Consider the following 461,373-nt stretch of genomic DNA (forward strand, 5'->3'; position numbering starts at 1 on the left):
AGGTCGCGGCGCGTCTGGTGGAACTGACCCTCGGGGCGCCGGCCGGCCTGGTGCCCGACCTGCCCGGACCGACCGTGTACGGGATGGCCGAGCTGATGCGCGGATACCTGAAGGCGACCGGACGGCATCGGCTGATGATGCCGGTGCGGATGCCGGGAAAGGCCGGCCGCGCGTACCGGGAGGGCGCGAACCTGTCACTCGACGTCGCAGCGACGGGTAAGCGGACGTGGGAGGACTTCCTCGCCGCCTACGAGAGCAACTGACCGCCCACGTCGGCGAGTTTCCCGCGCAGGTCCGCCAGCGTCTTGGTCAGGAGCCGGGACACCTGCATCTGCGAGACACCCACCCGCGCGGCGATCTGCGACTGGGTCATGTTGCCGAAGAAGCGCAGGACCAGCACGGTGCGTTCGAGGTCGGGAAGTGATTCCAGCAGTGGTGCGAGGACCACGTGGTCCTCGACGTGGGCGAGCGCCGGGTCGACGTCGCCGATCGTCTCCGACAGCGGGCGTTCGTTCTCGCCGAGCGGGAAATCGGTGGAGAGGGTGCTGTACGCGTCGGCGACCCGGAGGCCCTGCACTACTTCGTCCTTGTCGATCCCGACGGCCTCGGCCAGTTCGCTCGCCGTCGGGGCGCGTCCGAGTGTGGTGGTCAGTTCGGTCGTCGCGTTGGTGAGGGAGAGGTGCAGTTCCTGCATGCTGCGCGGGACGCGCATGGCCCACCCCGTGTCACGGAAGTGCCTGCGGACTTCGCCGGTGATGGTCGGGACGGCGTAGGACACGAAGTTCGCTCCGCAGCGGGCGTCGAAGCGGTCGACGGCCTTGACCAGTCCGAGGCGGGCGACCTGGATCAGGTCGTCGAGTGGTTCTCCGCGACCGTGGAAACGCCGGGCGATGTGTTCGGCGAGCGGCAGGCAACGTTCGATCAGCCGCTGGCGCAACACTTCGCGGCGGGGGTCGGAGGCGGCGAGCCGGCCGATGGCCTCGCACTGCGCGGGCACGTCGCGGTACTGGTCGCGCTCGCGTCGCGCGGGCTCCGGGCGTTCCCGCCGTCGGTCGTCTGTTGCGACCTCTGCCGCAGGCTTCGTGCGATGCGTCGGCGTCGTCCTGGAGGGGATGCGACGGATTTCGCAGGATGGTGCGACGAGCTGGGTGGACACGTTCATGGCTCTGCCCTTCTCTGACCTGCCGGCATCGGCGATGGCGTCACTATTCGACGAGTGCGGGGGAGGTGTCGGTGGCCTCGTCGGCGAACATCGCCTCGATCCGGGCCTTGATTTCCTCGGTGCTCATCGCTGCTCCGCCTCGCGAGGCAGTAGTGGTGGCGGAAGCGTGGGATGTGGAGCTGGCGGGCATGAGCGCTGTGTCCTGTCGGGTGTGAAGGGTCGGTGTGGAAAGGGTGGGGCGGGCAGGCCGTCAGGTCGGCAGGGAGGAGAGGAGAGTGAGCGCGCTGAGGGCCAGCGTGGCGATCAGGCCGCCGGCGATCGCTCCGCCGCTGCCTGCGCCGAGAACGAGGACATCTCCGTCGTGGGGAGCGTTCTGCGGGTTGTGTGTGGTCATCGGTTCTCCTTGGTGCCCACCTCGTGGTGAGAACTTATCTGCGTTCAAGAATATAGATTTGTTCTACAGTCATGGGGCAGGAAGTTCAAGCGGAATGAGCAAGATTGCTGCTCGAGAGGGCGAGCGCGGACGGAGAACCGAACCGGGAAGGAATCAGATGAGGCAGGGTGGACCGCGGGGCTACCGGGAACTGCGATGCAGGAGCGCGGAAGCGCGGTCCGCGAAGGCCAGAGCGAACCTGCACCCCCTGCGGCACATTGTGTCTTCCGGACCTTGATAGGATTGATGCGCCCTGAGAAGAAGGGAGATCCGGTGACGTCCTCTCATGTGCCGCTTCGATCGCAGCGGGGTGTGTACGGGATCTCGGTAACGTCGGAGCTGACGGGTATCGGCCCGCAGACGCTGCGCTTGTACGAGCGGCGAGGGTTGATCACACCGACTCGCACGGGCGGTGGAACACGCCGGTACAGCGAGGACGATGTCGCGCGCCTCCAGAAGATCACCGAACTCGTCGCGGCCGGTGTCAATCTGATCGGAATCGGTCAGATTCTTCAGCTCGAAGCCGAGAACGCGATCCTGGCGGCCCGCAACGCCGAGCTGGAGCAGCTCGTGAAGTCCGAGGTCCCGGGTCGGGCCTGAGTCGCGCCTACCGGCTCAGCTGGTGGACTGGTCGTTAGTGGAGTTGAACGCGTCGAACGAGGCGTCGGCCGACTGCCATTTGCCCTCGGCCCGGATATCGGCGAACGCGAGGTCGAACGCGTCGACGAGCCATGCGTGCTCGGCGGCGGCCAGCAGTTCGTCCGGAGTTCCGTCGGTGACTCCCTGATAGAGGCTCACCCGCCATTCGGACGTGTCCTCGGCGGCGTCGGTCAGTCCGTCGGCAGCGTTGGACGCGAGAAGGTAGCGGTTGTACTCGAAATCGACCCGGATCGCATAGCCCGCCCCGGTGTTGACCACATTTGCCGGTCGCTGGGTAGCCGCCGCGAGCGCAGTGAGGGCGTCGCGGTAACGATCTGCGTGTTCCTGAGTGCGGGGCACCGTCTTCTCGTCTCTGGCGCAGCGGCCGTGGCACTCGCGGCCACGACACCTCCGCGATCCCTGCCCGGGCGGCCTCGGTTCGCGTTCGGTTCGGCTCCGAGATTACGTCACCCTGCCCTGGCTCTCGCCGCAGCCGAGGGTGCATGCTGAGTGGAATATGCAAAATCTATATCTGGTGTTGCAGATTGATTTCATTGGTTTGTTAACATCGGGTGTTCCTTAAGCAGAAGGGAGCCTGTTGTGACCATCGACGCCTTACCCCGCTCGTGTCGCGGGGTCTACGGAATTGCGGTGACGTCGGAGTTGACGGGCATCGGCCCGCAGACCCTGCGGTTGTACGAGCGTCGCGGATTGCTGACCCCTGCACGGACCAGCGGCGGCACCCGTAGATACAGCGACGACGATCTGGTCAGGTTGGCGCGCATAGCGCAGCTCATGGACGACGGAGTGAACGTCCCGGGCATTCAGAGGATCCTCGCGCTCGAATCCGAGAACGCGGATCTGGCGTCACGGTTGGAAGGGTCGGAAAGTGGCGCAGCCGGAGGGTGATCGGGTTGCCAGGATTCGACCGATCGTCGGGTTGAGGGCGGTGTCCGCCCCCGGTCTTCTCGCGCACTGAAGATTCTGTGTGTGTGTCATCTGTGCTGGTCCCGGCGGTTTTTGGTGCCGCCATCCCGGGTTCGGCCGATTCTCTTGCTCGGATGGGTTGAACTTTACTGCCAAGTAGATAAGATGAAATCTGTATCAGCCAGAGCAGATAAGTTGACGATCCGAACGAGCCGCACGCATTCGAGCATGTGACGTTGCGGTAGGGAGAGAACACGCAATGGCCGAACCCGACACTGCCCGTGCAGTCGATGTCGTCAGCGAACTGACGCTGTAAATCGCGAAACCCGGGATCTGCACGAAGGCGCCGACAGCGTCGTCCGGCGATCGCCCTCTCGTGTGGTCCCGACTCTGGTCCGCATTCGACTCCAGACGGGAAATCGAACCATGACCCTTGCCCACAATGCACTCCGCGCAAGCACACCCCGGCACGCGAAGAACCAGCAGGACGAGCCCGACCGTCGTTTCTCGCTCGGGACCGCTCTCGTCGCTGCTCTCGTCGCCGCCGTGCCCGCGATGTCCGTGACCGGATCGGCGGTCCTCGCGGCCGTCACCGCCGCGGCCGTTCTCGCCGGCGTCCTACTCGCGGCGTATCTCATCTCCAGCCTGATCTGACCGCACGCCTGATCTGACCGCACCCAAGAACGGGAAAGGACACAACATGACCGTCCCCACACTGATCACCCAGCTGCACGCCGTACTCGATCTGACCAACACCGAGATCCAGGTCGCCGAAACCCGCGTCGCGCAAGCGCGCACCGAGGCCGTGCGCCGAGAGCTCACTGAGAACGCCGAGAACGGACGCCTCCGCGCAGAGGCGGTCGAACGCGCCATCCGCGATCTCGGGGGAGTGCCCGAGATCGTCGGCCCGCTGTTCGGCAGGCTGGCAGCGGCGCTGAAGGCGATGGCGGAGCAGGCGCAGCCGTTCGACGAGGCCCTGCTCGGCGACCTCGCCCTCGAACACCAGTTGCTCGACCGGGCGCGGTACGTGAAGGCCCTCGCGACCGCGGCCGGGAAGCAGGACGTCGTCCGGTTGGCCGATCGACTGGTCACCGCGCACGCCGCGACCGTCGACTGGTTGACCACGGTGCTCGCGGAGGAGGCGCTCGGTGGGCCGGCGGCCCTGCGACGCACCCCGTTCCAGGCGGCGACCGGTGCCACGATCCGGCTGATCAACGTCCCGGTCTCGTGGTCCGCGCGTGGCATCGACCGTGCTCTCGACACGGCCCGCACCACCCCGCCGATGCTGAGCGCGTTGCTCGGTCGAGGCGCCCACGCGGGCGATGTCGCCGTGAAGACGCTTGCCGCCTCGCGTGATGCCGCCCTCGAAACGGCGGAGCAGGTCACTCGCAACGAAGGCGCCGACGGAATCGCCGACGCGATCCATTCCGCACGCGCCGCTGGTGGCGTCCTGGAGGCGGGCGAACTCCCGATCGCCGACTACGACGACCTCAACGTGTCCCAGGCGGTCGCCGCGGTCAAGGAACTGACCGATCCCTCCGACGTGCGCACCGTCGTCGCCTACGAGGAAGCCCACAAGGATCGCCAGGGCGTGGTCTCCGCGGCCCAGACGCGACTGGCCGGTATCGCCCAGGAGGTTGCCGGTATCGGCAACTGACGCAACACCGTCGACGAACCGCCGGACCCCCGCCCGGGCCGGTGGTTCGTCGTATCGCGCTCAGCGGAGTCCGGCGAAGAACTCCCGGATGTCCGCGGTCAGGGTCTCGGGCTCTTCGAGTGCGGCGAAGTGACCGCCACTGTCCTCGACGTCGGTCCACCGCGTGATCGCGTGTTCCTGTTCGGCGTAGCGGCGGATACCGACGTCGTGGGCGAACACGATGACCGCGGTCGGAACTCCGGACGCGGATTTGTCGGCGCCCCAGGATGATTCCTGCATGTAGCCGACATACGCGGACGAAGACGCGGTCCCGGTGAGCCAGTACAGCATGACGTTGGTGAGAAGTCGGTCGATGCCGACGACGTCGTGGGGGAGCGTCTCGCGGGGATGTGTCCACTCGCGAAACTTGTCGACGATCCACGCGAGCTGACCCACCGGCGAATCGGCAAGGGCGGCACCGAGGGTCGCGGGCCTGGTGGACTGGATGGCGATGTAGCCGAACTCCTCGGACATGAACCGTGACACCCGGTCGCGTCGGTCCTGTTCCAGCGGTGACAGGCTCGCCTGCTCCGCCTCGTCCAGCTCGTGGAACGGAACCCCGACGTTGCCGTTGAGATGCACCCCGACCACCGCGGCCGGGGCGATGCGGGCGACCTCGGGTGAGACGTCCGCACCGATGTCCCCGCCCTGGACCCCGTAGCGGTGGTAGCCGAGCCGGGTCATCAGCTCTGCCCACGCCGCGGCGATACGGGTAGTGTCCCAGCCCGATTCGCGGACCGGTCCGGAGAATCCGAATCCGGGCAGCGACGGCACGACCACATCGAACGCGTCGGCGGGGTCGCCCCCGTGCGCTGCGGGGTCGGTGAGCGGGCCGATCACGTCGAGGAACTCGACGAACGAACCCGGCCAGCCATGGGTGAGGACGAGGGGCAGTGCGTTCGGTTCGGGGGAGCGCACGTGGAGGAAGTGGATGTTCTGCCCGTCGATCTCGGTGACGAACTGCGGGATGGTGTTGAGCGATTTCTCCTGCGCCCGCCAGTCGAACTCGTCGCGCCAGTACGTGACGAGTTCGACCAGGTAGGACGTGGGCACACCGCTCGCCCAGTCGTCACCCGGAAGGGGTGTGCCGAACCGGGTGCGCGCGAGACGATCGGCAAGATCGTCGAGTTGCTCCTGCGCGATGTCGATGCGAAACGGATGGATGGACTTCGTCGTGTCGGTCATACCGGGCACGCTACGAAGAATTGAGGACAGTTTCGGTCCTCGATTGCGAATCCGGGTCAGCAGGCCCCGGTCTTGGCGGCGTCGTAGGCCTGGATCATCTGATCCTTGCGCTCCTGCGGAGCATCCTTCCACTCCGGCGTCTCGGCCGACTGGGTGAACAGGTCGTCGAGGGCCTTCGTGCGGTCGAACGTCTCGCCGCTCTGCTGCGCGCGAGCCTCCGCTCCGTTCGTGTACTGGAGCAGCCCCTTGCACAGGTCCGCGACAGCGGGCAGGTCTGCGGAGGATGCCTCGGTGGCCTCGGTCGTTGCGCTCGCCGGGGACTCGGCCTCGGTGGTGGTCGATTCGGAACTGCACGCCCCGAGCAGCAGGGCGGCAGGGATCAACAGCGCAACGATGGTTCGTGTCATGCGAAATACATACCAGAGGCACGGGTCGGGGGCTGTCGGCCGGTCGTCCTATGCGCGAAGTGGCAACCGTGTCGCGAGCTGCCGGGCCACCTCGCCCGGCCGCTCACCCAGTTCGCTCACGACGACATGATCGGCGCCGGCCGCGAGGTGGCTGTGTACCCGCGCGACGATCGCGTCCGCATCACCCCAGGCGACCAGGTCGTCGACGAGCCGGTCGCTCAGCCCCGAGATGTCGTCGGCGCCGAAACCCATCCGCTCGAAATTCGTGGCATAGCCGCCCACCCCGGACAGGAATCGGAGCGGAACGCGGGCGGTGTCGCGGGCCCGCGCGGCGTCGGTGCCGAGCACCGTCATCAGCGAGACGACCAGCGTGGCGTCCGGGCCGAGGATGCGCCGCGCCTCGGCGGTGTAGTCGGGGGTGACGAGGAGCACGACGGCCCCCGCGGTCCTGTCCCGCGCGAGTTCCAGCTTGCGTGGGCCCAGTGCGGCCAGAATCCGTCGCTCCGCAGGCACCGGCGGATCGGACCGGTCGAGCCTGTCGAGATACTCGTTCAACGCCCGGAGCGGCCGGGGGACCTGCGGGCCGCCCAGCCCGACGACGAACCGGTCCGGCGCCGTGGTCTGCAGATCCGCAAAGAGCTGAGCGACGGCGTCCGAGTCGTACACGCCGACCGGGATGATGCCGGTCGCGACGGGGATCGAGTCGGTCGCCCGGACGACGGCCGAGATCCGGTCCAGGCTGTCGATCTGACCGCCCCGCAGCCAGATCGCCGAATAGCCGAGGGATTCCAGCCGGGCCGCGTCGTCGAGGTACGTCTCGCCCGGTGAGATGTTCAGGGTGATGCCGACAGGTCCGAGGCCTTCGATGCGAGTCATGACCCGACCGTAAAACCTCGAGTTGCGTTCAGGTCAAGTGTCAGGCGGGCCCGAGTGTGTAGTCGACGCCCGGGCGGTCGCCCTTGCCCTTGAGCCAGCGTCCCGGCAACTTGCCGGCGAGGTCGCCGAGCGGCCCGACCGCGGCGCTGAGAATGCCCACGGTTTCCTGCAACAGGTCGATGCTGGCGCTCATCCGCTCGAGGTTGGGCGCCAGGGCCGTCAACGTCTCGGACAGCGCCACGATCTGGTCGAGCGGGCCACCCTCGGCGATGAGCCGTTCGAACGCGCCGCCCTCCGACAGCAGGGTCTCGAGGATGCCGTTCTCGGCGAGCGCCCGGTCCACGATTCCGCCCGGCGCCGTGAGCCGCTCGACCGCACCGTCCCGCGCGGTCAGTCGTTCGAGCGGCCCCTGCTCCGCGGTGAGGCGGTCGAGGAGACCGTCCTTCGCGAGAAGCCGTTCCAGGGTGCCGTCCTCGGCGAGCACCCGGTCGAGCGGGCCGTCCTTGGCGAGCACCCGCTCGAGCGGGCCGCCCGGCTCGAGCAGGCGTTCGAGGGTGCCGCCCTCCGACGTGAGACGGTCGACGGGACCGCCTGGAGCGAGGAGGCGGTCGAGCGGACCACCCGGCTGGAGGGCCTGCCCGAGCGGGCGGTCGTTGGCCGCGAGCGACGACAGCTGGCTGATCACCTGCAACGGGCTGCCCTGGGTGCCCATCCCCGTGACGACACCGGTCCCGGCGACCGCCGTCCGGACGGTCATCAGGCTGGCTTCGGCGATTCCGAGACCGACATCGGCCGCCGCGAGGCCGACGCGCACCGGGAGGGTCATCAACGACACCAGGTTCATGGAATTACTGTAACCCGCGACACACAAGCATCGAGTGTCACGATCCGGTCAGTGCAGGACCTTCAGCCCGACGACGCATCCCACGATGCCCAGGATCAGCAGGATCTTCACCAGTGAGGAACTCTCGGAGCCGGTCACCATCGCGAACCCGACCGTGAGGGCTGCGCCGATGCCGACCCAGACCGCGTACGACGTTCCGATGGGGAGACTGCGCATCGCGAACGCCAGACCCGCCATGCTGAGAATCAACGCGACGCCGAATACGACACTGGGTCCGAGTTTGGTGAACCCTTCCGATCGGCCGAGGGCGGTGGCCCAGACGGCCTCCAGGATTCCCGACAGCACAAGCACGATCCACGCCATGACAAACCTCCGGGCACCGTCTTGTCGCTGGCCGGGTACGGTGCGCTCGTCCGGATGTCGTGTCGACGATTTCCACGGTACCCAACGGGGCACTCCGCGCCCGTGAGTGGTGAGCGAGTACACACACTCCTCGAACGCGCACGGGTCGCGAATGCGCCGATTATCTCGCAGATCGAGGTCGCCTCATTTATTGTCGAGCGAAACAGTGAATTCTGTGCATATACCACGGAAGATAACGAGGCACATCATGATGCTCGGACTGCTCGCCGCAATCAACAGCGCTTTCACCCTCGGACTCGCCAACACGATCGGGACGTTCGGTGGAGTGGTTTTCAACCTGAACGTCGTAGCCTGAACTTCCTGCCTGTCAAGACAACTCCGCTCCCGCAACCCCGCTGTCGGATCGACGGCGGGGTTGTCTCGTGTGCGACGGCCGGAGGCGCCGGCACGCGGAGCGCAACTTTCCCATCCTTGCTCATGTACCGAGAATTTCCCCCTTTTTCGGTAAAGAAGAATGGGTGATTTTATTCAGCGAATTTGCTTGCGTGTGTCGCCGCGAATTCTTCCGAGTTGACCTAGTGTCATCCGCAACGCGCACGGACAGCGCGCAACCACCCCTTCCCAGGGGCGACGATGGAGGTCATGATGCTCGGACTGCTCGGGGCACTCAACAGCGGTGTCACCCTCGGATTGGCCAACACGATCCTGACGTTCGGCGGAGTAGTACTCAACCTCAACATCGTGGTGAACTGACGACCGGAATCCCACCCGCACAAGCAGGCGGTACGGCTCACAGCAATCTCCCAGGAAACGTGCAGCGACGATCCAGCGTCACGAGTGATGATGGGTTGCGTGAATGAGAAGCCTGTCGAAGCCCGCGTCCTCGTCGTCGACGACGAACCGAACATCCTCGAGTTGCTCTCCGTGAGCCTGCGTTTTCAGGGATTCGAGGTGGCGACGGCGTCGACCGGGGCCGAGGGACTCGACACGGCGCGCACGTTCCGCCCCGACGCCGTGATCCTCGACGTCATGATGCCGGGAATGGACGGGTTCGGCCTGCTCAAGCGGCTGCGCGCCGACGGTGTGGACGCTCCGGTGCTGTTCCTCACCGCGAAGGACGCGGTGGAGGACAAGATCAGCGGCCTCACACTCGGTGCGGACGACTACGTCACCAAGCCGTTCAGCCTCGAAGAAGTGGTGACCCGGCTGCGCGTCATCCTGCGGCGGGCAGGCAAGGTGTCGGTGGAGGAGCAGTCCGCCCGCATCAAGTTCGCCGACATCGAACTCGACGACGACACGCGGGAGGTCTGGAAGGCGGGCGACCTGGTATCGCTGTCGCCGACGGAGTTCACCCTGCTGCGGTACTTCATGGTCAACGCCGGCACCGTGCTGAGCAAGCCGCGGATCCTCGACCACGTCTGGAACTACGACTTCGGCGGTGAGGTCGGGGTGGTCGAGTCGTACGTGTCCTACCTCCGCCGGAAGGTCGACACGGGCGAGACGCCGCTGATCCACACCCTCCGCGGAGTCGGCTACGTGATGCGAGAACCGCGGCGATGACCGCGCCTGCGGCTCCGCGGGAGCCGGCCGAGGCGGTCGCCGCTGTCCCGAACGGGCCTGCGCGACGGTGGATTCGCGCGATGCCGCTGCGCATCACCCTCGTCGGCGCCGTGCTCCTGCTCGCTGCGCTCGGACTCCTCGCATCCGGTGTCGCGGTGACGTCGGCGCTCGAGAATTCGCTGACCAACCGTGTCGATCACCAGCTGCACGACGCGGCTCAGGGGTGGGCGAAGCCCGGCAAATTGCGCCCGCTGCCGCCGCCGGTCGAACCGAACCTCGGCCGCCCACCGAGCCCGTTCTACGTCCGCACGACGCTGCCGAACGGAACGGTCCTGCGTGAGATCAACGACGAATCCGCCTCCCCCGCACTGCCCGAGGACCCCGCGTCGGGACCCGAGACGGTCGGCTCGACCGACAACTCCGACGTGCGGTGGCGGGTGCTGACGACGACCGCGCCGGACGGAACCGAGACCACCGTCGCGATGACACTCACCGAGAACGACGAAACGGTGAACCGGCTGATCGTGCTGCAACTCATCATCGGTGTGGTCGTGCTGATCGCGCTGGGGGTGGTCGCGTACTTCGTGGTCCGGCGCAGTCTGCGTCCCCTCGTCGAAGTGGAGGAGACCGCCGCGGCGATCGCGTCGGGTGACTTGCACCGGCGTGTCCCGGAACGGGACGAGCGTACCGAGATCGGTCGACTGTCCGTGGCGCTCAACGGAATGCTCGCCCAGATCCAGCACGCGTTCGCCGCCACCGAGGCATCGGAGGAATCGGCGCGCCGCTCCGAGGAGAAGATGCGGCGATTCGTCGCCGACGCGAGCCACGAGTTACGCACCCCGCTCACCACGATTCGCGGCTTCGCCGAGCTGTATCGACAAGGCGCGATGACCGACACGGAAACCCTGATGAGTCGCATCGAAGGCGAGGCGTCGCGGATGAGGCTCCTCGTCGAGGATCTCCTCATGCTCGCCCGGCTCGATGCCCAGCGTCCCCTCGAGACCCGGCCCGTCGACCTGCTGTCGGTGGCGTCGGACGCCGTGCACGGGGCACGCGCCGTCGCCCCCGATCGGTCCATCGCACTCGACGTCCGCCCCGGACCCGGGACGCCCGAGGTGATCGGTGACGAGGCCCGGCTGCGGCAGGTCCTCGGCAACCTGCTCGCCAACGCCGTCAAACACACCCCCGCCACCTCGGACGTGACGGTGCGGTTGAGCACCACCGAACACAGCGTCGTGCTCGAGGTGGCCGACACCGGACCGGGACTCAGCGAGGAGGACGCGGCCCGGGTGTTCGAGAGGTTCTACCGCACCGACGCGTCCCGCACCCGGGAGAGCGGTGGCAGCGGCCTCGGCCTGTCGATCGTGGCCGCCCTGGTCGCCGCCCACCGCGGGTCGGTGACCGTCGACAGCCGGCCCGGCGAGGGCGCCACGTTCCGGGTGGAACTGCCGCGGTCGAACTGACCGTCAGTCGGGGACGTTCTCCCCGTGACCGAGTTCGCGCAGCGCAGCCTTGAGCTTCGCCTGCGCCTCGTCGAGCGATTCCTGAGACGGATTCTGCTCGGCGTTGCTGATGTTGAAATCGCCGAGGTCGTAGGCCGGGAAGACGTGCACGTGCAGGTGCGGCACCTCGAGGCCCGCGATCAGCAGTCCTGCCCGCGGTGCGTCGAAAGCGGGGCGGACGGCCTGCCCGATCGTGCGGGCGACGTCCATGACCTTCGTCCAGATCTCACCGTCGACGTCCTGCCACTGGTCCACCTCCTTGCGGGGTACGACGAGCGCATGGCCCTGGGTGACCGGGGCGATGGTGAGGAACGCGACGACGTCCTCGTCCTCCCACACGAAACGTCCGGGCAGATCTCCGTTGATGATGGCGCTGAATACAGATCCCATGGCCGCCATTATGCGGCTTCGCCCCCCGTGAGTACTTATTAACCTCCCGCGGTTAATAAGTACTCACGGGGGCGAAGCGCACAGGAAACTCCCAGCCTCCGTCCAGAGTCATCGGAGCGTACGGGCTGAATCTAAGACGCATGACGACGAATTCCCTCTCCCGCGCACCGGGCGCCATGGGACGACTCGAGACCCCCGAAACCGCCGAGACCGCGCCCGTGCTCGACGTTGTCGTGCCGGTCTACAACGAGGAAGCCGGACTCGAACGTTGCGTGCGCCGGCTGCGGCGGCACCTCGACGAGAACGTTCCCTACTCCGCCCGGATCACCATCGCCGACAATGCCAGCGCCGACGCCACCCTCGCCGTGGCGCACCGGCTGGCCGCCGAGATCGACGGCGTCCACGTCGTGCACCTCGACGAGAAGGGGCGAGGCCGCGCTCTGCGTGCGGTGTGGAGTGCCTCCGACGCCGAGGTGGTGGCGTACATGGACGTCGACCTGTCGACGGACCTCAACGCCCTGATGCCGCTCATCGCGCCCTTGCTGTCGGGACACTCGGACCTCGCGATCGGCTCCCGCCTCGCCCGCTCGTCGCGGGTGGTCCGGGGACCGAAGCGCGAGTTCATCTCCCGCAGCTACAACCTCATCCTCCGCAGCGCACTGCACGCGCGGTTCTCCGACGCGCAGTGCGGGTTCAAGGCGATGCGGGCGGACGTCGCGCAGCGCCTGCTGCCGCTGGTCGAGGACACCGGGTGGTTCTTCGACACCGAGTTGCTGGTGCTCGCGGAACGCGCAGGCCTCCGCATCCACGAGGTCCCCGTCGACTGGGTCGACGACCCGGACAGTCGCGTCGACATCGTCGCGACCGCCGTCGCCGACCTCGAGGGCGTGTGGCGGGTGGGCCGGGCCCTGTCCACCGGATCGCTGCCCATCGGCAGCCTGCGTGACAGTTTCGGGCGCGAGCCGCTGGTGCCCGGAGTGCCCCGCGGCATGGTCGGGCAGCTGGCCCGGTTCGTCGTGATCGGCGTCGCGTCGACCGTCGCGTACGCGCTGCTCTACCTGATCCTGCATCCGATCATGGGTGCGCAGTGGGCCAACGCCGTCTCACTGCTCGTCACCGCCGTGCTCAACACGGCCGCGAACCGCGCGTTCACCTTCGGTGTCCGCGGATCCGAGGGTGCCGCCCGGCATCAGATGCAGGGCCTGCTCGTGTTCGCCTTCGGGCTCCTGCTCACCAGCGGTTCGCTGCACGTCCTCCACTCGGCGGCCCCGGACGTGTCCAAGCACGTCGAACTCGCCGTCCTCGTCCTCGCCAATCTCGTTGCCACCATCAGTCGTTTCATAGCCCTTCGCTGGGTGTTCCGGAACGCACGCCCCGAAGGAGCTCACGCATGACGACGACCCTCGAACAACCGAAGGTCGACGCGGCCGAACCACCTCCCGCCCGCAGGCGGTGGGAGCCGTGGGCGCTCGCCGCACTCCTGGTCGGGACCGCGGTCGCGTACATCTGGGGGCTCGGCGCCTCCGGCTGGGCCAACTCGTTCTACGCAGCCGCGGTCCAGGCGGGGTCGGAGTCGTGGAAGGCGTTCTTCTTCGGATCCTCCGATGCCGCCAACTCCATCACCGTCGACAAGCCTCCGATGTCGCTGTGGCTGATGGCGTTGTCGGTCCGGGTCTTCGGGCTCAGCTCGTGGGCGATGCTGGTACCGCAGGCTCTGCTCGGGGTCGGTTCCGTCGCGCTGCTGTACGCCACGGTGAAGCGGTGGTTCGGCGCCCCGGCGGGTCTGCTCGCGGGTCTCGTGCTGTCGCTGACGCCGATCGCGGTGCTGATGTTCCGGTTCAACAACCCCGACGCCCTGCTGGTGCTGCTGATGATCGCCTCCGTGTGGGCGATGCTGCGGGCCGTGGAGGACGGACGCACCCGGTGGATGGTGCTGACCGGCGTGTTCGTCGGTCTGGGGTTCCTGACCAAGCAGCTTCAGGTGATGCTCGTCGTCCCGCCGCTTGCTCTGACCTATCTCGTCGCGGGACCGCCGAAGTTCGGCAAACGCCTCGCCCAGTGCTTCGCGGCGCTCGGCGCGATGATCGTCTCCGCGGGCTGGTGGTTGCTGATCGTCGAACTGTGGCCGGCGTCGTCGCGGCCCTGGATCGGCGGTTCGCAGAACAACTCGATCCTCGAACTCACGCTTGGCTACAACGGTCTCGGCCGGTTGAACGGTGAGGAGACCGGCAGTGTCACGCCCGGCGGCGGTGGTCGTGGGGACGCCGCAGCGGCCATGGGCGGTGCCGGCGAGGCCATGGCGGGCGGCGGCTTCCCCGGAGGAGGCGCCCCCGGCGGTGGCGGTATGTGGGGTAGCACCGGCATCACGCGGATGTTCGAGGCGGCACAGGGCGGTCAGATCGCCTGGCTCATCCCGGCCGCACTGATCCTGCTGGCCGCCGGTCTCGCACTGCGCGGCAGGGCACCTCGCGTCGACACCCAGCGTGCGTCGTTCCTCGTGTGGGGTCTGTGGCTGCTCGTGACCGGACTGACGTTCAGCTTCATGGCGGGCATCTTCCACGCGTACTACACCGTGGCACTCGCACCGGCCGTGGCCGCGCTGGTGGCGATCGGCTCGGTGACGCTGTGGCGTCGACGGGACACGCTGTGGGTGCGGGCGGTTCTCGCGGTGACACTGCTGGCCACCGCTGCCATGTCCTGGGTTCTGCTCGGACGCAGCGCGTCGTTCGTGCCGTGGCTGAAGTGGGCCGTGGTCGTTTTCGGCGTCGTCGCCGCGGTTGCCGTGCTGATCCCGGCGCTGACCCGCGGCCGGATCGCGGCCGTGGTCACCCTGGCCGCGCTGTTCACCGGGCTCGCCGGTCCGACGGCCTACGCCGTCGACACCATCGCGACGCCGCACACCGGTTCGATCGTCTCGGCCGGACCCAACGTCGAAGGCGCCCGCGGAGGCCCCGGCGGGATGGGTGGCCCCGCCGGCATGGACGGTGCCGGACGCATGGGCGGCCGCACCGACGGTGCCGCGGCGCCCACCTTGCCGGGCGGTGCCGTTGCCGGCGCAACGGACGGCGCGGCGGCAGGAGCCACCGACGGCATGGGCGGTATGGGTGCCATGGGCGGCGGCGGCGCCGGGGGGCTGCTCTCCGGCAGCGATCCGGGCGCGGAACTGGTGGCGTTGCTCGAACAGGACTCCGGCAACTACACCTGGGTGGCAGCGGCCATCGGATCGAACAGTGCGTCCGGCTACCAGCTGGCCACCGAGGATCCGGTCATGCCGATCGGCGGATTCAACGGCAGCGATCCGTCACCCACGCTGCAGCAGTTCCAGCAGTACGTGGCGGACGGCAAGATCCACTACTTCATCGCCGGCGGTCGAGGCGGAATGGGTGGAGACGGAACGGCATCGGAGATCTCCACCTGGGTGCAGGAGAACTTCACCGCCGCCACCGTCGACGGCGTGACCCTGTACGACCTCACGTCCTGACCGACACCGGCTGTGAGTACTTGTTAACCGCCCGCGGTTAACAAGTACTCACAGCCGTTTCAGAGGGGGAACGAGATCTCGGGTGTGCGGCAGATCAGCAACCTCCGTACGCGGCCCGAACCGTCGAGCTGCGCAGAGGTGTTGAACGAGGCCTCGAAATCGCCGTTCCGTGTGGTGCGTCCCAGCGCCAGCTCGACCTCTCCCACACGAGATCCCGCGAGGATTTCGTGTACGAGCACACTCTTCTCGCGTTGCTGCAGGTACTCGACGAGTCCGGCGCGATCCCCGACGAATTCGGCGGCATTCCCACCGCCGGTGGAGAATTGAACCGACATCCGGAAATCGTCGGTGATCATGTTCAGGACGCGATCGGGATCGTCCGAATCCATGATCGCGAACCACGCGATGAGCACGGGCGTCGGAGAGGCCGTCTCGGTCAGGTCAGTCACGCTTCCCATGGGCCAACTCCTTTGTGAGAATGCTGAATTCCGTGTCGAAGGACACCTCGTACGCGTCGATGGCGCCATCGCTGTCGAGGTGCATCGCGGCGAGGAAGTAGCCGGTTGTCTTCACGTCGTTCTCGACGACGGAGCCGTAGGCGAACTGGACGTCGCCGGCGCTGCTCGTTCGGAGAAGCACGTGTCGTCGATCGACCGAGGGCCGTCCCCTCAGGTAGTCGAGCATGTCGGAGCGGCTGTACCCCCTGCGGACGGTACCCGGGAGGACTATGGCGAACTCGATCGATTCGTCGAGCAGGGCAACTGCGTCGTCGATCCGGCCGCTGTCGAGGATCGCGTAGTACCGCTCGATCACGAGTGCATCGGTCATGAAATGAACTTAGTTCAACCCAACGCCGCTTGTCGAGAGTGCTTGCCGCGACGGCTTCGGCGAAACTAAACTGAACTCACGTCAATTTGAGGAGAGTTTCATGCCGACCCCCCATTCCCATCCCTGGCCCGAGACCGAACCCCCGGCGATGACGCCTGTCGCCGAGCACGACGACATCCGGGCGGTGGTCCGCCAATTGCTGGATCGGCACTCGACGCTCGAGGTCGGCAGACTCGCCGCCGAGTCGGAAATTGGATATTCCCCCGAGTTGTGGTCGCTTCTCGTCAAGGAGATGAACGTCGCCGCCCTGACGGTGCCGGAGGATCGTGGCGGCCTGGGTTACGGCGTGGTCGAACTCGGGATCGTTCTCGAAGAATGCGGGCGCGCGCTGGTCAGCGAACCCGTACTCACGTCGGCGATGCTGGGAGTGCACGCCCTGCTCGCCGCCGACAGGTGCCCGCAGGTCGACGAACTGCTGGGGCGAGTCGTCCAGGGCGAACTCGTCGCAACCGTGACAGCTCTGAGCGCGGAGACCGATTTCGTCGACGCCACCCGAACCGGAGACCGCTGGTCGGTGTCCGGCCGCTCGACCAATGTCGTGCAGGGCGGCGCGGCCGATATCGTCGTGCTACTCGGACGCGGTGACGAGGGGCCCGGCCTCTATGCGGTCGATCTGCGTACCGCCCCGGTGCGGCGCACGGAGCTTCCGGTCATAGATCCCAGTCGGCGGCAGGCGAATCTGCTCTTCGACGACGCGGCCGCGGTGCGTCTCGTCGGACCCGGCGACGCACTGCGGACGGCCGCATCACTGCACAGCCTGGGAGTGATCGGGCTGGCCTGCGAACATGTGGGAATCGTCGATCGTTTACTCGAAAGCACAACGGAATACACGACGCAGCGCCACCAGTTCGGGCGAGCGATCGGCTCCTTCCAGGCCGTCAAGCATCGATTGGCGAACACTTTGGTCGAGTTGGAGAAGGCTCGATCGGCGGCGCGGTATGCCGCCGCCGTGTTCTCGGAAGACCCGGAATCCGCGGCGCTCCCGGCCGCGGTCGCGGGGGCGATCTGCACCGAGGCGGCGATCGGTACCGCCCTCGAGGCCGTGCAATTGCATGGCGGTGTCGGTTTCACCTGGGAACATGCGGCGCATTCCTACGTTCGCCGCGCGCTCGGCGACGAACCGCTTCTCGGTGATTCACGGGCACACCGCAGTCGCGTCGCGGATCTCGTCGGGCTCTGAATCCTGGCGCCTGCCCGCGGCTGAATCGAAACCTCTTGCCCCGGCCTATTGACGGACCATCTCCCACCCAGTAGAACTGAAGTGAATCCAGTTCAGTTTCTCCCCTCGAAAGGACACCGACATGGTGGACACCGACCACATCGTGCTCGAGAAGGACGGCGACGTCGCCCGTGTGTGGCTCAACCGCCCGCACAAGAAGAACGCGGTCACCGTCGAGCTGCTGCATCGCCTCGACGAGATCATCGTGGAGGTCGACAACGACCCCAGCCTCAAGGTGCTCGTCCTGCGTGGACGTGACGGCACCTTCTGCTCGGGCTTCGATCTCGACGAACTGCGGGAGAAGTACGTCGGCTCCACCACCGCGATGGACGTCGCCGTGCTGTCCGCCAAGGTCTGCGACCGCCTGTACTCGATGAACACACCGTCCGTCGCGGTTCTCGAAGGCTTCGTCACCGCAGGCGGTTTCGAGCTCATGATCTCCTGCGACTTCGCCATCGCAGCCGAGGACGCTCGGATCGGCGACTTCCACATCCGTCGCGCGCTGTTCGGTGGGGCAGGCCCGATCTACCGGCTCCCGCGGATGATCGGAATTCGAAAGACCAAGGAGCTCATGCTGACCGGCAAGCTCCTGACCGGCAAGGAGGCGGAGGCCTTCGACCTGATCAACGCGTCGGCGCCGGCCGAAGACCTCGACAAGCTTCTCGCCGAGTTCATCGCCCCGATCGTCGACAAGAGCCCGTTCATGATGAAGCTCACCAAGATGTGCATCGACCGCGGTCTCGACGCAGACATCCAGTCGCTGATGGTGATGGAGCACCTCGCCGTCGGCAACGCGCTGCAGTCCGAGGACGCACGAGAAGGCGTGAACGCCTTCCTCGAAAAGCGTGAGCCGGTCTGGGTCGGTCGCTGATCCGACGCCGACGACGAATCCCGAGGAGAGAATGAGGATGGGCGAGACACATACCGCGCCTGCGCTCGGCGCGAGCCGGTGCTCCCACTGCTCGACTGTCGCGTTCCCGGCCACCGGCCTGTGCTCGCAGTGCTCACGACCGGCGATGTCGCCGTTCACCCTGAGCGCACGCGGAACGGTCTGGGCGTACACGGTCCAGCGGTTCGCCCCGAAATCCCCGCCGTACGTGCCGCCGCCGAACGGTTTCGCGCCGTTCGCCGTCGGATATGTCGAACTCCCCGAGGGAATCAAGATCGAAGCCGTGCTCGAATGCCACGACTTCGACGAGTTGGACGACGGGGCGCCGGTGACCTTGATCGCCACGGCGCCGGTGCCCCGGTTCGCCACCGATGCCTATCTGAAGGAGATCCGCTGATGTCCACCGTGTCGATCATCGGGGCCGGACTGTCGAAGTTCGGACGTCAGCCGGGCAGGAGTGGTCGCCGGCTGGCGCTGGATGCGATCGCGTCCGCGTTGACGGACGCCGGCATCGGGTGGACCGATGTTCAGGTCGCATTCGGTGGCAGTGACGGTTCCGGGCTCGCCGACACCCTCGTCGCCGAACTCGGGCTCACGGGAATACCCTTCACCAACGTCAAGAACGGTTGCGCGACCGGCGGTAGCGCGCTGGTGTCGGCCGTCAACGCGATTCGTGCGGGTGCCGCCGACATCGCACTCGCGGTCGGATTCGACAAACATCCGCGCGGCGCCTTCGACCCGGCACCGGAGGATTGGGGTCTGCCCGTCGGCTACGGCGAGGCGGGCCTGATGGTCACCACCCAGTTCTTCGGCATCAAGATCGCGCGGTACATGCGCGAGCACGCAATCAGTGCACCGACTCTGGCCGCCGTGGCGGAGAAGGCGTACCGCAACGGCTCGCTGAACCCGAATGCCTGGCGCCGCGAACCGATGTCCGCCGAGGCAATCGCCGCAGCGGACATGGTCAACGACCCGCTGACGCGATACATGTTCTGCTCTCCCGGTGAGGGCGGTGCCGCCGTCGTCGTGGCGAGTGAAGCCGCCGCCCGGCGCCTCGGCGGAAGGCCGGTGCACTTGCGCGGAATCTCGGCGGGCACCCGCCGGTTCGGTTCCTTCGAGGTGTTCGGTCCGTCGATACAGGGCCGGGGAACCCCACCCAGCGTGAGCACGTCCACCGCCGCCGCCGCATTCGAGCAGGCCGGACTCGGTCCCTCGGATGTGGACGTCGCGCAACTCCAGGACACGGAGAGCGGTGCCGAGATCATGCACATGGCCGAGTGCGGATTCTGTGAGCACGGCGAACAGGAGAAACTGATCGCGGCCGGCGAGACGGAGATCGGCGGCCGGATCCCGATCAACACCGACGGCGGATGCATCGCCAACGGGGAACCGATCGGCGCCTCCGGCCTCCGGCAGATACACGAGATCGTCACGCAGTTACGCGGGGAGGCCGGTGCCCGACAGGTTCCCGGACACCCGCGCATCGGATTCACCCATGTCTACGGTGCGCCCGGAATCAGCGCCTGCACCGTCCTGTCCGTCTGAGGAAGAGCCATGAATCAAGCAACGATGCCCGACCTGGACCAGTTCGTGGATGAAGCGCGGGCATGGTTGAGAACTGTCGCCGAACCGCGCACCCAGATCAAATGGGGTGTGGGATCCGACTCGGTCGCCGTCTTCGAGAATTGGACAGCGGAGCAGGAGCGCGACGAGACCGACCATATCCGCGCGTACGAGCAGACGAAGTTCGACGCCGGCTGGGGCTCGATGAACTGGCCGGCCGAGTACGGTGGCCGCGGCCTGCCGATGTCCTACGTCCTCGCGTTCCGGCGGGAGGAGAACGCATTCGACGTGCCGCGCCGGACCGAAATGTTCTCGGTGACTCAGCAACTGGTAGCCCCGGCGATCGCCCAGTGGGGAACACCGGAACAGTGCGAGCGGTATGTGCGCGCGATGCTCCGGACCGATATCATTGCCTGTCAGCTTTTTTCGGAGACCGAAGCCGGATCCGACCTTGCCGCCGTCCGGACGAGGGCAGTCGAACGGAATGGCCGCTGGACGATCACCGGGCACAAGGTCTGGACGTCCGGCGCCCGCGTCGCCGACGTGGGGGTGGCGGTGTGCCGCACCGACCCCGACGCGCCCAAACACGCAGGCCTCACGGTGTTCCTGGTCCCGATGGATGCTCCCGGGGTCACCGTCCGCCCGATCCGCCAGATGACCGGGGGCAGTTCCTTCAATGAGGTCTATCTGGACGGTGTCGAACTGTCGGACGACCACCGGTTGGGGCCCGTGGGGCAGGGGTGGCCGGTCGCCTTGACGGTGCTGGCGGCTGAACGACTCGACGCCGGGAACCTGGGTCTGGCCAACGCCGATCACGCCGTCGAACTCGCCCGTCACCTCGACCGGCCGCTCACCGAGATCGAGCGTGACAAGGTCGCGGACCTGGTGACCCGCAGCTATGTCCAGCGCGTGACCGGAATGCGGGTGGCCGCGGCAGTGGTCGCCGACAAGGACCCCGGCCCCGAGGCTTCGGTGGGCAAGTTGCTTGCCACGGACACCATGGCGCGCACGTCGGAGGTGGTCCGGCTGTTGCTGGGACGCGATCTGATTGCCGACTCGGGCGAGTGGGGAACGTTCGCGTGGACGGAGCATGTGCTCGGCGCGCCCGGGTACCGGATCGCGGGCGGCACCGACGAGATCCAGCGCAACATCCTCGCCGAGCGTGTTCTCGGTCTGCCGAGGGAGCCGCGCCGATGACCACGAACAGCGCGCTCGGCGTCCGGGTGGCCCAGCGCCTGCGCGAGCAGAGCCCCGGCCTCGATGTCGGCGCACTCGAGCCGCTCCTCGGTGGGCATTCCGGGCTGACGTACAAAGTGCCGACCAGCGACGGCGACCTCGTGGTCAAGGCGGTTCCCGAGGGGCAACGCCCCATCGGGCGGCACGACATGGTGCGTCAGGCGCGGATCATGGAAACACTCGGTGCGACAGAGGTTCCCGTGCCTCGGATCGTCGCCGTCGACGAGGACGGGCCGGCGTGGTTCGCGATGGAGTGCGTGGCCGGGGAATCACTCGAGCCGGTGCTCGATTCCCCTCCGGTCGAACCGGCCGTCGCGGCGGCGCGGATGCGCCGTGCGGCCGCGGTGCTGCCGCGGCTGCACGCGGTGCCGGTCGACACGATCCCGGCTGCCGGGGAGCCGTTGTCACCCGCTGCGGAGCTGGCGCGGTGGAAACGAACCCTGGACGCCGTTCCCCCCGACCTCGTCAGCGGCGGTGACGAACTCCTGCGCCTCCTCGCCGCCGATCTCCCCGACGCGCTGCCACCGACGTTGGTGCACGGGGACTACCGGCTCGGCAACATAATCGCGCGTGACACCGAGCCGGCGGCGTTGATCGACTGGGAGATCTGGAGCCTGGGCGATCCGCGGGTCGAATTGGGCTGGTTCCTCGTATTCGCCGACGGTGCGAACTTTCCCGGGGTTGGACGCGCCGTGCCGGACCTGCCGTCCGCGGACGAACTGATCGACCTCTACACCGGGGACCACCCGGCGCTGCCGGACATGAACTGGTTCAACGCGCTCGGCCGTCTGAAGATGGCGGCGATCATGGGCCACAACCTGCGCCGGCACCGTGAGGGCCGCCACCACGACCCCGACCAGGAACGGCTGCCCGACACCATCTCGCAGCTCATCCGCAGCGGAACCGCGCTACTTGCCTGATCAACCTCCGATCACCGCGTGACGCGATGACGGAACAGAGAGGACCTCACGTGGACTTCGAATACTCCGCGCGCACCGAGCGACTGCTCGAGCAGCTGCGGAACTTCATGGAAGAGCACGTCTATCCGGCCGAGGCCGTGTACGACGAGCAGATCAAGTCGAACGACAACCCACACGAGCAGCCCAAGGTCATGCTGGACCTGCAGGCGAAGGCGCGCGAGCTCGGACTGTGGAATCTCTTCATGACGCACGGCGAGTGGGGCGCCGGTCTCACCAACCTCGAGTACGCCCCGCTCGCCGAGCTGGTCGGACGCTCGGTGATCGGCAACGAAGCCATCAACTGTTCGGCACCCGACACCGGCAACATGGAGATCCTCGCCATGTACGGCACCGAGCAACAGCAGTCCCGGTGGCTCGCGCCGCTCCTCGACTGCACGATCCGGTCGGCGTTCGCCATGACGGAACCGGATGTGGCGAGCTCGGACGCCACCAATATCACGTCGACCATCCGCCGGGACGGCGACGAATACGTCCTGAACGGCCGGAAGTGGTACACCTCAGGCATTCTCGACCCCGACTGCAAGCTCGTCATCTTCATGGGAAAGTCCGACCCCGACGCTCCGACCTACCGGCAGCAGAGCATGATCCTGGTGCCCGCGGATTCTCCCGGTATCGAAATCCTTCGCGATCTGCCCATGTTCGGGTACCGCGACCGGCTCGGTCACGGCGAGGTCCAGTTCACCGACGTCCGGGTGCCTGCCGATCACATGCTCGGCGCCGAGGGCGTCGGTTTCGCGATAGCGCAGGGCAGGCTGGGGCCGGGCCGCATGCACTACGCGATGCGCGCGATCGGCATGGCCGAGCGCGCCCTCGAGCTGATGTGCCGACGAGCTCTGCAGCGCAATGCCTTCGGTGCGCCGCTCGCCGACCGCGGTGTGGTACGGGAGTGGATCGCGCGCAGCCGGATGGAGATCGACCAGATCCGGCTGCTGGTTCTCCAGTCGTCGTGGCTGATGGACACCCGGGGCAACGCCGCGGCCCGCTCGGAAGTCGCCGCGATCAAGGTCGCGGCCATGGAGGTCGCTCATCGGGTGGTCGACCATGCCGTCCAGACCTACGGCGCGGCAGGGGTGAGTGACGACACGATCCTGGCCCGGCTGTATGCGATCACCCGGGCACTGCAGATCGCCGACGGTCCGAACGAAGTCCATCTGCGCACCATCGCGCGCCTCGAACTGAAGAAGTACGCATGAACGCACCGCGAGAACTGACAGGCAAGGTCGCACTCGTCACGGGGGCCACCCGAGGGCTCGGATACGCCATCGCCAGCGGACTGGCCGCCGCGGGAGCCACCGTGATCGTGTCGAGTCGCAAGGAGGACGCATGCATCTCCGCGGCCCTCGCGATCACGAGGGACACCGGTGGCATCGCCGAACCGCTCGCACTGCACGTCGGCAAGTGGGACGCGATCGAACTCGCCGTCGACCACATTCTCGCGCAGTTCGGGAGCCTCGACATCGTCGTCAACAACGCAGGCATCGCACCGCTGTCGCCCAACCTCGAATCGGTCTCCGAGTCGCTCTTCGACAAGACGATCGAGGTCAACCTCAAGGGCCCGTTCCGGCTCATGGCGGTAGCCGGCGCCAGGATGAGCGCGGCCGGAGGCGGTTCGATCATCAACATCTCGAGCATCGGCGCACTGCGGCCCAGCCCGCCGGAGGCGATGTACGCGGCATCGAAGAACGGCCTCAACGCGCTGACGATGGCCTTCGCTCAGGAATACGCGCCCCGGGTTCGGGTGAACTGCATCATGCCGGGCGGATTCGCGACAGACATGGCGGCGGACTGGGACGACGAGTTCGTCGGCAAGATCATCGACCGACTCCCTGCCGGGCGCCTGGGGAACCCGGACGAAATCGCCGGTCTCGTCGTGCATCTGGCGGGCGACCGTGCCGGTTACACCACGGGTGCCGTCATCCCGGTCGACGGCGGACGCACCGCCGTCTACTGACGCGCGCGTGCCACGAACACGAGTAGGAGCCAACCACATGCAGGTACCCGAGCTGTTCCAGTTGAGCGGTCGCGTCGCCGTCGTCACGGGTGCGTCGTCCGGACTGGGAATGGGATTCGCGCGGACACTGGCGTCGGCGGGCGCGACGGTCTTCGCGGCCGCCCGCCGTGTCGAGCGGCTCGCGGCGCTGGCAGGCGAGGTCGACGGCGTCGTCCCCGTCGAGTGCGACATCACCGTGGACGCGGACCGGCGCTCGCTCGTGGATCGGGCATTCGCGCAGGCCGGGCGGATCGACGTCCTCGTCAACAACGCGGGCAGACCCGGCAGGCCGAACGCCGAGGACGAGAGCCCGGAGGAATTCTCCTCGATTCTCGACGTCAATCTGGCCGCGGGATTTCATCTCGCCACGTCCGTAGCCTCGACCACACCGGCAGGCGAGGCCGCGTCGATCATCAATATCTCCTCGGTCGTCGGGCTCGTGTCGACGGCACCTATCGGCGGGGCGAGCTACGCGGCATCGAAAGCCGGCGTGCTCGGGCTGACCCGTGAGCTGGCCGGGCAGTGGGGCAGACGTGGGATCCGCGTGAACGCCATCGTGCCGGGCTGGTTCGACACGGAAATGACCGATGGATTGTTCAGCAACCAGCGTTCGGCGGACTGGGTGCGCCGCAACACGATGCTCGCCCGCGGTGGACGTCCCGGCGAAGTGGACGGCGCCGTGCTCTTTCTGGCGTCGGACGCGTCGTCCTACGTCACAGGCCAGACTCTGGTGGTCGATGGCGGCTGGACCGCCCGGTAGGCAAAGGTGACACTCATGGCAGTTCCGACAATGCGCGCAGTACGCCTGACCGGCTGGGGCGACGGTGCACGGGTTGTGCGCATCCCGGTTCCCGAACCACAGGGGCATCAGCTGCTCCTCCGAGTCGAGGCCGCCGGGCTGTGCAGATCCGATCTGCACGTGATGGACGCACCCGCGGGAGTATTCGACTATCCCCTCCCGTTCACGCTCGGGCACGAGGTAGCGGGAACCGTCGTCGGTGCGGGCCCGTCGGCGGACACGTCCTGGATCGGCGAGTCCGTCGTCGTCCATGGTGTCTGGTCGTGCGGGCAATGCCGCAACTGCCGCCGAAACCGTGAGAACTATTGCTTCGAACTGAGCGCACGCGAGGACGGCCGTCTCACCGCGATCGGCAACGGCATCGGCCATGACGGCGGTCTGGCCGACACCATGATCGTTCCATCGGAGCGGTGCCTGGTCCGTACCCACGGGCTCGCCCCCGAGAGCGCCGCCCCACTCGCCGATGCCGCCCTGACGGCCTATCACGCAATCCGTACCAACCGTGATCTCGTCGACGCCGACTCCGTTTCCGTGGTGGTCGGTGTCGGGGGACTGGGCCACATCGCGATCCAGGTTCTTCGCGCACTGGGCGCGGGAACGATCATCGCGGTCGATCCGCGTGAGAGTTCGCGCGACCTCGCGCGTCGGCTGGGGGCGGACGTGGCGGTGTCGGACATCGCGGAGGTTGCGGCCTCTCGGTCCGGTGTCGCCCGGCGTCACTGCGCTGATGTGGTCTTCGATTTCGTGGGAGCGCCGGACACGATGGAATCGGCGGCGCAGTTGCTCGCCCCCGGCGGCCGACTGGTCACCGTCGGCAGCGCCGGCGGTCGGCTCACGGTGGGCAAAGACGTGGGACTCGCGACGGGGTGGCAGGTGACTGCGCCGTTCTGGGGAACGCGAGCAGACCTCGAGGCCGTGGTCGACCTCGCGAACCGAGGCCTGCTGGCCGTCGAAGCGACCGCGTACCCGTTGGACGACGTTCTCGACGTGTATTCGAAGTTGCGACGCGGCGAGATCACCGGGAGGGCCGTCGTGATCCCGTAACGGACGAAAAGCTGGGTGCGGTGCGCGTTGTAGTCAATAATGAAACTAGTTCACTTCAATGAAAGGTCGGCGGAATGTGGGAGCTGGCACGCGAATTCGTTGCTCGCGCAGCGAATTCTCCGGATGACATCGCAGTCGTCGATGCAACGGGGGAGCACACGGTGGCGGAGGTTGTCGCGGCGGCAACCGGGCTCGCCGCCCAGCTGGACGCCGCGACGGGTGGCTCACCGACGGTGCTGGTGCAGGCTGACAACACGTGGCGCACACTCGCCGCGGCCATCGCCGTCGGACTGCGCGGCGGCCTGATCGCGGTGTTCAGCCGACATGCCACCCCGTCGGAGTTCGCCGTGGCCCTGAACGACATCGCACCCGACGTGGTGATCGCCGACCGGCAGTCGCTCTCGCACTGGGGTGTACCGGAGGACCGGTTCTGCGAGGAGGCGGTCGCGACGGCAGGCTGGGTGATGCGCTGGTCGCGATCACCGGTCAGCGACATCGAGCGGTGGAACGGCGGGATCGCGATCGCGATGACGTCCGGGTCGACCGGACATCCCAAGTGCGTGGTGCAGTCCGAATCTGCAATCCGGTACGCCTGCCGGTGCACGATCGAGGCGGTCGGCCTCGAACCCGGAGATCCTGTCGCGGCGTTCGTGCCACTGTCGTCGGTAGCGGCATTCTGCTTCGGGCTCTATCTCCCCGCCGTGCTGGCCGCGCCGATGGTCTGCATGGACGGCTGGAAGCCTGCGACCGCCCTCCAGATCGTCCGGGAACACCGGGTCGCGTGGACGATGCTCGTCCCGACCATGGCGCTTCAGCTGGCCGTCGCGCCGGACGCTGCGGGAGCGCTGACGTCGCTGCGCGCAATGACCGTCGGCGGCGGTCCCATGGATGCCGGCGCGCTCGGCCGCGCCGAGCAGACCCTCGGCACCACATTCCTGCGTGTGTTCGGTATGTCCGAGTGTCTCGGGCACACGACCCCGCTGCCCGCGGACGAACCGGACGTTCGCCTGGGGCGGGACGGTCGTCCCTTCCCCGGGACCGTCGTCCGGGCGGTCGACGCACACGGCGCTACTCTGCCACCGGGCCGCGTGGGCGATGCCCAGGTCAAGGGGCCTTCCCTCTTCGTCGGCTATGCACGGGCAGGGGTTCCCGCACCCCCGGAACTCACCGCGGACGGATTCCTGCCCACCGGCGACCTCGTCGAAGTCGCCGAAGACGGCAGCATCCGGGTCATGGGGCGCCAGAAGCAGATCATCATTCGCGGGGGCCGCAACATCGACATCAACGAGGTCGAGGCCGCGATCGCACGCATCCCGACCGTGTCCCAGGTGTGTGTGGTCCCCGTTCCGGACGAGCTACTCGGTGAACGTGCCGCGGCCCTGGTCGTGAGTACCGGCGATCCGATCACCCTCGACGAGGTCGTCGCATATCTCGGAGACATCGAGTTCCCGAAGTTCAAGTGGCCGGAGTTCGTCTTCACGATCGACGATCTGCCGCAGAATCGGGTGGGGAAGCTGTCTCGACCGGATGCGGTAGATCTTGCAACACGCCTGCTCGCGGGTACCGACAGCCACTCATATTGACCCGACTTCACCTCAGTTCAGGTAGTCTCTGAGGTACCGACCCGAACAAACAGATGGATGGGGGACCCGTGTCCGTAGAAGCCATGACGCTCCGCGATGGTCCGCGTTCGAAGCGCGGGCTCATTCTGACGGCCGCGATCGAACGCTTCGGGGAGGTCGGCTTCGAGCACACGAAGTGGGCGTCGATTGCCGACGAGGTGGGCATCGGCCAGACGGCGCTCTATCACTATTTCGAGTCGAAGGGTCACTGCCTGCTGACCATCATGCGTCTCGAACTGGCGCAGTCGCTCGAGCGATTCACCGCCGCGATCGAGGGCATCGACGACCCGGTCGAGGCGTTGAGTGCCGCCGTCACCAGCGCTCTGGAAGCGACCCCGCGGGACGCCCTTCAGCGGCGCATCCTCCAAAGCCACATGGATCTGCTCGCCACTCCCCGCCAATCGGAGAAGGAAGAGGCCGAGCGTCAGACCTCGCGCGCGCTGGTGAACTCGATCGAAGAAGAGTGGTCTCTTCTCATTGCGCGGGGGATGGGTGCGGGCGTATTCGCCGACAGTGATCCACGATTGATGGCCCGGCTGATTCTCGGTCTCGTCGTCAGTGTGTGGCGGTGGTATCGACCGGGCGGGGACATGACCCTCGACCAGCTCAACCAGCACGTTCGCGACGCCACCCTGCGCATCGTCCGCGCGTGACGCGGGCGTGTGCGGAGGGGTGGTTTTTCTTACTCTCGATATTTGAACTAAATTCAGGTCAGTTATGGAGTGATGATGTACAACTTGATCGTCTTGGCCGCTCGTCCGCACGACTGGAGCCATGAGCAGTTCATCGAGTGGTGGCGCGGTGAACATGCCGACGTGACCTACCCGCTGCCGGGCCTGCGGCGCTGGCAGCACACCGAGGTGCTCGACGCCATGGACGACCGGTCCCGGGAATGGGACGGCGTCTCGATTCTGAGCTTCGACTCCCGCGAGGACCTCGATGCCGCACTCGCCAGCCCGGAATGGCAAGCCGCAGTGGACAACGTCGGCCAGATGCGTGGAAAGCGCATCCTCGTCATGGGGGAGGAGAAAACGATGGTCGAAGTGGGCAGCGGTGAATCATGAGGGCGCACTGGATGGAACCGGGCTGCTTCGAGGTGGCGCCCGGTGTGCACCGAGTGCCCCTCCAGATGCCTGGCGACGGCCTCGGAGCAGTGAACGTCTACGCCCTCGAGACCGAGGAGGGACTGGCCCTCATCGACGGTGGCTGGCGAGTCGACACGACCTTCGACGAGATGGAGCGCGCACTGCTTCGGATCGGGCACAGCACCGAGCAGATTCACGACATCTATGTCACCCACGTGCACCGCGATCACTACACGTTCGCGATCGAACTCCGCCGCCGTCACGGCTCCCGCGTCCACCTCGGGATCGCCGAGGCTGACGGATTGGCAGCCGTCAGTGCACTCGGCAGTAACGTGCCGACGGATTCGCTGCACGAACTCCGCCGCGCCGGTGCCACCCTCCTTGCGGACACGGTCGAGGTTCTGACCGCCGCGGAGCCGTTCCACCCCTCGGACTGGGAACAGCCCGACCACTGGCTCACCGCAGGTCCGGTCCGGATCGGACGGCGCACACTCGACGTGGTGCACACGCCCGGCCACACAAAGGGGCACATGGTCTTTCACGACGAAGAGCAAGGGGTGCTCTTCAGTGGCGACCACGTCCTGCCCACGATCACACCGTCGATCGGCTTCGAACTCGGCGACTGGGATCTGCCGTTGGGGCGCTACCTCGAGTCGCTGACCCGTATGCTCGAACGCCCCGACTCGCAACTGCTCCCGGCGCACGGAGATCCGACACCGAGCGTGCACCTGCGCGTCGAGGAACTTCTCGCGCATCACGACCGGCGCTTCATAGCCATGCGCGATGCGCTGGTCTCGCTCGGGCCCGCGACCGCGATTGCCGTCGCAGGCGCGGTCACGTGGACCCGTCGCGAGAGGCCGTTCTCCACCCTCGACCCGTTCAATCAAATGATCGCGACCTGTGAGACCCTCGCCCACCTCGACACGTTGGTCGATCGCGGCCGGCTCACAGTCCGAAGACGAGACGACCGCGACGTCTTCTCCGTCGTCTGAGTGCGGAAGGATTCCCATGCAGAGTCATGAGCTGAAACTGGCGCACCATCCCCGGGGGAAGGTCCGGCCGTCGGATTTCCACCTCGACGTGGTGACGGTTCCGGAAGAACTGGCGCCCGGTGACATTCTCGTGCGCAACTCGTGGTCGTCGATCGACCCGTCTGTCAGGATGCGTCTCGGCCCCACCGGCCCCGCGGGCTACCTCCCACCGTTCCGCATCGGGGAGACACTGACCGGGTTGGCTGTCGGCGAGGTACTCGAGTCCCGTGACCCCGGCTTCGAGAAGGGCGACACGGTTCTGCACATCAAGGGTTTTCGCGAGTTCGCGGTGGTCCGGCAGGGCAGCGAAACCTTGGCCGGGGCAGGCGGCGTGACACGCCTCGACACGAGCGTGCACCCGCCGCAATCCTATCTCGGAGCGCTGGGCAGTTCCGGGCTCACGGCGTACGTGGGATTGCAGTGCATCGGTGGACTCACGAGCGGAGACGCCGTGTGGATTTCGTCGGCCGCGGGTGCGGTCGGCAGCCTCGCCGCGCAGATTGCAAAACTCAGAGGTCACTACGTGGTCGGCAGTACCGGTTCCGGCGAGAAGGTCAGGTTCCTGCTGGACGAACTGAAACTCGATGCCGCATTCGACTACCACAGCCCGGACCTGGCCGGAGCGCTCGCAAGCGCGGCACCCGACGGCATCGACCTGTATTTCGACAACGTGGGAGGAGCGCACCTCGAGGCCGCCCTGTATCACCTCCGGCCAGGCGGCCGGGTGGCCATGGCGGGCGCCGTCGCCTCCTATGACGCGGACACGGCGGCACCGAGTCCGGGCAATCTCTTTCAGATCGTCGCGAAGAACCTGACGGTGCAGGGTTTCCGGGCTGGAGCGTACGACCATCTGCTCGGCGACATGCGGGCCGAGGTCGGGAGCTACCTCCGCGACGGTCGCCTCGTAGTCGAGGAGACCGTGTTCGACGGCCTCGGGTCGGCGCCGGACGCCATCGTCGCGATGCTGCACGGCCGCACCGTGGGAAAGACGCTGTGCCGCCTACGCTGATGCTCCGACGGCTACACCGACGAACATGGCCTCCGCATCACGCGGAGGCCATGTTCGTCTGCGCAGCTCAGGCCGCCGTCCACCCACCGTCGGCGTAGATCTCCGAGCCGGTGACGAAGGTGGAGTCGTCACCGGCCAGGAAGGCGACGACGGCCGCAATCTCCTCACCCCGCCCGAGACGACCCATCGGGGTGCCGGCCAGCATCTCGCGGTGACGCTCGCTGCCCTCCCAGCGCTCGAGTAGTGGGGGCGTACCGATGAATCCCGGGTGCAGAGAGTTGACGCGCACCCCCGCTTTCGCCCAGTGCAGGGCAGCGTTCTTGGTCATCGTGCGGACTGCGCCTTTGGCGGCTGCGTAGGCAACGCTGTTGCCCAGGCCGCCCACCGTTCCCAGTATCGAGCACATGTTCACGATGGAACCGCCGCCGCTCCGCTCGATCAGCGGCCCGGCGTGTTTCATACCCAGCCACGTGCCGGTCTGGCCGACCCCGATCACCCGGTCCCATTGTGATCGGGTTTCCTCGTCGACTGTGGCGACGCTGCCGATGGCAGCGTTGTTGACCAAGGCGTGCAGCGCGCCGAACGTGCTCTCGGTTGCTGCCACGACGTCTTCCCACTGTTCCTCGGAGGAGACGTCGAGGGCGAGCGCCGCATGTCGCTCGGGCTGGGTGAGGGTATCGAGCAAGTCCTGGCAGACCGATTTCCCGAGATCGGTCAGGACGACGTGAGCGCCCTCTTCGGCGAGCCTTCGGACGATCTCCGCGCCGATACCACCGGTCGCACCCGTCAGTAGGACGACCTTGTCGCGAAGTCGGTCAGGGCCGACAGTCATCTGGACTCCTTGTCACTTGTTCGGCTCGGGCAGGGAAGGTCGATATCAGAGGTTGCTCAACACGTTTCGGCCACCGACGAGCATCGCGACCACGACACCGATGCTGGTTACCGCGGTCATGAGAAGAGCCATCGCGGCCACCAGCGGGTAGGAGCCGTTCTCCCACAGGTCGAACAGCAGCGTCCCCATCACCTGTGTCGTGGCGGCACGGACGAGCAGTGAGGCGGCGAACTCGTGGGTCAGCAGGATGAACATCAAGGCGACGGAACTGAGCACGGTCGGTCTCATCAGCGGCAGAATCACCCGCACATTGGTGACGAACGGGCTCGCGCCGCTCGTTGCCGACGCCTCGGCGTAGGTCTCTCCGAGCGACAGCATCGCCGTCATTTGCATCCGGGTGGAGAAGGGCACCATCAGCACGATGTAGACGAGGATGATGACCGCTTTGGTCCCGTAGAGGATCAGCGGAGGCTGGGTGTACGTGAGCAGGAACCCGACGCCGAAGATCACCGCTGGAATACCCAGGGGGAGAGCGGTGATGATGTCACCGATGGTTCCCAGGACTCTGTGTTTGCGGCCTCGTACGAGCAGCGTGGCGGTGAGGTAACCGATCGGCACGCAGACGGCGACCGCCACCACGGAGGTGAGGAGACTCGTGTACACCGAGTCGACGATGCTCGCCGTCCGGAACAGCGCCCGGAAGTTGTCGAGTGTGAAGAGATTCCAGGACAGTGTCTCCGACCAATAGGGAGACACGGCCACGATGGCGAGTCCGATCAGCGGAACGACGAGTGCGAGCATCGCATACGCGGAGATGCACACGGCGGCCCACGCCGAGCGTCCGGTGTTCGGTGCGAATGCCTTTCCGCCGTGCGTGACGAAGCGTGACTGATTGCCGAGAAGCATCTTCTGCGCCAGCACGACGACGACGCCGAAGATGACGAGCGGCGAGCCCGCCGCGGCTGCAGCGGCGAAGTCCGCCGGTGACTCGGACACCCGCCGATACATTTCGGTGGTGAGAACCTTCACGCCGGTGTTCTGTCCCAACAGGAGTGGTCCGGTGAACTGGCCCAATCCGAGAAGCAGCGCGATGCCACCGCCGTAAACCAGGGAGGGGCGAAGCAGCGGGAGCACTACACGAAAGAACACGCCGAGCGTCGACGAACCGCTGATCTGTGCTGCCTCGAGGTGCTCGGAACTGATGTTCTGCATTCCCGCGCTGACGAAGAGGTAGACGAAGGACGTGAGTCCGAAGCCCGTGAGAATGATGATCCACGGTGTGCTGTAGACATCGATGGGTCCGGAGTCGACGTGGTTCCACCAGGGGAGTTTCCGCAGGAGCGCGTTCAGGTACCCGGGGCCGGGGGAGAGGAGGAACGCCCACCCGACCACGTTGGCCACCGCGGGCATCACGATGGGGAGGATGGGGACGATCCTGAGGAAGCTCAGCCGGCGTGGCAGCCTGGTCGCCGCGAACGCAAGGATCGTTCCGAGGACCATGGCGATGGCGAGCGACGAGACAGCGAGGGCGATCGTGGTCCGGATGGTCTGACCGATGTCGTATCGGCCGTACTGGGCTTGATATCCGCGACCGCCGTCCTCGAACGCCAGCGACTGCAAGCGGAAGAGCGGGAGCACGACGAGATACGCCAGAACCGCCAGCAGTGCGCCGTACCCGAGTCGGGTACGCCACACCGTACTGACGACGAACGGACGTGCGCCGCGACTCACCGCAACCGTAGCCATCACGCCTCCGATCGGGCGGCCTGGGCGAGCACGGGAACCTGGAGATCCACGTGACCGTCCGGGTGCGGAAACACTCGCAGCTTGGTGGGCGAGAAGCTCACCACCAGAGGAGATCCGATGGTGGCAGCACGCAACCAGCGTCCGTGTCGTTCCGCGTCCGCGCGGACGAACAACTGCTCGCCTCCGGCATCGACCGTCACGTCGAAATAGCGGCCTCCGTACTCGGAGGTGACGAGTTCGCCGACGAAGCCGACGTCACCCGCACGGACCTCGTCGAGTGAATGATGAAGTGCGAGGTCTTCGGGCCGGAGTCGTCCCACAGCCGTATCGCCGCTGATGTAGTCGCCCTGGACGCCCGCCGCGTCGAGATCGACGGGAGCCCCCGCTCGCGTGGTCCACCCCTCGTGCCGGCGGACGAGTTCGAGCCGGTTCGCCATCCCGATGAACGCGGCGACATAGTCGGAGGACGGGGTCTGGTAGACCCGCTCCGGGGTGTCGTACTGTTCGATCTTGCCCGCCTTCATGATGGCGAGTCGGTCACCGAGCGCAAATGCCTCGGCCTGATCGTGGGTGACGAATACGGCAGTGAAGCCCAGTCGTTGGTGTAGTTGATGAATCTGGGACCGCACCTGATCGCGCAGCCGTGCGTCGAGATTGCTCAGGGGCTCGTCGAACAGCACCAGGTCGGGTTGGGCGACCAGGCCGCGGGCCACGGCGACTCGCTGTTGCTGTCCACCGCTGAGCTGGGACGGATACCGGTCGAGCAGGGCTCCGCAATCGACCATGTCTGCGGCGGTCTCGACCTGTCCGGCGGCGATGGCGCTCTTCATCCGTCGAACCTTCAAGGGGTACCGGATGTTTTCTCGCACTGTCATGTTGGGCCACAGCGCGTAGGACTGGAAGACCATGCCGATGTTGCGCTTGTAGGCCGGAACGTTGATGCGGGTCGGCGCATCGAAGACGGTGTGGTCCTTGAACGTGATCGACCCGCCCTCGGGTGTCTCGAGACCGGCGATGCATCGTAGGGTCGTCGTCTTCCCGCAACCGCTGGGGCCGAGTAGGACGAGAAATTCACCGTCCTGAATGTCGAGGTCGAGTTGATCGACGATGGTGTTGGACCCGAAGGTCTTGGTCAGGTTGGAAACCCTGAATTGTGATGTCACCTTGGCACCTGCTTGGTTGCGAGTGGTTTGTCGAGGAAAAATAAAGTGAAGTCAGTTCATCTCATGACTGCGTCGGGCGCTTCGGAGTCCTGGCGCCCGCGGAGGTTCCGCCGTCGATCATGAGATCGGAGCCCGTGATGTAACTGCTGTCCTCGCACGCGAGGAACAGGATGGCCTTCGCCACCTCGAGCGGTAGACCTCGGCGTTGCAGCGGAATGCTTTTCACATACGCGTCCATGTCGTCGTCGGCGAAGTCGGCGCCGGCGGTAATTGCCGTTTCAATGCTGCCCGGGCACACGGCGTTGACCCGGATATTCGATTCCGCGAACTCCAACGCCGCGACTCGGGTCAGGGCGCGAACGCCGAACTTCGACGCGCCGTATGCACCGAGCTCGGCCGTCGCGAGGACGCCACGCAGCGAGGACAGGTTGACGACGGATCCGCCCGTGGTCATGGCGGCGCCTGCGGCCTGCAGGCCGAGGAAAGTCCCCACAAGGTTGAGGTCGATCATGCGTCGTAGGTCGGCGAGCGACGTCTGCATGATGGACGCTTTGGATGCGGCGCCCGCGGAGTTGACGAGAACACGCATCGGATGCCCGCGATCCGCCATCTCGGTGGTGACGCGCGTCCACTGAGATTCGTCGGTGACGTCGAGGTGCCGGTAGTGCGCTCGCGCACCGATTTTCGCCGCGACACGTTCACCCACCTCGTCGTCGACGTCGCCCAGGTAGACCGTGGCGCCGTGGGCGTGGAAGAGTTCTGCGGTCGCGGCACCTATCCCTCGTGCAGCACCGGTGACGAGAGCGCAGGTGTCGCGCAGTCGCGCGTCGTCGGTCGTCACTGGATGAATCTCTTTTCCCAATCGGACTGGTACTCGGTGAGCGATTCGGGTGTCAGGTCGGACGGGTTGGGCAGCGCGATGTCCTGCGCCTGTGCGACGCTTCCTTCGATGCCGGGGAGTGCGCTCGCGTAACCGAGTGACAACGCCTTCTGGCCGGCGGGGGTGACCATGAAGTTCGCCAGCACCTGTGCGGCATTCGGGTGCGGCGCCGCGGACAGTGCGTGCGTGAACCACGGGGTTCCCCACGGGGGCGAGGGCAGTGCCCAGTCCACCGGTGCTCCCGATTCCTTCTCTCGCACAAGCGGTTGCACTACCGGGGTTGCGACGATCTCGCCCGAGGTCAAGGCCTGCGCGACCCCCAGTGAACTCGGGTAGATCCGCGGCTTCAGCTCCGCGAGCTTCTGGAGGTAGTCGGCGCCGAAGTTCTTCTCGAAGAATCGGTAGAAGTCGACGTACGAGGCGATACCGGACGGGTTGACGATTCCGATCTTGCCCTTCAACGCCGGGTCGAGGAGGTCTGCCGGCTTCTGCAGACCTCCCGGAAGTGCTGTCGTGTTCCAGCCGAGAGCGAACACCGCCGCGCTGGTCAGGAAGAACTTGTCGGAAATGATGCTCTTCTGCGGTTCGTACTCCGGCGCATCGAATGCCGGGCCGACGAGATCGGTCGAGTAGGTGCCCGACTCGGCGGCAGTCTCGATCCAGGCGGCGTCGGTCATCATGTGCACATCAGCCGTTCCCCGTTTCGTCTGATTCTCGACCTCGACCTTCGGGTTGATGTCGGCGTCGGTGCCCCGGACGTATTCGAGGGAGATCTCGGGATACTCCTGCTCGAACGCCACTTTGAGAGCTTCGAGATTGGCGGGGTTCTGGCTCGAGTACAGCAGGACACTGCCTTCGCCCTTGGCTGCGGCGACGACGTCGTCCCACGTGCCGGACACGGGACCGGTGGAACCGGAACCGCCGGATCCACAAGCGGCGGAGGCGAAAGCGGCGACCACTGCGACGGCCATCAGCTTTATCGGCATACTTCTCATGGCATGAAAGCCCTTCCGGTATCGGTTCGCCGAATGCGAACCCGTGTATTCGGTGACGGATGGAGGAGTCGGATGAGGCCTACGGCGCGAGACCGTTGAGCAGCGCGGCAACGCGATCGGGAATCGTGACCATGGCCATGTGGCCGGATTCGAGGAATGCGGTGTCGCCGCCGACGAGGGCAGCAGATCTTTCCTGGAGTTCGGGTGGATAGCAGGTGTCCTTGGTCAAACGTACGTATGTACGGGGTATATCGGCGCGGAGACCGGACAGGTCGACGGACTCCGTGAGTAGCGCGCCGCAATCGTCGACCAACTGGGCGATCATCCAGTCGGTCTGTTCCGCGTCCATGTCGTTGCAGAGCATCGCGGCGGCGCCCATCGGATCCTGGCGGTACACACCATCTTCTATCGAGGCTTCCACCGCGGCGCGGACGTCCGGATCGATCTGATCGATCACTCGCGTCCCGTCGGGCGGGACGACGGCGGACAGGAAGACCACGTGCCGTAGTCGGTGTGCGAGTGCCTGCATGACCCGAGGGGCCGTCACTCCCGCGAAAGAGTGTGCGACGAGGACGACGTCCTCGAGGTTCGCCGCCTCCACGTCGCCGATGACTGCGGCGGCGCAGTCGTCGAGGGTGACGGACCGCGGGTCGACGGAGTGCCGCCGTCCCCGTCCCGGGAGATCGACTGCGAGAGTGTCACCTTCGAGCAAGGGGAGGAGAGGCGCCCAGCACGAGGCGCCCATTCCTGCGCCGTGGACGAGAACGAACGACATGTTGCTCCTCGCTAAATTGAACTGATATCAGTTTGAATCTAAGGAAGTCGCCTTGTGATGTCAATCACCTGATAATGTGAAGTGAATCCAGTTCACTTAGGAGGTCCGTGTGACGACTCCACGTGCAGCGCGGCCGCTGCAGCTCGGTTCACTTCGGTTGGCAAACCGGCTCGTCGGTACGCCGCACGCGTCGGGTGCCGTCGCCGGCGGCCTCCCCTCACGCGGCGACGACGACTACTGGCGACGCTGCGCGGCCGGCGGTGCCGCAATGCTCATCGTCGGCGGCACGGTGGTGTCGCCCGGTTCGACCAACCGCAACGGCAACATCACCGAGGCCTGGCGTCCTGAAGTCCTCGCGGGCCTGGAGGCTCGGGCGCGGGCGATCACCGAGGAAGGAGCCATCGCGGCCTGCCAGCTGGTGCACCTCGGACGCGAAACTCTGGGCGCCGAGATGTGGAGTCACCCCGTCGCGCCGTCCGCTGTCCGCTCGCCCCGCGAACCGACGCGACCGCGCGCCCTCTCGGGCGCCGACGTCGACGCGGTCGTCGACGCATTCCGCACATCCGCGGTCCACGCGTGGTCGGCCGGCTTCCCGGTCGTCGAACTGCATGCAGCCCACGGATATCTACTTGCGCAATTCCTCTCGCCGAACACTAACCTCGGCCGAGACGCTGCGACGGGTGCTCAGCGTGTGCGGATCCTCGACCGCATCGCCTCCGCGGTCCGCGACGCCTGCCCCGGTGTCGTACTCGGAGTCCGCGTCTCTTCCGACGGCGGCGACGAGGCAGGTCTGAGCATGGACGGTCTCTGCGACCTACTACCGCACCTCTCCGATTTCGACTACGTCAACGTCACGGTCGGCGTACGCACCACCTACGTCCGGGACATGGCCGTAACCGACCCGCCGCTGCTCGGTTCGGTCGGACAATTACGCGCCGCCGCAGTGACCCCGCTGCTGGTGTCGCAGTCGTTCCGGACCGGTGCGTCCATCGACACTGCATTGCAATCGGGAGCCGACCTCGTCGGTGTGGCACGACCGCTGATCGCCGACCCGAACTTCCCGCGGAAGATACTGACCGGCCGCGAGGCGTCGATCCGCCCGTGCGTGTCCTGCAACGAGGACTGCCGAGCGTTCGACCCCGTCCTACTGTGCTCGGTCAATCCCGACCTCGCGCCGCCGGGTCATTCCGCACGTCCCGCGTACCCGCTGACGCTGGGGCCCACGCGCGGGTCGAGAGTGCGGAGACGGATCGCCGTCGTCGGTGCAGGCCCCGCCGGGCTCGAGTGCGCGATGCGGCTCGGACCCGACCACGACGTCACACTCTTCGAACAACGAGAGCGAATCGGAGGCCAGCTTGCGACAGCGGCAGACGCGCCGCATCGCAGCGGCTGGCGTCGCCTCCTCGACTACTACTCCGACAACATGCCGAAGGTGGCAATCCGTCTGGCGCACCACGTCAATGCCGACGACCTGGCGGACTTCGATGACGTAGTCCTGGCCGTCGGTGCCGTGGAAGAACTTCCCCAGGAATTGGCGGGAACGTCGTCCATGCTCACCTCTCAGGCGTTGCTCGATGGGGGAGGAGCTCTTCGCGGCGCCGGCCACGTCGTGGTGGTCGACGACGGATTCGGGCTCTGGCCCGCAGCGAGCACGGTCGAAGCGGCGCTCGCCGCGGGTGCCGACCACGTCACGGTCCTGACGCCCGCCGCGGCCTTCGCGTCGGGTCTTCCCGCGGAGGGCCGGGTGCAGTACCTGCGTCGGCTGTCGGGGGAACCGGTCGACGTGCGCGTGCTGTCGTCGCTCGTCGCGGTCTCCGACGGCTCGGTCGAGTTCGAGAACACGCTGTCGGGGGAGAGGACGCGCCTCGACGTCGACCGGGTGGTCGTGGCCGGTGAGCGGCGCCCGCGCGACTGGTCGCAACTCGCACCGGAAAGCGCACGCGTGCACATCATCGGCGACGCGCTCGTACCGCGCAAAGTCGCGCACGCCGTCTCCGAAGCCCGTGCTGTCGCCCGTGAGTACTTATTAACCGCGGGCGGTTAACAAGTACTCACAGGGGGTGTTCCCCGACATCCGCGGCGGCGAGGGTGATGACCAGCAACGGCACCACCTTCGCCGCCGCGATGCGGTAGTGGTTCCTCGACTCCTGCTCGACGATGCGTGCCCCGCCGAGGACGCGCAGGTGGTGGTAGAGCTGACCGGGCGAGGACAGCCCGACCGCGGTCTGCAACTCTGCCGCGCCGGCGGGACCGCGCAGCAGGGTGCGGACGATCTCGAGGCGGGTCGGATGTCCCAGCGCGGCGAGCACGTTCGACACGGCGGTGGGGGACAGGTCGAGGGTGGCGCCGGCGTCGTAGCGGATCGTCCACTGGATCTCGCCGCCCAGGTCGACGGTGCCCTGATATCCGATCTGCCCGATGCTCTCGCCGACGTCGGGTGTGGGGGTTTCGGCGGTCCGGGCCGATTCGAGGGCGTGGACGCGCGCCTCGAGGTCGGCGAGCCGGGCGTCGTACTCGTCGTTCACACGGCACAACTTAGCTGCGACATCGTGTCGGGATCGGTCATCGCCTCGGTGACCACCCCGGGAAGGTTGCCGCCCTTGAAACCCAGCCCGTCCAGCCCGGGCGGGGCGGGCTGCCATTCGAGTGTTCGGCGTGCGGCGTCGGCGAGGGCGGCGTCGCCGAGTCGGTCGCGTAGATAGTCGGGGACGGCGTTGTCGCTCTCCTGGATCATCGCGGTCACCATCTGCTCGAGCGTGACGGTGTCGTCGGGTTCGGTGACACCGAGCCGCTGCAGAGCCTTCGGGTGGGCGCCGCCGTCGGTGTTCGGGAGGTACCAGCGTTTCCACTCGGGCAGCGGTACCGGCTCGGCCGGGTCGAGTTCACCCGGCGCGACGGCCCGGGCGTAGGTGGCCAGGTGCACCACCTTGATCGCGGACGCCAGCGGAACGGTGTCGCCGGCGCGGTGCTCGACCGTTCGGCCGCGACCGTCGTCGACGACGAAGGCGACGTCGTCGGGGTGGGAGCCGACGACTGCTGCTGTGACCGTGCCCAGCTTCCTCGTCATCGAGAAGATCCCTTCACCTGTGGAAATTTGATAATTCGGAATTACGGAATTCTAGAAGTACGGTAACGCGAACCGGTAGGACTGTCGAGACCGCACGCTCCGAACGTCCCGTTCGGCGCGGCCCGTAGGCTGACACCCGTGCGCGTACTCGTTATCGGCTCCGGAGCCCGTGAACATGCCCTCCTTCTCGCCCTCGCTCGCGATCCGGGTGTCAATGCCCTGATGTGCGCGCCCGGCAACGCCGGGATCGGCAAGATCGCCGAGCAGCACCCCGTCGACATCGCGTCCGGGGAGGCGGTGGCCGCCCTCGCGAAGAAGCTCGACGCCGACCTCGTCGTGGTGGGTCCCGAGGTCCCGCTGGTGCTGGGTGTCGCGGACGCCGTCCGCGCGGCAGGCATCGCCTGCTTCGGCCCGTCGGCCGACGCCGCGCGCATCGAGGGTTCCAAGGCGTTCGCCAAGGACGTCATGGCCGCCGCCGGTGTGAAGACCGCGCACAGCGAGATCGTCGACTCGCCCGCCAAGCTGGACGAGGCACTCGACCGCTTCGGGCCCAACTGGGTGGTCAAGGACGACGGCCTCGCGGCAGGCAAGGGTGTCGTGGTCACCACCGATCGGGACGCCGCCCGCGATCACGCGGCCGAACTGCTCGAGAACGGGCACCCCGTTCTCCTCGAATCCTTCCTCGACGGTCCCGAGGTGTCGCTGTTCTGCGTCGTGGACGGCGAGACCGTCGTGCCGTTGCTGCCTGCCCAGGACCACAAGCGCGTCGGCGACGGCGACACCGGACCCAACACCGGCGGCATGGGCGCGTACACGCCGCTGCCGTGGCTGCCCGAGCAGACCGTGACGCAGATCGTCGACGACGTCGTGAAGCCGGTCGCGGCCGAGCTCGTCGCCCGGGGCAGCGCCTTCAGCGGCCTGCTGTACGCCGGGCTGGCGATCGGCAAGGACGGCCCCGCCGTGGTCGAGTTCAACTGCCGCTTCGGCGACCCCGAGACGCAGGCGGTACTCGCGCTGCTGAAGAGCCCGCTCGGCGAACTGCTGAACGCGGCCGCCACCGGAACGCTCGATCAGGTCGCGCCACTCGAATGGCAGGACGGCTCGGCGGTGACCGTCGTGGTCGCGGCCGAGCACTACCCGGCCACCCCGCGCACCGGCGACGTGATCACCGGCGCCGACGGTGACGGCGTCCTGCACGCAGGCACCAAGCTCGTCGACGATCAGGTGGTCTCCGCCGGCGGACGCGTGCTCAGCGTGGTCGGAGTCGGAGCGGACCTCGACGCGGCGCGCGCGGATGCGTACTCCAAGATCTCCGCGATCAAGCTGCCGGGAAGCCACTTCCGCAAGGACATCGGACTGGCCGCTGTCGAGGGACGCATCGCCATTCCCTGAGGTCGAGGCACTCCCACGACTGAGAGGCGTGCACCCCCGGAACATCCGGGGGTGCACGCCTTTGTCGTCACGTCACCGGGCGGTCCATCCTCCGTCGATCGTGTAGGAGGCGCCGGTGACCATGCCTGCGTCGGCGGACGCAAGCCACGCGACGAGGGACGCCACCTCCGCCGGTTCGACCAGTCGCTTGATCGCGCTCTCGGTGAGCATCACCTTCTCGATCACGTCGGACTCGCTGATGCCGTGCACCTGTGCCTGATCCGCGATCTGCTTCTGCACCAACGGTGTCAGCACGTAGCCGGGATTGACGCAGTTGCTGGTGACGCCGTGCGGGCCGCCCTCGAGCGCCGTCACCTTCGACAGTCCCTCGAGTCCGTGCTTGGCGGTGACGTATGCGGCCTTGAACGCCGATGCGCGGAGCCCGTGCACGGACGACACGTTGACGATGCGCCCGAATCCCGTGGAATACATGTGCGGCAGGGCGGCACGGATCAGCAGGAACGGTGCCTCGACCATCAGCGTCTGGATGCGCCGGAAGTCCTCGGGGCGGAATTCCTCGATGGGACTGATGGTTTGGATCCCGGCGTTGTTGACGAGGATGTCGGTCTCCAGCCGCAGCTCGGTGAGCGGTTCGGTGTCGAGGAGATCGACGTGCCACGCGGTTCCGTCGATTTCGTCGGCGAGGCTCTTGGCGGCCACGTCGTCGAGGTCGGCGACCGTGACGTGGGCTCCGCGTGCGGCGAGCGTCCGGGCGCAGGCTGCGCCGATTCCGCTGGCGCCGCCGGTGACGAGCGCGGTGCGTCCGGTCAGGTTCTGCTCGGTCATGCGGGGACCCCGTTCTTCGCGCCGGCGGCCTTCTCGTCCGCCAGGATCTGGGCGTCCGCCTCGTCGATCGATTCGAGCGAGATGCCCTTGGTCTCCCGGGCGACGATCACGGCGACGACGGTGACGAGGCACGCGATCGCCAGGTAGATCGCAATCGGAACGGACGAGTCGTATTTGCTGAGCAGGCTGGCCGCGATGATCGGCGCCAGCGAACCGGCCACGATCGACGTCACCTGGTAGCCGAGGGAGACACCCGAATACCGCATGCGCGTCGGGAACATCTCGGCCATGATTGCCGGCTGACCGGCGTACATGAAGGCGTGGAACACCAGGCCGATGATGATCGCTCCGAGGATGACGGCGTTGTGCCCGCTGTTCATCATCGGGAAGGCGAAGAAGCCCCACGTGCCCGCGGTCACCGCGCCGATCATGTAGACGGGGCGCCGGCCGATGGTGTCGGAGAGTCGCCCGACGAGCGGGATCACCGCGAAGTGCACGGCATGCGCGATCAGCATCCACCAGAGGATCTGCGCGGTGTCCGTGTGGACGACCACCTTGAGGTAGGTGATCGAGAACGTGACCACCAGGTAGTACATGACGTTCTCACCGAAACGCAGGCCCATCGCCGTCAGCACGCCGCGGGGGTAGCGCCTGAGCACCTCGAAGACGCTGAAGGCCGTCTCCTTGATGTGCTCCGCTTCCTTCTGCGCCTGGATGAAGATCGGGGCGTCCGTGACCTTCGTGCGGATGTAGTAGCCGACGAGGACGATCACGGCCGACAGCCAGAACGCCACGCGCCAGCCCCAGCTGAGGAACGCCGCATCGGACAGCGTCGTCGTCAGGATCAGCAGGACGACGGTCGCGACGAGGTTGCCGGCAGGCACGCCGGCCTGCGGCCACGACGACCAGAAGCCGCGGGACTTGTTCGGGCTGTGCTCGGCCACCAGCAGCACCGCGCCACCCCACTCGCCGCCGACGGCGAATCCCTGGATGAAGCGGAGGGTGACGAGCAGGGCCGGGGCCCAGTACCCGATCTGGCCGTACGTGGGCAGGCAGCCCATCAGGAACGTGGCCGCGCCGACGAGGAGGAGGCTGAACTGGAGCAGTTGCTTGCGGCCGAACTTGTCGCCGAAGTGACCGAAGACGATGCCGCCGAGGGGCCGGGCGACGAAGCCGACGGCGTACGTGACGAACGCCGCGATGATCGCGTCGAGTTCGTTGTCCCCGGCCGCGAAGAAGACCTTGCTGAACACGAGCGTCGCCGCGGTCCCGTAGAGGAAGAACTCGTACCATTCGACGACGGTGCCGGCCATGGATGCGCCGACCACCTTCTTCAGCCCGGACGGCGGGGCTTCCTTCGCGTGCGCTGTTTCGTCGACGCTCATCTGTCGCTCCTCGTTACACTCCGTACCCCGTTGTGACTGGGGACACAGTTCATTGGTCCTGCCGAGTATTGATGCATATTTGTGCGCACACAATGACGCAACCTGCAGTCGGCATGTGCAAATATGCACAAGTGACCTCTGGAACAGCCCTGCCCAGCGCCGATGACCTGCTCGTACTGCTGGCAGTGGGGCGGACCGGCCGCTTCAACACCGCCGCCGACGACCTGGGCGTCAACCACACGACCATCTCGCGGCGGATCGCGAGTCTGGAGAAAAGCCTCGGCGGCCGGGTCCTCGTGAAGGCCGCGGGCGGGTGGGAACTCACCGACCTCGGGCGGCAGGCGCTGACCGCGGCCGAACGCGTGGAGGCCGCCGTCCACGGACTCGTCGCCGAACCCGGCCGCGCCGACCACCTGAAGGGCGTGGTCCGGGTATCGGCGACCGACGGGTTCAGCGCCTACATCGCGGCACCCGCCGGCGCACTGATCCGCAGCAGGCACCCCGAGGTGTCCGTGGAGATCGTCGCGATCACCCGCCGGGCCTCACAGCATCGCTCGGGGCTCGACATCGAGATCGTCGTGGGCAAGCCGCAGGTGCACCGGGCGGAGGCGCTGTGGCTGGCCGACTACACCCTCGGCCTGTACGGCGCGAAGGCGTACCTGTCCGAACACGGCACCCCGAGGCAGGTGGGAGATCTGGCCGATCACTCACTCGTCTACTTCATCGACTCGATGCTGCAGGTCGACGAACTCGACCTCGCGCGCCGCCTCACCGTCTCGATGCGCGAATCGGTGACGTCGACCAACGTGTTCGTGCACGTCGAGGCCACCCGGGCGTCGGCGGGCATCGGATTGCTGCCGTGCTTCATGGCCGACCGCCACGCCGACCTCGTGCGGGTGCTGCCCGGGCAGGTCGAGGCCACGCTGGCGTACTGGCTCGTGGCGCGACCCGAGTCGTTGCGCCGACCGGAGGTCGCGGCGGTGGTGGGGGCGATCCGGGAGACGGTGGAGTCGCAGCGGGACGCGTTGGCGGGGCAGTGAGCGCGTCACGCTAGCGTCAAGGGGTGCGTCCAGAATCCCAGCGGTCCAACATCCAGACCTTCCACGTGATGGACGTGTGGAAGGCCGCCACCGAACGTCAGCGCACCCACGGTGACGTGCTGACGCTCGCGGCGGGACAGCCGTCCACTCCCGCGCCGCAGCCGGTGCTCCGCGCGACGCGGGAAGTGCTCGACGGACACCTGCTCGGCTACACGGAGACATTCGGCATTCTGCCGTTGCGGGAGGCGATCGCCGGATACCACTCCGCCAAGTCCGGTATCGACGTCGATGCCGAGGACGTCGTCGTGACCACCGGATCCTCGGGTGCGTTCACGCTGCTGTTCCTCGCCGCGTTCGACGTCGGCGACACCGTCGTGGTGGCCCGCCCCGGCTACCCGGCCTACCGGAACACGCTCGCCGCGCTCGGCTGCACCGTCATCGAGATCGACTGCGGAGCAGACACCCGGTTCCAGCCGACGGTCGCGATGCTCGACGCCCTGCCCGAGCCGCCTGCCGGACTGATCGTCGCCAGCCCCGCCAACCCCACGGGCACCGTCATCGACCCCGGCGAATTGGCCGCCCTCGCCCGCTGGTGCGACGAGCACGGGACGCTGCTGATCTCCGACGAGATCTATCACGGCATCGGATACGGCGAGCAGGCGATGACCAGCTCGTGGGAGACGTCGCGCGAATCCGTCGTCGTCGGATCGGTGTCGAAGTACTTCTCGATGACGGGCTGGCGGCTGGGCTGGATGCTGGTGCCCGAGGGGCTGCGTCGCCCGTTGCAGCGGCTCGCGTCGAACATGACGGTATGCCCGCCCGCCATCTCCCAGTACGCGGCGATCGCCGCGTTCACCGAGGAATCGAGGGCCGAGCTCGACGGCCACGTCCAGCGCTACGCCGTCAACCGGGAGCTGCTGCTCACCGGACTCCCGGAACTGGGTATCACCGACCTGGCGCCAGCCGACGGCGCGTTCTACGTGTACGCCGACATCGGGCACCTGCTCGGCGGATCCCACGGCGCGACGTCGACGGAATGGTGCTCGCGACTGCTGCAGGACACCGGTCTGGCGCTGGCCCCGGGCATCGATTTCGACACCGTCCACGGCGACCGGACGGTCCGGCTGTCGTTCGCCGGATCCACAGCCGAGGTCCGGGAATCGCTGGTGCGACTGGGTCGCTGGCTGTAGCCGGAGTTTCCCGGCCACGCCTCTTGCGGCGCCGCCGCTGCAGTTGTTCGATGGACTTGGGCGCACTGCGTGTTCGGGCGTGCCAGGCAAGGAGAACGGCGATGCTGTACATCGCGTTGTTCGCATTCGTGTTGTGGGTCCTGTGCTTCGCCGACGCCATCACCACCGACGACGACCAGTTCCGGAACCTCTCGAAGGAGGGCTGGCTGGTGATCGTGCTGCTGCTTCCGCTCGTCGGCTCGGTGTTGTGGCTCCTCGTCGGACGGCCGCAGAAGGACCAGGGAGGTCAGCTGCCCACCGACCCGGAGGAAGCCGAGTTCGTGCGGCGGTGCCGGGAACGGGCGGAGGAGCAGCGCCGGGAAGGTTTCCACGGGCGCGACCAGGAGTAGAAGGCCTACACTGTGGCTAGGATTACAGTGTTACACACCGGCCCTGAGGCGACGACATGAGCGACATCAGTCATCCACAGCCACCCGTTCCCGGCGGAGTCCGCATCGGGACCGTGGAACGGGAGCAAGCCGCGGCGGCACTCGCCGAACATTTCGCAGCCGGACGGCTCGAGACCGACGAGTTCGACGCGAGGGTCCGTCAGGCGTACCTCGCCAAGACCGCCGCCGACCTCACGCCGCTCTTCGCGGACCTCCCGGACAAACAGCGCTTCGTGCCCGAACCCGATCGCGTGCGCCGTGATCCGGGACGGGAGGCCGCGGCGCTGCGGACACTCGTGTTCGTGGTGGCCGTGCTCGCCGCGATCCTGTGGGTCGCCCTGGTCCGCGTCCCCCCGCTCGTCTTCCTGCCCATCGTCTGGCTCGTGCTGGCCCGGCGCGGCTTCGGCAGGCGGTCGTGCCGGGCGTGGTGACGGGCTGACCCGGACCGGCGAGAACTGCGGAAAACTACCGCGAGGTCGGTTGTCGCTCCCGTACTCTGACAGGCAGGTCCACGCCGTCGAGCGATCGAGGAGCCACGATGACCACCAGAATTGTGCGATGTGCGAGCCTGATCCCGGTTGTTGCGGCCTCCGCGCTGCTGCTGGGTGGGTGCGGTTCCGACAGCAGTGACACCTCGTCGACCTCTGCCAGTGCCACGGCGTCTGCCACGGCCACGACGACGGCGCCCACAACGACGGGCACGGCGGTGGCATCCGCGGTCACCAAGCAGCAGGCGGAGCAGATCGCCGTCGCGACGGTCCCGGGTGGCACGGTCGTTAACTCCGAGGAACAACAGCGGGACGGTAAGACGGTGTGGCACGTCCACATCCGCGACACGCGGGGCTACGACTACGACGTGAATGTCGATGCGGCGACCGGCGCGGTGGTGCCCGACAGTCAGAACAGGGAGACCACCGCGACGCCCGCACCCGCGCCCCCCGCCGGCGGGGCGGTCACCCAGCAGCAGGCGGAGCAGATCGCGGTCGCGACGGTCCCGGGTGGCACGGTCGCGAACGCCGAGCAGCAGCAGCGGGATGGTACGGCGGTGTGGCACATTCACATCCGCGACGCCAAGGGCTGGGATTACGACGTGAACGTCGACGCGGCGACCGGAGCCGTCCTTCCCGACAACTGACCGCAGTGGGTAGAACGACCCATGTTCCGCCCGGGGCGGGATGGGTGAATTTTCCGATGCCCGGGTGGTGACGTCGCTCTAGCGTCGAAGGCATGGTCAACACGTCAGTTCTCGTGTCGCGCTCCGACTTCCAGCGGTGGGCCGCCCGTGCGGGCGCAGCGGGACCGCTGGTGTTCACCGCGGGGTTCGTCGCCCAGGAGGTATTCCTCCGGGACGACTACAGCTCGATCGCCGACCCGATCAGCGCTCTCGAGGCGGACCCGAGTGGGTGGATCCAGCAGCTGAACTTCCTGGCGTTCGCCGTGCTACTGCTGATCTTCGCGGCCGGACTGCACCGCGGCATCGCGGCGACACGCTTCGGCTGGGCGGGACCGGCTCTGCTCGGCGCGGCGGCGGTGGGGCTGGTTCTTGCCGCCGGGTTCCCGTTGCGTGAGGACGCGACCGGGAACGCCTACGACCCCGGCCACCATGTGATCTCGGGGGTCACGTTCTTCTCCTGCAGCGCGCTGTCGCTGCTGGTGCTGTCGCGCCGGTTCGCCGCCGATCCGCGGTGGCGCGGCCTGGCGTGGTACACCGCGGTCGCCGGGGTCCTCGGACTGGGATGCTTCGTGATGCTGGGCCGGTTCGCGATGCCGGAGGGTGCCCCGCTGCACGACGTCGCCGGACTTCTCCAGCGGTTCACGCTTCTCGCCGTGACATTCCCGGCGCTGGTGACCATCGCCCTGCGGCTCCGTCGCCTCAACTGCCGGCCCCTGGATCTCATCCGGTCGTGAAGGACGGCATCTGTGCTCGCGCGAGGCAACTCGTGTCGTAGCTGCCGACCGGGTTCTCGAGAAAGCCGACCGTGACGGCCGGGGCGCAATCCGAGGACTGCAGCACGTCGTGGCCCAGACCGGGGAACTCGAGGACCTCGGACCGAGGCAGGGTTTCGGCCGCGGTCCGCGCCTGCGATCCGCACCGACACCCGCATGGTCCCGACGCTACGCGGGCGGCCTCCGCAGCCCACATACTTCGCGGTCTGTCGTCCAATTTGCCCTGGTGCGGCACCCGCGGCTGGCAGGATGAATTGGTGTCATCTGCGGCAACTCCGAAGGGCGAACGGCGCCGACAGGCGCTGGTCGAGGCTGCCGCCGATCTGCTGCTCGAGGGCGGATTCGACGCGGTCCGGCACCGCTCGGTGGCCACCCGGGCCGACCTTCCGCTCGCGTCGACTACCTACTATTTCGAGTCGCTGGACGACCTGATCGCGAAGGCCGTCGAATGCAACGGCAACCGCGATCTCGCGGTCATGCGCAGCCGCGTCGACGACGTCACGCACCGGCGCCGCGGCCGCGAATCCACCGTCGACCTCCTCCTCGAGCTACTCGTCGGACCGGCACTGATCAGTGAGGACTGCCGCGAGAGGCTGATCTCCCGGTACGAGCGGTTCACGGCCTGCGCGCGTCGCCCCGAACTGCGCGAGGTGCAGTTGCGGTTGCGCGCGCAACTCGACGACATACTCACCGAGGCCCTGCGACGCTCCGACCGCGACGTCCGGCAGGAGCAACTCCGACGGCTCGTCGCCGTCGTCGACGGAGCTCTGGTGACCGCGCTCGGCGAACACGACCCCGACCTGCGTGCCCTAGCCCGGGCCATGCTGCTCGACGTCGTCGACGTCGTCGCGCCCGCCCTCGACCGGCCGGACCACGTCGAGCTGTAGCACCGCCGTAAACTGAGGACTCGTGAGCCGCATCCCGAACGTCCTTGCCAACCGTTACGCCAGCCCCGAACTCGTCGAGTTGTGGTCGCCCGAGCACAAGATCGTCCTCGAGCGTCAGCTGTGGCTCGCCGTGCTGCGTGCCCAGGCGGAACTCGGGATCGACGTGCCGGCCGAGGCGCTCGCCGACTACGAGCGGGTGCTCGAGCAGGTGGACCTCGACTCCATCGCCGACCGCGAGCGCGTCACGCGCCACGACGTGAAGGCCCGCATCGAGGAATTCAACGCACTCGCCGGGCACGAGCAGGTTCACAAGGGTCTGACCAGCCGCGACCTCACCGAGAACGTCGAGCAGCTGCAGATCCTGCGGTCGCTCGAGCACGTCCACGCGCACGGTGTCGCGGTCGCCGCCCGGCTGGCCGAGCGGGCCGCCGAGTACGGCAGCCTCGTCATGGCAGGCCGGTCGCACAACGTCGCGGCGCAGGCCACCACACTGGGCAAGCGGTTCGCGTCCGCCGCCGACGAACTGCTCGTCGCGCTCACCCGGCTGCGCGAGTTGATCGACCGCTACCCGCTGCGCGGCATCAAGGGGCCCATGGGCACCGCGCAGGACATGCTCGACCTCCTCGACGGCGACGCGTCCAAGCTGGAGGCGCTGGAGCAGAAGGTCGCCGAGCACCTCGGCTTCTCCCACGTGTTCACGAGCGTCGGCCAGGTGTACCCGCGGTCGCTGGACCACGACGTGCTGTCGGCGCTGGTGCAGGTGGCGGCCGGGCCGTCGTCGTTCGCGCACACCATCCGCCTGATGGCCGGCCACGAACTGGTCACCGAGGGCTTCCAGCCCGGCCAGGTCGGCTCGTCCGCGATGCCGCACAAGATGAACACCCGCTCCTGCGAGCGCGTCAACGGACTGCAGGTCGTGCTGCGCGGGTACGCGACCATGGCCGCCGAGCTCGCGGGCGCGCAGTGGAACGAGGGCGACGTGTTCTGCTCGGTGGTGCGCCGCGTCGCGCTGCCGGACGCGTTCTTCGCGATCGACGGACTGATCGAGACGTTCCTGACCGTGCTCGCCGAATTCGGCGCCTACCCCGCCGTCATCGAGAAGGAACTCACCCGGTACCTGCCGTTCCTCGCCACCACCAAGGTCCTGATGGCCCTGGTGCGGGCCGGAGTGGGCCGGGAGACGGCGCACGAGGTCATCAAGGAACACGCCGTCGCCGTCGCGCTGGCGATGCGCGAGGAGGGCAGGGAACCCGACCTCCTCGACCGTCTGGCCGCCGACGACCGCCTGCCCCTCGACCGGGCCGCCCTCGACGAGGCCCTCGCCGACAAGAAGGCGTTCATCGGTGCCGCCGAGTCGCAGGTCGCCACGGTCGTCGCGCAGGTGCAGAAGCTCGTCGACGCCAACCCTGAGGCAGCCGCCTACCAGCCGTCCCCGATCCTGTAGGCGCGTAGCGCCCGTGCGCCTTTTTGGTAGCGGGGACTACCGAAAAGGCGCACAAGCACCGGAGGTGCCTACCCGTGAACTGCATTTTCTGCGAGATCGTGTCGGGCCGATCCGACGCCAGCGTCGTGCACGAGGACGACGACGTGATGGCGTTCATGGACATCCGGCCGTGGACCTCCGGACACCTGCTGGTGGTCCCGAAGCGGCACGCGAGCGGGCTCGCCGACCTCGACCCGGGCGACGGCGCGGCGGTGTTCGCGGTGGGACAGCGCATCGCGACCGCGCTGCGTCACGGGCCGATGCGTGCCCAGGGCGTCAACTTGTTCCTCGCCGACGGGATCGCCGCCGGCCAGGAGGTCTTCCACGTCCACCTGCACGTCGTTCCCCGGACGGCCGGTGACGGGTTCGGGCTGCGCGGAATGCCGAAGTCGCCGAGCCGGGTCGCGCTCGATCAGACGGCGGGCGTCATCCGTTCCTCCCTCACCTGACGTGAGTGGCAAAGCGTGCGGGAGCACACTTTGTCACTCACGTGCGGGGAAGCGGACCTCGCCGGTGGGGCCGTTCTCGTCGAACCGTCGTTCGGTGATGTCGAAGGTGCCGTCCGGCCGGACCCGCAGCAGTGTCGACGCCCGCGTCCCGTAGTCGCCGTAGTGAATGAACCGGGACGACAGGGCGCGCTCGAGTTCGGGTTCGATGCCCGTGTCGGGCAGTGAGTCCCACGGTGCGGGGTCGCTGTCGGCGAGCACGTCGAAGTATGCCCCCGGGTCGGCCTCGGGGCTGCCGTCGTCGGCTGCGAGGGCGGCCGCGAATGCCTGCTTGCCGCCGGTCACCTTCGGCCACGGCGTGTCGAGTTCGGCGTTGGACAGGCCGTGGACGCCGGGTTCCACCCGCTGCCGCCTGCCGTGGGGCCGGTTGGTGGCCCACCACAGTTCCGTGGGGTCGCCGACGAGCAGGTTGAAACTGCCGTACTCGGCGCCGGTCGCGGCCACCTGTTCGGCGTAGTCGGCGGGTGACAGCCCGCCGCGGAGGTAGTCGACGGGCAGGGCGCCGCGGGACCGCGCCCCGGTCGAGGGGGCGCCGTTGCGGACGTTGGTGACGGCCGCGAATCGCTGGGAGTCGGCAATTCCCATCCAGGTGCCGCCGGCGAGCAGATCGCGGCCCGCGAGGAACCCGTCGTCCCACCTGCTCAGCGGTTCGGTGGGCCGGGCGTAGAACTCGTCGCGGTTGGCCGCGACGACGAGGGGGAGGTCGGGGCGGGTATGCCAGGCGAACAGGACCAGGCACATGCAGACGTCTCCTCGTCACCTCGATCATCCGAACTCGCTTGTGCATGCCCGAGCGTAGCCGCCCTCGTAATACCTCTGAAACAGAGCTATATTGATTTCATGGCACAGAACGAGTCGCCTGCCGAACAGCTCTTCGCCGCAATCGGATTGCTGCGCCGGCACACGCGCCGTCGAGTCGGGCGGCCGTGGCCGGAGACCCCGTTGACGGGGTCACAGGTGGAGTTGGTGCGTCTGCTCCGTCGCAGGCCCGGCACGTCCGTAGCGGAGGCCGCGGCGGCCCTGGGCCTCGCGGCGAACACCGTTTCCACCCTCGTGCGGCAACTGACCGACGCCGGGCTGGTCGAACGGGTGCGGGACGAGTCCGACCGCCGCGTCGCCCGCCTGGCGCTCACCGACGACGCTCGGGCACAGGTCGAGCGTTGGCGCGACCGCCGCAACATCGAGGTCGCCGCCGCATTCGACGGGCTGAGTGCCGAGGACAGGAAGGCCATCGAATCCGCCATCCCCGCCATCACCCGCCTCGCCGGAGCGCTCCACCCGGATCAGGCCGGGCCGACCGATCGGGAGGTCGTCAGATGATGTTTCGCAGGGCGCAGACCGCCGCACGACAGCGGTCGGCAGGCGACGCGCTGGAACTGTCGCACGTGACCTACTCGTTTGGGGACTACACCGCGGTGAAGGACCTGAGCCTCGTGATCGAGGCGGGGGAGTGCTTCGGCCTTCTCGGCCCCAACGGGGCGGGGAAGACCACCACGATCCGACTGCTCAACACCCTTCTCCCACTGCAGGGCGGCGACGTGAGCATCTTCGGGTTCGACGTGCGCACCCAGGCGATGGCCGTTCGACGGCTGCTCGGGTATGTGCCGCAACAGTTGTCGATCGAAGGCGCGCTCACCGCCCGTGAGAACGTGTCCTGGTTCGCCCGCCTGTACGACGTACCCCGGTCCGAACGCAGGCGCCGGGTGGACGAGGTGCTGGAGACGGTGGATCTCGCCGACGTCGCCGACCGGGTCGCGTCGAGTTTCTCGGGCGGCATGGTCCGGCGCCTCGAACTCGCGCAGGCGTTGGTCAACCGGCCGTCGTTGCTGGTGCTCGACGAACCGACGGTCGGGCTCGATCCGGTGGCGCGGGATTCGGTGTGGACCCGCGTCACCGAGATGCAGAAGCAGTACGGGATGACGGTCCTGCTCACCACCCACTACATGGAAGAGGCCGAGGCGCTGTGTGATCGGGTCGCGTTGATGCACCGCGGCGAACTGCGGGCGGTCGGTTCCCCATCGGGACTCGTCGCCGAACTGGGGCCGGACGCGACGCTCGACGACGTCTTCCGCCACTTCACCGGTGACAGCCTCACCGCCGACGAGAAGGGAGGGCTCCGGGATGTCCGTAGCGCCCGCCGCACTGCCCGCCGTCTGGGCTGAACCGCCGACCCGGGATGCGCTCCGGTTGTTGTCGCGGATCGTCACGTTCTGTCTGGTCGAATTGCAGAAGCTCCGCCACGACCGCACGGAGTTGGTGACCCGCGCGATCCAGCCGATCCTGTGGCTCGTCATCTTCGGGGAGACGTTCAGCCGCATCCGCGCGATCCCGACCGGCGACGTCCCCTACCTGGACTATCTGGCGCCGGGCATCATCGCCCAGTCGGCGCTCTTCGTGGCGATCTTCTACGGCATCCAGATCATCTGGGAACGCGACGCCGGGGTCCTGACCAAACTGCTCGTGACACCCACTCCGCGTGCGGCTCTCGTCACGGGTAAGGCGTTCGCGGCCGGTGTTCGCGCGGTGGCCCAGGCCGTGGTCGTCGTGGTCGTGGCGGCGCTGCTCGGCGTCGGAATGACGTGGAATCCGGTGCGACTTCTGGGTGTCGTCGCGGTCGTGGTGCTGGGAGCGGCGTTCTTCTCGTGCCTGTCGGTGGCCATCGCCGGGGTGGTGCTCAAACGCGACCGGCTGATGGGGATCGGGCAGGCGATCACGATGCCGCTGTTCTTCGCGTCGAACGCGCTGTACCCGGTGGAATTGATGCCGGGGTGGGTCCAGGCGATCAGCCGCGCCAACCCCCTGAGTTACGAGGTGTCCGCACTCAGGGGGCTGCTGATCGGCCAGCCGACGAACTACTGGCTGGACTTCGGGGTGCTCGTGGCGGCCGCGGTGCTCGGGATCGCCGTCGCGTCCGCGCTGCTGGGGCGACTGTCCCGATAGCCGGGTGGGGTCACGAAGTCACGAACGTCTTCTCCAGTGCCCGGCGCAGGTCGGACTTGCTGATCTTGCCGACGCCGGTGACCGGGAACTCGTCGACGAACACGACCTTGTCCGGCACCTTGTATTCGGCGAGTCCGCGGCCGCGGACGAACTTCTTGAGTTCGACGGCCTTCGGCTGCTCGCCCTGGACCACGACGAACGCGCAACTCCGTTCACCGAGATACGGGTCGGGCATCGACACCACCGCGACGTCGGCGACGGCGGGGTGTGCGAGGAGATGGTTCTCGACCTCTTCCGCGGCCACCTTCTCGCCGCCGCGGTTGATCTGGTCCTTCGCGCGGCCCTCGACGACGAGGTAGCCGTCGTCCGTGAGCCGGACGATGTCGCCGGTGCGGTAGAAGCCGTCCTCGGTGAACGCCGTCGAATTGTGTTCGGGAGCCCGGTAATACCCGCGGATGGTGTACGGGCCGCGGGTGAGCAGATGACCGGACGTGCCGTTCGGGACGGGCTCGCCCCGGTCGTCGACGACCCGGACCTCGTCGTCGGGGCTGATCGGTCTGCCCTGGGTGGTGACGATCGTGTCTTCCGGGTCGTCGAGCCGGGTGTAGTTGACCAGGCCCTCCGCCATCCCGAAGACCTGCTGCAGCGTGCACCCGAGTTCGGGACGGACCCGCTTCGCGGCCTCGGCGCTGAATTTGGCACCGCCCACCTGCAGCACCTCGAGGCTCGAGAGGTCGCGTTCCGTGCGACCACTGGCGGCGAGCCACGCCAACGCGAGCGGCGGCACCAGCGACGCGATCGTGACGCCCTCCTTCTCGATGAGCGCGAACGCGGTGTCGGGACTCGGATCCGGCGCGAGCACCACGCGACCACCGGCGTGCAGCACACCGAGGATGCCCGGTGAGCTCATCGGAAAATTGTGCGCCGCAGGCAGAACGACGAGCATGCGGGTGCTCTCGTCGACACCGCAGATGCGGTCCGACTCGCGCACCGAGTACAGGTAGTCGGTGTGGGTGCGCGGGATCAGCTTCGACACCCCGGTGGTTCCGCCCGAGAGCTGCAGGAATGCCACGGATTCCGGACCCACCGCCGGCCCGTCCGAGATCGGTTCCGCCGCCCGCAGTTCGTCGAGTGACGTGAACTCCTCCGCGTCCCCGGCCACGATGATTCGGGGCGGATTCTCGGCCGAGGCCACCACGTCGCGGGCGAGGGTGCGGTAGTCGAATCCTGCGTGCGTATCGGTGACGACGTAGGCCGCGGCGTTGGTGAAGCTGCAGAAGTAGGAGATCTCCTGGGCGCGGTGCGCGGGAAGCGCGAACACCGGCAGTGCGCCGAGCCGGAAGACCGCGAAGATCACCTCGACGTACTCGACGACGTTCGGCAATTGCACCACCACCCGGTCGCCGGGCTGCACCCCCGACGACTGCAGCCCGGCGGCGAGCCGGTCGGCGCGGTCGGACAGTTGCCGGTAGGTGAGGGAACGGTCGACCCCGGACGCGTCCGGCCCGGTCACGGCGATCGCGTCCCCGAATTGCTCGGCGCGGGCGCCCAGGAACTGCTGGAACGTCTCGTCCGTCCAGTACCCGGCGTCACGGTAGCGTGCGGCGAGGTCGGCGGGGTAGCCGACGGTGGTCTCCAGGGGAGCGCGAACGCTCGTGGTCATCGAAAGTCCTTTCACGGGCATGGCTGTTCGGGGCGTCAGGCTCGGAGGGTAGCGCCGCCGTCGACGTAGAGCGCCTGCATGGTGATGTGACGCGCCCGCTCCGACAGCAGGAACTCGACGGAGTCCGCGATGTCGGCGGCGTCGGCGATGCGGCCCAGCGGGATACCGACCTTGAACGAGCCCAGGTCGCCGTCGATCGCCCCGCGCGCTCCGGCGTCGTCGGCGGGATCCGACCACAGCGACCGCTGCATCGCGGTGTCCGTCGAGCCGGGGGCGACGATGTTGGCGCGGATCCCGTATTCGGCGAGTTCGAGGCCGAGTACCCGGACGATCATCGAGACGGCAGCCTTGGACGCGCCGTACGCGCCCATGCCGGTGCGGGGGACGCCCGCGGCGTTGGAACCGACCACGACGATGGAACCGGCTGCACGCTCGCGCATTCCGGTGCCGACCGCCCTCAGCACGTTGACGAGGCCGGTGACGTTGACGTCGAACACCCGCTGCCAGCTCTCGGGGTCGGCATCGAGCACCGAGCCGGTCTCGAGCACACCCGCCACGTGCGCGAGTGCGGTGATGGGTCCGTGCTCGTCCTCGATCCGGCGGACGGTGTCGGTGACGGCGGCGGTGTCGCGGATGTCGGTGACGGCGGTGCCGAGCGGCGGGGTGTCGAGCAGTGCCGCGGTGGCGGAGAGGCCGTCGGCGTCGCGATCGAGCAGTACCAGGCGGTGACCGGACCGCGACAGTGTGACGGCCGTGGCCCGCCCGATGCCCTGTGCCGCCCCGACGACCAGTGTCGTGCCGCTCATCGGGGGAGTCCCAGTGCGGCGAGGACGGTGCCCAGTTTGGTTGTGGTCTCGGCGAGTTCGTCGTCCGGTTCGGATGCGGCGACGATGCCGCCGCCGGCGTACGCCGTGACGGTGGTGCGGTCGGCGTCGATCTGCGCGCACCGGATGGTGACAATCCATTCGCCGTCACCGTCGGCGTCGGCCCAGCCCACGGCGCCGGCGTAGAAGCCGCGGTCGCCCTCGAGTTCGCCGATCAGTGCACGCGCCGCGTCGGTGGGGGTGCCGCACACGGCCGGGGTCGGGTGCACGGCGACGGCGAGGTCCAGTGCGGTCACCGAGCGGTCCCGCAGCCGTCCCGACACGGGCGTGCCGAGATGCCACAGTTGCGGTGTGCTGGTGAGGGTGGGCCGGTCGGGGATGTCGAGCTCGGTGCAGAACGGTTCGAGGCTCGCTCGCAGCGCCTCGACGACGAGGGTGTGTTCGCGCAGGTTCTTCTCCGACGACGCGAGGTTTTCCGCGGTCAGCCGGTCGATCTCGGGATCGGTGTGCCGGGGAGCGGATCCGGCGAGAGGGTGGCAGGTCACGGTGTCGCCGTGGCGACGGATGAGCACCTCGGGACTCGAGCCGACGAGGTGCCGTCCCGACCAGCCTGTGCCTGCGGCGCTCAGATCGACGCTGAAGCCGTTGCCGCCGAGGTCGTTCGCGACGAGTTGCGCGAGCAGTGCGTGCGGATGCAGCGGTTCGTCGGCGTGCAGGACGACCGATCGGGCGAGCACCACCTTGTGCAGTGTGGCCTCGGGTTCCCGCAGCACGTGAATGGCGGCGGCGACCCGGGAAATGTGCTCGTCCTCCGCGGGAATCGACGCACCGGCGCGCACGCGCGGAAGGGCCTGCAGTCGAGGGGACCAGCTTCCCGGGTGATGACGCAGCGTCTGTGGTGCGATCAGCGCGGCGGGATGTGACGGGTCGAAGGCGAGCGCGCCGACCACCGACGTCGCGGTGCCGCTCCGCAGGGCCGCGGCGGCGTCGTGGGCGGAGTCGTAACCGGTGCGGATGCCGTCGGCGATCACGGTGCCGTGCGGTCGGGAGAGAATGAACGGCGCGCCCGGCGGGAGGTCCGCCGAAGTCTCTGCGGACTCGGCAACGGCCGTCGACTGCATATGCGATCACCTTTCGTAGCGGACAACTGCGGTGCGCGTGGCGATGCGCACCGTCACGTCACGACCATATACGGTTAGCCTAACCTTTGGTGGTTCAGCTTGTCCGTCTGCGGTCCCGTTGCGACACGTATTCCGTTGCAGACCAGCGATTTCGAGTCACGACGTGGGGCGCGATATCAGCCGCAAACAGCATCTGGATTCTCGCCACCCCCGACTGGCCTAACATCGCATGCACACGTTGCATGGAGGGCAGGCGGCTGCAATGACCGAACGCAGGTTCTCGCTCGATCAGCGGATCGTCGCCGCCCTCCAGGTCGACGGGCGGTGCTCCTGGAGCCGCATCGCCCAGGCGCTCGGCGAACCCGAGCGGAACGTCACCCGGCACGGCATCGCGCTCCTCGAGTCCGGCCGGGTGGCCGTCACCGCCGTCGCGAACAGCGGCGGCACCGCGATCGTCCGCCTCCAGTGCTCCCCGGGAACGGTTCGGGTGGCGGCGAGCGCCCTCGCCCAGCGCAGCGACTGCATCTTCGTGTACATCCTCACCGGCACCGCCGACTGTGTGGCCGAGATCCACGTGTCCCGGGACCGCCTCCCGAAGCTCGTCATGGACGAACTGCCCGCGACGATGGGCGTGGTCCGAAGCTGGACCGACCCCGTGCTGCGATACTTCCGCACGGTCCGCGAGTGGGAGGCCGGGGTGCTGACCCCCGCCGAGAAGGAAGCGATCGGCGGGGTGTCGCCTCCGGCGACCTTCCTCACGGACCTGGAACGCGGCACCCGGGATCCCGTCGACCGGACGATCATCCGCGAGTTGATGCAGAACGGGCGGGTGGGCACCACGGCGCTCGCCCGGACCGCGGGCGTGTCCGAGGCGACGGCCCGGCGACGCGTCCAGTCGCTGCTCGCCGAGGGTGCGATCAGCCTCCGGGTGGTGGTGGATCCGGCCCTGTTCGGGCTGCGTGCCGAGGCGATGCTGTTCATCAAGACCCAGCGCAACCGGATCGAACCGCTTGTGCGGGGGATGCTCGAGATGCCGTACGTGCGGTACGCCGCCGGCACGGCGGGCGAGTACCAGGTGGTCGCCAACATCGCCGCGCCCGACGAGTCGGTGCTTTACGACTACATCACCACCGCGCCGTGGGTGGCGGACGCGGCGGCCCTGGAAACCAACATGGTGGTGCAGGCGGTCAAACGCAGCGGGCGGGCAATGTGACGGATTTCGACATCTGGCGGCCCCTCCGGCACACCTGATTGCGATCTCCGACAGGCTGGTGGCCGATTTCGCCGAACCTCGTCCAGCTGTTGAGTGCTGTGATCCGCACCACGCATGCTTCCTCTACTCCCCGGATGGAAGAAGGAACAGCATGCAACGAGACGCCATTCTCGGGGCGATCGAGGATTCGCCGCAGCGCCGCTGGCTGCTGCTCGTCCCGGTCGCCCCGGTGCTCGCACTCGTCACCGCCGTGTGGCTGCCGTTTGTGAACACCGCCGACCTGTGGCTGGGGATGCCCCGGCTGCTCGTCTGGTGCTCGGCCTGGGTGCTCCTGCTGCTGCCCGCCCTGGCAGCGGTGGAGTTCGGCCTCGTCCGGCCGCACGAGGAGCGGCGCGACGACCGCCAGCTCGAGGAGGCGACGCTATGACGAACTCAGCTCTGTGGATCACCCTGGCCGGCATGATCGGATTGGCCGTGATCGCGTTCGGTGGACGCCGGAAACGCGCTCAGAACCTGAGCGAGTGGACGGTCGGCAAACGGAACTTCGGTGTGGTCACCAGTTTCTTCCTGCAGGCCGGTGAATCGTTCACCACGTTCACGTTCCTCGGTGTCGCCGGTATCGCGTTCACCGCGGGCATCGGCGCCACCTACGCCATCCCGTACATCCCACTCGGCTACGTGGCCCTGTATTTCATCGGACCGCGAATCTGGAAACTCAGCAAGGACCGCGGATACATCACCCAGGCCGACTTCTTCGCGGACCGGTACCGCAGCCCGCTCCTCGGCCGGCTCGTCGCCCTGTGCGGCATCATCTTCCTGCTGCCGTACCTGCAGCTGCAGATCACCGGCCTCGGTCTGATCGTCCGTCTCGTCACGGGCAGCGCGAGTTCGGGCACGCTGAGCATGATCGTCGCGACCGTCCTCGTCGTCGGATTCGTGCTGTGGGCCGGCATTCACGGCCTCGCGCGCACCGCCTACGTCAAGGACGTCCTGATCCTGCTCGCCGTCGTGGTGCTGTCCATCGTGATCCCGTTGCACTTCGCCGGTGGCATCGGCGACGTGTTCGGCCAGATCGCCCAGACCCACAGCGAGATGCTGACCGTGAACCCCGGCGACTACGACAAGGTCTGGTGGACCACGAGCCTGCTGATCTCCGCGATCGGCTGCGGGTTCCTCACCACCCCGCACCTCTGGCCGCCACTGCTGGCCGCGAAGAACGGTCGAGTGATCCGCTCCAACAACACTTTTCTGCCGATGTACCAGGTGGTCATGATTCTCCCGATCATGCTGGGCTTCGTCGGGATCCTCGCGCTGAATCCCAACACCAGCAGCAACGCCGTCCTGCTCACGCTGGCCGGGGGAGCCCTGCCGAACTGGGCGCTCGGACTGATCGCGATCGCCGCGGCCTCCGCCGCGATGCTGCCTGCCGGCGCCATCTGCATCGGCATCTCGACGCTGGCGTCGCACAACCTGGTGAAGATCGAAAGCGAGCGCACGAAGCTCCGGTTCAACCACCTGGTCGTGATCGCGGCTGCCACCACGGCTCTCGTACTCGGCCTGACGCGCCCCGATCTGCTGGCCAACCTGTTGCTGCTCACGTTCGGCGGTCTCAGCCAGCTCGCTCCCGGTCTGGCGCTGGCTCTGCCCGAGAAGCCATTGCTCGCCAAGCAATCCGTGTTCGCCGGACTCGTCGTGGGCATGCTCACCGTCATCGTGATGACCGTCTTCGAACTGAACCTCGCCAACATCGACGCCGGCATCTGCGGCCTGGTCCTCAACCTCGCGGTAATCGCCGTCGTGGAGGCCGTCGTCCGCGCCACCCGTCCCCGCACCCCGACCTCCGCGTCGTCGGAAGACCTTCCGGCCGCCACCCCGATCCTGGAGACCACGTAATGACCATCGATCACTACTCGACCGCGCGAGAGATGCTCGCCGCACTGCGTAGCAAGGACATCTCGGCCCGCGAGCTGCTCCACCTGCACACGGACCGGATCACGCAGGTGAATCCGACGGTCAACGCGCTCGTCAGTCTCGACCTCGACCGCGCGCACGCCACCGCCGCCGCCGCGGACGCGCAGACTGCGGCCGGGACCCCGGTGGGGCCGCTGCACGGACTGCCGTTCGCGTTCAAGGACACTCACGACGTCGCCGGATTCCCGACGGTGGCGGGCTCATCGCTCCTCGTCGACAACGTGCCAGTGACCAGTGAGCTGATCGCCGAACGCGTCATCGCGGCCGGGGCCGTCACGATCGGCAAGACCAACGTCCCCGAATTCGCCGCAGGCTCGCACACGTTCAACCCCGTCTTCGGGACCACCACCAACCCGTACGACCCCACCAAGAGCGCGGGTGGCTCGAGCGGCGGCGCCGCGGCGGCGCTCGGTGCGGGACTCGTCCCGCTGGCCGACGGCAGCGACATGGGCGGTTCGCTGCGAAACCCGGCGTCGTTCTGCAACGTCGTCGGATTGCGCCCCACCCCCGGCCGTGTTCCGTGCTGGCCCAACAGCGCGCCCTGGGACTCACTCGTGACGCAGGGGCCGATGGCCCGGAACGTCGACGACCTGGAACTGTTGCTGTCGGTGATCTCCGGACCCGACGCGCGGATCCGCAGTTCTCTCAGCGCCGACGCCGTCGCGCCGCGTCTCGGTGTCGCCGGCCTGCAGGGTCTGCGCGTCGCGGTGTCCGCGGATCTGAACGGCATCTTCCCCGTGGACGCGCCGGTCCGCGAGATTCACGACCGGCAGTCGTCGATCTTCGCCGCCGCGGGTGCCGTGGTGGCCGAGGACGCGCCGTCGATTCCCGACGCCGAGTGGGTGTTCCGCACACTGCGGGCATGGCGGTTCAAGATCGACCTCGGTGACCGCGCCGACGCCACCCCCGAACTGCTGAAGCCGTCGCTGCTCGACAACATCCGGCAGGCAGACCGGCTCTCCGCCGACGATGTCGCGAAAGCCATGGTGGCGCAGGCGGAGATCCAGCAGCGCGCCGTCGAGTTCTTCACCCACCACGACATCCTGGTGATGCCCGTGTCGCAGGTGCTCCCGTTCGACGCCGAGCTCGAGTACCCGGCGGCGGTCGACGGCCGTCGCTGCGACGACTACCTCGACTGGATGACGTCCGCGTTGACCGTGACGGTGCTGGGTTGCCCCGCGATCTCGGTTCCCGCCGGCTTCAGCGCCGACGGTCTGCCCGTCGGCGTGCAGATCGTCGCCGCCCCGGGCAACGACCTGTTCCTGCTCGACGTGGCACGGGCCTACGAGCAGCTCAACCCCGTCGGGGCCACGCGTCCGCACCTTCTCCAGAGGGCGGCAGCGTCTACTTCGTGAAGTCGTCCTCGCCGACCCGGTGGACGTGGATGAGGTTGGTGGATCCGACGGTGTGTGGGGGTGAGCCGGCGACGATGACGACGAGGTCGCCGCGCCGGTAGCGGCCCAGTCGGAGGAGGGCGGTGTCGACCTGGCGGATCATCTCGTCGGTCGATTCGACCGGGTCGACGAGGAAGGTTTCGGTGCCCCAGGTGAGGGCGAGTTCGTTGCGCACCTGGGGTACCGGGGTGAATGCCAGCAGCGGCAGCGGGGTGTGGAGCCGGGCGAGTCGTCGCACGGTGTCCCCGGACTGGGTGAACGCCACCAGCGCTGCGGCGTCCAGGCGTTCGCCGATGTCGCGGGCGGCGAACGAGATCACCCCGCCGTGGGTGCGGGGAGTGTGGGTGAGGGCGGGGACGGTGGTGGACTGGTGTTCGACGGCGGAGAGGATCCGCGCCATCGTCGCGACCGTCTCGGTCGGGTAGGCGCCGACGGAGGTTTCACCGGACAGCATCACCGCGTCGGCGCCGTCGAGGACCGCGTTGGCGACATCCGACGCCTCGGCCCGGGTGGGGCGGGAGTTGTCGATCATCGACTCGAGCATCTGGGTGGCGACGATCACCGGTCGGGCGTTCTCCCGGGCGATCTGCACGATGCGTTTCTGCACCAACGGCACCTGTTCGAGGGGGAGTTCCACCCCGAGGTCGCCGCGCGCGACCATGACGGCGTCGAAGGCGCGCACGATCGCCTCGATGTCGTCGACGGCCTCGGGTTTCTCGATCTTCGCGATGACCGGCACCCGACGGCCGATCCGGTCCATCACGTCGTGGACCCGGTCGATGTCGGTGGGGGCGCGGACGAACGACAGGGCGATCAGGTCGACTCCGAGCCGCAGGGCGAATTCGAGGTCGTCGATGTCCTTGTCCGACAGCGCCGGGACGGACACGTCCATTCCGGGGAGGGATACTCCCTTGTTGTTGCTGATCGGGCCGCCCTCGGTCACCCGGCACACGACGTCGTTGCCGTCGACGTCGAGGACGGTCAGCGCGATCTTGCCGTCGTCGACCAGCAGTCGGTCACCGGGCCGCGCGTCCTGGGTGAGGTGGGTGTAGGTGGTCGAGACCCGGTGGTGGGTGCCCGCGCAGTCCTCGACGGTGATCCGGACCTGTTCGCCGGTCGCCCATACCGCCCCGCCGTCGGCGAAGCGGCCGAGGCGGATCTTCGGTCCCTGTAGGTCCGCGAGGATTCCGACGGCTCGGCCGGTGTTGTCGGCTGCGGCGCGGACGCGCCGGTAGTTGGCTTCGTGGTCGGTGTGGTCGCCGTGACTGAAATTCAGTCGGGCGATGTCCATCCCGGTTTCGACGAGACTGCGGGTGCGCTCGTCCGTGGCGGTGGCCGGCCCGAGCGTGCAGACGATCTTCGCCCTCCGCGGCGACAGCAGCGACGCCGCGCCGACATCGGCGGCGAGTGGCGAGGGGATGTCAGTGAGAGTCATCGTGGTCCTTCGTTGTGGAGAAGTGAGCTGCGGCCGATGTCGCACCCGATACGGGTGAGGAGTTCGCCGGTCAGCTCCGGGTCGGTGGCCGTGTTCCGGTCGGTGTAGTCGCCGAGGGCATGGATGTATTCGAAACCGGTGGGTGCCCAACGGTTCCGGGAGAGCGTGTTGCGGCCGGCGACGGCGATCACCGGGACCGGGTGGGCGCGGCGGGCGAGGACGGCGAGGAGTTTGCCGTGTTCGGTCTGCTCGTCGATGCTGCCCTCGCCGGTGATCACCAGGTCCATTCCTGCGAGGTAGCCGTCGAAATCGAGCAGGTCGAGGAAGTACTCGGCACCCGAGACCATGCGTGCTCCGAGCATCATGGCGGCGAATCCGATGCCGCCGGCGCTGCCGGCGCCGGGGGAGTTCGCGACCGTACGCGCCTGCGGGTGGCCGCTGCGGGTGAACGCGTCGACGAGGTTGTCGAGGCCGGCGTCGAGTTCGCGCACGGTTGCGGGGTCGGCGCCCTTCTGGGGGCCGTACACGGCGGCGGCGCCGTTCGGTCCGGTCAGTGGGTTGGTGACGTCGCCGGCGATCACGATCTCGTTTCCGGAGAGATTCACTGCGCGGGAGGAATCGACCGTGTGGACCTGGTGCAGGGTCCGGCCGCAGGCCCGCAGTTGCCGGCCGTCGGCGTCGGCGAACGTGAATCCCAACGCGGCGAGCATGCCCATTCCGCCGTCGGTGCCGGCGGACCCGCCCAGGGCGAGGACCAACCGGCGGGGTCGAAACCGCAACGCCTTCGAGATCGCTTGTCCCATACCGAGGCTGGAGGCGTCGAGCGGAGCGCGGCGGCCGCCTGGGAGGGTGGCCAGACCGCAGGTGTTGGCGACTTCGATCACCGCTGTGGTGCCGTTGACTGCGATACGACCGCGCTGGGGTGTTCCGGTGGCGCCTGCGACGGTGACCGGGTGTGGAGTGAACCCGACGGCCACCGCCGCGTCGACGCTGCCGTCGCCGCCGTCGGCGAGGGGAAGCTGTGTGCTCTCGATTCCCGCCGAGGCGAGTCCGGCAGAGAGGTGTTCGGCGACATCGGCTGCGGAGAGCGAGCCCTTGAACTTGTCCGGGGCAACCAGAACCCTCATCGGCCTTCCTTTCTCGCGTGCAGTGCGGAGTGCGGTCATCGCTGTGCGGAGTGCGCGGGCGCCGTCGCGGGGTCGAGCCTTTCGTGGTCGACGCGGACCGCGTCCGGTTCCTTGATCATGTGGTGGTGCTTGTCCCGTGGTTCCTGTTCCAGGATCTCCATGTCGAAGTCGTTCTCGACGTCACCGTCGGGCGGGGGAAGTACTTCGCCGGAGAAGACGCGGCGGGCGCGGTCGACGTCGAGTTCGTGGTTCCATTTGGCGACGAACAGGGTGGCGACGGCGTTGCCGATGAAGTTCACCAGGGCGCGGCATTCGGACATGAACTTGTCGATACCGAAGATGAGCATGATGCCGGCTGCGGGGATGGTGCCGAGTGTGCTCAATGTTGCTGTCAGCGCGATGAATCCGCCTCCGGCGACACCTGCGGCGCCCTTGGACGTCAACAACATGACGCCGAGGAGGCCGAGCTGCTGCGGAATCGACAGGTCGGTGTTGGTGGCCTGCGCGATGTACAGCGCCGCGAGAGAGAGGTAGATGGCTGCCCCGTCGAGGTTGAAACTGTAGCCGGTGGGCACCACGAGTCCCACCGTGGGCTTCTTGACGCCGGCGTACTCCAGCTTCCGCATCAGGCCGGGCAGCGCGGGCTCGGCGGTGGAGGTTCCGAGAATGAGCAGGAGTTCTTCCTTGAAGAAGCCGAGCATCCGGAAGATGTTGAGCCGCAAGTACGCCATGACCGATCCGAGGACCACGAAGACGAAGAACGCGGACGTGACGTAGAACAGCAGGATCAGGCTGCCGAGGCTGGTGAGGGTGGAGACACCGTACTTGCCGATGGCGAAGGCCATGGCACCGAACGCACCGAGGGGTGCGAGTTTCATGATGAAGCTCAGGACCTTGAACACCACCGCGGTCAGGCGTTCGACGGCGTCCCGGATCGGTGCGGCGATCTGTCCTACCGCGTTGATGGCGACACCGAAGATGACGGCGAGGAAGATGACCTGCAGGATGTCGCCCTCGACGAACGGGCCGAACACACTGTCCGGGACCAGGTGGGTGATGAACTCCCACCACTGTTTCTCTTCACCGGTCTGAATCAGCTTGTTGGCCGAGTCGGTCGTTTCCAGCGAGGCGGCGTCGGCGTTCACCCCGTCCCCGAGGCGGAAGAGGTTGATCGCGACGAGGCCGGTGAGTAGCGCAAGGATCGTTCCGACCTGGAAGTAGGTCAGCGCCTTGATTCCGGTCAGCCCGACCTTCTTCAGGTCCGCGACACTCGCGATGCCGCCGACGATCGTCAGGAACACGATCGGACAGATCAGCATCTTCATCGCGGTGATGAAGGTGGTGCCGATCGGCTCCATCGCCTCGCCGGTGTCCGGCCAGAGCCACCCGACCAGGATGCCGAGCACGATCGCGATGAGAACCCAGAAGTACAGTTGCCTGTACCACGGTTTCTTCACAGTCGCCGGTTGGTAAGTCGCTGCGCTGCTGGGTATTTCCATGACGTTCACCTCGGGTGAGAGTGTTCGGGTGTGAAGACGGGGTGGCCGAGAGTTACCGACCGTTCGAGGGGTGAGGGCCCGGCTCGGCAGATCCTGCCGAGCCGGGCCGGCTGTGCAGATGGAAGGCGGTCAGGCCGGGGTCAGCGCAGTCTGCAGCGCGTGCACGATCGCCTCGGTGACGGCGTCGGTGTCCGACGAGCCGCCGATGTCGCGGGTCAGTGCTCCGCTCGCGGTGGCGGCCTCGATGGCGGCTTCGACGCGGCGTGCCTCGTCGTGCAGTCCGAAGTGGTCGAGCATCAGGGCGGCGCTGGCGATCGCGCCGATCGGGTTGCTGATGCCCTGGCCCGCGATGTCGGGTGCGGAACCGTGCACGGGTTCGAACATGCTCGGGAAGCGTCGTTCCGGGTTGAGGTTCGCGCTCGCCGCGACACCGAGGCTTCCCGCCAGCGCGGAGCCGAGGTCGGAGAGGATGTCGGCGTTGAGATTCGACGCCACCACCACCGACAGGTCCTCCGGGTGCAGGATGAACTTGGCGCTCATGGCGTCGACGAGAACGCTTTCGGTCGCGACGTCGGGGTAGTCGAGGGCGACGCGGTTGAAGACCTCGTCCCACAGGACCATGCCGTACTGCTGGGCGTTGGACTTGGTGACGCTGGACACCTTCTTCACGGTGCGGGTGCGAGCCAGGTCGAACGCGAACCGCATGATGCGCTCGCAGCCCTTCTCGGTGAACAGCGCGGTCTGCAGTGCGACCTCGTTGCCCGGTCCGCGGCCGCTGAGGTTACGTCCGCCGAGGCCCGCGTACTCGCCCTCGCTGTTCTCCCGGACGACGACCCAGTCGAGTTCGGTGTCGTCGGCCTTGCGCAGCGGGGACTGCACGCCGGGGAGGAACTTCACGGGTCGCACGTTGGCCCACTGGTCGAAGTTCTGGGTGATGTTGAGCCGCAGCCCCCAGAGGCTGATGTGGTCGGGGACGTTCTCCCATCCGACCGCACCGAAGTAGATGGCGTCGAATGCCTTCAGGATCTCGAGGCCGTTGTCGGCCATCATCTTCCCGGTCTGCTCGTAATACCCGCACCCCCAGGGAAATTCTTCCCACTCGAAGGCGAAACGCCCACCGGACTGTTCTGCGAGGACGTCGAGCACGCGCCGTCCGGCAGCGACGACCTCCTTGCCGACGCCGTCGGCGGGGATCGATGCAATCTTGAACGTCTGCGGTGCCATGTCGTTGCCTCCATCGTGTTGTGCTCGTCACAGTGTGTGATGCATTCATTAACCCGTCACAATCGCGCAGCGTCCATGACCAAGAGTCGATCCGGCTTATAGGTTTGACCTAATCGAAACGTATCTTCGCAGGTAGAGTGAGTGTCCACGCAGCAGTCGCACTCCAGGGTTCGGCGCGGCTCGACGGAAACGAGGGGTTCGGATGGACGCGCGTCAGTTGAGGTACTTCCTGGCCGTGGTCGATCAGGGAGGCATCAACCGCGCAGCGGAAACACTGCTGATCGCGCAGCCCTCGCTGTCCCAGTCGATATCCGCGCTCGAACGGGAACTCGGGGTACCGCTCTTTCACCGCGTCGGACGCCGGCTGGTGCTCAGTGACGCCGGCGATACGCTCGTCGGTCCCGCCCGCGTGGTGCTGCGCGATCTCGCGGACGCGAAGGCCTCCGTCGATGCACTGAAAGGGTTGCGCGCCGGGCGCGTGGACCTGATCACGATGCCGTCACCCGGGATCGAACCCCTCACCACGATCCTCACCAGGTTCAGCCGCACCTATCCTTCGGTCACCGTCAATGCCGAGGCGGCGTTCACTCCCGAAGAGGTGCTGCACGCCGTGCGCACCGGCGTCTGCGAGATCGGGATCCTGGGTTCACCCGCCGCGGTGCGTGCTCCCGAACTCGACGTCGTCGCGCTCGAAAGCCAGCCGCTGATCCTCATCTCCGGCCCGGGCGCCGAAACACCGGCCCGCCCGGAGATTCGGAGATCGGAACTGTCGGGCTTCCGCCTGATCGTCTCGCAGCGGGGGTCGTTGATGCGAACACTCGTCGACGAGGTCCTCGCCAGTGGCGTCGCCGCCACCATCGTCGCCGAGGTCGCCCACCGGACGTCGATCCTGCCGATGGTGCTCAGCGGATTCGGGCAGGCCGTCATGCCGTCGTCGTGGGCACCGTCGGCCCGGCAGGCAGGCGCCACCGTGCACCGCATCGTCCCCGAGTCCTACCTGCACGTCGCCGCCGTCTGCCGGCGAACCCACCTCACACCACCCGCGCGGGCGCTCATGGACGAGGCACGACAGTACGCCGGACGCACACCGGCCGCCTGGGAGGCCCCCGCCGCGGAGAGCCCGCAAAACTCCTGAACGACAGTCGTGCCCACGATCCGTGCGGTTTCGACGCGCGGGGGACTCAGCCCAGGTCTGTCCCTTCGCCGGAGTTCTGTGGTGTCGGGTCCGGTATGCGCCTCATGCGGAACGAATTGAACACCCCGATGAGCCCGGCGAGGATGGGGATGAGCAGGGCGATTTGAAGGGCGAGCGGTCGTGCGTCGGTGTTGATGCGGATGATCTCGTCCTGAATCTCCGGGGGCTGGTCGACGAGCAACTGTTCGAGCTGGGTGTTGCTCATGACTTCGGCGTCGTCCTCGAGCACCTGCGCCACCTGTTGCTGCTCGGCGGGCGGGAGCACGGTGCTCGACTCCGCCATCGAGGTGAAGGTGAAGGACAGCGTTGCCAGCATGATGGCGCCGGCGAACGCCAGCCCGAACGAGAGCCCGAACGATCCCGCCGCGGAATTGACGCTGGCGGCCTCGCTGATCCGCTCCTCCTCGATCGGTGCCAGCGTGTAGTTGTTGAGTTGAGACACCAGCAACCCCAACCCGGATCCGGCGATCACCAACGGGATCACCAGGCCCCAACCGAACTCGGCGCGCGGCACGATCGGGATCAGCGCCGCGATCCCGATCGTCAGAAGCACGAATCCCCACCGGATGATGCTGCTCGGGCGCCGGTCGCCCGCCTTCTTGCCCGCGAGCACCGCCACTGCGAACATGCTGAGCGAGAGAGGTGCGAGGGACAAGCCAGCCTGCATCGCGTTGTACTCGAGCACCATCTGCAGGTAGATCGGTAGCGCGATCATCGTGCCACCCAGGGCGATCTGCTGGAGCATCTGCCCGGAGATGCCCAGTCGGAAGACCTTGGAGCGGAACAGGTCCGGGTCCAGCAGTGCCGGCTTTCCTTGACGTTTGCGCCGCACGAGCCAGTACGCCAGCACGGCCATCGCAATCGCACCGATCACCAGGAGCGCACCAACGGATTCGCCGCCCTCCTGCCACACCAGGATTCCGAGCACGATCCCGCCCATGCCCAGAACGGAGAGGGCCGCGCCCACCAGGTCGATGACGCGGGGTCCGGTGTAGGGCACATCGCGGACCAGTTTGATGCCGGACAGGACGACCGCGATGATGACGACTTCGAGCACGAACCCGACGCGCCACGAGAGGTAGGTGGTGATGAAACCGCCGAGCAGCGGTCCGACGGCAGCGGCGATCGCGGCCGCCGCCCCGACCAGGGCGTAGACCTTCTTCTGAGCGGCGCCTTCGAAGTTGCCGTGGATGAGGGACTGCATGGCGGGCAACAGGAGTGACGCGCCGATTCCACCGAGTATCGCCCAGAAGATGATGATCGCGGTCAGGCTCTGTGCGAGTGCCATCGCCGACGCACCGACTGCGTAGCCGAGCAGGCCCAGCACATACGCCCGTTTGCGCCCGATGAGATCGCCGACCTTGCCACCGATGAGGATGAACGCGGCGGATACCAGCGCCTCGAGTGCGATCGCCGCCTGGACGCCGCTGACGGTCGTGTCGAGGTCGCGAACCACCGAGGAGATCGACACGTTCATCAGTGATGTGTCGACGACGAGCACGAACATCGCCATCGCCAGCAGCAGTCCGAGCAGGCGTTGAGGGCCCGCTACCCGCTTCGAATCACTGGAAGTCGGTTCTTCGGTCATCGGAGGCCCACCGTCCGTCCATCGCGCGCTGCACCGAGTGTCCCATGTGTGGGGACGACGAAGCTACATCTTCACTTTGTTCTCGGTTCGATCCGGCCACCGGTCTCGCGACAGTTACGGTGATGAGACACTGCACCGAGGTGAGGAGTCGCCGTGCCCAAACTGGAGATCAAGAGGAAGTCCGAGCTCTCCCGGAAAGAGGTGTCCGACCGGCTCATCGCGCTCGGACAGGCACTCGCGAGCGGCTCCGAGGTGGAACTGGGCTCCGGTGGCGACTCGATTTCGGTCGTCGTCGGCGACCGTGTCCAGTGGGAGCTCGAGATCGAGGTCGACGGCGACGAGACCGAGATCGAGATCGAAATCAGTTGGCGCGACGATCCGTCCGAAGAATCCACCGCCGACGCGGAACCGGAATCGGAGAACCCGCCGGTCAAGACTGCGCCTCCGGCCAAGACCACCGCGCGTCGTGGGCGGCCCCGCAAGAGCACCGCCAAGTGAGCTGTGCGAAGTCAGGCCGGTGAGATCGGTTCGAAGGGCCGGATTTCGTCGTCGCCCGGACGGACCACGCCGGCGGAGGATTCCGGCACTTCGTTCCACGCGCCTTCGAGGTCGCGGAGGGGTTCGGAGACCACGAAGCGGGTCTCCCCGCTCAATTCGCGCAGCACCTCGACCTCCGGGTGGAGAGCGCGCAGCTTCGTGACCTCGGTGGAGAAGAACAGCGACCTCGACTGCCGCTCACTCGAATAGCGGAAGATCCACAGCGATTCGCCGTCGGTGGTCGCGACGGTCATCTGCACCGGATGCTCGACCCCGTACGTCCGGCCGACGTCTTCGACGAAGCCAACCGCCCGGGCGACAGCGCCGAAGGGGTCGTCGGCGAGGCCGAACGTCAGTGCGAGGAAGAACAGGGCCTCGGAGTCCGTGGACCCCTCGATGTCGGAGAACAGCGTCGGGTCGACGGCCATCACCAGGTCGCGTCTGATCTCGTGGAAACCGCGGAGTGCGCCGTTGTGCACCCACAACCACCGGCCGTGCCGGAAGGGATGACAATTGCTGCGCTGCACCGGCGTCCCGGTCGAGGCCCGCACGTGCGCGAGCAACATCGGTGTTCGCACCTGACCGGCGATCTCCCGCAGATTGCTGTCGTTCCAGGCCGGTTCGATGCTCTTGTACACCGCCGGCTCACTGCCTTCGCCGTACCAGCCGATACCGAAGCCGTCACCATTCGTGGTGGTCGCCCCGAGCCGCGAGTGCAGACTCTGATCGATCAGCGAATGAACCGGTCGGAACAACAGCTCCTCGGCGAGGATCGGCTCACCCGAGTACGCCATCCACCGGCACATACATCAATTCAAGCAGAACGGCACCGCCGAGCCCACCCCTTTGCCGATGAACCTACTGGTATTTGCCGCGAACGCCGTCCGGGCGGAGGAGAATGGGCAACCGACAAGCCATATCGCGTCGCTCGAGGAAGGCAGACAGCCATGTCCGAGGAATCTACGGCGGCCCGATGACGCACTCCGCGGACGACGACGAACGGGTGGCGCATCCGAGCCGGGCCGAGCGCGCACAACGAGGGGTGGCCGCCCGTCGAGACACTCCGCCGTCCGCGCTGGCCGAGCACGGTGTGGCCGATCGGCGCGACCCGGTGGGCCTCCTCGAGAAGCAGGCGACGGAGAGAGTCGCGGAACTCGTTCCGATCCGGTACGGACGTATGGCGGCGACGGCATTCGCCTTCTACCGCGGCGGCGCCGCGATCATGGCCGACGACCTGTCCCACTCACCCACCACGGGCTTGCGCACGCAGCTCTGCGGTGACGCGCACCTGAGTAACTTCGGAATCTTCGCCACCCCGGAACGTCGGCTGGCATTCGACGTCAACGACTTCGACGAGACGCATCCCGGTCCCTTCGAATGGGATGTCAAACGCCTGGTCTCGAGTCTCGCGATCGCGGCGCAGGAGAACGGATTCAGCGGCAAGAAGACCAGGAAGATCACCCTCGCGTGCGCCGCCGAATACCGCGAAACCATCGCCAGACAGGCGCAACTGGGAAACCTGGGCGTCTGGTACTCCCACATCGAGCCCACAGCGGAACTCGTGGGACTTCGAGACGAGCTGGACAAGTCGCAGAGGAAACGCGCCAGCACAGCTCTGGAGAAGGCGCGGCGCCGGGACAGCGTCCAAGCGCTCTCCAAGCTGACCGCCGTCGTCGACGGGGAGAGGCGGATCATCAGCAACCCGCCTCTGCTGGTCCCGGTCGAGGAGTTGTACGCGGGCGAAGACCTCGAATCGCTGTACCGAGACCTACGGCATCGCCTGAACGCGTATGTGCAGTCTCTGCGGTGGGACCACCGCGTCCTCTACGACCAGTTCCGGATGGTGCAGATTGCCCGCAAGGTGGTCGGGGTCGGCAGTGTGGGCACCCGCACCTGGATCATTCTGATGCTGGGAGCAGACGACGACGATCCGCTGTTTCTGCAGGTGAAGGAGGCGGGTCCGTCCGTGCTGTCGAGTTACGTCGACGGCCCGTCGTTCGCTGCGGAGGGCGAGCGAGTGGTCAGCGGACAGCGGCTGATGCAGGCCGCGAGCGACATCTTCCTGGGCTGGGAACGTGGCGCGGGCCCCGACGGCGTCGAGCGGGACTTCTACGTGCGCCAACTGCGGGACGGCAAGGGCTCGGCGGTGGTCGAATCCCAGACACCCGCCACCATGATGCTGTACGGGCGATTGTGTGCACGGGTCCTCGCCTATGCGCACGCGCGGGCCGGCGACCGGATCGCGATCGCCGCCTATCTCGGGGACGACACCGAATTCGATCATGCGATAGCAGAATTCGCCGAAACGTACGCAGAGCAGAACACCCGAGACCATGCGGCGTTGCTCGAGGCCGTCGCCGGGGGCCGCATCGTCGCAGCCACCGGTTTCTGAAGCAGCGACGCCGGTCGACTGGATTCGGCTTCGACAGTTGGCGCGGCTCAGAAGATCTGCATGAAGCGGTACCAGTCGGATTCGATGTGCTGATATCCGATCTCACCGTCACGCTGGGGTGGGCCGATCTTGTCGGTGCCGCCCGGTAGACGAGCGACTCCGACAAGGTTGACCAGGCCGCCTTCGAGGAAGAAGTGGCAGCCGGTGTCCAGCGGCTCGACGCGCCAGGTGTCGTACAGGCCTATCCGCTGGTCCTCGGACGATGGTGTGCACGCCTGCGCGTACGCGGTCAGTGCGCCGACCGACAGCCGCCACCCGAGGTCGGACGGCACACCGAAGAATACGAGGGTCGCGGTCAGCGCCACCATGGCAGGCGCAAGGCAGATGCGTCGATCCCACCGGAACCGCCAGAGCTGCACGCCGGCGAGGATCAGCCACACGGCACCGAGAATGAGCAGGGCGAAACCGGCGAGCACGACGTACGGGAAGACCGGATCGATCGGAATCGTGATCACCAGCGTCGCAGCGCAGGCGAACGCGACGAGGGCGGTGAGGACGATTCCGGTCGCCAACCGCCACCACCGCGGCGTGTCCGTCCGGCGGCGGGGCCCGTGCTGGGCTGACTGTGCGTCGCGGCCGTCCATCAGGGTCTCCGTTCGCCCGGCGCTCTCCGAGAGGTGGTCAGGTCGGTAACCTCCGGTCAGGCTCGCATGGGCGGTGGGCCGCCGAAGCCGCGGAGATCGCGGGCGGTGGCACCGGGTTCGAATGTGCTGCCGCCGGGGCCGAATCGTCCGATCACGGTGTGCCGGCTGTCCCAGAGCACCCCGCGGGTGGGAAGTGCCCAGCGGGTCGAGAAGGTGGACGCGTCGTCCTCGTCGTCCGTGGACGGGTCGTGCGCCGCGGCGATGTGCGCGGCGTAGGCGCGCAGCGCGACCGCGAAGGCGTTGGGTTCGCGGCCGGCGTCGAGGAAGTGCGCTCGGTCGCCGCACTGCGGGCAGTGCCACGACGCGCGGTCGCATCCGCCGGCGAGGCCGACAGCCGGTGGTTCGTCTCCGGGCGGACCGGCGGTGCGATACGCGTCGAACGGGTCGGGCTGCTCGATCCGATCGGGCGTCTGCCGGGCCGCCGCAACCATGTCCCGCCAGGCGGCGTGCACGTCGAAACCCCCGAGCATCAGCACCTCTTCGGGCATCGGGCCGATGAACGCCGAGCCCGCGCACAGCACCCGGCTGTGATCGCGGGCGTGGCTGTATTTCGGGTCGAGTGCCCGGGCGTGCCGCATCTGCTGCATGCGCTCGGTGATCGCGAGCCCGTGCCATTCGCGTCCACAGTGCGGGCAAGGGTCCTGGTTCACATTCGAGTCGTGCCCGGATCGGTTGTCGTGGTTCGCGAGTTGGTCGTGTACGAGCCGGTCGATCCGGTCGACGAGGTCACGGTCGGTCATGGTGGATACCCACGGTAGCGGCGGCGGCCGCTCTGTGCGGTCAGTATCCCGCGTCGAAGTCGAACTCGTTGATCAGCGCAGCGTCACCCGACAGGTAGCGTCCGAGATTCTCGACGAACAGATCCACGATCTTCCCGTTCTCGGACGGCACGTTGGCGGCGCTGTGCGGGCTGAGGATGACGTTGTCGGCCGTCCACAACGGCGAGTCCTCGCGGAGCGGTTCGGTGGAGGTGACGTCCAGAACCGCCCCGCCCAGCCTGCCAGTCGACAGTGCTTCTGCGAGAGCGTCTTCGTCGATGATCGGTCCCCGGCCGAGGTTGACGACCAGTGCGCCGTCGGGGAGGGCGGCGAGTTCGCGGCGTCCGATCAGTCCGCGAGTGTCGTCGGTGAGGGCGCAGGAGATCACGAGGATGTCCGCGGTGGGCAGGTGCTCGGCGATCCGGTCGGTGGTGGTCATGCTGTCGAAAGGCGCGCCTGCGGGGCGGGGGGTGCGGGCGACCCCGCTTGCGGTGACGGAGAAACACCGGAGGAGTTCCGCTGTGCGCGAGCCGATCTTGCCGGCGCCCACGATCAGCGCGTGGCGTCCTTCGAGCTCGGTCGTTTCCTGCTTGCGCCAGGTCCGGGTCTGCCGGTCGGCGATCAGCCGGGGGAGGCCGCGCGTGAAATGCAGAATGCCGGCGAGCGCGAACTCCGCCAGCGGATCGGCGTGGACTCCCGCGGCGGTCGTCACCGTGAGCGGAGCGCGCGACAGCCCGAATTTCTCGATCAGTTGCCCGGCGCCCGCGGACGTCGCCTGAATCCAACGCAGATTCGGCGACTGTTCGAGGGTGCGTTCGGGGTGCCGCCAGTCGAAGTCGAACATCACGTCGGCGGTCCGCAACATCGACGACCACCGGTCGTGCTCGCCGGCCGTCAGATCACGCGGCACCCCGACGTGGTCGCTGTGCCATCGAGGCCGGGGGAGCAGTTCGGGTGCGTACGACACCCGGATCCGTGGGTCGCAGGCTGCGATCCTGTCGACCAGGTCCTGCTCGAGATACGAGGCGATCAGCACGTCGACGCACGGGTCGGGCACGGTCACTCCTTCACAGCCGGCGGTTCGGACGTCGGTGCGCTCGGTTCGACCTCCGGCGCGGAGGCGGACTTCGGCATCGCCGCCGCGGCGACGACGAGTACGACGGCCGCGCCGAGGGCGGCCACGAACACCAGATGCAGGGCGCCGGCCAGGTCGCCGGGGGCGGGGTTGTCGGCGCCGCCCAGTCGCGCGTTGACGAGGGCGCCGAACAGGGCGACCCCCACGGCGCTGCCGATGGACCGGGCGAACATGTTGGTCGAGGTGACGACGCCGCGCTCCGACCAGTCGACGCTCGACTGCGCCGCTATGAGGGTGGGGCTCGCGACGAGGCCCATGCCGCCGCCGATGACGAAGCAGCAGATCGCCACCTGCCACACCGCCGAGTCGATGGACAGGCTCAACGTGAGAGCGGTGCCCGCCACGACCAGCAGACTCCCCGCGGTGGCGGTGACACGGAAGCCGAAGCGCAGGTACACGCGCCCGGACTGCGACGCGGCGATCGGCCAGCCGATGGTCAGGGTGGCCAGCGCGAACCCGGCCACCAGTGCGCCCGTCCCGAGGACGCCCTGGGTGAAGGTCGGCACGTAGGTGGTCAGGCCCAGGACGATCGCCCCGACCAGCAGTGACACGAGGCTGCTCGCCGCGAGAACCCGCCGGGTGAACACCCACAGCGGCAGCACCGGTTCGGCGGCGCGGCGTTCCACGAGGACGAAGACGATGAGGAACACGAATCCTGCCGCGAAGATGCCGAGGCTGATCGGGGATCTCCACGCCCAGGCCTGCCCGCCTTCGAGGAGTCCGAGGATGAGCAGTGTCGCCCCGACCGCCAGGATTCCGGCGCCGGCGTAGTCGATGGACCGCTGGGTGCGCGCCCGCTTCTCGTCGAAGTTGCGGATCAGCATCACGGCCGCGAGCAGGCAGAGGGGAATGTTGACGAAGAAGATCCACCGCCACGACAGGTACTCGGAGAACACCCCGCCGAGGGTCGGGCCGATCACCGCCGACATGCCCCACACGCTGGCCAGATAGCCCTGGGCCTTGGCGCGTTCGGCGAGGGTGTAGATGTCTCCGGCGATGGTCATGCTCATCGGCTGGACGGCCCCGGCGCCGAGACCCTGTACCGCGCGGAACGCGATCAGCGCGGGCATGCTCCACGCGATCCCGCACAGCACCGAGCCGACGCCGAACAGGGCGATGCCCAGGAGCATCACGGGCCTGCGGCCGAAGATGTCGGCCAGCTTGCCGTAGATCGGCACCGACACGGCCTGGGTGAGCAGGTAGATCGAGAACAGCCACGGGAACTGCGAGAAGCCGCCGAGGTCCCCGACGATGGTGAAGACGGCGGTGGAGATGATGGTCGCATCGAGCGCGACCAGTGACGTCGTGAGCATCAGTGACACGAGAATCGGTCCGCGTTCCGAACGGAACCCGACGTCGACCGGGGTCGTGTCCGTCGCCATTACCCACCTTCTCCGGTTACCGCGATCACAAGAGTTCCTGACCAACGGTAACGACAACGGGAGACGAAGTGTTCCGCGGCTGTGCCCCCGACGCCGTTACGCGGTCGCCGAGGATCCCCGGAACGCCGCGCGGTACGAATGGGGGCTGGTGCCGACTACGCGCTTGAACCGGTCGCGGAACGCGGTCGGCGACCCGAAGCCCACCTGCGCGGCGATACGGTCGACGGAGTGCGTGGTGGTCTCCAGGAGGTACTGCGCCTGATGAATCCGGACGCGGTGAAGCCACTGCAACGGTGTGGTGCCGGTCTGCTCGCGGAATCTCCGATTGAGGGTGCGGGTGCTCGTCCCGGCTCGCCGGGCGAGGTCGTCGAGCGTCAGATCGTCGCGGCTGTTCTCGTGCATCCACCTCAGCAGCGGGTCGAGGCTCGTCATTTCCGCGGACGGTGGTCGTTCGTGAACGATGAACTGCGCCTGTCCGCCTTCGCGTTCCAACGGCATGACCGACAACCGGGCAGCGTCGGCGGCGACCGCCGACCCGTGATCCGAGCGGATCATGTGCAGACACAGATCGAGGCCTGCCGCGGCACCGGCCGAGGTCAGGAACTGGCCGTTGTCGACGTAGAGCACGGCCGGATCCACGTCCACCAGTGGGTGACGCGCGGCGAGGAGTTCGGCGGCCGCCCAATGCGTCGTCGCCCGTTTGCCGTCGAGTAGTCCGGTGGCGGCCAAGGTGAACGCCCCCACGCAGATCGACGCGATTCGGGTGCCACTGTCGGCGGCCCGGCGCAGCGCCTCGAGAATTTCGGGTGCAAGCGGAGCGGTGGGGTCGGCGAGCCCCGGCAGAATGATCGTGTCGGCCGCGTCCAGAATGCTCAGATCCCACGGCGCGCGGAGTGTGAATGCGCCGGCATCCACGTCACCGCCGAGGGCACACACCTTCACCCGGTAGGCCGCGCGCCCGTCCGGCAACCTGGTGCGACCGAAGACCTCGATCGGGGTGGCGAGATCGAACGCGATGACACCGTCGAGTGCCAGGACTGCCACGGTGTGCATGGCTACAACCTACGCAGTCGATCGATTTCCGCCAAGGGCGAATAACGGCGGTAAATGGCGATGCGAAATGCAGAAATCTGCGGGGATGGCGTGGCGACAATCTGTTGGTATGTGGCGAAAATGCCAGTTCTCCGGTCTCGATCGGCTGGCTAACGTCACTAGCGCCTCGTGTACTCGGCACGAGGCGGACAGGGAAAGGCACCACGGATGCATGTCCAGATCGCGCTGTTCGACGGGTTCGATCCGCTCGACGTCATCGCTCCCTTCGAGGTACTGCACGCGGGTGGCCTGTACGCCGACGGCGCGCTGACCGTCGAATTGGCCTCCGCCGAGGGCGTGCGTGAGGTCCCGAGCGGAACGGCGCCGCTGAGTCTGCGGGCCGCCGCCACGCTCGACGCGTGCCGGGCCGATGTGATCGTCGTGCCGGGTGCGTCGGGGCGCGTGGAGGAGCGCACCGAGGGCGACGACACCATCCCGAGAATTCTCGGACGGACCCTCGAGACACGGCTCCCCGAAGTACTGCGGGAGGCCTGTGCCGACCAGGACCTGATCGTCGCCACCGTCTGCGGTGGGTCGCTCGTGCTCGCGATGGCAGGACTCGTCGAAGGCCGCCACGCCGTCACCCATCACCTGGGGATGGATCTGCTCGACGCCACCGGGGTGGTCGCCGTGGACGCCCGCGTCGTCGACGACGGTGACCTCGTCACCGTGGCCGGCGTCACCTCAGGTCTGGACCTCGGACTGTATCTACTCGAACGGGAACTGGGACCGCGCATCGCGCACGCGGTCGAGACATTGTTCGCCTACGAGCGCCGCGGCACCGTCTGGCGTGCCCGTGGGCTCGAACCCACCACCATCTGAGGAGCAGAGCCATGTCTGTCGACGGCACCTGGAACGTCGTGATCGCCACGCCCATCGGAAAGCAACGAGTCGAACTGACCTTCGTCACGCAGGACGGGGAACTTCGCGGCATCGCTCGCGGAGCCGCCGAGGAAGTCCCGCTCACCGACCCGACACTCGACGGGAACCGGCTCACCTGGTCTCAGTCCATCACCAAGCCGCTGCGCCTCCACTTGCAGTTCGATGTCCTCGTCGAGGGCGACGAGATGACGGGGAAGTCGACGGCGGGACGTCTGCCCAGCTCGAAGGTAAGCGGCCGCCGGTCGGTGCCCGACCGATAGGCTGGGTCACCGTGCGCCCCTCACTCGATTCATACGCCCATCTGGCCGGTGGCAAGGTCCGCGACCTCTACACGATCGACGACGAGCACCTCCTGTTGGTGGCGAGCGACCGGATCTCCGCCTACGACCACGTCCTCAGCACCCCGATCCCGGACAAGGGGCGGGTGCTCACCGCGATGAGCGTCTTCTTCTTCGGCGTCCTCGGCGGCAACAACCATCTGGCCGGTGAACCCGACGACAGCCGGATCCCCGAAGAGGTCCTCGGCCGCGCGCTGGTGGTCCGGAAGCTGGACATGGTCCCCGTCGAGTGCGTGGCCCGCGGCTACCTCACGGGGTCGGGACTGCTCGACTACAACGAGACCGGCGCGGTGTGCGGCGTCGCACTGCCCGAGGGCCTGGTGGAGGCGAGCCAGCTTCCCGACCCGATCTTCACGCCCGCCAGCAAGGCGGAACTGGGCGAGCACGACGAGAACATCAGTTTCGAGGCCGTGGTCGAGAAGGTGGGCCAGGACCTGGCCGTGAAGCTGCGCGACGACACCCTCGACATCTACGGCCGGGCGTCCAACTTCGCCGCGGACCGGGGCATCATCCTCGCGGACACCAAGCTCGAGTTCGGACTGGACCCGCAGGGCAACCTGGTTCTCGCCGACGAGGTCCTCACCCCCGACTCGTCCCGGTACTGGCCGGCCGACGGGTACGAGGCCGGGAAGGTGCAGCCGAGCTTCGACAAGCAGTTCGTCCGCAACTGGCTCACCGGCCCCGAATCCGGCTGGGACCGCGCGTCCGACACTCCGCCGCCGCCGCTGCCCGCCGAGATCGTGGAAGCGACCCGCGAGCGGTACATCGAAGCGTACGAGCGGATCTCGGGACTGTCGTTCGCGGACTGGGTGGGCTGAGACATGACCTCCAAAGGCGCGAAACTGACCCCGCCGGTCGCGAAGACGGTGCCCACCGAACGCGTCCACCACGGTCACACGTTCGTCGACGAGTACGAGTGGCTGCGCGACAAGGAAGACGCCGAAGTCGTCGCGTATCTCGAGGCCGAGAACGCGTACACCGAGCAGCAGACCGCGCATCTCGCGCCGCTGCGGGACCAGATCTTCCAGGAGATCAAGTCGCGCACGCAGGAGACCGACATGTCGGTTCCCACCCGGATGGGCGACTGGTGGTACTACGCCCGCACCATCGAGGGCAAGCAGTACGGCGTCCAGTGCCGGGCACCGATCGCCGGTCCCGACGACTGGACCCCGCCGGAACTGGCTCCCGGTGTCGAACTGCCCGGTGAGCAGGTGCTGCTCGACGGCAACGCCGAGGCCGAGGGACACGACTTCTTCTCCATCGGCGCCTTCTCCCTCAGCCACGACGGCACGCTCCTTGCGTACTCGGTCGACGTGGTCGGCGACGAGCGCTACACGCTGCGCTTCAAGAACCTCGTGACCGGCGAACTGCTGCCCGACGAAATCCCCGAGACCGCACCCGGCGCCACCTGGGCCATCGACCACAGTCACGTCTTCTATCTCACCGTCGACGAGTCCTGGCGCCCCGACACCGTGTGGCGGCACAAGCTCGGCACCGACCGCGCGCAGGACGTCACCGTGTTCCACGAGCCGGACGAGCGGTTCTGGGTGTCGGTCGGGTCCACCCGGAGCGAGAAGTACCTCATGATCTGGGTGGGGTCGAAGATCACCAGCGAAGGCTGGGTGCTCGAATCGGAGAACCCCGAGGGCGAGTTCCGGGTGGTGCTGCCGCGACGCGAGGGCGTCGAATACGGCGTGGAGCACGCGGTGGTCGCGGGGGAAGACCGCTTCCTGATCATGCACAACGACGTCGTCGACGGTGAGAAGGCCGAGAACTTCGTGCTCGCCGACGCGCCGGTGTCCGACCCGACGTCGCAGACCATCCTCATTCCGCACCGCTCCGACGTGCGGTTGGAGGAGGTAGACGCGTTCGCCGACCACCTCGTGCTCGGCTACCGCCGGGAGGCGTTGACCCGGCTGGCGATCTGGCCGCTCGGTGAGGACGGCTACGGCGAGTTCACGGAGATCGAATTCGACGAGGAACTCTTCAGCGTCGGGCTCGGGGCCAATCCGGAATGGCGGCAGCCGACACTGCGGATGGCGTTCACCTCGTTCATCACGCCCGGCCAGGTCTACGACTACGTGCTGTCGACGGGCGAACTCGCCCTGCGCAAGTCGCAACCCGTGCTCGGCGAATTCGATGCCGGCAACTACGAGCAGCAACGCGACTGGGCCGTCGCCGAGGACGGGACGCGCATCCCGCTCTCGATCGTCCGGCGCAAGACGAACGGCGTCGACGACCCCGCCCCCACCCTCCTCTACGGGTACGGATCGTACGAGGCCAGCATGGATCCCGCGTTCTCCGTCGCGCGGCTGTCCCTGCTCGACCGCGGAGTGGTGTTCGTGGTCGCGCACGTGCGCGGCGGCGGCGAGATGGGCCGGCACTGGTACGAGACCGGCAAGACGCTCACCAAGAAGAACACCTTCACCGACTTCGTCTCGAGCGCACAGCATTTGATCGACACCGGACGCACCACGCCGCAGCAGATGATCGCCGACGGCGGCAGCGCAGGCGGCCTGCTGATGGGTGCGGTGGCCAACCTGGCACCCGAACTGTTCGCCGGAATCCTCGCCAACGTTCCCTTCGTGGACCCGCTGACGTCGATCCTCGACCCCTCACTGCCGCTGACCGTCATCGAATGGGACGAGTGGGGCAACCCGCTCGAAAACCCCGAGGTCTACGAATACATGCGCTCGTACAGTCCGTACGAGAACGTCGAGGCCAAGGACTACCCGGCGATCCTCGCGATCACCAGCATCAACGACACCAGGGTGCTCTACGTCGAACCGGCGAAGTGGGTCGCCAAACTGCGCGCCACCAAGACCGGCGACTCGCCGCTCCTCCTCAAGACGGAGATGAGCGCCGGGCACGGCGGCGTCAGCGGACGCTACGAGAAGTGGAAGGAAGTAGCGTTCGAATTCGCCTGGGTACTCGACACGATCGGCGAGGTCTGATCAGGTCGGGTCGCTCTGACCCTGCTCGACGACCCAGGCAGCAATCTGGGCGCGAGACGTGAACCCGAGCTTGACGAGTATGTGTTCGACGTGGCCCTGGGCGGTGCGTTGCGAGATGACCAGCGTGGTCGCGATCGCCTTGTTGGTGAGTCCCTCTGCGACGAGTTCGGCGACCTGCCGCTCGCGTCGGCTCAGGGCAGGATGGTCGTTGCGTGACTGCGCGATCGCTCGTGGCTGCTCGTTCAAGGCGAACGCGACGGCGTCCCCGAAGCCGAGGCCCGAGCCATGCCGGAACGCGGTGTCGAATGCCTTTCCGCCCAGGTCACGGCGGGTTCGACGTTCGCACTCGTCGTGATGGCCGGCGAGCTGGGGAAAGACCTCTGCCGGGCTGCCCACACCCTGCCACAGTGCTTCGGCCGCACCCATGAGGGTCGCGGCGCGTTCCGGTAGATGCTCGTCAGCGGCGATCCAGGCCAGGATCTGCATGCACCACGCAGAGTTGACGTGGTCGTCCGCCCGACGCGTCTGGCGCAATCCGTCCTGCAGGAAGTCGTTGGCGCGTTCGCGGTCCCCGCGTTGCCACATCGCCAGCGCCGCGGTCCACAGTGACCATCCGCGGTACACCGACTCGCCGTGTGCTTCGGTGATCTCCTGGATCTTCCGCTGGCAATCGACAGCTCGTGTGACGTCTCCGAGGTGTGCGCTCGCCAGGCCGAGTCCGAGGAGTGCCCAAATCTCCTGGAGGGAATCGCCTTCGGCGTGGAAGGCGTCTCGGGCGTTCTCGAAGCACGCGAGCGCGTGGGAGAGGTCGTCGCCACGGAAGAGGGATATGAATCCTTCGGCAGACGTGACGAGCGCCCGCATCGAGGTGTTCCCGGACCTGTCGGCGAGGACTCGCCCTTCCTCCACGAGCGCCTGTGCAGCCTCCAGATCTCCCTGAGCCCCAGCCAGCATGCCGGCGGCGTGCAAGGCGGCGATCCTCTCATCAAAGTCTGTGGTAGCCGTCGGAGTCAGTACACGATCGAACCAGTGCCTGCCTTCGTTCAGCAGCCCGAACGAGCGCCAGAACAGGTACATGGCGTTGGCGATACGGAGTGCGGACCCGTTCTCGGCGGTCTGTGTCACGGAGAATTCGAGTGCATCACGAAGGTTCGGTTGTTCACGATTCAGGCGGGCGACCCATTCCAGCTGCCGGGGGCCGATCCACCCGGACCGAGCGTCCGACGCGAGACGCTCGAACCAGTCGCGGTGCTTTCGCCTCACGCTGTCGTATTCACCTGATTCGCGCAGTCTTTCCAGGCCGTACTCGCGAAGGGTGTCGAGTAATCGAAAGCGGACGACGGCACCGGCCTCTTCACGGATCAGGATCGATTTGTCCACGAGCGACGCGATCACGTCGACCACCGCATCTGGGGCGTATTCACCTGCACACAGTCCTTCGGCCGAGTCCAGCTCGAACCCACCGGCGAAGACCGCCAGCCGACCCCACAGGTCACGTTCGTCCGAGGTACACAGGTCATAACTCCAGTCGACACACAGACGCAGTGTCTGCTGGCGAGAGGGAGCGCCTCGGGTGCTCAACGTGAGCAACGTGTATCGGTCGGTGAGTCGGTCGAGGATCTGTTGTTCAGTCATCGCCCGCAACCGCGCAGTCGCCAATTCGATCGGCAGCGGCAGTCCGTCCAGACGCTCACAAATTCTGCCCACCGTCGAGCCGTTGTCTTCTGTGATCGCGAAGCCGGGTACAGCCCTGGAAGCCCGTTCAGCGAACAGGACGACGGAGTCGTAGCGGGCGAGCCCCGCGGGAGGGGACGGCCGGCTCGAATCCGGAACCGGCAGCGGCGGGACACGGAGGGCCGCCTCGCCATCGACGCCGAGGGACTCGCGGCTCGTTGCGAGGATCCGGAGTTTCGGGCATGTCTTCAGCAGTGTCTCGGCCAGCGCCGCGACGGCATCCACCAGGTGTTCGCAGTTGTCCAGGACCAAGAGCAACTGTTGATCGAGAAGATGCCTCTGCAGGACCACCGACGTTCCCAGTGCCGACTGTTCCCGCACGCCGAGCGCGGTGGCAACGGCTTCTTCGACCAGTTCCGGAGCTTGCAGCTCACCGAGCCCGACGAGCCATACTCCGTCGGCGAACGCGCGGCGAGCATCGTCGGCGACCCGTAGCGCGAGCCGGGTCTTACCCACACCGCCGATGCCGGTCAGCGTTACCAGTCTCGACACGGACAGCAATCGTTTCGTCTCCGCCGCCTCACGGCGACGACCGACGAAGCTGGTCAGCTCACACGGCACATTTCCCAACTTGCGTTGTGCGGCGGACATGACAACTGTCGCTTTCCTCTCGTGGGCCCTCGAATAACCGTACTCGCTCGCCGAGATCTGCTCAGGGGAGAAGATGCGAGTAGTTTTGCCGCTCACCAGGCACTATGCTGATCGTGCCGCGTCAAGAGGTGATCGCATGTCCGGGAGACCCAGCGAGTGGTCCGACAGATTCCGCGCTAGTGGTGCGATCAGCCGATCCGGAAGTCGAGGCCGGCGATGGCCGAGTTCGATCCGCTAGCGACTCAGCGGGATGCGGGCGTCGATATCGCGACCGACTTGGAAGCCGAGGGGTTCGAGAATGCCCGGGTAGTGGGACGAGGTGGCTTCGGCACGGTGTATCGGCTCGACCAGCGCAACCTGAACCGGATCGTCGCGATCAAGGTTCTTCAGTCGGATGTCGATCGCGACAACCGTGAGCGCTTCCTTCGCGAGCAGCGGGCCATGGGTGCTTTGTCCGGGCATCCGAACATCGTCGCCATCCTCCACAGCGGGGTCACAGCGTCCGGGCATCCCTACCTTGTGATGCCGTACCACGCGAGCGGTTCGCTCGATGCGCGGATGCGCGATGACGGGCCCCTCGACTGGTCGGAAGTGGTCAGCATCGGAGTCAGACTGGCGGGCGCTCTCGAAGTTGCCCACCGATCCGGCATTCTCCACCGTGACATCAAACCGTCGAATGTCCTGCTCACCGATTACGGAGAGCCGGCGCTGACCGATTTCGGGATCGCACGGATCGCGGGTGGATTCGAAACGTCCGAAAGCATGATCACAGGCTCACCTGCCTTCACCGCTCCCGAGGTGCTCCACGGGCAGGCTCCTACAGCAGCATCGGACGTCTACTCGCTCGGAGCGACACTGTTCTGCCTCCTCACCGGCCATGCGGCATTCGAGCGCCGATCCGGCGAAAGTGTGGTCGCCCAGTTTCTTCGCATTGTGCGCCAGCCGGTCCCGGACCTGCGGTGCGAAGATGTTCCGGATGATCTGTGCGCCGCCATCGAGCACGCGATGGAACAGGATCCGACCGACCGCCCGAGATCGGCTGTCGAATTCGGCGACGAACTCCGTCTCGTCCAGCGTCGACACTCGCTCACCATCGACGATATGGCTCTGCCGGGTGAGCGGGGGAGAAGGGCGGAGCGCCGGCCACGGTCGACTCCACCCACCCCTCGCACAAGGTACCGGCCGCCGACCGCCATCCGCCCGCTGGTCGACCGCAACCGGTTGATCGGGATTCTTCGCGCTGGCCAGGGACGGCGACTGACGGTGATCCACGGTCCCGCGGGATTCGGCAAGAGCACACTGGCCGCGCAATGGCGAAACCGGTTGAAGGAGGACGGAATTTCGGTCGCGTGGCTCGCCGTCGACCACGACGACAACAACGTGGTCTGGTTCCTCGCCCACCTGATCGAAGCGATCAGACAGGTCCGGTCGACCCTCGCCGAAGAGTTGGTGCGAGTACTGGAAGAACACGGCGACGATGTCGAACGATTCGTCCTTGCGTCGTTGATCGACGAGATACACGAGGGGGGAGAGCGTCTGGCGATCGTGATCGATGACTGGCATCGAGTGACGGACACCGCCGCCCTCGCCGCAGTGGAATACCTCGTCGACAACGGCTGCCATCATCTGCAGCTCATCGTGACGAGCAGAAACAAATCCGGGCTCCCGATGAGTCGGACCCGAGTTCGTGACGAGTTGGTCGAAATAGACTCCAGTGATTTGCGATTCGATGTCGAGGAATCGACCGAGTTTCTCGTGGAGTTGAGTGGACTGGCGCTCGGTCACGCACAGGTCGCCTCGATTGTGGGATCGACCGATGGATGGGTGGCCGCGCTTCAACTGGTATCGCTCTCGCTCCGCGGCCATGGCGACCCCGCAACGTTCATCGAGAAGTTGTCGGGGCGGCATCGCGCGCTCGGGGAATATCTCGTGGAGAATGTCCTGGATTCGCTCGAGTCGAAGACCTTGAACTTCCTACTGTCGATCTGTGTGCCCGAACGAATGTGCGGCGATCTCGCGTCGGCGCTCGTCCACAGCGAAAATGGTCACGCGATGCTGGAGGATGTCGAGAACAGGGACCTGTTCCTGTGCCGAGTCGACGACGAGGGGGACTGGTATCGGTTCAGTAGTGTCTTCGCGGAGTTTCTCCGTGACCGGCTCGAACGGGACCAACCCGAACGGGTGAAAGATCTTCACCGGACCGCATTCCGGTGGTTCGCCGATCACGAACTGCTCAGCGAGGCGGTTGATCACGCCCTCGCCGCCTCCGAGATCGACGAAGCGGTCGAACTCGTGGAGTCCCACGGAATGTTCCTGGTCTCGCACGGACAGCTGGCCACACTCCTCGGCCTGGTCGCGAAGCTCCCACGGAACGCGGTCCTGGCACGCCCGCGATTGCAGATTGCCGTCGCGTGGGCCAACGTTTCACTGCACCACTCTGACGCAGCGCAGTCGGCATTGACTCGTGCCGAGTACTGCCACACACAGAAATCGCTTCCCATGCCTGACGACGACCCGGTGCTGGAATCCGATCTCGTCCGGGCGGTCCTCGACGTCACCGCTGATCGCGTCGACAGGGTGGGCGAACTCGTGTCGGGGTGTCTGGCCGAGCCGGACACAGTGAGTCCGTGGTCCGTATCGGTGGCGGCGAATCTGGAATCTTTCGCGAGGATTTGCCGGTTCGAATTCGATGCGGCTCGAAATCTCCAGGATTGGGCCGCCGTGTATCACGAACAGTCCAGCGGCCCGTTCAGCGCGGTGTACGGATACTGTTACGCGGGATTGGCCGCCAATGAGCAGTTGGATGTCGTGGCTGCCGAGAAAACCTATCGAAAGGCTTTCCAGGTTGCCTGTGAATCGATGGGGACCCACTCCCACGCTGCACGCATGGCCGGTGCCTTACTCGGCGACATGATGTACGAGCAGAACAAACTCGACGAAGCCGAACGGCTTCTCGATGAGAGTCGCTCGCTCGGTTCGGAGATCGGTTTGGTCGACTTCATGATCGCGATCTATGCCACCGGGGCGCGAGTCAAGGTCCTGGCGGGAGACAGGGAATCTGCGACAACACTGTTGAACGAGGGCGACAGGATTGCGCGGCAAATGTCACTGCCGCGATTGGCGGCACGGATCGATGACGAGAGGATCCGGTTCGGACTCGCCGTGGCATCCGAAGTTGGAGAACCGCGACGAGGCCCGAAAACGGGCGCAGCGCCTTCGCCGGTAGAGATGCGTCAGGCACCTGCCGACAGCATCGAAACGATCACGGTGCACCTGAAGGAGTCCGGCGCCATCCGGCGATTGCTCGCCGAACGGTCGCCGGGTCAGGCCGACGCTGCGTGCACCAGGGCTTACGGCCTGGTGCACGCAGTTGCGGCTCAGAATCGGCCGCGGGCGTTAATGCAGGCGAGACTTCTGCTGACCGCCTGCCTGTCTGCGTCGGGCAGAGAGGCCGAAGCCATGGAAGAGCTTGTCCCACTCGCTGCGAAATGCGCTGAGTTGAATCTCCTTCGCCTGGTGTGTGATGCCGGACCGCTGGTGGTTGCGGTTGCCTCCCGACTTCTCGAGGAACAACTCGCTGGCCGATGGCGGGGGGAATGGCCTGCTGTTCCGCCCGGCTTCTTGAACGCTGTCGTCACCGCTACGTGATGCAGGCCGGTGCGAGCTACAGTTTCGGCGGCGTCCACAGCACGGGATCGTCCGATGGTGCCATCTTCGCGAGGATCACCTCGTCGAAGACGTTGGCGGTACCCCACTGATCCTGTTCCTCGAGGCTGGTGCCCCACACCTTCGGAGTCCAGCCGTGCTCTTCGTCGATGACCTGGAGGGCGGTGGTGTACTCCATGACGAAGCCACTCGACGGCTCCTGGAAGTACGAGTAGGTGTTGTCACCGGCGCCGTGGCGGCCGGGACCCCACAGCGGCTGGTGGCCGGCCCGCATCATGCGGCCGGTGCCGCGCATGAACTCGTCGATTCCGTACAGTTCGAACGAGACGTGGTTCAGGCTGGTGTTCTTCGACTGGGCGAAGGCGATGATGTGGTGCCAGCGACCGGTGCGCATGAAGCAGAAGAAGTCCTGGAGCCAGTCGGAGATCTTGAAGCCGAGGACGTCGCCGTACCATGCGATCGTCTTCTGCAGGTTTGCGGTGTTGAACACGACGTGGCTGATGAACTTCGGTCGAGACTCGCCGGCTTCGACTTCGCGGAAGATTCGCTGGTCGACCTCGGCGGCGAGTTCGATGGCGCGCCCGTCGCAGTCGAAGAAGATGCATGAGTAGCCGCCGCCGAAGTCGCCGCGGTCACCGGGTTCGCGGATGATCTGGGCTCCGCTGTCGGCGACCCGCTTGGCGAGGAAGTCGACGCCGGCGCGGTCGGTCACACTGAACGTGGTCAGTTCGATTCCGGCGACATCGTTTTCGCGGAGTTTGATGGAGTAGTTGTCGGCGCATCCGGTTCCGAAGTAGGCCTTGCCGTCATCTTTCGTGACTAGGTCGAGTTGCCAGAGGTCGCGGTAGAAGTTCGATGCGGTGGTGAGTTCTTCGACGGCGATGGTGACCGAGCGGACGTGCGTGATGGGATGGACTGGGGGAAAGGACATGTCTTCTCCTGGAGCTGAACTGGGAAATGAGCGGTGTCGTCACCAGTTGGTGGCGATGTACTTCGCTTCCATGAACTCGAGCAGGCCTTCGTGCGCGCCCTCGCGACCGAGTCCGCTCTGCTTGACGCCGCCGAACGGTGCCGCGGGGTCGGACACCAAACCACGATTGACGGCGACCATGCCGGCTTCCAACCGGCTCGCGACTGACAGGGCGCGCTGCAGATTGCCGCTGTAGACATAGGCCGCGAGCCCGAGGTCGGTGCTGTTGGCCGCGGCGACCGCCTCGTCGTCGGTATCGAAGGCGATCAACGACGCGACCGGTCCGAAGATCTCCTCGCGCACGATCGCCGATTGCGGGTCGACACCCACCAGGACGGTGGGAGAGTAGAAGGAGCCACTCGAGATCGGCCGCTGGCCGCCGGTCAGCACCGACGCACCGTCGGCGACGGCGGCGTCGACGAGTTGCTCCACCTTGTCGACGGCCTTGTCGTTGATCAGTGGTCCGCACTCCGAACGCTCGCTGGTACCGGCGCCGACGCGCAGTGTGCCCATGCGTTGTCCGAGGCGACCGGCCACCTCGTCGATGAGCGACCGGTGCACGTAGATGCGGTTGGCCGCGGTGCACGCCTGGCCACCATTGCGCATTTTCGCGAGCATCAGTCCGTCGACCGCCTCGTCGATGTCGGCGTCCTCGAGGATGAGGAACGGCGCGTTGCCCCCGAGTTCCATTGCCGTCTTGAGGATCGAATCCGACGACTCGCGTAGCAGTGTGCGGCCGACTTCGGTGGAGCCGGTGAACGACAACGCCCGTACGCGTGAGTCATGGAGCATCGCGGAGACGACCTGTCCCGCCCGTGAGGTCGTCACGACGTTGATGACGCCGTCCGGGACGCCGGCTTCACGGCAGATCTTCGCGATGAGCAGGCTGGTGAGTGGGGTCTCGGTCGCGGGTTTGAGTACCACAGTGCAACCGGCGGCCAGGGCGGGCGCGATCTTGCGTGTCGCCATCGCGGCCGGGAAGTTCCACGGGGTGACGAGCACTGCTACGCCGATCGGCTCGTACTCGACGAGTATGCGGTTGGCGCCGTTCGGGGAGGTGCTGAGCTGACCGACCGCGCGGACCGCTTCCTCGGAGTACCACCGGAAAAATTCGGCGGCGTATGCGGTTTCGGCCCGCGAATCGGCGAGCGTCTTCCCGTTCTCGGTGGAGATCAGTTCGGCGATGGACTCCGCGCGGTCGGTCATCAGTTCCCAGCATCGGCGGAGGATTTCCGCGCGTTCGCGCGGACTGGTGGCACGCCAGGCGGGCAGGGCGGCCGCCGCGGCGCCGACCGCGTCCAGTCCGTCCTCGATGGTGCCGTCCGGGACCGTGGCGATCAGCGCGCCGGTGGACGGATTCAGGACGTCGATCGACTCCCGGGTGCGTTCGATCGGGTGTGCGCCGATGACCAACTCCCGGGGCAGGGTGGCGGAGTTGAGCGACATGAGAAGTTCCTTCTTTTCTGAGTCCGGCCAGGGTCCGGTGGCTGTCGTGGGATGGATCGACGAGGGTTAGGCCGGGTTGCGGCCCACCAGGAATTCCTCGTCGAGTGAGGTGGTGACGTCGAGGCCGGCCGCGACCGCCCCGGCCCGCAACTGCTTCATCTGCCCGTCGTTGATGCGGGCCTGAGGCGCTCGCAGCGGTCCACCGTTGAATCCGTTGAGCCACCCCTGGTACTTCCACAGGTACCGCGGCACCATCGCGGTGCCCGTGAGTGCCGGACCGACCACGGCCGCGTCGGATTCCCGGATCGGGTGGAGCTTCCAGTAGATCTCCATCGCGTCCTCGAACTTGCCGTCGCGCATCAGGTCGAAGTAGCGGGCGACCCACGGCCCGTAGGCCTCGTAGTTCGACGTGCCCATCCACTGCATGCCGTACGCGGCGTGCCAGGCGGGCGAGTTCGACTCGATCGGGTCCATCACGATCACGTCGTTGCGGTAGCGCTCGAAGATCTGCGCGATGCCGCCGACCCCCGGACCGCCGACTTCGGTCTTGACGGCCACGACGTTCGGAATTTCGTTGATCATCCGGCCGATCAGGTCCGGGGAGAAGTGGCTCGGGTGGAAGCGGCGGAAGTTCCACAGGTGCATCGCGAACACGATGATTCCGAGGTTGGTGCTCTCGGCGATCGCGCGGGTGTATTCGAAGACTTCTTCTTCGGACTTCGGGTAGAAGGTGAGCGGGTAGGAGACCAGGACGATGTCCGCGCCCAGACGCTCGGACTCGCGCACGAGGGCGATGTTGTCTTCGAGGGTGGGCAGGACCGCGTGTACGACCGTCTGGAGACCGCCGGCAGCCTCGTCGACGGCGATTTCCGTCACCTGTAGCAACTCGTCGAAGGTGGTGCCGCACTCGGCCACCAGCAGTGCCCCCGAGATACCCAGCTCCTTCTCACGCGCGATGTCGTGTCGGATGGCGCGCTCGTTGATTCCCTTCAGATCACTGGTGAAGGTGGGCAGCAAGCATCCGCAGATGCCCTTCATGTTCGCGCGGGCCCAGGAGCGCGCGTCGGTTCGGGAGTAGCTCATGGATGTCCTTCGTTTGTGGGGGCAACGAATTCCTGCGCGGCTGGTGCAATTGCCCTGAGACCGCCCCGATCGTTCGGGCGCGAATGCGGCAGGCAGAAGATGTCTCACCCTAATTATGTCCAATAGGTGGATATTGGAACCGATTAGTGGATATGGCGACGGTAACACTGACCCTGTGGCCCGTCAACGGTCGTTCGGCGCTCCCCGTGGCCGGCTCGCGACCGGGTCCAGGTCGCGGTCATTGCGACACCGGTCCATTCGCGACGGGCCGACCCTCCGCGACCGTCCATGCGGAACGCGCCTAGCTGGGATTCTCGTGGCGCGTATGTCGTCCCGCTCGGCAACATCGAACACCCATCACGTGCCCACCCCCTCGACCGCGCAGCGGCGAACTTCGCATTGGGCCCGGCGTCGCATCGGCGGCCACGGCGCGTGTTGACAGTTTCCGTGTGGCGTTGTTAGCGTCATCACATCCACCCAACGGACCTCATATCCACTATATGGATACGCAGTCTCGGGGTGTTTCAATCCACTCCTGATAGGGGTCAACCAGATGACACGTGTTACCGCGGACGTCACTCGCGTGAGCCGCCGTTCCTACTGGGGCCGAGACGAATTCGAGTCCGAGATGGAACGAATCTTCGGACGGTGCTGGCTGTTCGTCGCCCACGAGAGCGAGATCCCCTCCCCCGGCGATTACGTCACCCGGAAGCTGGGAGGCGAGGACGTCATCGTTGTCCGAGACGAGACGGGCGACGTCCGGATATTCCTGAATTCGTGCACACATCGGGGCAATCAATTGTGTCGCGCCGACATGGGCAACTCATCGCACTTTCGGTGCAGTTACCACGGCTGGACTTTCTCCAACAAGGGCACGCTACGCGGAGTGCCCGAGCGCAAGCAGGTCTTCGACGCGGATTTCGACAAGAGCGAGTACAACCTGGTCGGACCGCCGAACGTCGACGTCTTCCACGGGCTGATCTTCGCCAGCTGGGACCCGGACGCACCCTCGTTGCTCGACGAACTCGGAGACATGGCCTGGTATCTCGAGGCCGTGCTCGACAAGGCCGGTGACCTGCAGGTCGTCGGCCCCCCGGCGCGCGCCCTGGTGCGAACCAACTGGAAGCTCGGCGCGGAAAACTTCGCCGGCGACGGCTATCACCTGGGCACGACGCACAAGAGCCCGATCGATCTGGGCACCTATCTGAACACCGAGGCTTTTCCGCAGCTCGACGACGTCTCGATGGACGCGATGCGTGGGCGATGCATCGTCGCCGGCAACGGGCATACGCTCCGGGTCCAGCACTACGGACTGGAGTCCGATACCCCGGTGTTTCTCGGCTACCCGGAGAACCGCTGGTCCGACATCGCGTCCGGACTCGACCCCAGGCAGGCCGATCTGATGTCGAGAATGTCTGTGCTGCACGGCAATGTGTTCCCCAACCTGTCCTTCATCGACGCAGCAGCCCTTTCCTCCGGTGACGACACCCCGGCGGTGTCATACGTGCAATTCCGCCAGTGGCAGCCGGTCGACGAGATGCACTGCGAGCTGATCATGTTCGCGTTGGTCCCGAAGTGGTACGACGAGCAGCAGCGCGAGCACTCGCAACGCGCGAACCTCCGCATGGTCGGTCTCGCCGGGATCTTCGACACCGACGACTTCCAGAACTGGACATCCATCGCCGACATGAGCCGCGGCCGGGTATCGCAGTCCACCGATTTCGTCTACGCCGGCGGAGTCGGTATCAAACCGGCCGACGATGTCGACTGGCCCGGCGCCGTCTACGAGGCCGATCACTCGGAGGTCAACCAGCGCGAGCTGTTCCGCAGGTGGTCCGAACTGCTCGACGACGACAGCACCTGCACACGCACGGCGGGAAAGGCAGACCGATGCTGAGCGACGAACGTATCGACGCCGCGGATGCGGACGACGCCACCTTTACCAGCGTAAGCAGGTTCTACGGCCGGGAGACCGCGCTGCTCGACGCACACGACTACCCGCGGTGGATTCCGCTGCTCGAACCCGAATTCGTCTACCGGATTCCCGTCACCATCACCCGCGACGACCCGTCACAGTCACCTTTCGTGGCCGGCGCGTACCTGCTCGACGAGTCCCGCGATTCCCTGGCCAACCTCTGGGCGAGGCGCCTCGAACCCGAACACATCGACTTCTCCTGGGGGGAGGTCCCGCTCCAGCGGGTGCGGCGATTCGTGTCAATCCTCTCGGTCACCGACACTGAGCGCGCGAACGAAGTGTCGGTCGCGTCGAATGTTCTCATAACCGTTGTCCACCAATCGGATCCGGTGGTGATAACCCCGGCCGGACGACAGGACGTCCTGCGTCGCCGCGGCGACGGATGGGGCCTGGTGCAGCGGACGGTCCAGCTCGACGAGAGCGTGGTCCGGCTGCCGCACCTGCGAATGGTGATCTGATGTCGGCTCCCCGGACACACACGAAGGACGACTCGGCCGCGCCGAACGCCGGTGATGGAACCGTCGCCGTCGAATTCACCGTCGTCAACGAGTTCACCGCCGTGCGGGTGCGGAAGATCCTGACCCGCAACGGGCAACGGCTCGAGATCACCTCACTCCGGCTCGACCACCAGATCCGTCTCGACGCCCTCGCCCTCGAGGCACTGAGCTGGCAGAACGAGGACACCATCTCCGCCTACCTCGACCAGCCGTTCGGCCCCGAGGATCCCCCGACCACCGAAATCGGAAAAGAGAACAACTGATGCTGCTACTGACCGACGAGCACGTGCAAGCCCTCACACAGATGCCCGACCTCGTCAGCGCCATCCGCGAGGGATACCGCACGCAGGCCCGCGGCGGTACACAACTGCCCGACCGCATCAACCTGGAGTCCACACCGGGATTCTTCCGGCTGATGCCCGGCGTGTCGGACGGCGCGGGCTTGATGGGCTTCAAGGTGTTCAACCAAGTCTCCGAAGGTGGGGTCCAATACCTGATCGGCCTGTTCGACGAGCGGACCGGTGAGTTGCTCGCTCAGTTGGACGGCGCATACCTCACCGCTGCCCGCACCGGAGCGACCACCGGAGTGGCAGCGGGGTTCCTGGCACCGCAGACCGGTGTCGAGATCGGGGTCATCGGATCCGGCCTGGAGGCCGAGACGAACCTCGAGGGAGTCTGCGCCGCCCTCGACGTCAAACGGGTCCGTGTCTACAGTCCGAACCCACAGCGGCGCACAGCATTCGTCAACCGAATGGCCGAACGCCTCGACGTGGACGTCGTCGCGGTGTCCGATCCGGCCGAGGCGGCCGCCGCACCGGTCGTCGTGGTCGCCACCAACACCGGAGTCGGAACCGGACGCGTCGCCCTCGAGGGCAAGTGGCTCACGCCCGGGACCACGGTCCTGTCCATCGGATCCACCATGCCCTCGCTACGGGAGATCGACACCGACGTCGTCGACCGCGCCGCACTCGTGGTCAGCGACGCCCCCGACCAGGCCCGCACCGAGTCCGGAGACCTGCTCGCCGCCGACGAGAAGGGGCTCCTCGACGGCAAACTCGTGGCACTGGCGGATCTAGCCGGGGGCAACGTGCCTGCCCTCGACGCCGGCGCGATCACCGTGTTCAAGTCGGTCGGCACCGCCTTGCAGGACCTGGTCGCGGCCAAGGTCGTCTACGACCGAGCCGTGCAGAACGGAATCGGGACGTCGGTGGATCTACTGCGCACCAAGAAGCCCGCGGGAGCATGAGCGCCATGGCGAATTGGGCCGAACGCGTGGCCGTGGTGACCGGCGGCGGCAGCGGAATCGGACGCGCTGTCGCCACCCGCCTGGCTGACGACGGATACTCGGTCGCGGTGATCGATGCCAACGACGTGGCCGCGAAGCGTACCGCCGAGATCGTCTCCGGGACGGGCGGCCGCAGCATCGCCTACGCCGCGGACATCACCGACGAGGACCTCGTCCGTTCGGTGATCGGCGAGATCACCGGTGACCTGGGCGAGATCGACGTCCTGGTCAACGCCGCCGGAATCTTCGACCAGAACCTGACCTTCGACGAGCTCACCGCCGGCACCTGGGAAAGGGTCCTGCGGGTCAACGTCCTGGGTACCGTGAATGTGATGCGCGCGGTCGGAACGCGCATGGTCGAACGCGGCCGCGGCGCGATCGTCAACATCGCGTCGTCGGCCGGGCTGGTGCCCCGCGGCGGCGGGTCCGCCTACATCGCCTCGAAATACGCGGTCGTGGGCCTGACCCTGAAAATCGCTGCGGAGTACGCCGGTCGAGGTGTGCGCGTGAATGCCGTCGCCCCCGGGTGGATTCCCACCGACCTGTTCACCACCAGCGCGGCCGCACTCCGGCGAGCCGGGGGATCCGTCCCCGACGAACCCTCACCCGTCGGAGGCAACATCCCGATGAACCGACCCGGAGATGTACACGAGGTAGCGGCCGGAGTGTCGTTCCTCGCCTCCTCCGAGGCCGGCTACATCACCGGTGTCGTCCTGCCGATCGACGGCGGATACCTCGTCGGCTGACTGCCCCTTGTGCCGTGCCGCACGGCACCACTCGAGAAGGAACGAACAATGTCACAACCCCACTCCCACCCGCGGGCAATCGCGGCCGACCGCAACAGCGAGGTGTAGCCATGCACGTCACCGCCGATGCCGGCAAGTGCCGTGGTTACGGTAGCTGCATGCTCGAAGCCCCCGAGGTCTTCGACCTGGACGAAGACGAGAACAAGGTGATCCTGCTGCAGGAAAACCCGCCCGAATCTTTGCACACGAAGACCGACAGGGCGATTCGGTCCTGTCCCGCCAAGGCGTTGGGAACCCGCGATGAGTAGGTTTCAGCGCATCGTTGTGGTCGGCGGCTCCCTCGCCGGCATGAACGTGATCCAGGAACTGCGGCGCCTGGGATACCTCGGCGCCATCACCCTCGTCGGCGAAGAGGACGTGCGATCGCCCTACGACCGCACCGAACTGTCGAAGAAGTTACTCACGGGCACAAGAGATCCGGACGATCTCTTCCTGCTGACCGAGGAGGAGATAGGCGAACTCGACCTCGATCTTCGCCTCGGACGCCGGGCCACAGCGCTCTCGCCCGACCCTTCGCGGCACACACTCACCCTCGACGACGGCACGGTTCTCGAATTCGACGCGCTCGTCGTGGCCACGGGTTCGAGGGCGCGGCGCCCAGCTTTCATGGGTGACCTCGCGGGTGTCCACGTTCTCCGGACGCTGCCGGATGCTCTCGCACTCAGATCCGAATTGGACAGTGCCCGAGACATTGTCGTCGTCGGTGCCGGGTTCATCGGCGCCGAGGTGGCGGCGAGCGTGCGCGCTCGCGGGCAGTCGGTGACTCTCGTCGATCCGCAACCGACCCCCTTGGGCACCGTCCTCGGCCCCATCGTGGGCTCCCACTTCGCGGACCTGCACACCAGCCACGGGACCAAACTCGAACTCGGTGTGGGCGTCCAAGAACTGGTAGGTGACCGGCGCGTGACCGGGGTCAGGCTGACTGACGGACGACTTCTCCCCGCTGATCTGGTCGTCGTCGGAGTGGGCGGTTCCCCAGTGACCGAATGGCTCGACGGCTCCGGCGTCGAGGTGAACAACGGCGTCCTCTGCGACGATGGCGGGCACACCAATGTGCCCGGTATCTATGCCGTCGGCGACGCCGCCCGCTGGTACTCCGACTACTTCGGGGCACAGGTACGCAGCGAGCACTGGAACAACGCGACCCTCCAGGCGACGGTGGTGGCCGAGAACATCATTGCAGCCGAGAAGAAATCGACGTTGTGCGCCGTGCCCAGCTTCTGGTCGGACCAATACCGCAAACGCACCCAGATGGTTGGGTGTCCCCGACCCACGGACGAGGTGTGTTTCGTCAGCGGCGGACCGGGCGACGAACGATTCGTCGCCCTCTACGGTCGCGACGACCGTGTCACCGGCGTCGTTTCGTTCAACTCCCCACGTGGGTTGATCAAATACCAGCACCTGGTCGCCGAAGGAGCGTCGTGGTCCGCGTCCACTGCGCTCGAGAACATCATTTCAACTGATAGCGGCCATTGACGGCGGTCGGGTCCTTGCATCTCCCCAATTCCGTTGGGGAGAGATAGATTCGGACCAACCGGCAGAGACCTGAATCACAGTGTGGTGTGCGGCCGTGATGACCGTCGGATCACAGACCCTCAGGTGTGTCCTGTCGGATCTCGCAATCTCCCGCTCAGCTGGCTATCCGGCAGGCATGGGCACCGATGGAAGGAACCCCCTTGGCGACAATTGACGGTAGCGACGTCTACCAGGCCCGATGGCGAATGCTCGCCCTGCTCGTCCTCGGCTACATCAGCCTGACGTTGAACTGGTTCAACATCGCGTCGGCCTTCACACCCATCAGTGAGGACCTCGGCGTGAGCTTCGAGCAGCTCGCCCTGCTGATCGCGCTGTTCGTCCTCGGCTACGGGGTCGCCCACGTCCCGGGCGGCATCATCGCGGCCCGGCTCGGGATGAAACGCACGCTGGTCCTCGGAATGGTGCTGCAGGGGGCCGGTGCGGCGCTGTCGGGTGTCGCGGTCGGTTTTCTCGATCTCGCCCTGTACCGGGTGATCGCCGGTGTCGGCGCGTCCATCTTCATCGCCGTCGCTGTCGCCGCGGTCAGTGTGTGGTTCCGCGGCCACGAGATCAACCTCGCACTGGGCATCGCGTGCGGTGCGGCGTTCAGTACCGGTGTCGCCCTGGGTCTCTACGCGTGCATTTACCTGACCGACCTCGCGGGATGGCGCGGCATGCTTGCGATCTGCGGCATCGTCAATATCGTCCTGGCGGCGGCGGTTGCCCTGTGGTTTTACACCCCGCGCGGCGTCGATGGACTCCACGGCGGCCGGATCAGCCGCGCCGGCCTGGTTCGGGCGCTGGTCGACAAGCAGCTGTGGATCTACGGCATCGCGATGCTCGGCGTGTACGGCGCCTACTTCACAGCATCGCAGCTGTTCAGCGAATACGCGGTCGCGCAACGCGGCTTCACCCCCGGCCAGGGCGGTCTGCTCGCCGCGATCCTGGCCCTGGCGGGAATCCCCGGAAGTCTGGTCGGCGGCAAGGTCGCGGACCTCATCCGCAACTACCGAACCGTCATCGTCGTTCCCCTCCTTCTGATGGGGGCACTGATCGCCACGATCCCCGTCGCCCCCGATGCCCTGCTGTGGTTCATCTCCTTCGCGATCGGGTTCCTCTTCGTCTTCAGCTATCCGGCCTGGCTGGGTGTGCCCGCGGACCTGTCGAGGATCGATCCCGAACAGGTCGGCACTGCGGTCGGCGTGATGCTCACCCTCGCCGCGGTCGGCGGGTTCGTCGTCCCCGTGGTGTTCGGGAACATCGTCCCCGCTCACGGTTTCGCGGCCGGCTGGATTGCGGTCGGAGCGATCTCGGTGCTCACTGCCCTCGTGGGCCTGCTGGGCATGAAGCGCGCCGCCGAGCCGGTCGAGGAAGACCGGAAACTCACAGTCAGCTGACTGTGCACCTACCACCTCCACTGTCGCACTGTGAGATCCAGAGTGCGACCAATCGAGAGAAATGAGGAAGTAAGCAGATGAGCAGAATCATCGACATCTCCATGGTCACCGACGGTGACCCCACCCTGGAGGGCAAGGGAGTGGTGTTCGAGCCCCACGTCCTCGGGGCGCAGTACAACGAAGAGCACTACGACATCGATCCGAATCATTGGCCCACCCCTGGTGCCGCGTTCGCGGTCGAACATATCGACATGAACTCGCACACCGGCACACACATGGACGCACCGTGGCACTTCGGCCCGGTGATGGCGGATGGGTCGAAGCCGAAGACCATCGAGGAGTGGCCCCTCGAACGGTGCATGGGTGACGGGGTCGTCATCGACATCAGTGATGCCGAAGATGGCTCGGAGGTGTCCCTCGCGGAAATTCAGCAGAAGCTGAAGGACATGGACTACACGATCAAGCCGGGCGACATCGTCCTCACGATGACCGGAAACGACAAGTACTGGGGAAAGCCGGAGTACACCACCCGTGGTGGCGGACCCAGCCGTGAGGCGCTCAAATGGATCCTCGAGCAGGGCGTCACGGTCGTCGGAACGGATGCGTGGAGTTACGACCGTCCGTACGCCGCATGGGCCGCCGATTACCACAAGCACGGCAAGGACCCGAAGTACCTGTGGCCCTGCCACCTCCTCGGCCTCGAGATCGAGTACGCGCACATCGAGAAGCTCGCCAATCTCGACCAGTTGCCCCCACACGGGTTCAAGGTCATCGCGCTGCCCATCAAAATCGCCGGCGGCACGGCGGGATTCGTTCGCGCTGTCGCCATCGTCGACGAGGACTGACCGATGACCACAGTGAGCGACGACATGAAGTACGTGACCGTGCCCGGGCTACAAGCAGATGCTGCGTGGCATTGGGCGGCGGAAGCCGGGAATCTCGTCTTCACCTCGGGAGCGGTTCCCCACGACGAGTCCGGTGACATCGGCGAGGACCTCTCGGCCGCGGCTCAGGCGGACCGGGCGTTCGCGAACCTCGAGCGTGCCCTGCAGGCTGCGGGCAGTTCGATGGACCGCATCGTCAAGATCACCGGCTACCTCACCGACCCGGAGTCTCTGCCGGAGATTCGTACGATCCGCGACAAATGGATCCCGAACCGTCCGCCGTCGACGTTCGTCTACGTCGCCGGCCTGGTGGATCCGCGGATGCTGATCGAGTTCGAAGCGATCGCGGTCAAGAGCTAGACGATGCCGGTAGGTCTTTCTCTTCGGCGACACGGAGAAGGCCTACCGGTTCCGCCAGCCCATCAGCTGAGACAGGGACTGGGCGAGCCCGAGAACCTCGTGAAGCACGAGATCCCGCGGCGGCATCTGCTCGCGGTAATTGGCGATCGACACCGACGCCGTCACCTCGCCCGCCGCATTCCGGATCGGGGCCGCAATCCCACACGTGGCAGCGGTGACATCCCGGTCGCTGGAGGCATAGCCATCGGCCACGATCTGCTTCAGCTTGGCACGCAACTCGGCGGGATCTGTGATCGTGTACTCGGTGAATGAACGCAGCGGCCCCTGGACATAGGAGTCGATGAACTCGTCGGGGCAGTACGCGAGCAGAACCAATCCGCGGGCTCCCGTGTGGAGTGGATAGGCACGATACGTATTCGCGTAGGACAGGGTGGGAACGGGAATGCGAGGTTCGACGCTGGCAATGGCAACCGACGAATGCCCGTCACGCTCGGCGATCTGAACGAAACCGTTGATCCGATCGGCGGCCGTTCGCATCAGCGGTTCGCTCGTTGTGAACAGGGGATGATCGCCGAGGTAGGCGGAGCCGATGGCGAACATCCGACGACCGACGTAGTGCAGACCGGTTGTGTCGTCGCGCCTGACGAAGCCCTTGTCGCGAAGATAGGTCAGTGTGCGGTGCGCAGTTGCCCATTTCGCTCCGGTGGCTTCGGCCAGTTCTTTCGCCCGCATCGGCTGTTCCGCGAGCAATTCGAGCATGTGCATTCCACGATCCATGCTCTGCATCGTGGAATTCTCGGACTTTTTCTCGGGCTCGTGCGCGCTGCTCACGCCCAAAATATACCATGTCCCGGTTTCGAAATGGATTCCGGTTCAACCAGGCAGGGATTATTCGACGTCGTGAATTATTCCCATGGACTGCGGCGCTATATACGAGAAAAGGAAAAAGAATTGAAAACGGTACGCCGCACGGGGTTGGTCGCCCAGGTTGTCGATGGGTTCGAGGACGAGATCGTCTCGGGACGGTGGGCTGTCGGAAGCCGGATCCCACCCGAGTCGATGTTGGCCGAGATGGTGGGAGTCGGCCGAAACACCGTGCGGGAGGCAGTACAAGTCCTGGCGCATTCGGGGATGCTCGAGCGACGGCAGGGTTCGGGCACCTACGTGTTGTCGTCCCGGCGGTGCCTGCCGGTAACCACGACCGGACCGAGTGCGGTGCCTCCGGAGGACGTCCAGGAATTGAAACGTCTCCTCGTGTCCTCGGCGTGTATGGCGGTCGCGGTGCGCGGTGACGCGGAGGATATCGAGTCCATCCGGAAAAAGCACATCGAATGGGCGGCGTCCGCGGAAACCGCATATTCGGATCCGGACGCCGTCGACATACTTTCCCGGACAATTATTGTCAGTACCCGGAACCGGGCGGCCGAAAAGTTATTCGATGCATTGCCGTATATCTCCGATAGGAAACTGTGGAACACGAATGGGGATATCGAGCGCGCATTCCGAGGAATGCTGAAGGCCTTGTTCTCCGGGGACCGGATCGGGGTGGCGTTGGAAGGTGCGTCGTTGACGGTCCGCATCGCGACCCCCGGGCCGCACCCCGCCGACCGTCCGTGGCTTCGGTGACTGCTCACAGTTGCTCGGCCAGTCGGCGAACTTCGCGGCGAAGCCATCGGTGCCCGGGATCGTCGGAATGGCGTGGATGCCAGTACATCATCTCGGTGATCGGGGCCAGCGGGACCGGCGGCTCGAGCAGTCGAATGCCGGCACTGTCGCGGAGCGCTCGCGCCAGACGCTCGTACAGCACCGCGACCATCTCCGTTCCTTCCAGTAGGAACGGTGCGGCGACGTAACTGGTCGTCGACGCTTCGATACGTAAGGGCAATGAGATGGCGTCGAGCTGGGTCTCGGCGAAGGACGGAGGGATGCCACCGGTGGCGGACAGGTGGGGAAACGCGCTGAACTGCTCCCGCGACATCGTCTCACCCACAACGGGATGGTCCGCGGCGACGACACAGACGTGCCGGTCGGTGAAGAGGGGAGTGCCGGCGTAGGTGGTTCCCCCGTGACCGACGATCTCTCGCGGGATGATCACCACATCGGCCTGCGCCTCACGCAGTGGATCGAAGTAATTCGCCTGCGGGGGAGCGATATTGATCCGTACGTTCGGCGCTTGGTCGGCGGCCGTTCTGACGAACGAACGGAGTAGCACGAGAGTGACATAATCGCTTGCGTGGATCGTGAAGGTGCGGGTATCCGTGGCCGCGTCGAACGGTGCACGCACGGTCACCAGTGTCTCGATCGATCCGAGTATGTCGTGGACCAGGTACGTGAGGGACTCTGCGAGAGGTGTCAGCGTCATCGACGACCCGTCGCGCACGAGTAGGGGATCGTCGAAGAGTTTTCGCAATCGCGACAGTGTGCCACTCATCGCCGGTTGCCCGACCGAGAGTTGCTTCGCAGCGCGAGAGACGCTCCGCTCCGAGAGGAGGGCGTCCAGGCCGACGAGAAGGTTCAAGTCGATTCGGTTCAGTTTCGTCTGCAACTCTCGTCACCTCTCCCGCCGTCGCCGGCAGTCGATCATCATTCGAAATGATACCTGCCATCGGAAAGATGTGGCCAGCCTGATCTCGCTGAATGGGCTGTGTCTCGGTATCTTTGGGTCAATCAGGTGAGCTGATTCGCAGGCCGGATCACCACGATCTGTAGACGCCGTCCGTGGACCGGTCATCCAACCGGCCGGACGCGTCGTTCGCGACTTTCAATGGAGTTGTCATGACTGTAAGGGATGGTTGGGCGGTGCTCGACACCGCGACGGCGAATGCCGTCGGCGTGAGACGGGCGGGGGACGTCATCGATGCGGTAGGTCGGCGCTCGTATCTGCACGCCGGTCCGCAGGTGGAGCCCGGCGAAGTCGTCGGTCCGATGAGGGGCGCGATCCTCGGGGCGTTGGTGCTCGAGGGTGAGGTTCCCGATCTCGACGCGGCAGCCCAATTATTCGACGCCGGGAAGGTTGATCTGCGGCCGTGTCATTCGGCGTCCGCCGTGGGGGCGATGGCCGGTGTCGTCTCTCCGAGCACCCCGGTGGTGGTTGTCGAAGCGGAGAACGGTCACAAGGCATTCGCACCGCTCAACGAAGGACTCGGTCGGGCTCTTCGATTCGGTGCCAACGACGCCGGGGTCATCGAGCGCCTTCGGTGGATGAGTGTCGTTCTGGCACCGGTACTCGACGACGCTCTGAGGTCGATGGGCGGTATCGACATCACTGCGCTGCAGGCGGAGGGGCTTCGGCGGGGCGATGAATGCCACAATCGAAACGTCGCGTCCACGGCAGCGCTGACGATCAGGCTTGCACCCGGGGTGATCGAACATGCCCCGGACTCGAAGACCGCGGCGGCGATCATCGAGTTCCTCGGCGGCAATCCGCACTCCTTCCTGTCGTTCTCCATGGCGGGCGCGAAACTCGTCGCCGATGCCGCCCACCGCTGTGGAACAAGGGGATTGGTGACCGCGATCGCAGGGAACGGGCGACGGATGGGGATTCGCGTGAGCGGTCTCGACTCGTGGATCACGGCGCCCGCGCCGGTGGGAGATCCGAAGTTGTTCGATGGATTCACCTTTGATGATGCCTGTCCGATGATGGGTGATTCCCTCGTGACCGAGGTGATCGGTCTCGGTGCCTTCGCATTGTCCGCCGCGCCGGCAATCAGCTCCTACATCGGAGGCAATCCCAGCGCGCTGAAGGACTATGTGGCGGAGATGCGGCAGATCACCCGGGGCGGCAGTAGTCGCTTCCTCATCCCGGACGAGGAGTTTCGGGGCACGCCGATGGGAATCGACGTCGAAGCTGTCGCGCGAACAGGAATCGCTCCGGTCGTGAACAACGGATTTGCGCACCGGTCCGCAGGAATCGGGCAGGTCGGTGCGGGAATCACGAGACTTCCCATCGAACCCTTCGTCGCCGCGCACAACGCCCTGCTGGATCTGGGTGCGGGCGACTGGATGGCTTCAGCGGGAAGGCGGTGGGGTGAATGATCTGGGCGCGGCCTACGAACGCCCTGCGCCACGTCGAGAAGCTCGAGGCACGAGTCACTCGCATCGTTGCCGGCTTCGCGGCAAGCGACGTCTTCTGGTCGTCCGGTTGTGACCCGGGGCGGTTCCTCACCAATACATCGGGATCTCTGATCGTTCCGCACATGCTGTGGGAAGTGGACAGTGGAGACGTCATTGCGGTCGACGAAGTGGACGTCGGATACGGAGGAGCGGCGCCGAGCCGGGCGTTCACACTGCTCGGCGAGTTGGGCCTGAGTGATCCGGTGGCCCGAGGGATCGCCTATTCGCGAAGGTCGGTCACCCAACTGGGATGCGACGGCAGTACGGTGCTGCACTCCATCGCGCATGCTGATTGGCCGGGGTTTCAGCTCCACACTCCTACGAGGATCGGCGCATCCTGGGTCCTGCGTGTCACTTCGAACAATCTCCGGAACAGCGTTCTGCAGGCGGGAGCACCACCGCGACCCGGCGCGGGAAAGATCGGCCAGATGATTGCACGCGAACTGGACCGGGTCGATCTGCCCGACTGGGCGCACGGTCGTCGGACGGCGAGGCTGTTCGACGACTGCGGCGCCGCGCAGGACGCCGGCTTCGTCGACCGCTGTCCTCAGCGCTCACCGGTTCCGGATCGCCCACGGACCTATCGATTGATTGTGGAACAAGGACTGTTGCAACTGTGGTTCGAACTTCCGGAACCGGGAGAAGCCGGGGTGCTGTCCCGGGAAGCGCGAGATCTGATCGCGAACCTGGACATCTCGGATGGCCCGCGTTGATGCCCCAGACTGTGAAGAAAGGTCCTTGATGTCGGAGCCGTTGTACTACCACAGTGCGACCGAGCTGTCCCGGCTCATGCGTGCAGGTGAGCTGTCCGCCCGTGAAACCGTGTCAGCGCATCTTGCGCGGATCGAGGAGGTCAACCCTGCCGTCAATGCCGTCGTGACGTACATTCCCGACCTAGCGATGGCACAGGCGGCAGCTGCCGACGAACGCTTCGCGGCCGGGGGGTGGGACGGCCCTCTGCACGGCATTCCAGTGGCGCACAAGGACAACCACCTCACCAGGGGAGTGCGGACAACCTTCGGGTCGCGCATTCATGCGCAGCATGTTCCCGATCGTGACGATCTCGTCGTCGAACGGATGAAAGCGGCCGGAGTCGTGACACTGGGTAAGTCCAATGTTCCGGAATTCGTCGCCGGTGGGCATACCTTCAACGAACTCTTCGGCGCGACACGGAATCCGTACGATCTCGAGGTTACCGCGGGTGGTTCGTCCGGCGGCGCCGCAGCGGCACTCGCCGCCGGGATGCATCCGATCGCGGACGGCAACGACATGGGCGGATCACTTCGTCTGCCCGCCGGATATTGCAATGTGGTCGGGCTGCGACCCAGCGCAGGGCGTGTACCCACGTACCCGGCGGCGGACGGGTGGTGCGGGCTGTCCGTTCCAGGGCCGATGGCGCGCTGCGTCGACGACGTCGCGTTGTTGTTGTCCGTCCTCGCGGGCCCCGACCGCCGGTCACCCATCAGCCTGGAGGAGGACGGATCCCGGTTCGCCACCGTCGCCGAAGACGGTCTGCGCGGTCGAAGAATTGCGTTCTCCGTGGATCTGGGCGGTAGCGTCCCGGTGGAACCGGAGGTACGTCGAGTGGTCGAACAGGCCGCGCGCACGTGCCACGAGGCCGGAGCGGTCGTCGAGGAGGCATGCCCGAGCTTCGACGGGGCCGGAGAGTGCTTCCGAATCCTTCGGGCGTGGCAGTTCGAAGCGGCGTTCGGTGAACTCTTCGATGCGAACAAGGATCTGGTCCGGCCCAGCCTGTACGAGAACATGATCGCGGGCCGGCGGTTGGCCGGGCGCGACGTCGGCCGGGCGGCACTGCTCAGAACCGGACTCTTCCATCGCATGCGCGAATTCCTCGACACGTACGACGGACTGCTTCTCCCGGTGGCGCCACTGCCCGCGTTCGACGTCACGCTTCAGTACCCCGAGTCCGTGTGTGGCGTACCGCAGCCGGACTACCTCGGATGGATGGAGACGGCCTGCCACGTCACGGTGACCGGCCATCCCGTCATCGCGCTGCCGGCGGGCTTCGGCGAATCCGGGACCCCACTCGGAGTCCAGCTCGTCGGGCGACACCGCGCCGAGGACCAATTGCTCGGCATGGCCAAGGATTTCGAGCGGTGGACACAACACGCCTGGAACCGGCCGGCTCTTCCTGGGTCACGCCGGGTTGCCGAACAGCGGGAGGTCGTGTCCCAGGCGCAGTCGCTTCGCGTCGAGGTAGGGCAGGTTGTGGATGGTGGCGGTGGTGTGTAGCGGCACCCGCTCGGTCACGTCGATGCCGCAGTCGACGAGGCAGCGGGCCTTGTCGGGGTTGTTCGTCAGGAGCCGGGTGCTCATGATTCCGAGGTCGTCGAGGATGTGCGCGCCGGCGGTGTAGTCGCGGGCATCGACGGGGAGGCCGAGGCGGAGGTTGGCGTCGACGGTGTCGAGGCCGCCGTCCTGGAGGGCGTAGGCCCGGAGTTTGTCGATCAGTCCGATCCCACGGCCTTCGTGACCACGCAGGTAGACGACGACCCCACGACCGGCGTCACCGATCATTTGCAGGGCGGTGTCGAGTTGGTCGCCGCAGTCGCAGCGGCCGGAGCCGAGCACGTCCCCGGTGAGGCATTCGGAGTGGATCCGGGTGAGGACGGAGTGGCCGTTGCTGAGGTCTCCGTGGACCAGCGCGAGGTGCTCGGCGCCGGTCACGGTATCGCGGTAGCCGTAGGCCGTCAGAACGCCGTATTGCGTGGGGATTCGGGTGGTGGCCCGGCGTTGCACGGTCGGTTCGTGGCGCTTGCGGTACGCGACGAGGTCGGCGATGGAGATCAGCGCCAGCCCGTGTGCGTCGGCGAACTCCCGGCACCGCGGGCCTCGCTTGACGGTGCCGTCGTCGTCGACCAACTCACTGATCACGCCGACCGGGGGCAGCCCGGCGAGCCTGACCAGGTCGACCGCGGCCTCGGTGTGGCCGGGCCGCACCAGTACTCCGCCGTCGCGGGCGCGCAGCGGGAAGATGTGCCCGGGGCGGACGAGCTGATCCGCTTCGCTGTCCGGATCGGCGAGCATGCGGACGGTGTGGGCGCGGTCGTGCGCCGAGATGCCGGTGCTCACACCGTCGCGCGCATCAACGGATACGGTGAACGCGGTCCCCATGCGGTCGTGGTTGTCCGCGGTCATCAACGGGAGGGCGAGTCGGTCGAGTACCGCACCGTCGGCAGGTGCGCAGACGATGCCGCTGCTGTTGCGGATCGTCAAGGCCATCAGCTCCGGCGTCGCCATGCTTGCGGCGAACACGATGTCGCCCTCGTTCTCGCGGTCGTCGGCGTCGAGCACGACGACGGGGCGGCCTGCGGCGATGTCGTCGATCGCCCGCTCGATCGTATCGAGCCTCAGGGTGGTCATTGTTCGTTCCTGACCGAGGAGTGTGGCGCACAAGAGAGGTCGGAGCCGTCGAAGAACTCGCCCGCGCGGTAGACGAGCGCAGGTCGATCCGAGTAGTCGGCGCCCACGACCCGGGCGATGAACGCGGTGTGGGTGCCGAAGTCCAGTCGCTGACAGACTTCCGCCTCCATCCACGCGCAGCTGCCGGTGAGAACGGGTGACCCGTGCTCGGCCTGCTCCCAGGCAATGGTCGCGAACTTGTCGGCACCCTTGCTCGCGAACACTGCTGCCGTCGAACGTTGATCCGCGGCGAGGATGTTGATGCCCAAATGGGTGGAGTGCAACAGCGGGTCGTGAGTGGCGGAGGAGCGCTGGACGCAGACCATGACGAGCGGTGGGTCCAGGGAGATGCTGGTGAAGGCGTTGACCGCCAGGCCTTTCGGTGTGTCCTGGTCGGTGGTGGTGACGACGGTGACGCCAGTGACGAAGGTGCGGTGAACGCCGCGCATGGTGGTGTCGTCGACAGTGGGGGCGGGTTGGGTGATCATTTTCTGCTCCTGGGATGCGGGGGTGTTGCCGAGGGTGCGGGCGGGAAAGTCCCGGCCCGCACCCTCGGTGGGGGTCAGTCCCTCAGTGCGATCCAGACCGACTTCTCTTCGGTGAACTCGTCGAGTCCGGAACTGCTGAGCTCGCGACCCCAGCCGCTCTGCTTGGCGCCGCCCCACGGCATCGCGGGGTCGCACAGCGGCGACATGTTCACCCACACCATGCCGCTGCGGATGTCGGCGGCGAGACGGTGCGCGGTGGTGAGATCACGGGTCCAGATGCTCGCCCCGAGGCCGTAGGGGGTGTCATTGGCCCGGGTGACCGCTTCGTCGATGTCGTCGTAGGGCATCACTGACAGGACCGGGCCGAAGATTTCCTCCCGGGCAATGGTCATCTCGTCGGTGACGTCGGTGAACACCGTGGGCTGGAAGAAGTTTCCGCCGGCGAGGTCACCGCCGGGGCGTTCGCCGCCACCGACCAGGCGGGCGCCTTCGGCGATCCCCTTCTCGACGTACGCGGCGACCCGGTCAAGATGCGTCTTCGACACCAACGGTCCCAATACCGTCTGCTCCTGCAGTCCGGGGCCGATCGGCAACGTCGCGGCCGCCGCGGCGAGATGCTCGGCGAAGGTGTCGGCCATCTTCCGCGGAACGAAGAATCGGGTGTACGCAACACAGGTCTGGCCGCAGTTGACCAGACCTCCCTCGAGGTTCCCCGCGATCGCCGCTTCCAGATCCGCGGACTCGGTGACGATGCTCGGCGCCTTGCCGCCGAGTTCCATGCTCACTCGCTTGAGGTTGCCGCTGACCGCCCGCACGATCTCCTTACCGACCTGTGTGGACCCGGTGAACGAGACCTTGTCGACGTCCGGGTGCCGGACGAGGGCTTGGCCGACTTCGGGACCGCCGGTGAGGCAGTTGACCACGCCGTCGGGCACCCCGGCCTCGACGCAGATCCGGGCCAGTTCGAGGGTGGTCAGCGGGGTGTCCTCGGCAGGCTTGAGGATCACCGTGTTGCCGGTGGCGAGTGCGGCGGCGAGTTTCCACGACGCCAGCAGCAGCGGATAGTTCCACGGCGTGATCAGTGCACACACCCCGACCGGTCCCCGGGTGGTGTAGGCGAGGACGTCGGGCGCCGAGACCGGCTTGACGCTGCCCTCGATCTTCGTGCACCAGCCGGCGTAGTAGCGGAAGGTCTCGACCGCGAACGGCACGCTGATACCTGCGGAGAAGCTGAGTGGCTGGCCCTGATCCAAGGTCTCCAGGCGAGCGAGACTGTCCGCGCGTTCCTCGATGAGGTCGGCGATCCGCCACAGCAACCGGGCCCGCTCGGTGGCGGGTAGGTGACGCCAGGATCCGTGGTCGAAAGCGGCGCGGGCCGCCACCACCGCCCTCGCGACGTCTTCGGTGCCGGCGTCCGCACAGACACCGATCGTCTCGGCCGTTGCCGGATCCAGGGTTGTGAACTCGGCGCCGGATGCGGAGGGAACCCATGAGTCCCCGATGAGAAGTTGTGACACGGTCATTGTCGCTCCAAATATTGTCGAAGTTGTTCGGGCAGTTGGTCAGTCGATGTCGTTGCCGCGCAGGCCGAGTCGCCGGGTGTCCCGGTCTGGCCTGGTGAAGACGGCGGCGCCGAGGCCACCTACGATCAGGAGAATCCCGGACCACAGGAAGGCGGTCCGGTAGCCGTCGGTCGGGGTTGCGGCGGCGTCGACGAGCAGCCCCGCGAGGAAGGGCGCGATCACGGCGCCGGCGGTGACCACCGAGTTGAAGCTGGCGAGCATGGCGCTGCGCTGACCGACCGGGCAAGCCTCGGCGACGAGGAGGTAGCCGATCGTGTACACGGTGTTGGCGAGCCCGAAGCCGACGAGCATCAACCACGCGGCCGCCGATCCGGTGCCGATGCTCATGGCCACCACAAGCAGCGAACCACTCAGGCACACCACAGCTCCGGTGTAGACGCCACGCGCCCAGCGGGTGGCGACCCCGCGCCGGACGAGAACCCCGCTGAGCCAGCTGAAGAACACGTGTCCGAACGCCGCGACGAGCCCGTAGACGGCGATCAGCCAGCCCATTGTGCCGGACGAGAAGCCGAGCCCGTTCACGAGATAGCTCGGTCCCCACACGCTGAAAAGCGCGAAGGCGCAGTACCCCGGGGCGAGTGCGAGGATCGGCGCCCACCACGACGATGCTGCGAAGAGCCGGCGATATGGGACTCGCACTTCGGTTGCGGACGTGCGCTCCGGGAGGTCGGCCGCGGAGTCGTAGGTTTCCAGGGGCCCTTCCCGGCCGATCAGCTTCCATCCGGCGGCCCACAGGAGACTGACACCGGCCAGGCACCAGATCGCGGACTGCCAACCGAAGTTGGTGATCAGGTAGGTCAGGAGCGGAGCCGCGAGAGCGACACCGAGCCCGGAGCCGAGAAATACCAATGACGTCGGCACCGATCGCCGGGATTCGGTAAACCATTTCTGCACGGCGTGCCCGGCCAGCGGTGCGGTCGGTCCTTCGGCGGCGCCGAGCAGGAGACGGTTGATCAGCAGACCGGCCAGCGACGGGACGAGCAGCAGCGGCAGCATCGACACCGACCACGCCAGCGCGAGCAGCAGAAGCAACCGCGTGCTGGTGAACCGGTTGCCGAGAAAGCCGACGGCGACTCCCGCGACGCCGAAGAGGAGGAAGAAGACACTGCCTGCGAGGCCGAACTGGCTCGGTGTGAGCCCGAGATCCTTCATCAGGGGCTCGGCCGCCAGGCCGAGGACGCTCTTGTCGGCGAAGTTGATCGCCATCATGACGCTCAGCACCACGGCGACGGCCCAGCCGCGGATCGTGGAGTGGGTGGATCGTGTGGGTGGTGCCGATGCCGCGTGTCGGACGGCGCCGACGTCAGAGTTGCGCGCTGCGGTGGACATCGAGGTGCTCCCTTCGCATTGTCATGTCGGACTCAGGTGAGAGCGCGCTTGAGGATCTTGCCGGTCGCATTCCGCGGGAGGTCGTCGCGGAACTCGACGTGACGTGGATACTTGTGGCTGCCCAGCCGGGTTCGGCACCAGGTGACCAGTTCGAGCTCACCGAGTGTCGAGCCGGGTTCACGGATGACGAAGACCTTGACTTCCTCCCCGTGCCGCGGATGCGGTACGCCGACGACCGCTGCGAGACTGACGTCGGGGTGGCCCATGACCACCTCCTCGACCTCACGGGGATAGACGTTGTAGCCGCCACGGATGATCAGGTCCTTCTTGCGGTCCACGATGTAGAGGTAGCCGTCGGCGTCGCGTCGCGCGATGTCGCCGGTGTGGAGCCAGCCGTCGCGAAGTGCGCTCGCCGTCTCGTCGGGTCGCCGGTAGTAGCCCTTCATGACACCGTGGCCGCGCACGAGCAATTCACCCGGATCGCCGGGGCCGACGTCGTTCCGCTCCTCGTCGACGATCCGTACCTCCACACCCCAGACCGGGAGTCCGACGGAGCCGGGACGGGACGGACGGTCGTGGCGGTTGAACGCGACGACCGGACTGGTCTCGGACAACCCGTACCCCTCGAGGACGGGCACACCGTACTTAGCCTCGAAACCCGTCAGCACCTCCATCGGCAGCGGAGCACCTCCGGCGACCGCGTAGCGCAGAGTGCTGCGGATCCGGTCGAGGTCGACGCCGGAATCGTCGGCGCCGAGGAGGTCCCAGTACATGGTGGGGACCCCGGCGAAGAAGGTGACGTCTTCGGCCTGCATCAGTCGCAACGTGTCGGCGGCGGTGAACCGCGGCTGGAGTACCAGGGTTGCGCGCTTGTAGAAGCCGGCATTCATCTGAATGGTCTGCGCGAACGTGTGGAACAGCGGCAGCGTCACCAGGTGCACGTCGTGGGGATGGTCGGCGTACATCACGTCGAACAGGCGGGCGTTGAGCACCAGGTTGGCGTGGGTCAGTTCGGCGCCCTTGGGTTTGCCGGTCGTGCCACTGGTGTAGAGGATGACTGCGGTATCCCCGGGCCGTGTTGCCTCGGTGTCGAAAGTCGGCGGTTGTGCCCGCAGCGCCTCGCCCAGCGATGTCACCCCGGGGAGTACCGAGTGTGCTGCCATCGGGTCTGCGGCTGCAGAGAAGAAGTGCGCACACTCGTCGACGTCCACGAACGCCTGGAGACCGTGTTCGCCGATCGGCAGTTCTTCGGACCCCTCGAAGCAGAAGAACGCCTTGGCTTCCGAATCCACCAGGTGGTAGGCGATCTCCTCGGACTTGAGGAGAATGTTGATCGGTACCACAACCGCGCCGGCTTTGAGGGCGCCGTAGTACACGGCCGGAAAGCTGGGCACGTTCGGGCAGGCGAGGACGATCTTGTCGCCGGGGCCGATGCCGAGGCCGGTCAGCAGGTTCGCGACGCGATTCGCCGCGGCGTCGAGATCTCTGTACGTCAGCCGGATGCCCCCGCACACAACCGCGTCACGCGCGGGGTGTTCGCGAGCGGAATCCTCCAGCAGAACAGCGAGGTTGAGCATGTTATTCCTCCGTCGAAGTGTCGTGGCGCGACGTCATGCGGCGGGTGGTGCGATCAGTTCGAGTTGGATGTTGTCGGGGTCGCGGAAGACCAGCACCGAGCCGTACGCAGTGTGCGCGATCGGAGCTTGAGTGAGCGGCTGATCGGCCGCATCCGTCTGCCGCACACCGAGTTCGGTGAGTCGGTCGCCCCACGCGGTCAGTTCGTCTTGACCGTCCACCCGGAAGCTCACATGGTCGAGTCCGCTGCGCGTCTCCGCGAACTGTGCGCCCGGGTTGTGGTCGTGGCGATGCAACCCGATGACGAGCCGGAAATCGCTGTCTGCCAGTACTGTGGCGGTTCCGCCGTCGTGCGGCACGTCGAGAACCTGCTGGATGCCGAACACCTGCTCGTACCACTCGACGCTCGCGTCGAGGTCGCTGACCGTCAGCGCGATGTGGTGGACGGCGGGAATCTGAACCATGGAAGCACTCCTCTGTGTGACCTGTCTCTCATCAACATGTCGATACGATACGGTTTCGTATTGATTTGGTCAACGACTCGTTTTTGATGACTGACTTCGCGATGATCGCAATAATTGCCATTGAGTGCGAGATCGTATTACGATACGGTTTCGTATCGAAATTAATCGTGAACTCTGCGGTGCACGGCCGCAGACCAACGGCCCACGACCGCTAACGAAGGGGACAGAATGTCGACACCGACCCACGAACCGGAACTCCATTTCGGCTGGTTCATCCCGACCATGGGGGACACCACCGCATTCGGCGATCCGAATGCACGCACTGCACCGAGCCTGGAACTCTTCGAGCGAGTCGCCAAGTCCGCGGAAGCGGCGGGGTTCGAATATGCACTGGTGCCGGTCCAGACCGAGTGCTACGAGGCGTGGATCGCCTGCGCCATGGTCGCCGCCCGCACCGAACGCCTCACCCTGCTCGTGGCGGCTCGGCCGGGAGTGATCGCGCCGACCGTCGCCGCCAAGATGATCAGTACCTTCGACCAGCTCTCCGGCGGACGCGTCGCGATCAATCTCATCGCCGGCGGATCGCCGACGGAGGCGGCCGCCGACGGACTCTTTCACGGGCACGACGAGCGGTACCGGCTGATGGACGAGACCGTCGAGATCATGAAGCGGGTGTGGACCGAGGACGAGCCGGTCACATACCGCGGTGAACACTTCGCGGTAGAGGGTGCCGTCGTCAAGCCGCGCCCGCTCCAGAGACCCCATCCGGAATTCTTTCTCGGTGGGCTGTCCGAAGCGGCCGTCGACGTGTGTGCGAAACATGCTGATGTGTATCTCTTCTGGGGCGATCGGCCCGAGATGATCGCGCAGAAGATCGCCGAGGCGAGGGAACGAGCCGCACTGTACGGACGCGAAGGCGAACTCCGTTTCGGAATGCGCCTGCAGGTCATCGTCCGCGACACCGAGGCCGAGGCGTGGAGCGCGGCCGACGCGCTGATCTCCGGCACCGAGGACCAGGGATGGGGCGGTGCCTGGTCGGATTCGAATGCCCAGGCACGCATGCAGGAACTCATGCAAGCTGACGACTACCGGCTCGGTGACCACCTGTGGAGCGGCATCACCAAGGTTCGGCCCGGGGCGGGCGTCGCAGTGGTCGGAAACCCGCAGCAGGTCGCCGACACCTTGTCGGAGTTCGTCGACGTCGGCTGCACACACTTCTGCCTCTCCGGCTACCCGCACGACGACGAGGCGACCAGGTTCGGCCGGGACGTCATGCCACTCATGCGTGAGCGCGCAGCGGTACTGTCCGCGGGCTGACCGGGCGGAATGTCCGATTGCGGCGGAGGGGTTGCAGGCCTGGGATCCCTCGGCAGCATCGGTGAAGTGTTTCGTTACCGAGGCGTATCTCGAACGGGCGTCGTCGAATCTTCCCTGGCCGACTGTGCCTGCGGAACAATTCGTCTCACGGCACGAGGTAAGGCGCCTGTTAGAGTACGGACGAGTAATGGGTCCATGCCGAAAAGGTGGTGAGATGGCTGATTCGGGCAGCGCCACCCGGGCCGGCAGGCCGCGCAACAGCGACACCACGTCGGCGATTCTCGATGCGACGTTGGAACTGTGGATGGAACGCGGCTACAGCGCGGTCAGCATCGACGCGATCGCGGCCCGAGCAGGCGTCAGCAAACCCACCATCTATCGCCGCTGGTCCGGTAGGCAAGCGGTTCTCGTGGCAGCCATCGAACGCCTCGTCCCGCCGGGAGAGGTCCCCGACCTGGGTTCGTTCCGCGACGAGGTCATCGCGTTCCTGCGGGATCGAGCGGCGATGTACCGGACGAAGGGCGTCCGGCGCATCATGGCCGGCTCGGTCGCGGCAAGCGCCGAGGACGACGACTTCCAGCGAGACGTGCAGCCGTTCCTGGACAGATTTCCCGCCGGGATGCGCATCATCATCCAGCGGGGAATCGCTCGTGGCGACGTCCGTCCGGACGTCGACATCGAACTGCTCACCGCGATGATCAACGGATCCTTCTATTACCGCAGCATCATCGAACACAAGGGACTCGACGACCGGGCCGCCGAATTCGTAGCCGATATCGTCACCTCCGCGGTCGCTCCGTGAGCTGAGGCTGGAGGCGTTGAATGCGGGTGTCCCGACGCTGCGGGTAGGAACCGCGATACCCGTGCGTGGGTCAGATGCAGAAGCTGATGCTGGCCGACCCCAGTGGCAGGTTGAGGCAGACCGAGATCGAACCGGCTGCCGGGGTCGGTGCGGGAGCGAGCGGTGCGGCGACAGCTGCGGGGGCGGCGAGAGCGCCGAGTGACAGGGTCATTGCAATCGCGGCGAGTGTGGTGGCAATTCTGCTAGACATGTGAAGGTCCTTGACTGAGTTACTACGAGCCGGAGGTGACTCCTCTACAATCGTCCACCGATGTGATGCAGGCCACAACCTCTAGCTGAGGTTTTCTCGACTCGGCATGGGTGGGACTTGCGCCGTCAGGTCAATGCCGTTGCACCGCAGTGGTAGTCGGATGTCAGTTGTAGGAGTCGAGCATCTCCTGCGGTAACGGCTGCTCCATGACCACCCGGGATCCGTCCCAGGAGTAGGTGACGACCGTAGGTCCGCCCGACGGGCAGCAGTTGGCGTCCTGCTCGCCGAGCCACCTGTACTGCACCGAGACGGAGTCGTCGGTGGATCCGACCACGTCGGTGTAGGCATACGATTCGGCTGTTGCGGTGCCCAGATATGCGCCGTCGTGGAAGAACAGCACCTGGTTCGGCGAACTCACCGTCCCCATGGGCGTCTCCGCCGTGGCCCACAGCAGCGCGGGGCAGTCCTCGCCGGCGGCCTCGGACGCGGCTCCGGGTACCCACGGATCGCCACCTGGTGCGTTGCCGAGCGTCGCGAACGCGTCGGTGACCAGTGTGGAATCGAGGTCGAGGCACGGTCCGCTGCGTACTTCTGCGGCAGAAGCGGCCTGTGGGACCGGGGAGGCGGCGGATTCTGCCGCGTTGTCGCTTCCGGTGCACCCGGTGAGCGCGGTCGCGGCCGCGACGGTCAGAAATGCTGCCACGTGAGTCTTCATGTGCTCTCCCTGCATCGTCCCCGACAGGAATTACTTCGCCTCACTCACTGTCTCGCGTGGCGTGGCCGGTTCGCTACGGGGGGGTCAGCGCAGCGCGTACCGAATCTGCGGGCGCCCCGCCCGGCCGTACTCGGTGTGCCGGGCGAGCACCCCGTCGTCGGCGAGGCGTTCGAGATACCGCCAGGCCGTGACCCGCGAGACCCCGATGCTGGCCGCCACCTCGGCCGCCGTCAGCGGTCCCGCAGCGTCACGGACGCAGGCGGAGACGTGGTCGAGTGTCTGTGGTGCAACGCCTTTCGGGGACGCCGCGCGCTCGTCGGAGGTGCGCAGCGCCGACATCGCCCGATCGATGTCGTGCTGACTCAACGCGTTGCTTCCGGCGGGCAGGGCGTCGCGGAATTCCCGGTACCGCTCGAGTTTGTCGCGGAACGCCGCGAATGTGAACGGCTTCAGGAGATACAACGCGATTCCGCGCGCAACGGCGGTGCGGACCATCTCGAGGTCGCGGGCCGAGGTCACCGCGATCACGTCGGGGCTCGGTCGCACGCCACTCAGTGCCGCCGCCACGTCGAGTCCGCTGGCATCCGGCAGGCCGATGTCGAGGAGGACGAGGTCGATGGGGTCGTCGCTGCCGTTCGCGGCGGCGACCGCGCGCATCGCGCTGTTACCGTCGTGAACGACCGTGTGGACCGAAAAACCCGGAATGCGTTCCACATACGCCCGATGCGCCTCGGCGATGAGTGGTTCGTCCTCGACGATCATCACACGGATCACGAGGCGTCACCCTCGATCGGGATCTCGACGACGATCATCGATCCGAGCGACGGCTCCGTGTGGATCGCCCCGCCGTGCCGCGCCACGACCTGGGCCACCAACGCCAGCCCGAGCCCGCGCTGACCTGACTTGGTGGAGTAGCCGCGCGTGACCGCCTTGTCGAGTTCGTCGGCGGGAATACCCGGGCCGCTGTCGGCCACCCGTACCACCATCATCGAATCCTCCTGACGGACGGTCACTTCCACCCACGCATCCTCTCCGGGGGACTCCGTCGCACCGCGGGCGGCGTCGATCGCATTGTCCACGAGATTACCCACCAGCGTGACGAGTTCACGCGCACTGAGCGGCGCGACGGGTCCGAGAGCGGTGTCTTCGGTGACGGTCAGGTCGACTCCCCGTTCGGCGGCCACACCCACCTTGCCGAGCAGCAGTGCGGCCAGCGCGGGTTCGTGCACCGCCGTCATCAGGCGGTCGATCAATTCCTGCGACAACCGTAGATCCTCGGTGGCGAACGCGATCGCGTCGTCGTAGCGGCCCAGTTCGACCATCGTGATGATCGTGTGCAGACGGTTCGCCGATTCGTGCGCCTGCGACCGCAGCGATTCCGCGAATCCGCGCACGGAGTCGAGTTCGCCCATGACGCTTTGCAATTCGGTGCGATCGCGAAGGGTCAGCACCGTCCCGAGACGCTGTCCCTCCCACGTCACGGGCTCCCGGCTGACTAGCAGCACGCGGTCGGGGGTCACGTGTACCTCGTCCCGGGAATCGTCGTCCTGCGACTGCCGCAACGACTCCGGCAGCGCGGCCACCGGGACGGGGCCCTCCGGGAGATCGAGGAGGCGGCGCGCTTCGTCGTTCACCACCTCGGCCTTCGCGGTGTCACCGCTGTCGCGGCCGAGCACCACCAGGCCCTCGCCGATCGAGTGCAGGACGGCGTCGTGATGCTCGTACATCTGCCGCAGCTCGTCCGGCGCCATCCCCAGTGTCTGACGGCGCAGGCGCCTGCTCAGCAGGAACGAGCCGGCCGCCGACACCGCCAGACCGATCGCGGCGACCGCGAAGATGGTCGGCAAACTTGCGGCGAACTGGTCGCCGATCTTCTCACGCGTGACGCCGACGGACACGAGACCCGCGATCCGGTCGCCGTCGTACACCGGGGCCACGGCCCGGATCGACGGTCCCAGCGAGCCGGCATACGTCTCCGTGAACGTCTCCCCGCGGAGCGCGCGCTCGATGTTGCCGGAGAACACCCCGCCGATCAGCTCCGGATTGGTGTGGGTGAAGCGGATGCCGGCGGGCGTCATCACGACGATGAAATCGGTGCCGGTCGCGGCACGGATCCGCTCGGTCTGAGGCTGGAGAACCGCCGTTGGGTCGGGGGACCGCAAAGCCTCGACGGTGCCGTCCGACATCGCGAGCGTGGTCGCGATGGCCGTGACGGCACGTCGGGTGGTCTCGTCGCTGTCGCGACGCTGATCGACGATGGCCAGCGCGGTCCCGGCGCCGATGACCAGCACCAACACGACGAGCTGCAGGAGGAAGAGCTGCCTCGCGACGCTCATGGGCCGTCTCGGCGGATGGTGCGGCAATGCATTTCTCCTGAACGTAATGAACACAAACTTCTCCAGCCAAGCGATCGCTTAGAAGATTCTTCCAAGACGTGATCGCGGTCACTAACCGGCCTCACCGATCAGCTTGCCACTCGAATTGGAGGACAACCCCATGAGTACTGCGACAGGGAAGACCAAGAAGCGCGACCGGACACACTGGTTGTACATGGGGGTCATCGTCGCCGTCGTCGCGGGCGTCCTCGTCGGATGGCTGGCTCCGGGAGTCGGCAAATCGCTCGGCGTGCTCGGCACGATGTTCGTCGACCTCATCAAGATGATGATCAGCCCGGTCATCTTCTGCACGATCGTCCTCGGCATCGGATCGGTGAAGGCCGCCGCCAAGGTCGGCAAGGTCGGCGGACTCGCGCTCACCTACTTCATCGGCATGTCGACGGTCGCGCTCGGCATCGGCCTGCTGGTGGGCAACCTGCTCAACCCGGGCTCCGGCCTGAACATCAGCGCCGACACCGCGGGAACCGGAGCGGCGCTCGCCGAGAAGGCCCACGGCGCCGGCGGCACCATGGACTTCCTCCAGTCGATCATCCCCACGTCGCTGATGTCGGCGCTGACCGAGGGAAGCGTGCTGCAGACCCTGTTCGTCGCGCTGCTCGTCGGCTTCGGACTGCAGGCCCTGGGCAAGCAGGGTGAGCCGATCCTGCGCGCTGTCGGCTCCGTGCAGAAGCTCGTCTTCAAGATTCTGTCGATGATCCTGTGGCTCGCACCGATCGGTGCCTTCGGTGCCATCGCGAACGTCGTCGGCCAGACCGGTCTCGGCGCCGTCGTCCAGCTCGCCACGCTCATGCTCGGCTTCTACCTGACCTGCCTGATCTTCGTGTTCGGTGTCCTCGGATCCGTGCTCCGCGTGGTCGCAGGCGTCTCCATCTTCAAGCTGGTCCGGTACCTGGCCCGCGAGTACCTGCTGATCTTCGCCACGTCCTCGTCCGAGTCGGCCCTGCCCCGTCTGATCGCGAAGATGGAGCACGTCGGCGTCGAGCGCACCACCGTCGGTGTCGTCGTCCCCACCGGCTACTCGTTCAACCTCGACGGCACGGCGATCTACCTGACCATGGCGTCGATCTTCATCGCCGACGCAATGGGCCAGCCGCTGTCCTTCCCCGAGCAGTTGTCGCTGCTGGTGTTCATGATCATCGCGTCCAAGGGTGCTGCCGGAGTCAGCGGCGCCGGGCTCGCCACCCTCGCGGGCGGCCTGCAGAGCCACCGTCCCGAACTGCTCGACGGCGTCGGCCTCATCGTCGGTATCGACCGGTTCATGTCCGAGGCCCGCGCGGTCACGAACTTCTCCGGCAACGCCGTCGCCACCCTGCTCGTCGGTTCCTGGACCAACACGATCGACAACGAGCGCGTCCGCACCGTCCTCGACGGCAAGCTCCCGTTCGACGAGTCGACGATGGTCGACGACGGCCACGGCGAGGTCGTCGAAGAGCAGGCCACCGAGACCCCTGCCGCCGACGAGCCGCGGGTCCTCGTGAAGAGCTGACACCCACTCCGAAGTAAACCTCTGTGCGCCCGGGCGATTCGAAGCCTGGGCGCACAGAGGTTTGTTGGCTACGTTGGTGCGCATGACGACACCTGTTCAGAACATCGGCATCAACACACTCGGCGGCACCCCGACCTCGCTCGGCGAATACGACGGTCGCGCCGTCCTCGTGGTGAACGTCGCCTCGAAGTGTGGACTGACCCCGCAGTACAAGGGCCTCGAGAAGCTCGCCACCGACTACGCCGACCGCGGACTGACCGTGATCGGCGTCCCGTGCAACCAGTTCATGGGCCAAGAGCCCGGCACCGCCGAAGAGATCGAGACCTTCTGCTCCACCACCTACGGCGTCACGTTCCCCCTGTTGGAGAAGATCGAGGTGAACGGCGAGAACCGGCACCCGCTCTACGAGGAACTGACCAAGGCCGCCGACGCCGAGGGCGCCGCGGGCGACATCCAGTGGAACTTCGAGAAGTTCCTCGTCGCACCCGACGGCACCGTGGTGAAGCGGTTCCGTCCCCGCACCGAGCCCGACGCCCCCGAGGTCGTCGAGGCCATCGAGGCGGTCCTGCCCAAATAGGCGGCTTCGCCGCTCGTGCGCCTTTTCGGTAGCTCCCACTACCGGAAAGGCGCACGAGCTTTGCTCGCTGTTCACGTTCACCTGTCACGCTGAGGACCATGACCGGACAGCTGATCGTGTCGGTGTCAGGAATCAAGGACGAGACGCGCGACTTCGCGGCCGCGTTCGCCGAGGAGATGGATGCGCGCGGCGTGCCGCTGTCGCTGCTCGTCGCCCCGCGCCTGAAAGACAAGTATCGACTGGTCAACGACCCTGTGACGCAGGACTGGGTCCGCGCGCGCCGATCCCGCGGCGACGCCGTCGTCCTCCACGGATACGACCAGGCCGCGACCAAACGTCGCCGGGCCGAGTTCGCCTCGCTTCCCGAACACGAGGCGCGGCTGCGACTGCTGGCGGCGGACCGGGTGATGGAACAGACCGGACTGCGCACCAGACTGTTCGCTCCGCCCCGCTGGCTGGCGTCGCAGGGCGCCGTCGCGGCACTGCCGTCCGCCGGGTTCCGGCTGCTGGCCACGATGACCGCCATCCACGACCTCGAACGCGAGACGTCGGTGCGGTCGCGGGTGCTGGGGATCGGTGAGGGATTCCGCGCCGAACCGTGGTGGTGCCGGGCGCTCGTCCTCGGCTCCGGACGGACCGCCAGGCGTGGGGGCGTGGTGCGCCTCGCCGTCACCGCGAAGCAGTTGGGCACGTCGGGACCTCGGCAGGCGATGCTCGACGCCGTCGACCTCGCGCTCTACCACGACGCCCGGCCGCAGGTGTACCGCTGGGAGCCGCGGATCCCGCAGATCGGTGCCGCCTGACCCGTGAGTACTTGTTAACCGCGGGCGGTTAACAAGTACTCACGGGGCCGTCAGGCCACCTCGATGCTCGACTCGCTCGGCATCGTGCGGAACTCGGTGCCCTCGGGCGCCATGTCCGAGTAGCGGCCGTAGAAGATGCCGGTGGCCTCGTTCGCGATGATCGCCTGGTGGATGGGCACCGCGACCCGCGGTGCGACGGCGCGCAGGTAGTCGATGGCCTCGGAGATCTTCAGCCACGGCGCCGCGGCGGGCAGCGCCAGCACGTCGACCTTCTGCTCCGGAACGAACAGTGAGTCGCCCGGGTGCATCAGCCGGGCGGGGTTGCCGGCGTCGCCGAGCAGGAACGCCGTGTTGTCGATCACCGGGATGTCGGGGTGGATCACCGCGTGCCTCCCACCGGTGCCGGTGACGTGCACGTCGCCGATGTCGAACTCGTCGCCGGCGTGCACCCCCGTCCACGCGCCGCCGAGCTGGGCCGCGGTCTGCGGGTCCGAGTACAGCGCCGCGCCGGGGTTCGCCTCGACGAGGGCGGGCAGTCGTTGCTGGTCGACGTGGTCGGGGTGCTGGTGGGTGACCAGGATCGCGTCCAGTCCGGTGATGCCCTCGAATCCGTGGGAGAAGTTGCCCGGATCGAAGAGGATGGTGGAACCGTTCAACTCGACGAGGACGCAGCTGTGGCCGAAGTGAGTCAGTCGCATGAATTCGAGTATGCGCCTGCATGCATGGCTCGTCCCGCTCGTCCGATGCGAACCGCAGGCAGGTAGCCCGGTAAACTTCCGGGTGCCCGGTGTTCCACTCTGGGCTCGCGCACTACTACAAGGAGCAGCACGTGGCCCGTGTCGTCGTCGAAGTCATGCCCAAGGCCGAGATTCTCGACCCCCAGGGGCAGGCCATTGTCGGAGCGCTGCCGCGGCTCGGCTTCGCTGGAGTTTCCGATGTCCGTCAGGGCAAGCGGTTCGAGCTCGAGGTCGACGGCAGTGTCGACGACGCTCAGCTCGAGAAGATCGCCGAGGCCCTGCTGGCCAACACGGTGATCGAGGACTGGACCGTGAGGCGCGTCGAAGCATGAGCGCCCGCGTCGGAGTCATCACTTTCCCCGGCACCCTCGACGACGTCGACGCCGCCCGCGCGGTGACCCTCGCCGGCGGCGAGGCCGTGAGCCTGTGGCACGGCGACGCCGACCTCAAGGGTGTCGACGCCGTCATCGTCCCCGGTGGCTTCTCCTACGGCGACTACCTGCGGTGCGGCGCCATCGCACGGTTCGCGCCCGTCATGGGCAAGGTCGTGCAGGCCGCGCAGGGCGGCATGCCCGTCCTCGGTATCTGCAACGGCTTCCAGGTTCTGTGCGAAGCGGGCCTCCTGCCCGGCGCGCTCACCCGCAACGAGGGCCTGCACTTCATCTGCCGCGACGAGTGGCTGAAGGTCGAGGCCACGTCGACGGCGTGGACGTCCCGCTACGAGTCGGGTGCCGAGATCCTGGTCCCGCTCAAGTCCGGCGAGGGCCGCTACCAGGCGTCGGAGAACGTCCTCGACGAACTCGAGGGCGAGGGCCGCGTCGTGTTCCGCTACGTCGGCGACAACCCGAACGGTTCGCAGCGCGGTATCGCAGGCATCTCCTCGGCCAACGGCCGCGTCGTGGGCCTCATGCCGCACCCCGAGCACGCCACCGAGGCCCTCACCGGCCCCAGCGACGACGGGCTCGGCATGTTTTACTCCGTCCTCGACAGCGTCATCTCCGCCTGAGCCGACCGGCACCGTGTGTGGCCGCAGGCCTGCACGGTGCCGGATCAGACGGCGACGGTTCCCTCGCCGTGCTGGGTGATCCCGCGGCGTTCGGACGCGGTGAGCCCGCCCCAGATTCCGAACGGTTCGGTCACGCTCAGGGCGTGGTCGCGGCATTCGACGAGAACGGGGCAGCGACGGCAGATCGCTTTCGCGCGACGTTCACGGTTGCTGCGGGCGTTACCCCGCTCGCCGTCGGGATGAAAGAACACGGACGATTCGACGCCGCGGCACAGGGCGTGGATCTGCCAGTCCCAGGCCTCGGTGTTGGGGCTGGGAAGGCGAGTGGATGACGGCATGTCGGCTCCCTCGGAGTGTCGTCGGCACTGAAAAGCGTTGTGGCACAATATCGATATCTACTTGACGGCGCGGATCACCACGATCTCTTCACGGGTCTGGCCGACCTCGATGAGCCCTCTCCGCTCGAGCATGCCTCTGCGTTCGACGAGGACCGGTCCGAAGGGGATCTCGGCGGTCGCGGCGATGTCGACCCGCATGTTCTGTTCCTCGAGCATCGTCAGAGTTTTCTCGACTCCGCTCAGGCTGGACTGCGCCAGCAGGAGGACGCCACCGGCGACGAGAACGTCGGGGGCCTGGCAGCAGATCCGATCGAGCAGTGCGCGACCGTTCTTGCCCGCGTCCCAGGCCCGCGCCGGACCGCGGTCGGGGACCGAGTCGACCAGTGCCGGCACGTATGGCGGGTTGGACACGACGACGTCGAACCGTTCCCCGCGAACCTGCTCGATGAGATCGCCGTGGATCACCCGGATCCGGTGCCCTCCGACAAGGGCATTGAGTCTGATGCTGATCGCCGCTCGCCTCGACACGTCCACCGCGGTCACCCGGCCCGCACCCGCGGCGGCGGCGCGCACGCTCAGCGCGCCGGTCCCCGCACAGAGGTCGAGCACCCGGGAATGGGGGCCGAGTGGCTCCGCCGCCAGGACGTCGGCCAGCAACTGCGTATCGTGTTGCGGGCGATAGACTCCGGGAAGACGTAGCAGCATCGAAGACTCCTCGGTCGCCGGTCGCATCGTGGTGCGTCCACGGCATTCCCCTGCGGGCTCACCGTGGACGCCGTGCGTCTGATTACCTCACAGTTACCCCGGTCGACGCAGGGTCAATCACGCCGATGCGCTCCGACCGCCGTGGCACGGGTCGGAAGTCGCGCAGATTCCGGGGTGAGCTGGCACGATCGAGGGGGTGACGTACACCGAGCAGTTGCGTGACCTCGCGGCCCGGCACGGGGTGGCGACGTCGTACCGGGGTTGGGATCAGCAGCGCCACGACGTCCGTGACGACACACTCCGCAGCGTCCTCGCAGCCCTGGACGTTCCCGCCGCAACGGAGGACGAGGTGCGGCGCGCCCTCTCCGAATGCGACGCGGCACCGTGGCGACGGATGCTGCCGCCCGTCGTCGTCGGCAGGGAAGGGTCCGAGACCCGTCTCGTGGTCCACGTTCCGCACGGCGAGGCGGTGGACGTCACGATCGACACGGAGTCCGGCGGGACGGTCCCGGCACGCCAACTCCAGGTGTGGGTCGATCCGCGGGAGGTCGACGGCGCCCTGGTCGGCCGCGCGACGTTCGTCGTTCCCTCCGACGTTCCGTGCGGGTGGCACGCGGTGCGGGCGTCCACCTCGCACACGTCGTCGTCGTGCACGCTCGTGGTGACGCCGGCACGATTGTCGACGTCCGACGCGCTGAGCGACCGCCGACGCTGGGGTGTGCTGACGCAGTTGTACTCGATCCGGTCGCGTCGGTCGTGGGGTGTCGGGGACTTCGGCGACCTCGCGGATCTCGCCTCGATCTTCGGGTCCGTTCACGGCGCCGACTACGTGCTGGTCAATCCGCTGCACGCCGCGCAGCCCCGGCCACCGATCGAGGCGTCGCCGTACCTGCCGACCACCCGCCGCTACGTCAACCCGATGTACATCCGTGTCGAGAACATCCCGGAGACTGCGTACCTCTCGACGCGACGCCATGCGCGGATGCGCGACGCCGCAGCGCGATTCGAGCGGGCGAACGACCGGTCCGACCGGATCGACCGCAACCCGTCGTACCGGGCCAAACTCCGGGTGCTCGAACAAGTCTTCCGGATCGAGCGCAGCCCGAGCAGGCAGCACGCGTTCGAGGAGTTCTGCCGCGTCGAGGGCGACGGACTGCGGGACTTCGCGACCTGGTGCGCGCTCACCGAGAAACTGCCGCCCGACGACCCGCGATGGACGACGAAGGCCGGTGCGCCCGACAGCGACTGGGTGCAGGCGCAGCGGCGCAAGCTCGCGCCGCGAATCGAATTCTACTCGTGGCTGCAATGGGTATGCGACGAGCAGCTTTCCGACGCCCAGGACGCGGCGAGGGCGGCAGGCATGGACATCGGGATCGTGCACGATCTGGCGGTCGGGGTCCAGCGCGGGGGTGCGGACGCGTGGTCGCTGGGAACGGCCCTGGCAGAGGGCATTACCGTCGGTGCGCCTCCCGACGACTTCAATCAGCAGGGTCAGCAATGGAATCAGCCGCCCTGGCGACCGGATCGGCTGGCCGAACTGGGGTACGCCCCGTACCGCGACATGCTGCGCACCGTGCTGAAGCACGCGGGTGGGTTGCGGGTCGATCACATCCTGGGGTTGTTCCGGCTGTGGTGGATCCCCGCCGCCGCGGAGTCGCCTGCGGACGGAACGTACGTCTCCTACGACCACGAGGCTCTCGTCGGGATCCTCGCGCTCGAGGCCGAGCGGGCGGGCGCCGTGGTGATCGGTGAGGACCTCGGGGTTTTCGAACCCGAGGTCCAGGACTACCTCGCCGAGCGCGGGATCCTGGGGACGTCGATCCTGTGGTTCGAGCACGACGGCGAGCGTCCGACACCGCCGGAGCGGTACCGGACCCTGTGCCTGACATCCGTTACCACGCACGATCTTCCGCCGACCGCCGGATACCTGGCCGGCGAACACATCGAATTGCGCTCGCGGCTCGGGCTCCTCGAACGCGACCTCGAACTCGAGAAGGAACACGACACCCGGCAGCGTGAGGCCGTACTGCAATTGGCGCGCGACCGCGGACTGCTGGTCGACGACGCGTCGATACCCGACACCGTGAAGGCGCTGTACCGGCTGATCAACCGCAGCCCGTCGTTGCTGACGGGTGTCGCGCTCGCCGATCTGGTGGGGGAGTACCGCGTCCAGAATCAGCCGGGCACCGACGAGACCCAGTATTCGAACTGGAAGATTCCCCTCGCCGACGCGTCGGGGCGTGCCGTCCACGTCGAGGACCTGGCGGACGGCGATTTCGGGTTCGTGAGCGGCGCCCGCTGATCCCGGTCGTCAGGGTGCGAGGGCGCGCATCGCCAGGTCGACGACGGCGTCCGCGTGGTCGTGGGTGAGGGGATGCGCTCCGCTCTGCCAGCGGTAGAACATCGGCGCCATGAACAACTCGAACGCGAGGGCGAGGTCGATGTCGGGCCGCACCTCCCCGGCGTCCTGCGCGGAGCGGAACCGCGCCGCGACGAACTCGAATTGCGGCCGGTAGATCCGCTCGACGATCTGTTCCTGCAGTGTGGGATCCTGCAGCGATTCGATGGCCAGCGCCCGGAACAGCGGTTCGAAGTCGGGTGAGGTGAACTCGTCGACCGTGGCCCGCAGGACCAGCCGCATGTCGGCGGCGAGGTCGCCGGTGTCCGGCAGGGCCATGGCCTCCTGTGCCCCGGCCGCGTTCTGTTCGTGGAGGGCGTCCACGACGAGTGCGCCCTTGGATCGCCACCACCGGTAGATGGTCTGTTTCCCGACCTTGGCGCGCGCGGCGATGCCTTCGATGCTGATCTTCCCGTAGGGCTGTTCGCGGATCAGTTCCTGCGTGGCCTGCAGGATCGCGGCGCGGGACCGTTCGGAACGGCGGGGAGTGTCGGCGGACGGCATGAACGGATCGTAGACCAGACGAGACGTATCGTCTTGACTCGACTCGCGCCCCGTGTCACTCTTGAACGAGACGGACCGTTCCGTATTGGAGAGGATGAAGATGACCCGATCACACATCGCCATGGTCAGCATTCCGGCGCCCGGGCACGTCAACCCGAGCCTGGAGATTCTCCGCGAACTCGTCACGCGCGGTCACCGCGTGACGTACGCCAACGACGCCGCCGTGAAGGACGTCGTCGAGAGCACCGGAGCGGAATTCAAGGAGTACACCTCGACGTTGCCGCGCGTGAACACCGCAGGTGCGACGGAGGAGTCCGAGAAGTCCTGGGACGGCGACACCATCGATCAGCTCACTCTGTTCCAGGCCGAGTACGAGTCGATGCTGCCCCAATTGCGGGGGCTGTACGAGGACGACCGCCCCGACCTGTTCCTGTACGACATCGCGGGAGGACCCGCCCGCGTCCTCGCCGAGGAATGGGGCGTGCCGATCGTGCAATTGTCGCCGACGTACGTGGCGTGGGAGGGCTACGAGGACGACATGAAGTCGTTCGTGGACACGATGCGGGCCGACCCACGCGGGGCGGCACTGTACGAGCGGCAGGGGAAGTTGCTGCGGGGCAACGGTGTCGAGACGGACCCGGACGAGTTCTACGGGCGCCCGGCGCGGGCGGTCGTGCTGATCGCTAAATCGATGCAGCCCAACGCCGATCGGGTGAACGAGGACGTCTACACGTTCGTCGGACCGGCTCTGCCCACCCGGCGCCTCGCCGACGGCCGGTGGCAGCGCCCGGCAGGCGCGGGGAAGGTGCTGCTCGTCTCGCTCGGCACCGCGTTCACCGATCACGCCGACTTCTACCGGCGCTGCATCGAGGCGTTCGGTGACCTCGACGGCTGGCACGTCGTCCTGCAGATCGGGCAGCACGTCGACGTCGCCGAACTCGGGACCGTGCCCGGCAACGTCGAGGTCCACCGGTGGGTGCCCCAATTCGACATCCTCGGGCAGGCCGACGCGTTCCTCACCCACGCCGGCATGGGCGGCTCCAGTGAGGGAATGTTCACGGGAACGCCGATGATCGCCGCGCCGCAGGCCACCGACCAGTTCGAGAACGCCGACGCGCTCGTCGCCGCGGGAGTCGCGGTGCGAGTGGACAGTGCGGACGTGTCGGCAGCCGAGTTGCGGGACGCCCTCGCGCACGTCGACGCCGAGCCGGTCCGGCGCCGCAGCGCGGAGCTTGCCGCCGAGTTGCGTTCTGCGGGTGGAGTGGACGCCGCCGTGAGGGTGATCGAGGAGTTCCTCTGACGCCGCGAAACCTGTCGGTGGCCACGTCTACTCTGCGGGCATGGCACTCACACTCGGCATGATCACGTTCGACACCACGGATCCGGGGCCCCTCGCGAAATGGTGGGCGAAGCAGACGGCGGGCACGATCGAGCAGGAGAACGACGGCTGGTTCTACGTCGTCGCCCTTCCGGATTCCGCGCAGAAGCTGGCGTTCCAGAAGGTCGCCGACCCCACCCCAGGGAAGAACCGCATCCACCTCGACCTGGCGTCCGACGACCTCGACGGCGAGGTGGGCAGGCTCAGTGCCGAGGGCGCGACGGAGGTCGCGCAGCACGAGATGGGCGATTTCCGGTGGGTCACGCTCGCCGATCCCGACGGCAACCAGTTCTGCGTCTCGGGTCCCCACACGTGACAGCGGGTCCTGCATGATTGACCCCATGCCTTCCACTACGTGGGCCGACGCCCAGGGACTCTGCACCTTCGTCGATGCATCACCGTCGCCGTTCCATGTGTGTGCGACGGTGTCGATGTTGCTGACCGGCAACGGTTTCACCCAGTTGCACGAGACCGACTCGTGGCCCGGCGAGCCCGGCCGATACTTCCTGGTGCGCGGCGGATCCCTGATCGCGTGGAGTACCGAAGGGCTGGGCCGGACGGCGCCGTTCCGCATCGTCGGCGGGCACACCGACAGCCCGAACCTGCGTGTCAAGCAGCACCCCGACCTGTCGTCGGCAGGGTGGCAGCTGGTGGGTCTCGAACCGTACGGCGGCGCGTGGCTCAACTCGTGGCTCGACCGCGACCTGGGCATCTCCGGGCGGCTGAGCGTGCGGGCCGGCAACGCGGTCGAGGAGAAACTCGTCCGCGTCGACGAACCGATCCTGCGCGTGCCGCAGCTGGCGATCCACTTGTCCGAGGACCGCAAGGGCGTCCACCTCGATCCGCAGCGCCACCTCAACGGGGTGTGGGGCGTGGGGTCCGAACGCCGCTCGTTCATCGACTTCGTGGCCGACCGGGCGGAGGTGCCCGCCGACGCGGTGCTCGGGTGGGAACTGATGACCCACGATCTCGCGCCCAGCGCCCTCGTCGGAACCGAACAGGACCTCGTCAGCGCGCCGCGACTCGACAACCAGGGCACCTGCTACGCGGGCACCCAGGCGTTGCTGGCGGCGGCCGAGAACCCCGGTGACCGGGTGCCGGTGCTCGCGCTGTTCGACCACGAGGAGGTGGGGAGCATGTCCGATCGGGGCGCGTTCTCCGATCTGCTGAGCACCGTGCTCGAGCGCATCGTCCTCGGCCGTGGCGGTGGTCGCGAAGAATTCCTGCAGACGATCGCCGGTTCGATCTGCGCGTCCGGGGACATGGCGCACGCCACGCACCCCAACTACCCGGAGCGGCACGAGCCCGCACACCACATCGCCGTCAACGGGGGGCCGGTGCTCAAGGTCAACCAGAACCTGCGCTACGCCACCGACTCGGCCGGAGCCGGCGCGTTCGCCCTCGCCTGCGACCAGGCCGGCGTTCCGCTGCAACGGTACGTGCACCGGGCCGATCTGCCGTGCGGTTCGACCATCGGCCCGATCACCGCGTCCAGGACCGGGCTGAGCACCGTCGACGTGGGCGCCGCGCAGCTCGGAATGCATTCGTCGCGGGAGCTGATGGGCGCCCGCGACGTGCGTGCCTACTCCGACGCGCTTGCGGCCTTCCTCACACCGACGGCGTGAGGGAAGCGGGGCGAGGAGCGCCAGGTCGGTACCGGAACGAGCCGCCGGATAGACTGACGTACGGCTCGTCGCCACCCGGCTTGCGCCGACCGTGACTCCCGGCTTGCCTCTCTTGACTCCCGTAGGGAAGGGACCCCACCTCCAGTGTCAGCACACCCGGTCGACACCGTCACCGCCGCCACCGCGACCCCCGACGTCGCACAGCCCTTCAAGGAACTGGGGCTGAAGGACGACGAGTACGCCCGCATCAAGGAGATCCTGGGCCGCCGCCCCACCGAGGCCGAGCTCGCGATGTACTCGGTGATGTGGAGCGAGCACTGCTCCTACAAGTCGTCCAAGGTGCACCTGAAGTACTTCGGTGAGACCACGACCGACGAGATGCGTTCCTCGATGCTCGCGGGCATCGGCGAGAACGCCGGCGTCGTCGACATCGGCGACGGCTGGGCCGTCACGTTCAAGGTCGAGAGCCACAACCACCCCTCCTACGTGGAGCCCTACCAGGGTGCGGCCACCGGCGTCGGCGGCATCGTCCGCGACATCATGGCCATGGGTGCACGGCCCATCGCCGTCATGGACCAGCTGCGCTTCGGTGCGGCGGACGCCCCCGACACCCGACGCGTCGTCGACGGTGTGGTGCGCGGTGTCGGCGGCTACGGCAACTCGCTCGGCCTCCCCAACGTCGGCGGCGAGACCGTGTTCGACGCGTCGTACGCCGGTAACCCCCTGGTCAACGCCCTGTGCGCCGGCGCGATGCGCGTCGAGGACCTGCACCTCGCGTTCGCATCCGGTGCCGGCAACAAGATCATCCTGTTCGGTGCGCGCACCGGCCTCGACGGCATCGGCGGCGTGTCCGTCCTCGCGTCGGAGACGTTCGACGGTGACGAAAGTGGAACCGGACGTAAGAAGCTGCCCGCCGTGCAGGTGGGCGATCCGTTCACCGAGAAGGTGCTCATCGAGTGCTGTCTCGAGCTGTACGCCGCGAAGCTGGTGGTCGGTATCCAGGACCTCGGCGGCGCCGGCCTGTCCTGCGCCACGTCCGAGCTCGCCGCGGCCGGCGACGGCGGCATGCACATCAACCTCGAGCAGGTCCCGATGCGGGCCACCGGCATGACCGCGGCCGAGGTGCTGTCCAGCGAGTCCCAGGAACGCATGTGCGCGGTCGTCACCCCCGACAACGTCGACGCGTTCATGGAGGTCTGCAAGAAGTGGGACGTCCTCGCCACCGTCATCGGTGAGGTCACCGACGGCGAGCGGCTCACCATCTCCTGGCACGGCGAGACCGTCGTCGACGTGCCGCCGCGCACCGTCGCCCACGAGGGCCCGGTGTACGAGCGCCCCGTGCAGCGTCCCGCGAGCCAGGACGCCCTCGTCGCCAACACCACCGCCGGACTGACGCGTCCCGAATCGGCCGACGAACTGAAGGCGACCCTGCTGAAGATGCTCGCGTCCCCGGCGCTGTGCAGCCGCAAGTGGATCACCGAGCAGTACGACCGCTACGTGCGCGGCAACACCGTCCTGGCCGAGAACGCCGACTCGGGCGTGATCCGCGTCGACGAGAAGACGGGCCGCGGCATCGCGCTCGCCACCGACGCGTCCGGCCGCTACACCGCGCTCGACCCGTACGCCGGCGCCCAGCTGGCGCTCGCCGAGGCCTTCCGCAACGTCGCCGTCACCGGCGCGACCCCGAAGGCCGTCAGCAACTGCCTGAACTTCGGGTCCCCCGAGGATCCCGGCGTCATGTGGCAGTTCCAGCAGGCCGTCCGCGGTCTGGCGGACGGCTGCGCGAAGCTCGGCATCCCCGTCACCGGCGGCAACGTCAGCTTCTACAACCAGACCGGGTCGACCCCGATCCTGCCCACCCCGGTGGTGGCCGTGCTCGGCGTCATCGACGACGTGCACCGTCGCATCCCTACCGGTCTCGGACTGGAACCGGGCGAAACGCTGATCCTGCTCGGCGACACCCGCGACGAGTTCGACGGGTCCATCTGGTCGCAGGTCGAGCACGGCCACCTCGGCGGCGTGCCACCGAAGGTCGACCTCGAGCGGGAGCAGTTGCTGGCCGACATCCTCCTCGCGGCGTCCCGCGACGGGCTGGTGTCCGCGGCGCACGACCTGTCCGAAGGCGGTCTCGCGCAGACCGTCGTCGAGGCCGCGCTGGCCGGGGAGACGGGCTGCCGCATCCTGCTTCCCGACGACGCCGATCCGTTCGTCACCCTGTTCTCCGAGTCGTCGGGCCGCGTGCTCGTCGCGGTCCCGCGCACCGAGGAAACTCGCTTTACCGGTATGTGCACGGCCCGTAATCTCCCGTGGGTGCGCATCGGTGTGGTGGACGAGGGGTCCGATTCCGTCGAGGTCCAGGGCCAGTTCTCGGTCTCGCTGGCCGAGCTGCGCACGACGTTCGAGGGAACTCTGCCGGCATTGTTCGGGTGATGGATGGTCGAATCGGGGGCATTGGAGAGGGTTGACCGGGGGCCGCGGGAATTCTCGCGGCTGGTTGATCCTGCACTCCTCCACGGTCCCCGACTCGACCGGACCTGGCGTTTCCTTCGGCTCGACTTCACCGGCATCGCGTTCGCGACGCTGTTCTTCTGCTGGTCGCTGACGCCGTCGCTGCTGCCCCGCGACTGGCTGTTCCAGGGGCTGATCGGCGGCATCAACGCCGCGATCGGTTACACGGTGGGAACGGCGATCGGCTGGCTGGTACGTCGCTACTTCCTGCGGCACCGGTCGTGGTGGCCGTTGCCGGAACCGTGGTCCACCGGCCTGCGCGTCGTCGTGACGGTGACGTGCGTGGTCGTGAGTCTCGTGATGCTCGCGTACTCCGCGGCATGGCAGCGTGAGATCGCCGCGCTGATGGGGGCGGAGGGCACCACCACCACCGGCTACATCCGCACGGGCGGTCTGAGTCTGCTCGTGGGCGCCGCGATCATCTCGGTGTGGCGGCTGCTGCGCGAACTGGTGCGGTGGATCGCGGCACGACTCATCCGGCGGTGGCACCTCGCGATCCCGACGGCCACCACCGTCGGCATCCTCATCGTGACGGTGTTGTTCTTCCTGCTCGTCGACGGTGTTCTGATGCGCGGCATCTACGCCGCCACGAATGCGGCGTTCAGCCTGCAGAATTCGACCACCCGCGACGGCGTCGAGCAACCACTCGCCCCGGAGAAGTCGGGGAGCCCCGAGTCGCTGGCGCCCTGGGACACCCTCGGGTACGAGGGCCGGAACTTCGTGTCCCGAGGGCTCGACGCCGACGAGCTCACGGCGGCCAACGGCACCCCGGCCAAGGACCCCATCCGGGTCTACGCCGGACTGGAGACCGCCGAGGACCCGGACGCGCGCATGGACGTCGTCATCGACGAACTCGAGCGGACCGGCGCGTTCTCGCGCAAGGTCCTCGTCGTCGTCCCCACCACCGGCACCGGTTGGGTCAATCCGACTGCGGCGCAGGCGATCGAGTTGGTCCACAACGGTGACACGGCGCTGGTCGCCAGCCAGTACTCGTTCCTGCCGAGTTGGATCTCGTTCCTCGCCGACCGTGAGAAGGCCGCGGAGGCGGGGAAGAAACTGATCGGTCGTGTGCACGAGCGGTGGTTGCAGGAACCCGAGGCGACGCGCCCCAAACTGCTGGTCTACGGCGAAAGTCTCGGCACCCAGGCGGGGGAGGGCGCCTTCGACACGCTGAGCGATATCCGGCAGACCGTCGACGGCGTGTTGTGGGTCGGGCCGCCCAACTCGAACCGGCTGTGGGGACAGCTGATCCAGCGCCGCGACCCCGGCACTCCCGAGGTCGCCCCCGAGTACTCGGCGGGTCTGGTGGTGCGGTTCGCCGACGACTCCGCCGACATGGTGGAGGAAACCGGCGAATGGCTGTCACCGCGCATCCTGTACGTGCAGCACCCGTCCGATCCCGTCGTGTGGTGGTCGCCCGACCTGGCGTTCACCCGCCCCGACTGGTTGAAGGAACCACCGGGCGAGGATCGTTCGCCGTCGATGAAATGGTTTCCGTTCGTGACGTTCTGGCAGGTCTCCGCCGACCTCACCAACGCCGCCGGCGTGCCGGACGGGCACGGCCACAATTACGGGACTCTCGTCCTCGACGGCTGGATCACGGTCGCCCAGCCCGACGGATGGACGCCCGTCGACACCGAACGCGTCCGGTCCACTCTCGAATCCCTCTCCGGGACAGAGGGCCCGGAGAAGTGAGCAGGGTCGCCTCCGTTGCCGGCGCGGCGGCGGCCGTGCTGTGGAGCAACGTGGTGCTGCCCGGTTCGGGGCTCGGCCCGTACGGGCGGGCGGTCGCGGGAGGCGCGGTCGGGCTGTCGGTCGTGGGAGCAGCACGCGCCGCGGGCTATGGCGTCGACGAACTCGGCCTGTCCGCGTCGAAGGCCCGGTCCGGGTTGCGGTACGGCGGCCTGGCGTCGGTGATCCCGCTCGCCGGGTACGCGATCACGCTGAGTGTGCCCGCACTGCGCAGGCGTGTGCCGACCGGCGACGGCGTCACCGATTTCGCCGGCTGGGTGGGGTTCCGGATTCCGGTAGGGACCGTGGCGCACGAGGAACTGCTGTTCCGCAGCGTCTTGTCCGCGATGCTGCGACGGGCCTGGACGCCTGCGACGGCCAACGTCCTGCACGCCGCCACGTTCGGGCTGTGGCACGTGCGCGCGGCCCGGATCGCCGGCGACGGCGTCGCCGCGAGCGTGCTGCTCACCGGCTCCTCGGCGTGGCTGTTCGAGTGGTTGCGTCGACGCAGCGGCAGCGTCGTAGCCCCTGCACTGCTGCACCTTTCGGTCAACGTCGGTGGGGCGGTGGCCGCCGAACTCGCGCGGGCCCGCACAGTAGATTGAGCGTATGCCGCCGCGCCGAGCCGTAGATCCCGCCGAACTGAGAGCCGCCGTACTCGAGGTCGGCCCGTGGCTGCGCGGCGATTCCGAGGAGAAACCGTCCCGCAGCCAGCTGGCCGCGGCGGTCCGGCTCAGCGCGCGGACGCTCGAGCAGGTCGCGCCCGGTTCGAGCGTGGAGGTGCGGGTTCCGCCGTTCGTCGCGGTCCAGTGCATCGAGGGGCCGCGGCACACCCGCGGCACCCCGCCCAACGTCGTGGAGACCGACCCCCGGACGTGGCTGCTGATGGTGACGGGACTGCTGGAGTTCGACAGTGCGACCGCCGACGGCGGAGTGTCGGTGTCGGGGAGTCGCGCCGGGGAGATCGCCCACTGGCTGCCGCTGCTGCGCGTGTAGTCAGCCCAGCCACAACGCGCGGGTGCGGGGCAGGCCGCTCGACCCGTCGTCGGACGGGCGCACGGCCAGCACCTGATGGATCGTCAGCCGGCCCTTCTCCTCGAACCCCAGGGCGCTGGCCGCGAGGTACAGCAACCAGGTGCGGGCCCGCTCCGCGCCGGCGAGCCGGATCGCGTCGTCCCAGGAGTCGCGGAGTCTGCCCACCCACGCCCGCGGGGTGAGTGCGTAGTGCTCCCGGAGGGCCTCGACGTCGCGCACCTCGAGTCCGGCGCGCTCGAAGGCGTCGAGCGTTCTGCTCAGCGGCAGCACCTCGCCGTCCGGGAAGATGTAGTTCTCGATCAACCCCGACGAGTTGCCGGTGCCGGTCAGCGACCGGACCGAGGCGATCGCATGATTGAGCAGCCGGCCTTCGGGACGGAGAAGGTCGAGCAGGTGCTGCGCATACTCCGGCAGCGCGGAGTCGCCGACGTGTTCGGACATGCCGATGCTGGAGATCGCGTCGAACGGACCGTCGACGACGTCGCGGTAGTCCTGCACGCGGATCTCGATCAGATCCGACAGCCCGGCCTCGGAGACCCTCGCCTGTGCCCATTCGGCCTGTTCGTGGCTGAGGGTGACCCCGACGACGGACACGTCGTACTTCTCGGCGGCGTGGATCGCCAGCGACCCCCAACCGCAGCCCACGTCCAGCAGTCGCATGCCCGACTGGAGACCGAGCTTGCGGCAGACCAGGTCCAGCTTCTCGTTCTGCGCTTCTTCCAGCGTCCCGATCGCATCGCGGTCGTCGGATCGCTGGTCCCAGTAGCCGCACGAGTAGACCATCGTCGGACCGAGGAACAGGCGGTAGAAATCGTTGCCGACGTCGTAGTGATGTGAGACCGAGGACGCGTCGCGCGCCTTGCTGTGCTTGGCACCGCGGCGCCGGGCCACCTCCACCGACGGCGGTGTCGGCCGGAGTCCGAGGCCGCCGAGCCGGACGAACGTCGCCAGCGACTTCAGGACGGTGCCGCGGTCGGATCCGCGGACGCTGAGGGTGCCCAGCCGGTCGACGAGGTCCGGAAGCGTCAGCAGCCGGAAGGCGTCGCCCTCGATCTCGAGGTCACCGGACACGTAGGCCCGGACGAGACCGAGTTCGTTCGGCGACCACAGCACCGTCCGGACGGCCCGGCGGTTGCGGAAGACGACGGTGACGTCGGAGTCGGGGCCTGCCTCCGAGCCGTCCCAGCATCGGACGTGCACGGGAATGGGGATGCCCATCGCACCTTCGAACGCGCTGAGCAGGCGTTCTGCGGCGGTCGGTGCCGTGCTGCGGACGTTCATCGGACAAGCCCCCGCTCTGTGGTTCGAGGATGCTGATCGGTACCGAAACCAATCTATTTTCGGCTGTCCGTCCGGGAGTTGGGCCGGTCCGATCGGCACCGTGGGCGAAGCGGCGGCGCAGGGCACGTAGACTGACCTTGCCCCTCACACGCCCATCCCCAGGGAGCACCCCGGTGACCAGAGCCGATCTGTCGGTCCATAGTCCTAATCTTCTCTCTTCGAACCCGTCCGACGAGGACGAGAACGAGCCCCGCGAGGAATGCGGAGTCTTCGGCGTCTGGGCGCCGGGAGAGGATGTGGCGAAACTCACCTACTACGGACTTTATGCGCTGCAGCACCGTGGGCAGGAAGCGGCGGGCATCGCCGTCGCCGACGGTTCGCAGGTGCTGGTCTTCAAGGACCTCGGGTTGGTCAGCCAGGTGTTCGACGAGCAGACCCTGGCAGCGATGCCGGGCCACGTCGCCGTCGGTCACTGTCGCTACTCCACCACGGGCTCGACCACGTGGGAGAACGCGCAGCCGATCTTCCGCACCACCGCCGCGGGCAGCGGCATCGCCCTCGGCCACAACGGCAACCTCGTCAACACGGCGGAGCTGGCGCAGCGCGCCCGTGAAGCCGGACTGGTCAACGACAAGCGCCCCGGCGGCGCCACGTCCGACTCGGACGTCGTCGGCGCCCTCCTCGCGCACGCCGCCGCCGACAGCACCATCGAGCAGGCGGCCATGAAGCTCCTGCCGACACTGCGCGGCGCGTTCTGCCTCACCTTCATGGACGAGCACACGCTCTACGCGGCCCGAGACCCGCACGGCATCCGCCCGCTGTGCCTCGGACGCCTGGACCGCGGCTGGGTCGTCGCCAGCGAGACGGCCGCACTCGACATCGTCGGCGCGTCCTTCGTCCGCGACATCGAGCCCGGCGAACTGCTCGCCATCGACGCCGACGGCGTCCGCTCCTCCCGCTTCGCGAACCCCGAGCCCAAGGGTTGCGTGTTCGAGTACGTGTACCTGGCCCGTCCGGACAGTGTCATCGCCGGACGTTCGGTGCATTCCACCCGCGTCGAGATCGGTCGTCGCCTCGCCACCGAGCACCCCGCCGAGGGTGACCTCGTCATCCCGGTCCCTGAATCGGGCACTCCGGCCGCGGTCGGTTACGCGCAGGGGTCGGGCATTCCGTACGGCCAGGGTCTGATGAAGAACGCCTACGTGGGCCGCACCTTCATCCAGCCGTCGCAGACGATCCGCCAGCTCGGTATCCGCCTCAAGCTCAACCCGCTCAAGGAAGTCATCCGCGGCAAGCGCCTCGTGGTGGTGGACGATTCGATCGTCCGCGGCAACACCCAGCGCGCGCTCATCCGGATGCTCCGCGAGGCCGGCGCACTGGAGATCCATGTCCGGATCGCATCGCCGCCGGTCAAGTGGCCCTGCTTCTACGGCATCGACTTCGCCTCCCCGGCCGAGTTGATCGCCAACGGTGCGGGCGGCGGCGGCGAGCCCGGCAGCTTCGACGAGATGCTCGAAGGGGTGCGCCGTTCCATCGGCGCCGACACCCTCGGCTACATCTCCACCGAAGGCATGATCGCCGCCACCGAGCAGCCTGCGTCGCGACTGTGCGCGGCCTGCTTCGACGGCACGTACCCCATCGCGCTCCCCACGGAGACGTCGATCGGAAAGAACGTTCTCGAGGGAATGCTCGAGAGCGCGGCAGGCGGTCCCGCGACGCGGGAGAACGACAACGCGAACGCCCTCAGTCGGCCGTAGGCCGGGATATCGGGATCCGGCCGGAGAACGTACTCCGGTACCGTAAGGACGCAATCACAGCACTCGATTGCCCGACCGACACGATTTTGACGAGCAACAGAAGGCTGGAGTAACAACCACATGACCGAGGATCCGACAAGTCGCCCTGGCGCGTCCTACGCCGCCGCAGGAGTGGACATCGCCGCAGGCGATCGGGCGGTGGAACTCTTCGCTCCCTTGGCCAAGCGCGCCAGCCGTCCCGAGGTTCTCGGTGGTCTCGGTGGATTCGCGGGTCTGTTCTCGCTCAAGGGTGACTACAAGGAGCCGCTGCTCGCGGCGTCCACGGACGGGGTGGGCACCAAGCTCGCCGTCGCTCAGGCACTCGACAAGCACGACACCGTCGGCCTGGACCTGGTCGCGATGGTCGTCGACGACCTCGTCGTCTGTGGTGCCGAGCCGCTGTTCCTGCAGGACTACATCGCCGTCGGGCGGGTCGTCCCGGAGCGTGTCGCCGAACTCGTCAGCGGCATCGCCGAAGGCTGCATCCAGGCCGGTTGCGCGCTGCTCGGTGGCGAGACGGCGGAGCACCCCGGTGTGATGGCGGACGGCGACTACGACCTGTCCGCGACCGGCGTCGGTGTGGTCGAAGCCGACCAGGTGCTGGGGCCCGACCGGGTCCGTCCCGGCGACGTCGTGATCGCCATGGGTTCGTCCGGACTGCATTCCAACGGTTACTCGCTGGCCCGCAAGGTTCTGCTCGAGATCGACCACATGAGCCTCACGGCGCACGTCGACGAGTTCGGCCGCACCCTGGGCGAGGAGATGCTCGAGCCCACAAAGATCTACGCCAAGGACTGCCTGGCCCTCGCCGCCGAGACGGACGTGCGCACGTTCTGCCACGTCACCGGCGGTGGACTGGCCAACAACCTCGCTCGGGTCATGCCGAAGGGTCTGGTCGCCGAACTCGACCGCGGCACGTGGAGCCCGGCTCCGATCTTCGCGATGATCGCGCAGCGCGGACGGGTGGAGCGGGCCGAGATGGAGCAGACGTTCAACATGGGCGTCGGCATGGTCGCGATCGTGGCGCCCGAGGACGTCGATCGTGCGCTGGCCGTCCTGACGGCGCGCCACATCGACTGCTGGACGCTGGGCAGCATCAAGAAGTCGCACGACGTGTCGGCGGAGCGCGCAATTCTCGCCGGCGATCACCCGAGGTTCTAGGGTCGGACGCCGTCTGTCGGAACGGGGCGAGCTAGTGGCCCCGACCGGCTGAAGATGTGGAAATGAGGGGGAGCCGGTATCGGCTCCCCCTCATTTCGTTGTCTTCAGATCTCAGCGCCGCCAGTCGTCGTCGTCCTCCCGGGAGTGACCCTCCCTGTCGGCACGCTGGTCAGCGAAGACCTCGTCCCGATGCGAGTTGGACGACCCACCTGAGAGCTCTCGTTGCAGGCTGTCAAAATCCGTGGTCGGTACGCTGTACTTCAGCTCGCGTGCAACCTTGGTCTGCTTTGCCTTAGCCCGGCCGCGGCCCATGGCTGACCCCCTCGCGCTTTCGCGGGGCGGCCTGGGGAATTTGGCGGCCCCGTTTGAGTGTGTAAGTTCCTGCCCCACACTCTAGCGTGGAAAAGTCCCTCGCGCTTCCATCCACACCCCGAAGCGGTGTCGGTTTAGTCTCACCGGGCTCGCGAGCTGCCCCGATGCCGGTGTTTCGCCTTCAGAAGACTCCCGGAATTGCCCGGACCGTCCCCACCCGGACGCCGCCGCCGAGCACGGGCTGCGATGCGAGGGCCGCCAGATCCTCGGTCCACTCGGCGCCCATCCGGTGGAGAAGTGCTGCGGCGAGGGGTAACCGGGCCCGTTCGTGGCCGTCGTCGATCTTCAGCGCGAACGCCGAGCCGTCGGGGAGCGCGCCGGCGTAGACACCGTCTGCTCCGGCCTTCGTCATCAGCCCGGGCACGACCGGCATCAGCCGCGCGTCGTCCTTGCCGGTGCCCGAGACGAGGTAGGGGTGCTCGCGGACGGCGTCGGCGACGGCGAGCTCGGGGGAGTCGGGCTCGGCGGTGACGAGCCGGGCGAACGCCCGCGCCAGATGCGTCAGCGACAGCGGGACGATCGGCAGCCCGCATCCGTCGATGCCGAGTTCGGCGTCGACGTCGCCGCTGATCGACCCGAGCGTCTCGACGACCGCGAGTTGCAGCGGATGCGTCGGCTCGAGGTAGCTGTGCAACGGCCAGTCGTTGGCCAGGCAGGTGGCGAGCATCGCCGCGTGCTTGCCGGAGCAGTTCATGTACACCGGGCGGGGGAGCTCACCGGCGGCCAGCAGTTCGGCCCGGGCGAGTTCGTTGGAGGGCAGATCGGCGGGGCAGCGGAGCTGGTCCTCGTCGAGGCCGTACCGGGCGAGCAGCCGCTCGACGAGTTCGATGTGGTCCGACTCGCCCTCGTGGGATGCGGTCGCGATCGCGAGCTCTTCGGAACTGGACGGTTCGAAGCCGTTCCGCAGCATCGTCACGGCCTGCCACGGCTTGTTCGACGACCTCGGGTAGATCGGCGTGTGCACCTCACCGAGGGTGAGCGCGATCTCGCCGTCCGCGCGGAGGATCACCGCGGAACCGCGGTGGACGCACTCACGGAATCCGGAACGGACGACCTCGACCAGTTCGATGCTCAATACGTGACCTGCACTTCCAGTCCGGCGATCCGTCGGCGGGCCTTGTCCGCGACGGTCGGAGAGAGGTTCTCCTGCTGTTCGAGCAGCGCCACGAACCGTTCCGGGTCGCTGCCGGTGAACAGATCGCGCACGGTGACGCCGTGGCCGGGCACGTGGATGCGCCGGACGGTGTCGCCGGCGCTGACCGACCCCTCCGTCACCACCCGCAGGTACGCGCCCGTGTCACCGCGTTCGGAGAACCGCTTGACCCACCGGGGCTCGGCGGCCCAGACGCCGAACGTCCCGCACGGTGTCCGCGGGCTGGTCACCTCCAGTTCGGTGGTGCCGATCCGCCAGCGCTCGCCGATCACGGCGTCGGTCGCGGCGATCCCGTCGAGGCGGAGGTTCTCGCCGAACCATCCCGGGGGCAGTTCGCGGCCGAGCTCCGACGCCCAGCGCTGCGCCTCGTCCTCCTGGTAGGCGTAGACGGCCTTGAACGGGCCACCGTGGTACTCGGTGTCGCAGACCCGGTCGCCGACCAGTCCGGTGGTCGTGACGCGCACAGGGCCGTCGACGGGCCGCTTGTCGATCGCCGTCCGGGTCACCCGGCGGGTGCCGCTGTCCCGTTCGGTGTGCAGCACGCAGACGGCCAGCACCTCGCCGGCCGTCGCGGTCGCCTCGCTCACCGGCCCCGGAGCCGGTCGACGGCGGCGCGGCCCGCCTGGACCGTGTCGTCTGCAGGCACGGAGTCGGGGTCGATGGACGCGGCGCACGAGCCGGCCACCAACTCGGTGTCGGTGGGGATGGACCGTTTGACGAGGGCCAGCGCGATGGGTCCGAGCTCGTGGTGGTCGATCACCGTGCCGATCCGTCCGACCGCACGGCCTCCCGCCGTCACGGGGTCGCCCGGTTCGGGCCTGCCCTCGGCGCTGCCGTCGAGGTGCAGCAGGACGAGGTGACGGGGCGGTTTGCCGAGATTGTGGACGCGGGCCACCGTCTCCTGGCCGCGGTAGCAGCCCTTCTCGAGGTGGACGGCGCCGTGGTCGGCGGGACCGCCGATCCAGCGGACCTCGTGCGGGATGGTGCGATCGTCGGTGTCGAGTCCGATCCGGGGCCGTGCGGCGGCCACCCGCAGTGCCTCGAACGCCCACGTTCCCGCGGGTGCGGCGCCGGCGGCGGTGAGCCGGCCCCACCACGTCGCGAGTCCTTCCCGCGGGATCAGCAGGTCGAAGGACTCGGCGGCCGGCCACGGCATGCGGCGGACGAATCCGCCCCCGGGCACCGCGACGGCGGCGTACGGCTCGGCGGGTGCCACGACGCCGGCCGCGTCGAGGACCGTCACGGCGTCGGGGCCGAGCACGCTGAGGACCGCGAGCTCGTTGCCCTCGCGGGGCTCGGCCTTGGACCAGAACACCATCTTGGTGAGGAACGACAGGAGGTCGGGTCCGCGGTCGGCCTCGGTGTCGATCCAGGTGACGCCGTCCAGATCGGTCTGGACGAAGTGGTGCTCGACGCGGCCGTTGACGTCGAGGCTGAGGTTCTCGGCGCTTGCGCCGTCGGGGAGCGCGGCGACGTGCTGGCTCGAGATGGTGTGCAGCCAGGTGAGTCGTTCGGGTCCGCCGATCGCGATGACGAACCGGTGGGAACGGTCGACGACCGCCGCGGAACGTTCGGCGCTGCGTTGTTCGCCGAGTGGATCGCCGTGATGCCAGGCAACGCCGGCGTCGGGAGAGCCTTCGGGCGCAGGAACCGCGCCCGGGGCCGTGAGGAGTGGACTGGGTGAGACGGGCAGTTTGTCGACCACGAACCCAGTCTAGGGACCATGGACCACGGGTGGGGGTCAGCAGGGTCGATAGGCTGGGCGTCATGTCTGATCGAGTGCTGGTGACACTGGACCACGAGGTGCGGGACGCGGATGCCCCGCTGCTGCACGCGGACGATCTGGCGGTGGTGCGCGGCGACGGTGTCTTCGAGACGCTGTTGGTGCGTGGCGGTCGCGCACTGAAGGTCGAGGCCCACCTCACCCGTCTCGTCGCGTCGGCGCGCGCCCTCGGATTGCCCATTCAGGACCTGGACGAGTGGCGCCTGGCACTCGAGCTGGCCGTCGAGGAGTGGGGGTCCGAGCGGGAGGGTGCGATGCGACTCGTGCTCAGCCGCGGCCGCGAGTCCGGTGGCGACCCGACTGCTTTCGTCACCGTCGGGCCGGTGTCCGAGCGGATTCTGGAGGCGCGGCGCGACGGGGTGTCGGTACTCACATTGGCCCGGGGCTATTCGGTGGATCTGTCGGCGAGTGCGCCGTGGCAGCTGCTCGGGGCGAAGACCTTGTCGTATGCCACGAACATGGCGGCGCTGCGGTATGCGGCGACGCTCGGTGCCGACGATGTGATCTTCGTCAGCAGCGAGGGCAATGTGTTGGAAGGGCCACGTTCCACGGTGGTCATCGCCCGCGACAAACACCTCCTCACGCCGCCGCCGGAGCACGGAATCCTGCCCGGAACGACGCAGCAGGCGCTGTACGAGGTGGCGTCCGGCAAGGGGTTCCGCTGCGAGTACGCGGCGCTGCGGCCGGCGGATCTCATTACGGCGGAAGGTGTTTGGCTCATCTCCAGTGTCACCATGGTCGCGCGGGTGCGCAAGATCGACGGACTTGCCCTGCCCGACGCACCGCTCGCCGACGAGATCGTGGAGCTGGTCGGCCTCGCGGTCGAGGCGGCGGGTACCGAGTCTGCGGAGGCTTGACAGGTCTACTACATTTCGTAGTAGCAAAGTCCTGCGAGGGAAACGACCCCGCAGTACGTTGTTTTCAAGGGTCGGGCGGAAGCCCACGCTCCGGCCCTGAAGCCTGTCCTACGGGCCCAGTTTCGGAGTAGCCATGGATGCCTTGGATGTCTCCCGGTGGCAGTTCGGCATAACCACCGTCTATCACTTCATCCTCGTTCCGCTGACGATCGGGCTCGCCCCGCTGATCGCCGTCATGCAGACGATGTGGGTGGTCACCGGAAAGGACCACTGGTATCGGCTCACCAAGTTCTTCGGGAAGCTGTTCCTGATCAACTTCGCGCTCGGCGTCGCCACCGGCATCGTGCAGGAATTCCAGTTCGGGATGAACTGGAGCGAGTACTCACGCTTCGTCGGTGACGTGTTCGGCGCACCCCTCGCCCTCGAGGGGCTGGTCGCCTTCTTCCTCGAGTCGACGTTCCTGGGCCTCTGGATCTTCGGCTGGGGACGGCTGCCCAAGCTCGTCCACCTCGCCACCATCTGGCTCGTCGCAATCGGTGTGAACGCGTCCGCGTACTTCATCATCACCGCCAACTCGTTCATGCAGCACCCGGTCGGGGCCATCTACAACCCCGAGACCGGACGCGCGGAACTCACCAGCATCTGGGAACTGCTCACCAACAACACGGCGCTCGCGGCCTTCCCACACGTCGTGGCCGGAGCGTTCCTCACGGCAGGGACGTTCGTGGCCGGCGTCGGCGGCTGGTGGATGGTGCGCAGCATGCGCAAGTCGAAGGAAGCCACCGAACCCGAAGTGGCGAAGAAGCACGAGGAAACCGCGAGGACGATGTTCCGCCCGGTCACCATCCTCGCGCTGTGGGTGATGGTCGCCGCGGGCATCGGACTCGCGATCACCGGCGACATCCAGGGCAAGCTGATGTTCGAACAGCAACCCATGAAGATGGCATCGGCCGAATCGCTGTGCCACACCGAAACCGGTGCCGACTTCTCCATCCTCACCGTCGGCACCCAGAACAACTGCGAGAGCATCACCCAGCTCATCAAGATCCCCGGCCTCACCTCGTTCCTGGCGGACGGCACGTTCGACTCCACCGTCGAGGGCGTCACCGAGATCCAGGCCCGCTACGAGGAGACGTACGGGCCCGGCAACTACAAGCCCAACCTGTTCGTCACCTACTGGACGTTCCGCGCGATGATCGGCTGGGCCGCCGGGTCGGCGCTGCTCGCCGTGGTCGGTCTGTGGATGACCCGCGGCGGCCGCGTACCGGACAAGAAGTGGTTCGGCTGGCTGTCGATCGCCGTCATCCCGACACCCTTCCTCGGGAACAGCGCGGGCTGGGTCTTCACCGAGATGGGTCGTCAACCGTGGGTCGTGGCACCCAACCCGACCGGTGTCGACATGATCAGACTGACTGTCGACCAGGGCGTCTCGAATCACTCCCCGTGGACCGTCTGGGTCTCGCTCATCACGTTCACGGTGGTCTACGGGGCGCTGGCCGTCGTGTGGTTCACGCTGATCCGCCGCTACACGGTCGAGGGACCACTCGAACACGACGCGCATCCACCGGGTGACGACCACGACGAGCCCGAAGAACCGGGCAAGCCCGAGCAACTCTCGTTCGCGTACTAGGGGAGACGGTCATGGGACTTCAAGAAGTGTGGTTCATCCTGATCGCGGTGCTCTTCATCGGGTACTTCGTCCTCGAGGGATTCGATTTCGGTGTCGGCATGCTGATGCCGGTGCTGGGCAGGCGCAAGGACCCGAACGGGGACACACGGCGGCGGGTGGTGCTCAACACTATCGGCCCCGTGTGGGACGGCAACGAGGTGTGGCTCATCACCGGTGGCGGCGCGTTGTTCGCCGCGTTCCCGGAGTGGTACGCCACGTTGTTCTCCGGCTTCTATCTGCCGCTGCTGATCATTCTCGTCGCGCTCATCGTCCGGATCTGCGCCATCGAGTACCGCGGCAAGATCGACGACGACACCTGGCGCAGGCGGTGCGACTGGGGCATCGTCTTCGGGTCCTGGGTGCCTGCCGTGCTGTGGGGTGTTGCGTTCGCGAACATCGTGCGGGGCGTCGACATCGACGCCGACAAGCAGGTCACCTCGGGCCTCTTCGATCTGCTCAATCCCTATGCGTTGCTGGGTGGTCTGACGACCGCACTCGTGTTCGCCCTGCACGGCGCGGTGTTCCTCGCCCTGAAGACGGCCGACGAAGTACGCACGGACGCCGTCGAACTGGCGTCCCGGCTGGCGATCCCGGCCGTTCCGGTGGCAGGCGCGTTCGTGCTGTGGACACAGCTGGCGCACGGCAAGGGCTGGACGTGGATTCTCGTCGCGATCGCCGCCGCCGCACTCCTCGGGGTGGTCGCGTTCACCCGCGCCGAACGGGAGGGCTGGGCGTTCCTGCTCACGTCGATCGCGGTCATCGCCACGGTGGCCCTGCTGTTCGGCTCGCTGTTCCCCAACGTCATGCCGTCCACACTGGACGCCGCGTACAACCTGACCATCGACAACGCCTCGTCGAGTCCGTACACGCTGAAGGTGATGACGTGGGCCGCCGCCTTCCTCACCCCGGTGGTGCTGATCTACCAGGGCTGGACGTACTGGGTGTTCCGCCAACGGATCTCGACCAAGCACATCCCGCCGTCGATCGGTCTCCCGCTCGGGCGCAGATGAGCACAGCGGTAGGCGACGCACCCCGCCCGGCCGACGAACGCCCGGGCGGGGCGCGAGGGTCCCGGCGCCCCGTCGATCCCCGCCTCTGGCGCTACTCCGCGGCGGCCCGCGGGTACCTCGTCCTCACGGTCGCGCTGTCGATCGTCAACGTCGCGATGGTCATCGTGTCGGCGCTGATGATCGGCCGGGTGCTCGGCGGGGTCATCGTCGACGACGCCACCGATGTCGGCCGGTGGTCCACCGAACTGGTGGTCCTCGCGACCGCGGTGGGCGTGCGGGTGCTCGGCACCTGGCTGCAGTCCCGGTTCGCGCACCGGTCCGCCACGCGGGTCGTGGCGGAGCTGAAGGGGGAGGTCCTGGGCGTCGCCACCCGCCTGCGACCGCGCGAGCTCGACCCGCGGCGGGACGAGTTCGCGACCGTGCTCACCCGCGGAATCGACGGTCTCGTGCCGTACCTTACCGGGTATCTACCGGCGCTGGTCCTCGCGGCGACGCTCACTCCGGCGACGCTCGCGGTCATCACGTTTCAGGATCTGACGTCGGCGGCGATCATCTTCGTCACACTTCCGCTCATCCCGATCTTCATGATCCTCATCGGTCTGCTCACCAGGGGCAAGGCCGCCAAGACGCTGACCGCGATGACCACACTGTCCTCCCAGCTGCTCGACCTCCTGGCCGGCCTGCCCACGCTCCGCGCGCTGGGCCGCGAACAGGGACCGGCGAGGCGGGTGCGTGAACTCGGCGACGCCCACCGCCGCACCACGATGTCGGCACTGCGGGTGGCGTTCCTGTCGTCGATGGTGCTGGAACTGCTGGCCACGCTCTGCGTCGCACTCGTCGCCGTGAGCATCGGACTGCGGCTGGTGTACGGGGGGATGGAACTCGAAGCCGGAATCGTCGCACTGATTCTCGCGCCCGAGGTGTACCTCCCGCTGCGGATGGTCGGAACTCAGTTCCACGCCGCCGAGGACGGGATGGCCGCCGCGAGCCGGGCCTTCGCCGTCATCGATACCGATCGTCCCGACGACGCCGCCGACGGTGCGGTTCTGGTCGACGCGGCCGGGGCGCGAATCGAATTCGACGGCATCGACGTCCCGTCCCGGCACGGCCCGGCACCGCGCGGCCTGACCGGCGCCCTCGAACCCGGTGCGGTGACCGTGCTGACCGGACCCAACGGTTCCGGGAAATCGACTGCGGTGCAGGCACTCCTCGGCCTCGTCGAACCCGAGCGCGGGGAGGTGCGGGTGGCGGGTACCGCCGTGAGTTCGCTCGACCGGTCCGCGTGGTGGGCGCAGGTGGCGTGGCTCCCGCAGCACCCCGTCCTCGTACCCGGCACCCTGGACGAGAACCTCCGGCTCATCGGCGAGGTCGTCGACCTCGAACAGTCCTGTGCCGCGACGGGTTTCGACGAGGTCCTCGCCGAACTTCCCGACGGCTGGAACACGCGCGTCGGGTCCGGCGGAACGGGACTGTCGCTCGGTCAGCGGCAGCGGCTCGCGCTGACCCGCGTGCTGGCCACCCGGCGTCCCGTCCTGGTGCTCGACGAACCCACCGCGCACCTCGACGACGCGTCGGAGCGGACCGTGCTCGATTCGCTGCGAAGCCTGGCCGCCGCCGGCCGGACGGTCGTGGTGGTGGGGCACCGGCCGACCGTGCTCGCGGCCGCCGACCGGGTGATCGAGGTGACCGCCGATGTCGCGTGACCCGCTGATCCGGGCATTGCCGCTCCTCGACCTGCAACCGGGGCGGGTAGTGCGCGCCGTCGCCGCCGGCGTGGCCACGCTGGGCAGTGCGCTCGCGCTGGCGGCGTTGTCGGCATGGTTGATCACGAAGGCGTGGCAGATGCCGCCCGTCCTGGACCTCAGCGTGGCCGTCGTGGCGGTGCGCGCGCTGGGCATCTCCCGCGGCGTCTTCCGGTACCTCGAGCGGCTCGCCACCCACGACACCGCGCTGCGCGGGACCACGTCCGCCCGCACCCAGCTGTACCAGCGGTTGGCCGACGGCGACCCCGCGGCCGCTGCCGGCCTGCGCCGCGGTGAACTGCTCGCCCGCACCGGGGCCGACGTCGACACCCTCGGTGACGTCGTCGTCCGCGCGATCGTCCCCATCGCCGTGTCCGTCGTCCTGGCCGTGGCCGCCGTCGGCATCCTCGCGGTGATCTCGCCCGCCTCCGCACTCGTGCTCGCCGTGGCGCTCTCGGTGTCGGGGGTCGCGGCGCCCTGGTTGTCCGCGCGGGCCGCCCGCCTCGCCGAGACGTCCGGGGCCGACGCGCGCGCCCGGTTCAGTGAGGACGCCGTCACCGCGCTCGATCACGCCGCGGAACTCCGCGTCGCGGGTCGCCTCGATCGAACCGTGTCGCGGGCGGTCCGCTCCGAACACGCCGCGGTCGCGGCCACCGACCGCGCCGCCGCACCCAGCGCGTTCGCGGACGCCGCCACACCACTCGCGGTGGGCGTGAGCGTGATCGCGTCACTGCTCATCGGCATGGACCTGTATTCGTCGGGGACGATGAGCCCGATGGCGATGGGCATCGTCGTGCTCCTGCCGCTGTCCGCGTTCGAGGCCACGGCCGCGCTGCCCGCCGCGGCGGTCGCGCTGACCCGGGCCCGGATCGCGTCCCGCCGGATACTCGCCGTGCTCGACGCCGCCGTCGCGGATCCGCACCCCGGGGACCGGGAACTGGACGGGCCCGCCGAGGTCGTCGCGAAGCACCTGCGGTGCGGCTGGCCCGGAGGGCAGGTCACCGCCCCGCTCGACCTCGACCTACAGCCGGGCGCCCGGGTCGCGATCGTCGGCGGCAGCGGGTCCGGGAAGACGACCACCCTGATGACCCTGGCCGGGTTGCTCCCCCCGGTGTCGGGGACGGTCCAGGTCGACGGACTCGACCTCCACCGGGTCAGATCCGAGGCTCTCCGCCGGAACGTCGGATTCTTCGCGGAGGACGCGCACCTCTTCGACACGTCCGTGCTCGAGAATCTGCGGGTGGCGCGCGGCGACCTCCAGGTCGCGGAGGCGCTGACCGTCCTGGAGTCGGTCGGGCTCGGGGGCTGGGTGTCGGGGCTGCCGGAGGGCGTGCACACGACCCTTGCGGGCGGTGCCAGGGCAGTGTCCGGTGGACAGCGTCGCCGACTGCTCCTCGCCAGGGCTCTGCTGTCGCCCGACCGGGTGCTCTTGCTCGACGAACCGACCGAGCACCTCGACGCCGACGCGGGCGCCGACCTGCTCCGGCGACTGCTCGCACGCGACGGCGGACTGGTGTCGTCGCAGCGCACCGTCGTGGTGGTCACCCACCAGCTTCCGGAGGATACCAGCGCTGACCTGGTGATACGGGTGGAGAAAGCTGAGAGCGAAAATGCGTTGCCGACTCCGTGAGTGCGGCGTACTTTCTTCAGTACACGAGGAAGGAGGTGGTCTGAAATTGTATGACAGACGGACACGTGAGGTGGCTGCCAGCTAGCCGCTACCGCTGACGGAATTCACTGACCGCGCGAGCGGCGAGCGAATCCCAGGCAGCTACCCGGCCCCCGAGCCCCCGGTCTGGTCCAGATCGGACCCGGTGCACACGCACCGGAAGGCTCGGGGGCCGTTGTGCGCTCCGCGCCCGTGAGTACTTCTTAACCGCCCGACGTTAATAAGTACTCACGGCAGCGGGGGCACGGGTTCGGACCACTCCAGCCGCCCCGCTCGAGCACCGTCCGCACCTCGGCCGCGACGTCGCACGAGCGCCGCGTCACCTCCTCCCAGCCGTAGACCAGCGTCGCCTTGCCGGCGAGTTCCGCCGCGTTGCCGCGACGCCGATCTCGCAGGGCCACCGACCGCGACGAGTGATACCGCAGTCCGTCCAGCCGCACGAGGAGCGGAACGCCGCTTTCCGAATAGTCGACGTCCTCGTAAAGGGTTCGTCCGTCGACGAGAACAGGCGACTGTCGTCGAGCGGCCGGCAGTCCGTGCGCGAGTTCCACGTCGATCGCGTACCGGTGCTCGAGAATCGACTGGACTCCGCCGGACACGAACGTCAGAGCGTCGGTCAGAGCCTTGCGGTACCTGCGCGGTGGACGCTGCTCGATCCGTCGAAGCAACTCGTGGAGCGGAATGTCGCTGCCGGTGACCGCCGACACGAGGACGCGTGCGGCCGCCACCGCCGACGGCTCCGCGACAGCGAGATCCACGACGGTGTCGGCCCGGGACGTTCGAGGCGGAAGCGTCGGGACGAGGATGTGGGCGTGCGCCCGGGATCGGTGCACCACGACCCCGGGATGCAGGAGATCCCCCTCGCGGGGAACGGGACGGTCGGATCGCCGGCCGACCTTCCGATACGTCGGTCCCTGCGGCTCCGCAGACAATCCGTAGGGCACCGTGACGTGAATCGGCCCGTCAGGGTCGACGGGCATCAGCCCCCACTCCTCGGCCGCCGTCCGATGGCTGAGAATCGCTCGGGGACCGCCGAACAGCAGTGCCGCCCACAGCCTCATCGGCCGGTCGAGCGGACCGTTCGTGACGGCGTAGACGCCGTGCAGAACCGCCGACCACTGGCCGGACTCCACCATGTGCTGAATCTGCCGGGTCGAGATACCCAGTCCGCGCAGTTGGCGGGCCGTGACGAGGCCGTGCTGATAGTCGAGGACTGTTTGGAATTCGGGCCTGAAGTCGATCGTCGCAGTCGTCATGGACGCGACGGTGCGCACGCCGACCGACAGGATTCGTCCGAAACAGGCCGATCTCAACTGACCTGTGGATGAACCTCAGGTCGTGGATAACCCGAGCCGTGAGTACTTGTTAACCGCCCGTGGTTAATAAGTACTCACGGGCGCTAGCCAACGTAGCGGGACAGACGCGCGGAGAGGTGGGGACGCAGCTCACCGTCGGCGATGATGCGTTCCTCGACGTAGGCGAGGTCGCCGCCCTCGACGATGCCGTAGAGACGCTTGGCGCCGCCGACGAGAACACCGGAGGTGCTGCGGATCACGACGTCGGTCGCGAGTTCCCACGACGACTGGGTGAGGGCCTGACCGTAGAACAGTTCGACGATGCCGGAGCTGTGGGCGAGGAGGAGTTCGACGACTTCCTCGTTGGTGCTGCCGGGGATGCCGTCTCCGCTGATCCGCCAGAAGCCGGTTTCGTGGAGGTCGGGGCGCACGTATTCGCCGTCGGCGTCGAGGACCCAGGTCTGGGATTCCCACTTGAGGTAGTTGCCACCGTTGTGGGAGACGATGATCTGCTGCCCGAAGGGGTAGTCGCCTGTGTCGGGGTCGTGGCCTTCCCCTTCACCGCGCCACACACCCACGAGGGGCAGTACTGCGAGGAGTTCGTTGTTCAGATCCGGGCCGAGGCGCAGATTTGCGGTGTCCTCGGGCAGCGGAAGGTCCGGAAGCTGCGGGATGTTCCGCGACGCCGTCGTCTTGGAACGCTCGATGGCGTCCGCGACGGCTGCGTCACCGCTACCACGACGCACGGCGGGGGTGTCCCCAGCGGGCGCGCTCGTAGTCGGGTGCTCGGAAGGCGGATCTGCGCCTGCGTCCGGGTTCTGACTCACGACTCGTCGGTGACCAGGCGGTAGATCGTGTAGAGCGAGAACCACGTGATCAACACGGCGGCAAGGACAAGAAGTACCTCGAAGAAGATAACCACGGGGACATCCTAAACCGAACCCGTCGAACGGTCGAAACGGGAGGCGACTTACCGTGACTGCGGCTACGGTTTCTCGAAGGCGACCACCCGGTCGGTTCCGAACATTCTCATGCGGTCGTCTCGTCTCCCGTCCCTCCCGGAGGTCCCATGCTTCGATCGAGTACTGCCGTCACCGGTCCGGTGCGGGCCGCGATCGCGGCGACGGTGCTGCTGCTGACCGCCACCGCGTTCGGTGCTCCTGGCCTTGCCGTCGCCGCGCCCGACACCGGGAGCGCAGACTCGGGAGGTGCAGATTCGGGGAGTGCCGACACGGACCGTGTCGATCCGAACAACTACGCCGCCGACTGCCCCGACGTGATGATCGTCGCCGTATCCGGCGCCACCGACTCGACGGCGGACCGCAACCCTCTGGCTGACGAGAATCGGCAGCTCTGGTCGAACTGGGTGGGCAACGTGACGGTGCCGACCGGCGAGGCCAACAAGGGCGAGCCGGGAACGGTGGGGTGGATGTACGTTCCCTACCCGTCCACGTACGGTCTGGGTCTGCTGCAACCTGTTCCGACATACCAGGATTCGATGGCTGCGGGTGTTGCGTCGACGAACAAGATTCTCGACGAGAACAAGGTGAAGTGCGGCGACGACACCAAGTACGTGCTACTCGGATACAGCGTCGGCGCCGAGGTGGTCGAAAGGGTGTCGCGCGAACTCGGCCACCGAGACGGCAACGCTCTGGTTACCGCCGACGACATCGCCGGCGTCGCGCTGATCGGCGACCCGTACCGTCCCGCGGGCACCCCCTCGATGGGCGAACCCGGCCCGCCCGGAGGCGGTTTCATGTCGTCCGAGCCGGCCGACTACGGCGCTCTCGACGGCAAGATCACCTACGCGTGCCGCCCCTACGACATCGCGTGCGACGCGCCGCAGGAGATCGCCGTTCTCGAACTGGCACTCGGGGTGCTGGGACAGATGCACTTCACCCTGCTGAACCCGGGCCAGACGGTCTCCGACTTCGCGAATGCGGTGACGAACATGGCGGCGCGGTCGATTGTGCACATCGTCACACACGAAGACTGGTTCGCCTCCGACGAGTCCTTCCTCGACGTTCTCCGCAAGGTCGCCGACCGGACTTACGACCCAGACGGCCCGGACCGCAACATGCAGGTGTCCCAGGAGCAGATCGTCGAGGCGCTCAACTGGGCGATGGGTCCCGGTTCGGAGGTCGTGAAGGCGAAGCTCGCCGACGAGGGCCTGGGGTTCGTCGAGGACAACAGGGACGTCTTCGAACTGGTGATCAAGCCGTACATCTTCCTGGGCTTCATCCAGCACCTGTTCTACTGGAACAACAACCCGAACGACCCCTGGTACTGGGAGAGCGAGAAGGTCGTCGACTGGATCACCGCACTCGCGCAGTCGGAGAAGGGCGGCGAGACCATCCCAGCTGCACCGGGCAAGTAGAGTCCGCACGACGAGAAGGGCCCCGCTCCGAATCCGGAGCGGGGCCCTTCTGATGTCGTCAGCTGGTGACTACTCGCCGACCGTGACGTCGACGTTGTGCACGCCTGCGCTCGACGGGCTCACCGTCGAGGTGCCGTTGCCGGAGCTGGACAGTGCACGCACGGTCCACTCGCCGGGAGCGGCGAAGAAGCGGAAGTCTCCGGTGCCCGAGGCGACGACCTCGGCGGTGAACTCTCCGCCGCCGTCGAGGAGACGCACGAACGCTCCACCGATCGGCTGGCCGTCAGCGGCGAGAACGCGGCCGGTGATGACCGTTTCCTTCTCGACGTCGACGCCCGCGGGCAGGGTCTGGGTCTGTACAGGTGCTCCACACATGGCTCAGTGAACCTCCAACTCGATGGGTGCGCCGACGAGCGAGCCGTATTCGACCCAGCTGCCGTCGTAGTTCTTGACATCGGACTTGCCGAGGATCTCCTTGAGCACGAACCAGGTGTGGCTGGAGCGCTCGCCGATACGGCAGTACGCGATGGTGGGCTTGGACTCGTCGTAGCCCTTCTCCGAGTACAGCTTCTCCAGGTCGTCGTCCGACTTGAACGTGCCGTCCTCGTTTGCGGTGGTGCTCCACGGAATGTTGATGGCCGTGGGGACGTGTCCACGCTGCTGCGCCTGCTCCTGCGGCAGGTGCGCGGGAGCGAGGATCTTGCCGGAGAACTCGTCGGGCGAACGCACGTCGACGAGGTTCTTGCTGCCGATGGCGTCGATGACCTCGTCGCGGAACGCGCGGATCGACAGGTCGGGGGCCTCGGCCTTGTACTGGGTGGCCGCGCGGGTGACGGTCTCCTTGGAGAGGGGACGCCCGTCGAGCTCCCACTTCTTGCGGCCGCCGTCGATCAGCTTCACGTCCTGGTGGCCGTACAGCTTGAAGTACCAGTACGCGTACGCCGCGAACCAGTTGTTGTTGCCGCCGTAGAGAACGATGGTGTCGTCGTTGGCGACGCCCTTGGCGGACAGGAGGTCGGAGAACTGCTGCTGGTTCAGGAAGTCACGACGGACGCCGTCCTGCAGGTCCTTCCGCCAGTCGAGGCGGATGGCGCCTTCGATGTGGCCGCCGTCGTATGCGCTGGTGTCCTCATCCACCTCGACGAAAACGGTCTTGGGGGCGTTGAGGTTCTGCTCAGCCCAGTCGGCGGAGACTAGGACATCGGAGCGAGCCATGGTGTTCCTTTCGATGTGTACTTACTTGTGTCGGGTGGATCGTGCAGTGGTTCTCGGTGTGAAACTTTCAGGCCGCCGTGCGGAAGCGTGCGACGAGTGGATAGATCTGGCAGCCGAGGCAGATGCCGAACGCAGCGTTGAGAAACGCCGCGAACAGGGCGAATGCGGTGGCCACGGCGCCGACGACGCCGGAGCCGGCGAAGAAGCCGACGGTGCCGACGGCGGCGAAGACGAAGCCGACGAGCTGCGCGAAGCGAAGCGGTGCGACGGGTTCGCGTTCACTGACCGGGGCGAGTCGCGGCGCGACGAGGGTGCCGAAGATCCGGCCGTACGGGCTGCGCCGTGGCCCGGTGGCTGCGCCTGCCGCGAAGACGACCGCTTGAAGCGCCAGCAGAATTCCTGCTGCGACCAGCGAGAACGTCGACACGACGAGCACGGCGACGAGGACGGCGGTGGTGACCCAGGCGGCGAACCGGGGGCCACGAACGTCGACCTGCTCGAGCTCGAGTGTTGTGGACATGAGAAGTGCTCCTGCGGTGAGTCCTGAATGCTTGCCTGGCGCCGAACGACGACGGAAGACGTCGTCATCGGGGGTGAGATCACGTGCGCGGAATCCGCGGTGTCAGCAGAAAGCGACAGCCCTGGTGATCAGCAACAGGTACAGCAACAAGCCCCGAGGCGGCACAGGTCTACTGTGCGGCGACGGGTGAGCATGAGCTCGTGGCTGGATTGCACGACGACGAGTTTACCCGGTTCTTCAGGAATTTGAACCCGGGGGCCGGGTGAGGGGTCCCAGCGCGGCCCGCAGGTCGGTCGCGGCGGGTACTCCGGACACCCGGAAGCGTTGCTGCAGGTCGGCGTCGAGAATGAACGTCGTCGGCAACGACAGAACGCCGAGTTCCTTGGCGAGAGCGGGATACTCGTCGATGTCGACCTCCACTTCGACGGGAGGTTCCGGCTCGCCGGCGAGGTCCGCGACGACCTGTCCCACCACCCTGCGCACCGCCGCGCAGGGTCCGCACCAGTCGGCGGAGAAGTGGAGAACGGTGGCCCGTCGAGGGTGCTCGGGCGATGCCGGCCCGACGCCCGCCGCCTCGAGGAGCAGTCGTCGTCGGTCGGTCACGACCGCGGAAGTCTCGCCGGTGCTCCGGACGGTCCCCTGGCGGCGTTGCCAGACGAGCCCGAACACAACGGCGGCGAACAGTGCGATCAGTAACAGTGTGATTCCGGTCATCGGCTCTGCAGTTCGTTCAGGTCGATCGTGACGTTGTTGCCGACGCCCTCGATGACGATCTGCGAGCCTTCCGCGTAGACCTCCGTCGGCTGGACGCCGAACGGGAGTTCCCGGGGGTCGATCGTCCGGGTGAAGAGGCCGAGGATCGCGGGGGCGAGAGGTTCGGGGATGGTGAAGTCGGCGTGGCCTTCGGGCCCGAAGTAGAAGTCGCTGGCGACGATCTTCACCTGACCGCCGTCGAGAACCAGGTCGGCCTGGACGCTGACGGTGGTCTCGATGGGCCCGACGGGGACGGTGCCGGTGAGGACGACGCCGCCCGCGGTCGGCATCCCCGAGCCGCCGGAGCCCCCGGTGCCGTCCGACTTGCTGGCCGGCGGGGCCGAAACCTGCAGGTCAGGGATGTCGAGGAAGCGTCCCAGGTCGGTGGCGTCGATGAGCATGCGGCCGGAGAGGTGATCGACCGGAAGGGCCTTCACGGAGCCGTCGACGAGGTCGGACAGCGGCGCGGAGACACCCAGGAGGGTGGACTCGATAGTCACCTCACCCACCACGTCACTCTGTACTCCCTGGGCGCGGATCTCGATGTTCTCGTACTTTCCGTCCCACGCCTGGGTGAGGAACGGAAAGCCGTGAACCGTCACCTCGGGATCCGCTGTGAGGGACGCCCCTGCCCGCAGTTCCCGCGACACCCGGTACTCCGCGTAGGCCGCCGAACCGAAGTCGACGACGAGACCGAGAGCCACGAGGAAGACGATTCCGATGATGAGTTTCCGCACGGCCCCATTGTGACGGACACCGGTCGGGGGAGTGTCGGTGCAACCTCCGCGCCGGTCGGCCGGGGGTTCGGTGCAACGAACGCCGACGGCGGCGCGCTACTCTGTCACCGACAAAAGTGTCGATACCTTCAGTGTCGATCTACCTGGACCGGCGGATGAACGATTCCGTCTGCCGGCCGGGTACGACGGCGACGAGATGGGAGGCTGTGTGGAGCTACTGCTTCTTACCTCCGACCCCAACCCCGAGGCAGTGCTGCCTGCCCTCGCCCTGCTGGCGCATTCGGTGCGGCCTGCCCCGACGGAGGTGTCCTCTCTCCTGGAAGCGAGCTCCGCCGACATCGCCCTGGTGGATGCGCGCACCGATCTCGCGGCGGCTCGCGGCCTCTGCCGGCTGCTGGGCAGCACGGGTTCCGCGGTTCCCGTGGTGGCAGTCCTCACCGAGGGGGGCCTGGTGGCGGTCAATTCCGACTGGGGCCTCGACGACATCCTGCTCCCGGGCACCGGACCGGCCGAGGTGGACGCCCGCCTCCGACTGCTGGTCGGACGCACCGGTGGCGTCGCCAGCCCGGAGGCTTCCGGCAAGATCACGCTGGGTGAACTGGTCATCGACGAGGGCACGTACACGGCCCGTCTGCGCGGCCGTCCCCTCGACCTCACCTACAAGGAGTTCGAACTCCTCAAGTACCTGGCACAGCACGCGGGTCGCGTCTTCACCCGCGCGCAGTTGCTGCAGGAGGTGTGGGGATACGACTTCTTCGGCGGTACCCGCACGGTCGACGTCCACGTGCGTCGTCTGCGCGCCAAGCTGGGCAGCGAGTACGAATCCTTGATCGGTACAGTCCGCAACGTCGGCTACAAGGCCGTCCGTCCCACCCGCAGCAAGTCGGGTGCGCCCGTGCCGCCCATCGACGACCTCGACGCCGAGGATGCGGACTTCGAATCCGCGGAAGGGCCGGCGATCCAGTGAGTGCTTCGGTTCAGTCCTGGACTGATCGACTCGACGGCAAGCAAGCTGCGGACGTGTCCGCACTGCTCGAACGCGCGACGGCAGCGGACGGAACCGCGCCGGTGTCGGAGCAGGGCGTGCACGCCGTGTCCGGCGCCGGTAGCGCCGGTGTCCGTCATCTCGTGGAGACCGACGCCGATCGGATCGTCGGGTATGCGCAGCTGCAGCCGGGTCACGGGGATCATCCCGCGATGGCCGAACTCGCCGTCGACCCCGAGGCCCGTGGCCGGGGGATCGGTGGCCGGTTGGTCACCGAGGTCCTGTCCGAGGGTGGTCCGGACGCCCGGGTGTGGGCGCACGGAAACCTGCCTGCGGCACAGGCGGTGGCGCAGCGCCTCGGGCTGACCGGTGCGCGCGAACTTCTGCAGCTCCGGCGTCCGCTCGCCGGTGCGGAACTCCCAGAACTCGTTGTGCCGGAAGATGTTTCACTCCGCGAGTACCGCGGCGTCGAGGACGATCCCGAGGTGCTGCGGGTCAACGCTGCCGCCTTCGCCTGGCATCCCGAGCAGGGGTCGTGGACCGAACGTGAAATGGCCGAGCGTCGTTCGGAGGCCTGGTTCGATCCGTCCGGACTGTTCATGGCGTTCGCCGCTTCGGACGAGCAGAGACTGCTCGGATTCCACTGGACCAAGGTGCACCCGAAGCAGGGCGACGAGCCGGCCATCGGTGAGGTCTACGTGGTGGCGATCGGCCCCGACGCCCAGGGGCGTGGTCTCGGCCGGTTGCTGACGCTCGCCGGACTGCACTACCTGCGTGACCGCGGGCTCGGTGCGGTGCTGCTCTACGTCGAAGGCGACAACGCGTCGGCGCTGCACACCTACGACCGGCTGGGGTTCGAGCGGTTCCACACCGACGTCGCGTACGCCCGCGCCTGAGGCGTTCCTCTACTGCCGCACCTGTTGTTCGTCTCGGAAATGTGGACAAATGCTCGGTCTGTTCACCTTCCGTTCACCGATCGTGGTCCAACTGGACATTAGCTACCCCTAGGTTTCTCCGTGGGCAGCGCCGTGTTGCCTGGTGCAGATTTCAAAGAAACGCACCTCATGTCGCCGCCCGATCGCGGGCGAGACGGTATTTCCGGAGGACTAGGTGAATCTCAAGCGCAATGGCGCCCTGCTCGGTGCAGTGGCCCTGGGTGCCATGACCTTGGCCGCGTGTGGCAGCGACAACAACGCGGCGTCGAGCGGCGTCGACGCAGCGGCGTCCAACGCGACGTGCGAGGGCAAGGCCAACCTCTCCTCGGCCGGTTCCTCGGCCCAGAAGAACGCCATGGACCAGTTCGTCTCCACCTACATCTCCGTCTGCCAGGAAAAGGGCAAGACCGTCAACCTGGCGTACAACCCCAGCGGTTCCGGCGACGGACGTACCCAGTTCATCGCGGGCCAGATCGACTTCGCCGGCTCCGACTCGGCGATCAAGGCCGAGCAGGCCGAGCAGGCCAAGGCCCGTTGCGTCGGCGGCGAGGCCTGGAACCTTCCGCTCGTCTTCGGACCCGTCGCTGTCGCCTACAACCTCGACGGCGTCGAGGACCTGGTGCTGAACGGCGAGGTGACCGCCAAGATCTTCAACGGCACCATCAAGAAGTGGAACGACCCGGCCATCGCCGCGCTCAACCCGGGCGCCACCCTGCCGGACCAGGACGTCACCGCGATCATCCGCTCGGATTCGTCGGGAACCACCGACAACTTCCAGCAGTACCTCACGGCCGCCTCCAACGGCGCCTGGACCACCGGTGCAGGCTCCGACTTCACCGGCGGAATCGGTGAGGGCGCCAAGGGGTCGGCCGGTGTCGCGCAGGCAGTGGCCTCCGCTCCGGGCTCGATCACCTACGTCGAGAAGTCCTACGCCGACCAGAACAAGCTGTCTGCCGCACAGATCGACACCGGCTCCGGCCCCGTCGCGCTGTCGGACGAGTCCGCGGCGAAGGCGATCGAGGGTGCGCAGTTCAAGGGTGAGGGTGTGGGCGATCTGACCCTCGACCTCGGCTCGATCTTCGGCACCAAGGAAGCGGGTGCGTACCCGTTGGTGCTCGCCACCTACGAGATCGTGTGCTCGAAGGGCTACGACGCCGACACCTCCGCAGCGGTCAAGTCGTTCCTGACCAGCGCAGCGAACGAGGGTCAGGGCAACCTGGCCGAGCAGGGTTACGTGCCGCTGCCCGACTCCATGAAGGAGAAGCTGAACGCGTCGGTCGCCGCAATCGGCTGATCGTACCGTTAGTCGTTCGGACCCGCCCATGACTCGATATTCTGACCAGGAAAGATTGCGAGCGCAGATGAGTGAAGCGCACATCGAATCAGCACCTCGCGCCTCCGGCTCCGCTTCTGGCGGAGTCGGGGTGGGCGGTCCGAACGGCACCCCGGAGGCCGAGTTGAGTACCACCAAGGCCGAAGCCCCGACTCCGACAGGTGTACCGCGCGGCAAGTCCGTCGCGAGGCCGGGGGACCGGATCTTCAAGTCCCTCGCAACCACCTCGGCGATCTTCATCTCGATCCTCATCGCCGCGATCGGCATCTTCCTGATCTGGCGCGCAGTTCCCGCACTGAGCAGGAACCAGGTCAATTTCCTCACCAGCCGTGAGTGGGTCACTCAGAACATCAACGCCATGGCGTTCGGTGTTCTCGACCTGTTCCAGGTGACCGTGCTCGTCTCGCTGTTCGCTCTGATCCTCGCGATGCCCGTCGCCCTCGGCATCGCGATCTTCCTCACCGAGTACTCGCCGAACTGGCTCAAACGTCCGCTGGCGTACGTGATCGACCTGCTGGCCGCCGTGCCGTCGATCGTCTACGGCCTCTGGGGTCTGCTGGTGTTCGCTCCGGCGATCAAGCCGCTTGCCGTGTGGCTCAACGAAAAGCTCGGCTGGTTCCCACTGTTCGCGACCGGAAGCGGTTCCATCACCGGCGGTGGCACCATCTTCACCGCAGGTATCGTCCTCGCCGTCATGATCCTTCCCGTCATCACCGCGGTGACCCGCGAGGTGTTCGTGCAGACTCCGACGCCCCAGATCGAGGCAGCACTCGCGCTGGGTGCCACGCGGTGGGAAGTGGTGCGAACCACGATCATTCCGTTCGGCAAGTCGGGCTACATCAGCGGATCGATGCTCGGCCTGGGTCGCGCCCTCGGTGAGACCATGGCGCTCTACCTGATCCTGCGCACCACCTCGCAGCCCTTCGGATGGTCGCTGTTCGACGGCGGCGCCACCATCGCCTCGAAGATCGCTCTCGGCTACGCGGAGTTCAACAACAACATTCAGGCCGGCGCCTACATCGCCGCAGGTCTGGTGCTCTTCGTTCTCACCTTCGTCGTGAACGCCGCTGCCCGCGCCGTGATCGCAGGAAAGAAGGACTGACCCATGACCGCGACACTCGACAAGCCGGTCAAGGCCCCCACCTTCCAGGGGGTCGGTGTCCGCCGACGCATCACCGACCTCACCGCCACCGTCCTCGTGACGCTGGCAGTGCTCGTGGCGCTGGTCCCACTGGTGTGGGTCCTGGTCACCGCTGTCATCAAGGGAATCCCTGCCCTGACGTCGGCCACCTGGTTCACCCACTCGCTCAGCGGACTGACTTCCTCGGCGGCGGGCGGCGGCATCTATCACGCGCTGATCGGCACGATTCTGCAGGGAATCGTCTGCGCGGTGCTGTCCATTCCGCTCGGACTGTTCGTTGCGATCTATCTCGTCGAGTACGCCGACCGGAAGTCGCGGCTCGCGAAGCTGACCACCTTCATGGTCGACATCCTGAGCGGTGTCCCGTCCATCGTGGCCGCCCTCTTCATCTACGCCTTGTGGATCGCGACGTTCGGTTTCCCCAAGTCCGGCTTCGCCGTTGCGCTCGCCCTGGTGCTGCTGATGGTTCCCGTCGTCGTCCGCAGCACGGAGGAGATGCTCCGCATCGTTCCGCAGGACTTGCGCGAGGCGTCGTACGCGCTGGGCGTTCCGAAGTGGAAGACGATCGCCAAGATCGTGCTGCCCACCGCACTGCCCGGCATCATCACGGGCGTCATGCTGGCGCTGGCCCGGGTGATGGGTGAGACTGCGCCGCTGCTGATCCTCGTGGGTTACGCACCCTTCATCAACTTCAACCTGTTCGGTGGCGAGATGGGCACGCTGCCCGGCGTCATGGTCGCCGAGATGAACAACCCGACCGATGCCGGTACCAACCGCATCTGGGGTGCGGCGCTGACGTTGATCCTCCTCATCGCCATCCTCAACATCCTGGCCAAGGTCATCGGCCACTTCTCACAGGTCCGCAGCAAGTGACACATACACTCGATTTCGAACACCAATCAGTAGGGAGCCGGTAATGGCCAAGCGTCTGGATCTCAAGGACGTCAACATCTACTACGGCAAATTCCACGCCGTCGCCGATGTCGGGCTGTCCGTCCCCCCGCGGAACGTGACCGCCTTCATCGGCCCCTCAGGCTGCGGCAAGTCGACGGTGCTGCGTTCGCTGAACCGCATGCACGAGGTGACTCCCGGTGCGCGCGTGGAGGGTTCGATCCTGCTCGACGGTGAGGACATCTACGGTTCCGGCATCGACCCGGTCGGCGTCCGCAAGACGATCGGCATGGTGTTCCAGCGTCCCAACCCGTTCCCGACGATGTCCATCAAGGACAACGTGGTGGCCGGACTGAAGCTGCAGGGCGAGCGCAGCAAGAAGCGTCTCGACGAGGTGGCCGAGCGGTCGCTGCGCGGCGCCAACCTGTGGACCGAGGTCAAGGACCGTCTCGACAAGCCGGGCGGCGGACTCTCCGGCGGTCAGCAGCAGCGTCTGTGCATCGCCCGGGCCATCGCGGTCTCGCCCGACGTCCTGCTGATGGACGAACCCTGCTCGGCGCTCGATCCGATCTCGACCCTCGCGATCGAGGACCTGATCACGGAGCTGAAGAAGGACTTCACCATCGTGATCGTCACCCACAACATGCAGCAGGCCGCGCGTGTGAGTGACCAGACGGCGTTCTTCAACCTCGAGGCCACCGGCAAGCCGGGTCGCCTCGTCGAGATCGACGACACCGAGAAGATCTTCTCCAACCCGACGCAGAAGGCCACCGAGGACTACATCTCGGGCCGCTTCGGATAGAGCGACACACACGAGAACGCCCCGGCCGGTACCGCGGTCGGGGCGTTCTCGCGTCTGCGGACGGCGACCTCGGGCGAACCTCGGCCGAACGAACGGGACGCTCGTACGGTCAGACCGTACGAGCGTCCCGTTCGCGCGAAAAGTGTTGGGAGAGTTCTACAGTTCGGGGTACGAGGTGAGGGTGTCGGCGTCGACGGCGGGCGTCTGGGTCTCGTCGGGCAGCTTGCCGGTGACGAGGAAGATCACCCGGCGGCCCACCTCGACCGCGTGGTCGGCGAAACGCTCGTAGAAGCGGCCGAGCAGGGTGACGTCGACCGCCGCGGCCACGCCGTGCTTCCACTCCCGGTCCATGAGGACGGTGAACAGGTGACGGTGGAGGTCGTCCATCGCCTCGTCCTCTTCACGCAGGCGCGCGGCCCGTTCGGGATCGCGCGTCTCGAGAACCTCGCGGGCAGCGGCGCCGATGGACACGGCGATGCGCCCCATCTCGGCGAAGTAGCCGTTGACCTCTTCGGGAAGCACGTGGTTGGGATGTCGGCGGCGCGCGATCTTGGCGACGTGGAGAGCCAGCGCACCCATGCGATCGATGTCGGCGACGATCTGGATTCCGCTGACGACCGAGCGGAGGTCGCCGGCGACCGGCGCCTGCAGGGCGAGGAGGGCGAACGCCCGCTCCTCGCAGATGGTGCTGAGCTCGGTGATCTTGTCGTGCTCGCCGATCACCTGCTCGGCGAGGGAGAGATCTGCCTGGAGCAGCGACTGGGTGGCTCGCTCCATGGCGACCCCCGCAAGCCCCGCCATCTCACCGAGCAAGTCGGCAAGCTCGGTCATCTGTTCGTTGTAAGCCACGCGCATGAGGTCACAGCCTACGGTGCACGGGAAACCAAGTCACGATCACACGGTGAACGCGGGGTGAACGAGCGACCGGGCGGGCGCTCATTCGCAGGACGTGTCGCCCGCGTTCACAACCGCCAGGTCCGCGGGGATTTCCACGTCCTCGGGCTGACCCTCTCGCACGCCCGACATACTGAGCGGTGTGTCGATCGGGCTGGGCGTCTGGACGGTCCCGGAGAAGTTCGAACCGAGTGCGACCTCGACGACCGTCCCGAGTCCGGTGGTCGATTCGAGCACCGCACCGGGGAACGACGACGCCAGGGTCGCCGCCTCGGCTTCGTGGCCCGGCGAGAACCGGACGACGGTCTCGCCGCTGGTTCCGGTGTAGTTGCCGACGTTGTAGATCTGGAACCCCTCGGCGGCCAGCGAGTCGGCCACGGTCGCGGCCAGTCCCGACTCACCCGATGCGTTCGACACCTGCACGGTCACGCTGGACGGGTCGACGGCCTGGACCGACAACGGCGCCGGCGCTGCCTGCGGTTCGGGGGCGGAGGGCAGGGGTTCCGCACGCTTCTCGCCGGGCAGCGCCTCGTCGTCGATGATGGCGCGGAAGATGGCCTTGATGTCGTCGGTGCGCGGAATCTCGTTGCCCCACTCGGTGGTGCCCGCGGTGGGCACCGTCAGGAACGTGACCGCGCCCGCGTCGACGTTCTGGAGTGAACGCCCGAGCGTGACCAGCGACTTCGTGTCGATGTTCTCGACGAACGTGTCGCGGGTGAATGCGTTGATGAAGCCGTTCAGCTTGCCGGGATTGAGCAGCACCTGACTGGACAGGGCGCCCCGCAGCAGGGCGGACAGGAATCTCTGCTGACGGTTGATGCGGCCGTAGTCGCCGTTGCCTTCTGCCTCGACATGTCTGGCGCGGACGAAGTTCAGTGCGGTCTTGCCGTCGAGCATCTGGGTGCCGGCCTGCGGCAGCACGGTGCCGAGGACGCCGTCCTCGAGCGGCTGGGTGGTACAGACCTTGACCCCGCCGATCTCGTTGACCATCGACTCGAAGCCGGCGAAGTCCATGCCGACGAAGTGGCCGATCTTGAGACCTGACATCTTCTGGATCACCTTCACCAGGCACTTCGGTCCACCGAGTGCGTAGGTGGCGTTGAGTTTGTCGCCGTCGGCGGCGGGAAACGTCTCCTCGGTGTAGGTGCCGCTGGCGTTGTCCCAGCCCTCACAGACGGGCCGCTCGACGTCGAGGTCGCGGGGGAACGACACCGCGACCACCCGGCTCCGGTCGGCGGGGATGTTGACGAGCATCACCGTGTCGGCGCGGGATCCCTCGGCATCGTCGATGGTTCCGGCACCCACTTCGCCGCTCGCGCCGGCGCGGGTGTCGCTGCCGACGATGAGATAGGTCTCGTCACCGGTCTGCCCGACGGCGTCGACGATGTCGGTCGACTCCGTGTCGAGTGCCGCGATCTGGTCGAACTTGCCCTCGGTGGAGCGGAGGTAACCCCAGACGATGCCGGTTCCGGCGAGTGCGACCACCGCCACGAGTGCGACGACGGCGCGTCCTGCTGCACGGAGACGCTTGCGTTTGCGGGTCTTGCTGAGAGCCAGGCGGGTGGTACCCGGGTTGCCGACCACCTGCGGTACCGCGGTGGTCTCGGCGGAATCCGCGACCCATTCGGGCTCAGGTGTGCTCTGCGGCGGCTCCGGGGGCGACGGCGCCGGAGGGGTCTCCCGCGGCGGAACCCCGGGAGGCGGCGGCTGCCGCTCGTCGATCGGGGGAATGATCTCGGTCTTGTCCGGATCGTCCGGCGCGCTCGGTTCCTCCCCGGAGACCTTCTTCACCAGGTCTGCGACGGAGAGCGCTTCGGTGGGCCCACCCGCGGCCCGGCGGCCGATCCGGCCGCTGTCGTGGCGGGACGGTTCGGCGCGTTCTACCTGCGCCCGGTGCTCGGGCGGCGCGGTCCGTTCGGGTGGCGCGGTCTGCTCGGGAGGCCGCCGTTCGGGCGGTGGCTGACGCGGCGGGAGTCGCCGCGGCCGTCCGGACTGGGCTTCTCGGTAGCTGGGATCCGCGAGAGGACGCTCCCAGGGAGCACGGGATTCGGGAGTCGGTGAGTCCGAGCTGTGATCATCACCCACCGATGCAACCTGACCTCTCCGCCGACTCGGACCTCCGTCGGCCTCGACGGATTCCAGCCATAGTACTTATCGAACGTCGAGGCTCCACACATGTAGCGAGGTGACGCGCGTTCGTGGTGCTAACCACCAGAATGCATGAGGTCGGCGCCGGCGGGCACCAGGCAGTCGTCGGGGTCGTCGAGCCACCCCTCGGGGAGAGCGACCGTGCCGGGTGACCCCTGTCGTCCGCGCGGTCCCTCGGCGTCCTTGGGGAACGGGATGGTCGGATCGAGCTGGACGAGGAGGTCGTCGAGTTCGGTCAGGGTGCTGACGAGGGCCATCGCGACCCGCAGCTCGGACCCGGCGGGGAAGCCGCGCAGGTACCAGGACACGTGCTTGCGCAGTTCACGCAGGCCCTTGTCCTCGCCGTGATGATCGGCGAGGAGTTCCGCGTGCCGGCGGATGATCGTGGCCACCTCGCCGAGATTCGGCGGAGTGGGCTGCGGTTTTCCGTTCAGCGCCGCGCTCAGCTCCGCGAACAGCCACGGCCGGCCCAGGCATCCGCGGCCGACGACGACGCCGTCACAACCGGTCTGCTCCATCATGCGGGCAGCGTCCTCGGCGGCGAAGATGTCGCCGTTCCCGAGAACGGGCACGTCGGTGACGTGCTCCTTGAGCCGGGCGATCTCGTTCCAGTCGGCTGTGCCGGAGTACCGCTGCGACGCGGTACGCGCGTGCAGTGCGACCGCGGCCGCACCCTCGCCGGCGGCGATCCGGCCTGCGTCGAGATGCGTGTGGTGTTCGGCGTCGATACCGACGCGGAACTTGACGGTCACCGGGACGTCGGTGCCCTCGGTCGCCTTCACGGCGGCGGCGACGATCCGGCCGAACAGGGTGCGCTTGTACGGCAGCGCCGCGCCGCCACCCTTGCGGGTCACCTTGGGAACCGGGCAGCCGAAGTTCATGTCGATGTGGTCGGCCATGTTCTCGTCCACGATCATCTTGGCCGCGGCGTACGTGGTGTCGGGGTCGACGGTGTACAGCTGCAGCGACCGTGGTGTCTCGGTCGGTCCGAACGTCGTCATGTGCAGGGTCGCGGGCTGCCGCTCCACCAGAGCGCGCGCGGTCACCATCTCACAGACGTACAGGCCGGACGTGCTGCCCGCGCGTTCCGTCTCGAGCTCACGGCACAGCGTGCGGAACGCGACATTGGTGATCCCGGCCATGGGGGCCAGAACCACCGGACTGCGCAGCTCGAGCGATCCGATACGAAGGGATGACATTGACGACCTCTGCGAAAGTGCTGGAACAAAAACTGTGCCCGGTACCGAATCCGGTACCGGGCACAGGATAACTGTTTACGTCACGAAGCCTTCTGCTCGCGCTTCTTTGCCTCGCGGGCCAGCATGCGGTCGCGCTGCTCCTCGAACTTGGTGGCCTGGCCCTCGAGGTTCTCGAGGAACTTGCCGAGGCTCTCGCGGACCTCTTCGCCGCGGGCGGTGAAATCGGTCCGCTCGAAGATGTTCCACTTGCGCAGGACGGGCATCACGACCTCTTCGAGGTGCTGACGCAGGTCGTAGATGCCGTGCTTGGCCATGAGCACACCGTTGCGCCGGAAGTTCGGCATGCCTGCGCCCGGCATCTGGAAGTTCTGGACGATCATGTTGATGGCCTCGAGCGCCTGATCGGGCGCGAGGTCGAGGGCTGCGCCGCACATGTTGCGGTAGAAGATCATGTGCAGGTTCTCGTCGGCGGCGATGCGCTGCAGCATCTTGTCGGCGATCGGGTCCTTGCACGCCTTACCGGTGTTGCGGTGGCTGACGCGGGTGGCGAGTTCCTGGAACGTCACGTACGCGACGGAGTGGAGGAAGCCGGCGTCGACGTCGGCGGGGGAGGCGAAGCCGTTCGTCATGTGCTCCATGCGGAAACGCTCGAGCTGGACGGGGTCGACGGCGCGGGTCACGACGAGGTAATCGCGCATCACGATGCCGTGACGGTTCTCCTCCGCGGTCCAGCGACCGACCCACGTTCCCCACGCGCCGTCCTGCGAGAAGTTCTCGGCGATCTCGCGGTGATACGACGGCAGGTTGTCCTCGGTGAGGAGGTTCGTGATCATCGCGGCCTTGGCGACCTCGTCGAGCTGCGACTGCTCGGGATCCCAGTCGATGCCGCCCATCGCGGCGAAGTTGCGTCCTTCGTCCCACGGAACGTAGTCGTGGGGATGCCATTCCTTGGCCATGGAGATGTGGCGGTTGACGTTCTCTTCTGCAACCGGCGACAACTCCTGCAGCAGTTCGAGTTGGGTCAGATCCCTCGCCATGTGTAATGCCTCCAGTAGCTCAATTTGACTTTGTTCAGCCTACGGCACCGTAAGTAGGTTGGTAAACGCCGTCGGCGGCCCGGGAACCGTCCAAGTTACCGATCCGTAATGGATCTTCCGGGATGTGTCGCCGCCACGCGGCGAACCGTTACATGACAGTGTACTGATGAGCGTGCGTGTGCGGTGACCAGCGTAATCATCGCAGGGAGAGATCATCACAGCGACGCGCGGGCAGTTGTGGACGATCACAGATTTGTCGGTCTCCACAGATTCCCCGCCGTAACTCGAGCCGTGTCGGCGGTTGCGTGGGAGCCTGTTCGTCCGAGCTGTCGGTCTCCTGGGAATTCGATTCACCCCAGGTGTGAATATCGCCACCCGGGCCCAGTCCGCCGCCGGCACCCTTGCCGAGCAGGCCACCCAGGACGCCGCCGAGCCCGCCCGGAACCGCCGCGTGTCCGTTATGCCGGTTGCGGTGGGTCGGGGCGCTGCCGACAATCGTCACATGGGCAACAACATGAGCCGCCTGGAACAGATCGTCGCCGAGTTGCCCGAAGCCATGCGGGTGGACGTCGCCCAATGGGACGGACACCCGACGTTCCGGGTGCGCGGGAAGAACTTCGTGTTCAGTGACGTGGAGGCCTCCCGGTTGACGGTGAAGCTCGGCGTCGACGAGGCCGAAGCGGTCGTCGCAACGGAACCAGGGGCCGAGCCCGCGGGATACGGTCTCGGTAGACACGGCTGGATCGCAGTGGACGTCGCGGACGCGGACGAGCCCCGCTGGGAACAGCTCCGTGAGTGGATCAGGACGTCGTACACGCTCGTCGCCCCGAAGCGACTGGCCGAGCAGGTGCTGGACGAAGAACCGTTGCCGACGCAGGGAGACCAGTCATGACGACCGAGGACAGCGCATCCACTTCCACACCGGCGAAATCGGGCCTGCCGGCGTGGGCCAAGAAGGCCATCGGCATCGCAGTCCTGCTGGTGGTACTGGTCATCGCCTACTTCATCCTCGCGGCCTACCTGCCGCGGGCGTGGGCTCAGAACGTGGGTGGACTTGCGGGCGGCAGCTTCGGCGGCGGCATCCTGTGGGGACTGTTGTTCGGCACCCTGTGCACCCTGCTGCCGCTGCTGCTGGTCCGCGGAGCGTGGCGGCTGTTCCGCCGGCGCCGGTTCAAGCCGGTGCAGATCGTGTTGCTGATCCTCGGTGTCCTGGTGGTGCTGCCCAACCTGCTGACGCTCAGTGTGGTGCTCGGCGGCAACAGCGCAGCGCACGCGGGCGAACGGATCATGGACGTCGACGCACCCGGATTCCGCGGCGCGTCGCTCGCCGGCGCCATCATCGGAGTGGTGCTGTTCCTCGGCGTCGCCGGAGTCAGCTTCACGTACCGCAAGCGCGGCGAGGATCTCGCCGAGATGCGAAGAGAAACGAAAGCGAAGGACGGACAGGTGGGCGACGGGCCGCCGGCCGGACCGTCACCTGCCACGCCCTAGCGAATTCACCACACGAGCACGGGCTTGATCACCGTGCCCGCGGCCTGATCGGCGACGGCGCGGTTGATGTCGTCGAATCGATACTCGGTGACGAGACGGTCATACGGGAACTTCCCGTCCGCGTGCAGCGCCAGCAACTGCGGAATGAACTGCTGCACCGAAGAATCGCCCTCGACGCAGCCGCGGAGGGTCTTGCCGCTCAGCATCAGATCCTGAATGTTCACCGCCACTTCGGGTGCGCCGAGACCGACGACCACCGCGCTGCCGCGCGCCCGCAGGGACGACAACGCCTGGCCGATGACGGCGGGGATCCCCGTCGTGTCCAGGGTGTGGGTGGCGCCACCGCCCGTCGCCGCACGGATCGCGGCGACCACGTCCTGTGATCCGGGATCGATCGCAACCGCGCCGAACTCTTCCGCGAGCGCACGGCGTGCGGGGACCGGATCGACTGCGAGAAGCGTTGCGACGCCGGCTGATCGGGCCGCGAGCAGGGCGGCGAACCCGACGCTGCCCGCGCCGAAGACGACCACACTCGATTCGCTGACCGGCCGGAGCACGTTCAGTACCGCGCCGGCACCCGTCTGGAAACCGCAGCCGAGCGGCGCCGCGGCGGCCAGGTCGACGGACTTGTCGACGACGATGACGTTGTCGACGGTCGCGAGGACGTGCTCTGCGAAGCTGGACTGGCCGAAGAAGGCGGCGCGCACGGGTTCGCCGTTCTGGGTGACGGTGGCCGAACCGTCCGCGCGCCTGCCCGAACTGTTCAGCCGGTGCGCATCGACGCAGTATGCCGGACCAGCGCTTCGGCATTGGTCGCAGTCGCCGCAGTGGCGGTAACTGAGAATCACGTGATCACCGGGCATCACCCCATTCACACGTGACCCGACGTGCACGACGATTCCGGCACCTTCGTGCCCGAGGACGGCGGGGCCGAGGGCGCAGGGGAGGGCCGCCTTGGTGAAGAGGTCCGTGTGGCACAGGCCGGTGGCGACGATGCGCACCAGTACCTCGTCCGCGCGGGGCTCGTCGAGTTCGACCGTCTCCAGCGTGAACGGGGAATCGGGTCCGCGTGAGAGCGCTGCTGTGACCTGCATTGGAACTCAGTCTCTTTCGAGCAGGAAGTAGTAGTGCCTGCCGTCGTCGAGGACCAGTGCGGACTTGCCGTTCATGATGCCCATCAGAGTGGAGTCGTCCACCTTCTTGAAGTGATCGAAGATGGGTGCGCCGTCGTACACCATGGTCGCGGTGACCTCGCCTCGGAACTCGATGTTCCACAGGCTGGCTTCGCCGTTGCCGGCCTTGACGTCGGAATAGAGGTTGCCGTCCGCGTCACGGCAGATCAACGGCTTCGCATCCTCGAGGGAGTGGAACGTCTTTCCGTGCCAGCGGCTCGCGAACAGCTTCTCGTGGAGGCGGTGGCCGGTGGCGAAGTCGTCGCCCTTCCAGCTGCCGAGGATGTCTTCGGCCCTGACTGTGTCGAGCGCCGCCCACACGGTGTCGAGTTCGTCGGGGGAGACGCCGCTCTCGCGCCCCCGGAGCTCGTGGAACGTGCTGCGGGCCTGATCGATGTCCATGAAGAGTTCCTTGGGGTGAGGGGTGCGAGGTTTACGAACCAAACTGTTCGTCAACCGCGCACGCTACGCCGAACCAGATGGTTCGGCAACGGGCAATTTAGGATGTCGGAATGCGAACAGCGGGAGAGGCCACGCGAGAACGGATCCTCGCCGCGGCCAAGGAGGAGTTCGCTCACCACGGAGTCGCCGGGGCCCGGATCAACCGCATCGCAGAGACGGCCCGAGCGAGCAAGGACCGTCTGTACGCGTACTTCGACAGCAAGGAAGCGCTGTTCGACGCCGTCATCGCGCAGTGGATCGCCGAGACGACCGAGCAGACGGCGCTGCGGGGAGACGATCTGCCGGGCTACGCGGGCCGGTTGTTCGACGACTACGTGGCGCACCCCGAGAACGCGAGGCTGCAGAAGTGGGCCGACCTGGAGATGCGCGAGCAGATCGCCGACAGCGATGCGCGGACCCTCGCGCTGCGGCCCAAGATCGCCGAGATCCGGCGAGGGCAGCAGGAGGGGTTCGTCGATCCGTCGTGGAACGCGGGCGAGCTGCTGCTCGTGATCACCGACATCGCCCTGTCGCTGGCCACCGCGCGTGGTGGACGCAAGCCGGAGGGGAAGTCGGGGGAGCGCACGGTGGCACAGCGGCGGCAAAGCGCTGTCGAGGCGGTTCGTCGTCTGATCGGGGCGCCTCCGACGTCGGAAGCGCCGAGACGTGGGTGAGTGCTCGTGCCCCTTACCCGGCATGTGCCGGGTAAGGGGAGAGTGCCCCCAGTAGGGCTCGAACCTACGACCTGCGGATTAAAAGTCCGTAGCTCTACCAACTGAGCTATAGGGGCGCGGGGCCAGAGTCTAGTGCGCAGACGGTGACCGAGAAAACAGGGCCCCCGGCACGGCGCGCCGCGCGGGGGTGAAATGCGTCGGCTCGGGTGCGCACCCCCTGCAGCGCACCCGAGCCGACCCAAATTATACCACTTGGTGTGTTTTCGGCAGCGGTCCGGTTTCAACTCCATAAAGGTCTTCGGGTTGGTTTCTGAGAAGTTTCCATGATCTACAGACTGCTCTGTCGGTTCTTTCAAAACGGGGATACTGTTATGTATGGCTCCACGCTCGTCCCGGACGGGCGAAAAGCGGGGTTACTACATCTGGGAGAGGGATTCACCGTCATGGCACGTCAGCAGGAGCGTGCGCGACGCACTCGCGCTGCGCTGGTGGAGTCGGCCGCGATCGAGTTCGCGAAGCGCGGCTATGCGGCGGCGTCGGTCAACACGATCCTCGAGGGCTCGAACGCCACCAAGGGGGCGATGTACTTCCACTTCCAATCGAAGGAGGAACTCGCCCGTGCCGTCCTTCAATCCGGAGTGGAGCAATTCACCGCCCTGACCGACAGGTGGACGAGTCGCACGGACATCGGGCCGTTCGAAGCCCTCCACGGTTTCGTGATCGACCTGGCGAAGCTCTTCCATTCCAGCGTCATCGTGCGGGCCGAGTTCCGGCTGATCGTCGAACCCGAGTTCTATCCGGACGTGCAGTCCGGCGGCTCGCAGGTGTGGGGGCGCGCCGCGCACGAGTTCGCGATCCGCGCTCAGCGCGACGGTCTGCTGCGCGCCGACGCCGACCCCGAGAAGTTCACCCGGGTCCTGGCGGCGTCTCTCGCCGGCCAGCGGTACATGTCCGACATGACGGCACTGGAGGGTGACCTCGGCGAGCGGTTCGCGGAATCGCTCGAAGTGATCCTCGAAGCGATGGCTTCGCCCGAATGGTGGGAGAAGTTCGCGAGGGAAGGATGGCCGGATTCCGGTTCGGAACTGCCCGATTCGTAGTCTGACCTGGCGATTTGGGAAATTCTCGATCCGTGTCCTAAGCTATCCAAGCTCCCAACGGAACGCCGTTGAGGTACTGGTTCGGAGAAATCCGGCGGGCCCCCTTCGTCTAGCGGCCTAGGACGCCGCCCTTTCAAGGCGGTAGCGCGGGTTCGAATCCCGTAGGGGGTACGTTTGACCGGTGTCGAGCATGCGGTATGGTTCGACGGCAGTAAAAGTGACACGCAGTAACGCTTTACACTTGTAAAGCACAGCAGGACAAGCAAGGCCCTGTGGCGCAGTTGGTTAGCGCGCCGCCCTGTCACGGCGGAGGTCGCGGGTTCGAGTCCCGTCAGGGTCGCAAGTGTGTTGCCGATACCGAGTATCGGCAACACAATGCGATAGGCATTCGGTTCGGGTGCCGTCCGGCCAGGTAGCTCAGTTGGTACGAGCGTCCGCCTGAAAAGCGGAAGGTCGCCGGTTCGATCCCGGCCCTGGCCACCACGATTCACCGAAGCTCCGTTGTCGAGAACGTCGACAGCGGAGTTTTTTCGTTGTCCCTTATGGCTAGGGCGCGATCCGCAGTGTGTCGACGAGGCCGTCGCTGAGAACGAACTCGTACTTCAGTTCCACCGGGCTTCCGGGAAAATTACCGTCCACTGTGGTGGTGACCACGTAGCTGTCGTCGGCAACCGTCTCCGTTCCGGTCACCTCGACCGTGTAGGTGAACTTCGATTCGAGGTCCCTGCGCCATTGCCGGATGCCGTCGCGCCCTCGGACGGTCCGGCCTTCGTCGGTCACGGCCCCGTTTTCGGTGAAGCAGGCTGTGAGCGCATCGAGATCTCCTGCGTCGGCTGCCCGAAAGTAGCGCGAGACGATCTCGGGTGTCGTGGTGGTACTCATGGGGTTCTCCCTGTCCCTGCCGGGTGAGGCAGTACGGCGTGTATAGCAACGCTATGGAAGTAGCATAGCGGTGTGACAACAAGGAGTGTGGCCGGTAACGCCCGGGACCGTCTGCTGAAGGCGGCGGCCCAACTGCTCGACGAGGCCAAAGGCAAGCCCGTGTCCACCCGGGCCGTCTGCGACCTCGCCGGCGTCCAGGCCCCGACGCTGTACCACCACTTCGGCAGCAAACAGGGCCTGTTCGACGCGGTCGTGGAGTACGGGTTCGGCCAGTACATCCGGGGCACGAATCGGCGAGAGGACGACCCGGTCGACGATCTGCGGCACGGCTGGGACGATCACGTCCGCTACGGGCTCGACAATCCCTCGTTCTACGTTCTGTTGTACGGCCGGATCGCCCCGGGGGAGCCGTGTGCGGTGACCTCCGTCGCCGCGGCGAAGCTCCTCGAGTTGCTGACCGAGATCGCGCAGCAGGGCCGCCTGCGGGTGACGCCGGCAGTCGCCGCCGGACAATTCGTGGCGGCGAACGTCGGCATGACCCTGCACCTCATCGCTCAGCCGGAGGGCCGGGCCGACCTCTCCCTGTCACGGGAACTGCGGGACAACGTGATCGCCGGGCTGATCCGGCCGGCACCCGACGCTGTGAGGTCGGAGGCCTCCCGAGAGGTGGTCGAGAAGGCGGACGCGCTCGCACGCGCCCTCGACGCCGACGCGGGGCGGTCCGGGTTGAGCGCCGGCGAACTCCTCGTGCTGCGGGAATGGCTCGACAAGCTGGCGGCAGCCACCTAGCCCTCCGAGCGCCGCCGAAGTGTGCCGAGGATCTCGCGGTAGTGCAGGTGAGCCATGAAATGGCCACCGGTGCGGATGTTCAGCGTGGCACCGGGAATTCGGCGGGCGAGCGCGGGCGGCCAGTGCGTGGGCACGAGTTCGTCGTCGCTTCCACCCCAGACGTCGACCGGCACGGTCAGATCCTCGGGCGCGAACCCCCACGGCCGCATCCACGCGCGGTAGTCCTCCACCATCCCGGGCGCCGTCCGGAGTGCCTCACCGGACATGAGCGAGAAATTCCGGACCGGCTCGGAGCGGAGAACGGCCGCGTCCGCAGCACCGAGGTCGCGGGCACCGAGCCGCCGGAACAGCCGCGGAGCACGCAGCGCGACGGCACCCATGACACGAAAGCAGCTCCGCGCCACCAGCGGGGCGTGCTGGGACAGCCGGGTGAACGCGCGGTCCCCGGCGGGAAGCTGGGCGAACACCCCGGATTCGGTGAGGGGCAGGGCACCGGCGATCACCGCGACACTGGTCACGCGCGACGCGACCCTTGAGCCCACCGCGAGCGCGTACTGTCCGCCCATCGACCACCCCATGACACCGAAACGGCCGACACCGAGGTGATTCGCGAGGTCTTCGACGTCCCGGGCCCAGTCGAGGACCTTCCGGCCCGGCTGCGGATCCGACAGCCCGATCCCGGGACGGTCGGGGGACAGGAGACGGATGCCCGCGTCGCGAGCACTCCGGTCGGCGGCCGCGACGTCGAGGCGGCCGGCGAGTCCGCCGTGCGCGTTCACGACGGTGAATCCGCCGGGGTCGCCGTACTCCGCGAAACCCATCAGGCGTCCGTCGCGCAGCCGGATCACACGATCCTCGGGTCCGACATGAACTCTGGGCATGGGAAACCTCCGGCGGTCGAGGCGAGTCTATCCGGGGGAGGCCTCACGCAATCCGGACATCGTGACGACCGGAACCGGTGCCGTCGCCGGACGACACCGAGGTGACTGTCGCTAGGCTGACGTCCATGAGCAGTGCTGAAGAGCCGCTGACAGCGGGCCGCGACGGACTACTGTCGTTGCTTCGCAACGGGCAGCTGCCCTCGCGTGGGGCCAAGGCCCCGCAGCGGGAGCGTTACCAGCGGATCGTCGCCGCGGCGATGGAACTCGCCTCCGAGGGCGGGTACGACGCCGTGCAGATGCGGGCCATCGCCGATCGGGCCGGAGTCGCGCTGGGCACCGTGTACCGCTACTTCCCGTCGAAGAACCACATGCTGGTGATGGGCCTGTTGATGGTGTTCGAGGGGATGCGGTCCCGGTTCGAGGACGTCGCGATCCCGGGGGACACGCCGTCCGAGCGGATCCTGTTCGTCCTCCGGAAGAACACGGAAGTCCTCGAGAAGGACCGGCCCCGATACGAGGCGCTGGTGCGGGCGTTCATGTTCGCGGACGCGTCGGCTTCGGCCGAACTGGATGCGTTCGGCGCCCTGATGACCGAGATGTTCGCCAAGACCATCGGCGTCGACCAGATCTCCGACGACCAGCTGAACGCCATCCGCGTGATCGGCGACGTCTGGATGTCGAGCCTGGTGTCCTGGGTGGCCGGCCGCATCTCGGTGGACGAGGTGATGGCTCACCTCGGGCTCGCGGTCCGTCTCGTGTTCCGGCGCCTCGGCGGCTAGTTCGCGAGCTCAGCGGAACGACTGCCGGATCACCGGTTCTCGCCGCTCGAGGATGGTGGCGGTGTGCTGGCGCACCATGGCGTCGAGGTGCTCACCCTGCGGTGCGAGCCAGAAGTCGCCTCGATCGATGCCTGCGAAGACCAACTCGGCGAACGTGTCGGTGTCGAGTCCGTCGGTGCCCAGCAGTTCGCGCATCTGGGCGACCATCCGGTCGACGGCCGGATGGGAGATTGCCCCGAACGGGTTGTCGAACACGGACGTGACGACGGGCCCCGGCGCGAGCACGCTCGCGGACACGGGGGCGCCCACCATGCTCAACTCCATCTGCAGGCACTCGGTGATCGCGACGACCGCGAATTTCGATGCGCTGTACGGCGACATCATCGGACCGGGCGCGAATCCACCGACCGACGCCGTGTTGACGACGCGGCCGCCGCCCTGGTCGATCATGCGCGGAACGAACGCCCGGATCCCATTGACGACACCCGTGACGTTGACACCGAGGGCGGCGTCCCAGTCGGATTCGCCGAGTTGCCACAGGAACCCGGCGCGCATGATTCCGGCGTTGTTGAACAGCAGGTCCACCCGGCCGAACGAGTCGAACGCGAGATCGGCCAGGGCGTGGACGGACCCGGAGTCCGCTACGTCCGTTGCGCAGGTGAGGGCGGCTCCGCCCAGGTCCGCGGCCAGACGGTCCAGTGCGGCCGTGTCGATGTCGGCGAGCACCACGGTCATACCGCGGGCGTGCGCGTGCCGGGCGATTCCCGCCCCGATTCCCGAGGCCGCGCCGGTGACGACGACAACCTGCTTCTCACGTGTTTCCGGTTCCGTCACGGCTCGACCGTAGGGCCGTAGCCGGCCGAGTCGGCCCGGGTTTCTCTCTCAGCGGGAGGTATTCACGTGCCGCGACGCCACAGCGGTTCGAGGTCCGGGCCCTCCTCGCCCTGCTGTTGCGCGCCCCGGAAACGTGCCGCGAAGACGATCCAGCCGATGGCGGCCATGAGCAGGAAGCTGACCAGCCGGTAGACGACGATCGCGGATACCGCTTCGGCACCGGTCATTCCGCTGGCGGTCAGTGCGGGGACGAGCACCGCGTCCATGACACCGAGTCCTGCGGGCAGGAGCGGGATGGCCGACCCCGCGGCGTTGCCCGCCGCGTACGCGACGGCGAGTCCGGCGAACCCGGGATGTGCGCCGACCGCGTAGCACGCGAAGGCGAGGCACGAGGCGTCGGCGATCCAGTTGAACAGCGACCACCCGAACGCGCGGGCCGTGTCGCGGCGATCCATCCGGACGGCGCTCATCTGGTTCACGATGTGCTTCCACTGGCGAACACCGTTCAGGGGAGGCTTCTTTCGAAGTCTGTTGAATCCGCGCAGCGCGGTGATGCCGACACCCTCGAGGGCGTCGGGTCGCGATGCGGCGTACTGGGCCACCACCAGGAACGCGCACAGGCCGCCGAACGTGAAGATCAGCGAGAACGGGTTGGTCTTCGCCCCGACGAGCAGTGCGCCCGCCAGTCCGACGAGCGCCAGGCCGATCGCCTGGAGGACGCCGGCCATCACCAGTTGCCACGTCGCGACCACCGGTGAGGCACCCCAGAGGCGCGTCTGCCGGTACGTGAACGTCGTCGCCAGAACGGGGCCGCCGGGCAGTGTCACGCTCATCGAATTGGAGGCGAACGTCACCGCGAGGGACTGCCGCTGTCTGACGTGCACATCCGCGACCCCCAGCAGGCAGCGCTGGACGCGGGCGAAACTGGACATCGACGCCAGCGACGCCACGACGGCGGCGGCCACCCATCCCCAGTGGAGGTCGCCGAGGTTCTGGACGCTCTCCGAGAGGTCCGGCCAGATGAGGACGATCTCCACCGTGAGCACGACGACGAGGAGGCCGCCGATCACCCATTCGACACGACGCCTGCGGGGCGTCGGGCGGGCGTCTTCGGCGTCAGTCATACGCGTCCATTACACATGGCCGGTGATCACACCGTGTATCCGCCGTCGACGTCGAGCTTCTGTCCGGTGACGAACCCGGCCCGGTCGCTCGCGAGGAAACAGACCGCCTCGGCGACATCGACGGCGGTGCCGAATCGGCGTAACGGTATCCGGCTCGTGGCGGCGTCGAGTGCGCGCTGATCGAGTTCTTCGGAGCTGATCAGCCGCTCGGCCATGCCGTCGGTGAGCATTCCCGGGCCGACCGAGTTGAAGCGGACGCCGTAGCGGCCCTCCTCGGCGGCGAATCCTTTGACCAGCTGTTCGATCGCGCCCTTCGTGCCAGGCGACAGTCCGTCGCGCACCGGGAATCGGCTGGTGGCCGCGGTCGTGACCGCGACGACGGATCCGGACGCCTCCCGCAGCGCGGGCAGGGCGGCCTTGACGACGGTGAAGAAGGCGACGGCCTCCTGTTCGAGGTGTTCGGCGTAGTCCCGGGGAGCGACCTCGGACAGGTGGATCATCGGAATGTGCGGTCCCGCGGCGTGAACGAGGATGCCGATGCCGCCGAAGTGCTCGACGGTCTGCTTGACGACACTCGCGACGCGGGGCTGGTCGGTGAGGTCGGCGGAGAACGCCTGCGCTCCGACGCCGCGGCCTTCCAGTTCGCCGACGAGGTCCGCGGCGACGTCGGCATTGGATCGGTAGGTGATGGCCACGTCGTGGCCGAGGGCTGCGAGTTGCCGTGCGATGGCGGAGCCGATGCCGCCGGTGCCGCCCGTGACGAGTGCGGCGCAACGACGTCGGGGGGTGCTGGTGGCGGGTGTCGCCATGAGGAACTCCAAGCGTGTGAGGGACGAGCGTCCCTAACCTAGCAACTGCTTGGTTTCGGTGTGCGGGGAAACGGTTCACCCCGGCCGAGCGCAGCCTAGCCTGGCTATCCGACCAGGCCTTTTCGCCTTAGCCTGAACGCATGTCAGCAGAGAACGCCGAGCGGGCCGAGCCCTCGGGGCATCCCGACGAGCCGCACGCGCCCAGTCTGGCGAGCCGCCTCAACTGGTTGCGGGCCGGTGTCCTCGGCGCCGACGACGGCATCGTGTCGACCGCCGGGCTGGTGGTCGGCGTGGCCGCGGCAACCACCGAGCGAGCGGCAATATTCACCGCCGGATTCGCGGGTCTCGCGGCCGGCGCGGTGTCGATGGCGCTGGGCGAATACGTCTCGGTGAGCACCCAGCGCGACACCGAACGCGCGCTGCTGTCGAAAGAACGGCGCGAACTCACCGAGACCCCCGACGCCGAATTCGAGGAACTCGTCGCGATGTACGAGGCCAAGGGGCTGAGTGACGACACCGCCCGGACGGTCGCGCGCGAACTCACCGATCACGATGCGTTCGCCGCCCACGTGGACGTCGAACTGGGCATCGACCCGGACGATCTGACCAGCCCCTGGCAGGCCGCCGGGTCCTCGGCGCTGTCCTTCACGCTCGGCGCCCTGATCCCGTTGCTGGCGATTCTCCTACCGCCTGTGCACCTGCGCATTCCGGTGGCGTTCGTCGCGGTGCTGGTCGCGCTGGCGCTCACGGGCACCGTGAGCGCGGCTCTCGGCGGCGCACAGCGCACCCGGGCAGTGCTCCGCGTCGTGCTGGGCGGGGCACTCGCGATGATCGTCACGTACGGAATCGGCCAGCTGGTGGGGACGAGCATCGCCTAGCTTCGGGCGACAGTCACTCGCTCCGGCAGATCATGACCGGACATTTCGCGTGGTGGAGCAGATTCTGGCTCGTCGAGCCCATCAATGCGCCGAGCCACGGTCCCCGGCCGTGGCTGCCGACGACGATCAGCTGAGCGTCCCCCGCATGCCGCAGGAGGACGTCGGCTGCGGCGCCCTGCTCGGCCACCCTGGTCACAGACACGTCCGGGTATCGTTCCGATTCGCCCGCGAGGGCCTCGGAGAGCAGCGCCTCCTCTTCCTGCTTCACGGCATCCCAGTCGACGAGCATGCCGGTGCCGCCCGCGCCGAGCGTGGGGGAGCCCTGCCACGTGTGGACGGCGCTCAGCGGCGCCTCGAAGAACGACGCGTACTCGAATGCGTGGGCCACCGCGTCGCGGCTGAGGTCGCTTCCGTCGACCCCGACGACAACCGGACGCTGGTCGGGTGTGGTGACTTCACCCCGGAGAACGGTCACCGGGCAGGGTGCGCGGTTGACGACGTGCAGCGCCGTCGAGCCGAGCAGCACCGATCGGATCGCTCCCGTTCCCGTGGATCCGAGCACGATCAACCGCGCCCAGTCGGCGGCCTCGAGCAGTGCGGTGCCCGCCGGACCGGGACTGATGGTCGTCTCGATTTCCAGACCGGGGAACTTCGGTCCCAGCAGCCGCTTCGCCGTCCCGATGATGGCCTCACCGTCCTCACGCAGCTGACTGAGGAACTGCGACTCCAGCATGATCGCAGCGGGGCTGTACAGCGGACCGTCCTGTGGCAGTGCGTGCACGAGCGACAGCGTGGCACCCCACTTCGACGCGACTGCGGCGCCCCACAGGGCGGCGGCGGTGGAGGCGTCGGATCCGTCCAGGCCGACGACGACGGAATGACTGGCGGGTGTGCTCACGTCTGGCTCCCTTCGCTCACGCTGTTGGGTACTCCCCGACTGTGCCCTACTTCCAGACTTTTCGGGCCGCCTTCCTCGCGGTCTTCCACTCGGGTTTCACCAGCGGCGTCAGGGTGTCGCCGCGATCGAGCTCACGTTGCAAGAGCATTCCGAGGCCCAGGCTCGACTCGGCGGAGTGCTGATCCTCCGCGACCATCGCGAGGATGTGGTCCCGTGCGACGACCGCGTCCTGGTACTCGCCGAGCACGTCCTGAAAGCCCTTGAACTTCGTCTGAGCGCGGTCGGAGGCTTTCGGTGCCAGCGAGCTCGTCGCCTCGATCGCATAACGCATTCGCTTGGCGCGCTTGCGCGCTCGGTGTGTCAGTTCATCGCGCTCGGCCCGGGTGGTCGCGGCCGCCGTCTTCCGCACGCGCTTACGGACGGACTTCGACAAGGTGCGCAGGGATTTCGTCACGGCCTTCTTCGACGGGCCGCCGTCCCCGGACGCCTCGACGGCGACGAGGAATGTGTCGAGCCCGGCGAGCAGGTCGAGGTAGCGCTGGGAGTTGAGGGCGGCCAGGGCCGCGGGCCGGGCCGTCGCGGCGAGTCCCGAGAAGTATTCGTCGAGGCGCGCCCGCACGACCTCGCGGTCGGGTATTTCCTCGGCGCCGCCCAGCCGATCCACGAGCCGGCTCCACTGCACCTCGGTGTCCCGCGCCGAGCCGAGGGCCTGACCGACCCAGCGGAGTTCGACGATCAACTCGTCGACCGTTTCCTGGTCGCGCAGGCTGGACCCGTACACCTGGAGGACACTCCGGATACGCCGGGCCGAGACCCGGAGGTCGTGGACGGACTCCTCGAGGTTGCGCCGCACGCCGAGGTCGGCCGTCACGAGAGAATCCTTCTGCGCCGCCAGATACTCCAGTAGCAGTGTCCGGGGAGTGGACCCCTTCTTCCTGCGCGCGGGGCGCGGGGTGCCGGTCACCGCGTCGCCGAGCGCCCGCCGCAACTTCGACGGCGCGTCCGACCGGGCTATCCCGGCGTCCGTCAGCCGGGAGTCGATGGCGTCGAACAGGTTTCGGTCTCCGGCCCCGAGCTCCACTTCGATCTCGCGCCACACCCGCTCGTCGGATCCGGTCCCCGTCTCGGGGACGGCGGCGATCACGACGTCCGAGACGACCTCGGCGAGCGTCGTCCCCGCCGCGTCCACGAGCCGCTGCCGTTCGCGGTCGGTGCTGATGAGCGCAACCGGGTTCAGGGCGGCGCCGCGGGTGACGGCCGTGAGCAGTTCCGCGAATTCCCGGGGCACTTCCGTCTCGGGGAGCTCGGCGTCGGGCGCCAGCTGCAGCTCGGTCCGCTCGTCCGCACCTGCCGGGATCTTCAGGTGCCAGCCGGCGTCGTCGCCGCCCTCCCGGCGGCGGAGGGTGATTCCGGCGCGGAGCAGCAGGAGTTCGCCCGTGTCGTAGTACAGGGCGGACAGCTGGATCGAGTCGAGCAGAGGTTCGCCGTCCACACCGGGCAGTCCCGAGAGGCTGGGTATCTGCTGCTCCGAACCGGCCTCGTACTTGCGTTCCACTTCGGAGACGGACGTCGCGATACTCATGTCACCATCCTTCCGGCTGAGCGGGCCGGGGGAAAGAATCCGAGGTCAGCTCGGCCAGTCGAGGCTCCGGACGCTCGCGAAGCGTCGCGTGACGCCGGAGTAGGGGTCGACGAACTCGACGGACCGGGCCAGCAGCCGCAGCGGCGTCGAATAGTCGTCGGCGGCAACGTCGTAGAAGTCGGGATAGAAGTTGTCGCCGTGGATCGGGATACCCAGCGAACTCATGTGCAGCCGTAACTGGTGCGTCTTGCCGGTGTGCGGCAGCAGCCGGTACCGGGCCGCGTCGCCGTGGACCTCGAGGAGTTCGATGCGGCTCTCGCTGTTGGCGGGACCGTCCACCTCGTACGCCTTCAGGACGCCCCGCTCCTTGACGATTCGACTGCGGACGGTGGCGGGTAGCGGGAGATCGGGGTCGTAACGCGCGACCGCCTCGTATTCCTTGACCACCCGGCGCTGGTCGAACAGCGACTGGTAGTCGCGCCGGACCTCCCGCCGCACCGTGAAGATCAGCACCCCGGCGGTCAGCCGGTCGAGCCGGTGCGCGGGTGTCAGTTCCGGGAGGTCGAGGTCTCGGCGCAACCGGACCAGCGCCGACTCGGCGATGTACGCGCCGCGCGGGGTGCTGGCCAGGAAGTGAGGCTTGTCCACGACGAGGAGATCCTCGTCGCGGTGCAGGATCTCGATCTCGAACGGGACCCGCTTCTCGACCGGCGGATCCCGGTACAGGTACACGAATCTGCGGGGGGCGAACGGGGTGTCCTCGGTGATCGGCTGCCCGCGCTCGTCGACGACTTCCGCTGTGGCGACCTTCTCGCGGAGGCGGGTCTCGTCGTGCGGAAAACGTGCGACCAGGTACTCGAGCACGGTGGGCCACGCGCCGTCGTCCGGCATCCTCAGCCGCGTCGGGTTGAGGCCGTCGCGGACGGGAAGCGGGGCGTCGGGCACCTCGTCACGGTAGTCGACAGGCTGCGGAAATCCGCCGTTGACCGCCGGGGGACTCGAGGTTACTATCCGGTAAGTTTGTGACGCGGGCCACCCTGACTGGCCGCTGAGGCGCGTCATCGGGATTTCACGGGGGTTCGAAGTGATCGTGCGTCGATGGGCGTTTCGACCGGGTGCGGTGGCAGTCGCTCTGGCGATGGGGGTGGGGCTCGCGGTGGTGCCCACGGTGACGGCGTCGGCGGATCCGACGGGTGGGGCGGCCGGGGCCGCGTGGAACGCGGCGGTCGACGCGCCGCCCGAGTACCCGGTGATCGCGATCGACTGGGATGTCCCCATCACCATGAGCGACGGAACGGTGCTGAAGGCCAACGTCTATCGCCCCGCGGACGCCTCCGGCACGCCGATCGACACCAGGATGCCGTCGGTTCTCAATGTCACGCCGTACACGAAGCTGGTCGGCAACGTCGTCGATTCCGTGTTCGCGGTGCCGGGACTCGAGGACACCGTCGTCGACCTGGTGAACTCGTTCGATCTCGCCGGAACCCCGTTCGACGGTGTCGGCGAAGCGGCGAAGGTGCTCACCGGTGGCGGCATGCGCGTCTTCGGCATCAACCGCGACCTCGTCCGGAACGGGTACACCCAGGTGGTGGTCGATGCGCGGGGCACCGGCTTCTCCCAGGGGGAATGGCAGGCGCTCGGTCCGCTCGAGCAGCAGGACTCCGTCGAGATCATCGACTGGATGAGCAAGCAGGAATGGTCCGACGGCACGGTCGGCATGGCGGGGGTGTCCTATTCGGGAATCAACTCGCTGCAGGCCGCGGGGCATCAGCCGCCGGCGTTGAAGGCCATCTTCCCGACCGAACCGGGCAACGATCTGCTCCGCGACATCGTCGGAACGGGCGGTGGTCTCGGCGTGGGATTCATGCCGCTGTGGCTGTCGCTGGTCAACGGTCTCAAGTTCGTTCCCGACGTCCAGGCCATCGCGCAGGGGCGCTTCGACCAGCAGTGGTTGCAGGATCGGTTGCGGGATCCGCTGACACTGTTCCCCGCACTGATCGAGGCCATGACCGCGCCGGACATCAACGGTCTCGACCCCGGCACGCTGCGGGTGGCGCAGGACGGCCAGTTCTACGAGGAGCGGAAGGCGCAGGCCGCGAACATCGAGGTGCCGACGATGCTCTACGGCGCGTGGCACGACATCTTCGCGAACAGCGAGCCGCGGGTCTACAACGACATCCCACTGCCTGCCGGTGAGAAGCAGCTGATCATGAGCGACGCCTACCACATCTCGTTCGGTGGCGGCTTCGGCGAACAGGGTGCGCCGCCCCGACTCGACGTCCTCGAACGCGCCTGGTTCGACAAGTGGCTGAAGGGCATCGACAACGGCATCGACGAGTACGGCCCGGTCACGCTGTACCAGCAGGGCAACGGCTGGACCACCACCGATCAGTTTCCGCGGGCCGGTGTCGACTACCAGCGGATGTACCTGTCGGGTGCCCCCAGTGGCACCGCCGGGCACGCCGCCCACGACGGCAGCCTGGTGTCGGCGAAACCCGGCGACGCGGCACGACTCACCGTCGCACCCGGCCTTCGCGGGCTCTGTTCCCGCGACGGCGCACAGGGCACCGCAGGCGCGGCCGTCGTCTTCGGATCGGTGTGCAGCAAGGACTCCCGGTTCGCCGAGGCCGAGGGGCTGACGTTCACCAGCGCCCCCGTCGCGCAGCCGACCGAGCTGTCGGGTCCGGTCAATCTGCACCTCGAAACGGTGCTCGACGCCCCGGACGGATTCTGGGCGGTGACACTGAACGACGTCGCACCGGACGGCACGTCGACCCCGCTCACCAATGGCGCTCTCACCGCTTCCATGCGGGCCGTGGACGATTCGAAGAGCACCAAGTCGGCGAACGGCGACTACACCGAACCGCACCACTATCTGACGGTGGACGCGCGTCAGCCGCTGGTGCCGGGTGAAGTGACACCGGTGGATATCAACTTCGTGCCCACCGACGCCGTCCTCGCGCCGGGGCACCGGCTGCGCGTCGACGTGTACGCGGGCAGCGTCCCCCGGTACCTGCCGCTCGGACCGATTCTGGCCGACAGCCAACTGAAGCCGCAGCACGTCGCGTTGTCCCCGGATCGGCCGAGTTTCCTCAATCTGCCGCTGGTCGGAGCGCAGGCGTGGTGAAAGGTTCACGCCAACTCCCGAGATCCGTAGGGTTGACGCCATGACCAAGTGGACAGCTTCGGACATCGTCGATCAGAGCGGCCGCACGTTCGTCGTCACGGGCGCCAACAGTGGTCTCGGGGAGGTGGCCGCGCGGGCCCTGGGCAAGGCGGGGGCGCACGTCGTGCTGGCCTGCCGTAACACCCACAAGGGGGAGGTCGTCGCACGGTCGATCGGTGACAACGCCGAGGTGCGCCGCCTCGATCTGTCCGACCTCGCCTCGGTGCGCGAGTTCGCCGCCGGCGTCGAATCCGTCGACGTGCTCGTCAACAACGCCGGCGTGATGGCGGTTCCGCAGCGCACGACCGCCGACGGATTCGAAATGCAGATCGGCACAAACCATCTCGGGCACTTCGCGTTGACCGGCCTGCTGCTCGACAAGATCACCGATCGGGTCGCCACGATGTCGAGTGCGGCACATCAGGCGGGAACGATTCACCTCGACGACCTCAACTGGGAACGCCGCAAGTACAACCGCTGGAGCGCCTACGGGCAGTCGAAACTCGCGAATCTGCTGTTCACGTACGAGTTGCAGCGCAGGCTGTCCGCGGCGGGGTCACCCGTGAAAGCGGTGGCCGCGCACCCCGGTTACGCATCGACCAATCTGCAGGCCCACACCGAGTCGGTGCAGGACAAGCTGATGGCCGTCGGCAACCGGATCTTCGCGCAGTCGGCGGAGATGGGGGCGCTGCCGATGCTGTACGCGGCAACGGCATCCGACGTGATCGGTGGCAGCTACATCGGGCCGGACGGCCTGTTCGAGCAGCGTGGCCATCCGAAGGTGGTGGGCTCCAACAAGAAGTCGCGGGACGAGCACACCGCGCGGGCGCTGTGGGCGCTGTCGGAGGACCTGACGGGCGTCGAGTTCACGTTCGGGTGACGCGACGCCCGTCAGGGTTGCTCAGTCTTCGGTGACCTCGAGGGTGACGTCGATGTTGCCGCGGGTGGCGTTGGAGTAGGGGCACACCTGGTGTGCCTTCTCGGTCAACTCGAGCGCCTCGGCGCGCGGCAGGTGGGGCAGGGAAACCTCGAGAGTGACGGCGAGACCGAATCCGCCGCTGTCCGTCGGGCCGATGCCGACGCGGGCGCCGACGGCCGAGTCGGCGACGTTCGCCTTCGCCTGACGGCCGACCAGCTGGAGCGCGGAGTGGAAGCATGCCGCGTATCCGGCGGCGAACAGCTGCTCGGGGTTGGTGCCGTCGCCGGACCCGCCCATCTCGGTGGGGATCGCGAGGTTCAGGTCGAGCTTGCCGTCGGACGTGCGGGCGTGGCCGTTGCGGCCTTCTCCGGTCGCGAGGGCTTCGGCGGTGTAGACGATCTTCATGGTTACTTCTCTCCTGTAGGGGTGGTGAAGCTGTGAAGTGATTCGGTGAGCCGCGACAGGGTGTCCCGGAGGGCGACGAGTTCGTCGATCTCCATTCCCGTCGAGTCGGCGAGTTCGGCGGGGATGCCCTCCGCGGCGGCGCGGAGGGCCGCACCCTTCTCGGTGAGGTGGATCCCGACCCGGCGCTCGTCGGCCGAGGAGCGCCGGCGTTCGACCAGGCCCAGGGTTTCGAGCCGCTTGAGCAGTGGAGACAGCGTGCCGGTGTCGAGGTCGAGGGCGTCGCAGATCTCACGTACTCCGCGGCCGTCCCGTTCCCAGAGCACCAACAGCACGAGGTACTGCGGGTAGGTCACTCCCAACGAGTCGAGCATCGACCGGTATCTCGCCGTCATGGCCCGGGAAGCCGAGTACAGGGCGAAGCACACCTGGCGGTCGAGGGTGAGGTTGTCGGTCACCACTGAATAGTTGCACACAACTAGGTTGTGCACAACCAAGAACTGGAATCGGTGATTGCGCTTACACTGTTGGCCAGTGACACGGGGTGCTGCCCGGCGACGAGCCGGACGGCTGAGAACAGACCCGTCGAACCTGAACTGGGTAATGCCGGCGAAGGGATGTCGCGGAGGCGCCCGTATGCGCTCATCCGATGTCTCGTCGCCGACCGAACGGAAGGTGACAGCATGCAGCTCGACAAGCAGATCGTCCTGGTGACCGGCGGTGGGCGGGGCCTCGGCGCCGCCATCGTGCGGTCGTTCGCGGCGCAGAACGCGCGGGTGATCGTGAACTACCGGAACAGCCGGGACGCGGCCGAAGAACTCGCGGCGTCCCTGGGCGCGGACCGTGCGGTCGCGCTCCGGGCAGACGTCACCGATGCCGGACAGGTGGCGGCCCTGTTCTCCGCGGCGGAGGAGCACTTCGGCTCCCCGGTGACCACGGTGATCAACAACGCGCTCGCCGACTTCTCCTTCAACGGCGACGCACGCGACAAGGCGGACGTCATCACGTGGGAGTCCTTCGACTCGCAGCTGCGTGGCAGCGTGAAGGCGACGCTGCACACGACGCAGGCCGCGCTGCCGGGCATGCGTTCGCTCGGGTTCGGCCGGATTGTGAACATCGGCACCAACCTGTTCCAGAACCCCGTCGTCCCGTACCACGACTACACGGCCGCCAAGGCCGCCGCGCTGTCGCTGACCCGCACGCTCGCCGCCGACCTCGGTCCCGACGGCATCACCGTCAACATGGTCTCGGGCGGGCTGCTCCGCACCACCGACGCGAGCGCCGCCACTCCCGACGAGGTGTTCGACCTCATCGCGGCGAGCACCCCGCTGCAGCGCGTCACCACCCCGGACGAATTCGCCGACGCGGTGCTGTTCTTCGCGTCCCCGTGGTCGCGGTCGGTGACCGGCCAGAACCTCGTCGTCGACGGCGGACTGGTCAAGGACTGACATGACCGACGTCCGGCAACTGCACTTCAACGCATTCCTCTACAGCTGCGGGCACCACGGCGCCGCGTGGCGGCACCCCTCGTCCCAGGTGGAGCGACTCTGCGACATCGCCTACTACGAGGAGTTGGCGCAGACCGCGGAGCGGGGCTGCCTCGACGCGGTGTTCTTCGCGGACGGGCATTCGGTGCGCGACCCCGCGTCCGGAGGCATGTGGTTCCTGGAACCGCTCACCGCGCTGTCCGCGATGGCGCGGGCGACGGAGCGGGTCGGACTGGTGACGACGGTGTCCACCACGTTCTACACACCGTTCCACGCCGCCCGGATGCTGGCGTCGCTCGACCACATCAGCGGCGGCCGCGCCGGCTGGAACGTGGTGACGTCGATGTTCGACGCCGAAGCGCGCAACCACGGGCTCGAGGAGATGCCGCCGCACGACGAACGCTATTCGCGTGCCGCAGAATTCGTCGACGTGGCACTCGCCCTGTGGGATTCGTGGGCGCCCGACGCGCTCGTGCTCGACCGGGACGGCATCTTCGCGGACCCGGCCAAGGTGAAGCCGGTCGAGCATCGGGGAAAGCATTTCCTCGTGGACGGTCCGCTGAACGTGCCGCACTCGCCGCAGGGTCGTCCCGTGCTGTTCCAGGCGGGCGCGTCCGATCAGGGCCGCGACCTGGCCGCCCGGTGCGCCGAGGGCATCTACGCCGTCGCCTACGACCTCACGGCCGCGCAGAGCTACTACGACGACGTGAAGCGGCGCATCCGCGCGGCGGGCCGCGACGCCGACGCGGTGACCGTGATGCCCGGTCTCGTGACCTATGTCGGTTCGACCACCGAGGAGGCCCGGCGGAAGAAGGCGGAACTCGACGCGCTCCTGCCCGTCGAACAGTCGCTGGCGCAGTTGTCGATGTTCGTCCAGCAGGACTGCAGTGCCTGGGAACTGGACGCTCCCGTTCCCGCGCTGCCGCCGCTGTCGGAGTTCACCGGGCCGCAGGGCCGGTACGACACGATCCTGCGGATCATCGAGAAGGACCGTCCCACCGTGCGGTCGCTGCTGGGCACGTTGGCGGCCGGCGGTGGCCACTGCACCATGATCGGAACCCCGGAATCGATCGCCGACGAGATCGAGATGTGGTTCCGCCGCGGCGGGGCCGACGGCTTCAACCTGATGCCGCCGCTCTACCCGAACGGCCTCGCAGACTTCGTCGACGAGGTGATCCCCGTCCTGCAGAAGCGTGGGCTGTTCCGCGCGGAGTATGAGACAGAGACTCTGCGCGACCATCTCCGGGGGCGCCCGTAGTTGCCACCACAAAGAACACAACCTTCTCTAAGTACGCAACAGTGACTGTGAGCGTCCCTCCCCCCGACACTGGCTGTTATCGCGATCACACCACGACGCGAGTTCGGACGAGGAGTGGCAATGCTGGTAGCACTCGGCTTTCTGATGGTGGCCGTGTTCATGTTCTTGATCATGTCCAAACGGGCCACTCCCGTGGTCGGGTTGATCGCCGTCCCGGTCGCATTCGGGATCGCGGCCGGGGCGGGCCTCGGCATCGGCGACATGATCACCGACGGAATCAAGGCGCTGGCACCGACGGCCGCGTTGCTGTTCTTCGCGATCATCTTCTTCGGTATCATGATCGACGTCGGCCTGTTCGACCCGCTGGTGAAACTCATCCTCCGGCTCGTCCGCAACGACCCCATGCGGCTCGTCGTCGGCACCGCGGTACTCGCGATGGTGGTGTCGCTGGACGGTGACGGATCCACGACATTCATCATCGTGACGTCCGCGCTGTTGCCGCTGTACATGAAGCTGAAGGTCAGCCCCGTGGTCCTCACGGTGGTCGCCGGCCTGGCGAACGGCGCGATGAACATCGTCCCCTGGGGCGGACCGACGGTCCGGGCCGCCGCTGCGCTGGGTATCTCGCCGTCGGATGTGTTCGTCCCGATGATCCCGTCGCTGGTGGTCGGACTGCTCGTCGTGCTGCTGTTCGCCGTGCAGCTGGGCTACAGCGAACGCCGCCGCATCGGCACGCTCGAACTCACCGACGAGCGCCTCCTCGTCTCCGCGGGCTCCGGCCTCCGGCGGTCCGCGACCGGCTCCGGCTCCGGCTCCGGTGGCAACGGTGACGCACCCCGAACCGGTGGCGGCTCCGGCGACGCCGGATCGGACGACGGCCAGGGCTTCGTCGACGGTCTGGACCCCGAGCGGCCCACGCTGCGCCCGAAGCTGCTGTGGTTCAACGCGCTCGTGACCGTGGCGCTCCTCGTCGTGCTCGTGATGGACGTACTGCCGATTCCGGTCCTGTTCATGGTGGCCGCATCGATCGCGCTGACGGTGAACTTCCCGCGGGTCAAGGAACAGCAGGAAGCGATCACCCGCCACTCGTCGAGCATCGTCTCCGTGGTCGCGATGGTGTTCGCCGCGGCCGTGCTCACCGGCGTATTCCAGGGCACCGGAATGGTCGAGGCCATGGCGCAGTGGCTGCTCGAAATCATCCCGGCCTCGCTCGGACCGCACCTGGCCGTCATCACGGGCATCCTGAGCCTGCCATTCACGTTCTTCATGAGCAACGACGCCTTCTACTTCGGCATCATGCCCGTGCTCGCCGAGACGGCGGCCACGTACGGCATCGAGCCGGTCGAGATGGCCCGCGCATCCATCACCGGCCAGACGTTCCACATGCAGAGCCCCCTCGTCCCGGCCATCCTCCTGCTCGTGACCCTGGCGGGTGTCCCGCTGGCGGACCATCACAAGAAGGTGCTGTGGCGCGCGGCGCTGGTGTCGCTGTCGATGCTGGTGATCGGTGTGGTCCTCGGACAGATCCCCTGGTGACCTAGTCCTCGGTGTCGGTGTCGGTGGCGGGCCCCTCAGGGGTCGCGCCGCCTTCGCCGCTCCAGTCGGCGCCCGAACTCTTGTCGTCCTCGGCCGGATCGGACACCACGTCCTTGTCCGCGCCCGGGGCGCCGCTGTCGGTGGTCGTGGTCTTCGGTCCGGATGCATCCTTCGGTGTCATGTCCGACGGATACCCCGACAGCGGGGTGCTCCAATCAGGCGGACCCGGGTCAGCAGTTCGAAAACTCCGTCGGGGATTGGCAGGTGAACAATACTTCGACGTAGTGTTCCCCGGGTTATCGACGATGAAGGAGTGGAACTGTGGCGCGCAAAGTTGTTGTCGAACGCATCGACGACATCGACGGAACTCCGATCAAGAACGGTAAGGGGGAGACCATTCCGTTCTCTGTCGACGGCGTCGACTACGAGATCGATCTGAAGGTCAAGAACGCCAGGGAATTCCACAAGACTCTCGACTACTACATCGAGCATGCAACGCGGGTCGGTGGAAGGAAGCGTCGGTCGACTCCTGCAGTGGCACCGTCGCAGGGGCGTAGCCAGGCGAAGGAAATTCGAGAATGGGCGACGTCGCAGGGCTACGAGTTGTCCACGCGTGGACGTATTCCTGCCGAGATCGAGGAAGCGTACAACGCCGCTCACTGAGTCCACGATGCCGCGGGTGGTCGCCTGGTCCGTCGTCAGTACCGGCGCGCTGCGTGAAATGACATGGAGCTCATCGCTACTCGCGTGACCGGGCGTCCCGGAGCGGGTGCGTGGACGACCATGCCGTTTCCCGCGTAGATCGCCGCGTGCCCGCCCCCGTAGAAGAGGACGACGTCGCCGGGCTGCAGGTCGCACTCGTCCACGGCGGTCCCGTGTCGGAGTTGCTCGTAGGTGGTGCGCGGAACCGATATGCCGGCCTGTTTGTATGCCCATTGAACGAGGCCGGAGCTGTCGAAGGCCTGGTGGTCACCGGCGCCGCGGGTGCACGGGATTCCGATTCTGGACGCGGCGGCGTGCAGTGCATGGCGTCCCGGCCGTACCGGAGGCGGGCGGAACGTGTGAACCAGGTGATATCCGTGGTTCCCGGTGTGTGGGTTCATGCCGTCGTTGCTCCAGTGCACTCGGTGGTGTCGCGTCGTGGGGGACGCCCGTCTACAGAGTGGTCCCGGTGCGGTCCGGACGCATCGGCCGAACTACCCGGGTACGTGCCTGTCTTCTCTGCCTCTGCCGCCCGGACTCGACGGCTGCCGGGTAAACCATTCGATCTGGTCGGTTTGGTACTCGCGAGTAGTGCACACCGCTCGTAACGTCGAGGAGTAATTGTCAGGTCAAAGGGAGTGGTCCGCTACGTCCCGTGGACTGGGATGAAGGAGCGGACGATGACGATCCGAGAATCGGCGAACTGTGCTTTCGGTGTCGCACGCTTGGCGTTCGATGCGGGAGCTGCCCTCCTGTCCGTTGCCGTGGCGGTACCCGTTGCCTTCGCCGCGGGCGAGGCGCGATCGATGGCACACGCGGCACGGGGCGACATCACGCCGGCCACCGGGCCGTCGGACAGCGAGCATGTGCACGACCTGGGAACCGTCGTCGAACTGATCTAGCCGGCGACCCGCTCGTCACCCGGTGCCGGAGTGAGCTCCGGTCATCAGGGCGGCGAGGTCGTCCGGTTCGAGGAACGACGGGGGCGGCGGCGGCCCCCAGGCGTACAGACCTTGCAGGCCGTGCAGCACTTCCGGGCTCCAGAGTTCGTCCTCGGGGACGGTGTCCATGTCGGAGTAGTACTCGGAGAAGTTCCCCGCCGGGTCCTTGAGGTACCAGAAGAAGTTCGCACCGGCGTAGTGCCGTCCGAGACCCCAGATGTGGCGTTCGGGGTTGTTCTCCAGCATCGTGTGGGCGCCGCGGCCGACCTCGTCGATGTCGTCGACCTGCCAGCTGGTGTGATGCATGAAGCTCACCGGTGCGGCCATGACGAGGACGTTGTGGTGCTCGACGGAGCAGCGCAGGAACGCGGCCTTGTCACCCATGTAGTCGCTGACCTTGAATCCGAGACCGTCGGTGAAGAACTTCATCGTGGTCTCGAGGTCGGTGGACCCGAGCACCGCGTGCCCGAGTTTGCGGGGGCGCACCGGCTCGGTGCGGGTGAGGAACGGGGCCCGTCCCCAGCGGTCGATGCGCCCGGGCCCGTTGTAGGGGGTGGCCGCGACGGCGGGTTCGATGACGATCCGGGACCGGACCTGCACCCGCACCCGGGTGCCGGTGACCGGTTCCACGGCACTGACGGACGTGCCGTCCTGACGGGTCGCGACACCGAGCCCGGCCAGCCGCGCACTGATGGAGGCGATGTCGTCGGGGTCGTCGGCGGCGACCGTCAACTCGACCAGTCGACGCGCGGGCGCGTGGACGATCTCGAGTTGTTCGCCGCCGTTGCGGGTGGCGAACACCCCGCCTTCGCGGTGTTCGAGGCCGAATTCGACGTAGTAGGCGATGGTCTCGTCGACGTTGGGGACGCCGAGGGTGACCTTGCCCAGTCCGTGCAGTGCCATGATCGCGTCCTCTACTTCGCGCCGGGATCGGCGACGAAACACTGATGAAGTGTGCCGATGCCGTCGATCCAGCTGTCGAGCTTCTCACCGGCCTGCAGGAACCGCTGCGGATCGCGGCCGACGCCGACACCGGCCGGGGTGCCGGTGAAGATCACATCCCCGGGGTAGAGGGTGACGGTGCGGGAGAGGGCGGCGACCAGCTTCGAGACCGGGAAGATCAGGTCGCGGGTGCGGCCCTTCTGCACTTCCTCGCCGTCGACGGTGCAGCCGAGTTCGAGGTCGTCGGGGTCGGCGAACTCGTCCGGGGTCACCAGCCACGGACCTTGCGGGGCGAACCCGGCGAAGGACTTGCCGAGACCGAATTGCGGTGCGGGACCGCGTAGCTGGGAGACGCGTTCGGAGATGTCCTGTCCGGCGGTGAGACCGGCGATGTGGGACCAGGCGTCGGCCTCGTCGATGTTGCTTGTTTCGCGGCCGATGACAACGACGAGTTCGATCTCCCAGTCGACGTTGCCGCCGGCGGGAATCACGACGTCGGTGTCGGGGCCGGTGAAGCTGGACGCGTACTTGGTGAACACGGGCGGCAGGTGCGTGGGGGAGTCGAAGCCGGATTCGGCGGCGTGCGCGTGGTAGTTCAGCCCGACCGCGAACACCTGGCGGGGAGCCGGCGACGGTGCCCGGAGAAGGGACCGGTCGATCGGGACGCTGTTCCCCGTCAGCGCGTGGGTGTCCTGTTCCGCCACCCATCCGGTGACGTCGTCCCAAGCCTGGTAGACGGCGGGAAGTTCGGGGCCGAACCGGCCGCGGGAGGCGTGGGCGAGGTCGACGGCTCGTTCGGAACCCTCGTCTCCGAAGACGAGAGCGGCACGGTTGTCGATGTTGGCGATACGCATGAAAGTGGTTCTCCTGGAGCGTTGTCTGTGGTGTGGTCAGAGATCTGCGTTGACGGTGGCGGGCGTGGGCCTCGTATCGGAAGGGCCGGGGGTTACCTGCCTCGGTCCCCGCGGGGACGGCAGGGCCACGAAGGCGACGGCGCACAGCACCGTCAGCGCGGCGACGAGGTAGAGGACTGCGGTGTAGCTTCCTGTTCGGTCCACCACGGCACCGACCCACAGGGGCGCGATGCCGCCGCCGAGGACGAACGCCATGTAGGGGCCTGCATAAGCTTTTCCGAAGGCGGCGAGCCCGAAGTAGCGGGACGTGAAGTAGCCCACCATATCCAGCTCGGCGCCGAGCATGCACCCCAGCGTGAAGGCCAGGACGGGGGCGAACCCGACTCCGCCGACCGCGAACAGCACGACGCCGGTGGCACACAGCACGCAGAGCGAGGCCGCGACCGCGGTCGGCCGGAGGACGTCGATGAGCAGTCCGATCACCAGTCGGCTCAGGATGACCGCGAGTCCCATGATCGATGCGATCGATGCCGCACCGCCGACACTCATCCCGTACTGCCGAAGCATCGGGACCAGGTAGGGGATGAGGCCGGTGAAGGCGACCGACATCAGGCCGAATGTGAGGACCAACCGCCAGTAGAGGGGGTTCCGGCGGATGGTGGCGAAGTCGTCACCGTCGTCGGCCGCCAGTCCGGGCGTGCCCAGCGTGCTTACGCTTCGGGGTGCGACCTTCAGGAGGAAGAGGGTGGGGAGGGTTCCGGCGAGCGCGATGCAGGCCAACGTGAGGTAGCCGAGCCGCCATCCTTCGAGTTCGATGACGCGGCCGATGGCGACCGGAATGATGGCGCCGGAGAGTCCCATCCCCATCATCGTGATGCCGAGCGCGAGGCCCCTGGCGCGGTCGAACCAGCTGCTCACCGCCCGGGTGAAGGCAATCGGTCCGGAACTTGCACCGAAGAATCCGATCAACGCCATCGCTGTCATGTAGGCCGGCACCGAGTGCACGACCGTTCCCAGTGCGGCGAATCCGGTTGCCAGGCACAGTGCTCCGGCAATCGTCGGGGCCTTCACTCCGAACTTGTCGACGGCGTAGCCGACGACGGGGGCGGCGAGCGCCATCCCGAAGGTCAGCAAGGTGATGGACAGCCCGTACATCGCAGCGCTGAGGCCGATCTCCCTACCGAGATCGCTGGTGAACAGACCCGCCGAGTAGATGGCGAGCCCGGATACCCCAGTGCCGACACCCACGGCGGCCGCTGACAGAGTCGGCCACCCGCGCCGGAATTCGTCCCCGCGTGACATGGTCAATGCCTTGCTCCTTTGTTGCGGTGGTGATGACCATCACTGTTCCTGTTCTCGGGTTATCCGGGAAGCGGCAGTTCGTGATGGAGGGAATTCGTGCGGCGAATACACCCTGTTCGGGCGGGGTACGCGCCCACGAGTGCTAACGGCCGGCGCGTCTTCCCAGAATCCGTCGTTGCGATGCCGCCGCCGCTTTCACGAGAGCGGACGGATCACACCCGAGCACGACTCCGCCGCGCTTGACGAATCGGCCGCCGATGAGCACCGAATCGACATTGCCCTCGTGAGCGGCGAGAACCACCGATGCCACCGGATCGAGTACGGGCACCAGGTTCAGGTCCGTTGCACGCACCAGGACGATATCGGCCTGCTTGCCGGGAGTGAGCGAGCCGATCCGGTCGTCGAGTCCGATCGCTCTCGCCCCCTCGATGGTGGCGAATGCCAGCACATCTTGCAGGAACAGCTGCGCACGGTCGGCCGCGACGGAGCTGTGCCCGCCGCCCATCCACGAACGGTGATAGCCGAAGAGCATTCGCATCTGCGTGAACATGTCTCCGCTGCATTTGGTCTCGGTATCCCCGCTGAGGCTCGGTCGTACACCCGCGGCGAGCATCCGGTCGAGCGGGATGTCGCCGATGCCTTGCGAGTTGAGTTCGCAGTGCACGCCGATCGACACGGTGGCACCGGCATCGGCGATCATCGCGAGTTCGGCGTCGGAGGAGCGGCAACAGTGCACGAACGTCAGGTCGTCGGCGAGGAGGCCCGCCTCGTCGTACTGGGCCACGGCGTGGACCGGTTCGTTGTGCGGGTACGCACCGGCATGCACCGACGTGCGGATGCCCAGGTCGCGCGCGAGGGCGAGGTCGGCCTGCCACACGCCGGGCGCCGCCATCTCGGGGCCCCTGGCCGCCATGGCCAACGTCACGAGTCCGCCCGGGTCGGAGAAGTGCTGCTTCTGCAGCCGTTCGATGTCGGCCGGGTGGGTGAGCATGCTGTTCTCGGTCCACCGGCCGTTGCCCTGCAGTGGCCATCCGTGGCCGAAGACGGCACGGATACCCGCCTCGCGCAGACCGGTGACCGCAGCGTCGGAATGCTCGGGTGAATTCTGGATGTGGGACCAATCGAAGAGGGTGGTCGTCCCGGCGCTCGACGCCGACACCGCGCCGAGGAGGTTTCCGATCCTGACGTCCTCGGGCTCGTACGCCGCTCCGATTCCCCTGAGCATTTCGTCGAAGTACTGGAGGGGATCGAGTTCGGCGTATCCGTGCCGCATGACGCTCTGCCAGGTATGGCGGTGAGTGTCGACGAATCCGGGAAGCGCGATCATTCCGTCGACGTCGACGACCTCGACGTCCGGCTCGACGTCGATCCGTGTGTCGATTCCTGCGATCAGATCGTCGCTGATCAAGATGTCGGCTCGGTCGAAGTTTCCGATGGCCGGATCGACGCTGACGACCGTTGCGCCCCGGAGCAGGGTGCGGCGTGGTGTGGCATGACTCGGGTCCATGAGTGTCCTGTTCGGAGAGAGGCAGAGTGTCTGCCTCAGTCTCATTTTCCCGCGGTTATTTGGGAACGCCGGGTTGCCTATAGTTTGTATCCATGAGCTCGATACAGCGGATCTCCGGCCATCGCGCCAAGCTGGACCTCAACCTCATCGTGTCTCTGGACGCGCTTCTGCGCGAGCGAAGCGTGAGCCGCGCGGCGATCGAAGTCGGTCTGAGTCAGCCGGCAATGAGTGCGGCGCTCGCGCGGCTTCGGAGGTACTTCGGCGACCCGCTACTGGCCCGGGTCGGCAACTCGTATCAGCTCACGCCGCTCGCCCGCAGCCTGGTCGAGCGCACGACGGTGGCGATCTCGGCGGTCGATCGAGTGCTCGACGCCGAGCCGGGTATCGAGATCGAACGGTCCAGCCGCGAGTTCACCCTGATCATGTCCGACTACATGCTCGCCGCCGTCGGGGACACGATCACCCGCGATCTGCTGGCGCAGGCTCCGCACCTGCGCATCAACTTCGTCCAGTTGCGACCGGAGATCGTCGACCGTGCATCGGACAGCCTCCGTACCGCTGATGCCCTGGTCGTACCCCGCGGCTTCGTCAGCGACCTGCCCTCGGTCGACCTCTTCTCCGACCGGTGGGTCTGTGTGGTGGCCGAGGACAACGAGCACATCGGGGACGCCGTACGGCTGGACCAGCTCACCGAATACCCGTGGGCTGTGTTTCAGACGCACCCCCACGCCGCGACGACACCGTTGCATCAGGTCCGGGCGCAGGGGGTCGAACCGTATGTGCAGGTTGTCGGCGAAAATTATCTGGCTCTGCCGTATTTCGTCGCCCACACCGATCGGATCGCGCTTCTGCCGGAGCGATTGGCGGCCCGGATGAGCGGCGGAATGGGAATTCGGTCGGTCGACTTCCCCTTGAATCTCGCCCCACTGAACCATGCCCTGTGGTGGCATCCGATGTACAACGCGGATCCTGAACACCGCTGGCTCCGAGCGCAACTCGTCAAGTCTCTGGAGTGAGTGCCGAACCCGGCGCGGGAGGGTCGTCTCGGGTACGCGCGAGACGACCCTCCCGGCATTTCAGTCGACGGCGAGGCACCGCTTGATCGCCAGCTGAGCATCTTCGCGCGCGGGGGCGTCGGCGCTGGCCCACGCGATGTATCCGTCGGGCCTGACCAGGAGGCTCGTGACCTCACCCAGCCCGGGGGGTGCGAGAACGATGTGGCCGGTGTGTGCGCGTACCGGCGCGCCCTGCAGTGCGAGGTCCGCGTAGGTGCCCGCCCCGGTGGCGTCGATGAGGACGAGTGCAGAATCGCGCAGCATTTCACCCATCCTGATCGGACCGGTCGCGGTGACGAGATCCAGGTCGGGGCAGCGGTATCCGACCATCGGATGGTGGTGTGACTCAGCAGGGTAGGGGAAGGACAGCCCGTTGAGTTCGAGCCCGATTCGGCGATTGACCTCCGGAATGGGCAACAGGTCGCGTTCGAACATCCGCTTGAATTCCACCCCCTCCGGTGTGAAGTCGAACTGGACCGAACACTGAGCCGCGACACTTCTCAGCAGCGCCTCGGCCACCGGGCGCCGTTCGGCCTCATAGGTTTCCAGGAGTGCCGGTCCCGCGTGTTCGTTGATCACCGCGGCGAGCTTCCACCCGAGGTTGAACGCATCCTGGATGCAGAAGTTCATCCCGACGCCGCTGGCCGGGTAGTGGATGCGAGCCGATTCGCCGACGAGGAACACTCGACCCTGCTGGAATTTCGTTGCGATTCTGAGCGAATCGGTGAAACGGGACGCCCACACCAGATCGTCGAACGGCAGGTCCTTCTCGAGGACATCGGTGAGGCATCGGCGAACCTCGTCGGCCGTGACCGGCTCCGCCGCAGGGGCGTGCCTGCGCTCGGCGTGCACGATGTTGAACCGGGTGATGGATTCGTTCTCGCCGAACGGAAACGAGGTGACCCACCCCTTGTCGTTGTCGATCATCCGCCGCGCTTCGGGCCAGGGCCGGACCATCCTCAGGTCTGCCACGATTCCGGTGAATGTCGGCCCATGGCCTTCGAAATCGAGACCGAGTTGCGATCGCACGATACTTCGCCCACCGTCGGCGCCGACCAGGTAGTCGGCTGACAGGCTCACGGGTCCGTCCTCGGCCGTCGCGGTCACGGTCACGGCGGTGGACTGCTGGACGACGGATTCGACGGTCACGCCGTGCCTGACGACGACTCCGAGACGGAGGGCTTCCTCGAGCAGCAGTTCCTCGGTGTGGTTCTGGGGAAGAACCAGCCGAAACCCGAACCTCGATTCGAGGTGGCGCCATTCGACGGGTTGCATCCCGGCCCAGATATGAATGGGAATCAGCGGATTGGAGCGAATCGTCGCGGCCCTGTCGATGAACTTCTGCGCAAGGCCCCGAGAATCGAGGAGCTCGAGAACTCTCGGCAGAACGGTCCCGGCTCGCGACTGTACCGGCTGCGTTCGACGTTCGAGGACGACGACGTCGACTCCGGCCCGGGCCAGTTCGGTCGCGACCGTCAGACCCGACGGTCCGCCGCCGACGACTATTACTCGAGCGGTCATTTCGAATCAATCTCCTTGTTGTACGGCATCGTGGGACGTGAGGTCGTGGGGCAGGACCGGTCCAGGTGTTCGTGCAGGAACGCGGCGACTTCGGCAATCGTGGTGTCCGTGTCGAACGCGGGGTCCTCGTGATTGGCACCTTCGAGAAGGCGCAGGCGCACCGTCTCCCCGCGGCGTCGAAGTTCCTGTGCCATCCGCCGGCTCTGCTGCACCGACGTGACCGAGTCGCGTGTTCCATGGAGCAGGAAGACCGGCACGTGGATGTCGTGCGCGTTCGCAAATGGGCTGATGGCGGCGAGGTCGCGATCGCTCACAGTCGACTCCTCGACTCCCAGCAATCGGGCCCTCAGGTAGCGAGACGGCGGCGGTGCGGGGACCCCTGGCGGCCAGTCCTGCTCGAGGATCTCACGCGGTATCGGCGAGCCGGCGTCCGGACGGTCGAGGTCGCCCCGTGAGGTGAGGTCGTAACAGCCGAAGTATCCGACAGCGGCCTGCACGGCCGGACCGGGCAGATCGTGCGGTGTCCGTGAAACCGCCGGAGTGGCGGTGGCCAGAAGCGCGAGATGGGCACCTGCCGATGCTCCCCAGAGCGCGACCCGAGTCGCGTCGACACCGAAGCCTTGCCCGGGACCTTTCAGCCACGCGAGCGCGGTCGCGATGTCGATGATCTGGGCGGGGAGAGGAGCGGCGGTGGAGGGGCGGTAGTCGATGCTCGCGACGGCAAATCCGTGCCGCGCGAGCCGTTCCGCCCGCGCAGCATGACTCTTGCGAGAGCCGATCATCCAACCACCGCCGTGCAGGTAGAGGACGACGGCGGGGGCGGCAACGTCGATCGGCAGAGTCAGATCCAGGCGGAGGATGTGCCCCCCGGGACGCCCGAATTCGATGTCGGGACAGGATTGGATCTCGTAACGGGCGGGCTGCCCGACCGGGGTTCTCACGTTGACGTCACCTCTTCGCCTGGTCGCGGGTCCACTCGGCGATGTGGCCCGTGGCTCAAGGGTGGCGGATCAGGGAGTATTCGGGAATCGGCAGTTCGATATGGCGGGAATCCACCGGGCGAATAGCTTCAGGTCGGGGTGTGATTCGATGCCGGCGGAGGGCCACAGCGCCGGGCGCGGCATACTCTGACTCGTCACCGCGCCTCCCCGCGCCGAAATCGTTGAAAGATGGTACTTACATGGCAGATTCACGGATCGCGTCCCTGACACCCGCCGAGCTGGACGTCGAGCAGAAGGCGTTGTACGACAGCATCGTGACGGGGCCGCGGGCTCAGGGGCCTCAGCTGTTCGCGCTTCAGGATGACCACGGCAGGCTCAACGGGCCGTTCGGGTTGATGCTGCATGTGCCCGGGCTCGGCTCTGCGTTGCAAGAACTCGGAAGTGCGGTGCGCTATCGGACGGCGATGACCGCCCGGATCAGAGAAATCGCGATACTCGCTGTCGCGGCCGCAACGGAAAGCCAATTCGAACGTTACGCCCACGAACGGGTCGGACACGCCATCGGACTGAGCGACGAAGAGATGACGGCACTTCGGGGTGGCGACTTCGGTTCCGAAGACGCCACCGAACAGGCCGCGTACGACGTGTGCCGTCATCTGCTCGGGGGCGCCAACACCCTCGGAGACGAGGAATTCCGCCGATTCGAAGCCCGCCTCGGTCACTCGGCGCTGCTCGAACTCGTGGTGCTCGTGGGCTATTACCGGACCCTGTCTCAGATGATGAACGTCTTCGACGTCGGGGCACCTGCGGGTCTCGAAGCCGAGTAGAACACCGCAGCATCTGTTTCAGCGTCGGCGGGAACGGCGCAGCCGGAGCCGGCTGTAGGTGACGGCCGCGAGCACGCAACTGATGAGCACCAGCATGGCGATGCTGAGCAGCCACCACGATGCGGCATGCTGCCAGAGCGTATCGGGCTCGGTGCCCGTGGCGTTCGTGCGCAGGTCCACCGTCGAGGCGGCGGCCGCGAACCCCCAGCGGGACGGGAAGAGCCACGACACCTGTTCGAGCACGGCGCGTCCGGTGATCGTGATCAGTCCTCCGCACATCACCAACTGCACCATGATCGTGACCACCAGCATCGGCATCACCTGCTCGTTCGAGCGGGCCACCGACGACAACGCCAATCCGACCAGGACGCAGGAGCAGGTGGTGACGGCGATGTCCACGATCAATTCGACGGAGCCGGAGGGGATCGCACTGCCCCGGCCCGGAAAACCCTTGCCCACGAAAACGATCACCACCATGATCACCGACTGCACGATCGCGGCGGCGCAGAATACGACGATCTTCGCCGTCAGGTAGGCGGACGGGAGCAGGCCGGCGGCACGTTCGCGGTGATAGATCATGCGCTCTCCGACCAGATCGCGGATGGTCAGTGAGCAACCCATGAAGGCGGCGCCGAGGATCAGCACGACCAGGATCTGGGTGAGTTCGCCGGATTCGTCGAGGCCCGACGGGCCGAATCCGGTGTCGCCGGGCACGAGCACGGCCAGGCCGCCGAGCACGAACGGGAGAAGGGACAAGAAGATCAGGTACCCACGGTCGGCGCGGATCAGCCGCGCCTGGCGGCGGACGACGGTGCTCAGCTGCTTACGCCGCGACGTGTGCGCGGGACTGCCGAGAGGTCCGGGTGGGCTCGGTGGTGGCACCTCGACGGCGGGGCGGGTGGCGCGGTACTCGGCGAACACCCCGTCGGGGTCGGCCGCGACACGGGAGAAGATGTCGGCCCAATCGGTGCTGCCCAGCGCGGCCCCGACCCGGTCCGGCGGGCCCACGTAGGCGGTCTTGCCGCCCGGTGCGAGGAGCAGGACCTGATCGCACATCTCGAGATACGACAGCGAATGCGTGACGATGACGATGACGCGGCCAGAATCGGCGAGGCGGCGCAACGTCGCCATGATCTGCCGGTCGAGCGCAGGGTCGAGACCCGAGGTCGGTTCGTCGAGGATCAGCAGGGACGGGCCGGTGAGCAACTCCATTGCGACGGACGCGCGTTTGCGTTGTCCGCCGGACAACCGGTCGACCCTCGTGTCGGCGTGTTCGGACAGCTGCAGTTCCTCGAGGACCGTCGCTATCACCTCCTCGCGGTCGGCCCGGGTGGTGTCCGGCGGCAGCCTCAGCTCGGCGGCGTAGCCGAGCGCCTGCCGGATGGTCAGCTGCCGGTGCACGACGTCGTCCTGGGGGACCATCCCGATGCGGGAGCGGAGCACCTGGTATTCGGCGTGCACGCTGCGTCCCTCGAACTCGACCACACCTTCCGTGGGGCGTTCCGAACCGGAGATGATGGTGGCCACCGTGGTCTTTCCCGCGCCGGAGGGGCCGATCACCGCGGTGAGACTCCCCGGCTGGGCCGTGAACGTGACGTCCTCGAGCAGCCGCCGCCCGCCCTCGATGGTGAGCCCGACGCCGTCCACCCGCAGCCCGCCTGCGGTCGGAGCCACCGCCTGCCGTGGAACCAGCCGGCCGTCCTTCACACTGAGGTCGGTGTTCCCGATCGTGACGACGTCGCCGTCGGTCAGCTGCGCGCGCGACACCCGGGCGCCGCCGACGAACGTGCCGTTGACGCTCCCCAGGTCGTCGATCTCGAGGCCGGACGGCACGTTGTGGACGATCGCGTGATGGCGTGAGGCCAGCACGTCCCGGACGACGATGTCGTTGTCGGGTGACCGTCCCACCGTGAGTGATCCCGTCGGGACCGCCTCGTGCGGTGTCGGGGGTGGGGCGCTCGAGGCCCCCACCTCGATCGTCGACTCGTCCCATCGGCCGCCCACATCCTGTCGCGTCGCGTCGGGATCCTCGACCGAGATCCGCACGACCGGCCCCTCGACCGCGTCGCCCAGCCGGACGAGGACGGCGTTCGTGACGGGAATCTTTTCTCTGCGCTCGCCGTCGACGAAGATCCCGTTCTTGCTGTCGGAGTCGACGAGCTGCCATCCCTCGTCCCACGTCAGCCGTGCATGCTCGCGCGACACCACGGGATCGACGATCGTGATCTCCAATTGCGGATCCCGGCCGATGCGGACGGCCTTGCCCGCGCGGTAGCTCGCCCGGCCGTGTTCGGTCTCGACCACGACCCGCGGGTGCGCTGTGTTCGCCCGGTCGTCCATCGCCACGGCCTCCGGTCAGCGTCATCGGGCGTAGAGCGTCGACTCCATCAATGGTCGCATGCACGCCCCGGGATTCGTCGGCATAACGCTCACTCTCGGTACCCCCGGGGCCAGGATGTGAGGAACACTGAGCGGGGTGAGTACGTCCCTGGCGAATCCCGGTGTCGGACTGGCTGTGCTGTGCACCGTGATGGTCGTGTGCGCGGCGGTGGTCTACCGCTTCACCCACCTCGGTAGCCCACTGGTCGTGCCCGGTGCGGCGATTCGAGGTGCCGCCCAGCTCGCCGCGGTGTCCCTGATCCTGGCCGCGGCTCTCGCGCATCTGTGGTCGTCGATCCTCGTGCTCGTCGTGATGTTCGCGGCGGCGGTGGGAACGTCCGCTCGCCGTGCGAAAGCCGGGCGGTCCGCCGGGTGGCTGGCGCTGCCTCTCGCCGCGGGTGTCGGCATCGTGTTGCCGTTGATGCTGGTCAGCCAGGTGGTGCCGCTCGAAGGTGTCGCTCTCGTTCCCGTCGGCGGAATCGTGCTCGGTGGGGCGATGACGGCCACCTCACTCGCCGCGCGACGCGCGCTCGATGCGGTCGAACAACGGTGGGGTGAGGTGGAGGCGGGGCTCAGTCTCGGGCTCGACGTCCGTGATGCCCGCATGGAAGTGGTCCGGTCTGCCGCCTCGGACGCGTTGCTCCCAGGACTCGATCAGACCCGGACCGTCGGGCTGGTCACCCTGCCGGGGGCGTTCGTCGGGGTGCTGCTGGCAAGCGGTTCCGCCGTTCAGGCCGGGGCGGTCCAGATCCTCGTCCTGGTCGGGCTGCTGCTCGCGCAGACGTGTGCGGTGGCCGTCACGATCGAACTGGTGGCCCGGGAAGCGGTTCACCGGCCGAGACTCCACACCGCGCGGACATGAAGGATCCGGGTCTGGCCCGAACGCCGGTCAAGTGCATCGTCGGTCACGCATACTGGTCGGTGGTCGGTCCCTGCTGACGAGGCGGTGTCTTGTGGTGCATCCCGAGGTATTGGTGGTCGGAGCTGGTCCGGTCGGGCTGACGGCGGCGATCGAACTGCGCAGGCGAGGCGTCGCCTGCCGCATCATCGATCCCCTGCTCGAGCCACCGCAGTACGCGAAGGCGGTGGGGATCCAACCGCGCAGCCTCGAGGTGTTCGAGAGCATGGGTGTGCTGCGGCACATCCTGGACGCGGCGATCCAGATGCGCGGGCAGATCGTGTACGTCAACGGCGACGAGGTGGCCCGCCTGGAATTGTCGCTACCGGCCGACGTCCCGTTCGAATTCATCGGGCTGCCGCAGTACGAGACCGAACGCATCCTCACCGAATACCTGGCCACGTTCGGCACCACGATCGAACGAGGAACGAGACTGACGGCGTTCGAACAGGACGACGACGGCGTCGTCGCCACGGTCACCGGCGCGGACGGCGACGAAACCGTCCGAACCCAGTACCTTTTCGGCTGCGACGGCGCCCACAGCGTGGTCCGCAAGGGACTCGGCCTCACCTTCGAGGGCGGTGCGTTCCTCGAGCAGTACATGCTCGGCGACGTCGAAGTCGACTGGTCGATGCCCCGCGGCTACGGGATCCGGTCGATGCATCAGACGGACGGCGAGACCGACGACCTGCTCGTGTGCATCCCGCTGCCCGGGCGCCGCCGCTACCGGATGTCGATGCTGGTGCCCAGCGACCTCGCCGGCACCGGCACCCCCGCGGCCGACAAGATCGCGCACGGTTTCGAGGCGGGACCGAAACCGGAGCTGAGCCACATCCAGGCCGTGCTCGACCGCCTGTCACCCGAGCCGACGCGGGCGTCGAACCTCCGCTGGTCGTCCATCTTCCGGATCAGCCACCGCATCGTCGACTCGTACGGGCGCGGGCGGGTGTTCGTCGCGGGCGACGCCGCCCACATTCATCCGCCGACCGGCGCGCAGGGTATGAACACCGGCATCCAGGACGCGCACAACCTGGCGTGGAAGGTCGCGCTGGCCGTGTCCGGCGCCGCGGCCCCCGACCTGCTGGACAGTTACGACGCCGAACGGCGACCCATCGGGGAGGAGGTGGTGGGACGCACCGTGCGCAGCGCCCGGGAGGGGATCGGGGCGGGGTCGTCGGATCCCGACTACGTGATCCGACGCGAGGCCCAACTCCTCATCAGCTACGCGGACAGTCCGATCGTCGCCCAACCGGAGTCGAATGCGGCGCTCGCGCCCGGCAGCCGGGCGCCGGACGCCCGCGGGCTGACCCGTGCCGCGGTCGCGTTTCCCCTCCGGCTGTTCACTCTCCTCGCGGGACGGAACCACACGTTGCTGCTGTACGCCGACGAATCGGTCGACGCGCGCGGGCTGGAACTGCTCGAGGCCGCGGCGACGTCGGTGGGCGCGGCGACCCGGGGACTCGTCGACACGTACCTCGTCGCGTCGCCTTCCGCCGAGGTCGGGGAAACGGTGCTTCCCCTCGTCCGAGACCGTGACGGCGAGTTCGCGCACGCGTACGGCGCGGAGGGTTCCGCCGCGTTCGTCGTCCGCCCGGACGGCTATCTGGGGTTCCGGCAGAGTCCGGTCGCGGTCGACGGTCTCACGGAGTACCTGAAGTCGACTTTCCGCTGAGCTCGGGAGTGGTGGGCAGGCCGCGCCGGATGTCACCCGGCGCGGGCTTGCCGAGCGGCGCCCCGACGCGGGTGGCCGAATCGAGCAGCCACGGCACACTCGTGACCATCACGCCGGACGTGAACAGCAACCTGCCCTTGAGGCGCAGCGCATTCTGGTTGTGCAGCAGGTGTTCCCACCAGCGACCGACCACGTACTCGGGGATGAAGATGGTGACGACGCCGTCCGGAATCCGTTTCCGGACGGATTTCACGTACCCCACGATGGGCCGGGTGACTTCACGGTAGGGCGATTCGAGGACTTTCAGCGGCACCGGAATTTCATACTTCTCCCACTCCCGCTGCAGTTTTCCGGTGTTGTCGCCCAGCACGGTGACGGCTTCCAGGGTCGTCGGATGGGTGGCGCGGGCGTAGGCCAGGGCCCGGGCGGTGGGTTTGTTGAGCACGGACACCAGCACGATGGTGTGCACCTGGGAGGGGAGGGTGAAGCTGTCCTCGTCGACGACGAGGAGGGCCGCGATCCGGTCGTAGTGCCGCCGCACCCCGCGCATCAGGAAGAACAGGATCGGCATGGCGATCACCACGAGGTAGGCGCCCTGGGTGAACTTCGTGATCGTGACGATGATCAGGACAGTGCCGGTGAGGACGGCGCCGGTGCCGTTGAGGGCCCGCCGGCCGTGGATTCGACGACGTTCTCGGGCGTCGGATTCGGTTGTCAGCACACGGTTCCAGTGCCGGACCATGCCCGCCTGGCTGAGGGTGAACGACGTGAACACGCCGAGGATGTACAGCTGGATGAGGTGGGTGACGGACGCGTCGAACAGGACGATCAATCCGCCCGCCGTCACGGCGAGGAGCACGATGCCGTTGCTGAACGCCAACCGGTCGCCGCGGGTGTTCAGCTGGACCGGGAGGTAGCGGTCACGGCCGAGCACCGAGGCGAGCAGCGGGAAACCGTTGTAGGCGGTGTTCGCGGCGAGCACGAGGATCAGCACGGTCGCGGCCTGGACATAGAAGAAGCCGATGTTGGTGGTGCCGCCGAACACGGCCGCCGAGATCTGGGCGATGACGGTGCGCTGCGGATCGGTCTCGCAGTTTCCGGCGAACCCGATCAGATCGCACGGGTTCACCGCGACGTGCACCTTGGCGACGATGGCCAGCGCGGTGATTCCCGCGAACATCACGATGGCCGTCGCGGCCATCGCCATGAGTGTCTTCGCGGCGTTGGCGCTCTTGGGTTTACGGAACGCAGGCACCCCGTTGGAGATCGCCTCGACACCCGTCAGCGCGGTACATCCGGAGGAGAACGCGCGCAGCGCGAAGAACACGAGGGCCAGACCGGTCAGCCCGGACAGTTCCGGTTCGATGGTGTACCCGGCGCTTTCGGCGACGGGTGTCGAACCGGCCGCGACGCGGACGAACCCCGTCACGATCAGGATCATCACCCCGGCGATGAACCCGTACGTCGGGAAGGCGAACATGGTCCCCGATTCGCGGATCCCGCGCAGGTTCATCACCGTCAGCAACACGACGAACGCCACGGCCAGCGCCACCCGGTGCGTGTTCAGCGCGGGCACGGCGGAGATGAGATTGTCGACGCCCGCCGACACCGACACCGCCACCGTCATGACGTAGTCGATGAGCAGTGCCGACGCCACCGTCAGACCCGCGGACGGACCGAGGTTCTTCGTCGCCACCTCGTACGAGCCGCCTCCGCTGGGGTAGGCGTACACCACCTGGCGGTACGACAGGGCGACCACGGCGAGAAGCACCACGACCCCGGCCGCCAGATACGGCGTCAGGTAGAAATAGGCGAGACCGCCCAGGGACAGGATCAGCAGGATCTCCTGCGTCGCGTATGCCACGGACGACAGAGGGTCGGAGGCGAAGATCGGCAGCGCCAGACGCTTGGTCAGCAACTGCTCCCCGAGGTCGTCACTGCGCAGCGGGCGTCCCAGAGCCAGCCGCCGGACCGCTCGAACGAGAGCCACCACCAGTTCAGCGTAGAACCAGGCGCTTCGCGCCCGTGCGCCTTTCCGGTTGTTCCCGCTACCGAAAAGGCGCACGGGTGCGGAGCGCCTGGTGCACCGTGGGATTGCTCCGGCTCGGCGCGTGGCGAACAGGCGGCGCCGCACGCGTTTCGGGAGGTCGGCCTGTCCGCGATGGTCGGCCGAGATGTCGGCGACGCCGCGACCGTGATCGACCGCACCGACCGGGACGAAGCGACGGGCGTGATTGCACTGTCCGAGACGGTGCGGGCCGCTCATGCGCTGGCGGACGATCTGGCGGTCGCGATGGCGGACCTGCCGGGCCGGCGACCGCTGGTGGTCGGCGGCGACTGCAGCATTCTGCTCGGGATCTTCCCGCGCTGCGCAGGCACCTGGGTTCGGCGGGACTGTGGTTCGTCGACGGGCATCCGGATTATCTCGACGGACGGTCCTCGGACACGGGCGAGACGGCGGACATGGAGCTCGCGGTGCGGTGACGTACCCCCAGCCGGGAGGCCTCGACTGGGATCAACTCGCCGACGTCGTCGCGCCACTGGCGCGGTCACCTCGACTCGTGGGGGTCAGCGTCGCCGACTTCCGCCCCGATCTCGATCCCACCGGCGACCAGGCGACCCGAGTGCTCGACTTTCTCGGACGCACCCTGCCGTGAGCGGGAAGATCCGGGTTCCTGTCGTCGTTGGACTGGGTCGGCACCTGCCGCGGGCCTTTGTGATCGAGCTCACATCCACTCCCTCCGGGAATTGATCGCAGGCTTGGCACGTTAGTTGAGTGAGTAACGCTCAACTTATAGGAGGCTGAGGAATGCCAGCATTCTTCGGGCCGGAGGGCCCAGGTCGCATCGACATCAGTCGGCTCATGAGTCGCTCCACCCAGGAGCTCATGGCTGCTGCTGCCCGCTTCGCCGCAGGTCGTGGCGACGCGGAACTCGATGCGCTCCACGTTCTGCGCGTCATGACAGAACACGAACCCGTCACCTCTCTGATGCGCCGCGCAGGCGCCGACACGTCGGCCGTCGCCGATGCCGTCGAACTGCGTCTGCCCCAGAGCCGTGACACGTCAGGCTTTGCAACACCCGCACTGAGCGGCGCGCTGAAGACGGCGCTGCTCGAGGCGCACCAACTCGCGCGCGCCCTCGGGTCCACCTACATCGATCCCGAGCACCTCTTCCTGGCGCTCGCCGCGGATCAGGACCACGCCGCCGGACGCCTGCTCGCGTCCGAGGGAATCACCCCGGAGCGCCTGCAGACCGCCGTGCAGGGTGGATCGGTGGAGGAGGAGTCCTCGAACTCGGGGACCCCCACGCTCGACAAGTACGGCTTCGACCTCACCGAACGCGCACGCGGCGGCGGAGTCGACCCGGTGATCGGGCGCGCCGACGAGATCGAGCAGACCATCGAAATTCTCTCGCGCCGCACCAAGAACAACCCCGTGCTGGTGGGTGAGGCCGGCGTCGGCAAGACGGCGGTCGTAGAGGGCCTCGCCCAGCGCATCGTCGACGGCGACGTTCCCGACCGCCTGACGGGTAAGCGCATCGTCCAGCTCGACCTGTCGAGCATGGTGTCGGGCACCCGGTACCGCGGCGACTTCGAGGAACGTCTCAACAAGGTGATCGACGAGATCTCGGCCCACTCGGACGAGCTGATCGTCTTCATCGACGAGGTCCACTCCATCGCCGGTGCCGGCGGCGGCGCCGACGGTGCGATGGATGCGGGCAACATCCTCAAGCCGAAGCTCGCCCGCGGTGAGCTGCACATCGTCGGTGCGACGACGCTCGACGAGTACCGCAAGCACATCGAGAAGGATCCGGCGCTCGAACGCAGGTTCCAGCCGGTGACGGTGGCGGAGCCGAGTGTGGAGGATGCGGTGGCGATCCTGTCCGGTCTGCGTGACCGGTACGAGGAGCATCACGGCGTCCGTTACACGGACGAGGCGATCACGGCGGCCGTCGAGCTGTCGGCCCGTTACATCGGTGACCGCTTCCTGCCGGACAAGGCGATCGACCTGATCGATCAGGCCGGGGCCCGGTTGCGGCTGCGGATGCCGAGCGTCGACGTCGAGGCTCTGCGGGCGAAGCTCGCGGAACTCGAGCAGGCCAAGGAACAGGCCGTCGCCGACGAGCAGTACGAGAAGGCGTCGCGACTGCGGGACGAGGCCATGGAGGTTCAGGCCCGGATCGAGGGGAAGGCGGTCGGCACGAACGACGTGACGCCCGAGGTGACTGCCGAGCAGATCGCGGAGGTCGTGTCGCGGGCCACTGGAATCCCGGCCAGCCAGATGACCGAGGAGGAGAAGGAACGCCTCCGCCGGCTCGAGGACGAACTGCATCGTCGTGTCATCGGCCAGGACGACGCCGTGCGGGCCATCGCCCGGGCGGTGCGCCGCAGCCGCACCGGCATGAACGATCCGGATCGTCCCGTGGGCAGCTTCCTGTTCCTCGGACCGACCGGTGTCGGCAAGACCGAACTGGCGAAGGCGCTGGCCGCCACGCTGTTCGGTGACGAGAACAAGATGCTGCGACTCGACATGAGCGAGTTCGGTGAACGTCACACGGTCAGCCGACTCGTCGGTGCCCCTCCCGGCTACGTCGGATACGGGGAGGCGGGACAGCTCACCGAGCAGGTCCGCCGGAACCCGTACTCGGTGATCCTGCTCGACGAAATCGAGAAGGCGCACCCCGACGTGTTCAACACGCTGCTGCAGGTGCTCGACGACGGCCGACTCACGGACGGTCAGGGCCGGACGGTGGATTTCAAGAACACCGTTCTGATCATGACCAGCAACCTGGGGTCCGACATCATCTCCAGCAAGTCGGGTGCGCTGGGCTTCAGCACCGGTGACGCGGAGGCTTCGGAGAAGCCGCTGCGGGATCGGGTGATGGGCCGGCTGCGTGAGTCGATGCGTCCGGAGTTCCTGAACCGGATCGACGAGATCGTGATCTTCCGCAAGCTCGACACCGAGCAGCTGCACCGGATCACCGACCTGCTACTGGACGACAGCCGGAAGCGGCTGCAGTCCAAGGGCATCGAGATCTCGTTCAGTGAGGCCGCGGTCGATTGGATTGCCGAGCACGGACACCAGCCCGAGTTCGGGGCGCGTCCGTTGCGCCGGTCGATCCAGCGGGCCGTCGACGATCGGATCGCCGATCTGCTGCTCGACGACGTCCTCGTCGAGGGTGGCAGCATCGCGGTCGGAGTGTCCGACGACGAGTTGGATCTCGTAGTCGGCTGATCCCCGACGTGAGTGGCAGAGTGTGCTTCGGCACGCTCTGCCACTCACGTGTGTGGGTAGCCCCTTGCCCGCCCTCGCCGTCTCGGATCAGCACCCGGTGATGAGGTGTGCGTCGTGCACCGTCACCTGTGCGGTGTGCAGGGCTGCAATGTGATCCGGGTGTGTGCCCGGAGCGTTGCCCTCCACGCCGGAGAAGAGCCGAATTACCGTCGACTCGCGGTGCGTGCTCGCCTCCGAAACGGTTACCTACTACCCAGCCTGTTCAGTCGAGCAACTCGACTTCCCAATTCTCCTTCTGCACTTGCAGATCGATTTCCCGGATCTTCCGGGCGAGATCGTCTGCCGTCCGCCGCAGATCCCGGACGGGCAACGCCGCGACGAAGACGAGTTCGGAGCGGAGTTGCCTGCCGTATCGGTCCTGCTCACGACCGGAGGCGGCATCCGCGGCGGCGGACACCACCCGGTGCCGGATGCGCAGCATGTCCCGGCGGGCCAGTGCGTCCGTGATGCTCGCGTCGCCCAGTGGTGCAGCGGTATTCGTCCGATTGATTCTTCGGACGAGGACCTCCAGGCGGTCCAGGACCTCCTCGAGTTCGACGAGGAGCGCCGCGGCGTCCTCCGCCGGCGACTCGCCCTCCTGGTGTCGTGCGTTCGTGAGGATGCGCGACTTCAGGTGCTCCACCCGACGCGTCAGATCGCCCCGTTCGGCCAGTGCCTCAGCCAACTTCACGGTTACCTCCTTTCTCGAAGTCGTTGTAGGGCAGCGTAAATGGTGAATGGAAAAGTGTCCGCCCGGGGGCGGACGGGTCGCGGCACCGTGAAGGGAGCGATCGAAGCGCGTCGAACGCGCGGGTGAATTCCCCGAACCGTCGTGTCGGAGAGATATCTCGGTGGGCGCTCATGCGCCTTTCGTCGAGTCGAATTCGAGCATCTTCAATAGGTACCACATTCGCGCCCGTGTGGCGACAGTCGATTCGCCCCAGGTGAGTGCCGAAGTGTGTTCCGCCGTTCGTTGGCACTCACGTGCTGGTGGGGGCGACTATCCTCGAGGGCATGCGAGCGGAAGACGGCGAATTGACCTCCAAGCACCAACCGTTGCTGGTGCTGAGCAAGATCACGGAGATCCTCGATGCCTTCAGCCTGACGCGTCCGTCGATGACGCTGGGCGAGATCCACCAGGCGACGGGACTGCCGACGTCGACGGTCCAACGGCTGGTCAGCAACCTCGTGGCGCAGGAATTCCTCGACCGGTCCGGCGACCAGATCCGGATCGGCGTGAAGATGGCGTTCTGGGCCGCGACGGCCACCAAGGGACTCGACATCCTGGCTGTCGTCACGCCGGTGTTGAAGGAGATCCGCGACGCCACCGGCGAGACCGCCAGCTTCTTCCGGGTCGAGCAGGGCTACCGCGTGTGCGTGGCCATCGCGGAGACCGAGCACGCGCTGCGTCGCAACATGTACGTCGGGAAGATCGTCCCCCTGCCCGCGGGATCGGCGGGCCGGGTTCTGCTCGCCTGGAACCCGGACCTCACCGAACAGGTCCTCGCCGGCCCCATCGAGCCGATGACCGAGGGCACCGTCACCGACACCGCGGTGCTGCGCGAACTGATCCACCAGGCCCGGGCCGACGGGTACGCCATCACCGCGGGGGAGCGGGAGGACAGCGCCTCGGGATTGGCTGCGCCCGTGTTCGATTCGTCCGCCGACGTGATCGGTGCTCTGGCCATCAGCGGGCCGACACTGCGCATGCCACGCGAACAGTGCGAGAAATGGGTGGATCTGCTCGTCGGCAGCGCCGAGCAGGTCACCCGGACGCTGGGTGGCCGCTACCCGTCATGAGTTGCGCCGCGATCGTGCGGCCGGCGTCGTGCATGGCCACGGCGTTCGTGGCGACGAGGACGCCGGCGAACCGGGACCGGTAGTCGCCGAGATCGTCGCCGACGGAGCCGACGACGGCGTACACCGGGGCGGTGCCCGCGCGGGCGAGGATCGCGGAGATGATCTTGCCCGCTTTCGTCTGTCCGTCCAGCCGGCCCTCGCCGACGACGATCGCCGACGCGTCCGCGGCCAGGGTGTCGAAGCCGATCACGTCGAGGATGTAATCGGCGCCCGAGCGTAGTTCGGCGCCGTACCGCGCCCACATCCCGCCGGAGAACCCGCCTGCCGCGCCGGTCGCGTCGACACTCGACGGGTCGCGGGGCAGAGCCCGCGCCTTCGCCTCGAGCTGCCGCGTGAGGAGTTGCACGGCGTCGGCGCCCTTCTGCGGTCCGAACACCCTGGCCGCGTCGACGTACCGGGTGGTGACGTCGGTCAGCACGGTGACGGCGGCGCCCCGGAGTCCGCCGCCCGCCTCGATGGCGGCGACGGCCCCGGTGCCGCCGTCCGTGGTGGCGGACCCGCCGGCCGCGACGACGATGCGCCGGGCACCGCGCCGGGCGGCGTCGGCGACGAGCATCCCGGTGCCGTACGTGGTGGCGGTGACCGGGTCACGGGGGCCGTCGTGCGGCGTGGTGATCCCGGAGGCGGCGGCGATCTCGATGACCGCGGTCCCGTCGTCGGACAGTCCGTACGTCGGCCGGCACGGGCTGCCCCACGGGTTGCGGGACCGGGTGGTGACCGGGCGCAATCCGAGGGGGACGGTGAGAACGTCGAGGGTGCCCTCGCCGCCGTCGGCGACCGGCAGCCTGATCGCGGTACCGCCGGACGACTCGACCCCCGTCGCGACCGCGTCGGCGACCTCGCGGGCGGTGTAGGTGCCCTTGAAACTGTCGGGGGCGATCAGAACCGTCATGAGTTCCACGCTTCCGGGTTGACCGGATGCGGGGGAATCCGCTTCTGCGCCATGGCCACAGCGTTCTCGGCGCACAGCCTCGCCATCTCGGCGCGCACCGACACCGTGGCACTGCCGAGGTGGGGGAGCAGGACCGTGTTCGACAGTTCCGCGAGCCCCGGGGCGAGCGCGGGTTCGTCCTCGTAGACGTCCAGCCCCGCCCCGGTGATCTCCCCGGACTTCAGGGCGGCGACGAGGGCGGTTTCGTCGACGACGGGACCGCGGGCGGTGTTGATCAGGATCGCGGAGGGCTTCATCGCCGCCAGCACGCCCGCATCGACCAGGTGGCGGGTCTGCGCGTTGAGGGGCACGTGCAGCGACAGGTAGTCGCTGGTGGTGACGAGGGTGTCCCAGTCGGTGTGGGTGACGAGTCCGGCGAATTCGCCGAGTTCCTCGTCCGAGACCGGCCGGTCGCCGGGCGGCCGCGGGCAGAACAGCACCTGCATCCCGAAGGCCAGTGCCCGTTTCGCGGTCGCCCGCGCGATCCGGCCGAATCCGGCGAGACCGAGCGTGCGCCCCGAAACATCCTGGCCGAGGAGCAGATTCGGTTCCCATCCGGTGAACTGTCCGGCGCGGACGAACGTGTCGGCCTCCACGGCGCGGCGGGCGGTGGCCATGATCAGCAGCATCGCGACGTCGGCGGTGGCGTCGGTGAGCACACCGGGTGTGTTGCCGACGAGTATCGAGTTCGCGGTCGCCGCCCCGATGTCGACGTTGTTGAACCCGACCGCGTAGTTGGAGATACCGCGGATCTTCGCGGCGGCCAGGAGATCGGCGTCGAACGTGTCGCGAAGCTGGGACACCACCACGTCGTAGTCGCCGGACACGCAGACCTCCCGCAGCCGGGCGGCGTCCGGAAGCTCGTCGGGAACGTCGACGCTGCCCGCGGCGCGCAGCAGCGTGAGGGCGGGTGCGGGGATCGGGGTGGTGACGTAGAACCGCGCGGCGCTCATCGGCCGCCTCCGATGACCCACTCGAACGCGGTGGCATTGGAGCGTGCGCCCTGCGCGGCCTTGGACCGATTGGCTTCGCCGAGTTCGGCGAGGGTCTTCTCGGACAGTTCCACGAGGGAGCCGAACGTGGTGGGGTTCAGCCAGTCCGGGCGGGTGGCGAACAGCAGGTCCTCGCTGGCGGTGTTGCCGCTGGCGCCGGGTGCGAACGGGCAGCCACCGAGTCCGCCGAGGGCGCCGTCGACGGTCATCGCGCCGGCCGCGACCGCGGCGAGACTGTTCGCGACCCCGAGACCCCAGGTGTCGTGGCCGTGGAAGACGATGCCGCGCTGCGGGGTTTCGAGCCGTACCCGGGAGACGAGCGAGTACACCTCGGCGGGGACGGCCTGGCCGAGGGTGTCGCAGACGACGACGTCGACGGCGCCGTGGGCGCGCGGGTCGTTGGCGATGTCGATGACCCGCTGCTCGGGCACCCGGCCCTCGAACGGGCAGGTGAACGACGTCGCGATGCACAGCTGGATGCTGCCGCCGACCTGCTGGGCGAGTTCGATCGCGGCGGGCATCGCGGCGAGGCTGTCCTCGGTGGAGCGACCGATGTTCGCCTGGTTGTGGGAATCGGAGGCGGAGAAGCAGTACTGGAAATGTCGTGCGCCGGCCGCGGCGGCCTTCTCCACGTGCCGGGGCGTCGCCACCCACACCCAGCAGTGATCGAGTTCCTCCGGGGTCAGCTCCGAGATCACCTCGACGGTGTTCGCCATCGGCGGGACCAGGTCGGGGCGGGCCATCGACCCGATCTCGAGCGCGGGCACGCCGAGTTCGAGGAGCCGGCGGGCGATCTCGAGCTTCCGGGCGGTGGGCAGCATCTTGCCCGTCAACTGCAACCCGTCACGCAGGGTGACGTCGCGGAGCAGGGTGCGTGATTCGAAGGACTGCGTCATGAGAGGCCACCTACCGTGTCGTTGACGATGGAGTCGATCTGTTCCGGGGTCTTGCCGAGCACCGTTTCCAGGACCTCCCGGGTGTGCTCGCCGAGGTCCGGTCCGACGTTGCGGATGGGCAGCGACTTGCCGCCGATCACCGGGACGATGCCGGGGAACCCGACCTGCTTCGGCTCGGCCTCACCGGTGTCGACGGTGAACTGCTGAATCATGTTGCGGGCCGCGTACTGCTCGTCGCTGCAGATGTCGGCGGCGGTGTTGATCGGACCCGACGGCACCCCGGCCGCATCGAGGATCTTCAGCGCCTCGTCGCGCGAGTACTGGATCGTCCACTGGCCGATCGCGGTGTCGAGTTCGTCGCGGCGTGCCCACCGTCCGGCGTTGGTGGACAGGTCCGGGTCGGCGCCGAGGTCGGGACGGCCGATGGTGTCCATGTAGCGCTGGAAGATGGCGTCACCGTTGCCGGCGATGATGATGCTGTCACCGTCGCTGCAGATGTACGCGTTCGACGGGGCGATGCCCTCCATCCGGCCGCCGACGCGTTCGCGTTTGATGCCGTACGCGAGGTAGTCGGGGATCAGCGACTCCATCATCGACAGGATCGATTCGTTGAGGGCGACGTCGATGATCCGATGCGGCAGGGACGGACCCGGGGTTCCGGCGACCTTCGCGGCTTCGCGCTGGAACAGGGCCATCACCGCACCGAACGCTGCGTAGAGGCCGGCGATCGAGTCGCCGATCGACACCCCCACCCGCACCGGTGGCCGGTCCGGGTCGCCGACGAGTTCACGGAATCCGCCCGCGGCCTCCGCGACCGCGGCGAACCCCGGCCTCTGCGACATCGGCCCGGTCTGCCCGAACGCCGAGATGCGGGTGATCACCAGGTCCGGATTGGCCGCGTTCAACGCGTCCGGTCCGATGCCCCACTTCTCCAGGGTGCCGGGCCGGAAGTTCTCCAGCAGGATGTCGCACTTGGCGGCGAGGTCCAGGACGAGCTGCCTGCCTTCCTCGGTGCGCAGGTCCAGCACGATCGACTTCTTGTTGCGGTTGATCGTGCGGTACAGCATCGAGGTGTCGCCGGAGTAGAGCCGCCAGTTGCGCAGTTCGTCGCCGGTCTTCGGGCGCTCCACCTTGATGACCTCGGCCCCGAAGTCGGCGAGCATGCGGCCCGCGGTCGGAGCGGCGATGTAGTTACCGAGCTCGAGTACCCGAACCCCGTCGAGGGGCCGAATGGTGTTGTCGGAGAACATGGTGATCCTTAACTGATAGTGACGCTCAGAGAACGAGGCTCATGGGCAGGACGAGCAGTATTGCGACGACCGATGCCACCGATACTCCCACCGAACACGTCTTCAGCGTGCCTCGTGTGGTCTGACCCATCAAGGACTGCAGCAGCCAGAACGTGTTGCTGGTGACGTGCACCGCGAACAGGGAGCCGGCGCCGGCCGCGAGGGCGATGAGGACGGGGTCGAGGCCGAGGGTCGGGGCGATGGGGGCGAGGACGCCCGCGGCGGTGATCGCGGAGATGGTCACCGAGCCGACGGCGACGTGCAGGACGGCGGCGATCACCCACACCATCAGCAGCGGAGCGGCGTGATTGGCGGTGAAGTACTTGCCGAGGATGTCGCCGAGACCGGCCGCGGCGATGGTCGCGGCGAGGGACCCGCCGACGCCGGTGAGGATGAGAATCTGGCCGCTCTCGCTGAAACCGCTGGCGATCGCCTTCTGGACGCGGTGCTGGCCGACGGTGAGGCGTCCGACGAAGCTGGTGCCGATCAGTCCGATCAACAACGCGATGAGCGGTTCGGACACGAACGACACGACCGGATTGCTGATCTCGGCGATGTCCAGGATCGCGCCGGTCGCGATGAGCAGGAGGGAAACGAGCAGCGGAGCGAGGAGCAGGATGAGGGGGCGGTCGTGCGCCGCGCGCCCGGCCGTGACCTCGGTGACGGTCGCGGCGCGTTGCGCCTGGGCGACGCCGCCGCCGGCATCGGGCCGCGGGGTGGTCCCGCCGCTGCCGCCGTCGGTCCATTGGTCTTCTTCGTCGTCGACGACCGTCTGATGGAAGTGCTCTTCGTCCTTCTCCGGGTTCCACCAACCGCGGGTGAACAGGAAGGACATGATCGCGACCGAGATCGCCACGGTCGGGATCACCAGGATGAGTCCGAAGATCAGCATCTTGCCGAGCGGCACACCGAGTAGTCCGGCGAGGGCGAGGGCGCCGACACCGGGAACCATGAGCACGATGCCGCACTCGAGGCCGATGGCGAGGGCGGTGGCCATGCGTGCGGTCCCGACCCGGCCGACCTTCGGTGAGAGGTTGCGGGCGAGCGGGGCGGAGATGACGAGCAGGACGTCGAGGAAGATGGACTGCAGCAACGTCGCGATTGTCAGCGATAGCGCATAGGGCATTCGTTTCGGCCCGAACACGCGTAGAAGTGTCCCGACCAGGCGCTGGATCGCGCCCATTTCTTTCAGCATGGCGCCCATCAGGACGCCGAAGGCGATCAGAAGTCCCACTTCGGCCATGATGTCGCCGAAACCGGTGCTGATGACTTCCACCGTTTCGGCCGTGCCGAGTCCCGTCGTGAGTCCGAGGTAGGCGGATCCGACGACCAGTGACACCACTGGGTTGAACTTGAAACGCACGATCATCAGAACGACCGCCGCTACGGCGACCGTGGTGTTGATCAGGATTGCTACGTCTGACATGTGCGCGTCCTTATCGAGGAGGCGGGGTAGTGACTGGTGTCACAGGTACACCCATATTATGAGCACACACTCACGATATAAGCAATGGGCCTCCGGGCCCGTGCGCCTTTCCGGTTGTTCCGGCAACCAGAAAGGCGCACGGGGCCGAAGGCCCTGGAATACTCGACGCATGGTCGTGCTGGATCCGTTTGCGGTGGGACGGCCGACGGCCGCCGAGCGCAGAGCGTCGGAGGACTGGAGCGAGATCCAACTCTGGTCCGACCGCGTGTACATGCCCTATGTCGTGCGTCCGCTCGGTGCCGGGCTGTCACCCCGGTCGAGCATGTACTCCACGAAGATCGGCGACATCACCGTCACCCGGTTCTCCTACGGAATTCCCGTCTCGGTCGGCGACTTCTCGTCCGACGCCGGAAACGCGCTCGTTCTCACGACCATCCGGGGCAACGCCCGGCACCACCTCGACCACGACGCCACCGCGGACACACCGGTTGGTGACACGTTCGTCGCCGACTGCAGTCGCGTCGACTACCTCGTCGAGTTCTCGCCTGACCACGTCCAGCTCAATCTCACCGTTCCCCACACCCTGCTCGCTGACACGGCCGTGCGGTGGTGGGGATTCGACCCCGGAGATCTTCTCTGGCAACGCAAATGCGTCATCGGGGGCGGTGGATCCGGCTGGCAGGCGCTGCTCGGATACGCCATGCGGACGACGGGAGAGCTACCCGGACACGCCACCGAGGGGCGCATCGGGCTCAACCTGCAGGAGTTGCTCGTCGGTCACCTGCTCACCGAATGGGCGGCTCGCACCGGAGTGGACCCGGACAGGTCCACCGGCCCCGCGGCGCCCGGCTATGTGCGGCACGCCGTCCAGTACATCCGGGAGTACGCCCGCGAACTGCCGACCGCCTCCGACATCGCCGACGCGGTGGGGGTCAGCGTCCGGACCCTGTCCGGGTCGTTCCGGAAATACCTGGACACCACCCCGGCCGAATACGTGCGTGAGCAGCGGCTCCAGGGCATTCGGGAGGAACTGCTCACCGCGTCGCCGGGGGAGACCGTCGCCTCGATCGCCGGCGCGTGGGGATACGTCAACCTCGGCCTCTTCGCGGCCGCCTATCGTCGCCGGTTCGGCGAGAATCCGTCGCAGACCAGGGCCTTCGGCCCCGTGAGTGGTTGACGAGTCCAGAGACTCCTCAACCACTCACGGGCGGCGGAGCCGCCTACAGCTCCGCGCGGACCAGCTTCGCCGCGTCGACGAGGTTGCGCAGCGACGCCTCGACCTCGGCGGGACCGCGGGTCTTCAGGCCGCAGTCGGGGTTGACCCACAGCCGTTCCACCGGCACCGCCTTCAGCGCCTCCCGCAGCGACGCCGCGATCTCCTCGACACCGGGCACCCGCGGCGAGTGGATGTCGTACACGCCCGGGCCGACGCCGAGGTCGAAGCCGACGGCGTTGAGGTCGTCGAGGACCTCCATGTGCGAGCGCGCGGCCTCGATGGAGGTGACGTCGGCGTCGAGCCTCGCGATGGCCTCGATGACCTCACCGAACTCCGAATAGCAGAGGTGGGTGTGGATCTGCGTCGAGTCCGAGACGCCCGACGTCGCGAGACGGAACGCCCCGACCGACCAGTCGAGGTACGCCGGCTGAGCCGCGGCCCGCAGGGGCAGCAGTTCGCGCAGCGCGGGCTCGTCCACCTGGACGATCCGGATGCCCGCGCCCTGCAGATCCACCGTTTCGTCGCGGATGGCCAGCGCCACCTGGTTGGCGGAGTCGGCCAGCGGCTGGTCGTCGCGCACGAACGACCACGCCAGGATCGTCACCGGACCGGTGAGCATGCCCTTCACCGGACGCTGCGTCAGCGACTGCGCGTACGTGATCCATTCGACGGTCATCGGGTTGCTGCGGCGCACATCGCCGTACAGGATCGGCGGTCGAACGCAGCGGCTGCCGTACGACTGCACCCAGCCGTTGTCCGTCGCGAAGAACCCGTCCAGCTGTTCGGCGAAGTACTGCACCATGTCGTTGCGTTCCGGTTCGCCGTGCACCAGCACGTCGAGGTCCAGAGTCTCCTGCAGCGCAACCACATCCGCGACCTCGGCGCGCATCCGGTTCAGGTACTCGGCCTCGTCGATCTCACCCTTGCGCCGGGCCGCGCGCGCGACGCGGATCTGCGTCGTCTGCGGGTAGGAGCCGATCGTCGTGGTCGGCAGCACCGGAAGCGACAGCGCCGACTGGGCTTCCCGACGTTCCGCCGCGGGACTGCGCCCCGGATCGGACGCGGTGAGCGCGTCCAGCCGGGCACGGACCGTGGCGTCGTGCAGACGTGGGTCGGTGCTGCGGGTGGACGCCGCCGCGCGGGCGAGCGCGAACTCGTCGTCGACGGATTCGCGACCGCTGGTCAGTGCGGTCCCGAGTGTGACGACCTCGCGGACCTTTTCCGTGCCGAACGCCAGCCACGACCGCAGCGCCTTGTCGATGCCGGTCTCCGCGTCGAGCGTGTACGGGACGTGCAGCAGCGAGCACGACGTCGAGACGGCGAGCGAACCGGTGCTGCCCAGCAGGGTGCCGAGCGACGCCAGGGCCGCGTCCAGGTCGGTGCGCCAGATGTTGCGTCCGTCGACGACACCGGCGACGACGTGCTTGCGGGTCAGATCGGGAACCGTGGCGAGGGGGTCGGATCCGGCAACTAGGTCGATCGCGATCCCCTCGACACCGGTCGACGCGATCGCGGGAACTGCATCACCGAGGCTGCCGAAGTACGACGCGACGAGGATGGCCGGTCGCGACTCCAGCGCGGACAACCGGTCGTAGGCCCGCTTGGCCGCCGCGATCTCCCCCGGTGTGCGGTCGGCGACCAGCGCGGGTTCGTCGATCTGCACCCAGTCGGCGCCCGCGTCGGCGAGCCGACCGAGCAGGTCCGCATACAGCGGGACGAGTTCGTCGAGGCGGTCGAGGAGGGGTGCATCCGAGCCGACAGCCTTCGACAGCAGCAGGAACGTGACCGGACCCACCACCACCGGGCGGGCCGGAATGTCCAGGGCACGTGCCTCTTCGAGTTCGCGGAGCACCTTCGACGGGTCGAGGGCGAACGTCGTCGTCGGGGAGATCTCCGGCACCAGGTAGTGGTAGTTGGTGTCGAACCACTTGGTCATCTCGAGCGGGGCGACCGTGTCGTTGCCGCGGGCGGCGGCGAAGTAGCGGTCGAGGTCGCTCTCGATGCCGGCGACACGGTCGGGCAGTGCGCCGAGCATCGCCGCGGTGTCCAGCACATGGTCGTAGTACGAGAACGTGTTGACGGGCACGGAGTCGAGGCCGGCGTCGCGCAGGCTCGTCCAGGTCTGACGGCGCAGATCCCGGGCGAGCGCGTCGAGCGCTTCGGCGTCGAGGCGGCCGGCCCAGTACGACTCGACGGCCTTCTTCAGTTCGCGATTCGGACCGATGCGAGGTGAGCCCAGCACGGTCGCGGTGAAAGTGAATGTCACGGTATCTCCAGTTGCGTACGCGGTACGGCCACCGCCGGCACACGGGTACACCTCTCGAGCCCAGGGACGTGCTGCAGCGCGAGAAGGTCTACACGCCCAATCCACGAGGCGGTAACCGTCGGGCACGGCGTGCCCGACACAGTCGGCAGGTCTTCGGACTCACAGGCAGCCGGTGCGACATCGCACCGGACCTAGTGGCCGTCGCTTCCCAGGCGGTTGCCCAGTGCATGGTGACGGCGGTCGTTCCTGCTCACCGCTGCGGGACAGTCCCGGATTCTCACCGGGTTCCCTCTCACACGCGGACTCCGGGGAGTCCGACGTGCTTCGACGCCAGGTGCGGTCTTCGGGGCTCCTCACGACCGTGCCGGGCGAACCAGCTGCACCGGCCAGCATAGGCCTTCGGCCCGTGCGCCTTTTTGGTAGCCCCAACTACCAAAAAGGCGCACGAGCCCGGAGGGCCTACAGCCAGCCGTTCGACTCCGCAGCGCGGACGGCCTCGGCTCGGGTGCTGGCGCCGGTCTTGCCGATCGCCGAGGAGAGGTGATTGCGCACGGTACCTGCGGACAGGAACAGTGCGGCCGCGATGGAGGCGACCGGCGCACCGTCCCGCGCCGCCCGCAGCACGTCCGTCTCCCGGTCGGTGAGCGGCGATTCCCCGCTGACGAGACTGTCGGCGGCGAGCGCGGGGTCGACGACACGCAGTCCGGCATGGACGCGCCGGACGGCGTCGGCGAGCTGCCGGGCCGGGGTGTCCTTCACGACGAACCCCGACGCACCGGCCTGCAGTGCCTTGCGCAGGTACCCGGGACGACCGAACGTCGTCACGATCAGGACGCGGGTCTGCGGCATCTCGGCCCGCAGTGCCGCGGCCGCGGCGATTCCGTCCAGACCGGGCATTTCGACGTCGAGGAGCGCGACGTCGGGGGAGTGCTCGCGCGCCGCCGCGACGACCTCGTCGCCGCGCCCGACCTCCGCGACGACCGTGAGGTCCGCCTCCAGGTCGAGCAGGGCGGCGAGGGCACCGCGGACGAGTGCCTGATCGTCGGCGAGCAGCAGCCGGATCGTCACGAGGCCTCTTCCTTCAGCACGTGCAACGAGAACCCGCCGGGTTGCGGATGGGTGATGACGACCCGGGCTCCGGCGGCGGCGGCACGCTCCCGAAGGCCCACCAGCCCGTTCCCGTGCACGGATTCACTACACCCGGCGCCGTCGTCGACGACGGTGACCTCGCGTTCGCCCACCGTGACCGAGCAGTGCGTTGCGCCGCTGTGCCGGACCACGTTCGTGACACCCTCCCGGACGGTCCACGCGAACAACTCGCGCAGTCCGGTGGGTACCGACTCGGTGCTGTTGGGCAGCTCCGCCTCGATTCCGGCCGACCGCAACGCTTCCCCGGCCCGGGCGATCTCCACCGGAAGCGACAGCCCCCGGATTCCCTGCACGGCCTGCCGGACGTCCGCGAGCGCGTCGCGGGAAAGACGTTCCAGGTCCGCCACTTCGGTGCGGGCCCGGTCGATGTCGATGTCGAGGAGCCGGCCGACGAGTTCGGCCTTGACGGTGATGACGGTGAGGGAATGCCCCAGGATGTCGTGAAGGTCGCGGGCCATCCGGGTGCGTTCCTCCTGCACTGCGAGCCGTTCGCTCGCTTCCCGTTCCCGGACCAGTTCGATGTTGCGGTTGATCAGCTTGGTCACCCCGAACATCGCGAACGCTGCCGCGCACACGCCCAGCGAGAGCCCGGTGCCCGACCCCCAGTCCAGCACCGTGGAGATCACTTCCACGAGAACTGCGACGGTCAGGGCGGTGATCCCGCCGAGCCACGCGGGGAACAGCATGATCGCGGAGACCGCGAGGAAGACGGCGGCGGACAGCCCCGACGGCCCGACGGCGACCACCATGACGACTGCGAGCCCGAACAGCGCCACGACGAGCGGCACCGCCTGGTTCAGCGGCGGCCGAAACTCGTTGTGCGCGCGCCGGGTATGCGACCACCGGAACATCGCGAGGTACGTCACCGCGAAGGCGAGCGTGGCGATCATCCCGATCCACCCGCGGACGTGATCGCGGGCGGCCCAGCCGTCGAGGAACGGCTGGAACAGGAAGACCGTCCAGGCGGCGGCGAAAATGAATCCGAAACGGCCCCATCGTCTGGTCACGACGGGGCCGTCGGGGGTGGTCACGGCAGTCACGATACCGCCGTCACACTCGCTCGGTGTCGCGCTGGAACCGCCACGCCGCACCGCCGACGAAGATCGCCAGCCACACCGCGACGTTGAGGAGCCACGTCCACTGCATCGCGTCACCGGTGAGCGGCGCGTGCACCAGCTGACTCAGCCCGTACGTGGGCATGAACTGCGCGATCGACGCCCACACCGAACCGTCCTGCAGCGGCATGAACAGCCCGCCCGCGAAGCCGAGCACGGCGAGCCCGGGGCCGAGGATCTGCATGACGTTCTCGCTCGGCAGCAGGTACCCCATGAACAGGCCGAACGCGGCGAACACTGCGGATCCGAGCCAGGTGATCAGGGCCGTCGTGAACCACAGGGACGTGTCCATGTGGACCGACGTGAACGAGCCCACGAGGTAGACGACGCCGACGGCCCCGAGTCCGAGCATCATCGCGACGAGCACCTTGACGAAGATGTAGACCCCGGGGGACATGGGGGTGAGCCGCAACTGCCGGCTCCACCCCGACGCCCGTTCCACCGACACCATCGCGCCGCCGCTCGTCGTCGCGATCATCGCGCCGTACAGCGCCATGCTGATCATCACGTACGCCGAGATGTTCCCGTTGCCTGCGCTCTCCCCCGAGTAGCTGGGGTTCAGACCGAAGATGAGGAAGAAGACGACCGGCATGACGAGAGTGATGATCATCGTGCGCCGATTGCGCAGCAGCCGGCGCAGTTCGAGCCCGAGAAGGGTGGTGTTGAGTCCGCCGAGCGGGGGAACGCGGCGGGGTGCGGTGAGGGTGGTCATCAGTTCGATCCTTCCGTGGCGGAGTCGTCGGAGGTGAGTGCGATGAACGCGTCTTCGAGTCCTCGGGAGACGATTTCGAGGTCGCAGGCAGGCGTCTGCGTGAGGAGGTGGCGGGCCACGGCGTCGGTGTCCGTCGAGTGGACGAGGACGCTGTCACCGCGCACCTCGATGCTGTCGGCGCCGGGAATCGCGAACAACTGTTCCCTGTCGGCGCCCGGGAAGTGGGCGCGAACCGTGCGTCCCGCGGCCAGTGCCTTCACCTCGGCGGCGGTGCCGTCGGCCACCACTTTTCCCTTGCGCACCAGCACGATCCGGTCGGCGTAGGCGTCGGCCTCCTCGAGATAGTGCGTCGCGAAGACCACCGTCCGGCCGCTGTCCGCGTCGGCGCGGATCGCCGACCAGAAGTCCCGCCTGCCCTCGACGTCCATGCCGGTGGTCGGCTCGTCGAGGATCAGCAACTCGGGATCGGAGAGCAATGCCATCGCGAACCGTAGTCGCTGCTGCTGACCACCGGAACACTTGCCCACCAACCGGTTTCCGAGATCGGCGATACCGGCCCGGGTGAGGACCTCGTCGACCGGCCGGGTGTCGGCGAACAGGCTCGCGGTGAGCCGGACGGTCTCCTCGACCGTCAGCTCCTTCAGGAGCCCGCCCGTCTGCATGACCGCCGAGACCAGCCCCTTCGCGATCGCGGTGCGCGGATCGGTGCCGAACACGGACACCACGCCGGCTGTGGGGCGGGACAATCCGAGGACCATGTCGACGGTGGTGGTCTTGCCGGCGCCGTTGGGTCCGAGGAACGCGACGATCTCGCCGGGCCGGATCTCGAGGTCCAGCCCCCGGACGGCGTGAACGTCACCGAAGTGCTTGTGGACGCCTCGCAGGCTGACTGCCGGAGCCGGCGACGCGGAGGCCTTCGTGGAGGTGCGGTGCTCTGTCGATGTCATGCATTCAGCGTGCGATCCGGACGGCCGCACACCCCCACACGTCCGTCACGACCTCACCGTGACAAATGTCAGGGGCCCGGGGTAGGTGTGGCGCCGATCGGGGGCAGCCGTTACTGTGGGCGCCATGCAGCGCGCATATTTCTGGTTTAGCAGGCCGGCCCCGGGTGGGCCGGTCGGCGTAACCACGCGCTGACTTCTTCCACCCCAGAGCCGGATTACAGACCGGCTCGCGGGAATCTCCACAGTCTTCGAGGGCCGGCCTGAGAACAGGAACCCGAACCCATGACTGTCACTCTCGACACCACTACCAGCAGTGATCGGCTGGACGACCAGCGCACCGTGAGCATCAGCCCGCTGGTGGCCCCGTCCGTGGTCCGTGCCGAGCATGCCCCCGACGACGTCGCGTCCGCGACCGTCCGCTCCGGCCGCGCCGACACGGTGAACGTGCTGAACGGCGACGACGATCGACTGCTCGTCGTGGTGGGCCCGTGCTCGGTGCACGACCCGGACGCCGCCATGGACTACGCCCGCCGGCTCGCCGCGAAGGCCGAGGAATTGCGCGACGACCTGCACATCGTCATGCGGGTCTACTTCGAGAAGCCGCGCACCACGCTCGGCTGGAAGGGTCTGCTCAACGACCCGCACCTCGACGGAACGTTCGACATCGACACCGGGATCCGCATGGGCCGCAAGCTGCTGCTCGACGTGTCCTCGCTCGGCCTGCCGGTCGGCTGCGAGTTCCTCGACCCGATCATGCCGCAGTACATCGCGGACCTCGTCACGTACGGCGCGATCGGTGCCCGCACCGCCGCCAGCCAGGTGCACCGCCAGCTGTGCAGCGCGCTGTCGATGCCGGTCGGGATCAAGAACTCGACGGAGGGCGACGTGCAGGTGGCGGTCGACGGCACCCGCGCCGCCGCGGCGAGCCACGTGTTCCCCGGCACCGACCTCGACGGGCAGGCCGCGCTGATCCGCACGGTCGGCAACCCCGACTGCCACGTCATCCTCCGCGGCGGCAGCGACGGACCGAACTACGACGCGGAGACGGTGGCGGACACGCTCGCCCGGCTGCGCAAGGGCGGTCTGTCGGAGCGGGTCGTCATCGACGCCAGCCACGGCAACAGCAGCAAGAACCACGAGAAGCAGGTCGACGTGCTGAACGACATCGCGGCCCGGCTCGAGGAGGGAGAGAAGGGGATCGTCGGTGTGATGGTGGAGAGCTTCATCGAAGCCGGTCGTCAGGACCTCACCCTCGGAAAGGCCGAGGACCTCACGTACGGCCAGTCCATCACCGACGCGTGCATCGACTGGAACACGACGGCGGCGCAGCTGGACCGCCTCGCCCAGGCAGTGGCCGCACGTCGGAAGTGATCACCGCACGCCTCTCGTGCGGAACTGCACGCTGATCCGCGGTCCGAGCGGGCGGGTGCTCTTCGGTACGCAATGCTCCCAGGTGCGCTGGCAGGAACCACCCATCACCAGCAGGTCACCGTGGCCGAGCGAGTACCGGATCGAGTGCCCGCCGCCGCGCGGACGCAGCAGCAGCGGACGCGCGGCGCCGAGCGAGAGGATCGCGACCATGGTGTCTTCGGTGCGGCTCCGGCCGGTGTCGTCGCCGTGCCAGGCGACGCTGTCGGAACCGTCGCGGTAGAAGCAAAGCCCGGAGGTGGCGAACTTCTCGCCCAATTCGGGTAGGTAGTGCCTGCTCAGGGCGTCGCGTGCCGCGACCAGCAGCGGGTCGGGGAGCGGCTCGCCCTCCCGGTAGAACCGGACGAGTCGCGGGACGTCGACCACCCGGTCGTACATCTGGCGCCGCTCCGCCTTCCACGGCACCGTCTCCGCGAGGGTCGTGAACAGCTCGTCGGAACCGGTCAGCCACCCCGGACGCACGTCGACCCACGCTCCCGCCGTGAGCGTGCGACGCTGCACCGTCGACCCGAGCTCACCCAGCTCGACACCGAACGACGCGTCGTCGAACAGTGAAGCCTGGAGCGCATACCGCGCATCCGCGGAAGTCATGCCGCCATGCTACCCGATATTCGAACGTATGTTCACACGATTTTTCTCGAGGCGGCAGTCGCCACTCAGACGCACCCCTTCTTGGTTCGCGCACTCATTTTCGGGCCCTGGAAGGGGTGCGGCTGCGAAGAAGTGGTGCGTCTGCACGGAAGCCCGGGGAACGGCGGCGGTTATTACCGCGGCACCGCCGGCTCGCGGTCGTCGCCGGTGTCGACGGTCGTCTTCTGCCTGCTCGGCCACCAGAAGGCGCGACGTTCGAGTGCCGACAGGCTCGGTACCAGCATCGGGGCCATCGCGAAGGCGGCGATGGCGACGCCGATCGCGACGCCGAAGCCGAGTTCGGCGAGGTTGGCCAGTCCGGTGAGGGTGAGGGAAGCGAAGGTCAGTGCCAGGATCAGACCGGCGGCGGCGACGGTGGGGGCGTCGTTGGAGACGGCGATCCGCGCGGACTCACGCGGGGTGTACCCGTTGCGGAATTCCTCGCGCAGTCGCGAGGCCAGCAGGATGTTGTAGTCGGTGCCGATCGCGACGACGAACAGGTAGAGCACGATCGGAATCGAGAAGTCGATCCCGTCGTAGCCGAGGCCGTGCAGGAACAGGAGCACCACGGCGCCGAGTGTGGCGACGAACGTGAGTGCCACGCACACCAGCAGGTTGAGCGGGGCCAGCACGGCGAGCAGCAGCAGGGCGAGAATCAGCGCGATCGCGACTGCGGCGACGGGGAACACGAGGCGCGTATCCGCCGCGAGTTGCGCGCGGACGTCGACGAACGTGGACGTCTGCCCTCCCACAACGACTTCCGAACCGGGGACCGCGCCGTGGGCGGTGTCGCGGATCGGTCCCTCGACGAGGTCGAGGGACGCGTTCGAGTACGGGTCGTCGGCGAGTACGACGTTGACGAGCGCGGCGCGACCGTCCTGACTGGGTCGCGGCGGGGCGACCGAGGACACGCCCGGCACCTGTGTCAGAGCGGTGACGAGCGGGGTCAGCGACGCGGGATCGAGCGGCCCGGGAGCCACGACGTACACCTGGGTCGGGCTCAGCGCACCCGCGGGGAAGGATTGATCGAGGGTGTCGAAGGCCTGCTGTGACGGCGTGTCGGAGGGCAGTTCCCCCAGCGTGTTGTACGTCGACTTGTAGCCGGACGCGAAGGAGGCGAGCGCGATCAACACGACGCCGATCGCGATGGCGAACACGGCTGGGCGGTGCCCGATCGCGGCGCCGATCGACGCGAACGGGGTGTGAGGGCTGTCGTGCCCCGGTCCGAGCGGCCAGAACAGGTGGCGTCCCAGCACGGTGAACACGGCGGGGACGAGCGTCAACGCCGTCACCAGCATGAGGGCCACGGCGACGATGAGTCCCGGCGCGAGCGTGGTGAGCGAGCCGAGTTTCGCCAGCAGCAGGGCGGCGAAAGCGACGATGACCGTGAGCGCCGACGACGCCACGACGCGCCCGACGACGTCGGTGGAGAACACGAGGGCTTCTCGATGCATGTCGGTGGTGGACCCAGCCGCGGCCTGCTGCCGGAGGCGTTCGCGATAGCGGAACAACAGGAAGACGATGTAGTCGGTGCCGACACCGAAGAGGACGACCACGAGGATGGATTGCAGCGACGTGCTGACCTGGAAGTCGAACAGATCGGCGAGCACGGCGGTCAGTCCGGTGACCACCGACAGCACCACGCCGATCACGAGAACCGGCAGGGCGGCGATGACGGGGCTGCGGAAGATCAGGCCGAGCAGGGCGAGGATGACGATCACCGTGGCGATCGTGATGACCTTGTCGGCGTTGTCGTAGGCGGCTGTGGTGTCGACCTGAATGGCCGCGTTCCCGGTCAGCCCGCTCACGAGGCCGGTGCCGTTCAGTTGCTGCTCTGCGTCGCCCCGGATGACCGGCACGGCATCGTTGACCTGGTCGTCGCCGGGTTGTCCGTCGAACACCACCTGCAGTGCGGCAGCCTTCCCGTCGGCGGACAGCGACGCAGGCGACCCTTGCACGCTCACCACTCCTGGGATCGCCGAATTCTGCAGCGAGGTCGCGAGATTCAGTGCCGTCTGCTGGTCGGCGGGTGTCAGCGGGGCGGCGTCTGCACGGACCACCACCAGGCTGCCGGTGGCACCGGACAGGCTCGGGAAGTATTCGTTGCCGACGGCCTGCGCCTCGGAGGACTCGAAAGTGCTGGGCAGGAACGTCTGCTGGTTACCGGTGGTGTAGTCGTCGAGACTCGGTGCGAACAGGATGACGGCTATTGCGGCGACTACCCAGGTCGCGATGACCTGCCACGGGTGTGCGACCACGGTGCGCGCGATGTAGGCAAACATCATTCCCCGTTCCGGGAGATGAAGGTTCGGCCGGCGCCCGGCCGGGCGGTCGAACCGTGCCAAGCCATCGTCGCATGCACGGCGGCGCGAAGGCTATGGGTTTCACGGCATCGACAGACCGCGGCCCCGCCCCGACATCAGGGAGCGGGGCCGCGGTACGTCATGGTGCTCGTTACCGCAAGGGGGTGAAATCCCGGCTGCCGAGGTAGTCGGGGCGCGGCGCGGGCGCCGAGAACGGATCCGTCAGGGTGTTCTCGACACTGTTGAACACGATGAAGAGGTTGGACCGCGCGAACGGCGTGATGTTGCCGTTCGACCCGTGCATGCAGTTGGAATCGAACACGGTGGCGGAGCCGGCCGGTCCGGTCATCATCTCGATGCCGTACTCGTTCGCCATCCGGGTGAGCGTCGGCTGATCGGGCGACCCGGTGGGGGGAACGTAGCTGACCAGCGATTCCTTGTAGTAGTCCTCGGGGGTCTCGCCGGCGCAGGAGACGAACGCGCGGTGCGATCCGGGCATGATCATCAGCCCGCCGTTGTGCCCGTAGTTCTCGGTGAGCGCGATCGAGATACTCGCGGCGCGAGGAGTGGGCATGCCGTCCTCGGCGTGCCAGGTCTCGAAGTCGGAGTGCCAGTAGAACGGGCCGCCGGTGAAACCGGGCTTGAAATTGAGTCGCGACTGGTGGACGTAGACGTCCGAACCGAGGATCTGCCGGGCGATACCCACCACCTCGGGGCGGCGGATGATCTCGTCGACGACGTCGCTGAGGCGGTGGACGTCGAACACGGAACGGACGGCGCCGTCGCCGTTCTCCCGTACGACGCGGTCGTCGCCGCGCAGCGTGTCGGTCTCGGCGAGGCGGGTCATCTCGTCGACCAGGTTGAACACGTCGCGTGGTGGGATGATCGACTCGGCGGAGTGATACCCGCGTGCGTCGTAGACGGCAATCTGATTCGCGGTGAGCGGACCGGAGCGGGTATCACCCCGTTTCCCGTCCGACCAGGTGACCGGATCCTGGCGGACGGTCATCGTGCACTCGTTGCGGTCCCTCGTGGGGTAGTTGTCGGCTACGGCCGTACGCATAACTCGTGTTTCACCCTTTCGGATTGGACAACGCTTTACTCTTCCGACGTTCCCACTGGTCGTCGACGAATGCAACCCGGACACAGGTCCACCGAGGCCGGACTGGACCGCGACGGCGCGGCGCCGCGGTGGGATCGTCACGGGCATGATCGATTCGGCGTCGGTACTCGGAGTGGCGGCGATCGCCCTCGGCATGGTTCTCACACCGGGACCCAACATGGTGTATCTGGTCTCGCGCAGCATCACTCAGGGCAGGGCGGCGGGACTGGTCTCGCTGGCCGGTGTTGCTCTCGGATTCCTGTGCTATCTGGCTGCTGCGACACTGGGCATTTCGGCGGTGTTCTCCGCCGTCCCGCAGGCCTACACCGCGCTGAAGCTGGCGGGCGCGTGCTATCTGGGCTGGCTGGCCTGGAAGGCGTTGCGGCCCGGCGGGCACACGCCGTTCGCTCCGTCCCGGGCGCTGCCCCGGGATTCGTCCGCCCGGCTGTTCCTGATGGGACTCACGACCAACCTGCTCAATCCGAAGATCGCGGTGATGTACCTGGCGCTGATCCCGCAGTTCGTCCACCCCGGCGCCGGGCCCGTGTGGTTGCAGAGCCTGCTGCTGGGCACCGTGCAGATCGTGGTGGCGCTCACCGTGAACGCGTTGATCGTCTGCGTCGCAGGAACTCTCGCGGCGTTCCTGTCCGGACGCCCGGTGTGGCTGCGTGTGCAGAAGTTCGTGATGGGAAGCGTCCTCGGCGGCCTCGCCGTTCACCTCGCCCTCGACCGGACGCGGCCCGCGACGATCTGAATCGGCAGTGGCCTGAATCATGCACACCTGAGCATGTTTCGCGGGTACCGTCGGAAGCGATGACGACGAAGGGGCGAGAGATGACCGGGACCATGCGGGCGCAGCGATTCCATGCGGACACGAAAATCATTGCTGTGGAGGATGTTCCGATCCCGAAGCCCGGTCCCGGTGAAGTGCTCGTCAAAGTGGAGTTCTGCGGCATCTGCCATTCCGACCTGAGTCTGATCGACGGCACGTTCCCCGCGCTGCTGCCCGAGGTGACCCAGGGGCACGAGGCGTCGGGCACCATTGCGAAACTCGGTGCCGGAGTATCCGGCTGGTCCGAGGGAGACCGCGTCGTGCCGTCCGCGGGCAGGCCCTGCTTCGGGTGCCGAAACTGCCGCCGCGGGGACCTCACGAACTGCCTGAACATCCAGCTCATGGCGTTCGCCTACGACGGCGCGTGGGCCGAGTACACGGTGGCGCAGGCCGGGGGCCTGACCCGTATCCCGGACAACGTTCCTTTCGAACAGGCGGCCATCCTCGCCGACGCGGTGTCGACGCCGTTCGGCGCGGTCGTGCGCACCGGCAAGGTGGTGGTCGGGGAGACCGTCGGGGTGTGGGGTGTGGGCGGAGTCGGCACCCACATCGTGCAGCTGGCACGTCTGGTCGGCGCTGTCCCGGTGATCGCGTTCGACATCAATCCCGCTGTGCGGGAACGTGCCCTGGAGCTCGGGGCCGATTACGCGTTCGACTCCCGGGACGAGAACCTGAAGGAGAAGGTCGCCGAGGCGACGGGCGGCCGGATGCTCGACGTCGCGTTCGACGCGGCCGGACTGAAAGTGACATTCGAGCAGGCACTCGACTGCCTGACGGTGGGTGGCCGACTCGTCGCGGTCGGGCTGAGCGCGCAGGAGGCATCGGTGGGAACGACCGCACAGTTCGGGCTGTCCCAGAAGCAGGTGCTCGGCCACCTCGGCTACAAGAACGTGGACATCGAAACCCTCGCCGAACTGGTGTCCCGTGGCCGGCTCGACCTATCGCGGTCGATCAGCGAGATCGTCCCGCTCGAGGACGTCGCGAAGGGCATCGAGAAACTCGCGAACCACGAGGGTGATCCCATCCGGATCCTCGTCAAACCCTGAGACCGGCAGGTGCCGGGATTCGGCTGGCCGGGACCTGTCGGTGCCCCGCTGTACCGTCGGGCCATGGGATATGAATTTCAAGTCACAGTGGACTCGGAGAACCCGCATACCCTGGCCAAATGGTGGGCGCAGGCGCTCGGCTGGGAGGTGGAGCCGAGCAACGAGGAGTTCATCCGCGGGCTCGTCGAGGCCGGCCACGCGCAGGAGTCCGACACCATGGAGTTCGAGGGTGTCCTGGTCTGGCGGGAGGGTCAGGCGATCCGCGATCCGGAGCACCCGGAGCGCCCGCGTGTGCTGTTCCAGCTGGTTCCCGAACGGAAGACGGTGAAGAACCGGCTCCACCTGGACATCAGGGTCGGGGACGCCCGTTACGAGGTGGCCGAGAAGCTGGAGCAGTCCGGCGCCACCGTGCTCCACCGCGGCCGGCAGGGGCCGAGCGAGTGGGTCACGATGGCAGACCCCGAGGGCAACGAGTTCTGCGTCAGCTGACGCGCTGTCACGCTCCGCGGTAGGAACTCGGGGTGCTGCCGGTCCAGCGTTTGAAGGCGCGACGGAACGCACTGGGCTCGGAGAAGCCGAGCCGCGCCGACAGGTCCTCCACGGTCTCGCCGCGTCGGAGCCCGGCCACGGCGGCGTCGCGGAGCACTTCCTCGCGCAGCTGATTCAACGACGTCCCCTCCTGCCGGAGCAGGCGGCGCAGGTGGGGGACGCTGATCGACAGCATCTCCGCGATGTCCTCGGCCGTCGACGTCCGGCCTTTCATGCCCAGCTCGAGGACCCGGCGCACCTGCGCCGACGCCGTGCTGTCGTAGTCACGCTCCGACATCAGCAGCGTCGGTGACTCCCGGAGGTAGTCCTCGAGCGTCTCCTCGGTCTGGATGATCGGCGCCCGCATGACCGCGTTGTCGAATTCGATTGCGGGAATGTCGGAATCGAAAGTCACGGGGACGCCGAAGATGTGATCGTAGTTCTCGGCGAGCTGCGGCAGCGGCGCCGGATACGGCAGTTCCACGGCCAGCAACCGGACCCTCTTGCCCACGAGCCACGCCGCGAAACGGTGGAGCAGGATCAGCAGGAAATCGGTGGTGACCCGCGTGGCCTCGAGCGACGACTGCACGTCCTCGGTGGACCGTTCGGCCGCGGCCGGGCGGATGTCGATGGTCATCCGGGTTCCGCCGTTGATACCGGGACCGATGTGCAGCGCGGGCAGTGACGGCAGGGCGCGCAGGATGTCGGCCATCCGCTCGAGGGCGGCGGACAGGTCCGCGGTGTGGATCAGGGCGAGGCAGACGAGCCGAAACGTGCCGCGGGGGACCGGGGCCGGCCCGAGGCCGAACAATTCGTCGCCCGTGATCTGCCAGACCGCCTGGGTGAACGCGGTGACCTGGGTCGGCGTCAACCGGGCCAGCGGATCCTCCAGCGACGCCGCCGTGATTCCCGCCGCCGACAGCGCGGGGGAGAGATCGACCCCACTGCGCGCCGACAGTTCGAGCGACCGCCGCACGAAGTCGGCGGGGATGGTGCGGGCAGTCACGATCCGGGCTCCCCGAGGGTCCGGAGTCGCCGCGCCGCCTCCTCGAGCACGTGGTCCTGCTTGCAGAACGCGAACCGCACCAGCGGGTTCCACGGCTGCGGATGGTCGGTGAACACGCTGACCGGCACCGCGGCCACGCCGATGCGCTCCGGAAGCCTGCGGCAGAAGTCGATGCCGTCGCGTTCACCGATCGCGGTGATGTCGGCGCACAGGTAGTACGTGCCGCCGCCCGAATGGACCTCCAGACCGGACGCGACGAGAGCGTCGTACAGCACGTCCCGCTTGGCCTGGAGACTGTCCCGCAGCTCTTTCACCCACTGCTGCTCGTGGCTCAGCGCATGCGCCACGGCGGGCTGGAACGGTCCGCCGCCGACGAATGACATGTACTGCTTCGCGGTCCGGACGGCGTCGATCAGTTCCGCCGGACCGCACGCCCAGCCGATCTTCCAGCCGGTGACGTTGAACGTCTTGGCGGCGCTCGACACCGAGACGGTCCGTTCGTACATTCCCGGCAGAGTGGCCAGGGCGGTGTGCGTCCGGCCGTCGAACACCAGGTGCTCGTACACCTCGTCGCTGAGAACCAGCAGGTCGTGCTCGCACGCCAGCTCCGCGACGGCGGCGATCTCCTCCGGGGTGAACACGGTGCCGGTCGGATTGTGCGGGGTGTTGATCACCAGCATCCGGGTCTTCGGCGTGATCGCGGCCCGCAGAGCGTCGAGGTCGACGACGAACTTCGTGCCGGAGCGGGCGAGCGGCACACTGCGGCGTACCGCCCCCGCCAGCGCGACAGACGCCGCGTAGGAGTCGTAGTACGGCTCGATCAGCACCACTTCCTCACCCGGTTCGACCAGCCCCAGAATGGCGGCGCTGATGGCCTCGGTGGCGCCGACGGTGACCAGCACCTCCGAGTCGGGGTCGTGGTCGAGCCCGTACCGGGCCAGGCGGTCGGCCGCGACCGCCTGGCGGAGCACGGGCATGCCGGGGCCGGGCGGGTACTGGTTGAGCCCGTCCGCGATGGCTCGGCGCGCGGCGTCGAGCATGGACGCGGGACCGTCGGTGTCGGGGAAACCCTGACCGAGGTTGATGGCGTCGTGGCGCACGGCGAGCGCGGTCATCTCGGCAAAGATGGTGGACGCGAACGGCTGCAAGCGCTGGACGGTGCGGTTGCGCGGCGTTGCGGGCATTACTGCAGCGTAGTCGGTGTGACGGCGAGGGTTGCACACGGCCGCGTCACGTTCTGCAGGGCTGTCTCGTCTTCTCTGTAGACGGCGCGCGAAGGGCGCCCGGTGACGATGGAGGACGCAATGCCCCGCATTCCCGCAGTGGCCCCGGCGGACGCGAGCCCGCTGGTGAAGGTCGCCTACAAATATGCTGCCCACAAGTTCGACGAGGTACCCGAACCGTTCACCGTGCTCGCCCATCACCGCAAGCTGTTCGTCGCGTCGGCCCGGCACGAGCTGGCGGTGCAGAAGGCGTCGACCGTGCTTCCCGCGAACGTGCGGGAGATCGCCGTCTACCGCGTGGCGTGGACGATCGGCTGCTCGTGGTGCGTGGACTTCGGCACGATGCTGCAACGCCTCGACGGCCTGGACGTGGAGCGGCTCCAGCACATCGCCGACTACGCCGACTCGCCCGCGTACAGCGAGGACGAGCGCGCGGCCATCGCATACGCCGACGCGATGACGGCGACGCCCACCACGGTCACCGACGAACAGGTGGCGGACCTCGAGCGCCGGTTCGGCCGGGCCGGTGTCGTCGAACTGTCCTACCAGATCGGCATCGAGAACATGCGCGCCCGGATGTACTCGGCGCTGGGCATCACGGAACAGGGTTTCGGCACCGATTCGTGCCGGGTGCCGTGGGCCGACGATGCGGCGGTCACGAAGAATGGTCCGGCAGCCTGATCCCGCCGAACTTCTCCGGATTGGCGATGTCGTACGCCGCGTAGACGAGTCCGTCCCGGACGGTGAACCCACCCACTCGCGGCGGCGAGCTGCGGTGGGCCTCGTCGCCGGTGAGTGCGGCACTGAAGAAGCCCAGCTGGCCGTTGACCAGGGCCGGCTGCATGACGGTGAACACCGCCGGCCCGTACCGCTTGATGAGGCCGAGGAAGAAGCGGGCGAACTTGTCCGCGCCGTGGATGACGTTGACGGCGGTGCTCGTGGTGCCGTTGGCGTCGCCGATGACGAGGGCGTCCGGGTGCAGCGCCGCGATCACCGCGTCGAGGTCGCCGGCGGCGAGTGCCTCGAGCAGTCGCTGCACGGCGACGGCATGCTCGTCGTCGGGGACGGCGGGTGTGGTTGCGGCAGCGGCCTTGCGGGCCCGCGACGCGAGCTGACGCGCCGCGGGCGTCTCGATGCCGAGAATCCCGGCAACCTCGTCGAACGGGACCCCGAAACCGTCGTGCAGCACGAACGCGACCCGTTGTGCAGGGGTGAGCGTGTCGAGCACGATCAGCGCGGCGAGGCGGTTGTCCTCGTCCCGGACGACCGCTTCCAGCGGGTCCGGCTCGGCCGACGGCGACAGTCCGGTGACGATGGGTTCCGGAAGCCATTGGCCGACATACTGTTCCCTCCGCACCGCCGCCGACCGCAACCGGTCGACGCAGATCCGCCCGACCACCGTCGTGAGCCACGGCCGGAGGTCGCGGATGTTCGCGGCGTCCGCGTCGTCGAGTCGTAGCCAGGACTCCTGCACGGCGTCCTCCGCGTCGCTGACGCTTCCCGTCAGCCGGTACGCTACGGAGAGCAGATGCGGCCGGTGGGACTCGAATTCGTCTACCAGCGTGGCAGTGGGCATGCCGATATCCTACGTGCGGTCCAGACATAAAATCCGTCGTGTGCGTAACCGTTGACCCTGGTGGTGGGTCCGGACGTATGGTGTGGCGACCACACCACCTCCAGGGAGTCTGCCATGTTCCAGTGTTTCGGCTGTCGTAGCTGACCTGGCTTTTTCGCACCCCTTTTTCTTCTGCACGTCCTGCTCACCCGTCCGGCGACCGCCGGGCGGGGTTCGGGAGTGCGCTCGCACGACCCGCCGCTTCGCCGTGGGCGGGCAACACACACTAGGAAGACCTTCGATGATTCGTCCACGTTTCGCGCGGACTCTGGCCGCAGCGGCCGCCCTTCTCACATTCACCAGCCTTGCTGTCGCGTGCTCCAGTTCGGAGACGACCACGACAGCCGACGGGAAGACGGTACTTCGCTACGAGGGGACCACGGGACAGGTCTCGTTCCCGGAGCTCGCGGCCGACCTGGGCTACTACCAGAAGGTCGAACTGAACTGGATCGGCGACACCACCAGTGGGCCGCAGAGCATTCAGAATGCCGCCACCGGGCAGACCGACTTCGGTGGCGCGTTCAACGGTGCGGTGCTGAAGCTGGCCGCGGCCGACTCGCCGATCACGTCCGTCATCGGCTACTACGGCTCCGACAAGGAGACGTTCAACGGGTACTACGTGCTCGACGGAAGCCCGATCACGTCGGCACGTGACCTGATCGGCAAGAAGGTCGGCATGAACACGCTCGGCGCACACCACGAGTTCCTCGTGCGTGAGTGGCTGGCGCGGGAGGGGCTGACCCCGGACGAGATCAAGCAGGTCGAGCTGACCGTGGTGCCGCCGGTGAACACCGAACAGGCGCTGCGGCAGGGTCAGATCGACGTCGGCACGCTCGGGAGCGTGTTCCGCGACAAGGCAGTCGAACGCGGCGGCATCCGCCCGCTGTTCACCGACGAGTCCATCTTCGGTTCCTTCACCTACGGATCGCTGCTGTTCCGCAACGACTTCATCGCGAAGAACAAGGACGCCGTCGCTGACTTCGTGCAGGGCACGGCCCGCGCGATCCGCTGGACCCAGACGACTCCGCGCGACGACGTGATCGCGAAGTACAAGGACATCATCACCAAGCGCGGCCGCAACGAGACCACCGACCTCGTGGACTACTGGAAGTCGCCGGGTGTGGCGGGTCCCGGTGGCGTGATCACCGACAAGGAGATCGAGACCTGGATCGACTGGCTCGTCCGCAACGGGGAACTCGAGGACGGCAAGCTCACGCCCGCCGACGTCTACACCAACGAGTACAACCCGTACGCCAACGGCACGTACCCCGCCGACAGCGGCCCCGACGGACAAGCGCTGGCCGCCAAGTGAACTCCACCCCAGGTCCCCACGAGAAGAAAGTGATGTCGATGTCCCACTCCCGGTTCCGGCGAGGCGCCGTGCGCGCCCTCGCGGCGACCGCAGCACTGTTCACGTTGGCCTCGGGAGTGGCGGGGTGCGCCGGCTCGTCGGATACTGCCACCACCGAGGACGGGAAGACGGTCCTGCGCTACCAGGGGTGGGCCGGGGACGTGGGATTCCACGAACTCGCCGAGGACCTGGGGTATTACGACAAGATCACGCTCGAATGGGTCGGCGACACCACCAGCGGCCCGCAGGACATCCAGTCGGCGGCCACCGGCGACATCGAGTTCGGCTCGGCATTCAACGGAGCCGTCGTCAAGCTCAATGCCGCGGGGGCACCGATCACGTCGGTGCTGAGTTCCTACGGTGCGGACGCCGGTGAGTACACGGGATACTTCGTGCTGGACGGCAGCCCCATCCGCTCGGCGCGCGACCTGATCGGCAAGAAGGTCGGGATGAACACGCTCGGTGCGCACCACGAGTTCCTGGTCCGGGAGTGGCTGGCCCAGCAGGGGTTGACCCAGGACGAGATCAAGCAGGTGGAGCTGACCGTCGTCCCGCCGGTGAACAACGAAACGGCCCTGCGCGAAGGTCAGATCGACGTGGCTGCCATCAACGACATCTTCCGCGAAACGGCCCAGGAGCGTGGGGGCATCCGGCCGCTGTTCACGGACCGGGATCTGTTCGGCGCCTTCAGCTACGGCACCTACGTGGTGCGCGACGACTTCCTGGCGAAGAACAAGGACGCCGTCGCGGACTTCGTGCAGGGCACGGCCCGGGCCATCCGATGGACCCAGGTCACTCCGCGTGAGGAGGTCGTCGCACGGTTCGAGAGCATCATCGACAAGCGTGGCCGCAACGAGAGCGACGAGGCCATCGGCTACTGGCGCAGCTCCGGGATTCCCGTCGCCGGGGCCGTGATCCAGGAGAAGGAGCTGCAGACCTGGGTCGATTGGCTCGTCCGCAACGGTGAGCTCGACGAGGGCAAGTTGACCGCAACCGACCTCTACACCAACGAATTCAACCCGTACGCCAACGGCACGTTCCAGCCCGAGAGCGGGCCCGACGGAGAAGTACTGGAAGGACAGAAATGAGCACCACCGCCTCGAACCCCGATCGGGTTCAGACGCCCAAGCTCCGCCTCGAGCACGTCACCAAGCAGTTCGACGTGCGCGGGTCCAAGGACAAGTTCACCGCGATCGAGGACATCGACATCGATCTCGCGGACGGCGAATTCCTCGTCCTCGTCGGTCCGAGTGGTTGCGGAAAGTCCACGCTGCTCGACCTGCTCGGCGGGCTCAGCACCCCCACATCGGGTCGGATCCTGCTCGACGGGCAGCCGGTGACCGGGCCCGGTCTCGACCGCGGAATCGTCTTCCAGCAGTACGCACTCCTGCCGTGGCGGACGGCCCGGCACAACATCGAGTTCGGGCTCGAGGCCAAGGGACTGCCCAAGAAGGAACGGCGCGAACTCGCCGAGCACTACCTCGAGCTCGTCGGCCTGAAGGGGTTCGGCGACCGGTACCCGCACGAGCTGTCGGGCGGCATGAAGCAGCGTGTCGCGATCGCCCGCAGCCTCGCGTTCGATCCCGAGGTGCTGCTGATGGACGAGCCGTTCGCGGCGCTCGACGCGCAGACCCGTGAGTCGCTGCAGGACGAACTGCTGCGCATCTGGAAGGCCACCGGCAAGACCATCCTGTTCATCACGCACGGCATCGACGAGGCCATCTACCTCGGGCAGCGGGTCGCGGTCCTGACGTCGCGGCCCGGCCGGGTGAAGACGTTCGTGGACATCGACATCGACCGCAGCGGCGAGGACGTCCGGTCCAACGAGCAGTTCCGGCACTACCGCCACCGCATCTGGACGCTGCTGCACGGCGAAGTGGAGCGTGCACAGGTAATCGAGAAGGAGGAAGCACATGTCTAGCGCACTCGCGTCACCGGAAGCTCCCGTTGCAATCGATCGGCCCGGGACGTCGGCTCCGTCGCCCGCTTCCACCCCACCGCAGCCGGGTGCCGTCCAGCGTGCCGGCGCGGCACTGCGTCCGATCGCCTGGCGGATCCTCAAGCCGTCCGTCGCGATCGTCGCCTTCCTGGCGCTGTGGGAGATCGCTCCGCGGGTCGGTCTCGTCGACGAGGTGTTCTTGCCCCCGTTCACCACGGTGGTCGAGGCGTTCTTCGACCTGGTGCAGAGCGGTGAGCTGTGGCAGCACGTGTCCGCCAGCCTCTCCCGCGCCCTGATCGGATTCTTCGTGGCGGTCGTGATCGCGATCCCGCTGGGCATCGCGATCGCCTGGTACCGCCCGGTGTCGGACTTCCTGAACCCGATCCTGGAGCTGTTCCGCAACACGGCGGCGCTGGCGTTGCTCCCGGTCTTCATCCTGATCCTCGGCATCGGTGAGGAGTCCAAGATCGCCCTGGTGATCTACGCGTGCACCTTCCCGATCCTGCTGAACACGATCTCCGGTGTGCGCACCGTCGACCCGTTGCTGATCAAGTCGGCGTCGTCGCTGGGACTGTCGCCCGTGCGCCTGTTCCAGAAGGTCGTGCTTCCCGCCGCCGTTCCCACCATCTTCACCGGCATCCGCATGGCGGCGGCGTCGTCGATCCTCGTGCTGATCGCCGCCGAGATGGTTGGGGCCAAGGCCGGCCTCGGTTACCTGATCACGGCCTCCCAGTTCAACTTCCAGATCCCCAACATGTATGCGGGCATCGTCGCCATCTCGGTTCTCGGGCTGACGCTCAACGCCGTTCTCGTACTGATCGAACGCAGGCTGTCCCGCTGGCGGGTCTAGTCACTTACCGGAAAAGAAACTCCACATGTCACAGGATTCCCAGTTCCACCTCAACGCCTTTCTCATGGGTGTGGGACATCACGAGGCGGCGTGGCGCCATCCCCGCACCGAGGCGCACCGCGTTCTGGACGTCGCACACTTCCAGGAACTCGGCCGGATCGCGGAGCGGGGCAAGCTCGATTCGGTGTTCTTCGCGGACGGTCTCGCCGTCGGACCGCGGATCAAGCACAACACCCAGGCGATCTTCGAGCCCGTCACGTTGCTGTCGGCGATCGCCGTCGCCACCGAACACGTGGGACTGATTGCCACCGCGTCCACGAGTTACTCCGACCCGTACAACCTGGCGCGCAAGTTCACGTCGCTCGACCACATCAGCGGCGGCCGGGCGGGGTGGAACATCGTGACCTCGGCCGGTGCGGACGAGGCTGCGAACTTCGGCGTCGACGGCATCCCCGCACACAGCGGACGGTACGAGCGCGCAGAGGAATTCGTCGACGTCACGCTCGCCCTGTGGGACAGCTGGGAGGACGGCGCGGTGGTGCTCGACCCGGAGACCGGCGTGTTCGCCGACCCCGGCAAGGTTCACACCATCGACCACGACGGACCGCGGTTCCGGGTCAAGGGCCCGCTCAACTCGCCGAGGTCCGCCCAGGGGCGGCCGCTGCTGGTGCAGGCCGGCTCGTCCGAGAGCGGCAAGGAGTTCGCCGCGCGGTACGCCGAGGCCGTGTTCACCGCGCAGCGCACCCTGGAACAGGGTCAGGAGTTCTACCGCGACCTCAAGGCGCGTGTCGTCAAGCACGGCCGCAATGCGGGCGACCTGAAGGTGCTGCCCGGCATCGTGCCGTTCATCGCGGACACCGAGGAGGAGGCGAAGGCGCTCGAGCAGTCGTTCACCGACCTGATCTCGCCCGAGTACTCGCTGCGTCAGCTGTCCACGATGCTCGGTGTCGACCTCACCAAGCATTCCCTCGACGCCCCGCTTCCGCCGCTTCCGCCGCTGGACGAGATCCAGGGCAACAAGAGCCGCTACCAGCTGGTGAAGGACCTCGCGGCGGACGGTTCGCTCACCGTCCGGCAGCTGATCGGGCTGCTCGGCGGCGGACGTGGGCACCGCACGTTCGCCGGGACCCCCGAACAGGTCGCCGACGAGCTGCAGACGTGGTTCGAGCAGGGCGCGGCCGACGGTTTCAACATCATGCCGCCCTACCTGCCCGGCGGACTGGACGACTTCGTCGACCGTGTCGTCCCGATCCTGCAGCAGCGCGGACTGTTCCGGACGGAGTACACCGCGACCACCCTGCGCGGTCACTACGGTCTCACGGACGTCGGTAACCGGTTCGCGGGCGCGGTCGACGAAGCGAGCGCATGAGCGGCGAGACCGGTCTGAAACCTCTCGTCACCACCGTCTTCGTTCCCGCCGCGATCTTCGGCATCGGCCAGGGGGCCGCCGCCCCGGTCATGGCACTGACGGCCCGCGAACTGGGTGCGTCCGTGGCCGTGTCCGGGCTGATCGTCGCGGTCGTCGGGCTCGGCGCCGTCCTGGGCGACCTGCCCGCAGGCCGGATCGTCGCCAGGTTCGGGGAGCGGCGGTCCATCATCGGCGGCAGTACCGTCGGCGCCGCCGGAGTGCTGGTCTGTCTGCTCGCGCAGACACCCTGGATGCTGGGTGTGGGGGCACTGCTGACCGGGCTCGCCAACGCCGTGTGGGGGCTGGCCCGCCAGAGCTACCTGGCCGACGCCGTGCCGATCGGGCTGCGGGCCCGGGCGATGTCGTCGTTCGCGGCGATGTGGCGGCTCGGCTTCTTCGTGGGACCGCTGCTCGGCGCCGCCGTGATCCTGGTGGTCGGCGCCCGGGGCGGATTCATGGTGCAGTTCGTCGGCGTCGTCCTGTCCGGGTGGCTGATGTCGAGGGTCCCCGACCCGCCGCGGCGCCACGCAGGCACCGCCGGTACCCACGCGACGCTGCCGTCGATTCTGCGCCGGCACCGGAAGCTGCTGGCCACGCTCGGCGCCGGGTCGCTCCTGATGGGTGCGGCCCGCGCCTCGCGGGAGGCGGTGCTGCCGCTGTGGGCTGCCCATCTCGGACTCGACGCCGCCCAGGTCAGTCTCGTCTTCGGGGTCGGAGCGGCCGTCGATCTGCTGTGCTCGTATCCGGCCGGACACTTCATGGACCGGTACGGTCGCCGGTTCATCGCGGTGCCGTCGCTTCTGGTGATCGGGGTGTCCTACCTGGCGTTGCCGTTCTCGCACGATCTCCTGTCGATCGGGGTCGTCGCCGTCGTGATGGGCATCGGCAACGGGCTCGGCAACGGTGTGATCATGACGCTCGGCGCCGACATCGCCCCACCGGCGACCCGCGCCGAATTCCTCGCCGCCTGGCGGCTCACCCACGACACCGGCATGTTCGCCGGACCCTTCGGCGTCGGCGCGCTCGCCGCGGTCGTCCCGCTCGGGGCCGCCGTCGCCGCGATCGGGGGAGCGGCGCTGGTCGGCGCCGGCCTCCTGTTCCGGTTCATCCCGGTCTATTCCCCGTGGCCACCGCCGACCCCGCCGGAGCCCGATTCCTTACCGCTCGAAAAACAGGAAGCATAGGTACATTCGTTTCATGCGCTTCGGATTGTTCGTTCCTCAAGGTTGGCGTCTGGATCTCGTCGGAATCGATCCCGCGGATCAGTGGTCGGTGATGCGCGACTTCGCGTTGCGCGCCGATCAGGGTTCGTCCTGGGATTCCCTGTGGGTCTACGACCACTTCCATACCGTCCCGGCACCGACGGAGGAGGCCACGCACGAGGCGTGGACCCTCATGTCCGCGTTCGCGGCGGTCACCTCGCGGGTGCGTCTCGGCCAGATGTGTACGGCGATGAGCTACCGCAACCCGGCTTACCTCGCGAAGGTCGCCGCCACCACCGACCTCATCTCGGGCGGACGCGTCGAGATGGGTATCGGCGGCGGCTGGTACGAGCACGAGTGGCGGGCATACGGATACGGATTCCCCTCTGCCGGTGTGCGTCTCGGTCGCCTCGACGAGGGCGTGCAGATCATGCGTCAGGCCTGGGCCAACGGCATCGCGACCCTCGAAGGCAAGCACTACCAGGTCGACGGTGCCATCGTCCGCCCACTTCCGTTGCAGGAAGGCGGCATCCCGCTGTGGATCGCCGGTGGCGGCGAGAAGGTGACGTTGAAGATCGCGGCAAAGTACGCGCAGTACACCAACTTCGACGGCACACCCGAGGGCTTCGCGCAGAAGTCCGAGATCCTGCGGAAGCACTGCGACACCGTCGGCACCGACTTCGACGCCATCACCCGCTCGGCCAACTACAACGTCGCGATCGGCACCACCGAGGCGGAGGTCGAGCAGCGGTTGCTCACCCTGAAGGACCGGCTCACCCCCCACGTCGGCGCCGACGCCGCCGAGGGTGCCCTGGGAGCCTTCCGCGGAATGCCCGGTGTGGGAACGCCGGAGCAGATCGTCGAGAAACTGTCGGCGCTGAAGGAGCAGGGCATGTCCTACGGCATCTTCTACTTCCCCGAAGCCGCGTACGACACGTCGGGCATCGAACTGTTCGAGAAGGAAGTGCTGCCCGCGCTGCGTTGATCCATAGGCCGCCTCACCGGGCATAGAGTGGCGGGCATGTTCGTCGTCACCCTCGCCGCCGACACGCTGTGGCTGAGCCCGCCGGTCGTCACCGACGTCGACGAGATCTGCGCGGCATGCAGCGACGCGTCGATCGCCGAGTGGACGACGATGCCCGCGCCGTACGGCCGCTCGGACGCCGAGCAGTTCGTGCGGCAGACGGTGCCGTCCGGCTGGGCCGACCGCAGTCCCACGTGGGCGCTGCGCGAACGCGAGGACGGTCCCGTGCTGGGGATGATCGGTCTGATGGCGCGGGATGTGACGGCGGCGGAGATCGGATACTGGCTGTCGCCGGCGGCACGGTCGCGGGGCCTCATGACGACCGCGGTGAACCTGGTGTGCGATTTCGCGTTTCGGCCGGACGGTATGGGGCTCGAACGCATCGAATGGCGCGCGTTCGTCGGCAATCTCGACTCGGCGGCGGTCGCCCGCCGGGTGGGCTTCCGGTTCGAGGGCGTCCAGCGCGCCGGGCTCGTGCAGCGCGGCGTCCGGCGCGCTTCGTGGGTGGCCGCCCTGCTCGCCGGCGACCCGCGGCAACCGGCCGAAGGCTGGCCCGACTAGTTGCCGATCAGCGCAGGCCCTCCGGAAGGTCGTGCTCGGACACCGCGACTCGCTGCTCGGGGCTGGTCCGGATGTGCTCGGACTCGGGGATCCGGCTCTGCAGGAAATCCCATTCGACCTGATCGATGGCGTCTTCCGCGCGGGAACGCACCGCCGCGTCGCGGGTGCCCCACGCGATCGGCATCGGGCTGACCATCTCCCACGTGGCGGCGTCGTTGCGGGTGCTGCGGTCGTTCAGGAGTGCGACGGACGGCACCCTGTCGCCCACCCTCTGCTTCTGACCGGTCCGGATCGGAACGTTGCGAGTGACGAGGGCGTACGACGCCCGGCCCGCGGAGGGCTTCGCGACGTCGATCAGCGACAGCAGGGTGACCGCGCGGGGATGGACCTCCGAGACGACGGCAGGCACCAGCGGGCTCTTCGCGTACAACTCCTCGATGCTGCCGACCTTCTTCGGCACCCAGAACGCCACCCACACGGACGTCAGTGCGGCGATCGCCACGACGACACCGAGGATGATCGACCAGGGGTGGGCGAGCAGGATCAGACCGGCAGCGGCGGCCGCGAACAGCAGAGCCACCACGATCGCCGACACCTGCAGGCGTCGCATGTCGGCGAACGTCTGGTTGACAGACTTCGCGTAGGGCCGGTCGACGGTGAACTCGAAATGTCGCACGGCCCCAGCTTAGAGGCCCCGGTCCGGTGGCAGGCGGTCACCCGATGGCGGGGCCCAGCAGATCGTCCGCGTCGGTGATCCGGTACGCGTACCCCTGCTCGGCGAGGAAGCGCTGCCGGTGGGCGGCGTACTCGGCGTCGAGCGTGTCGCGTGCCACCACCGAGTAGAAGTGGGCCTGGCCGCCGTCGTGCTTGGGTCGCAACAGGCGGCCCAGACGCTGAGCCTCCTCCTGGCGAGAACCGAACGTACCCGAAACCTGAACGGCAACAGACGCTTCCGGCAGGTCGATCGAGAAGTTCGCGACCTTGCTGACGACCAGCGTCTGGATCTCGCCCGCCCGGAAACGGTCGAACAGCTCCTCGCGCTCCTTGTTCTTGGTCGACCCCTTGATGACCGGGGCGTTCAACGCCTCACCCAGTTCGTCGAGCTGGTCGAGGTACGCGCCGATGATCAACGTCGGTGCATCGGTGTGCCGTTCCAGGATCGACTTCACCACCGCGATCTTGGTGTGCGCGGTGGAACACAGCTTGTACCGCTCGTCGGGTTCGGCGACCGCGTACGACATCCGTTCGGCGTCCGTCAGCGTCACCCGCACCTCCACGCAGTCGGCGGGCGCGATCCACCCCTGCGCCTCGATGTCCTTCCACGGCGCGTCGTACCGCTTGGGCCCGATCAGCGAGAACACGTCGCCCTCACGGCCGTCCTCGCGCACCAGGGTGGCGGTGAGGCCGAGGCGTCGACGGGACTGCAGGTCGGCGGTCATGCGGAACACCGGGGCGGGCAGGAGGTGCACCTCGTCGTAGATCACGAGACCCCAGTCGCGGGAATCGAAGAGCTCCAGATGCTTGTATTCGCCCTTGGTGCGCCGGGTGATCACCTGGTACGTGGCGATCGTGACCGGACGGATCTCCTTGCGCTCGCCCGAGTACTCGCCGATCTCCTCCTCGGTGAGCGACGTGCGCGCGATCAGCTCACGCTTCCACTGCCGTCCCGCGACCGTGTTCGTCACCAGGATCAACGTGGTGGCCTTCGCCTTGGCCATCGCCGCCGCACCGACCATCGTCTTACCCGCACCACACGGCAGGACGACGACACCGGACCCGCCCGCCCAGAACGAGTCGGCGGCCATCTCCTGATAGTCGCGCAGGTGCCACGTGCCGTCCGCGGATCCGGGGGACGTGCCGTCGAAGTCCAGGTCGATGGCGTGCGCCTCACCGTCCACGTACCCGGCGAGGTCCTCCGCCGGCCAGCCGACCTTGAGCAGCAACTGCTTGAGACGACCGCGCTCGCTCGGGTGAACCACCACCGTGTCGTCGTCGACGCGCGCACCGAGCATCGGGGCGATCTTCTTGTGCCGGGTCACCTCGGTGAGGACCGCGCGGTCCAGGCTGACCAGCGTCAGACCGTGGGCCGGGTTCTTCACCAGCTGCAGGCGCCCGTACCGGGCCATCGTGTCGACGATGTCGACCAGCAGCGGCTGGGGCACCGCGTACCGGGAGAAGTTGACCAGTGCATCGACCACCTGCTCGGCGTCGTGTCCGGCGGCGCGCGCGTTCCACAGGGCCAGCGGGGTGATCCGGTAGGTGTGGACGTGTTCGGGCGCGCGCTCGAGTTCCGCGAACGGCGCGATCGCCTGACGGGCGTCGTTCGCGCGTTCGTGATCGACCTCCAACAGCAGGGTCTTGTCGGATTGGACGATCAACGGTCCGTCGGTCACGGAAGCCTCCTCGAAAATGCGGTGCCGGATGTAGCCAGCCTGTCCATTGTCCTGATCTGAGCGACACCGCGCCACGTCGCGGCCTTCGACGCGGCCCGATACCTGCACATCCGGGGCGGTCGGGGCCTAAATTGAGGGACAGCCGGATGGATCGACCCAGAGACGAGGCTCGCGATGACCCAGCCCCCCGACGACCCCAACCGTCCCGATCCGAACGTCCCCGGCGAACCGCCGAACAACCCGCAGCAACCGTACCCGCAGGGTCAGTACCCGCAGCAGCCGTACCCGCAGGGGCAGTACGCGCAGCAACCCGGCCAGTATCCGCCCGGCCAGTACGGGCAGCAGCCCGGCCAGTACCCGCCCGGCCAGTACGGGCAGCCGCCGAAGAAATCGCGGAAGGGGCTGTTCATCACCCTCGGCGTCGTCGCCGTCGTGATCCTCGCCGCTATCGCCGCGTTCGCTGTGTTCGCCGTGAAGAGCGCCGACAAGAACGCTCTCGACGTCGGCGACTGCCTCTTCTTCGAGTCCGCGTCGACGACCGCGGCCGACACCTCACACGAGAAGCGGGACTGCTCCGACAGCGAGGCCACGTACGAGGTGGCGCAGAAGAACGACGGCGACGTCCAGTGCGCGGAGGACTACTTCTCGTACACCCTCGTGAGCGAGGACGAGGACGTGCAGACCACGCTCTGCCTCGTTCCGAACATGCTCGAGGACTCCTGCTACCTACTCGAGGACGACGGCCGGATCGTGCCGTCCGACTGCACCGACATGCAGACCGTCAAGGTCGTGAGACGCGCGGACGGCCAGAACGACGAAACCCTGTGCAGCGAGTTCGACAACGCATTTCCCATCGCGTTCTCCGAACCCGAGCGCACGTACTGCATCGAGGTCAATCTGGGTGGCTAGCCCCCGTGAGTACTTATTAACCGCCCGTGGTTAACAAGTACTCACAGGGAGTTAAATTCACGGGAATCGAGTCCGTTGAACTGCACGTTCCCCTTCGATAGCGTTCGAGATCAACCGAAATCACTGCGCGCGGGGAAGGTGGGAACGATGGCGCGAACCGAGCCCGACACCCGGCGTGGTGCCGGCCGTTCCGGCGCCAGCGCGGGCACGGTGCTGCGCACCGTCCTCGACCACGGGCCGATCGCGCGCAGCACGATCGCGCGGGTCACCGGACTCTCACCCGCGACGGTGACCACCGCCAGTGCGCAGCTCGTCGAACGCGGTCTGCTGCGGGAACTGCCGGAGATCTCGGGTCCCACCGGTCTGGGACGGCCACACGTCCCGGTGGACCTCGACGACACCCGCTTCGTCGTCTACGGCATCCACCTGGCGATGACCCACGTGACCACCGCGTTGCTCGACCTGCGCGGGCAGGTGCTGGCCCGATCCCGTGATCCGCACTTCGGGCTCGGACCGGCCGAGATCCTGCGGAACGCCGTGACGACCCTCGAGGGGCTGGCCGCCCGACACGGTGACGTGTCTGTCCCGATCGGCGTCGGATTCGCGGCCGGTGGCTGGATCGACTCGGAATCGGGTGTGGTGCGTGAGCATCCGATCCCCGGGTGGAACGGGTACCCGGTCCGGGCGGATCTCGAGCACAGCACGGGTCTGGACGTGCGGATGGATTCGCACGCGCGCGCCCTCATCGACGCGGAGGTGTTGTTCGGGGAGCCGAGGGCACGGGACAGTGTGGTGCAGCTCTTCGTCGGGAACGTGGTGGACGCCGCGTTCGCGACCGGAGGCGTGGTCCACCACGGACCGCGCGCGGCGGCAGGCGCGGTGGCGCACGTGCCCGTCGAGAACAGCGTCGAGGAGTGCGCCTGCGGGCGTACCGGATGCGTGCAGGCCACCCTGTCGGATCGGGTGCTGGTGCGCAGGGCGATGCAACTCGGCATCATCGAGCGGCCGATTTTCGGCGACCTCCTCGACGCGGGTCGACGTCGGCAGCCGGCAGCACTGGCACTGTTCGAGGAACGGGCGCACGGCGTGGGGGTGGTGGCTGCCCGGCTGCTCGATCTGTTCAATCCGGAGGTCCTGATCGTCTGCGACCAAGGCGTGAGCCAGATTCCGGGCACTCTCGACACGGTTCGGCGAGCAGTCGGGGAGTCGTCGGCGACATGTGACGACCCGTCACGGTCGGTGCTGTCCACCAGTTTTCCCGGGCGGGCACTGCCGGTATCCGCCGGTTCCGTGATCCTCGCGGAGCTCTACCGGGCGCCTCTCACCAGCTTCGTGCGGCCGTTGGCCGGCATATCGTGACATGTATCACAGGCCCCGAGTTAATTCGGTGGGAAGCAATGTTGACGTCGATTGCGCTGGATCGCAAGGATATTGGTGTGAACACCACCATGGCGGACAGTGTGCGTACATCCTCGTGTCGCTCCGAGTCCTGTTGTCGCCGCACGCGACCGGGTCGCATCTGACACCTCCCCGCTGACTTCGGCGGACGCTCGAAACACCTTTCCGTTCTTCCTCTTCGCTCCTCTGTGGCACTCGACGACCGCGTCCGGTGTGCCCGACCGGAGATCACATCCTTCGAAGGATCAATCATGTCCAGTTCACTCGTGTCTTCCCCCGGGTATCGGCGCCTCACGCGCGTCGCCTTCGCCGGCGTCGTGGCGCTCGGGCTCGCGTCCTGCTCTTCCGGTTCCTCCGGCGGATTGTCTCTCGATGACGCTGTCCCCGATCAGGTTCCGGACGGAACCTCGCTCAGCGTGTCGATCAAGACCACCCGGCTGCAGCTCGAGGCGACCGGCCAGCTCGCGGACCTCCCGTTCACCGTGTCGGACTGGCCGGACGTCAGTGCCGGTCCCGACGTGATCCAGGCCTTCCGGGGCAACGCGGTCGATCTGGCCACCAACGCCGCGATCCCGCCGATCCAGGCGCACGCCACCGGGCTCGACGCGAAGATCGTCGCGGTCCGGGAGAAGGAACAGCCGCAGTACCGGCTGGCCACCGCTCCCGGCTCGGACATCACGGAACTGCCGGACCTGCGGGGCAAGAAGATTGCGTTCTCACCCGGGCAGGCGCAGGGTGTGGTGATCCTGCGAACGCTGAAGGCGCAGGGTCTGACCACGAAGGACGTCCAGCTCGTCGAACTCCCCAGCCCGCAGTTCCTCACCGCGCTGCAGTCGAAGCAGGTGGACGTCGCGCCGCTGTCGGAGCCGACGGTGACGAAGTACCTGAACCAGTACGGGCCGGACGGAGCCAAGGCGCTGGCCACCGACGCCGTGGACGCGCTCACCGTGCTCTGGGCACCGGTGGAAGTTCTCCAGGACCCGGCCAAGGCCGCGGCGATCAAAGCGTTCATTCCGTTCTGGGCCCGCGGGGAGATCTGGGCGTGGGAGAACCAGGACGCCTGGATCCAGAAGTACTACGTGGAGAGCGAACAGGTATCGGCCGAGGACGGCAAGCGCATCGTCGCCTCCGTCGGGCAGCGCCCGGTCTACCCCGCCAACTGGGACGCCGCAGTCGAGTGGACGCAGGACACCGTCCAATTGCTCTCCGATGCAGGCTACTTCAGTGAGTTCGATGCCAACGAGTTGTTCGACCGGCGATTCGAGACGATCGCCGCCGACGCTGTTCCGGCCGAGTACCGGGGCGGTGTGCAGCGATGACCAGCACTCTCTCCGCGCCGGCACCGGCACGCAGTGTCGCCCCCGAGGCCCCGAGGCTCGGCGTCGCCGATCGGCAGATCCGCCGACTCGGGCTGCGTAAGGCGTTTCCGTTCTCCCGGCTGGCCGGTGTCCTGCTCCTCCTCGCGGTGTGGGCAGTGGGAAGTCTGACCGGCGTCATCGACGCGCGAAAGCTGTCCGCGCCGTGGACCGTGGTCACCACGGCCGTCGACCTGATCTCCACCGGCGTCCTGCAGGAACACGTCCTCGCGTCGTTGAGCCGCGCCGCCATCGGTTTCGCATTCGGCGTGGTGATCGGGACGGCCCTGGCCGTCGTCGCCGGTCTGACACGTTCCGGTGACGCCCTGATCGACGGGCCGATCCAGCTCAAACGCGCCATCCCGACGCTCGGCCTCATCCCACTGCTGATCCTCTGGCTCGGCATCGGCGAGACGTTCAAGATCGTGATCATCGCGCTCGGTGTCGTCGTCCACATGTACATCCAGACACACAACTCGTTGACGTCGATCGACAACCGGTACGTCGAACTCGCCGAGGTCCTCGGGTTGTCCCGGGCCACGTTCATCCGCAAGGTCGTACTGCCGGGTGCGATGCCGGGATTCTTTCTGGGACTGCGCCTCTCGGTGACCGGCGCCTGGCTCACCCTCATCGTCGTCGAGGGAATCAACGCGGTGACCGGTTTGGGAAAGATGATGTACAACGCACAGAACTACGGACAGTCCGACGTGATTCTCGTGGGGCTCGCGGTCTACGGCATCTTCGGTCTCCTGTCCGACTCCGTCCTCCGCTACATCGAAAGGCGGTCGCTGTCATGGCGCAAGACGCTCGCCGCCTAGAACCCGCCGCCGTGCAGGTGCGATCCCTCGTCCGCGGATTCGGCGACAAGACCGTACTCGACCGCCTGGACCTCGACATTCCCGACGGGCAGTTCGTGGCCCTGCTCGGAAAGAGCGGGTCCGGCAAGAGCACGCTGCTCCGCGCGCTCGCCGGCCTCGACTACGACGTCGAGGGCCGCGGCGGAACCCTCACGGTGCCCGAGGAGGTGTCGGTGGCATTCCAGGACTCACGACTGCTGCCGTGGCTGAGGGTGCTGGACAACGTGACGCTCGGACTGGGCCGCAGCGGCACGAGCAAGGGAACGTCGGCGCTCGCGGAAGTCGGGCTCGCGGGCCGGGAGAAGGCGTGGCCCAGCGAACTGTCCGGCGGTGAACAGCAGCGGGTGGCGCTGGCCCGAGCGCTGGTCCGCGAGCCCCAACTGTTCCTGGCCGACGAGCCCTTCGGTGCTCTCGACGCGCTGACCCGGATCAAGATGCACGCCCTCCTGCAGGAGTTGATCCGCCGCCACCGCCCGACCGTCCTGCTCGTCACACACGACGTCGACGAAGCGATCGCGCTCGCCGACCGGGTGCTCGTTCTCGACCGCGGGCAGATCGTCGTCGACGAGAGCATCGACATCCCGAAGCCGAGAGCGCTCGGCGACAGCAAGTTCCACGAGTTTCGCAACACGCTGCTCGGCGCCCTCGGCGTCGAGGTAGCGGCACAGTAAGGGAGTTACACCATGAGTTCGTCACCCCAGCGCCGGCTGCATCTCAACGCATTCCTGATGGCGATCGGACACCACGAGGCCGCCTGGCGCCTGCCCGAGAGCGATCCGAACGCCAATCTCGATATCAAGCACTACATCTCGTTGGCGCAGACCGCCGAACGCGGAAAATTCGACTCGGTGTTCCTCGCCGACAGCCCGGTGCTGTTCAGCAATCCGGAACGCAGGCCGAGCGGCAAGCTGGAGCCGACGATCATCCTCACGGCGATCTCCGCGGCCACCGAGAAGATCGGCCTGATCGCGACCGCGTCGACCAGCTACAACGAGCCGTACAACCTGGCGCGGCGGTTCGCGTCCCTCGACTTCGTCAGCGGTGGACGCGCCGGCTGGAACATCGTCACCACGGCCGGCGCCGATGCGGCGCAGAACTTCGGTCTCGACGACACCCCCGCGCACCGGAGCCGGTACGAGCGGGCCGCGGAGTTCGTGGAGGTGTCCACCAAGCTGTGGGACAGCTGGGAGGACGACGCCATCGTCGCGGACAAGGACGTCGCGATCCATGCCGACTCCGCCAAGGTGCACGTCATCGAACACGAGGGCCGGTTCTTCACGGTGCGGGGACCCCTCAACGTGCCGCGGTCGCCGCAGGGATATCCGCTGCTCGTGCAGGCCGGGTCGTCCGAGGACGGAAAGGATTTCGCCGCCCGGTACTCGGAGGCCATCTTCACCGCCCAGCCCACTCTCGACGAGGGGAAGGCGTTCTACGCGGACGTCAAGGACCGTGTCGCGAAAGTGGGCCGGGACCCCGAGCAGGTACTGATCCTGCCCGGCATCGTGCCGGTCATCGCTGACACCGAAGAGGAGGCCCGCGAGCTCGAGGCCGAACTGGAGAGGTTGATCTCGCCGGAATACGCCCGCAAGCAGCTGGCACAGCGGTTCAATCTCGAACCGGAGCAGCTCCCGCTCGACGAGGAACTCCCCGAGGACTTGCCGTCCGAGGACGACATCGAGGGTGCGAAGAGCCGGTACACGCTGATCGTGGACCTCGCCCGCCGCGAGAAGCTCACCGTCCGGCAGCTGATCGGGCGACTCGGTGGTGGTCGCGGTCACCGCACGTTCGCGGGCACCCCACTCCAGGTGGCCGACACGATCGAGTACTGGTTCCGGAACGGCGCCGCCGACGGTTTCAACATCATGCCCGCGGTCCTTCCGTCCGGGCTGGAGAAGTTCGTCGACTCCGTTGTCCCGATCCTGCAGGAGCGCGGACTCTTCCGCACCGACTACACCGAGACCACACTGCGCGGGCACTACGGTTTGCCGCGACCCGCCAATCAGTTTGCGGTCGAGAAGGATTCCACGCTGGTGTCTGCGCAGTGACGACGGAAGCTTCGGGGGAGAACGTCGGCTGGCTGCGGTACCTGTTCGGGTACTGTCTGCGCCAACGCCGTAATCTCGTTCTCGCGTACGGCGCGGCGGCGGTGGCCGCCGCGGCCACCGCCACCATTCCGCTGGCCGTCCGGCACGTGATCGACAATGCCGCGGTCGACACGAATCACGCACTGGCGCCGTGGATCGCGGTGCTCATCGCCCTCGCATCGCTCCGTTTCGCCGCCGCATACACGCGACGGTACCGCTCCGGGCAGCTGTCCCTCGGAGTGCAGTACGACCTGCGGGGCGACGCCTTCCGGTCCCTGCTGCGGCTGGACGGCGTCAAGCAGGACGGACTGCAGACCGGGCAGGTGGTCAGCCGGTCGATCTCGGACATCACGCTGATCCAGATGCTCCTGCAGTTACTGCCGCACATGGCAGGGAACCTGCTGATGTTCGCGATCTCCCTGGCCGTGATGGCCGTGCTGTCGCCGATCCTCACCCTGGTCGCCCTGGCCGTCCTGCCTGCGTTGTGGTTCATCTCGATGCGCAGCCGCGTCGACCTGTTCCCCGCCAATTGGCATGCCCAGGAACAGGCGGCGATCGTGGCCGGGGGAGTCGAAGCCGCCGTCACGGGGGTGCGCGTCGTCAAGGGATTCGGCCAGGAAAGCCGCGAACTCGAAGACCTCGAGAAGCGGGCAGGGGACCTCTTCCGTTCCCGGCTGCGCGTCGCACGGCTGACCAGCCGGTACAACCCTGCACTGCAAGCGGTCCCGATGCTGGGGCAGGCACTCGTCCTGGCACTCGGAGGATGGCTGGCGCTGCACGGCACGCTGTCGCTCGGCACGTTCGTCGCCTTCACCACGTACCTGGCGTCGTTCGCCTCGCCCGTGCGTCAGCTCGCCACGCTGCTGACCGTGAGCCAACAGGGCCGGGCCAGCGTCGAGCGCGTCCGCGAGGTGATCGACAACGCCCCCGCCGTCACGACCCCACCCGGCGCCGTGGACTTGCCGCGCGGTTCCCTCGAGGTGGTGTTCGACGACGTGGCCTTCGGATACGACCCGTCGAATCGCCTCCTCGACGGACTGTCCCTGCGGATCGCACCCGGCGAGACGGTGGCGGTGGTCGGCGCGGCCGGATCAGGGAAATCGACTCTGGCCATGCTTGTTCCGCGGTTGTACGACGTCGACGCGGGTGCGGTCACCGTCGGGGGGATCGACACCCGCCGGCTGTCGCTCGACTCGCTGCGCTCCGCGCTCGGCGTCGTCTTCGAAGACAGCTACCTGATGTCCGAGACGATCCGCGCCAACGTGTCCTACGGCCGGCCGGATGCCGACGAGGCACTGGTGCGTGAGGCGCTCCGCGTGGTGCAGGCGGAGGAATTCGTCGACGCACTGCCGGACGGCCTCGACACCGTCGTGGGGGAGCAGGGGGTGACGTTGTCGGGTGGGCAGCGGCAGCGGATCGCGCTCGCCCGCGCATTGGTGACCGATCCGCGGATTCTGGTGCTCGACGACGCGACATCGGCGGTCGACGCCCGTGTCGAGGCGGCCATTCACCACGAACTGAGCGTCGCGACCAGCGAACGGACCACGCTGATCATTGCGCATCGCCGGTCGACGCTCGCGTTGGCCGACCGCATCGCGGTCCTGGCGCACGGGCGCATCGTCGATGTGGGCACGAGCGCCGAACTCGACGAGCGGTGCCCCCTGTTCCGTGCGCTGCTGTCGAGCGCGGACGACGTGACCGCTCCGGACACGTCGAACGAGCCACCGGACGTCGACGGTGTCACCGCCGAACTGTGGCGCCGGGAGGACGGCGACGAGGCTTCCGGGGTGTTCGATGCCAGAGCCGCAGCGGCTTTCGCGACCGCAGCCGCGGGTGCCAGTGGGCCGTCGCGCGGAGGCGCGTCGGGCGGCATCCTCTCGTCGGCGCCGCCCAGCCCCGAAGTAATGGCTCGGCTCGACGACCTGCCGCCACTCACGGGAGACCCCGACGTCGCCGCGGACGAGGCCCGGGCCGCCGACCCGGCGTTCGGACTCCGCTCACTGCTGCGTCCGCTCCTCCTGCCGCTGGTCGCAGGCTTGGCGCTCGTCGGGCTGGACGCCGTCGCTCAGATCGCGGTGCCGGTGCTCGTCCGTACCGGGGTGGACCGGGGAGTGCTGCAAGGCGCCCGCGACCTGCTGCTCCTCGCGGCGGCCGCGACCATTCTGGTGGTGCTGCTGGACTGGGCCGTCAACATCGCCCAGGCGCGGGTGACCGGGCGGACGGGCGAACGGCTGCTGTACACGTTGCGGGTCAAGACGTTCGCGCAGCTGCAGCGGCTCGGGTTGCAGTACTACGAGCGAGAACTGGCCGGCCGGATCATGACACGCATGACCACCGATGTCGACAGCCTGTCCAACTTCCTGCAGACAGGTCTGGCGACGGCGGTGGTGAGCGGGTTGACGATTTCCGGTGTGCTGGTGGCACTCCTGGTGATCGACGCGGAACTGGCCCTCGTGCTGGTCCTCGTGGTGCCCGTCCTCGTCGCGGCCACGGTGGTGTTCCGCCGAAAGTCCGTGCCCGCCTACGCGGAGGCGCGTGATCGCGTCGGGATAGTCAACGCCTACCTGCAGGAGAACGTGACGAATATCCGCGTCACCCAGGCATTTCGGCGCGAGGATTACAACGCGGCCCAGTTCGCCCGGCGGGCCTGGGACTTCCGGGAGTCGCGGCTACGGGCCCAGCGGTACATGGCCCTGTACTTTCCGTTCGTCGAGTTCCTGTCGGTGGTCGCGACCGGGCTGGTGCTCGCGGCAGGGACGGCACGGATCCACGGCGGAACCCTCACCGTCGGCACCCTGATCGCCTTCGTGCTCTACGTCGAACTGTTCTTCGCCCCCGTACAACAGCTTTCGCAGGTGTTCGACGGCTACCAGCAGGCGGTGATCGGACTCGGTCGACTGCGGGGGCTGATGAGGACCCCGACCACCACGCCCCAGGCGGGCGATCCGATCGTCCTCGACCGCCTCCAGGGCGGCATCGTGTTCGACGACGTCCACTTCGCGTACGAATCCGGCAAGGGAGAGGCGCTGCGAGGGGTGGCGCTTCGCATCGAACCGGGCGAAACGGTCGCCCTCGTCGGTCAAACCGGCGCGGGCAAGTCGACGGTGCTCAAGCTGCTCGCCCGGTTCTACGACCCCACGCAGGGTGCGGTGCGCGTCGACGGTATCGACACCCGGTCACTCGACCTCGCGTCGTTCCGGCAGCGACTCGGAGTCGTACCGCAGGAGCCGCACCTGTTCGGCGCCACCGTCCGCGACGCCGTCGCCTACGGGCGCCCGGACGCGACCGACGCGGAGGTCGAGGCCGCCAGCCGAGCCGTCGGGGCCCACGAGATGGTGTCCGGCCTCGCCCTCGGATACCTGCAGCCGATCGGGGAGCACGGGCGCAACCTGTCGGCCGGACAACGCCAGTTGCTGGCACTCGCCCGCGCCGAATTGGTGGACCCCGACATCCTGCTGCTGGACGAGGCCACGGCGTCACTGGACCTGGCCACCGAGGACCGCGTCCGGCTCGCGACCGAGAACCTGTCCCGGCGGCGCACCACCGTCGTCGTGGCGCACCGGTTGAGCACCGCGGCGCGAGCCGACCGGGTAGTGGTCCTCGACGGCGGACGGGTAGCGGAAGTCGGAACACACGACGAGCTGCTCGACCGGGGCGGTGTCTACCGGGAACTCTGGGACGCCTATGCGGCTTCGCCGCCCGTGAGTACTTATTAACCGCGGGTGGTTAATAAGTACTCACGGGGCCGGAGGCCACGGTCAGGCGCCGATCGACGCCTTCATCATCGGCAGCATGGCCCACAGCTGGTCCTGCCAGTAGCCCCAGCTGTGGGTTCCCGTCGCCGGAAAGTCGTAGTGCGCGCCGATGCCGAGGGTGTCGAGCCGCACCTGGAAGGCACGGTTCTGGGCCAGCGCGATGGCCTCGAGACCCATACCGGTTCCGACGTTGAAGACGTCGATGGCGGATTGCGGCTGATCGTGCGGGCCGGGGAGGCCGGCGCCCGCCGAGATCCACATCGGCAGCCCGCGCATGAGGGGCGCCGCGACGAACGGGTCGTTGCGCAGCCACGCCGGATCCCACGGCGGTCCCCACATGCAGTCGGCGTTGTAACCGCCGGAGTCGAGCATCGCGATACGGATCGCCTCACGCATGCCCGGGGCCGACAGGTTCAGGTACCCGGACATCGACCCGGCGAACGTGAACTGGTCGCGGTGGTATGCGGCGAGGATCAACGCCGCGTTGCCGCCCATCGACAGTCCGGCGATGGCGTTGCTGGTGCGGCTGATGCCGTAATTGTTCGCCAGGAAGTCGGGCAGGTTCTGGGTGAGGAACGACTCCCACTTGTACGTGTACGGCTGACCGTTGGTGTTGCTGGGCGCGTACCAGTCCGTGTAGAAGCTGGACTGTCCGCCGACCGGTTCGACGACGGTGATCCCGTGGTCGGACAGCCACGCGGCGTTCGTCTCGTGCTCCCACCCGCTGACGTCGTTGGTCGCGCGGAGGCCGTCGAGGAGGTAGAGGGCTTTGTTGCTGCCGTTGTTCGCGAGCCACATCCGCACCTTGATCTGCCCGACCCCGCCGGGTGCGTCGACCCAGTGCTCACGCAGACGGCTGTACGGGTCCGCCGAGGCCGTTCCGACGCCGACGAGGACGAACGCCAGCGGCAGGATCACCACGGCAACCATCAGCCGGACGACGCCTCGTAACCAACTTTGTGACGGCTTCGTTGCTGTGACAATCACGATTCTGCCTCCTGGTAGTCGTCCCCGGCCAGGTACATACCAGCATCACGGTATTGCGCGTCCCGGAATTCCTCGGCGTTTGCGCAGAATCGTTATCTGACCCGTGAGTACTTGTTAACCGCCTGTGGTTAACAAGTACTCACGGGTCAGTCGACGCGGGCGACGGACGTGATGCGGTGAAGGGTGAACCGCCGGACCGCGCCGCTCGCCGGGTCGAACGCGTCGAGCTGGCCGCCGCCGACGCTCACAGGATCGACGATGCGGTGCGTCGCCACACCCTGAGCGTCGACGTAACCGATGGTCACGCTGGTGCGTTCCCGCGCCGCCGCGTTGAGCAGGGCGATGGTCGCGGCGCTACTGGCCCGCGACCCGTCGGAGCGGATGCTGCCGGATCCCCGGGCCGACGCGGCCAGGTCGCCCGCGCGGAGAGTCCGGACGACCGCGTCGAGTTGGGCGGCCGTGGCGACGGCCGGGGTGCGGCCGGCGGGAGCCTTGCGCCGGGTCACGACCCGGGCGCCGCGGGGGCGCAGGTCGACCAGTGCGCCGGACGAGTCCTCGCCTGCGGGCGCGAAACCGGCCGCCCGCAGTTCGCCCAGTACTTCCCGCAGCGGTGCCTGCGACACCGCCACCGTCGGAGCCAACGCACGCAGGGCCAAAGTTGCGGCCACCGGCGACGCCAGGACCTCCGCGAGCAGGGTGGGGTCCTCGCAGCGGACGAAGGACGCCGCGACCCCGGCCCGGAGCCGCCCGTGCCGCCTCGCGACGTCGTCGATCAGATACGACAGCGACTGCGGGACGGGTGTGCGCGACCGGGTCGCGAAGAGGCTGTGCAGTTCGGCGGCCGTCATCCCGACGTCGAGGGCACGCCGGACGCTGTCTTCGCTGATCCGGTACATCGACGCCGCACCGGCGGACTCGATGTCCGCGACCAGGGTGATCTGCTCCAGTAGGTCCGGAGTCAGAGGTCCGGGGGCGACGACGGTGAGGTCGGCCTGGACGAGGACGTGGTCGACGGGTTCGGGCAGCGACGCGTGCATCTCGGCCTCGGCGTCACCGCCGTGGAGCAGTGCGCGTCCGGGGGAGCTGAGCGCTCCGCGGGCGACGAGTCCGAGCGTCGCGGCCTCGTCGAGGGTGCGTTCGACCGCGTGGACCCGCAACCGGGCACCCCAGCGGGGGCGACGCCACGCCAGCAGTCGGCTGACCTCCGCCGGACCCGCGGAGTGGCCGCTGCCCAACTCCGCCAGCAGTCCGAGGATCGCCTGCCGGTCGCGCGGCGCGGACGGCGCGCGCACCTCCTCGGACAGCGCGGCGACCGGTTTGTCGTTGGCGTCGCGCATGCCGATGAACCACGCCATGCGCGGCAGTTCCAGCCATGCGGCGGCCAGAGCGTGCCACCGCCGGGCGACCGGCGCGGTGAGCCAGTTGTCGACCGCGGTGGTCGGGGCCCAGTAGTTCTCCCCGCTGTCGGACGTCGGCGCCGGATCCGGGGTGCCGCTCGCGATCAGTCCCGCGGCGGAGAGTAGTTCGACGAGTAGGCTCAGCCGGTTCTCGTCGATGCCGGACGTCTTGGCGATGCGGCGCAGTTCGCGGACACCGAGCCCACCTGCCCGCAGGGCGGGCGCCGGGATCTCGCCGAGAGCCTTGACGACGTCCTCGCAGTGGCGAACCAGTTCGAGCGCCTCGCCTGCCGCGGCGGCGTTGATGTCGGCCGGCTTGTGCTTGCGGCCCGTCACGGTGGGAGCGGCCAGCGACGTGGGGTCGAAGACGGCCTCCCCGCGCAGGACCTGCCGCACCTGATAGGGCAGTTCGACGGTTTCGTCGTCGATCCACCGCAGCAGCCCGGCGGCGAGGAGTCGCTGCACGGGACGGTCGGGGGGTGTTCCGGGGGCTGCGTCCCGGGTGCGTCCGATCGAACTCGACTTCGACAGGGTCTCGAGGATGTCCCGCTCGACGCTCTGCAGTCCGGCCAGCGCGGCCGTGATCCCGGGTTCGTCCAGCGTCTCGACGGGTTCGGCGCTGCGTCCGACCCGCCACGGGATGGTGGCCACGACAGCGGGAACGATGCGCAGCGACGTCTTGTCCCCCCAGACGATCCCCACGGACCGCAGACCGTCCAGCGTGGCGTCGACGGACTTCTTCGTCGCCCGCGACCCCACCGCGTCCTGCAGGGTGGCCCGCGGCACGGCGACCTCGTCGGCCCGTTCGAGCGCCAGCAGTTCGAGGATGCCGAAGTCCAGCGACGTCAGGTTGTCGGCCGCGCGGGCCACCGATGCCCGCTGTTCGGCGCGGCCGGCGAGGACGACGATCGTGGCAGGCGGTGGAACCGCCAGGTCGGGTCGCTTGCGGAGCAGATCCGTCAGTTCGGCGTCGCTGCGCGCGGCCAGCCAGTCCGCGAGGGTCGCGGCGCCGCGCGGGGAGGCAGCGGTGCCGTTGGTGCTCGCGGTGGCGTCGTCGGTGTCGGTCATCGACTATCAGATTAGAGACCTGGGCTGTACGTCGCCGAATGCTCCTGTCAAAATGGCACCGTGGCTAACAATTCGAAGAAGCAGTACGTGGATCCAGGGTGGCCCGAAACCGCCGATGGAGATAGCGCCGTGACCGAACTGTCGTCGAGCCGTGCGGGCGGATTGTCCCCGTTCGGCGAGGACACCGAGTTCCCGCTGCCGGCGGACTCGCTGCCGTACGCGCATCCGCACACCGTGATCAACCGCTGACCCGACGACACAAGAGGGGCCCTGCACCGGATCGGTGCAGGGCCCCTCTTGTGTGAATCGCGGGGGATTACTGCGGGAGCAGTCCCTTGTTCGCGTCGATGAGCTGCAGGATCTGGGGATCGATCGCGATGCCCTGAGCCTTGACGGCCTCGATCGCGTTGTCGACGACACCGGCGTACTGCGAGGTGCCGTTGGTGCTGGGGACGCCGCCCGTGAGGTCGGGGAGTGCCGGCGCCGCGGGGGCCTCGGGCACGGTTGCGGGGGCGGTGCGCTGGGTGGGTGCGCTGCTCAGGCCGAGGCTCGAGGAGCAGGACGGCCATGCGCCCCAGCCCTGGGAGTCGAGGACCTTCTCGGCGACGACGATCTGCTCTTCACGCGAGGCCTGGTTGGCGCTGGCCGCGTACTGGGTTCCACCGTGTGCGTTCCAGGTGCTCGGGGAGAACTGGAGTCCACCCTGGAAGCCGTTTCCGGTGTTGATTCCCCAGTTTCCGCCGGACTCGCACTGCGCGAGGCGGTCCCAGTCGGAGTCGGGTGCCGCGTTCGCGGTGCCCGAGAAGGCTGCTCCGGCGACGCCCATGATGGCGCCGGTGACGGCGACCTTGGCGACGGTGCGGCCGGTGGTGGTGGGCTTGCGATGGCGTCCGCTCATAGTGGTCGAGATCCTCTCCACACGCGCCTGCGAGGTCAGCTGTCGGGTTCGGGCTGAGAGGTCGCCCGGCCTCGCCTCTCCTGGCTGGAGAGGGTCTGGCTTCACCCCAAGATCCGAGTGTGCGAGGCACATTCGGGCCGGTGTCCGTCTGAGAACTTGCGTTCCCTGGAGGACTTTGGGTCCCCCGTCCTCGTCCCTGGAATGCTTCGTCGGGACTCCGGTACCCGCGGGACGAGGTTTGGCGCGGCGGGCCGGATGTGGCCGATGTTTCCTCGGCCGGTGACGACGGTAACGGGCCGAGGCCGCAGTGTCACCATTTGATAACGCGGAGTGTCTTCGCCTGTTGCGGGGCCCCATTGGGCGCGCAGGGACTCTTCCCAGCTAGTGGCGACAAGACGTGCGTATCGCCGAGCCGTTGCCCTTCCGTTACCGGGCCGTTATGTGAGTAAGCTCACATCACTGGGGAGCGTCGATGATGTCCTTGCCGAGGGGCATGAGCGAGATGGGGATCATCTTCAGATTTGCGACCGCGAGGGGGATCCCGATGATCGTGATCGCCATGGCGATTGCCGTCACGACGTGCCCGATCGCGAGCCACAGACCGGCGATGACGAACCAGATGACGTTGCCGATCAGCGAGGCCACACCTGCCGTCGGCTTGTCGACCACGGTCTTCCCGAACGGCCACAGCGCGTAGACGCCGACCCGGAACGACGCGATGCCGAACGGGATCGTGATGATCAGGATGCAGCACAGGATTCCGGCGACGAAGTACCCCAGCGCCAGCCACAGACCGCCGAAGATCAGCCAGATGATGTTGAGCAGAATTCTCATGATCGTCCCCTCGGTCGGTGGTCGGGTGTGTTAGCGCGAGCGTCTGCCCTGCCTCAGTGCCGCGACGATTCCGAGGAGGAATCCGATCGGGCACGCGAGGGCGATGAGATAGAGAACGAGGCCCGGTTCGGAATCGGAGAGCACCGGGGTCAGGAAGATCGCCACGATCGCGACGAAGCCGACCGCGAAGAGGGCGAGTGCGACGCGCAGGAGTCCGTCGCCCCTCCGGGGTGTCTGAGGAGTGCTCGAAGGAGTCGGTTCGTGGGCCACACCAGCAACGATAGTGCCTGGAAACCCGGATGCCGGAGGGGGTCTCTGCAAGGTAGACTGTGGGTACTGCGCGTCCCGCACCAGAGGTGGGGCGCGCTGTTTTGCATACCAAGTGCAACCAACTGCACTCCAAGTGATGAGCGGGTGAACGCGGTGCCGACCGGCAAGGTGAAGTGGTACGACGTCGAAAAGGGCTTCGGCTTTCTGTCGCAGGAAGAAGGGGAGGACGTCTACGTGCGTTCGTCCGCTCTTCCCGAGGGCGTCGAGGGCCTCAAGGCCGGTCAGCGCGTCGAGTTCGGCATGGCCGCCGGTCGACGCGGCCCCCAGGCTCTGAGCCTGAAGGTGCTCGACCCGGCGCCGTCGCTGCGTCAGAACGCCGCACGCAAGGAGCCGTCCGCCAAGAAGCACACGCCGGACGAACTCCACGGCATGGTCGAGGACATGATCACGCTGCTCGAGGCGAAGGTCCAGCCCGATCTGCGCAAGGGCAAGTACCCGGACCGCAAGACCGCCCAGCGCATCTCCGAGGTGGTCCGCGCCGTCGCGCGCGAGCTCGACAGCTGATTCGACGGACAACGGGAAGGCCCCTGCGCTTCGGCGCAGGGGCCTTCTTCGTGTGTCGTGTCAGGCGGTCTTGATCGACCAGGCTGCCCGGGCCTGCGTGAGCCCCTGCTCGTCGATGACGGCGGACGGCAGCTGGATCTCGACGCCGGCCAGCTGCAGGTCTTCCGAGGACGGCACGGTTACGGCGCGGGTCTCACCGGCGCGGTGAGCCTGTTCCTGGACGAGGACCTGCCCCGACGCGTCCTGGTAGACGACGAGCATGCGCCACGGCGCGTCGACGATCTCCTGTGGCAGCGACAGCTGCAGCGAGGAGCCGGGTGGCACGTCGAGTTCGGCGAGGTCGCCGGTTGTGCAGTCCTCGAGATACAGGTTGCAGTACGCCAGCGGGGGGATCTGCTCGGCCCGGTTGTGCGCGAAGGCGGTGATCTCGGGCAGGCGGGGCGAGGAGTTGCGGACCAGTGCGTACAGGACTCCGACGAAGGCCACCAGGACCACCATCAGGCCCACCACGATCAGTGCCAGGATCTTCTTGGTTCGCGCCTGCATTCTCACTTACGTCACATTTCCTGTCGATCGGTCGGCCCGGTGGGTCGAGTGGGGCTCGGTCACTTCTTGTTCGGCCAGGTCGGGGCGTTTTCCGCCGAGTCCGGGCAGAAGGGTGCTGCCGCGGTAGGTGAGGACGGTCTGGACGAGCCCGATGGTCATGACGGCGGACACGACCGAGAACCCGATCCAGTACTCGGTGGGCAGCAGTACGCCCAGCGCGCCGCCCACGACCCAGCTCAGCTGCAGAACCGTCTCGGATCTGCCGAATCCGGACGCGATCGATTCCTCGGGGAGGTCGTGCTGCAGCGACGCGTCCAGCGACACCTTGGCCAGGGCGCTGGCCGCCGACGCGACGAGGGTGGCCAGGGCGGCGGTCAGCAGATTGTCGGTGATCGCGGCGAGAACCGCGATGATCCACACGGCGCCCGTGCAGCGCAGCACGATGAGGGCGGGGCGGCCGAGTTTGATCCGGGCGCCCGCGGCGTTGCCTGCGAAGTTGCCGATGCCTGCGGCGGCGCCGACCAGGCCGAGCATGGCGGCCTGCACCAGCGGCTCGTGGTCGGTCTTCGACTTCGCGACGAACGCGATGTACAGCGTGAGGAACCCGGTGAGCACGCGGATGGTGCTGTTTCCCCACAGTCCGGTGATGACCGCGCGGCCCAGCGGTTGCCTGCGTTTACCGGATTTCGCGGTGGCCGCGGCTTCGGCCTGCAGCACGCGGGTGCGGCCCAGCACCTCGGTCGGGTGCTCGTCGCCGTGGTAGGTGAGGGTGGCGGGCACCTCGCCCTCGGTGACCTCCACCCACGACGGGATCCGCATGCTGAGGTACGCGCCGAGGGCGGTGATGACCGCCGCCAGCCACAGCGCGCCGACGGACCCGGTGGCCATCGCGAGACCACCCGCGAGGGCGCCGGCACCGATGGTTCCGCCGAGCAGTCCGAACACGGTGAGCCGGGAGTTGACCCGCACCAGGTCGATCTCCGGTGGCAGCACACGTGGTGTGACCGCACTCTTGAGCACCGAGAACGACTTGCTGAGCACCATCATTCCGAGCGCGGCCGGATACAGCACCCAGCTGTCGAAGTTGAAGACGAGAACGATTGCCAGGATTGTCCGGAGACCGAACGACGTGGCCAGCGCGACGCGACGGCCGTGCTGAAGCCGGTCGAGCATCGGACCGATCAGCGGAGCGATGACGGCGAACGGGGCGATGGTGATCAGTAGGTACAGCGCGACCTTCGTCTTGTCCTCGCCCGTCGCGGCCGAGAAGAACAGGGTGTTCGCCAGGGCGACGGCGATGGCCGCGTCGGTCGCGTTGTTGGCCATCACCGCGTAGGTCAGCGCGGTGAGCCCCGACTTGTCCGCGCCGTCCGCCTTGGCCGCGCGATGGAACGTCGCGATGCCCTTGTTGGTGAGTTCCCGGCTGCGCATCGCCGCGACCCGGGTGACGGTGAGCTTGCGCGGCATCGGCGGCGCTTTGGGGGCGTCGGCCCGTTCCTCGTCGGAACGGGGACGCTGCCCGCCGCCGACCGGATGGAGGGGAGGGAGCGGCGTGCGTCGACCTCCCGAGCGTGCGGCGGGCGGGTATTTGTCGTAGCCGGGATGAACGGGGGGCCCGGAATTCTCGTCAGGAGCCCGACCGCCGTCAGGCTCGTAGGGTTCGCGCGGTCCGGTCACTCCCTAATTCTGTCCTAGTCGGGAGACATGCGACCACAGCAACCCCGGCCAATGCTGGTCAGATCGGCCTGTCAGGGAACGAACCGCACCTCGAACATGCGCGGCCAGTACTTTCCGGTGACGAGGAAGCGGTCCGTTCCCGGGATCTGCGCGATGCCGTTGAGGACGTCGACGTCCCGCGGGCCGGGCGGGAGCGCGTCGCGGACGGCCGAGGCGTCGATCTCCGCGGTGACCCGCCCGTCCGAGGGATCGATGCGGACGAAGGTGTCGGTGGTCCAGACGTTGGCGTAGATGGCTGCGTCGTCCGCGCATTCGAGTTCGTTGAGGCGGCCCAGCAGGTTTCCGTCCCGCACCGCCTGCACGGTGCGCCGTGGTTCGAACGTGACCGGGTCGCGGAACGTGAGGGTGGGTGAGCCGTCGCTCGTGACCAGTGCGTCGGGCAAGGCGCAGATGCCCCACCCTTCGCCGTCGAACGGGACGCGCCGCTGTTCGGCGAGTGTCGCGCGATCGCGGGCGACGGCAACCCCGTCACGCCACGTCAGCTGCCAGACCGTGTCGCCGCTCACCGTGATGCCCTCGCCGAACAGGGGCGACGGCAGTTCCGCGCGCGTCCGGACGGTGCCGCTGTCGAGGTCGGTGGCCTGCACCCAGGACTCACCGGGCCGGCCGGTGCCCTCGAGCAATTCGGTGCCGTCGATCTCGAGTCCCTGGGTGAACGCATTCGGGTCGTGGTCGAGGGTGCGGACGATCTCCACACGAAGGTCCGCACCGGACGCGCCCGCCGCCACGGGACTCTGCGGGGAGCACGCGGTGACCATCCACGCCACCGCGAGCAGGGCTGGGACGAGGTGCCTCCGGCCGGTCATCGGACCAGCATGACAGCCCAGGTGGGCACGCACTTGCGGTGGTGCGGCAAACTGGTGGTGTGAGTGTTGCTTCTTCCGACGAGCGCGCAGTGGCGCGTCCCGTACTGACCGACGCCGTCGAGCTCGCCCGAACCGCCTTGGTCGAACTGCAGGAAGGGGGAGTCGGCGACTACCTGGGCGTCACGTCCGAGGACGCGTGCGCCGCGACTCACCGTTTCGTTGCGGACCTTCCGGGCTACCGGGGCTGGCAGTGGGCCGTGGTGGTGGCTGCCGATCCCGAAGCGGACCATGCCACCGTCAGCGAACTCGCCCTCCTCCCCGGACCCGATGCGCTGGTCGCACCCGAGTGGATCCCGTGGGACCAGCGCATTCGCCCCGGCGATCTGTCCGCGGGCGATCTGCTGGCACCGCCGGCCGGTGACCCCCGCCTCGTCCCGGGCTATGTGGCGACGGGTGACCCCGAGATCGACGAGACCGCCCTCGAACTCGGCCTGGGCCGCAAGCAGGTGATGAGCCTCGAAGGCCGCGTCGACGCTGCCGAACGCTGGCACGACGGCGACTACGGCCCCGATTCCGAGATGGCCAAGGCCGCGCCGTCGACGTGCGGGCTGTGCGGCTTCTACCTTCCGCTCGCCGGTTCGCTGCACGCGTCGTTCGGGGTGTGCGGCAACGAGATGGCCGCCGACGGGCACGTGGTCGACGCGGCCTACGGTTGCGGCGCCCACTCCGACACCCTGCTGCCGACGGGTGCCGGTTCGCCGCAATTCGACGCCTACGACGACGGCGCCGTCGAGGTAGTCGAGCGGGCCGTCGCCGAAACGGAGAACGAGCCCGAAGCTGCTGCCGAGGTCACCGAGGCCGAGGAATCCGCATCGACCAGCTAGCCGATCCTTTTGGCACCGCCGCCCTGAGGGATTCGACGCTTCTGGCGTGGCGAACGTCCCCGACCCGTCTGCGGGAGGATGCGGCGGCCGAATCCGATCTGGCCCGCGCCGGCTACCGCGACCGGCTCCTCACCGAGCTGGCGCAGAACGCGGCCGACGCCGCAGCTCGCGCCGAAGTGCCCGGCGAGCTGTCCGTGCAACTCGACGGACGCGTCCTGAGCGTGTCCAACACGGGCACGCCGCTGGACGAGCCGGGAGTCCAGGCGCTGGTCGCGTTGCGGGCGTCGAGCAAGTCCGGCACGACCGTCGGCCGGTACGGTGTCGGTTTCACGGCGGTGCTGTCGGTGAGCGACGAGGTCGAACTGCGGTCGACGTCCGGTTCGGTGCTGTTCTCCGCGGAACGGACGAGGTCGGAGCTGCGGGAACTCGACGGTGCGGACCCGGGAGCGGACGTGCCTGCCCTGCGGCTGGCGTGGCCGACGGAAACCCGCCCGGCCGCAGGCGCGGCGTCGGAAGTCGTGTTGACGCTGCGCGAGGACGTGGACGGTGAATCGCTGCTCGCCTACATGGCCCGCGAGGCGCCCGACCTTCTGCTCGAACTGCCGGCGCTCGTCTCGATCACCGTGGGCGACAAGCAGTTCCGCCGCCGCGAACGGCCACTCGATTCCGGGTTGACCGAGGTCGCGATCGGCGACGACCGCTGGTGGCAGTACGAGTCCGGGCGCGCACGCTGGCTCGTCCCGGTCCGCGACGGCGTCGTCTCACCCGTCACGGAGGACGTCCTGCGCGCGCCCACCCGGTCGGACGAGGAACTGTCGATACCCGCGATCCTCGTCGCGGACATCGCCATGCAACCCGACCGCAGGCGCATCCTGCCCGGCGCCGCGATCGCCGAGTTGGCGTCCGGTTACGCCGAGTTCGTGGCCGCGGTGCCGCCCGGGCAGCGACTGTCGCTGGTTCCCGTTCCCGCGTTCGCGCGCAGCGAGGTGGACTCGGCGTTGCGGGACCATCTCGTCACCGAACTCCGGGAGCAGCCCTGGCTGCCGACCGTCGGCGGCACGAACAAGGCCCCGGTTCGGGCGTCCGTGGTCCCCGGGCTCACCGACGAACTCGCCGAACTCCTCACCGAGATCGTCGACGGCCTCGTCGTCCCGGATCTGTCCGGGCCGCGCTGGGCGCCCGCGCTGGCCGCCGTCGACGCCCACCGGCTCGGCCTGGCGCGCCTCACCGAACTTCTCAGTGGCATCGAACGGACACCGTCCTGGTGGCATCGCCTGTATGCGGCGCTCGAACCGCTGGCCGTCGACGCCCTCGCGGCGGAGGAACTGGCATCGATCCCGGTGCCGCTGTCCGACGGCCGCACGGTGACCGGTCCGCGAACGGTGTTGCTGGGCCACGACATCGACGGTGTCTTGGGGGTCGACTGGACGCGGCTCGTCCACCCGGATGCCGCGCACCCGCTGCTGTCGCGGCTCGGCGCGAAGACCGCCACCGCCGTCGACCTGCTCTCGGATCCGGCGTTGCGGGCCGAGATCGAGGACCTCGACCCCGACGACGCGGCGGCGGCCGAAGAACTGTCGACCGCGGTGCTCGCACTCGCCGGGCGCGTCGATCCCGGCACCTTGCCGTCGTGGCTCGGACAGCTGCCCCTCCCGGATGTCGACGGGGAGTTGCGCGGTGCGGACGAATTGCTGTTGCCCGGTGCGCCTCTCGCCGACGTCCTGGTGGACGATTCACCGTTCACGTCCGTGGACGCCGCGTTCGCCGAGCGGGTGGGGGAGGACGCCCTCCGCGCGGTGGGCGTCGGCTGGGGTTTCACCGTGCTCCGCGCCGAACTCCCCACCGGTCCCGATCACGACCTCGACGACGAGGACCGCTGGTGGGACACACTCGACGACGACCCCGACGAGATCGGGGCGGTGCGCGACCTGGACCTGGTGGACGAGGACCGCTGGCCGCAGGCGCTGACGATGCTCGCCCGGGACCAGTCGACGCGTCCTTTGCTGGCCGACCGCGCCGGGTACACGGCCTGGTGGCTGCGTCACAATGCAGAGTTGGACGGTCAGGTGCTCGGTCTGCTCCGCGATCCGTCCGACGCGACGTTTGCCGGACTGCTCGACCCCGTCGAGCACCCGGAGTCCGCCGTGTTCGCGGCGGCCCTGGCGCCGTCGACGGTCGACTCTCCCGAACTCGCACAGCTACTCCTGGATCGACTGGCCGACCCGGACCGTGAACCCAGTCCCGCGGTGATCGCGCGGGCACACAGCCTGCTCGCGGCCGCCGCGGCCGCACATCTTCTCGACCTCGAGGACCTGCACCTGCCCGAACACGTGCGCGGCCTGACGGGCGCACTCGTCGACCCCGGCGACGCCCTGGTGCTGGACGCACCGTGGCTGGCCGCCGCGGTGCCGCGTGCGCGCCTGGTGGTCGGGAGCCTGGACACCGCTGAGGCACTCGCCGATCTGCTGGACCTCCCCCTCGCGTCCGCGGCCATCCGCGGCACCGTCACCGGTTCCGGCCGTGAATCCTCGTGGGATCGCGAACCCGCCGCCGTGCTCGCCTTCGCCGCACTCGGCCGCGACCTGCCGCACGGGCCCGTCGTCGTCCATCCCCGGCTCACGGTGAAGCTCACGGGCGCGATCGACACCGAGATCGCGGTCCCGTGGTGGGTGGACGAGCAGGGGACCACCCATTGCTCCGAGTCGTGGGCCGAAGGCACGTGGGGCGCCGGTGTCGTTTGACCAGAGCGTGCTCGACAGCGCCGTCGGGGATCGCACACCGTGGTTGATCGACGTCGTCACCGTCGTCACGCACAGCGGCGGAACGGTCGCGGCCTGGATCGTGTCCACCGTCCTGACAACGACCCTCCTGCTCCAGGGCCGCCGGCGCGAAGCCGTCCTCGTGGCCGGCGCGATGCTGTCGGGTCTGGCCGTGATGACCACGCTCAAGAATCTGTTCGAGCGGCAACGCCCGCCACTGCCCGATCGGCTGGTGGAGATCTCGACGTTCTCGTTCCCGTCCGGTCACGCGATGATGACCGCGATCCTCGCCAGCGTTCTCGTCGCCGTGACCCTCCGGGTCGTGCTGGTGGGGCACGTCCGGATCGCGCTGGTCTTCCTGCTGGTGCTGTACACGCTGGCAGTGGGGCTGTCGCGTGTCTACCTCGCCGCGCACTGGATGACCGACGTCCTCGCCGGGTGGGCGTTCGGCGCGCTGTGGGCGGCGTTCTGGATCCTGCTGACCCGTACCCGGCCCCGCCGGGCCCTGACCTCGAGCGAGATCTAGAGCAGTCCCTGCTGTGCCCCGCGGCTGCCGCGCCGGGCCGCCCGCCGCTGCAACGCGAACAGTCCGTAGCCGAGGAATCCGACGACAACCCCCGCAATACACGTCGGAAGCGCATCCGACCACCGGTCGCCCGTGACGATCACCACGACGATCGCGACCGCCCACGCCAGCGTTCCCAGTATCAGCGCAGGTCGCGGGTCGGCGAGGCGCTGAGTGAGGGGTGGGCGATCTGCGGATTCGTTCACCGAATGAACGCTACCCTCGCCGTGGTGCCCTAATCTCCAAGGGCGACGCGCGACTTCTGGCGATGGGGACTGAACAATGGGTGCTGCTCCGAAACTGCTCGACAACTACTTCAAGATCACCGAGCGTGGTTCGACGGTAGGCGCGGAGATTCGCGGCGGAGTGGTGACGTTCGTCGCAATGGCATACATCGTGGTGCTGAACCCGCTCATCCTCGGCAGCTTCTCCGCCGACGACGCCGTCGCGAAGACCGACGTCCTCGGCAACATCCTCCCCGTCAACCAGGTGGCAGCGGTCACCGCCCTGGTGGCGGGACTGATGAGCATCGTCTTCGGGGTCGTCGCGAACTATCCCTTCGCGATCGCGGCGGGCCTCGGCATCAACAGTCTTCTCGCCGTCACCATCGCGCCGCAGGTCACCTGGCCCGAGGCGATGGGCCTCGTGGTGATCGACGGTGTCATCATCGTCGTGTTGGCGCTCACCGGATTCCGGACGGCCGTCTTCAATGCCATTCCGGCCGAGCTCAAATCCGCCATCGCCGCCGGTATCGGCATGTTCATCGCGTTCATCGGTCTCGTCGACGCCGGGTTCGTGCGGCGCATCCCGGACGCCGCGGGCACCACCGTCCCCGTCGGCCTGGGCATCAACGGATCGATCTCCTCCTGGCCGACCGTGACGTTCGTGTTCGGTGTGCTGCTGATGGGTGTCCTGGTGGTGCGCAAGGTGCGCGGCGGTCTGCTGATCGGCATCGTCGTCACCACCGTGCTTGCCGCGATCATCGAGGCCGTCGCCGGTGTCGGACCGTCGCTGGGCGTGAACCCCTACGGCTGGAACCTCAGTGTCCCGGCCGCACCCGATGTGCTGGCGGAACTTCCGGATCTCAGCCTCGTCGGCGACGTCAGCATCTTCGGCGCGTTCACCCGCATCGGCGTACTCGCGGCCAGCCTGCTGGTGTTCACGCTGGTGCTCGCCAACTTCTTCGACGCCATGGGCACGATGACCGGGCTCGGCAAGGAAGCGGGCCTCACCGACGAGGACGGCAACCTGCCCAACATCGGACGGGCCCTGGTCGTCGAGGGCACCGGCGCCATCGTCGGTGGCGGCGCGTCGGCGTCGTCCAACACAGTGTTCGTGGAATCCGCTTCGGGTATCGCCGAGGGCGCCCGCACCGGACTCGCGAATGTGGTGACGGGACTGCTGTTCCTGGCCGCGATGTTCCTGACCCCGCTGTATTCGGTGGTGCCGATCGAGGCGGCCGCGCCGGCACTGGTCGTGGTGGGCGCGATGATGATCGGTCAGGTCCGCGACATCGATTTCACCCAGTTCTCGATCGCGCTGCCCGCGTTCCTCACCATCGCCGTCATGCCGTTCACGTACTCGATCGCCAACGGCATCGGCGTCGGATTCGTGTCGTGGGTCGTGCTCAATGCTGCGAGCGGTGGTATCAAGAAGATTCACCCGTTGATGTGGGTGGTGGCGCTTCTCTTCGTGGCCTACTTCGCGGTCGGTCCGATCACCGACGCAGTAACGTAAACGGCGGCCGATCGGTCCCGTATTGTCATTCCCGTGACCACGGATACGCGAGCACTCGCCAGTGACCTTTCCCTGGCTGTCGTGCGCCTCACGCGTCACCTGCGTGGGCGTCGCGTCGACGCCCAGGTATCGCTGACCCAGCTGTCGGCCCTGGCCACCCTTGCCCGCGACGGCGCCATGACGCCGGGCAATCTCGCGGCTCGGGAGAAGGTGCAGCCGCCGTCGATGACCCGGGTCATCGCGTCGCTGGTCGAACTGGGGCTGGTCGAGCGGGCACCGCATCCCACCGACGGACGGCAGATCATCGTCACGCTGTCGGATGCCGGTCACGCCCTGATCGCCGACGAGACCCACGCCCGCGAGGCGTGGATGAACGAGCGGCTGTCCGGGCTCGACGAGGCTCAGCTGAAGACCCTCCGCGACGCAGTCGGCATCATCACGTCCATCGTCGCCGACTCGGAGTAGCCCGAAGGCTGCCTGCAGTCCCCACCCGTACAACGGCATTCGACTGCCCGCACCCCGCGGTGCAGGGAAACCCGTTGCCGGAGAACGTAGCCGACATCCGGAAAGATCTCTCCCAGGGCCGGTCGATGGCGCGCGGGGCCCGGGAGCAAGATGGATGTGTGCCGCCCGAATCCGAGTCCACCGCCTCAGCCCAGCCGAAGACCGGCATGTTCGTCGCTCTCCGCACCCGGAACTACCGGCTGTGGGCGTCGGGGCAGATCGTCTCCCTCGTCGGAACCTGGATGCAGCGGGTGGCGCAGGACTGGCTCGTCCTGACGTTGTCGAATGGCAACGCGCTCGCGGTCGGCATCGTGATGGCACTGCAGTTCGGTCCGACCCTGTTCCTGTCCGTGTGGGGCGGCGTGCTCGCCGACCGGTACGACAAGCGGCGCATCCTGATCGCGACGCAGGTGTCGATGGCGTTGTGCGCACTGGTGCTCGGGTTGCTGGACGTCGGCGGGCTGGTGGCCCTGTGGCACGTCTACCTCATCGCGTTTCTGCTGGGTTGCGCGTCGGCGATCGACGCGCCGGCGCGGCAGTCGTTCACCATCGAGATGGTCGGCAAGGAGTCGCTGCCCAATGCCATCGCCCTGAACTCGATGACGTTCAACACCGCTCGCATCATCGGCCCGGCGATCTCCGGTGTGCTGATCACCCTCATCGGCACGGGGTGGGTGTTCCTGCTCAACGTGGGCACGTTCACCGGTGTGCTGATCGCCCTGCTGATGATGAACACCCGCGAACTGTTCACGGCACCCCAGGCGGAACGCGGGAAAGGGCAGGTACGCGAGGGTTTCCGTTACGTGTGGGGTCGCACCGACCTGCGGGTGCTGATGGTGGCGGTGTTCATGGTGTCGACGTTCGGGCTGAACTTCCCGATCAGTCTCGCCGTGCTCGCCCGCAACACGTTCGAGCGCGGCGCGGACGCCTACGGACTGCTGTCGACGACTCTCGCCGTGGGCACACTCGCCGGCGCCACGATCGCCGCGAGACGCAAGACCCCGCCGCGGCTGCGCACCTTCCTCGGGGCCGCGGCCGCATTCGGGGCCTTCGAGATCCTGGTGGGACTCATGCCCACCTACGTGCTGGTCGCGATCATGCTCGTCCCGACCGGCGCGCTGACGCTGACGTTCACGACGGCGGCGATGAACATCCTGCAGATGTCCGTGCCGTCCGAGATGCGCGGCCGGGTGATGGGCATCTACATGCTCTGTTTCCTCGGCGGCACCCCGCTGGGCAGTCCCGTTCTGGGATGGCTGGCCGACGTCCTGGACCCCCGCGCCCCGCTCGTGATCGGAGGCGCGATCTCCCTGGTCAGCGGCATCGGTGCAGCGCTCTACCTGATGCGGCACCAACGAGTGCGACTGAAAGTACGCAGACCGGACGCCGGCCGCTACCTCCCGGTGATCGAACTGCACAACGTTCTCGAACCACACCCCGTGGTGGTCTGCGACGCCACCGAGCAGGCCGTGGAAGCGAGCCGCGACCCGCGGCCCTGACGGCTGCCGGAACCGTTCAGACGCCGACCGCCGTCGCCACCGCCCTCCGGGTCAGCACTCTCGCGAGGTGGCTGCGGTACTCGGCGTCGGCGTTGCCATCGGTGATCGGGTCGGTGCCCTCGGCGGCGTGTTCGGCCGCCGCCCGGATCAGCTCGGGATCGGCGGCATTGCCGACGAGCGCGTCCTCGACACCGCGAGCCCGCACCGGCACGGCCCCCATGTTGGTCAGCGCCACCCGGGCCTGCCGGATGATGCCGCCGTCGACCTGGATCGTCGCGGCCACCGCCACGATCGACCAGGCCTCCGCGACCGTGTTGAACTTCTCGTACCGCGCCTCCCAGCCGGTGTGCTTGGGAACCCGCACGTCCACGAGGATCTCGTCCGGTCGCAGCGTGGTGGTGTAGTAGCCCTCGAAGAAGTCCGCGACCGGGATGCTCCGCCTGCCCGCGGTACCCACGGCGGTCAGGGTGGCGTCGAGTGCCAGCGCGGGCGCGCACAGGTCACCGGCCGGATCGGCATGCGCCAGAGCACCACCCAGCGTGCCGCGGTGCCGGATCTGCGGATCGGCGACGGTGCGGGTGGCCTCGACGAGCAGCAGCGCGTGCTCGTGGACGAGCGGGTCGCGGATCACGTCGTAGTACGTGGTCATCGCACCGATCACGATGCTGTCCCCGTCGTCACGGACGCCGCGCAACTCACCGATCCGGCCCAGGTCGACGAGGGTGCTCGGCGAAGACAACCGCAGCCGTAGCACCGGCAGCAGGCTCTGACCGCCCGCGAGTATCTTGGCGTCCTCCCCGGCCTCGGCGAGCGCCGCCACCGCCTGTTCGACGGAGGTCGGGGACACGTAATCGAAGCTCGACGGAATCACTGGGCACCTCCCTGAGCGGTGCGGATGGCATGCCAGACCCGCATCGGCGTACACGGCATCTCGACGTCACGCACCCCGAACTGGCGGACGGCGTCGAGGACGGCATTGACGACGGCCGGGGTGGACGCGATCGTCCCCGCTTCACCGACGCCCTTGACGCCGAGCGGATTACCGGTGGCGGGAGTCTCGGTGCGACCCGTGGTGAACGTCGGCAGGTCCGCCGCCGACGGCACGTGATATTCGGCGAAGGAACCCGACAGCAGGGTGCCCGACTCGTCGTACACCGCCTCCTCGTACAGGGCCTGCGCGATGCCCTGGGCGAGTCCGCCGTGCACCTGACCCTCCACGATCAGCGGGTTGACCACGTGCCCGATGTCGTCGACGCACACGTAGGAGCGGATGCCGACCTTCCCGGTCTCGGTGTCCACCTCCACCGCACACAGGTGCGTGCCGTGCGGGAAAGAGAAGTTCTCCGGGTCGTACGCGGCCTCGGAATCCAGATTCGGTTCCACACCCTCGGGCAGGTCGTGCGCGGCGAACACGGCGAGCGCGACATCGGCGATGCCGACAGCCTTCTCGGTGCCCTTCACCCGGAACCGGCCCTCGGTGAACTCGAGATCGTCCTCGGCGCACTCCATCAGGTGCGCCGCGATGGGCCTGGCCTTCGCGATCACCTTCTCGGCGGCCTTCACCACCGCGATCGCCCCGACCGCCAAAGACCGGGAACCGTACGTGTCCATGCCTCGCGGCGACGTCTGGGTGTCGCCGTGCAGCACCTCGACGTCCTCGAACGGAACCCCGAGCTGATCCGCGACCACCTGGCTCCACGCGGTCTCGTGCCCCTGGCCATGCGCCGAGGAACCGGTGACCACCTCGACCTTGCCGGTGGGCAGCATCCGGATCGCCGCGTGTTCCCACCCGCCGGCCCCGTAGGCCAGGGCGCCGAGGGTGCGCGACGGCGCCAGACCGCACATCTCGGTGAACGTGGACACCCCGATGCCGAGTTGCACCGGGTCCTTCCGCTCGCGGCGCTCCGCCTGTTCGCGTCGGAGGCCGTCGTAGTCGAACAGCTCCCGCGCGTGCGCGGTGGCAGCCTCGTAGTTACCGGAGTCGTACGTCAGGCCCGCGACGGTGTCGAACGGGAACTCCTCGTGGGTGATCCAGTTCTTCGCCCGCAATTCCAGCGGATCCATCGACAACTCGGTCGCGAGTTCGTCCATCATCCGCTCGATCGCGAACGTCGCCTCCGGGCGCCCCGCCCCGCGGTACGCGTCGGTGGGCACCTTGTTGGTGAACACGTTGGTGCACGTGAAGTGATACGCCGGGAACTTGTAGATGCCGTTGAACATGAACGCGCCCAGGATCGGCACCCCCGAGGTGACCAGCCGCAGGTACGCGCCCATGTCGGCGAGCAGTTCGACCTTCATTCCGGTGACGGTGCCGTCGCGGCGGGCGGCCAGTGTCAGTTTCTGGATCTGGTCGCGCCCGTGATGCGCCGCGACCATCGATTCGCTGCGGGACTCGGTGTACTTGACGGGCTTGCCGAGTCGCCGCGCGACGAGCAGCGCGATGACTTCCTCCGGCGTCACCTGAAGCTTGCCGCCGAAACCGCCGCCGACGTCCGGGGCGACGACGCGCAGTTTGTGCTCCGGGATGTCGAGCGTCATCGCCAGCATCAGCCGCAGGATGTGGGGGATCTGCGTGGCCGACCACATGGTGATCTGGGCGCCGGTCGGGTCGACCACCACTGAGCGGGGTTCCATGAACGCCGGGATCAGCCGCTGCTGCCGGAAGGTGCGCTCGACGAGTACCTCGGCGTCGCGGATGGCCTGCTCGACGTCGCCTCCGGTACCGGCCTCCGCGGAGTCGAACGTCCAGGTGGCGCTGACGTTCGTCCCGAGATCCGGGTGCACGAGGTCGGCGCCGTCGGTGGCCGCGGCCGCGAGATCGAGTACGACCGGCAGGTCGTCGTACTCGACGTCGATCGCCTCGAGTGCGTCGTGCGCCTCGTACGCGCTGCGCGCGACCACGACAGCGACCGCCTCGCCCGCGAAATTGACGGCGTCGACCGCGAGGGACGGCGCGGGCGGCGACTTCATGTCCGGTGTGATCGGCCAGGCACACGGCAGGCTGCCCTGCTCGCCGGCGAGATCGGCGCCGGTGAGGACCGCGACGACACCGGGCATCTCGCGGGCGGCGGAGGCGTCGACACCGGTGATGCGGGCGTGGGCGAACGGGCTGCGCAGGATCGCCAGGTGCTGCATGCCCGGCAGCACCAGGTTGTCGGTCCAACGGGTGCGGCCTGTGACCAGATGCTCGTCTTCCTTGCGCTTCCGGGCCTTCCCGATTTCCGGTTCCGCGGTGGCGGTCATCGCACGCCTCCCTGCGCGGTGTCGGTCTTCGGCGCATCCGCCGTCGTCGGTGTTTCGGTGGTGCCGCCGCCGCGCAACCGCTGCGCCGCGTCCTGCACCGCGCTGACGATGTTCTGGTACCCGGTACAGCGGCACAGGTTGCCTTCCAACCCCAGCCGCACCGTCCGCTCGTCCGGGTCGGGTTCCTCGGCGAGCAGGTCGAGAGTCTGCATAATCATGCCGGGGGTGCAGTAGCCGCACTGCAGGGCGTGATTGTCGCGGAACGCCTGCTGCACGGGGTGCAACGTCCCGCTCCGGGACAGGCCCTCGACGGTGAGGACGTCGCCGCCGTCGGCCTGCACGGCGAGCACCGAGCAGGACTTGACGCTGTGACCGTTCAGATGAACGGTGCACGCCCCGCAGTTTCCGGTGTCGCAACCGATGACGGTGCCGACCTTGCCGAGCCGGTCCCGAAGATAGTGGACGAGGAGCAGTCGCGGTTCCACCTCGTCCGTGTATGCCGTTCCGTCGACGGTGACAGTGATGCGCATTGCGCCTCCAAAGCCGGGAGCGTCAGGTGATACGTCCTACTCTGCGCCGACGGAGCGCGAACAACACCCGAAATCGTGGAACCGGTTCAGGATCGGTCACGTTCGGCGTGCGACCTCGAGCAGTTCCTGCAGTGTCGCGAGACTGTGGCCGGCGAGCAGACGATCGACGAACGGCAGGGCGGCCGCGATCCCGGACTGCACCGGCTCGTATCCGTCAGCGCCGGCGTGCGGATTTACCCACAGCACGGTGCGCGCGAGCCGGCGCAGCTGAGCCATCTGCTCCGCGAGCAGGGCCGGGTCACCGCGCTCCCAGCCGTCGGAGAAGATCACCACGACGGCGCCGCGCGCGACGCCGCGCCTGCCCCAGCGGTCCAGGAAGGCGCGCAGCGTCTCGCCGAGGCGGGTGCCGCCCGCCCAGTCGGGCACGGCCCGGCCCGCGGCGGCGAGCGCCACTTCCGGGTCGCGGACCCGCAGCGCCCGGGAGAGCCGCGTCAGCCGGGTGCCCAGTGAGAACACCTCGGTGCCTGCAGGGTTGCCGCGGGCGACGACGTGCGCGAAGCGCAACAGCGCGTCGGCGTACGGGCTCATCGATCCGGACACGTCGATCAGCAGCACCATCCGGCGTGGCCGGGTGGCCTTGCGGTGGTGGCTCGGCCGCACCGGTTCGCCACCCGCCGCGAGCATGCCCCGCACGGTGCGCCGCGGGTCCACGGCGCCCCGGCGGGCCGGGCGCATCCGGATGGCCGGGCGGGTCGGGGGCCGCGGGCGCAGGGCGGCGATCAGTTCGGCGAGGTGCGCGCGCTCGGCCGCGGTGAGGTCGGCGATGTCCCGGTGGCGCAACACCTCGGTGTCGTCCGCGGCGACCCGCAGATGCGGCGCGTTCCCACCGGTGTCGCCGCCGTCCGTCGTGGTCAGCGCCGCTGTTGCGGCGTGGCGCGGCTGCTCCCCGGACCGCGGCGTGCGCGCCGGGACGGTACCGCCGAACCAGGCCGAGAACGCCGAGTCGTACCGCGGGATGTCGTCGGGACCGCGGCACAGCGTCGCGCGACCCGCCCAGTACACCTGACTCGGATCGCCCACATCCACCTGGCGGAGGGCCCGTGCGAACGCGGCGACGGCGTCCGACGCGACCGACAGTCCCGCCGCCGCGAGGGCGTGCGCGAACCCGGCGATGCCCACGAGCGGGTCACCGATGTCCGGGTTCGTGGACATGCCTCTCATCCCGCCAGGAGCCGGTCCAGTCCGGCACGGGCCACCCGTTCGAGGTCCTCGCGGTACTTGAGGACCGCGCCGAGCGTCGCGGCGGCGGTCTCCGCGTCCAGCACGTCCCGATCGAGTTCCCGGAGTGCGCGGGCCCAGTCCAGCGACTCGGCCACCCCCGGCGGCTTGAGCAGTTCCATCTCGCGCAGGGAGTGGACGGCCCGGGCGACCTGGCCGGCGAGTTCGGCCCCGATGCCGGGGATGCGGCGGCGCAGGATCGCGACCTCCCGCGCCAGATCGGGGTGTTCGAGCCAGTGGTAGAGGCAGCGGCGTTTGAGGGCGTCGTGCACCTCGCGGGTGCGGTTGGAGGTGAGCACCACCAGCGGTGGTGTCGCCGCCCGCACCTCGCCCAGTTCGGGGATGGTGACGGCATTCTCGTCGAGCACCTGCAGCAGGAATGCCTCGAACTCGTCGTCGGCGCGGTCGATCTCGTCGACGAGCAGCACGCACGGGGCTTCGGTGAGCGCCCGCAGCAAGGGGCGCGCCAGCAGGAACCGCTCGGTGTACAGCGAACGTTCGACCGTGTCGGCCTCGAGCGTGCCGTCGCTCGCCGCCTCCAGCGTCCGCAGGTGCAGCAACTGCCGCGGGAAGTCCCAGTCGTACAGGGCCTGCGCGGCGTCGATGCCCTCATGGCATTGCAGGCGGATCAGCGGCAGACCGAACGCCTCCGACAACGCGGCCGCGAGCGACGTCTTGCCGGTGCCGGGTTCGCCCTCGCAGAACAGCGGACGTCCCATACGTATGGCGAGGAACGCGGCCATCGCGACGCCGTCGTCGGCGAGGTAGCCGGTGGCGTCGAGCGCCCGCGCCAGTTCCGCAGGCGAACCGACCGTCGGCGTGGAATCACTCACGCCCGCGAGCCTAGGTGAGTGCCCGCCCCCGGACACGCGACTCGGACAACCCCGCCGGCGGTCAACCGTCCGGCTCCACCCTGCCGCGGTCCTCGCTCAACCGCCGGAACATCGCGGCGGCGCCGAACCTCGCGGCCGCCCGTTCGACGAGTCCCGGCGCGATCTGCGCCAGCGCGAGCAGCGGGCGGATCGGCGCTCCGCTCTCGACGATCTCGGGCCGGTCACGCTGGATCGCCCGGATCACGGCGGCGGCGACCTTGTCGGTGCTGGTCTCGCCCGTGATCCGGCCGGCCCTGATTCCGCGTTCCGTCATCCGCTGGTACATGCCGTCGCCCGCGATGAATCCGGGGCACACGACGGAGAAACCGACGGGCGAGCCCGCGTACTCCGCGCGCAGCGACTGGGTGAGACCGATCAGCCCGGCCTTCGTCGCGGCGTACGGCGCGCAGTACGCCGGACCGATCTTCGCGGCCAGCGACGAGATGAACACCACGTGACCACGACCGCGGCCCAGCATCCCGGGCACCACTCGGCGCGTGAGAAGCAGTGGCGCGGTGAGATTCACGTCGACCATCGCGGTGAGCTCGCCGGGGTCGAGTCGGGTGAAGGCCGAGACGTTCTCCACGCCGGCGTTGTTCACCAGCAGGTCGAGGGGGCCGACCGCCGCCTCGGTGCGTTCGATCAGCGAATCGAGCTGACCGAGCCGGCTCAAGTCTGCGGGCACGGCCTCGGCGCGCACACCGAGCGCACGCAGTTCTCCGACGACTTCCGCGAGTCGGTCCTCACGCCGGCCGGACACCGCGACGGCGACGCCCTCCCGCGCGAGGGCCCGGGCGACGACGCGGCCGAGACCGCCGGAGGCGCCGGTCACCAGAGCCGTGCGTCCCTGCAGTTGCTTCATTCCTCCGAGCTTTCGCGCTCGGTGGAGGGGAGTCAACGCTGTGACGCCCCGCATACGGCACGATGGACCGGTGGTACACGTCATCGACATAACAGATCCGGCCGACACCAGGCTGGACGACTTCCGCGATCTCAATTCCTCGGACCGGCGTCCCGACCTTCCCGAGGGCAAGGGCCTGGTGATCGCGGAGGGCGTGCTGGTGGCGCAGCGCCTGCTCACGTCCCGGTTCGACCCGATCGCGCTGCTCGGCGTCGACCGGCGGCTGGAGGAACTCACGGACGACCTCGCAGACGTGGACGTGCCGTTCTACCGGACGACGGCGGATGTCATGGCCGAGGTCGTCGGGTTCCACCTCAACCGGGGTGTGCTCGCGGCGGCGCGCCGCCCCGCGCCGCTCGAACTGCCGGACGTGCTCGAGCACGCCCGGACGGTCGCAGTGCTCGAGGGCGTCAACGATCACGAGAACCTGGGTTCGATGTTCCGCAACGCGGCGGGCCTCGGCGTGGACGCCGTGGTGTTCGGCAAGGGCTGCGCCGACCCGCTGTACCGCCGGGCGGTCCGGGTGTCGATGGGGCACGTTCTCCGGGTCCCGTTCGCGCACGTCACGAAGTGGCCGCACGACCTGGACGCCCTGCGGGAGCGGGGTTTCCAGCTGATCTCGTTGACCCCGAACCCCGAGGCGGTGACGCTCGCCGAGGCGATGACGGGGGAGAAGGTGGCGTTGCTGCTGGGTGCGGAAGGCCCCGGCCTCACCGAACACGCCATGCGGGCCACGGACATTCGTGCCCGCATCCCGATGGCACCCGGCACGGACTCGCTCAATGTCGCGACGGCGGCGGCGATGGCGTTCTACGAGCGCGTCCGCACGGGTCGGTGAGAATGCTGCACCCTCATTCCCCGTATCCGCAGCCGACGGGAACACCGTGGTTCACGGGACTTCTCGTGGCGGGGTTCGCCGCAGCCGTGGTGGCGGTCGCGATCATGGCCTTCGGCTCGCAGCTCGCCCGGATCAACCTCGTCCTGGCGGTGGTCCTCGAACTCGTCGTGGTCGCCGGGGTCGCGCCGTCGGTGTGGCGGCTGCGCCGGACACCGGTCTGGCGGTGGCTGGTCTACGGGGCTGCGACCGGAGTTGTCGCCGGCTGGACGGCGCTGCTCGTCGGTGCCGCCTGACTGCGCCTGACTCCGGCCGGAGTGGTCAGAAACCGAAGTAACGGCGGAGGAGTCCGCCTTTCCGAGCCGGCGGCGGAGCAGGCGTGGCCACCGGGCCGGGGACGGGTGCGGGGGCAGGTTGTTCCACCTCGGCTTGTTCCACCTCGGCGGGAGGCTCGATTTCGGGACCCTCGCCGGCCGGGTGAACGGTGAAGCCGAGCACGGTGAGCGTCTTCGGGTCGATCTCGGTGCCCTCGGGGGCGCCCGTGTACCGGAAGCCCAGCCATTCCCGGTTGGCGCCCTCGGCGAACTGCTGCGGGTGGAACGGCAGCGACTGCGGGTCGGGCAGGACACCCGCCGGATGTTTCAGCGGAAAGTCGCCCGCCCAGAACGGCCTCTCCCACACCAGGGGGAGGCCGAGGTCCTCGTGGATGTGGACCGGCGTCGCGCTGAACGATCGAGTCAGGTGCCCGTCCTCCCACATCGCGAACGAGCCCCACGCGATGTCGGGCTTGGACGCCACGTAGTACGTCTTCGCGAATTCGGTGGGCCGGACGCGTGTTTCGGGCAGCGTCGACGGTCGGGGGACGGCCAGATCGGGCCCGCACACGACGGTGACGCCGGGGTAGGAACCGATGTGCACGGTCCCGGCGGCGTCGAGCCGTGCGGCCTCGGCCAGCGGAACCGGGCCGGTGGGGGTGGCCACCAGGTCGGGATAGAGACGGGAGGCGAGCTGCTGCGCCGCGCCCGGATCAGGCTCCGGGTGGCCGCGCAGCACAGCCGCAGGGTCGGGGACGTCGACGTACCAGATCGTTGATACCTTGGCCCCCACGGTCATCCCTCTCTTCCGGTGTCTTCCTGAAAGAGTACGACCCCGACCGTGTTTCCGGCCTGCTCACCGCGCAGACGGTCAGCGTCCGCTGCTGCGGACACCGAGCAGGACGTCGTCCCAGGACGGGAGGGCGGGTTTGCCGCGCTTGTCCTTGTTGTTCGTCTGGTGCGGGGCGATCTTGGGTGCGGCGGGTTCCTCGGACGGGGCGGGCTCGTCCTCGGGTTCCTCGGTGACGTCGGCCTCGATGATCTCCTCGGGCTCGATCGTCGGCACCTCCACCTCGGTGGGGAACTCGGCGAGTTCGAGTTGCTCCGGCTCGTCGGACGCCACCGGTGCCAATCCGCGGAGCGGACGGCCGAAGTCGGGATCGATCAGGTCGAACGCGGTGTCGTCGAGCGCGACGATGGTGCCACCGTGCGCGTCCGGCTGGTACCGCCAGTGCGCCGCGTTGGTGGTCCGCCCGGCCTGCCACTGCAGCTGGGCGACCCAGTGATTGTCCTCGTCGCGCCACGCATCCCACGTGGCGTCGTCGATGTTGTGTCCCCGAGCGCGGAACGCCTGCGTGACGATCTCGGCGAGAGTGGGAACGGCGGGGCCGTTGTCGCGGACCGGATGTCCGCCCTGCGCCATCTCGGCCGCACGGGAACGTTCGAGCAGGACCGGATACGCGAACCGCTCCACCTTCGCCAGGGGGATACCGGCCTCGTCGGCCACCTGTTCGACGGAGGCGCCGGCACGGATGCGGGCCTGGATTTCACGGGGCCTGAGCTGACTGTCCATTTCGATCTCAATCTGGCCGAGTCGAGCGATGTCCCCGCGGGATGCGGCGCGGAGTTTGTCATCGGCGGGAAGCCGGAATTTTTCGCCGGTACTGGCATCTGCGCACACGACGTGCGATCCATCTGGCTCGAGACCGATCACTCGAAGCTCTCGCACGTTGACCTCCTTATCGCGCCGGCTCGCGACTTTGCACCTGGGCAACTGTAATTCATTCGTGACAGCCCGCGCGGCAGGACACGCGCGGGTAAATCCCGTCCCGGCGTCGCGGCCGCGCTAGGCTTCGTCGTTTCGTGATCGGTCCGTCCTGCGGGGTGTGCGCTGCCTCGTGCGGGTGGCCTCGACCGGGTCGATCGCGGGTGCAGACCAGTGTTCGGCCAGCTCGAGGCTGGGTTCGCGGCCCGACGCGACGTGCCGGTACGCGACCTCGGCGGCGCGGTCGGCGTCGCCCGCCGCGATCGCGTCGTACAACTCGGCGTGCTCGTCACATTGCTGTCCGGGATCGCGTTCCTTGGTGAGGTGGAACAACCACTGCACGCGCGTCGCGAGCGGTTGCAGCATCGACTGCAGCAGGGGACTGCCGGACATCTCCACGATGACGGCGTGGAATGCGGCGTTCGCGGCGGCGATAGCGGGCTTGTCGTCGCGCGCTGTGGCCGAACGCGCCGCGGTGAGTTGGTCGCGCAGTGCCGTGAGATGGGAGTCGTCCGCTCGCTGCGCGGCGAGCCGGGCCGCGAGCACCTCGAGGCTTTCGCGGACGTCGAAGAGGTCGCGGACCTCGTCGACGCCGAACGGGGCGACGATCGCTCCGCGCCGCGGGACGATCACGACGAGTCCGTCGGTCTGGAGCTGTTGCAGGGCCTCGCGCAGCGGGATTCGGGACACCTGCAGTTCCGCGGCGAGGTCGCGTTCGATCAGGCGCTGGCCCGGCGCGAGCTGCAGGTTGACGATGCGCCTGCGCAGTTCTTCGTACGCGGTCTCGCGCAGTGACTTCGGCGCCGACGCGTCGGTTGCACCGTTCACGCGGTCTCCTGTCGTCATGGTGGCCACGTCAGCCACCGTAGAGCGCACCCGCGCGCCGCCCTCGGGTGGATGCGGGTCCTTACGTCTGTGTAACACGGCGGAAATGACGCGCCTCCAAGATTCAAATAACGGTATACCGCTAACTGTGGCGGTTCCTGAGTCAAGGAGTCCAGCGCGTGAACACGACCTTCTCCGCCCGAACCCGAACCCTCGTCCCAGCGCTGTGCGCGGCCGCAATTCTCGCGGCGACCCTGACGGCCTGCGGGTCGTCGGACGCAGGCACCGCCTCCGGTGACACCCTCCGCGTCGGAGTGTTCTTCCCCGGCTCCGTCTCCGACACGGGCTTCATGGAATCGGGATACCTCGGCTACCAACGTCTCGAGGAAACCCTCGGTGACCGGGTGGAACTGAGCTACGTCGAGCAGGTCGCCGCCGCCGACTACCAGCAGGCCCTGGTGCGGTTCGCGACCGCGAACGACCTCGTCGTCTCGCTCGGCGGTCAGACGGACGCCGACGTCCGCAAGGTTGCAACCCAGTTCCCCGACGTGAAATTCGTCGAGATCGGCGGACCCGCCGACGCGTCCCCGCTGCCGAACCTCGCCTACTACGACCCGCAGCAGGCGGAGGCCGAGTTCCTCAGCGGAGCCGTCGCGGCGACGGCGTCCGAGACCCAGTCCGTGTCGTTCGTCGGCGGCGTCGAACTGCCCGCCATCGTGAACGCCGCGAAGGCCTTCGGTAACGGCGCCGAGTTCGCGCGGCCCGGCACCCAGGTGCTCACCCCGCAGTACCTGGGCGACTTCAACGACCCCGCCAAGGCGAAGCAGGCCGCGCTCGCCAACTACGGCGCCGGCGCGGGCGCGGTGGGGCAGATCGTGAACCTCGGCAAGTCCGGGCTGGAACAGGCCGCCGCGCAGTCGGGCGCGCTGATGGTGGGCGGCCCGATTCCCGGCGACTGCTCGAACCCCGCCTACGTCGGCTACGTGCACACCGACATCGGCAAGGAAGTGGAGTACGCCGTCCAGTCCACCCTGGACGGAACGTGGAAGGCCGAGAACGTGGCATTCGGCCTGACGTCACCGAACGGCGGCACCGACTTCCTGCTCTGCAGCGCCGACCCCGCCGTCGCCGACGCACTCGGCAAGGCGAAGACCGCCCTGGCCACCGGTGCCGTCGAGCCCTACCGAGCGGGCTGACATGAGCACACCAGCACTGCAACTCACGGGAATCGGGAAGTCCTTCGGCGACGTCCTGGCCCTCCACGGTGTCGACCTGTCGGTGCAACCCGGCACGGTGCACTGCATCCTCGGGGAGAACGGGGCCGGGAAGTCGACGCTCTGCAACGTGGTGTACGGCGGTCTGCGGCCGGACACCGGAACGATGACCCTGGCCGGTCGCCGATACGCGCCCGGTTCGCCCGCGGCCGCGATGGCGGACGGCGTGGCGATGGTGCACCAGCATTTCAGTCTCATCGGCACGATGACCGTCGCCGAGAACCTGCTGCTCACCGGACGGGGACTGCGACTGCGCCGCGCGGAACTGCGGACCCGCCTCGATCGACTCGCCGACGACTATCACCTGAGGATCGATCCGGACGCGCTGGTCTCCGCCATGCCGATCGGTGCGCGGCAGAAGGTCGAGATCGTGAAGGCCCTGCTCACCGACCCCGCGTTGATCCTGCTGGACGAGCCGACCGGGGTACTCGACCCCGGCGAGATCGACGCCCTGATCGAGACGTGCCAGGCCGTCGCGGCGGCGGGCAAGGCCGTCGTCCTCGTCACCCACAAACTCGGTGAGGTGGCCCGCGTCGCGGACGCCGCGACCGTACTGCGCGGGGGTGAGGTGGCAGGCGGGGGCCGCATGTCGGAGCTGACGATCCCCCAGCTGACGACGGCGATGGTCGGAAGACCGGTGTCCGAACTCGGTCCGGTGCTCGCCGCGGGAGTCGGCGCGGAGAGCGACGGCGGCGCGATGCCCGAGCGGCGGGCGACCGGCCCCGTCGTCCTCGGGCTCCGCGGCGTCCGCGCCACCCGGGCGGACGGCAGCGTCGCCCTGTCCGGCGTGGGGCTCGAGGTGCGGGCCGGTGAGATCGTCGGGATCGCGGGCGTCGAGGGGAACGGGCAGAGCGAACTGGTCGCCGTGCTGTCCGGTGCCACCCGACCCGAGTCCGGCACGGTCACGCTCGGCGACGCCGACATCACGTCGGAGTCCCCGGCCGAACGCACCCGGCTCGGTCTCGGGGTGGTGCCGGAAGACCGCCACCGGGAGGCGATGGTGGCGGAACTGTCCCTGTCGGAGAACCTCTTCCTCGGCCGCCTGCACCGCTTCCGCAGGATGGGCCTGCTCGACCGAAGTCGGATGGACGCCGCGGCCGGGGACCTGATCGAGCAGTTCTCGGTACGGACACCCGGACCGGGAACCTCCATGGGTGCGCTGTCGGGAGGCAATCAGCAGAAGGTCGTCCTCGCCCGCGAACTGTCGACGGAGAACCTGCAGTGTCTGGTCGCGGCGCAACCCACCCGCGGACTCGACATCGGGGCGGTCGAATTCGTTCTGAACCAACTCCGCAGCTGCGCGTCCGCGGGAAACGGAGTCCTCGTCGTGTCCAGCGAGATCCCCGAACTGCTCGCGCTGTGCGACCGCATCTTCGTCAGCTACCGCGGGGCCCTGCTCGGGCCCGTCGACACTGCGTCGGCCACTGCGGGGCAGCGCATCGGTGAACTGATGACGGGAACGGCGGCATGACTCGACGTCGAATCTGGGTGCATCACCCACTTCCGGTGGCAATCGCCGCGATCGCGGTCGCGGGACTCGTCGGACTGCTCCTCGCCGCGGCCGCGGGTGCCACCGTGCCCGAGACCGTCGAGGCGCTGTCCGAGGGGATGTTCGGCAGCAGCTACGCGATCGGAGTCTCACTCAACACAGCCGCGGTGCTGGCTCTCGTCGCGGCCGGGTTCACCGTCGCACACAGGGCCGGACTGGTAAACGTCGGTGGCGAGGGCCAGCTGTGCGTCGGGGGCATCGCCGCGACCGCGGTCGGCACCGCTCTCGGGGAGGACACCCCCGCCCCGATCGCCGTCACCGCGGTACTCCTCGCCGCGGCCGGCGCCGGGTGGGCATGGGCCGCGATCGCCGCGTACCTGCGGGTCCGCCGGGGCACGAGCGAGATCATCACGACGCTGCTGCTGAACTTCGTCGGCCTCGCGCTGGTGCTGCTGATGGTGCACGAGCCCAGCCTCCTCCGCCAGCCCGTCACGTCGTCGGAGACACTGCCGCAGTCCGCGCCGCTGATCGAAACCGCGCACCTGCCGTTGCTGGGGATCGAGCGTTCGCCGGGGACGATCGCGCTGTGGATCGCCGTGATCGCGGTGCTGATCGTCGGCGTGATCCTGCGCCGGACGGCGGTCGGCGTGCGACTGCGCTCCGTCGGCCTGAACCCGGACGCGTCGGCGCGGCTGGGACTGCCGGTCGGACGGCTGCGATTTCTCAGCCTGTCCTCGGCAGGCGCGTTCTCCGGGCTCGCGGGCGGGATCCTCGTCGCGACGGCGCCGTTCGTGCTCGTCGAAGGATTCTCCTCCGGCTACGGGTTCTCCGGTCTGGTCGTCGGACTCCTGGCGCGCGGTTCCATGCTCGCCGTCGGCGCCGTGTCGCTACTGCTCGGCTTCCTCGTGTCCGGTGGAATCAATCTTCAACTCGCAGCCGGTGTTCCGGCCTCGACCGTGTCGATCGTGGAATCGCTCATGATCATCCTGATCGCGGGAGCGGTGCTGTGGACCGCGACCGGCGGGAGATCGAGATCCGCGGCCGCGACGACGGCGAAGACCCACGACGTCCCCGACCTGGCTGGAGCGAAGCAATGATGAACACGGTGTCGGACATCGCCGTCAGCGGCGTGGGATTCGCACTCCCGATCCTGGTGGCCGCGAGCGGGGAACTGGTGAGCGAGCGGGCAGGCGTACTGAACCTCAGCCTCGAGGGCATGATGCTGACCGGGGCGTTCGCCAGCGTGCTCGGCGCCGTCGCCACCGGATCCGCGGTGGGCGGTCTCGCGGCCGGACTGGCGGCCGGGGTGCTGTTCGGACTGCTGCAGGCACTGCTGAGCGTCACGCTGCGGGCCGACCAGATCGTGGTGGGCATCGCGAGCAACGCCCTCGCGCTCGGTGCCACCACCTACGGTGCCCGGCTGCTGCTCGCGGACGGCAAGGGGCAGAATGCCCCAGGTTTCGCGGCACTCGAGATCCCGCTGCTGCACCGGATCCCGATCCTCGGACCGGCTCTCTTCTCCCAGACGGCTCTCGGCTACTTCTGCTTCGCGGTGGTCGGGCTGTTGGCCGTCACGCTGTCGCGCCGGACGCGGGCAGGTCTCGTCGTCGACGCGGTCGGGGAGGACGCGAAGTCGGCCGACTGGAGTGGACTGCCGGTGCGGAAGATCCGCTACCTGTGCGTGCTCGTCGCGGGACTGACGGCGGGATTGGCCGGCGCGCAGCTCGCGCTTTCCGAGGTGCGGTCGTTCAGCGACAACATGACCGCCGGAATCGGGTACCTGGCCGTCGTGGCCGTGATCGCGGGCAGGTGGCGCGCGCTCGGCGTGATCTGGGCGTCCGTGTTCTTCGGGATCGCGCAGGCGCTCCAGTTCGCGTTGCCCGCGCTCGGTGTCAGCGTCCCGTTCGCCCTGCTCGTCATGCTGCCCTACGTGATCGCGATCGTCGCGGTCAGTGGATTCATCCGCAACAGCCGCTCACCCGCAAACCTGACCGTCGCGTTCGCGCGCGCGTCCTGATCGATCTCAGCGAGGAAACCCTTGTGACACTGATCCTTTCCCATTCCGACGTGGCCGGCCTCATCGACCGCGCCGAGGTGTTCGCCGCGGTGGAACGGGCGCACGCCGACCTGGCCGCCGGGACGGCGTCCGCACCCGCCCCACCCGCCATGACCCTGCAGTCCGCGGCCTTCGTCCCGATGGTCGCGGCGGCTCAGTCGGCCGGCGCGGCCGCGGTGAAGATGCTCGTCGATCTTCCCGGCAACGCCGCCCGCGGTCTGCCCGTCCAACGCTCGGCCGTGCTCGTGACGTCCGCGGACACCGGCGAGTGCGAGGCCCTGCTCGACGGCCGCCTGATCACCGCCGTGCGCACCGCCGCCGCCAGCGCCGTGGCCACGAAACACCTCGCCCGCCGAGGCAGCCGGGTGCTGGGATTGGTGGGCGCCGGGACCCTCGCCGTCGAACACGCCCAGGCGATCACCCGGGTGTCGGACGTCGAGACGGTGCTGGTGTGGTCGCGCTCGGACGCGACGGTCGAGGAATTCCGCAGCCGAACAGAGGATCTCGGAATCTCGGTCAAGCCGATGGACTCGCCCGAGGCGGTCACCCGGTCTTCCGACGTCCTCTGCACACTCACGCCGTCGAGGGACCCGATCGTGCGGGGAGCCTGGTTCGGCGAAGGCTTGCACGTCAACGCCGTCGGTGCGCCCCCGCGCGCGGACCACCGGGAGATCGACGGCGAGGGCATGCGGCGTGCCCGGGTGGTCGTCGACTCGGTGGCCACCACCATGACCAAATCGGGGGAGACGCTGCTGGCGCTCGCCGAGGGAGCGATCACCGAGGACGACGTCGCGGTGGAGCTGGGCGACGTGATCGCGGGCCGCACCGTCGCCCGCACCTCCGATCGGGACATCACGCTGTACAACTCCGTCGGGATCGGCCTCCAGGACCTCGCCGCGGCGCGCATACTGATCGACAGAGCCCGGGAACGGGGCGTCGGAACAGAAGTGGATCTGAGTCGATGAGCCAGAGCGATGTCGACGACGCGGACCTTGCGCACCTGCGGCGAGCCATCGAACTCGCCGACGAGACGGGCGACGCGGGCAACAGACCGTTCGGTGCGGTGGCGGTCGGGGCCGACGGTCACGTGATCAGCGAGGGCGCCAACTCCGTCGCGACGTCCGCCGACGTCACCGAGCACGCGGAACTCGACGCGATCACCACCGCCTGCGGTGAGGGACGCACCGGCGACCTCGTCGGCGCCACCATGTATGCCAGCGGTGAGCCGTGCCCGATGTGCAGCGCGGCGATGGTGTGGGCCGGCATCACGCGGGTGGTCTACGCGGCGTCGTCCGCGGACTTCTCCCGGATACTCCCGGACGGTCCCCGGTTCACTCTGGGCTGCTCCGACGTGCTCGAATCCGCGAGCGTCGAGATCGAGGTCAGCGGACCGCATCTCGGCGACGAGGCGCTCGCACCGTTCCACCGTTTCCTCGACACGGACTGACCCCCGAACGCCGTCAGCCCCCGGCACCGAGGTGCCGGAGGCTGACGGACGTGGGTGCCGGGACTCAGCCGAGCTGCGAGACGACCCAGTCGATGCTCTTCGTGAGCTGCGAGACGTCCTCGGGATCGATCGCCGGGAACATGCCGACACGCAGCTGGTTGCGGCCCAGCTTGCGGTACGGCTCCGTGTCGACGACGCCGTTGGCGCGCAGGATCTTCGCCACCTGAGCCGCGTCGATCTTGTCGTCGAAGTCGATGGTGCCGACCACCTGCGAGCGGTGAGCGGGATCGGTGACGAACGGGGTGGCGTAGTCGCTGGCCTCGGCCCACTGGTACAGGCGCGAGGACGAATCGGCGGTACGCGAGGTGGCCCAGTCGAGGCCACCCTTTCCGTTCAGCCAGTCGATCTGGTTGGCGAGCAGCAGCAGCGTCGCGACCGCCGGGGTGTTGTACGTCTGGTCCTTGGAGCTGTTGTCCACGGCGATGGGCAGCGACAGGAAGTCGGGGGTCCAGCGACCCGAATCCTTGATCTCCGCGACGCGCTCGAGCGCCTTCGGGCTCATCAGCGCGATCCACAGTCCGCCGTCGGCGGCGAAGCACTTCTGCGGGGCGAAGTAGTACACGTCTGCGTCGGCGACGTTCACCGGCAGGCCGCCGGCGCCGGACGTGGCGTCGATGGCGATGAGCGCATTCTCCGAGCCCGCGGGACGCGAGACGGGGATCGCGACACCGGTGGACGTCTCGTTGTGCGCCCAGCCGATGAGGTCGACGGACGGATCCGAGACCGGCTCGGGCGCACTGCCCGGGTCGGCGGAGACGACGATCGGGTCGCCGATGAACGGGTTGTTCTTCGCGACCGACGCGAACTTGGAGCTGAACTCACCGTTCGTGAGGTGCAGCGACTTCTCCCGGATCAGGCCGAACGCGGCCGCATCCCAGAACGCGGTGGTGCCGCCGTTGCCGAGCACCACCTCGTAGCCCTCGGGCAGAGAGAACAGATCGGCGAGGCCGGACCGCACGCTGGCGACGACGTCCTTGACAGGCTTCTGGCGGTGGCTGGTGCCGAACACCGAGGAGCCCACCTCGACCAGCGACTGCAGCTGTTCGGGCCGAACCTTCGACGGTCCGCAGCCGAAACGTCCGTCGGCGGGCAGGAGGTCTGCGGGGATGATCGGTGTGGAGGTCATCGCTACTTTCTGTTCCTTACTGGTTCTGGCGGGGGAGACGGTCAGCTGGTGTGGGCGATCTGGTCCCAGCCCTCGACGGATTCGGGGGTGCGGGGTGCGGGTCCGGTGTAGATGGCGGCGGGGCGGACGAGCTTGCCGAGGCGCTTCTGCTCGAGGATGTGGGCGCACCAGCCGGCGGTGCGGCCGCAGGTGAACATAGCGGGCATCATGTGCGCGGGGACCTCGGCGAAGTCGAGGATGACCGCGGCCCAGAATTCGACGTTGGTTTCGATGGCCCGGTCGGGGCGGCGTTCGCGCAGTTCGGCGAGGGCGGCCTGTTCGAGGGCGGCGGCCGCCTCGTAGCGGGGGGCGTTCAGGCGTTTCGCGGTGGCACGGAGCACCCGGGCGCGGGGGTCTTCGGCGCGGTAGACGCGGTGCCCGAAGCCCATCAGCTTTTCCTTGCGGTCGAGGATGCCCTTGACCAGGGCGCGGGCGTCGCCGGACTTTTCGGTGTCCTCGATCATCGGCAGGACGCGGGCGGGGGCGCCGCCGTGCAGCGGGCCGGACATCGCGCCGATCGCCCCGGACAGGGACGCGGCGACGTCGGCGCCGGTGGAGGCGATGACGCGGGCGGTGAAGGTGGAGGCGTTCATGCCGTGTTCGGCGGCGGAGACCCAGTAGGCGTCGATGGCGGCGACGTGGGCGGGGTCGGGGTCGCCCTTCCAGCGGACCATGAACCGTTCGGTGACGGTATTGGCCTCGTCGATCCGTTTCTGCGGGACGGCGGGCTGGTAGATGCCGCGGGCGGACTGGGCGACGTAGGACAGGGCCATGACGGAGGCGCGGGCGAGTTGTTCGCGGGCGGTGTCGTCGTCGATGTCGAGGAGGGGTTGGTATCCCCAGATGGGGGCGAGCATGGCGAGGCCGGCCTGGACGTCGACGCGGACGTCGCCGGTGTGCACGGGCAGCGGGAACGGTTCGGCCGGGGGTAGTCCGGGGCCGAAGCGGCCGTCGACGAGCAGGGCCCACACGTTGCCGAACGTGACGTGCTTGGAGACGAGTTCTTCGATGTCGACGCCGCGGTAGCGCAGGGCGCCGCCGTCCTTGTCGGGTTCGGCGATGTCGCTGGTGAACGCGACCACGCCTTCCAGTCCGCTGACGAAATCGTCCGGTATTGCCGCGCTAGCTGACATAGCTCGTGGACTCTCCTCGTTCGAGTGCCCCCGGTCAGAGCGGCACTGTCTCGGCGTTCGACAATTGCGCTCGGCGTGCATGCGGGATGGGCAGGCACCTTCGTCCGCGCAATCGACTTCCCTTCCCCGGGCATCGCACGATCGCGGCTGCAATCCGAGGGGACGGGTTCGGTCCCCAAAACTTTAGCCGGTGTCACCGGAGAGTTGATCAGTGCATACCCGGGAGTAGCGTTCTCGGCTGTGTCTCCAGATGCAGAACAGCCGAAACCGGTGAACAAGAACCTCGCGGCCATGCGCGTCGGTTACGCACACCAGGGCGCTGACGGACGGTACGTCGACTCCGATCTGGACGCCGACCAGCTGAGCGACGGCTGGCTTCCCCTGATGCGCCTGTGGCTCGAGGACGCCGTGGAGGCCGGGGTTCCCGAACCCAACGCGATGACACTCGGAACCGTCGACGAGCACGGACATCCGCGCACCCGCACCGTCCTCTGCAAGGGATTGAGTGCCGACGGTGTGCTGTTCTTCACCAACTACGACTCGGACAAGGGGCGCCAGCTGGAGGCGGTGCCCTACGCGTCGGTGACGTTCACCTGGGTGCCCGTCGCCCGGCAGATCACCGTCCGCGGTCCCGTCGAGCGCGTGAGTGCCGAGGTCACGGACGAGTACTGGCACAGCAGGCCCCGCGGATCCCGGCTGGGGGCGTGGGCGTCCGAACAGTCGAAGCCGATCGGTTCGCGGGCCGAACTGGACGCCGCGCTGCTGCACGCGGCGGAGCGTTTCCCCGTCGACGTCGACATCCCGGTCCGGCCGGACTGGGGCGGAATCCTGATCCGCCCCGCGGTCGTGGAGTTCTGGCAGGGCCGCGCCAACCGGATGCACAACCGAATCCGGACGTCGCTGGTCGACGGCTCGTGGACGGTGGAGCGACTGCAGCCGTGACGGCCTGGGAATAGTGAGCATGGGAAACGAGCTAAGGGAAGAATGACCGAGACCGTCACCGAGAAGAAGAAGCGGCGGCTGCTCGCCGACACGGCGCCGCTGCAGAACCGGGACTACCGCCGCCTGTGGGCGGCCGGGATCGTGACGGTGATCGGCGGGCAGCTCAGTGTCGTCGCCGTGCCGCAGCAGGTGTACGAGATCACCCGCAGCTCGGCGTACGTGGGTCTGACCGGTGTCTTCGCGCTGGTACCGCTGATCGTGTTCGGGTTGTGGGGCGGCGCGCTGGCCGACGTCATGGACCGGCGGAAACTGCTGACGATCACCACCGTCGGACTCGGTGTGACGTCCGTGCTGTTCTGGGTGCAGGCGGCGCTGGGCCTGGACAACGTGTGGCTGGTGCTCGGACTGCTGGGGTTGCAACAGGCGTTCTTCGCGGTCAACCAGCCCACCCGCAGTGCGATCATCCCGCGGCTCATCCCCGCGGAGCAGCTGGCCGCCGCCAACTCGCTCAACATGACGGTCATGCAGTTCGGCGCCATCGCCGGACCGCTGCTCGCCGGCGTGATGATTCCGACGGTCGGGCTGTCGACGCTGTATCTCGTCGATTCGATCGCCCTGCTGGCGACGCTCTGGGCGGTGCTCCGGCTGCCTGCCATTCCGCCGACGGGGGAGTCGCGCCGGGCCGGGCTGCGGGAGGTGTTCGACGGGTTCGCCTACCTCGCGACGCAGAAGGTCCTGCTCGCGTCGTTCGTCGTCGACATCATCGCCATGGTGTTCGGCATGCCGCGGGCGTTGTTCCCGCAGATCGCGCACGACACGTTCGGCGACCCGGCATCGGGCGGTGTGGCGCTCGGACTGCTGTTCGCGGCGATGTCCTTCGGCGCGGTGGCCGGTGGGGTGTTCTCCGGCTGGCTGCCGAGGGTCCGGCGCCAGGGCCTCGCCGTGATCGTGTGCATCGTGTTGTGGGGTCTCGCGATGGTCGGCTTCGGCGTCGTGGTGGGGCTCGCGTCGCCCGGCGACAGTCCGGTCCTGTTGTGGATCGCTCTCGCGTTCCTCGCATTCGGTGGTGCCGTCGACATGGTCTCCGCCGCGTTCCGCAGCACCATGCTCCAGCAGGTCGCCACGGACGAGATGCGCGGACGACTCCAGGGCGTCTTCATCGTCGTCGTGGCCGGGGGCCCGCGGATCGGTGACGTCGTGCACGGCGCGGCCGCGGCGGCGGTCGGGACGAGTGTGGCGGCCGCGGGCGGCGGCGTCCTCGTCGTCGTCGGTGTGGTGATCGCCGCGCTCGCGTTCCCGGCACTGGTGCGGTACAAGGTCACCCGCTAGGTTCCTGTGCGCCATCACATATCTCGTGCCCATCTCGGGCACACTGAAGTGCATGGGTGAACCGCAGTCTTCGAAGACGGACAGGCCTGCCACGGCCGGATTCGAGATCCGGGGAGGCGGCTACCGGGCCGGTATCGCGGCCACCGGCGCCGGACTACGGCTACTCGAATGGGACGGTCCGGACGGGCCGATGGCGCTCACCGAGACGTGGGACATCGGAACCCGGCCACCGTTGTCGGCGGGGTTGATCCTCGCGCCGTGGCCCAACCGGATCCGCGACGGCCAGTTCGTCTTCGACGGCATCGACCATCAGCTCGAGATCACGGAACCGACATTCGGCAATGCCAGTCACGGATTCGTCCGACGCCGGGACTGGCGTGTCGTGAATCACGCCGACGACCGCATCGAGTTGTCGATCGACGTCGGCCTCCACAAGGGGTGGCCGTACCCGCTGCGGCTCACCGTTGCCTACGTCGTGGGCGACGACGGCCTGACCGTGACGCACACCGCCACCAACACGGGAGCCATCCCGGCACCGTTCGGGATGGGCTTCCACTCCTACGTCCGCGCCGGCGACTTCCCGCTCGACGAGTGCACGCTGCGACTGTCCGCCGGCACCCGGCTGCCTCTCGACGAGCGCATGCTGCCGAGTGGGGGTTCGCAGCCCGTGGCAGGCACCGAATACGACTTCACCAGCCCGCGCACGTTGGCGGGCGTTGCGCTCGACACCCCGTTCAGTGCACTGGACGTCGACGCGGACGGCAGGTCGCGGCACGAATTGCGGGCGCCGGACGGCACTGGAACGATCCTGTGGGCGGCTCGTGAGTTCGGCTGGCTGCAGGCGTTCGTCGCGGATCCGGACGCCGGGAAGTCGTACCCGGGCCGCGGGCGGGCGCTGGCGCTCGAACCGATGACGTGCCCGCCGGACGCGTTCAACTCCGGGATCGATCAGTTGGTGCTCGCTCCGGGGCAGCAGTGGACGGGTGTGTGGGGCATGTCCGCGGTGGCGTAGCGGTTCAACTTTCGAGCATCGAGTGCCCACTTGGTGAGACGGTGTAACACCGGTCGCGGTCCGGCCGATACGTCGGGCGGGGGTTCTTCTGTCGCGGCTGCGGCGCTTTGTGTCACCCTCTGTTCTTCCCTCACCGCGTCGCGCGTCGCGGTGTGCGTTCTCCGCAGTCTTCGGCATCTGTGCAGGTAACGCGGCCAGTCCAGTCTCGGGCAACTGGCCCTCACCGATCCCACTCCCGTGCCGTGCGGGCAAATCGGACACTCGCCGATCCCGTTCGGCGACCCTTCCCGGTGGTCGCCGCGCATCCCGCGGCGGACCCGGATCGCGGGCTCTGAGCGGACCCGCCTTCGGCACGCAGGCCAGAGTGGGACTAGTTTCTACCTGAATGAAGTTGTTACTCATTGGTTTGAGCTTGAGAGGGATGCTTCGTGCCTGACAATGACACAAAGCCCACGCTTACCTACCCTGGTGGTGAGCACACGATGTCCATTGCCAGGGCAACCGAGGGCAATGACGGTATCGAACTGGGCAAGCTGCTCGCCAGCACCGGGTACACCACCCTGGACCCGGGTTTCGTCAATACCGCCTCCACCAGCTCCGCGATCACCTACATCGACGGTGAGCACGGGATTCTCCGCTACCGCGGGTACCCGATCGAACAGCTGGCCGGGAAGTCGACCTTCATCGAGGTCAGCTATCTGCTGATCTACGGTGAGCTGCCCACCACGGCGCAGCTCGAGTCGTTCACCGACAGGATCCGGCGCCACACGCTGCTGCACGAGGACCTCAAGAGGTTCTTCGACGGATTCCCGCGGAACGCACACCCGATGCCGGTCCTGTCCAGCGCCGTCAACGCGCTGTCCGCGTACTACCAGGACTCCCTGGACCCGGCCGACCCGGAACAGGTCGAGCTGTCGACCATCCGACTTCTCGCGAAGCTGCCGACCATCGCGGCCTACGCGTACAAGAAGTCCGTCGGGCAGCCGTTCCTGTACCCGGACAACTCCCTGAACCTGGTCGAGAACTTCCTCCGGATGACGTTCGGCTTCCCCGCGGAGCCCTACGAGATCGATCCCGAGATCGCCAAGGCTCTCGACATGCTGCTGATCCTGCACGCCGACCACGAGCAGAACTGCTCGACGTCGACGGTGCGGCTGGTCGGCTCGTCCGACGCCAACCTGTTCACCTCGATCTCCGGTGGCATCAACGCACTCTGGGGCCCGCTGCACGGCGGCGCCAACCAGGCCGTGCTGGAGATGCTCGACGAGATCAAGGCCAGCGGCAGCAACGCGGACGACTTCGTCCGCAAGGTCAAGAACAAGGAAGACGGTGTGAAGCTCATGGGCTTCGGGCACCGCGTCTACCGCAACTACGACCCGCGCGCGGCGATCGTCAAGCAGACGGCACACACCATCCTCGAGAAGCTCGGCGGCGACGACGAGCTGCTCGACATCGCGATGGCGCTCGAAGAGGCGGCGCTCACCGACGACTACTTCGTCGAGCGCAAGCTGTACCCGAACGTCGACTTCTACACGGGTCTGATCTACCGCGCGATGGGTTTCCCCACGCGCATGTTCACCGTTCTGTTCGCCATGGGCCGCTTGCCCGGGTGGATTGCACACTGGCGCGAGATGCACGAAGATCCCGCTACGAAGATCGGCCGTCCGCGCCAGATCTACACCGGTTACACCGAGCGTGACTACAAGGACGTCACAGGTCGCTGATCGCGAATTCCTGTGCCGAACCATAGAGGCCTCACCGAGGAGGACATATGACCAAGCCCGAGATCGAGTTCCAAGACGGACCTGCCCCGACCGACCTGGTCATCAAGGACGTGGTGGTCGGAGAGGGCACCGAGGCCGTACCCGGGGGCACCGTCGAGGTGCACTACGTCGGCGTCGAGTTCGAGTCCGGCGAGGAGTTCGACTCTTCCTGGAGCCGCGGCGAGTCCATCCAGTTCCCGCTGCGCGGCCTCATCAAGGGCTGGCAGGACGGCATCCCCGGCATGAAGGTGGGCGGACGTCGTCAGCTCACGATCCCGCCGGAGCTGGCCTACGGTCCCGCCGGCGCCGGACATCAGCTGTCCGGCAAGACGCTGGTCTTCATGATCGACCTGCTGGACGTGAAGGAATAGTCTCCCCAGCACCGAAAGCCCCGCATCACCTCACGGTGACGCGGGGCTTTCCGCTTTTCCTGCTTCCGCTTTCGGGGGCTGGTGTGTGGTGTCGGTGTGGAGTTCGACGACGAGGCGCGCGCCACCGAGCGGGCTGACCTCGAAACGTGCGCTGCCGTTGTGCAGTGCCGCCTGCTGCGCGACGAGCGCGAGGCCGAGGCCCGACCCGCTCTTCGTTGCGTTGGAACCGCGGTGGAACCGTTCGAACACCACGGCCCGTTCGGCCTCGGGCACCCCCGACCCGTTGTCGTCGACGATGACGGTGGTGATGCCGTCGGCCGCTCTCAGCGTGATCGTCACCGCGGTGGCGCCGCCGTGCCGGACCGCGTTCTTGATGGCGTTGTCCAGGGTGAGCCGCAGCCCACCGGGCATGCCCCGAACCGTCACCGGGGTCGCGTCGACGGTCACCTGCAGTCCCGGATTGTGACGCATCGCCTCCTCGGCGGCGAGGTCGCTGATGTCGACGAGGTCGCAGTCCACGAAGTCCTGGTCGGTGGACAGTTCGCCGCGGGCGAGGCGTTCGAGATCGGACAGCGTCGATTCCACCCGGTCTTGTGAGCGGGCGAGGTCGCGGAGGATCTCGTGCTGCTGATCCGGCGTCAGGTCGAGAGTGGTGAGGACCTCGAGGTCGGTGCGCATCGCGGTGAGCGGGGTCCGGAGTTCGTGTGCCGAGACGGCCGCGAAGTCGCGTGCGGTGGCGAGCGCGGCGGTGGTCGCGTCCTGCGCCTCCGCGACGTCGCGCAGCATCGATTCCGCGGCGGAGGCCAGTTCGTCCGCCTCCCGGACACCGGAGGTCGTGGGTGTCAGCTTCGGTTCGCGGCGCACGATGCGGCCGGTCAAGTCGACCAGCGGTCGCACGGCCCGACCGCCGAACAACCAGCCGAGACCGCTGGCCGCGGCGATGGCGAGCACTCCGACGAGGGCCACCTGTCGTTGCTGCTCCGACGTCACGTCCTGGGCTTCGGCGTACGGCACGGCCAGGGAGATCCGGGTGCCGAGGAGCGGAACGGTCGCGGTGTACGCCCGGTACTTCGTGTCACCGACCTCGACGGTCTGCTGGCCCGGGTCGAGTTCGGGCAGCTGGGTGGGGGTGCTGACGAGCACGGTGTTGCCGTCGGCCGAACGGATGGTGATGGCGAACGCACCCTTGTCGCCCAGTGCCCCGAGGAACAGTCCCGCGGTGGCCGCGTTGGGAACCAGGACGTCCGACGCCGTCTCCAGCCGCCGGTCGAGTTGCGACAGGTTGTTCCGGTTGATCGCCAGCGACACCAGGATGCCGAGGGCCACGACGATGATCGTCGCCCCCAGTGCGGTCGCGGCGGCCACGCGGGTCCGGAGGGAGAACGACCGTTTCACGACGGTTCCCGGAGCACGAACCCGACTCCGCGGACCGTGTGCAGGATGCGCGGTTGACCACCGACTTCGAACTTGCGACGCAGGTAGCCGACGAACACGTCCACCACGTTGGTGTCGGCGACGAAGTCGTACCCCCACACCAGTTCGAGGAGTCGCTCACGGCTCAGGACGATGCCGACGTTGCGGGCGAGAACCTCGAGGAGTTCGAATTCCCGTTTGGTCAGCGTGACCTCCTCGCCCGCCATGAAGACCCTGCGTGCGGACGTCCGGATCTCCAGCGCACCGACGCGGATCGGTGGGGTCGCGGGCGAGTCGGCCGGCGCGGCGGCCGTCGTTCCGTGCCGCCGCAGCATCGCCCGGATCCGAGCGATCAGTTCGGCGAGGACGAACGGCTTGACCAGGTAGTCGTCGGCGCCCGACTCGAGGCCGGAGATGCGGTCGTCGACGGTGTCGCGGGCGCTGAGCACGCAGATCGGGATGTCGTTGTTCATCGCGCGCAGGGCGGTCACCACACCGGTGCCGTCGATGACCGGCATGTTCATGTCGAGCACCATCGCGTCCGGACGTCGTTCGCTGACCACCCTGAGCGCGTCGGCGCCGTCGACGGCCGTGAGGACGGTGAATCCGGACAGCCGCAGGCCGCGTTCGAGGGACGTCCGCACGTCCTCGTCGTCGTCGACCACGAGGACACTGGCTGAGTCGGTGACGGTCACTCCTGCATTGTGCCGTGAGCGCGACCACTGAGCGTGCGGATGGCAGTTGTGGGAGCGTGTCTCGTCCGTACACTCGTTGGAGATGTTTTCTTCGCTGCAGGCATTCGAACTGACCGAAACCAACCGTGACTGGCTGATTCACCGCCCGGCCGAGATCGCGACCTACGTCGTCCTGGCGCTCGTGCTGCGTTTCGCGTTGCACCGGATGATCGACCGGATGACGCGGCCCCGGGAGCCTTCCGACAAACCGGCCATGCTCCGACCCCTGCGGGAACGCGCCCCGCGCGGCGTCAAGGAGGCAATGGTCAACGAGCGCCGCGCGCAACGTGCCCGGACGATCGGGTCCGTCCTCAAATCGACCGTGTCGATCGTGGTGCTCATCTGGGTGGTGCTCCAGGTCCTCGCCGTCCTCGGCGTCAACGTGGCCCCGTTCATCGCGTCGGCCGGTGTGATCGGTGTCGCACTCGGTTTCGGTGCGCAGAACCTCGTCCGGGACTTCCTGTCGGGCATCTTCATGCTGCTCGAGGACCAGTACGGGGTCGGGGACGTCGTGGACCTCGGCGAGGCCGTGGGAACGGTCGAGACGGTGGGTCTGCGGGTCACCACGATCCGCGACGTCAACGGCACCCTCTGGTACTGCCGCAACGGTGAGATCGTCCGCGTCGGCAACATGAGCCAGGGTTACGCGGTCGCGGTGGTCGATCTGCCGATCGCGCACGCCGCCAACGTGCAGCGGGCGTGCGAGGTGGCGCTGGAGGCCGTCACCGAGGCGGCGAAGGGTGACGCGATCGCGGCCGACGTACTCGAACCCCCGGAACTGCTGGGCGTCAACTCGGTGACCGCGGAATCCGTCACACTGCGGATCACCGCGCGGACCAAGCCCGGCAGGCAGTGGGCGGTGCAGCGGACGTTCGCCCGCGCGGCGCTGTCGGCGTTCGACCACTACGACATCGACGCGCCGTACCTGTCGGTGCTGTCGTCTGCTCGCTCCACCAACTGATCGGCCTGCGCTTCGTTACCGTGGCAGGCATGGACACCGCACTCGTCTGGTTCCGGCGCGACCTCCGGCTCGGTGATCTGCCGACGCTTCACACGGTGGCCGAGTCGGGGGCGCGGGCGCTCGGGCTGTTCGTCCTCGACGACCGGCTGCTGAAAACATCGGGCGGTGCTCGCCGGGACTTCCTGTTCCGCAGTCTCGCCGCACTGGACGACCAACTCGACGGCCGGTTGCTGGTGGTGAAGGGCGATCCCGTCGACGTGGTTCCGAGGGTCGCGAAGAAGGTATCCGCCGAAGAAGTGCACGTGAGCGCGGACTACGGGCCCTACGGTCGCGAGCGCGATGCCGCCGTCGCCGAGCATGTCGATCTGGTGGCCACCGGTTCGCCGTACGCGGTGGCGCCCGGCCGGGTGGCGAAGACGGACGGGGAGCCGTACCGCGTGTTCACCCCGTACTTCCGGCAGTGGCTCGAACACGGGTGGCGCGCGCCGATCGACACCGGGCCTGCGACGGTGGAGTGGGTCGACCCGGACGACGTGAAGGCGCGGCGGGTGACGATCCCCGAACCGGAATCCGACGGGTGCCCCGCGGGTGAGGCGGCGGCGCTGCAGCGGTGGGCGGAGTTCTGCGAGGACGACCTCGCCGGTTACGAGGATGCGCGGGATCGTCCCGGTCTCGACGCGACCAGCCGGATGTCGGTGTACCTGAAGTACGGCAACATTCATCCGCGGACGATGCTCCGCGATCTCGCGCGCCGCCGTAGCAAGAGCGCCGAGCAGTACCGGCGGCAGCTCGCGTGGCGGGACTTCTACGCCGACATCCTCTTCCAGCGTCCCGACAGCGCCCGCGGAAACTACGATCGCCGCTTCGACCACATCCGCTACGACAGCGGTCCCGACGCCGAGGAGGCGTACACGGCGTGGTGCGAGGGCCGCACAGGGTTCCCGATCGTCGACGCCGGGATGCGTCAGCTGAAGGCCGAAGCCTGGATGCACAATCGGGTGCGGATGATCGTCGCGTCGTTCTTCGTCAAGGATCTGCACCTGCCGTGGTGGCGGGGTGCCCGCTACTTCATGAACCAGCTCGTCGACGGGGATCTGGCGAACAATCAGCACGGCTGGCAGTGGACCGCGGGATCGGGGACGGACGCGTCGCCGTACTTCCGGGTGTTCAACCCGACGACGCAGGGGGAGAAGTTCGACCCCGACGGCGAGTACGTGCGGCGGTGGGTGCCCGAACTGCGTGGCATCCCCGGCAAGGCCGTTCACGCTCTGAAAGACGTTCGCCCCGAGGATTATCCGCCGCCGATCGTCGACCACGCCCATGAACGGCAGGAGGCCCTCGCCCGCTACGGCGAGATCAAGGCCCCGTGAGTACTTGTTAACCGCGGGCGGTTAACAAGTACTCACAGGCGCTTTGCGCATGAGGAGCCCGAGGAACGCTGCCGCGGCGAGGACGATGACGAGTCCGCCGTAGATGCGGGTGGTGTCGACGAGTCCGACCTTTCCGACGAGGTATCCGGCGATCAGTGCCGGAACGCTGTTGGCGAGGTAGGCGATCACGTAGATGCTCGACAGCAGGCCCGCGCGCTCGTGCGGTTCGGCGAGCGGCATGACGGTGCGGATGGTGCCCTGGAAGCCGGCGCCGAACCCGATGCCCGCCACCGCCGTTCCCGCGAGAATCCACAGCGCCGAGGACGTTTCGGCGCCGATCAGGGTGACGGCGACCCCGGCGACGAGGGCGGACGCTCCGACGTACAGGATGCGGCGTGCCGCCACGTTGCGCAGCAGGAACACCGCGAATGCGCCGGTCCCGGTGAGTGTCGCGACCATGACGGCGCCGATCAGCGACGTGTGGACGTCGAGCGCGTTGCGGGCGAGCGAAGGTCCGAGTGACAGGTAGAAGCCGCCCAGCGCCCACACGGCGACCAGGCAGGGTCCGGTGAGGACGAGCATGCCCAGTGCGGTGGACGGGACCGCGAGTGTCGGCCGCATCGATGCCAGAGCCCCCCTCTGCCGGACCGCTGTCTCGGGTGCGGCCCAGATGCCGAGGATCTCGAGGAGGAACAGCGCGAAGAACACCAGGAACACGGTGCTGGTGGGCCGGGCAAGGTGCTCGCTGATCAGGCTCGATCCGATGGCGCCCAGTGCGAGGCCGACGGTGGGCGCGATGCTGTTGACGGTGGCGCCGCGTCCGGGCGTGCGTTCGAGGTCGAGGAGTGTGGAACCGAGTGCGCTGATCGCGGCGCCGGTGGCGAAACCCTGCACGACCCGGGCGAACAGCAGGAGGCCGATGCCTTCGGCCGTCGCGAACATGATCATCGAGGCGGCTTCGACCACGAGTGCCGTGATCAGCACGGGCCGACGGCCGACGTAGTCCGAGAGCGACCCGACGGTGAGCAGCGCCAGCAGCAGACTCACGGCGTAGATGCCGAAGACCAGGGTCGACTGCAGCGACGAGAAACCCCAGTTCGACTGGTACACCTCGTACAGCGGGGTGGGTGCGGCAGACGCGCCGAGCAGGGTGGCGATCACGACCGCGACGAGCGTGAAGGCGGCTCCTCGGCGCAGTGCGGGTCGAGACGTCGGTGGTGCTTCGGGCGCGGCAAGCGTCGTCATGGCGTACTCCCGGAAACATTAATGCAAAAGGTTTGCGTTAATGGACGCTACGCCGCCACCATTCTTAATGCAACGTCTTTGCGTTAGCATGGGGGCATGAGTCCGGCTCCAGGTCCACGCCCCGGTGGTCGCAGCGCCCGCATCCAGCAGGCGGTGCACGCGTCCACGCGCAAACTTCTCGACGAGCGCGACCGTGCGGACATCACCGTCCCGATGATCGCCGCCGACGCCGGGGTCACCCCGTCGACCATCTACCGGCGCTGGGGCGACATCACCGAATTGTTCGCGGACGTCGCGCTCGAACGTCTGCATCCCGACGCGCCCCCACGTGAAACCGGCAGTGTGCGAGGCGACCTCGTCGCCTGGGCGCAGGACTACCTCGAGGAGATGTCCTCGCCGGTGGGGCGGGCGGCACTGCGCGACGTCGTGATGAGCGCCGACACCCTCAGGTCCGAGGACGGCACCAATCAGTTCAAGTGCGCGACGTTCTGCCGCACCCAGATCGAGACGATCCTCGGACGCGGCGAACCCGTGCAGGGCGTGGTCGAGCACGTGATCGACCACGTCGTGGCGCCGATCATCTACCGCATCCTGTTCGACCTCGACCCCCTCGAACCGGACCGCGTCGAGGAACTGGTGGATCACGCACTCGACGCGGCCGTCCGGGTCTGAGAGGTCAGCCGCCCAGCTGCTTCTTCAGCGCGTCGAGCACGGCGACGTCCTCGATGGTGGAGGGCACCGTGTACTCCTCGTGGTCGGCGATCTGCCGCATCGTCTTGCGCAGGATCTTGCCCGAGCGGGTCTTGGGCAGCGCCTGCACGACCGTCACGTCGCGGAACGTGGCGACGGCGCCGATCTGCTCGCGCACCATCGCGACCAGTTCGTTGCGGAGTGTCTCCGGGTCGATCTCGACCCCGGCCTTGAGTACCACGTAACCGCTGGGCCGCTGGCCCTTGAGTTCGTCGCGGATCCCGACCACCGCGCACTCGGCGACCGCGGGGTGTCCCGCGACCACCGCCTCCATGCTGCCCGTCGAAAGCCGATGTCCGGCAACGTTGATGACGTCGTCGCTGCGGCCGAGGACGAACACGTACCCGTCCTCGTCGATGTAACCGGAGTCGCCGGTCAGGTAGTAGCCCTCGAACGTGGCGAGATACGACCGCACGTACCGCTCCGGGTCGCGCCACAACCCGGCTAGAGTGCCCGGGGGCAGCGGCAGTCCGATCACGATGTTGCCCTCGGCCCCGGCGGGAACCGTGTTCCCTTCGGCGTCGACCACCTGGACCCGGTACCCGGGTACCGGGACGGTGGGGGAGCCGGCCTTCAGCGGCATCGGTTCGAGCCCGCGCAGGTTGGCGCAGATCGCCCAGCCGGTCTCGGTCTGCCACCAGTGGTCGACGACGGGACGGCCGAGGACGCGGGTGGCCCACGCGTACGTGTCGGGGTCGAGGCGCTCGCCCGCCGCGAACAGCGTCTTCAGGGAGGAGATGTCGTACTTCTCGATCTCCTTCGCGTCGGGATCGGCCTTGCGGACGGCGCGGATCGCGGTCGGGGCGGTGAACAGCGCCGACACACCGTGATCGGAGATCACCCGCCAGAACGCGCCCGCATCCGGGGTCCCGACCGGCTTGCCCTCGTAGAGCACGGACGTGGCACCGGCCAGCAGCGGCCCGTAGACGATGTACGAGTGCCCGACCACCCAGCCCACGTCGGACGCGGTCCACCACACGTCGCCCGCGCCGATATCGTAGATGTTGCGCATCGACCACGTGAGCGCGACGGCGTGCCCGCCGTTGTCGCGGATCACGCCCTTCGGCTTCCCGGTGGTGCCGGACGTGTAGAGGATGTACAGCGGGTCCGTCGCGGTCACCGGAACCGGTTCCACGGGTGCCGCATCCGCCATCAGCGCGTCCCAGTCGAACCACGCAGCCCCGTCACCCCGGTAGTCGGCGGCCGAACCGGGGACCTGCTCCCGGTCCTTGACGATCACCGTGTGCGGAGGGGTTCCGGACAACTCCAGCGCCTTCGCCACCATCGGCAGGTAGTCGACGGTGCGCCCCGGCTCGAGGCCGCCCGACGCCGTCACCAGCACCACCGGCCCGGCGTCGTCGATGCGGGTCGCGAGTTCCTTCGCAGCGAAACCACCGAACACCACCGAGTGCACGGCGCCGATGCGGGCGCAGGCCAGCATCGCGATCGCCGCCTCGGGGATCATCGGCATGTAAACGATCACCCGGTCACCGGCCACCACACCCTGGTCCTTCAGGACGCCGGCGAACCGGGACACCTCGTCGAGAAGTTCTGCGTAGGTGTAGGTGCGAGACGCAGCGGGGGCCATCGCCGAGTCGTAGATCAACGCCGCCCGGTCCCCGTTGCCGTCCCGCACGTGCCGGTCGAGGGCGTTGAAGCAGGTGTTCAGCGTCGCGTCCGGAAACCACCGGTACATCGGGGCGGCGGAGTCGTCGAGCGCCTGCGTCGGCGGCGTCACCCACTCGACGGCCTCGGCGGCGGCGAGCCAGAAGTCCTCGGGACTGTCGGTGCTCCGGCGGTACACCTCGGCGTAGTTCTGGCCATGGTTGTCGCTCGAAGGCGGAGTCCCCGGGGAGCTCATCGATGCACATCCTCTCGTCGTCGTGTGACCCGCAACACCCTATGCGACGTCGGCGCGCGATGATGCGGTCAGAGGCCGAGGGAACCGGCGATCATCGGCCAGGAGTTGTGCAGGTCGTCCTGCCAGTAACCCCACGAGTGGGTGCCGGTGGGCCGGAAGTCGTACGTGGCCGGGATTCCCAGCGCGTTCAGTCTGTCGGCCAGCCGATGGGTGCACTCGTTGGTTCCGGCCTCGATGATGCCGCCGATGATCACCTGGTTTGCCAGCGTGCCCACATCTCCGTTGATGTCCGGGCCGTTGAGGTTCTCGTGGACGCCGGGCAGCCCGGTGGCGTTGCTGATGTACAGGTCGATGCCACGCAGCTTCTCGGCGTTGACGACGGGGTCGTTGGCCACCCAAGCGGGGTCGTCGGGCGGTCCCCACATGTTCTCGACGTCGCCGCCTCGGAAGCTGACGACGAAGGTGACGTAGTCCCGGCCCGGTTTGGTGCTCGTCTCGGCGCACCCGCTGAACGCGCCGACGGCGCGATACAGCGACGGGGCCGCCTCGGCCAGGCTCAGGACGGATGTGCCCGACATCGACAGACCCGCGATGGCATTCTCACCGTTCGTTCCGAGTGTGGCGTCGACGATCGGGGGAAGTTCCTCGGTGAGGAAGGTGGTCCACTTGTTCACGCCGAGGACGGGATCGGGCTTCTCCCAGTCGGTGTAGTAGCTGTACGCCCCGCCGACGGGAGTGACGACGTTGACGTTCTTGTCGGCGAAGAAGTCGACCACGTCGGTCCTCGCCTGCCAGGTTGCCGAATCCTCGCCGCCGCCGGCGCCGTTGAGCAGATACAGGGTCGGCCGGGGCACGCTCGTGTCGGCGGGGCGGATCACCTCGAGGAGAATCACTTTCTCCATCGCCGCCGAGTAGACGTACATGTTCAGTTGACGGTCGTCGATCTCCTCGATGTGGTCGAGGACGGATCCGTCTGCCGACGCCGGCTTGTCGGCGGGAAGGGCCCGCCACTCGTCCGCCGACGCCGCTGCCACCTGACCGAACATGGCCGACGACGCAACGACGGCAACCGCCAGGAGTGCCCGACAGTGTCCGATCGCGCTCATAGCCGCTCCTCGTGCTTTTCTGCGGTGCCCGACAACCGTCCGGTGAATACTCAGAACATTGCCCCTTCACGGTAACCGGCAAACATTCCCCGGGGCGGCTGAACGGACACCGGACTTCGTCGCGACGTCGGCCCTATCGTGGAAGCATGACGCTGCTCGCCGAAGACCTGCTGTTGCTGCTGCTCGACGACACGTCGGGAAAGCCCGTCGTCGACGGGACCCGGATGCCGCGCGTCCTCGCCGGCGCCGTTCTTCTGGAACTGGCTCTGGGCGACGTCGTCACCCCGGCCGAACCCGGCGAGGACGTGAAGAAGGGGCGTCTCGTCGTCCGGGACGGAGCGTGGCCGCAGGATCCGCTGCTCGCGCGGGCCGTCGACCTCATCGGTACGTCCAAGCCGATGAAACCGGAAGCAGCCATCGAGAAGCTCGCCAAGAACCTGCGCGACGAACTCGTGAAGCGCATCGTCGACGCGGGAGGGGTCCGCGAGGAGAAGGGCAAGGTGCTGGGCATCTTCCCCACCACCCGGTGGCCGGAGGTCGACGGCAGCCACGAACGCGCGCTGCGGTCCGAACTGAGCGCCGCACTCCTCGACGGGGTCGCCCCCACTCCACGCACCGCCGCGCTCGTCTCGCTGCTGTCCGCCGTCGACGCGGCCCCGAAGCTGTTCCCGGACGCCGATCGTCGCGCCGTGAAGAAACGGGCGAAGGAGATCGCCGAAGGGGACTGGGCAGGCACTGCCGTGCGCAAGTCGGTCGAGGCCGTCAACGCCGCAATCATCGTCGCCGCCACCGTGCCTGTCATCGTGGCGGGGAGTGGCTAGGCGGTGGGCTCTTCTTCGGGGTCTTGTGGAGCGCAAGGGATTTCGCTAGGGTAGAACACATGTTCGATACGGGGGTATTCGATCGGGGGGTTCGCGAGACAGTCTGCTGTCTCGTCGACGGGGAATCCGATGTGGGTCTGGTCGAGTTGATGACCGACCTGCATCGCAGTGAATCGGTGGTGGCCGAACGGAAGCTGGCGGTCATCGCCGAGCTTTTCGTGCGCCGCACTGCCGAGGTCGAGTCCGACGGGGCGTGGACGTCGACCGCGCACGAAGTCGTCGAGGCCGAGATCGGTGCCGCGCTCACCATGGGCCGTGCGGCGGCGGGTCGGCTGATCGGTCTGGGTATGTCGCTACGCACCCGGTTGCACGCCACACGCGAGGCCATGGCACGCGGTGATCTCGACATGTACCGGGTGCGCCTGATCGAGGACGCGACGGCAAACGTCAGCGATGACCAGATCGGCGAGGTCGAACATCAACTCCTCGAACAGGTTCTGGTCCCACCGCGCTCCGGTGGAACCGGGTTGACCGGCCGCAGGCTGACGAATGCCGCCAACCGCATCATCGCAAGGCTCGACCCGGCAGGGGTGCGGGCCAAGCGGGAGAAGGCGCAGGCAGACCGGTTCGTCGGAGTCGGCGCGGCCGAGGACGGCATGTGCCGAATCCTCGGATCCATCCCTGCGGCGCAGGGTCGCGCATTCGACGCGAGATTGCGTGAACTGGCAAACACTGTGTGCCCGAACGACCTTCGAACGTACGAACAGAGGCGGGCCGACGGAGTGTCCGCGCTCATCGACGGGGTCGGGTTCGTGCACTGTGAATGCGGGCGGGTCGATTGCGGCCAGGACTCCCGCATCGCGACGACCGCGCGCAAGCCCCTCGTGCACCTGATCATGCTCGACTCCACACTTGCGGGCGACGACGAACCGGCCTACCTCGACGGCTACGGAATCGTCGACGCGGCGCACGCACGCGAGATCGCGGCCGTCGCGGAAGTCGAACCGGTGCGGGCACCGAGCTCTGTCGTCCCGACCATGTACCGTCCCGGCACCGTGCTCGACACCTGGATGCGGGTGCTGGCCGGCGGGTGCGAATGGTTGCACTGCGATGTAGCGGCCTGGAACACGGACCTCGATCATCATCGGCCGTTCGACCATTCCGATCCCGCGGCCGGAGGTCCGACAGTGGCCGGGAACATGACTGCTTACTGTCGAAATCACCACCGGCTCAAACATTCCGGTCACTGGAGGGTGACCGCTGGCGGTGGAATCGAGTTGGTCGCGCCCACCGGTCACCGATACCGACCGCGGCCGTCGGGTCTCCTGGGTGCCGGAAGTGACCCGGCCGCGGCCGCGAGTGGCCATGCCAAGACCGCGGCCCGCCGCCGCACCCGTGCGCAGAACACCGCTGCCCGGATTCGGGCGGAGCGCCGCCGACGGCAGGCGCACCTGGATGCGGTCCGGCACCGGTCGCCCGGTGCACGCGCATCCGGGGCCTACGCGACCGACGAACCCGCGCCGTTCTGACCGGCGGTGCTCCGGGCCCACCGCCTGCGCGCCGAAAAGGGTTACCGTGGAATGTAGGTGGTTAGCAAGAGTAAAGAACTGTCAATGTGATTGCTACGGTTCCGACTCGGTTCGCCACCTCGCAACTGACCACGCGCTGAAGGAAGGCGCCAGCGACAGTCGGAGGAACACATGTGCGGAATCGCCGGATGGATCTCGTTCGAACGCGATCTACGCGTCGAACAGTCCACCGTGGATGTCATGGCCGAGACGATGAACTGCCGGGGGCCGGACGATCGCGGCACCTGGGTCGTCGAACACGCCGCGCTCGGGCATCGAAGGCTCGCGATCATCGATCTGCCGGGTGGGCATCAGCCGATGAGCGTGGACACCCCCGGCGGGACCGTTGCGATGGTCTACTCCGGTGAGGTGTACAACTTCGGTGAACTGCGCGAGGAGCTGTACGGGCGCGGTCACCGATTCGCCACCGACTCCGACACCGAGGTGGTGCTCCACGGATACCTGGAGTGGGGAGAGGCCGTCGCGGAGCGGCTCAACGGCATGTATGCCTTCGCCATCTGGGATTCGCGGACCGACACCCTCCTGATGATCCGCGACCGGATGGGCATCAAGCCGTTCTACTACTACGAGACCCGAGACGGTGTCCTGTTCGGTTCGGAACCCAAAGCGATCCTTGCCAATCCGATCGCCGAGTCGACCGTCACGATGGACGGGATCCGGGAACTGTTCGCGTTCGTGAAGACACCGGGACACGCCGTGTGGGACGGCATGCGTGAGGTGGAACCGGGCACGGTGGTCACCGTCTCGCGCACCGGACTGCGGGCGCACAGGTACTGGACCCTGCAGACCCGTCCGCACACCGACGACCGGGACACCTCCGTCGCGCACGTCCGTGAACTCCTCGACGACATCGTGCGCAGGCAACTGGTCGCCGACGTGCCGCGCTGCACCCTGCTGTCCGGTGGTCTCGACTCGTCCGCGATGACCGGCATCGCCGCCGAGCAGCTCGCCGAGGTCGGTGAGACGGTCCGCACGTTCGCCGTCGACTTCGTCGGTCAGACCGAACATTTCGTCGCCGACGAACTGCGGGGCACCCCGGACACTCCGTACGTGCACGACGTGGCCCGGCGGTCCCGGACCGCGCACCAGGACATCGTCCTCGACTCCGACGCACTCGCGGACCCCGCCGTGCGCGCGAAGGTCATCCGGGCACGCGACATCCCCATGGGCCTCGGCGACATGGACGCGTCGCTGTATCTGCTGTTCAAGGCGATCCGTCAGCACTCCACGGTGGCGCTGTCGGGTGAGTCGGCCGACGAGGTGTTCGGCGGATACAAGCAGTTCTTCGACCCGAAGGCGCAGCAAGCGAACACCTTCCCGTGGCTAGTGCAGTTCGCCGAGCACTTCGGCGACGAGAGCAACATCTTCACCCCGGAGGTCACGGCGGGGCTGAACATGGACGACTACGTGCAGGACTCGTACGACGCAGCCGTGTCCGGGATCGACCGGCTGGACGGCGAATCCGACTTCGAATGGCGCATGCGCAAGATCTGTCACCTCCATCTGACGCGATTCGTCCGCGTCCTGCTCGACCGCAAGGACCGCGCGAGCATGGCCGTCGGACTCGAGGTCCGGGTACCGTTCTGCGATCACCGGCTGGTCGAGTATGTCTACAACACGCCGTGGTCGCTGAAGACGTTCGACGGCAAGGAGAAATCGTTGCTGCGGGCGGCGACCAGGGATGTGCTGCCGCAGTCGGTGATCGACCGGGTGAAGTCGCCGTACCCGTCCACCCAGGACCCGAAGTATGCGGTGGCGTTGCAGCAGCACGGCAAGGACCTGCTCAGCGATCCCTCGAACCCGGTGTTCGGCCTGGTCAGTGCGGACTGGCTGTCCCGGGCGGTCTCCGTCGACACCCCGCAGATCAATCAGGTGTCGCGTCGCGGACTCGAGCGCACGCTCGACCTCGCGCTGTGGATGGACATGTACAACCCGACGATCAAACTGTCTTAGTCCAGGCCGAGGTTCCGGTAGCGGGCGAGCCGGGCCGCGAAGCGTTCGCTCTCGGGAACCCCGGTCAGGGCACGGAGTTCCCGGGAGATGGCCTCGCCGACCCGCTTGGAGAAATCGACGGCCTCGTCGGCGGCGTCCGGATGCTCGGGGATGATGGCGTCGATGACGCCGTCGCGCAGCAGGTCGAGCGAACGGATGCCCTGCGCGGCCGCCATCTCGGGGGCGTGCGAGGTATCGCGGTGGACGATCGCGCTGGCGCCTTCGGGAGGAAGCGGGGCCAGCCACCCGTTCTGCGCGGCGAGCACCCGGTCGGCAGGGAGGAAGGCGAGCGCCCCGCCGCCCGTGCCCTGACCGAGCAGGACGGACACGGTCGGCGTCTTCAACGTCACGAGGTCGGAGATGCAGCGGGCGATCTCAGGGGCCAGGCCGCGTTCCTCCGCTTCCTGAGACAGCGCTGCACCGAGGGTGTCGATCACCAGGACCAGGGGGATCTGCAGCTCCTCGGCCAACCGCATGCCGCGGCGGGCCTCGCGGAGGGCGGCGGGCCCCATCGTGTTCAGGGCGGACTGCCCGGCGCGGTCCTGGCCCAGCAACACGCACGGTGCGCCCCGGAAACGAGCCAGCGACAGCAGCACCGTCCCCTCGGTTTCGCCCTGACCGGTGCCGCTGAGGGGCACCTGCTCGGTGGCCGCGTGCCGTAGCAGGTGTCGGATGCCGGGCCGGTCGGCGCGCCGCGACAGCATCACCGACTGCCACGCGGGCACGTCGGGAATGTCGACGTCCGGCGCCGGTTCGGTGACGGTGGCGGTCGACGTCGGCGGATCGATCAGCACCCGCAACGCCCGGTGGACGAGCCGGCGCAGGCGCGTGGCGGGGACGACGCCGTCGATGACGCCGTTGCGGTACAGGTTCTCGGACGTCTGCACGCCCTCGGGGAACTTCTCGCCGTAAAGGGCCTCGTAGACGCGGGGTCCGAGGAACCCCACGAGTGCACCGGGTTCGGCCACCGTGATGTGCCCGAGGGAACCCCAGGACGCGAACACGCCGCCGGTGGTCGGGTTCCGCAGGTACACCAGGTAGGGGAGATGGGCGGCCTTGTGAGTGGCGACGGCCGCCGCGATCTTCACCATCTGCACGAAGGCGACGGTGCCCTCCTGCATGCGCGTGCCGCCCGATGTGGGCGAGGCGAGCAGGGGGAGACCCTCACGGGTGGCGCGTTCGATGGCGGAGACGATCCGCTCGGCGGCGGCTACGCCGATCGAACCGGCCAGGAACGCGAACTCGCACGCGATCACCGCGACCGGGCGCCCGCGAACGGTGCCGACGCCGGTGATCACCGATTCGTCGACACCCGACTTCTCGGCGGCCTTCTGCAGGTCGGCGCGGTACTTCTCGTTCGGCCGCGCATCGACGGGTGTGGTGTCCCAGGAGACGAAGCTGCCTGCGTCCAGTACCAACTCGAGCACGTCGTGGGCGGAAATCTTGGCGGCCATGGCCCTGAGAGTAGCGGTCGGTCCGGGGCGGCAGATGTCTGCTACGGCGGGTGACGGTCGCCTACCCGGCCGCCCACACAGCCGGAACACCGCAAACAGCGCCCGGGTGGAACCCGGCAATTAACACCGAGACCGCTGTCGCGGTGTCTAAAGTCAGATGGGTTGACGCAGGTCGGGTACGAGAACGACGACACATTTCCCGAGTGGAGCAGTCATATGGACCTCAACACCATCACCGATGTCGTTCGGCGTCCAGCCGACCACCCGGGTGCGGCGTGGCGGGAAGGCGACGCGTGGCTGGCCGGGGGAACGTGGCTGTTCTCCGAGCCGCAGCCCGACCTGCGCCGTCTCGTCGATCTCACGACGCTCGGCTGGGAGACCCTGCTGCCGAGCGACGCGGGCCTCGAGATCGGCGCGACGTGCACGATCCGTGAGCTGTATGCGCTTGCGCCGCCGGACGACTGGAGAGCCGCCTCGCTGTTCGGAACGAGTTGCGAGGCCTTCCTGGCGTCGTTCAAGGTCTGGAATTCGGCGACGGTGGGCGGCAACATCTGCATGTCGCTTCCCGCGGGCCCGATGATCACGATGGCGGTCGCGCTCGAGGCGACGTACACACTGTGGGCCGCCGACGGGTCCGAGCGCACCGTCGACGCCGCCGACTTCGTCACGGGCAACCGCGAGAACGTGCTCACACCGGGTGAGATCCTGCGCCGCATCGACATCCCGATCGGTGCCCTCCGCAAGCGTCACACGCATCGGCGCTTCACCCTCACGCGCCTCGGCCGTTCGACGGTGTTCATGATCGGCACCCAGGCGCCCGGCGGCGACGACCTGCTGCTCACGATCACGGCGGGCACCACCCGTCCGATCCGGCTGGCCTTCGACGCCGTACCCGACGCCGGCTCGCTCCAGCAGAGCATCGACGCGATACCCGACGACGTGTGGTTCGACGATCCCAACGGCACCCCCGACCACCGTCGCCACCTGACGAAGCACTTCGCCGAGGAGATCCGGACCGAGTTCACCGCAGGAGACCGGCAATGACGTACACCGTGAACGGCAGGGCGTTCGACGAGGAACCGAATCCCGGGCAGTGTCTGCGCACGTTCGTGCGGTCGCTCGGTCATCACGGCGTCAAGAAGGGTTGCGACGCAGGCGATTGCGGAGCCTGCACGGTGTGGCTCGACGGCGATCCCGTGCACAGTTGCATCACGCCCGCGTTCCGCGCGGAGGGGCGGGAGGTGACCACCATCGAGGGCCTCGGTTCGCCGGACGACCTGCATCCGCTGCAGCGGCAGTTCCGTGACGCCCCCGGGTTCCAGTGCGGATTTTGCACCGCGGGCATGATCATGACGTCGGCGACGTTCACCGACGCCCAGAAGGAAGACCTGCCACGCGCGCTGAAGGGCAATCTCTGCCGCTGCACCGGCTATCGGGCCATCGAAGATGCCGTGAACGGTGTCGCCGCGGTGGAGGTCGCCGAGCCGGGGCGCGCGGTCGGCACCAGCGTCGGGGCACCCGCGGCCACCGATGTGGTGACCGGCCGCGCCGAGTTCACAATGGACACCGAGATCGAGGGCATGCTGCACCTCGAGGTGCTGCATTCTCCGCATGCGCACGCCCGCATCGTGTCGATCGACACGACGGCGGCGCTCGCCGTCCCCGGCGTGCACCGCGTGTACACGTGGGAGGACGTGCCCCGGAAGCGGTTCACGACCGCCATCCACACCGATCATCTCGTCGACCCCGACGACACGTACATCCTCGACGACACGGTCCGCTTCGTCGGTCAGCGGGTGGTCGCGGTGCTGGCCGACACGGTCGGCGCCGCGGAGGAGGGGTGTCGCAGGGTGGTGGTCGAATACGACGTGCTGCCCGCGGTGTTCGACCCGGAGGAGGCGATGGCCGACGGTGCACCGCAGTTGCACGGTTCGGACGACCCGTTCGTGCGGGATCCCGTGCACAACATCCTGCTCGAGCTCCACGGGGAGGTGGGTGACATCGAGGCGGGGTTCGCCGAGGCCGACGTGATCCACGAGGGCACCTACTTCACCCCGCGCGTGCAGCACGCTCATCTCGAGACGCACGGGTCGATCGCCTGGATGGAGGACGGCCGCCTGCACGTGCGCACGAGTTCGCAGTCGCCGTCGATCGCGAAGGTCAAGCTGGCTCACCTGTTCGACCTGCGCCCCGACCAGTTGCGCGTGTTCTGTATGCGCGTCGGGGGTGGTTTCGGCGGCAAACAGGAGGTGATCTCGGAGGATCTGGTCGCGCTCGCCACCCTCGACACGGGCAGGCCCGTCTGCTTCGAGTTCACTCGGGAGGAAGAGTTCACGACGGCGTCGCCGCGGCACCCGATGAAGCTGACGATCACGCTCGGCGCCCGGGCCGACGGCACACTCACGGCATTCCAGGTGCGCAACGTGTCGAACACGGGCGCGTACGGCAACCACGGCGGCGAGACGTTGTTCGCCGCCGGTGCCGCCATCTCGGCGTACCGGTGTCTCAACAAGAAGTTCGATGGGTATTCCGTCTACACGAACAGCGTGCCCAGCGGAGCGCTGCGCGGGTACGGCATGACCCAGCCCGCCTTCGCGGTGGAGTCCGCCATGCACGAGCTGGCAGTCGCGCTCGACATCGACCCGCTCGAGTTGCGGCGCCGCAACATCGTCCGCCCCGGTGACTCACTTGTCGCGATCGACGACGGTCCCGACGACGTCGTGTTCGCGGAGGACGGGCTCGGGCAGTGCATCGACCTCGTCGACGCCGCACTGAGGCGGACCGCGAACGGGCAGGTGCTGGGCGACGACTGGCTCGTCGGCGAGGGCACCGCGAGCTCGCTGCACGAGACGGCGCCCCCGACCGAACATATCTCCGAGGCGTGGGCGACGCTCGGCGACGACGGCGTGTACGAACTCGCCGTCGGCACCGTCGAATTCGGTGAGGGGACGTCGACTGCACACGTGCAGATCGCGGCCACCCACCTCGGCACCACCCCGTCGCGGGTGCGTCTCGTGCAGTCCGACACCGACCGTACGGGCTTCGACACGGGGGCGTTCGCCAGCGCCGGCCTCTTCGTTGCGGGCAACGCCGTGTCGCGGGCGTCGGAGGCCCTGCGCGACCGCATCCTGGCCTTCGCCGCCGCGCACACCGGGGTCGACGTCGCGTCCTGCTCGATGGACGACGACGGGGTGCTCTGCGACGGCACGCGCGTGCCGCTGACCGAACTCCTCGACGCCGCCCGCCGGCGCGGCATCCGGTTCACCGAGGCGCGCAAGGCGTACGGGTCGCCGCGCAGCGTCGTCTCCAACACCCACGGTTTCCGCATCGCCGTCCACCGCGTGACGGGCGAGATCCGCATCCTCTACAGCGTCCACGCCACGGACGCCGGGGTAATCATCAACCCGGTGCAGGTCCGCGGCCAGATCGAGGGCGGCGTCGCCCAGGGCATCGGCTTCGCGCTGACCGAGAACTTCCACGTCGACGACAACGGCGTGATGATCAACCCCAGCCTGCGCAACTACCGCATCCCCACCTACGCCGACATTCCCCGCACCGAAGTGCTGCTGGTCGATTCGATGGATTCCGTCGGACCGATGCGTGCGAAGGGAATGGCGGAGTGCTGCATCAACCCGGTGGCGCCCGCGCTGGCCAACGCCCTGGAAAACGCGACGGGCGTGCGTTTTCGCGAGTTGCCGCTCACCCCCGAGCGGATCTACCACCGAATCGGCGAGAACCGATCGGTTCCGACGACCTGAGCCGTGAGGAGAGGGCGATGGACACCGAGAAGCCCACCGAGAAATCCACCGGCAACGCCGCGACGGTCATCATCGGCCAGAAGGTGCGCGCCGGAGCCGAGGAGGCGTTCGAGGCCTGGCAGCAGGACATGAACACCGCCGCGTCCCACTACCCCGGGTTCCTGGGCGCCGAGATCTCCGCGCCCACCGCCGTGCAACCCGACTGGGTCGTGGTCTACCGCTTCGACTCCGTCGCCCACGTGCAGGCCTGGATCAACAGCGCCACCCGGCAGCAGCGGCTGGACGAGGGGCAGCAGTACTTCGACGGCCCCGCCACCCAGCAGGTCATCAGCGGGGGCGCACGCGAGTCGGATCCGCTCGTGACGGTCGTCGTGACGCACCGTGTCGGCCCGGAGCACGTCGACGATTTCCTCGCGTGGCAGGATCGACTGCGATTGGAAGAGAGCAAGTTCGACGGCTTCCGCGGCAGCGAACTCTTCCGGCCCATCGAGGGAATCCAGGACGAGTGGACAGCGCTGTACCGCTACGACAACGCCGCCGACCTCGACAGGTGGCTCACCTCGGCGAAGCGTCAGGAACTTCTCGCCGAGGGGGAGAAGTTCCACGACTTCGAATTGCGCACCATCGACAACTCCTTCGGGAGCTGGTTCGCGTTCGACGAAAACGGCAACGAGGCGCCGCCGCCGTCCGAAACCAAGACGTCGATCGCGGTGTGGGTCGGTCTCTATCCCACCGTCGTGATTCTCACCCTCGCGTTGTCGCCGCTGAAGATGCCGCTGTGGCTCGGTCTGCTCGTCGGAAACCTGCTGTCCAGCTTCATCATGAGCTTCGTGACGATGCCGTACTACGTGAACCGGGTGCTGGGGCGCTGGCTGCGGCCACCCCCGGACGTTCCGGAAGCGACAACGAACCGTCGAGGGCTCGCGATCGTCGCCGGGGTTATGGTGTTCTGGGTCATCGTCTTCTACCTGATGACCCGCCAATTCTGGACCCTGCCCTGAGAAGAAAGAAATGGGTGCCCCATGTCAGCCTCGGAGATCCGCGTGAGCCGAACGATCGATGCGCCCGTCGGCGCGGTCTGGGCGGTCGTCACCGATCTGGACAACGCGGAATCGGTGCTGAGCGGTGTGGAGAAGCTCGAGAGGCTGGACTCGACGAAATACGAAGTCGGCACGCGGTGGCGCGAGACCCGGGTGCTGTTCGGCAAGTCGTCGACCGAGGAAATGTGGGTCACGGAGATCGACCCGGAGAAGCGCACCGTCGTGAAGGCGTCGTCCCACGGCGCGGACTACACGACGGTGTTCACCTTGGAGCCTGCCGGTGACGGCACCACCCTGACGTTCCACTTCTCAGCGGAAGCAACTGGGCTCGGCGCAGTGTCGAAGTTCATGATGAAAGTGTTCGGCTCCTTCGCGCTGAAGGCCACCACCAAGGCGATCCGGCGCGATCTCGACGACATCGCCGACGCCGCCGAGAAGCGGGCCGGCTGACCGACTGCACCTACCGCCCGCCGAGTGGCACGGGCCCTTGCGCTGCGGGGAGGGCGGGGAGGGCGCCCAACGGCAGCGGCACCAGCGTGGTGGATTGGGGTTCGGCGCGGCCCAGTCCGAACTTGCGCACCTCGGTGCCGCCCGGCCCGGGGCCGCTGACGAGCAGGTCGGCGCCGCTTGTGGTGCTGGTGGTGGCCACCTGAACCCCGCTGCCGGGAGGGCCGCCGGCGAACGGTGCGAACGACGCGATCTGAGTGAACACGACGTCGCCGGAGTGGTGGTTCGGGCTCTCGAGATACATGGCCGGTTCACCGTCGAGGCGTGACCCACTCGACCACACACGAACGGTGCCGTCGCCGCCCAGCATGCCGGTGACGATGCTCTTCGCTCCGCCTTCGGCACCGGCCACCCATCCCGTCGAGAGTGAGACACCGCCGAGGTAGCTCTCGTCGAAGGCCAGGAACTCCGACGTCGTCCGCGGTCCGTCGGTGTGGCCGGCGTGCTCGTCCGCGGTGCCGTCGGCAGTCGCGGCGGCGGTCGGCTCGAACAGGTCGTAGCGGAACGTCTTCACACGAGGCGCTTCTCCCGGCCCGGGGGCGGTGACGATGCTTGCCCGGCCCGAGGCGGCGTCGACCAGGCCCGTCGCGACGGTGACCCCGGACTGCGACCCGGGGTAGGGGGTGAAGCTCGAGAAGACCTCGGGTGCCGTGCCCTTCTCCGTGGGCAGGGTTGACGAGAACACCTTCACCTGCGATTCGGTGCCGGGGCCGGTTCCGGCGATGATGTTGTCGGCCAGTGCGTTTCCGTCGATGTCCGCACCCGCGACGTTCACGCCCCCGCGGAAGCCGTCGTCGAACGGGGCGAACCGGGTCAGCTCGGCGGTGAACGGGCCGGAGCCGACATCGTTGCCGTCGTACGCGACGACCTCCGGCGACACACCCGCACCGGTCCCGGCGACGAGGTCGAGGATCATGTCGCCGTTGACGTCAGCCATCGCCACCGTCGGGGTGCCCTCGAACGACGGGAACGGTGCGACTGCGGCGATCACCTTGTCGCCGTTGCCGTCGTGGACCTGCACGGTCGCGGGGGTGCCCGCCGAACCCGGCACCGCCACCGCGTAAGTCGACATCTCGGGGATGACGTTGACGGTGGCCATCAGTCCGTTGTCCTCGTGGTTGAGGCGATGGCAGTGGATCACGAAAGTGCCCGTGTACTCGGTGAATTTCGTGCGCAGCGTCACCGATGCGGGCACGAGCGGGTTCTCGTTCGCGTCGGTGACGGGCGCCGGCACGTTCACGTTGTCCTCGCCCCACGGTTGCACCCCGGTCCGGGTGCCCGCGATCGGATCGACGATCTCCATCACCTGGAAGTCGTTGACGTGGATGTGCATCGGATGTTCGTCGTTGTTGAGGTTCGTGATCAACCATTCCTCGACCGAATTGAGGCGCGGCTGGATCAGCGGGATGTTCGGGAACGTGTTGTCGTCGAACTCGTAGGTGAAGGCCTTCGGGTCGCTGTTGCTGGCCTTCTCGTTGCCGAATCCGCCCGAGACCGTGAGGGTGCGCTTCACGTCCGGTGTCATCACCGACGTGTCCACGAACGATGTGTACGCGTCGAGGTTCTGACCGGGCTCGAACGGCGTGGTCCGGCCTTCACCGCTGTCGGGTGTGACGTGGAGGAGGGTCTGGGTGGGGAAGGTGAAGAAGCCGTCGGCGTAACTGATCACCGACGGGTCGACCGTCACCGTGCCCAGCTCGGCCGGCGGATTGTCGGTGCCGTTGTTGGTGTAGAGCACGCCGGGATTGGTGACGGGTTTCGCCCCGTCCAGCGGTGGCATGTCGAGCACCAGATCGCCGGTGTCCGGCATCGTCACGGCGATCGCGTACCGCGACCCCGGCGGGATGACGAGCCGGGTGCCGTCACCACCGACGGGCAACTGCACCTGGGTGAAGGGGTTTCCGTCCTGGCCGACGACGGCGAACTTCGGGTGGTTGCCCGTCGCGGTCTCGGTGAGCCTGAGCGGCATGTAGGCGAAATCGCTGATGTTCGCCAGCGACCAGATCTCCGTCTGGCCCGGCTTCAGTTTCAGCTCCGGCTGGAACTGCCCGTTGACCGTGTACTGCACGTCGCGTTCGTTGTCCGGCAGCGACGGGTCGGCGGGAATGTTCGTCGAATCACTGCTGAAGCTCTGGAGATTGCCCGGCACGAACTGGTTCTGCCCGCGATGATTCGCCGGCGACAGCGGCCCGGAATACCAGTTGGTGACGTACTGGGAGCCCTCCGTGGTTTCCGAGAAGTTCACGGGCGCCAGGCTCGGCTCGTACGTTCCGTCGGCGAGCTGAGTCCCCTCCGGCGGCGTCAGCGTGCTCACGAACTGTGGCCAGTTCGGGTCGTTCAGCTGGTGGCCGTTGCCTTTACGGTCGAAGACGAAGTTGTACTGCAACGCCATGTCACGGATGGGAACGTCGTTCTGCGTCACCAGCGGAAGGTTGCCGTCGGACCTGCCGATCTCCAGCAGTCCCGCGAGCCCCGCATACGTCTGCTGCGCCGTCATCGTGTGACGGTGACTGTGGTACCAGTACAGGCCGTTCGGCATGTCCTTCGGCACCGCGTAGTCGTAGACGTTGCCCATCCCGGCGGGGATGTCGAGCAGCACGTTGTCGGCGTTGCCGTCCGGGCTCACGTGAAGACCGTGGGTGTGCAGGTTCAGCGGCGCCGAGTCGAGGGCCGGGGGATAGATCGGGACCTCCCCGCCCGCCGGCGTGAACGCGGGGTCGTAGAAGTCCTCGATCGTCAGGTTCCGGAGATCGTTGTCGTAGTGGATGATCAGGCGCTCACCCGGATCGACGCGCAACGTCGGTGCCGGGTAGACGCCGTCGCCCGTGGTCGAACCGTCCGAACTCGTGCCCCGCAGAACCTCGTATCCGAAGACCAGGAAGCCCGACACCGGCTCCGAGACGGTGTCGAGGTCGACCGTGCCCTGATGGGCCGACAGTCGAACCTCGAGCACCCCGTTCTCGCTCGACAGCTTCACCGGCTCCTGGTAGGCCACCGGGGTGCCGTCGGGGCCGGCGTTGCCACCGCGCGCAGTGGCCGGCTCGTCGGACGTGCAGGCCGTCAGCATCAACGTCATGGACGCGACCACGGCGACGGCGAGGGCGGCGATCGGCTTCCCGCGACGGACGACCATGGGTGTTCCCCGTTCCACGACGGCAGCTGAGCAGCATCGATCGACGATTCGAAGACTACACAGGGAACTTGGCCGTGCGCTGGGAATTCACTACCTGCCGAGCGCCTCCTTCCACGACACGACCTTGCCGATCCGCAGGATCGAGCGCTGGTAGATCTTCGCGGCCAGCACGCTGAGTGCGGCGGTCACCGCGAGCATCAGAGCGACCGTGACGACCACCTGGACCGGGGACGCCACGCCGGCGGCGATGCGCAGCGGCATCAGGATCGCCGAGAACGGCGGAATCCAGCTGAGGACGTTGCTGAGGGTGCCGTCCGGGTTGCTCACCGAGGAGAAGGCGCTGAAGAACATGATGACGATCAGCACCATCAGCGGTGACGCGGTGGCGTTGACGTCCTCCTGCCGCGACACCATCGACCCGGCCGCGGCGTAGAGGACCGCGAAGAACGCGAATCCGAGCACGAACCAGCCGAGCGTTCCGGCCAGCACCCCGATCGCCGTCCCCGTCACGGTGAGCACGCCCGTCGCGAGCCCGGCCGCGACACCGGCCACACCGTAGGCGGTCAACTGGACGAGACCGACCGCGCCGATGCCGATCACCTTGCCCCAGAGCAGCTGCAGCGGACGGAGGGTCGACAGGAGCAGTTCCACGACGCGGCTCGACTTCTCCTCCACCACACCCATCGCCACGTACATGCCGAACATCATGATCTGCATGTACAGCAGGACGACCACGGCGATGGAGAGGGCCACGCGCTGGCCCTTCTCCGGGTCGGGCGGATCGAGTGCGTCGACGGTGACCACCGCCCGGCCGGTCGCTTCGGCGAGTTGCGCGGGATCCACGCCCTGCGCGGCGAGCGCACCGGACTGAGCCTGCTGCACCACGGCCGCGTCGATCACGGTGCGAAGCCCGGAGCCGATCTCGGATTCGGTGACGGCCGTGACGGATCCGTTGGTGCCGGGAATCAGGGCGACGTCGAGGTCACCGTTCCCCACCTCGTCCCGCGCGGCCTGTTCGTCGGTGGTCGGGACGACGTCGACCGGCGTCCCGACCGCGTCACCGGTGGCGACGAGAGCGGGCGCGAGCGACTGGTCGCCGACGAGTCCGATGGTGGCGCGTTCGTCGTCGCCGCCCGAGAACAGCGAGTACGCGACGATGCCGCCCACGATGGCCAGCAGGATGATCACGTTGCTGATGACGAAGCTCTTCTTCGCCACTTGTGTCAGGAATTCGCGGCGGGCCACGAGGCCGATCGCGCGGGCGGGGCTCAGTGGGGCACTCATGCCGTGACCACCTCTCGGAACAGATCGGTCAGGGTCGGCCGGCGCAGCGAGAATTCGTGCACCGGTCCGGTCTTCAGGGCGGTGTGCAGGATCAGCTGGTCGTCCACGTCAGTGTCGAGCGACAGCAGGGTCCGGCCGTCGAGGTGACTGATCGTGGTGACGCCCTCGAGGTGATGGGCCCAGCCGACCGGCGCCTCCGGAGCGTGGACTTCGAGTTGGGCGTTGCCGCCGCCGCGGAGTTCGTCGACGGTGCCGACGGCACGCATCCGGCCGTGGCTGATGATGCCGACGCGGTGGCACAGGCGCTGGACGAGTTCGAGCTGATGGCTCGAGAAAATCACCGGCACCCCAGTGTTCGCCTTCTCCACCAGCACCTCGCTCATCACGTCCACCGCGACGGGGTCGAGCCCGGAGAAGGGTTCGTCGAGAACCAGCACCGCCGGATCGTGGACCAGCGCGGCGGCCAGCTGGACGCGTTGCTGATTGCCGAGCGAGAGTGCGTCGACGGTGTCTCCGACACGGTCCGCGATGCCGAGGCGTTCGGTCCAGCGGCCGACCGCCTCCCGCGCCGCCGAGCGGGAAATGCCGTGCAGCTCGGCGAGGTATTCGAGTTGTTTGCCCACCTTCATCTTCGGGTACAGCCCGCGTTCCTCCGGCATGTACCCGATGGTGCGCCGCACATCCAGGTCCACCGGCTTGCCGCCGAGCCGGACCTCGCCGGAATCGGCGGACAGGACGCCCAGCGCGATGCGCATGGTGGTGGTCTTGCCGGCACCGTTGCTGCCGACGAAACCGAAGATTTCACCGGGGCGGACTTCGAAGGACAGGTCGTCGAGTGCGACGACCTCGCCGTACCGTTTGGAGATGCCGTCGATCGTGAGGGTGTGAGACATGGGTCCTTCCCGTTCTCGAGTGCGGGTGTTCCTACGAAGCGAGGTCGTCGGGGTCGGGATCGGGTTGCGTCCAGCCGAGGATCATGGCGGGCGTGCACCCCCCGACCATCAGCGCGGTGACGACGAGCAGTCCCGCGGCGTACGGCACGTTGCCGTGATCGCCGTCCAGCGCGCCGACGAAGATCAGGTAGAGCGCGGGAACGAGCGTCAGTAGCTGGGTGACCGTGAGTCCGATCGACCGGGCACTGTTGCGCTGCTGGATCTCCCACTCGTCGAGAGCGTCGCGCGGAGCGTCGCCCTGCCGCCCGGACACGATCTGGAGCATCGTCCACAGCGGGAAGAACAGCAGGCACGCGGGCAACCACAGCAGCGGCCCGACGACCATGTCGAAATGGCACACGATGCCGACGGCGGTCATGAACACGAACGTCACCCCGAGAGCGATCACCAGGATTCGTCTTCGGCTGCGCGTCCGCCACCTCGGTAGCCACGTCCGGTACCGGCGTTCGTTCTGGAGGAATCTGCGCGTCCGGAACCCCTGGTACCGCTCGATCAGATTGGTCTCAGGCATGGCTCTCCCCGTTTCCTGTCGTGGACGGCGGTCGGTCGGTGCGGTAGAGCTCGGTGGACAGGGGTCCGAACTCGGTGCGGGAGAAGATGGCCTCCACGGGCAGTTCGAACACCCACGAGATACGGAACGCCAGGTCGAGGCTGGGGTAGTGGTCGCCCCGTTCGAGCGCGCCGACGGTCTGGGGATTGACGTCGATGAGTCCCGCCAGCTGAGCCCGGCTCATCCCCCGTTCGGCGCGAAGGACGCCGATGCGGTTGTAGATGGGGAGGGCGTCCCCCCGCCGTACTGGGCTCATGCAACAAAGTGTTGTGAAAACCCAACAGTTTGTCAATGGGATACAACGGAGTGGGTGTCGCAGACCACCGTCCACCCCGCTCGCCGCCGGCCGCACGCCGACAAGTTGACCTCGGGAAATTGAGTGGCAGAGTGGAGGCGATTCGCGCGGGACGGCAGGAAAGGACAGGATTACTGACGTGACCTACACCATCGCAGAGCCTTGTGTCGACGTTCTGGACAAGGCATGCATCGAAGAATGTCCCGTCGACTGCATTTACGAGGGCGGTCGGATGCTCTACATCCACCCCGACGAATGCGTCGATTGCGGCGCCTGTGAGCCGGTCTGCCCCGTCGAGGCGATCTTCTACGAGGACGACGTCCCGGACCAGTGGGTGGAGTACACCAAGGCGAACGCCGACTTCTTCGACGACCTCGGTTCCCCCGGCGGCGCGGCGAAGTTGGGCAAGGTCGACTACGACCCGCCGTTCGTCAAGGCGTTGCCGCCGATGGCCGAAGGCGACTGACTACTCCTCGGACAGTCGGCCGCCGTCCATCCGCCACCGGCGCGTGCTGCGAGTCGAATCCAGCATCCGCCGGTCGTGGGTGACGAGCAGCAGCGTGCCGTCGAAGTTCTCCATGGCCTGCTCGAGCTGTTCGATCGCGGGGAGGTCCAGGTGGTTGGTGGGCTCGTCGAGCACCAGCAGGTTGACGCCCCGCGCCTGCAGCAGGGCCAGGGCGGCGCGGGTGCGTTCGCCCGGTGACAGCGACGCCGCCGGCCGCAGCACGTGGTGTCCCTTGAGCCCGAACTTCGCGAGCAGCGTGCGCACGTCGGCGTCCGGCCAGTCCGGGACCTGCGCCGCGAACGCGTCGGCCACCTTCTCGCCGCCCTCGAACAGGCCGCGGGCCTGATCGATCTCGCCGATCGCCACACCCGAACCGAGTGCGGCGGTGCCCGCATCCAGGGCGATCTTGCCGAGCAGCACGTTCAGCAGGGTCGTCTTGCCGGAACCGTTGGCGCCGGTGATGAGGATCCGGTCACCCCAGTTCACCTGAGTGGTGACCGGACCGAACGTGAATTCGCGGTCCCCGCCCCATGCGACGGTGGCACCGTTCGCCGTCGCCACGACCGATCCGCTGCGTGGGGCTGCCGCGATCTCCATCCGCAGCTCCCACTCCTTGCGCGGCTCCTCGACCACCTCGAGCCGCTCGATCCGGCGTTGCGTCTGCCGGGCCTTCGCGGCCTGCTTCTCGGTGGACTCGGTGCGCAGGCCCTTGCCGATCTTGTCGTTGTCCTTCGCCTTACGCCGCGCGTTCCGGACGCCGTGCTCCATCCAGTTCCGCTGCATCTGCGCGCGGTCCTCGAGGTCCGAACGGGTCCCCGCGTACTCCTCGTACGCCTCCCGCGCATGCCTGCGCGCGATCTCCCGTTCGGCGAGGTACGAGTCGTAGCTGCCGTCGTAGACCGCGATCTGCTGCTGTACCAGGTCGAGTTCCACGATGCCGGTCACGGTGCGCGCCAGGAATTCTCGATCGTGACTCACCACCACCATCGCAGCCCGGCTCTCGGCGACGAAACGCTCGAGCTGCTCGAGCCCCACGAGGTCGAGGTCGTTGGTCGGCTCGTCGAGCAGCAGCACGTCGTACCGGGACAGCAGCAGCGACGCCAATCCGGCGCGCGCGGCCTGCCCACCGGACAGCGACGTCATGTGCGCGTCGAGCGGCACCCCCAGCCCGAGTTCGCTCACGACCTTCTCCGCGCGCTCGGCGAGATCGGCGCCGCCCAGCGCCAGCCAGCGTTCCAGGGCGGGGGAGTAGAGATCCTCATCCGACTCGCCGAGCGTTTCCGCGGCCGCATTCATGGTGTGCTCGGCCTCGGTGACGCCGGTCCTGCGACCGAGGAAGTCGAGCACCGTCTCGCCGGAGATCCGGTCGGGTTCCTGGGCGAGGTAGCCGACGGCCGCGTCGGGCGGGCTCAGCACGATACTGCCCTCGACGTCCGCCGAGCCGACCCCCGCGAGCGCAGTCAACAGCGTCGACTTGCCGGCACCGTTCGCCCCCACGAGTCCGGTCACGTCGCCCGGGGCGACGGTCAGATCGAGGCCGGAGAAGAGGGTGCGCTCACCGCGCGAAGCCGACAGTCCGCTGATGCGCAGTGTTGCAGTCACCCGGCGATTATCCACTCAGCGCTTGACGAGGCGGAACCAGCGGGGGTCGGCCTTCTTGAGCGGTCCCGGCATGCCGGTCGTGTCCGCGTCGACGTCCGACACGAGTTTCCACTTCTCGAACGTCCGCTCCACGTCGGAGCGGGAGACCCCGCGCGGCAGCGGGCCGCGGTGCCCCGGCCCGAACGCGAACATCAGCAGGGTGGCGTGCGGTTCGCTCACGGTCGTGACGTTCTCGGCGTACGCGACCCGGTCGTGGTCGCTGAGCCCGTGGTAGCACCCCACATCCAGGATCAGGTGGTACCCGCGACCGACGGCGTGCTCGAGGTCGGTGGCGTCCGCGTGCATGAAACGCACGTCGACGCCCGCCTTCCGGGCCTTGGACCGCGCCTTGTCGAGGGCCAGCTGGACGGTGTCGATCCCCGTCACCTGCCACCCCCGCCGGGCCATCTCGATGGCATGGTCACCGGTGCCGCATCCGATGTCGAGGACCTCTCCCGGTGGGGCGTCGAAGGGATCGAGCAACGTCTCGATCTGGCTTCCGAACACGCGGCCCGCTTTCACCCAGGGCGTGATCTTGAACCGATAGGCCAATGTGTATCCGAGGCCCATGTCCGCCCCTTCCACCGGGCGCGTCACCACCTGAACGCCGATGCCGTCGGATTACCCGGTCGCACCGAAACGACACGCGAAAGTCCACATCCTGAGACGCGGGAACATCTGGTCCGGGTCCCCGGTTGGACAATCTCATGGGTTTCAACAATGCACAGAGTCCTGTACCTACGGTCACGCTCAACGACGGGAACAGCATTCCTGCCCTCGGCTTCGGCGTGTGGCAGGTGCCGGACGACGAGAGCCACGCCGCGGTCACCGAGGCGCTGAAGGCCGGGTACCGCAGCATCGACACCGCCAAGATCTACGAGAACGAAACCGGAGTGGGCCGCGCGCTCGCGGACTCCGGAATTGCCCGCGACGAGCTGTTCGTCACGACCAAGCTGTGGAACGAGGACCAGGGGTACGACTCCACGCTCCGCGCGTTCGACGCCAGCCTGAACCGCCTCGGGCTCGACTACGTCGACCTCTACCTCATCCACTGGCCGGTGCCGTCCGCGGACCGCTACGTGGACACGTTCAAGGCCTTCCAGAAGATCAAGGCCGACGGGCGTGCGCGGTCGATCGGTGTCTCCAACTTCACCCCCGAGACCCTCGACCGGCTGATCGCCGAGACGGGCGAGGTGCCCGCAATCAACCAGGTCGAGCTGCACCCGCGGTTCAACCAGGCCGACCTGCGCGCCTTCCACACCGGAAAGGGCATCGCGACCGAGGCATGGAGCCCGCTCGGGCAGGGCACCGTCCTCGAGGACGAGTCCATCGCGAAGATCGCTGCAGCGCACGGTAAGACGACCGCACAGGTGATCATTCGCTGGCACCTGCAGATCGGCAACGTGGTCATCCCCAAGTCGGTGACGCCGGAGCGCATCGCCGCCAACTTCGACGTCTTCGACTTCGAGCTGACCCCAGACGAGATCAACACGGTCGGGTCGCTGACCCGGGCCGACGGGCGCATCGGCCCCGACCCGGACACGCTGGGCTCGTAGGCGGCTCCGCCGCCCGTGCGCCTTTCTGGTTGCTGCAGCTACCAAAAAGGCGCACGGGCCCGGAGGGCCTAGAGCCGGAAGTCCGCGAAGTCGAAGCCCGGGGTGACGACGCAACTGACGAGAGTCGGTTCGTCGCCCTCGGGCTTCGCTCGTTGCCAGTGCCGCGGCGGGACCAGCAACTGTGGTTGCTGGCCCGCCGCGACGTCTGCGCCGAGGATCTGCGCGTCCGGATTCGCGGGTTCGCTTCCGTCCCCGCCGAGTTCGAGCCGCAGGGGGCTTCCCCGGTGGTACAGCCAGATCTCGGCGCTGCGCACGCTGTGCCATTCCGACTGCTGTCCGGGCATCAGCAGGAACAGGATTGCGGTACCGGCCGCCCTCGGTCCCGGGTAGTCGCCGGGCAGGCTCCCCTCCGGGATCGTGACGTCGCTGCGCCACGTCTCGCGGTACCAGCCGCCTTCGGGGTGCGGTGCGAGGTCGAGGGTGCGGGCCCATTCCGGCAATTCCGTCATGGCGGCCATTCTGCCGCCCCGGCGCCGCGTCCGGGGGTGCGGTTGCACCACCCTGGGGTGTCTTATCTCGGAGGGCCGGAGCCGCGAGAGTCGTAGGTGTTCAGAAAGCGGGGGCACGAAATCCCGCACACCAGCGACGAACAGGAGACAACATGCTCGGAATCATGCTCGGACTCGGCGGAGCCGCAATCGGACTCGGAATCGGCGTCATGGCCCTCGGGGTCGGACTCCTTCTCAGTGACGCGACGATCAAGCACGATGTCGGCGAACTCCCCGACTGACTCCATGTGGGTCGACACCCGTCGGGGGCGGGTGCGGGCGCGAACAGCGGCCCGTACCCGCCACCCGCTGGCGTGGTTTCACTCGGTTCTGACCCGCAAACGCGGTGTTGCCGTCCAGACGCCGCCTGCCAGTGCCGGGGAGGTGCTCGAACGCCTCGCCGACATGCCGGTCAGCGTCTGGACCTACGGTTTCGATCACGATTCGGTGCGGCACCTGGGCCCGATGGCGCAGGATTTCGCCACCGCATTCGGTCTCGGTTCCAACGACCGACGGATCGCGATGGTCGACGCGAACGGGGTGTGCATGGCGAGCATCCAGGCCCTGTACCGGCGGGTCATCGCGCTCGAAGCGGAAGTGGAACGCCTGCGGAGGTAGCGTCCCCGTCCGGTGCCGCATCCCGGCGTCCGCCCGGCCGCCACCAGTTGGCGTTGCCCAGCAGATACATCGTCGCGGGAACCAGCACCATCCGCACGATCGTCGCGTCGATGAGGACCGCCGTCGCGAGGCCGACGCCCATCATCTTCACGGTCACGTCGCCGTCGAGTGCGAACCCGGCGAACACCGCCACCATGATCGCCGCCGCGCTCGTGATCACCCGGCCCGTGGATGCCAGTCCCTCGACGACGCTCCGGTGCGAGTCGCCCGTGTCGAGCCAGCGCTCCCGTATCCGGGAGAGCAGGAACACCTCGTAGTCCATCGACAGTCCGAACAGGATGGTGAACATCAGGATCGGTACCCAACTCGACACGGGAAGCGCATGCGGAAGGCCGAGTAGCTGCGCGCCCCAACCCCATTGGAACACCATCACCATCACGCCGTAGGCGGCGGCCACCGACAGCAGGTTCATCACGGCCGCCTTCACCGCGACCACCGGCGCGCGGAACACGAACGTGAGCAGCACGACGGACAGTGCGACGACGAACGCGATCACCAGCCACAGCCGTTCGGCGAGGCGGGCGGAGATGTCGGCGAACGTCGCGGTGAGTCCGGTGACGTGGACGCCGTCGGCGGCGTCGGATCGGATCCGCTGCAGCAGTTCGGTGCTGCGGGGGTCGCTGGGACCGGTGGTCGGCTGCACCGAGATCAGCGCGGCCGTCGCGTCGGCGTTCGTCAGGACGGGCGTCACCGACGCCACCCCCGGTTCGGCTGCCAGTTCACGCGCGAGGGCCGGAAGTTCGGCTGCCGGAATCTTGTTCAGGTCGACCGCCACCATCAGGGGTCCGTTGGCGCCGGGCCCGAACTCGGTGTCGATCAGGTCGTACGCCTGACGGATCGTGTTGGCGGCCGGTGCGCTACCTGCGTCCTGCGGCCACGTCCGCATGCCCAGAACCGGAGCGGCCAGGAGCAGCAGCACGCCGAGCGCCGTCAGGGCCCACAGCCACGGGCGGCGGCTCACCCGGATCGCCCACCGTTCCGTCAGCGGCGACGTCGGGCGACGTTCGGCCCGGGCACGGGACCGCTTGCCCAGCACCCGCGTGCCCGCCAGCCCGCACAGTGCGGGCACCAGCGTGACCGAGGTGAGCATGACGATGCCGACCATCGCGAACGTGGCGTAGCCGAACGACGCGTACATCGGCAGCCCGGACAGTCGCAGCCCGAACAGGGAGACGAGGACTGTGGTGCCGGCGAAGATCACCGACGTCCCGGCCGTGGAGTTGGCCGCGGCGACGGCGTCCCGCACCGACATCCCGGACCGCAGGCCATCGGTGTACCGGGTGACGAGCAGCAACGCGTAGTCGATCCCGACGCCGATGCCGACCATCGTGGCGATGGTCGGGGCGATGGTGCTGATGCTGGTGAACCCGGCCATGATCGCGATGAGCCCCGACCCGATGCCCACGCCGACGAGCGCGACGGCCAGGGGCAGTCCGGCGGCCACCACGGAACCGAACGCGAACACCAGGATGATCAGCGCCAGGACCATGCCCACCGCCTCGGCGGTACCCGACGGCTTGGAGATGTTCTCCGGGACCTGCCCGCCCAGTTCCACCTGAAGTCCCTGCGCCTGAGTGTCGGCCACCGCGGCGTCGAGGGCGTCGACCCCTTCGCTGCCGTGGAAGTCGGTGACCGGGATGCGGTAGTTGAGGCTGATCACCGCGGTGTCGGAATCCTGGGACAGGCGGGGCGGCGACACGGAACTCACGCCGGTTACCTCCGCCAGCCTGGTGCCGAGATCGGCGAGGACCACGGGGTCGAGCGGGCCTTTCTCGGAGTGCACGACCACCCGCGCGTCCGCTCCCGACATCTCCGGGAATCGCGCGGTCAGCAGATTCGTCCCCTGCTGCGACGGCAGACCGGGCACGTTGTAGTCGTCGTGGTTGGTTCCGCCGAACGCGGACGCGGCGGCAAGCACCAGGACGAGCAGCGTCAGCCACGTGGCGATCACCCGCCAGGGACGGGTGGCGGCAGCCGAGCCGAGGCGCGCGAGCAGGGAACTCATGGGGGAGCCTCCAGGAAAGCCGGTTGGTTCTGTCGCCTCCGACTCTGCGCCCGGCGGCTAGTGGCCCACTTGGAACTCGCTTGGGCGGGTGGTCACCCGGGTGCGCGCGGCCTCCACCCACGCCGGGCAACCGCAGCGTTCGGCCAGTTCGAGTGCCGCCGCGTAGTGCCTGCGGGCGTCCTCGGGGCGGCCGAGGAGCATCTCGAGGTCGCCGAGAATGGTGTCGACGGGGCCGACCGCGAACGCCGCCGTGTCGCCGCCGCCGATCTGGCCGCTGTACGGGCTCAGCTCCGCGTGCACCGCGGGCGCCTCGTCCCGCTCACCCAACCCCGCGACGACGATGCCCCGCAGCGACATCATCAGGGAATGGAAGAAGTCGCGGCGGACCGGGCGGAGGTGACGCCGGGCCTGCCGCGCCTGGTCCGGTTTGCCGTTGCCGAGTAGTGCGAGGGCGTGCAGATCGGCGATCACGTCCATCGCGGCACTGTCGACGGTCTCGATCACCGTTTGGAGTTCTCCGGCGCGTCCCTCGGTGAGCCGGAGCGTGAACAGCGCGAGGGCGAAGACGCTGTCCGCGTCCAGGCCCGCCCGGGTCATCAACTCGTGGCCGCGCCCGTAGTGTCGTTCCGCCGTGGCCAGATCGCCGGTGAGGTGTGCGACCATCGCGCGGCTCATCTCCCGGGTCGCCTGCGCCTGCTGGAACTGATACCGGTCCGCCAGCTCCGACTGGATGCCCATGTGATGTTCGATCGCCGGGATGTCACCGTTGCCGGACGCGATCTCGGCCAGCAGGTGGTGGCCGAGCATGGTGAACACGGGAAGCTGCGTCCGGTCACCGATCCGGAGCAGCTCGTCGCCGATGACGTGGTGGCCGAGCGTGCTGGTCGGGGAACCGGTGCCGGCGTGGACGGCGCAGAGCACCAGCCCGAGCAGCACCGGATCGTCCAGGTCACGGGCGAGAGTCTCGGCCTCCCGGACCGCGGAACCGGTGCGCTCGTGGTCCTCCGCCCCGATCTCGTGGACGAGGGTGACCAGCAGCCGGCACCGCACCGCCGGTTCCAGTTCCTCGTCCCGCAGCAACGCCTCGATCTGATCGACGACGGCCGTGTCCACTTCGCCGTATCGCCGATTGATCCACGGCGTCGGGGTGTCGACGAACGCGAGCGCCCGGATCGCCAGGTCGGTGCGTCCCGCGTCCCGGGCGAGCGCGAGAGCCCGGTTCCGTGAGCGGGATCCCGCCAGTCCGATGCCGGCGGCGAGTTGCGTGCGACTCAGCTCGGTGAGGATTTCGACGCGCTCGTCCACGGACGCCGCCGCGTCCGGCGGCAACCGGTCGGCCGCTCGAAGGGCGTTGTCGAGGAAGCCGATCTCCGCCTCGTGGGCGTAGCGGTCGGCGGCCTGCGCCGCGGCCGCGACATTGTGGTCGAGGGCCTGCCGTGCGGTGGCGGCCGACAGCGCCTCGGTGAAGTGGTGGGCGAGAGCCGCGACATCGTGCGGCCGCAACTCCTCGAGTGCCGTCCCGACCCGCGCGTGCCAGCGGCTCCTGCGCAGCCGGGTGAGGTCGGAGTAGAGCGTGTCGCGGACGAGGGCGTGCGTGAACCGGACCGTCCCGGCGCGCGGCTCGCCGAGAAGACCGGCGATCACGCCCGACTCGAGGGCGTCGAACACGGTGTCCTCGTCGACCTCGGCGGCGCGGGTGAGGACGTCGATGTCGGATTCGCGGCCCACGACCGCGGCCAGCCGCAGGACGGACACGGCGAGTTCGGGGAGACGGGCGATCCGCCGGCGCAGGACGTCCCGGACCCCCTCCGGCACCTCCCACGTGGCCACCAGTTCGCCCTCGCTGGCCAGGAGCCGCGCGCTCTCCTGCAGGTAGAACGGGTTTCCGCCGGTCCGATCGGCGAGCGCGCGGAGGGTGTCGGGATCGGGGTCGCGTCCCGCCACCTGCCGGATCAGCTCCGCCGAATCGCCGGGTCCGAGTCCGCCGAGGCGGATGCGGGTCGGTTGCAGCGCCGCGAGATCGGCGAAGCAGCTCTCCAGGTTCGGGTCCATCTCGTCCGGGCGGAACGCGAGGAGCAGCAGGATCGGCGACCGCTGCTGCGCGAGCCGCACGAGGATCGACAGGGTGTCCTCGTCGGCGCGGTGGATGTCGTCGAGGACGACGGCGAGAGGGCCGTGTTCGCGGACGGTCCCGATGTAGTCGGCGACGGCGCGGTGCAGCAGGAACCGTCCGCTCGGATCGTCCGGTCGCGCCGCGTGCGAACGGTCGTCGGAGAGCAGGGGTGCCAGCGCGTCGGTCTCGGTGCCGGGGTCGACCTTCTCGGCCAGTGCGCGCAGGATCTCCACCCACGCCCAGGCGGGTGGGGCGCCGTCCACTTCGGGGCAGCGACCCACCGCCACCTGCCACCCCGCGTCGTGCAGTGTTCGACGGAACCGGCGCAGCAGGGACGACTTCCCCGATCCGGCGTCGCCCCCGAGGAGGACCACGGAGGTGCCGGGGTCGGTCATCAGGTCGGTCAGGGTCGCCAATTCCTCGCTGCGGCCGAGGAACCGGGGGTCCGGCGTCGTGTCGACCGGCCCGGCGGCGAGGGCGGGTGCGGGTGCGGCCGGGACGGTGCCGGTGAGGATCTGTCGTTCGAGTTCCGTCAGGGCGGGACCGGGGTCGAGGCCGAGTTCGTTCGCAAGCCTGCCGCGGGCCTCGCGCAACGCGGCCAGGGCGTCGGCCTGTCTCCCACTGCGGTGCAAGGCCAGGGCGAGCAATCGCCAGCCCTCTTCCCGGAGCGGGTGGTCCCGGGTGAGGGCCTGCGCGTCGAGCACGGCGCCGGCCGCATCCCCGCTCGCGACGGCCGCCGACACCAGACGTTCGCGCGCGACCACCCGCAGTTCCTCGAGCCGGGCGATCTCGGCGAGAGCCCAGTGCTCACCGGCCACCTCGGCGAATGCCGGTCCTCGCCACAGGCTCAGCGCGTGTTCGAGATCCGCGCGCCCGGTGTCGGCAGCCGACCGGATCAGGGTCTCGAACTCCCACGCGTCGACACCGGACGGGGGCAGGACGAGCGCGTAACCCGGGGCCCGGCTCACCAGGACGGTGGAGTCCGCCCGGGGCGCGCGGTGCGGCTCCAGCGCCCGCCGCAGATTCGAAATGTATGCCTGAAGTGCACCGACCGCCCGCGGTGGGGGAGCGCCGTGCCAGAGGTCGTCGATGAGCCGATCCACCGGCACCACCTCGCCGTGCGCGACGAGCAGTAGCGCGAGCACGGCGCGCTGGCGGGGGCCGCCGAGGTCCACCGCCCCCGATTCGTCCTCCGCCTCGAACGTCCCGAGTACTCGAATACGCAGCATCGTGCAGCAAGCGTAAGCACTAGTGGCCTCCAAGTCCTCTCCAAGACGCCGAACCGACCCTGAATGCATGACTACGTCAACTGCTCACACAGTCCGTCCCGACACCCGCGAGATGGTGGTGGTCCACAACTGCTTCCGTCGGCAGTTCGCCGCGCTGCCCGCACTCGTCCGGGGTGTTCCCGCCGGAGACACCGCCCGTGCCGGGGAGGTGGTGACGTTCTTCGAGGAACTCGCCACCGCCCTCCACCACCATCACACGAGTGAGGACGACCTGCTGTGGCCGAAGCTGCTCGACCGCGCGCCCACCGACGCGGCGCTGGTGCTGCGGATGGAGGAACAGCACGAACGCCTCTCCGAACTGCTGTCGCGGGCGCAGTCGCAGGGCGCCGCGTTCACGGCGGATGCGATGGACGGCGAACCGCTGGCGAAGACACTGACCGCGCTGTCCGCCGCGCTCGACGAGCACCTCGGCGAGGAGGAACAGCGCATCCTCCCGATGGCGGAGCGGTTCATGACGCTCGCCGAGTGGCAGGAGATGGGCGACCGTGGCCGCGCGTCGATCCCCAAGGACCGGCTCCTGGTGTTCCTCGGCTTCATCCTCCAGGGTGCGACCCCCGAGGAGCGCCGAATGTTCCTGTCCGAGATGCCCTTCGCGGCCCGAATGGCGTGGTCGATCCTGGGCCGCCGGGCATTCCGCAAGGACTACCGGCGGATCTACCGCACCGAACCGGCCGCCTTCTGACGCCGGATCACCCTGCGCCGCAGCCGGCCCCGGCTGGTGCGCTCCCAGAGGCTCGGCGGTGTGCGTTCGGGATCCATCAGTTCGTTCTCCGCGAGCGGACTGTCCTCGTCCTCGACCGTCTCCGGCTCGAACTTCTCGAGCGTCCGGCCACCGCCGCGCAGCGCCTCCACGGTGCCCAGGAACGACGACGTCTGTGCCAGCGTGTCCTCGAACAGTGTCGCCGGAACACCGAGGTGCTCGCAGACGAGCTGACGGCGAATACCGAGAATGGTCCGCCGCAGCTCGTCACCGTTCGCCGTGCCGGCGGTGACCTCGACTGCCAGATCGCACTCGGTGTCGAACCCCATCGACCGGTTGTTGAGGTTCGACGAACCCACGCGCAGGAGACGGTCGTCCATCACCAGCACCTTGGCGTGGACGTAGATCGGCTCACCACCCGCCGTGACGGGGTAGTAGACGCCCAGCCGGTTCCCGGTATCGGCCTGCCACAACAGGTGCAGTAACCGGCGGCGGGCGCCGTCCATGGCCTTCTGCTCGAGCCAGCCGTCGGCATTGCGCGGCAGTACCAGCACGATCTCCGGTCCGTCCGGTTCGCGTAGTCGCTCGGCGATCGCCTCGGCGAGGGTGCGGGAGGCCAGGTACTGGCTCTCGATGTACAGCGACCGCTCGGCGCCCGCGATCGCAGCCAGATACAGGGCCTTGATCTCCCGGACCTCGTCCCGGTCGGACAGTTCCGGCAGCGTGCGCGCGATGCCCACGTCCACGGAGCGCATCGCCGGCTTCAGCCCCTCCGGCCACGGCGTCCTCCCCGCGACCTCGTCGACGGGTGCCAGATCCTGCCCCGTTGCCGCCTTCCACCGGGTGCGGGCGAGCTCGCCGATGGCCTTCGCCGCGTCCCCGTCGACGGCGGTCGTCGCGTCGTGCCACGGCCCGTACCGCCTGCCGTTCGGCTGCGTCCGGTAATGGTTGCGGTCCCGATGTTCCGGGGTGTCCCATCGGTCCACGGTCATGTCGATGCCGCCGCAGAACGCGAGCGCGTCGTCGATGACGACGATCTTCTGGTGGTGCGCCGAGCCGACAGGGTGGGCGGCGTCGAGTTCGAAGTGCAGGCGGCGGTCGGTCACCCAGTTGACCACGAAGATCGGCGTCATGCCACGCCCGATCGCGGTGAAGGCCCCGATGTTCCATTTGAGCAGGTAGATGTCGAGATCCGGGCGTTCCCGCGTCAGCCAGGCCAGGAACCGGCCGAGCTGGTTGGGGCCGTCGAGCGTCTTCTCGTCCGGCTCGAACTTGATCCTCGTGTCGAAGTCCCAGCCGATGAGGATGATGCGCCTGCGCGCCTGCAGCATCGCGGACTTGGCATGACGGAAGTAGTCCGCCGCGTCGACGATGCACGCGAGACGATCGGCGTGGGCAACCTGCCAGCACGTGTCGCCGGGAGTCAGGATCGGGCCGTCGTCGCTCATGTCTCTTCTGCTCCCCGTCTCGTTCGTCCGCCCGTCCCCTGCGGGTGGACGATTCACAGTACTGCGCCACCCCCACCCAGCTACCGTTGAGAGGTGCGGAGGTGGTGGCGCATCGTGGCGTTGCTCGCACTGGTCAGCGTGCTGTGGGCACCAACTGTCGGTGCGGATCCGCTGCGGGCCGGATCGAGCCCCGGCACGGTCGTCGCCTCGTCCGAATTGCCGGCGGAGCTCTGGCTCCGCGGAACCGGCAGTGCCTACCGGATGACGTACCTGACCACCGACCGGCACGGCATCACCCCGTGCACCGGAATGGTGTTCGTGCCGCCCGGTGCACCGCCCGCCGGGGGCTGGCCCGTCATCGCGTGGGCGCACGGGACGGTCGGGGACTCCGACGCCGACGCACCCTCCGTGACCGGGGTCGACAGGGAATCCTCCGACTACGTGAGCAGCTGGCTGCAACTCGGTTACGCCGTGGCCGCCACCGACTACGTGGGCCTGGGCACCCCCGGGGTGCCGCCCTACCTCGACGGGAAGGTAGCCGGGCGCAGCGTCGTGGACTCCGTGCGCGCCGCCCGCGAGGTCGACCCCGACCTCTCCGCCGCGTGGATGGTCGTCGGACTGTCCCAGGGCGGGCAGGCCGCGGTGTTCGCCGCACACACCGCCACGTCGTACGCGCCGGACCTCGACTACCGCGGGGCCGTTGCGAACGGGGTGCCGTCGAACATCGAGATGGTGGCGAACTGGAGCGGTCCCTCGTTTCCGCCGCAGGGCCTCGCCGGTCTCACCGTGTACATCTCGTACCTGATCGCCGGGGTCCGTGACGCGTATCCGGAGCTGGACATCGACAGCTATCTGACGCCGGTCGGGAAGCAGTTCGTGGACGCTGCTCCCGAAGTGCCGTTCCGGCAGTTCGCGGCCATGACCCGGAACGTGTCGGTGGCGCAGATGCTGTCGCGGGCACTCGACGTCCCGGCGCTGCAGGACGCGCTGCGCGAATACCTCGCGGTCCCGGTCGCGGGGTACGACCGTCCGCTGCTGCTCGTGCAGGGGGTCACCGACGCGTCGGTGCCGATCCCGCTGACGGAGAAGCTGGTCTCCGAGATGCACAGTGCGGGAACGAATCTCGACTACCGGGTGTACTCGGGCGGTCACTTCGGCAGCATGTACCAGGCCGGCCCCGACCAGGCGGCGTTCGTCGCCTCGCTGATCAGGTAGGGCGCGCCGAGCCGGCCGGCACGCCGAGGTGCCGGGTCAGCTCGCGGGCCGCTGCCTGCCCGGCCCGGTTCGCGCCGATCGTCGACGACGACGGTCCGTAGCCCACGAGATGAATCCGCGGATCCGACGCCACCTGCGTGGCCAGGCGTCCCGTCATCGTGATCCCGCCGCCCGGACCGCGCAGCCGCAGCGGGGCAAGATGGTCGAGTGAACTGCGAAACCCGGTGCACCACAGGATCACATCGACCTCCAGTTCGCGGCCGTCGGCCCACCGGACGCCGTCCGCGGTGATCTCACTGAACATCGGCTGCCGCGCCAGCACCCCGCGTTCGCGGGCGGCGCGGATCGCAGGCGTCACGGGCAGGCCCGTCACCGACACCACCGAGCCCGGCGGCAGCCCGCGACGGACCCGGTCCTCGACGAGAGCGACGGCGGCGCGGCCGATCTCGGGCGTGAACGGCTCGTCCCGGAACTCCGGCGGGCGGCGCGTCACCCACGTGGTGGTCGTGACGCGGGAGATCTCGTCCAGCAACTGCACCGCCGAGATGCCGCCGCCGACGACGAGCACGTGCTGTCCCGCGAATTCCTGCGCCGAGGAGTAGTCCTTGGTGTGCACCTGGCGGCCGGTGAACGACTCGGCGCCGGGGTACCGGGGAATGAAGGGGCGTTCCCACGTACCCGTCGCGTTGATCAGACCGCGGGCCGATACGACGCCGCGGTCGGTCTCGATCCGCAGACGCTCGCCGCGGGCACACACCACCCGCGTGTGCACGGGACGGTGCACCGGCAGTTCGAACTGTTTCTCGTACGTCGCGAAGTACTGGGGAACCGCGCTCGCCGCATGCACCAGTGCGGCCTCCGGGTCGTTCGGGTCCACGCCGATCGTGTCGGCGAAGCCGAGCCCGGGAAGGTCGTGGACACCGTTGACGGTGCTCAGTGTCAATGACGGCCACCGGAACTGCCACGCGCCGCCGGGCCCCGGGGCGTGATCGAGCACCACGAAACCGGATTCCGGTTCCACACCGAACCTGCGCAGATAGTAGGCAGCAGACAGCCCCGCCTGCCCCGCGCCGACCACGGCCACGTCCACATCGCTGTTCATGTCGGTCCTCACCTCCACCCTCACAACTACCGGAGAGCCTCGTGTGTTCCGGCCGATTCGGTTGTGGTTGGCTGACAGACGTCCAGTCGGGTGGGCAGGGGAGAATTCGTCAGTGGACAGCAATCACGAAGAAAGCGAGTGGACATGATCGGGACGAGTCGTGACGGCGACGTCTTCACCCTCGAACTGCAACGCCCCGACCGTCGCAATGCGTTGAACACCGAGATCTGCGAACTCCTGCGGGAGGAAACCGAGAAGTCCGTCACCGACGGCGCGCGGGTGATCGTCCTCACAGGGCAGGGCAGCGCGTTCTGCGCCGGCGCCGACCTGTCGGGCGACGTGTACGCCGACGGATTCACGGACACCCTGCTCGAGATGCTGCACACCATCGACTCGGTGCCCGTCCCCGTCATCGCCGCGATCAACGGCCCCGCGATCGGCGCGGGCAGCCAGCTGGCGCTCGCCGCGGATCTGCGTGTGGTCGCTCCCGAGGCGCGCTTCGCCATCCCGGCCGCCAAGCTCGGCATCTCCGTGGACCGGTGGACGGTGCACCGTCTGGCCGCCCTGATCGGCGGCGGACCGGCACGAACGATCCTGCTCGGCGCGGAAGAGGTCGGTGCCGACGAGGCGCTCGCGCACGGCCTCGCCAACAAGCGCGGCGACCTCGCCGTCGCGCGGCAGTGGGCGCACTCGATCGCGCGCCTGGCGCCGCTGTCGCTGCAACACCTCAAGATGGTGCTCAACGACGACGGCACCCAGAGCCCGCCGCCGCCCGAGCAGCTCGCGGCGTTGCATGCGGCGTGGAAGAGCTACGACGCGCAGGAAGCGCGCGCCGCGCGCGCCGAGAAGCGTCCGCCGGTGTTCCGGGGTCAGTAGCCGCTCGCCGCACCTTTCCCGCACGCGTGGTTACAGTTGTCGGGGTGAAAGCGAAGAACGCCGTGACGACAGTTCTGGCCACCGCCGCCCTCGGGTGGCTGACGCGGGCCGCGTGGGGGCTTCCGTCTCAGATCGGTGCGTCGCGTGCCAAGGTGCGCCCGTACGCCGCGACGTCGCCGCGGTACCGCGACCGGCAGTTCCACAACACCGATCCGAGCAGCACGATGATGCCCGGATCGGAGACCGGGATCGTCAAGGCACTGATCACGCGGGGCAGCGCGGGCCGCCCGCGCAGGCCGATCCCGCTCGCCACACCCCTCGCGCCCGTCGAGGCCGCCGACGCAGCGGTCACCTGGTACGGCCATTCGAGCGTGCTCGTCGAGATCGACGGGTACCGGGTGCTGGCCGACCCGGTGTGGAGTCATCGCGTGTCGCCGTCCGCGATTCTCGGTCCGTCCCGCATGCACCCGACCCCGGTGCCGCTGGCCGACCTGCCCGTTCTGGACGCCATCGTCATCTCGCACGACCATTACGACCACCTCGACATGGCCACCGTGCAGCAACTCGCCGCCACCCAGAAGGCGCCGTTCGTCGTTCCGGTGGGGCTCGGCGCGCACCTGCGTCAGTGGCGGGTGCCGGAGGAGCGGATCGTGGAACTCGACTGGGACGAGTCGACCACACTCGGCGAACTCACGCTCACGTGCACCGAGGCCCGGCACTTCTCCGGCCGCGGGCTGGTGCGGAACACCACCCAGTGGGCGTCGTGGGTGCTCGCCGGACCCAACCGGAGGGTGTTCTTCGGCGGCGACAGCGGGTATACGCCGCGGTTCGCCGACCTGGGCCGCCGGTACGGACCGTTCGATCTCACACTCCTGCCTGTTGGCGCCTACGACACGCGGTGGGCCGACATCCACATGAACCCGGAGGAGGCGGTGCAGACCCACGCCGACCTCAACGGCGGCGACGGCACCCGTGGACTGCTGGTTCCGGTGCACTGGGCCACGTTCAATCTCGCGTTCCACTCGTGGTCCGAGCCGATCGTCCGGTTGCTCGCCGCAGCGCAGGACAAGGGCACCCCGGTGGCCGTCCCGATGCCCGGACAGCGCATCGACGCGTTGAAGCCGACGGCCCAGACACCGTGGTGGTCCGCGCTCGGCTGAGTCCGGCGCGCATCCCCTCCGAGCGAAGCCGCGTTGCGTAGCCTTTGACCATGGCATACGACGAAACGGGCACCGACTACGTTGCAGTCGTCGCAGTGGAGGGGCTGACGGCCGCCCAGGTGGCGGAGCGGGTGGCGGCAGGCAAGACCAACGACGTGCCCGATCGGGCCAGCCGATCGGTACGCGACATCGTGCGCGCCAACGTGTTCACCCGGATCAACGCGATCCTCGGTGTCCTCCTGATCATCGTGCTCGCCACCGGTTCGATCATCGACGGCATGTTCGGCCTGCTGATCATCGCCAACAGCGGGATCGGCATCATCCAGGAAGTGCGGGCCAAGCGGACCCTCGACAAACTTGCGATCGTCAGCCAGACCAAACCGGTGGTGCGCCGCGACGGGGCCGCCGTCGCGATGGCACCCCGGGAGGTCGTGCTCGACGACATCATCGAACTCGGCGCCGGCGACCAGATCGTCGTCGACGGTGTCGTGGTGGAGGCGATGTCCCTCGACATCGACGAATCCCTCCTCACCGGTGAGGCCGACCCCGTGCACAAGGACGCCGGCCAGCAGGTGCTGTCGGGAAGCTTCGTCGCGTCCGGCAGCGGCTGCTACCGCGCCACGAAGGTCGGAAGCGACGCGTACGCCGCCAAACTCGCGGACGAGGCCAGCAAGTTCACGCTCGTGCACTCGGAATTGCGCAGCGGCATCGACAAGATCCTGAAATTCATCACGTACCTGATGATTCCGGCGGGACTGCTGATCATCTACAACCAGTTGTTCTCCAGCGGCGAGTCGATCCGGCCTGCGCTGAGCGGGATGGTGGCCGCGCTGGTCCCGATGGTCCCCGAGGGACTGGTGCTGATGACGTCGATCGCGTTCGCGGTCGGGGTGGTCCGGCTCGGTCAGCGGCAGTGCCTCGTGCAGGAGCTGCCCGCCATCGAAGGTCTCGCGCGCGTCGACGTGGTGTGCGCCGACAAGACCGGAACGCTCACCGAGAACGGCATGCGGCTGTCCGAACTGCGTTGCGCCGACAGCGCCGACACCGCACCGTCCCGTGCGGCCCTCGCCGCGATGGCGGCGTCCGACCCGCGGCCGAACGCCAGTGTCCTCGCGATCAAGGAGGCGTTTCCCGACGACCCCGGGTGGGGTGACGCCACGGCGGACGCACCGTTCTCGTCTGCCAAGAAGTGGAGCGGGCAGTCGTACGGCGCCCACGGCAACTGGGTCCTCGGTGCGCCGGACGTGCTGCTCGACCCCGGCAGCGACATGGCCCGGCAAGCCGAGGACGTGGGGTCCTCGGGACTGCGGGTGCTCCTGCTCGGCAGTTGCGACGTTCCGGTCGACCACCCCGCGGCGCCGGGCGCGATCACACCCCGGGCACTGGTGATCCTGGAGCAGCGGGTGCGTCCCGACGCCCGCGGCACCCTCGAGTACTTCGCGAGCCAGAACGTCACGGTGAAGGTCATCTCGGGGGACAACGCCGTGTCGGTCGGTGCGGTGGCCGGATCGCTCGGACTGCCCGGCGGCGACCGTCCCGTCGACGCCCGCGAACTGCCCGACGACCGCGACGCCCTCGCCGAGACCCTGGAGACGTCCACCACGTTCGGCCGCGTGCGCCCCGATCAGAAGCGGGAGATGGTGGGGGCCCTGCAATCTCGCGGGCACACCGTCGCGATGACGGGCGACGGTGTCAACGACGTGCTCGCCCTCAAGGACGCCGACATCGGGGTGTCGATGGGCTCGGGCAGCCCCGCCACCCGCGCGGTGGCGCAGATCGTGTTGCTGGACAACAAGTTCGCGACCCTGCCCTACGTGGTGGGTGAGGGCCGCCGGGTGATCGGCAACATCGAACGCGTCTCGAACCTGTTCCTCACCAAGACCGTGTACTCGGTGCTGCTGGCGTTCCTCATCGGCATTACCGGTGTGCTGTCGCAGATCTTCCACTTCGAGCCCGTGCCGTATCCGTTCCTGCCGCGGCACGTGACGATCGCCGCCTGGTTCACCATCGGCATTCCCGCGTTCATCCTGTCGCTGGCCCCGAACAACGAGCGGGCGCGCTCCGGTTTCGTGCCGCGCGTGATGCGTCTCGCCGTGCCGTCGGGCGTGATCATCGGTGTCGCGACGTTCATTTCGTATCTTCTCGTCTACGCGGGACCGGATCAGACGGAGACGGAGAAGGTCCAGGCGAGCACGTCGGCACTGATCACGCTCATCATGATCGCGCTGTGGGTGCTGGCGGTGGTCGCGCGGCCGTACGTGTGGTGGAAACTGGTGCTGATCTTCGGATCCGTAGCGGGATATCTCATCCTGTTCGCGTTGCCGTTCACACGGGAGTTCTTCAAACTCGATCCGACGAACGTCGGAGCCACCACGTCCGCTCTCGTCTGCGGGCTCGTGGGAGTGGTTCTCGTCGAAATCGGTTGGTGGGTGACGGGCCGCCTGCACGGTGAGCATCGCCGCCTGTTCGCCGCGCCGGAAGACCTGCCGGGCGTGCACTGACGCGAGTACCGCTCGCGACGATTCGAACGGTTGGCGTCGCCGAGTCAATGCTGTGAGACTGGTGGCACGGCGAGTGATCGAACTCGTGCGGACAGTGCGTGCGCATGCACCGGAGGAGGAAGAACGATGAGTTTCGTCGACACACTGAAGGGCCTGCTCGGCAAGGGGAGGGAAGCCGCTTCGCAGAACGCGGACAAGGTTCACGGCGCCATCGACAAGGCCGCCGACGTCGCGGACAGCAAGACAGGCGGCAAGTACAGCGACAAGATCGACAAGGCCGCCGACGCGGCGAAGAAGGCTGTTCCTCCGAAGGAGTGAACACTTCTCGTACTGACGCGCGTGGGCCCCGGTTCTCGGACCGGGGCCCACGCGCGTCTTCGGAGATGACCCGCACACGGCGGGCGGGCGCGGCAGAATCGGTGTCGTGAACGGCGTCCTCGTGCTCCTCGTCATCATCGCGGCCATTGCCGTGACGAGTTTCGCGAAGCGCCGCGACCTCCAGGCGCCGCTGGTCCTCGTCACCATCGGGTCGGTGGCGTCGTTCATCCCCGGGATGCCGCGGCTCGAACTGGACCCGGACGCGATCCTCGGTGTGGTGCTGCCGCCGCTGCTGTACTCCGCGGCGCTCAAGTTCTCGGTGGCCACGTTCCGGCGCCACCTCGCACCGATTCTCCGGCTGGGGATCTTCACCGTCCTGGCGACCGCCATCGGGGTGGCCTTCTTCGCCAACTGGCTGGTCCCCGAATTCACCCTCGGCGCCGCGCTGGTCCTCGGCGCCGTCGTCGCGCCGACGGACGCGGTCAGTGCCGTCGCGGTCGGCCGCAGGCTCGGCCTGCCGAACCGGGTGATCGCAATCCTCACCGGCGAGGGACTCGTCAACGACGCCACCGCGTTGACCCTGTTCACCGTCGCCGTCTCCGCCGTCGTCGGGGCGAAGATCCCGGTCCATCCCGTCGTGTTCTTCGGCTACGAGGTGGTCGGCGGGGTCCTGATCGGGCTGGTGCTCGCCAAGATCGTCGAGTGGGTGCGCCACCGCATGTACGACTCCCCGCTGGAAACGGTGCTGGGGCTGATGCTCCCGTTCGCCGCGTACCTCGCCGCCGAGGAGGTGCACGCGTCCGGCGTGCTGTCGGTGGTCGCCGCGGGGTTCCTGATGGGGCACAAGGCCACCGACGCCTCCGTGGCCACCCGCATCCAGGAGCGGTCGCTGTGGGAGAGCGTCGACCTTCTGCTCGAGATGTTCGTGTTCGCCTACATGGGACTGCAACTGAAGTTCGTCATCGACGACGTCCGAGACCAGGGCCTACCGGTGCACCACGTCTTCTTCTACGGCTTCGCGGTCCTTTTCGTGGTCATGGCGATACGGCCGGCGTGGATCCTGCTGCACTGGCTCCGCCGCCGGTTCGGGCTGGCGATCGAGGCGCCGGGCGGCTCGGTGGAACTCGGATGGCGGGAGAGTCTCGTCGTGTCCTGGGCGGGAATGCGCGGGGTCGTCACGCTCGCCGCCGCGTCCGGTGTGCCCGTAGTCATCGCGAGCGGGCAGCCGTTCCCTGGGCGCGAGGTGATCCAGGCGATCGCGTTCGTCGTGGCCGTCGGCACGCTGCTGATCCAGGGCGCCACCATGCCGCTGCTGATCCGGAGACTCGATCTGGCGGATCCCGGCGAACGCGAGCGCGAGGAGGAACAGGTGAAGCTGGCCCGCACGATCTCCCGCGACGCAGGCGAACGGGCCCTCGTCGAGTTCGCCGAACACCCGCCGGAGGGAATCGACCGAGCCGACCTGACCGACATCCTCGACCGGGTGCGGAGGTCGATGCGGGCGCGGCTCCAGGCAGAGGAAGCGGAAGACGCCGCGGAGAAGCAGCGGGCCGGCGCACTGTTCGACCACTACCGTCGCGCGGCCCTGCGCGCGCAACGCGAGGCGATCATCGCCGCCCGCGACGCGGGAACGCTCGACGACGAGGTGATGCGTAGCGTGTTGGAAGGCCTCGATGTGGAGGAGGCAGCAGCCGAGGAGCGGGTGCGGAGACGTCGCGAATGAGGTGCGAGGTGGGTGTGCGTCCGGTGCGAACCGCCGTGGTCGCCCTTACCGCTGTCGTGGCGCTGACCGCCTGCGCCACGGACGAGGCGTCCCCGAGCCCGTCTCCCACAACTCCGGTGGCCGCGGATTCCGGTCCTGCCGGCTCTTCGGCGCCGACCGGCGATCAGCGTGGCGCGCTCACGAGCCAGGAGCCGGTGCCCGATATCGATCCGGCGATCACCGCCCTCGGCGCGACCGCCACCCGGGTCGTCTACCGGTCGACGTCCGGTGTCGACGGCGGCGGCTCGGAGGTCGTGGGCACGGTGTTCACTCCCGCCGGCCCCGCACCGGACGGCGGCAGGCCCGTCGTCACGGTCGGGCACGGCACCACCGGCGTCACCGACGAGTGCGCCCCCTCGTCGTCACCGACCCTGCTGGGCACGACGAACCTCGTCCGCCCGCTGCTGCAGCGGGGCTACGTCGTGACCGTCACCGACTACCAGGGACTCGGCACCGACGGCCCGCATCCCTACCTCGAACCCGACACCGCCGCCTACGACCTGATCGACGCGGTCCGGGCGGCGCGCAACGTGGTGCCGGAGGCGTCGACGCGCTGGGCGGCGATCGGGGTCTCGCAGGGCGGTCAGGCGTCGTGGTCCGCGGCCGAGCACGCCGAGAACTACGGCGACGGGCTCGAGTTCGTCGGCTCGGCGAACCTGTCACCCGCGGCCGATCTGTCGGGGATCGTCGCCGACGGGACCGTCGAACCACTGTCGTTGCCGCAGAAGATGTTCCTCCCGTACCTCCTCGAGGGACTGAAGGTGGTGCACCCCGAGTTGAATCCGGACGACTACATGCGCGGCGCCCTCGCCGCCACTCCCGACGTCACGCTGTCGTGCGTCGCCGCGAAACTCCCCGAGAAGTGGACGGTGGCAACCCAACTCACCCCGGCCGACACGGGGCCGCGGACGGAGGCCGACGCCGAGCGCATGCGAGGGTGGCTCGAGGACATCGCCGTGCCGAAGAACGGGTCGGGCGGGCCGATGCTCGTCGTGGTGGGGGAGCGGGACAACCTCATTCTGCCGCAATGGACTTCGCAGGCCGTCGACCGCGCGTGCGCACTCGGCGACATCGTCGAGTTCGACTCCCGGCCCGGGGAAGGGCACGCCGACGGGCGCTCCGTCCCCGGCGCGGTGCAGTGGATCGCCGACCGCTTCGCCGACGTGCCCGCCCCCGACACGTGTCCCGAGGGAGGAACACCGTGAAGAAAGCCGACCTCGAACGGCTGCGGACGCTGTGCCTCGCCCTGCCCGAGGCGACGGAACGGGTCAGTCACGGCGAACCGGCGTGGTTCGTCCGCAAGGCGCCGCAGTTCGCGTCACTCGCCGACCGCCACCACGACGACCGGGTGGCGTTCTGGGCGGCGGCTCCGCCGGGCGCGCAGCAGGATTGGGTGCAGCGTGACCCCGGCAGGTTCTTCGTCCCGCCGTACGTCGGGGGACGCGGATGGATCGGCGTCTATCTCGACGTCCCGCAGGACTGGGACGACGTCGCCGACATCGTCGAGGACGCCTACCGCGCCGTCGCCCCGAAAACCCTGATCGCCCGACTGGACGCCGGCGAATGACGGGAACCGTCGTCGCCGTCGTCGCGTTGCTCGTCCTCATTCCCGTCGTCGCGTTCACCGCCGTGTGGCTGCGCGCCCGGCGCGAGCTGACGACACCCACCGAACGGGCCGTTCACACGACCCTCCACACGGCGTCGCTGGCGGCGCGGCCGTTGCGGCGGGGGCTGGACGAGACGTCGGCGGAGGAGGCTGCGCCGCACCTGCGCCAGCTGACCGGCGCGCAGGCGCTGGGTGTCTTCGACGCCGGCGGTGACCTCCTCGCGTGGAGCGGACCGCACGAGGCCATGACCGAACAACTGCACGACGCGGCCGCCCGCGCCGTCGACGGGGAGCGTCGGGTGCTCGTCGCGTACGGCGGCCTCGTCCGGGGCGCGGGTGACAACGCGGTGCGGGGGTTGATCGCCCAGCCCCTGCTCATCGAGGCCATCGGCGTGGTCGGGGTCCTCGGCATCGTCACCACGGAAGACCCCGGTCCGGGCATGCTCGGCGCCGTCACGGAGGTCGCCCGGTACGCGTGCAGCCAGATCGAACTCGCCGACCTCGACGCGTCCCGCGCCCGACTCGACCGCGCCGAGGTCCGGGCGCTGCGCGCGCAGATCAGCCCCCATTTCATATACAACGCGCTGAACACGGTGGCGTCGTTCGTCCGCACCGACCCCGATCGCGCCCGGGAGCTGATCCTCGAGTTCGCCGACTTCACGCGGTACTCGTTCCGTTCGGCGGGGGAATTCACCCAGCTCGCCGACGAACTGCGCAACATCGACCGGTACCTCACCCTCGAGCGCGCCCGGTTCGGCGACGCCCTCGCCGTGAAATTGCAGGTGGCGCCGGAGGTGCTGAACGTGGTGCTGCCGTTCCTCGCGCTGCAACCGCTGGTCGAGAACGCGGTGCGGCACGGAATCGCCGCCAAACCGGACGGCGGCACCGTCAGCATCGTCGCCGCCGACGAGGGCACCGACTGCGTGATCAGCGTCGAGGACGACGGCGTCGGCATGGATCCCGAACTGCTGCGGTCGGGGTCGCTGGACTCGGTGGCCGAGACGTCGGGGGTGAAGGAGGCGGCGCACGTCGGGCTCGCCAACGTCGACGATCGCCTGCGCGCCGCGTTCGGCGACGACTACGGACTCGTGGTGGAGACCGCCCCCGGTGCGGGCACCAAGGTGAGCATGCGCGTCCCGAAGTTCCGGCGGGGGATCTCGACATGAACGGGGAGGGTCCGTGCGACGATTGCTGTCGTTGTGAACCACACTGACGACAAGTCTCCGGACGCACCCCTCACCGTGCTGGCCGTCGACGACGAGAAACCCGCCCTCGACGAGCTGGCGTTCCTGCTGCGCGCCCAGGACGCGGTCGGGGACATCCGGACCGCGGGAGATGCCACCACGGCGCTGCGCATCCTCCGCGACGGGGAGATCGACGCCGTCTTCCTCGACATCAACATGCCCGGACTCGACGGACTCGAGCTGGCCGGGATCCTCGCGAATTTCGCGTCCCCACCGCAGGTGGTGTTCGTGACCGCCCACGACGACCGGGCCGTCGCCGCATTCGACCTCGGAGCCGTCGACTATCTCCTCAAACCCCTGCGCGAGGAGCGGCTGGCGGAATCCGTGCGCCGCATCGTCGAGGGGCGCCGCAGGCGGGTCGATGCGGGACCGGCCGCCCCCACCGACGAGGTGATCCCGGTCGAACTCGGCGGCATCACCACACTCGTGCACCGGTCCTCCGTCGAGTGGGTCGAAGCGGACGGCGACTACGCCCGACTGCACACCGCGGACGGCTCCCACCTCGTCCGCATCCCCATCTCGGCACTGGAGACGCGCTGGGCGGACGCCGGGTTCCTGCGGGTCCACCGCTCGTACCTCGTCGCGTTGCCGCGGGTCACCGGAATCCGGACCGTCGGCAACGGTCTCGTCGTGTGCCTCCGCGCGCACGGCGACCACCCGCCCGTCGAACTGCCGGTCAGTCGCAGGCACACCCGGATGCTCAAGGACCGGCTGGTCCGGGCGCCGAAGCAAACCTGGACCGCGCGATGAGTTCGCCCGAGCGGGTGCGGGTCGTCCTCGCCCAGCGCCGCGGTGCGCGCATCGTCCGCACCCGTGTCGAGGTGCAGGAACAGACCGCGGTCGGGGACGCGATGATCCGGGGGCTCGTGCGCACCCAGCTCGTGCTGGCCATCCGGCTCGCGCTCCTCGCGGCGTGCCTGCTGTGCGCGGTGCCGCTCGTGATGTTCCTGTTCCCGGCATTGTCGGACGTGGCGGTGCTGGGGATCCGGCTGCCGTGGGTGGTGCTCGGGGCGCTCGTGTACCCGGTGCTCCTGACCACCGGCTGGATCTACGTGCGGCAGGCCGAGCGCAACGAACAGGAATTCGCCGACCTGGTGGACGACTGAGCATCCCGTGACCACCGACCAACCCATTCCCTGGCTGACCCTGGCCGGGCTCGCCGCCGCCGCGATCGCGACGGTGGCCATCGGCATCTACGGAGTGCGGTTGGCGCGCACCACCTCCGACTTCCTCGTCGCGTCCCGCAGCGTCGGACCGCGGTGGAACGCCGCCGCCATCTCCGGCGAGTACCTCTCGGCCGCATCCTTTCTCGGCGTCGCCGGCCTGATCGCGAAATACGGTGCGGACGCCCTCTGGTACCCGATCGGGTTCACGGCCGGCTACCTCGGGCTGCTGCTGTTCGTCGCCGCACCGCTGCGACGCTCCGGCGCGTACACGGTGCCCGACTTCGCCGAGTTCCGGCTCGGCTCCCGCCGGCTCCGCACCCTGGCGATGCTCGTCGTCGCCGCCGTCTGCGCGCTGTACCTCGTCCCGCAACTCCAGGGCGCAGGACTGACCCTGAACATCCTGCTCGGCGTGCCGACCTGGGTCGGGGCCGTCGTCGTCGGGCTCATCGTCATCGCCAACGTGGTGGGCGGCGGCATGCGGTCCATCACGTTCGTCCAGGCCTTCCAGTATTGGCTGAAACTCACCGCGGTCGCGATCCCGGCACTCGTGCTGTCGGTGTACTTCTTCGGCGACCACCACGAACTGGGCGCCGCCGCACCGCCCACCGTGAGCGAGCAGACCACCGTCGACATCACCACCGACGTCGTCGTGCAGGTGTCCGAACCGGTGACGGTCGGCGGGTCGGGGACGATCGACGGGGTCCCGGCCACCGGGGAGGTTCGCCTCGAGCCGGGCGAGCACCACCTCGGCGAGGGCACGTCGATGACCCTCGAGGCGGGCGCACCGGTTCCCGTGGTCGCGGGCGCTCCCGCCGACAACTCCGACTGGATCGCCCCCGGCTGGGGATTCGGCGGCGACCACCCGATGTACCAGGTGTACTCGCTGATCCTCGCCACCTTCCTCGGCACGCTCGGGCTGCCGCACGTGCTCGTCCGGTTCTACACCAACCCCGACGGGCGGGCCGCGCGGCTGACGTCGCTGGCCGTGGTCGGGCTGCTCGGAGTGTTCTACCTGTTCCCGACGCTGCTCGGGGTGTTCGCGCGGCTGTACGTGCCGCAGCTGCTCATCACCGGCACGTCCGACGCCGCGGTCCTGCTGCTGCCCGGCTCCGTGATCTCCGGGTGGGCCGGGCAACTCCTCGCCGCACTGGTGGCCGCCGGGGCCATCGCGGCGTTCCTGTCCACGTCGTCCGGTCTGCTCGTCAGCATCGCCGGGGTGCTCAGCACCGACGTCCTGCGCGGACGGATCCGGGACTTCCGCATCGCCGCAGTCCTGGCCGGGGCGGTGCCGCTGGTGCTGTCGCTGGCGGTGACGTCGCTGGACCTGTCGCGCACGGTGGGGCTGGTGTTCGCGGTCGCGGCGTCGACCCTCTGCCCGCTGCTCGTGCTCGGCATCTGGTGGCGTGGTCTGACCGCCGCCGGGGCGGGTGCCGGGATGGTCGCAGGTGGGCTCGTCGCCGGCTGTGCCGCCGGGATCTCGGTGCTCGGCGGCTTCACCGTCGACGTCTGGAACGGCTGGCCCGCGGCGATGGTCGCGTACCCGGCCGCTGTCAGCGTTCCGCTGGCCTTCGTCACGATGGTGCTGATCAGCAAGGTGACGAAGCGTCAGATTCCTGCCGACCTCAGCCGGATCTTCACCCGCATGCACGCCCCCGAGCGCCTCGAGGTGGGCTCCGACCGCGAGAGGGAGCTCCGCTCCCCGTGAGCCTTTTTGGTAGCTCCCGCAACCAGAAAGGCGCACGGGTGGCGGAGCCGCTTGTCGCGGTCGGGTGACCGTTCGGCGCACAGTCCGGCAGCTCGCCGTGTGACAGACACCACAACCTATTTCTGTGACTCAACTCTCACTAACGTCGGTAACCAGTTCACTTCACACGACCAAGGAGTCTGCAGTGACCACAGCCGATCTCAGTGAGGGCGCACCGCAGAAGCGGAGCGCTCCTGATGCGCAAGCCTTCGTAGACATGCAGGCGAGCCCCGAGTTCCAGGAGTTGCGACACCGCCTGCGTAGTTTCGTCTTCCCGATGACGGCGTTCTTCCTCGCCTGGTACGCGGCGTACGTCCTGCTGGCCACGTACGCGCCCGAGTTCATGGCCACCAAGGTGATCGGCAACATCAACCTCGGCATCATCCTCGGTCTCGGCCAGTTCGTGACCACGTTCGTGATCACCGCGCTGTACGTCAAGTTCGCCAACCGGGAACTCGACCCGCGCTCCGCCGCGATCCGCGACGAGCTGGAAGGACCCCTCAAGTGATCACCACGCTCGCAGTCGGCACCGACGTCGGCAACCCGCTCCTCAACATCGCCATCTTCGTGGCGTTCGTCGTGATCACGATGACCATCGTGATCCGGGCGAGCCGCACCACCAAGAAGGCCTCGGACTTCTACACCGGCGGCGGTCAGTTCTCCGGACCGCAGAACGGTTTCGCCATCGCCGGCGACTACCTGTCGGCCGCCTCGTTCCTCGGCATCGCCGGCGCCATCGCCGTGTACGGCTACGACGGCTTCCTGTACTCGGTCGGCTTCCTCGTCGCCTGGCTGGTGGCCCTGCTGCTGGTCGCGGAACTGCTCCGCAACACCGGCCGGTTCACGATGGCGGACGTGCTGAGCTTCCGCCTCAAGCAGCGTCCCGTGCGGATGGCCGCGGCGCTGTCCACACTGGTGGTCTCGTTGTTCTACCTGCTCGCGCAGATGGCAGGAGCCGGCGGACTCGTCGCCCTGCTGCTGAACATCGACGGCAAGGTCGGTCAGGGCGTCGTCGTCGCGGTCGTGGGTGTGCTGATGATCGTGTACGTGCTCGTCGGCGGCATGAAGGGCACCACCTACGTGCAGATGGTCAAGGCGGTGCTGTTGGTCGCCGGAGCCGGCATCATGTTCTTCCTCGTGCTGTTCGCGGTGCGCGGCAACTTCTCCCAGCTGCTCGCCGACGCCCAGGCGACGGTCAGCACTTCCACGAACGAGGCCATCGCGGGCCGCGACATCCTCGCTCCCGGCGCCAAGTACGGCATCAGCTCGATGAGCAAGCTCGACTTCATCTCGCTCGGCATCGCACTCGTCCTCGGCACCGCGGGCCTGCCGCACGTGCTGATGCGGTTCTACACCGTCCCCACCGCCAAGGAAGCCCGCCGCTCCGTCACCTGGGCGATCGGACTGATCGGCGCGTTCTACCTGTTCACGCTCGTCCTCGGCTACGGTGCCGCCAAGATGGTCGGCCCCGACGTCATCCTCGCAGCACCCGGCAAGGAGAACGCGGCGGCGCCGCTGCTCGCGTTCGAACTGGGCGGCACCATCTTCCTGGCGATCATCTCCGCGGTCGCGTTCGCAACGATCCTCGCGGTCGTGGCGGGGCTGGCGATCACGGCGTCCGCGTCGTTCGCCCACGACATCTACGCCAGCGTCATCAAGCGCGGACACGCGTCGGAAGAGTCCCAGGTGCGGGTTTCCCGGATCACGGTCGTCGTGATCGGTCTCGTGTCGATCGTCCTCGGCATCATGGCCATGGGCCAGAACATCGCGTTCCTGGTGGCGCTCGCCTTCGCGGTCGCTGCCTCGGCCAACCTGCCGACGCTGCTGTACTCGCTGTTCTGGAAGAAGTTCAACACCACCGGCGCCCTGTTCAGCATCTACGGCGGCCTGGTCAGCTGCCTCCTGCTGATCGCGTTCTCCCCGGCCGTGTCCGGCAAGCCGTCGTCGATGTTCCCGAACGCCGACTTCGACTACTTCCCGCTCGCCAACCCGGGCATCGTCTCCATCCCGCTGGCGTTCGTTCTCGGCATCGTCGGCACCTACATCGGCCGCGGCAAGACGGAGGATCCCGCCAAGCAGGCCGAGATGGAGGTCCGCTCTCTCACCGGTGTCGGTGTGGAGAAGGCCGTCTCCCACTAATGCCTTCGGCCTGTGAGTACTTATTAACCGCCCGCGGTTAATAAGTACTCACAGGCCGTTAGGCTGCACCAATGGCGAAACTCACGGTCAAGACCGATGTTCCCCTCAGCCCCCAGGACACCTGGGACAAGGCCTCGAATCTGCAGGACTTCGACAAGTGGTTCGTGGTCCACGACGGCTGGCGCGGCGAACTTCCCGAGACCCTCACGGCCGGAACCGAGATCAGTTCCGTCGTGACGGTCAAGGGACTCCGCAACCGCGTGAAGTGGACGATCAAGGAGTACGACGCCCCGAACCGCATCGTTCTCAAGGGTGACGGCAAGGGCGGCGTGAAGCTCGGAATGGTGCTCGACGTCAAGGCGAAGGGCGACGCCTCCGAGGTGGCGTTCACCATCGAACTCGGTGGCGCACCGCTGTTCGGGCCCATCGGCTCGGGTGTCGCGAAGGCGCTGAAGGGCGACATCGAGAAGTCCCTGAAGACGTTCGTCGAGCTGTACGCCTGATCAGTCGAGGACGTGCGCGCCGCCGGTGTCGGTGATCCACTCGGCGGCAAGGGCGTCCAGCGTCCCGTCGGCGTAGAGCGAATCGACGGCCGCCGAGACGCACGCGGTGAGCGGGCTGTTCTTCTCCAGCACGAGGCCGAAGAATTCGGTGACGGCGTTGGGGCGCGGGAACTGTCCGACGAGGACACTGTCCTTCACCTCGTTGGCGGTGATCTGAAATCCGGTCGGGATGTCCACCACCAGCGCATCGATGTCGCCCGCGACCAGGGCGGCCTTGGCATCGTCGGTGGTGGTGAAACTGACCGGCGCCTGGCGGGGCTGCACGGTCTGGGTGATGGCGTCGAAACTGGTGGACCCCACCTGCGCCCCGAGACGGAACGGCGCGAGGTCGGCGAGCGACTTGGCTCTCGCGGCGGGAGAGTTCTTCAGCGCCAGCACCGACTGCGTGACGGCGTAATAGGGCGAACTGAAATCGACCGTCTCGCGCCGGGTGTCGACGATCGTGAACTGGTCGATGGCGAAGTCGAAGTTCTTCTCGCCGGGCGCCAGCGCGTCGTTGAACCCGACTGTCTCGAATTGCACCTGGTCCGGACCGTATCCCAGCTTCTCGACCACTTCCCGGGCGACGGCGCCCTCGTAGCCCTTGCCGTTGGACGGGTCACCGTCGACGAACCACGGCTGGTACGACGGACTGTCGGTGGCGATGGTGACGACGCCGTCCCGCGCGGTGACGCCGCTGCCGGGGGCGCAGTCGCCGACCGCGCGGGTGGACGGAAGTTTGGTGAACGCTTCGGGAATCGTCGAGGCTTCGGCCTGGGCGTCGACCTCCGACGTGGTGTCGGTGGAGCAGGATCCGGCGAGCAATGTCAGTGCAGCGGATATGGCGGCGACGGCTGTCTTGGGACCTCGGTGCACCCCGCCATCTTGCCTGGCGGGTAGCGATCCGGCCAGCGAAGCGGCCGCGCGGCGCACAATATGTATGTATTGGCGGAGGGAGGCGCGCGTGGCCACTGCGGGAACCCGGCAACTGACGGTCGACGGACATCGCCTGTCCCTGACCAATCTCGGCAAGGTCCTCTACCCGGAATCGGAAACGACGAAGGGCGAGGTCATCGACTATTACACGCGGATCGCGCCCGCCATGCTTCCGCACGTCGTCGACCGCCCCGCCACCCGTAAACGCTGGCCCAACGGGGTGGACAGCGAGCCGTTCTTCGAGAAGAACCTCGCGGCCTCCGCACCGGCGTGGTTGGAGCGCCGTGCGATCGAGCACTCGGATCGGTCCGTGCACTATCCGCTCCTGAACTCGGTCGCGGCCCTGGCGTGGGCGGGGCAGCAGGCCGCACTCGAACTGCACGTGCCGCAGTGGCGGTTCGACGGACCACATCGGGGTCCCGCCACCCGGATCGTCTTCGACCTCGACCCCGGCCCCGGTGTGGGCCTGGCCGAATGCGCGGAGGTGGCACGGGCCGTGCGCGACCTGGTCGCGAACCTCGGCTGGACCGCGTACCCGGTCACCAGCGGCAGCAAGGGTATTCACCTGTACGTGCCGCTCGACCGGAAGCTGGACGGTTCGGGCGCGTCGACCGTCGCGAAGCAGGTGGCGACGGGACTGGAGAAGCTGCGGCCCGAACTCGTCACCGCCACCATGGCCAAGGCGGTGCGCGCGGGAAAGGTCTTCGTCGACTGGAGCCAGAACAATCCGTCCAAGACCACCATCGCGCCGTATTCGCTGCGGGGGCGCGCCCAGCCGTATGTTGCGGCGCCGCGGAGCTGGGACGAACTCGACGACCCCGACCTACGACAGTTGCGGTTCGAGGAAGTGCTCGAACGGTGGGAGTCGGACGGCGACCTGCTCGCCGGACTCGATCCGCCGATCGAGGACGACGCCACCCTCGCCGAGTACCGCCGCAAGCGTGATCCCGGACGGACACCCGAGCCGATGCCGGACACGGTGCAGCCGGGGGCGGGCAACAGCTTCGTCATCCAGGAACACCACGCCCGGCGTCTGCATTACGACCTGCGGCTCGAACGCGACGGGGTGCTGGTGTCGTGGGCGGTGCCGAAGAACGTGCCGACGACGACGGGGGAGAACCGGCTCGCCGTGCACACCGAGGATCACCCGCTCGAATATCTCACGTTCTCCGGGACCATCCCGAAGGGCGAGTACGGCGGCGGCGAGATGACCATCTGGGACACGGGAACCTATGACACCGAGAAGTGGCGGGACGACGAGGTGATCGTCCAGTTGCACGGCGAGCAGGTGGAGGGCCGGTTCGCGCTGATCCGCACGAAGGGCGACCAGTGGCTGATGCATCTGATGAAGGATCAGACACCGGGTGGGTCGCACACCTCCGAATTGCCGCGCGGACTGTCGCCGATGCTCGCGAGCCCCGGCACCCTCGACGGACTGGACGCCGACGAGTGGGCGTTCGAAGGGAAGTGGGACGGGATCAGGGTGATCGCCGAGATCGGTGGCGGCGAGCTGAAGCTGACGAGCCGGGCGGGCAACGACAAGACCCGCGACTACGCCCGATTAGGTTGGCTGGCAGACGCTCTCGGCGACCACGAGGTGGTCCTCGACGGTGAAGTGGTCGCGTTCGACGAGCGGGGTGTCGCGAACTTCGGCCTCCTGCAGCAGGGCAACGAGCCGCACTTCCTTGCGTTCGACGTGCTGTATCTCGACGGAGTGTCGTTGTTACGCAAGAAGTACACCGACCGGCGCCGCGTCCTCGAAGCCCTGGCGGCCAAGGTGGACGACCTGGTCGTTCCGCCGCAACTGCACGGGTCCGCGCAGGACGCTCTGGACGAGAGCCGCGGCAAGGGCTGGGAAGGTGTCGTGGCCAAACGCCGCGAGTCCGTGTACTTGCCGGGCAAGCGGGGGTCGAGCTGGATCAAGGTGAAGAACTGGCGCACACAGGAAGCGGTGATCGGCGGGTGGCGCCGGGGTCAGGGCGGGCGGTCCACGGGAATCGGGTCGGTCCTGCTCGGCGTCCCCGAGGACGGTGGGCTGCGCTACATCGGGCGCGTCGGAACCGGCTTCACCGAACGGGATCTGCAGGAACTCGCGTCCACCCTGGGGCCGCTCGAAACCGACACCAGCCCGTTCGTCGAAGACCTGCCCACCGCCGACCGCAAGGGGGCCGTGTGGGTCACCCCGACACTGGTGGCGGAGGTGCGGTTCATGGATTGGACCGGCTCGAAGAGACTGCGGCACCCCAGCTGGCGTGGGCTCAGGGACGACAAGGCACCCGAGGACGTCGAAGTGGAGGTCTCGTGATGACCGGTATCCGATTCCAATCGACCCCGGAGAACGAGATCCCCGTCTCCGTGCCGGTCGACACCGTGCTGGCCCGCACCGAGTCGCTCGTGCTGTGGCTGACCGACGTTCACGTGTACAGCTGTGGTGTCGAGTTCACGATCCAGGCACGCAGGCCCGAGTCCACGGTGCTGCTCGACATGTTCGGATTCGGCAAACCCGGGTCGGCGAAGAGCAGCGGACCGTTTCTGTTCGGAATCGAGTACGCGGACGGCACTGTGTTCACGAACCTTCCCGGTGCCCGCATGACCGACGGCCTGCATGGCGGGGCAGGGCGCGGCGGACCGCTCACCGCGGACAAGACGTATTTTCTCCAGCCGCTCCCGCCGCCGAAACGCTGGTCGATGATCACGGCGTGGCCCTACTTCGGGGTTCCGGAATCTCGGACCGACCTCGATGCCGCCGTTTTCGCCGAAGCCGCGGAGCGGGTCGAGACACTGTGGCCGGAACCGGTCCACGCGCTCGTCGAGGCACCGGACGACCGACAGCAGCCGCCGGAGCTCGAGCTACCGCCAGGGGGCTGGTTCGAATGGGCCGGCCGACGCGGTGTCGAATGACCCGGGCGGTTCCTGTGTCGGGGTGTGCAGCGCCGGCGGGGTGAAGACCGGCAGGGGCGTGGACGTCGTGTCCTCGTCCTGGTGCTGCTCGGTGACACTCACCTCGGCGGTCGGTGATGCCGTGCCGCTGGCGACGGCGATTCCGGCGGCTCCGACGACCGAGAGGACGAAGGCTGCGCCCCCGCCGATCGCGATGCGGGTCTTGGTGTGGGACATGGTGTGGATTTCCTCCGGTGATCAGGGGCCGACGACGGTTCCGCCGTCGACGGGGCCGACGCCGCCGGGTGACTGCGGGGCCGCGGGCGGGGCAGGCTTCGGGCCGCCGCCGACGGGGAACGGATTGGTTTCGGGTTCGAGAACGCCCGGCTCGACCTGACCCGGTCCTTCGAACGGACCCTTCGGCGGGTGAACGGGGTCGACGACGACGGGCGGATCGACGACGACGGGCGGGTCCACCACGACGGGCGGCTGGGCGACGGGCGGCTGCGCAACCGGCGGCTGGGCGATGGGCTGCTGGACAATCGGCGGCTGGGCGATCGGTGCTCGGACGATGGGCGGTGCCGCCACGACGGGCGGAACGACACCCGGTCCCGGCGCCACCGTTTCGGTGTCGGCCGAATAGCCGGGCGCCGAGTACCCGGGATTCACCGAGTAGCCGGGGTCTGCGACGACGATCCGACTCGGGGCCGGCGCGATCGCCGGAGCCGGCTGCTGCTGCGAGACGGCCCCCTCCGAACTCGGGGTCGGAGCCCCGTCGGTATGTCCACCGGCAAGAACGATCACTGCGGCTCCTGCGAGGGAGAACGTGAGGGCGGCGGTTGCGCCGATCGCGATGCGAGTTGCGGTGTGGACGATGGGGTGCCTCCGGTGGTTTGGGGTGTCTAGCTGGGCTGATAGACCAAGCTTGCGCCGGGCGCGAGCGATTCGACAGGCACCCCAGGGTGCGCATCTCCCACCCCGCGGCGGAACCGTGGGCAAACCTGCACAGAATCTTCACAAGCTCTGACGGGGATCCGCACGTGCGCCCAATACAGTCGGGGAATGAGCCAGCGAAGAGTGCTCGTCGTCGACGACGAGGCGACGATCTGCGAGGCGGTCGCGGCGCGGTTGCGAGCGGAGGGCTTCGACGTCGTGACGGCGTCGGACGGTCCCTCCGCCGTTGCGGAGTGCGCGGCCTCGTCGCCCGACGTGCTGGTACTGGACGTGATGCTGCCGGGATTCGACGGCCTCGAGGTGTGCCGGCGCGTCCAGGCGTCGCGGCCGGTGCCGGTGCTGATGCTCACCGCGCGCGCCGACGAAACGGACATGCTGATCGGTCTCGGCGTGGGTGCCGACGACTACCTGAGCAAGCCGTTCAGCATGCGGGTGCTGGTGGCGCGGGTGCACGCGCTGCTGCGGCGGGCCGATCGTGCCCAGGAGACCGTGCCGGCCGAGCGGGACGGACTGTCCGTCGGCGACATCGAGGTGGACCTCGTGGAGCGTCGCGTCCGGCGCGGCGCCGACGAAATTCATCTGACACGAACCGAATTCGACCTGCTGGCCTACTTCGCCTCCCGGCCGCGCGCGGCGATCGCACGGGAGTCGCTCCTCGCGGAGGTGTGGGGGTGGGGTGACGGGGCGGGTAGCCGGACCGTCGACAGTCACGTCAAGGCGCTGCGCCGAAAACTCGGCGGCGACCTGATCCGCACCGTGCACGGCGTCGGCTACGCACTGGACGTGCAGCGGTGAGCGCGGGCCGGATCCTGGACCGGATGCCCCGACCTCTCGATCCGCTGCGGTCGTTCAAGGTGAAGACCGGTCTTCTCGTCGTGGCCGCGCTGTTCTTCGCGTCGCTGACGTTCTGGGTCACCGCTCGCTGGCCGTTCCGATACGCGCTGGTCCTGGCGTTGCTGGTGTCGTTGGCCGTGACCCAGATCCTCGCGCACGGCATGACGTCTCCGCTCCGCGCGATGACCGCCGCGGCCCGCGCGATGGCGACCGGCGACTATTCACGCCGGGTGCGGTCGACGTCGCGGGACGAGATCGGCGAACTGGCTCGCGCGTTCAACCAGATGGCCGAGGACCTCGAGGCCGCCGATCGGTATCGCCGCGAACTCATCGGCAACGTCTCGCACGAACTGCGCACACCGATCTCCGCTCTGCAGGCACTCCTCGAGAACGTCGTCGACGGGGTGGAGGAACCCGACCCCGCCCGGATGCGGGTGGCGCTCGACCAGACCGAGCGGCTCGGGCGCCTCGTCGCCGAGTTGCTGGACCTGTCGAGGGTGGAAGGCGGGGCGGTGCAACTCGAGCGGGAGAACTTTCCGGTCCGTGAGTTCCTCGAGGATGTGGTGCGGCAGTCGGAGGACCCGCGGCGACCGCGGCGGGTGACCGTCGACGTGCAACCGCCGCATTTGCGCGCCGACGCGGACACCGCACGCCTGCATCAGGTGGTGACGAATCTCGTGGACAACGCGTTTCGGCACGGCCCGGCGCGCACCCGCGTGGTCGTCCGTGCCAGACCGGACGCCGGCGGCGTGATCATCGAGGTGGAGGACGACGGCCCCGGTATCGCGCCCGGCGAGCGGTCGCGGGTGTTCGAGCGGTTCACCCGCGGCGGCTCCACCGACGGTGGGACCGGCCTCGGTCTCGCCATCGCACGCTGGGCGGTGGATCTCCACGACGGCCGCATCGAGGTCGTCGACACCGCCGAAGGCTGCTGTATCCGGGTGAGTCTGCCCGCCGCCTGATTACCGATCCACAACCGGGACGCGACGTCCCGCGATGACGCCTGCCTTCATCCGGCAGCGACAACCAGGGAGGGAACCATGACCATCGCACCCCCACAACCCGCCGCGCCCACGTCGGGCGACTTCTGGCCGAGACGTGCCTGGCGCCGCGACCGGACGTCGATGGCTCCACGGCCGATCGTCCTCGCGGCCTTGGCGGCAGGCCTGGTCGCGGCGCTGACGCTGCAGGTCACGGTGGTCGGCCTCGGCTACGTCGTCACCGGCACTGCGGTGGCCGTCGCGGTGTTCGCCACGCGCAGGACGATGCCGACGACTGTTCAGTCCGTCGCGATCGTCGGTGCCCTCGCCCTGCTGGCCGTGCTCAGCGTCCGCGGTGCGGGGTGGCTGGCCGCGGTCTGTGTGGCGCTGAGCTGGGTGGTCGGGTCGTTCGCCCTCGTCGGCGGACGCACGTGGACGGGGTTGGCGGCCGGGTCGTTCGCGTTGTGGTTCACACCGCTGCGGGTGGCGCGGTGGACGCGTCGAGGTGCGAGGCGGTGGCATTCGAGCGGGAAGGTGCCCGTGGGGCGCGCTCTCGGTGTCGCGGCCGTGACGGCCGTGCTGCTCCTGGTCTTCGGTTCGCTGTTCGCCGGCGCGGATGCCGGTTTCGCCGCCTTGCTCGGCAGGGCCGCACCGACCGTCCACGTGTCGAATCCGTTCGGGCGGTTCGTGCTCGGTGTCCTGGTGTGCGGGGGCACGCTGGGGGCCGCGTACCTGCTGAGGCGGACGCCCCGCGTCGACGCACTCGCCCCCGGGCCGGGGCGCCCGGTTGCCCGGTGGGAGTGGGTGTTTCCGCTCGCACTGCTGGATCTGTTGTTCCTCGGATTCGTCGCGGTGCAGTTGACGGTGCTGTTCGGTGGGAGCACGCACGTGCTGACCACGGCAGACCTGACGTACGCCGAGTACGCGCGACAGGGTTTCTGGCAGTTGCTGGCGGTGACCGCGCTGACACTGGTGGTGATCGCCGTCGCGGTCCGGAAGGCGGCGCGAGTGGAGGTCGTGGATCGTGTCCTCGTGCGGGTGCTGCTCGGACTGCTCTGCGCGTTGACGCTCGTCGTCGTGGCCTCGGCGATCCACCGGATGTCGCTGTACGAGAACCAGTACGGGTACACGCGGTTGCGGGTGACCGTGACGGTGACGGAACTGTGGCTGGGGTTGGTGTTCGTGTTGCTCATCGCGGCAGGCGTCCGGTTGTCGGGGCGGTGGTTGCCGCGTGCCGTCCTGGCGTCCGCGGTGGGTGGGGTGCTGCTCCTCGCCGCGATCGATCCGGACGCCTACGTTGCCAGGAAGAACGTGGAACGGTTCGGCGAGACCGGGCGGATCGACGTGAGCTACCTCGGTTCGCTGTCCGTCGACGCCGTCCCCGCTCTCGATCGGCTGCCCGAACCGGAACGGTCGTGCGCCCTGTACCGACTCGACCGGCAGGTGAGGGGTGAGTCGCAGTGGTACGAGTACAACGCGGCACGCAGTCGCGCGAAGGAACTGCTGGCCGCGCATTCCGTCGGCTCGTGTGAGCGGGTGGGGTCGTAGCGGTTCTCGCGCCGTTTGCCGACGGATTTGCCGGAATCACAGGCAATTGCGTGGGAATCCGGCCAATGTCCGTGCGGCTGTGGCGCGCCGAACGCGTGCCATACCCACCAGTGTGCACCGCGTCGGCGGTTATCCGACCGTCTCGGGCACCCGTGTCTGCGCGACCCACCGGCCGCGTTGCCGGGTGATCTCGATCGGGTGGTCGAAGCATTCGCTGATGTTGCCGGTGGTGAGGACGTCCGTGACGGGGCCCTGTGCGATCACCCGGCCGTCGCGGATGAGGACGGCGTGGGTGGTGGTGGTCGGGATTTCCTCGAGGTGGTGGGTGACGAGGATGCTGGCGAGGCTCGGGTACGCGACGCGCAGTTCGTCGAGTGCGGTGAGGAGTTGTTCTCGCGCAGCCAGATCCAGGCCGGTGGCGGGCTCGTCGAGCAGGAGGAGTTGCGGCTCGGCCATGAGGGCCCGCGCGATCAGGGCGCGTCCGCGTTCGCCCTGGGACAGGTTGGGCCACAGGGCGTCCGCGTGCTTCTGCATGCCGAGGGAGGCGATGAGTTCGTCGGCGCGGGCGACCTGGCCGGCGGTCGGTGCCCACCTCGGCACGAACTCGGGTGTGTTGGTGAGGCCGGTCAGCACGACGTCGCGCACCGTCAGCGGCGCGTCGATCCGGTGTCGCGGGTTCACGTGCCCGATGTGGGCGCGCAACTCCCGCATGTCGACCCGGCCCAGCTGATGGCCGAGGACGTGGACGGTGCCGTGGGTGGGATGCGCGAAGGCGCCGAGCATGCTCAGCAGCGTGCTCTTGCCCGCACCGTTCGCGCCGAGCAGCACCCAGTGCTGTCCGCGTTCGATGTGGAGGGTGATGTCGCTGAGCAGGTATCGCCCGCTCCGCACGAGGTCGACGTGGTCGGTGCTGACGACCGAGTTCGGGGTGGTCACTGATGTTCGCCTTTCCGCAGAATCGACATGGTCGGATCGAGGTTGGCGGCGGTGGCGGCGACAGCCGCCCCGGCATCGCCTGCTTCCAGCGCGCGCACCAGGTCGTCGTGTGCGCAGCTGGTGTCGGGTCGGCCCGGTTCGTGGTCGACGAGTTCGGCGAGCGCGTCGACGAGGAGCGGCCGGATCGAATCGAACAGGGCGGACAGGATCGAGTTGCCTGCGATCTCCAGGATCGCGGCGTGGAAGTCGAGGTCGGCCGCGACGAAGACGGCGGTCGACTCGGTGGTGCTGTCGTGCCGGGCCGACAGCTGCTCTCGCAGTCGACGAAGGTCCTCGGGGCGTGCGCGTTCCGCGGCGAGCCGGGCGGCCTCGATCTCGAGGGCGCGCCGCACCTCGTACACCTCGAGCAGGCGCGCGCGGCGCAGCAACTTCTCGAGTCCCGCACCGCCCGTGGGTGGTTTCGCGACGAACGTGCCGACGCCGTGCCGCACGTCGAGCAGACCGTCGCGGGCGAGCAGCCGGACGGCCTCGCGGACGGAGGAGCGGCCGACGCCGAGTTCGGTGGCCAGCTCGGCCTCGCTGGGGATGCGACTGCCGAGTGTCCACTTGCCTTCGCGGATCCGGGCGGCGAGGAGTTCCTCGAGCTGGGGAACCAGCGGTCCGCTGCGGAGGGTGTGACTTCCGGCCATTCGGCGACGCTAGCACAGTCCTCAGACGTCTGAGGACTGTGGTGGAGCCTATGGTGAACCGGAGAGAATCAACGCAGCAGAGGAGAGGTGCACCATGGCCATCGCCACCGCAGACCGTGTCACGCGGGAAGAGTTGCTCGACTTCGTCCGTCCGCGCCATCGCAGCGTGCTGATCACCCGGAAGCGCTCCGGCGGCCTGCAGATCTCCCCGGTCACGTCGGGACTCGACTCGGAAGGCCGGATCGTCGTCGCCACCTACCCGCAGCGCGCCAAGGCCGCGAACGTGCGACACGACCCCGCCGTGAGCGTCTGCGTGCTCTCCGACGAGTTCAACGGCGCCTACGTGCAGATCGACGGCACGGCCGAGGTACTGGACATGCCCGACGCACTCGAGCCGCTGGTGGAGTACTTCCGCGGCATCTCCGGCGAGCATCCCGACTGGGACGAGTACCGGGACGCCATGCGGAAGCAGAACAAGAGCCTCATCCGGATCACCATCGACGAGTGGGGACCCATCGCGACCGGCGGCTTCCCGCCGGACGCCGATCGCGGATAGGTCCCCGCCACCTACTCGACGGCACCCGCCGAGCGCAGCTGCTCGATGCCCGACGGGTCGTAACCGGCCTGCGCGAGGATCGCATCGGTGTCCTGCCCGGGCCGCGGGGCCGGCCGGGGAACGGGCGCCGGGGTGCGGCTGAAGCGCGGTGCCGGTGCGGGCTGGCGGATGCCGCCCACCTCGATGAACGTCTCCCGTTCCTTGTTGTGGGGGTGCTCGTGCGCCTCCCACGGCGACAGGACGGGCGACACGCACGCGTCGGAATCGGCGAAGACGGCTGCCCAGTCGTCCCGCGGCCGGGTCGCGAACACCTCGGCGAGACGCTTCTTCAGTTCCGGCGCCGCATCGAGGTCGTACTGCAACGGCAGATCCTCACCGCTCAACCCCAGCACGTCGAGGAGTTCACCGTAGAAGTGCGGTTCGACGCACCCGACCGCCACGTGCAGACCGTCGGCGCACTCGTAGGTGTCGTAGAACGCGGCGGCCCCGTCGAGGACGTTCCGCCCCCGACCCTCCTGCCACAGACCGGCGGCGTTCATGCCGTGGACGAACGCCGTCAGCAGCGCCGCGCCGTCGACCATGGACGCGTCCACCACCTGTCCGCGGCCCGACCGGGAACGCTCGTGCAGCGCGGCCAGGATCCCCATCGCCAACATCAGGCCGCCACCGCCGAAGTCGCCCAACAGGTTCAGCGGCGGCACCGGCCGCTCGCCGGCGCGCCCGATGGGTTCGAGCGCGCCCGCGAGCGCGATGTAGTTGATGTCGTGCCCGGCCCGCGGTGCGAGAGGTCCGTCCTGGCCCCAACCGGTCATGCGCCCGTAGATCAGTCCGGGGTTGCGGGACAGGCAGTCGTCGGGGCCGATGCCCAGGCGTTCCGCGACGCCGGGACGGAAACCCTCGACGAGGATGTCGGCTGTTTCGACGAGTGTCAGGACGGCCTCCAGCCCCTCAGGTGTCCGCAGGTTCACGGCGATCGATCGTCGTCCCCGGTCGAGTACACCCGACGGCGCCATCAGCCCGCTGCCGCCGTCACCCGCCCGTTCGACGCGGATCACGTCCGCGCCGAGGTCGGCGAGGATCATGCACCCGAACGGGGCGGGCGCGAGGCTCGCGATCTCGACGACGGTCAGCCCGCTCAGCGGCCCGCCGGTCACGACACCCCCTGCGCGTCGCGGGGCAGTCCGAGCATGCGTTCCCCGATCACGTTGAGCTGCACCTCGGTGGTGCCGCCGTAGATGGTGGTGGCGCGGCCGGCGATCAACTGCTCCATCGCCTTGTCGCTCGGCTCCCCGGGAATGCTGACGGCGCCCGCTGCCCCCAGTTCGGCGACGACGAATTCGGCGATCGACTGCCCGAGGCCCATACCGAGCAGCTTCCCGACGCTGGACGTGGTGCTCACGTCCGCCCCCGACAGCTGCTTCAGCACGATCCGTGAACCGATCAGATCGATTGCCTGGCTCTCGGCCACCAGTTCGCCGACGCGGAAGCGTGCCAGCGGGCCGAGGTCGCGGCCGCGGGCGAACTGCAGCAGATCCTTGTCGGTGGCGTAGGCCTCCATCTTCTGGCTCAGGGCCACCCGCTCGCCGGCGAGGGTCGTGCGGGCCACGTTCCAGCCGTCGTTCACGTTCCCGACCACGTTCTCGTCCGGGATGAACACGTCGTCGAGGAAGACCTCGTTGAACAGGGCCGAGCCGGTCATCTCGCGCAGCGGCCGGACGGTGACCCCCGGCGTCGACATGTCCAGCACGAAGTACGTGATGCCCTCATGTTTCGGCCTGGACGGGTCGGTGCGGGCGATCAGCATCGCCCAATCGGAGAACTGTGCCACCGTGGTCCAGATCTTCTGCCCGGTCACCGTCCAGCCGCCGTCGACCTTCTCGGCCTTGGTGGTCAGCGACGCCAGGTCGGAACCGGCCCCCGGTTCGCTGAACAGCTGGCACCACACGAGATCTCCGCGCAGCGTGGGGACGGCGAGATCCCGCTTCTGCGCGTCCGTGCCGTGGGCCACGACGGCCTGCACCGCCCAGCCGCCCATCAGCAGCTGCGGCATCGGGATTCCGGCGGCCTTGATCTCCTGGGCGATGACGATCTGCTCGAGCGGGGACGCGCTGCGCCCGTACGGTTTCGGCAGGTGCGGCTGCACCCAGCCGCCGTCGCCGAGTGCGATCAGCTGGTCGTCCTCGTCGAGGCCCACCAGCGGGGCGAGTTCCGCCCGCACCTCGGTCCGGATCGCCTCGGCTTCGTCCGGCAGTTCCAGTTCGGAGGTGCGGGCGATGCCTGCGAGGGACTGGTCGGACACCCGAGTGGCCCGCTCCTCGCGGGTGCCGAGGAGCCCCCGGATTGCCAGCGCCCGGCGGTAGAACAGGTGTGCGTCGTGCTCCCAGGTGAATCCGATGCCGCCGTGGACCTGGATGCAGTCCTGTGCGCACTGCACCGCAGCATCGGGAACGACCACGGCGGCGATGTCTGCGGCGAAATCGGCGGTGTCGTCGCCGTTGTCGAGGGCGGAGGCGGCATCCCACAGCACCGCGCGCGCCTTCTCCAGGGCGATGCCCATGTGGGCGCACTTGTGCTTGACGCCCTGGAACTGGCCGATCGGTCGCCCGAACTGCACCCGCGTCTTCGCGTACTCGGATGCGGTGGACACGCACCAGGACATCACGCCGATCGCCTCCGCACCGAGGACGACGGTGGCGACGGACCGGACGCGCTGCTCGCTCAGACCGTCGAGGATCCGGTCGGCGCCCACGTGGACGGCGTCGACCGTGATCCGTGCGGAACCGCGGAGCACGTCGATGCTGTCCTGCACCGTGACGGTGACGTCCGCGGAATCGACGACGGCCCAGCGAATGTCGTCGCCGACGGTGATCGGGAGTAGCAGAATATCGGCGTGTTCGCCGCCGAGAACCGCGTCCGCGACCCCGGTGACGCGGTATCCGCCCTCGTGCGCCGATGCGTCGAGTGGGCGGCCCAACGCGACTGCGGCGGTGTGTGATCCGTCGAGAAGACCCGGCATCACCTCGATGCCGACCTTGGAATCCGCGGCCGCCACGAGCGCGGCGGACAGTGCGGTGGGGACGAACGGACCTGGGGCGGCCGTCCGCCCCAGCGCTTCGAGAGCCACCGCCAACGTGAGGAGCCCGGCGCCGTGACCGCCCTTGTCCTCGGGGACGTGCAGTCCCAGCAGGTCCTGGCCGACGAGTGCATCCCAGAACGGCGGAAACTTCTCCTCGCTCGTGGACTCGACCGCGGACCGGACATGATCGGAGGTGATGGTGTGTTCGGCGAAAGCGCGGACCGAGTCGGCGAGGGCCCGGTGTTCCTCGGTCAGCCCGAGCCCGAGCTCGTACGTGTTCTTGGCCATGTCGCGGCCCTTCAGCCGAGCCGGTCGGCGAGGTCGGCGACGGTCCACGGGCCGTCGCTCTCGATGGTCGTGACGTCGTGCCAGCCGGCGAGCTCGGAGATGGCACCGCCCTGCACGGCGAACACCTTGCCGGTGATCTTGCAGTTCGCGTCGGCGAGACGCGCGACGAGCGGAGAGATGTTGGTGGGGCTGAACGCGTCGAACTCGCCCTCCGGCACCTCCTCGGCGAACAGCGCGCCCATACCCGGGGTGGCCAGCGTGAGCCGGGTGCGGGCGATCGGGGCGATCGCGTTGACCCGGACGCCGTAGCGTTCGAGCTCGTCCGCCGCGACCAGGGTGAGTGCGGCGATGCCCGCCTTCGCGGCGCCGTAGTTGGCCTGGCCCGCATTGGGCATGAACGTGCCCGACGCCGACGCGGTGTTGATCACGGACGCGTTCACGGTCTCACCCGCCTTGGTCTGCGCCTTCCAGTACGCCGCCGCGTGATGCAGAGTGGCGGCGTGTCCCTTGAGATGCACGGCGATGACGGCGTCCCACTGGCTTTCGGTCATGCCCGCGATGAAGGCGTCCCGCAGGATGCCCGCGTTGTTGACGAGGACGTCGAGGCGGCCGAATTCGCTCACCGCTTGGCCGACGAGTCCTTCGGCGCCGTCCCAGGACGCGACGTTGTCGGTGTTCGCGACAGCCCTGCCGCCCGCGGCGACGATCTCGTCGACCACCTGCTGAGCCGGGCCCGCGTCCTCGCCGGTGCCGTCGTTCGCGCCGCCGAGGTCGTTGACGACCACGGCAGCGCCCTCACGGGCGAAGAGCAGTGCGTGTTCCCGGCCGATTCCGCGTCCGGCGCCGGTGACGATGGCCACCCGTCCGTCGAGTGTTCCCATGTGCGTACTCCTAGGTTTCTGTGTCCGCGATGACGGCGAGGCCGTCCTTGATGACGAGTTCGTTGCCGACGCTGGTCTCGTAGGCGTACGACGTTGTCCCGCGCGTGGACTCGCCGACCTGCCGGAACTGCGTGGCGATGTCCTGTCCGGGCAGAACGGGTTTCGCGAACCGCACCGCGAGCCGGCGGAGCCGTTCGACCCTGCCGTCGGCGAGTTCGGTGAGCGCCGCCCACGACGTGAACGCCATGGTGCACAGGCCGTGGTTGATGATTCCGGGAAGTCCGGACATCCGGGCGATCTCGTCGTCCAGGTGGATCGGCATCGGATCACCGGAGGCGGGGGAGTACCGGAACGTCTGGTTCTCGTCGATGTGCTGGGTGATCGACGCGCCCGGGGCCTGTCCGCGGAGGGACTCGTCGAACCGGTGCGCGGGTGCCTGCTCGCCGAGTCCGGGTCCCGCGTCGACCTTCCGGAAGAACGCGGTCATCCACTGCTCGTTGACCAGTTCGCCGCCGTCCGTCGTGGTTTCGACGTAGACGACGACGGTGGAGCCGTTCTCCCGGCCCTCGAATCCGATCGGTTTCGCGCGGACCACGAGGTTGTCGCCGGGACGGATCGGACGGTGGAAGTGGAAATCCTGCTCCCCGTGCACGAGTTTCATGAGCAGTTCGACGGGGGCGACGGACAGTGCCGCCGGTGCCATCGACGTGAACGCGGGGACCACGGCGAACACCGGTGGTGCGACCTCGCCGGCGAGGTGGCGTTCGATGGGATCGTTGGTGGCCGCGGCGTAGTCGGCGATGCGCTCGGCGGTGACCTCGAACCGCTGCGGATCGGTCCACTCGCCGAGGCCGCTCGTGTCGAATTCGACTGTGGGGGTGGTCATGCGGATCAGCCCACCACGTCGGCGAACCCTGCCAGGGACGCCTCCAGATCCGCCTTGGCGTTCTTGGCGACGGCCTTGCCGATGGGGCCGACGATCATCGTGCCGGTGAAGCTCGCGTCGATGATCGCCGTGGATCCGGCGCCGTCCGGCTCGACCTTCAGCGTGAATTCGACGGTGACCCCCGCCATGCCGGTGCCGGAGATCTTCACCATCTCGGGCACCTGCACCTCGGTGACGGTCCACTCGATCTTGTTGGCCATGCCCATCACGGAGACGACCTCGGTGAACTTCGATCCGAGTGCCACCTCGGCGGGGATCTCGCTCTTCCACGACTGGTGGATGGTGAGCCACTCCTCCCAGCGGGACAGGTTGGAGAGCGCGTCCCACGCCTTGTCTGGGGAGGCGGGAAGGGACGCTGCGACGGAAACGGAAGCCATGGTGTACTCCTGGTGTTCGAGGTGGAAGGAATTGTGAGAGAGGCGGATCAGAGTGCGCGGTAGGCGGTGACGACGACGGCACCGCCGAGGCCGATGTTGTGCTGAAGGGCGACCGCGGCGCCGTCGACCTGGCGCTTGTCGGCCGTGCCGCGGAGTTGCCAGGTGAGTTCGCTGCACTGGGCGAGTCCGGTGGCGCCGAGGGGATGTCCCTTGGAGATGAGACCGCCGGACGGGTTGACCACCCAGCGCCCGCCGTACGTGGTGTCGTCGTTGTCGACGAGTTTGCCGCCCTCGCCCTGGCCGCACAGGCCGAGCGCCTCGTAGGTCAGCAGTTCGTTGGTGGAGAAGCAGTCGTGGAGTTCGATGACGTCGATGTCGTCCGGTCCGATGCCGGCCTGTTCGTACACGCGGGCCGCGGCCGTGCGGGTCATGTCCGCGCCGACCAGGCTGATCGCGCTCCGGTCGCCGAATGTGCTCGGGAGGTCGGTGACCATGGACTGGCCGACGATCTCCACGGCCTGCCCGGCGAGGTCGTGCTTGTCGACGAACTCCTCGCTCACGACGACGACGGCGCCGGAGCCGTCGGAGGTGGGGGAGCACTGCAGTTTGGTGAGGGGCCCGTAGATCGGCTTCGAGCCGAGGATCTCGTCGAGTGTGTACTCGTCCTGGAACTGGGCGTACGGGTTGTTCTGTGAGTGGCGGTGGTTCTTCACGCCGATCTTGGCGAACTGTTCCGCCGTGGTCCCGAAGCGTTCCATGTGTTCCTTGCCCGCGGCGCCGAACATGTAGGGGGCCGGCGGCATCGCGAACTCCTGAAGTTCGGCGAGCGCGAGGAGATGGCGCATCATCGGCTGTTCCCGGTCGTCGTACGTGGACCCGAGCGAACCGGCCTGCATCTTCTCGAAGCCCAGCGCGAGCGTGCAGTCGACCTGACCGCTCCGGACGGCCTGCGTGGCGAGGAAGAGTGCGGTCGACCCCGTCGAACAGTTGTTGTTGACGTTCACGATGGGAATGCCGGTGAGGCCGAGTTCGTAGACGGCCCGCTGTCCCGACGTCGATTCGCCGTACACGTATCCGACGTACGCCTGCTCCACGAGCCCGTACTCGATTCCGGCGTCCGCGAGTGCCCTGCCGCCGGCCTCGCGCGCCATGTCGGGGTAGTCCCACTCGCGTGCACCCGGCTTCTCGAACTTCGTCATCCCGACGCCGACGACGAACACCCTGTTACCCATTGCGGCTCCCTAGAGTCCGGAGAAATGTGTGTGTGACACCCTGTCTCACCAAAGTATGTGAGACAGGGTATCCAGTCAACAGTTGGATGGGTAACGTGTGCGTGATGCCGGACAAAGTGGAAACCGCCGCGTCGCCCCAGGGCGACGGCCGCGCCACGCGCTGGGAGGACCACAAGGCGGAACGCCGAAGCCGGATTCTCGAAGCCGCGATGGACGCCATCAACGAGGACGGCCCCGACGTGGGCGTCCAGCAGATCGCGAACCGCGCCGACGTGCCGCGGTCGGTGGTCTACCGGATCTTCACCGATCGTGGCGACCTCGACGAGCAGCTGCGCGGACGCATCATCGAACGACTGATGGCGGACCTCGCGCCCACGTTGACACCGGAGGGGACCGTCGGCGAGGCGATCGCGCGCGCGGTCGAGACGTACCTGCGGTGGATCGTGGAATATCCACGGCTCCACCAATTCCTCGGCACCGGATCGCCGAGCAGGCGCACCACCGGCTCGCGTGTGGTGACCGGAACGAAGACCGCGATCGCGCTCCAGCTGTCCGGTCTGCTCGCGACGGTCCTCGACACGGTGGCCGGCAATTCGGATCTCGCCGAGTCGCTGGCCTTCGGGTTGGTGGGACTCGTGGATGCCAGCGTCAACCGGTGGCTGAGCAACCCGCAGTCGGCGCTCGGCAGCGACGAGCTGGCCGAGTTCCTGGAGGTGTCGATCTGGCAAGTGCTGCACGGCAATCTGGCGCGGATCGGCGTCACCATCGACCCGTCGACCCCGGTGTCGGAACTGCAGTAGTCGGCCGGCCGTGGCCAGCTACCATGGCTTTCATGCCCTCCCGGCGAGGTTCACCGGCCGCTTCCGAGCAGGCCTGGGTGTCGGACACGGCGGTCGGCGACGCCGTCGCGCGCTTCGCCAGTGCCTGGGAGTCCTCGTCGTCCGCGCCCGATCTGGTCGCCTACCTGCCCGTGTCTCCCGCGCTCCGCCGGGTCACGCTCATCGAACTCGTCAAGGTCGACCTCGAGAACCGCTGGCTGCGCGGCGACCACCCGAAGCGGCTCGACCAATACTGTGAGGAGCTGCCGGAACTGCGGCGGTGGCCGTTGCCGCCGGATCTGCTGTACGAGGAGTTCCACATCCGGCGGCGCAGCGGGGAGTCGGTCGAGGCGAGCGAATACACGCAGAATTTTCCGGGTCAGGCCGGTGAGCTCGACGAACTGCTCGGCACCGGCGAGTACCAGAGCACGGCGCTCCATCGCGGGGAGGCAACGCTGTCGGTGTCTGCGGGAAGCGCAGGCACCCTCGACGATCTCGAGGTGGGCCAGCGGATCGACGACTTCGACCTGATGACCGGTCTCGGCCGGGGCGCGTTCGCGCGGGTGTTCCTCGCCCGGCAGCGGTCGCTGCAACGGATGGTCGCCGTCAAGATTTCCCTGGACCACGGCACCGAGCCGCAGACTCTGGCCCAGTTCGACCACGACTACATCGTCCGGGTCTTCGATCAACGCCTCCTCGCGGGCCGTGACCTGAGACTGCTGTACATGCAGTACGTGCCGGGCGGCACCCTGCTCGACGTGGTCGGGCGGGTCCGTGAGACTCCGCCGGAAGCGCGCAGCGGCGCCGTGCTGCTGGACGCGATCGACCGGGCCCTGGTCGGGCGAGGCGAGATCCGGCCCAGCGAATCCGGGGTGCGCCGGGAGATCGCGACGCTGACCTGGCCGGAGACGGTCGCCTGGCTCGGCCGGCGGCTCGCGGAGGCACTCGACTACGCCGGACGCCACGGCGTCCTGCACCGCGACGTCAAACCGGCGAACGTGTTGCTGACGACGGAGGGCGTCCCCAAGCTCGCCGACTTCAACATCAGCTTCAGCCGCAACGTCGCCGGGTCGAGTCCGGTCGCGTACTTCGGCGGCTCGCTGGCTTACATGTCACCCGAACAGCTCGAGGCGATCCACCCGGACCGGCCGGGCGCACCCGGCGATCTCGACACCCGCAGCGACCTGTATTCGCTCGCGGTCGTCCTGTGGGAGTTGCTGACCGGCAGAAGGCCTTTCGACGACAGCGACGCCGAACTGCACTCCCACCCGCCCGGCGACCGCACCACTCTCGACGCGATGCTCGCGCGGCGGCGCGGACCGGACGAACCGGCCGCCGACGCGCTGCCCGCCGACTGTCCGAACGCGCTGCGGCGAGTGTTGCTGAAATCGCTGGCGCCGGCACCGAAGGACCGGTTCTCCTCCGGTACCGAACTCGCCCAGCAGCTCGACGTCTGCCTCGACGCGCACGCCCGAGATCTGGTCGATCCGCCGCCGGGAAGCTGGCGGCTGCGGATGCGGCGGTGGACGCACCCGATCATGTTCCTGGCCATCGCAGTTCCCAATCTGCTGGCGATCCTCTACAGCTACCAGCACAACAGCACCCTGATCATCAGCAAGCTGCCGCCCGCCGCGCAGGAGAACTTCGAGCGGATCACCCGGATCGACTACACGGTCGCGTTCCTCATCGGAGCCGTGGGCACGGTGTCGATGGTGATCTACCTGACGATGGTGGCCGGCGGGCTGCGCCGGGGGCGGGTCTACACCGGCGCCCAGCTCGCCCGGGCGCGCCGGGACACCCTGCTGCTCGGCCAGCGGTGTGCACTGCTCTGCCTCGGTCTGTGGATCGTCAGCGGCCTCGTCGTGCCGATCACGTTGGAGGTGAGCGGCAGTCAGGTTCCGTGGAACACGATCGTCCACTTCACCGCATCTCAGCTCGTGTGCGGAGCGATCGCGGTGGTCTACCCGTTCTTCTTCGTGAACTTCTACGCCGTCCGCTGCCTCTACCCGGTGTTTCTGAGGCACGGCGAGATCAGTGCGTCCGACGCCCGGATGTTGAAGCGGTTGGGGCGCCGCAGCACGTTCTTCCTCGCCGCGGCCGCCGCCGTGCCGCTGCTCGGGATCGCGGGAGCCACGTTCATTCCCCCGGAGGACCTGCCCCGGGTGATCGTCGCGCTCCGCGTCCTGTGCGTCGGCAGCGTCGTCGCGTTCGTGGCGGCCTACTGGATGTTCCGGATGCTGTCCGAGGACCTGCACGCGCTGGAGCGCGTCGTGTCAGGCGCGCCGCGGCACGAGTGATCAGGCCGAACCCGTGAACGTCAGCCACAGCAGCGAGACGTTGAGCACGACGATCAACGACGCCGCCACCCAGGCGGCGACCGTGGTAGCCGTCGCGTTGCGGTGGACGCCCATCAGGTCGCGGCTCGACGTCATCCGCACGAGTGGAATCACCGCGAACGGGATGCACAGGCTGAGAACGACCTGACTGAGGACGAGCGCGAACGTGGGATCGACGCCGATCGCCAGCACGACCAGTGCAGGAATCAGGGTGACCACCCGGCGCAGCAACAGGGGGATGCGCATCGACAGCAGGCCGTACATGATCTCGGAGCCGGCGGCGCAGCCGATCGACGTGGACGCCAGGCCGGACGCCAGCAGTCCGACGGCGAAGACGACGGCGACCGTGGGGCCGAGCGAACTCTGGATGGCGGCGTGCGCGCCGTCGATCGAGTCGGTGCCCGGAATGCCGCGCAGGGCAGAGGCGGCCAGCAGCAGCATGCCGATGTTCACCGCGCCCGCCACGATCAGGGCACCGACCACGTCCCACTTCGTCACCCGCAGCAGTCGCGCGAGGCGGGGGCCTTCCAGGTCGTTCCCGTGCCGGTCGCGGGCGAGGGCGGAGTGGAGGTAGATCGCGTGCGGCATCACGGTGGCGCCGAGCATGCTCGCGGCCAGCAGGACCGTCTCGGTGCCCTCGAAACGCGGCACGAGTCCGGCGAGCGCGTCCGTACCCGACACGTCGGTGAACGCGAGCCCGGTGAGGAACCCGACGGTGATGATCGTCAGGAGTCCCATCACGACGAACTCGAACGTCCGCTGACCGCGGCGGCTCTGGATCGACAGGATGCCCATCGACACGACGCCCGTGATCAGCCCTCCGACGAAGAGGGGAACGCCGAACAGGAGATTGAGTGCGATCGCGCCGCCGATCACCTCGGCGAGGTCGGTCGCGATCGCCATCGCCTCCGCCTGCAGCCAGAACGCGCGACGGTTCCCGGTCCGCAGGCGGGTCCCCAGCATTTCGGGCAGTGATTTGCCGGTGACCAGCCCGAGTTTCGCAGACAGGTACTGCACCAGCACGGCCATGGCATTGGCGAGAACGAGGACCCAGACGAGTAGGTACCCGTACTTCGCGCCCGCGGTGAGGTTGGCGGCCACGTTTCCGGGGTCGACGTACGCGATGGCAGCCACGAAGGCGGGCCCGAGGAGCGCGACAGTTCGGATACTGCCCTTGCGGGGCGTGCGGCGCGGGAGGAGAGGGCGGGGTGCCTCGATGCTCACGGAGCTCCTGGTCGTGGTCTGCGGATCTACCTGCTGATTCGTATATCCGCACTATAGATTTAGGGATAACGAACTTTCAAGCGTGGGGTGCGGATCGGCCCGGAATTGCCACCTCCGGCGCTATATTGACTAGAACGTGTTCTACTCGCGGTGGAAGGGAGTCCCGATGGGACAGGTTCTCGACAGAATCGACGGCGTCGCCGAGGAGATTCGCGGGCAGGCCGTCCGGTCGGAGGCGGATTGCCGGCTCACCGACACCGCCGCAGCCCTCCTGCGCGACTCCGGCGCGATCCGGTTGCTGCAGCCCAAGCTCTACGGCGGCTACGAGGTGCACCCCCACGAGTTCGCCGAGACCGTCATGGGAGTCGCCGCACTCGACGGGGCGAGCGGATGGGTCACCGGGATCGTCGGCGTGCACCCGTGGGAACTGGCGTTCGCCGACCCGCAGGTGCAGGAGGAGATCTGGGGCGAGGACAACGACACGTGGATGGCGTCGCCGTATGCGCCCATGGGTGTCGCGACACCGGTCGAAGGCGGGTACGTCCTGACGGGACGGTGGTCGTTCTCGTCCGGAACCGACCACTGTCAGTGGGCCTTCCTCGGGGCGATGGTCGGCGACGGCGAGGGTGGCATCGCGGTGCCGCCGTCGTCGCTGCACGTGATTCTGCCGCGCACCGACTATCAGATCGTCGAGGACACGTGGGACGTCATCGGCCTGCGCGGAACGGGAAGCAAGGACCTGATCGTCGACGGTGCCTTCGTCCCGGGCTACCGGACGTTGAACGCGGCGAAGGTGATGGACGGACGTGCGCAGAAGGAGGCGGGCAGGCCGGAGCCGTTGTTCAACATGCCGTACTCGTGCATGTTCCCGCTCGGCATCACCGCCGCCGTCATCGGCATCACCGAGGGCGCGCTGGCCTGTCACATCGCGGTGCAGAAGGACCGCGTCGCCATCACGGGCCAGAAGATCAAGGAGGATCCCTACGTGCTCAGTGCGATAGGAGAGTCCGCCGCCGAGATCAATGCGTCGCGGGTCTCCCTCATCGAGACCGCCGACCGGTTCTACGACAAGGTCGACGCGGGCAAGGAGATCACGTTCGAGGAGCGGGCGATCGGACGCCGCACCCAGATCGCCGCGGCCTGGCGTGCGGTGCGTGCCGTGGACGAGATCTTCGCGCGCGCCGGCGGCGGCGCGCTGCACTACAAGACTCCGATGCAACGGTTCTGGCGGGACGCGCACGCCGGCCTGGCCCACGCGGTTCACGTGCCCGGACCCACCAACCACGCGAGCGCGCTCACCCAGCTCGGCGGCGAACCGCAGGGAATGATGCGCGCCATGATCTGAAAGCGCCGGGAGGCCGAGGCGGGCGCCCCGGCCTCCCGGCATCGGATCAGACTGCGGCTGCGGTGAATCCGGTCTCGAGGTCGGCGAGGATGTCGTCGATACCCTCGATGCCGACAGCCAGCCGGACCAGTCCGGGAGTCACACCGGCGGCGAGCTGCTCCTCCGGGGTGAGCTGCGAGTGCGTCGTCGACGCCGGGTGGATCACCAGCGAGCGCACGTCGCCGATGTTCGCGACGTGACTGTGCAGGGTGAGCGCGTTCACGAACTTCTTGCCGGCATCGACACCACCGGCCAGTTCGAACGTCACGATCGCACCCGGACCCTTCGGGGTGAGCTGCCGTGCGCGCTCGTGCCACTGCGAGGACGGCAGACCCGCGTACGCCACGGACGTGACCTCCGGGCGGGCCTCGAGGAACTCGGCCACCTTCTGGGCGTTGGCGACGTGCCGCTCCACGCGCAGGCTGAGGGTCTCGATGCCCTGCGCGATGAGGAATGCGTTGAACGGGGCGACCGCGGAACCCAGGTCGCGGAGCAGCTGCACGCGAGCCTTCAGCGCATAGGCCGGGGCGCCGAGGTCCGCGAAGACGACACCGTGGTAGCTCGGGTCCGGCGTGGTGAAGTTGCCGTGGCGGCCCTGGGTCCAGTCGAACGTGCCGCCGTCGACGATGACACCGGCGATCGCCGTGCCGTGACCGCCGAGGTACTTGGTGGCCGAGTGCACCACGATGTCCGCACCGTGCTTCAACGGCTGCAGCAGGTACGGCGTGGCCACCGTGTTGTCGACGATCAGCGGGATCCCGTTGTCGTGGCCGACCTTCGAGATTCCCGGGATGTCCAGGATGTGGTTCTTCGGGTTGGCGATCGTCTCGCCGTAGAACGCCTTGGTGTTCGGGCGGACGGAACTGTGCCACTGCTCGAGGTCGTCGGGGTCCTCGACGAACGACACCTCGATGCCGAGCTTGGGCAGCGTGTAGTGGAAGAGGTTGTAGGTGCCGCCGTACAGGTACGGGCTGGAGACGATGTGGTCACCTGCCTCCGCGAGGTTCAGCACCGCAAAGGTTTCCGCCGCCTGCCCGGAGGACAGCAGCAGTGCGGCGACGCCGCCCTCGAGGGCGGCGATGCGCTGCTCGACCGCGTCCTGCGTGGGGTTCATGATGCGGGTGTAGATGTTGCCCGGCTCGGCCAGGCCGAACAGCGCGGCAGCGTGATCGGTGCTGTCGAACGTGTACGAGGTGGTCTGGTAGATCGGCAGCGCCCGCGCCTTGGTGGTCGCGTCGGACGTCTGCCCGGCGTGGATCTGCTTGGTCTCGAACGACCAGTTGACGGTGGGATCGATGCTCTCGGTCACGAGTGGTGTGCTCCAGATTCGGTGAGGTGGATGTGGTGAATCAGTTTTCGCCGGTGAGTGTTTCGACCACGGTGCGGACCGGGGTCTGATTGCGGGTCAGGTCGAGGACGGGGCAGTGCGCGTCCACCGCCTCCTGCAGTTCGAGGTAGCGCTCCCGCGATTCCGGGCCGGTCAGCGTCACGACGACCCGCACCTCGCCGAACCCGGCACGGACGGCGTCGTCGAAGCCGAAGAACCCGCGTACGTCGAGGTCGCCCTCCGCCCGCGCCGAGATGTCGTCGACGCGGACACCGAGCTTCTCGGCCCAGAAGCGGTACGTGACCACCTGGCACGAGAGTAGCGACGCGAGGTAGTACTCCACGGGATTGGCCGCAGAATTGTCGCCGCCGAGCGCCGGTGGCTCGTCCACCTCGACGCTGTACTTGCCGAGCGTGACGGTGCTCGCGACGGCGTCGTGCGCCTGCGCGGAGGCGCGGAAGACGACGTGAGCGTTCGCGGAATCCTCGGACACGGCGTCGCGGCTGGCGCCGATGACCGACGCGAGATGCGAAACGGATGCAGTGGTCATGACAGTACGAATCCTTCGAAAACGAGGGTGTGCAGGAAGAACCCGGCGTGAAACGTCACGCCGGGGACGGGTCCGATCAGGAGATCGGACACCTCGAGGTACACACCAGTGCGAAATCGACATGGCGACGCCGCGTCAGCAGCTCACCTGAGTCGATCACGCCGGATTCGGTCACGGATCAGACTGTAACCGCACGACACGCATTCCGACCAGTCCCATAGGAAATTCTGTGCTCACGGAGTGGGCAGCGCGCGGCACAGGGCGTCGAGAGTGGCCGAGAAACGCGCGGACGACGGCGTGCTGTAGCCGACGACGAGTCCGTCGGACCGGTCCGCGCGACCGTCGGGATGACGGAACGTGCGCAGACCCTCCACTGCGAGACCGAGGGACGCGGCCCGGTCGACGGTGGCCGCCTCGGTCCCGTCGGGAAGTTCGACTACGGCGTGCAAACCGGCCGCGATGCCGGTGACGTGCACGTGTGGTGCACGGGCGGCGAGGGTTTCGACGAGGGTGTCGCGCCGGCGACGGTAGAGGGTGCGCATCCTGCGGACGTGCCGATCGAATGCGCCCCTCTCGATGAAGTCTGCCAGGGTGAGCTGGTCCGTCGAGCTGACCCATCTCTCGTATCCGCCCTTGACTGCCAGAACACGGTCGATCAGGCGTTCCGGCAGCACCATCCAGCCCACGCGGATCGCGGGGGAGAGAGTTTTGCTCACCGTGCCCAGATAGGCCACCTCGTCCGGGGCCAGACCCTGCAGCGCGCCGACGGGTTGGCGGTCGTACCGGAACTCCCCGTCGTAATCGTCCTCGATCACGATCGCGCCCGCCGCACGTGCCCATTCCACGAAAGCCGTTCTCCTGCCGGGATGGAGTGGCCCGCCGGTGGGGAATTGATGAGCCGGGGTGAGTAACGCCGCCGACAGTTGCCTGCCCGTCGCATCCGGGGGTTGCGCTCCGCGGTTGTCGAGGTGCAGGGGGACGGTGGACACGCCGGCATCGCCGAGCAGCTCGCGATGAAGGTGCAACCCATACCCTTCGACGGCGATCGGCCCCTTCACGGCGCGGGCGAGCAACCACAGTCCGTGCCCCGAGCTCGCACTGACCACGATGTGGTCGGGATCGGTGCGCACTCCTCGTGCACGAGAAAGGTATTCGGCGAGAGCGTGACGGAGCTCGGGACGTCCCCGCGGATCACCCGGTCCGAACGCGTCGTTGGGTGCCGCGGAGAGCGCGCGGCGGGCCGACGCCGTCCAGGCGGCACGCGGAAATTCCCCGACGTCGGGAGAACCGGGCATCAGGCTCAACGCCGGTCGGGGCGCCGCCGTGGAGCGGGTGTGCGGACGTCGGGCCGGCTCGCCTGCCCGATCAGCGACCCGGGTCCCCGACCCCTGCCGGGCGGTGAGCCAGCCCTCGGCCACGAGTTCGGAGTACGCCTCGGCGACGGTGTTGCGGGCGATGCCGAGGTCGAGGGCCAGGGTGCGGGACGGCGGGAGGGTCGTGCCTGCGACGAGCCGTCCCGATCGAATCGACTCGCGCAGAGCGGAAACCAGGTTCGCGCGCACCCCCGGCGCCCGTCCGCCGCCGGACGCGGTGAGGTCGAGATGGAGGTCGCGGCCCAGACCCGAATTGGCCCAAGTTTCCATGCACGAATTGAACCATACAGATGGGCTATTTCGCGCTTACTGTTCTCGTATGACCACAACAGAGCGCAAGACCCGCGTCGACCTCGCCCGCAAGGCCCCCACCGTCTACAAGGCGATGATCGCCCTCGACGCCGCGGCACGGCAGGGCCTCGACCCGGAGCTGGTCGAGCTGGTGCTCACCCGTTGCTCCCAGATCAATCACTGTGCGTGGTGCATCGACATGCACACCGCCGATGCCCGCAAGATCGGCATCAGCGAACAGAAGCTGTACCTGCTGGGCGCGTGGGAGGAGGCGCACGGGCTGTACACCGACAAGGAGCGTGCCGCGTTCGCGCTCGCCGAGGCGATCACCGTGCTGACCGACGGCTTCGTCCCCGACTCGGTGTACGAGGAGGCGGAGGAGCACTTCGAGGAGACGGAACTGGCGCAGCTCATCTCGCTGGTGCTCACGATCAACGCGTGGAATCGCATCGCCGTGAGCACGCGGAAGTCCCCGCGGGTGCGCTGATCCCGGGTAACGGACCCGCCGCCTCGCGCCCGCTGCACTGCCGCCCGCTCAGAAGTTTCCGCGGGCGGCTTGTTCGCGTTCGATGGCTTCGAAGAGGGCTTTGAAGTTGCCGATGCCGAAGCCGAGGGAGCCGTGGCGTTCGATGAGTTCGAAGAACACGGTGGGCCGGTCGACGAGGGGTTTGGTGAAGATCTGCAGCAGGTAGCCGTCCTCGTCGCGGTCGACGAGGATGCCGCGTTTCTGCAGTTCGGCGATCGGGGCGCGGACGTTGCCGATCCGGGCCCGCAGGTCGGGGTCCTCGTAGTAGGAGTCGGGGGTGGCCAGGAATTCGACGCCCTCGGCGGTGAGCTGGTCGACGGCGGTGAGGATGTCGTTGGTGGCCAGGGCCAGGTGCTGGGCGCCGGGACCGCGGTAGAAGTCGAGGTATTCGTCGATCTGCGACCGTTTCTTGGCGAGGGCGGGTTCGTTGAGGGGGAACTTGACCCGGTGGTTGCCGTTGGAGACGACCTTGGACATCAGGGCGGAGTAGTCGGTGGCGATGTCCTCGCCGACGAACTCGGCCATGTTCGTAAAGCCCATGACTCGGTTGTAGAAGTCGACCCAGTGGTCCATCTTGCCGAGTTCGACGTTGCCGACGACGTGGTCGAGGGCCTGGAACAGCCGCTTGGGTGCCCCGTCCCGTTTGGTGTGCGACGACGCCCGCTCGACGTAGCCCGGCAGGTAGGGGCCGGTGTAGTTGCTGCGGTCGACGAGGGTGTGGCGGGTGTCGCCGTAGGTGGCGATCGCGGCGAGGCGGACGGTGCCGTGCTCGTCGGTCACCTCGTGCGGTTCGTCGAGGACGGTGGCGCCCTGGGCGCGGGCGTGGGCGATGCACTTGTCGACGTCGGGGACGGCGAGGGCGATGTCGACGACGCCGTCGCCGTGGGTGCGGTGGTGCTCGATCAGGGGGCTGTCCGGGTTCACGGCGCCTTTGATGACGAAGCGGACGGCGCCGGATTCGAGGACGAAACTGTGGTGGTCGCGGTTGCCGGTGGTGGGTCCGGAGTAGGCGACGAGGGTCATCCCGAATGCGGACTGGAAGTAGTGGGCGGTCTGGGTGGCGTTGCCGACCACCCAGACGACGGCGTCCCAGACGCTGACCGGGAACGGGTCGCGGGTGCCGTCGTACTCGACGAGCCCGACCAGTTGCTCGAGCTGGCCGAGGTCGAGACCTGCCAGGCGTTCCTTGTCGGTGAGAGTCTGCTCGATCGTCATGATGGTGCCTTTCCTGGCAAGGGTTTTCGGATACCGGGGATTGTGCGTGCGACTGCGCACCGGGGGAGTGGCGAATGCCTGACACAGAGGTAACCGGGCCCCGATCCGGTCGTCAACCGACACCCGGACAACTAGCCGCATCGACGGATGCGGGTGGTCGCGCACCGGCTTTCCTATACAATCTGAATACTTCAATGGGGCAATAGAAATGGACTGCGATGGTTGCGCGGAGTGAGATCGGCGTCGGAGTGCTCGCCCGTGCGGTGGCGATCCTCGACGTCGTCGAGTCGAGCCCGATGGGCGCGAGCGACCTCGCCCGTGAACTCGACCTGTCCCTCTCGACCACGTACCGGCTGGCGACCGACATGGTCAAGCACGGCCTCCTGCGCAAGGATCAGGAAGGCCGTTTCTATCTGGGGCAGCGATTCGTCACCACGGCGTTGAGCGACCTCGCGATCCCGGCGCTGCGGGAATTGAGTGAAACGACAGGGGAATCCGCGCAGTTGTGGGTTCGCCGGGGCGAATCCCGTCTCTGCGCCGCGAGCGTCGATTCCCAGCACGAACTGCGGGTGGCACTGCCAGTCGGAACGTTGGTCCCGCTACCCCAGGGGTCGAGCGGCCACGTGCTGTCCGGAGACTGGGAGGCCGACCCCGAAGCCGTGAAATCGGGTTGGTGGGTGTCGGTTTCGGAACGGACACCGGGATCCGCGTCCATCAGTGCGCCGGTCCGCAGGCACGGCGAGATCGTGGCCGCCGTCTGCGTGTCGGGTCCCGAGGGGCGGATGGGGAAGAACCTGGGTGCGTCGATGGGCCGCGCGGTCGTCGCTGCCGCGCGGCAGATCGAGAAATCCGTCCCGGGCGACTGAGTCGCTCAGGCGATGTCGAACGTGGTGACGTCCGCCGACCGATGTTGCTGCGCCAGTTGACGGTAGACCGCGGCGTTGGCGGCGTTGTGGGCCACCTCGTCGTCGGTCAGTTCGCGACGCACCTTCGCGGGCACGCCGGCGACGAGTGAGCGCGGCGGAATTCGCGTGCCCTCGAGTACCAGCGCGCCGGCGGCGACCAGCGACTGCTCGCCGATCACCGCTCCGTTGAGGACGGTGGCCCCCATGCCCACGAGGGCGCCGTCTCCCACGGTGCAGCCGTGCAGGACGGCGTTGTGCCCCACACTGACGTCCCGGCCGACGACGACGGGGAAGCCCGGGTCGACGTGAACGGCCACTCCGTCCTGAATGTTGCTGCCCTCGCCGAGGGTGATGGAATCGCAATCGGCACGCAGCACCGCGCCGTACCAGACGCTGGTCTCCGCGCCGAGTGTTGCGGCGCCGATCACCGCGGCGGTCGGCGCGACCCACGTGGTCTTCTCCGCGCGCGGCGAACGTCCATCGATCGCAACGACGTGTGGTTCTCTCACCGTGTTCTCCTCCTGTCGAGCAGCAAATTCCTGCTGCATTTCGCAGCATCCCGTCGTCCATTGTCGTGTGGCGCGGACTCCGGGCATTGCCAATTGTGACTGCTACCACTACCGTCTTTCTTATCAGACGGGAATCTAACTGCCAAATAATGAGAATCCGCAGGTAGGAACCCAGTCGTCATCCAGTACAGATCGACGAGGGAGAACTCTCACATGCAGGTCCCAGAGAACGGCCCACTGCACGGCATCCGTGTGCTGGAACTCGGCAACTTCATCGCAGCCCCCATGGCGAGCCGCATCTTCGCCGACTTCGGCGCCGAGGTCGTCAAGATCGAGCGACCGGGCGTCGGCGACGAACTGCGGGGCTGGCGGCGCCGCCGCGGCGCGACGTCGATGATGTTCCGCACGATCGCGCGCAACAAGCGGTCCGTCACCCTCGACCTCCGGACCGACGAGGGCCGCGCGATCATTCTCGACCTCGCCGCGAAGTCGGATGTCGTCATCGAGAACTTCCGTCCCGGAACGCTCGAGCGGTGGGGAATCGGGCCCGACCAGCTGACGGCCGCCAACCCCGACATCGTGCTGGTCCGGATCTCCGGCTACGGGCAGACGGGCCCGTACCGGGAGCGCACCGGCTTCGGCGGCGTCGCCGAGGCCTTCGGTGGACTGCGGCACGTCACCGGCTATCCGGACCGTCAATCGGTCCGGGCGGCCGCCCCCATCGCCGACACGCTCGCCGGACTGCACGGCGCGATCGGCGCCCTGATGATGTTGCTGGCCAAGGCAAGGCAGGGCGATCACTCGACCCCGCGCGTCGCGGACGTGGCCCTCTACGAATCGGTGTTCATGGCGATGGAATCCCTCGTCCCCGACTACGACGCGTACGGCATGGTCCGAGAACGGACCGCGGGCAACCTGCCCGGCGTGGTGCCCAGCGGCGTCTATCCATGCGACGGTGGCTCCGTCATCATCGCCGGCAACTCGAGTGGCGTGTTCGGCCGGTTGATGCAGGCCGTGGGGCGCGGCGATCTGGCCGACGATCCCGAGCTCGCCGACGGTGATCAGCGATTCCGTCGGGAAACCGAACTCGACGAGGCCATCTCGTCGTGGACGTCGGTGCGTCGCCCCCGCGACGTCGTCGCCGAACTCGGTGCCGCCGGTGTGCCCGTGGGCGAGGTGTACGACGCCGTGCAGATCGCCGACGACGAGCACTACAACGCCCGCGGCATGCTGCAGAGCCTGAAGGTGTCCGTCGACGGGGAACCCGAAGAGGTGCGCTTCCCCGGAGTGGTCCCGCAACTCGACGGCGAACCCACGCAGATCCGCTGGGCCGGCCCCGAGCTGGGTGAGCACACCGACGAGATCCTCGGCGGATTGCTGAATCTGTCGGGTGATCAGCTCGACGACTACCGCGCCCGCAACGTCATCTGAACCGGAGGAAAGTGAAATGTCAGTCACCATAACGGATGTCGTGCTGCGAGACGGACTGCAGGACGAGGATGTCGTCGTCTCCACCGACCACAAGATCGCCGTCGCGGACGCCCTCGTCGCCGCCGGTGTGAAGCACATCGAAGCGGCATCGTTCGTCTCACCCACGCGTGTCCCGCAGATGGCGGACGCCGACGACGTCATCGCCCGGCTGCCCCGCACCGACCCGTCGGTCACGTACAGCGCTCTGGCACTCAACCCCCGCGGGGTGCACCGTGCGATCGCGACCGGCATCGACGAGATCCAGGTCGTGACGTCCGCCAGCGCCGGGCACAGCACGGCGAACACGGGCCGGAACCCGGACGAGGCGCTGCACGGACTTGCCGAGGCATTGCAGAAGTACCCGGACCGGAGTTTCCTCGGAGGTGTGTCGACCGCGTTCGTCTGTCCGTTCGAGGGCATCATCGCCCCCGCCACACTGGTACGGGTGGCCAGCGCGATGGCCGCAATGGGTGTGCGCCGGCTCGGGCTGGCCGACACGCTGGGGACGGCCACCACCGAGCAGGTGCTCGCATCGGCCGGGGCGGTACGCGACGCCCTCCCCGACATCGAACTGAGCCTGCACCTCCACAACGCGCACGGTCAGGCCCTGGGCACCGTGATCGCCGCGCACCGGCAGCTCGGCATCACGTACTTCGACAGCGCCATCGGCGGGTACGGTGGCTGCCCGTTCGCGCCCGGCGCCCACGGCAACCTCGCCACCGAGGAACTGGTCGCGCACCTGCACGCGCACGACATCGACACGGGTATCGATCAGCAGGCCCTCGGCCTCGCCGTCGACACCGTGAAACACGCTCTGGCCCAAGCTCGGCCCCTCACCGCAGTGTGATCTGCGAACTCACCTCGAAAGGCCGACCATGGTCTACACAATCTCCATCGTCGCTCTGATCGCGATCTTCACAGTGGCGACCCTCACCCCGATCAACATGGGCATCCTCGCGTTCGCCGGAGCGTTCGTCATCGGCGGCTGGGTGTCCGGGATCCCGGTCGAGGACATCATCGACGCCTTCCCCGGCAGCACGTTCATCATCGTCGGCGGCATCACGCTACTGTTCGCCATAGCCAAGACGAACGGGACCATCGACCTCGTCATCGAGGCCTCGCTCCGACTCGTGCGCGGCAGGCGGTGGGCGATCCTGTGGATGATGTTCCTGCTGTCCGGACTGCTGATGGCCCTCGGGTCCGTCCTCGCGGTCGGGATGCTCGCCCCCATCGCGATGCCTCTCGCGGCCAAGAACAAGATCAACCCGTTCCTGATGGGTATGGTCATCAGCCACGGTGCCCTGGCCTGCGCGTTCTCACCCATCAATCTCTACGGCGCATTCATCAACGGACTGATGGACTCGACCGGCGTCGGATCGAATCCCCTGGTCCTGTTCGCTCTGCCGTTCGTCCTCAACCTGGCCATCGCGATCGTGCTGTTCCTGATCTACGGCCTCGACCTGATCGGTCGCCGCACTCCCCGCCCCGTCGAGGAGACGCCCGACGGCGGAGGATTCGGCGGTTCCTCGCGCCGGCCGTCCGGGGGCGTGGCGTCGGGCAACGGCCCGGGCGGGAACACCGCGACTCTCACCGATCGCGAGGTCATCGAGGAGGCGCTGATCCACGAAGGCGTGAAGCCGGTGAAGATGAATCGGTACCGGTTCGCGACGCTCGCCGGCATCGGCTTTCTCGTCGTCGGGTCGGTCGCGTTCGGAATCGACGTCGGCGTCAGCTCGATCTGCATCAGTGCGGTGCTGCTGCTGATGGCGCCCAAGTCACACCCCAAGGTCATCGACAACGTGGCATGGCCGGCCGTGGTGCTCGTGTGCGGGATGCTCACCTACATGGCGGTCATGACGCAGAACGGCACGCTCGACTTCCTCGGCGATGCGGCGTCGGCTCTCGGATCGCCGTTGCTGACCGCGTTGATCCTCTGCTACGCGGTTGCGATCATCTCCGCGTTCGGATCGTCGATCGGTACCCTCGGCATCGCGTTGCCCCTCGCCGCGCCGATGCTCGCGATGGGAGAGGTCGGCGCCGTGGGATTCGTCGCGGCCCTGGCATTCTCCGCGACGGTGGTCGACGTCAGCCCGTTCTCGACGAACGGCGTGATGGTGCTCGCCAACGCGCAGGTCGAGGACAAGGGCCGTTTCCAGCGCAAGATGCTCGCCTACTGCGGTCTGATCGTGCTGTCGTCCCCGATGTTCGTCTGGGCACTGGTTGTCGTGCCCACGTCCGTCTAGGTCCGACCGGCCGTGCCGGTCACCGTTTTCCCTCGGTGACCGGCACGTCTCACAGTGTGAGAGCGGGCGACGTGAACTTTGTGAACTTTAAGCTTCATGTAATGGACTGTTGTCCAATAGTTTTCGATTCAACTGGGTGAAAAGTGCTGTCACAGTGACACATGCCACAAGACCCCGTCCGTTTCGGGCGTTTCGTCGTTCTCCGCCCGTAAGGTGTCGTCATGTCGATCCTCGAGAACGAGAAAGCACCCCCATCCGGTGCACCCGCCCCCGGACCGACCCTCGGCGAAAGGTTGCGAGATAACGCGCGATACGACCTACCCGCGTCGCTCGTCGTCTTCCTCGTCGCACTACCACTGTCGCTCGGTATCGCGATCGCGTCCGACGCCCCGATCATGGCGGGGCTCATCGCGGCGATCGTCGGCGGTGTTGTGGCGGGTTCCATCGGTGGCTCACCACTCCAGGTCAGCGGTCCTGCTGCCGGATTGACCGTGGTGGTAGCAGAATTGGTCGCCACGTTCGGCTGGAAGGCCACGTGCGCGATCACCGTCGCGGCCGGATTCCTCCAAATCATCTTCGGGCTCAGTAGAATTGCCCGTGCGGCCCTTGCCATCGCGCCGGTCGTGGTCCACGCCATGCTGGCCGGTATCGGAATCACGATCGCCCTCCAGCAGATTCACGTCCTACTCGGTGGTAGCTCGCACAGCTCGACCGTCGAGAACATCACTCAGCTCCCCGGCCAGCTGACGTCCGCCCGGTACGGCGACGTCCTCGTGGGATCGGTGGTCATCGCCGTCCTGCTGTTCTGGAAGAAGATCCCCGGCAAGCTGCAGGTGCTCCCCGGCCCGCTGGTCGCCGTCGTCGCCGCCACCGTTCTGTCCCTTGTCCTCCCACTCGACATCGATCGAATCACGTTGGACGGCTCCCTGTTCGACGCCGTGGCACTGCCTTCGATGCCGGACGGCCCGTGGCTCGCAGTGGCCACCGGTGTACTCACCGTCGCGCTGATCGCGAGCGTCGAGAGCCTGTTGTCCGCGGTCTCCGTCGACAAGATGCACGGCGGAACGCGTTCGGAGTTCAACCGTGAACTTGTCGGTCAGGGCTCGGCCAACATGCTCTCGGGTCTCATCGGCGGCCTGCCGGTCACCGGTGTGATCGTGCGCAGTTCCACCAACGTGGCCGCCGGGGCGCGCACCCGGGCGTCCGCCGTGCTGCACGGCGTGTGGATCCTCGTCTTCGCCGCGCTGCTCACCGGACTCGTCGAGCAGATCCCGATGGCAGCCCTGGCCGGCCTCCTGATCGTGATCGGCATCCAGCTCGTCAAGATGGCTCATCTGCGGACGGCCCGGCGCACCGGCGACCTGTGGGTGTACGGCGTGACCGTGGCCGGCGTGGTCTTCCTGAACCTGCTCGAGGGCGTGATCATCGGCCTCGCACTCGCGGTGGTCCTGCTGTTGTGGCGGGTCATCCACCCCAAGATGCGGGCCGAACCCGTCGGCTCCGAGGATTCCGGGCGGTGGCGCGTGACCGTCGAGGGGTCGTGCAGCTTCCTGTCCATGCCGGCGTTGACGGGGATCCTCGCGAAGGTGCCCGAGGGCGCGCACGTCACCGTGGAACTGGCGGTCGACTTCCTCGACCACGCCATGTTCGAGGCGATCGACGACTGGAAGCGTCACCACGAGCGGAACGGCGGAACGGTCGTGATCGACGCGCTCGGTCCCGTCGACATGGACGCCGTCGGCGCGTCGCCGCCCCGGCGCGGCATCGGCGTGGTGAGCCCCCGCGGGTTCGCCCCGTGGAAGAGCTGGCAGCCGCGGCACACCGACACCGAGAACTCCACCACCACACCGGCGGCACTCCGGCCGGTCCTCGCGGGAGTGTCGGAATATCACCGGCGGAACGCGGCTCAGCTGCAACCGCACCTCGACGAACTGCGGGACGGGCAGCGCCCCGACTCGTTGTTCCTCACCTGCTCCGATTCACGCATCGTGCCGAACGTGATCACCAGCAGCGGTCCGGGCGACCTGTTCACGGTGCGCAACGTGGGCAACCTCGTCCCGACCGGAAAGCAGGACGTCTCCGTCGAGGCCGGACTGGCCTTCGCCCTCGACGAACTCGAGGTCAGCTCGGTGATCGTGTGCGGCCACTCCGGCTGCGGCGCGATGAAGGCCGTGCTCGCGAGTGCACCGACCGAGACCGACGGGTCCGATCGCGACGCCGTCGAACAGTGGCTGACGTTCGCGCAGCCGAGCCGGAACGCGTTTCTCAGCGGTCATCCGGTGGCACGGGCAGCGGCCGAACTCGGATTCGACGAGGTCGATCAGCTGGGCATGGTGAACGTGGCGGTCCAGGTGCAAACGCTCGGGCGCCATCCCCTCGTCGGCGCGGCGGCGGCCGAGGGTCGAGTACGCGTCGCGGGAATGTTCTTCGACATTCCGTCCGCGCGCGTACTCGAGATCACCTCGACCGGTGTGTCCTACCTGGACCACGTGCCCACATGAGTCAGAGGAGATGGACCCTCTTGTAGAGGCGCTTGGACGGACCGCCGACGAGGCCGACGCCATCGAGGAACTGCATCAACTTGGAACCGGACGTGCGAACGGTGTCCTTGTAGTGCTGGTTGTTCTTGGCCTCGGCGGCGGCCCGCTCCGGGTCGAGTCCGGCGTTCGCATACACGTCCTTGCGGATCATGCTCTTCATCACGAAGTACACGACCACCGCGGTGTTGAGGCGCTCGAACTGCAGTCGTGCCCAGCTGGCACCCTCGATGCGGCGGCCGACCTCTTCGCGGGCGAACCGGATGTGGCGGGCCTCTTCGAGGACGTGGATCTTGCTCACCGTTCGGGTGACGGGCTGGACGCGCTCGTCCTTCATGAAGTCGCGCTGCATCATGTCGAGGATCTCCTCGGCGGCCATCACGCTGGCGTACGCGTTGGCGCCCCGGAAGAAGCCGCCCCAGATGCGTCCGAGCTTGTGGATCGCGGGGTGCGGGCCGTAGCTCGGCATGTTGAGGCGTTCACCGGCGCGGGCGAACATCACCGAGTGGCGGCATTCGTCGGCCACCTCGGTGAGCGCGAACTGGACGTGGCGCGAGTGCTTGTCCCGGCCGTACACGTCCCGCAGCAGCATCTGCATGAGCAGGATCTCGAACCACAGTCCGACGCTGGAGACGCTGGCGGCCTCGTGCTTGGTGAGCTCGATCTTCTGCTCTTCGGTCATCTCGTCCCACAGGGCGGTGCCGTAGAGCGTGCTCCACTCGGGGGTGAGACCGAACTTGTCGTCGGGGATCGGTGCTTCCCAGTCGACCTCGACCATCGGGTCGTAGGACTTGCGTGCCGACGACGCCAGCAAGCGCTGGGCGGTCTCTTCGCGGTCGGAGACGACGATCGATGCGGTCATCACTACCCCTTGTTCTGTGACTAGGCGGTCAACTAACTGTGACATTCAGTAACTGATACTGAACGATACAATGACGGCGGTCACAAGGGCAACGTCCGATCAGTCGACGTCGGCCAGTTCCTCGTCCTTCCGCGGCGCCGGAGACGACCCTTTCCGGCCCGGCGCCCACACCGCGAGCACCACCGCGGCCGCAAAGCACACGCAGGCCAGGGCGATGGACGCCTCGTCCATTCCCTCGAGGAACGCTTTCCGGGCGAAGCTCGCGAGCTGCTCGCCCTGCGGTCCCGCCGACTGGGCGACGTGCAGCGCGGCGGCCAGGGAACTCGACACGGGCTCCTTCGCGACGTCGGGGACGGCGTCGACGGCCGGCTGGACGTGCCTGCCGTACCCCGCGGCCAAGATGCTGCCTGCCAGTGCGACGCCGATCGCCGCCCCGATCTCGCGTGCCGTGTCGTTGACCGCGGACGCCACTCCCTGTTTCTCATCGGGAGTGTTCTGCACGATTGCGGTGGTGGCGGGTGCCGTGCACAGGCCGATGCCGAACGCGGCCACGACCAGCGGAAGAGCCACCTGGGGGTAACTCGAGTACTCGTCGAGCCGGACCATCAGCAGGATTCCGACACCGAGAATCGCGGCGCCGACGGACAGCAACGGGCGGAGGCCGACATAGGGGAGGACGAACGGCATCCCCGCGGACAGCATCATCACCGGTACCGCGATGGGGGCGAGCGCGAGCGCCGACTCCAGCGGCGAGTAGCTCAGCACCAGTTGCAGGTACTGCACCGCGAAGAAGAAGAGCCCGAGGATGGCGAGGAACTGCATCAGCAACGACATCGACCCCGACCCGAAGGCGCGGTTGGCGAAGAGTCGGACGTCGAGGAGCGGATGCTCGCGGCGCAACTCGACGAGCGCGAACGCCACCGCGGCGGCGACGCCACCCGCCATGAGCCCGACGACGGCAGGGTCCAGCCAGCCGCGGTGCGGCGCCTCGATCGTGCCGAGCACGAACAGGCCCACCGCCGCCGCGATCGTCACGGTGCCGGGAAGGTCGAGCGGCGCCTGGTCGGTCTGGCGTGAGGAGGCGATGGTGAATCCGGTGAGGAAGAGGACGCCGGACACCACGGCGAGGCTCACGAAGATCGCCTTCCACGACCACTGTTCGAGCAGCAGTCCCGAGACCAGCAGTCCGGCGATCGCGCCCGACCCGGCGACACCCGACCAGATGCCGACGGCCCGGCCGCGCTGGGACAGTGGAAAACCGGCGGTGAGCAGCGACAGCGTCGCCGGCATCACGAAGGCCGCGCCGATGCCGGCGACCGCGCGGGACCCGATGATCCACTCCGGGCTGTCGTTCAGGATCGGAATGGCGGCACCCAGGCCGAAGATCAGCAGTCCGAACATGAGGAGGCCGCGGCGGCCGTAGCGGTCGCCGAGTGCGCCGGCGGGAAGCAGGAGTGCGGCGAGGGTGAGGGTGTAGCCGTCGACGATCCAGGTGAGCTGGCTCTGGCTGGCGCCGGTGTCGCGGGCGAGGTCGGGCAGGGCGGTGTTCAGTGCGGCCATCGCCGCAACGACGAGTGCGACCGCGCAGCACGCGACGGTCAGCATCCAGATCTGCCGAAGGGTCCAGCCGGTGGTGTTGCTCTGTTCGGTGTCCTGCGGTGGTGCGGAGTCCCGAGAGCGCACGATGTAATCCCTCCGTGGAAGTAACGAGACTGTCAGTATCGTTGGTAGACTGGTAGTTCACAAGAGGTGCGGCAGTGGCAGGAACGGGCGGTGCAGATGACCGAGCAGGATCCCCGCAGGCAGCGCTCTCGCGCGAGACTTCTCGACGCCGCGACAACTCTTCTCGCGAAGGGTGGCACCGACGCCGTGACGATCGACGCCGTCACCAAGCTGGCGAACGTGGCTCGGGCCACGCTCTACCGGCATTTCGGCAACGGCACCGAACTGGTCGCCGCGGCGTTCGGGCGGCTGCTCCCACCCGCGCCGACCGTGCCCGCCGACGGCGACCTCCGCGGCCGGCTGGTCGAGCTGATGGTCAGTCAGGCGAAACTCATCGAGAGTGCCCCCATGAACGTGACGGCCATGTGCTGGCTCGGCATGGGCCCCGCGCTGGACGACTACTCGAGCGCGACCGCTGTCGAGTCGGACAAACCGGAACTGCGGACGCTGAGGCAGACCATCGTCGAGCAGTACCGGGCGGCATTCGACCAGGTCTTCGGCACACGGGAGGCGGCCGAACGCCTCGGCGAATTCGACTACGACCTCGCTCTCGCTCAACTCATCGGACCACTCGTCTTCACCCGGCTCGCGACCCTGACCCCGCTGGGACCGACCGCGTGTGAGCAGATCGTCGACGACTTCCTCGCCGCACGCGCCGCCCAGGTCGCCGCGGGTCCCGCGAAGCCGACGCTCCTCGAGATACCGCCTGCTCAGGCGTTGTGACGTCGACAGCTCCGCGCGTCGTCATTACCGTGGCACGTGCGCGCGGCACCGGATGCCGCGCGTATCGAATGAATGGTGTGGGAAGGTTTCTCGATGATCACTGATGCACTCAACTGGCTCCTCGGTGCTTGGGGCGGCGTCGCCGCCGGCAGCAGCGGATACTCCATCCCGCCCGGAACCCTTCCCTTCGGAAGCTGACGGTCGCTAGGCGTCCCGGTCTCGACGCAGCACGAACTGTTCGAGTCGTCGAATCCCTCGAACGCGTCGTGGACGTAGCTGCTTGAGGTAGTAACCGGGAGCGTCGGCGAGTTCGTGGGCGAGCGCCTCGTCGATCAGCACCGTGCCGGGACGCGCCGAACCGGTGAGTCGCGCCGCGGTGTTGACGACGGAGCCGTAGAGGTCGCCGAACCGGACGAGCACCGGACCCATCGCGAGTCCTACCCGCAGTTCGGGGTCCGCCTCGTCCGGCAAAACCTTCTCCTGCAGCTGCAGGGCGATCTCCGCCGCATCGGACGGCGACTCGACGGCGAACATCACCTCGTCGCCGACCGTCTTCACCACCCACCCCTGATGCCGGCCGATGACCGACGTCGACGCCGACTCGAATCGTTCCAGAAGGTCGCTCAGTTCCCGGGCACCGAGCTGACGGGTCAGCGACGTGTACCCGACGATGTCCGCAAAGCCGACCACCAGTTTCCGGCTCGCGACCTCCTCGCCGGGGTTCCCGACGTTGCGACCGGTGGTCGAGGCGATGTGCCTGCGCCACACGTACGCCTGCAACGACTCGACCGCTGGAAGGATCTCGGCGGTGAGTTCGCGCACCTGCTCCCGGATGGCCTGCTCGTCGCTGCCCGCGGACCCCGCGAGCTGATCGACGATGTGGGTGCTGATCAACGAGACCTGCCATTCGGCGAGCCGCGACATCGACTGGCCGAGAGCACGAGCCGCCGCCACCTCGCGTTCCGGCGAGATGATCCCCTGACCGACGAGCGACGCGATCGTGCGCAACGCGGCGGCGTCCCCCTCGGTGAACATGACGCCGTCCGGGTCGGTGTCGACCGCGAAACCCATCGACACCCACAGGCGGTCGGCCCGTTCGAGGGACACCCCCGCGAAGTCGGCGATCTCGGCCCGCGTGTAGCGGCGGGGCCCGCCCAGAAGCGACTCCTCGAGATCGGCCTGGACGTCGCGGAGCAGGCTCGGTGAGATCTGCGTCGTCGTTGCGGTCTCGTCGCCATTCTCCGGTGCTTCCGAGGTCACGTCGTTCCTCTCATTACGTTCGATCCGCCCGCACGATCGCCGGTGCGTCCGCCCTCTCAATCTGCCACTGTGCGAGCCCGTCCGATGCGGAACCGTCGGTGGGGTGTGCGAGAGTTGCGGTGCTCACGAGCGTAACCAGGAGACAGACCAGAAAGGACAGCGCATGCCGCCCCGTAGACGTTCCGGTGCCGCCGCACCGGATCACCTGACCGCGGAGAATCTCGAGACCCTCGCTGCCGCGATCGCGGAAGGTAAGCGGGCCACCGTGTATCTGCGCGAGGCGATGCCCAGCCTCGGGCTCGAGGCCGGAGCCTCGGCGAAAGTTATCTCGGTGCAAGGCAATACGCTCTTGATCCGACCCAAGGGCGTCGACGACGAGCTCCCCTTCGAAGCGGAGGAGCTTCTGATGAGACGAATTCCGGCACCCAAGCCTGCGCCCGCACCCGCCGCCCGCGCGACACCGGTCGTGCACCAGGAGATCGAACCCGGCCCGCCCCCCGCCCCCAAGACTGCAGCCCCCAAGGCACCCGCCGCCAAGACCGTCGCGACGCCTGCACCCGCCGCTGCCGCGGTCCCGAAACCCGCCGCGGCACCGGCCAAACGCACCAGCAAGAAAGTGCCCGCGGGGGTCAGTGTCACCATCCACGCCGGCGCCGACAACGACTGGAGCGTCACCGTCGCGCACGGCGCCAAGCGCCCCGGCAAGGCCGTCCCCGTCTCTCCGGACGCCGTCGAACGCGCCGTCCGGGAACTCGGCGAGGAGACGGCGATCGAGGCCGTCGAGTCGATCATCGTGGCGGCACGCAACCTCGCGGCGGCCCGGGTGGACGAGCTGAGCCGGCAACTCGAGGACGCCCGCAAGGCACTGGAGGCACTCGGCGCCGTCGAGTAGCGCCCGGGTGAGTAACGGTCGCGGTCTCTACATCGGCATTCCCCCCACAGGTCTTGCGTGGGGTGGGATTCTTATGGGGAGACACGCGGCCGTCGGGGCTCATCCGGGAAGGTTCGAAAAATGTTGAAACGATTCGCGGCGGTTGTTGCGGCGACAGCGGGAATTCTGGGATTCGTTGCGGCGGGGTCCGCGACAGCAGCTCCGGCCGCCGTCTTGGGGGGCGGTTCGGGGATCGTGGTGAACGACGAACTCGTCTGCTCACTCACCACTATCGGACACGACAACGCGGGCAGGCTTGTCGGCCTGACGGCGGGCCACTGCGGTGAACCGGGCTCCTACGTGGTGCCCGAAGCCAGTCAGGACAGCGGCATCGTCGGAGAGTTCGTCGTCTCCAATCCCGCTCTCGACTATGCGGTGATCCAGTTCGACCCGGCGGAGGTCGTCCCGGTCAACCGGGTCGGCGGCGTCACCATCACCCACATCGGCGCACCGGCAGCCTTCCCGCAGGTGGCGTGCAAAGAAGGCCGCACCACGGGAAACACCTGCGGCATCGTCTACGGCGACCTCATGCAGACAGGGGAGACGTGGACCCAGGCCTGCGTGATCGAGGGTGACTCGGGCGCACCGATGGTCGTCGGCACCACCCTGGTGGCCATGGTCAACGCCTACCTCGCGGCACCGTGCATCGGCCCGGAGATCGGCACCAACCTCAACTCGATCATCGCCGACATGAACGCGAGCGGCGGTCCCGGCGCCGGGTTCCGGCCCATCTAGGCGCCTCCGGCGCTCGTGCGCCTTTTTGGTAGCCAGGACAACCAGAAAGGCGCACGGGCGCGAAGCGCCTACCCGCAGACGGCGCCGCCCGACGCGGAACCGACCAGCTTCGTGTACTTGGCCAGGACCCCGCGGGTGTAGCGCGGGGGCAGCGGCTCCCACCCGTTCTTGCGGCCGGCGAGTTCCTCTTCGTCGACGAGCAGTTCGAGGGTGCCCGTCCCGACGTCCAGCCGGATTTGGTCGCCGTCGCGGACGAACGCGATGGGACCACCGTCGACGGCCTCCGGTGCCACGTGGCCGACGCACAGGCCGGTGGTGCCGCCGGAGAATCGGCCGTCGGTGAGCAGGAGGACGTCCTTGCCCAGTCCGGCACCCTTGATCGCGCCGGTGATCGCGAGCATCTCGCGCATGCCGGGTCCGCCCTTGGGACCCTCGTAGCGGATGACCACGACGTCGCCGTTCGTGATGGTGCCGTCCTCGAGGGCGTCCATCGCGGCCCGTTCCCGTTCGAAGACGCGGGCGGTGCCGGTGAAGACGTCGGAGTCGAACCCGGCCGACTTCACCACCGCGCCGCCCGGGGCGAGGGACCCCTTGAGGATCGTGATCCCGCCGGTCGGGTGGATGGGCGAACTCATCGCGCGGAGCACCTTGCCGTCCGGGTCGGGAGGGGCGATTGCCGACAGGTTCTCGGCCATGGTCTTGCCGGTGACGGTGAGGCAGTCGCCGTGCAGCATCCCGGCGTCGAGCAGGGCCTTCATGATGACGGGGACGCCACCGATGTGGTCGACGTCCTTCATCACGTGCTTGCCGAACGGTTTGACGTCCGCGAGGTGCGGGACGCGGGCGCCGACGCGGGAGAAGTCGTCGAGGGTGAGTTCCACATCCGCTTCGCTCGCGATCGCCAGCAGGTGCAGGACGGCGTTGGTGGAACCGCCGAAGGCCATGACCACGGCGATGGCGTTCTCGAACGCCTCCTTGGTGAGGATGTCCCTGGCGGTGATGCCGCGGCGGAGCAGTTCGACGACGGCTTCACCGCTGCGCCTCGCGAATCCGTCGCGACGACGGTCGGTGGCGGGCGGGGAGGCGCTGCCGGGCAGTGACATGCCGAGCGCCTCGGCGGCGCTGGCCATCGTGTTCGCGGTGTACATTCCGCCGCACGCGCCCTCGCCGGGACAGATGGCACGTTCGATGGCGTCGACGTCCTCACGGCTCATCAGTCCGCGTGAACAGGCGCCGACCGCCTCGAACGCGTCGATGATGGTGACGTCGCGTTCGGTGCCGTCGGACAGTTTGGCGACACCCGGCAGGATCGAACCGGCGTAGAGGAACACGCTCGCGAGGTCGAGGCGGGCCGCGGCCATCAGCATGCCGGGCAGGGACTTGTCGCAACCGGCGAGCAGCACCGACCCGTCGAGGCGTTCGGCCTGCATCACCGTTTCCACGCTGTCGGCGATCACCTCACGGGAGACGAGGGAGAAGTGCATGCCCTCGTGTCCCATCGAGATGCCGTCGGACACGGAGATGGTGCCGAACTCGAGGGGATATCCGCCTGCGGCGTGGACGCCGTCCTTGACGGCCTTCGCGAGCCGGTCGAGCGACAGGTTGCAGGGGGTGATCTCGTTCCAGGACGACGCCACGCCGATCTGGGATTTCCCCCAGTCGTCGTCGCCCATGCCCACCGCACGGAGCATTCCGCGCGCTGCGGTCTTCTCCAGTCCGTCGGTGACATCACGGCTGCGGGGTTTGGGATCCGGGGTACTCATGTGTCCCAGCGTAGGCGGGACCCTCGGCGGCGGTTGGTTAAATGCGTTGCCGGGGATCGCGACCGGTCAGGGCGATCAGGCGGTCCTGCAGCGGCGCGTCGTCCGGAAGGTCGACGGGGTCGGCGAACAGTCCGCTCTCGGAGAGCATCTCGCGTTGGCCGTCGAGATCCGACCAGACGCCGGCGACGAGTTGCGGGTCGAGTGTGTCGTCGGATCCGGTGGCCTTGGCGAGGTCCCATGCGTGGATGGTGACGTCGGCGATCTGCTGCCGCAGATACGGCTCGAGTGGCACCGTCCCGTAGGACAGGTGGACCTTCGTCTGCGGGTCGGTCGACGACCACGCGTGGATGGCCGCGTCCGAATACCGCTGCCATTCCGAGCGCATGTCGCCGTGCAGGGGCTCGATGTCCGGGGTCGCTTCGCCGACCGTTTTCCCCGCGAGTAGTGGGGGAACCCACTGCTGTTCCTCGATGACGTGCCGCACCAGCTGGGTGACGTCCCATTCGCGGTCCGGGGTCGGCGCCGACCAGTCGGTGATCGCGGCGACCCGTGCACCGAACTCGCGGTGGGCGATGCGGGCGAGTTCGAACCAGTCGAATGCCATGCCTTCAGGGTAGAGGCAGCCGGGTCACGATCAGCGCGATTCCAAACGATGCACCTGTCGGGGTGCTCGGGAAGGATGGGCCGCATGACCAACATCCCCACCGTGCAGTTGTCCGAAGGCCTCACCGTCAGCGCGCAGGGCTACGGCGCCATGTCCGTCGCCCCCGTGTACGGCCCCGTCGATGCCGCGGAGGCGCTCGCGACCCTCAACCACGCCATCGACATCGGAGTGACGTTCATCGACACGGCCAACGTGTACGGAGACGGCGCGAGTGAGATCGCGGTGGGCACGGTGCTGAAGGAACGCCGCGACGAGGTGCAGCTGGCCACCAAGTTCGGTCTCGTCGGCAACATCGCGAACGGCCGGCGCAGCATCAACGGCAAGCCCGACTACGTGGCGCAGGCCCTCGACGAATCGCTGTCCCGGCTCGGCGTCGACACCGTCGATCTGTACTACCTGCACCGCGTCGACCCCGAGGTGCCCATCGAGGACACCGTCGGCGCGATCGCGGAACAGGTGAAGGCAGGCAAGGTCCGCAACATCGGACTGTCGGAGGCGACCGGCGACGAACTGCGTCGCGCGTCACAGGTGCACCCGATCGCCGCGATCCAGAGCGAGTGGAGCATCTGGAGTCGCGACGTCGAGAAGCACGTGGTTCCCGCGGCGGCCGAACTGGGCATCGGCTTCGTGCCGTACTCCCCGGTGGGCCGCGGCTTCCTCACCGGAACGTACGACCCGGCCACGCTGGGCGACAAGGATCTGCGCCGCCGGTTCCCGCGTTTCGGCGACGATGCGCTGCCCGCGAACCTCAAGGTGCTCGACGTCGTCCGCGAGGTCGCTGCCGAGCTCGACGCGACGCCCGCCCAGGTGTCGCTGGCGTGGCTGGACGCGAAGGGCCGCGAATTCGGGTTGCCGTCCGTGTCGATTCCCGGCACCCGGTTCGCGGCGCGCGTCACGGAGAACGCCGGCGCGCTCGCACTCACGCTGACCGAGGGGCAGATCGCGCGTCTGGACCTGCTCGCGGATCTCACCGTCGGCGAGCGCACGGCCGATCCGACCTGGGTGTCGCTGGGTCGCGAGTGACTTCACTCAGCGGGTAATGCCTGCTGGGGGGTAGTTTGATCTGCGATGAGCAGAGTGTGGTTGGTGTGGGGCGTCGGGGTTGTCGCTTATATCGTCGCCGTCCTGCACCGAACCTCGTTCGGTGTGTCGGGCCTCGCGGCGACGGAACGATTTTCGATCAGTCCGAGTGTGTTGTCGGGGTTCGTCGTACTCCAGATCGTGGTGTACGCGGGGATGCAGATCCCGGCCGGTGTGCTCCTCGACCGGTACGGGTCGCGGATCATGATTTCCGCGGGCGCCCTCATCATGGCCTCGGCGCAGATGCTCCTCGCGCTCACCGAATCGCTGCCGCTGGCGGTCGCCGCGCGCGTTCTCGTCGGCGTCGGCGACGCGATGACGTTCATCTCCGTGCTGCGCCTGGTGCCGCAGTGGTTCGCGCCGCGGCGGGTCCCGCTCGTGTCGCAGCTGACCGGAATCTTCGGTCAGATCGGTCAGATCCTGTCGGCGCTGCCGTTGATGCTGTTGCTGAACGGGCCGGGCTGGAGTTTCGCGTACGGCAGCGCGGCGTCGCTCGGTTTGCTGTCGTTCGTGCTCGCCGTCTCCGTCATCCGCAATGCGCCTCCCGGTCTGGAGGTGGTGGCCGCGCCCGCCGGACTGCGGGAGGTGGGCAGACAGATCCGCGCCGTGTGGGGCCGTCCCGGCACCCGGCTCGGGTTCTTCACGCACATGGGCACGCAGTTCTCGATGACCACGTTCGCCCTGCTGTGGGGTGTGCCGTACCTGAGGTCGGCGCAGGGGTTGTCGCCGGCGGAGGCCGGTTCGCTGCTGACGCTGTCGGTGATCTCGGCGATCGTGGCCGGGCCGATCATCGGCATCCTCAGCGGCCGCTTCCCGATGCGCCGCTCCTATCTGGTGCTGGCCATCATGATCAGCAACGCGGCGATCTGGACCGTCGTCCTGTCGCTGCCGGGTCCGGCGCCGATGTGGTTGCTGATCGTGCTGGTGATGGTGATCTCGGTGGGCGGCCCCGGTTCCATGATCGGCTTCGACTACGCCCGCATGTTCAATCCCAGCACCAGCATGGGAACGGCGCAGGGAATGGTCAACATCGGCGGCTTCCTGGCGTCGTTGCTGGTCATCCAGGCGATGGGTCTCATTCTCGACGCGATGGGCGGGTACTCGTTCGACGCGTTCCGGGTGGCCTGGCTCGTGCAGTACCCGGTCTGGATCGTGGCGATCACGGGTGTTCTGGTGACGCGGGGGAAGACGCGGAAGCAGATGGGGTTGGTGTTGCGGCCCATCCGTCAGGTGTGGCGGGAGCGGGGCGGTCGCTGAAAGGGCTAGTTACACTCTTACATGATGTGTAACACTATAACGCATGAGCAATGAGCGATCGGAAGATCACGCCGTCCTGACGGCACCCCCGATGCAGTGGGACGCCTGGGGCGCGCCGGAAAAGCACAAGGTCCTCTCGGACGGCATCAAGGGACTGCTGCAGCAGGCCCTCGGCGTCACGATCAGGGAGCCCTCCGACCGGGCGGCCGACGACGTCGTTCTGGCTCCGAGCGCACTGTCCGACCAGCAGGTCGCCGCGCTCGCAGACATCGTCGGAGAACAGTTCTGCAGCACCGCGCACGCCGACCGGCTGCTGCGTTCCGGCGGCAAGAGCACGCTCGACCTGCTGCGCCGCCGCAGCACGGAACCGCAGAACGGACCCGACGCCGTGGTCACTCCCGGCACGGACGACGAGGTCGCCGACGTGCTCCGATACTGCGCCGACCACGGCATCGCCGTGGTGCCGTTCGGTGGCGGAACGAGCGTGGTCGGCGGGCTCGACCCCGTGCGCGACCGATTCGACGCCGTCGTCTCGCTGGACCTGCGCCGGTTCGACGCGCTCGTCGACCTCGACACCGACTCCGGCATCGCGACGCTGGGAGCGGGTGTGACGGGTCCGCTGGCCGAGGAACTGCTCGGCGCGCACGGCTTCTCGCTCGGGCACTTCCCGCAGAGCTTCATGTTCGCGACCATCGGCGGCTTCGCGGCCACCCGGTCGTCGGGGCAGGCGTCCGCGGGGTACGGGCGGTTCGAGGACATGGTGCAGGGACTGCGGGTGGTGACCCCCACCGGGACCCTCGACACGGGGCGCGCCCCGGCCTCCGCGGCGGGTCCGGACCTCGGCGAACTGTTCGTCGGGTCGGAGGGCACGCTCGGTGTCATCACCCGGGTGCGGGTGCGGGTGCACGCGGTCCCCGACACCACCGTCCGGGAAGGGTGGAGTTTCCCCGACTTCGAGACGGGCGCGGCGGCTCTGCGGGCGCTGCGGCAGGAAGGTGCGGTCCCGACCGTGTTGCGACTGTCCGACGAGGCGGAGACGGCGGTGAACCTCGCGACCACCGACAAGATCGGTGAGGAGACCGTCACCGGCGGCTGCCTGGCGATCACGACGTTCGAGGGCACGGCCGAGCACACCGCGGAGCGGACGGCGGAGGCACGTGCCGTCCTGGTGGCGCACGGCGGCACGTCCCTGGGCGAGGGACCCGGAAACGGCTGGGAGCACGGCCGTTTCGACGCGCCGTACCTGCGCGACTCGCTGCTCGACGCCGGAGCGCTGTGTGAGACGCTGGAAACCGCGACCACCTGGGGCAACCTCGCTGCGCTCCGCACGGCCGTGACCACCGCGCTGACGGAGTCGCTGTCCGGGCAGGGCACCCCGCCGCTCGTCCTCTGTCACATCTCGCACACGTACCCGACCGGCGCCTCGCTGTACTTCACTGTCGTGTCCGCGCAGGCGGACGACCCGATCGAACAGTGGCGGAAGGCCAAGGCCGCCGCCGGGGATGCGATCGTCGCCGCCGGCGGCACCATCACGCACCACCACGCGGTCGGAGTCGACCACCGCCCGTGGATGCGGGACGAGATCGGCGACCTGGGCGTCGCGATCCTGCGGGCGGTCAAGGACACGGTCGACCCGGCGGGAATCCTCAACCCCGGCAAGCTGATTCCGTGAGCACCCAGCAGGTGATCGAGAAGGTCACCGTCCTCGTCAACCCCCTCGCCGGGCACGGTCACGCACCCGTCGCCGGCCGCAAGGGGGTGGCCCGCCTGCGTGAGCGCGGGGTCGCCGTCACCGAGATCATCGGGACGGACGCCGATCACGCGCGCATGCTGGCCCGCCGGGCGATCGACGACGGCACCGACGCGCTCGTCGTCGTCGGCGGGGACGGCGCCATCAGCATCGGGTTGCAGGCGGCGGCGCAGTCCGGGACACCGGTCGGACTGATCCCGGCCGGCACCGGCAACGACCACGCGCGCGAATTCGGTATCCCCGTCGGCGATCCCGTCGCCGCGGCCGACGTGATCACCGACGGGGAGGTGCAGGAGTCCGACCTCGCCAGGATCACGCTCACAGACGGCGCGGTGGTGTGGGCGGGCACCATCGTCGCGAGCGGATTCGACTCGCTCGTCACGGACCGCGCCAACCGGATGTCCTGGCCGAAGGGTCCGATGCGGTACAACCTCGCGATGCTCGCCGAACTGACGCAGCTCCGCCCGCTGCACTACACCATCGAACTGGACGAGGAGACGTTCCAGGTGGACGCCACCCTCGTGGCGGTGGGCAACGGACGCTCCTACGGCGGCGGCATGCAGATCTGCCCGGGTGCCGACAAGACCGACGGCCTGCTCGACGTCACGGTCGTCGACTACGGTCGCCGGTCGAGGCTGGTCCGCTTGTTCCCCCGGGTCTACAAGGGCACACACGTGGATCTCCCCGACGTGCAGACCTACCGTTCACGGACGGTGCGACTGCAGTGCGACGGCATCACGGCCTACGCGGACGGCGACCGGGTCGGCCCGCTGCCGGTCACCATCGAGGCGGTGCCGGACGCCCTGCGCATCCTCAGCCACACCCCGGCCTGAGCGGTCACAACCCGCGCAACCGGTCCATCTCGCGGCGTTCGCGTTTGGTGGGCCTGCCGGCGCCGCGGTCGCGCTGCGGTATCGACGCGAGGACTTCGCGCGGTGGGGGCGGCGGTGTGTTGTCGGTGTAGCACTCGACCGCCACCACCGCGCCGACCCGTTTGGTGATCGGCCGGACGACCTCGACGATGCGTTCGACACCCGCCGCGCGAATGCGGACCTCGTCACCGGCCTTGACCGCCTGCGCCGGTTTGGCGGTGGTGCCGTTGACCCGCACGTGCCCCGACCTGCAGGCGGCCGCCGCCGCGGAGCGTGTCTTGAACAGCCGGATCGCCCAGGTCCAGCTGTCGACCCGGACGCTCGCGGGATCGGTACCCGAAATCGCCACCCGACCAGGATACGAAAGGGTGCGACTCGATTGCTGATCGCGGGTGCCGCCTCGAGGTATCGGGCGCGGTCGTCCAGAACGCCGGGCGTGGGCTGACACGATAAACGGAGTGTGCTTTCCACTTCAGGTAGCATCGAGTTCATGGTGAAGCCGGGGTCGAAAGAGGCACGGGATGCGTGCAGGCAGGCGTTGCGCACCGACGCCGAGCGCAACCGCTCGCGCGTCGTCGATGCGGCGCAGGAGGTGTTCGCCGAGCAAGGGTTGACGGCCTCCATGGCCGAGGTCGCCCGGCGAGCCGGGGTCGGCATCGCGACGTTGTATCGCCGTTTCCCCACCAGGGAGGATCTGATCACCGATGTCTTCGCCGACAAGATGAGCGCCTACGTCGACGCCATCGACGAGGCCGCGGCCGACCCCGATCCGTGGAACGGTTTCTGCGCCTACGTCGAGCGGGTGTGCGCCATGCAGGCGGAGGATCGCGGCTTCACTCACGTGCTCACCATGACGTTCCCCACCGCAAGCGAATTCGAGGCGAAGCGGGCCGAGGCCTACCGCGGCTTCGAGCGGCTGATCGAACGCGCCAAGGAGACGGGTCGGCTGCGCGCGGACTTCTCCTCCCAGGACCTGGTGTTGCTTCTGATGGCGAACGCGGGGGTGGTCGAGGCGACAGGCGCCGCGGCCCCTGATGCCTGGCGTCGTCTCATGGGCTACATGCTCCAGGCGTTCTCGGCTGTCGGCGCCGCACCGCTGCCGCCTGCACCCACTCCGTCGGCGATGCACGAGGCAATGGTGGGGGTGACGTGTGGAGCAGCGAACGGCCGATGACGTGACCGGACTGCTGAGTCTCCGAAGCTCCGACGGGGGACGGGATCTCACCCGATTCCTGATGTCGTACAAATTCGGCATCGACGAGATGATGACCAAGATCAACATCTTGAAGGACGAGTTCACCTACATTCACGAGTACACCCCGATCGAGCACGTGAAGTCGAGGCTGAAGTCGGCCGACAGCGTGCTGGGCAAGGCTGCCCGCAAGGGTATTCCGCTCACTCTCGACTCCATCCGCGACAACATCCACGACATCGCCGGAATCCGGATCACCTGCAGCTTCATTCAGGACGCGTACCGGATCAGCGACCTGTTGACGGGCCAGCAGGACATCACCCTCATCGAGGTCAAGGATTACATCGCCGAACCCAAACCCAACGGATACCGGAGCCTGCATCTGATCGTCGAGGTTCCGGTGTTCATGTCCGACCGCGTCGAATCGGTGCGGGTGGAGATCCAGATCCGTACGGTGGCCATGGATTTCTGGGCAAGCCTCGAGCACAAGATCTTCTACAAGTACGACAAGGCGGTCCCGGCCGCGCTGCTGGACGAGTTGAAGGATGCTGCCGACGTGGCCCGCAATCTCGACGTCAAGATGGAGGCCCTCCACGACGAGGTGCGCGAACACGGGGCAGCGCTACACGTCATCGCTTCGGTGGAGTAGGGCTCGACCGCGCGATTGCCGGTTGCACTGCCGGACCGGTGACGTCGCAATGTGGTTTGCATGCAACCGAATCCGGGACGGGACCAAGCGGGGTGGGAGCGGGCGGGGCGGGCGCCCGGATCAGGGCTGCGGCGATGGTCGCCCCGACCAGGAGCAGTGCGATGCAGATGTACATCGCGATGCGGAAGCCGTGCGAGAAGCTGGTGGGGTCGATCATGCTTTCGGCGTCGATCCCGGCGATCCCGGGGAGCGCGGCCACCGCCAGTAGCTGGCTGGTGCGCGCGACGGCGTTGTTGACGCCGGAGGCGATGCCGGACTGGTCCACCGGGACGGACCCGAGCACGGCGGCGGTCAGCGGCGCGACCATGGCGGACAGTCCGAGGCCGAAGACGACGACGCCGGGGAGCACGACCGTCCAATAGTTCGCACCCGGCCCGATCCGGGTCATCAACAGCAGGCCGACCGCTGCGAGTGCGGGCCCGACGGTCATCGGCAACCTGGGGCCGTGGGTCTGGGCGTAGCTGCCGGCGCGGGAGGAGAACGCCAGCATCGCCAGCGTGATCGGGATGGTGGCGACCCCGGCTTCGATCGGCGAGTATCCGGCCACCAACTGCAATTGCAGGACAAGCAGGAAGAAGACGCCGCCGAGTGCGGCGTACACGGCGAGCGTCACCAGGTTCGCCGCCACGAACATGCGCGACGCGAACAGGCTCGGCGGCACCAGGGCGTTCGGTGAGCGCCGTTCCACCACGACGAACGCGATCAGCGCGACGGTCCCGACCACCCCGGCGATCAGGTTCATCTCGATCAGACCGTAGGTGAGCGCGCCGAGGCCGATCACTGCGCACACCGACCCGACCACGTCGAGATGATCGGGAGGATGCGGGTCGCGGCTCTCGGGGACGTGCCGCATCGATGCCCACACGACGACGGCGGCGAGCGGAAGATTGAGCAGGAACACCGACCGCCAGCCTGCCACCTCCACCAGCCAGCCACCCAGTAGCGGCCCGATCGCCCCGGCCACCCCGCCGAGGCCCGACCACAGTCCGATCGCGGCGCCCCGGTCGTCTTCGTGGATCGACGCCGAGATCAGCGCGAGGCTGCCGGGGGTCAGCATCGCGGCCCCGACACCCTGCAGGATCCGCGCGATCACGAGCATCGTGATGTCGGGTGCGATGCCGCACAGGAGTGACGCCGCCGCGAACCAGACCGTCCCCCAGACGAAGACGCGGCGCCTGCCCCAGCGATCCCCGAGCGCCCCGCCCAGCAGGATCAGCGACGCCAGGGCGAGGGTGTAGCCGCTCAAGACCCACTGCATTCCCGCGACATCCGACCCGAGGTCCTCGCCGATGTGCGGCAGGGCGATGTTCACCACCGTGCCGTCCAGTAGCGCGAGGCTCGAGCCGAGAACGGTGGCGGTGACCACCCACCGTCCCTGGCGGGTGCTCAGGCGCAGCACTGTCTCGGTCATCTCCCCATGGTGCGCCGCCGTCCAGGCAGCGGGGTGCTCGTTGCGATTTCTCGCGCCGGCTTCGGCATACTCGAGCACGTGTACATCGAAGTCGACGACCTGTCCCGCGAGGCCGTGCACGGTCTTCTGGCCGAGCACCTGGCGGACATGCGTGCGACGTCGCCGCCCGACAGTGTTCACGCCCTCGATCTGCCCGGTTTGCGGGACCCGTCGGTCACCGTGTGGACGCTCTGGGACGAGGAGGCCGTGCTGGGAACCGTGGCTCTGCGTGAGCTCTCACCGGCCGAAGGCGAGATCAAGTCGATGCGGACTGCCACGGAGGCGCGCGGGCGGGGTGTGGCCACCCGGCTCCTCGCGCACCTGGTCGACGAGGCGCGGGCACGCGGGTACGTCCGGCTCAGCCTCGAGACCGGCGTCGAGGATTTCTTCGCCCCGGCCAGGCGTCTGTACACCGAGCACGGCTTCACCGAATGTCCCCCGTTCGGGGACTACGGCAACGATCCGAACAGCATCTTCTTCACACTCTCCCTGTGACGGCCCTGTCCGTGCGACACTTTCCGCCACGCACCTCGATATACGGAGAACTCATGGACATCATGCGCAAGGTCGCAGTCGGGGCCGTCGCGGTGGCCGGCCTGTCTTTCTTCGCCGCGGGGACGGCCGCGGCAGACCCGGTGCCGGCCCCCATGCCGCCGCCGCTACCCGCGCCGATGCCGGTCCCGTTGCCTGCCGGGACATACCTCGGCACCACCAACGTTCTCGGTGGCGACCTGATCTGGAAGGGCAAGACGTTCGGGCCCGGGTGGGTCATGGACAACTTCGGTGTGTTCTTTCCGTACATCTTCGGCATGACCACCCCGGAAGCGGGCGGTTCCCTCGTCACCGACTACAGCCCTTCCGGGCTGCCGTTCCTGACCGACCGGATCACCCCGAGGCCCGACGGCACGTACGAGGGCACCGTCTACCTCAACGGCAACCCCGTGGCGGGGTACGCCCTCCACAAGTAGCCGATCAGCAGGTCTACACCTTCGACGGTGTGAGCGGTTCGGGGGTAATCGAGTTCGGCGCCGCGGGGGTGGCGCGGCGGGTGGGGATGGCCAGCGTGATGGCCGCGGCGACGAGTGCGACACCGCAACCGATCAACAGGCCGGTTCGGAAGCCGCCCTCGGTGGGCAGGGTGTGGCCGGCGACCTGGACGCTCATCTGGGCGAGAACCACACCGACGACGGCAGCGGACACCGCGGTACCGACCGAGCGCATCAGAGAATTGACGCTGTTGGCGGAGGCGGTCGCGGACTGCGGCACGGCGCTCATCACCATGGCGGGCATCGCGCCGTAGGCGAGACCGACACCCGAGCCGCAGATGCAGGTCACCACGACCAGGCCCCACGTCGACCCCATCAGGAACATCGACGATCCGTAGCCGAGCGCGATGACGAGGCTTCCGACGAGCAGGGTGACCTTCGGTCCGCGGGTGGACGACAGCTTGGCGCCGAAGGGGGAGACCGCCATCATCATCAGACCCGAGGGGGCCATCCACAGGCCCATGGCCAGCATCGACTGTCCCAGGCCGTATCCCGTCGACGCCGGCAACTGCAGGAGCTGCGGAACGATCAGGGACTGGGCGTACATGGCGAAGCCGACGACGACGGACGCGGCGTTGGTCAGCAGCACCTGACGGCCGGCGATCACCCGCAGGTCGACCAGCGGTTCGGGAGTGCGGAGTTCCCACCAGCCCCAGGCCGTCAACGCGATGACCGTGGTCGCGAACAGACCGAGGGTGGTGCTGCTCGCCCAGCCCCAGTCGGCGCCCTTGGACACCGCCAGCAGCAGGGACACCAGTCCGACACCCAGTCCGACCGCGCCGATGGGATCGAAGCGGGCCTTGGGCCCGTGGACGGGCGTGGCAGGCACGAAGAACCAGAGCAGCACGGCGATCAGCGCGCTGAGCCCGGCGGCGCCCCAGAACAGCACGCGCCAGCTCGCATTCTCCGCGACCGTTGCGGCGAGCGGCAGACCGAGGGCGCCGCCGATGCCCATGGACGAGCTCATCAAGGCGATGGAGGAGTGCAGGCGCTCGGGCGGCAGCAGGTCCCGCAGTGCGCTGATTCCCAGCGGAATCATGCCCACACCGATGCCCTGCAGCCCTCGGCCGATCACCATCGGGGCCAGGGACGTCGCGAGCGCACAGACCACCGAGCCCAGGACGAGCGGCACCGTGCAGATCAGCATCATCCGCCGCTTGCCGTACAGGTCGCCGAGACGTCCGGTGACCGGTGTTGCCACGGCGCCGGCGAGCAGCGTCGCGGTGATCACCCAGGACGCGTTGGAGGCGGTCGTGTCGAGCAGTCGGGGGAGGTCGCCGATCAGCGGCACCACGAGGGTCTGCATGAGCGCGGCGACGATGCCGGTGAAGGCCAGAACGGCGACGAGGCCGCCCGGTCGGACGGCGGGCGTCGGACTGTCCACACGAATCTCCTCAACTCAGCGAAACACAATTTGTGCACCATACACAGCGTATGCATGGTGCACAACGTATGTATCGTGCAATGAGGCTCAGGAGGCGCGTTTTCCGAGGTAGGCGGCGGCGAGTCCGCACGCGACCACGGCAACCACCGACAGTCCGGTCGATGTCCACGCCCACGAGTCCGGCCCCGGCGCGCTCTCGGATCCGACGAGCGGCGTGTACGCCGTCCACCCGTAGTCGGCGATCAGCGGGACGGCCAGCGCGGCCGGGGCCGCCAGCGACATCGCGGTGACCGATTCGCTCGACGGCAGACTCGACGCGACCGTGTACGAGGCCGCGAGAGGAAGGAGAAGCCACGTCGCACCGACGTGCAGGTTGTCCCACGGTGGGTGCTCGAACAGCGCCGACGCGGCCACGACTGCAAGTGCCGCGATGCCGGACACCGGGTGAGGGAAACGCCTCCCGAGCACGGCACCCGTCAGCGCGAGCGCCGCCGGCACCAGCAGCCACGGCCAGGAGTCCGGGAACGCCGCCACGCCGATGTCCCCCGCGGCGACGAACGCCATAGCGGCAAGCAACACGACCCCGGTGCGGCCCTCCAACCACAGCGAGGCGGCGATCACCACCACGACGAGGACGAGTCCGAACATCCACCGGCCCTGCATCGCACCGTCGGCGCCCACGTTCCAGACACGACGAACGAACCACCAGTACAGCACCAGCCCGATCAGCGGCAGAACGATCCCGGTGACGAGGGCGCGCCCGCTCACCGCGACCTCCGTCCGCTCACCGAGGTCGCCGGACGCGAGCGTGACGGCCAGAACCACGGCCGTGAGCGCGAGGAGGGCCAGCGTCACCGGCTCGAACAAGGGTTCCGGAAGGTAATCGGCGTAGCGCCGGGGAAAAGACGTCCGGAAGTGGTCGATCGGGCCGGCGAGGAGGAGCCCGGTGAGCACCCCCGCCGCGAGTGCGGTCTGCAACCATGCCCGGTCGGCGGTGGCGCACAGTCCGACGAGACCGCCGAGGAGCAGGCCCGCACCGACTCCGCCGAGGTACATCTCGAGGTCCCACGGCCCCGTCACCGGAGCGACACCCAGCAGCGCCAGGCCGGCGAACGACAGCGTCGACAGGATCCGGCGGGCACGAACCAGCGCTGCCACCAGGACGGCGACGATCGCGGCGAGGAAGGCGCCTGCGGCCGGACCGACATACAGCGCGTCCAGGCGGTTGCCGTCGACCACGAACGCGAACTCACTGGACGTGGTGGACGTCAACGCAATTCCCGCGACGAACCCGCCCAGCAGCAGGCACACGTGCGAGATCCTGAATGTCATCCCCTGAGCATCGCGTAAGGGCACCGGCCTTGAAGTGACCGACGCGCAGGAGAAGGCTGGAGGTCGTGCTGTGTCCACGGCAGAGAAGGGGTGGTCCGCTTGGTCATCGACAACGACGTCTACAACCGTGTGGGGGAGTCGTGGTGGGAGGAAGACAACCCACTCAACCTGCTGCACGGAAGTCTGACGCCGGGACGATTCGCCTACTTCCGTAAGGTGCTCGGCGAAACGGTCGGTCGTGACCATCGCGGACACCGCGCCCTCGACGTCGGTTCGGGCGGCGGGTTCCTCGCGGAGGAGTTCACCCGCATCGGTTTCCGGGTGACGGGCATCGATCCGTCCCCGGTGTCGGTCGACACCGCACGGCGTCACGCCGCCGACTCGGCCCTCGACATCGAGTACCGCATCGGGTCGGGCGAACAGTTGCCGGTGCCGGATGCCGCGTTCGACGTCGTCTACTGCTGCGACGTCCTCGAGCACGTGTCGGATCTCGACGGAGTGATCGCCGAAACGTCCCGTGCGCTGAAACCCGGCGGCCTGTACCTGTTCGACACCATCAACCGCACATTCGCCAGCAAGCTCGTCGCGATCAAGATCATGCAGGAGTGGCGGATGACCCGGATGTTCGACACCCCCATCCACGACTGGTCGATGTGTATCCGTCCGGCGGAACTGGCACCGATCATGGAGCGGCACGGTCTGCGGCTCGGCGAGATCGTCGGGCTCGGGCCGCGGTCGAAGAATCCTCTCCGGCTCCTCGACCTCGCCCGGGCGGGCGGAACACGGCTCAGCTACGGGGAGTTGAGTCGCCGGCTCGACTTCGGGCAGATCCGGAGCACGGCCATCTCCTACATGGGATTTGCGGTCAAGAACGGCGAAAGCCCGCCGCGACGACGCGACGGGCTTCCGGACGGGCGTGACTAGCTGTAGTCGTAGAAGCCCTTACCGCTCTTCTTGCCGAGCTGTCCGGCGTCCACCTTGCGCTTGAGCAGCGTCGGGGGAGCGTAGTGCGGCTCGGCGAATTCCGCGTACAGCGACTCCGCCGCGGCGAGGGTGATGTCGAGGCCGACGGTGTCGATCAGCGTCAGCGGGCCCATCGGGTAGCCGCAGCCGCCCTTCATGGCCTCGTCGATGTCCTCGGCGGTCGCGTAACCCGACTCGAGCATCCGGACCGCCGACGTGAGGTACGGGATGAGCAGCGCGTTCACGATGAAGCCCGCGCGGTCACCGGCCCGCACCGTCTTCTTGCGCAGCGTGTTCTTCGCGTAGTCGGTGACCGCGAGGACGGTCTCCTCCGACGTGACCAGGCTGACCACGATCTCGACCAGCGGCATCACCGGCACCGGGTTGAAGAAGTGGACGCCCACGACCTGCCCGGGACGCTGCGTGGCGTTGGCCATCTTGATCAGCGGGATGGACGACGTGTTGGACGCCAAGATGCCCGACGGCTTCACGATCTTGTCGAGCTTCTGGAAGATGTCGACCTTGAGCGCCTCGATCTCCGGTGCCGCCTCGATCACGAGGTCGCGGTCCGCGAACTCCTCGATGTCGAGGGTGACCCGCACGCGGGCGAGCGCGGCATCCGCGGCGTCCTGGTCGAGCTTGCCCGCCTTGACCCCGCGAGCCAGGGACTTCTCGATCCGGGCCTGCGCGGCCTCGGCGAATTCCGGCTTGGTCTCGAGGATGAGAACCGAGCTACCGGCCTTGATACATACCTCGGCGATGCCGGCACCCATGGTGCCGCCGCCGATCACGCCTACTAGTTCCACAAATTCTCCTCACGTAGCCGTGCGCCTTTTTGGTAGCGGGAGCTACCAAAAAGGCGCACGGGCGGCGTAGCCGCCTACTTCAACAGTGCACGCGACATCACGACGCGCTGGATCTGGTTCGTGCCTTCGTAGATCTGAGTGATCTTCGCATCACGCATCATCCGCTCGACAGGGAAGTCGGTGGTGTAGCCGGCGCCACCGAACAGCTGGACGGCGTCGGTGGTGACCTCCATCGCGACGTCGGAGGCGAAGCACTTGGCGGCAGCGGAGATGAAACCGAGGTTCTTCTCGCCGCGCTCGGCGCGGGCCGCGGAGGTGTAGACCATGAGGCGGGCGGCCTCGACCTTCATCGCCATGTCGGCGAGCATGAACTGCACGGCCTGGAAGTCGCTGATCGACTTGCCGAACTGCTTGCGGTCCTTGGTGTAGGCGAGAGCGGCGTCGAGGGCACCCTGCGCGAGGCCGACGGCCTGCGCGCCGATGGTGGGACGGGTGTGGTCGAGGGTCTGCAGCGCCGTCTTGAAACCGGTGCCGGGCTCGCCGATGATGCGGTCGCCGGGGATCTTGCAGTTCTCGAAGTAGAGCTCCGCGGTGGGCGAACCCTTGATGCCGAGCTTCTTCTCCTTCGGTCCGACGACGAAGCCCTCGTCGTTCTCGTGGACCATGAACGCGGAGATGCCGTTGGCGCCCTTGTCGGCGTCGGTGACGGCCATGACGGTGTACCAGCTGGACTTGCCACCGTTGGTGATCCAGCACTTGGAGCCGTTGAGGATCCAGTCGTCGCCGTCCGCCTTGGCGCGGGTGCGCATGCTGGCGGCGTCCGAACCGGCCTCACGCTCGGACAGTGCGTAGGACGCCATGGCCTCGCCGGACGCGAGCTGCGGTAGGACCTGCTGCTTGAGTTCCTCGGACCCGTTGAGGATGAGGCCCATGGTGCCGAGCTTGTTGACGGCGGGGATCAGGGAGGAGGAGCCGCAGACGCGGGCGACCTCTTCGATGACGATGCAGGTGGCGACGGAGTCGGCGCCCTGGCCGTCGTATTCCTCGGGGACGTGGATGGCGTTGAACCCGGAGTTCACGAGGGCGACGCGGGCCTCTTCGGGGAAGCGTGCGTCCTCGTCGACCTGCTTCGCGTAGGGGGCGATCTCCTTCTCGGAGAGCGCGCGGATCGCGGACCGCAGTTCGTCGTGCTCTTCACCGAGCTTGAACAGATCGAAGTCCGGATTTCCGGCCATGGGGCGCTCCTTGCTGAGTCTCGACGGCACCGAGTCTGAATAGGCACTCCGTGCCAGGGTTATTGTCGTTCAGGCGGGCCGCAATGTTCGTGGTCGGCAAACTACTGCCACTACAGTGCAGTCAACCACGGCACTGAGTGCCAGTCAAGGGTGGTTGTCGTCACCCGGCCGCCTCAGCCCCGGCGCCGGGACAGCTGGGCCTGGATGCGCCCGGTGATCTCGTCCACCGGCGTTCCCGGCGGGTACGACACCACCAGCACGGCGTCCTGTTCCTGCGTCGATGCCCCCGGAGCGACGCCGAACGTCCGGCGCACGTCGAGGAGGGCCCGCTCGAGTTCCTCGGCGGTGGCGTCGGGGTCGCCCTTGATCATGTTCCGGAGCAGGAAGTTGTGGCACGCGGTGACAGCGGCCGCGAATCCGATGACCTTCAGGACCGGCTCGGTGGGTACGACGCCGCGCAGGTAGTCGACGAACAACCGCTCGTAGCGGAAACCGGTGACGATCTCCCGGTCTCGCAGGGCGGGCACCCGCTGCACCACCTGGTACCGGCGAGCCGACAGCTCCCGGTTCTCGCGAAACCTGTCGAAGACCAGGCCTGCCGTCCTGCAGACCGCCGCCCACGGGTCGTCGGAATTCGTGGACAGATAATCGCCTGCCTGCTGCAACAGCGATTCGTGATCGGCGAAGATCACGTCCTCCTTGGAGCGGAACTGGCGGAAGAACGTCCGCCGGGACACGCCCGCCGCGGACGCGATCTGCTCGACGGTCGTCGCCTCGTACCCGTTCTCGGAGAACAGCCGGATGGCCTGCGCCACGACGTGGACGCGGAAGTCCGCGGGATCGATGCCGGGTGTGTCGACGCGCTCGGTCATGGGGCCCAGTATCCATCGGCGGCATTGGACCCGCAGTGCCCTGGACCCGGCGCGCCTCGCGGGCGGATACTCGAAAGAGTGCGTCCGTCCTGGTTGGGCGGGGCGAGGTCGAGTTCGAGTGTGCCCAGGACAAGGTGAAGGACCCGTTCCGGGGGCGGGAGAAACGCGCCGCCCCGCGGACCTCCGTGTTCCGGACGGCGGCGAACCGATTCCGCTCTCGGCGGCCCAGCGGGCCACGTGGTTCGCGCAGCAACTCGAACCGCTGGTCCCGATCTCCATCGCCCAGTACGTCGAGTTCCACGGTGTCCTCGACATCGACCTGCTCCGGCAGGAGACGGTGGAAGCGGCCCGCGAATTCGAATCGCCCTTCCTCAAGGTGTACGACGTCGACGGGCGGCCGCTGCAGTACGTGGACCATCGGACGGACACGTCGATCGCGTACGTCGACTTCCGCGCGGACGAGGACCCGGTGGCGGCGGCGCACGCATGGATGGAACGTGACTACGTCACGCCGCTCGATCTGAGCGCCGACCGGCTGGTCGAGACGTCGATCCTGCAGACCGGTGACACACACTTCCTGTGGTACAGCAGGATTCACCACGTTGCTCTCGACGGCTACGGGGCCATGACGATGCTGCGCCGCATCGCACACCGGTACTCCGCGAAAGTCGCGGGCCGCGAACCGGATCCGAACCGGGCGGTGAGCCTGCGGCAGTTGTACGACATCGACAGCCGGTACCGCGCCTCCGAGCGGTTCGTGACCGATCGGGAGTACTGGGCGGGGCGGGTCGCCGGGCTCGAGGGCAGCACGCTGGCGCGGACGGCGGGGCAGGTGTCGGCCACCAGCACGGTGGAGAGCGCTGTCCTCTCGGACGACGTCGTGGCCGTTCTCGATTCCCGCGACAGCCTGTCGGCGGCGACCATCATCGCGGCCGCGGCGTGCTACCTGTCGCGACGTACCGGCAGAACCGATGTGCTGGTGACCATTCCGGTGTCGGCCCGCACCACGGCGGTGCTGCGCAATTCCGGGGGCATGCTCGTCAACGTGGCACCGATGCCCGTCAGTGTCCGGGCCGACGACACCGTCGCGGAACTGATCGAGAAGGTGCAGCGTGAGCTGGTCGCCGCACTGCGACACCAGCGGTGCAGCCTCGACGACATCCGCCGCGACGCCGGCGACACCGCGACGACGGCACTGTACGGGCCGATGGTGAACGTCATGTTGTTCCGCCAGGAGGTCGCGCTGGGTTCGCTCCTCGGCGATTTCCACATCGTCACGTCGGGTCCGGTCGAGGACCTGCTGATCAACGTGTATCAGAGCGGCACTCCCACCCGGATCTTCGTGGACTTCCGTGCGAACCCCAGCCGCTACGAGGACGCGGAACTGCGGGAACACCATCGTCAGTTCGTCGAACTGCTCGAGGAACTGGCCACCGCAGACCCGGCGTCCCGGGTGGGCAGCATCCACGAGACCAGTTCCCGCACCGGCGAACGACTTCTGCGCGAGGCGGCGGAAATCGACTACTGGCGCCGGCAGCTGGACGGGTTGCCCGACCTCCTGCCGTTGCCCACCGATCATCGGCGGCCCGCGAGGTTGTCGCAGACGAGCGATCGGGTCACCGTGGTGGTGCCGAGGGAGTTGCACCGCCGCGTGGCCGCACTGGCCGACGCCGCAGGCACCACCGGCCGCACGGTGTTCCTGACGGCCCTGTCGATCCTGCTGGGGCGGGTGACGGGTAGCAGCGACATCGCCGTCGGAACGGTTGTGGACGTGGGCGATCGCACGGACGTCGTGGTGGTGCGGTCGCGGTACGCGAGCGAGGAGTCGTGCCGCGACTATCTGTCGCACGTCCGGGACGTCGCCACCGACGCGGTGGCGCACACCGGTGTTCCGTTCGACCGGCTGGTCCGGGAGCTCGACGTGTCGGTGTCGGACGCGTACGCACCGATCTTCCAGGTGCTGCTCGACACCCGCGCGCCCGGCTCCCCGGGTTCTGCCGTCTCCGGCCTCGACCTGTGCGTGACCGTGACCGAAGCGGCCGACGAGTCGGGCGATCCGGCGGGTGTCGCCGTCGAATTCGGTTTCGCCGCCGACCTGTTCGACGCCCACACGATTCGGGTGGCCGCCGAGCGGTACCTCCGCATCCTCGACGCGATGGCGGCCGATCCGGTGGTTCCGGTCGGTGACATCGAGATCCTCTCCGCAGACGAACGTTCCGCGCTGGCACCGGTACGAGGACGACCGGGCCGGTCCGAGCGCACCCTGCCCGACCTCTTCGCGGACGCCGCCGCACTGGATCCGGCGGCGACGGCCCTGTCGCGGCAGGGCGAGGAGTTGTCGTACCGCGAGCTGGACCGGTGGTCGACGCAGGTCGCGCGCATGCTGATCGACCGCGGGGTGGGGCCGGAATCGTTCGTCGCGCTGGCACTGCCGCGTTCGTTCCGGTCGGTGGCGTCCGTGTGGGCCGTCGCCAAGGCCGGGGCGGCATTCGTTCCGGTGGACCCGAACTACCCGCCCGACCGAATCGACTACATGCTCGCCGATTCCGGTGCGGTGCTGGGCCTGACGGAGGAGTCGCTCCGGGGACGCCTCCACGATTCGATTCCCTGGTGCGTGCTCGACGACGCGGACTTCCAGGCCGACTGCGCCGCCCGCTCCGACCGTCCGCTGACCGACTCCGACCGCATCCGGCCCCTGCACCTCGACAATTCCGCGTACCTGATCTACACGTCCGGCTCGACGGGGCAGCCGAAGGGCGTCACTGTCACGCACCGCGGGCTCGACAACTTCGCGGCCGACCAGCAGGAACGTTTCGGCGCCACGAGATCGTCACGGACACTGCACTTTTCGACGCCGAGTTTCGACGCGTCCGTCTTCGAGTACCTGCAGGCGTTCGGGGTGGGTGCCACGATGGTGGTCGTGCCGCCGTCCGCGTACGGCGGCCCGGAACTGGCCGACCTACTGCGGTCGGAACGTGTCACGCACGGCTTCGTCACCACGGCTGCGCTGGGCACGATCCCGCCGGATTCGCTGGGCGACTTCCTCGACGTGGTCGTGGGCGGTGAGGTCTGCCCGCCCGAACTGGTGGCCCGGTGGGCGCCGGACCGCAGGCTGCACAACGCGTACGGTCCCACCGAAACGACCGTCATGGCGAACATCAGCGCACCGATGACCCCGGGTGACCCCATCACACTCGGCGGTCCGATCAGAGGTACCGAGGAAGTGGTACTCGACGCCCGGCTCCATCCGGTACCCGTCTGGGTACCCGGTGAGCTGTACATCGCCGGTGCCGGTGTGGCCCGGGGGTATCACCGCCGTCCCGGTCTCACCGCGGCGCGGTTCGTCGCCGACCCGTACGGCCGGGGCCGGATGTACCGCACCGGTGACGTGGTGCGGTGGCGGCCCGACCACACCCTCGAATACCTGCGCCGCAGCGACTTCCAGGTGAAGGTGCGGGGCTTCCGCATCGAGCTCGGCGAGATCGACGCGATGCTGCAGACGCATCCGGACGTGCGACTGGCCGTCACCATCGGCAGGCCGGGACCGACCGGGGACACCGTCCTGGTCTCGTACGTCGTCCCGGCTCCGGGCAGGCCGATCGAGACGACGGAACTGCTGCGGCAGGTGCGGAACCGGTTGCCGGCGTACATGGTTCCCACGGTCGTCGTGGTGCTCGACGAGATCCCGCTGACCCCGGTCGGGAAGCTGGACCGCGCGGCGCTGCCGGAACCGCGGTTCCTGTCCGCGGCCGCGGAGTTCAAGGCGCCAACCGACCCGGTCGAGGAGTCGATCGCCGAGGTCTTCACCGAGGTCCTCGGCGTCGAACGGATCAGTGTCGACGACAGCTTCTTCGACCTCGGCGGCAATTCTCTCGTGGCGACGCGGGTGATCGCGCGCGTCAACGCGGCGCTCGGATCGGACGTGGGTGTGCGGGCGTTGTTCGAGGCGCCCACCGCCGAACTGCTGGCCGCGTACGTTCGGCGTGCGGGGACCGAACTCGTGGACCGACCGCCCCTGGTCGTCGGGGAGCGGCCCGACCGGATCCCGTTGTCGCTGGCGCAGCAACGGATGTGGTTCATCAACCAGTTCGACACGTCGTCGGTGGCGTACAACATCCCGATGGCCGTGCGCCTCACCGGACCTCTGGACGCGGACACGCTGCGGGAAGCGGTCGGCGACGTGATCGAGCGGCACGAGTCGCTGCGCACCGTGTATCCCGCGTCAACGGACGGGCCCTACCAGGTGGTGGTCGACACCGCGGACGTCGTCCCGGACCTCACCCCGCACGTCGACGGCGACGAGTCGCTGTACGAGAGGATCGCGACCCTCCTCGCGGGCGGATTCGACGTGAGCGCGAAGGTCCCGCTGCGGGCGGCGCTGTTGTGGACCGGCCCCGACGAACACGTGCTGGTGATCGTGGTGCATCACATCGCCGCCGACGGGGCGTCGCTCGCGCCGCTGGCCCGCGACCTGATGGTCGCGTACTCCTCGCGCCGGTCCGGGACGCCGCCGAGCTGGGAGCCGCTGCCCGTGCAGTACGCCGACTTCAGCGTGTGGCAGCGTCGCCTTCTCGGCAGTGCCGAGGACGCGGACAGCCTCATGTCCCGGCAACTGCAGTACTGGCGCGGTGTGCTCGCAGAACTGCCGGAGGTCAGCGCCCTGCCGCTCGACCGGAACAGGCCGCCCGCCCGCTCACTCGAGGGAGCGACCGCGGCGTTCGCGATCGACGCGGGCCTGCACCGGCAACTGCTCCTCCTCGCGCGCGAGCACCACGCAACCCTGTTCATGGTGATGCACGCGGCGCTGGCCGTACTGCTGTCGAGGATGTCCGGGGCGGGTGACGTCGCCATCGGCACCCCGATCGCGGGTCGCGGTGAGGCGGCGCTGGACGACCTGGTCGGGATGTTCGTCAACACGCTGGTGCTGCGGACTCCGGTGGAGCCGGGTGAGGTGTTCACCGACGTGCTGGCCCGGGCCCGCGACACGGATCTGGGCGCGTTCGGGCACACGGACGTTCCCTTCGAGAGCGTCGTCGACGAGCTGGCACCAGGCCGGTCGACGTCCCACTCGCCGCTGTTCCAGGTACTGCTCGAATTCCAGAACACCGTGCGCGCCCACCTCGAACTGCCGGGCCTGACAGTCGAGGCGGTCGACGTCGACCCGGGGGTCGCCAAATTCGACCTCCAGCTGTCGCTCGCCGAACATCACGACGAGAAGGGCACCGCCGCCGGAATGTCCGCTGCCTTCCTCTATGCGACGGATGTGTTCGACCGGACATCGGTGGAGGGGTTCGGGGAACGCTTCGTCCGGGTGCTGCGGGCGGTGGTCGACGACCCGGCGGCGGTGGTGGGGGACATCCCGGTTCTCGGTGCGGTCGAGCGCGACCTGGTGCTGGACCGATGGAACCACGAGGGCGTCACCGCCGACGCGCAGACCGTGGTCGAGTTGTTCGCGCGGGTGGCCGCGTCGACCCCGGACGCCACCGCGGTCGTGTGCGGTGACGCGACGCTGACCTACGGCGAACTGGACGAGCAGGCGAACCGGTTGGCCCGGTTGCTGATCGCCGAGGGGGTGGGAACCGAGTCGCTGGTCGCGGTGATGGTGGATCGCACACCTGCCCTCGTGGTGACGTTGCTGGCGGTGCTCGCCGCCGGTGGCGGGTACGTGCCGGTCGACACCAGCTATCCCGCCGAGCGGGTGGCAGCGATGTTCGAGGACGCGCGACCCGTCTGCGCCGTGGTGAGCGCCGAATTCGCGTCGCTGGCACCGGCCGGAATCCCGGTGGTGGCGATCGACGATCCGGCGACGGCCGGTGCGGTGGCCGAACTGTCCGGGCTGCCGGTCACCGACTCGGACCGGTTGCGGCCGCTGCGGGCCGACGCCGTCGCGTACGTCATCTTCACGTCGGGGTCCACCGGGCGACCCAAAGGCGTCCAGGTGTCGCACCGGTGCGTCGTCACGCTGCTCGCCAACACCCGGGAACTGTTCGGATTCGACTCGTCCGACGTGTGGACGCTGTTCCACTCGTACGCTTTCGACTTCTCCGTCTGGGAACTGTGGGGTGCGCTCGTCCACGGTGGCCGGCTGGTGCTGGTCGACTACTTCACCGCACGATCGCCGGACACGTTCCTCGAACTGCTGCGCCGGGAACGGGTGACGGTGCTGAACCAGACCCCGACGGCGTTCTACCAGCTGACGGAGGCCGATCGCGCGGCGGACGCCGTCGAGGACACCGATCAGGCGCCATTGTCGTTGCGGCACGTGATCTTCGGCGGCGAAGCCCTCGACGTCGGGCAACTGGAGCGGTGGTACACCCGGCACGACGACCGGGCCCCCGTGCTGGTGAACATGTACGGCATCACCGAGACCACGGTGCACGTCAGCTTCCTCGCCCTCGACCGCGCGCTGGCGGCGTCCGTGCCGGGCTCGGTGATCGGCGGCGGACTCCCCGGTCTGCGGGTCTACGTCCTCGACGGCCGGCTGCATCCGGTACCGCCCGGGGTGGTGGGCGAACTGTACGTGTCCGGCGACCAGGTGACCCGCGGCTACATCGGCAGGCAGGGTTTGACCTCGACGCGTTTCGTCGCCGACCCGTTCGACCACCACCGGGCGGGGGCGCGCATGTACCGCTCGGGCGACGTCGTGAAGTGGGGTGCGGGCGGGCGGCTCGAGTACGTGGGGCGCAGCGACTTCCAGGTGCAGCTGCGCGGATTCCGGGTGGAACTCGGCGAAGTGGAGGCGGCGCTGGCCGCGTGTGCCGGGGTCGCGCAGTCGGTGGTCGTGGTGCGCGGCGACGACCGGGACGGTGACCGGCTGGTGGGTTACGTGGTCCCGGAGACGGGTGCGGATGTCGACGCGGCGGCGGTTCTCGACGCGGTCGGGGCGAGCGTTCCGTCGTACATGGTGCCGGCCGCGGTCGTGGTGATCGACGCCCTGCCCCTGACGGTCAACGGCAAACTCGACCGGAAAGCCTTGCCCGAAGCGAACTTCGGCACATCGACGGTGGGTTTCGTCGCCCCGCGCAATCCGGTGGAGGAGATCGTCGCCGCCGTGTTCGCCGATCTGCTCGGCAGCGTCCGGGTGGGGGCGAACGACAACTTCTTCGCACTCGGCGGGAACTCGCTGACCGCGACCCGGCTCGTCGCCCGCGTCAACGCTGCGGTCGGCGACCGTCTGGGGGTGCGGGACGTGTTCGACGCCCCGACCGTCGCCGGATTGGCCGCCCGCGCCGAGGCCGGGGACTCCCGCCCGGAATCCCGGCCGCCGCCGGCCCCGCGGGATCCGTCGCGGGAGGTCCCCGTCTCGCTCGCACAGCAGCGGATGTGGTTCATCAACCAGTTCGACACGGCCAGTGCGGCGTACAACGTCGCGATCGCGCTCCGCCTCGCCGGCACCCTCGACGCGCAGGCGCTGGAGGCGGCCGTCGCCGACGTCGTCGAGCGCCACGAGTCCCTTCGCACCGTCTTCCCCCTCACCGACAGCGGTCCGCGGCAGGTGATCCTCCCGGCGGAGAAGGTGGCGCCCGCACTCACACCGCACGCCGTCGCGTCGGCGGACCTCGACGCGGAACTCCACCGCCTGCTCTCCGCGGGGTTCGACGTGACGACGGAGGCACCGGTGCGGGCCCGGCTGTTCGGGGTGAACGACCACGAGCACGTGCTGGCCGTGGTCGTGCATCACATCGCTGCGGACGGCTTCTCGATGGTTCCGCTCGCCCGCGACGTCCTGTCGGCGTACACCGCCCGGTGCCGCGGCGCCGCGCCCGACTGGACCCCGCTTCCCGTGCAGTACGCCGACTACTCACTGTGGCACCGAGACTGGCTCGGCGACGAAGACGCAGACGGTTCGCCTCTCGCCCGCCAGCTCGACTACTGGACCGCGACCCTGGCCGACCTGCCGGATGTGCTGGAACTGCCGACGGACCGGCCCCGCCCGGCCGCCCGCACCCTGGGCGCGGGCCGCGTCGAATTCGACATCGACCCGGACCTCCACCGGAGCGTCGTGCAACTCGCACGCAGGCACGGATCGACCGTGTTCATGGCCCTGCACTCCGCGCTGACGGTCCTGCTGTCGCGGCTGAGTGCGTCGGACGACATCGCCGTGGGCACCCCCATCGCGGGCCGCGGCGAGGCCGAGCTCGACGACCTGGTCGGGATGTTCGTGAACACCCTCGTGCTCCGTACCCCCGTCGACGGCGCTCGCACGTTCGCCGAGCTGCTCGCGCAGGTCCGCGAGGCCGATCTCGGGGCGTTCACGCATGCGGACGTCCCGTTCGAACGTGTCGTGGAGAGCCTGCGGCCCTCCCGTTCGACGGCGTACTCACCGCTGTTCCAGGTGATGCTCGAATTCCAGAACACCGAGCGCCCCGAGTTGGAACTGCCGGGCCTCCATGTCGAACCCCTCGACCTCGCGTTCGACACGATCAATTTCGACCTCCAGCTGACGCTGCGGGAGAACCTCGACGCCGACGGTCATCCCGCGGGGATCAGTGCGGCGCTGGGGTACGCCACCGACATCTTCGACGACCACACGGTGGCCGGGTTCGCCGAGCGCCTGGTCCGGATCCTGAGCGCCGTCACCGAATCGCCGAACGCCCCGGTCGGCGACGTCGACGTCCTCGGCGCCGGCGAGCGGGCCGCACTGACGTCCGCGAGCGGAGGCCCCGGCGTTGCCGCTCGGACGCTGCCGCAGTTGCTGACGGCCGCCACGGCCACGGACCCGGCCGCCGTGGCGCTGGTCTTCGAAGGACGTCAGGTGTCCTACCGGGACCTCGACGAATGGTCGAACAGGCTCGCCCGGCTCCTGATCGAGCGGGGCGTCGGCCCGGAACAGGTGGTGGCTCTGGCACTGCCGCGGTCGATCGAATCCGTGCTGGCCGTCTGGTCGGTGGCCAAGACCGGGGCCGCGTTCCTGCCGGTCGACCCGAACCATCCGGCCGAGCGCATCGAGTACATGCTCGGCGACTCGGGCGCCGTCGCCGGTCTCACGACAGCCGCGGTGCAGTCAGCCCTTCCCACGTCGATTCCGTGGCTGGTGCCGGGCGACCCCGGGACCGAGGCCGAGCTGGCGCTGCTCCCGGCGGCGGCGGTGACCGACACCGACCGCACGTCGGCGTTGCACGTGGACCACCCCGCGTACGTGATCTACACGTCGGGATCGACGGGCAGGCCGAAAGGTGTGGTGACCACGCACCGCGGTCTGGCGAATTTCGCTGCGACGGAGCAGAGCACGTTCGGCACGTCCGCGGCCTCCCGGACCCTGCACTTCGCGTCGCCGAGCTTCGACGCCTCCGTGCTGGAGCTGATGCTGGCGGTTGGGCCGGGCGCGACGATGGTCATCGCGTCCCCGTCCGTCTACGGCGGCGACGAGCTGGCGGAACTGCTGCTGCGCGAGCGGGTCACGCACTGCTTCGTCACCCCGGCGGCGCTCGCCTCGGTCGATCCCGCAGGTCTGGAGAGCGTGCAGTGCGTGGTGACCGGCGGCGAAACGTGCCCGCCGGAACTGGTGGCCCGCTGGGCACCGGGCCGGGCCATGTTCGACGCGTACGGTCCGACCGAGTCGACGGTCGTGTCGAGCATCAGCACCCCGCTGGTGCCGGGCGAACCGGTCACGATCGGCGCGCCGACGCTCGGGTTCACCGAGGCGGTCCTCGATCAGCGGCTGCATCCCGTACCGGCGGGGGTCGCGGGGGAGCTGTACCTCGCGGGCCCGGCGCTCGCGCGCGGCTATCACGGCCGATACCCGCTCACCGCGGAACGCTTCGTGGCGAACCCCTTCGGGCCGCCGGGCAGCCGGATGTACCGGACCGGCGACCTCGTGCGCTGGACGACGGACGGGCAACTCGACTACCTCGGGCGCACCGACTTCCAGGTGAAGATCCGCGGATTCCGGATCGAGCTGGGCGAGGTCGAGTCGGCGCTGCTCGCGCACGGCGACGTGGCGGCGGCGATCGCCGACGTGCGCCGCGACGAACGCTCGGGCGACCGGCTGATCGGATACGTGGTCCCCGAACCCGGAGTGGACATCGATCCGGGCGAAGTGCTGCAGTTCGCGGGCACGCGCCTCGCGTCGTACATGGTGCCCGCCGTTGTCGTGGTGATCGCGGCGCTCCCGGTGACGGTCCACGGCAAGCTCGACCGGAAGACGCTGCCGGAACTGGACTTCGGTGTCGCCGTCACCGACAGTCGTCCGCCCCGCACCGAGACGGAGGCGCTGCTCGCCGGCCTGTTCCGGGACGTGCTGGGACTCGAGTCGGTGGGTGTGGACGATTCGTTCTTCGCGCTGGGCGGCGACAGCATCATGTCGATCCAGCTGGTGGCCCGCGCGAAGGCAGCGGGTCTGGTCCTCTCCCCGCGGGACGTGTTCGAGCGCAGGACCGTCGCCGGTCTCGCCGAGGTGGCCCACTACGAGCGCGCGGATGCCGTGGTGCTGGAGGAACTGCCCGGCGGTGGCGTCGGCCCGGTTCCGCTCACACCCGTCGTCGCGTGGATGCTGGGACGAAGCGGCGGCCGGCTGGACCGGTTCTCCCAGGCCGTGCTGGTCACCGCGCCGCCCCGGCTCACCCGTAGCGATCTCGCCGCCGCCGTCGACGCCGTGCTGGACCGTCACGACATGCTCCGCGCGCGGCTCGCCGTCGACGAGTCGGGGCAGTGGGCCATGACGGTGCTGCCGACCGGATCGGTGCCCGCCGATGCGCTGATCCATCACGTGCCCGTGACGTCGTTCGACGCCGGCGACTTCGATGCGGTGGCGAGAGCGGAACTGAACGCGGCGGCGGACCGCCTGGACCCGGCCTCGGCCAGCATGGTGCAGGTGCTCTGGTTCGACGGTCCCGGCGGGCAGGGGCGGTTGCTGCTGGTCGCGCATCATCTCGTGGTCGACGGCGTGTCGTGGCGGATCCTGATCGCGGATCTGGCGGCGGCCCACACTCGCGCCGCCGAGGGTCTGCCTGCCGCGCTGCCTGCCGTGGGGACGTCGATGCGGCGGTGGTCGCACGGACTCACCGATGCCGCGTCGGCCCGTCGCACCGAAGCGGGGCGGTGGCAGTCGATCCTGGACGGCCCCGACCCGCTCCTCGGCTTCCGGCCGCTGGATTCGGCCGTCGACGTCGATGCCACGACGGGCCGCGTCACCGTCGACGTGCCCGCACCCGTCACCGAGGCTCTCCTCACCACACTGCCGGCCGCGTTCCACGGCACCGTCGGCGACGGCCTCCTCACCGCGCTCACACTGGCAATGATTCGGTGGCGGCGGCACCGCGGGGTCGAGATGGCCGACGTACTGATCAACCTCGAGGGTCACGGCCGCGAAGACCACGTCGTGCCCGGCGCCGACCTGTCCCGCACCGTCGGGTGGTTCACCACACTGTTCCCGGCGCGACTCGACCTCACCGGCATCGGCATCGACGCCGCCCTCGCCGGCGACGACGCGGCCGGGTCCGCGATCAAGGCGATCAAGGAACAACTCCTCGCCATCCCCGATCACGGCATCGGGTACGGGATCCTGCGATACCTGGATCCGGTCGGCTCGGAGGCACTGCGCCGATTCCGGCCACCGCAGATGAGTTTCAACTACCTCGGCCGGGTGGCGACGAGCGGGGGCGACGTGCCCTGGCTACCCGTCGCGGGCAGCGGGGACCTCGGCGGAACCCAGAACTACGACATGCCCGCCGCCTGGGTCGTGGACGTCAACGCTGCCACCACCGTCCGGGACGGCGCACCGGTACTCACGGCGACGTGGTCGTACCCCACCGGTGTGCTGGCCGCCGAGGACGTGGAAGAGCTGTCCGCACTGTGGGTTCGGGGACTCACCGCCCTGGCCGAGCACGCGAGCCGCCCGGGCGCAGGGGGGCTGACGCCGTCCGATCTCGATCTGGTGTCCGTCGGGCAGGCAGACATCGACCGGTTCGAGAGCACCTACCCGGACCTCGCCGACGTCTGGCCGCTGTCACCGCTGCAGGCCGGTCTGCTGTTCCACGCGCAGCTGTCCGAGCATCGCCTCGACGCGTATCAGGTGCAGCTGGTCTTCGACCTGCGCGGCACCGTCGACTCCGCCAGGCTCCGCCGCGCCGCACAGGGCCTGCTCGACCGGCACGCGAACCTCAGGGTGGCGTTCGCGGAGACCGGTGGCGGACCGGTCCAGGTGGTACTCGCCGGGGCGACCGCGCCGTGGACCGACGTCGACCTGTCGGATCTCGACGACACCCGGATCGCCGCGGAGGTGGAGGCGCTCGTCGCGGCCGACCGCGCCGTCCCGTTCGAGATGTCCGAGGCGCCGCTGCTCCGATTCACGTTGCTGCGCACCGCACCCGACCGGTACCGGCTGGTCGTGACCCATCACCACATCCTTCTCGACGGATGGTCGACGCCCCTGGTGATCAAGGACCTGCTGATCCTCTACGCCACGGACGGCGACACGACGGCCCTTCCCCGCGTCACGTCCTACCGCGACTACCTGCAGTGGATCGGCACGCAGGACCACGAACGCTCCACGGCCGCCTGGGTATCCGCCCTCGCCAGCTCGGACGAGCCGACATTCGTGGCCCCCGCGGCGCGCGGCGAGCAGAGCTTCGCCGAACCCGAGGACGTGCGCCTCGACGTGGGCGAGGAGAAGACCCGGGCGCTCGAGGCGCTCGCGCGGGAACACGGACTGACGATGAACACCCTCGTCCAGGTGGCGTGGGGACTGGTGCTGACCACACTCGGCACGCGCGAGGACGTGGTTTTCGGAGCCACGGTGTCCGGCCGCCCACCGGGAGTCGCCGGCATCGAGTCGATGGTCGGGCTGTTCATCAACACGGTGCCCGTCCGGCTGCGCCTGCGCCGCGAGGAGACGCTCGCGGAACTGCTGCAGCGTTTCCAGCGTGAACAGTCTGCCCTGCTCGATCACCACTACGTGGGCCTCACGGAGATTCAGCGCGCCGTCGGGGAAGGTGCTGCCTTCGACACGCTGACCGTGTTCGAGTCCTATCCGGTGGACCGCATGGGATTGTCGGAAGACACCGACATCGACGGCATGCACGTCGCCGGGATCGAGGGGATCGACTCCACCCACTATCCGTTCACCCTGATGGCGCACGTCGACACCGGACTGCACCTGCGACTGCGATACCAGCCGAACGTCTTCCGGAGCGAGTTCGCGGAGTCGGTGGCGGCCCGCGTCGCGCGCGTCGTGCAGATCATGCTGGCGGACATCGACACACCCATCGCCCACCTCACCCTGCTGTCGGAGGCCGAACTCCAGGAGTACACGGCGGTGTCCGGGGCCCCCGCCGGGCCGCCGAAGACCCTGCCCGAGATCCTCACCGCCTCGGCCGGGAACCGGCCGGAGGCCCCCGCGCTCGTCTTCGACGGACGCGAGACGAGCTACCGCGAGCTCGACGAGCGGTCGAGCGCGCTGGCCCGCGTCCTCGTCGAACGCGGTGCCGGGCCGGAGACGTTCGTGGCGCTCGGGCTACCCCGATCACGGGAATCGGTGCTGGCGGTGTGGGCGGTCGCGAAGGCGGGCGCGGCGTTCGTGCCCGTCGACCCGAACTATCCCGCCGATCGCATCGAACATATGCTGGCCGATTCCGGTGCGGCACTGGGTGTGACGACGTCCGCTCACCGACACCGATTGCCCGGTTCCGTGCCGTGGCTGGTGCTGGACGAACCTGCCTTCGACCGCACGTGGGCCGCCGCATCGCCGGTCCGCGTCACCGACCTGGACCGCCGGTCGGTGCTCGACGTCGACCACGCCGCGTACGCGATCTACACGTCCGGGTCCACCGGCAGGCCGAAGGGCGTCGTCGTCACCCACCGCGGTCTGGCGAACCTGCTCACCGAGCAGACCGAGCACTACACCGTCTCACCCGACTCCCGGTGCCTGCACATCTGTTCACCCAGTTTCGACGTGGCGATACTCGAACTCGTCCAGTCCTGTGCCGCCGGGGCGACGCTCGTGATCGCTCCCCCCGACGTCTACGGCGGGGCGGAACTGGCGGCGCTGCTGCGCCGCGAACGCGTCACCCACGCCTGCATCACCCCGGCCGTCCTGGCCACCGTGGAGCGCGACGGCATCGAGCACCTCGAGGCGCTCGTCGTGGCCGGCGACGCCGTCGGCGACGAACTGGTCGCCGCGTGGGGTGCGGATCGGGCGATGTTCAACGGGTACGGCCCCACCGAGGCCACCATCCTCACCACGTTCAGCCAGCCGATGAGACCGGGCGAGCCGGTCACCATCGGGGGGCCTGTCCGTGGCATCGCGCTGTCGGTCCTCGATGCGCGGCTGCAGCCCGTTCCGGCCGGGGTGCCCGGCGAGTTGTACATCGCGGGACCGGCGCTGGCCCGCGGGTACCACCGGCGGCCCGCGCTCACCGCGGAGCGGTTCGTCGCCGACCCCTACGGCGGCGGCCGGATGTACCGCACGGGCGACGTCGTGCGCTGGTCCCGCGACCACACCCTCGAATACCTCGGGCGCAGCGACTTCCAGGTGAAGATCCGCGGTCAGCGCGTCGAACTGGGCGAGATCGATTCCGTTCTCACCACCCACCCGCACCTCGACTTCGCCGCGACCCTCGGCAGGCCGGGACCGCTGGGGGACACGGCGCTGGTGTCGTACGTGCTGCCGCACGACGGCGAGGAGGTGGCGGCGCCGGACGTGCTCGCGTTCGCGGGCCGGATCCTGCCCAAGTACATGGTGCCCGCCGCGGTGGTCGTCCTCGACGAGATTCCCCTGACCCCCGTCGGCAAGCTCGACCGGAAGGCTCTGCCCGCACCGGAATTCACGTCGGCGACCATCGGGTACCGGGCGCCCACCACTCCGGTCGAGGAGGCTGTCGCGCAGGTGTTCGCCGACGTGCTCGGCGCCCTGCGCGTCGGTGCGGACGACAGCTTCTTCGAATTGGGCGGCGACTCGCTCAGCGCCACCCGGGCGGTCGCGCGCATCAACTCCGCCCTCGACGCCGGGATCGGCGTGGCCGCACTGTTCGACGCGCCGGTCGTCGCCGATCTGGCGGTCCGGATCGACTCGGCGGTGACGGCGGCCACCCCGTCGGTGGCGCTCGCCGCACGACAGCGCCCCGACCGGATCCCGTTGTCGCTGGCGCAGCAACGCATGTGGTTCGTCAACCAGTTCGACACGTCGTCGCCCGCCTACAACATTCCGATCGCCCTGCGACTGACCGGGGTCCTCGATCACGCCGCCCTGCTCGCGGCGGTCGGCGACGTCGTCGCGCGGCACGAATCGCTCCGCACCGTGTTTCCCGGGTCGGTCGACGGACCGCACCAGGTGATCGTCGATGCCGGGCGGGCCACCCCCCGCCTCGATCCGGTGGCCGCCGCCGGTGACCGCGCACTGCGGGACGCCCTCGCAGCCCTGGTCGGCGCCGGTTTCGACGTGAGCGACGAGATCCCGTTCCGCGCACGGCTGTTCGAGCTGGAACCCGAGCAGCACGTCCTCGCCATCGTCGTGCACCACATCGCCGCCGACGGGTTCTCCATGATGCCGCTGGCCCGCGACGTCATGCTCGCGTACACCGCCCGGACCGTGGGGGAGACGCCTGGCTGGACCCCGCTGCCGGTGCAGTACGCCGACTACAGCGTGTGGCAGCGGGACTTCCTCGGTGCGGTGGACGATCCGGACTCGGTGCTGTCGAGGCAACTGGGCTACTGGACGGACACCCTGTCCGGTTCGCCCGAGGTGCTGCAGATCCCGGTAGACCGGCCGCGCCCCGTCCAGCGGTCCTACCGCGGGGACGTCGTCGAGTTCGACGTGCCTGCCCGGCTGCACCGTGCGTTGAACACGATCGCAGCACAACATAATTCGACACTGTTCATGGCGGTTCACGCGGCATTCGCCGTCCTGCTGTCCCGGCTGTCGGGCACGGACGACGTCACGATGGGAACGCCCGTCGCCGGTCGCGGGCAGGCGGTGCTCGACGACGTGGTGGGCATGTTCGTGAACACGCTCGTCCTGCGGACGGTGGTGGATCCGCGGGCGTCGTTCGGTCAGGTACTGACCGCGGTGCGGGCGGCGGACCTCGGTGCGTTCGAGCACGCGGACATCCCGTTCGAGCGGCTGGTCGACCATCTCGCCCCCGAACGATCCACGTCGCACACCCCACTGTTCCAGGTGCTGATCGAGTTCCGGAACGCGGAGGGCACCCACCTCGAACTGCCCGGACTCACCGTCGATTCGCTCGGCGTGGACTTGGGCGTCGCGAAGTTCGACCTGGAACTGAGTCTCGCCGAGCAGATCGACAGTGACGGCGCGCCCGCCGGACTCAGTGCCGGACTGCGGTTCGCGACGGACGTGCTCGATCGCGACACCGTGGTCCGATTCGGGGAACGGTTCCTCCGGGTGCTCGAGTCGGTCGCCGCGGCCACGGAGCTTCCCGTGGGCGATATCGAGATCCTGGACAGCGCGGAGCGGGACCGGGTGCTGCCGGCGTTCGCCGAGTCCCCGGCCCCGGACGCGACCCTGGTAGACCTCTTCGAGCGGGCCGCGCAGCGATCCCGCCGCGCGACGGCCGTCGTGTGCGAAGGCGTCTCGCTCACCTACGACGAGCTGGACACCCGGGCGAATCGCCTGGCGCGTTTGCTGATCGCGCGGGGCGCCGGCCCCGAGACCCTGGTGGCCGTCGCCGCCGCGCGGTCGGTGGACCTGGTGGTGGCGCTGCTCGCGGTGGTGAAGTCGGGTGCCGGCTATGTGCCCGTGGATGTGACGTACCCGGCGGAGCGGCTCGCGTTCGTGTTCGCCGACGCCCGGCCGGTGTGTGTGCTGACCACCGAGGCCGAATCCGACGCGGTCCGGGCGAGCGGGGTCCCACTCCTGCTCGTGGACAGTGCGGAGACGGTGGCCGAACTCGGCCGTACGTCGCCGCTGCCGGTCACCGACGGCGACCGGACCGGGCCGCCGCGCCCGGACTCGGTGGCGTACGTCATCTACACGTCCGGCTCGACGGGGCAGCCGAAAGGCGTTCAGGTGGCGCACCGCAACGTCGTCACCCTGTTCGCGAACACGCAACCGCTGTTCCGGTTCGATGCCTCCGACGTGTGGACCATGTTCCACTCGGCGGCGTTCGACTTCTCCGTCTGGGAACTGTGGGGTGCGCTGCTCCACGGCGGCCGGCTGGTGGTGGTCGACTACTTCACGACCCGCTCACCCGACATGTTCCTGCGACTGCTGCGGGACGAGAACGTCACCGTCCTGAATCAGACCCCCACCGCCTTCTACCAACTCGCCGAGGCGGACCGGGTCGCCGGCGCCACCGAACTGTCCCTCCGCGTCGTGGTATTCGGCGGCGAGGCCCTCGACCTGGGGCAGCTCACCCGCTGGTACGCGCGACACGACGACACCGCCCCGGCGCTGGTGAACATGTACGGCATCACGGAAACCACCGTGCACGTCAGTCACCTGCCGCTGGACGTGGAACTCGCCGCGTCCGCGTCGGCCTCCGTGATCGGCCGGGCACTGCCCGGACTGCGCGTGTACGTGCTCGACTCCCGACTGCACCCGGTGCCGCCGGGAGTGGTCGGGGAACTCTACGTGTCGGGCGCGCAGGTGACCCGGGGCTATCTCGGCCGGTTCGCGCTCACGTCGACCCGGTTCGTGGCCGACCCGCACACACCCGGTTCGCGGATGTACCGGTCCGGCGACCTCGGCCGGTGGAACGCGGACGGTCAGCTGGAATATCTGGGCCGAAACGACTTCCAGGTTCAGGTCAAGGGCTTCCGCATCGAGCTCGGCGAGGTGGAGTCGGCGCTGCTCGCCTGCGACGGTGTGGCGCAGTCGGTGGTGCTGGCGCGGCGCGAACGACTGGTGGGCTACGTGGTGCCCGAGGCGGGCCGGGTGCTGGATCCGGCCGCAATCGTCGACGCGGTCGCCGGCCGGCTGGCGGCGCACATGGTGCCCGCGGTCGTGGTGGTGCTCGACGTCCTGCCCCTCACCGTGAACGGCAAACTCGACCGCAGGGCGCTGCCCGAACCGGACTTCGGACGGCAGGTGTCGCTCGGCCGCGCACCGGCGACGGAAACGGAGCGGATCCTCGCCGCTCTGTTCGCCGAGGTGCTCGGCCTCGAATCGGTGGGCGTCGACGATTCGTTCTTCGCGGTCGGCGGCGACTCCATCATGTCGATTCAGCTCGTCACCCGGGCGAAGGCGTCCGGGGTGGTGATCACCCCGCGGGACGTGTTCGAACGCAAGACGGTTGCCGCGCTCGCGGAGGTCGCGACCGCGGGAGAGCAGGCGGTCACGCTGGAGGAGCTGCCCGGCGGCGGCGTCGGCGAATTCCCCCTCACCCCGATCGTGCACTGGATGCTGGGCAGGGACGGCGATTTCCGCCGGTACTCCCAGGCTGCGCTGTTCACCACCCCCGCCGCACTGGACGAGGACACGCTGACGGCGGCGATGCAGGCCGTCCTGGACCGGCACGACATGCTGCGCGCCCGGCTGTACCGGAGTGACCGGGCCGAGCGCGGTGCGGCGATGGCGGTCGCGCCGCCCGGCTGGGTGCGGGCGACCGCGGTGGTGCGCACGGTGCCGCTCGACGCCGCCGACTCGTTCACCGAGGCCGCGTCCCGCGAACTGGACGCCGCCGCGGGCCGGCTCGACCCGGAGTCGGGTGTGATGGTGCAGGCGGTGTGGTTCGCGAGCAGCGCGACACCGGCCGCCGCGGGACGGCTGCTGATCGTCGCCCATCACGTGGTGGTCGACGGGGTGTCGTGGCGGATCCTCGTCCCCGACCTCGCCCTCGCCTGCGCTCAGGTGCTGTCGGGTGAGCCGCCCACCCTGCCCGGCACCGGCACGTCGATGCGCCGGTGGGCGCACGCCCTCACCGATGTGGCGCAGGAGCCTTCTCGCACAGCCGAACTCGACCTGTGGCGGCGGATGCTCGACACCCCCGACCCACCGCTCGGGTCGCGGCCCCTCACCGCAGCCGACGTCCAGACCTCCGACGTCGAGGTCCGGGTTCCCGTCGAGGTGACGGAGGCGCTGCTGACGACGCTTCCCCAGGCCTTCCACGGGAGTGTCGGCGACGGACTGCTGACGGCGCTGGCGTTGGCGCTCGTCCGCTGGCGCCGGGCGCGCGGGATCGAGTCGTCCGGCGCGCTGGTGAATCTCGAAGGGCACGGTCGTGAGGAGCAGGTGGTTCCGGGCGCCGATCTCGCCCGCACCGTCGGCTGGTTCACCACGATCTTCCCGGTGGGCCTCGACCTGAGTGGTGTGGACATCGACGACGCGTTCGCGGCCGGCCCCGCCGCCGGGGCCGCGGTCAAGACGGTGAAGGAGCGGTTGCAGTCGATCCCCGACCACGGCATCGGGTTCGGGCTGCTCCGTTACCTCGACGCCGAGACGGCTCCCGAACTCGCGGCCCTGCCGGGCGCGCAGGTGAGCTTCAACTACCTCGGCAGGCTCGGTTCGGGTTCCGCGCCGGACGGCGACTGGACGCCGGTCGCCGACGCGGGCCTCGCCGCCGCCGCGCACTCCGGGCTGCCCGCGGCGGCCGTCGTCGACGTGAACGCCAGGACCACCGACACCGCCGCCGGTCCCGCCCTCACCGCCACGTGGTCGTTCCCCGTCGGGGTGATCGCCGCCGACGACATCGGCGAACTCGCGAGCCTGTGGGTCGGCGCGCTCGAGGCCCTCACCGAGCACGCCCGGTCCGGTGGCGGCGGATTCACCCCGTCCGACCTGAACCTCGTCCGGCTCGGCCAGAGCGCGATCGACGACCTCGAGCGCCGCTACCCGGCGATGACCGATGTCTGGCCGCTGTCGCCGTTGCAGGCGGGCATGCTGTTCCACGCCGAACTGGCCGACGAATCGGTGGACGCCTACCTCGTCCAGCTGATTCTCGACCTCGGCGGCGACGTCGACGCCGCACGACTGCGCCGGGCCGCCGCCGCACTCCTCGACCGTCACCCGAACCTGCGCAGCGCGTTCTGTCACGACGCCGAGGGCGGGGCCGTGCAGGTGGTCTCGGGCCGGGTCGCCGTGCCCTGGCGGGAGATCGACCTGAGCGCACTGGACGAGGACGCGGCGGCCGCCGAGATCGAGCGACTGCTGGCCGCCGACCGGACCACCCCCTTCGACATGGCCACCGCGCCGCTGATCCGGTTCCTGCTGGTGCGAACGGCCGGCGGCCGCTGCCGACTGGTGTCGACGAACCACCACATCCTGCTCGACGGCTGGTCGATGCCGCTGATGATCCGGGAACTGCTCACGCTGTACGCCACGGACGCCGACCCCTCTCCGCTGCCCCGCGTGCGGGACTACCGCGACTACCTGGTGTGGATGAGCGGGCGCGACACCGAGCTGTCCGCGCGGGCCTGGGCGGACGCCCTCGCGGGGGTCGAGGAACCGACGCTGCTGGTGCCCGCCGACCGGGCTCGGCAGCTGTCGACCGTGTCGCGGGAGTGGGTGTTCGACCTCGACGAGGACCGGACCGACCTGCTGCGCGACTCCGCGCGGGCGCGCGGGCTCACCCTCAACAGCATTCTGCAGACGGCATGGGGCATCGTGCTGGCGATGCTCACCGGACGCGACGACGTCGTGTTCGGCGCCACCGTCTCCGGCCGGCCGCCGGAACTCTCCGGCATCGAGACGATGGTCGGGCTGTTCATCAACACCGTTCCGGTGCGCGTCACGCTGCATCCGGAGGAGACGCTCGGCGCGTTGCTGGAGCGGGTGCAGGCCGAGCAGGCGGCGATGCTCGATCACCACTACACGGGTCTCGCCGAGATCCAGGACGCCGCGGGTCCCGGCGTCGGGTTCGACACCCTCACCGTGTTCGAGTCGTATCCGGTGGACCGGGCCGGGCTGTCGGAAGACACCGACATCGCCGGACTCCGCGTGACCGGTGTGGATGCCCGCGACGCCGCCCACTACCCGCTGAGTCTCGTCGCGTCGGCGGCGGCGAGCCTGCACCTGAAGTTCGAGTACGTGCCCGGCTTGTTCGCCCCCGGCGCGATCGAGGACATCGCCGAGCGGGTGGTGCGGGTGCTCGACGCCTGCACCGGACCCGACGTGCCGCTGGCCCGGCTGTCGCTGCTCACCGAGCGGGAACGCGCGGAACTGGTACCGGTCCGCGGTGGTCCCGCCGGCTCCGTCCGCACGCTCCCGCAGATCTTCACGGACGCCGCCGCGGTCGACCCCGATGCGGTCGCCCTGTCGTCCGGCGACGTCGAGGTGTCGTACCGGGAGCTGGACGAGCGGTCCAACCGGCTCGCGCGTGCTCTGATCGCCCGCGGACTCGGGCCGGAAAAGTCGGTGGCCGTGGGTATTCCACGCTCGATCGAGTCGGTGCTGTGCGTCTGGGCGGTGGCCAGGACCGGGGCCGTGTTCGTGCCCGTCGACCCGAACTATCCGGGCGAGCGCATCACGCACATGCTCACCGACTCGGACTGCGCACTCGGGTTGACGACGTCCGAGCATCGCGCCCGTCTGCCCGAGAACATCGGCTGGCTCGTTCTCGACGACCCCGCGTTCGCCGCCGAGTGCGCGGCCGCATCCGCGGAATCGGTCGACGACGGCGACCGCACGGCACCGGTCACCCTCGACACGGCCGCGTATCTCGTCTACACGTCGGGGTCCACCGGCAGGCCGAAGGGCGTGACCGTGACGCACCGCGGTCTCGACAATTTCGCGCGCGACCAACTCGCCCGCTTCGGAGCGGATTCCGAGTCCCGGACGCTGCACTTCTCGACACCGAGCTTCGACGGATCCGTATTCGAATATCTGCAGGCGTTCGGTGCGGCGGCGACGATGGTGATCGCGCCGACCACCGTCTTCGGCGGCGACGAACTCGCCCAGCTGATCCGGGACCGGCACGTCACACACGCGTTCGTCACCACGGCGGCCCTCGCGTCTCTCGACCCGGCGGGACTGGATCATTTCACCGACGTCGTGGTCGGCGGCGAGGCCTGCCCACCCGAACTCGTGTCCCGGTGGGCACCGGGACGCCGGTTGTACAACGGGTACGGGCCGACCGAGACCACGGTCATGTCCAACATCAGCGATCCGCTGAGACCGGGGGAGCGCATCACCATCGGTGGACCGATTCGCGGAGTCACGGAGTTGGTGCTGGATTCCCGGTTGCGGCCGGTTCCGGTCGGGGTTCCGGGGGAGTTGTACCTCGCCGGTGCGGGATTGGCGCGCGGTTACCACCGGCGCCCCGGGGTGACGGCGGAACGGTTCGTCGCCGATCCCGCCGAGCCCGGGCAACGGATGTACCGCACCGGCGACATCGTGCGCTGGACTGCCGAGCACACCATCGAGTACCTCGGCCGCAGCGACTTCCAGGTGAAGGTGCGCGGGTTCCGCATCGAACTCGGCGAGATCGACACCACTCTCACGGCCGACCCCGACGTCCGGTTCGCGGTCACGGTCGCCTACCGCGGTCCGGCCGGGGACACGCTCCTCGCGTCGTACGTGGTGCCCGCGCCCGAACGTGCCCTCGATACCGAGACGATCACCCGCCGTCTCACGAGCAGACTGCCCGCCCACATGGTTCCGTCCTCGATCACGGTGCTGGACGAGATCCCGCTGAACGCCGTCGGCAAGTTCGACCGCAAAGCCCTGCCCGCACCCGAATTCGACGTCGGCACGCGCGAATACCGGGCACCCGCCGATCCGGTCCAGGAGACGGTGGCCGAGGTCTTCGCGGAGGTCCTCGGACTCGACCGGGTGAGCGCGGACGCGGGATTCTTCGACCTCGGCGGCAACTCACTGAGCGCGACCCGCGCGGTGGCCCGCCTGCGCGCCGCACTCGACACCGACATCGGCGTGCGGGCGTTGTTCGAGGCGCCCACGGTCGAGGCGTTCGCCGCGCGTATCGAGCACGCGGGAGCGGGTCCGTCCGGCCGTCCCGCCCTCACCGCCGGGGACCGGCCCGACCGCATCCCGCTGTCCTACGCCCAGCAACGCATGTGGTTCATCAACCAGTTCGACACGAGTTCGCCCGCCTACAACATCCCGATGGTGGTGCGGCTCATCGGCGACCTCGACGTGGATGCGCTGACCGCCGCCGTCACGGACGTCGTGACCCGGCACGAGTCGTTGCGCACCCGCTTCCCGCTCCGCGACGGCGAACCCGTCCAGGAGATCCTCGCGCCTACCGCGCCGATGCTCGCCCCGACCGCGGTCGCGGACGACGGTCGGCTCCGGGAGGAGCTCACCCGGCTCGTGACGGCCGGCTTCGACGTCGCCCAAGCCGTTCCGCTACGCGTCGCCCTGTTCTCCCTCGACCCGACGGACCACGTGCTCGCCGTCGTGGTCCACCACATCTCCGCCGACGGCTTCTCCATGGCACCGCTGGTGCGGGATGTGATGATCGCGTACGAATCCCGCGTCCACGGTCGCGCTCCCGGATGGACGCCGCTGCCGGTCCAGTACGCCGACTACACACTGTGGCAACGCAGGCTGCTGGGTTCGGAGGACGACCCCGGGTCGCTGATCTCGCGGCAACTGGCCTACTGGGAGTCGGCGCTGGCCGGGCTGCCCGAACTCCTCGAACTGCCCGCCGACCGTCGGCGTCCCGCACAGCAGTCGTTCCGCGGCGAGCGGGTGCGCTTCGCGATCGAGCCCGGCCTGCACGAGCGGATCCGGACGGCGGCGCGGGAGCACCGGTCCACCGAGTTCATGATCGTGCACGCTGCACTCGCTGTGCTGCTCGGCCGGCTCGGCGGCACCGGGGACGTGGCGATCGGCACCCCGATCGCCGGCCGCGGCGAGGCGGCACTCGACGACCTCGTCGGCATGTTCGTCGGCACGCTGGCCCTGCGCACCCCGGTGGAGGCGGGACAGCCGTTCCGTGACCTGCTCGCGCGGGTCCGCGACGCCGATCTCGGCGCCTTCGCGCACGCCGACCTGCCCTTCGAACGGGTGGTGGACGCCGTCGGACCGGTGCGGTCGACCGCCCACTCGCCGCTGTTCCAGGTGTCCCTCGAATTCCAGAACACCGAGAATCCCGCTCTGCGGTTGCCGGGGCTGACCGTCGAGGGGCTCGATCCCGACCTCGCCGTCGTGAAGGTGGACCTCGAGGTGATCCTCGACGAGCGGTTCGCCGCCGACGGCACCCCGGCGGGCATGGTGGGTGCGATCGACTACGCGACCGACCTGTTCGATGCCGACACGGTGCGCGGGTTCGCGGAACGGTTCGTGCGCATCCTCGGCACCGTCACCGCGGAACCCGGTGTTCCGGTCGGCGACATCGAGATCCTCGGCACCGACGAAGTCGCGGCGCTCACCCCGGCGCGCGGCGCACCCGACGCCCCGAATGTCCTGCTGCCGGAACTGCTGTCGGCCGCCGTCGAACGAGACCGGGGCGCCGACGCGGTGTCCTACCGGGGCCGGACGATCAGCTACCGCGAACTCGACGAGGCGTCGAACCGGCTGGCGCGCCGCCTGATCGAGGACGGTGCGGGTCCGGGAACCACTGTCGCTCTGAGCCTGCCGCGCTCGATCGAATCGGTGCTGTCGGTGTGGGCCGTCGCTCGGACGGGCGCCGCGTTCCTGCCGGTCGACCCCGGGTATCCACTCGACCGCATCGAGCACATGCTCACCGATTCCGGGGCGGTGTCCGGGGTGACCCTGCGGGCACACCGAGATCGGCTGCCCGGCACCGTGAACTGGATCGTGCTCGACGACGCCGAAGACGAGGAACGGATCCGGCTGCAGTCGCCTGCCCCCGTCACCGACGCGGACCGGACGGCGCCGCTGCACGAAGCACATCCCGCATATCTCATCTACACGTCCGGATCCACGGGCGTCCCCAAGGGAGTGGCCGTCACACACCGCGGGCTGGCGAACCTCGCCGCGGAGGAGCGCGACCGCCTCGCCGTCACCCCCGGCGCCCGGGTGCTGCACTTCGCGTCGCCGAGTTTCGACGCGTCCGTCTTCGAACTGGTCATGGCATTCTGCGCGGGAGCGACGCTGGTGATCGCCCCGCCGACGATCTACGGCGGCACCGAACTGGCCGCACTGCTGAGCGACGAGCGGGTGTCCCACGGATTCGTCACCCCGACCGCACTGGCATCGATGGACCCCCTCGGCTTCGAGTCGCTGCGGATGCTGGTCGTGGCCGGTGAAGCCTGTCCACCCGAACTCGTCGCCCGGTGGGCGCCCGGCCGCCGGATGTTCAACGCCTACGGGCCGACCGAGACGACGATCATGTCGAACATCAGCGACGCACTGGTGCCCGGCGAGCCGATCACGCTCGGCGCACCCACCCGCGGCGTCTCCGAGGTCGTGCTGGATTCGCGGCTGCGCCCGGTGCCGGTCGGTGTCGTCGGTGAGCTGTACGTGTCGGGACGCGCTCTGGCGTCCGGGTATCACCGTCGGCCCGATCTGACGGCGTCCCGTTTCGTGGCCGCCCCCTGGGGTGCCCCGGGCGAGCGGATGTACCGCACGGGAGACGTGGTGCGGTGGCGCCGGGACGGCACCCTCGAGTACGTCGGGCGCAGCGATTTCCAGGTGAAGATCCGCGGGTTCCGCATCGAACCCGGCGAGATCGACGCCGTACTCACCGATCATCCCGACGTCGGGTTCGCCGTCACCATCGGCCGTGCCGGGCCTGCCGGGGAACCGCTGCTCGTCTCGTATGTCCGGCCGATCGGCGGTGCGAACGTCGACACCGCGGAACTCACCCGTCTCGTCGGGGAGCGTCTGCCGGCCCACATGGTGCCCGCCGCGATCGTCGTCCTCGAACAGATTCCGCTGACGCCGGTGGGCAAGCTGGATCGCGCCGCACTGCCCGCACCCGAGTTCCTGTCGGGCGCCGCCTTCCGGTTGCCGGCGAACGACCTCGAGGCGGCGGTCGTGGACGTCTTCGCCGAGGTGCTCGGGCTCGACCGGGTGGGGGCCGAGGACAACTTCTTCGAGAGAAGCGGCAACTCCCTGCTTGCGACGAAGGTGATCGCCGCCCTGCAGGAGAGGCTCGATCGGAAGATCCCGCTGCAATGGATGTTCCTCGATCCCACCCCGGCCGGCCTCGCCCGCAGGATCGCAGTGCCGTCGGCGGAGAGCGGGGTGACGGAGGCGCTGGGGGTGGTCATTCCGCTGCGCACGGAGGGCACCGGACGACCGCTGTTCTGTGTCCACCCGGGAATCGGGCTCTCCTGGGGGTATGCGGGTCTCGTCCGGTATCTGCCCGCCGACCGCCGCGCGTTCGGGCTGCAGTTGCCCACGATCAGCGGGGACGGCGACTACCAGTCGATCGAACAACTCGCACACCGGTACGTCGAGGAGATGAAGGCCATCCAGCCGGAGGGACCGTACGACCTGCTCGGCTGGTCGCTGGGCGGGGTCATCGCCCACGCGATGGCCGTCGAACTCCAGCGTGCAGGCGACGACGTCGCCACCCTCACGGTCATGGACAGCTATCCCGACAACGGCGAGGATCCGCTGTTCGGGAAGCTCGACATGCGGGATCTGCTCCGCGGCCTGGGGCTCGTCGTCGCCACCGACGGCGACCTCACGTACGAACGCGCGGCGCAACTGCTGAACGAATCGTGGGGCAGTGACTCCGGGCTACGCGGAGAACACCTCGAGCGGATCAACGCCGGATACGAGAATTCGCGAAACCTCGTCCACCGGTTCGAGCCGCAGGTCTACGATGGCGAGCTGCTGATCTTCCCCGCGACCGGCGACGACGACGGCACCACGCGCGCCCGGTCGGCGGAGGAGTGGCGACCGCTGGTGACCGGTCGAATCGTGGAGCACCGGGTGGACTGCGGGCACAACGACATGATCGAGCCGCAGTCCCTCGCCGTCATCGGTCCGGTGCTGTCGGGGTATCTCGAGGCCGGTCGCACCCGGCGCCGCGACGACCGAATCCGCTGAACGGAGCCGTGCCGCTGTGCAACGATGGGGTCTGTGCGCCCTGTGGACGGCGAACGAGTTTTCTGGGGGACGGCGAAAAGCTACCGCCTCCCGCATTCGCGAGCCAGGATACGGACGCGGTCACGCTGTGAGCGGTCGGGGATACCTTATGGGGAGGAACCGCCGTGAAGCCCGTCGACACGCGGAAGCCGGCAACACACGATTCCGGAGGGGAGCCGTTCCCGCTGTCTGCGGCGCAGCGTGCCACCTGGTTCGCGCAGCAACTCGACCCCGCGGTGCCGATCTCGGTAGCGCACTACGTGGAACTGCACGGCGACCTCGACATCGACCTGCTGCGCCGGGAGACCATCGCGGTGGCCCGCGAGTTCCAGTCGCCGTTCCTCAAGGTCGTCGAGGTCGACGGCCGACCGATGCAGTACGTGGACCACGCCACCGACACGTCCATCGCCTTCATCGACTTTCGTGGTGAGGACGACCCGGTCGCTGCCGCGCACGAATGGATGGACCGGGACTACAAGGCCCCCCTCGATCTCGACGCGGATCGACTGTTCGAGACCTCGATTCTCTGCGTCGGAGAGTCTCATTACCTGTGGTACAGCCGCATTCACCACGTCGCGCTCGACGGATACGGCGCCATGACGCTGATCAACCGCATCGCGCACCGGTACTCGGCCTCGGTGGCCGGCCGCGAACCGGATCCGAGTCGCGCCGCGACCCTGCACGAGCTGTACGACGTCGATGCCCGCTACCGGTCGTCCGACCGCTTCGAGGCGGATCGGGAGTACTGGGCGAAGCGAGTCGAGGCCGTCGACGGATCGACTCTGGCCGACGCGCCCGCCCCCGCACTCGCCAGGAGCAAGGTCGAGAGTGCCCTGCTGTCCGAGGCGGCCGTGTCCGGTATCCACGGCGCCGACAGTCAGGCAAACGCCACCGCGGCAGTCACGATCATCGCCGCCTTCGCCTGCTACCTGTCGCGAATCACGGCGAAAACCGATGTCCTCGTGAATGTTCCGATGTCCGGCCGGACCACGTCGGTGCTGCGCAACTCCGGCGGCATGATGGTCAGCGTCGCGCCGCTGCCGATCACGGTCGACGAGGACGAGACGGTCGCGGACCTCGTGTCACGGGTCAGGCGAGAGCTGATGGGCGCGTTGCGGCATCAGCGGTGCAGTGTCGAGGACATCCGCCGCGACGTGGGCGCGGGCAGCGGCGCCGATCTCCACGGACCGATGGTCAACGTCATGCTGTTCCACCAGAACGTGCAGCTGGGTCCACTGGTCGGCGAATACCACATCGTCACGTCGGGTCCGGTGGAGGATCTCCTGGTCAACGTGTACCCGAGCGGGACACCGGCCGAGATCTTCGTCGATTTCCGGGCCAACCCGAACCGATACGAGGACGTGGCGCTGCGCCTGCACCACCGGCACTTCGTCGAACTGCTGGAAGAGTTCATCTCGGCCGACCCGCAGGCCCGGGTCGCGACGATTCACGAGGTCACGGCCCGCGACGGCGAGCGACGACGCCGCGAGGCGCATCAACTCGAGTACTGGACGGATCAGCTGGCGGGGATCCCCGAAGTGCTGAACCTGCCGTCCGATCGGCCGCGGCCCGTCGCGCAATCCGGGCGGGAAGACCGCGTAGAAATTCCGATCGGCGCGGAAGCGCATGCCGCGGTGCTGGCCCTCGCGCACGAACACGACACCACCGCGTTCTCGGTTCTGCACGCAGCGTTCACCGCGCTGCTGAGCAGGCTGTCGGGCGTCTCGGATGTAGTGATCGGAACCACGACCACGGTGGACCACGACCGGAACCTCGTGGCGCTCCGTACCCGCGTCGAACCGGACACGTCCTTCACGCGTCTCCTCGGCCACGTCCGCGACATCGACCGGGAGGCGTTCGAGCACCGCGACGTCCCATTCGAACGGGTGGTCCGGACGCTCGCCCTCGGCGATTCGCCCGCGTACTCGCCGATCGTCCAGGTCCTGCTCGAGTGCAGTGACGATCCGGAGACGTCCGGGATCGGCCGACTCGACCTCCGGGTGACCGCGACCGAGACCTTCGACGCCGACGGCATCCCGTCCGGCATCACGGCGACCCTCGGGTTCGCCACCGATCTGTTCGACCCCGGCACGGTCCGTCGCCTCGGCGAACGGTTCCGCCGAATCCTGGAGACGACCGCCGGCGACCCCGGACTCGTCGTCGGCGACCTCGACGTCCTGTCCGATACCGAACGGGCCACCCTCGTTCCGGTGTCCGGCGGGCCGGGGCAACCTGGCCGCACACTGCCCGAATTATTCTCCGCGGCAGCACAATCCAACCCCACCGGTGTCGCACTCTCGTATGACGGTATCGAGATGACGTACCGCGAAGTGGACGAGCGCTCGAACCAGTTGGCACGCGTCCTCGCCGAACGCGGCATCGGGCCGGAGAACTTCGTCGCACTGGGCATGACTCGCTCGATCGAGTCGGTTCTGTCGATGCTGGCGGTGGCCAAATCGGGCGCGGCCTACGTGCCGGTGGACCCGAACTACCCGGCCGAACGGATCGAGCACATGCTGGGCGATTCGGGTGCCGCCCTGGGCGTGACGGTGTCCGCCGTCCGTTCCCGGCTCCCGGACGCGATTGCGTGGCTCGTGCTCGACGACGAAGAATTCCGGACCCTCTGCGCAACGCAGCCGGTATCCGTCGTGACCGATGCCGAGCGGGCACGGCCCCTCCGCGTGGAGAACCCGTCCTACGTGATCTACACGTCCGGTTCCACCGGCAGGCCCAAAGGCGTCGTGGTCACACACGGTGGCCTGGACACCTTCGCAGCCGAGCAGCACTCACGATTCGGAGCGACGCAGGCATCCCGGATTCTGCACTTCTCCACACCGAGTTTCGACGCGTCCGTCTCCGAGTACCTGCACGTGTTCGCCGCCGCGGCAACCATGGTGATCGTGCCGCCCACGGTCTACGGCGGCACCGAGTTGTCCCGGCTCCTGAAATCGGAGCGAGTCACTCACGGATTCGTCACCACTGCCGCGCTCGGAACGGTCGAACCGGACGGACTCGCCGACTTCGGGGACGTGGTGTTCGGCGGCGAGGCGTGCCCGCCGGAACTCGTCGAGCGGTGGGCGCCCGGTCGCAGATTGTGCAACGCGTACGGGCCCAGCGAGGCCACCGTCATGTCCAACATCAGTGCGCCGATGTCACCGACCGGAGCCATCACGGTGGGCGGTCCGCTCCGCGGATTCCACGAGGTCGTCCTCGATGCGCGGTTGCAACCCGTGCCGCCCGGCGTCGCCGGAGAGCTGTACGTCGCGGGTGACGGCCTCGCTCGCGGATATCACGGCAAATCAGCGTTGACGGCCGAACGGTTCGTGGCCAACCCCTTCGGCGGCCCCGGCGAGCGGATGTATCGAACCGGGGACGTGGTGCGGTGGCGAACCGACAGCACACTGGAGTACTTGGGCCGCAGCGATTTCCAGGTGAAGGTACGTGGCTTCCGCATCGAGCTCGGGGAGATCGACACCGTCCTCCACACCCATCCGCGCGTGCGGACCGCGGTGACGATGCCGCGAACGGCACCGTCCGGCGACACGGTGCTCGTGTCGTACGTGGTGCCTGCGGCCGGGCAACAGCTCGCGACTGCTGAGGTGATCGAGTATGCCGCAGAGCAATTGCCGACGTACATGGTGCCGGCGGCGATCGTGGTACTGGACGAGATCCCGATGACACCGGTGGGGAAGCTCGATCGTGCGGCACTGCCGGCGCCGGAATTCCTCTCCACGGCCGCCGAGTTCCGTGCACCTGCCACTCCGGTGGAGCGGGCCGTCGCGCGGGTGTTCGCCGACGTACTGGGTGTGGAACGAATCGGGCTCGACGACAGCTTCTTCGACCTCGGCGGAAATTCACTGGTCGCGACGAAAGTGGTGGCGCGGGTCAACGCCGCCCTCGGCGTCGACCTCGTGGTGCGGACCCTGTTCGAGGCACCGACGGTGGAGGCACTGGCGGACCGGATCGAGGGTACTCACGCGAGACGCCCCGACCGCCCGGACCTGGTGGCGCAGACGCGTCCCGACCGGATCCCGCTATCGCTCGCCCAGCAACGTATGTGGTTCGTCAATCAGTACGACACCTCGTCACCGGCCTACAACATTCCGATGGCGCTCCGACTGTCCGGAACGCTCGACGTGGAGGCGCTCCGGGCCACGGTGGCGGACGTCCTCGAACGACACGAATCGCTGCGCACGGTGTATCCGGCGTCAGTGGACGGACCGCATCAAGTGATCCTGCCACCGGGGGAGGTGATTCCGGACCTGGATCCGACGGTCTGCGACGACGAGGACGCGGTGCGCGCGCGGATCGCCGAATCGACCGCTCGGGGCTTCGACGTGAGCACCGAGGTGCCCGTGCGTGGTGACCTGTTCCGGACCCGCCACGACGAGCACGTCCTCATGCTGGTGGTGCACCACATTTCGGCGGACGGAGCGTCGCTGGCCCCACTCGCGCACGACCTGATGGTGGCGTACTCGGCGCGGGTACAGCAGCAGGCACCCGGCTGGGCGCCGCTGCCCGTGCAGTACGCCGACTACAGCCTGTGGCAGAGGGCGGCCCTCGGCAGTGACGAGAATCCCGGCAGCCTGATGTCGGCGCAGTTGGAATACTGGAAACAGACGCTGTCCGGCCTCCCCGACGTGATGGATCTTCCCTTGGATCGACCGAGGCCCGCGGACAGAGCATTACGGGGTGGGATGGTCCGGTTCCCGGTGTCAGCGGAACAGCATCGGGCGCTTCTGCTCCTCGCGCGGCAGCGCAATTCCACGATGTTCATGGTGATGCACGCGGTGCTGGCGGTGCTGGCGGCGCGGCTGAGTGGTTCCGGAGACATCGCGATCGGGACGCCGATCGCCGGGCGCGGCGAGGAAGCACTCGACGACGTGGTGGGGATGCTCGTCAACACTCTGGTCCTACGGACGACCGTCGAGTCCGCCGCGACGTTCGGCGAGGTGCTGTCCCGGGCGCGGGAGGCGGATCTGGCGGCGTTCGGTCACGCGGAGGTGCCGTTCGAGAGCGTGGTGGACGCGGTCGCACCGACCCGCTCGACCGCGTACTCACCGCTGTTCCAGGTTCTCCTGGAGTTCCAGAACACCGCCCCGGCGCACCTCGACCTGCCGGGACTTACGGTGGAGATCCTCGATGTCGAAACCGGTGTGTCCAAGTTCGATCTGCAGTTGACGCTCGCGGAGCGCTACGACGCGTCCGGGACGGCAGCAGGCATCGACGCGTCGTTCACGTTCGCGTCGGACGTGTTCGATCCGGAGACGGTCACGGGATTCGGGGAACGGTTCCTCCGGATTCTGGCGGGAGTGGTTGCGGATCCGGATGCGCCGGTCGGTGATGTGGAGGTTCTGGGGCCGGGTGAGCGGGCGTTGGTGGTGGGTTCGTGGAATGCGACGGGTCACCCGGTGCCGCGCACCACCCTTGCCGACCTGCTCGACGCGCAGGTGGCGCGTACGCCTGATGTGCCGGCGGTGGTGTGTGGGGATGTGGTGTTGTCGTATGGGGAGTTCGATGCGCGGGTGAATCGGCTGGCGCGGTTCCTGATCGCGGCGGGGGTGGGTCCGGAGTCGTCGGTGGGTGTGGCGGTGCGTCGTTCGGTGGATTTGCTGGTGGGGATTTACGCGGTGGTGAAGGCGGGTGGGGCGTATGTGCCGATAGATCCGGATCAGCCTGCCGAGCGGGTGGGTTTTGTGGTGGGGATTGCGGATCCGGTGTTGGTGTTGGCGACGTCTTCGGATCGGGTGGTGGTGCCTGCGGGTGTGCGGGTGGTGGAGTTGGACACCCTGGATGTGTCGGGGTTCTCAGATTCTCCGGTGGGGGATGGGGAGCGGCGTGCGCCGTTGCGTCCTGCTGATCCGGCGTATGTGATCTTTACGTCGGGGTCGACGGGTCGGCCGAAGGGGGTGGCGGTTCCGCACGAGGGTGTGGTGAATCGGTTGTTGTGGATGCAGGGGGAGTATGGGCTCGGCTCGGATGATGTGGTGTTGCAGAAGACGCCGGTGACGTTCGATGTGTCGGTGTGGGAGTTGTTCTGGCCGTTGATCGTCGGTGCGCGGTTGGTGATCGCGGAGCCGGATGGGCACCGTGACCCGGGTTATCTCGAACGGGTGATCCGCGAGGAGTCGGTCACCACCGTGCATTTCGTGCCGTCGATGCTCGAGGTGTTCCTGGCGGGGGCGAACGTGGAGGGGTGCGGTGCGTTGCGCCGGGTGTTCACCAGCGGTGAGGCGTTGCCGTCGGCAACGGCGGCACGTCTGCGCGGGGTGAGCGGGGCGGAGCTGCACAATCTGTACGGTCCGACGGAGGCGTCGGTGGATGTGACGTTCCACGAGGTCACGGGGGCGGATCGGACGGTGGTGCCGATCGGGGTGCCGGTGTGGAATACGCAGGTCTACGTGTTGGACGGGCGGTTGCGGGTGGTGCCGGTGGGGGTGGCGGGGGAGTTGTATCTCGGGGGTGTGCAGTTGGCGCGGGGGTATCAGGGGCGGCCGGATTTGACGGCGGATCGGTTCGTGGCGAATCCGTTCGGTGCTGGGGTGGAGGGTTCGCGGTTGTATCGGACGGGGGATCGGGTTCGGTGGTTGCCGGGTGGGGTGTTGGAGTATTTGGGGCGTACGGATTTTCAGGTGAAGTTGCGGGGTCAGCGGGTCGAGTTGGGGGAGATCGAGGCGGTGTTGTTGCGCCGGGAGGATGTGGCGCAGGCGGTGGTGGTGCTGCGCGGTGATGGGTCGTCGGGGGATTATCTGGCGGGGTATGTGGTGCCGGTGGCCGGTGCGGTGGTGGACGAGCGGGTGGTGCGGGAGTCGGCTGCGGTGGTGTTGCCGGGGTTCATGGTGCCGTCGGTGGTGGTGGTGCTGGCGGAGTTGCCGGTGACGGTGAACGGCAAACTCGATCGAAAAGCTCTGCCCGAACCTGACTTCGGCAGCGCCGCGGTGGTTTTCGTCGCTCCCCGATCCCCGATCGAGGGGATAGTGGCCGCCGTGTGCGCCGACCTGCTCGGTCTCCCGCGGGTAGGCGTGAACGACGACTTCTTCGCCCTCGGCGGAAACTCTCTGATCGCCACCAGGTTGGTCGCGCGGATCAACGCGGCCGTCGGAGACCGGATCGGCATCCGCGACGTGTTCGATGCCCCCACCGTGGCCGGTCTGGCGGCGCTGGCCGAGTCGCAGGAAGGGTTGGAGGCCCGGCCACCGCTGAAGCCGAGGGATGGTACCGCCGAAGTCCCCGTGTCCCCCGCCCAGCAGCGAATGTGGTTCATCAACCAGTTCGACACCTCCTCGTCCGCATACAACGTCGCGTTCGCGTTGAGGCTCGAGGGGCGGCTCGACCTGCATGCGCTCCAGGCGGCGGTGGCCGACGTCGTCGAACGGCACGAGGCCGTGCGCACCCTCTTCCCGCTCACCGACGACGGGCCACGCCAGGTGATCCTCCCCGCGGCGACCGCGGTGCCCGACCTCGAACCGATCGCGGTCTCGGGGGAATCCGAGCTTCGCGACCAGTCGCGGAGAGTGCTGTCCGCGGGATTCGACGTCACGACGCAGGTGCCGTTGCGCGCACGGCTGTTCAGGCTCGACGAGGATGTGCACGTGCTCGCGGTGGTGGTGCACCACATCGCGGCCGACGGCTTCTCGATGGCACCCCTCGCGCGCGACGTCATCGACGCGTACGTGTCCCGGGCAGGCGGGTCGGCCCCGGACTGGGCCCCGCTCGAGGTGCAGTACGCCGACTACGCGCTGTGGCAGCGCGAGTGGCTGGGGTCGGAATCCGATGAGAATTCACCCATTTCACGACAGCTGACCTACTGGACCACCACGCTGTCGGATCTGCCCGAAGTGCTGGAGTTGCCCACCGACCGTCCCCGTCCCACCGTGCGGTCACTTCGCGGCGGTCGCGTCGAGTTCGTGATCGATCCGGAAGTTCATGCCGGTGTGGTCAGGCTGGCGCGGCAACACACCACGACGGTGTTCATGACGTTGCATGCCGCGTTGGCGATCATGCTTGCACGGGTGAGCGGTGCGGACGACATCGCCATCGGGACGCCGATCGCCGGTCGCGGCGAACGCGAACTCGACGACGTGGTGGGCATGTTCGTCAACACCCTCGTCCTGCGCACCCACGTCGACGGCGGCGCCACCTTCTCCGAGTTCCTGGCCGGCGTTCGAGAAACCGATCTGGGCGCCTTCACCCACGCGGAGGTCCCGTTCGAACGGGTGGTGGAAGTCCTGAGTCCTTCCCGGGTGACGGCGTACGCGCCGCTCTTCCAGGTGATGCTGGAGTTCCAGGACATCGAGCGCCCCACGCTGGAGTTGCCGGATCTGCAGGTCCGGAACATCGACCTCGAGATCGACACCGTCAACTTCGATCTGCAGTTGACACTGGCCGAGAACGCCGACGCCGACGGCAACCCGACCGGCATCGCCGCGGCGCTGGGCTACGCGACCGATCTGTTCGACGAGGACACGGTGCTCGGCCTCGCGGAACGGCTCGTGCGCATTCTCGAAGAAGTCACGGCCGACCCCGGCGCCCGGGTCGGAGACATCGACATTCTCGGACCACTGGAGCGTGCCGTACTGACCCCGGTGACGGGCGGTGCGGCAGTCGAAGCACGGACGCTGCCGGATCTGATGGCTGAGGCGGCCGCGAACGATCCGGAGGCCACTGCGCTGATCTTCGACGGGCGCGTCGTGCGCTACCGGGACCTCGACAGGCGATCGAACCAGCTGGCCCGCATGTTGATCGGGCACGGTGTCGGCCCGGAATCCGTCGTCGCAGTGTGTGTGCCGCGGTCCGTCGAATCCGTCCTGGCCGTCTGGGCGGTGGCCAAGTCGGGGGCCGCGTTCCTCCCGGTGGATCCGGACCATCCGGCAGCACGGATCGAATTCATGCTCACCGACTCCGGTGCCGTGTGGGGTGTGACGGGGTCGGCGCAGCGCGGCGCACTTCCGAACACGGTGCCGTGGCTGGTGCTGGATGAACCGGGCTTGGAGGATCGACTGTCGCACTATCCGTCGTCGGCGATCACCGATGGCGAACGGACAGCGACGATTCGGATCGACAATCCCGCCTACCTCATCTACACCTCGGGGTCGACCGGCACGCCCAAGGGTGTGGTCACCACGCACCGTGGTCTCGCCTCCTTCGCTGCACAGGAGAGGGCGACGTTCGGCACCACGCCCGAATCCAGGACTCTGCACTTCGCATCGCCGAGCTTCGACGCGTCCGTTCTCGAACTGCTGCTGGCGGTCGGCGCGGCAGCCACGATGGTGCTCGCACCGCCGGCCGTCTACGGCGGTGCCGAATTGGCGCAGTTGCTGGAATCCGAGCGGGTCACGCACTGCTTCGTCACTCCGGCGGCGCTGGCGTCGGTCGACCCCGACGGTATCACCGCGCTCGAGTGTGTGGTGACGGGCGGCGAGGCGTGCCCGCCCGAACTGGTCGAACGGTGGGCGCCGGGCCGTCGCATGTTCGACGCGTACGGGCCGACCGAGTCGACCGTCGTGTCGAGCATCAGTGACGAACTGGTACCGGGCGCTCCGATCACCATCGGCGCGCCCACGCTCGGTTTCGCCGAGGTCGTGCTGGACGCGCGACTGCACCCGGTGCCTGCCGGTGTCGCAGGGGAGTTGTATCTCGCAGGCCCCGCCCTCGCACGCGGGTACCGCCGGCGGTTCCCGTTGACCGCCGAACGATTCGTCGCCGACCCCTTCGGCCCGCCGGGAAGCCGGATGTATCGCACCGGCGACCGCGCGCGCTGGCTGCCCGACGGTCAGTTGGAGTACCTCGGGCGCACCGATTCCCAGGTGAAGATCCGGGGCTTCCGGATCGAACTCGGCGAGGTCGAGTCGGCGTTGCTCGCCCACGACTCCGTGGCCCACGCGGTCGCCGGCGTATGGAAGGGGGACGGCGGCGATCGGCTGATCGGTTACCTGGTGCCTGAACCGGGTGCGACGATCGATGCGAGGGCTGTCCTCGACTTCGTCGGGGGCCGGTTGGCGTCGTTCATGGTGCCGGCGGCGCTCGTGATGCTCGAATCGCTTCCGCTGACGGTGCACGGAAAGCTCGACCGCACAGCGCTTCCGGCTCCCGACTTCGCGGGTTCCGAGAGTCGGCCGCCGCAAACCGAGACCGAGGCGCTTCTCGCCGGACTGTTCGAGGAGGTGCTCGGCCTGGACTCGGTGGGCGTGGACGACTCGTTCTTCGCCCTCGGCGGCGACAGCATCATGTCGATCCAGTTGGTGGCCCGCGCACGAGCCGCCGGTGTGATCCTTGCTCCCCGAGACGTGTTCGACCACCGGACGGTCGCCGGTCTCGCCGCGTCGGCGCGATTCGACAGCGACGGCGCGGTGGCGCTCGACGAGCTGCCGGGCGGCGGAATCGGCCCCCTGCCGCTGACACCCGTCGCGCGCTGGACGTTCGAGCGCAGCGGCGGACGGCTCGACAGGTTCACGCAGGCACTGCTGCTGGCGGCCCCCGCCGGTCTCACCCGTGAGATCCTCGTCCGCGCCGTCGACGCGTTACTGGACCGGCACGACATGCTCCGCGCGGGTGTGTCCCGAGAAGGCATGGACGTGTTGCCTGCGGGCGCGGTGCCGGCGGACGCACTGGTCCGCCGGGTTCCGGTCGACACGGTGGCGGGAGACGGCTTCACCGCACTCGCGACCATGGAACTCGATGCTGCGGCCGACCACCTGGACCCCGCCGCGGCCCGCATGGTGCGGGTGGTCTGGTTCGACGTCCCCGACGGCGCCGGGCGACTGCTCGTGGTGGTGCACCACCTCGTGGTCGACGGTGTCTCGTGGCGCATCCTCGTCGCGGATCTCGCGTCGGCGTGCAGCCAACTCCAGGCCGATCTCACACCGGCACTGCCGCCGGTCGGAACGTCGATGCGGCGCTGGTCGCACGGCCTGTCCGACGCTGCGCGGCACCGGGCCGGCGAACTGGCCTCGTGGGAGAAGATCCTGGACGGCGCGGACCCGCTGATCGGTTCGCGGCCACTGGATCCCGCGATCGACGTCGACGCGACCGTCGGCACCGTCACGGTCGACGTGCCGTCGGCGGTGACCGATGCACTGCTCACCACGCTTCCGGCCGCGTTCCACGGGAGTGTGGGCGATGGACTGCTCGCCGCCGTCGCGCTGGCACTGATCGCCTGGCGACGGGATCGGGGCGTGTCCGTCTCGGACGCTCTGATCACCCTCGAGGGCCACGGCCGCGAGGAGCAGGTCGTCGCCGGCGCGGACCTGTCCCGCACCGTCGGCTGGTTCACCACCGTGTATCCGGCGCGGTTGAACCTCACCGGAATCGATGTCGACGACGCGATGGCAGGCGGTGTCGCGGCAGGGCGAGCGGTCAAGGCCGTCAAGGAGCAGTTGCTGGCGATCCCGGATCACGGGATCGGTTACGGACTGCTGCGCTACCTGGGCGACGAGACGTCGGAGGCCCTCCGCCGATTCCGCGCTCCGCAGGTGAGTTTCAACTATCTCGGTCGAGTGACCACCACGGACGGGGCCGAGGACTGGCTGCCGGTGGAAAGCACGCTCGGCGGCACGCGCAACCCCGACCTGCCGGTCGCGTCCGTGATCGACATCGACGCCGTCGTCGCCGACGGTCCCGAGGGACCCCGGTTGAGGGCGTCGTTCGCCTTTCCGGCCGGGGTCCTCGACGAGGCCGAGGTCGCGGCGTTCGCGGATCTGTGGTGCCGCGCCCTCGACGGGCTTGCCGCGGACTTGTCACGACCGGATGCGGGCGGGCTGACACCGTCCGACCTTCCGCTGGTATCGGCCGGCCAGCAGCAGATCGAGCGCTGGGAGGCGCGGTTCCCGCGACTGCGGGACGTGTGGTCGCTGTCTCCGCTGCAATCGGGATTGCTGTTCCACGCGTCCCTGGCCGCGGAGTCGATGGACGTCTACACGGCGCAACTGCGCATCGACCTCGCGGGCGCGGTCGACGCCGGACGTCTGCGCGCCGCCGCGGCGGGACTGCTGGCCCGTCACCCCAGCCTGCGGACCGCGTTCGTCTACGACGACGGGGTGCCCGCGCAACTGGTGGTCGACGCGGTGGACGTGCCGTGGCGGGAGGTGGATCTCACCGTCGAGGGGTCGGTCCCCGACACGGAACTCGCGCGCCTGCTCGACGACGACCGCAGTGCCCGATTCGATCTCACCCGGCCGCCGCTGCTCCGGCTGACCCTGTTCCACACCGCACCGGAGCGCTTCGTGCTGGCGGTCACGAATCATCACATCATCCTGGACGGCTGGTCGATGCCGCTGCTGGTGCGGGAACTGCTGGTTCGCTATGCCGCCGAAGGCAACCCGGTCGGGCTGGCGGAGCCGCCCTCGTACCGCACGTATCTGGACTGGGTAGCGACCCGGGACGCGGAGGCGTCGGCGCGGGCCTGGGAACGAGCGCTCGACGGTGTCGAGGAGCCGACTCTGGTGGCGCCCCACGCGTCCGCGGAGCTCTACGGTGTGCCCCACGAACTCGACGTCGAACTGCCCGCCCCGGTGCTCGATGGACTTGCGGCGGCGGCGGAGCGCGCCGGCGTCACTATGAACACGGTGATCCAGGCGGCGTGGGGGATGCTGTTGTCCCGGTTACTTTCCCGCGACGACGTGGTCTTCGGTGCCACCGTGTCCGGTCGTCCACCGCAGCTGTCCGGTGTCGAGAACATGCTGGGACTGTTCATCAACACGGTGCCCGTGCGAGTGCGGGTGGACCCGGACGAGAGCGTCGGGCGGCTACTCGTCCGCCTGCAGGACGAGCAGACGTCCCTACTCGACCACCATCACCTCGGCCTCGGCGAGATTCAGTCGCGGGTGGGTGTGGGCAATCTGTTCGACACGCTGTCGGTGTTCGAGTCGTTCCCGATCGACACGTCCGGACTGGACGAGAACACCGACATCGGGGGCATGCGGGTGACCGGTCTCGATGCCCGCGACGCCACGCACTATCCGCTCACTCTGCTGTCGATCCTCGAACCACGGCTGCGATTGAGTCTGCGCTACCAGCCGGGAGCCGTCGACCGGGACGATGCCGCAGCGCTCGCCGACCGCCTCGTCCGGATTCTGGTGACGATCGCCGGCGACGTGGACACCGCGGCCGGTGATGTGGAGGTTCTGGGGCCGGGTGAGCGGGCGTTGGTGGTGGGTTCGTGGAATGCGACGGGTCACCCGGTGCCGCGCACCACCCTTGCCGACCTGCTCGACGCGCAGGTGGGGCGGACTCCGGACGCGGTCGCGGTGGTGTTCGGGGATGTGGTGTTGTCGTATGGGGAGTTCGATGCGCGGGTGAATCGGCTGGCGCGGTTCCTGATCGCGGCGGGGGTGGGTCCGGAGTCGTCGGTGGGTGTGGCTGTGCGTCGTTCGGTGGATTTGCTGGTGGGGATTTACGCGGTGGTGAAGGCGGGTGGGGCGTATGTGCCGATAGATCCGGATCAGCCTGCCGAGCGGGTGGGTTTTGTGGTGGGGATTGCGGATCCGGTGTTGGTGTTGGCGACGTCTTCGGATCGGGTGGTGGTGCCTGCGGGTGTGCGGGTGGTGGAGTTGGACACCCTGGATGTGTCGGGGTTCTCAGATTCTCCGGTGGGGGATGGGGAGCGGCGTGCGCCGTTGCGTCCTGCTGATCCGGCGTATGTGATCTTTACGTCGGGGTCGACGGGTCGGCCGAAGGGGGTGGCGGTGCCGCACGAGGGTGTGGTGAATCGGTTGTTGTGGATGCAGGGGGAGTATGGGCTCGGCTCGGATGATGTGGTGTTGCAGAAGACGCCGGTGACGTTCGATGTGTCGGTGTGGGAGTTGTTCTGGCCGTTGATCGTCGGTGCGCGGTTGGTGATCGCGGAGCCGGATGGGCACCGTGACCCGGGTTATCTCGAACGGGTGATCCGCGAGGAGTCGGTCACCACCGTGCATTTCGTGCCGTCGATGCTCGAGGTGTTCCTGGCGGGGGCGAACGTGGAGGGGTGCGGTGCGTTGCGCCGGGTGTTCACCAGCGGTGAGGCGTTGCCGTCGGCAACGGCGGCACGTCTGCGCGGGGTGAGCGGGGCGGAGCTGCACAATCTGTACGGTCCGACGGAGGCGTCGGTGGATGTGACGTTCCACGAGGTCACGGGGGCGGATCGGACGGTGGTGCCGATCGGGGTGCCGTTGTGGAATACGCAGGTCTACGTGTTGGACGGGCGGTTGCGGGTGGTGCCGGTGGGGGTGGCGGGGGAGTTGTATCTCGGGGGTGTGCAGTTGGCGCGGGGGTATCAGGGGCGGCCGGATTTGACGGCGGATCGGTTCGTGGCGAATCCGTTCGGTGCTGGGGTGGAGGGTTCGCGGTTGTATCGGACGGGGGATCGGGTCCGGTGGTTGCCGGGTGGGGTGTTGGAGTATTTGGGGCGTACGGATTTTCAGGTGAAGTTGCGGGGTCAGCGGGTCGAGTTGGGGGAGATCGAGGCGGTGTTGTTGCGCCGGGAGGATGTGGCGCAGGCGGTGGTGGTGCTGCGCGGTGATGGGTCGTCGGGGGATTATCTGGCGGGGTATGTGGTGCCGGTGGCCGGTGCGGTGGTGGACGAGCGGGTGGTGCGGGAGTCGGCTGCGGTGGCGTTGCCGGGGTTCATGGTGCCGTCGGTGGTGGTGGTGCTGGCGGAGTTGCCGGTGACGGTGAACGGCAAACTCGATCGAAAAGCCCTGCCCAAACCTGACTTCGGCACGCGCACGATCGGATATCGCGCCCCCACCACACCCGCGGAGGAAGCGATCGCCACGGCCTTCGCCGCCGTCCTCGATGTCGATCGCGTCGGGGCCGACGACAGCTTCTTCGACCTCGGGGGAGACTCGCTCAGTGCCACCCGGGCGGTGGGACGCATCAACAGCGCACTGGACACGACTCTGGGTGTCGCGGCGCTGTTCGACGCACCCGTGGTGTCCGATCTGGCCGTCCGGATCGACTCGGACGTGAGGACGAGTTCCGCCTCCCCGCCACTCACCGCGACGGCGCGGCCCGAGCGGATTCCCCTTTCCCTCGCGCAGCAGCGCATGTGGTTCATCAACCAATTCGACACCTCCTCACCGGCCTACAACATTCCGGTCGCCCTCGACTTGGACGGCGCGGTGGACCTGTCTGCGCTACGAGCGGCACTCGGCGACGTCATGGACCGCCACGAGTCGCTGCGGACCGTGTTTCCCGGTTCCGCCGACGGACCCCGGCAGGTGATCGTCGATTCCGCGCTCGCGACCCCTGACCTCGAACCGGTCCCGGTTGCCGAAGGGGC

396 protein-coding genes, 4 tRNA genes and 4 riboswitches (2 of these 404 running past the window's edge) are annotated in these 461,373 nt (G+C 68.1%); of the genes, 218 read left to right on the forward strand and 182 right to left on the reverse strand.

The genetic code is table 11. The annotated features are described in order from the left end of the window. Window positions 1–263, forward strand: partial view of an SDR family oxidoreductase gene (locus QM841_RS00745; RefSeq protein WP_283330566.1) — the 3' portion only. Its footprint begins 502 nt before the window's first position; 263 of the gene's 765 nt are visible here — the last part of the coding sequence; its start codon lies beyond the left edge, outside the window; it ends in the stop codon at window positions 261–263. Here the strand turns inward: QM841_RS00745 and QM841_RS00750 are convergent. The 3 genes from QM841_RS00750 to QM841_RS00760 are packed head-to-tail and all read right to left on the reverse strand — an operon-like array spanning window position 248 to window position 1,556. Further along, window positions 248–1,162 carry a SigB/SigF/SigG family RNA polymerase sigma factor gene (locus QM841_RS00750; protein WP_283330567.1) on the reverse strand — a complete coding sequence of 305 codons (915 nt, stop codon included), beginning with the start codon at window positions 1,160–1,162 and terminating at the stop codon, window positions 248–250. The two genes, QM841_RS00745 and QM841_RS00750, sit on opposite strands and share 16 nt — an antisense overlap. 43 nt (window positions 1,163–1,205) lie before the next feature. Continuing rightward, a complete protein-coding gene (locus QM841_RS00755) occupies window positions 1,206–1,352 on the reverse strand; it encodes a hypothetical protein (protein WP_283330568.1) in 147 nt (48 codons plus the stop codon). A 60-nt stretch (window positions 1,353–1,412) separates the two neighbouring features. Next, window positions 1,413–1,556, reverse strand: a complete 144-nt coding sequence (locus QM841_RS00760; RefSeq protein ID WP_280778831.1) for a hypothetical protein — start codon at window positions 1,554–1,556, stop codon at window positions 1,413–1,415. A gap of 285 nt (window positions 1,557–1,841) precedes the next feature. Between QM841_RS00760 and QM841_RS00765 the strand changes: the two genes are divergently transcribed. Further along, window positions 1,842–2,195 carry a MerR family transcriptional regulator gene (locus tag QM841_RS00765; protein ID WP_016883982.1) on the forward strand — a complete coding sequence of 118 codons (354 nt, stop codon included), beginning with the start codon at window positions 1,842–1,844 and terminating at the stop codon, window positions 2,193–2,195. A gap of 15 nt (window positions 2,196–2,210) precedes the next feature. On the opposite strand, the gene QM841_RS00770 is transcribed toward QM841_RS00765, so the two are convergent. Next, a complete protein-coding gene (locus QM841_RS00770) occupies window positions 2,211–2,594 on the reverse strand; it encodes a hypothetical protein (RefSeq protein ID WP_283330569.1) in 384 nt (127 codons plus the stop codon). 240 nt (window positions 2,595–2,834) lie between these two features. Here QM841_RS00770 and QM841_RS00775 point away from each other — a divergent pair, with 240 nt between their 5' ends. From QM841_RS00775 to QM841_RS00785, 3 genes are all read left to right on the forward strand, one after another. Continuing rightward, a complete protein-coding gene (locus QM841_RS00775; protein ID WP_105412857.1) occupies window positions 2,835–3,143 on the forward strand; it encodes a MerR family transcriptional regulator in 309 nt (102 codons plus the stop codon). A 444-nt stretch (window positions 3,144–3,587) separates the two neighbouring features. Next, entirely contained in the window at window positions 3,588–3,815 is a 228-nt protein-coding gene (locus QM841_RS00780; RefSeq protein WP_283330570.1) for a hypothetical protein, read from the forward strand. 46 nt (window positions 3,816–3,861) lie between these two features. Further along, window positions 3,862–4,818 (forward strand): ferritin-like domain-containing protein, encoded by a 957-nt coding sequence (locus tag QM841_RS00785; protein WP_283330571.1) that lies wholly within the window; start codon window positions 3,862–3,864, stop codon window positions 4,816–4,818. 60 nt (window positions 4,819–4,878) lie between these two features. Here QM841_RS00785 and QM841_RS00790 read toward each other — a convergent pair whose 3' ends face one another. Genes QM841_RS00790 through QM841_RS00810 form a run of 5 tightly spaced genes read right to left on the reverse strand, consistent with a single transcriptional unit; the run spans window position 4,879 to window position 8,532 of the window. After that, complete coding sequence (locus QM841_RS00790; protein WP_283330572.1) at window positions 4,879–6,042, reverse strand: epoxide hydrolase family protein; 1,164 nt, start codon at window positions 6,040–6,042, stop codon at window positions 4,879–4,881. 56 nt (window positions 6,043–6,098) lie between these two features. After that, complete coding sequence (locus QM841_RS00795) at window positions 6,099–6,449, reverse strand: hypothetical protein (RefSeq protein ID WP_283330573.1); 351 nt, start codon at window positions 6,447–6,449, stop codon at window positions 6,099–6,101. A 48-nt stretch (window positions 6,450–6,497) separates the two neighbouring features. Further along, the gene (locus tag QM841_RS00800) at window positions 6,498–7,325 is read right to left on the reverse strand and encodes an LLM class F420-dependent oxidoreductase (protein WP_283330574.1); all 828 of its coding nucleotides are present in this window, start codon (window positions 7,323–7,325) and stop codon (window positions 6,498–6,500) included. Between the two features lie 40 nt (window positions 7,326–7,365). Further along, on the reverse strand, window positions 7,366–8,169 hold the full coding sequence (locus tag QM841_RS00805) for an ABC transporter (RefSeq protein WP_280778822.1): 804 nt from the start codon (window positions 8,167–8,169) through the stop codon (window positions 7,366–7,368). A 48-nt stretch (window positions 8,170–8,217) separates the two neighbouring features. Beyond that, the gene (locus QM841_RS00810; RefSeq protein WP_280778821.1) at window positions 8,218–8,532 is read right to left on the reverse strand and encodes a DMT family transporter; all 315 of its coding nucleotides are present in this window, start codon (window positions 8,530–8,532) and stop codon (window positions 8,218–8,220) included. A gap of 10 nt (window positions 8,533–8,542) precedes the next feature. Then, window positions 8,543–8,604, reverse strand: a riboswitch (guanidine-III (ykkC-III) riboswitch). Window positions 8,605–9,375: 771 nt separating this feature from the next. Here QM841_RS00810 and QM841_RS00815 point away from each other — a divergent pair. Next, the gene (locus QM841_RS00815; protein ID WP_005561510.1) at window positions 9,376–10,092 is read left to right on the forward strand and encodes a response regulator transcription factor; all 717 of its coding nucleotides are present in this window, start codon (window positions 9,376–9,378) and stop codon (window positions 10,090–10,092) included. Window positions 10,093–10,172: 80 nt separating this feature from the next. Continuing rightward, complete coding sequence (locus QM841_RS00820) at window positions 10,173–11,555, forward strand: sensor histidine kinase (protein ID WP_283330956.1); 1,383 nt, start codon at window positions 10,173–10,175, stop codon at window positions 11,553–11,555. Between the two features lie 3 nt (window positions 11,556–11,558). On the opposite strand, the gene QM841_RS00825 is transcribed toward QM841_RS00820, so the two are convergent. Next, a complete protein-coding gene (locus QM841_RS00825) occupies window positions 11,559–11,984 on the reverse strand; it encodes an HIT family protein (protein ID WP_283330575.1) in 426 nt (141 codons plus the stop codon). Between the two features lie 140 nt (window positions 11,985–12,124). Between QM841_RS00825 and QM841_RS00830 the strand changes: the two genes are divergently transcribed. Continuing rightward, window positions 12,125–13,378, forward strand: a complete 1,254-nt coding sequence (locus QM841_RS00830; RefSeq protein WP_283330576.1) for a bifunctional glycosyltransferase family 2/GtrA family protein — start codon at window positions 12,125–12,127, stop codon at window positions 13,376–13,378. Continuing rightward, entirely contained in the window at window positions 13,375–15,465 is a 2,091-nt protein-coding gene (locus QM841_RS00835; RefSeq protein ID WP_283330577.1) for an ArnT family glycosyltransferase, read from the forward strand. The genes QM841_RS00830 and QM841_RS00835 overlap by 4 nt, the downstream gene beginning before the upstream one ends. A gap of 59 nt (window positions 15,466–15,524) precedes the next feature. On the opposite strand, the gene QM841_RS00840 is transcribed toward QM841_RS00835, so the two are convergent. Next, entirely contained in the window at window positions 15,525–15,923 is a 399-nt protein-coding gene (locus QM841_RS00840; RefSeq protein ID WP_280778817.1) for a hypothetical protein, read from the reverse strand. Then, on the reverse strand, window positions 15,907–16,293 hold the full coding sequence (locus tag QM841_RS00845) for a hypothetical protein (protein ID WP_280778816.1): 387 nt from the start codon (window positions 16,291–16,293) through the stop codon (window positions 15,907–15,909). Before QM841_RS00845 ends, QM841_RS00840 begins: the two co-directional genes overlap by 17 nt. A gap of 100 nt (window positions 16,294–16,393) precedes the next feature. On the opposite strand from QM841_RS00845, the gene QM841_RS00850 reads away from it, so the two are divergent. From QM841_RS00850 to QM841_RS00920, 15 genes are all read left to right on the forward strand, one after another. Next, the gene (locus QM841_RS00850; RefSeq protein ID WP_283330578.1) at window positions 16,394–17,533 is read left to right on the forward strand and encodes an acyl-CoA dehydrogenase family protein; all 1,140 of its coding nucleotides are present in this window, start codon (window positions 16,394–16,396) and stop codon (window positions 17,531–17,533) included. A gap of 121 nt (window positions 17,534–17,654) precedes the next feature. Beyond that, window positions 17,655–18,443 carry an enoyl-CoA hydratase/isomerase family protein gene (locus tag QM841_RS00855; RefSeq protein WP_105412871.1) on the forward strand — a complete coding sequence of 263 codons (789 nt, stop codon included), beginning with the start codon at window positions 17,655–17,657 and terminating at the stop codon, window positions 18,441–18,443. A 37-nt stretch (window positions 18,444–18,480) separates the two neighbouring features. Next, window positions 18,481–18,858 (forward strand): Zn-ribbon domain-containing OB-fold protein, encoded by a 378-nt coding sequence (locus QM841_RS00860; protein WP_280778814.1) that lies wholly within the window; start codon window positions 18,481–18,483, stop codon window positions 18,856–18,858. Beyond that, window positions 18,858–20,006, forward strand: a complete 1,149-nt coding sequence (locus QM841_RS00865; protein ID WP_105412873.1) for a thiolase family protein — start codon at window positions 18,858–18,860, stop codon at window positions 20,004–20,006. The genes QM841_RS00860 and QM841_RS00865 overlap by 1 nt, the downstream gene beginning before the upstream one ends. A gap of 9 nt (window positions 20,007–20,015) precedes the next feature. Continuing rightward, window positions 20,016–21,221: an acyl-CoA dehydrogenase family protein gene (locus QM841_RS00870; RefSeq protein ID WP_283330579.1), complete on the forward strand. Its 1,206-nt coding sequence runs from the start codon at window positions 20,016–20,018 to the stop codon at window positions 21,219–21,221. Further along, window positions 21,218–22,180, forward strand: a complete 963-nt coding sequence (locus QM841_RS00875) for a phosphotransferase family protein (protein WP_280778811.1) — start codon at window positions 21,218–21,220, stop codon at window positions 22,178–22,180. The genes QM841_RS00870 and QM841_RS00875 overlap by 4 nt, the downstream gene beginning before the upstream one ends. Window positions 22,181–22,230: 50 nt before the next feature. After that, entirely contained in the window at window positions 22,231–23,433 is a 1,203-nt protein-coding gene (locus QM841_RS00880) for an acyl-CoA dehydrogenase family protein (protein WP_283330580.1), read from the forward strand. Further along, on the forward strand, window positions 23,430–24,191 hold the full coding sequence (locus QM841_RS00885; RefSeq protein ID WP_283330581.1) for an SDR family NAD(P)-dependent oxidoreductase: 762 nt from the start codon (window positions 23,430–23,432) through the stop codon (window positions 24,189–24,191). The genes QM841_RS00880 and QM841_RS00885 overlap by 4 nt, the downstream gene beginning before the upstream one ends. A 37-nt stretch (window positions 24,192–24,228) precedes the next feature. After that, entirely contained in the window at window positions 24,229–24,990 is a 762-nt protein-coding gene (locus QM841_RS00890; protein WP_283330582.1) for an SDR family NAD(P)-dependent oxidoreductase, read from the forward strand. 15 nt (window positions 24,991–25,005) lie between these two features. After that, the gene (locus QM841_RS00895; RefSeq protein WP_283330583.1) at window positions 25,006–26,073 is read left to right on the forward strand and encodes an NAD(P)-dependent alcohol dehydrogenase; all 1,068 of its coding nucleotides are present in this window, start codon (window positions 25,006–25,008) and stop codon (window positions 26,071–26,073) included. Window positions 26,074–26,147: 74 nt separating this feature from the next. Continuing rightward, window positions 26,148–27,656, forward strand: coding sequence for a class I adenylate-forming enzyme family protein (locus tag QM841_RS00900; RefSeq protein WP_280778805.1), 1,509 nt, complete (start codon window positions 26,148–26,150; stop codon window positions 27,654–27,656). Window positions 27,657–27,739: 83 nt separating this feature from the next. After that, complete coding sequence (locus QM841_RS00905; protein ID WP_280779172.1) at window positions 27,740–28,348, forward strand: TetR/AcrR family transcriptional regulator; 609 nt, start codon at window positions 27,740–27,742, stop codon at window positions 28,346–28,348. A gap of 75 nt (window positions 28,349–28,423) precedes the next feature. Continuing rightward, window positions 28,424–28,759 (forward strand): EthD family reductase, encoded by a 336-nt coding sequence (locus QM841_RS00910; RefSeq protein ID WP_280778804.1) that lies wholly within the window; start codon window positions 28,424–28,426, stop codon window positions 28,757–28,759. An 11-nt stretch (window positions 28,760–28,770) separates the two neighbouring features. Next, window positions 28,771–29,772: an MBL fold metallo-hydrolase gene (locus QM841_RS00915; RefSeq protein WP_283330957.1), complete on the forward strand. Its 1,002-nt coding sequence runs from the start codon at window positions 28,771–28,773 to the stop codon at window positions 29,770–29,772. 16 nt (window positions 29,773–29,788) lie between these two features. After that, window positions 29,789–30,820: an NADP-dependent oxidoreductase gene (locus QM841_RS00920; RefSeq protein ID WP_283330584.1), complete on the forward strand. Its 1,032-nt coding sequence runs from the start codon at window positions 29,789–29,791 to the stop codon at window positions 30,818–30,820. A 67-nt stretch (window positions 30,821–30,887) separates the two neighbouring features. Here the strand turns inward: QM841_RS00920 and QM841_RS00925 are convergent, their stop codons facing one another. The 6 genes from QM841_RS00925 to QM841_RS00950 form a co-directional block, all read right to left on the reverse strand. After that, window positions 30,888–31,652, reverse strand: coding sequence for an SDR family NAD(P)-dependent oxidoreductase (locus QM841_RS00925; protein ID WP_280778801.1), 765 nt, complete (start codon window positions 31,650–31,652; stop codon window positions 30,888–30,890). Between the two features lie 45 nt (window positions 31,653–31,697). Beyond that, window positions 31,698–33,398, reverse strand: a complete 1,701-nt coding sequence (locus QM841_RS00930; RefSeq protein ID WP_105412882.1) for an ABC transporter permease — start codon at window positions 33,396–33,398, stop codon at window positions 31,698–31,700. Then, entirely contained in the window at window positions 33,398–34,561 is a 1,164-nt protein-coding gene (locus tag QM841_RS00935; protein WP_283330585.1) for an ABC transporter ATP-binding protein, read from the reverse strand. Before QM841_RS00935 ends, QM841_RS00930 begins: the two co-directional genes overlap by 1 nt. 61 nt (window positions 34,562–34,622) lie before the next feature. After that, window positions 34,623–35,402 (reverse strand): SDR family NAD(P)-dependent oxidoreductase, encoded by a 780-nt coding sequence (locus QM841_RS00940; RefSeq protein ID WP_280778798.1) that lies wholly within the window; start codon window positions 35,400–35,402, stop codon window positions 34,623–34,625. After that, a complete protein-coding gene (locus QM841_RS00945; RefSeq protein WP_280778796.1) occupies window positions 35,399–36,436 on the reverse strand; it encodes an ABC transporter substrate-binding protein in 1,038 nt (345 codons plus the stop codon). The genes QM841_RS00940 and QM841_RS00945 overlap by 4 nt, the downstream gene beginning before the upstream one ends. A 79-nt stretch (window positions 36,437–36,515) precedes the next feature. Next, window positions 36,516–37,211 carry an alpha/beta fold hydrolase gene (locus QM841_RS00950; RefSeq protein ID WP_283330586.1) on the reverse strand — a complete coding sequence of 232 codons (696 nt, stop codon included), beginning with the start codon at window positions 37,209–37,211 and terminating at the stop codon, window positions 36,516–36,518. 109 nt (window positions 37,212–37,320) lie between these two features. On the opposite strand from QM841_RS00950, the gene QM841_RS00955 reads away from it, so the two are divergent. After that, window positions 37,321–39,255, forward strand: coding sequence for an oxidoreductase (locus QM841_RS00955; RefSeq protein WP_283330587.1), 1,935 nt, complete (start codon window positions 37,321–37,323; stop codon window positions 39,253–39,255). A gap of 7 nt (window positions 39,256–39,262) precedes the next feature. Here the strand turns inward: QM841_RS00955 and QM841_RS00960 are convergent, their stop codons facing one another. Continuing rightward, on the reverse strand, window positions 39,263–39,736 hold the full coding sequence (locus tag QM841_RS00960) for an ArsR/SmtB family transcription factor (protein WP_283330588.1): 474 nt from the start codon (window positions 39,734–39,736) through the stop codon (window positions 39,263–39,265). After that, entirely contained in the window at window positions 39,733–40,278 is a 546-nt protein-coding gene (locus tag QM841_RS00965) for a serine hydrolase (protein WP_283330589.1), read from the reverse strand. Before QM841_RS00965 ends, QM841_RS00960 begins: the two co-directional genes overlap by 4 nt. A 138-nt stretch (window positions 40,279–40,416) precedes the next feature. Here QM841_RS00965 and purD point away from each other — a divergent pair, with 138 nt between their 5' ends. After that, complete coding sequence (gene purD, locus QM841_RS00970; protein WP_283330590.1) at window positions 40,417–41,670, forward strand: phosphoribosylamine--glycine ligase; 1,254 nt, start codon at window positions 40,417–40,419, stop codon at window positions 41,668–41,670. Window positions 41,671–41,742: 72 nt separating this feature from the next. Here the strand turns inward: purD and QM841_RS00975 are convergent, their stop codons facing one another. Together QM841_RS00975 and QM841_RS00980 are read right to left on the reverse strand one after the other, a co-directional pair. Further along, on the reverse strand, window positions 41,743–42,495 hold the full coding sequence (locus QM841_RS00975) for a 3-hydroxybutyrate dehydrogenase (RefSeq protein ID WP_283330591.1): 753 nt from the start codon (window positions 42,493–42,495) through the stop codon (window positions 41,743–41,745). Next, complete coding sequence (locus QM841_RS00980) at window positions 42,492–43,880, reverse strand: MFS transporter (protein ID WP_283330592.1); 1,389 nt, start codon at window positions 43,878–43,880, stop codon at window positions 42,492–42,494. The genes QM841_RS00975 and QM841_RS00980 overlap by 4 nt, the downstream gene beginning before the upstream one ends. Before the next feature lie 113 nt (window positions 43,881–43,993). Between QM841_RS00980 and QM841_RS00985 the strand changes: the two genes are divergently transcribed. From QM841_RS00985 to QM841_RS01025, 9 genes are all read left to right on the forward strand, one after another. Further along, window positions 43,994–44,920, forward strand: a complete 927-nt coding sequence (locus QM841_RS00985; RefSeq protein ID WP_283330958.1) for a LysR family transcriptional regulator — start codon at window positions 43,994–43,996, stop codon at window positions 44,918–44,920. A gap of 23 nt (window positions 44,921–44,943) precedes the next feature. Then, a complete protein-coding gene (locus QM841_RS00990; RefSeq protein ID WP_283330593.1) occupies window positions 44,944–46,110 on the forward strand; it encodes a pyridoxal phosphate-dependent aminotransferase in 1,167 nt (388 codons plus the stop codon). A gap of 101 nt (window positions 46,111–46,211) precedes the next feature. Continuing rightward, window positions 46,212–46,499 (forward strand): PLDc N-terminal domain-containing protein, encoded by a 288-nt coding sequence (locus QM841_RS00995; protein ID WP_283330594.1) that lies wholly within the window; start codon window positions 46,212–46,214, stop codon window positions 46,497–46,499. Between the two features lie 56 nt (window positions 46,500–46,555). After that, window positions 46,556–46,969 (forward strand): DUF1707 SHOCT-like domain-containing protein, encoded by a 414-nt coding sequence (locus tag QM841_RS01000; RefSeq protein WP_280778781.1) that lies wholly within the window; start codon window positions 46,556–46,558, stop codon window positions 46,967–46,969. A gap of 107 nt (window positions 46,970–47,076) precedes the next feature. Then, a complete protein-coding gene (locus QM841_RS01005) occupies window positions 47,077–47,673 on the forward strand; it encodes a PepSY domain-containing protein (RefSeq protein WP_283330595.1) in 597 nt (198 codons plus the stop codon). 92 nt (window positions 47,674–47,765) lie between these two features. Next, complete coding sequence (locus tag QM841_RS01010) at window positions 47,766–48,446, forward strand: DUF998 domain-containing protein (protein ID WP_283330596.1); 681 nt, start codon at window positions 47,766–47,768, stop codon at window positions 48,444–48,446. A gap of 296 nt (window positions 48,447–48,742) precedes the next feature. Beyond that, on the forward strand, window positions 48,743–49,372 hold the full coding sequence (locus QM841_RS01015) for a TetR/AcrR family transcriptional regulator (RefSeq protein WP_283330597.1): 630 nt from the start codon (window positions 48,743–48,745) through the stop codon (window positions 49,370–49,372). A gap of 22 nt (window positions 49,373–49,394) precedes the next feature. Beyond that, window positions 49,395–50,816, forward strand: a complete 1,422-nt coding sequence (purB, locus tag QM841_RS01020; protein WP_283330598.1) for an adenylosuccinate lyase — start codon at window positions 49,395–49,397, stop codon at window positions 50,814–50,816. Window positions 50,817–50,890: 74 nt separating this feature from the next. Continuing rightward, window positions 50,891–51,304, forward strand: coding sequence for an HIT family protein (locus QM841_RS01025; RefSeq protein WP_283330599.1), 414 nt, complete (start codon window positions 50,891–50,893; stop codon window positions 51,302–51,304). Between the two features lie 33 nt (window positions 51,305–51,337). Here QM841_RS01025 and QM841_RS01030 read toward each other — a convergent pair whose 3' ends face one another. After that, entirely contained in the window at window positions 51,338–52,102 is a 765-nt protein-coding gene (locus QM841_RS01030; RefSeq protein ID WP_283330600.1) for an NRDE family protein, read from the reverse strand. Window positions 52,103–52,201: 99 nt separating this feature from the next. On the opposite strand from QM841_RS01030, the gene QM841_RS01035 reads away from it, so the two are divergent. From QM841_RS01035 to QM841_RS01045, 3 genes are read left to right on the forward strand one after another with little or no spacing between them, the layout of a single operon-like run. After that, the gene (locus tag QM841_RS01035; protein ID WP_280778773.1) at window positions 52,202–52,681 is read left to right on the forward strand and encodes a MarR family winged helix-turn-helix transcriptional regulator; all 480 of its coding nucleotides are present in this window, start codon (window positions 52,202–52,204) and stop codon (window positions 52,679–52,681) included. Continuing rightward, complete coding sequence (locus QM841_RS01040; protein WP_283330601.1) at window positions 52,678–53,523, forward strand: ABC transporter ATP-binding protein; 846 nt, start codon at window positions 52,678–52,680, stop codon at window positions 53,521–53,523. Before QM841_RS01035 ends, QM841_RS01040 begins: the two co-directional genes overlap by 4 nt. After that, window positions 53,483–54,301, forward strand: coding sequence for an ABC transporter permease (locus QM841_RS01045; protein ID WP_283330602.1), 819 nt, complete (start codon window positions 53,483–53,485; stop codon window positions 54,299–54,301). The genes QM841_RS01040 and QM841_RS01045 overlap by 41 nt, the downstream gene beginning before the upstream one ends. A 10-nt stretch (window positions 54,302–54,311) precedes the next feature. On the opposite strand, the gene QM841_RS01050 is transcribed toward QM841_RS01045, so the two are convergent. Genes QM841_RS01050 through QM841_RS01060 form a run of 3 tightly spaced genes read right to left on the reverse strand, consistent with a single transcriptional unit; the run spans window position 54,312 to window position 57,909 of the window. After that, a complete protein-coding gene (locus QM841_RS01050; RefSeq protein WP_283330603.1) occupies window positions 54,312–55,964 on the reverse strand; it encodes a (2,3-dihydroxybenzoyl)adenylate synthase in 1,653 nt (550 codons plus the stop codon). 35 nt (window positions 55,965–55,999) lie between these two features. Continuing rightward, the gene (locus QM841_RS01055; RefSeq protein ID WP_283330604.1) at window positions 56,000–56,770 is read right to left on the reverse strand and encodes an SDR family oxidoreductase; all 771 of its coding nucleotides are present in this window, start codon (window positions 56,768–56,770) and stop codon (window positions 56,000–56,002) included. Then, on the reverse strand, window positions 56,767–57,909 hold the full coding sequence (locus QM841_RS01060) for an isochorismate synthase (protein ID WP_283330605.1): 1,143 nt from the start codon (window positions 57,907–57,909) through the stop codon (window positions 56,767–56,769). Before QM841_RS01060 ends, QM841_RS01055 begins: the two co-directional genes overlap by 4 nt. A gap of 262 nt (window positions 57,910–58,171) precedes the next feature. Between QM841_RS01060 and QM841_RS01065 the strand changes: the two genes are divergently transcribed. The 4 genes from QM841_RS01065 to QM841_RS01080 all read left to right on the forward strand — a co-directional run bounded on the left by QM841_RS01065 (window position 58,172) and on the right by QM841_RS01080 (window position 62,448). Continuing rightward, window positions 58,172–59,122: an Lrp/AsnC family transcriptional regulator gene (locus tag QM841_RS01065; RefSeq protein ID WP_280778764.1), complete on the forward strand. Its 951-nt coding sequence runs from the start codon at window positions 58,172–58,174 to the stop codon at window positions 59,120–59,122. 151 nt (window positions 59,123–59,273) lie between these two features. Next, window positions 59,274–59,549: a hypothetical protein gene (locus QM841_RS01070; protein ID WP_283330606.1), complete on the forward strand. Its 276-nt coding sequence runs from the start codon at window positions 59,274–59,276 to the stop codon at window positions 59,547–59,549. Next, window positions 59,546–61,015, forward strand: coding sequence for a sodium:solute symporter family protein (locus tag QM841_RS01075; protein WP_283330607.1), 1,470 nt, complete (start codon window positions 59,546–59,548; stop codon window positions 61,013–61,015). The genes QM841_RS01070 and QM841_RS01075 overlap by 4 nt, the downstream gene beginning before the upstream one ends. Further along, a complete protein-coding gene (locus tag QM841_RS01080; RefSeq protein WP_283330608.1) occupies window positions 61,015–62,448 on the forward strand; it encodes an amidase family protein in 1,434 nt (477 codons plus the stop codon). Before QM841_RS01075 ends, QM841_RS01080 begins: the two co-directional genes overlap by 1 nt. Here the strand turns inward: QM841_RS01080 and pyk are convergent. The 4 genes from pyk to QM841_RS01100 form a co-directional block, all read right to left on the reverse strand. Next, window positions 62,438–63,922 (reverse strand): pyruvate kinase, encoded by a 1,485-nt coding sequence (gene pyk / locus QM841_RS01085; protein ID WP_283330609.1) that lies wholly within the window; start codon window positions 63,920–63,922, stop codon window positions 62,438–62,440. The two genes, QM841_RS01080 and pyk, sit on opposite strands and share 11 nt — an antisense overlap. Further along, window positions 63,919–65,049: a glycerate kinase gene (locus tag QM841_RS01090; RefSeq protein ID WP_283330610.1), complete on the reverse strand. Its 1,131-nt coding sequence runs from the start codon at window positions 65,047–65,049 to the stop codon at window positions 63,919–63,921. Before QM841_RS01090 ends, pyk begins: the two co-directional genes overlap by 4 nt. Window positions 65,050–65,084: 35 nt before the next feature. Continuing rightward, window positions 65,085–66,548, reverse strand: a complete 1,464-nt coding sequence (dctA, locus tag QM841_RS01095; protein ID WP_283330611.1) for a C4-dicarboxylate transporter DctA — start codon at window positions 66,546–66,548, stop codon at window positions 65,085–65,087. 129 nt (window positions 66,549–66,677) lie between these two features. Then, the gene (locus QM841_RS01100; RefSeq protein WP_283330612.1) at window positions 66,678–67,772 is read right to left on the reverse strand and encodes a tartrate dehydrogenase; all 1,095 of its coding nucleotides are present in this window, start codon (window positions 67,770–67,772) and stop codon (window positions 66,678–66,680) included. Between the two features lie 202 nt (window positions 67,773–67,974). Here QM841_RS01100 and QM841_RS01105 point away from each other — a divergent pair, with 202 nt between their 5' ends. Continuing rightward, window positions 67,975–68,907 carry a LysR family transcriptional regulator gene (locus QM841_RS01105; protein ID WP_283330613.1) on the forward strand — a complete coding sequence of 311 codons (933 nt, stop codon included), beginning with the start codon at window positions 67,975–67,977 and terminating at the stop codon, window positions 68,905–68,907. A gap of 46 nt (window positions 68,908–68,953) precedes the next feature. On the opposite strand, the gene QM841_RS01110 is transcribed toward QM841_RS01105, so the two are convergent. Further along, window positions 68,954–70,555 (reverse strand): MFS transporter, encoded by a 1,602-nt coding sequence (locus QM841_RS01110; protein WP_005244430.1) that lies wholly within the window; start codon window positions 70,553–70,555, stop codon window positions 68,954–68,956. Between the two features lie 153 nt (window positions 70,556–70,708). On the opposite strand from QM841_RS01110, the gene QM841_RS01115 reads away from it, so the two are divergent. Continuing rightward, on the forward strand, window positions 70,709–71,053 hold the full coding sequence (locus QM841_RS01115; RefSeq protein WP_280778754.1) for an amphi-Trp domain-containing protein: 345 nt from the start codon (window positions 70,709–70,711) through the stop codon (window positions 71,051–71,053). An 11-nt stretch (window positions 71,054–71,064) separates the two neighbouring features. Here QM841_RS01115 and QM841_RS01120 read toward each other — a convergent pair whose 3' ends face one another. Next, window positions 71,065–71,886, reverse strand: a complete 822-nt coding sequence (locus tag QM841_RS01120; protein ID WP_280778753.1) for a class II glutamine amidotransferase — start codon at window positions 71,884–71,886, stop codon at window positions 71,065–71,067. A 179-nt stretch (window positions 71,887–72,065) separates the two neighbouring features. Between QM841_RS01120 and QM841_RS01125 the strand changes: the two genes are divergently transcribed. Then, a complete protein-coding gene (locus QM841_RS01125) occupies window positions 72,066–73,484 on the forward strand; it encodes a DUF2252 domain-containing protein (protein ID WP_283330614.1) in 1,419 nt (472 codons plus the stop codon). Between the two features lie 47 nt (window positions 73,485–73,531). Here the strand turns inward: QM841_RS01125 and QM841_RS01130 are convergent, their stop codons facing one another. The 5 genes from QM841_RS01130 to QM841_RS01150 all read right to left on the reverse strand — a co-directional run bounded on the left by QM841_RS01130 (window position 73,532) and on the right by QM841_RS01150 (window position 78,516). Continuing rightward, window positions 73,532–74,128, reverse strand: coding sequence for a DUF1129 domain-containing protein (locus tag QM841_RS01130; RefSeq protein ID WP_283330615.1), 597 nt, complete (start codon window positions 74,126–74,128; stop codon window positions 73,532–73,534). Between the two features lie 56 nt (window positions 74,129–74,184). Next, complete coding sequence (locus QM841_RS01135) at window positions 74,185–74,928, reverse strand: hypothetical protein (protein ID WP_283330616.1); 744 nt, start codon at window positions 74,926–74,928, stop codon at window positions 74,185–74,187. A gap of 40 nt (window positions 74,929–74,968) precedes the next feature. Then, window positions 74,969–76,009, reverse strand: coding sequence for a D-2-hydroxyacid dehydrogenase (locus tag QM841_RS01140; RefSeq protein ID WP_349307379.1), 1,041 nt, complete (start codon window positions 76,007–76,009; stop codon window positions 74,969–74,971). Beyond that, entirely contained in the window at window positions 76,006–77,463 is a 1,458-nt protein-coding gene (locus QM841_RS01145; RefSeq protein WP_283330618.1) for an MDR family MFS transporter, read from the reverse strand. The genes QM841_RS01140 and QM841_RS01145 overlap by 4 nt, the downstream gene beginning before the upstream one ends. A 96-nt stretch (window positions 77,464–77,559) precedes the next feature. Further along, window positions 77,560–78,516: a GlxA family transcriptional regulator gene (locus QM841_RS01150; RefSeq protein ID WP_280778747.1), complete on the reverse strand. Its 957-nt coding sequence runs from the start codon at window positions 78,514–78,516 to the stop codon at window positions 77,560–77,562. Between the two features lie 207 nt (window positions 78,517–78,723). Between QM841_RS01150 and QM841_RS01155 the strand changes: the two genes are divergently transcribed. The 4 genes from QM841_RS01155 to QM841_RS01170 are packed head-to-tail and all read left to right on the forward strand — an operon-like array spanning window position 78,724 to window position 82,729. Further along, entirely contained in the window at window positions 78,724–79,377 is a 654-nt protein-coding gene (locus QM841_RS01155; RefSeq protein ID WP_283330619.1) for a DJ-1/PfpI family protein, read from the forward strand. 11 nt (window positions 79,378–79,388) lie between these two features. After that, window positions 79,389–79,697: a hypothetical protein gene (locus QM841_RS01160; protein WP_016883937.1), complete on the forward strand. Its 309-nt coding sequence runs from the start codon at window positions 79,389–79,391 to the stop codon at window positions 79,695–79,697. Between the two features lie 11 nt (window positions 79,698–79,708). Continuing rightward, window positions 79,709–80,593, forward strand: a complete 885-nt coding sequence (locus tag QM841_RS01165; RefSeq protein WP_009477882.1) for a phosphoribosylaminoimidazolesuccinocarboxamide synthase — start codon at window positions 79,709–79,711, stop codon at window positions 80,591–80,593. 3 nt (window positions 80,594–80,596) lie between these two features. After that, on the forward strand, window positions 80,597–82,729 hold the full coding sequence (locus QM841_RS01170; RefSeq protein WP_283330620.1) for a S9 family peptidase: 2,133 nt from the start codon (window positions 80,597–80,599) through the stop codon (window positions 82,727–82,729). Here QM841_RS01170 and QM841_RS01175 read toward each other — a convergent pair whose 3' ends face one another. Continuing rightward, complete coding sequence (locus QM841_RS01175; RefSeq protein WP_283330621.1) at window positions 82,730–85,054, reverse strand: ATP-binding protein; 2,325 nt, start codon at window positions 85,052–85,054, stop codon at window positions 82,730–82,732. It lies immediately after the preceding gene. Between the two features lie 216 nt (window positions 85,055–85,270). Between QM841_RS01175 and QM841_RS01180 the strand changes: the two genes are divergently transcribed. Further along, window positions 85,271–88,702 carry a serine/threonine-protein kinase gene (locus QM841_RS01180; RefSeq protein ID WP_283330622.1) on the forward strand — a complete coding sequence of 1,144 codons (3,432 nt, stop codon included), beginning with the start codon at window positions 85,271–85,273 and terminating at the stop codon, window positions 88,700–88,702. Window positions 88,703–88,718: 16 nt separating this feature from the next. Here QM841_RS01180 and QM841_RS01185 read toward each other — a convergent pair whose 3' ends face one another. The 3 genes from QM841_RS01185 to QM841_RS01195 form a co-directional block, all read right to left on the reverse strand. After that, entirely contained in the window at window positions 88,719–89,651 is a 933-nt protein-coding gene (locus QM841_RS01185) for a VOC family protein (protein WP_283330623.1), read from the reverse strand. Window positions 89,652–89,690: 39 nt separating this feature from the next. After that, window positions 89,691–91,136 (reverse strand): NAD-dependent succinate-semialdehyde dehydrogenase, encoded by a 1,446-nt coding sequence (locus QM841_RS01190; protein ID WP_283330624.1) that lies wholly within the window; start codon window positions 91,134–91,136, stop codon window positions 89,691–89,693. Window positions 91,137–91,202: 66 nt separating this feature from the next. Beyond that, window positions 91,203–92,219 (reverse strand): dihydrodipicolinate synthase family protein, encoded by a 1,017-nt coding sequence (locus tag QM841_RS01195; protein ID WP_283330625.1) that lies wholly within the window; start codon window positions 92,217–92,219, stop codon window positions 91,203–91,205. A gap of 553 nt (window positions 92,220–92,772) precedes the next feature. Between QM841_RS01195 and QM841_RS01200 the strand changes: the two genes are divergently transcribed. The 10 genes from QM841_RS01200 (at window position 92,773) to QM841_RS01245 (ending at window position 100,938) form a co-directional block, all read left to right on the forward strand. Further along, on the forward strand, window positions 92,773–94,116 hold the full coding sequence (locus QM841_RS01200; protein WP_283330626.1) for an aromatic ring-hydroxylating oxygenase subunit alpha: 1,344 nt from the start codon (window positions 92,773–92,775) through the stop codon (window positions 94,114–94,116). Next, window positions 94,110–94,652, forward strand: a complete 543-nt coding sequence (locus tag QM841_RS01205) for an aromatic-ring-hydroxylating dioxygenase subunit beta (protein ID WP_283330627.1) — start codon at window positions 94,110–94,112, stop codon at window positions 94,650–94,652. The genes QM841_RS01200 and QM841_RS01205 overlap by 7 nt, the downstream gene beginning before the upstream one ends. Continuing rightward, window positions 94,652–94,954: a dihydrodiol dehydrogenase gene (locus tag QM841_RS01210; RefSeq protein WP_283330628.1), complete on the forward strand. Its 303-nt coding sequence runs from the start codon at window positions 94,652–94,654 to the stop codon at window positions 94,952–94,954. The genes QM841_RS01205 and QM841_RS01210 overlap by 1 nt, the downstream gene beginning before the upstream one ends. Further along, the gene (locus tag QM841_RS01215) at window positions 94,954–95,937 is read left to right on the forward strand and encodes an ornithine cyclodeaminase family protein (RefSeq protein WP_283330629.1); all 984 of its coding nucleotides are present in this window, start codon (window positions 94,954–94,956) and stop codon (window positions 95,935–95,937) included. The genes QM841_RS01210 and QM841_RS01215 overlap by 1 nt, the downstream gene beginning before the upstream one ends. 5 nt (window positions 95,938–95,942) lie before the next feature. After that, window positions 95,943–96,722, forward strand: a complete 780-nt coding sequence (locus QM841_RS01220; RefSeq protein WP_283330630.1) for an SDR family NAD(P)-dependent oxidoreductase — start codon at window positions 95,943–95,945, stop codon at window positions 96,720–96,722. A gap of 110 nt (window positions 96,723–96,832) precedes the next feature. Next, the gene (locus QM841_RS01225; protein WP_061040642.1) at window positions 96,833–97,030 is read left to right on the forward strand and encodes a ferredoxin; all 198 of its coding nucleotides are present in this window, start codon (window positions 96,833–96,835) and stop codon (window positions 97,028–97,030) included. Next, a complete protein-coding gene (locus tag QM841_RS01230) occupies window positions 97,023–98,258 on the forward strand; it encodes an NAD(P)/FAD-dependent oxidoreductase (RefSeq protein ID WP_283330631.1) in 1,236 nt (411 codons plus the stop codon). Before QM841_RS01225 ends, QM841_RS01230 begins: the two co-directional genes overlap by 8 nt. 200 nt (window positions 98,259–98,458) lie before the next feature. After that, window positions 98,459–99,694 (forward strand): MFS transporter, encoded by a 1,236-nt coding sequence (locus QM841_RS01235; RefSeq protein ID WP_283330632.1) that lies wholly within the window; start codon window positions 98,459–98,461, stop codon window positions 99,692–99,694. 77 nt (window positions 99,695–99,771) lie between these two features. Beyond that, window positions 99,772–100,539, forward strand: a complete 768-nt coding sequence (locus QM841_RS01240) for a cyclase family protein (RefSeq protein ID WP_283330633.1) — start codon at window positions 99,772–99,774, stop codon at window positions 100,537–100,539. A 3-nt stretch (window positions 100,540–100,542) separates the two neighbouring features. Next, window positions 100,543–100,938, forward strand: coding sequence for a RidA family protein (locus QM841_RS01245; protein WP_283330634.1), 396 nt, complete (start codon window positions 100,543–100,545; stop codon window positions 100,936–100,938). A 42-nt stretch (window positions 100,939–100,980) separates the two neighbouring features. Here the strand turns inward: QM841_RS01245 and QM841_RS01250 are convergent, their stop codons facing one another. Continuing rightward, complete coding sequence (locus tag QM841_RS01250) at window positions 100,981–101,769, reverse strand: IclR family transcriptional regulator (RefSeq protein WP_283330635.1); 789 nt, start codon at window positions 101,767–101,769, stop codon at window positions 100,981–100,983. Window positions 101,770–101,889: 120 nt separating this feature from the next. Between QM841_RS01250 and QM841_RS01255 the strand changes: the two genes are divergently transcribed. Beyond that, a complete protein-coding gene (locus QM841_RS01255) occupies window positions 101,890–102,564 on the forward strand; it encodes a FadR/GntR family transcriptional regulator (RefSeq protein ID WP_283330636.1) in 675 nt (224 codons plus the stop codon). 4 nt (window positions 102,565–102,568) lie between these two features. Here the strand turns inward: QM841_RS01255 and QM841_RS01260 are convergent, their stop codons facing one another. Continuing rightward, the gene (locus QM841_RS01260) at window positions 102,569–103,483 is read right to left on the reverse strand and encodes a LysR family transcriptional regulator (RefSeq protein WP_283330637.1); all 915 of its coding nucleotides are present in this window, start codon (window positions 103,481–103,483) and stop codon (window positions 102,569–102,571) included. Between the two features lie 230 nt (window positions 103,484–103,713). On the opposite strand from QM841_RS01260, the gene QM841_RS01265 reads away from it, so the two are divergent. From QM841_RS01265 to QM841_RS01275, 3 genes are read left to right on the forward strand one after another with little or no spacing between them, the layout of a single operon-like run. Beyond that, on the forward strand, window positions 103,714–104,973 hold the full coding sequence (locus QM841_RS01265) for a YlbE family protein (protein WP_283330638.1): 1,260 nt from the start codon (window positions 103,714–103,716) through the stop codon (window positions 104,971–104,973). Next, window positions 104,970–105,764 carry a hypothetical protein gene (locus QM841_RS01270; protein WP_283330639.1) on the forward strand — a complete coding sequence of 265 codons (795 nt, stop codon included), beginning with the start codon at window positions 104,970–104,972 and terminating at the stop codon, window positions 105,762–105,764. The genes QM841_RS01265 and QM841_RS01270 overlap by 4 nt, the downstream gene beginning before the upstream one ends. 28 nt (window positions 105,765–105,792) lie before the next feature. Beyond that, window positions 105,793–107,304, forward strand: coding sequence for an amidase (locus QM841_RS01275; protein WP_283330640.1), 1,512 nt, complete (start codon window positions 105,793–105,795; stop codon window positions 107,302–107,304). Here QM841_RS01275 and QM841_RS01280 read toward each other — a convergent pair. The 6 genes from QM841_RS01280 to QM841_RS01305 all read right to left on the reverse strand — a co-directional run bounded on the left by QM841_RS01280 (window position 107,209) and on the right by QM841_RS01305 (window position 113,913). Continuing rightward, entirely contained in the window at window positions 107,209–108,435 is a 1,227-nt protein-coding gene (locus QM841_RS01280) for a bifunctional 3,4-dihydroxy-2-butanone-4-phosphate synthase/GTP cyclohydrolase II (RefSeq protein ID WP_283330641.1), read from the reverse strand. The two genes, QM841_RS01275 and QM841_RS01280, sit on opposite strands and share 96 nt — an antisense overlap. After that, complete coding sequence (locus QM841_RS01285) at window positions 108,432–108,962, reverse strand: flavin reductase family protein (RefSeq protein ID WP_283330642.1); 531 nt, start codon at window positions 108,960–108,962, stop codon at window positions 108,432–108,434. Before QM841_RS01285 ends, QM841_RS01280 begins: the two co-directional genes overlap by 4 nt. 74 nt (window positions 108,963–109,036) lie before the next feature. Next, window positions 109,037–110,485 (reverse strand): aldehyde dehydrogenase family protein, encoded by a 1,449-nt coding sequence (locus tag QM841_RS01290; protein ID WP_283330643.1) that lies wholly within the window; start codon window positions 110,483–110,485, stop codon window positions 109,037–109,039. 39 nt (window positions 110,486–110,524) lie between these two features. Then, entirely contained in the window at window positions 110,525–111,874 is a 1,350-nt protein-coding gene (locus QM841_RS01295) for an MFS transporter (protein WP_283330644.1), read from the reverse strand. A 32-nt stretch (window positions 111,875–111,906) separates the two neighbouring features. Next, window positions 111,907–113,451 (reverse strand): long-chain-fatty-acid--CoA ligase, encoded by a 1,545-nt coding sequence (locus QM841_RS01300; RefSeq protein ID WP_283330645.1) that lies wholly within the window; start codon window positions 113,449–113,451, stop codon window positions 111,907–111,909. A gap of 33 nt (window positions 113,452–113,484) precedes the next feature. Next, entirely contained in the window at window positions 113,485–113,913 is a 429-nt protein-coding gene (locus QM841_RS01305; RefSeq protein ID WP_283330646.1) for a VOC family protein, read from the reverse strand. Between the two features lie 228 nt (window positions 113,914–114,141). Here QM841_RS01305 and QM841_RS01310 point away from each other — a divergent pair, with 228 nt between their 5' ends. Together QM841_RS01310 and QM841_RS01315 are read left to right on the forward strand one after the other, a co-directional pair. After that, window positions 114,142–115,230 (forward strand): LLM class flavin-dependent oxidoreductase, encoded by a 1,089-nt coding sequence (locus tag QM841_RS01310; RefSeq protein WP_283330647.1) that lies wholly within the window; start codon window positions 114,142–114,144, stop codon window positions 115,228–115,230. Window positions 115,231–115,444: 214 nt separating this feature from the next. Continuing rightward, the gene (locus QM841_RS01315) at window positions 115,445–116,032 is read left to right on the forward strand and encodes a TetR/AcrR family transcriptional regulator (RefSeq protein ID WP_283330648.1); all 588 of its coding nucleotides are present in this window, start codon (window positions 115,445–115,447) and stop codon (window positions 116,030–116,032) included. A 70-nt stretch (window positions 116,033–116,102) separates the two neighbouring features. Here the strand turns inward: QM841_RS01315 and QM841_RS01320 are convergent, their stop codons facing one another. The 4 genes from QM841_RS01320 to QM841_RS01335 all read right to left on the reverse strand — a co-directional run bounded on the left by QM841_RS01320 (window position 116,103) and on the right by QM841_RS01335 (window position 119,333). Beyond that, entirely contained in the window at window positions 116,103–116,282 is a 180-nt protein-coding gene (locus QM841_RS01320; protein WP_164058811.1) for a hypothetical protein, read from the reverse strand. Between the two features lie 163 nt (window positions 116,283–116,445). After that, the gene (locus tag QM841_RS01325) at window positions 116,446–116,997 is read right to left on the reverse strand and encodes an LppP/LprE family lipoprotein (RefSeq protein ID WP_283330649.1); all 552 of its coding nucleotides are present in this window, start codon (window positions 116,995–116,997) and stop codon (window positions 116,446–116,448) included. An 84-nt stretch (window positions 116,998–117,081) separates the two neighbouring features. Beyond that, window positions 117,082–117,771, reverse strand: a complete 690-nt coding sequence (locus tag QM841_RS01330; RefSeq protein WP_283330650.1) for a response regulator — start codon at window positions 117,769–117,771, stop codon at window positions 117,082–117,084. Further along, window positions 117,768–119,333 (reverse strand): sensor histidine kinase, encoded by a 1,566-nt coding sequence (locus tag QM841_RS01335; RefSeq protein WP_283330651.1) that lies wholly within the window; start codon window positions 119,331–119,333, stop codon window positions 117,768–117,770. The genes QM841_RS01330 and QM841_RS01335 overlap by 4 nt, the downstream gene beginning before the upstream one ends. A gap of 160 nt (window positions 119,334–119,493) precedes the next feature. Between QM841_RS01335 and QM841_RS01340 the strand changes: the two genes are divergently transcribed. The 3 genes from QM841_RS01340 to QM841_RS01350 all read left to right on the forward strand — a co-directional run bounded on the left by QM841_RS01340 (window position 119,494) and on the right by QM841_RS01350 (window position 122,259). Next, window positions 119,494–120,879 carry a C4-dicarboxylate transporter DctA gene (locus QM841_RS01340; RefSeq protein ID WP_005244413.1) on the forward strand — a complete coding sequence of 462 codons (1,386 nt, stop codon included), beginning with the start codon at window positions 119,494–119,496 and terminating at the stop codon, window positions 120,877–120,879. An 82-nt stretch (window positions 120,880–120,961) separates the two neighbouring features. Beyond that, window positions 120,962–121,456: a glutathione peroxidase gene (locus tag QM841_RS01345; RefSeq protein WP_219456744.1), complete on the forward strand. Its 495-nt coding sequence runs from the start codon at window positions 120,962–120,964 to the stop codon at window positions 121,454–121,456. A gap of 98 nt (window positions 121,457–121,554) precedes the next feature. Further along, complete coding sequence (locus tag QM841_RS01350; RefSeq protein ID WP_280778738.1) at window positions 121,555–122,259, forward strand: DUF2334 domain-containing protein; 705 nt, start codon at window positions 121,555–121,557, stop codon at window positions 122,257–122,259. Window positions 122,260–122,309: 50 nt separating this feature from the next. Here the strand turns inward: QM841_RS01350 and QM841_RS01355 are convergent, their stop codons facing one another. Beyond that, window positions 122,310–122,957, reverse strand: coding sequence for an MBL fold metallo-hydrolase (locus tag QM841_RS01355; protein WP_283330652.1), 648 nt, complete (start codon window positions 122,955–122,957; stop codon window positions 122,310–122,312). A 131-nt stretch (window positions 122,958–123,088) separates the two neighbouring features. Between QM841_RS01355 and purS the strand changes: the two genes are divergently transcribed. Next, window positions 123,089–123,328 carry a phosphoribosylformylglycinamidine synthase subunit PurS gene (gene purS / locus QM841_RS01360; protein WP_005244409.1) on the forward strand — a complete coding sequence of 80 codons (240 nt, stop codon included), beginning with the start codon at window positions 123,089–123,091 and terminating at the stop codon, window positions 123,326–123,328. Beyond that, window positions 123,325–124,002 carry a phosphoribosylformylglycinamidine synthase subunit PurQ gene (gene purQ / locus QM841_RS01365; RefSeq protein WP_009477892.1) on the forward strand — a complete coding sequence of 226 codons (678 nt, stop codon included), beginning with the start codon at window positions 123,325–123,327 and terminating at the stop codon, window positions 124,000–124,002. Before purS ends, purQ begins: the two co-directional genes overlap by 4 nt. Window positions 124,003–124,046: 44 nt before the next feature. Here the strand turns inward: purQ and QM841_RS01370 are convergent, their stop codons facing one another. Both QM841_RS01370 and QM841_RS01375 read right to left on the reverse strand, forming a co-directional pair. Beyond that, on the reverse strand, window positions 124,047–124,340 hold the full coding sequence (locus tag QM841_RS01370; RefSeq protein WP_105412928.1) for a WhiB family transcriptional regulator: 294 nt from the start codon (window positions 124,338–124,340) through the stop codon (window positions 124,047–124,049). A gap of 57 nt (window positions 124,341–124,397) precedes the next feature. Then, window positions 124,398–125,045, reverse strand: a complete 648-nt coding sequence (locus QM841_RS01375) for a HemK2/MTQ2 family protein methyltransferase (RefSeq protein WP_280778734.1) — start codon at window positions 125,043–125,045, stop codon at window positions 124,398–124,400. A gap of 196 nt (window positions 125,046–125,241) precedes the next feature. Here QM841_RS01375 and malQ point away from each other — a divergent pair, with 196 nt between their 5' ends. Continuing rightward, window positions 125,242–127,347 carry a 4-alpha-glucanotransferase gene (malQ, locus tag QM841_RS01380; protein ID WP_283330653.1) on the forward strand — a complete coding sequence of 702 codons (2,106 nt, stop codon included), beginning with the start codon at window positions 125,242–125,244 and terminating at the stop codon, window positions 127,345–127,347. A 9-nt stretch (window positions 127,348–127,356) separates the two neighbouring features. On the opposite strand, the gene QM841_RS01385 is transcribed toward malQ, so the two are convergent. Further along, window positions 127,357–127,947 carry a TetR/AcrR family transcriptional regulator gene (locus QM841_RS01385; protein WP_283330654.1) on the reverse strand — a complete coding sequence of 197 codons (591 nt, stop codon included), beginning with the start codon at window positions 127,945–127,947 and terminating at the stop codon, window positions 127,357–127,359. A gap of 94 nt (window positions 127,948–128,041) precedes the next feature. Here QM841_RS01385 and QM841_RS01390 point away from each other — a divergent pair, with 94 nt between their 5' ends. The 7 genes from QM841_RS01390 to QM841_RS01420 all read left to right on the forward strand — a co-directional run bounded on the left by QM841_RS01390 (window position 128,042) and on the right by QM841_RS01420 (window position 136,185). Next, window positions 128,042–129,247, forward strand: coding sequence for a macrolide family glycosyltransferase (locus QM841_RS01390; protein ID WP_502942693.1), 1,206 nt, complete (start codon window positions 128,042–128,044; stop codon window positions 129,245–129,247). Between the two features lie 40 nt (window positions 129,248–129,287). After that, window positions 129,288–129,641, forward strand: a complete 354-nt coding sequence (locus QM841_RS01395) for a VOC family protein (protein WP_283330656.1) — start codon at window positions 129,288–129,290, stop codon at window positions 129,639–129,641. 25 nt (window positions 129,642–129,666) lie between these two features. Further along, window positions 129,667–130,950: a M18 family aminopeptidase gene (locus QM841_RS01400; protein ID WP_283330657.1), complete on the forward strand. Its 1,284-nt coding sequence runs from the start codon at window positions 129,667–129,669 to the stop codon at window positions 130,948–130,950. Window positions 130,951–131,094: 144 nt separating this feature from the next. Beyond that, on the forward strand, window positions 131,095–133,380 hold the full coding sequence (gene purL, locus QM841_RS01405) for a phosphoribosylformylglycinamidine synthase subunit PurL (protein WP_061701188.1): 2,286 nt from the start codon (window positions 131,095–131,097) through the stop codon (window positions 133,378–133,380). 3 nt (window positions 133,381–133,383) lie between these two features. Next, window positions 133,384–135,153, forward strand: coding sequence for an alpha/beta hydrolase (locus QM841_RS01410; RefSeq protein WP_283330658.1), 1,770 nt, complete (start codon window positions 133,384–133,386; stop codon window positions 135,151–135,153). Then, window positions 135,150–135,794 (forward strand): CPBP family intramembrane glutamic endopeptidase, encoded by a 645-nt coding sequence (locus tag QM841_RS01415; protein ID WP_283330659.1) that lies wholly within the window; start codon window positions 135,150–135,152, stop codon window positions 135,792–135,794. Before QM841_RS01410 ends, QM841_RS01415 begins: the two co-directional genes overlap by 4 nt. Before the next feature lie 4 nt (window positions 135,795–135,798). After that, window positions 135,799–136,185: a sterol carrier family protein gene (locus tag QM841_RS01420; RefSeq protein WP_283330660.1), complete on the forward strand. Its 387-nt coding sequence runs from the start codon at window positions 135,799–135,801 to the stop codon at window positions 136,183–136,185. Here QM841_RS01420 and QM841_RS01425 read toward each other — a convergent pair whose 3' ends face one another. Continuing rightward, complete coding sequence (locus QM841_RS01425) at window positions 136,186–137,505, reverse strand: class I SAM-dependent methyltransferase (RefSeq protein ID WP_283330661.1); 1,320 nt, start codon at window positions 137,503–137,505, stop codon at window positions 136,186–136,188. A gap of 173 nt (window positions 137,506–137,678) precedes the next feature. Between QM841_RS01425 and purF the strand changes: the two genes are divergently transcribed. Then, window positions 137,679–139,262 (forward strand): amidophosphoribosyltransferase, encoded by a 1,584-nt coding sequence (purF, locus tag QM841_RS01430; RefSeq protein ID WP_009477905.1) that lies wholly within the window; start codon window positions 137,679–137,681, stop codon window positions 139,260–139,262. A gap of 120 nt (window positions 139,263–139,382) precedes the next feature. Further along, on the forward strand, window positions 139,383–140,462 hold the full coding sequence (gene purM / locus QM841_RS01435; protein ID WP_005244377.1) for a phosphoribosylformylglycinamidine cyclo-ligase: 1,080 nt from the start codon (window positions 139,383–139,385) through the stop codon (window positions 140,460–140,462). A gap of 111 nt (window positions 140,463–140,573) precedes the next feature. Here the strand turns inward: purM and QM841_RS01440 are convergent, their stop codons facing one another. The 4 genes from QM841_RS01440 to ygfZ all read right to left on the reverse strand — a co-directional run bounded on the left by QM841_RS01440 (window position 140,574) and on the right by ygfZ (window position 143,692). Beyond that, the gene (locus tag QM841_RS01440) at window positions 140,574–140,774 is read right to left on the reverse strand and encodes a DUF3073 domain-containing protein (protein ID WP_005244376.1); all 201 of its coding nucleotides are present in this window, start codon (window positions 140,772–140,774) and stop codon (window positions 140,574–140,576) included. A 181-nt stretch (window positions 140,775–140,955) separates the two neighbouring features. Continuing rightward, window positions 140,956–141,909 (reverse strand): asparaginase, encoded by a 954-nt coding sequence (locus tag QM841_RS01445; RefSeq protein ID WP_283330662.1) that lies wholly within the window; start codon window positions 141,907–141,909, stop codon window positions 140,956–140,958. After that, on the reverse strand, window positions 141,906–142,574 hold the full coding sequence (locus QM841_RS01450) for an MOSC domain-containing protein (protein WP_283330663.1): 669 nt from the start codon (window positions 142,572–142,574) through the stop codon (window positions 141,906–141,908). The genes QM841_RS01445 and QM841_RS01450 overlap by 4 nt, the downstream gene beginning before the upstream one ends. Further along, window positions 142,571–143,692: a CAF17-like 4Fe-4S cluster assembly/insertion protein YgfZ gene (ygfZ, locus tag QM841_RS01455; protein WP_283330664.1), complete on the reverse strand. Its 1,122-nt coding sequence runs from the start codon at window positions 143,690–143,692 to the stop codon at window positions 142,571–142,573. The genes QM841_RS01450 and ygfZ overlap by 4 nt, the downstream gene beginning before the upstream one ends. Window positions 143,693–143,754: 62 nt before the next feature. Here ygfZ and QM841_RS01460 point away from each other — a divergent pair, with 62 nt between their 5' ends. From QM841_RS01460 to cydC, 5 genes are all read left to right on the forward strand, one after another. Then, window positions 143,755–144,627: an aminodeoxychorismate lyase gene (locus tag QM841_RS01460; protein ID WP_009477909.1), complete on the forward strand. Its 873-nt coding sequence runs from the start codon at window positions 143,755–143,757 to the stop codon at window positions 144,625–144,627. 133 nt (window positions 144,628–144,760) lie between these two features. After that, on the forward strand, window positions 144,761–146,257 hold the full coding sequence (locus QM841_RS01465) for a cytochrome ubiquinol oxidase subunit I (RefSeq protein ID WP_283330665.1): 1,497 nt from the start codon (window positions 144,761–144,763) through the stop codon (window positions 146,255–146,257). Window positions 146,258–146,268: 11 nt separating this feature from the next. Continuing rightward, window positions 146,269–147,306 carry a cytochrome d ubiquinol oxidase subunit II gene (cydB, locus tag QM841_RS01470; protein WP_283330666.1) on the forward strand — a complete coding sequence of 346 codons (1,038 nt, stop codon included), beginning with the start codon at window positions 146,269–146,271 and terminating at the stop codon, window positions 147,304–147,306. Then, window positions 147,303–149,009 (forward strand): thiol reductant ABC exporter subunit CydD, encoded by a 1,707-nt coding sequence (cydD, locus tag QM841_RS01475; protein ID WP_283330667.1) that lies wholly within the window; start codon window positions 147,303–147,305, stop codon window positions 149,007–149,009. The genes cydB and cydD overlap by 4 nt, the downstream gene beginning before the upstream one ends. After that, the gene (gene cydC, locus QM841_RS01480; RefSeq protein WP_283330668.1) at window positions 148,999–150,678 is read left to right on the forward strand and encodes a thiol reductant ABC exporter subunit CydC; all 1,680 of its coding nucleotides are present in this window, start codon (window positions 148,999–149,001) and stop codon (window positions 150,676–150,678) included. Before cydD ends, cydC begins: the two co-directional genes overlap by 11 nt. Before the next feature lie 242 nt (window positions 150,679–150,920). On the opposite strand, the gene QM841_RS01485 is transcribed toward cydC, so the two are convergent. Next, window positions 150,921–152,030 carry a type IV toxin-antitoxin system AbiEi family antitoxin domain-containing protein gene (locus QM841_RS01485; RefSeq protein ID WP_283330669.1) on the reverse strand — a complete coding sequence of 370 codons (1,110 nt, stop codon included), beginning with the start codon at window positions 152,028–152,030 and terminating at the stop codon, window positions 150,921–150,923. An 86-nt stretch (window positions 152,031–152,116) separates the two neighbouring features. Beyond that, a complete protein-coding gene (locus QM841_RS01490; RefSeq protein ID WP_025431873.1) occupies window positions 152,117–152,758 on the reverse strand; it encodes a heme-binding beta-barrel domain-containing protein in 642 nt (213 codons plus the stop codon). Window positions 152,759–153,081: 323 nt separating this feature from the next. Between QM841_RS01490 and QM841_RS01495 the strand changes: the two genes are divergently transcribed. Continuing rightward, on the forward strand, window positions 153,082–154,389 hold the full coding sequence (locus QM841_RS01495; protein ID WP_283330670.1) for a cutinase family protein: 1,308 nt from the start codon (window positions 153,082–153,084) through the stop codon (window positions 154,387–154,389). Window positions 154,390–154,458: 69 nt separating this feature from the next. Here the strand turns inward: QM841_RS01495 and QM841_RS01500 are convergent, their stop codons facing one another. The 5 genes from QM841_RS01500 to QM841_RS01520 form a co-directional block, all read right to left on the reverse strand. Continuing rightward, window positions 154,459–154,764 (reverse strand): DUF1416 domain-containing protein, encoded by a 306-nt coding sequence (locus tag QM841_RS01500; protein WP_005244353.1) that lies wholly within the window; start codon window positions 154,762–154,764, stop codon window positions 154,459–154,461. Between the two features lie 3 nt (window positions 154,765–154,767). Further along, window positions 154,768–155,604, reverse strand: a complete 837-nt coding sequence (locus QM841_RS01505) for a sulfurtransferase (RefSeq protein WP_280778707.1) — start codon at window positions 155,602–155,604, stop codon at window positions 154,768–154,770. Between the two features lie 67 nt (window positions 155,605–155,671). Continuing rightward, window positions 155,672–156,124, reverse strand: a complete 453-nt coding sequence (locus QM841_RS01510) for a DUF4395 domain-containing protein (protein ID WP_105412948.1) — start codon at window positions 156,122–156,124, stop codon at window positions 155,672–155,674. A gap of 237 nt (window positions 156,125–156,361) precedes the next feature. Continuing rightward, the gene (locus QM841_RS01515; RefSeq protein WP_283330671.1) at window positions 156,362–156,838 is read right to left on the reverse strand and encodes a thioredoxin family protein; all 477 of its coding nucleotides are present in this window, start codon (window positions 156,836–156,838) and stop codon (window positions 156,362–156,364) included. Then, window positions 156,835–157,614, reverse strand: coding sequence for an LmeA family phospholipid-binding protein (locus QM841_RS01520; protein WP_105412950.1), 780 nt, complete (start codon window positions 157,612–157,614; stop codon window positions 156,835–156,837). Before QM841_RS01520 ends, QM841_RS01515 begins: the two co-directional genes overlap by 4 nt. Before the next feature lie 208 nt (window positions 157,615–157,822). Here QM841_RS01520 and QM841_RS01525 point away from each other — a divergent pair, with 208 nt between their 5' ends. From QM841_RS01525 to pstB, 6 genes are all read left to right on the forward strand, one after another. Beyond that, window positions 157,823–158,581, forward strand: coding sequence for a winged helix-turn-helix transcriptional regulator (locus tag QM841_RS01525; RefSeq protein WP_280778705.1), 759 nt, complete (start codon window positions 157,823–157,825; stop codon window positions 158,579–158,581). Then, window positions 158,578–159,495 (forward strand): mycothiol synthase, encoded by a 918-nt coding sequence (gene mshD / locus QM841_RS01530; protein ID WP_283330672.1) that lies wholly within the window; start codon window positions 158,578–158,580, stop codon window positions 159,493–159,495. The genes QM841_RS01525 and mshD overlap by 4 nt, the downstream gene beginning before the upstream one ends. 214 nt (window positions 159,496–159,709) lie before the next feature. Further along, window positions 159,710–160,828 (forward strand): phosphate ABC transporter substrate-binding protein PstS, encoded by a 1,119-nt coding sequence (pstS, locus tag QM841_RS01535; protein WP_280778703.1) that lies wholly within the window; start codon window positions 159,710–159,712, stop codon window positions 160,826–160,828. 67 nt (window positions 160,829–160,895) lie between these two features. Next, entirely contained in the window at window positions 160,896–161,969 is a 1,074-nt protein-coding gene (gene pstC / locus QM841_RS01540; RefSeq protein ID WP_283330673.1) for a phosphate ABC transporter permease subunit PstC, read from the forward strand. A 3-nt stretch (window positions 161,970–161,972) separates the two neighbouring features. Further along, on the forward strand, window positions 161,973–162,881 hold the full coding sequence (gene pstA / locus QM841_RS01545) for a phosphate ABC transporter permease PstA (RefSeq protein ID WP_105412954.1): 909 nt from the start codon (window positions 161,973–161,975) through the stop codon (window positions 162,879–162,881). Window positions 162,882–162,924: 43 nt separating this feature from the next. Continuing rightward, a complete protein-coding gene (pstB, locus tag QM841_RS01550) occupies window positions 162,925–163,701 on the forward strand; it encodes a phosphate ABC transporter ATP-binding protein PstB (RefSeq protein ID WP_007301060.1) in 777 nt (258 codons plus the stop codon). 156 nt (window positions 163,702–163,857) lie between these two features. On the opposite strand, the gene phoU is transcribed toward pstB, so the two are convergent. The 4 genes from phoU to QM841_RS01570 all read right to left on the reverse strand — a co-directional run bounded on the left by phoU (window position 163,858) and on the right by QM841_RS01570 (window position 168,979). Then, a complete protein-coding gene (gene phoU, locus QM841_RS01555; RefSeq protein ID WP_105412955.1) occupies window positions 163,858–164,556 on the reverse strand; it encodes a phosphate signaling complex protein PhoU in 699 nt (232 codons plus the stop codon). Window positions 164,557–164,637: 81 nt separating this feature from the next. After that, the gene (locus tag QM841_RS01560) at window positions 164,638–166,680 is read right to left on the reverse strand and encodes an LCP family protein (protein ID WP_283330674.1); all 2,043 of its coding nucleotides are present in this window, start codon (window positions 166,678–166,680) and stop codon (window positions 164,638–164,640) included. A gap of 119 nt (window positions 166,681–166,799) precedes the next feature. Beyond that, window positions 166,800–167,942: a tRNA dihydrouridine synthase DusB gene (dusB, locus tag QM841_RS01565; protein WP_009477929.1), complete on the reverse strand. Its 1,143-nt coding sequence runs from the start codon at window positions 167,940–167,942 to the stop codon at window positions 166,800–166,802. Between the two features lie 80 nt (window positions 167,943–168,022). Further along, window positions 168,023–168,979, reverse strand: a complete 957-nt coding sequence (locus tag QM841_RS01570) for an acyl-ACP desaturase (RefSeq protein ID WP_007301063.1) — start codon at window positions 168,977–168,979, stop codon at window positions 168,023–168,025. Window positions 168,980–169,481: 502 nt separating this feature from the next. Between QM841_RS01570 and QM841_RS01575 the strand changes: the two genes are divergently transcribed. Both QM841_RS01575 and QM841_RS01580 read left to right on the forward strand, forming a co-directional pair. Continuing rightward, the gene (locus QM841_RS01575; RefSeq protein WP_349307383.1) at window positions 169,482–169,871 is read left to right on the forward strand and encodes an MmcQ/YjbR family DNA-binding protein; all 390 of its coding nucleotides are present in this window, start codon (window positions 169,482–169,484) and stop codon (window positions 169,869–169,871) included. Beyond that, window positions 169,868–170,470: a hypothetical protein gene (locus QM841_RS01580; RefSeq protein ID WP_283330676.1), complete on the forward strand. Its 603-nt coding sequence runs from the start codon at window positions 169,868–169,870 to the stop codon at window positions 170,468–170,470. Before QM841_RS01575 ends, QM841_RS01580 begins: the two co-directional genes overlap by 4 nt. Before the next feature lie 5 nt (window positions 170,471–170,475). Here the strand turns inward: QM841_RS01580 and QM841_RS01585 are convergent, their stop codons facing one another. Both QM841_RS01585 and QM841_RS01590 read right to left on the reverse strand, forming a co-directional pair. After that, window positions 170,476–171,564, reverse strand: a complete 1,089-nt coding sequence (locus QM841_RS01585) for an NAD(P)-dependent alcohol dehydrogenase (protein ID WP_283330677.1) — start codon at window positions 171,562–171,564, stop codon at window positions 170,476–170,478. A 6-nt stretch (window positions 171,565–171,570) separates the two neighbouring features. Beyond that, window positions 171,571–172,044 carry a DUF4334 domain-containing protein gene (locus QM841_RS01590; RefSeq protein WP_105412962.1) on the reverse strand — a complete coding sequence of 158 codons (474 nt, stop codon included), beginning with the start codon at window positions 172,042–172,044 and terminating at the stop codon, window positions 171,571–171,573. A gap of 110 nt (window positions 172,045–172,154) precedes the next feature. Here QM841_RS01590 and QM841_RS01595 point away from each other — a divergent pair, with 110 nt between their 5' ends. Beyond that, window positions 172,155–172,757: a TetR/AcrR family transcriptional regulator gene (locus QM841_RS01595; protein WP_283330678.1), complete on the forward strand. Its 603-nt coding sequence runs from the start codon at window positions 172,155–172,157 to the stop codon at window positions 172,755–172,757. 43 nt (window positions 172,758–172,800) lie between these two features. Here QM841_RS01595 and QM841_RS01600 read toward each other — a convergent pair. Next, window positions 172,801–172,873 (reverse strand) — tRNA-Lys (locus tag QM841_RS01600). 327 nt (window positions 172,874–173,200) lie between these two features. Between QM841_RS01600 and QM841_RS01605 the strand changes: the two genes are divergently transcribed. The 4 genes from QM841_RS01605 (at window position 173,201) to QM841_RS01620 (ending at window position 174,340) form a co-directional block, all read left to right on the forward strand. After that, window positions 173,201–173,857 carry a TetR family transcriptional regulator gene (locus tag QM841_RS01605; protein WP_280778691.1) on the forward strand — a complete coding sequence of 219 codons (657 nt, stop codon included), beginning with the start codon at window positions 173,201–173,203 and terminating at the stop codon, window positions 173,855–173,857. Between the two features lie 98 nt (window positions 173,858–173,955). Further along, window positions 173,956–174,028: transfer RNA gene (locus QM841_RS01610), tRNA-Glu, on the forward strand. Between the two features lie 95 nt (window positions 174,029–174,123). Beyond that, window positions 174,124–174,197: transfer RNA gene (locus QM841_RS01615), tRNA-Asp, on the forward strand. 66 nt (window positions 174,198–174,263) lie between these two features. Then, window positions 174,264–174,340: transfer RNA gene (locus tag QM841_RS01620), tRNA-Phe, on the forward strand. Between the two features lie 63 nt (window positions 174,341–174,403). Here the strand turns inward: QM841_RS01620 and QM841_RS01625 are convergent. After that, complete coding sequence (locus QM841_RS01625; RefSeq protein WP_280778690.1) at window positions 174,404–174,739, reverse strand: nuclear transport factor 2 family protein; 336 nt, start codon at window positions 174,737–174,739, stop codon at window positions 174,404–174,406. A gap of 72 nt (window positions 174,740–174,811) precedes the next feature. Between QM841_RS01625 and QM841_RS01630 the strand changes: the two genes are divergently transcribed. Next, window positions 174,812–175,528, forward strand: coding sequence for a TetR/AcrR family transcriptional regulator (locus QM841_RS01630; protein ID WP_280778689.1), 717 nt, complete (start codon window positions 174,812–174,814; stop codon window positions 175,526–175,528). Here QM841_RS01630 and QM841_RS01635 read toward each other — a convergent pair. Beyond that, complete coding sequence (locus QM841_RS01635; protein WP_283330679.1) at window positions 175,525–176,409, reverse strand: alpha/beta fold hydrolase; 885 nt, start codon at window positions 176,407–176,409, stop codon at window positions 175,525–175,527. The two genes, QM841_RS01630 and QM841_RS01635, sit on opposite strands and share 4 nt — an antisense overlap. Window positions 176,410–176,534: 125 nt before the next feature. On the opposite strand from QM841_RS01635, the gene QM841_RS01640 reads away from it, so the two are divergent. Further along, a complete protein-coding gene (locus QM841_RS01640) occupies window positions 176,535–177,188 on the forward strand; it encodes a TetR family transcriptional regulator (RefSeq protein WP_283330680.1) in 654 nt (217 codons plus the stop codon). A gap of 9 nt (window positions 177,189–177,197) precedes the next feature. Here the strand turns inward: QM841_RS01640 and QM841_RS01645 are convergent, their stop codons facing one another. The 3 genes from QM841_RS01645 to QM841_RS01655 all read right to left on the reverse strand — a co-directional run bounded on the left by QM841_RS01645 (window position 177,198) and on the right by QM841_RS01655 (window position 179,955). Beyond that, a complete protein-coding gene (locus QM841_RS01645; protein WP_280778687.1) occupies window positions 177,198–178,022 on the reverse strand; it encodes an SDR family oxidoreductase in 825 nt (274 codons plus the stop codon). 62 nt (window positions 178,023–178,084) lie between these two features. Next, entirely contained in the window at window positions 178,085–179,146 is a 1,062-nt protein-coding gene (locus QM841_RS01650; protein ID WP_283330681.1) for a lysylphosphatidylglycerol synthase transmembrane domain-containing protein, read from the reverse strand. 26 nt (window positions 179,147–179,172) lie between these two features. Then, window positions 179,173–179,955, reverse strand: a complete 783-nt coding sequence (locus QM841_RS01655) for an SDR family NAD(P)-dependent oxidoreductase (protein ID WP_280778684.1) — start codon at window positions 179,953–179,955, stop codon at window positions 179,173–179,175. A gap of 140 nt (window positions 179,956–180,095) precedes the next feature. On the opposite strand from QM841_RS01655, the gene QM841_RS01660 reads away from it, so the two are divergent. Then, window positions 180,096–180,833, forward strand: coding sequence for a VIT1/CCC1 transporter family protein (locus tag QM841_RS01660; RefSeq protein ID WP_283330682.1), 738 nt, complete (start codon window positions 180,096–180,098; stop codon window positions 180,831–180,833). A gap of 13 nt (window positions 180,834–180,846) precedes the next feature. On the opposite strand, the gene QM841_RS01665 is transcribed toward QM841_RS01660, so the two are convergent. The 3 genes from QM841_RS01665 to QM841_RS01675 are packed head-to-tail and all read right to left on the reverse strand — an operon-like array spanning window position 180,847 to window position 184,258. Then, window positions 180,847–181,731, reverse strand: a complete 885-nt coding sequence (locus tag QM841_RS01665) for a universal stress protein (RefSeq protein WP_280778682.1) — start codon at window positions 181,729–181,731, stop codon at window positions 180,847–180,849. Window positions 181,732–181,777: 46 nt separating this feature from the next. Continuing rightward, window positions 181,778–183,313, reverse strand: a complete 1,536-nt coding sequence (locus QM841_RS01670) for a CYTH and CHAD domain-containing protein (protein ID WP_283330683.1) — start codon at window positions 183,311–183,313, stop codon at window positions 181,778–181,780. Window positions 183,314–183,358: 45 nt separating this feature from the next. Beyond that, window positions 183,359–184,258, reverse strand: coding sequence for a pseudouridine synthase (locus QM841_RS01675; RefSeq protein ID WP_283330684.1), 900 nt, complete (start codon window positions 184,256–184,258; stop codon window positions 183,359–183,361). Window positions 184,259–184,451: 193 nt separating this feature from the next. On the opposite strand from QM841_RS01675, the gene QM841_RS01680 reads away from it, so the two are divergent. Continuing rightward, window positions 184,452–186,440 carry a CocE/NonD family hydrolase gene (locus QM841_RS01680; RefSeq protein ID WP_283330959.1) on the forward strand — a complete coding sequence of 663 codons (1,989 nt, stop codon included), beginning with the start codon at window positions 184,452–184,454 and terminating at the stop codon, window positions 186,438–186,440. Window positions 186,441–186,480: 40 nt separating this feature from the next. Continuing rightward, window positions 186,481–187,359, forward strand: a complete 879-nt coding sequence (locus QM841_RS01685) for an oxidoreductase (RefSeq protein WP_280778679.1) — start codon at window positions 186,481–186,483, stop codon at window positions 187,357–187,359. Between the two features lie 21 nt (window positions 187,360–187,380). Here QM841_RS01685 and QM841_RS01690 read toward each other — a convergent pair whose 3' ends face one another. Both QM841_RS01690 and QM841_RS01695 read right to left on the reverse strand, forming a co-directional pair. Next, complete coding sequence (locus QM841_RS01690) at window positions 187,381–187,803, reverse strand: organic hydroperoxide resistance protein (RefSeq protein ID WP_005255157.1); 423 nt, start codon at window positions 187,801–187,803, stop codon at window positions 187,381–187,383. A 2-nt stretch (window positions 187,804–187,805) separates the two neighbouring features. After that, complete coding sequence (locus QM841_RS01695; RefSeq protein ID WP_007301081.1) at window positions 187,806–188,258, reverse strand: MarR family winged helix-turn-helix transcriptional regulator; 453 nt, start codon at window positions 188,256–188,258, stop codon at window positions 187,806–187,808. 72 nt (window positions 188,259–188,330) lie between these two features. Beyond that, window positions 188,331–188,435: riboswitch (TPP riboswitch) on the forward strand. Window positions 188,436–188,483: 48 nt separating this feature from the next. Here QM841_RS01695 and QM841_RS01700 point away from each other — a divergent pair. The 3 genes from QM841_RS01700 to QM841_RS01710 all read left to right on the forward strand — a co-directional run bounded on the left by QM841_RS01700 (window position 188,484) and on the right by QM841_RS01710 (window position 192,081). Next, window positions 188,484–189,248, forward strand: a complete 765-nt coding sequence (locus tag QM841_RS01700; RefSeq protein ID WP_283330685.1) for a 3-oxoacyl-ACP reductase — start codon at window positions 188,484–188,486, stop codon at window positions 189,246–189,248. Between the two features lies 1 nt (window position 189,249). Then, window positions 189,250–190,545 (forward strand): LLM class flavin-dependent oxidoreductase, encoded by a 1,296-nt coding sequence (locus tag QM841_RS01705; RefSeq protein WP_280778677.1) that lies wholly within the window; start codon window positions 189,250–189,252, stop codon window positions 190,543–190,545. 120 nt (window positions 190,546–190,665) lie between these two features. Further along, window positions 190,666–192,081, forward strand: a complete 1,416-nt coding sequence (locus tag QM841_RS01710; RefSeq protein ID WP_283330686.1) for a CitMHS family transporter — start codon at window positions 190,666–190,668, stop codon at window positions 192,079–192,081. 1 nt (window position 192,082) lies between these two features. Here QM841_RS01710 and QM841_RS01715 read toward each other — a convergent pair whose 3' ends face one another. Further along, window positions 192,083–192,262: a hypothetical protein gene (locus QM841_RS01715; protein ID WP_283330687.1), complete on the reverse strand. Its 180-nt coding sequence runs from the start codon at window positions 192,260–192,262 to the stop codon at window positions 192,083–192,085. A 140-nt stretch (window positions 192,263–192,402) separates the two neighbouring features. Here QM841_RS01715 and QM841_RS01720 point away from each other — a divergent pair, with 140 nt between their 5' ends. Continuing rightward, complete coding sequence (locus tag QM841_RS01720; protein WP_005255167.1) at window positions 192,403–192,744, forward strand: histone-like nucleoid-structuring protein Lsr2; 342 nt, start codon at window positions 192,403–192,405, stop codon at window positions 192,742–192,744. Between the two features lie 35 nt (window positions 192,745–192,779). Here the strand turns inward: QM841_RS01720 and QM841_RS01725 are convergent, their stop codons facing one another. Further along, the gene (locus QM841_RS01725) at window positions 192,780–193,184 is read right to left on the reverse strand and encodes a C40 family peptidase (protein ID WP_283330688.1); all 405 of its coding nucleotides are present in this window, start codon (window positions 193,182–193,184) and stop codon (window positions 192,780–192,782) included. A 279-nt stretch (window positions 193,185–193,463) separates the two neighbouring features. On the opposite strand from QM841_RS01725, the gene QM841_RS01730 reads away from it, so the two are divergent. Continuing rightward, on the forward strand, window positions 193,464–193,685 hold the full coding sequence (locus QM841_RS01730) for a hypothetical protein (protein ID WP_105413018.1): 222 nt from the start codon (window positions 193,464–193,466) through the stop codon (window positions 193,683–193,685). 15 nt (window positions 193,686–193,700) lie between these two features. On the opposite strand, the gene QM841_RS01735 is transcribed toward QM841_RS01730, so the two are convergent. The 4 genes from QM841_RS01735 to QM841_RS01750 all read right to left on the reverse strand — a co-directional run bounded on the left by QM841_RS01735 (window position 193,701) and on the right by QM841_RS01750 (window position 198,329). Continuing rightward, a complete protein-coding gene (locus tag QM841_RS01735; protein WP_283330689.1) occupies window positions 193,701–194,627 on the reverse strand; it encodes a VOC family protein in 927 nt (308 codons plus the stop codon). A gap of 11 nt (window positions 194,628–194,638) precedes the next feature. Continuing rightward, complete coding sequence (locus tag QM841_RS01740) at window positions 194,639–195,520, reverse strand: fumarylacetoacetate hydrolase family protein (RefSeq protein ID WP_283330690.1); 882 nt, start codon at window positions 195,518–195,520, stop codon at window positions 194,639–194,641. Window positions 195,521–195,556: 36 nt separating this feature from the next. Next, complete coding sequence (locus tag QM841_RS01745; protein ID WP_283330960.1) at window positions 195,557–196,822, reverse strand: MFS transporter; 1,266 nt, start codon at window positions 196,820–196,822, stop codon at window positions 195,557–195,559. A 142-nt stretch (window positions 196,823–196,964) separates the two neighbouring features. After that, on the reverse strand, window positions 196,965–198,329 hold the full coding sequence (locus tag QM841_RS01750; protein WP_283330691.1) for an amidohydrolase family protein: 1,365 nt from the start codon (window positions 198,327–198,329) through the stop codon (window positions 196,965–196,967). A gap of 92 nt (window positions 198,330–198,421) precedes the next feature. Between QM841_RS01750 and QM841_RS01755 the strand changes: the two genes are divergently transcribed. Further along, on the forward strand, window positions 198,422–199,345 hold the full coding sequence (locus QM841_RS01755; RefSeq protein ID WP_280778669.1) for a LysR family transcriptional regulator: 924 nt from the start codon (window positions 198,422–198,424) through the stop codon (window positions 199,343–199,345). Window positions 199,346–199,405: 60 nt separating this feature from the next. Here the strand turns inward: QM841_RS01755 and QM841_RS01760 are convergent, their stop codons facing one another. Further along, window positions 199,406–200,905, reverse strand: a complete 1,500-nt coding sequence (locus tag QM841_RS01760) for an FAD-dependent oxidoreductase (protein WP_283330692.1) — start codon at window positions 200,903–200,905, stop codon at window positions 199,406–199,408. Beyond that, a complete protein-coding gene (locus tag QM841_RS01765; RefSeq protein WP_283330693.1) occupies window positions 200,902–201,846 on the reverse strand; it encodes an alpha/beta hydrolase in 945 nt (314 codons plus the stop codon). Before QM841_RS01765 ends, QM841_RS01760 begins: the two co-directional genes overlap by 4 nt. A gap of 239 nt (window positions 201,847–202,085) precedes the next feature. On the opposite strand from QM841_RS01765, the gene QM841_RS01770 reads away from it, so the two are divergent. Continuing rightward, window positions 202,086–202,673, forward strand: a complete 588-nt coding sequence (locus QM841_RS01770; RefSeq protein ID WP_283330694.1) for a carboxymuconolactone decarboxylase family protein — start codon at window positions 202,086–202,088, stop codon at window positions 202,671–202,673. A gap of 18 nt (window positions 202,674–202,691) precedes the next feature. On the opposite strand, the gene QM841_RS01775 is transcribed toward QM841_RS01770, so the two are convergent. After that, window positions 202,692–205,013, reverse strand: coding sequence for an ATP-binding cassette domain-containing protein (locus tag QM841_RS01775; RefSeq protein WP_283330695.1), 2,322 nt, complete (start codon window positions 205,011–205,013; stop codon window positions 202,692–202,694). Window positions 205,014–205,149: 136 nt separating this feature from the next. Between QM841_RS01775 and QM841_RS01780 the strand changes: the two genes are divergently transcribed. Beyond that, window positions 205,150–205,914, forward strand: a complete 765-nt coding sequence (locus QM841_RS01780) for an ABC transporter permease (protein ID WP_283330696.1) — start codon at window positions 205,150–205,152, stop codon at window positions 205,912–205,914. A gap of 91 nt (window positions 205,915–206,005) precedes the next feature. Further along, complete coding sequence (locus QM841_RS01785) at window positions 206,006–207,622, forward strand: FAD-dependent monooxygenase (RefSeq protein WP_283330697.1); 1,617 nt, start codon at window positions 206,006–206,008, stop codon at window positions 207,620–207,622. Here QM841_RS01785 and QM841_RS01790 read toward each other — a convergent pair. After that, window positions 207,591–209,615: an APC family permease gene (locus QM841_RS01790; RefSeq protein ID WP_283330698.1), complete on the reverse strand. Its 2,025-nt coding sequence runs from the start codon at window positions 209,613–209,615 to the stop codon at window positions 207,591–207,593. The two genes, QM841_RS01785 and QM841_RS01790, sit on opposite strands and share 32 nt — an antisense overlap. 487 nt (window positions 209,616–210,102) lie before the next feature. On the opposite strand from QM841_RS01790, the gene QM841_RS01795 reads away from it, so the two are divergent. Both QM841_RS01795 and QM841_RS01800 read left to right on the forward strand, forming a co-directional pair. Next, window positions 210,103–210,279 (forward strand): hypothetical protein, encoded by a 177-nt coding sequence (locus tag QM841_RS01795; RefSeq protein WP_283330699.1) that lies wholly within the window; start codon window positions 210,103–210,105, stop codon window positions 210,277–210,279. A 152-nt stretch (window positions 210,280–210,431) separates the two neighbouring features. Continuing rightward, window positions 210,432–212,858: an ATP-dependent Clp protease ATP-binding subunit gene (locus QM841_RS01800; RefSeq protein ID WP_283330700.1), complete on the forward strand. Its 2,427-nt coding sequence runs from the start codon at window positions 210,432–210,434 to the stop codon at window positions 212,856–212,858. Window positions 212,859–213,120: 262 nt separating this feature from the next. Here the strand turns inward: QM841_RS01800 and QM841_RS01805 are convergent, their stop codons facing one another. Then, window positions 213,121–213,588, reverse strand: coding sequence for a DIP1984 family protein (locus tag QM841_RS01805; RefSeq protein ID WP_280778660.1), 468 nt, complete (start codon window positions 213,586–213,588; stop codon window positions 213,121–213,123). A 323-nt stretch (window positions 213,589–213,911) separates the two neighbouring features. Here QM841_RS01805 and QM841_RS01810 point away from each other — a divergent pair, with 323 nt between their 5' ends. Next, a complete protein-coding gene (locus tag QM841_RS01810) occupies window positions 213,912–214,697 on the forward strand; it encodes an IclR family transcriptional regulator (protein WP_105413000.1) in 786 nt (261 codons plus the stop codon). On the opposite strand, the gene QM841_RS01815 is transcribed toward QM841_RS01810, so the two are convergent. Genes QM841_RS01815 through QM841_RS01835 form a run of 5 tightly spaced genes read right to left on the reverse strand, consistent with a single transcriptional unit; the run spans window position 214,663 to window position 220,291 of the window. Beyond that, complete coding sequence (locus QM841_RS01815; protein ID WP_283330701.1) at window positions 214,663–215,649, reverse strand: glycerate kinase family protein; 987 nt, start codon at window positions 215,647–215,649, stop codon at window positions 214,663–214,665. The genes QM841_RS01810 and QM841_RS01815 overlap by 35 nt on opposite strands. Beyond that, the gene (locus QM841_RS01820; protein WP_283330702.1) at window positions 215,646–216,641 is read right to left on the reverse strand and encodes a 2-hydroxyacid dehydrogenase; all 996 of its coding nucleotides are present in this window, start codon (window positions 216,639–216,641) and stop codon (window positions 215,646–215,648) included. Before QM841_RS01820 ends, QM841_RS01815 begins: the two co-directional genes overlap by 4 nt. Then, window positions 216,638–217,576, reverse strand: a complete 939-nt coding sequence (locus QM841_RS01825; protein ID WP_105413003.1) for a hydroxymethylglutaryl-CoA lyase — start codon at window positions 217,574–217,576, stop codon at window positions 216,638–216,640. The genes QM841_RS01820 and QM841_RS01825 overlap by 4 nt, the downstream gene beginning before the upstream one ends. After that, window positions 217,573–218,826, reverse strand: a complete 1,254-nt coding sequence (locus QM841_RS01830) for a CaiB/BaiF CoA transferase family protein (protein ID WP_009477976.1) — start codon at window positions 218,824–218,826, stop codon at window positions 217,573–217,575. The genes QM841_RS01825 and QM841_RS01830 overlap by 4 nt, the downstream gene beginning before the upstream one ends. A gap of 25 nt (window positions 218,827–218,851) precedes the next feature. Continuing rightward, on the reverse strand, window positions 218,852–220,291 hold the full coding sequence (locus QM841_RS01835) for a GntP family permease (RefSeq protein WP_283330703.1): 1,440 nt from the start codon (window positions 220,289–220,291) through the stop codon (window positions 218,852–218,854). Between the two features lie 169 nt (window positions 220,292–220,460). Here QM841_RS01835 and QM841_RS01840 point away from each other — a divergent pair, with 169 nt between their 5' ends. Next, entirely contained in the window at window positions 220,461–221,468 is a 1,008-nt protein-coding gene (locus QM841_RS01840) for an AraC family transcriptional regulator (protein ID WP_283330704.1), read from the forward strand. Window positions 221,469–221,511: 43 nt separating this feature from the next. Here the strand turns inward: QM841_RS01840 and metE are convergent, their stop codons facing one another. The 5 genes from metE to QM841_RS01865 all read right to left on the reverse strand — a co-directional run bounded on the left by metE (window position 221,512) and on the right by QM841_RS01865 (window position 227,696). Continuing rightward, the gene (gene metE, locus QM841_RS01845) at window positions 221,512–223,773 is read right to left on the reverse strand and encodes a 5-methyltetrahydropteroyltriglutamate--homocysteine S-methyltransferase (RefSeq protein WP_283330705.1); all 2,262 of its coding nucleotides are present in this window, start codon (window positions 223,771–223,773) and stop codon (window positions 221,512–221,514) included. Window positions 223,774–223,900: 127 nt separating this feature from the next. Beyond that, window positions 223,901–224,111, reverse strand: a riboswitch (cobalamin riboswitch). Window positions 224,112–224,232: 121 nt separating this feature from the next. After that, window positions 224,233–224,841, reverse strand: a complete 609-nt coding sequence (locus tag QM841_RS01850) for a response regulator transcription factor (protein ID WP_061043544.1) — start codon at window positions 224,839–224,841, stop codon at window positions 224,233–224,235. Next, complete coding sequence (locus QM841_RS01855; protein WP_283330706.1) at window positions 224,838–225,953, reverse strand: sensor histidine kinase; 1,116 nt, start codon at window positions 225,951–225,953, stop codon at window positions 224,838–224,840. The genes QM841_RS01850 and QM841_RS01855 overlap by 4 nt, the downstream gene beginning before the upstream one ends. Window positions 225,954–225,972: 19 nt before the next feature. After that, the gene (locus tag QM841_RS01860) at window positions 225,973–226,749 is read right to left on the reverse strand and encodes an ABC transporter permease (protein WP_283330707.1); all 777 of its coding nucleotides are present in this window, start codon (window positions 226,747–226,749) and stop codon (window positions 225,973–225,975) included. Continuing rightward, window positions 226,749–227,696 (reverse strand): ABC transporter ATP-binding protein, encoded by a 948-nt coding sequence (locus tag QM841_RS01865; protein ID WP_283330708.1) that lies wholly within the window; start codon window positions 227,694–227,696, stop codon window positions 226,749–226,751. The genes QM841_RS01860 and QM841_RS01865 overlap by 1 nt, the downstream gene beginning before the upstream one ends. A gap of 282 nt (window positions 227,697–227,978) precedes the next feature. Here QM841_RS01865 and QM841_RS01870 point away from each other — a divergent pair, with 282 nt between their 5' ends. Then, complete coding sequence (locus QM841_RS01870) at window positions 227,979–229,067, forward strand: 3-deoxy-7-phosphoheptulonate synthase (RefSeq protein WP_283330709.1); 1,089 nt, start codon at window positions 227,979–227,981, stop codon at window positions 229,065–229,067. Here the strand turns inward: QM841_RS01870 and QM841_RS01875 are convergent, their stop codons facing one another. The 3 genes from QM841_RS01875 to thpD form a co-directional block, all read right to left on the reverse strand. Then, on the reverse strand, window positions 229,068–229,715 hold the full coding sequence (locus QM841_RS01875; RefSeq protein ID WP_283330710.1) for an alpha-ketoglutarate-dependent dioxygenase AlkB: 648 nt from the start codon (window positions 229,713–229,715) through the stop codon (window positions 229,068–229,070). A gap of 173 nt (window positions 229,716–229,888) precedes the next feature. Beyond that, window positions 229,889–232,039 carry an MMPL family transporter gene (locus QM841_RS01880; RefSeq protein ID WP_283330711.1) on the reverse strand — a complete coding sequence of 717 codons (2,151 nt, stop codon included), beginning with the start codon at window positions 232,037–232,039 and terminating at the stop codon, window positions 229,889–229,891. A 169-nt stretch (window positions 232,040–232,208) separates the two neighbouring features. Then, entirely contained in the window at window positions 232,209–233,120 is a 912-nt protein-coding gene (gene thpD, locus QM841_RS01885) for an ectoine hydroxylase (protein WP_283330712.1), read from the reverse strand. Window positions 233,121–233,265: 145 nt separating this feature from the next. Between thpD and QM841_RS01890 the strand changes: the two genes are divergently transcribed. From QM841_RS01890 to QM841_RS01900, 3 genes are all read left to right on the forward strand, one after another. Beyond that, entirely contained in the window at window positions 233,266–233,913 is a 648-nt protein-coding gene (locus QM841_RS01890; protein ID WP_283330713.1) for a LysE family translocator, read from the forward strand. 80 nt (window positions 233,914–233,993) lie between these two features. Further along, window positions 233,994–235,037: a zinc-binding dehydrogenase gene (locus QM841_RS01895; protein WP_283330961.1), complete on the forward strand. Its 1,044-nt coding sequence runs from the start codon at window positions 233,994–233,996 to the stop codon at window positions 235,035–235,037. A gap of 63 nt (window positions 235,038–235,100) precedes the next feature. Next, the gene (locus QM841_RS01900; RefSeq protein ID WP_280778644.1) at window positions 235,101–235,526 is read left to right on the forward strand and encodes a VOC family protein; all 426 of its coding nucleotides are present in this window, start codon (window positions 235,101–235,103) and stop codon (window positions 235,524–235,526) included. 7 nt (window positions 235,527–235,533) lie between these two features. Here the strand turns inward: QM841_RS01900 and QM841_RS01905 are convergent, their stop codons facing one another. Next, window positions 235,534–236,571, reverse strand: coding sequence for an AraC family transcriptional regulator (locus tag QM841_RS01905; protein WP_283330714.1), 1,038 nt, complete (start codon window positions 236,569–236,571; stop codon window positions 235,534–235,536). Then, complete coding sequence (locus QM841_RS01910) at window positions 236,568–237,755, reverse strand: pyridoxal phosphate-dependent aminotransferase (protein ID WP_054247104.1); 1,188 nt, start codon at window positions 237,753–237,755, stop codon at window positions 236,568–236,570. Before QM841_RS01910 ends, QM841_RS01905 begins: the two co-directional genes overlap by 4 nt. A gap of 120 nt (window positions 237,756–237,875) precedes the next feature. Here QM841_RS01910 and QM841_RS01915 point away from each other — a divergent pair, with 120 nt between their 5' ends. After that, a complete protein-coding gene (locus QM841_RS01915) occupies window positions 237,876–238,475 on the forward strand; it encodes a carboxymuconolactone decarboxylase family protein (RefSeq protein ID WP_054247119.1) in 600 nt (199 codons plus the stop codon). Here QM841_RS01915 and QM841_RS01920 read toward each other — a convergent pair. Further along, window positions 238,450–239,370, reverse strand: a complete 921-nt coding sequence (locus QM841_RS01920) for a sigma-70 family RNA polymerase sigma factor (RefSeq protein ID WP_283330715.1) — start codon at window positions 239,368–239,370, stop codon at window positions 238,450–238,452. The genes QM841_RS01915 and QM841_RS01920 overlap by 26 nt on opposite strands. A 280-nt stretch (window positions 239,371–239,650) precedes the next feature. Here QM841_RS01920 and QM841_RS01925 point away from each other — a divergent pair, with 280 nt between their 5' ends. The 8 genes from QM841_RS01925 to QM841_RS01960 are packed head-to-tail and all read left to right on the forward strand — an operon-like array spanning window position 239,651 to window position 247,744. Then, window positions 239,651–240,721, forward strand: a complete 1,071-nt coding sequence (locus tag QM841_RS01925) for an ABC transporter substrate-binding protein (RefSeq protein WP_283330716.1) — start codon at window positions 239,651–239,653, stop codon at window positions 240,719–240,721. Between the two features lie 38 nt (window positions 240,722–240,759). Next, window positions 240,760–241,848 carry an ABC transporter substrate-binding protein gene (locus QM841_RS01930; RefSeq protein ID WP_283330962.1) on the forward strand — a complete coding sequence of 363 codons (1,089 nt, stop codon included), beginning with the start codon at window positions 240,760–240,762 and terminating at the stop codon, window positions 241,846–241,848. Next, a complete protein-coding gene (locus tag QM841_RS01935) occupies window positions 241,845–242,681 on the forward strand; it encodes an ABC transporter ATP-binding protein (RefSeq protein ID WP_005244194.1) in 837 nt (278 codons plus the stop codon). The genes QM841_RS01930 and QM841_RS01935 overlap by 4 nt, the downstream gene beginning before the upstream one ends. Further along, a complete protein-coding gene (locus tag QM841_RS01940) occupies window positions 242,674–243,549 on the forward strand; it encodes an ABC transporter permease (protein ID WP_283330717.1) in 876 nt (291 codons plus the stop codon). Before QM841_RS01935 ends, QM841_RS01940 begins: the two co-directional genes overlap by 8 nt. A gap of 25 nt (window positions 243,550–243,574) precedes the next feature. After that, window positions 243,575–244,918, forward strand: a complete 1,344-nt coding sequence (locus QM841_RS01945) for an LLM class flavin-dependent oxidoreductase (RefSeq protein ID WP_009477994.1) — start codon at window positions 243,575–243,577, stop codon at window positions 244,916–244,918. Beyond that, window positions 244,915–246,141, forward strand: a complete 1,227-nt coding sequence (locus QM841_RS01950) for an MFS transporter (protein WP_283330718.1) — start codon at window positions 244,915–244,917, stop codon at window positions 246,139–246,141. The genes QM841_RS01945 and QM841_RS01950 overlap by 4 nt, the downstream gene beginning before the upstream one ends. A 13-nt stretch (window positions 246,142–246,154) precedes the next feature. Beyond that, the gene (locus tag QM841_RS01955) at window positions 246,155–247,144 is read left to right on the forward strand and encodes an LLM class F420-dependent oxidoreductase (RefSeq protein WP_283330719.1); all 990 of its coding nucleotides are present in this window, start codon (window positions 246,155–246,157) and stop codon (window positions 247,142–247,144) included. Window positions 247,145–247,180: 36 nt separating this feature from the next. Then, window positions 247,181–247,744, forward strand: coding sequence for a GNAT family N-acetyltransferase (locus tag QM841_RS01960; protein WP_283330720.1), 564 nt, complete (start codon window positions 247,181–247,183; stop codon window positions 247,742–247,744). A 7-nt stretch (window positions 247,745–247,751) separates the two neighbouring features. On the opposite strand, the gene QM841_RS01965 is transcribed toward QM841_RS01960, so the two are convergent. Together QM841_RS01965 and QM841_RS01970 are read right to left on the reverse strand one after the other, a co-directional pair. Continuing rightward, window positions 247,752–248,420: a DUF3239 domain-containing protein gene (locus tag QM841_RS01965; protein WP_271210701.1), complete on the reverse strand. Its 669-nt coding sequence runs from the start codon at window positions 248,418–248,420 to the stop codon at window positions 247,752–247,754. A gap of 37 nt (window positions 248,421–248,457) precedes the next feature. After that, window positions 248,458–250,137 (reverse strand): DNA repair helicase XPB, encoded by a 1,680-nt coding sequence (locus QM841_RS01970; RefSeq protein ID WP_009477999.1) that lies wholly within the window; start codon window positions 250,135–250,137, stop codon window positions 248,458–248,460. A 174-nt stretch (window positions 250,138–250,311) separates the two neighbouring features. On the opposite strand from QM841_RS01970, the gene QM841_RS01975 reads away from it, so the two are divergent. From QM841_RS01975 to QM841_RS02005, 7 genes are all read left to right on the forward strand, one after another. Then, window positions 250,312–251,046: an LppU/SCO3897 family protein gene (locus QM841_RS01975; RefSeq protein ID WP_283330721.1), complete on the forward strand. Its 735-nt coding sequence runs from the start codon at window positions 250,312–250,314 to the stop codon at window positions 251,044–251,046. Between the two features lie 147 nt (window positions 251,047–251,193). Next, the gene (locus tag QM841_RS01980) at window positions 251,194–252,405 is read left to right on the forward strand and encodes an ROK family transcriptional regulator (protein ID WP_283330722.1); all 1,212 of its coding nucleotides are present in this window, start codon (window positions 251,194–251,196) and stop codon (window positions 252,403–252,405) included. 290 nt (window positions 252,406–252,695) lie between these two features. After that, window positions 252,696–253,763: an ABC transporter substrate-binding protein gene (locus QM841_RS01985; protein ID WP_283330723.1), complete on the forward strand. Its 1,068-nt coding sequence runs from the start codon at window positions 252,696–252,698 to the stop codon at window positions 253,761–253,763. Then, window positions 253,760–254,617: an ABC transporter permease gene (locus QM841_RS01990; RefSeq protein WP_283330724.1), complete on the forward strand. Its 858-nt coding sequence runs from the start codon at window positions 253,760–253,762 to the stop codon at window positions 254,615–254,617. The genes QM841_RS01985 and QM841_RS01990 overlap by 4 nt, the downstream gene beginning before the upstream one ends. Beyond that, a complete protein-coding gene (locus QM841_RS01995) occupies window positions 254,593–255,327 on the forward strand; it encodes an ABC transporter ATP-binding protein (RefSeq protein ID WP_283330725.1) in 735 nt (244 codons plus the stop codon). The genes QM841_RS01990 and QM841_RS01995 overlap by 25 nt, the downstream gene beginning before the upstream one ends. A 12-nt stretch (window positions 255,328–255,339) precedes the next feature. After that, window positions 255,340–256,701, forward strand: coding sequence for an LLM class flavin-dependent oxidoreductase (locus QM841_RS02000; protein WP_283330726.1), 1,362 nt, complete (start codon window positions 255,340–255,342; stop codon window positions 256,699–256,701). Further along, window positions 256,698–260,456, forward strand: a complete 3,759-nt coding sequence (locus QM841_RS02005; RefSeq protein WP_283330727.1) for an ABC transporter ATP-binding protein — start codon at window positions 256,698–256,700, stop codon at window positions 260,454–260,456. Before QM841_RS02000 ends, QM841_RS02005 begins: the two co-directional genes overlap by 4 nt. Window positions 260,457–260,498: 42 nt before the next feature. On the opposite strand, the gene QM841_RS02010 is transcribed toward QM841_RS02005, so the two are convergent. Both QM841_RS02010 and QM841_RS02015 read right to left on the reverse strand, forming a co-directional pair. Continuing rightward, window positions 260,499–261,482 (reverse strand): alpha/beta hydrolase, encoded by a 984-nt coding sequence (locus QM841_RS02010; RefSeq protein ID WP_283330728.1) that lies wholly within the window; start codon window positions 261,480–261,482, stop codon window positions 260,499–260,501. 146 nt (window positions 261,483–261,628) lie between these two features. After that, window positions 261,629–263,947 (reverse strand): helicase-associated domain-containing protein, encoded by a 2,319-nt coding sequence (locus tag QM841_RS02015; RefSeq protein ID WP_283330729.1) that lies wholly within the window; start codon window positions 263,945–263,947, stop codon window positions 261,629–261,631. 60 nt (window positions 263,948–264,007) lie between these two features. Between QM841_RS02015 and QM841_RS02020 the strand changes: the two genes are divergently transcribed. Beyond that, window positions 264,008–264,196, forward strand: a complete 189-nt coding sequence (locus QM841_RS02020) for a hypothetical protein (RefSeq protein WP_025431899.1) — start codon at window positions 264,008–264,010, stop codon at window positions 264,194–264,196. A gap of 67 nt (window positions 264,197–264,263) precedes the next feature. Here the strand turns inward: QM841_RS02020 and QM841_RS02025 are convergent, their stop codons facing one another. The 3 genes from QM841_RS02025 to QM841_RS02035 form a co-directional block, all read right to left on the reverse strand. Beyond that, on the reverse strand, window positions 264,264–264,845 hold the full coding sequence (locus QM841_RS02025) for a transglycosylase family protein (RefSeq protein WP_283330730.1): 582 nt from the start codon (window positions 264,843–264,845) through the stop codon (window positions 264,264–264,266). Between the two features lie 8 nt (window positions 264,846–264,853). Further along, a riboswitch (cyclic di-AMP (ydaO/yuaA leader) is annotated at window positions 264,854–265,067 on the reverse strand. 234 nt (window positions 265,068–265,301) lie between these two features. Beyond that, a complete protein-coding gene (locus tag QM841_RS02030) occupies window positions 265,302–265,679 on the reverse strand; it encodes a YccF domain-containing protein (RefSeq protein WP_280778625.1) in 378 nt (125 codons plus the stop codon). 30 nt (window positions 265,680–265,709) lie between these two features. Beyond that, the gene (locus tag QM841_RS02035; protein ID WP_280778624.1) at window positions 265,710–265,949 is read right to left on the reverse strand and encodes a hypothetical protein; all 240 of its coding nucleotides are present in this window, start codon (window positions 265,947–265,949) and stop codon (window positions 265,710–265,712) included. A 153-nt stretch (window positions 265,950–266,102) separates the two neighbouring features. Between QM841_RS02035 and QM841_RS02040 the strand changes: the two genes are divergently transcribed. After that, the gene (locus tag QM841_RS02040) at window positions 266,103–266,513 is read left to right on the forward strand and encodes a cold-shock protein (RefSeq protein ID WP_005255275.1); all 411 of its coding nucleotides are present in this window, start codon (window positions 266,103–266,105) and stop codon (window positions 266,511–266,513) included. 60 nt (window positions 266,514–266,573) lie between these two features. Here the strand turns inward: QM841_RS02040 and QM841_RS02045 are convergent, their stop codons facing one another. From QM841_RS02045 to QM841_RS02055, 3 genes are all read right to left on the reverse strand, one after another. Then, the gene (locus QM841_RS02045) at window positions 266,574–267,059 is read right to left on the reverse strand and encodes a DUF2771 domain-containing protein (protein ID WP_283330731.1); all 486 of its coding nucleotides are present in this window, start codon (window positions 267,057–267,059) and stop codon (window positions 266,574–266,576) included. A gap of 6 nt (window positions 267,060–267,065) precedes the next feature. Next, window positions 267,066–268,736, reverse strand: coding sequence for an MFS transporter (locus tag QM841_RS02050; RefSeq protein ID WP_280778622.1), 1,671 nt, complete (start codon window positions 268,734–268,736; stop codon window positions 267,066–267,068). Between the two features lie 71 nt (window positions 268,737–268,807). After that, window positions 268,808–269,602 carry a glutaminyl-peptide cyclotransferase gene (locus QM841_RS02055; RefSeq protein ID WP_283330732.1) on the reverse strand — a complete coding sequence of 265 codons (795 nt, stop codon included), beginning with the start codon at window positions 269,600–269,602 and terminating at the stop codon, window positions 268,808–268,810. A gap of 38 nt (window positions 269,603–269,640) precedes the next feature. Between QM841_RS02055 and QM841_RS02060 the strand changes: the two genes are divergently transcribed. The 3 genes from QM841_RS02060 to QM841_RS02070 all read left to right on the forward strand — a co-directional run bounded on the left by QM841_RS02060 (window position 269,641) and on the right by QM841_RS02070 (window position 273,771). Then, a complete protein-coding gene (locus tag QM841_RS02060; RefSeq protein ID WP_280778620.1) occupies window positions 269,641–270,486 on the forward strand; it encodes a DUF3027 domain-containing protein in 846 nt (281 codons plus the stop codon). Between the two features lie 176 nt (window positions 270,487–270,662). Then, a complete protein-coding gene (locus tag QM841_RS02065) occupies window positions 270,663–273,227 on the forward strand; it encodes an ATP-binding protein (RefSeq protein WP_283330733.1) in 2,565 nt (854 codons plus the stop codon). After that, complete coding sequence (locus QM841_RS02070; RefSeq protein ID WP_283330734.1) at window positions 273,217–273,771, forward strand: phosphatase PAP2 family protein; 555 nt, start codon at window positions 273,217–273,219, stop codon at window positions 273,769–273,771. Before QM841_RS02065 ends, QM841_RS02070 begins: the two co-directional genes overlap by 11 nt. Here QM841_RS02070 and QM841_RS02075 read toward each other — a convergent pair. Further along, on the reverse strand, window positions 273,768–274,016 hold the full coding sequence (locus tag QM841_RS02075) for a DUF2530 domain-containing protein (protein ID WP_009478020.1): 249 nt from the start codon (window positions 274,014–274,016) through the stop codon (window positions 273,768–273,770). The genes QM841_RS02070 and QM841_RS02075 overlap by 4 nt on opposite strands. 76 nt (window positions 274,017–274,092) lie before the next feature. Between QM841_RS02075 and QM841_RS02080 the strand changes: the two genes are divergently transcribed. The 3 genes from QM841_RS02080 to QM841_RS02090 all read left to right on the forward strand — a co-directional run bounded on the left by QM841_RS02080 (window position 274,093) and on the right by QM841_RS02090 (window position 277,550). Next, entirely contained in the window at window positions 274,093–275,547 is a 1,455-nt protein-coding gene (locus QM841_RS02080; protein WP_105414310.1) for an NCS2 family permease, read from the forward strand. A gap of 33 nt (window positions 275,548–275,580) precedes the next feature. Next, window positions 275,581–276,012 (forward strand): Rv0880 family HTH-type transcriptional regulator, encoded by a 432-nt coding sequence (locus QM841_RS02085; protein ID WP_005244136.1) that lies wholly within the window; start codon window positions 275,581–275,583, stop codon window positions 276,010–276,012. Between the two features lie 206 nt (window positions 276,013–276,218). Continuing rightward, window positions 276,219–277,550, forward strand: coding sequence for an MFS transporter (locus tag QM841_RS02090; RefSeq protein ID WP_283330963.1), 1,332 nt, complete (start codon window positions 276,219–276,221; stop codon window positions 277,548–277,550). Between the two features lie 16 nt (window positions 277,551–277,566). On the opposite strand, the gene QM841_RS02095 is transcribed toward QM841_RS02090, so the two are convergent. From QM841_RS02095 to QM841_RS02120, 6 genes are all read right to left on the reverse strand, one after another. Beyond that, window positions 277,567–278,421 (reverse strand): FAD binding domain-containing protein, encoded by an 855-nt coding sequence (locus QM841_RS02095; protein WP_283330735.1) that lies wholly within the window; start codon window positions 278,419–278,421, stop codon window positions 277,567–277,569. Then, window positions 278,418–280,793, reverse strand: a complete 2,376-nt coding sequence (locus tag QM841_RS02100; protein WP_283330736.1) for a xanthine dehydrogenase family protein molybdopterin-binding subunit — start codon at window positions 280,791–280,793, stop codon at window positions 278,418–278,420. Before QM841_RS02100 ends, QM841_RS02095 begins: the two co-directional genes overlap by 4 nt. Beyond that, entirely contained in the window at window positions 280,790–281,323 is a 534-nt protein-coding gene (locus QM841_RS02105; RefSeq protein WP_105414307.1) for a (2Fe-2S)-binding protein, read from the reverse strand. The genes QM841_RS02100 and QM841_RS02105 overlap by 4 nt, the downstream gene beginning before the upstream one ends. A gap of 96 nt (window positions 281,324–281,419) precedes the next feature. Further along, window positions 281,420–282,544, reverse strand: coding sequence for a vWA domain-containing protein (locus tag QM841_RS02110; protein WP_491932149.1), 1,125 nt, complete (start codon window positions 282,542–282,544; stop codon window positions 281,420–281,422). Then, a complete protein-coding gene (locus tag QM841_RS02115; protein ID WP_283330738.1) occupies window positions 282,541–283,434 on the reverse strand; it encodes an AAA family ATPase in 894 nt (297 codons plus the stop codon). Before QM841_RS02115 ends, QM841_RS02110 begins: the two co-directional genes overlap by 4 nt. A 61-nt stretch (window positions 283,435–283,495) precedes the next feature. Continuing rightward, window positions 283,496–284,335 carry an SDR family NAD(P)-dependent oxidoreductase gene (locus QM841_RS02120; RefSeq protein ID WP_283330739.1) on the reverse strand — a complete coding sequence of 280 codons (840 nt, stop codon included), beginning with the start codon at window positions 284,333–284,335 and terminating at the stop codon, window positions 283,496–283,498. 70 nt (window positions 284,336–284,405) lie between these two features. Here QM841_RS02120 and QM841_RS02125 point away from each other — a divergent pair, with 70 nt between their 5' ends. Further along, window positions 284,406–285,212, forward strand: a complete 807-nt coding sequence (locus QM841_RS02125) for a TrmH family RNA methyltransferase (RefSeq protein ID WP_007301148.1) — start codon at window positions 284,406–284,408, stop codon at window positions 285,210–285,212. A 2-nt stretch (window positions 285,213–285,214) separates the two neighbouring features. Further along, complete coding sequence (locus QM841_RS02130) at window positions 285,215–285,505, forward strand: DUF2537 domain-containing protein (RefSeq protein ID WP_283330740.1); 291 nt, start codon at window positions 285,215–285,217, stop codon at window positions 285,503–285,505. A gap of 25 nt (window positions 285,506–285,530) precedes the next feature. On the opposite strand, the gene QM841_RS02135 is transcribed toward QM841_RS02130, so the two are convergent. The 3 genes from QM841_RS02135 to QM841_RS02145 form a co-directional block, all read right to left on the reverse strand. Further along, window positions 285,531–286,322: a DUF6928 family protein gene (locus QM841_RS02135; protein ID WP_283330741.1), complete on the reverse strand. Its 792-nt coding sequence runs from the start codon at window positions 286,320–286,322 to the stop codon at window positions 285,531–285,533. A gap of 72 nt (window positions 286,323–286,394) precedes the next feature. Continuing rightward, on the reverse strand, window positions 286,395–287,252 hold the full coding sequence (sepH, locus tag QM841_RS02140; RefSeq protein ID WP_009478031.1) for a septation protein SepH: 858 nt from the start codon (window positions 287,250–287,252) through the stop codon (window positions 286,395–286,397). 117 nt (window positions 287,253–287,369) lie between these two features. Further along, entirely contained in the window at window positions 287,370–288,116 is a 747-nt protein-coding gene (locus tag QM841_RS02145) for a GntR family transcriptional regulator (protein WP_283330742.1), read from the reverse strand. A 176-nt stretch (window positions 288,117–288,292) separates the two neighbouring features. Here QM841_RS02145 and QM841_RS02150 point away from each other — a divergent pair, with 176 nt between their 5' ends. From QM841_RS02150 to QM841_RS02175, 6 genes are read left to right on the forward strand one after another with little or no spacing between them, the layout of a single operon-like run. Beyond that, window positions 288,293–289,309: a BMP family protein gene (locus tag QM841_RS02150; RefSeq protein WP_283330743.1), complete on the forward strand. Its 1,017-nt coding sequence runs from the start codon at window positions 288,293–288,295 to the stop codon at window positions 289,307–289,309. A 1-nt stretch (window position 289,310) separates the two neighbouring features. Continuing rightward, window positions 289,311–290,858, forward strand: coding sequence for an ABC transporter ATP-binding protein (locus QM841_RS02155; protein WP_283330744.1), 1,548 nt, complete (start codon window positions 289,311–289,313; stop codon window positions 290,856–290,858). Further along, window positions 290,855–291,973, forward strand: coding sequence for an ABC transporter permease (locus QM841_RS02160; protein ID WP_283330745.1), 1,119 nt, complete (start codon window positions 290,855–290,857; stop codon window positions 291,971–291,973). Before QM841_RS02155 ends, QM841_RS02160 begins: the two co-directional genes overlap by 4 nt. Continuing rightward, window positions 291,970–292,893, forward strand: a complete 924-nt coding sequence (locus tag QM841_RS02165) for an ABC transporter permease (RefSeq protein WP_283330746.1) — start codon at window positions 291,970–291,972, stop codon at window positions 292,891–292,893. Before QM841_RS02160 ends, QM841_RS02165 begins: the two co-directional genes overlap by 4 nt. A 23-nt stretch (window positions 292,894–292,916) precedes the next feature. Then, on the forward strand, window positions 292,917–293,897 hold the full coding sequence (locus tag QM841_RS02170; protein WP_283330747.1) for an ornithine cyclodeaminase family protein: 981 nt from the start codon (window positions 292,917–292,919) through the stop codon (window positions 293,895–293,897). Beyond that, a complete protein-coding gene (locus QM841_RS02175) occupies window positions 293,894–294,379 on the forward strand; it encodes a nucleoside deaminase (protein ID WP_280778597.1) in 486 nt (161 codons plus the stop codon). The genes QM841_RS02170 and QM841_RS02175 overlap by 4 nt, the downstream gene beginning before the upstream one ends. Window positions 294,380–294,443: 64 nt before the next feature. Here the strand turns inward: QM841_RS02175 and serC are convergent, their stop codons facing one another. Together serC and QM841_RS02185 are read right to left on the reverse strand one after the other, a co-directional pair. Further along, window positions 294,444–295,565: a phosphoserine transaminase gene (gene serC / locus QM841_RS02180; protein ID WP_280778596.1), complete on the reverse strand. Its 1,122-nt coding sequence runs from the start codon at window positions 295,563–295,565 to the stop codon at window positions 294,444–294,446. A 41-nt stretch (window positions 295,566–295,606) separates the two neighbouring features. Then, window positions 295,607–296,737: a citrate synthase 2 gene (locus tag QM841_RS02185; protein WP_283330748.1), complete on the reverse strand. Its 1,131-nt coding sequence runs from the start codon at window positions 296,735–296,737 to the stop codon at window positions 295,607–295,609. 270 nt (window positions 296,738–297,007) lie between these two features. Here QM841_RS02185 and pdxH point away from each other — a divergent pair, with 270 nt between their 5' ends. The 5 genes from pdxH to QM841_RS02210 all read left to right on the forward strand — a co-directional run bounded on the left by pdxH (window position 297,008) and on the right by QM841_RS02210 (window position 302,154). Beyond that, the gene (pdxH, locus tag QM841_RS02190; RefSeq protein ID WP_283330964.1) at window positions 297,008–297,679 is read left to right on the forward strand and encodes a pyridoxamine 5'-phosphate oxidase; all 672 of its coding nucleotides are present in this window, start codon (window positions 297,008–297,010) and stop codon (window positions 297,677–297,679) included. A gap of 42 nt (window positions 297,680–297,721) precedes the next feature. After that, a complete protein-coding gene (locus QM841_RS02195; RefSeq protein WP_283330749.1) occupies window positions 297,722–299,008 on the forward strand; it encodes an MFS transporter in 1,287 nt (428 codons plus the stop codon). 52 nt (window positions 299,009–299,060) lie between these two features. Next, window positions 299,061–300,020 carry an aldose 1-epimerase family protein gene (locus QM841_RS02200; RefSeq protein WP_280778593.1) on the forward strand — a complete coding sequence of 320 codons (960 nt, stop codon included), beginning with the start codon at window positions 299,061–299,063 and terminating at the stop codon, window positions 300,018–300,020. Window positions 300,021–300,448: 428 nt separating this feature from the next. Further along, complete coding sequence (locus QM841_RS02205) at window positions 300,449–301,744, forward strand: citrate synthase (protein ID WP_005244092.1); 1,296 nt, start codon at window positions 300,449–300,451, stop codon at window positions 301,742–301,744. 47 nt (window positions 301,745–301,791) lie between these two features. Further along, window positions 301,792–302,154 carry an FKBP-type peptidyl-prolyl cis-trans isomerase gene (locus tag QM841_RS02210; protein ID WP_283330750.1) on the forward strand — a complete coding sequence of 121 codons (363 nt, stop codon included), beginning with the start codon at window positions 301,792–301,794 and terminating at the stop codon, window positions 302,152–302,154. Between the two features lie 30 nt (window positions 302,155–302,184). On the opposite strand, the gene QM841_RS02215 is transcribed toward QM841_RS02210, so the two are convergent. After that, the gene (locus QM841_RS02215; RefSeq protein ID WP_283330751.1) at window positions 302,185–303,549 is read right to left on the reverse strand and encodes a sensor histidine kinase; all 1,365 of its coding nucleotides are present in this window, start codon (window positions 303,547–303,549) and stop codon (window positions 302,185–302,187) included. Next, window positions 303,546–304,262 (reverse strand): response regulator transcription factor, encoded by a 717-nt coding sequence (locus tag QM841_RS02220; RefSeq protein WP_005263316.1) that lies wholly within the window; start codon window positions 304,260–304,262, stop codon window positions 303,546–303,548. The genes QM841_RS02215 and QM841_RS02220 overlap by 4 nt, the downstream gene beginning before the upstream one ends. Window positions 304,263–304,344: 82 nt before the next feature. Between QM841_RS02220 and QM841_RS02225 the strand changes: the two genes are divergently transcribed. Together QM841_RS02225 and QM841_RS02230 are read left to right on the forward strand one after the other, a co-directional pair. Next, window positions 304,345–305,262, forward strand: coding sequence for a mechanosensitive ion channel family protein (locus QM841_RS02225; protein WP_283330752.1), 918 nt, complete (start codon window positions 304,345–304,347; stop codon window positions 305,260–305,262). Between the two features lie 29 nt (window positions 305,263–305,291). Next, window positions 305,292–306,632, forward strand: a complete 1,341-nt coding sequence (locus QM841_RS02230) for a cryptochrome/photolyase family protein (protein WP_283330753.1) — start codon at window positions 305,292–305,294, stop codon at window positions 306,630–306,632. Window positions 306,633–306,653: 21 nt separating this feature from the next. Here the strand turns inward: QM841_RS02230 and QM841_RS02235 are convergent, their stop codons facing one another. After that, window positions 306,654–307,877 carry an MFS transporter gene (locus QM841_RS02235; RefSeq protein ID WP_283330754.1) on the reverse strand — a complete coding sequence of 408 codons (1,224 nt, stop codon included), beginning with the start codon at window positions 307,875–307,877 and terminating at the stop codon, window positions 306,654–306,656. A gap of 96 nt (window positions 307,878–307,973) precedes the next feature. On the opposite strand from QM841_RS02235, the gene QM841_RS02240 reads away from it, so the two are divergent. Beyond that, window positions 307,974–308,549 (forward strand): TetR/AcrR family transcriptional regulator, encoded by a 576-nt coding sequence (locus QM841_RS02240; protein ID WP_280778586.1) that lies wholly within the window; start codon window positions 307,974–307,976, stop codon window positions 308,547–308,549. Between the two features lie 4 nt (window positions 308,550–308,553). Here the strand turns inward: QM841_RS02240 and QM841_RS02245 are convergent, their stop codons facing one another. After that, window positions 308,554–310,488, reverse strand: a complete 1,935-nt coding sequence (locus QM841_RS02245; RefSeq protein ID WP_283330755.1) for a propionyl-CoA synthetase — start codon at window positions 310,486–310,488, stop codon at window positions 308,554–308,556. Window positions 310,489–310,556: 68 nt separating this feature from the next. Next, a complete protein-coding gene (locus tag QM841_RS02250; RefSeq protein ID WP_283330756.1) occupies window positions 310,557–311,594 on the reverse strand; it encodes an alpha/beta hydrolase in 1,038 nt (345 codons plus the stop codon). A 146-nt stretch (window positions 311,595–311,740) separates the two neighbouring features. Here QM841_RS02250 and QM841_RS02255 point away from each other — a divergent pair, with 146 nt between their 5' ends. The 3 genes from QM841_RS02255 to asnB all read left to right on the forward strand — a co-directional run bounded on the left by QM841_RS02255 (window position 311,741) and on the right by asnB (window position 315,957). Then, window positions 311,741–312,415: a GOLPH3/VPS74 family protein gene (locus QM841_RS02255; protein ID WP_283330757.1), complete on the forward strand. Its 675-nt coding sequence runs from the start codon at window positions 311,741–311,743 to the stop codon at window positions 312,413–312,415. A 59-nt stretch (window positions 312,416–312,474) separates the two neighbouring features. Continuing rightward, the gene (locus QM841_RS02260; protein ID WP_502943207.1) at window positions 312,475–313,944 is read left to right on the forward strand and encodes an HNH endonuclease signature motif containing protein; all 1,470 of its coding nucleotides are present in this window, start codon (window positions 312,475–312,477) and stop codon (window positions 313,942–313,944) included. A 171-nt stretch (window positions 313,945–314,115) separates the two neighbouring features. Continuing rightward, window positions 314,116–315,957 carry an asparagine synthase (glutamine-hydrolyzing) gene (gene asnB / locus QM841_RS02265; protein WP_283330759.1) on the forward strand — a complete coding sequence of 614 codons (1,842 nt, stop codon included), beginning with the start codon at window positions 314,116–314,118 and terminating at the stop codon, window positions 315,955–315,957. Here asnB and QM841_RS02270 read toward each other — a convergent pair. Further along, window positions 315,954–317,450: an acetyl-coenzyme A carboxylase carboxyl transferase subunits beta/alpha gene (locus QM841_RS02270; RefSeq protein WP_280778580.1), complete on the reverse strand. Its 1,497-nt coding sequence runs from the start codon at window positions 317,448–317,450 to the stop codon at window positions 315,954–315,956. The two genes, asnB and QM841_RS02270, sit on opposite strands and share 4 nt — an antisense overlap. A gap of 216 nt (window positions 317,451–317,666) precedes the next feature. On the opposite strand from QM841_RS02270, the gene QM841_RS02275 reads away from it, so the two are divergent. From QM841_RS02275 to QM841_RS02290, 4 genes are read left to right on the forward strand one after another with little or no spacing between them, the layout of a single operon-like run. Further along, window positions 317,667–318,494, forward strand: coding sequence for an FAD binding domain-containing protein (locus QM841_RS02275; protein WP_283330760.1), 828 nt, complete (start codon window positions 317,667–317,669; stop codon window positions 318,492–318,494). After that, window positions 318,491–321,208: a molybdopterin-dependent oxidoreductase gene (locus QM841_RS02280; RefSeq protein ID WP_280778578.1), complete on the forward strand. Its 2,718-nt coding sequence runs from the start codon at window positions 318,491–318,493 to the stop codon at window positions 321,206–321,208. Before QM841_RS02275 ends, QM841_RS02280 begins: the two co-directional genes overlap by 4 nt. Window positions 321,209–321,225: 17 nt before the next feature. Beyond that, window positions 321,226–322,209, forward strand: coding sequence for an antibiotic biosynthesis monooxygenase (locus QM841_RS02285; protein ID WP_280778577.1), 984 nt, complete (start codon window positions 321,226–321,228; stop codon window positions 322,207–322,209). 21 nt (window positions 322,210–322,230) lie between these two features. Then, complete coding sequence (locus QM841_RS02290; protein WP_144285353.1) at window positions 322,231–322,698, forward strand: SRPBCC family protein; 468 nt, start codon at window positions 322,231–322,233, stop codon at window positions 322,696–322,698. A gap of 10 nt (window positions 322,699–322,708) precedes the next feature. Here the strand turns inward: QM841_RS02290 and QM841_RS02295 are convergent, their stop codons facing one another. From QM841_RS02295 to QM841_RS02315, 5 genes are all read right to left on the reverse strand, one after another. Beyond that, window positions 322,709–325,888 (reverse strand): multicopper oxidase family protein, encoded by a 3,180-nt coding sequence (locus QM841_RS02295; protein WP_283330761.1) that lies wholly within the window; start codon window positions 325,886–325,888, stop codon window positions 322,709–322,711. A gap of 90 nt (window positions 325,889–325,978) precedes the next feature. After that, entirely contained in the window at window positions 325,979–327,172 is a 1,194-nt protein-coding gene (locus tag QM841_RS02300; RefSeq protein WP_283330762.1) for an ABC transporter permease, read from the reverse strand. Beyond that, a complete protein-coding gene (locus tag QM841_RS02305; RefSeq protein ID WP_283330763.1) occupies window positions 327,169–328,065 on the reverse strand; it encodes an ABC transporter ATP-binding protein in 897 nt (298 codons plus the stop codon). Before QM841_RS02305 ends, QM841_RS02300 begins: the two co-directional genes overlap by 4 nt. Window positions 328,066–328,096: 31 nt before the next feature. After that, window positions 328,097–328,636, reverse strand: a complete 540-nt coding sequence (locus QM841_RS02310) for a hypothetical protein (protein WP_283330764.1) — start codon at window positions 328,634–328,636, stop codon at window positions 328,097–328,099. Next, window positions 328,629–328,931 carry a helix-turn-helix transcriptional regulator gene (locus QM841_RS02315; protein WP_280778572.1) on the reverse strand — a complete coding sequence of 101 codons (303 nt, stop codon included), beginning with the start codon at window positions 328,929–328,931 and terminating at the stop codon, window positions 328,629–328,631. The genes QM841_RS02310 and QM841_RS02315 overlap by 8 nt, the downstream gene beginning before the upstream one ends. Before the next feature lie 178 nt (window positions 328,932–329,109). Here QM841_RS02315 and fdxA point away from each other — a divergent pair, with 178 nt between their 5' ends. Further along, window positions 329,110–329,436, forward strand: a complete 327-nt coding sequence (gene fdxA / locus QM841_RS02320) for a ferredoxin (protein WP_005244047.1) — start codon at window positions 329,110–329,112, stop codon at window positions 329,434–329,436. Here fdxA and QM841_RS02325 read toward each other — a convergent pair whose 3' ends face one another. Together QM841_RS02325 and QM841_RS02330 are read right to left on the reverse strand one after the other, a co-directional pair. Further along, the gene (locus QM841_RS02325; RefSeq protein ID WP_283330765.1) at window positions 329,437–331,077 is read right to left on the reverse strand and encodes an ABC-F family ATP-binding cassette domain-containing protein; all 1,641 of its coding nucleotides are present in this window, start codon (window positions 331,075–331,077) and stop codon (window positions 329,437–329,439) included. It lies immediately after the preceding gene. A gap of 15 nt (window positions 331,078–331,092) precedes the next feature. Continuing rightward, window positions 331,093–331,686, reverse strand: a complete 594-nt coding sequence (locus QM841_RS02330; protein WP_005260540.1) for a class I SAM-dependent methyltransferase — start codon at window positions 331,684–331,686, stop codon at window positions 331,093–331,095. A 137-nt stretch (window positions 331,687–331,823) separates the two neighbouring features. Between QM841_RS02330 and QM841_RS02335 the strand changes: the two genes are divergently transcribed. Then, window positions 331,824–332,672 (forward strand): aldo/keto reductase, encoded by an 849-nt coding sequence (locus tag QM841_RS02335; protein ID WP_283330766.1) that lies wholly within the window; start codon window positions 331,824–331,826, stop codon window positions 332,670–332,672. A 68-nt stretch (window positions 332,673–332,740) separates the two neighbouring features. Here QM841_RS02335 and QM841_RS02340 read toward each other — a convergent pair whose 3' ends face one another. After that, window positions 332,741–333,181: a cupin domain-containing protein gene (locus QM841_RS02340; RefSeq protein WP_105414350.1), complete on the reverse strand. Its 441-nt coding sequence runs from the start codon at window positions 333,179–333,181 to the stop codon at window positions 332,741–332,743. 152 nt (window positions 333,182–333,333) lie between these two features. Here QM841_RS02340 and QM841_RS02345 point away from each other — a divergent pair, with 152 nt between their 5' ends. Both QM841_RS02345 and QM841_RS02350 read left to right on the forward strand, forming a co-directional pair. Next, window positions 333,334–333,462 (forward strand): hypothetical protein, encoded by a 129-nt coding sequence (locus QM841_RS02345; RefSeq protein ID WP_009478066.1) that lies wholly within the window; start codon window positions 333,334–333,336, stop codon window positions 333,460–333,462. Window positions 333,463–333,466: 4 nt separating this feature from the next. After that, window positions 333,467–333,838 carry a tail fiber domain-containing protein gene (locus QM841_RS02350; protein WP_283330767.1) on the forward strand — a complete coding sequence of 124 codons (372 nt, stop codon included), beginning with the start codon at window positions 333,467–333,469 and terminating at the stop codon, window positions 333,836–333,838. On the opposite strand, the gene QM841_RS02355 is transcribed toward QM841_RS02350, so the two are convergent. Continuing rightward, window positions 333,798–335,903, reverse strand: a complete 2,106-nt coding sequence (locus QM841_RS02355; RefSeq protein WP_283330768.1) for an MMPL family transporter — start codon at window positions 335,901–335,903, stop codon at window positions 333,798–333,800. The genes QM841_RS02350 and QM841_RS02355 overlap by 41 nt on opposite strands. Window positions 335,904–335,960: 57 nt before the next feature. Then, window positions 335,961–339,245, reverse strand: a complete 3,285-nt coding sequence (locus tag QM841_RS02360; protein ID WP_283330769.1) for an ATP-binding protein — start codon at window positions 339,243–339,245, stop codon at window positions 335,961–335,963. A 67-nt stretch (window positions 339,246–339,312) separates the two neighbouring features. On the opposite strand from QM841_RS02360, the gene QM841_RS02365 reads away from it, so the two are divergent. Further along, window positions 339,313–339,987, forward strand: a complete 675-nt coding sequence (locus QM841_RS02365) for a hemerythrin domain-containing protein (RefSeq protein ID WP_283330770.1) — start codon at window positions 339,313–339,315, stop codon at window positions 339,985–339,987. Here the strand turns inward: QM841_RS02365 and QM841_RS02370 are convergent. Beyond that, window positions 339,960–341,453 (reverse strand): phospholipase D-like domain-containing protein, encoded by a 1,494-nt coding sequence (locus tag QM841_RS02370; RefSeq protein WP_283330771.1) that lies wholly within the window; start codon window positions 341,451–341,453, stop codon window positions 339,960–339,962. The genes QM841_RS02365 and QM841_RS02370 overlap by 28 nt on opposite strands. A 114-nt stretch (window positions 341,454–341,567) precedes the next feature. Between QM841_RS02370 and QM841_RS02375 the strand changes: the two genes are divergently transcribed. Continuing rightward, the gene (locus QM841_RS02375; RefSeq protein WP_283330772.1) at window positions 341,568–342,668 is read left to right on the forward strand and encodes a lipase family protein; all 1,101 of its coding nucleotides are present in this window, start codon (window positions 341,568–341,570) and stop codon (window positions 342,666–342,668) included. Here the strand turns inward: QM841_RS02375 and QM841_RS02380 are convergent. Then, the gene (locus tag QM841_RS02380; protein WP_283330773.1) at window positions 342,661–343,770 is read right to left on the reverse strand and encodes an NAD(P)-binding domain-containing protein; all 1,110 of its coding nucleotides are present in this window, start codon (window positions 343,768–343,770) and stop codon (window positions 342,661–342,663) included. The two genes, QM841_RS02375 and QM841_RS02380, sit on opposite strands and share 8 nt — an antisense overlap. Window positions 343,771–343,914: 144 nt before the next feature. Between QM841_RS02380 and QM841_RS02385 the strand changes: the two genes are divergently transcribed. The 14 genes from QM841_RS02385 to QM841_RS02450 all read left to right on the forward strand — a co-directional run bounded on the left by QM841_RS02385 (window position 343,915) and on the right by QM841_RS02450 (window position 358,789). After that, window positions 343,915–344,646, forward strand: a complete 732-nt coding sequence (locus tag QM841_RS02385; protein WP_198602033.1) for an enoyl-CoA hydratase — start codon at window positions 343,915–343,917, stop codon at window positions 344,644–344,646. Window positions 344,647–344,690: 44 nt separating this feature from the next. Continuing rightward, the gene (locus QM841_RS02390; RefSeq protein WP_283330774.1) at window positions 344,691–345,806 is read left to right on the forward strand and encodes an MBL fold metallo-hydrolase; all 1,116 of its coding nucleotides are present in this window, start codon (window positions 344,691–344,693) and stop codon (window positions 345,804–345,806) included. A 50-nt stretch (window positions 345,807–345,856) separates the two neighbouring features. Continuing rightward, a complete protein-coding gene (locus QM841_RS02395) occupies window positions 345,857–348,307 on the forward strand; it encodes a cation-translocating P-type ATPase (RefSeq protein WP_283330775.1) in 2,451 nt (816 codons plus the stop codon). Window positions 348,308–348,433: 126 nt separating this feature from the next. Further along, on the forward strand, window positions 348,434–348,625 hold the full coding sequence (locus tag QM841_RS02400; protein ID WP_005244012.1) for an antitoxin: 192 nt from the start codon (window positions 348,434–348,436) through the stop codon (window positions 348,623–348,625). Window positions 348,626–348,731: 106 nt separating this feature from the next. Continuing rightward, window positions 348,732–350,348, forward strand: coding sequence for a Na+/H+ antiporter (locus tag QM841_RS02405; RefSeq protein ID WP_283330776.1), 1,617 nt, complete (start codon window positions 348,732–348,734; stop codon window positions 350,346–350,348). Continuing rightward, on the forward strand, window positions 350,345–351,592 hold the full coding sequence (locus tag QM841_RS02410; protein WP_283330777.1) for a lipase family protein: 1,248 nt from the start codon (window positions 350,345–350,347) through the stop codon (window positions 351,590–351,592). The genes QM841_RS02405 and QM841_RS02410 overlap by 4 nt, the downstream gene beginning before the upstream one ends. Beyond that, entirely contained in the window at window positions 351,589–351,954 is a 366-nt protein-coding gene (locus QM841_RS02415) for an MmcQ/YjbR family DNA-binding protein (protein ID WP_283330778.1), read from the forward strand. The genes QM841_RS02410 and QM841_RS02415 overlap by 4 nt, the downstream gene beginning before the upstream one ends. Next, window positions 351,951–353,159, forward strand: a complete 1,209-nt coding sequence (locus tag QM841_RS02420) for a sensor histidine kinase (protein WP_283330779.1) — start codon at window positions 351,951–351,953, stop codon at window positions 353,157–353,159. Before QM841_RS02415 ends, QM841_RS02420 begins: the two co-directional genes overlap by 4 nt. Window positions 353,160–353,192: 33 nt before the next feature. Beyond that, window positions 353,193–353,987, forward strand: a complete 795-nt coding sequence (locus QM841_RS02425) for a LytR/AlgR family response regulator transcription factor (RefSeq protein WP_005244000.1) — start codon at window positions 353,193–353,195, stop codon at window positions 353,985–353,987. Beyond that, window positions 353,984–354,343, forward strand: coding sequence for a hypothetical protein (locus QM841_RS02430; protein WP_011597296.1), 360 nt, complete (start codon window positions 353,984–353,986; stop codon window positions 354,341–354,343). The genes QM841_RS02425 and QM841_RS02430 overlap by 4 nt, the downstream gene beginning before the upstream one ends. Before the next feature lie 7 nt (window positions 354,344–354,350). Next, window positions 354,351–356,108 (forward strand): sodium/solute symporter, encoded by a 1,758-nt coding sequence (locus QM841_RS02435; RefSeq protein ID WP_283330780.1) that lies wholly within the window; start codon window positions 354,351–354,353, stop codon window positions 356,106–356,108. A 184-nt stretch (window positions 356,109–356,292) separates the two neighbouring features. After that, window positions 356,293–356,655 (forward strand): DUF485 domain-containing protein, encoded by a 363-nt coding sequence (locus QM841_RS02440; protein WP_105414256.1) that lies wholly within the window; start codon window positions 356,293–356,295, stop codon window positions 356,653–356,655. Further along, on the forward strand, window positions 356,652–358,286 hold the full coding sequence (locus tag QM841_RS02445; protein WP_283330781.1) for a monocarboxylic acid transporter: 1,635 nt from the start codon (window positions 356,652–356,654) through the stop codon (window positions 358,284–358,286). Before QM841_RS02440 ends, QM841_RS02445 begins: the two co-directional genes overlap by 4 nt. A gap of 71 nt (window positions 358,287–358,357) precedes the next feature. Next, window positions 358,358–358,789, forward strand: coding sequence for a type II toxin-antitoxin system Rv0910 family toxin (locus QM841_RS02450; RefSeq protein WP_009478084.1), 432 nt, complete (start codon window positions 358,358–358,360; stop codon window positions 358,787–358,789). Here QM841_RS02450 and QM841_RS02455 read toward each other — a convergent pair whose 3' ends face one another. Further along, entirely contained in the window at window positions 358,790–359,704 is a 915-nt protein-coding gene (locus QM841_RS02455; RefSeq protein WP_280778550.1) for an ABC transporter substrate-binding protein, read from the reverse strand. A gap of 88 nt (window positions 359,705–359,792) precedes the next feature. Here QM841_RS02455 and QM841_RS02460 point away from each other — a divergent pair, with 88 nt between their 5' ends. Both QM841_RS02460 and QM841_RS02465 read left to right on the forward strand, forming a co-directional pair. Beyond that, on the forward strand, window positions 359,793–362,069 hold the full coding sequence (locus QM841_RS02460; RefSeq protein ID WP_491932172.1) for an ATP-dependent DNA ligase: 2,277 nt from the start codon (window positions 359,793–359,795) through the stop codon (window positions 362,067–362,069). Next, window positions 362,069–362,665, forward strand: coding sequence for a hypothetical protein (locus tag QM841_RS02465; protein WP_283330783.1), 597 nt, complete (start codon window positions 362,069–362,071; stop codon window positions 362,663–362,665). The genes QM841_RS02460 and QM841_RS02465 overlap by 1 nt, the downstream gene beginning before the upstream one ends. On the opposite strand, the gene QM841_RS02470 is transcribed toward QM841_RS02465, so the two are convergent. Together QM841_RS02470 and QM841_RS02475 are read right to left on the reverse strand one after the other, a co-directional pair. Beyond that, window positions 362,615–362,881, reverse strand: coding sequence for a hypothetical protein (locus QM841_RS02470; RefSeq protein WP_280778547.1), 267 nt, complete (start codon window positions 362,879–362,881; stop codon window positions 362,615–362,617). The two genes, QM841_RS02465 and QM841_RS02470, sit on opposite strands and share 51 nt — an antisense overlap. Window positions 362,882–362,902: 21 nt before the next feature. Further along, window positions 362,903–363,448 carry a hypothetical protein gene (locus tag QM841_RS02475; RefSeq protein ID WP_283330784.1) on the reverse strand — a complete coding sequence of 182 codons (546 nt, stop codon included), beginning with the start codon at window positions 363,446–363,448 and terminating at the stop codon, window positions 362,903–362,905. 258 nt (window positions 363,449–363,706) lie between these two features. Between QM841_RS02475 and QM841_RS02480 the strand changes: the two genes are divergently transcribed. The 3 genes from QM841_RS02480 (at window position 363,707) to QM841_RS02490 (ending at window position 366,960) form a co-directional block, all read left to right on the forward strand. Continuing rightward, entirely contained in the window at window positions 363,707–364,393 is a 687-nt protein-coding gene (locus tag QM841_RS02480) for a response regulator transcription factor (RefSeq protein ID WP_283330785.1), read from the forward strand. Window positions 364,394–364,416: 23 nt separating this feature from the next. After that, window positions 364,417–365,394: a HAMP domain-containing sensor histidine kinase gene (locus QM841_RS02485; protein ID WP_283330786.1), complete on the forward strand. Its 978-nt coding sequence runs from the start codon at window positions 364,417–364,419 to the stop codon at window positions 365,392–365,394. Between the two features lie 78 nt (window positions 365,395–365,472). Beyond that, window positions 365,473–366,960 carry a DUF4153 domain-containing protein gene (locus QM841_RS02490; protein WP_283330787.1) on the forward strand — a complete coding sequence of 496 codons (1,488 nt, stop codon included), beginning with the start codon at window positions 365,473–365,475 and terminating at the stop codon, window positions 366,958–366,960. A 129-nt stretch (window positions 366,961–367,089) separates the two neighbouring features. Here the strand turns inward: QM841_RS02490 and QM841_RS02495 are convergent, their stop codons facing one another. Next, complete coding sequence (locus tag QM841_RS02495) at window positions 367,090–367,896, reverse strand: ABC transporter ATP-binding protein (RefSeq protein ID WP_283330788.1); 807 nt, start codon at window positions 367,894–367,896, stop codon at window positions 367,090–367,092. After that, window positions 367,893–368,585, reverse strand: a complete 693-nt coding sequence (locus QM841_RS02500) for a FadR/GntR family transcriptional regulator (RefSeq protein ID WP_283330789.1) — start codon at window positions 368,583–368,585, stop codon at window positions 367,893–367,895. Before QM841_RS02500 ends, QM841_RS02495 begins: the two co-directional genes overlap by 4 nt. A 94-nt stretch (window positions 368,586–368,679) precedes the next feature. Here QM841_RS02500 and QM841_RS02505 point away from each other — a divergent pair, with 94 nt between their 5' ends. After that, entirely contained in the window at window positions 368,680–369,141 is a 462-nt protein-coding gene (locus tag QM841_RS02505; protein WP_280778540.1) for a PPOX class F420-dependent oxidoreductase, read from the forward strand. Between the two features lie 11 nt (window positions 369,142–369,152). Here the strand turns inward: QM841_RS02505 and QM841_RS02510 are convergent, their stop codons facing one another. Genes QM841_RS02510 through QM841_RS02535 form a run of 6 tightly spaced genes read right to left on the reverse strand, consistent with a single transcriptional unit; the run spans window position 369,153 to window position 375,941 of the window. Next, the gene (locus tag QM841_RS02510) at window positions 369,153–370,295 is read right to left on the reverse strand and encodes a CaiB/BaiF CoA transferase family protein (protein WP_283330790.1); all 1,143 of its coding nucleotides are present in this window, start codon (window positions 370,293–370,295) and stop codon (window positions 369,153–369,155) included. After that, window positions 370,292–372,505 carry an acyl-CoA dehydrogenase family protein gene (locus tag QM841_RS02515; protein ID WP_283330791.1) on the reverse strand — a complete coding sequence of 738 codons (2,214 nt, stop codon included), beginning with the start codon at window positions 372,503–372,505 and terminating at the stop codon, window positions 370,292–370,294. The genes QM841_RS02510 and QM841_RS02515 overlap by 4 nt, the downstream gene beginning before the upstream one ends. An 11-nt stretch (window positions 372,506–372,516) precedes the next feature. Next, window positions 372,517–373,386: an SDR family oxidoreductase gene (locus tag QM841_RS02520; RefSeq protein WP_280778537.1), complete on the reverse strand. Its 870-nt coding sequence runs from the start codon at window positions 373,384–373,386 to the stop codon at window positions 372,517–372,519. Window positions 373,387–373,396: 10 nt separating this feature from the next. Then, window positions 373,397–374,272: a MaoC/PaaZ C-terminal domain-containing protein gene (locus QM841_RS02525; RefSeq protein WP_283330792.1), complete on the reverse strand. Its 876-nt coding sequence runs from the start codon at window positions 374,270–374,272 to the stop codon at window positions 373,397–373,399. 5 nt (window positions 374,273–374,277) lie between these two features. Beyond that, window positions 374,278–374,709: a type II toxin-antitoxin system Rv0910 family toxin gene (locus tag QM841_RS02530; protein ID WP_283330793.1), complete on the reverse strand. Its 432-nt coding sequence runs from the start codon at window positions 374,707–374,709 to the stop codon at window positions 374,278–374,280. Between the two features lie 47 nt (window positions 374,710–374,756). Beyond that, window positions 374,757–375,941, reverse strand: coding sequence for a lipid-transfer protein (locus QM841_RS02535; protein ID WP_283330794.1), 1,185 nt, complete (start codon window positions 375,939–375,941; stop codon window positions 374,757–374,759). A gap of 104 nt (window positions 375,942–376,045) precedes the next feature. Here QM841_RS02535 and QM841_RS02540 point away from each other — a divergent pair, with 104 nt between their 5' ends. Continuing rightward, complete coding sequence (locus QM841_RS02540) at window positions 376,046–376,741, forward strand: TetR/AcrR family transcriptional regulator (RefSeq protein ID WP_025431932.1); 696 nt, start codon at window positions 376,046–376,048, stop codon at window positions 376,739–376,741. 23 nt (window positions 376,742–376,764) lie between these two features. Then, entirely contained in the window at window positions 376,765–379,056 is a 2,292-nt protein-coding gene (locus tag QM841_RS02545) for a serine/threonine-protein kinase (RefSeq protein WP_283330795.1), read from the forward strand. Here QM841_RS02545 and QM841_RS02550 read toward each other — a convergent pair whose 3' ends face one another. Then, a complete protein-coding gene (locus QM841_RS02550) occupies window positions 379,057–380,319 on the reverse strand; it encodes an Nramp family divalent metal transporter (RefSeq protein WP_280778532.1) in 1,263 nt (420 codons plus the stop codon). A gap of 166 nt (window positions 380,320–380,485) precedes the next feature. On the opposite strand from QM841_RS02550, the gene QM841_RS02555 reads away from it, so the two are divergent. Continuing rightward, entirely contained in the window at window positions 380,486–381,664 is a 1,179-nt protein-coding gene (locus QM841_RS02555; RefSeq protein WP_283330796.1) for an acyl-CoA dehydrogenase family protein, read from the forward strand. A gap of 46 nt (window positions 381,665–381,710) precedes the next feature. Here the strand turns inward: QM841_RS02555 and QM841_RS02560 are convergent, their stop codons facing one another. The 3 genes from QM841_RS02560 to pdxR all read right to left on the reverse strand — a co-directional run bounded on the left by QM841_RS02560 (window position 381,711) and on the right by pdxR (window position 385,223). Beyond that, a complete protein-coding gene (locus QM841_RS02560; RefSeq protein WP_283330797.1) occupies window positions 381,711–383,012 on the reverse strand; it encodes a bifunctional o-acetylhomoserine/o-acetylserine sulfhydrylase in 1,302 nt (433 codons plus the stop codon). A gap of 40 nt (window positions 383,013–383,052) precedes the next feature. Next, a complete protein-coding gene (locus QM841_RS02565; protein ID WP_283330798.1) occupies window positions 383,053–383,580 on the reverse strand; it encodes an OsmC family protein in 528 nt (175 codons plus the stop codon). A gap of 233 nt (window positions 383,581–383,813) precedes the next feature. Beyond that, window positions 383,814–385,223: a MocR-like pyridoxine biosynthesis transcription factor PdxR gene (gene pdxR / locus QM841_RS02570; RefSeq protein WP_283330799.1), complete on the reverse strand. Its 1,410-nt coding sequence runs from the start codon at window positions 385,221–385,223 to the stop codon at window positions 383,814–383,816. A gap of 49 nt (window positions 385,224–385,272) precedes the next feature. Between pdxR and QM841_RS02575 the strand changes: the two genes are divergently transcribed. Then, window positions 385,273–385,731, forward strand: coding sequence for a carboxymuconolactone decarboxylase family protein (locus QM841_RS02575; protein ID WP_283330800.1), 459 nt, complete (start codon window positions 385,273–385,275; stop codon window positions 385,729–385,731). Between the two features lie 48 nt (window positions 385,732–385,779). On the opposite strand, the gene hppD is transcribed toward QM841_RS02575, so the two are convergent. Next, entirely contained in the window at window positions 385,780–386,985 is a 1,206-nt protein-coding gene (gene hppD / locus QM841_RS02580) for a 4-hydroxyphenylpyruvate dioxygenase (RefSeq protein ID WP_283330801.1), read from the reverse strand. 218 nt (window positions 386,986–387,203) lie between these two features. Here hppD and QM841_RS02585 point away from each other — a divergent pair, with 218 nt between their 5' ends. After that, a complete protein-coding gene (locus tag QM841_RS02585) occupies window positions 387,204–387,851 on the forward strand; it encodes an IclR family transcriptional regulator (protein WP_009478110.1) in 648 nt (215 codons plus the stop codon). 5 nt (window positions 387,852–387,856) lie between these two features. On the opposite strand, the gene QM841_RS02590 is transcribed toward QM841_RS02585, so the two are convergent. Next, the gene (locus QM841_RS02590) at window positions 387,857–388,399 is read right to left on the reverse strand and encodes a gamma carbonic anhydrase family protein (RefSeq protein ID WP_196775237.1); all 543 of its coding nucleotides are present in this window, start codon (window positions 388,397–388,399) and stop codon (window positions 387,857–387,859) included. 213 nt (window positions 388,400–388,612) lie between these two features. Here QM841_RS02590 and QM841_RS02595 point away from each other — a divergent pair, with 213 nt between their 5' ends. The 4 genes from QM841_RS02595 (at window position 388,613) to QM841_RS02610 (ending at window position 394,613) form a co-directional block, all read left to right on the forward strand. Further along, window positions 388,613–389,830, forward strand: coding sequence for a CaiB/BaiF CoA transferase family protein (locus tag QM841_RS02595; protein WP_280778527.1), 1,218 nt, complete (start codon window positions 388,613–388,615; stop codon window positions 389,828–389,830). Between the two features lie 16 nt (window positions 389,831–389,846). Further along, complete coding sequence (locus QM841_RS02600; protein ID WP_283330802.1) at window positions 389,847–390,716, forward strand: hydroxymethylglutaryl-CoA lyase; 870 nt, start codon at window positions 389,847–389,849, stop codon at window positions 390,714–390,716. Between the two features lie 28 nt (window positions 390,717–390,744). Beyond that, the gene (locus tag QM841_RS02605; protein ID WP_283330803.1) at window positions 390,745–392,112 is read left to right on the forward strand and encodes an SLC13 family permease; all 1,368 of its coding nucleotides are present in this window, start codon (window positions 390,745–390,747) and stop codon (window positions 392,110–392,112) included. A 221-nt stretch (window positions 392,113–392,333) separates the two neighbouring features. Continuing rightward, complete coding sequence (locus QM841_RS02610; RefSeq protein ID WP_283330804.1) at window positions 392,334–394,613, forward strand: SulP family inorganic anion transporter; 2,280 nt, start codon at window positions 392,334–392,336, stop codon at window positions 394,611–394,613. Window position 394,614: 1 nt separating this feature from the next. Here QM841_RS02610 and QM841_RS02615 read toward each other — a convergent pair whose 3' ends face one another. Then, window positions 394,615–395,511, reverse strand: coding sequence for an AurF N-oxygenase family protein (locus QM841_RS02615; protein WP_005255915.1), 897 nt, complete (start codon window positions 395,509–395,511; stop codon window positions 394,615–394,617). 99 nt (window positions 395,512–395,610) lie between these two features. Beyond that, on the reverse strand, window positions 395,611–397,194 hold the full coding sequence (locus QM841_RS02620; protein ID WP_283330805.1) for an MFS transporter: 1,584 nt from the start codon (window positions 397,192–397,194) through the stop codon (window positions 395,611–395,613). A 90-nt stretch (window positions 397,195–397,284) separates the two neighbouring features. On the opposite strand from QM841_RS02620, the gene QM841_RS02625 reads away from it, so the two are divergent. Continuing rightward, window positions 397,285–397,956: a TetR/AcrR family transcriptional regulator gene (locus QM841_RS02625; RefSeq protein ID WP_283330806.1), complete on the forward strand. Its 672-nt coding sequence runs from the start codon at window positions 397,285–397,287 to the stop codon at window positions 397,954–397,956. Window positions 397,957–398,160: 204 nt separating this feature from the next. Here the strand turns inward: QM841_RS02625 and QM841_RS02630 are convergent, their stop codons facing one another. Then, window positions 398,161–399,216: an adenylate/guanylate cyclase domain-containing protein gene (locus tag QM841_RS02630; RefSeq protein WP_283330807.1), complete on the reverse strand. Its 1,056-nt coding sequence runs from the start codon at window positions 399,214–399,216 to the stop codon at window positions 398,161–398,163. Between the two features lie 163 nt (window positions 399,217–399,379). Between QM841_RS02630 and QM841_RS02635 the strand changes: the two genes are divergently transcribed. Continuing rightward, on the forward strand, window positions 399,380–400,108 hold the full coding sequence (locus QM841_RS02635) for a DUF6319 family protein (RefSeq protein ID WP_283330808.1): 729 nt from the start codon (window positions 399,380–399,382) through the stop codon (window positions 400,106–400,108). Between the two features lie 120 nt (window positions 400,109–400,228). Further along, complete coding sequence (locus QM841_RS02640; protein WP_283330809.1) at window positions 400,229–400,882, forward strand: S1 family peptidase; 654 nt, start codon at window positions 400,229–400,231, stop codon at window positions 400,880–400,882. Between the two features lie 68 nt (window positions 400,883–400,950). Here the strand turns inward: QM841_RS02640 and ilvD are convergent, their stop codons facing one another. Beyond that, window positions 400,951–402,645, reverse strand: coding sequence for a dihydroxy-acid dehydratase (ilvD, locus tag QM841_RS02645; protein ID WP_065489475.1), 1,695 nt, complete (start codon window positions 402,643–402,645; stop codon window positions 400,951–400,953). 37 nt (window positions 402,646–402,682) lie between these two features. Further along, a complete protein-coding gene (locus QM841_RS02650) occupies window positions 402,683–403,249 on the reverse strand; it encodes a TIGR03086 family metal-binding protein (RefSeq protein ID WP_283330810.1) in 567 nt (188 codons plus the stop codon). An 84-nt stretch (window positions 403,250–403,333) separates the two neighbouring features. Between QM841_RS02650 and QM841_RS02655 the strand changes: the two genes are divergently transcribed. The 4 genes from QM841_RS02655 to QM841_RS02670 all read left to right on the forward strand — a co-directional run bounded on the left by QM841_RS02655 (window position 403,334) and on the right by QM841_RS02670 (window position 408,229). Beyond that, the gene (locus QM841_RS02655) at window positions 403,334–404,332 is read left to right on the forward strand and encodes an aldo/keto reductase (protein ID WP_283330811.1); all 999 of its coding nucleotides are present in this window, start codon (window positions 403,334–403,336) and stop codon (window positions 404,330–404,332) included. A gap of 45 nt (window positions 404,333–404,377) precedes the next feature. Beyond that, the gene (locus QM841_RS02660) at window positions 404,378–405,646 is read left to right on the forward strand and encodes an MFS transporter (RefSeq protein WP_280778511.1); all 1,269 of its coding nucleotides are present in this window, start codon (window positions 404,378–404,380) and stop codon (window positions 405,644–405,646) included. Window positions 405,647–405,737: 91 nt separating this feature from the next. Then, window positions 405,738–407,318, forward strand: coding sequence for an FAD-binding oxidoreductase (locus tag QM841_RS02665; RefSeq protein ID WP_283330965.1), 1,581 nt, complete (start codon window positions 405,738–405,740; stop codon window positions 407,316–407,318). Continuing rightward, the gene (locus QM841_RS02670; RefSeq protein ID WP_283330812.1) at window positions 407,315–408,229 is read left to right on the forward strand and encodes a diacylglycerol kinase; all 915 of its coding nucleotides are present in this window, start codon (window positions 407,315–407,317) and stop codon (window positions 408,227–408,229) included. The genes QM841_RS02665 and QM841_RS02670 overlap by 4 nt, the downstream gene beginning before the upstream one ends. A gap of 4 nt (window positions 408,230–408,233) precedes the next feature. Here QM841_RS02670 and QM841_RS02675 read toward each other — a convergent pair whose 3' ends face one another. Further along, complete coding sequence (locus QM841_RS02675) at window positions 408,234–408,617, reverse strand: RNA-binding S4 domain-containing protein (protein WP_280778509.1); 384 nt, start codon at window positions 408,615–408,617, stop codon at window positions 408,234–408,236. A 141-nt stretch (window positions 408,618–408,758) separates the two neighbouring features. Here QM841_RS02675 and QM841_RS02680 point away from each other — a divergent pair, with 141 nt between their 5' ends. Next, window positions 408,759–409,442, forward strand: a complete 684-nt coding sequence (locus QM841_RS02680; protein WP_283330813.1) for a TetR/AcrR family transcriptional regulator — start codon at window positions 408,759–408,761, stop codon at window positions 409,440–409,442. Beyond that, window positions 409,420–410,109: a GTP pyrophosphokinase gene (locus QM841_RS02685; RefSeq protein WP_005255930.1), complete on the forward strand. Its 690-nt coding sequence runs from the start codon at window positions 409,420–409,422 to the stop codon at window positions 410,107–410,109. The genes QM841_RS02680 and QM841_RS02685 overlap by 23 nt, the downstream gene beginning before the upstream one ends. Here QM841_RS02685 and QM841_RS02690 read toward each other — a convergent pair. Continuing rightward, window positions 410,090–411,580 (reverse strand): MFS transporter, encoded by a 1,491-nt coding sequence (locus QM841_RS02690; protein ID WP_283330814.1) that lies wholly within the window; start codon window positions 411,578–411,580, stop codon window positions 410,090–410,092. The two genes, QM841_RS02685 and QM841_RS02690, sit on opposite strands and share 20 nt — an antisense overlap. A gap of 6 nt (window positions 411,581–411,586) precedes the next feature. On the opposite strand from QM841_RS02690, the gene QM841_RS02695 reads away from it, so the two are divergent. Together QM841_RS02695 and QM841_RS02700 are read left to right on the forward strand one after the other, a co-directional pair. Further along, on the forward strand, window positions 411,587–412,114 hold the full coding sequence (locus QM841_RS02695; RefSeq protein WP_283330815.1) for a GNAT family N-acetyltransferase: 528 nt from the start codon (window positions 411,587–411,589) through the stop codon (window positions 412,112–412,114). 53 nt (window positions 412,115–412,167) lie between these two features. After that, window positions 412,168–412,587, forward strand: a complete 420-nt coding sequence (locus QM841_RS02700; protein ID WP_280778504.1) for a hypothetical protein — start codon at window positions 412,168–412,170, stop codon at window positions 412,585–412,587. A gap of 13 nt (window positions 412,588–412,600) precedes the next feature. Here the strand turns inward: QM841_RS02700 and QM841_RS02705 are convergent, their stop codons facing one another. After that, complete coding sequence (locus tag QM841_RS02705; protein WP_283330816.1) at window positions 412,601–414,049, reverse strand: MFS transporter; 1,449 nt, start codon at window positions 414,047–414,049, stop codon at window positions 412,601–412,603. Window positions 414,050–414,136: 87 nt separating this feature from the next. Next, the gene (locus QM841_RS02710) at window positions 414,137–415,381 is read right to left on the reverse strand and encodes a hypothetical protein (protein WP_283330817.1); all 1,245 of its coding nucleotides are present in this window, start codon (window positions 415,379–415,381) and stop codon (window positions 414,137–414,139) included. A 90-nt stretch (window positions 415,382–415,471) separates the two neighbouring features. Between QM841_RS02710 and ubiG the strand changes: the two genes are divergently transcribed. Further along, window positions 415,472–416,305, forward strand: coding sequence for a bifunctional 2-polyprenyl-6-hydroxyphenol methylase/3-demethylubiquinol 3-O-methyltransferase UbiG (ubiG, locus tag QM841_RS02715; RefSeq protein WP_283330818.1), 834 nt, complete (start codon window positions 415,472–415,474; stop codon window positions 416,303–416,305). Here ubiG and QM841_RS02720 read toward each other — a convergent pair. The 3 genes from QM841_RS02720 to QM841_RS02730 form a co-directional block, all read right to left on the reverse strand. Next, window positions 416,302–417,150: a 3-hydroxybutyryl-CoA dehydrogenase gene (locus tag QM841_RS02720; protein ID WP_105422728.1), complete on the reverse strand. Its 849-nt coding sequence runs from the start codon at window positions 417,148–417,150 to the stop codon at window positions 416,302–416,304. The two genes, ubiG and QM841_RS02720, sit on opposite strands and share 4 nt — an antisense overlap. Before the next feature lie 74 nt (window positions 417,151–417,224). Continuing rightward, window positions 417,225–418,385, reverse strand: a complete 1,161-nt coding sequence (locus QM841_RS02725; protein ID WP_009478133.1) for an acyl-CoA dehydrogenase — start codon at window positions 418,383–418,385, stop codon at window positions 417,225–417,227. Window positions 418,386–418,558: 173 nt separating this feature from the next. Beyond that, window positions 418,559–419,257 (reverse strand): TetR family transcriptional regulator, encoded by a 699-nt coding sequence (locus QM841_RS02730; protein ID WP_283330819.1) that lies wholly within the window; start codon window positions 419,255–419,257, stop codon window positions 418,559–418,561. 118 nt (window positions 419,258–419,375) lie between these two features. Between QM841_RS02730 and QM841_RS02735 the strand changes: the two genes are divergently transcribed. Beyond that, window positions 419,376–446,075: a non-ribosomal peptide synthase/polyketide synthase gene (locus tag QM841_RS02735; protein ID WP_283330820.1), complete on the forward strand. Its 26,700-nt coding sequence runs from the start codon at window positions 419,376–419,378 to the stop codon at window positions 446,073–446,075. Between the two features lie 164 nt (window positions 446,076–446,239). Continuing rightward, window positions 446,240–461,373, forward strand: partial view of a non-ribosomal peptide synthase/polyketide synthase gene (locus QM841_RS02740; protein WP_283330821.1) — the 5' portion only. It continues 11,449 nt past the right edge of the window; the window shows 15,134 of its 26,583 coding nt (coding positions 1–15,134); the start codon lies at window positions 446,240–446,242; its stop codon lies off the right edge, out of view.

The sequence above is a fragment of the Rhodococcus sp. IEGM 1307 genome, assembly GCF_030056915.1.
Lineage (GTDB): Bacteria > Actinomycetota > Actinomycetes > Mycobacteriales > Mycobacteriaceae > Rhodococcus_F > Rhodococcus_F opacus_D.

Coding starts and splice junctions, on each gene's coding strand:
- QM841_RS00865 (WP_105412873.1), top strand. CDS start 18,858: ATGTCCACCGTGTCGATCATCGGGGCCGGACTGTCGAAGTTCGGACGT.
- QM841_RS00890 (WP_283330582.1), top strand. CDS start 24,229: ATGCAGGTACCCGAGCTGTTCCAGTTGAGCGGTCGCGTCGCCGTCGTC.
- QM841_RS01900 (WP_280778644.1), top strand. CDS start 235,101: ATGGGATATGAATTTCAAGTCACAGTGGACTCGGAGAACCCGCATACC.
- QM841_RS01960 (WP_283330720.1), top strand. CDS start 247,181: ATGTTCGTCGTCACCCTCGCCGCCGACACGCTGTGGCTGAGCCCGCCG.
- QM841_RS02080 (WP_105414310.1), top strand. CDS start 274,093: ATGGGTGCTGCTCCGAAACTGCTCGACAACTACTTCAAGATCACCGAG.
- hppD (WP_283330801.1), bottom strand. CDS start 386,985: ATGACGATCGAGCAGACTCTCACCGACAAGGAACGCCTGGCAGGTCTC.
- QM841_RS01310 (WP_283330647.1), top strand. CDS start 114,142: ATGTCGACACCGACCCACGAACCGGAACTCCATTTCGGCTGGTTCATC.
- QM841_RS01580 (WP_283330676.1), top strand. CDS start 169,868: ATGACGACCGAGGACAGCGCATCCACTTCCACACCGGCGAAATCGGGC.
- QM841_RS02110 (WP_491932149.1), bottom strand. CDS start 282,544: ATGAGAGGCATGTCCACGAACCCGGACATCGGTGACCCGCTCGTGGGC.
- QM841_RS01230 (WP_283330631.1), top strand. CDS start 97,023: ATGAGTAGGTTTCAGCGCATCGTTGTGGTCGGCGGCTCCCTCGCCGGC.
- QM841_RS02695 (WP_283330815.1), top strand. CDS start 411,587: ATGGTGCGCCGCCGTCCAGGCAGCGGGGTGCTCGTTGCGATTTCTCGC.
- QM841_RS01125 (WP_283330614.1), top strand. CDS start 72,066: ATGACGCACTCCGCGGACGACGACGAACGGGTGGCGCATCCGAGCCGG.
- QM841_RS02100 (WP_283330736.1), bottom strand. CDS start 280,793: ATGACCGCCACCGCGGAACCGGAAATCGGGAAGGCCCGGAAGCGCAAG.
- QM841_RS01945 (WP_009477994.1), top strand. CDS start 243,575: ATGTCACAGGATTCCCAGTTCCACCTCAACGCCTTTCTCATGGGTGTG.
- QM841_RS02105 (WP_105414307.1), bottom strand. CDS start 281,323: ATGCGCATCACTGTCACCGTCGACGGAACGGCATACACGGACGAGGTG.
- ilvD (WP_065489475.1), bottom strand. CDS start 402,645: ATGAGTACCCCGGATCCCAAACCCCGCAGCCGTGATGTCACCGACGGA.
- QM841_RS02160 (WP_283330745.1), top strand. CDS start 290,855: ATGACTCGACGTCGAATCTGGGTGCATCACCCACTTCCGGTGGCAATC.
- QM841_RS02280 (WP_280778578.1), top strand. CDS start 318,491: ATGACGTACACCGTGAACGGCAGGGCGTTCGACGAGGAACCGAATCCC.
- QM841_RS02025 (WP_283330730.1), bottom strand. CDS start 264,845: ATGAGCGGACGCCATCGCAAGCCCACCACCACCGGCCGCACCGTCGCC.
- QM841_RS01090 (WP_283330610.1), bottom strand. CDS start 65,049: ATGAGGGTTCTGGTTGCCCCGGACAAGTTCAAGGGCTCGCTCTCCGCA.
- QM841_RS02700 (WP_280778504.1), top strand. CDS start 412,168: ATGGACATCATGCGCAAGGTCGCAGTCGGGGCCGTCGCGGTGGCCGGC.
- QM841_RS01300 (WP_283330645.1), bottom strand. CDS start 113,451: ATGCTCAACCTCGCTGTTCTGCTGGAGGATTCCGCTCGCGAACACCCC.
- QM841_RS01810 (WP_105413000.1), top strand. CDS start 213,912: ATGCGAGCGGAAGACGGCGAATTGACCTCCAAGCACCAACCGTTGCTG.
- thpD (WP_283330712.1), bottom strand. CDS start 233,120: ATGCGTACGGCCGTAGCCGACAACTACCCCACGAGGGACCGCAACGAG.
- QM841_RS01700 (WP_283330685.1), top strand. CDS start 188,484: ATGCAGCTCGACAAGCAGATCGTCCTGGTGACCGGCGGTGGGCGGGGC.
- QM841_RS01130 (WP_283330615.1), bottom strand. CDS start 74,128: ATGGACGGCCGCGACGCACAGTCAGCCCAGCACGGGCCCCGCCGCCGG.
- QM841_RS01975 (WP_283330721.1), top strand. CDS start 250,312: ATGACCCAGCCCCCCGACGACCCCAACCGTCCCGATCCGAACGTCCCC.
- QM841_RS02505 (WP_280778540.1), top strand. CDS start 368,680: ATGGCCATCGCCACCGCAGACCGTGTCACGCGGGAAGAGTTGCTCGAC.
- QM841_RS02635 (WP_283330808.1), top strand. CDS start 399,380: ATGCCGCCCCGTAGACGTTCCGGTGCCGCCGCACCGGATCACCTGACC.
- QM841_RS00845 (WP_280778816.1), bottom strand. CDS start 16,293: ATGACCGATGCACTCGTGATCGAGCGGTACTACGCGATCCTCGACAGC.
- QM841_RS00835 (WP_283330577.1), top strand. CDS start 13,375: ATGACGACGACCCTCGAACAACCGAAGGTCGACGCGGCCGAACCACCT.
- QM841_RS01410 (WP_283330658.1), top strand. CDS start 133,384: ATGGTCGAATCGGGGGCATTGGAGAGGGTTGACCGGGGGCCGCGGGAA.
- QM841_RS01040 (WP_283330601.1), top strand. CDS start 52,678: ATGATGTTTCGCAGGGCGCAGACCGCCGCACGACAGCGGTCGGCAGGC.
- QM841_RS01940 (WP_283330717.1), top strand. CDS start 242,674: ATGTCTAGCGCACTCGCGTCACCGGAAGCTCCCGTTGCAATCGATCGG.
- QM841_RS02235 (WP_283330754.1), bottom strand. CDS start 307,877: ATGACGACGCTTGCCGCGCCCGAAGCACCACCGACGTCTCGACCCGCA.
- QM841_RS01290 (WP_283330643.1), bottom strand. CDS start 110,485: ATGACCGTGTCACAACTTCTCATCGGGGACTCATGGGTTCCCTCCGCA.
- QM841_RS01110 (WP_005244430.1), bottom strand. CDS start 70,555: ATGACCGAAGAACCGACTTCCAGTGATTCGAAGCGGGTAGCGGGCCCT.
- QM841_RS00930 (WP_105412882.1), bottom strand. CDS start 33,398: ATGGCTACGGTTGCGGTGAGTCGCGGCGCACGTCCGTTCGTCGTCAGT.
- QM841_RS02255 (WP_283330757.1), top strand. CDS start 311,741: ATGACGCTGCTCGCCGAAGACCTGCTGTTGCTGCTGCTCGACGACACG.
- QM841_RS01225 (WP_061040642.1), top strand. CDS start 96,833: ATGCACGTCACCGCCGATGCCGGCAAGTGCCGTGGTTACGGTAGCTGC.
- QM841_RS01245 (WP_283330634.1), top strand. CDS start 100,543: ATGACCACAGTGAGCGACGACATGAAGTACGTGACCGTGCCCGGGCTA.
- QM841_RS01570 (WP_007301063.1), bottom strand. CDS start 168,979: ATGGCGAGGGATCTGACCCAACTCGAACTGCTGCAGGAGTTGTCGCCG.
- QM841_RS00760 (WP_280778831.1), bottom strand. CDS start 1,556: ATGACCACACACAACCCGCAGAACGCTCCCCACGACGGAGATGTCCTC.
- QM841_RS01375 (WP_280778734.1), bottom strand. CDS start 125,045: ATGCTGCTACGTCTTCCCGGAGTCTATCGCCCGCAACACGATACGCAG.
- pstB (WP_007301060.1), top strand. CDS start 162,925: ATGGCCAAGCGTCTGGATCTCAAGGACGTCAACATCTACTACGGCAAA.
- QM841_RS00755 (WP_283330568.1), bottom strand. CDS start 1,352: ATGCCCGCCAGCTCCACATCCCACGCTTCCGCCACCACTACTGCCTCG.
- QM841_RS00855 (WP_105412871.1), top strand. CDS start 17,655: ATGGTGGACACCGACCACATCGTGCTCGAGAAGGACGGCGACGTCGCC.
- QM841_RS01385 (WP_283330654.1), bottom strand. CDS start 127,947: ATGCCGTCCGCCGACACTCCCCGCCGTTCCGAACGGTCCCGCGCCGCG.
- QM841_RS02300 (WP_283330762.1), bottom strand. CDS start 327,172: ATGAGTGCCCCACTGAGCCCCGCCCGCGCGATCGGCCTCGTGGCCCGC.
- QM841_RS02665 (WP_283330965.1), top strand. CDS start 405,738: ATGCAGTGGGACGCCTGGGGCGCGCCGGAAAAGCACAAGGTCCTCTCG.
- QM841_RS02195 (WP_283330749.1), top strand. CDS start 297,722: ATGACCGAGACCGTCACCGAGAAGAAGAAGCGGCGGCTGCTCGCCGAC.
- QM841_RS02610 (WP_283330804.1), top strand. CDS start 392,334: ATGTCGATCCTCGAGAACGAGAAAGCACCCCCATCCGGTGCACCCGCC.
- QM841_RS02290 (WP_144285353.1), top strand. CDS start 322,231: ATGTCAGCCTCGGAGATCCGCGTGAGCCGAACGATCGATGCGCCCGTC.
- QM841_RS01730 (WP_105413018.1), top strand. CDS start 193,464: ATGACGATCCGAGAATCGGCGAACTGTGCTTTCGGTGTCGCACGCTTG.
- QM841_RS02615 (WP_005255915.1), bottom strand. CDS start 395,511: ATGACCGCATCGATCGTCGTCTCCGACCGCGAAGAGACCGCCCAGCGC.
- QM841_RS01395 (WP_283330656.1), top strand. CDS start 129,288: ATGGCACTCACACTCGGCATGATCACGTTCGACACCACGGATCCGGGG.
- QM841_RS02245 (WP_283330755.1), bottom strand. CDS start 310,488: ATGAGCTCCCCGGGGACTCCGCCTTCGAGCGACAACCATGGCCAGAAC.
- QM841_RS01195 (WP_283330625.1), bottom strand. CDS start 92,219: ATGAGCTACTCCCGAACCGACGCGCGCTCCTGGGCCCGCGCGAACATG.
- QM841_RS01735 (WP_283330689.1), bottom strand. CDS start 194,627: ATGGCACTGCACGGACTGGGCAAGGTCACCCTCGGCGTCCCCAACGTC.
- pstA (WP_105412954.1), top strand. CDS start 161,973: ATGACCGCGACACTCGACAAGCCGGTCAAGGCCCCCACCTTCCAGGGG.
- QM841_RS01220 (WP_283330630.1), top strand. CDS start 95,943: ATGGCGAATTGGGCCGAACGCGTGGCCGTGGTGACCGGCGGCGGCAGC.
- QM841_RS01060 (WP_283330605.1), bottom strand. CDS start 57,909: ATGCAGTCGACGGCCGTTGCCGAGTCCGCAGAGACTTCGGCGGACCTC.
- QM841_RS01210 (WP_283330628.1), top strand. CDS start 94,652: ATGTCGGCTCCCCGGACACACACGAAGGACGACTCGGCCGCGCCGAAC.
- QM841_RS02600 (WP_283330802.1), top strand. CDS start 389,847: ATGTCAGTCACCATAACGGATGTCGTGCTGCGAGACGGACTGCAGGAC.
- QM841_RS00765 (WP_016883982.1), top strand. CDS start 1,842: ATGCGCCCTGAGAAGAAGGGAGATCCGGTGACGTCCTCTCATGTGCCG.
- QM841_RS00945 (WP_280778796.1), bottom strand. CDS start 36,436: ATGAGAAGTATGCCGATAAAGCTGATGGCCGTCGCAGTGGTCGCCGCT.
- QM841_RS00840 (WP_280778817.1), bottom strand. CDS start 15,923: ATGGGAAGCGTGACTGACCTGACCGAGACGGCCTCTCCGACGCCCGTG.
- QM841_RS02120 (WP_283330739.1), bottom strand. CDS start 284,335: ATGAAGCAACTGCAGGGACGCACGGCTCTGGTGACCGGCGCCTCCGGC.
- dusB (WP_009477929.1), bottom strand. CDS start 167,942: ATGTCATCCCTTCGTATCGGATCGCTCGAGCTGCGCAGTCCGGTGGTT.
- QM841_RS01605 (WP_280778691.1), top strand. CDS start 173,201: ATGGCACGTCAGCAGGAGCGTGCGCGACGCACTCGCGCTGCGCTGGTG.
- QM841_RS01150 (WP_280778747.1), bottom strand. CDS start 78,516: ATGCACACCGTGGCAGTCCTGGCACTCGACGGTGTCATCGCGTTCGAT.
- QM841_RS00915 (WP_283330957.1), top strand. CDS start 28,771: ATGGAACCGGGCTGCTTCGAGGTGGCGCCCGGTGTGCACCGAGTGCCC.
- QM841_RS01920 (WP_283330715.1), bottom strand. CDS start 239,370: ATGCCCACTGCCACGCTGGTAGACGAATTCGAGTCCCACCGGCCGCAT.
- QM841_RS01515 (WP_283330671.1), bottom strand. CDS start 156,838: ATGACCGGAATCACACTGTTACTGATCGCACTGTTCGCCGCCGTTGTG.
- QM841_RS01215 (WP_283330629.1), top strand. CDS start 94,954: ATGCTGCTACTGACCGACGAGCACGTGCAAGCCCTCACACAGATGCCC.
- QM841_RS02285 (WP_280778577.1), top strand. CDS start 321,226: ATGGACACCGAGAAGCCCACCGAGAAATCCACCGGCAACGCCGCGACG.
- QM841_RS01710 (WP_283330686.1), top strand. CDS start 190,666: ATGCTGGTAGCACTCGGCTTTCTGATGGTGGCCGTGTTCATGTTCTTG.
- QM841_RS01145 (WP_283330618.1), bottom strand. CDS start 77,463: ATGGCGACGGACACGACCCCGGTCGACGTCGGGTTCCGTTCGGAACGC.
- QM841_RS02055 (WP_283330732.1), bottom strand. CDS start 269,602: ATGACCGGCCGGAGGCACCTCGTCCCAGCCCTGCTCGCGGTGGCGTGG.
- QM841_RS02430 (WP_011597296.1), top strand. CDS start 353,984: ATGAGTTCGCCCGAGCGGGTGCGGGTCGTCCTCGCCCAGCGCCGCGGT.
- QM841_RS01670 (WP_283330683.1), bottom strand. CDS start 183,313: ATGAGTATCGCGACGTCCGTCTCCGAAGTGGAACGCAAGTACGAGGCC.
- QM841_RS01275 (WP_283330640.1), top strand. CDS start 105,793: ATGTCGGAGCCGTTGTACTACCACAGTGCGACCGAGCTGTCCCGGCTC.
- QM841_RS01705 (WP_280778677.1), top strand. CDS start 189,250: ATGACCGACGTCCGGCAACTGCACTTCAACGCATTCCTCTACAGCTGC.
- QM841_RS01990 (WP_283330724.1), top strand. CDS start 253,760: ATGACCAGCACTCTCTCCGCGCCGGCACCGGCACGCAGTGTCGCCCCC.
- QM841_RS02340 (WP_105414350.1), bottom strand. CDS start 333,181: ATGACGGAATTGCCGGAATGGGCCCGCACCCTCGACCTCGCACCGCAC.
- cydC (WP_283330668.1), top strand. CDS start 148,999: ATGTCGCGTGACCCGCTGATCCGGGCATTGCCGCTCCTCGACCTGCAA.
- QM841_RS01505 (WP_280778707.1), bottom strand. CDS start 155,604: ATGGCTCGCTCCGATGTCCTAGTCTCCGCCGACTGGGCTGAGCAGAAC.
- QM841_RS02485 (WP_283330786.1), top strand. CDS start 364,417: ATGCCCCGACCTCTCGATCCGCTGCGGTCGTTCAAGGTGAAGACCGGT.
- QM841_RS01035 (WP_280778773.1), top strand. CDS start 52,202: ATGGCACAGAACGAGTCGCCTGCCGAACAGCTCTTCGCCGCAATCGGA.
- QM841_RS02490 (WP_283330787.1), top strand. CDS start 365,473: ATGACCATCGCACCCCCACAACCCGCCGCGCCCACGTCGGGCGACTTC.
- QM841_RS01655 (WP_280778684.1), bottom strand. CDS start 179,955: ATGGCGACACCCGCCACCAGCACCCCCCGACGTCGTTGCGCCGCACTC.
- QM841_RS01750 (WP_283330691.1), bottom strand. CDS start 198,329: ATGGACCCGAGTCATGCCACACCACGCCGCACCCTGCTCCGGGGCGCA.
- QM841_RS01175 (WP_283330621.1), bottom strand. CDS start 85,054: ATGTCCGCCGCACAACGCAAGTTGGGAAATGTGCCGTGTGAGCTGACC.
- QM841_RS02350 (WP_283330767.1), top strand. CDS start 333,467: ATGTGGGTCGACACCCGTCGGGGGCGGGTGCGGGCGCGAACAGCGGCC.
- QM841_RS01055 (WP_283330604.1), bottom strand. CDS start 56,770: ATGAGCGGCACGACACTGGTCGTCGGGGCGGCACAGGGCATCGGGCGG.
- QM841_RS02000 (WP_283330726.1), top strand. CDS start 255,340: ATGAGTTCGTCACCCCAGCGCCGGCTGCATCTCAACGCATTCCTGATG.
- QM841_RS01045 (WP_283330602.1), top strand. CDS start 53,483: ATGTCCGTAGCGCCCGCCGCACTGCCCGCCGTCTGGGCTGAACCGCCG.
- QM841_RS02175 (WP_280778597.1), top strand. CDS start 293,894: ATGAGCCAGAGCGATGTCGACGACGCGGACCTTGCGCACCTGCGGCGA.
- QM841_RS01340 (WP_005244413.1), top strand. CDS start 119,494: ATGAGTACTGCGACAGGGAAGACCAAGAAGCGCGACCGGACACACTGG.
- QM841_RS02045 (WP_283330731.1), bottom strand. CDS start 267,059: ATGCAGGCGCGAACCAAGAAGATCCTGGCACTGATCGTGGTGGGCCTG.
- QM841_RS01240 (WP_283330633.1), top strand. CDS start 99,772: ATGAGCAGAATCATCGACATCTCCATGGTCACCGACGGTGACCCCACC.
- QM841_RS01815 (WP_283330701.1), bottom strand. CDS start 215,649: ATGACGGTTCTGATCGCCCCCGACAGTTTCAAGGGCACCTACACCGCC.
- QM841_RS01050 (WP_283330603.1), bottom strand. CDS start 55,964: ATGACCACGAGCGTTCGCGCTCCCCTGGAGACCACCGTCGGCTACCCC.
- QM841_RS01135 (WP_283330616.1), bottom strand. CDS start 74,928: ATGACCGACCGTGACCTCGTCGACCGGATCGACCGGCTCGTACACGAC.
- pdxR (WP_283330799.1), bottom strand. CDS start 385,223: ATGGAAACTTGGGCCAATTCGGGTCTGGGCCGCGACCTCCATCTCGAC.
- QM841_RS01295 (WP_283330644.1), bottom strand. CDS start 111,874: ATGTCCACCGCAGCGCGCAACTCTGACGTCGGCGCCGTCCGACACGCG.
- QM841_RS02545 (WP_283330795.1), top strand. CDS start 376,765: ATGGCTTTCATGCCCTCCCGGCGAGGTTCACCGGCCGCTTCCGAGCAG.
- pstC (WP_283330673.1), top strand. CDS start 160,896: ATGAGTGAAGCGCACATCGAATCAGCACCTCGCGCCTCCGGCTCCGCT.
- QM841_RS01270 (WP_283330639.1), top strand. CDS start 104,970: ATGATCTGGGCGCGGCCTACGAACGCCCTGCGCCACGTCGAGAAGCTC.
- QM841_RS01200 (WP_283330626.1), top strand. CDS start 92,773: ATGACACGTGTTACCGCGGACGTCACTCGCGTGAGCCGCCGTTCCTAC.
- QM841_RS02540 (WP_025431932.1), top strand. CDS start 376,046: ATGCCGGACAAAGTGGAAACCGCCGCGTCGCCCCAGGGCGACGGCCGC.
- QM841_RS02275 (WP_283330760.1), top strand. CDS start 317,667: ATGGACCTCAACACCATCACCGATGTCGTTCGGCGTCCAGCCGACCAC.
- QM841_RS00925 (WP_280778801.1), bottom strand. CDS start 31,652: ATGACTGTCGGCCCTGACCGACTTCGCGACAAGGTCGTCCTACTGACG.
- cydB (WP_283330666.1), top strand. CDS start 146,269: ATGGGACTTCAAGAAGTGTGGTTCATCCTGATCGCGGTGCTCTTCATC.
- QM841_RS02295 (WP_283330761.1), bottom strand. CDS start 325,888: ATGGTCGTCCGTCGCGGGAAGCCGATCGCCGCCCTCGCCGTCGCCGTG.
- QM841_RS01715 (WP_283330687.1), bottom strand. CDS start 192,262: ATGACACCGAAGGATGCATCCGGACCGAAGACCACGACCACCGACAGC.
- asnB (WP_283330759.1), top strand. CDS start 314,116: ATGTGCGGAATCGCCGGATGGATCTCGTTCGAACGCGATCTACGCGTC.
- QM841_RS02525 (WP_283330792.1), bottom strand. CDS start 374,272: ATGACCACCCCCACAGTCGAATTCGACACGAGCGGCCTCGGCGAGTGG.
- QM841_RS01315 (WP_283330648.1), top strand. CDS start 115,445: ATGGCTGATTCGGGCAGCGCCACCCGGGCCGGCAGGCCGCGCAACAGC.
- QM841_RS02130 (WP_283330740.1), top strand. CDS start 285,215: ATGCTGCACCCTCATTCCCCGTATCCGCAGCCGACGGGAACACCGTGG.
- QM841_RS01350 (WP_280778738.1), top strand. CDS start 121,555: ATGACCGGACAGCTGATCGTGTCGGTGTCAGGAATCAAGGACGAGACG.
- QM841_RS00920 (WP_283330584.1), top strand. CDS start 29,789: ATGCAGAGTCATGAGCTGAAACTGGCGCACCATCCCCGGGGGAAGGTC.
- QM841_RS01425 (WP_283330661.1), bottom strand. CDS start 137,505: ATGAACGTCCGCAGCACGGCACCGACCGCCGCAGAACGCCTGCTCAGC.
- QM841_RS01825 (WP_105413003.1), bottom strand. CDS start 217,576: ATGACGCAGTCCTTCGAATCACGCACCCTGCTCCGCGACGTCACCCTG.
- QM841_RS01875 (WP_283330710.1), bottom strand. CDS start 229,715: ATGACTTCCGCGGATGCGCGGTATGCGCTCCAGGCTTCACTGTTCGAC.
- QM841_RS00975 (WP_283330591.1), bottom strand. CDS start 42,495: ATGACCGAGCAGAACCTGACCGGACGCACCGCGCTCGTCACCGGCGGC.
- QM841_RS01770 (WP_283330694.1), top strand. CDS start 202,086: ATGGCAGATTCACGGATCGCGTCCCTGACACCCGCCGAGCTGGACGTC.
- QM841_RS02185 (WP_283330748.1), bottom strand. CDS start 296,737: ATGTCAGCTAGCGCGGCAATACCGGACGATTTCGTCAGCGGACTGGAA.
- QM841_RS01280 (WP_283330641.1), bottom strand. CDS start 108,435: ATGACCACCCTGAGGCTCGATACGATCGAGCGGGCGATCGACGACATC.
- QM841_RS01585 (WP_283330677.1), bottom strand. CDS start 171,564: ATGCAGGTCACAGCAGCGCTCTCACGCGGACCCGATTCCCCGTTCACG.
- QM841_RS01010 (WP_283330596.1), top strand. CDS start 47,766: ATGGTCAACACGTCAGTTCTCGTGTCGCGCTCCGACTTCCAGCGGTGG.
- QM841_RS00805 (WP_280778822.1), bottom strand. CDS start 8,169: ATGAACCTGGTGTCGTTGATGACCCTCCCGGTGCGCGTCGGCCTCGCG.
- QM841_RS01685 (WP_280778679.1), top strand. CDS start 186,481: ATGACCAAGTGGACAGCTTCGGACATCGTCGATCAGAGCGGCCGCACG.
- QM841_RS00785 (WP_283330571.1), top strand. CDS start 3,862: ATGACCGTCCCCACACTGATCACCCAGCTGCACGCCGTACTCGATCTG.
- QM841_RS00860 (WP_280778814.1), top strand. CDS start 18,481: ATGGGCGAGACACATACCGCGCCTGCGCTCGGCGCGAGCCGGTGCTCC.
- QM841_RS01320 (WP_164058811.1), bottom strand. CDS start 116,282: ATGTCTAGCAGAATTGCCACCACACTCGCCGCGATTGCAATGACCCTG.
- QM841_RS01595 (WP_283330678.1), top strand. CDS start 172,155: ATGCGAACAGCGGGAGAGGCCACGCGAGAACGGATCCTCGCCGCGGCC.
- QM841_RS01180 (WP_283330622.1), top strand. CDS start 85,271: ATGGCCGAGTTCGATCCGCTAGCGACTCAGCGGGATGCGGGCGTCGAT.
- QM841_RS01935 (WP_005244194.1), top strand. CDS start 241,845: ATGAGCACCACCGCCTCGAACCCCGATCGGGTTCAGACGCCCAAGCTC.
- QM841_RS01775 (WP_283330695.1), bottom strand. CDS start 205,013: ATGGACGACCGGGCGAACACAGCGCACCCGCGGGTCGTGGTCGAGACC.
- QM841_RS02655 (WP_283330811.1), top strand. CDS start 403,334: ATGACCAACATCCCCACCGTGCAGTTGTCCGAAGGCCTCACCGTCAGC.
- QM841_RS01925 (WP_283330716.1), top strand. CDS start 239,651: ATGATTCGTCCACGTTTCGCGCGGACTCTGGCCGCAGCGGCCGCCCTT.
- QM841_RS01895 (WP_283330961.1), top strand. CDS start 233,994: ATGACCGGGACCATGCGGGCGCAGCGATTCCATGCGGACACGAAAATC.
- QM841_RS01510 (WP_105412948.1), bottom strand. CDS start 156,124: ATGTCCACAACACTCGAGCTCGAGCAGGTCGACGTTCGTGGCCCCCGG.
- serC (WP_280778596.1), bottom strand. CDS start 295,565: ATGACCTCCACACCGATCATCCCCGCAGACCTCCTGCCCGCCGACGGA.
- QM841_RS01800 (WP_283330700.1), top strand. CDS start 210,432: ATGCCAGCATTCTTCGGGCCGGAGGGCCCAGGTCGCATCGACATCAGT.
- QM841_RS01690 (WP_005255157.1), bottom strand. CDS start 187,803: ATGAAGATCGTCTACACCGCCGAAGCCCTCGCGACCGGAGAAGGCCGC.
- QM841_RS01910 (WP_054247104.1), bottom strand. CDS start 237,755: ATGCCCGCAACGCCGCGCAACCGCACCGTCCAGCGCTTGCAGCCGTTC.
- QM841_RS00885 (WP_283330581.1), top strand. CDS start 23,430: ATGAACGCACCGCGAGAACTGACAGGCAAGGTCGCACTCGTCACGGGG.
- QM841_RS00870 (WP_283330579.1), top strand. CDS start 20,016: ATGAATCAAGCAACGATGCCCGACCTGGACCAGTTCGTGGATGAAGCG.
- cydD (WP_283330667.1), top strand. CDS start 147,303: ATGAGCACAGCGGTAGGCGACGCACCCCGCCCGGCCGACGAACGCCCG.
- QM841_RS00825 (WP_283330575.1), bottom strand. CDS start 11,984: ATGGGATCTGTATTCAGCGCCATCATCAACGGAGATCTGCCCGGACGT.
- QM841_RS01950 (WP_283330718.1), top strand. CDS start 244,915: ATGAGCGGCGAGACCGGTCTGAAACCTCTCGTCACCACCGTCTTCGTT.
- QM841_RS01185 (WP_283330623.1), bottom strand. CDS start 89,651: ATGTCCTTTCCCCCAGTCCATCCCATCACGCACGTCCGCTCGGTCACC.
- QM841_RS01835 (WP_283330703.1), bottom strand. CDS start 220,291: ATGTCAGACGTAGCAATCCTGATCAACACCACGGTCGCCGTAGCGGCG.
- QM841_RS01955 (WP_283330719.1), top strand. CDS start 246,155: ATGCGCTTCGGATTGTTCGTTCCTCAAGGTTGGCGTCTGGATCTCGTC.
- QM841_RS02410 (WP_283330777.1), top strand. CDS start 350,345: ATGAGGTGCGAGGTGGGTGTGCGTCCGGTGCGAACCGCCGTGGTCGCC.
- QM841_RS01650 (WP_283330681.1), bottom strand. CDS start 179,146: ATGACTGACGCCGAAGACGCCCGCCCGACGCCCCGCAGGCGTCGTGTC.
- QM841_RS00895 (WP_283330583.1), top strand. CDS start 25,006: ATGGCAGTTCCGACAATGCGCGCAGTACGCCTGACCGGCTGGGGCGAC.
- pyk (WP_283330609.1), bottom strand. CDS start 63,922: ATGACTCTCACTGACATCCCCTCGCCACTCGCCGCCGATGTCGGCGCG.
- QM841_RS01400 (WP_283330657.1), top strand. CDS start 129,667: ATGCCTTCCACTACGTGGGCCGACGCCCAGGGACTCTGCACCTTCGTC.
- QM841_RS02330 (WP_005260540.1), bottom strand. CDS start 331,686: ATGGGCCTCGGATACACATTGGCCTATCGGTTCAAGATCACGCCCTGG.
- QM841_RS00980 (WP_283330592.1), bottom strand. CDS start 43,880: ATGAGCGTCGACGAAACAGCGCACGCGAAGGAAGCCCCGCCGTCCGGG.
- QM841_RS02680 (WP_283330813.1), top strand. CDS start 408,759: ATGGTGAAGCCGGGGTCGAAAGAGGCACGGGATGCGTGCAGGCAGGCG.
- QM841_RS01460 (WP_009477909.1), top strand. CDS start 143,755: ATGTCTGATCGAGTGCTGGTGACACTGGACCACGAGGTGCGGGACGCG.
- QM841_RS01465 (WP_283330665.1), top strand. CDS start 144,761: ATGGATGCCTTGGATGTCTCCCGGTGGCAGTTCGGCATAACCACCGTC.
- QM841_RS00850 (WP_283330578.1), top strand. CDS start 16,394: ATGCCGACCCCCCATTCCCATCCCTGGCCCGAGACCGAACCCCCGGCG.
- QM841_RS01985 (WP_283330723.1), top strand. CDS start 252,696: ATGTCCAGTTCACTCGTGTCTTCCCCCGGGTATCGGCGCCTCACGCGC.
- QM841_RS02395 (WP_283330775.1), top strand. CDS start 345,857: ATGGCATACGACGAAACGGGCACCGACTACGTTGCAGTCGTCGCAGTG.
- QM841_RS02165 (WP_283330746.1), top strand. CDS start 291,970: ATGATGAACACGGTGTCGGACATCGCCGTCAGCGGCGTGGGATTCGCA.
- QM841_RS00750 (WP_283330567.1), bottom strand. CDS start 1,162: ATGAACGTGTCCACCCAGCTCGTCGCACCATCCTGCGAAATCCGTCGC.
- QM841_RS01915 (WP_054247119.1), top strand. CDS start 237,876: ATGCCCCGCATTCCCGCAGTGGCCCCGGCGGACGCGAGCCCGCTGGTG.
- QM841_RS01640 (WP_283330680.1), top strand. CDS start 176,535: ATGAGCAGTGCTGAAGAGCCGCTGACAGCGGGCCGCGACGGACTACTG.
- QM841_RS01190 (WP_283330624.1), bottom strand. CDS start 91,136: ATGTCGCTCAACTCCGCCACCCTGCCCCGGGAGTTGGTCATCGGCGCA.
- QM841_RS01065 (WP_280778764.1), top strand. CDS start 58,172: ATGACCGAACGCAGGTTCTCGCTCGATCAGCGGATCGTCGCCGCCCTC.
- QM841_RS01170 (WP_283330620.1), top strand. CDS start 80,597: ATGACCTCCAAAGGCGCGAAACTGACCCCGCCGGTCGCGAAGACGGTG.
- QM841_RS02535 (WP_283330794.1), bottom strand. CDS start 375,941: ATGGGTAACAGGGTGTTCGTCGTCGGCGTCGGGATGACGAAGTTCGAG.
- QM841_RS02380 (WP_283330773.1), bottom strand. CDS start 343,770: ATGAACAGCGATGTGGACGTGGCCGTGGTCGGCGCGGGGCAGGCGGGG.
- QM841_RS01725 (WP_283330688.1), bottom strand. CDS start 193,184: ATGAACCCACACACCGGGAACCACGGATATCACCTGGTTCACACGTTC.
- QM841_RS01205 (WP_283330627.1), top strand. CDS start 94,110: ATGCTGAGCGACGAACGTATCGACGCCGCGGATGCGGACGACGCCACC.
- QM841_RS01635 (WP_283330679.1), bottom strand. CDS start 176,409: ATGCCCAGAGTTCATGTCGGACCCGAGGATCGTGTGATCCGGCTGCGC.
- QM841_RS02565 (WP_283330798.1), bottom strand. CDS start 383,580: ATGACCACTGCATCCGTTTCGCATCTCGCGTCGGTCATCGGCGCCAGC.
- QM841_RS02240 (WP_280778586.1), top strand. CDS start 307,974: ATGAGTCCGGCTCCAGGTCCACGCCCCGGTGGTCGCAGCGCCCGCATC.
- QM841_RS00875 (WP_280778811.1), top strand. CDS start 21,218: ATGACCACGAACAGCGCGCTCGGCGTCCGGGTGGCCCAGCGCCTGCGC.
- QM841_RS02585 (WP_009478110.1), top strand. CDS start 387,204: ATGGTTGCGCGGAGTGAGATCGGCGTCGGAGTGCTCGCCCGTGCGGTG.
- QM841_RS01265 (WP_283330638.1), top strand. CDS start 103,714: ATGACTGTAAGGGATGGTTGGGCGGTGCTCGACACCGCGACGGCGAAT.
- QM841_RS00795 (WP_283330573.1), bottom strand. CDS start 6,449: ATGACACGAACCATCGTTGCGCTGTTGATCCCTGCCGCCCTGCTGCTC.
- phoU (WP_105412955.1), bottom strand. CDS start 164,556: ATGCGCGTGGCTTACAACGAACAGATGACCGAGCTTGCCGACTTGCTC.
- QM841_RS01335 (WP_283330651.1), bottom strand. CDS start 119,333: ATGAGCGTCGCGAGGCAGCTCTTCCTCCTGCAGCTCGTCGTGTTGGTG.
- QM841_RS02250 (WP_283330756.1), bottom strand. CDS start 311,594: ATGAGCGCGATCGGACACTGTCGGGCACTCCTGGCGGTTGCCGTCGTT.
- QM841_RS00965 (WP_283330589.1), bottom strand. CDS start 40,278: ATGACGAGGAAGCTGGGCACGGTCACAGCAGCAGTCGTCGGCTCCCAC.
- QM841_RS02230 (WP_283330753.1), top strand. CDS start 305,292: ATGGACACCGCACTCGTCTGGTTCCGGCGCGACCTCCGGCTCGGTGAT.
- QM841_RS00830 (WP_283330576.1), top strand. CDS start 12,125: ATGACGACGAATTCCCTCTCCCGCGCACCGGGCGCCATGGGACGACTC.
- QM841_RS01370 (WP_105412928.1), bottom strand. CDS start 124,340: ATGCCGTCATCCACTCGCCTTCCCAGCCCCAACACCGAGGCCTGGGAC.
- QM841_RS02530 (WP_283330793.1), bottom strand. CDS start 374,709: ATGGCTTCCGTTTCCGTCGCAGCGTCCCTTCCCGCCTCCCCAGACAAG.
- QM841_RS02465 (WP_283330783.1), top strand. CDS start 362,069: ATGACCGGTATCCGATTCCAATCGACCCCGGAGAACGAGATCCCCGTC.
- QM841_RS01075 (WP_283330607.1), top strand. CDS start 59,546: ATGACGAACTCAGCTCTGTGGATCACCCTGGCCGGCATGATCGGATTG.
- QM841_RS02370 (WP_283330771.1), bottom strand. CDS start 341,453: ATGAGCGACGACGGCCCGATCCTGACTCCCGGCGACACGTGCTGGCAG.
- QM841_RS02385 (WP_198602033.1), top strand. CDS start 343,915: ATGATCGGGACGAGTCGTGACGGCGACGTCTTCACCCTCGAACTGCAA.
- QM841_RS02640 (WP_283330809.1), top strand. CDS start 400,229: ATGTTGAAACGATTCGCGGCGGTTGTTGCGGCGACAGCGGGAATTCTG.
- QM841_RS02595 (WP_280778527.1), top strand. CDS start 388,613: ATGCAGGTCCCAGAGAACGGCCCACTGCACGGCATCCGTGTGCTGGAA.
- QM841_RS01495 (WP_283330670.1), top strand. CDS start 153,082: ATGCTTCGATCGAGTACTGCCGTCACCGGTCCGGTGCGGGCCGCGATC.
- QM841_RS01625 (WP_280778690.1), bottom strand. CDS start 174,739: ATGAGTACCACCACGACACCCGAGATCGTCTCGCGCTACTTTCGGGCA.
- QM841_RS01080 (WP_283330608.1), top strand. CDS start 61,015: ATGACCATCGATCACTACTCGACCGCGCGAGAGATGCTCGCCGCACTG.
- QM841_RS02200 (WP_280778593.1), top strand. CDS start 299,061: ATGGGTGAACCGCAGTCTTCGAAGACGGACAGGCCTGCCACGGCCGGA.
- QM841_RS02305 (WP_283330763.1), bottom strand. CDS start 328,065: ATGTCTCACACCCTCACGATCGACGGCATCTCCAAACGGTACGGCGAG.
- QM841_RS02650 (WP_283330810.1), bottom strand. CDS start 403,249: ATGGCATTCGACTGGTTCGAACTCGCCCGCATCGCCCACCGCGAGTTC.
- QM841_RS00900 (WP_280778805.1), top strand. CDS start 26,148: ATGTGGGAGCTGGCACGCGAATTCGTTGCTCGCGCAGCGAATTCTCCG.
- QM841_RS01755 (WP_280778669.1), top strand. CDS start 198,422: ATGAGCTCGATACAGCGGATCTCCGGCCATCGCGCCAAGCTGGACCTC.
- QM841_RS01105 (WP_283330613.1), top strand. CDS start 67,975: ATGGACGCGCGTCAGTTGAGGTACTTCCTGGCCGTGGTCGATCAGGGA.
- QM841_RS01820 (WP_283330702.1), bottom strand. CDS start 216,641: ATGAGCGCCGCGCGGTTCTACGTCACCACCCCGATCCCCGCACCCGCC.
- QM841_RS02480 (WP_283330785.1), top strand. CDS start 363,707: ATGAGCCAGCGAAGAGTGCTCGTCGTCGACGACGAGGCGACGATCTGC.
- QM841_RS01865 (WP_283330708.1), bottom strand. CDS start 227,696: ATGACATCGACAGAGCACCGCACCTCCACGAAGGCCTCCGCGTCGCCG.
- QM841_RS00815 (WP_005561510.1), top strand. CDS start 9,376: ATGGGTTGCGTGAATGAGAAGCCTGTCGAAGCCCGCGTCCTCGTCGTC.
- QM841_RS02345 (WP_009478066.1), top strand. CDS start 333,334: ATGCTCGGAATCATGCTCGGACTCGGCGGAGCCGCAATCGGACTCGGA.
- QM841_RS01000 (WP_280778781.1), top strand. CDS start 46,556: ATGAGCGACATCAGTCATCCACAGCCACCCGTTCCCGGCGGAGTCCGC.
- QM841_RS01325 (WP_283330649.1), bottom strand. CDS start 116,997: ATGAAGACTCACGTGGCAGCATTTCTGACCGTCGCGGCCGCGACCGCG.
- QM841_RS02575 (WP_283330800.1), top strand. CDS start 385,273: ATGACCACAACAGAGCGCAAGACCCGCGTCGACCTCGCCCGCAAGGCC.
- QM841_RS00910 (WP_280778804.1), top strand. CDS start 28,424: ATGTACAACTTGATCGTCTTGGCCGCTCGTCCGCACGACTGGAGCCAT.
- QM841_RS02365 (WP_283330770.1), top strand. CDS start 339,313: ATGACTACGTCAACTGCTCACACAGTCCGTCCCGACACCCGCGAGATG.
- QM841_RS01120 (WP_280778753.1), bottom strand. CDS start 71,886: ATGGCGTACTCGGGTGAGCCGATCCTCGCCGAGGAGCTGTTGTTCCGA.
- QM841_RS01355 (WP_283330652.1), bottom strand. CDS start 122,957: ATGCGACTGACTCACTTCGGCCACAGCTGCGTCCTCGTCGAGTTGAAC.
- QM841_RS00810 (WP_280778821.1), bottom strand. CDS start 8,532: ATGGCGTGGATCGTGCTTGTGCTGTCGGGAATCCTGGAGGCCGTCTGG.
- QM841_RS00800 (WP_283330574.1), bottom strand. CDS start 7,325: ATGACTCGCATCGAAGGCCTCGGACCTGTCGGCATCACCCTGAACATC.
- QM841_RS01590 (WP_105412962.1), bottom strand. CDS start 172,044: ATGGACATCGATCAGGCCCGCAGCACGTTCCACGAGCTCCGGGGGCGC.
- QM841_RS01660 (WP_283330682.1), top strand. CDS start 180,096: ATGTCAGCAGAGAACGCCGAGCGGGCCGAGCCCTCGGGGCATCCCGAC.
- QM841_RS00790 (WP_283330572.1), bottom strand. CDS start 6,042: ATGACCGACACGACGAAGTCCATCCATCCGTTTCGCATCGACATCGCG.
- QM841_RS02690 (WP_283330814.1), bottom strand. CDS start 411,580: ATGACCGAGACAGTGCTGCGCCTGAGCACCCGCCAGGGACGGTGGGTG.
- QM841_RS02400 (WP_005244012.1), top strand. CDS start 348,434: ATGAGTTTCGTCGACACACTGAAGGGCCTGCTCGGCAAGGGGAGGGAA.
- QM841_RS01870 (WP_283330709.1), top strand. CDS start 227,979: ATGACTGTCACTCTCGACACCACTACCAGCAGTGATCGGCTGGACGAC.
- QM841_RS02030 (WP_280778625.1), bottom strand. CDS start 265,679: ATGAGAATTCTGCTCAACATCATCTGGCTGATCTTCGGCGGTCTGTGG.
- QM841_RS02360 (WP_283330769.1), bottom strand. CDS start 339,245: ATGCTGCGTATTCGAGTACTCGGGACGTTCGAGGCGGAGGACGAATCG.
- QM841_RS02135 (WP_283330741.1), bottom strand. CDS start 286,322: ATGACCGTGGGGGCCAAGGTATCAACGATCTGGTACGTCGACGTCCCC.
- QM841_RS01995 (WP_283330725.1), top strand. CDS start 254,593: ATGGCGCAAGACGCTCGCCGCCTAGAACCCGCCGCCGTGCAGGTGCGA.
- QM841_RS02270 (WP_280778580.1), bottom strand. CDS start 317,450: ATGGCCGCCAAGATTTCCGCCCACGACGTGCTCGAGTTGGTACTGGAC.
- QM841_RS01575 (WP_349307383.1), top strand. CDS start 169,482: ATGGGCAACAACATGAGCCGCCTGGAACAGATCGTCGCCGAGTTGCCC.
- QM841_RS02420 (WP_283330779.1), top strand. CDS start 351,951: ATGACGGGAACCGTCGTCGCCGTCGTCGCGTTGCTCGTCCTCATTCCC.
- QM841_RS02555 (WP_283330796.1), top strand. CDS start 380,486: ATGGGACAGGTTCTCGACAGAATCGACGGCGTCGCCGAGGAGATTCGC.
- QM841_RS02515 (WP_283330791.1), bottom strand. CDS start 372,505: ATGGCCAAGAACACGTACGAGCTCGGGCTCGGGCTGACCGAGGAACAC.
- QM841_RS00995 (WP_283330594.1), top strand. CDS start 46,212: ATGCTGTACATCGCGTTGTTCGCATTCGTGTTGTGGGTCCTGTGCTTC.
- QM841_RS01980 (WP_283330722.1), top strand. CDS start 251,194: ATGGCGCGAACCGAGCCCGACACCCGGCGTGGTGCCGGCCGTTCCGGC.
- QM841_RS02210 (WP_283330750.1), top strand. CDS start 301,792: ATGACCAAGCCCGAGATCGAGTTCCAAGACGGACCTGCCCCGACCGAC.
- QM841_RS01160 (WP_016883937.1), top strand. CDS start 79,389: ATGTCTGTCGACGGCACCTGGAACGTCGTGATCGCCACGCCCATCGGA.
- QM841_RS02155 (WP_283330744.1), top strand. CDS start 289,311: ATGAGCACACCAGCACTGCAACTCACGGGAATCGGGAAGTCCTTCGGC.
- QM841_RS00820 (WP_283330956.1), top strand. CDS start 10,173: ATGCCGCTGCGCATCACCCTCGTCGGCGCCGTGCTCCTGCTCGCTGCG.
- QM841_RS02015 (WP_283330729.1), bottom strand. CDS start 263,947: ATGACCGACACCGACGACGCCACCGCGAGCACCAACGGCACCGCTGCC.
- QM841_RS01005 (WP_283330595.1), top strand. CDS start 47,077: ATGACCACCAGAATTGTGCGATGTGCGAGCCTGATCCCGGTTGTTGCG.
- QM841_RS01070 (WP_283330606.1), top strand. CDS start 59,274: ATGCAACGAGACGCCATTCTCGGGGCGATCGAGGATTCGCCGCAGCGC.
- QM841_RS00950 (WP_283330586.1), bottom strand. CDS start 37,211: ATGTCGTTCGTTCTCGTCCACGGCGCAGGAATGGGCGCCTCGTGCTGG.
- purM (WP_005244377.1), top strand. CDS start 139,383: ATGACCGAGGATCCGACAAGTCGCCCTGGCGCGTCCTACGCCGCCGCA.
- QM841_RS02310 (WP_283330764.1), bottom strand. CDS start 328,636: ATGCCTGAGACCAATCTGATCGAGCGGTACCAGGGGTTCCGGACGCGC.
- QM841_RS02500 (WP_283330789.1), bottom strand. CDS start 368,585: ATGGCCGGAAGTCACACCCTCCGCAGCGGACCGCTGGTTCCCCAGCTC.
- QM841_RS02315 (WP_280778572.1), bottom strand. CDS start 328,931: ATGAGCCCAGTACGGCGGGGGGACGCCCTCCCCATCTACAACCGCATC.
- QM841_RS01155 (WP_283330619.1), top strand. CDS start 78,724: ATGCATGTCCAGATCGCGCTGTTCGACGGGTTCGATCCGCTCGACGTC.
- QM841_RS02335 (WP_283330766.1), top strand. CDS start 331,824: ATGGGTTTCAACAATGCACAGAGTCCTGTACCTACGGTCACGCTCAAC.
- QM841_RS02605 (WP_283330803.1), top strand. CDS start 390,745: ATGGTCTACACAATCTCCATCGTCGCTCTGATCGCGATCTTCACAGTG.
- QM841_RS02355 (WP_283330768.1), bottom strand. CDS start 335,903: ATGAGTTCCCTGCTCGCGCGCCTCGGCTCGGCTGCCGCCACCCGTCCC.
- QM841_RS02730 (WP_283330819.1), bottom strand. CDS start 419,257: ATGACCGAGCGCGTCGACACACCCGGCATCGATCCCGCGGACTTCCGC.
- QM841_RS01860 (WP_283330707.1), bottom strand. CDS start 226,749: ATGACCACCCTCACCGCACCCCGCCGCGTTCCCCCGCTCGGCGGACTC.
- QM841_RS01030 (WP_283330600.1), bottom strand. CDS start 52,102: ATGTGCCTGGTCCTGTTCGCCTGGCATACCCGCCCCGACCTCCCCCTC.
- QM841_RS01440 (WP_005244376.1), bottom strand. CDS start 140,774: ATGGGCCGCGGCCGGGCTAAGGCAAAGCAGACCAAGGTTGCACGCGAG.
- QM841_RS01840 (WP_283330704.1), top strand. CDS start 220,461: ATGGTCGTGCTGGATCCGTTTGCGGTGGGACGGCCGACGGCCGCCGAG.
- QM841_RS01745 (WP_283330960.1), bottom strand. CDS start 196,822: ATGTCACGCGGGGACGAATTCCGGCGCGGGTGGCCGACTCTGTCAGCG.
- QM841_RS02470 (WP_280778547.1), bottom strand. CDS start 362,881: ATGTCCCACACCAAGACCCGCATCGCGATCGGCGGGGGCGCAGCCTTC.
- QM841_RS01740 (WP_283330690.1), bottom strand. CDS start 195,520: ATGCGTATCGCCAACATCGACAACCGTGCCGCTCTCGTCTTCGGAGAC.
- QM841_RS02225 (WP_283330752.1), top strand. CDS start 304,345: ATGTTTTCTTCGCTGCAGGCATTCGAACTGACCGAAACCAACCGTGAC.
- QM841_RS01390 (WP_502942693.1), top strand. CDS start 128,042: ATGAAGATGACCCGATCACACATCGCCATGGTCAGCATTCCGGCGCCC.
- QM841_RS01100 (WP_283330612.1), bottom strand. CDS start 67,772: ATGGCACCGCAGACGTTCAAGATTGCATCGATCCCCGCCGACGGCGTC.
- QM841_RS00780 (WP_283330570.1), top strand. CDS start 3,588: ATGACCCTTGCCCACAATGCACTCCGCGCAAGCACACCCCGGCACGCG.
- purQ (WP_009477892.1), top strand. CDS start 123,325: ATGAGCGCCCGCGTCGGAGTCATCACTTTCCCCGGCACCCTCGACGAC.
- QM841_RS01305 (WP_283330646.1), bottom strand. CDS start 113,913: ATGGTTCAGATTCCCGCCGTCCACCACATCGCGCTGACGGTCAGCGAC.
- QM841_RS00985 (WP_283330958.1), top strand. CDS start 43,994: ATGTGCAAATATGCACAAGTGACCTCTGGAACAGCCCTGCCCAGCGCC.
- dctA (WP_283330611.1), bottom strand. CDS start 66,548: ATGGAAATACCCAGCAGCGCAGCGACTTACCAACCGGCGACTGTGAAG.
- QM841_RS01345 (WP_219456744.1), top strand. CDS start 120,962: ATGACGACACCTGTTCAGAACATCGGCATCAACACACTCGGCGGCACC.
- QM841_RS02660 (WP_280778511.1), top strand. CDS start 404,378: ATGAGCAGAGTGTGGTTGGTGTGGGGCGTCGGGGTTGTCGCTTATATC.
- QM841_RS02710 (WP_283330817.1), bottom strand. CDS start 415,381: ATGACATTCAGGATCTCGCACGTGTGCCTGCTGCTGGGCGGGTTCGTC.
- QM841_RS00905 (WP_280779172.1), top strand. CDS start 27,740: ATGACGCTCCGCGATGGTCCGCGTTCGAAGCGCGGGCTCATTCTGACG.
- QM841_RS02260 (WP_502943207.1), top strand. CDS start 312,475: ATGTTCGATACGGGGGTATTCGATCGGGGGGTTCGCGAGACAGTCTGC.
- QM841_RS01285 (WP_283330642.1), bottom strand. CDS start 108,962: ATGATCACCCAACCCGCCCCCACTGTCGACGACACCACCATGCGCGGC.
- QM841_RS01880 (WP_283330711.1), bottom strand. CDS start 232,039: ATGATGTTTGCCTACATCGCGCGCACCGTGGTCGCACACCCGTGGCAG.
- QM841_RS02450 (WP_009478084.1), top strand. CDS start 358,358: ATGGCGAAACTCACGGTCAAGACCGATGTTCCCCTCAGCCCCCAGGAC.
- QM841_RS01890 (WP_283330713.1), top strand. CDS start 233,266: ATGATCGATTCGGCGTCGGTACTCGGAGTGGCGGCGATCGCCCTCGGC.
- QM841_RS01420 (WP_283330660.1), top strand. CDS start 135,799: ATGCCGCCGCGCCGAGCCGTAGATCCCGCCGAACTGAGAGCCGCCGTA.
- QM841_RS02725 (WP_009478133.1), bottom strand. CDS start 418,385: ATGGCCGGAAATCCGGACTTCGATCTGTTCAAGCTCGGTGAAGAGCAC.
- QM841_RS01760 (WP_283330692.1), bottom strand. CDS start 200,905: ATGACCGCTCGAGTAATAGTCGTCGGCGGCGGACCGTCGGGTCTGACG.
- QM841_RS01500 (WP_005244353.1), bottom strand. CDS start 154,764: ATGTGTGGAGCACCTGTACAGACCCAGACCCTGCCCGCGGGCGTCGAC.
- QM841_RS01830 (WP_009477976.1), bottom strand. CDS start 218,826: ATGTTCTCCGACAACACCATTCGGCCCCTCGACGGGGTTCGGGTACTC.
- QM841_RS01680 (WP_283330959.1), top strand. CDS start 184,452: ATGGGGGTGGGGCTCGCGGTGGTGCCCACGGTGACGGCGTCGGCGGAT.
- QM841_RS01930 (WP_283330962.1), top strand. CDS start 240,760: ATGTCCCACTCCCGGTTCCGGCGAGGCGCCGTGCGCGCCCTCGCGGCG.
- QM841_RS02520 (WP_280778537.1), bottom strand. CDS start 373,386: ATGGGAACACTCGACGGACGGGTGGCCATCGTCACCGGCGCCGGACGC.
- QM841_RS02090 (WP_283330963.1), top strand. CDS start 276,219: ATGTTCGTCGCTCTCCGCACCCGGAACTACCGGCTGTGGGCGTCGGGG.